Consider the following 457313-nt stretch of genomic DNA (forward strand, 5'->3'; position numbering starts at 1 on the left):
GGCTTGTCGCGAGCTGAATCGCTCAACCCGGTGTTTTGTAAAAGAAGTTTTCTTCATGGTATTTTCAGGCGTTATCAATTGCCGCATTATAGCCTAATAACGAAGACCTTTCATGGCGCAGGACATTCAGGTACTATCGAAGGGCTCATTACAATTTATTAACATAAGATCAGTAACAACCAGAAGCGCTCGAAGGAGAGGTTAATGGAAAGCAAAGTAGTTGTTCCGGCGGAAGGTAAAAAGATCACCCTGCAAAACGGCAAGATTAACGTTCCTCACAATCCGATTATCCCGTTCATTGAAGGTGACGGTATCGGTGTAGACGTTACCCCGGCAATGCTGAAAGTGGTTGATGCCGCTGTTGAGAAAGCCTACAAAGGCGAGCGTAAAATTTCCTGGATGGAAATTTACACCGGTGAGAAATCGACTCAAGTTTATGGCCAGGACGTCTGGCTGCCAGCAGAAACGCTGGACCTGATCCGCGACTACCGCGTTGCTATCAAAGGCCCATTGACCACCCCAGTCGGCGGCGGTATCCGCTCCCTGAACGTGGCACTGCGTCAGGAGCTGGACCTGTACGTCTGTCTGCGTCCGGTGCGTTACTATCAGGGCACCCCAAGCCCGGTTAAGCACCCTGAACTGACCGATATGGTTATCTTCCGCGAAAACTCAGAAGACATCTACGCGGGCATCGAGTGGAAAGCAGACTCTGCAGACGCAGAAAAAGTGATTAAATTCCTGCGCGAAGAGATGGGCGTGAAGAAAATTCGCTTCCCTGAACATTGCGGTATCGGCATCAAGCCATGCTCCGAAGAAGGGACTAAACGTCTGGTGCGCGCGGCTATCGAATACGCGATCACCAACGACCGTGACTCTGTGACTCTGGTTCACAAAGGCAACATCATGAAGTTCACCGAAGGTGCCTTCAAAGACTGGGGTTACCAGTTGGCGAAAGAAGAGTTCGGCGGTGAGCTGATCGACGGTGGTCCGTGGCAGAAGATCAAGAACCCGAACACCGGCAAAGAGATCATCGTTAAAGATGTGATCGCCGATGCGTTCCTGCAGCAGATCCTGCTGCGTCCTGCTGAATACGACGTGATTGCCTGTATGAACCTGAACGGTGACTACATCTCTGACGCCCTGGCAGCACAGGTTGGCGGTATCGGTATCGCCCCTGGTGCAAACATCGGTGACGAGTGCGCTCTGTTCGAGGCGACCCACGGTACTGCTCCTAAATATGCAGGTCAGGACAAAGTGAACCCAGGCTCTATCATCCTGTCCGCAGAGATGATGCTGCGTCATATGGAATGGTTCGAAGCCGCAGACCTGATCGTTAAAGGTATGGAAGGCGCGATCAACGCGAAAACCGTAACCTATGACTTTGAACGTCTGATGGAAGGCGCTAAGCTGCTGAAATGTTCAGAGTTTGGCGACGCGATTATCGCGAACATGTAATCCAGTTTCTGGGTTAAACAAGAGCGGGGGCCTGAGGGTTCCCGTTTTTTTTGCCTCTGCCTGCAGGAAATAACACGATGCTAGCCACTGTTCTTATCGCTGTCGTTGCATTTATCCATCTGTACATCCTTGTGCTGGAAATGTTCCTTTGGGACACCAGAACCGGGCATAAGGCGTTTAATCTCAGCCCGGAATTTGCGCGTGAAACCCGCGTGCTGGCCGCGAATCAGGGGCTATACAACGGTTTTCTTGCGGCGGGTTTGCTCTGGAGCCTCTGGCTCGGTGAAGAGGGTGTTCATGTGGCCATCTTCTTCCTGGCCTGCGTGCTGATTGCCGGTCTATTTGGCGCAGTGACCGCCAGCCGGAAGATTCTGTATGTTCAGGCTTTACCTGCGCTTGCCGCCCTGCTTGCGCTGCTTATCTGAAGCAACGCGTTGGTCAACCGTGCGTCGTCCGATATACTTGTGGCTTCATCCTGAGAGGTTTAGACAGTTATGAATAACGACATCCCATTGAAGTATTATGACATCGTCGAAGAATACGCGACGGAAGCCGCAAAGCCTGTCAGTGAGTCAGAGCAGGACCCACTGGCGCATTATTTCCAGCTGCTGCTCACGCGGTTATCAAATAATGAGGAGATTGATGAGGGAGCTCAGCAAGAGATGGCGCGTGAAGCCGGTGTTCATGCTGAACGTATTGATGATATTGCGAACTTCCTTAATCAGTGGGGAAATGAATAGCCTACCGCGCCAGACCCAGGAGCCGCTTCGCAAGCTCACGGCGGGAAACAGATTTTGAAAAATACCATCCCTGAACCAGAGCCTCAGGATATCGTTCAGCAATAAAGCGGAATTGTATTTCGTTCTCAACGCCTTCGAAAACCAGCGTTTTATTCAGTTTTGCGAGGGCGTCGCTAAAGATCACAAAAATGTTCTGCTTATAATGCTCACTGATGCCATCGACCAGCGACTTGTCGATTTTGATCTCATCATATTCAAGAAGCGAAAGCCTGGCCAGGTTGGAGTTTTGCACACCGAAGTCATCAATGGATATTCTGACACCAAGGGACTTTAACTTCTGACAGAAGCCCTCCAGAATATTCGCGGTGGAAACGGCTTTTTCAGAGAGTTCGACTTTTATCAGAGACAGCGGAATGTTGTTGGCTAAACATCCACGGCGCAAAATGCTGATAAATTGTCCATCTTCAATTTCCATTCGACCAACATTGAGCGAAACGACCAGTTGATGCTTAAGCACCAGCGGTGCGATGTCCTTAAGGGATTTCTCAAGAATATGGGTATAATATTTTTTATACAAACCAATTTTCTGGATTAATGGAATAAACAATTCCGGCGAGACGTCACCGTGTTTTGCGTCGCGCCATCTCGATAAAACCTCCACGCCCACTATTTTGCTATCATGAATGCGAATTATGGGCTGGTAGTGAACGCCAATAGTGTTGGTTAAGACGGCTTTAACCAACGTCCGTTCCAGTGAAAAGCGGTCTTCATTGAGTCGAAAGAAAAATAACGTTATCGCAATCCAGATAAAACATAAAATAGCCACGAGAAAGGCAAACACCGCGGGAGATAACGAGGCCAGTCCTGCATGGTGATGCTTCACAATGACGCACAAATCCCAGGAAGCGCTGCACTCTGTGAGGGTGAGGGTAAATAACGTGGAATGTACCCCATCCTGTTCTTTTACCTCATGGGTTGCTGAAAAAAATATTCTGGCAAAGTCTTTGGTGGTTGCGCTGAGGGAGTAATTGTTGGTAACCGGGGTGAATTTATCGTAAGCGTAGCGGGAGGAGAAGATAATAAGATTATTATAGATGGCCGCATTGCCCGTGAAAAAATCTTTTCTGGAAAATTGCGCGAGCAGGAATCCTCTGGGTGTTTTATGGAGCTCTGCTGGCAGGGGGACAGGGTTAGCGAGTTTTCCCCAAAAAGCGGTACAGATTATTTTTCCCTGCTCTATAAAACCGATGTCTGCAAAATAGAGGCTGTCGAGCTTAATCTGTCTGTAGCGATCAAGGCTGGCTTTGTCGCATCCCTGAGTGGTCAGGCCTTTGAGTGTCTGCGCCACGCTCTGAGACAGGCCTTCTGAATACTGTAAAAGGGTCTGGGAAATCTCACGCAGTTTGCTTTTCTGCTGGCCCATGATAACCGCATTGACCGTATAAAGAGACAGAAAGACCAGAAACGCTGAAACGATAGTAACGGCAACGATCTTTTTCATTTTCCAGATACCTTGTCCGCTCCCTGATTTTTCAAATCTTATCACAGGCTGGGCTTGCTACAACCCCGATAATATGGGTAGTCAGCCTAATCCAGGTGGATGAACTATGCTTAAGTGCAATTCATTTTCCTCTTAACCTGAGCTTTGTTACAGTGACAAGAGTTGTCAGCCAGGGATGTCAGGCGTGATAAGGTGGAAAAGCTCGTGCATGTCAAAAATACTTTTTACACAACAACCATTACCGTCATCATTGTCTCGTTGATCATTTCATTGTCGCTTGCCGTGCAGATTGCAACGTCCCGACAGCAGTCAATCCAGCAGATCAATACCAGCGTTGCCAACCTGAGCCATACCCTGAATGTCTATACAGAAGGGATCATACGCCAAAGTGAAATGTTGATTACCACCGTTTCCGACACCCTTGAAATTTATGGCATGACCCCGCAACAGGCGATCAATATTCAGCGAATGATAAGCAATCAGGATAACCTTCTTACCCAGATTAATAATGTGGTTGTCTATGATGCGCAGGGGGATATCTTCACCGCCTTGCACGAAACTTTTGCAGGTCCCCGTAAAGGCGCGGACCGGTCATTCTTTGTCTATCACAAGGAAAATAAAAGCCAGCAGATATTTATTGGCGAGCCAGTGATAAGCAGAACCAATGGTAAATGGGTTATTACCATAAGCCGACGCCTTGAGACTCACACGGGGGCATTTAACGGCGTCGTGGTGGTGACGCTGGGTATCGAAAACTTTCTGACCCTTTATGGACAGATCAATATCGGACACGCGGGCGTTATTGGCTTAACGACACAAACAGGCGTTTTACTGATTCGCTACCCCTTTAAGAATACCTATATCGGTACGATTTTTTCAGATTCCCCTCTCTTCAGGAAATACCTAAAAGTACAAAATACAGGGATAGCTAGCTCCGTTTCCCGGTTTGATAAAATCGAACGCATTTATGCCTATGAGAAAAACAGCCGCTACGGACTGGTCACGACGGTGGCGGTCAGCGCGGATGAAGCCCTTTCCCCCTGGCGCAAGCAGGCGATTCAGCTTGCCTTACTTATTTTCGTTTTTACCGCGATACTCATCGTGGCGTCTTATTTCCTGTATTCCGACTTATCCAGAAAAACACGGGATAACAAAGCGCTAAAGATTATTGCCTCGGAGGATGCCCTGACCGGGCTTTATAACCGACGTATTTTCGATGAAAAAATTCTCTCCGACATCGCGACGTGTGCGGCAGAGGACGCGCCGATTTCGCTCCTCCTCGTGGATGTGGACTACTTCAAAAAGTACAACGATAACTATGGTCACCCGGAAGGGGACAGGTGTCTGGCATTGCTGGGAAACTGCCTCAGGGAAAGCCTCACTCGCGACAACCAGCTTGTGGCGCGATATGGCGGGGAGGAGTTTGCATTGATATTGCCTGAATCGGATATCCAGGAGGCGCTCCGCCTTGCACAGGCGATTATTCGCAATGTCTTCTCACTCCACATTGAACACGCGTTCAGTCCTTTCGGGCGGGTCACGGTGAGTGTAGGCATCTCCACTGCGCGTGCTGTCGACATCGCGGGCAGTCAGCAGAATATTATTATTGCCGCGGACCAGGCGCTCTATCAGGCAAAACGCGGAGGCCGTAACCGGCACGCTTTTGTTGGGGTATAACCCAAAAAAAAGCCCACGAAAGCGTGGGCAAGAAATACTGGAAGCAATGTGAGCAATGTCGTACTGAATACCTGAGTATTTCTCTCAACTATTCAGTATTGAGAAAGATAATCTTTCTCAACAAAAGATGCAACCCCACATTTCCTGGGGAAGGGCATTTTGATGACAAAATGCGCATCCGGTCAGTGTGAGGCTTATCACAAATTTCCTTTCTCAAATCCTGTGCTATCCTTTTTTGTGTCGTTGATTTAATGACAAAAACCATACAGAGAGGAAAGTTATGGGAATTTTATCCTGGATTATCTTTGGGCTTATTGCGGGTATTCTGGCGAAGTGGATCATGCCGGGCAAAGATGGCGGTGGGTTTATCGTCACCGTAATACTGGGTATTGTCGGCGCGGTAGTCGGCGGCTGGATCAGTACGCTGTTCGGCTTCGGGAAAGTAGATGGCTTTAACTTCGGCAGCTTTGCGGTTGCGGTGATCGGCGCACTGGTTGTGCTGTTTATCTACAGAAAGATCAAAAGCTAAAACTGAAGCGTTAAAAAAGGCTGCCGGATGGCGGCCTTTTTACATCACGGGTTCACCACCAGCCAAGCTGCGTGCCTGCAAAGGCCACAATGGCGATGATTAACATAATGAGCGTGGTTTTTCTCATTTATGCCCCCGGTGCAGCGTAACCACCGACAAAAAACCACGCCAGAAACACGACCGCCGTTATAAAAATAACGACAGGGAAGAGGATCCCTATTCTCATATCATCACCTTTTTCTTTTTATAACGCCGTAGAGTGTACGGGGTTAATCCATCGCGAGAAAGCGTGTTTTGCTTTTTCCTTTCTTATCCTGATACATCGCCACATCAGCAGCACGTAATGCGCTGTCCGGATCGGTTACGTCTGGGTCCACTTCGATGACGCCGAGGCTGGCTCCCGGATAAATAAGGTTAATGTTACCCAGCCAGTATTCCCCTGCAATGCGGGCGCTGAAGCGCGCTTTAAGCTGATTCATGTGCTCCTCATTGTCGACATGACTCAGAGAGGCCACCAGAAACTCATCGCCGCCCAGCCGACCAATGATATCGTCCTGCTGTTTTTCTGCGGTCAAACGCTTGCCCACTTCAATCAGGAACTGGTCGCCTGCTTCATGCCCATACCGATCGTTAATCAGTTTAAAATCGTCCAGGTCGATAAACGCAATGATGGCGTTACGTTTCAGGTGCCGAGCCAGGGAAAACAGAGTAGTCAGATCCTCAAAGATGGCGCGACGGTTGGGCAGGCCGGTAAGGGCATCGGTATAAGAGTGTGCGATGAGCGCCGCGTTGGCTTCCCGAAGCTGGTTCACCAGAGATTCTTTCTGAATGTACTGACCAATCAACCCGGCGAATAATTTTAACATCTGTTCACCGCGCTCGCTGAGCGGCTTTTTAGCCGTGCTGGTGGCGCAAAGCGTACCGTAAAGCGAGCCATCGGCGAGATGAACCGGAATGCTCATGTAAGTGGTAATACCGAGAGCTTTCGCCGCTTCGCACTCCGGCCAGCGCTCGGGGACATCGTTACTGAAGATGGTGTCGCTATCCAGCGCGCGCTTACACAGCGTTTCATCCCAGGGCACGCTCAGCCCCTCCGGGATCGTCATCTGCTTACTGTTTCGGGCATAAAGGATATGCTGCAGCCGCGCCTGGATATCCACCTTCGTCAGGTAAGTCGACTCCATATCGGTGACGATTTCCAGCATCTCCAGCAGCTGACGAACGAGACTTTCAAGGGATTGCTCAGTAACGAGGGTTTCTGAAACACGGGCAAGGATAATATCCGACATGACGTAGAAAGACTCCCAGGCAGAAGACGTCTGCATCTGCATGTTATGCTGAATTCTTAGGCTTCAGGCATAGTAAAACATGAATGCAGAAAATTTTATATATGGAGAAAGCGGCGCTGAGCCGTTACCCTTAGGCAAAGATGATGTCACAAGGATCGATGCGATGAGATTTCTGCTTCTGGCGCTGACGCTTCCCCTGGTCGCCTGTACCGCAAAAACAACCCCACCCGATGCGCCCAAACCGCCACAGGCCGTAGGTATGGCGAACCCGGCTTCCGTTTACTGTCTGGAAAAGGGCGGGGAACAGATCCCGATTCAAAGCCCGCAGGGTGTTCGTACCGAGTGCAAGCTGCCGGGTGGTGAAGTGATCGACGAATGGACGCTCTATCGTCGCGATCATCCGCAACCCACCAGGTGACAGAAGGGCAGGTGCTGCGATACACTTCTCTTTAGGATTATTCTTAGCCAGTATCTGGCTACTGTTACCGCGAGAGAAGTATGTTTCAGCTTAAACCGGGCAGCATGGCGATGATCATCGGTGCCCGCACGGCGTCTGGCCGTCGCAATATTGGTAAATCTGTTGAGTTGTTTGGTCTTTGCCAGCCTGGCCTGCGTTTTGTAAACCCGGTTAACGGCGTGATGACGCAATTACCCGCAAGTGCGGACCGCGCGCTTTGGCTGGTCACCGGAGACGTCTACGCCTTTGACAATCAGCACGGCTTTGCGTTTGTTCGCGCCGAACATCTGATGCCGCTCACCCCTGATCAAGCTCCGCAAATGCTGGATGAGCTGACAATCAGCTGATCACAAATGGCGTAGCCAGTCGGCTAAAACCAGGGCGTGATTCTGTTCCGTGTTTTTCGCGCCATAGAGGAGGGTGAGAGTCTGCTTGTGTGCCAGCGCCGCAAGACGCCTTCCCTCGTCCTTATGCTGCGCCAGTTCTTCCTGATAGGCTTTACTGAAAGTCGCAAAATCAATAGCTTCGCTATGATACTCCTGACGTAATGCGTTCGATGGCGTGAGTGTTTTACACCATTCGTCATGGGCGAGGTCCGTTTTTTTAACCCCGCGCGGCCAGAGTCTGTCCACCAGCACCCGATAGCCATCGTCCGGGCTTGCCTGCTCATAGACGCGTTTGCACTGAATCATAATTCCACCCTCCCAATTTAAGGTATTGTGATAATTGCAGAAGATCGGTAGTCTGAGGTTCCTTATGTTATCTGATAATACTCTGGCATAAGGAACCTTTCATGGAACACCTCCCGGTTAAAACGACGCTCCGCATTGCGCTGGTTGGCGATTACAATCCTGATGTTATTGCACACAAGGCGATCCCGCTGGCCATTGACGATGCTGCGGCCGTTCTTGACCTCACCGCCGATTACGACTGGCTTGCTACCCCGGAATTAACCAGTTCTGAGGATCTGGTGGGCTACGATGCCATCTGGCTGGTCCCTGCGAGCCCCTATAAAAACACAGAGGCCGCCTTTATCGCCGCACGCTACGCCCGTGAAAACAGTATTCCGTTCCTGGGGACCTGCGGTGGGTTCCAGCATGCGCTGATTGAGTATGCCCGTAACGTGCTGGGCTGGCACGATGCGGCACATGCTGAGACGGATACCGAAGGCACTATGGTGATTGCGCCGCTGACCTGCTCGCTGGTGGAAATATCCGATGCCATTGAACTGCGCAGCAATACGCTGATCGCCAAAGCCTACGGCAAACCCGACATTGAAGAGGGATATCACTGTAACTATGGTGTGTCGCCGGAATTTGCTCAGGCGCTGGAGAGCGGTGATATGCGCGTGACGGGCTGGGACGAACAGGGGGAAATCCGTGCGGCGGAGCTGATAACCCACCCGTTCTTTGTGATCACTTTGTTCCAGCACGAGCGTGCTGCGCTGGAAGGACGTCCGGTGGTTCTCGTACAGGCAATGCTTCGCGCGGCGCGGGGCTAAAACACGGCAGACCCGATGGTCTGCCTTCGTGTTTAGCGGGGCGCGATTTCCCGGTCGCGCCCGGCAAGTATCCCGCAGACGGCCATGACGATCGCGGCCAGCGCACAGGCGAGAAGGGGGATGCGCCAGTCTCCTACCGAATCGTGGATTTTACCCATCAACGGCGGTCCGCAGGCAGCGAGCAGGTAGCCGATAGACTGTGCCATACCGGACAATGCCGCCGCCTGATGCGCAGAGCTCGCGCGCAGACCGATGAACGTCAGGCCGAGGATCATCGTTGCCCCGGAGCCAAAGCCAAACACCAGCGTCCACATCACCGCCATATCCGGCATAAACCACAATCCCGCTGCGCTTACCGCGCACATCAGCGCCACTGTACCGGCGATCGTCCGCTGATCTTTCAGCCGATGGAGGATCAGCGGAACGGCAAGTCCCGGCACGGCTGTCGCCAGCTGTAAAAGACCATGCACCGAACCTGCCTGCGCCTCGCTGTAGCCGTGGCTAAGCAGTATCGCCGGCAGCCAGCCGATGATGACGTAATAGATAAGGGAGTTAATCCCCAGAAAGAGCGTCACCTGCCAGGCGAGAGCAGAACGCCAGATTGCGCGGTTATGTAACGCGCCTGCGCCTGTTACCGTCGCAACATGTTTCTGACGCCACTGCGGCAGCCAGAGCAGCAAGGCGAGCAGCGGAAACACCATCAGCATCAGCAGCGCGCCCTGCCAGCCTGCATGACCCTGGGCCAGCGGCACGATTAGCGCCGATCCTAACGCGGCGGCTGCCCCCATCGTCAGGGAATAGGCACCGGTGAGTTTCGCCACCTGGCCCGGAAAGTCACGTTTAATTAAACCTGGTAACAGCACGTTCCCAAGCGCGATCCCGCAGCCAATCACTGCCGTGCCGATGAAAAGCAGGGCAGCGGAAGGCAGGGAGCGAATGGCTATCCCGGCGCAAATCAGCAACAGGGCGATAAACAGGCTACGCTCCATGCCAATACGTCGGGCCAGACCTGCGGCGAGCGGGGAGATCAGGGCAAAAGCCAACAGGGGCAGGGTGGTCAGCAGACCGGTTTGCGCCGTGCTTAAGCCATAATCAAGGCGAAGGGTATCCAGCAGCGGGGCTGCGCCGGTAAAGGTGACGCGAAGCGTGGTGGCGATCATCAGGATGCCTGCAATCAACAGCGCGCCGTGTTTTCCTGAGGTGCGAATAGCAGTAGTCATTATGTTCTCATACGTTCAAGCGAGCGCACACAATACCGATTTTCCCGGCGGTTGAAATCAGGATAAAATGACAGTTTATCGCTAAAATCGGACAACATGATGATTGGACTGGGACTGGACGGCTACGATCCTGATAGCCAGCATGATGCGGCCGTCGCCTTTCGCATCCGTGTGGTGGCGGAGGAACAATATATTCCCCTGCATCATCACCGCAAGGGACAGCTGATTCTGGCGCTTGGCGGCGCGATTACCTGTGAAGTGGAAAATGCCATGTTGATGGTACCGCCCCAGTACGCGGTCTGGATCCCCGGGCAGATGCCGCACAGTAACAGGGCCACGCCGGGGGCGCAGCTCTGCTTTTTGTTCATTGAGCCCGGTGCCGCCAGTCTGCCCGACCGCTGTTGTACGCTGAAAATGTCCCCTCTGGTGCGGGAGCTCATTTTATCTCTGGCAGAAAAATCGCAGGCACAGCTTCAGCTTGCGGCCACATCCCGACTGGTCGATGTCCTGTTTGATGAACTGCCGCTCCAGCGTCAGGAGCATTTACAGTTACCCGTCTCGCCCCATCCAAAAATCCGGCTGATGAGCGAGAAGATGGCTGAAGAGCCCGCGGCCTGGCAGACACTGGCACAATGGGCAAGCCACTTCGCCATGAGCGAACGCAACCTGGCGCGACTGGTGGTAAAAGAGACCGGTTTAAGCTTTCGTCGCTGGCGTCACCAGCTGCAGCTTATTGTGGCGTTACAGCATTTGATCGGCGGGAAATCGGTACAGCAGGTGGCGCAGTCACTGGGTTATGACTCGACCACCGCGTTTATTACCATGTTTAAGAAGGGGCTGGGTCAGACGCCGGCGCGTTACATGGCCAGCCTGACTACGACTTCCCGATAAACAGGGAGACCAGCCCGGCTGCAATCAGCGGGCCCACCGGCACGCCGCGAAAGAGCGCTACGCCCAGCACCGTGCCCACCAGCAGACCCGCAACCAGCGAAGGCTGGCTGCTCATCAGCGTAACGCCGCGCCCCCCGAGCCATGAGACAAAAACACCTACCGCGATAGCCACCAGCGATTTCCAGTTGACAAACGAGTGCAGCAGCGTTGAGGCGGGAAGCGTACCGCTGGCGATGGGCGCCATCACCCCGATGGTTAAAATGATTATCCCGATGGTGAGGCCTTGCTTTTCTATCCACGGGAAAAAGGTATTTAACGGCGTGACGCGTACGATAATCAGCACCAGAATCGAGATGGCGACGGTGGTGTTATGACTGATAAAACCCAGCGCGGCGAGTGCCAGGAGAATGAGCAGAGTAGGGTCAAACATAGGGAATCCTTGCCAAAATAATCGTCCTGCTTACTGTACGCGGAAAAAGGGCGGAGAACAGTTTTAAAAAGATTTTACCGCTGTCATAACCTTGTCATTTACTCGGTTTAAAACGAAGGCAGATATCGCAAAGGGGTCGCTATCATGAACGATCACATGTTTGTTGAAACGCTGATTATCTCCTCATCGTTTTTCGCCATTGCCGCGATTCTCGTCGCCTCCGTGCTGTTGCTGGAGAGAAAAGGCTGACAGTCAGCCTTCACGGTTAGACTTTATGGAAAGTCACCAGCTCAGGACGGGCGATGCGCAGGTAATCCTGGGTATCCATGATCACGGATTTTTCCAGCAGGCCGGCGTTAAACGCGATTTCGTCGAAACGCTCGAACAGCAGCGGGTCGGCGACCAGCGTCAGATCGGGGTGGAAACTAAAAGGCGGAATAGCGCCGAATACGCAGGCGGTAAGGGTACTTACCTCGGCCGGGCTGGCGAGGGAGGCTTTAAGCCCGCCGAAATGGCTGGCAAGCCGGCTCAGGTCTGCCTGCAGATCGGCGGCCAGGATCGCCAGAACATGTTTTTTAACACCGTTTCCCTTCACTTTGCAGACCAGGGCTTTTGCGCCCTGACGCAGATCGGTCCCGCGTATTTCACTTACCGCTTCACATTTCCCGACCGCCTCGTGCTCCATAACGCGAAAACGCGCGCCTTGCCCGGTGAGTAAGGTTATCAGTTGCTGGTGGGTTCCTGTCCCCATAACGTCGTCAGTCATCGTGATTTTCCCGGTGATAATCCAGTATGCAGATGGCTACATTAGCACGAGAAGAACGGCGTCGAAAGAAAACAGCCAGCGCGTTCGCTGGCTGTGAGATTATGCGTTGCTGTTAGCAGACTGCTTGTGGAAGAGCTCCCTGAACACCGGATAAATATCATCCTGGTCACGGATATGTTGCATGGCAAAATTATCAAACATCGATTGCAGATGTTCATACTCCCGCCACAGGGTCTGATGCGCGCGACGGGTAATTTCGATATAGCTGTAGTAACGCACCACCGGCAGAATTTTCTTCGCCAGGATGTCGTGACACAGCGGTGAGTCGTCGGCCCAGTTATCACCATCGGACGCCTGCGCGGCATAGATATTCCATTGCGCCGGGTCGTAACGCTCTTTCACGACTTCATCCATCAGCTTCAGCGCGCTGGAGACGATGGTGCCGCCGGTCTCCTGCGAGTAGAAGAACTCATGCTCGTCGACCTCTTTAGCCTGCGTATGGTGGCGAATATAGACCACTTCCACGTTCTTATAGGTTCTGCTCAGGAACAGGTAGAGCAGGATATAAAAACGCTTCGCCATATCCTTGGTGGCCTGGTCCATGGAGCCGGAGACGTCCATCAGACAGAACATCACTGCCTGGCTGGAGGGCTCTGGGCGTTTTTCATAATTCTTGTAACGCAGGTCGAACGTGTCGATAAACGGAACGCGATCGATCTTCGCTCTTAGCTCGGCAATCTCTTTGCGCAGGCGCTCCTCTTCCAGCAGTTGCGCCGGCTCCGTGTTTTCCACGACCTTCAGGCTACTCTCAAGTTCGCGCAGTTCACGACGTTTGCCTGCCGTCATGGCCGTGCGCCGCGCCAGCGAATTCTGCAACGAACGCACGACGCTGATGTTGGCGGGGACGCCGTTGGCGGTATAGCCCGCGCGATGGGTTTTGTACTCGTTAAGCTGACGATGCTGATTCTTTTTCAGATTCGGCAGCGCCAGGTCCTCAAACAGCAGGTCGAGGTATTCATCTTTTGAAATCTGGAAAACGAACTCATCCTGACCTTCACCGTCCTGGCTGGCCTGTCCCTGACCGCTTCCTGAACCACCGCCGCCGCCCTGAGGACGCTCAATTCTGTCGTTCTGAACGAAGTGGTCATTACCTGGGTGTACGCGATGGCGCAGACCGCCTCGCCCCTGATGAAACATCGGTTCGCTGATGTCATCGGTGGGGATGGAAACAGACTCGCCGCTGTCGACGTCGGTCACCGAGCGTTTGTTGATGGCCTCGGAGATCGACTGTTTAATTTGCGCTTTGTAACGGCGCAAGAAGCGCTGGCGGTTCACCGTGCTCTTGTTTTTGCCGTTAAGACGCCGGTCAATAAACCAGGTCATATACCCCCCGTACTGCATTTGCCAACTTGCGTTTTTGTTGGCCCGGCAGGCGCTAGCGCTGCCGGGCACTTGTTTTAGGACGATTTACGCACGCGCAGATACCATTCGCAGAGCAGGCGAACCTGTTTGCGGGTGTAGCCTTTTTCCATCATACGGTCGACAAAATCGTCGTGTTTCTTCTGCTCATCGGTTGAGGTTTTCGTGTTAAACGAGATAACCGGCAGCAGCTCTTCGGTATTGGAGAACATTTTCTTCTCAATAACGGTGCGCAGTTTCTCGTAGCTGGTCCAGTTCGGATTGCGTCCGTTGTTATGCGCTCTGGCGCGCAGGACGAAGTTCACAATCTCATTACGGAAGTCTTTCGGGTTGCTGATCCCGGCAGGCTTCTCGATTTTTTCCAGTTCCGCGTTCAGGGATTCACGGTCAAACAGCTGGCCGGTATCCGGGTCGCGGTACTCCTGATCCTGGATCCAGAAGTCAGCGTAGGTGACATAACGGTCGAAAATATTCTGTCCGTACTCTGAATAGGATTCCAGGTAGGCTGTCTGGATCTCTTTGCCAATGAACTCGGCGTATTTCGGGATCAGATAGCCTTTCAGGAACTCAAGATAGCGTTCAGCCTGCTCCTGCGGGAACTGCTCGCGTTCAATCTGCTGCTCCAGCACGTAGAACAAGTGAACCGGGTTGGCCGCCACTTCCGCATGGTCGAAGTTAAAGACGCGGGAGAGGATCTTAAACGCGAAACGGGTGGACAGGCCGTTCATCCCTTCATCGACCCCGGCGTAATCACGATACTCCTGATAGGATTTCGCTTTCGGATCGGTGTCTTTCAGGCTTTCGCCATCATAGACGCGCATTTTTGAGTATATGCTGGAGTTTTCCGGCTCTTTCAAACGCGAAAGGATAGAGAAGCGCGACAACGTTTCCAGCGTGCCTGGCGCGCAGGGAGCGTGCACCAGCTCACTGTGGTTGAGCAGTTTCTCGTAAATCTTGATCTCTTCGGAGATCCGCAGGCAATAAGGCACCTTGACGATGTACACGCGGTCAAGGAAAGCCTCATTGTTTTTATTATTACGGAAGGTCACCCATTCGGATTCGTTCGAGTGGGCGAGGATTATCCCGTTAAACGGCAGGGCGGAGATACCTTCCGTCCCGTTATAGTTCCCTTCCTGGGTCGCCGTCAGCAGAGGATGCAGCACTTTGATTGGTGCTTTAAACATCTCCACGAATTCCATGATCCCCTGGTTGGCGCGGCACAGCGCACCTGAATAGCCATAGGCATCCGGGTCATTTTGTGCGAAGTTTTCCAGCTTACGGATATCAACTTTACCCACCAGCGCCGAGATATCCTGGTTGTTCTCATCACCCGGTTCCGTTTTGGCGATGGCGATCTGCTCAAGGATAGACGGCCACACTTTCACCACGCGGAATTTAGTGATATCGCCCCCAAACTCATGCAGGCGTTTTGCCGCCCACGGCGACATGATGGTGCCGAGGTAGCGGCGCGGAATGCCAAACTCTTTATCCAGAATTTGCGCATCTTCCTGTGGATTAAACAGGCACAGCGGATGGTCGTTCACCGGGCTGCGTTCGCCATTAGCGCTCAACACATAAATCGGCACGCGCTGCATCAGCGACTTCAGGCGTTCAGCCAGCGAGGATTTACCGCCACCGACCGGGCCGAGTAAATAGAGGATCTGTTTCTTCTCTTCCAGACCCTGAGCGGCATGCTTCAGATAGGAGACAATCTGTTCAATGGCATCTTCCATGCCGTAGAACTCTTCGAACGCCGGATATCGGGCGACCACCCGATTCGAAAATAGACGGGAAAGCCGTGGCTCCAGGGCAGTATCAACCATGTTTGGCTCACCAATAGCCATCAATAGCCGTTCTGCCGCATTGGCATAGGCACTGCGATCTTGCCGACAAATGGTAAGAAACTCCTGCAGTGTGAACTCTTCGTCCTTGGCAGCTTCATAGCGCTGGCGATAGTGATCGAATATATTCATGGCATGCCGTCCTTTCGTTTTTTAGCACAGGATAAGAGCCGTTCGTATGAGTAGTGGAGGCTCCCGGAAGAGAATCTCTCGCACCTCACTGCCAGAGCAGCAACCTGTGTGCCAGGTCAGAGGCTAAGAACCGCAGGGCGTTCAGGAAAACTCTTCTTAAAATTAAGCGTAGATGGCATTTGCCAAACTTGCATGCTGAGAAAATCTAATTTCAATGACATATCAATAACTCATCCAAAAATTTCCACCTGGGTTATAAGGCTTAAGCACGTTTTTCATTCAGTGGTCATATAAATGAAAGCGTGCTGTCATCTGAAAAGTGAAAAATAACGGGTTAATCAGACTGATTAGCAGGCAAAAAATTTTGGGTTGTACGGGAATGGCGGTTACACTTCTCCCGCTGATTATTTGACTACAGGAAAGAATGGATTGTGACCAAACTCAAACTTCTGGCATTGGGCATCCTTGCCGCGACCGCAGTTAGCACCGCTCAGGCGGAAAGTCAGTGGACGGTTGGCGCGGGTGTTGGCGTCATTAACAGCCCATACAAACAGTATGATCGTGACGTATATCCTGTTCCCGTTATCACCTATGAAGGCGAGAACGTCTGGTTCCGCGGTCTCGGCGGCGGCTACTATCTCTGGAACGACACGGCCGACAAGCTCTCTATCATGGCCTACTACGATCCAACGCACTTCAAGCCGGGAGACAGCGACAGCCACGCGCTTCGCCAGCTCGATAAGCGCAAAAGTAGCATGATGGCCGGGCTTTCATACGTGCATAACACCGAGTATGGCTTCCTGCGTACTGCTCTGGCAGGTGATACGCTGGACAACAGCAACGGCTTTATCTGGGACCTGGCGTGGCTGTACCGTTATACCAACGGCGGGCTCACCCTGACGCCGGGCATCGGTGTGCAGTACAACAGTGAAAACTACAACGACTACTATTACGGCGTCTCTAAAAACGAGTCTCGCCGCAGTGGTCTGAAAAGCTACAGCGCAGATGATGGCTGGGATCCCTACCTGGAGCTGACCGCGAGCTATAACTTCCTTGGCGACTGGAGCGTCTACGGTACTGGCCGTTATGAGCGTCTGAGCGATGAAGTGAAAGATAGCCCGATGGTCGATAAGTCCTGGGCGGGTATCTTCTCTGTGGGTGTGACCTACAAGTTCTGATTGTGCATTAATTCAGTGCAATCATTGCATCAAAACGGGGCGCTTGCGCCCCGTTTGCTTTTTTGTGGTGCAGGGCGATTATCGCTTAACAATACGGATCGTCTGCCCTAAACGAGACGGTTTTTCTTCGCTCGCTTTCTGCGGTGTGGTGACGCAGGCTGTTTCTACACAAACGAATGTTTTGTAACCGTCATCAGGAATATCGGCCATGCTGACAGACAATGCCGGACCTGGGTTCCAGCCCACCACATTGCTGTGATGATGATGAACGACCTCAATGCCGCGGTTCAGGGCACCATCGTGGATCACGCTGCAAGCTTCCGGGTGGAGATAGACGCGGTCGGTACGATCGGGGAAAGCCTGAACGCCGTCGCTCAGCTTGCCCTCTTTCGCATTATCAACTTTGTCGATAAAGGTATCGCCGAGGCCGCTCACCTTCACTGCGTTGATGTCACCCACGTTGAAGTAGGTGTGCAGGGCAGACGTGGTTTCGAACTCGCCGTGGGCTTCCAGCTCAATTTCGCAGGTTTTACCCAGCTTGAAACGGGCGTACAGGGTAAAATCATGCGGCCACAGGGCGCGGGTTTCATCATTCGCCTGCAGCTCAAAGGTCAGCACGGCACCGTTGTCATCTTCATTGTGCGCTTTCAGCGTCCACTGCTGGTTACGGGCAAAACCGTGAGACGGCAAACCCTGCTGTGTGGACGGGCCGAACCATGGCCAGCAGATGGGGACGCCGCCACGGATAGCAGCCCCTTTTTTGAACGAGGTGGCGTCGCTCAGCCACAGTCCTTCCTCTTCGCCCTCAGGCTTCCAGGAGAGCAGGTGTGCGCCATTCAGCGCCACGGAGGCTTTCACGCGCGGGTGGTCAACGACGATAACATCAGCGCCGTCAATCTGGCGGCGGGAGAGCACAGGGGTAAGTTGTTCGACTACCGGAAGTGCAAATATTTTATTAATCATTAAGCAATCCTCTGTCTAAAAAACAATAAAAAAGGCGACCGAAGTCGCCTTTTTGGATCAAACACTCATCTCAACTTATTTGGAGATGTGAGCGATCAGGTCCAGTACTTTGTTAGAGTAGCCAGTTTCGTTGTCGTACCAGGAAACCAGTTTCACGAAGTTGTCGTTCAGTGCGATACCAGCTTTAGCATCGAACACGGAAGTGCACACTTCGCCGTTGAAATCAGTAGATACAACGTCGTCTTCGGTGTAACCCAGAACGCCTTTCATTGCGCCTTCGGAAGCAGCTTTGATTGCTTTCTTAATTTCTTCATAAGAAGCAGCTTTTTCCAGACGAACGGTCAGGTCAACAACGGATACGTTAGGCGTTGGAACGCGGAACGCCATACCAGTCAGTTTGCCATTCAGTTCTGGCAGTACTTTACCTACAGCTTTAGCAGCACCGGTAGAGGATGGGATGATGTTCTGAGCCGCGCCACGGCCGCCGCGCCAGTCTTTGTGAGACGGGCCGTCAACGGTTTTCTGAGTAGCGGTGGTAGCGTGAACGGTAGTCATCAGACCTTCGATGATGCCGAAGTTGTCGTTGATAACTTTAGCCAGCGGTGCCAGGCAGTTGGTGGTGCAGGATGCGTTGGAAACGATGTCCTGGCCAGCGTAAGTTTCGAAGTTTGCACCACGAACGAACATTGGGGTGTTGTCTTTAGAAGGACCAGTCAGAACAACTTTCTTCGCGCCTGCAGTGATGTGTTTACGTGCAGTTTCGTCGGTCAGGAAGATACCGGTAGCTTCAGCTACAACATCAACACCGATTTCGTTCCATTTCAGGTTAGCTGGGTCTTTCTCAGCAGTAACGCGGATGGTTTTGCCGTTAACAACCAGGTGGCCGTCTTTCACTTCAACGGTGCCGTCGAAACGACCGTGAGTTGAGTCGTACTTCAGCATGTACGCCATGTATTCAGCGTCCAGGAGATCGTTGATACCAACGATTTCGATGTCAGAACGTTTCTGAGCAGCACGGAAAACAATACGGCCGATACGGCCAAAACCGTTGATACCTACTTTGATAGTCATATATTCCACCAGCTATTTGTTAGTGAATAAAAGGTTGCCTGTAAAATTACAAAAACCTTACGCAGCGTCAAGCGGAATCGTGTCAATCATTGCGACAAATCAATCCTGTGACTAACGTTTGTGCGACTGACTCGCCTCACTTTCCCTTTGAGCTTGCAACCACATGGGGGCTGCGCCCGGAATTTTAAAGTCCTCGCAGGATAAAAATGTGAACATGATCACAATTGCCTGACCGCCTTTTCGCGACACATAAGTTTAGAACAAAAGTGCACGCAAGGGTGTTAATGTTTTGTTAGAATCCGGGTTAAAAGATGTCTGTTTCTACAGCGAGATGTAAGCATATGTCGAACCAACGTAACCCTGACGATTTGAAAAAAAACCTCACAGAAATGCAGTTTTACGTGACGCAGAACCACGGCACGGAACCGCCATTCACCGGGCGTTTACTGCACAACAAGCGAGACGGCGTCTATCACTGTCTGGTCTGTGATGCCCCGCTGTTTAACTCACAAACGAAATTCGATTCCGGCTGCGGCTGGCCGAGCTTTTACGAGCCGGTGAGCGATGAGGCAATCCGCTATCTGAGTGACACCTCGCACGGCATGGTGCGCACGGAAATCCGTTGCGGGACCTGCGATGCACATCTGGGGCACGTCTTCCCGGATGGTCCACAGCCAACGGGGGAGCGTTTCTGCGTCAATTCGGCCTCCATGAGCTTCACGGATGAAGAAAACGGCGACCAGATCAAGGGTTGAAAAAACGATTCAGCAAATTATTCCTTTGAAAGGGAGAGATCGTGAATATTGATGACATGATTAACGGGATGACCCAGGACATTTATCAGCGTCTGGTCACCGCCGTTGAGCTGGGAAAATGGCCGGATGGCGTGGCGCTTACCCCTGAGCAAAAAGAGAACAGTTTGCAGCTGGTGATGCTGTGGCAGGCGCGCAACAATACTGACGCGCAGCACATGACGATCGATACCAACGGCCAGATGGTGATGAAAAGCAAGCGAGAGCTGAAAGAAGATTTTGGCATCACGCCGAAGCCAATTGCGACGCTGAAAATGCAATAACCGTGCGGGCTGATGCCTTCATCCAACCCTCTCCCACGGGGAGAGGGTTTGAATGCGTCGCTACTTTTGCGGGATCCCTAATGACTCTGCCAGCTGCTTCGCTAACTGGTTGTTATCGTCCGCGCCATACTCCCAGAACATCGCCCCGGCGAGACCTTTCTGTTTAATGTAGTCCGCTTTGATCGCCACGGAACGCGGGTTCTCATACGAAATCGCAAAGAGCGCCTTGCCGTCGGCTGCTTCCACGGAGAGCCACGGCACTTTCGCCTGGTCGTCCCAGTGCTCGGTAAAACGCTTCTGCGGATCGTTCAGCAGCTTTTTCACGATATCGTTGTACTTCACGTAGGTATCTTTGGACAGGTCATAGCCGAGCGACCTGAACAAGCCGAGCTCCTGCGGTCCAAAGTAGGGCTGGGTGACCGGATTTTTTTGTGCGTCCGGCTTGCTCCAGTCGATACCCGGCTCAACGGCGCGTTTCGGTACGCGACCGTAAAACCCGATCCCGAGGTTCATCTGCTGTGGTTTCAGTCCCGCGGCCAGATAGTTATTTACCACAAAGTCCACGCTGTATTTATCGGCAGCAGCCACCGTCGGCCAGGCGCTGGAATCATAGAGGTTGGCGTTAAAATACTGGGTACCATACGCCATGTCGTAGGTCATCAGGTTGATGTAGTCGAGCAGGGGAGCGATGGCTTTGACATCCACCCAGCTTTTCGGACTTTCCGCATTGGCGCCTACCGCAATGGTCACCAGCTTTTTCTGCCCGAATGCGTCGCGCATCTCTTTCAGCAGCGCGGTGAAGTTGTCCCTGTCGGCTGGCGTGCTGGCAACCAGTCCCCACGCGCCGTTGACCGGGTACTCCCAGTCGAGATCAATCCCGTCCAGACCGTATTTGTCGACAACCTCCTGGGCGGATCGGATAAACACCGCACGACTCTCTTTGGTGGCCGCTGCGCCAGAGAAACCACGCGCACCCCAGCCGCCAACAGAGAGCAGCACTTTAAGGTGCGGGTTTTGTTTACGCAGAGTGGGGATTAAGGCCAGATCGGATGCCACTTTGGGCGAAAGCCAGATCTGATGCAGTTTCGTCGGATCTTTCAGCGCGGCGTTGGTTTCGTCTTCCTCGTCGTTGTAGACCAGACCAAACGAATAGTTCAGGTGGGTGATCTGGCGGACATCCAGTTTATTAATGTCGCCACCCGGTCCGGCGGTGACATCGCCACCCCCGTTGAAATAGCCGACGGACATCAGGGGTGCAGCGGAAGCCAGTGACGCGCAAAGCAAGGGTAATGCTGCCAGCAAGGGCAAACGTTTCATATAATTTCCTCTTTGACTTAATAAAAATAACCACGCCACAGAAAAGGCGTGGCGAAAAAACAACCTGACGAGAATAGCATTGCCGCTTCGCTGAGGATGCGAGGGAGTTCACTTTATGGGGATTGGAGAAGAAATGCCGGGTGGCGCTGCGCTCCAGAGAAAGTAGGCCGGGTAAGGCGAAGCCGCCACCCGGCTTAAAAGACTACGCCTGCGTTTCCAGCCAGTCTGCCAGGGTATACAGCGTCGCGCCTTCGGCAGCCATCTCCATAAACGCCTGAGCGCTGTCCTGAGGGTGAATGTTCACCCCGCGGCAGCCGTCGGTGATCACGCTGACGGTGTAGGCTGACTGGAGCGCGTCCAGTACGGTAAACTTCACGCAATAATCTGTCGCCAGCCCAAGCACAATCAGCTCCGTGATTTCATGGTGGCGTAACCACGCGTCCAGCGCGGTCTTCTGACGATGACCGTTATCAAAAAACGCGCTGTAGCTGTCTATTGTCGGGTTTTCACCCTTATGGAACACCGCGTCGATGGCTTTCTGATTCAGGAGCGGATGCAGCGCCGCGCCTTCCGTTTGCTGCACGCAATGATCCGGCCAGAAGGTTTGCGCCAGCCCGTCGAGTTCACCCTGAGTGAACGGTTCGACGTTGTGCTGGCTGGCAAAACTGCCGTGGTTAGCCGGGTGCCAGTCCTGGCTGGCGACCACCGCTTCACCGCGGGCTTTACACCAGTCAATCAGCGTATTCGCCACGTCAACGGTGCTGTCACCTTCGGCGACGGCCAGCGCGCCGCCTGCGCAGAAATCATTTTGCAAATCGACCAGTAGCAGGGCGCGTTGCGTCATGAGGCCTCCTTATTCGTCCGGGGTCAGTTCACCGCGCAGATTTTGCATCATGGCGTTGCGAATGGACTGAATGTCCAGATCCTGACTCAGTAAATAGTGAAGTTTAGTCAGCGTCGCCTCAACGGTCATATCGAAACCGCTGATGACACCCGCATGTGCCAGCGCGTTGCCGGTGGCATAGCCACCCATATTCACTTTGCCGGACATACACTGGGTCAGGTTCACCACCACAATTCCGCGTTCGCTGGCTTCCTGAAGCTCTTTCAGAAACTCACCGTTCTGCGGGGCGTTGCCCACGCCGTAGGAGCGCAGGATCAGCGCTTTCACTGGCTGGCGCAGGAAGTTGCGGACCACGTCGGCGGAAATACCCGGGTAAATGGTAACCACACCGATGGGCTGCGGGGTAATCGGATGCACAATCAGCTCGCCAGCGGTATTCGGTGCAGGCGGCGTGCCCAGACGACGGATATGAATCCCCGCTTCCAGCAGCGGCTGCAGGTTCGGTGAGGCGAAGGCGTCAAAACCATCGGCATGGGCTTTCGTCGTGCGGTTGCCGCGATACAGACGGTTGTTGAAGAACAGCGAGACTTCGTTAATCGGGTAATTTGCCGCCACGTACAGGGAGTTCAGCAGGTTGATCTGCCCGTCGGAGCGTAACTCCGCCAGCGGAATTTGCGACCCGGTGACGATAACCGGCTTGCTCAGGTTCTCCAGCATGAAGGAGAGCGCCGAGGCCGTGAACGCCATGGTGTCGGTACCATGCAGGATCACGAAGCCGTCGTACTGGTCGTAATGCGCTTTAATGTCATCCGCGATGTGCTGCCAGTCTTCTGGCGTCATGTCGGAGGAGTCCATCAGCGGCTCGTATTCATGGATGGTAAAGTCAGGCATTTCCGGACGGTGGAACTCAGGCATCAACGCAAGCTGACGCTGAAGGTGGCCGGAGACAGGAATATAGCCATTTTCAGAGCGCTGCATACCGATGGTACCGCCAGTGTAGGCTACATAAATCGATTTCTTCTGCATGGTAGTGAGTTCTTGTTCTTCAAAAGAAAAAAATCCCCTCTTCGCGAGAAGAGGGGACGGTTTTTAACGGACGTTCGCGCAGGTCAGGCAAAACGCGTAACGACTTTGTGGATCGTTAAAGGCCGCGAGCTTATCGCTTTCCGTCTTCATCGCTTTCGCTGCCGTGGCAACCGGCGCAGGCAGGTAAGCCTGCAGCGCCTCCGGCAGCATGGCGCGAACGGAGACAGACATGCTGTCCATCACCATATCGAAGAAAGACGGCTCATCCTGATAATACTCAATGTGCCATTGCTTGAGCTTCGCCAGGTCGGCCGCTTTCTTCACGGCGTCGTCAAAATCACCCAGACTGTCCACCAGTCCGTTGTTCTTCGCGTCCTGACCGGTCCAGACGTGGCCCTGAGCAATCTGGTCAATCTGTTCTGGCGTCTTTTTACGCGAGTCAGCCACCAGCGTAATAAAGCGCTTATACCCGTTCTCAATGCTCAGCTGCATCATCTCCGACACTTCCGGCGGCAGGGATTTTGTTATCGACACATCTGCCAGCGGCGACGTAGAAACACCGTCGGTGTGCACGCCCAGATAATCCAGACTGTTTTCCACAGTGTTAATCACCCCGAAGATGCCGATAGAGCCGGTCAACGTGCTTGGGTTAGCCACAATGTAGTTGGCTGGCGTGGAGATCCAGTACCCACCTGATGCCGCCATTCCGCCCATGGAGACGACGACCGGTTTGCCCGCAGCGCGGGCCGCGGCCAGCTCAGCGCGGATCACTTCGGAGGCGCTCACGCTGCCGCCCGGGCTGTTTACGCGCAGAACAATGGCTTTCACTTTCGGGTCAAGGCGCGCGTCACGGATTTGCGACGCGGTGGTGTCACCGCCGACGTTACCCGGGGTTTCCTGACCGTCCATGATGGCGCCGTTGGCAAACACCACGGCTACGCTGTCACCGCTCTCGTCCGGTTTTTTCGCAGCGTAGTCATACATACTGATCGCGCTGTAGTTTTTGTCCTCTTTGCTCCAGCCAAACTGTTTGGTCAGGGCTTTTTCGATATCTGCACTGGTACCCAGCGCATCAACGAGTTTATTGTCGAGGGCATATTTCGCGGTATCGCCGTCAACCTTACGCAGACCCTCCAGCACGCCACGTGCGCCCGGGAAGACCTGCTCAGCGGTAATTTGACGGTTAGCGGCCACGGTGCCCAGATAGTTCTGCCACAGCTCGCCAATCCAGCGGCTGTCCGCTTCACGGGCAGCAGGGGACATATCGTCGCGAATAAACGGCTCCACGGCTGATTTATAGGTGCCGACGCGGAAGACGTGGGTCGTCACTTTCAGCTTGTCGAGCAGCGATTTGTAGTACAGGCCGTTGGTGGCAAAGCCGTGCAGATCGACCGTCCCCTGCGGAGAGAGCCAGATCTTGTTGGCGAAGCTTGCCAGATAATATTGCCCCTGGCTGTAGCTGTCGCCCACGGCGATCACTGGCTTACCGCTGTCGCGGAATTCACGCAGCGCTTTACCGATGTACTGCATTGAAGGCTGGTCGCCTCCGGCAAAATCTTTCAGATCCAGTACGATCCCGGTGATATTTCGGTCGTCTTTGGCCTGACGGATAGTATCGACAATATCGAACAGGGAGTTTTCCTGCAGGCGGTCGGACGTCGCGCCAAACAGCTGACGGCCAATGACCCCCAGACGGTTGCTGGTGGACGGTTTATCCACGATGACGCCGGTGATATCGAGTAACAGCGCCCCGCGAGTTGAATGCTGCGCCTGATTCGCATTGCTGATATGCATCCAGATGCCTGCGCAAACCAGAACCAGCAGGATGAAGAAGATGTTCATCACCAGGTTGCGGACGAAGTTGAGCAGTCGCCACGTCCATTTAAAGAAACCGGCAAAGATTCGCCAAAGGGTTCGCATGTATTCTCCCTAACCAGAAAATGACTGTTTCCGTCGCCACTGGACGGTAATGTTGGGTTATCGTAATGACCCAACCGCCACTTGTCAGCAGGAATCGCCTGCCAGGCTGTAACAAAATCTGCGGCCGTGTTAATTTTGTGAGTAAATTTCAATAAAGGAGTTAACTAATGGACGCACTTGAACTGCTTGTTAACCGCCGCAGCGCGTCACGTCTGGCCGAACCTGCCCCGGCGGGCGAGCAGCTGGAAAACATTCTGCGTGCCGGGATGCGTGCCCCCGATCACGGCACGCTGCAGCCGTGGCACTTCTTTGTGATTGAAGGTGAAGGCCGCGATCGTTTCAGCCAGCTGCTGGAGCAGGGCGCGGTTGCCGTCGGGCAGGATGAGAAAGGTATCGATAAAGCGCGCAATGCGCCGTTCCGTGCGCCGATGATCATTGCCGTCGTGGCGAAATGTCAGGCTGGCCACAAAGTCCCGGTCTGGGAGCAGGAAATGTCTGCTGGCTGCGCGGTAATGGCGATGCAAATGGCCGCTGTCGCACAGGGGTTTAACGGTATCTGGCGTACCGGTCCGCTGACCGAGAGCCCGGTAGTCCGTGACGGTTTTGGCTGCGGTGAGCACGATAAAATTGTCGGTTTCCTCTACCTCGGTACGCCGCAGCTTAAAGCCTCCAGCACCATCAGCGTGCCGGACACTACGCCTTTCGTCAGCCGTTTCTGATAACCCACGCTAAACTGTCTGGATTCTGAGCATCTGCCGCAGAATTCAGACAGTCATACTTACCTCTTTATGGAATGAGCGCTACCATAGCGCGATTGAGATGACAGGAGACGTCCATGAGCGAGCAAACCATTCGTTTAACGCAGTACAGCCACGGAGCCGGTTGCGGTTGTAAAATTTCCCCGAAAGTGCTGGAGACCATTCTGCACAGTGAACAGGCGAAGTTTGTCGACCCGAACCTGCTTGTCGGCAATGAAACGCGTGACGATGCTGCAGTTTATGACTTAGGTAACGGCACCAGCATTATCAGCACCACTGACTTCTTTATGCCGATTGTCGATAACCCCTTCGATTTCGGGCGCATTGCGGCCACCAACGCCATCAGTGATATCTTCGCGATGGGCGGTAAGCCGATTATGGCCATCGCCATTCTGGGCTGGCCAATTAATACCCTCGCGCCGGAAATTGCCCGCGACGTCATTGATGGCGGCCGTTTCGCCTGTCAGCAGGCGGGAATTGCGCTGGCCGGTGGTCACTCGATTGACGCGCCTGAACCTATTTTTGGCCTGGCCGTCACGGGCGTGGTGCCGACCGAGCGCGTGAAGCGCAACAGCACCGCGCAGGCGGGCTGCAAGCTGTTCCTCACCAAGCCGCTCGGCATTGGCGTACTCACGACCGCCGAGAAAAAATCCCTGCTGAAGCCGGAACACAAAGGTCTGGCAACGGAAGTGATGTGCCAGATGAACCTTGCGGGCGCGGCATTCGCCAATATCGACGGCGTGAAGGCGATGACCGATGTGACCGGTTTTGGTCTGCTGGGACACCTCTCCGAAGTGTGTCAGGGCGCGGGCGTGCAGGCACAGGTCTGGTATCAGGACGTGCCGAAACTGCCGGGCGTGGAAGAGTACATTGCGCAGGGCGCGGTGCCGGGCGGTACTCAGCGCAACTTTGCCAGCTACGGTCACCTGATGGGCGAGATGCCTGAAGAATGGCGCAACCTGCTGTGCGATCCACAAACTTCCGGCGGCCTGCTGCTGGCGGTCACACCGGAAGCCGAAGCTGACGTTCAGGCAACGGCCGCCGAGTTTGGCATTACCCTGACGGCGATCGGCGAGCTGGTGACCGCACGCGGTGGCCGACCGATGATTGAGATCCGTTAATTCGATGCGGTTGTTTATTGCCGAAAAGCCGAGCCTGGCGCGCGCCATCGCCGACGTGTTGCCGAAGCCGCACCGCAAGGGCGACGGCTTTATCGAATGCGGTAACGGGCAGGTGGTGACCTGGTGTATTGGTCACCTGCTTGAGCAGGCGCAGCCGGACGTCTACGACAGCCGCTACGCCCGCTGGAACCTCAACGATCTGCCCATCGTGCCGGAAAAATGGCGCCTGCAGCCCCGGCCTTCGGTGACCAAACAGCTGAACGTGATCAAGCGTTTCCTGCACGAAGCCTCTGAAGTGGTTCACGCAGGTGACCCGGACAGGGAAGGGCAACTGCTGGTAGATGAAGTGCTGGACTACCTCGAGCTGGCGCCGGAAAAACGCCAGCAGGTACAGCGCTGCCTGATAAACGACCTCAACCCGCAGGCGGTAGAGCGTGCGATCTCGCGTCTGCGTGCCAACAGCGAGTTTATCCCGCTGTGCGTCTCGGCGCTTGCGCGCGCACGCGCTGACTGGCTGTACGGGATCAACATGACCCGCGCCTACACCATCCTCGGGCGAAATGCGGGCTATCAGGGGGTACTCTCCGTGGGCCGCGTGCAGACGCCGGTGCTGGGGCTGGTGGTGCGTCGTGATGAAGAGATTGAGAACTTCGTCGCCAAAGATTTCTTTGAAGTGAAAGCGCATATCGTTACGCCTAAGGACGAACGCTTTACCGCCGTCTGGCAGCCGAGCGATGCCTGTGAATCGTACCAGGATGAAGAGGGGCGCTTGCTGCACCGTCCGCTGGCGGAGCATGTGGTTAACCGTATTACCGGTCAGCCTGCCATCGTCACCAGCTATAACGATAAACGGGAATCAGAACCCGCACCGCTGCCGTTTTCGCTCTCGGCCTTGCAGATTGAGGCGGCGAAGCGCTTTGGCCTCAGCGCGCAAAACGTGCTGGATATCTGCCAGAAGCTCTATGAAACTCACAAGCTGATCACCTACCCGCGTTCGGATAGCCGTTATCTGCCGGAAGAACATTTTGCCGGTCGCCACGCGGTACTGAATGCGATAAGCGTACACGCCGCCGATCTCCTGCCGCAGCCGGTGGTGAATCCGGACACCCATAACCGCTGCTGGGATGATAAAAAGGTGGACGCCCACCATGCAATTATCCCGACGGCACGCGCCAGCCACGTTAACCTGACGGATAACGAAGCGAAGGTCTATAACCTCATCGCCCGTCAGTATCTGATGCAGTTCTGCCCGGACGCGGTGTTCCGCAAATGCGTCATTGAGCTTGAGATTGCCAAAGGTAAGTTTATCGCCAAAGCGCGTTTCCTCGCGGAAGCGGGCTGGCGCACGCTGCTCGGCAACAAAGAGCGTGACGAGGAGAACGACGGTACGCCGCTGCCGGTAGTCGCGAAAGATGACGAGTTATTGTGCGAGAAAGGTGAAGTGGTTGAACGTCAGACCCAGCCGCCACGCCATTTCACCGATGCGACGCTGCTGTCTGCCATGACCGGGATCGCCCGATTTGTGCAGGATAAAGATCTGAAGAAAATCCTGCGCGCCACCGACGGTCTGGGTACGGAAGCGACGCGAGCGGGGATCATCGAACTGTTGTTCAAGCGCGGCTTCCTGGAGAAAAAAGGACGCTATATCCACTCCACGGAGCCGGGCCGGGCGCTCATCCACTCCCTTCCGGAGCTGGCCGCGAGGCCGGACATGACCGCGCACTGGGAATCCGTGCTGACGCAAATCAGTGAAAAGCAGTGCCGCTACCAGGACTTTATGCAGCCGCTGGTGGGGACGCTGTATCAGTTGATCGATCAGGCACGCAGTACGCCGGTGAAGCGGTTCAGAGGGATGGTTGCGCCGGGTAGCGGTGCGAAGAAGCCCTTTAAAAAGAAAAAGAGCGCGGCAGCTTCTTAAACCGTAGGCCGGGTGGCGGCTTCGCCTTACCCGGCCTACAGGGCGAGAACACAGTGAAAGCTTAAATCACACCCTGCCCAATCATCGCATCCGCCACCTTCACGAATCCGGCGATATTCGCTCCGCGCACGTAGTTAGTTTGCGACGCTTCACCGCCGTACTCCACGCAGGCGTGGTGAATATCCAGCATGATATGGTGCAAACGGGCATCCACTTTCTCCGCCTTCCAGCCAAGACGCGCGGCGTTTTGCGCCATCTCAAGGCCGGAGGTTGCCACGCCGCCCGCATTGGCGGCCTTGCCTGGGGCAAACAGCACGCCCGCTTCGAGGAACAGATCCGTCGCATCGATCGTAGTCGGCATATTCGCCCCTTCGGCCACCGCCTTCACGCCGTTGCCGATCAGCGTGCGCGCGGCGTCCACGTCCAGTTCGTTTTGCGTGGCGCACGGCAGGGCAATATCCACCGGAACACCCCACGGCTGCTTGCCTTCCAGATACGTCAACCTAAATTCCTGGGCATAGTCTGCGAGCCGCCCGTCGCGGCTGGCTTTAATTTCGCACAGGCGCGCCAGTTTTTCTGCCGTAAAGCCCGCTTCATCCACCACCGTGCCACGGGAGTCCGAGGCCGTCACCACGCGGGCGCCAAACTGCATCGCTTTTTCGATAGCGTATTGCGCCACGTTACCGGAGCCGGACACCGCCACGCGCATCCCTTCAAACCCTAACCCGTGACGCTTGAGCATCGCCTCGGTGAAATAGACCAGACCATATCCGGTCGCCTCCGGACGAATCAAACTCCCGCCAAACGACAATCCTTTGCCGGTAAAGACGCAGGCGCTGTTGTTGGAAAGCTTTTTCATCATCCCGGCCATAAAGCCCACTTCGCGGGCCCCCACGCCGATATCCCCCGCCGGTACGTCGGTGTCCGGACCAAGGTGGCGCCAGAGTTCGGTCATCAGCGCCTGACAGAAACGCATCACTTCACCTTCGCTTTTCCCCTTAGGATCGAAGTCACTCCCGCCTTTCCCGCCGCCCATCGGCAGGGTGGTGAGCGCGTTTTTAAACGTCTGCTCAAAGCCGAGGAATTTCAGGATCGACAGGTTCACGGAAGGGTGGAAACGCATGCCGCCCTTAAACGGGCCGATGGCGGAGTTAAACTGCACGCGCCAGGCGCGGTTGACCTGGACCTGATTGCGGTCATCCACCCAGGTCACGCGGAACTGGATCACCCGTTCTGGCTCAACCAGACGTTCCAGCAGCGACAGTTGACGATAACGCGGGTTTTCTTCAAGGAAAGGCCACAGGGTGGTCATCACTTCACGAACGGCCTGAGCGAACTCGCTCTGATGCGGGTCGCGCTGCTGAACATGGGCAAGAAAGCTTTCCAGAGAGCGTGTCTGATCCATAGATATAAGAACCCCTTATAGTCATTTATGTATATTGCTTATGCGATTTGTGTTGTTTTTTTGACTATACCACCCGTACTGCTTTGTGAAGCAAGCAGAAATGTAGGGGGAAAGGGAAATTAATGACCCGCGCTGCGTCATAACAAAAAGCGATGATGTGTGAAATTAAAGATTCTGCCCGATTAACCGTTATAGTCATTATCAGGACATAACAGGAAGACAAGTTTATGAATCGTTACGTGATGGCTGCATTTTCGTTGATGTTGACCGCTGGCGCGCAGGCTGACCGCATTCGCCCGGACGTGGAGGTGAATGTCCCGCCGGAGGTCTTTAGCTCCGGCGGCCAGCGTGCGCAACCCTGTAACCAGTGCTGTATCTATCAGGATCAAAATTATTCTGAAGGAGCAGTGGTAAAAGCGGACGGGGTTTTGCTGCAATGCCAGCGTGATGAACGCGCGATCAGCACTAACCCGCTGGTCTGGCGGCGCGTAAAAGAATAAACGCCTCCAGCAGCGGAATATCCGCCGGGGCCAGGTCGTAGCTCAACGCCTCTTCCGGCGTGCACCACGCCAGCGCGCTGTGGTAGTGTGCGGTTAACGCTCCGCTAAAGGCAGGAACATGCCAGGCGTGCAGGTTGATTAACCGCTGCGACACTTCGCGCTGGTGGCTTGCCACATACTGCACGGGCTGCGCCTCAATACCCAACTCTTCACGCAGCTCGCGGATTAGCGCCTGAGGCTGGGTTTCACCGGCCTCGACTTTTCCGCCAGCGAATTCCCACATTCCCGGTTGATCGGCGTGGGCAGGGCGCTGCGCCAGTAAAATTTTGTCGTCTTTTTCGATGATGGCCGCAACGACATCGACTGTTTTTAGCATGGTCGTCAATACTTGATAGCGAAAAACGACATATTATCGTGCCCTTTCAAAGAGTCCAGTCATCAGGAGAAACAGGTGAAAGAGTCGTCCACCTGGGTAGAACCCATCCCAACCCTTCCGGCGAGCGTAAAACCGATTGCCGCCATGCAGCGAAAACACTTTGGTGCAGTCCTGAATCCCACGCGCTGGTGGGGGCGCATGCCGCGTCTGTTCTGGCTGGTCGCATTGTTTGTCGGTTTTCTGGAGCGAAGAAACGCGCGCCTGACGCCGCAACTCCGCTCGCTGCTGATGACGCGGGTATCGCAGCTGTGCCACTGTGCTTTTTGCATTGATGCTAACAGCCTGCGTCTGGCCGAGCGCAGCGGGGCGCTGGATAAAGTCCAGGCCGTGAGCGACTGGCCAGACTCTGACCTGTTCAGTGAACAAGAGCGCGCGGCGCTGGCCTATGCTGAGGCGGTCACCGCCACGCCGCCCAGGGTGGATGAAGCAATCAAAACGGCGCTGATACGCCACTTTACCGATGAGGTTATTACTGAAATGACGGCGCTCATCGCCTTTCAGAATCTCTCCGCCCGCTTTAACGCCGCGCTGGATATCCCGGCGCAGGGGCTGTGCGCCACGTTTAAAGGGAAGCCTGATGCTTGACCGTCACCTGCACCCACGGATAAAACCCGCGCTGAATCGTCTGGTCTCTGCGCTGGATAAGCCGGGCATTACGCCCGACGGACTTACCCTGGCGGGGTTTGCCATCGGCCTGCTGACGTTGCCATTTCTGGCCCTCGGCTGGTACCCGGCAGCACTGGTCGCCATCGTCCTGAACCGCCTGCTGGATGGTCTGGACGGTGCGCTGGCGCGCCGGAGAGGGCTCACGGATGCGGGAGGGTTTCTGGATATCGCGCTCGATTTCCTGTTCTATGCGCTGGTGCCGTTTGGCTTTGCGCTGGCGGCACCTGAGCAGAATACGCTGGCTTCCGCCTGGCTGCTGTTCGCATTTATTGGCACCGGGAGCAGCTTTCTGGCCTTTGCGGCACTGGCGGCGAAGCACAATATCGACAACCCCGGCTATGCGCACAAGTCGTTTTACTACATCGGCGGGTTAACGGAGGGGACGGAGACCATCGTGCTGTTCGTGCTCTGCTGCCTGTTTCCGGCCCATTTTGCCGTGTTCGCGTGGATATTTGGCGCGTTGTGCTGGCTGACCACCACAACGCGCATCTGGAGCGGTTATGTGACGCTAAAGTCACTCAAACCTTAATGCGTACTCTCGGGCCCGCGCTCACCGCGGGAGACCGGGTTCTGCGGGTTACTGCTCCACTCATACCAGCCGCCGTCATAGACGGCGACGTTCTTCCAGCCCATCGCCCGGGCGTACATAAAGGTTTCAGCCGCTCGCCAGCCGGTGCCGCAGTAAAAGGCGACGTGCTGCTCCGGCAGGATATCCCACGTTTTCCACATGGCGGTGATGTCGTCGGCGCTGCGCATGGTGCCGTCCGGGTTGTGGAAATCTTCCATGTGGGTGGCATCGCTTCCCGCGTGGCCCCAGCGGGCGCCGGCAATGTCACCTTTTGGCTTGATGTAGCTGTAGCCGCTGGTTTCGCCGATAAATTCCGGCCACGAACGAATACTGACGAGAGAGGCATCCTGGCGGTGCAGCATACCGCGCGCCTGTTCCATATCCACCATCAGTTGCGGCTGACCAGGGATCGGTGCGCCAAAATCAGGGGCGGGTTTCACTTTCCCTGGCGTACCGCGTTCAACCGGCAGACCCGCATCTGACCACGCCTTCCAGCCGCCATCGAGTATGCGCACATCCTTCACGCCTGCATACAGCATAATCTGCGCCACGCGCGCGGCGGCGTAAACGTCACGACCATACAAAATGACGGTGGTATCGTGACGGATCCCGTGCTTCGCCAGCATCGCTTTCAGCTTGTCGTCGGAGACTTTATTCCACAGCGGCTCGCTTTCCACTTCGTTGGTGTCGATGTATCCCGCGCCGGGAATATGGTTCAGCAGATAAAACTTCGGCGCGCCCCAGGCCGCTTCTATGACTTTCCATTCACCCGCGGGCGCGGCTGTCACCGGTTTACCCTGCTGGAGCTGGTGGATCCACTGCGGATAGACCAGCTGTTCAAAGTGCGGCAGACGCTGCAGGCGGTCCGGGGTTTGCAGGGCATCGCTGAGCAGCGAGATAGCGTTATATCCGGCTTTCTCCAGGCGCGCTTTCACCGCCTGGTTGGCGCTATCGTCGCCGTACAGCGCGACAGGCGTCGCAGGCGAAAACTGATGCTGTTTAGCCCAGCGCGCCAGCTGTTCGTCGCTCATTGCGTCAAGCCAGCTGGCCGCAAGGTTGAGCGCTGCGGGTTCATGCCCGGAAGGACCGCTGAGGGTCTGCGGCCAGCCGTTGTAGAACGCGCTGGCGCGGGTGTCGACAGGCGTACCGTGCTGCGCCTGAAGCTGGGACAGCGTGAGTGAATTGGCCATTTCAGCCGCCTGAGAGGAAAACGAAGCGAGGCCGCAGAGCAGGGCCAGCGCGGTCAGTTGAGAAACACGTTTCATCGAATAACCTGACGTCAGTAAAAGAGGGGGGCATTGTCGTCTCTCCCGAAACGGAAAACATTGCGTTAGCACATTATTGCCAGCGAGAAATCTCAATCACCTCGCCGGCGGGTGGAATATCGTCCTCATCATGGGTGACCAGCACCACCGGAATATTGCGCGCCCGGACGGTGTCAAACACCCAGGCCCGAAACGTTGTGCGTAACGCTTTATCGAGGCGACTGAAGGGCTCATCCAGCAGCAGTGCCTGCGGTTCAGCGAGCAGGGCGCGCAGCAGACTGACCCGGGCGCGCTCACCGCCGGAAAGGGTTGCCGGGTCGCTGGCGTAACGGTCGCCAAGCCCGGCGGAATTCAGCGCCAGCTCGACGGCTTCCCGACGTGCGCGTCCGGCGATCCGCTCAGGCAACGCCAGCAGCAAATTTTGCCCGACGCTGAACGCGTCAAACAGCAGCGCGTCCTGAAAGAGAATGCCCAGCCCGCGAGATTCGACGGGAAGGCCGTCGCAGCGACGCTCATCGAGCCACAGCTCGCCCCGTGCCTGAAAATCATCTGACAGCGCGCCGACCATCCAGGAAAAAAGGGTCGATTTTCCGCTGCCGGAGGGGCCCATCAGGGTGACGATCTCCCCGCGGGGAACGCAAAAATTGACCTCGCGGAAAAGCGGTTCGATGGTGAGATCCTTTACCTTCAACATTAACGTAATCCCTGACGATAGCGGCCCGCAAGGCGGGAGAAGAGTGAGGCCAGACCGAACACCGTGCCCGTGACCAGCAGTAAACCCAGCGCCCGGTTAGCGAGAACCGGGATGCTGCCCCCGCTGCTGAGCGCGACGGTCTCGGTGGTCAGCGTGGCGAAACGACCTGCGCCCAGCCACAGCGTCGGCATATATTGCGCCATGCTGACTGAAAAACCGGTGGCAAAGGCCAGCAGCGCAGGGCGCACCAGCAGAGGGCATTTCAGCAGGCAGAAGATTTTTGCCCGCCGCCAGCCGAGAGTCCTGGCGGTAAGAATAAGCCGGGGATCGAGCCTTTGCCAGGCCGGTTGCAGCACCAGCAGCATCCAGGGGAGTACCCAGAGCAGATGGCTCCAGAGCACGGCGGCATAGTGGCCGTCGAGGCCCAGATGTAACGCAATGGCATATTGCCCTGTGACCAGCGGTAGCGCCGGGAGCGCGAGCGGTAACCACACCCACGGAGCGCCTCGCTGCGGCCCCCATTCCAGCCAGAGAAAAATGACGATCAGGGCGACAAGGCTCGAAAGCAGACCGAAAGAAAGGCTGGTACTCACCGGGCCAACATCGTCCCGTTGGGCCAGCATCAACAGCACCGCGGCGCAAAGTATCCCGCACGCGGGCAGAAAGCCGCTGAATACACGCTCTGGCAGGGCGAGATGAGACCTTTGGCGTGCGCCCGTCGGATGTGCAAACGTGCGACGCCACACCTTCCACAGCCCGTAGCCCAGCGCAGCAAGCGCGGCCAGCAGCAGAAGGAGAAGCAGGCACAGCAGCGTCCCTTTAGCCTGCTGCTGTACGTCTCCCTGGCTCAGCCACTGCCAGGCCAGCACGGCCAGCGTCGGCGGGTTACCGGGCCCGAGAACGAGCGCCACGTCCACGACGGACAGCGACCACGCCAGCACCGCCAGCATCACCGCGCCGAGTACCGGCGCGATCGCCGGAAGGAGCAGCCAGTTAAGCGTCTGAAAACGCCCGTAGCCGAAGGTCTGCAGGACAATCTTCTGCGGTGCGAGCCGTTTTTCCGGCAGCACGGCGTAAATCGCCCACAGTACAAACGCGCTCTCTTTGACCGCGAGCGTCAGACCCAGCCCGATGCCGTAGCGGTCATACGGAGGTGAACAGACGGTGCAGACCTGATAAAACAGACCGCCTTCGGCAAACAGCAGCAACGCGCTGGAGGCGAAAGCCACATGGGGCACGGCCAGCAGCCACGGCAGGCGCGTACTGAGACGCCGCCAGCGTTTGCCGGGCCAGAAAAGGGCCACGAGAGAAAGGGCGATAAACAACGCCCCCAGCGTGGCGATAAGCGTTGAAACCAGGGTGGCGATGGCTGCCTGAGGCAATTGTGGGTCGTTCAGCAGCCGCTGCCAGTTAACGACAGAAAATGCCGGAGCAAGCAGCATGGCACCGGCGGGCAGGAGCGGCAGATAAATAATCGCCATCGCCAGCCAGACAAGCCAGCTTAACGGGTGCCGTAACGACGCAGCCATTCCTGCTCCAGCGCGTTAACCCAGGCGGACTGCGGCTCTGCCAGAACCTTCGGCAGCCCCTGCGGCGTATGCGCCAGCAGCTGTTTTGCTTCATCTTCGGGCAGCGTTTTCACATCCAGCACGCTCGGGTCACCCCAGATGGCCGGGTCGGCCTTGCGGATTTGCGCCCGCGGTGACAGCAGGAAGTTGGCGACGACTTTTGCGCCAGCGCTTGCGCTGGCATTGGCGGGAATCGCCACAAAATGGACGTTGCCGAGCATCCCGTTGCGAAAACCAAAGCTGTAGCTGTCGGCAGGCAGTTCGCCGCTCGCCACTTTCTGCTGCCCATGCGCCGGGTTAAAGGTCAGCGACAGATTCAGGCTCCCGCTGGCAAGCAGGGTATCCATCCGGGCGGGCGAGGGAGGAAAGTCTTTCCCTTCACGCCACAGCAGCGGGTGCAGTTTATCGAGATACGCCCAGAGCGGGGCGGTCACCTGGGCAAAGGTGTCATCGGGTGCTTTTTGCAACGCATCCGGATGAGCCGTGAGCGTCATCAGCAGCTGCTCAAGGAACGCGGTACCGGTAAAATCGGGCGGGCGGGGATAGCTGAGCTTGCCGGGGTTCTGCCTTGCGTAATCCAGCAACGCCTGCGGATCTTCTGGCGGCGTCGGCATGCTGGTTTTGCGGGCGATAAAGGTCAGCTGCGCGCCGCCCCATGGCGATTCCGCGCCGTCTGTGGGAATGGCGAAATCTTCGGTGACAGGTTTGCGGGTATCGACATAGCGCCAGTTGGGCAACCTCTGCGCCCACCCGGTTTGCAGGAGATTAGCCTCTTTTAGCGTGCGGAAGTTTTCGCCGTTGACCCACAGCAGGTCGACCGAGCCATTCGTTTTGCGCCCCGCGGCGGCTTCGGTCTGGATCCGTTTTACCGCATCGGCAGCGTCGGCCAGCGGGACGATTTTAAGGGTAATGGCGTAGTGCGTTTGCATCTCGCCGCTCACCCACTCAAGGTAGCGGTTGACCGCCGGATCGCCTCCCCAGGCGTTAAACCAGACAGTCTGCCCGTTGGCTTGTTGCTGGATACTTTGCCAGCTGTCGGCGGCATACAGGGGGGCGGCCAGCAGCAGGCCTGTCAGAAACGTGCAAAAACGCACACGGCGCATAATGCCTCACTTTTTGAACGAAGAGGTGTAACGGGAATACAGCCAGCGGGTAGCCAGCGGCAATAACCCCAATAGTGTAAAGGCGAAGACCATACCCGGCGATACAATATCGTGCAGCGATGTCACTTTTCCCAGCTCGCGCCCGGCGTTGAGGAAGACAACCGTGGCGGGCAGCATGGCGATCTGGCTAACCCACCAGTAGCGCCTCACCGTGATGCGGGTCACCCCCATCAGCAAATTCACCACAAAAAACGGGAACAGCGGCATCAGGCGCAGGGCAAAAAGGTAGGCCGTACCCTCGCGCGCCATACCGGTATTCACCGTATTCATCGGCCGGGCAAAGCGCTGCTGAACCCAGTCGCGAAGGAGATAACGGCTGGCAAGCATGGCCAGCGTAGCCCCGAGCGTAGAGGCAAACGAGACCAGCACGGTGCCTTCCCACAGGGAAAACAGTGCCCCGCCCAGCAGGGTCAGGATCGCCGCGCCGGGAAGCGACAGGGCGGAGACCGCTACGTAGAGTGCAAAAAAGATCATTGCGCTCTGCAGCGGCGCGCGGTCGACATGGGAAAGTAACGTCTGCTGGTGAGTTTTAACCCCTTCCAGAGAGAGCGTGCCCGGTGGCAGCATGACAAACGTCAGAATAAATGCGCCCATAAGGGCGCACAGGAAGAGTAATTTTCGACTGTTCACGCGCGATCAGAGCTTGAATTTAGCCCATACCGGCGCATGGTCCGATGGCTTTTCCATGCTGCGGATATCGTAGTCGATCCCGGTTTCGATGCAGCGCTCAGCCAGCGGCGAGCTGGCCAGCAGCAGGTCGATACGCAGGCCACGGTTGTCGTCAAAGCCTTTTGAGCGGTAGTCAAACCACGAGAAGCGATCCTGGGTTTCAGGGTTCGCATGGCGGAAGGTATCCACCAGGCCCCAGCCCAGCAGGCGTTCCATCCACTCGCGCTCTTCTGGGAGGAAGGAACATTTGCCGGTACGTAGCCAGCGCTTGCGGTTCTCTTCGCCTATGCCGATATCCCGATCCGTCGGGCTGATATTCATGTCGCCCATGATCAGCACCGGATTCTCTTTTTTCAGTTCGGTTGTCAGGTAGTTCTGCAGATCCTGATAAAACTTCGCTTTGGCGGGGAATTTTGTCTCGTGGTCACGGCTCTCACCCTGTGGGAAATAGCCGTTAATGACCGTGATATTGCCAAGTGCAGAGGGCACTTCCGCCATGATGATACGGCGCTGCGCTTCTTCATTGTCCCCGGGGAAGCCGCGACGCACGGAAACCGGGGTTTCTTTGGTGAGCAGCGCGACGCCATAGTGACCTTTCTGACCGTGGTAGAAGACGTTGTAACCCAGTTTCGCGACCTCTTCGAGGGGGAACATGTCGTCGTGAACCTTGGTCTCCTGCAGGCCGATAACATCGGGCTGATGTTGCTCAACAATGGCTTCCAGTTGATGAGGACGGGCGCGCAGGCCGTTGATATTAAAAGAGACAAATTTCATAGTCGCTGCCAGTGCAAGGTGAATAGTGCATGGATGGTAGCAGAATTTGCATCAACTGTTACCGGGTTCGACCAATAACTGCGACAGATAATGCCGGTGGTGCAATATTTGCACCATCCTGACGCGTTTTGCCCCCGGACAGGGCGTAAATGGCCGGGAAATTTCGCGAGCGATCACAATTCCAGAATTATATTTGGCCTTTGCATACTCTTTCTTATTTTCATGCGGTAAAGCGCCGCTTATCGTAAAAATATTCACTTTTTATGCAGTAACAGTGAATAACTCCATATCATAACTCATTGATATTCTGTTACCTCAACCCGTTTATGCATTTTTATCGCTGGCTGGCACGAAGGCTGCAATCTACATTCACAGTGCAAACACTCAATTATTTAACATTCAAATAACCTTTTATTTACCGGATGAGGTCGCTATGTCTCTGTCAATTACGCGTGAAAATTTCGATGAATGGATGATGCCGGTATACGCGCCGGCGGCGTTTATTCCGGTTCGCGGGGAAGGCTCACGCCTGTGGGATCAGCAGGGGAAAGAGTACATCGACTTTGCCGGGGGGATTGCGGTGAATGCGCTGGGCCATGCGCATCCGGCGCTGCGTCAGGCGCTGAACGATCAGGCCGCGAAGTTCTGGCATACCGGTAACGGTTTTACCAACGAGCCTGCGCTGCGTCTGGCGAAAAAGCTCATTGACGCGACGTTTGCCGAAAAAGTCTTTTTCTGTAACTCCGGGGCGGAAGCCAACGAAGCGGCGCTGAAGCTGGCACGTAAATATGCCCACGACAAGTTCGGTACCCACAAGAGCGGGATTGTGGCATTTAAAAATGCCTTCCACGGACGCACGCTGTTTACCGTGAGCGCGGGCGGTCAGCCCTCTTATTCGCAGGATTTCGCACCGCTGCCGCCGGATATTCGCCACGGCATCTATAACGATCTGCAGTCTGCCAGCGAGCTGATTAACGACACCACCTGCGCGGTGATCGTCGAACCGATGCAGGGCGAGGGCGGCGTGCTTCCGGCGCAAAAAGCATTCCTTCAGGGGCTGCGCGAATTGTGCGATCGCCATAATGCGCTGCTGATTTTCGACGAAGTACAGACCGGCGTCGGCCGCACCGGCGAGCTGTATGCGTATATGCACTACGGCGTGACGCCGGATATTCTCTCAACCGCCAAAGCGCTGGGCGGCGGCTTCCCGATTGGGGCCACGTTGACGACCGATAAATTCGCCAGCGTGATGACCGTGGGCACCCATGGCACCACCTACGGCGGCAACCCGCTGGCGACCGCTGTGGCCGGACAGGTTCTCGACATCATTAACACCCCTGAGGTGCTGAAGGGCGTTAAGCAGCGTCACGACTGGTTTGTTGAACGTCTGAACGCCATCAATGGCAAGACCGGACTGTTCAAGGAAATTCGCGGCCTGGGGCTGTTAATTGGCTGCGAGCTCACCCCTGAGTTTGCCGGAAAAGCTAAACTTATTTCACAGGAAGCGGCAAAAATGGGCGTGATGGTGCTGATTGCCGGTGCCAACGTGGTGCGTTTTGCTCCCGCGCTGATTGTCAGCGAGGAAGAGGTGCAAACCGGTCTGGATCGATTTGCACTGGCGTGTGAAAAAGTGAAGTCCGGGGTGTCATCATGATGGTCATCCGTCCCGTTGAGCGCGGCGATATCGCCGGGCTCATGCAGCTTGCCGGTAAGACGGGAGGCGGGCTGACCTCGCTTCCTGCCGATGAAAAAACGCTGTCGGCGCGCATTGAGCGCGCCCTGCAAACCTGGCAGGGGACGTTGCCAAAAAGCGAACAGGGCTACGTGTTCGTGCTGGAAGATACCGAGACGGGGACGGTGGCCGGGATCTGCGCCATTGAAGTGGCCGTCGGCCTTAACGACCCGTGGTATAACTACCGCGTCGGCACCATGGTTCACGCGTCGAAAGAGCTGAACGTCTATAACGCGCTGCCGACGCTGTTTCTCTGTAATGACCACACGGGTGCCAGCGAGCTCTGCACGCTGTTCCTCGACCCGGCGTGGCGCAAAGAGGGCAATGGTTATCTGCTCTCCAAATCGCGCTTCATGTTTATGGCTGCCTTCCGCGATCGCTTTAACGAAAAGGTGGTCGCCGAGATGCGCGGCGTGATCGATGACACCGGCTACTCGCCGTTCTGGGAGAGCCTGGGCGAGCGCTTCTTCTCTATGGAGTTCAGCCGTGCAGACTATCTCTGCGGCACCGGCCAGAAAGCCTTTATTGCCGAGCTGATGCCGAAGCATCCTATCTATACCCATTTCCTTAGCCCGGAAGCGCAGGCGGTGATCGGCGAAGTGCATCCGCAAACCGCGCCAGCTCGCGCAGTGCTGGAGAAAGAGGGCTTCCGCTACCGTAACTATGTCGATATCTTTGACGGCGGACCGACGCTTGAGTGCGATATCGACCGCGTTCGCGCGATCCGTAAAAGCCGCCTGGTAGAGGTCTCTGAAGGTCAGCCCGCGCCAGGCGACTGGCCGGCATGTCTGGTGGCGAACGAAAATTACACCCACTTCCGCGCCATGCTGGTGCGGACTAACCCGAAATGTGAACGTCTGGTGCTAACGGCTGCAGAACTGGATGCCCTGAAATGTAACGCCGGCGATACGGTTCGTCTGGTGCGTCTCTGCCCTGAGGAGAAAACAGCATGACATTATGGATTAACGGTGACTGGGTAACGGGCGAAGGCGAGCTGCGCGTAAAGACCAATCCGGTAGGTAATGAGGTGCTCTGGAAGGGAAATGACGCCAGCCCCAGCCAGGTGGAACAAGCCTGTCATGCCGCGCGTCGTGCGTTTCCGGCGTGGGCCAAACAGCCTTTCGCCACGCGCCAGACCATTGTTGAAACGTTTGCCGGGCTGCTGGAGGCGAATAAAGCTGAGCTCACGCGCATTATTGCTTCCGAAACCAGTAAGCCACGCTGGGAAGCAGCAACGGAAGTGACGGCGATGATCAACAAAATCGCCATTTCGGTGAAGGCATACCATACCCGCACCGGCGAGCAACACACCGAGATGCCGGACGGCGCGGCGACGCTGCGCCATCGTCCGCACGGCGTGCTGGCGGTATTTGGCCCGTACAACTTCCCGGGACATCTGCCGAACGGCCACATTGTTCCCGCACTGCTGGCGGGCAATACCGTTATTTTCAAGCCGAGCGAGTTAACCCCCTTAACCGGCGAGGCGGTGGTGAAGCTGTGGGAACAGGCCGGGTTGCCGCCGGGCGTGCTGAACCTGGTGCAGGGCGGTCGCGAAACCGGTCAGGCGCTCAGTGCGCTGAGCGATATTGACGGTCTGCTGTTCACCGGCAGCGCCGGAACGGGCTATCAGCTGCATCGCCAGCTGGCGGGACAGCCGGAAAAAATTCTGGCGCTGGAGATGGGGGGCAACAACCCGCTGATTGTTGAAGACCCCGATGATATTGACGCCGCGGTGCACCTGACGATCCAGTCCGCCTTTATCACCGCCGGACAGCGTTGCACCTGTGCCCGCCGCCTGCTGGTGAAACGAGGCGCACAAGGGGATGCCTTCCTGAAACGCCTGGTCGACGTCAGCGCACGTCTGGTCCCCGCCGCGTGGGATGCCGATCCGCAGCCGTTTATGGGGGGACTGATTTCCGAACAGGCCGCGCTGAATGTGCTTAACGCCTGGCAAAACCACGTTGCGCGCGGCGCGAAAACCCTGCTGGAACCCAGGCAGGTACAGCCGGGAACCTCGCTGCTGACGCCGGGTATTGTTGAGATGAGCGGCGCGAGCAACGTGCCGGATGAAGAGGTCTTTGGCCCGCTGCTGTGCGTCTGGCGTTACGACGATTTTGATGCGGCGATTGCGATGGCAAACAACACCCGCTATGGCCTGTCGAGCGGACTCATTTCGCCGCATCGCGAGAAGTTTGATCAACTGCTGCTGGAAGCGCGCGCCGGGATTGTGAACTGGAATAAACCGCTGACCGGTGCGGCGAGCACCGCGCCATTCGGCGGCGTGGGTGCGTCGGGTAACCATCGCGCCAGCGCGTGGTATGCCGCGGATTACTGTGCATGGCCGATGGCGAGCCTGGAAACCCCGGCGCTGACGCTGCCGGAGACGCTCAGTCCGGGGCTGGATTTTAGCGAAGGGGATCGTCATGAAAGCGCGTGAAGTCAACTTTGACGGGCTGGTGGGGCTGACCCACCACTATGCCGGTCTCTCCTTTGGTAATGAAGCCTCGACGAAGCATCAGTTTCAGGTCTCCAACCCGAAACTGGCGGCGAAGCAGGGCCTGCAGAAAATGAAAGCGCTGGCAGATGCCGGGTTTCCGCAGGCGGTGATCCCGCCGCAGGAACGGCCGAACGTGGCGGTGCTGCGCCAGCTCGGCTTTACCGGGAGTGATGAGCAGGTGGTCGAAAAAGCGGGCACGCAAACGCCGCATCTGCTCTCGGCGGCGAGCTCCGCCTCCTCTATGTGGGTGGCGAACGCGGCGACCGTCGCACCGTCAGCCGATACGCTGGATGGCAAAGTCCATCTGACGGTGGCTAACCTGAACAACAAATTCCACCGCGCCACCGAAGCGGAAACCACCGAGCGCGTGCTGCGCGCTATTTTCAACCATGACGCCCATTTTGCGGTGCATCAGGCTCTGCCGCAGGTGGCGATGTTCGGCGACGAAGGCGCGGCCAACCATAACCGTCTCGGAGGCGACTATGGCGAGCCTGGCGTACAGGTGTTTATCTACGGGCGCGAGGAGGGCGGTCATTCTGCCCCCGTTCGCTATCCTGCCCGCCAGACGCTGGCCGCCAGCCAGGCGGTCGCTCGCCTGAACCAGGTCAATCCTTCACAGGTGATTTTTGCCCAGCAGAACCCGCAGGTGATTGACCAGGGCGTGTTCCATAACGACGTGATTGCCGTTTCCAACCGTCAGGTGCTGTTCTGCCATGAGCAGGCGTTTGCGCATCAGGAGAAACTGCTCGCGACACTGCGCGAACGCGTACCCGGCTTTATGCCCATTCAGGTGCCCACGCAGGCCGTCAGCGTGCAGGACGCGGTTGAAACGTATCTGTTCAACAGCCAGCTGCTGAGCCGCGATGACGGCAGCATGATGCTGGTGCTACCGCAGGAGTCACAGGATCATAAAGGCGTCTGGCAATACCTGACGCAACTGGTTAAGGCCGATAACCCCATTGACGAACTGCGCGTGTTTGATCTGCGTGAAAGCATGGCTAACGGCGGCGGTCCTGCCTGCCTGCGTCTGCGCGTGGTATTAACGCCGAATGAAATGCAGGCCGTTAACCCGGCAGTCATGATGAACGAAGCGCTGTTTACCACCCTTAATGACTGGGTGGATCGCTACTATCGCGACCGGTTAACGCAGGCGGATCTGATTGACCCGCAGCTTCTGCGTGAAGGGCGCGAGGCGCTGGACGCGTTGACATCAATCCTGCAACTGGGATCGGTTTATCCGTTCCAGCGCTAAAGGAGTGGGTATGGAAAATTTACTGGCGCTGACCCTGGCCGATGAAACGCCGGAACAGAAAGAGGGGGACGGCCCCTCATTCCGCTGGCGGTGGCTGGGGCGCGGGGTGCTTGAGCTGACGCCGACTACCGACAGCGAGCTGTCGCTGCTGCTCTCAACGGGCATTCACGGCAATGAAACGGCGCCCGTTGAGATTGTCGATTTGCTACTGCGTGCGTTATATCGCGGAGATATCACCCTTACGTGTCGCGTACTGGTGGTGCTGGGCAATCCGCCTGCGCTGGCGCAAAACAAACGTTACCTGGTGAGTGACATTAACCGCATGTTTGGCGGTCGCTGGTCGCAGTTTCCGCAAAGTGAAGAAACGGCAAGGGCCGCGTGGCTTGAGAATGTCGTGACCGCGTTTTTCTCCACGGCGGGGCCAGTGCGCTGGCATCTTGATCTCCATACCGCGATCCGCGCGTCTTACCATGTGCGCTTTGGCGTGTTACCGCAGCGGAATCAGCCCTGGGATGAAGCTTTTCTGCGCTGGCTGGGGGACGCCGGGCTGGAGGCGCTGGTCTTTCATCAGTCGCCGGGCGGAACGTTTACCCATTTTACCTGCGAACATTTTGCTGCCCTGGCCTGTACGCTGGAACTGGGAAAAGCGCTTCCTTTCGGTGAGAACGATCTGACGCGTTTTGCTCCCACGCATCTCGCGCTGCGGGCTCTGCTCGGGGGAGAGGCTCCCGACCATGAGCATCAGCCCGTTGAGCGGTATCGCGTCGTACAGCAGATCACCCGCCGCAGCGATGCTTTCCAGCTTCATATGGCCGCGCACACCCTGAACTTCACGCCGTTTCGCAAAGGAGCGCTGCTGGCGGAAGATGGGGAAGAACGTTACGAAGTGCAGAAAACAACGGAATATGTGTTGTTCCCTAACCCTACCGTCGCGTTTGGCCTGCGAGCGGGTCTGATGCTGGAAAAAATATCCTGAACCATTCCCCTCTCATCATCCGGGAGGGGAAAGTAAAAACGTTTCTTAACGTTTAAAGCGCTGGTCCTTGTTTTGCGGAATATTCCTGGTGAATTGCTTTATTATTCATCTTCACTTCGCTATACTTTTTCGAAATTGCTTTAAATTCATCGTTTTGAATATTTTTTGTTGCAACTCTCCACGCTTTATCCTTATTTCCTCCATATTTGGCGAAAAATTGTTTTTTACACTTTCATTGTTTTACTGTTGCTCTGACTAATTGACGATAAACCCCGTAAAGTTAATCTCGTCAACACGGCATAGCGCCGAAGAATAACTGAAAGAAAGGAAATAAATTATGCGTAAGTTTACTGCACTGTTTGTTGCTTCTACCCTGGCTCTGGGCGCTACCAGCATGGCGTTCGCCGCAGATACCGCAACCACTACTTCCGCACCGGCCGAAGGCAAAATGATGATGCATCATAAAGGCCCGGGTATGCACAACGAGATGATGATGTTTAAGGGGCTCAACCTGACGGATGCGCAGAAGCAGCAGATCCGCGACATCATGAAAAGCCAGCGCGACCAGATGAAGCGTCCTCCGCTGGAAGAGCGCCGCGCAATGCATGACATCATTGCCAGCGACACCTTCGATAAGGCGAAAGCCGAAGCGCAGATCGACAAAATGGCCGAGCAGCATAAAGCCCGCATGCTGGCCCACATGGAAACCCAGAACAAGATCTACAACATTTTGACCCCGGAACAGAAAAAACAGTTTAATGCCAATTTTGAGAAGCGTCTGACAGAACGTCCGGCGATGGAAGGTAAAATGCCAGCACCGACCGAATAATCGGTTCAACATCTTAAGACCGCCGGGATCCTGTCCACAAAAGCGCAACCGCTGTGGACAGGACCGGCGGTTTTTCTTTCCTGCCCTCTTGTCTGCCGCTGCCAGCGCGGTATTCTCCTGTAGTCGCTTCAGAGAATGTTTGTAGAGTCATGGCGTTAGCAATTTTATTGACGTTCCGCTAAGGCCTGCCCGCTTTGCTGCCGATACTGTGTCTGTGAATACCTAACGATAACAAACAAGACTGCAAGGGTAGCGATATCCTTGCCCTGGCACGGGTTGTGCCATTCAGGAGTGGTGATGGAGTTCTTTGATATCCGTAAAATGCCGGTCAGCCTCTGGCGTAATGGTGCTGGCGAAACGCGAGAAATTTGTTGTATCCCTCCCGCAACGCGCGATTTTTGCTGGCGAGCCAGTATTGCGACGATCGCCAGCAACGGCGAATTCTCCGCTTTTCCCGGAGTTGACCGGGTCATTACCTTGCTGGAGGGCGGGGAGGTGACGCTGGATGCCGGACAGGCGTTCCGCCATACTCTTAAACCGCATCAACCTTACCATTTTGCCGGCGATTTGCCGGTAAAGGCATTGCTTTCCGATGGCAGGATGGCGATGGACTTCAACATCATGACCCGGCGTGACTGCTGCAAGGCGAAAGTGCGCGTTGCCGACCGTACCTTTACTACGTTTGGCTCGCGTGGCGGCGTGGTGTTTGTGCTAAGCGGGGCGTGGCAGCTGGGTGATAAACTGCTGACGGCCGATCAGGGCGCCAGCTGGGAGGAGGGGACCCATACTCTGCGTTTGCTGGAGTCTCAGGGTACCCTGCTGTTCAGTGAAATTAACTGGCTGCCGGGTCACTGAGCATAATGACCTCAAATTTGCCGGTTAAGACGGGCTTGCAGAGGATTTTATAGCCATCCTGATCGAACCCGGCGGGGGTGCGTAACAGGGTTGCCGCGTCGCTTAAATCATCGACAGCCCCCAGCCAGAGCCAGTTATTGACGATGTGATACTGCGTCATCGTTTCACCCACTTCTTTTAGCGCCACGGCGCCCTCCCACGGCCAGCAGTTGATGCTGATGGCCGCAAGACCGCTCAGGAGGCGCGCGTGATGCGCCTCAACGCTCTCTTTGCCGCAGCAGGCGCCTGCGCAGCGCTTCAGCGCGGAGCGAAAACAGGCGCGGCCACGCGTGGTGCCTTCTAAACCTAAAAGGCTGTAGCAAAGCTGTAGCTCGTCGGCCAGTGTTTGCAGAGCCTGAAGGGCCGCGCGTTTGTTGGCAAATAATCCAAAAAGGTTTGGCGCATGAGAAAAATCGACGTCGCGGGCGTAAACCACCTGCGGCTTACCGTCGCTGATCTGCAGGGAACAAAGCTGACGGTTACGGCGCAGGCGCTTATTAAAGAGCGGTTGTTGCTCTTTTATCAGCCGGGCCTCCAGCAACAGCGCACCCATTTCTCCCGCTGTCTGAAACCAGGTGATGCGCCGCGACTGGCGCAGCATGGCGGCCTCATCCGGGGTACGCAGGTGGGATAACACCCGGCTGCGAATATTGACGCTTTTGCCGATATAAAGCGGCAAGGTGTCGCTTTCACCGTGAAAAATGTACACGCCAGGCTGTTTTGGCAGCGCCTCAAGCCAGGGGCGAAGGTGCTCGGGATATTCGTAGATAGCCGCCGCTTCAAACTCAAGACGCGGGGCGGATTGACGCCTGCTCACATATTACTCCGTATACTGTTCAGGTATACAGTGTAGCAGGTGCGCTGTGGTTAAAAAAGAGCCGGGTGGTGGCTACGCCTTACCCGGCCACATCGTGCGGTCTGTTGCCCTCACCCCAACCCTCTCCCACGGGAGAGGGGGCAAACACTAAAAACGGCAACGGGGTTGCCGTTTTGCGTTTATTTCCAGAAGTCGTCAAACACCGTAATCGGCGTGTGGCGCTTGTGTTCGGTTTTCAGATACCAACTTTCAATGATCTTCGCGGTACCTTCATCCAGCTGTTTGCCTTCCAGATAATCATCAATATTATCATAGGTGACGCCAAGGGCCGCTTCATCCGGCAGGGAAGGGCGATCGTCTTCCAGATCCGCCGTCGGTGCCTTTTTATACAAGTGCTCAGGACAGCCCAGCGCGGCAAGCAGCTGTTTACCCTGACGCTTGTTCAGACGGAAAATCGGGTTAATGTCGGTGCCGCCATCGCCATATTTGGTGAAGAAACCGGTGATGGCTTCTGCCGCATGGTCGGTGCCGACAACCACGCCTTTGGTCATTCCGGCGATGCTGTACTGGGCTTTCATACGCTCACGAGCTTTCTCGTTGCCGCGAACAAAATCGCTCAGCTCAATGCCCGCTTCGCGCAGTGCCTGCTCGCTTGCCAGCACCGCCCCTTTAATATTGACGGTGAGTACGCGATCGGGCTGGATGAACGCGATGGCATCCTGGCAATCCTGTTCATCGGCCTGCACGCCATAGGGAAGACGCACGGCGATAAACTGCAATTTCTCATCGCCCGTTTCTTCGCGAAGCTCTGAAATCGCCATCTGACAGAGTTTACCGGTCAGGGTGGAGTCCTGCCCGCCGCTGATGCCCAGCACCAGGGATTTCAGGAAAGCGTTCTTTCTTAAGTACGATTTTAAAAAATCCACGCTACGGCGGATCTCTTCATGTGCATCTACCGCGGGCTTCGCGCCCAGTGCCTGAATAATCTCGTGTTGCAGAGCCATCACGCCCTCCATATGCAGAACATAAACAGAATGTGTTAACTGTTAAAACTAACCCTTTGGACGAGAAACGACAAGGATCACAGTTTCGAGTGCGCTAATTTACGCCGATTTAGCAGGTTATCGTTGTTTTATTAGAATTTTCCGAAATTCGTCTGGCGTAATTCACAAAGTTGAACAATAGTACTTTTTATTCCATGCTTAGATAACACGCTGATAAACAAGAGGACGGAATATGAACAAGAACGTAGCAGGAATTCTTAGCGCAGCGGCAGTACTGACGATGCTGGCAGGGTGTACGGCTTACGATCGCACCAAGGATCAGTTTACACAGCCCGTGGTTAAAGACGTTAAAAAAGGGATGACCCGTTCGCAGGTCGCTGCGATCGCCGGTAAACCTTCTTCTGAAGTGACAATGATTCATGCGAAAGGGACCTGCCAGACCTATATCCTGGGTCAACGTGATGGTAAGGCAGAGACCTACTTTGTCGCCCTGGATGACACTGGTCATGTTATTAACTCCGGTTATCAGACCTGTGCTGAATACGACACCGATCCCCAGGCTCCAAAGGCTCAGTAACCCAGCTTGTCTGAAGATGTTAACGAACCGGCCCATGGGCCGGTTTTTTTGTGTATACGTAAATCTTATTTCTTTGCGCGAATTATTTGCCCGAAATGTGAAGGTAGTCAACAAGCCAGGTCAATGAGAGACAATTTCAACCTGTTCAGAATTATCTCCTGTCTGTACCATTGCGTATACTCACTCCAACGACAAACAACAGTATGCAAACTACCTGTCTGCCGGGACAGCAAGTCGAGTGATAGCGCGATGGCAGGTAGACCTACAAGAGGGAAATTACGATGGAAAAGAAACATATCTACCTGTTCTGCTCAGCGGGCATGTCAACCTCACTGCTGGTGTCAAAGATGCGTGCGCAGGCTGAAAAGTATGAAGTCCCTGTGGTGATTGAAGCGTTTCCAGAAACGCTGGCGGGCGAGAAAGGCCAGAAAGCCGATGTTGTTTTACTGGGGCCGCAAATCGCCTATATGTTGCCCGAAATACAACGACTGCTACCCAACAAACCGGTCGAAGTGATCGACTCGGGGCTGTATGGCAAGATTGATGGTTTAGGTGTTCTGAAAGCTGCTGTGGCAGCCATTAAAAAAGCTGCTAATTAATTTTATTTTTCCCGTCAAAGAGTTATTTCACACACAATACGCCGTAACACGAGTTACGGCATTTAAGGGTATTTACCTATGAGTAAAGTCATCGCTTCACTTGAAAAGGTACTCCTTCCTTTTGCTGTTAAAATAGGAAAGCAGCCTCACGTTAATGCCATTAAAAACGGCTTTATTAAATTAATGCCGTTGACGCTGGCCGGGGCCATGTTCGTTTTAATTAACAACGTTTTTCTGAGCTTTGGTGAAGGTTCCTTCTTTTATTCATTAGGCATTCGGTTAGACGCTTCCACAATTGAAACCCTTAATGGTTTTAAAGCCATCGGCGGCAACGTATATAACGGTACGTTAGGTATTATGTCGCTGATGGCGCCTTTCTTTATTGGCATGGCACTGGCAGAAGAGCGAAAAGTGGATCCGCTGGCTGCCGGGTTATTATCCGTTGCTGCATTTATGACCGTCACACCTTACAGCGTAGGGGAGGCGTATGCCGTCGGCGCCAACTGGTTGGGTGGGGCGAACATCATCTCCGGTATTGTTATCGGTCTGGTGGTGGCGGAAATGTTCACCTTTATTATTCGTCGCAACTGGGTTATCCGCTTGCCGGATAGCGTACCGACGTCCGTTTCTCGTTCATTTTCCGCGTTGATTCCGGGCTTTATTATTCTCTCCATTATGGGGATTATTGCCTGGGCGCTCTCTCACTGGGGCACGAACTTCCACCAGATCATCATGGATTCTATCTCCACGCCGCTGGCGTCGATGGGTGGTGTGGTCGGTTGGGCGTATGTGATTTTCACCTCTCTGCTGTGGTTCTTCGGCGTACATGGTTCACTGGCACTGGCTGCGCTGGATAGCGGAATTATGACCCCGTGGGCACTGGAAAACGTGGCACTTTACCAGCAGTACGGCTCCGTTGACGCGGCGCTGGCAGCAGGTAAAACCTTCCATGTGTGGGCGAAGCCGATGCTTGACTCCTATATCTTCCTGGGTGGTACCGGGGCGACCTTGGGTCTGATCATCGCGGTCTTTATTGTCTCTCGTCGTGCTGACTATCGTCAGGTAGCTAAACTGGCGCTGCCATCAGGTATCTTCCAGATTAACGAACCGATTCTGTTTGGCCTGCCAATCATCATGAACCCGGTCATGTTCATTCCGTTCATCCTGGTTCAACCACTGCTGGCAGCCATCACCCTGACGGCTTACTACATGGGCATTATTCCGCCGGTGACCAACATTGCACCGTGGACCATGCCAGCGGGGCTGGGCGCGTTCTTCAATACCAACGGTAGCGTCGCGGCCTTCCTGCTGGCGATATTCAACCTCGGGATTGCGACCCTGCTCTACATGCCATTCGTGGCGATTGCGAACAAAGCTGCCACCATCATTGATGAAGAAGAGAGCGAAGAGGACATTGCCCTCTCACTGAAATTCTAAGATTGACCGACGCGGGGAAACCCGCGTCAGCCACAAGGAGCTTAAACATGTTAGATTTGGATAGTATCGTCGCAGACGACGCCGCAGAGAACGATCTTGAAGAAGTGGTGATGGGGCTTATCATCAACTCCGGGCAGGCCCGCAGCCTGGCGTATGCCGCACTGAAGCAGGCCAAGCAGGGTGATTTTGCCGCCGCGAAAACCATGATGGAACAGTCCCGTACCGCGCTGAACGAAGCGCACCTGGTGCAGACAAAGCTTATTGAAAGCGATCAGGGTGAAGGAAAGATGAAGGTCAGCCTGGTGCTGGTACACGCGCAGGATCACCTGATGACCTCCATGCTGGCGCGCGAGCTGGTGGCGGAGTTGATTGAGCTTCACGAGAAAATGCACTAAGTCGGATGTTGCAGCAGGAGGTCAGCACGATGGAAATTAAAACCGCACTTGAACAGCAGCTGTTTAATGGCAAAAATTTTCACGTGGTTATCTACAACAAGACGGAGAGCGCCAGTGGTCTGCACCAGCATGACTACTACGAGTTCACGATTGTTCTGACCGGCCGCTACTACCAGGAGATCAACGGTAAGCGCGTCCTGCTTGAGCGAGGGGATTTTGTCTTCCTGCCGATGGGGTCCTATCACCAGAGCTTTTACGAATTCGGTGCAACCCGCATTCTGAATGTCGGCGTCAGCAGGCGCTTCTTTGAAAAGCACTATCTGCCGCTGGTACCGTTCTGCTTTGTGGCGTCTCAGGTTTATCGCGTGAAAAACGAGTTCATGACCTGGATTGAAACGGTTATTGCCTCGCTTAACTTCCGTGAAAATGAATTTGACGAGTTTATTGAAACGGTGACTTTCTATGTGATGAACCGGCTGCGTCATCATCGTGAAGAGCAGCAGGTGACGGATGATATTCCACAGTGGCTGCGCAGCACTGTTGAACTGATGCACGATAAAGCCCAGTTCAGTGACAATGCGCTGGAGAATATGGTTTCCCTGTCGGGGAAATCCCAGGAATATTTGACCCGCGCGACGCAGCGGTATTATCGTAAAACACCCGTGCAAATTATTAATGACATTCGCATTAACTTTGCCAAAAAACAGCTGGAAATTACTAACTACTCGGTCACCGATATTGCTTACGAATCGGGATACAGTAGCCCCAGCCTGTTTATTAAAACGTTTAAGAAATTAACGTCATTCACCCCGAACAGTTACCGCAAAAGTTTGACGGTAATGAATTAACTTTCGGCGGTTTTATCCGCCACGAATATTGCTTTAATGGCTTGCCCAAATAGCGGGAAGAGTACGCTATACCTTGCAGGCGATTAACCTGATACGCAAAGGGAGATATTATGCAAAAGAAATTAAAAGTCGTAACCATTGGTGGCGGCAGCAGCTATACCCCGGAATTACTTGAAGGTTTTCTGAAACGTTATCATGAATTACCGGTCAGCGAATTATGGCTGGTGGACGTGGAGGAAGGTCAGGAGAAGCTGAATATTATTTTCGACCTGTGCCAACGCATGGTTGAGAAAGCGGGCGTACCTCTGACCGTGCATAAAACGCTGGATCGTCGACTGGCGCTGAAAGATGCAGATTTCGTAACCACCCAGCTGCGCGTTGGCCAGTTGAAAGCGCGTGAACTGGACGAGCGTATTCCGTTGAGCCACGGTTATCTCGGTCAGGAAACTAACGGTGCCGGTGGCCTGTTCAAAGGCCTGCGTACCATTCCGGTTATTTTCGACATCGTTAAAGACGTGCAGGAAATCTGTCCAGACGCGTGGGTGATTAACTTCACTAACCCGGCAGGGATGGTGACCGAAGCGGTTTATCGTCATACCGGTTTCAAGCGCTTTATTGGCGTCTGTAATATTCCAGTCGGCATGAAAATGTTTATCCGTGACGTGCTGGAACTGACCGATAATGACGATCTCTCTATCGATCTGTTCGGTTTGAACCATATGGTGTTCATTAAAGATGTCATCGTGAACGGAACATCGCGTTTTGCTGAACTGCTGGACGGGGTCGCCTCGGGTCGTCTGACCGCTGCGTCTGTGAAAAACATCTTTGACCTGCCGTTCAGCGAAGGGCTGATCCGCTCGTTGAATCTGCTGCCGTGCTCCTACCTGCTTTATTACTTCAAGCAGAAAGAGATGCTGGCCATCGAAATGGGCGAGTATTACAAGGGGGGCGCGCGGGCGCAAATCGTTCAGAAAGTTGAGAAGCAGCTGTTCGACTTGTATAAAGATCCGAACCTGAACGTCAAGCCGAAAGAGCTTGAGCAGCGCGGCGGGGCCTATTATTCCGATGCGGCGTGTGAAGTGATCAACGCCATCTACAACGACAAGCAGGCGGAGCACTACGTTAACGTGCCGCACCACGGCCACATCGACAATATCCCGGCTGACTGGGCCGTTGAGATGACCTGCATTCTGGGACGCGATGGCGCTAAACCGCATCCGCGCATTACTCATTTTGATGACAAAGTTATGGGTCTGATCCACACCATTAAAGGCTTTGAAGTGGCGGCAAGTCAGGCGGCGCTGAGCGGCGAGCTGAATGACGTGCTTCTGGCACTGAACCTCAGCCCGCTGGTGCATTCCGACCGCGATGCGGAGCAGCTTGCAGCAGAGATGATCCTGGCGCATGAAAAATGGTTGCCGAACTTTGCCGCCACGATTGAGAAGCTGAAGTTCAAACACCACTGAGAGGACGCACAATGGAAAACCTGCTGATCGTTAATGCTGATGACTTTGGCCTCTCGAAAGGTCAGAACTACGGCATTATTGAAGCCTGTCGCCGGGGGGTTGTGACATCCACTACGGCACTGGTTAATGGTGAAGCGGTTGAACACGCGGCGCAGCTAAGCCGCGACGTGCCTGAGCTGGGCGTCGGGATGCATTTTGTGCTGACGCTCGGTATGCCGCTTACGCCAATGCCGGGCCTGACCCGTGACGGACAGTTAGGTAAATGGATTTGGGAACAGGCGGAGCAGGACGCTCTGCCGCTGGAAGAGATTGCCCGCGAGCTGGACTGTCAGTTCAACCGCTTTGCTGATCTGTTTGGTGATCTGCCAACACACATCGACAGCCATCACCACGTGCATATGATCCCGGCTATTTTCCCGATCGTTGCGGCGTTTGCCCAACGCAAAGGCGTAGCGATGCGCGTGGATCGTGAGGTACAAGGGTTGCAGGACAGTGCGGTGACAACCACCGCAGGGTTCAGCAGCGCGTTTTACGGCGAGGCGATCGACGAAGCGCTGTTCCTGAAGGTGCTGGATGATTCAGCAGCCCGGGGAGAAAAGTCACTGGAAGTCATGGCGCACCCCGCATTTGTCGATAATATCGTGCGCAAGAGCGCGTACTGCTGGCCGCGCCTGGCGGAGCTGGATGTGCTGACGTCGCCGTCGCTGAAATACGCGATTGCCGAACGAGGGTATCGGTTGGGGACATTCCGGGATCTGTGAGAAGTGCCGGGGGGCGGCTTCGCCTTACCCGGCCTACGAACGACCTGCAAACTGTTGTAGGCCGGGTAAGCGCAAGCGCCACCCGGCTTTTTTTACGCCGGGATCTGGTCAATCTTGCTGCTGCGTGACCAGACGCGGTGCGCGGCGAGCAGGTCAAACAGCTTCGTCATAAAGGCGTCGTCCACGTTATCGCCCTCGACAATGCCGTCCTCACCTTGCTCGGCAACCTTCAGCTGGGATTTAAACTGACGCGCATCGCCGGACAACGCGATCGGTTTCAGGTGCTTATAAGCTTCCAGCAGGTAATAGACGGCGTCACCGTTGGTCAACAGGCTGGCAATATCCCCGCACGGCACAATCACCGCATCGACGGTCAGCGAGGGTGCCCCGGCAAAGGTCGCAGCCACCGGCAGCACGGAACCGTCATCAGCCGTCACTTCACCCATTCGGGAATAAAGCAGTTTGGCGTGTACGCCCTGGGTTTTCAGCGCCTGCATAATGCCCAGTACGTCACTGGCCCGGGTTTTATCGTTCAGCAGGATGGCGACCACGCGGCCTTTAATTGAGCCACCTGGCACCGCATACAGACTCAGCGACGGATCTTTCTTCACGCCGTTGACCTCTTTTGGCGGAGCAAGGTTGCGCTGCTCGTCAGTCAGGGTAATACCCAGGTTATCCGCCACGCTCTGGGCGAGCTGAATATCAATGTGCGCAAGCTGATCGACCACGCGCTCGCGTATGTAGGTGCGCACCACCTTACTTAACTCGAAGCTAAAGCCGCCGATGATGTGCTGCTGCTCAATCGGCGTCTGGCTGTTCCAGAACAGGCGAGGATGGGCGTAATACTCGCCGAAGGAAGGGCTGCGCTCGCGAATTTTGTTGCCATCGATACGCTCCTGGTACGACTCAAAACCTCCGCGTTTCGGGCCTGGCGGTGTTTCGCGCGGCCAGTTATCGTTGATCGAGTTAGGCTCGTAGTTAGCCGGATTGGTATCAATATCCTGACGATGCATCCCGTCGCGCTGGAAATTGTGGTACGGGCAGGTCGGACGGTTAATTGGAATTTCGTGGAAGTTCGGCCCGCCAAGGCGGCTGATCTGCGTATCGGTGTACGAGAACAAACGTCCCTGTAAGAGCGGATCGTTGGTGAAATCCAGTCCCGGCACGATATGCCCCGGGTGGAACGCGGCCTGCTCGTTCTCGGCAAAGAAATTATCGGGGTTGCGGTTGAGCACCATTTTCCCCACCAGTTGAACCGGCACCAGCTCCTCGGGGATCAGTTTGGTCGGGTCAAGAAGGTCGAAATCAAACTTAAATTCGTCCTCTTCCGGAATGAGCTGCAGGCCCAGTTCATATTCAGGGAAATCGCCGGCTTCAATGGACTCCCACAGCTCACGACGATGGAAGTCTGGATCGCGCCCGGTCAGCTTCTGCGCCTCATCCCACACCAGCGAGGCTTTGCCCGCCACCGGCTTCCAGTGGAACCGGACGAACGTGGCTTTTCCTTCCGCGTTAATCATACGGAAGGTGTGAATACCAAACCCCTCCATCGTGCGATAGCTGCGCGGAATACCCCGGTCAGACATCGCCCACATCACGTTGTGTAACGTTTCAGGTTGCAGAGAGATATAGTCCCAGAAGGTGTCGTGCGCACTTTGTCCCTGCGGTATGGCCCAGTGGGGCTCCGGTTTTACCGCATGGACAAAGTCAGGAAATTTATGCGCATCCTGAATGAAAAACACCGGGGTGTTATTGCCCACCAGATCAAAAATACCCTCTTCGGTATAAAACTTGGTGGCGAAACCGCGAATATCACGCACCGTGTCTGCCGAACCCGCGCCCCCCTGTACGGTGGAGAATCGGACAAACACCGGGGTAATTTTATCCGGGTCGGAGAGGAAATCTGCTTTGGTGATCGCTTTCAGGCTCTTGTACGGCTGGAAGTAGCCATGCGCAGCCGAGCCGCGCGCGTGAACGATACGTTCCGGAATTCGCTCGTGGTCGAAATGGGTAATTTTTTCCCGCAGGATAAAGTCTTCCAGCAGTGTGGGGCCGCGCGAGCCGGCGCGAAGAGAGTTTTGATCGTCAGCAATGCGCACGCCCTGATTGGTCGTGAGTGCAAAACCTTCACCACCTTTACGGTGTGGCTCAAGCGATTTCAGCTTCTCGTTCCCGGTGTCCGGCGATTTCATGCTTCCCGGTGCGGTAGGCTGTTCGCCGGGGGCGGAAGGGCCTGGCGAGGGGCGGTGAGAGCCGTCAGCAGGGGCGAGAGAGTCCATACCCGGTTGAGATTCTTCAGTGCCATGAATCGGTGATTGATGTGTATTATCTTTGTTCGACATTGCACGCTTCTCCTTTATCCATTGCTAAAAACCCTATTAAGGATAGAACAATGTCGTGAGATAGCTCGCGAACTAAGAGTTTTCACATGCCGCCATTAACGAAAGGAGCCCTCTCAGCCATTCGGAGCGCGACGGAAGGGAGCAGAATCGGCTATCATAGAATTTTCCTGCTTCAAGAATTTGCTTTAGTGAACCCGTCGCTTATGAAACCTCTTCGTCAACAAAACCGCCAGGTTATTAGCTATGTGCCCCGCGTGGAACCCGCGCCGCCTGACCATGCCCTGAAAGTGGAGGGTTTTCGTGATGTCTGGCAGCTTCGTGGTAAATATGTGGCGTTTGTCCTGATGGGGGAGCATTTCCGTCGATCGCCGACGTTTTCCGTGCCGGAGTCTGCCCAGCGATGGGCGGTGCAAATCCGCCAGGATGAAGAGGTTGAAGAATAACAGCCATAAAAAAACCGCCTGATGGCGGTTTTTTTATTTCCCGGCAATTACCGGTGCGCCAGTTCGGCGTCGTCTTCACTTTCCAGAATGGCCTTGTCGGTCTGCTTCAGCCACTGGCTGGTCAGCGTACCGGCGGTCATGGAGCCGCTCACGTTCAGCGCGGTACGACCCATGTCGATCAGCGGTTCAACGGAGATCAGCAGCGCGACCAGCGTCACTGGCAGACCCAGTGCAGGCAGCACAATCAGCGCAGCGAAGGTTGCGCCGCCACCAACACCGGCAACACCGGCGGAACTGATGGTCACAATGCCGACCAGCGTGGCGATCCAGACCGGATCCAGCGGGTTGATACCCACGGTCGGGGCAACCATCACCGCCAGCATCGCCGGGTAGAGACCCGCACAGCCGTTCTGACCGATGGTGGCACCAAAGGACGCAGAGAAGCTGGCGATAGATTCTGGCACGCCCAGGCGACGGGTCTGCGCTTCAACGTTCAGAGGAATAGACGCGGCGCTGGAGCGGCTGGTGAAGGCAAAGGTCAGTACCGGCCAGACTTTGCGGAAGTATTTCAGCGGGCTGACGCCGTTCACGCCCAGCAGGATACCGTGCACCACGAACATGATGCCCAGGCCCAGATAAGAGGCGACGACAAAACTGCCCAGCTTAATGATGTCCTGCAGGTTAGAGCCCGCTACCACTTTAGTCATCAGCGCCAGCACGCCGTATGGCGTCAGCTGCATGACCAGACGCACCAGCTTCATCACCCAGCTTTGCAGGGTATCAATCGCCGTCAGCACACGCTCGCCTTTCGGCGCATCGTCTTTCAGCAGCTTCAGTGCGGCCACACCGAGGAATGCCGCGAAGATCACCACGCTGATGATGGACGTTGGGCTGGCGCCGGTCAGGTCAGCAAACGGGTTCTTCGGAATGAAGGAGAGCACCATCTGCGGAACCGTCAGATCGGCTACTTTACCCACGTAGTTGGTTTGAATCGCGGTCAGGCGTGCTGTTTCAGCCGTGCCCTGCACCAGACCTTCGGCCGTCAGGCCAAACAGGTTGGTTACCAGCACCCCCACCAGCGCGGCAATCAGCGTGGTAAACAGCAGGGTACCAATGGTCAGAAAACTAATTTTACCCAGTTGAGTGGCGTTATGCAGGCGGGCAACGGCACTCAGAATAGAGGCGAACACCAGCGGCATCACGATCATCTGCAGCAGCTGGACATAGCCGTTGCCGACAATGTTGAACCACTGAATAGAGTCTTTCAGAACTGGATTATCGGAGCCATAAATCGCCTGCAACGCCAGACCAAATACGACACCCATGGCCAGACCAACCAGCACTTTTTTCGCCAGGCTCCACTGTTTGTGGCGCGTCTGCGCGAGAAGCAATAGCAATACAACGAACACAACAACGTTCGCGATGAGTGGAAAATTCATCCCCGTTCTCCTGATTTATTATGGGATCGGTTTTTCCCGATCCTGTTGGCGGAAGGTTAGCAGAAGTGTGATGTCGCGCTTATATCCAAATGGAATGGTTTATGACAAACGGAATGATTTTGTTGGTTTACTGTTCAATCTGGTGATGAATGAAGCGATTGAACTGAAATTGCAGCGAATTGATCATCTGCGAAGACCAGCGCACTGCACTGTTTTCGGGCAATGTCTGTGGCATCCAGACGGCGTAAGCGAAGAGCGCCATGCACAATACGCGCTCAAGCTGGTTCCCTTTCTGTGGCGCAAGGATGGGAAAACGAAAGCGCCAGCGACACGGCCAGAGAAGTGGAACGCCAGCGGGCGTCAGCATATCGGCAAGAATATGGCTTAAGTAGCCGAGCACCATCCCCTGAATGGCATCAGCAGGGACGATCCAGCTTTCGGGCACTTTTAAATAAAAAAGGGTAAGCAGCCCAAAAACGGCCAGCAGGCTGTGCGTAAACCCCCGGTGGCCGAACGCGCGGGCGATGGGTTTCGAGACCCACTTCAGGCGTTGCCCAAGAAATGATTTGGGATGATCAATATCGGGCAGCAGACAGGTCAATACGGCGGAAGGGACAATATGCCACCAGTCCCCCTGTGCGAGCACGGGAGTGAGTTCAGCGTTTTTGGCAAATACTGCGCACGCTATGGAAAAAAGGAGGTGGCCTTCCGCCGTCATGATAAAACCCACGAAACTGTCAATTCATACAGTATAGGGTTTTTATACAGTAGGCGGAAGAGGTGACGGTGTAACTGTTTGTCACAAATGGAGCATGTTGTTAGCCGCCCTTAAGGTGATGCGCCGTGAGTTCTGTCAGCGAATTAAGCTTCACATCGGCAAGGGCAAAACGGGGATCGTGGCGGCCTTCCTCTGCCGGAACCACAATGGAGCGCATACGTGCGGCTTTGGACGCGATCATGCCGTTAACGGAATCTTCCAGCGCGACACAGGTAAGCGGATCAAGACCCAGCTTAGCGGCACAGTCCATATAGACCTGCGGATGCGGTTTGCTGTAGGGCAATTTTTCAGCTGACGCCAGGGCGTCAAAACTGTCGCGCAGCTCAAACATAATGAGCACTTTTTCCAGCATATGCAGCGGTGAAGCGGAGGCCAGGCCCACCTTCAGCCCCTGAGCCTTACACAACGCGACCGCTTCACGCACGCCAGGCAATAGCGGCTTGTTCTCCTCCACCAGCGCGATGGCGCGGCTGATAATGCGCGCGGTGACTTCGTCGCGATCTGGGCCACTCCACGGCTGGTGGGCGTACCAGAGGTCTACGACCATATCAATGCGCAGGCCCAGCGTGTCGGGAAGTTCATTACGGCGGCTGATATCAACGCCCAGGCTGGCCATCACGTCCAGCTCGGCGCGATCCCACAACGGCTCGGAATCAATCAGTAATCCATCCATGTCAAAAATAGCGGCAAGTATCTGGCGCGGTGTCGACATCACAACGTCTCCTTATCCAGGGTGTTCGACAGACGATAAGTGCTAAGCACACTTAGCAATTTAGCATATTGCTTTCAAAGATCGGGCGAAAATGCTGTCCAGCAGGTAGACTTAGCCACAAATAACGCGTCTTTATGAAGAGGAACTGATGACGTATCAACAAGCTGGACGCATTGCTGTCTTAAAACGTATTGCTGGCTGGGTGATTTTTATTCCCGCCGTCATCTCTACGCTGATTTCTGTGCTCAAATTTATGTACGATCACAGCGAAAAACAGCCAGGCATTAATGCCGTCATGCTTGATTTTGCGCATGTCATGATTGAGATGATGCGGTTCAACACCCCGTTCCTGAATATCTTCTGGTTCAACTCGCCAACGCCGGATTTTCACCAGCAGCTTAATATTGGGTTCTGGGTCATCTATGCGTTGATTTTTATTGCCATGGCGTTACAGGCATCCGGTGCGCGAATGAGTCGCCAGACCCGTTTTCTGCGCGAAGGCGTTGAGGATCAGTTAATTCTGGAACAGGCGAAAGGCCCGGAAGGAATGAGCCGGGAGCAGATTGAATCCCGCATTGTGGTACCGCGTCACACCATTTTCCTGCAAATTTTCCCGCTCTATATTCTCCCCATTATCATCATTGTGGCGGGATACTTCTTCTTCTCTCTGCTGGGTTTTCTCTGACAGATGAGGGTGGCGGCACGGCCACCCGATTTGTCCCTATGCCGCAAGTACGCGTTCAAGCGCACGCTGGGCGTTGACCAGATGCTGCCCGCCAAAAAGGATAGCGCGGTTCATCAGCGTATAAAGCTGATACACCGGTTGGCGCTCGAGAAAATCGGACGGCAGAGGGGAGACTGACTGATAGCCATCATATATTTGCGGGGGCTGCTCTGGATGCAGGGGCAGCATGGCCAGATCGCACTCTCTGTCACCCCAGTAGCAGGCCGGGTCGAAGATATAGGGGCCGTTGGGACCCAGCGCGCAGTTGTCGGACCATAAATCGCCGTGCAGTAGAGATGCCTGCGGCTGATGGGTGGCCAGGCGCTGTTGTACATGCTCAACGATGGCATCAATATTGCCAAATTCCAGCCCTTTTTCGGCGGCCAGTTCAAGCTGCCATCCGATGCGCTGTTCGGCAAAAAACGTCGACCACCGACGCTGCCAGGCGTTGGGCTGTGGGGTAGTGGAAAGGTCGTTGTCAAAATCGAGCCCAAACTGGGGCTGGTCGCTCCACTGGTGCAGGCGCGCGAGCTGTTGTCCAAGAATGAAGGCGTTATGGGCATCCAGCGGGCGGGGAGGGAGATAGTCCATGACCAGGAAACTGTAGTCCCGGTCGCTGCCCAGAGCCAGCACCTGCGGTACTGTCACCGTTTTACTGCGAGACAACAGTTCCAGCTGGTCGGCTTCAGCGGTGAATATCGGGAGCAGTTCTCGCTCATCACACTTCACGAAAAGATCGCGTCCTGCGTAGCGTAAATGCCACGCGGCGTGGATCTCTCCGCCTGGCAGTTCGTTACGCAGTTCAATTTCACCTTCACCCAGTTGCTCACTTAAAAGATGACTGATAGCCTGCCACATGTTGACTCTCCCATGTTGTCTGCCAGATCATAAAGTTAGCGCATAATTGCGGTAAAAAAATACGAACTAACGCACACCTGAGCGGTTTAAATTCATGCAGCGCACTTATTGTTCTTTTTTGTGCCAGCTTTCCCACGTTTCCACGGTGATGTCGGCGGGCTTGTCGGTCACACTTTCCACCAGGCTGGCGGCCAGGGCGTGAACGTCTTCTTCACTCAGGGCCGCGATCAAACCAAATGTCAGCGTGCCTAAATCATGAATATGGCCGTCATCGTCCGTCAGCGTGAGCAGAAAATTCGCGCGAGTAAAGGCGTTATTGAGCTCGTTCAGCTCGGTCAGTGACGCTTCACGAAGATTGATGGTTGCGACATAGCGGGTGATCTCACCACTGCTCATAATTCACCTCGTTGTTATTCTGAAAGTTTTTTTAGCATAGTCGATATGCCATATTTGGCGACTTTAAGGTAAATTCCCCTTCGATTGGGAAGGGGAATAGAGGTCAGTCTTTTGAAAGGTAATCGACGATTTTCTGCGTATCGGCAAGCGAACACAGCCGCGTCCCCTGATTAATGGTGGCGGCACTCCCCGCCGCGACGCCATAACGCGTCATTTCCAGAAGAGAAGCACCCTGCGCCAGTTTTAGCGCCATCGCGCCGACCATGCTGTCGCCCGCACCCACGGTACTCTGGCTTTTCATGGGCGGCGGCACAACCTGCACAAAGCCCGTCTTGTCGACAGCCAGTGCCCCCTGAGGACCGAGAGAGACGACCACGCGGTGCGCTTTGCCGCTGCGAACCAGTTCTTCTGCGGCGGTACGCACGTCATCAGGCTGGTTAAGTTCGCGATTCACAAGCGCGCTAAGCTCTTTCTGGTTAGGTTTAACGAGTTCAAGATGCCCGGGGACTAACGCTGCCTGCAGGGCTTCACCTGAGCTGTCGACGATGCAGCGGATACCACGCTGAAGCACTGACTTAACCAGCGCCGTCAGCTTTTCCGTTTTGACGCCTGGCGGCAGACTACCGCTAATAACCAGCAGTGAGCCGCTTTCAATGGTCAGTACCTTCTCTTCAAGTTGACGAAACTCATCATCGCTCAGTCTGGCGCCCGGCATCACGAAACGATACTGTTCCCCGCTGGATTCGACGTGGACATGCAGATTCTGCCGGGTCCAGTCCTGGGCCGCTACGGTGTCTACGGTAACCTGTTCATCCGCCAGCAAAGAGACCAGATGTTCCCCCGTGGCACCCCCGGCAGGGAATATGGCGGTGGCTTTACCGCCAAGATGGGTAATGGCGCGCGCCACGTTAATGCCGCCGCCGCCCGGCTCAAACACAGGGGCGCTACAGCGTAGTTTACCTTCAGGGTAAATGTGCGGGGTGATAGTCGCGGAGTCGAGGGAAGGGGAGAGCGTCAGCGTATAAATAGAAGCCATCATAACCTCCTTTTAGTATGGGTTCTTTTAAGCCTGGCACCGATCGACAGGAAGGCAATGTAAATAACAGTATGATTTTAAAAATGAATGCTGAAACAATCGCGATAAAAGATATATAAAATAAAACGCGCTTTGGGATCGTTCTTATTCAAAAAATGAAATAAGAAAATATTGCTATGTTATTTGCGCCTTTTTATAATTTGTTACCTTTCTCTGGACGCCTTGTCATTGATCCTCAAGAAAGTTTCCGAGACCGTGGTGGTCTCTTTTTTTGTTGTACGGACTCCTTAAATAAAATGAAGCTTTTGAAGACAGTACCCGCAGCACTGATGCTGGCGGGTGGCGTATTTGCATCACTGAATGCAACCGCCGATGACACCGTTTTTACTGTCATGGACGATCCCTCCACTGCCAAAAAACCCTTCGAAGGTAATCTGAATGCCGGGTATCTCGCGCAATCAGGTAACACAAAAAGCTCTTCTCTGACGGCGGACAGCACCCTGACCTGGTACGGTAATACCACAGCATGGTCGCTGTGGGGGAATGCCAGCAACACGTCCGCTAACGATGAACGCTCTTCCGAGAAATATGCGGCAGGTGGACGTAGCCGTTACAACATGACCGACTATGACTACATATTCGGTCAGGCAAGCTGGTTAACCGACCGTTATAATGGCTATCGCCAGCGTGATGTATTCACGACGGGTTATGGTCGTCAGTTCCTGAATGGGCCTGTACACAGCTTCCGTTTTGAATTCGGTCCTGGTGTTCGCTACGACGAGTACACCAACGGCGAAGATGAAACCCAGCCGCTGGGTTATGCGTCAGGTACCTACGCATGGCAGATGACCGATAACACCAAATTCACTCAGGGTGTGTCTGTGTTTGGTGCCGAGGATACAACGCTGAACTCTGAAAGTGCCCTGAACGTGGCTATCAATGAACACTTCGGTTTGAAAGTGGCCTACAACGTGACCTGGAACTCTTCACCACCAGCAAGCGCGCCTGAACATACCGATCGCAGAACCACCGTTTCACTGGGTTATAGAATGTAATCATGGCGGGCCGAAAATATCGGCCCGTTTCTCATTTCTGCCAGACGTCCCTTCTGATTCTCTAACCCCAAATCATTGCCGCCCAACGAAGTAGCAGCATCGCGCCGCAGATGGCAATCAGCACCAGCACCATTTTCCAGTGTTTTACGGCAAATCGTTTTGTTGGCATAACCTAATCCTTGTCCGTTGATACGCATAGTCTATCAAACGGGGCCGAAATATGCCCCTTCCCAGAAGCAATCGGGTTATGCCGGTATGGGGTTCAGCTCAGAACCAGTGGAATCGATCGGCGAGAATCAACAATAAACCGGTTGCTGACAGGATATTTAATATCACTACCGTTCTACTGGATACGTTCATGGTAAGCACCTGTGGATTTTAAAGGCCTGTTCAAAGTTAGCTCAGCATCGGCGAAATGCGAGGGCCAGAGAGACGCAATCTGCAAATATCTGCAACATGCCAGTCCTTCATTGTGGCAGCAGAGGGTGCAATCCCCTTGCTGTTAGTGTTAACATTAAGTCCCTTGCCGTAAACCCGCATTTATCTGAATTCGGCAGGTGCAGGATAACGAACCAATTTGACGATTGTTGGTCAGATGTTTCGTAATCTACTGTTTAATCACGATTATTTTCTTTGTATATGCTCTTATGTGTGGGGCATCACTGCAAATAAGGATATAAAATGCCTGTAATTACTCTTCCTGATGGCAGCCAACGCCATTTCGACCGCGCTGTTAGCCCAATGGATGTTGCCCTGGATATCGGTCCTGGCCTCGCGAAAGCGACCATCGCCGGCCGTGTGAACGGTGAGCTGGTTGATGCGTCCGATCTGATTGAAAACGATGCGACGCTTGCAATCATCACCGCGAAAGACGAAGAAGGTCTGGAGATCATTCGTCACTCCTGTGCGCACCTGTTAGGTCATGCTATCAAGCAGCTGTGGCCAAACACCAAAATGGCGATTGGTCCGGTTATCGACAACGGTTTCTACTATGACGTTGACCTTGACCACACCCTGACCCAGGAAGATATCGACGCGCTCGAAAAACGTATGCACGAGCTCGCCGAAACGAACTATGACGTCATCAAGAAGAAAGTCAGCTGGCACGAAGCGCGTGAAACCTTCGTCAAGCGTGGCGAGAGCTATAAAGTCTCTATTCTTGACGAGAACATCTCTCATGATGACAAGCCCGGCTTGTACCATCACGAAGAATACATCGACATGTGCCGTGGACCGCACGTGCCGAATATGCGTTTCTGTCATCACTTTAAACTGATGAAGACCGCAGGCGCCTACTGGCGTGGCGACAGCAACAACAAAATGTTGCAGCGTATTTATGGTACCGCATGGGCCGATAAAAAAGCCCTGAACGCCTATCTGCAGCGCCTGGAAGAAGCGGCGAAGCGTGACCACCGTAAAATCGGTAAACAGCTTGACCTGTATCACATGCAGGAAGAAGCGCCGGGTATGGTATTCTGGCATAACGACGGCTGGACCATCTTCCGTGAACTGGAAACGTTCGTACGCTCCAAGCTGAAAGAGTACCAGTACCAGGAAGTAAAAGGCCCGTTCATGATGGACCGTGTGCTGTGGGAAAAAACCGGCCACTGGGACAACTACAAAGATGCGATGTTCACCACCTCGTCCGAGAACCGTGAATATTGCATTAAGCCAATGAACTGCCCGGGCCACGTTCAGATCTTCAACCAGGGTCTGAAATCCTACCGTGACCTGCCGCTGCGTATGGCGGAGTTCGGTAGCTGCCACCGTAACGAGCCATCAGGTGCGCTGCACGGTCTGATGCGTGTTCGTGGCTTTACTCAGGATGATGCGCATATCTTCTGTACTGAAGATCAGGTTCGTGATGAAGTTAACGCCTGTATTCGTATGGTCTACGATATGTACAGCACCTTTGGCTTCGAGAAGATCGTGGTCAAACTCTCAACGCGTCCGGAAAAACGTATCGGTAGCGATGAGACATGGGATCGCGCAGAAGCGGATCTCGCCGTGGCGCTGGAAGAGAACGGTATTCCGTTCGAATACCAGCTGGGCGAGGGCGCATTCTACGGTCCGAAAATTGAATTTACCCTGTATGACTGTCTCGACAGAGCTTGGCAGTGCGGTACTGTACAGCTGGACTTCTCCCTGCCGCAGCGTTTAAGCGCCTCTTATGTTGGCGAAGACAACGAACGTCAGGTACCGGTTATGATTCACCGTGCAATCCTCGGTTCACTGGAGCGCTTCATCGGCATCCTGACCGAAGAGTTCGCGGGCTTCTTCCCAACCTGGCTTGCGCCAGTGCAGGTAGTGGTGATGAACATTACCGATTCTCAGGCAGATTACGTTAAAGAATTGACGCAGAAACTACAAAATGCGGGCATTCGCGTAAAAGCAGACTTGAGAAATGAGAAGATTGGCTTTAAAATCCGCGAGCACACTTTACGTCGTGTCCCGTATATGTTGGTCTGTGGTGATAAAGAGGTGGAAGCAGGCAAAGTTGCCGTTCGCACCCGCCGTGGTAAAGACCTGGGCAGCCTGGACGTAAGTGAAGTGATTGAGAAGCTGCAACAAGAGATTCGCAGCCGCAGTCTTCAACAACTGGAGGAATAAGGTATTAAAGGCGGAAAACGAGTTCAAACGGCACGTCCGAATCGTATCAATGGCGAGATTCGCGCCCAGGAAGTTCGCTTAACAGGTCTGGAAGGCGAGCAGCTGGGGATTGTGAGTCTGAGAGAAGCAATCGAAAAGGCTGAAGAAGCTGGAGTAGATTTAGTTGAAATCAGCCCTAACGCCGAACCGCCAGTTTGTCGTATCATGGACTACGGCAAGTTCCTTTATGAAAAGAGTAAGTCTTCTAAGGAACAGAAGAAGAAGCAAAAAGTTATCCAGGTTAAGGAAATCAAATTCCGTCCTGGTACCGACGATGGCGATTATCAGGTAAAACTCCGCAGCCTGATTCGCTTTCTGGAAGATGGCGATAAGGCCAAGATCACACTGCGTTTCCGCGGTCGTGAAATGGCCCACCAACAGATCGGTATGGAAGTGCTTAACCGCGTCCGTGAAGATCTGAGTGAACTGGCAGTAGTCGAATCCTTCCCTACGAAGATCGAAGGCCGCCAGATGATCATGGTGCTCGCTCCTAAGAAGAAACAGTAAGGCCTTCAAGCAGCAAAATCTGTGGAGCCTTCGGGTTTCATAGGTTTTGCTCGCCTATGTTTCGTTTATTTAACAATGCGAAGTGGAAGTTATTAAAATGCCAAAAATTAAGACCGTACGCGGTGCTGCTAAGCGCTTCAAAAAAACCGGTAAAGGTGGTTTTAAGCACAAGCACGCTAACCTGCGTCACATTCTGACTAAGAAAGCTACCAAGCGTAAACGTCACCTGCGTCCAAAAGCCATGGTTTCTAAAGGCGATCTGGGCCTGGTAATCGCGTGCCTGCCGTACGCATAAGTCGTTAACGTTTAACTTTTTTAACTTAGAATAGATACAGGAGAGCACACATGGCTCGCGTAAAACGTGGTGTAATTGCACGTGCACGTCACAAGAAAATTTTGAAACAAGCTAAAGGCTACTACGGTGCGCGTTCACGCGTATACCGCGTTGCCTTCCAGGCTGTTATCAAAGCAGGTCAGTACGCTTACCGTGACCGTCGTCAGCGTAAGCGTCAGTTCCGTCAACTGTGGATTGCGCGTATCAACGCAGCAGCACGTCAGAACGGTATTTCTTACAGCAAATTCATCAACGGCCTGAAAAAAGCCTCTGTTGAAATCGACCGTAAGATCCTGGCTGACATCGCAGTATTCGACAAAGTAGCGTTCACCGCTCTGGTCGAAAAAGCGAAAGCAGCACTGGCATAAGCCAGTTGAGAGAGGGGGCTTTGCCTCCTCTTTTCATTTAACACCATCAGAAGATTGACATTTATCCGTGCAGGCTTTTCAATAAGTTCTCAACGGTTTTTACCCAACAAGGTAACGCAAGCATGAATGCTGCTATTTTCCGCTTCTTCTTTTACTTTAGCACCTGACTCCAGGAGGCTAGCGCGTGAAAGATGAAACGAAAAACAGCGCCAGATAAGCCTCCCGATGGAGGCTTTTTTTGTATCTGAATTTGAGAGAATAACTCCACCAAATCGGTGTCTGCACCGACATAATGAGGAAAATCATGTCACATCTCGCAGAGCTGGTTGCCAGTGCAACAGCCGCCATTAATCAGGCCTCAGATGTTGCCGCGTTAGACAATGTCCGCGTCGAATATCTTGGGAAGAAAGGGCACCTGACCCTTCAAATGACAACCCTGCGTGAACTGCCGCCAGAAGAACGCCCGGCAGCGGGTGCGGTGATTAACGAAGCTAAAGAGCAGGTGCAGCAGGCACTGAACGCACGTAAAGCCGAGCTGGAAAGCGCGGTGCTGAATGCGCGCCTGGCCGCAGAGACGATCGACGTTTCTCTGCCGGGTCGCCGTATCGAAAACGGGGGGCTGCATCCGGTTACCCGTACCATCGATCGCATTGAAAGTTTCTTCGGTGAGCTCGGCTTTACCGTGGCGACTGGCCCGGAAATTGAAGATGATTATCACAACTTCGATGCCCTGAATATTCCTGGCCATCATCCGGCACGCGCTGACCACGACACTTTCTGGTTTGACGCCACGCGTCTGCTGCGTACCCAGACCTCTGGCGTACAGATCCGTACCATGAAGGATCAGGAACCGCCAATCCGCATCATCGCGCCGGGTCGCGTTTATCGTAACGATTACGATCAGACCCATACCCCAATGTTCCACCAGATGGAAGGTCTGATTGTTGATAAAAACATCAGCTTCACCAACCTGAAGGGCACGCTGCACGATTTCCTGAACAACTTCTTTGAGGAAGACCTGCAGGTTCGTTTCCGTCCATCCTACTTCCCGTTCACTGAACCGTCTGCGGAAGTTGACGTGATGGGCAAAAACGGCAAATGGCTGGAAGTGCTGGGTTGCGGCATGGTGCATCCAAATGTACTGCGCAACGTCGGTATCGATCCGGAAGTGTACTCCGGCTTTGCCTTCGGTATGGGCATGGAGCGTCTGACCATGCTGCGTTACGGTGTGACCGATTTACGTGCATTCTTCGAAAACGATCTGCGTTTCCTCAAACAGTTTAAATAAGGGCAGGACAGAACAATGAAATTCAGTGAACTGTGGTTACGCGAATGGGTCAATACCACGCTGGACAGCGACGCGCTGTCTGACCAGATCACCATGGCGGGCCTGGAAGTTGACGGCGTTGAGCCGGTTTCCGGTGCCTTCACCGGCGTCGTGGTCGGTGAAGTGGTCGAGTGCGGCCAGCATCCGAACGCCGACAAACTGCGCGTGACAAAAGTGAATGTCGGCGGCGACCGCCTGCTGGACATCGTTTGCGGTGCGCCAAACTGCCGTCAGGGCCTGAAAGTCGCCGTGGCAACCGTGGGTGCGGTACTGCCGGGTGATTTCAAAATTAAAGCGGCTAAACTGCGCGGTGAGCCGTCTGAAGGCATGCTGTGCTCCTTTTCCGAGCTGGGTATTTCCGACGATCACAACGGCATCATTGAGCTGCCGCTGGATGCGCCAATTGGCACCGATATCCGCGAATACCTGAAGCTTGATGACAACACCATTGAGATCAGCGTTACGCCAAACCGCGCTGATTGCTTAGGTATCATCGGCGTGGCGCGCGACGTGGCCGTGCTGAACCAGACCGAACTGAACGCGCCGGAGATCGTACCGGTAGAAGCGACCATCAGTGACGTACTGCCTATTCAGGTTGACGCCGCGGATGCTTGCCCACGCTACCTCGGCCGCGTGGTAAAAGGCATCAACGTGAAAGCGCCAACACCACTGTGGATGAAAGAGAAACTGCGCCGCTGCGGCATTCGCTCTATCGACGCGGTGGTTGACGTCACCAACTACGTTCTGCTGGAACTGGGTCAGCCAATGCATGCGTTCGATAAAGATCGTATCGAAGGCGGTATTGTTGTCCGTATGGCAAAAGAGGGCGAAACCCTGGTTCTGCTTGACGGCACCGAAGCGAAGCTGAACGCGGATACGCTGGTGATTGCTGACCACAGCAAAGCGCTGGCGATGGGCGGTATCTTCGGTGGCGAACACTCTGGGGTAAATGACGAAACGCAAAACGTCCTGCTGGAATGCGCCTTCTTCAGCCCGCTCTCTATCACCGGTCGCGCACGCCGTCATGGCCTGCACACCGATGCGTCTCACCGCTACGAGCGTGGCGTTGACCCTGCGCTGCAGTACAAAGCGATGGAGCGAGCGACTCGCCTGCTGATTGACATCTGCGGCGGTGAAGCCGGTCCGGTTATCGATGTCACTCACGAAGCGACGCTGCCGAAACGCGCAACCATTACCCTGCGCCGCAGCAAGCTCGATCGCCTGATTGGTCATCATGTTGCCGATGCCCAGGTGACCGACATTCTGACGCGTCTGGGCTGTGAAGTGACCGAAGGTCAGGACGAGTGGAAAGCCGTTGCGCCATCCTGGCGTTTTGACATGGAAATCGAAGAAGATCTGGTGGAAGAAGTGGCCCGCGTATACGGCTACAACAACATCCCGGACGAGCCCGTTCAGGCCGGTCTGGTGATGGGTACCCATCGTGAAGCCGACCTGTCCCTGAAGCGTGTGAAAACCATGCTTAACGACAAAGGCTACCAGGAAGTGATCACCTACAGCTTTGTTGATCCTAAGCTGCAGCAACTGATCCACCCGGGCGAGGAGGCGTTGATCCTGCCAAGCCCAATCTCCAGCGAAATGTCCGCAATGCGTCTGTCCCTGTGGACCGGGCTGCTGGGCACTATCGTTTACAACCAGAATCGCCAGCAAAACCGCGTGCGAATTTTCGAAAGCGGTTTGCGCTTTGTACCGGATAATCAGGCAAATTTAGGCATCCGTCAGGATCTCATGCTGGCTGGTGCTATCAGTGGCAACCGTTATGAAGAGCACTGGGACCTGGCAAAAGGTACGGTTGATTTCTACGATATGAAAGGCGATCTGGAAGCCATTCTGGATCTGACCGGTAAATTATCTGAAATTGAATTCCGTGCAGAAGCGATTCCAGCCCTGCATCCGGGCCAGAGTGCGGCGATCTATTTAGACGGCAAACGCATTGGTTTCATTGGTGTTGTTCATCCTGAGCTGGAGCGTAAGCTGGACCTGAACGGCCGTACCATCGTGTTTGAGCTGGAGTGGAGCCCGGTTGCAGACCGCGTCATTCCTCAGGCGCAGGACGTCTCCCGCTTCCCGGCGAACCGCCGTGATATCGCGGTTGTGGTCGCGGAAAACGTTCCCGCAGCAGATATTTTGGCCGAATGTAAGAAAGTTGGCGTAAATCAGGTAGTTGGCGTAAACTTATTTGACGTGTACCGCGGCAAGGGCGTAGCAGAAGGTTTCAAGAGCCTCGCTATCAGCCTTATCCTTCAGGATACCAGCCGTACACTCGAAGAAGAGGAGATTGCCGCTACCGTCGCCAAATGTGTAGAGGCATTAAAAGAGCGATTCCAGGCATCATTGAGGGATTGAACCTATGGCGCTTACAAAAGCTGAAATGTCAGAATATCTGTTTGATAAGCTTGGGCTTAGCAAACGGGATGCCAAAGAGCTGGTAGAGCTGTTTTTCGAAGAGATCCGTCGTGCTCTGGAAAATGGTGAGCAGGTAAAACTCTCCGGTTTTGGCAATTTTGATTTGCGAGACAAAAACCAACGTCCGGGCCGTAACCCGAAGACGGGGGAAGATATTCCCATTACAGCCCGCCGCGTGGTGACCTTCAGACCCGGCCAGAAGTTAAAAAGCCGTGTCGAAAACGCAACGCCCAAAGCAGAGTAATATGAACTAACCAAAAAGGCCGCCCACGCGGCCTTTTTTCTTTGCGCTCTCTGGCAAACCGACCGTAAAATCAAAGACATCACACGCTAATAAAACCACGCTCATGCTTGATTATGCTCATCGCCAACACCGTTCCGACCAACGTCGCTTGCTATTGCTGGCGCTGTTGCTGATTGTCGCCGCGGGTATCAGCCTCTGCGCGGGCGACAGCTGGATTGGGCCCGAACGCTGGCTGGGGCCTGACGGGCAACTCTTCGTCTGGCAAATTCGTCTGCCGCGCACCGTAGCGGTGATGCTGGTCGGTGCTGCACTGGCGCTGTCAGGTACCGTTATGCAGGCGCTGTTTGAAAACCCGCTGGCGGAACCTGGGCTGCTCGGGGTGTCGAACGGTGCAGGCGTCGGGCTGATTGCGGCGGTAATGCTGGGCGGGGGAGAACTCTCCGCATGGAGCATTAGCCTCAGTGCCATTCTCGGCGCATTACTGATCACCATCATCCTGCTTCGCTTTGCCAGACGGCACTTGTCGACCAGCCGCCTGCTGCTTGCCGGGGTTGCGCTGGGGATCATCTGCAGCGCGCTAATGACCTGGGCGGTATACTTCTCGACCTCCTTTGACTTGCGTCAGCTGATGTACTGGATGATGGGCGGTTTTGGTGGCGTTGACTGGCATCAGGGGTGGCTGATGGCGCTTCTGGTGCCTGGAATTGTATGGGCTGCCCTGCAGGCGCAGCCGCTGAACATGCTCGCGCTGGGGGAAATCTCAGCCCGTCAGCTCGGCATGCCGATGGCGTTCTGGCGTAACGTGCTGGTCATTGCCATCGGTTGGCTGGTGGGCGTGAGCGTGGCGCTGGCGGGAGCGATTGGTTTTATCGGGCTGGTTATCCCGCATATGCTGCGTCTTTGTGGCTTCACGGACCATCGAACCTTGCTTCCGGCTTCGGCCGTGGCCGGAGCCGTCACGCTGCTGGTGGCTGATATCATCGCTCGTCTTGCCCTGACAGCCGCGGAGTTACCGATTGGTGTGGTAACCGCCACGCTGGGCGCGCCAGTCTTTATCTGGCTACTATTAAAATCCGGACGTTAAAAAACGACCCGTAAGACAACCTGAGGGAATGCTATGCAGACTGATATCCTGAATACCGAAGTGACGACCATTGATGGTGAGAAAACCACGCTGGAAAGCTACAAAGGCAACGTGTTGCTTATCGTCAACGTGGCGTCCAAATGCGGCCTGACGCCACAGTACGAACAGCTGGAGAACATTCAGAAAGCCTGGGAGAAAGACGGTTTCACCGTGCTGGGCTTCCCGTGCAACCAGTTCCTGGGCCAGGAGCCGGGCAGCGAAGAAGAGATCAAAACCTTCTGCAGCACCACCTATGGCGTAACGTTCCCGATGTTCAGCAAAATTGATGTTAACGGTGAAGATCGCCATCCGCTATACGCGAAGCTGATTGCTGCCGCGCCGAAGGCCGTTGCGCCTGAGGGCAGTGGTTTTTACGAGCGTATGGCCAGCAAAGGCCGCGCGCCGCTCTATCCGGACGATATTCTGTGGAACTTCGAAAAATTCCTGATCGGTCGCGACGGCCAGGTCGTTCAGCGCTTCTCGCCGGATATGACGCCTGAGGATCCGATTGTCATGGAATCGATCAAGCTGGCGCTGGCAAAATAATGTCACTGCTGATGCAGCTCACGGACGTCGCCGAGAAGGGGCGTCTGGAGCCGATGACCGGCGCTATCAATGCGGGGGAAATCCTGCATCTGGTTGGGCCAAACGGCGCGGGGAAAAGCACGCTGCTGGCGCGGATGGCAGGGCTGACCACCGGGCCCGGGCAGATCACACTGCTGGAACATCCTCTTGCCGACTGGTCTCCCGGCTCGCTGGCCCACCGGCGCAGCTATCTGGTGCAGTTGCAGGTACCGCCGTTTGCGATGCCGGTCTGGCATTATCTGATGCTGCATTTGCACGACAAACAGAATACGGCACTGCTTACGGAGGTGGCGGCGGCGTTAGGACTGGAAGATAAACTGCCCCGCCATGCCAGCCAGCTTTCCGGCGGTGAATGGCAGCGAGTGCGTCTGGCGGCGGTCATTCTGCAGATCCACCCCGCAGGCAACCCTCACGGGCGGATGTTGCTCCTGGACGAACCCATGAGTGGTCTGGATGTCGCCCAGCAGGCGGCGCTGGATTCGCTGTTAAGCGCGTTGAGCCGGAAAGGTATTGCCGTGGTGATGAGCAGCCACGACCTTAACCATACGTTGCGCCATGCCCATCGGGTGTGGCTACTGTCGCGCGGCAGGATGATTGCCAGCGGCGCGCGGGACCAGGTTCTTACGCCGCCACATCTGGCACGTGCCTATAACATGTCGTTCCGCAGGCTGGATATCGAGGGACATAAGATGCTGATTTCTACGGGGCAGGAGTAACCGTTTCTTGCCTGTTAACACAATTGCGCGCTAAATTACCGAAAGAACAATAAAAGCAGAGGATTCGTCTGAAAATGCGATTCTGGTTTATCCTGGTGGCGGCACTCTTTCTTGCGGGATGCAGCAGCCATCGTGCACCGCCGCCTAATCCGCGGCTTTCAGATTCTATCACCGTCATTGCCAGTCTGAACGACCAGCTGAGCAACTGGCGCGGGACGCCTTATCGCTACGGCGGTATGAGTCGCGGCGGGGTGGACTGCTCTGGTTTTGTGCTGATGACGTTTCGTGACAAGTTTGATTTACAGCTTCCGCGCGAAACGCGCAAGCAGGCTGAAATTGGGACTGAAATTGATAAAGACGACCTGCTGCCGGGAGACCTGGTCTTTTTCAAAACCGGTTCGGGAGAAAGTGGCCTGCATGTCGGCATTTATGACACGGACAACCAGTTTATTCATGCCTCAACAAGCCGTGGGGTGATGCGCTCTTCTCTGGATAATGTTTACTGGCGTAAAAATTTCTGGCAGGCACGACGTATTTAATCTGCCCGAACACGTCTCACTGCCGGCAGGGTAACTATTAAATCATGCCGGTTTTTCTTGAATAAGCTGATTAAAGTTAAATTTACCTAAAATTAGCGTCATCCTTATGTGTCTGTTTTATCTAAAACTGGCTATTACTCTGTAACCAGGATAAGATTATTTTAGATTCAGGGATAAATCTGAAAATTAATACGGAACTAATGAAATTAAACTTATTAAAATCAAGACAGTGGAATTGTGTCGGCAATTGCTCCAGGATGTCCTCTCTCATCTTTAATGCGGGGCGAGTGCAATGATGATTACGCTAGATAATGCATACCAGTCTGAACTGATGCTTTTGCCAGCACGTAATAGTGCTGGCGAGCTTAAAGGTTTAGAGGTTCTGGTTAACTTTACTGGCGTCGGCACCGATGTGAGGATCCCCACTGAGCTCGTTATCCCCCGGCTTTCCGCGGCAGAAGAGTTAGCGCTGTTTAACGAAAAACTGCAATTGCTTGATACATGTAAACTGTTTTTTATTCAGCATCAGTTAATTGCATGGATCAATATTACACCGGCTATTGTTGAATTTTTATTAAGTAATGGGAATGCTGTTTCAATTCTTGAGCGGTATCCTTTTCTTGAGTTTACTGTTAATGAGAATTATCCAGGTTTAAATAACGGAAAGGATGATCTGCAACTGGCGAGAATGGCGATCCATTTCCCGCTGGTCCTCGCAAACTTTGGTGCAGGCGCGGCATCGCTCAAAGCTGTCTATGATGGATTATTTAAACGGGTGATTCTCGATAAAGGTTTCATCCAGCAGCGGGCTTCGGAGCTCTCTTTCGAACCTTTTATGCGCGCTATCCTCTGGCAAATAACGCCGCACTGCCAGTCGGTGATCGTCTCAGGTATTGACGACCACGGTCTGCTGCAACGCGTCTTGTCCTTCAATTTTGGCGCCATGCAGGGCACGCTGTGGCCCGCTGTCCCGGCGGAGCATGTCACGACGCTGGTTCAGTAGCGATAACCCTGTCTTTCGCCCGTGTTTAAGTTCGGGCAAACCCTCTACACTAAAAGCAGGAGGACTTATGACCCTGTCTTTTACTGCTCACTGGCATGACGAGTTGCCTGGCTTTTACACCGCACTCAAACCCACACCGTTACACAATTCACGTCTTATCTGGCACAACGACCGGCTGGCCGATGAACTGGCCGTTCCGCCTGAGATGTTTAAGCCTTCCGGGGGCGCGGGCGTCTGGGGAGGCGAAACGCTTCTTCCCGGTATGCAACCCCTTGCCCAGGTCTATAGCGGCCACCAGTTTGGCGTCTGGGCGGGACAGCTGGGCGACGGCAGGGGGATCCTGCTGGGCGAACAACAGCTTTCCAACGGAGAGACGGTTGACTGGCATCTGAAAGGTGCAGGTCTTACCCCTTATTCTCGGATGGGCGATGGCCGCGCAGTATTACGTTCAACAATACGTGAATGCCTGGCATCTGAAGCCATGCATGCTCTGGGGATCCCCACCACGCGCGCGCTGTCGATTGTCACCAGCGACACGCCGGTTATGCGCGAAACGGTAGAAAAAGGGGCGATGCTGATGCGTATCGCACAAAGCCATCTGCGCTTTGGCCATTTTGAGCACTTTTACTATCGTCGTGAGACGGACAAGGTTCGTCAGCTCGCGGACTACGCTATTCGCCGCCATTGGGCGCATTTGCAGGATGAGGCTGATAAATACGTTCTCTGGTTCCGGGACGTGGTCGCCCGTACCGCCAGGATGATTGCTCGCTGGCAAACGGTGGGCTTTGCCCATGGGGTAATGAACACTGACAATATGTCGCTCCTCGGGCTGACCTTTGATTATGGGCCGTTTGGTTTTCTGGATGATTATCAGCCGGGGTATATCTGCAACCACTCTGACTATCAGGGACGTTACAGTTTTGACAACCAGCCAGCGGTTGGGCTATGGAACCTGCAGCGGTTTGCGCAAACATTGTCGCCGTTTATGGATGTCGATGCCCTGAATGATGCACTCGACAGCTATCAGGACGTTTTGCTGCGGGAATATGGCACGCTGATGCGCAATAAGCTGGGGCTGATGACCCAGGAGAAAGGGGATAATGAGATCCTGAACGATCTGTTTGCACTGATGGCGCGTGAGGGGAGTGATTATACCCGCACTTTCCGGATGCTGGGCCAGACGGAGCAGCACAGTGCTGCCTCGCCGCTGCGCGACGAGTTTATTGACAGGCAGGCCTTTGACGACTGGTTTGCACGTTACCGCTCCCGCTTGCAGCAGGAACAGGTCGATGACGCCGCCCGTCAGACCCAGATGAACGCGACGAATCCCGCGATGGTGTTGCGCAACTGGCTGGCGCAGCGGGCGATTGAACAGGCAGAGCAGGGAGAGTATGACGAGTTGCACCGTCTGCACCTGGCGTTGCGCACGCCGTTTGCCGACCGGGATGATGACTATATCAGCCGCCCGCCAGACTGGGGCAAACGGCTGGAAGTGAGTTGCTCAAGCTAAACATTTCTGGCCGGGTAAGGCGAAGCCGCTACCCGGCCAGAAACTCACTGTGCCACCCAGCCGCCATCCATATTCCACGCGGCACCGCGAACGTTAACGGCGCTGTCGCTGCATAAAAACAGCGCCAGTTCGCCCAACTGCTCCGGGGTGACAAATTCACCTGAAGGCTGCTTTTCCCCGAGAAGCTGGTCTTGCGCCAGTTCCGGCGGGACGCCATCCGCGATGCGCTTATCGATTTGCTGTTGTACCAGCGGGGTCAGCACCCACCCCGGGCAGAGGGCGTTGGCGGTCACGCCGGTGCGTGCGGTTTCCAGCGCCAGGGATTTGGTAAAGCCCACCACGCCATGCTTGGCGGCAACGTAGGCGGACTTCTCTTTCGACGCAACCAGCCCGTGAACGGAGGCGATATTAATGATGCGTCCCCAGTTTTGTTCACGCATGGCGGGCAACGCCAGCCGGCTGGTGTGAAACACCGCAGAAAGGTTAATGGCGATAATGTCGTTCCATTTCTCCACCGGGAAGGTCTCCACCGGAGCCACATGCTGTATCCCGGCATTGTTAACAAGAATATCCACGCCGCCAAACTGCGATTCGGCGTAGCGCATCATGGCTTCAATCTGCAACACGTCACGCAGGTCGGCATCGTGGTAGCCCGGCTTTTTGCCCAGTTGTGCAATTTCTTCTCGCGCTGAGCCGCTGTCACCGAAACCGTTGAGAATCAACTGCGCCCCTGATTTCGCCAGCACGCGAGCGATCCCCAGGCCAATGCCGCTTGTCGAGCCGGTCACCAGGGCGATTTTACCGTTCAGATTCATTTTTCTCTCCTTACACAATGCCGGTCAGATAGAACACGGCAATGACAAAAAGCACTGCCAGGCTTTTAATGATAGTGATAGCGAAAATGCCGCCGTAGGCCTGACGATGGCTCAGGCCGGTGATGGCCAGCAAGGTAATCACCGCCCCGTTATGGGGAAGCGTATCCATCCCGCCGCTTGCCATTGACGCCACGCGGTGCAACACCTCAAGCGGGATATTGGCCGCGTGGGCGGCAGCAACAAAGGTGTCCGCCATGGCCGCAAGGGCAATACTCATTCCGCCGGACGCTGAGCCGGTGATCCCGGCGAGAACGGTCACGCTGATGGCTTCGTTCAGCAACGGGTTCGGGATGGCAGACAGCGCTTTAGATAACACCAGAAAACCGGGCAGGGCGGCGATAACCGCGCCGAAACCGTATTCGGACGCGGTATTCATCGCCGCGAGGATGGCGCCGCTCACCGCCGTTCGGCTGCCTTCTGCCAGACGTCCCCGGATATTGCGAAAACCAAAAATCAACACCAGCACAATACCGGAGAGCAGCGCCGCCTCCACGGCCCAGATGGCGGTGATCTTGCTCACCTCGGTCACAATCGGTTTCGCCAGTCCTGGCAGGGTAAGCTCATGACTCGTACCATACCAGCCGGGGATCCAGCGGGTAAACAGCAGGTTCAATATACCCACGACCAGCAGCGGGGAGAGAGCAATCAGCGGATGCGGGAGATGAATATTGTCCGGCGTTTCAGGTTCGTTTTTCAGGTCCGTGCCATAACCTTCATTGTTATTGATCGCCTTACGCCGCTGCCGCTCCAGCCAGAGCAGGCCAAAGAAGATAATAAACAGAGAGCCGATAAGACCCAGCCACGGGGCCGCCCAGGCGTTAGTGCCAAAGAAGCTGGTGGGAATAATGTTCTGGATTTGCGGCGTGCCGGGCAGGGCGTCCATGGTAAACGAGAACGCCCCCAGCGCCACGGTAGCGGGGATTAACCGTTTAGGAATGCCGCTCTGGCGGAACAGTTCGGCGGCAAACGGGTACACCGCAAATGCCACCACGAACAGCGACACGCCGCCGTAGGTTAACAGCGCACACACCAGGACTATCACGGGGATAGCGTGCCGACGACCGAGGATCTGGATCGCGGCGGCAACGATGGATCGTGAAAAACCGGAAAGCTCAATCAGCTTGCCAAACACCGCCCCCAGCAGGAACACCGGGAAATAGAGCTTAACGAAGCCGACCATCTTTTCCATAAACAGGCCAGTAAACGTCGGGCCGACGGCACCCGGATCGGTCAGCAGCACGGCACCAAGCGCCGCAATCGGCGCAAACAAAATCACGCTGTATCCGCGGTAGGCCGCCAGCATCAGTAATCCCAGCGCCGCCAGGGCTATTAACACACTCATTACGACTCCTCACTTTAATTATTATTCGGGTACCAACGAGAGGTTTAACGCTCAACGGTCAGGGCAATGCCTTGTCCGCCGCCTACGCACAGGGTGGCAAGTCCCTTTGTTACCCCCCGGCGCTGCATTTCATGGAGCAGGGTCACCAGGATGCGACAGCCGGATGCGCCAATCGGATGGCCCAGGGCGATGGCGCCACCGTTAACGTTGACGTTCTGTTCATCCCAGCCAAGCTCTTTGCCCACCGCCAGTGCCTGTGCGGCAAAGGCTTCGTTGGCTTCAATGAGATCGACGTCGTCGAGCGTCCAGCCCGCCCGCGCCAGCGCCGTCCGGCAGGCGCTGACCGGGCCGATGCCCATCACCGACGGATCAACGCCCGTCACGGCGTAACTCACAATGTGGCCAAGAACAGGTAACCCGCTTTTCCGCGCCTTTTCCTCGCTCATCAGCAGTACCGCGGCGGCACCATCGTTAAGGGTGGAGGCGTTCCCGGCCGTGACCGTGCCCTCGTCATGCAAAAATGCGGGGCGAAGCTGTGCAAGCTGCCCGGCGGTGGTTTCCGGGCGTGGCTGTTCATCATGGCGGACAATCTGTGGCGCACGTTTGCCCTGTTTCACCGTCACTGGCGCTATCTCGGCGTCAAACCGACCAGTCTCTATGGCGGACGCCGCCTTTTGCTGTGACCGGAGGGCGAAGGCATCCTGTTGCTCGCGGGAAATGCCGTACTCACGGGCGACGTTTTCCGCAGTGATGCCCATGTGGTAATCGTTGAATGCGTCCCACAGGCCGTCGGTGATCATGCTGTCCTGCAGGCCCGTATGCCCAAAACGCAGCCCTGAACGTGCGCCATCCAGCAGATACGGGGCGTTACTCATGCTCTCCTGACCGCCAGCGATAACCACGTCTGCGTCACCGCAGCGGATTGCCTGGGCGGCGAGCTGTACCGCTTTCAACCCCGCGCCGCACACCAGATTGACCGTTGTCGCCGGGGTGCTGACGGGTAATCCGGCAGTGATGGCCGTCTGGCGGGCGGGGTTTTGCCCACACCCGGCCGTCAGCACCTGACCGAAAACCAGTTCGTCTATTTGCTCTGGGTGAAGACCGCTGCTCTCCAGCAGACGCTGTACCGTGACGGCACCCAGCTCAATGGCTGAAAGGGGCGAGAGCGATCCGCGAAAACTGCCAATGGGGGTTCGCGTTGCCCCGACAATCATGACCTTTTTCATGTTGAGTCCTCAGTTGAAGCGCATCTCGCGAACGTCGTCCGCCACAATGATTTTTCCGGCCGTTTTACGGACAATCTCGTCGATACCGACACCCGGGGCGTACTCCCGCAGGATGAACGCGCCGTCCGCTATCTCCAGCAACGCGAGATCGGTCAGGACCCGACGGATGCAGCCCACACCGGTGAGCGGCAGCGTGCAGCGCGGCAGCAGTTTGGAGTCACCGTTTTTTGCAGCGTGGGTCATCACCACAATGATGTTCTGCGCCCCGGCAACGAGATCCATCGCGCCACCCATCCCTTTCACCATCTTTCCGGGGATCATCCACGAGGCAATGTTGCCCTCGACATCGACTTCAAATGCGCCCAGCACGGTCAGATCCACATGGCCGCCGCGGATCATGGCAAACGACTGGGCCGAGTCGAAAATGGCCGCGCCGGTCCGCGCAGTGACCGTCTGTTTACCGGCGTTGATCATGTCGGCATCAAGGCTATGCTCATCGGGAAAAGCCCCCATTCCGAGCAGACCGTTTTCCGACTGCAGCATCACGTCCATTTCCGGGGGAATATAATTCGCCACCAGCGTAGGGATGCCGATCCCCAGGTTGACGTAATACCCGTCGCGCAGTTCGCGGGCGACGCGCATCGCCATCTGTTCACGGGTTAACATCGTCAGACTCCTTGCGCGCGCAGCGTGCGCTGTTCAATGCGTTTTTCAAACTGGCCGACAATCAGCCTGTCGACGTAAATTCCCGGCGTATGAATAGCCGACGGAGGCAGTTCACCCGGCGGAACAATCTCTTCCACCTCCACAACCGTGATTCGGCCCGCCGTTGCCATCAGTGGATTAAAATTTTGCGCGGTATGGCGATAGATAACGTTGCCGTACCAGTCCGCTTTCCAGCCCTTAACCAGCGCGAAATCACCGGTAATGGCCTCTTCAAGAATGTAATTTTTACCGCCAAACTGGCGCACATCTTTGCCCGCTGCCACGGGGGTGCCATAACCGGTGGCCGTATAAAACGCCGGAATACCGGCCCCGCCCGCGCGGACCTTTTCTGCCAGCGTCCCCTGCGGAGTAAGTTCGATTGCCAGTTCCCCGCTCAGTACCTGCTGCTCAAACAGCGCGTTCTCGCCGACGTAAGACGCCACCACTTTGCGAACCTGGCGCGTTTCGAGCAGTATCCCCAGACCGAAACCATCCACGCCGCAGTTGTTTGACACGACCGTCAGATCTTTCACCTGACGGCGTCGAACCTCTGCAATCAGGTTCTCAGGAATACCGCACAGCCCGAAGCCGCCCGCCAGCAAGGTCATGCCGTCCGTCAGCCCATCCAGCGCCTGCGCATAGCTGCTGACGCGCTTATCCAGTCCTGCCATAGTCATCCCTCCCGTTAACCGTGCCGGTATCATTAGGGGTGGCGACTCATTTGTTAATTTTGAATTTGTGACCCACTCATTTGGATTTCTTATTAATTTCCTGTTAACTAAATTTTTTCAATTAGTTAACAGGATGAAAAATGAGAATGAGTGTCAAACAGTTACGCGCGTTTTTAGCGGTAGCTCACACTCTCAATTTCGCGCACGCCAGCGAACGCTTAAATCTTTCCCAGCCAGCGCTGAGCCTGACGATTAAAAGCCTGGAAGATGCGCTCGGTGGGCCGCTGTTGCAGCGGAGCACGCGCAAGGTTGCCCTCACGCAGGAGGGAGAAACATTTCTGCCGATGGCGCGGCAGCTGCTGGCCGACTGGGATAACGTGGAAGAGGCAATGCACCAGTGCTTTACGCTCCAGCGCGGCAAAATCTCGGTCGCGGCGATGCCGTCGTTTGCCGCCAACGTTTTACCGGAAGTGCTGAAAGCGTTTCGCGATCGCCATGCCGGGGTCAACGTCACCGTGCATGATGTCATCAACGAGCAGGTGATTGAGATGGTGCGGGAAGGGCGGGTTGAGATGGGGATTGCCTTTGAGCCGGCACCCACGCATAACCTGCTGTTTACGCCGCTGGGGCTGGACAGGTTTGTCGCCATTGTGCCGAAAGATTCCGCGCTTGCGGGAAAAAAGCGCCTGGCATGGGAGGAGTTGCTGACGCTGGATTTCATCACCCTGCAGCGCCCTTCGGCGGTACGTCTGATGATGGAGGAGGAGCTGGCGCGGAGCGGCAGAAAGCTGGACGTGGCGCTGGAGAGTCATCAACTGGTGACGGTAGGGCGCATGGTCGCCAGCGGGCTGGGTGGCAGCGCCGTGCCGGCGCTCTGCGAGGCGCAGATGGCTTCCCTGGGCGCGGTCTGTATTCCGCTGGATAACCCGCCCATTGAAAAGTGCATCGGGGTGATCCATCCCGGGCACACGCAGCTCTCTAAAGCGGCGCATGCCCTGCTGGAAACGCTGAAGGATTTTTATCACCCCGCTCAGGGAGCGAGGAACACCTGCGGCACGGCATGAGCCGGATGGCTGCCGACCAGCACCTGCGCGCCATACCAGCGCGCCAGCGTCCCGGCCTGCAAAACGTCCTCCGGTGTCCCCCGGGAGACCAGCCTCCCGTTATGCAGCAGCAGGATACGGTCCGCCCACAGTGCCGCCAGATTAAGATCGTGCAGAACCACGCAGACGTGGAGATGCCCCCGACGGGTCAGGGTTTTCATCAGGCGCAGCAGATGTTGCTGGTGAAAGAGATCCAGTGCGGAGGTCGGTTCATCAAGAAACAGCCAGCCGCGTGGGGCACCGTCGCACCAGAGTTGGGCCAGCGCCCGAGCGAGCTGGATCCGTTGCTGCTCGCCTCCGGAGAGTGCCGAATAGCGTCTGCCCGCCAGGGCTAAACAGCCTGTGATCGCCATGACCTCCTCAACCATTGACGCCTCAGGGGAGCGCGTCCAGGGGGCGCGCCCCATACCGACCACGGCTTCCACCGGCCAGTCGAATCCGGGCTGCGTATTTTGACGCATCACTGCCCGGTAGCGGGCGAGGGTCTCCGTTGGCCAGTCCGCAAGCGGCGTGCCTGCCAGACTGCACCGCCCGCTTGCGGGTGTGAGATAGCCGGTCAGCAGCCGTAATAATGTCGATTTCCCGGCACCGTTAGGGCCAATCAACGCGACCAGCTCACCCTGAGATAAGGTCAGTGATACATCGTCGATCAGCGTCCGTTGCCCGGCGTGAAAGACCAGGTTTTCCGCACAATAGCGTTCAGCCATGCGCACCTCCACGACGAAAGATAAGCCACAGGAACCACGGCGCACCGAGAAGGCTGGTCAACAACCCGACGGGCATTTCCGCCGGGGTGACCAGAGTGCGCGCCAGCGTATCGGCAGCCAGCAGCAGTAACGCTCCGGCCAGCACCGAGCCGGGGATCGCGGCCCGGTGGTCGGCCCCCAGCCACATACGCATCAGGTGTGGGACCACAAGGCCAACAAAGCCAATCACGCCGCTGATGGCCACCGCCGCAGCGACCAGCAGGGCGCTGCACAGCAGCAGGATCCGCTGTACCCGGGCAACATCCACCCCGAGATAGTGCGCCTCTTCATCACCCAGCTGCAGCAAATTGAGTGGACCAGCCAGCCGCCAGATAATCAGAACCGCAGGCACCATCAGCGAGGTCACCGCAAGCAGGGTGGACCACTGCGCCTGCCCGAGGCTGCCCATTCCCCAGAGCGAAAGCTGGCGAAGCTGCGCATCGTTGCTAAGCCAGGAAAGGAGACCGACGGCCGCGCCGCACAGGGCGTTGATGGCGATCCCCACCAGCAGTAAACGGGACAGGGAACCGTGACGCTGCTGGCTGAGCAGGAAGATCACAACGGTTGCAGCCAGCGCGCCGAGGAATGCCGCAACCATCGGGGCGTAAAGCATCATCAGGGCCGGCAACGTGACAGGAATAACCACCCACAGCGCGACCGCCAGCGCCGCGCCGCTGCTGATCCCAAGCAAACCCGGGTCTGCCAGCGGGTTGCGGAACAGTCCCTGCATCACGCACCCGGCCAGCGCCAGCGCGCCGCCAATCACCAGCGCCAGCAGCACGCGGGGCAGGCGAATGGTCAGCCAGATCTGACGCATCGCCTCATCGCTGCCGTTCCACAGCAGGCTGACCGGCAGAGGCAATGCCCCAAAGCCTGTTGCCGTAAGGGTCATGATGCTCAGAATTGCGGCCAGCATCCACAGCGACAGTGCGATCCGCCGGGACATCAGGGCAGTTGCTCCGCTTTAGCACGCAACTGCCGGATGGCTTCCGGCGTGCGCACGCTGAAACCCAGCAGCGCCATGTCATCAATCGCCAGCAGCTGCTTGTGCCGTCCCGCCGGGGTTTGCGCCAGTCCGGGCAGCTTCCACAGATTCGCCTCGCCACCCAGCGCGTTCACGCCGTCCTGCGAAATCACCACCAGGTCGGGCTGGCTGGCAATAATCCCTTCCTGCGACAGCGGCTGATACCGTGTGAAACCCTGCATCGCGTTCTGCAACCCGGCGGCACGAATGGCGGCATCGGCGCCGGTTTGCTGTCCGGCGGCCATGGCGGTCATTCCCCCGTGGTTGAGGATAAACAGCACCCGTTTGTTGAGCGGTTCTGCGGGCAGAGCCGCCACCGCCTGACGTAGCGAGCGGCGCAGGCTCTCTCCCTGCGCTTCACGGTGCGTGGCCTCGGCAATAATGCGGATCTTTTCGTCAATGACGCTCAGATCGTTGCGGCCAGGAACGGTAATCACCCTGACGTGACTGTGTTCAACCTGCTTTAACGCCAGAGACGGCTGCGCCTGGTCGCTGGCCAGCAGCAGCGTGGGACGCATGGACAAAATCCCTTCGGCGTTAAGCTGGCGCAAATAGCCCACATCGGGGAGCGCGTTCGCTGCCTGCGGCCACTGGCTGGTACTGTCGCGTGCGACCAGCGAAGAGTCCGCGCCAAGCGCATAGACAATCTCCGTGACGTCGCCGCCAAGGGTGACAATTTTCTCCTGCGCGGCGGCAAACGCCACCAGCGGCAGGGCGCTCAGGAGGGCAAACCACGTCTTCATGCGGCCAGCCCTTTTGGCGTCAGGGCATCAATCTGGCTACGCCACTGGCTCTGCTCCGGCTCGCCTTCCGTACGCTGACCATAGAGTTGGGCAATTTGCGTGCCGTCTGCGGCAAACAGTTCCAGGCTGGTGACGTGACCGTCTGCAGTCGGTTTGCGCGTGACCCAGCTCTCCGCAATCGTTTCCTCCAGCAGATGCAGGGTAAAGGTGGGGTTAAAGATGTTCAGCCAGCCTTTCATCGGCACGACTTTTTCCACCGCGCCGGTGAAGATCTGCACGCAGCCGCGGTTACCCACGAAGATCATGATTTCGTTGCCGTGCTGGCGCGCGGTTTCCAGCAGCAGTGCCAGCGCGTTGTTTTCAACCTGGCAGGCGAGGTCGTCGCCCACCAGGCGAAATGCCTGCTGGCGGCTGAGGTTGTGGCGTTTCAGCAGGCCGAAGAACTGGTGCACGTCAGTCATCGCACGCCACGCTTTGTCCACGAGGGCGGCATCTGCATTTTCGGCATGCAGCGGGGTCTCGGCAACCTTCAGCTCAAGCGGCGGGTTATCGGCAAAGATAAAGCGGGTCAACACGTCAGCCCAGGCGGCGAGGTCGGTGTTGTCCGTGGTATAAACTTTCAGTACGGCATCACCCTGATGATCGAAAAACTGAATGCTCTGCCGCTCGCCGCGTGCGGTGGTTTCGCTGAGGTGAAACGCGCTTGCCCACTGGTTGAGGAACAGGCGCAGATCCAGTCCGCGCGGGTTCAACACCAGCCCGGCGTGGCCGTTCAGGTGCTGATGGGTGAAGCTGCCTGCCTGCTCGTGAACGGCATAGTCGTTGCGGCAGATGCATTTTGTTTCCCCTACGGCTTCAAGCGCGCCTAAGATCTCGCGAATTTCACCGCGCAGTCGCCAGGCATCATGGCCCACGCGCGCAAAGGTCAGTTCTGCTTCACTGAGGTTCATTAATCCTGCAATATCGCGCGCGTACTTACCCGGGTTTTCTTCTTTTAGCGCCAGCCAGCGCGTGTAGTGATCCATTGTCTTTTCCTTCTGAATAGTTGCCCCGCGGGGAATTACCACTGATAACTCACAAAAATCTTGCCGTTACGACCGTCCTGCGGAATACCCTGAGGAGACCAGTACTCCTTGTCGAAGGCGTTACCCAGCACCAGCGTGGTGGTGATGCCCTTGAGCTGCTCCTGGCCCTTATAGCTGATGTAGATGTCGTTGACCGCATAGCCCGGCTGTTTGCTGTAACTGCTGCTGACATGGGTTGAACGATCGACAAAGGTGCCGATCCAGCCCACGGAGAAGCCGCTTTGTGCCACCGGAATATCCAGCCTGCTGGTGACGGTGTCCGGGTTGATGCTGGAGATGTACTCGCCGGTATCGGTATCTTTTCCGCGCGTGCGGTTATAGGCCAGATCGAGGTTAAACAGGTCAGCCGAGTATTTTGCCATCACGTCCCAGCCCCAGATTTTGGCGTTCGGAACGTTGTACGACATGGTGGTCGCCGCGGCAAAATTGACGGTGGTGGAGATGTAATCTTTGGCTTTGGTATCGAAATAGCTGGCCTTGAACTCCAGCCCGTCGTTGGCGAGCAGCAGGTCGTCAAAGCGCAGGCCAAAACCAAACTCCTGCGTTTCGTTGGTTTCCGGGCGCAGGTTCGGGTTAGGCACCCAGTAGTTAGTGTAGAAACTGCCGATGGAGAAGTGTTTGGCGTCGTTATACATCTCGCCCATGGTCGGGGCGCGGAAGGCCTGAGCGTAAGAGCCAAACAGCATCAGCCAGTCGGTAGGGCTGACGGTTAACCCGGCGCGGGAGGACCACTTGTCTGCATCCACGTCGTCGTAGCCCTCGCTGCTACCCCGATAGTTGTCATAGCGCGTGCCGCCCAGCAGGGTAACGGGCAGATCGCGCAGGGTGATTTCATCCTGCAGCCAGCCGGAGCTAAAGTCGATTTTCGCCTCCGGGAAGCCGGTGGTGGTGCCACCCGGACGTTGTTCCTGACGATAATATTCCCCGCCGTAGGTCAAAAGGTGAGAGGCAAAGGTGTCGCCAAACAGGCGGGTACGGTTTTCTACTTTGCCGCCTTTGGTGGTCTGCTTGCGGAACTCACCGGTGCTGTCGATGTTCTGGGCATTTATGCGCGCCTCTGACCAGTAAACTTTTGCATCGGCGTTCAGCCAGTCGTTCCCTTCCGGCGCCAGACGGTAACCCAGCTGTGCATCACGCTGGATGGTGGAGCGGTCGGTGATGGGGTTGCTGCTGGTGGCATCGGGGGTTTGCGGGTTTTTCGGCTCCTGCGCGGCGTTGTTGTAGTAGCGCAGGGAGCCGCTTAACGTCTGAGCCGGGTCGATTTTCCAGCTGCCTTTCGCCAGCATGTTATTAATGGATTCGTCGTTTGGGGCACGCTTGCCGTCGCTCTGGCGGATATCGCCGCGGTCACGGCTGGACCATGACACCAGACCGTCAAGCGTATCGGTGCGGCCATAGGCGCTGGCCCCCATCCCGAGGCTATGATCGCCCGTCGCACCGGTACCAAACACGCGGTAACCGCTGTTTTTGCCCGGTTCCAGGAGATCTCTGGCGTCAACGGTGTCATAGGAAATCACGCCACCCAGCGCACCGCTGCCGTAGAGCAGCGCCGACGGACCGCGCACAACTTCGATACGTTTGATCAGCGCCGGGTCGAGGAACGTGCTGTTGAGGTGTCCGGTGTCGGTACCCTGACGCACGCCGTCAACCAGCACCAGCACGCCGCGTCGGTCATAACCGCGCAGATTAACGTCCTGACCGTTGGTGCGGCCGGTGCCGTCCAGCATCAGGCCTGGCACGTTACGCAGCAGGTCGGCGGCAGAGCTGGCGGTCTGTTTTTCCGGGGCAGCGGCGTCAATCACGCTCACCATCATCGGGGCTTCGAAGGCGCTACGGGCGTTGCCGGTCGCGGTGACGGTTATTTCATCTGCGGCAGCAAACGCGACGCCCGGCAGGGTACTGACAATCGCCAGCGCCAGAAGTGACGGGCGTAAACATGCGGTATGCAGGTGTGGCATAGCAACTCTCCATAAAGAATCGAAAGCGCTGGCTGCCTGGGGGTCACCTGGGTGGCTGGCGAATGTTTTGGTTTATTTTGTGAGGATCAATTTTCCGGCATTCGTCTGGCGCAGCAGGTAGTGCTGGCCGTCATGCTCGATAATCACCCGGCCCTCATCACCCAGCAGGCTTTTGCTGTCGATGCGACGATCGGTGGAGGCAGGGGCGGGCGCTGTGTGTTTGTTTGCTGGCGTTGCCGCGCGGTTATCCGTAGGTGACATAATGTTTATAAATAACAATCAATGTAACAATGATAATCATTATCAATAAACTGCAATTTCACGGCAAGCGTTTTTGTGAAAATAATGTGACGGGATCAAATTTTGGGGGAAGGTGCGGTCTGATGCCCTCACCCCGACCCTCTCCCACAGGGAGAGGGAGAAGGGCACGAACCGTAGGCCGGGTAAGCGCAGCGCCACCCGGCGGGGGTCAGAAGCGCGTATCTATCGCAGACGCCAGCTTTTCCAGCAGCAGTTCGCTGTCTTCCCAGCTCAGGCACGGATCGGTGATTGACTGGCCGTACACCATCTGCTGTCCGGCAACGATTTTCTGCGTGCCTTCCTTGATAAAGCTTTCGGCCATAATACCCGCGATGGCGGTTGAACCGCTGCGGATCTGCTGGCAAATTTCATCGCAAACGTCCAGCTGGCGGCGGTGCTGCTTCTGGCAGTTACCGTGGCTAAAGTCCACCACCAGATGTTCTGGCAGATCGAATTCGGCCAGTGTTTCGCAGGCGGCGGCGATATCGTCGGCATGGTAATTGGGTTTCTTCCCGCCACGCATAATGATGTGCCCGTAAGGGTTACCGCTGGTCTGGTAGATAGTCATATGACCACTTTTATCCGGCGACAGGAACATGTGGCTGGCACGCGAGGCGCGGATCGCGTCAACAGCGATACGGGTGTTGCCATCGGTCCCGTTTTTAAAGCCGACCGGACAGGAGAGGGCGGAGGCCATCTCGCGGTGGATCTGGCTTTCAGTGGTGCGCGCGCCAATCGCGCCCCAGCTGATCAAATCGGCAATAAATTGCCCGGTCACCATATCGAGAAATTCAGTCGCCGTTGGGACGCCCAGCTCGTTGACCTGGAGCAGCAGCTTGCGTGCCAGTTCGATACCGTGATTCACACGATAGCTGCCGTTGAGATCGGGATCGGAAATCAGCCCTTTCCAGCCCACCACGGTACGCGGTTTTTCAAAGTAAGTGCGCATCACAATTTCAAGGCGATGCTGATACTTATCCCGCAGTCCCTGAAGGCGTTTGGCATAATCCAGTGCTGCATCCAGATCGTGGATAGAGCAAGGGCCAATCACGACCAGAAGACGCTTGTCTTCACCATTCAGGATTTTTTCAATACGTCGGCGGGAGGCCGTAACATGTTCCGCAACCGCGGCGGAAACGGGATGCCGCTGAGCCAGTTCAGCCGGTGTGACCAGGCTGTCAATGCGCGCCGTGCGGAGTTCGTCGGTTTTATTCATGATTTGTCTCAGAAAATTTTTGCTTCATCGGCAGACTACCGGGAAGTGATGGGCATCACATTAAACCAATCCCTGCTGATTTCAAGTTCGGGGCGATACCGCCCCGTTGTTGCAGAGGATGATACCCGAATCTGAGTTAATGTACTAGCATATTAGTACATGCGACGATTAAGTCCCATGATGTCGAGAATTTTGGTGGCGATCTCTTCTACCGAATAGTTAGTGCTGTTCAGCCACGGGATCTGGTTTTTGCGGTACAGCGCTTCCACTTCGGAGACTTCCATGCGGCACTGGCGCATGGAGGCGTAGCGGCTGTTCTCGCGGCGCTCTTCGCGGATCGCGGCCAGACGCTCCGGGTTAATCGTTAGTCCGAACAGCTTGTGCTGCAGCGGCTTGAGCGCAGCGGGCAGCACGAGGTTATCCATGTCGTCGGCAATAAAGGGGTAGTTGGCGGCGCGAATGCCGAACTGCATCGCCAGATAGAGGCTGGTCGGCGTTTTACCGCAACGCGACACGCCAAGTAAAATCACCTGTGCCTGGTCGAGATTGCGCAGAGAAATACCATCGTCATGCGCCAGGGTGTAGTCGATGGCGGCAATACGCGCATCGTATTTGGTCAGGTTGCCAGGGTTCAGCCCATGGGTACGGTGGGCGATAGGCGTCGGGTCAAGCTTCAGCTCGCTCTGGAGCGGGGCCACCAGCGCCTGGACGATATCCTGGCAGAAGCCCTCGCTTTGCAAAATGATGTGGCGAATTTCGGGGATAACGATGGAGTAGAACACCAGCGGACGGACGCCGGTCTGCTGGTAGATGGCGTCGATCTGGTCCTTCACCGCTTTGGCGCGGCTCTCATTTTCCACGAACGGCAGCGTGATGCTGTTAATCGATACGGGGAACTGCGACATGACCGCGTGGCCCAGCACCTCGGCGGTGATCGCCGTACCATCAGAAATATAAAAAACGTGACGATCGACAGCATTATCCATTTTACCCACCCTGAATATCATACGTAATTGTCTGAAAGCATAAATTAAAAAAGTAATTTACACAGCAAAGAACTTATCCTAATTATGAATGAAACACTGTTTTTGATTTTCCTGAAAAGTGGATTTCATTTTTCAAATAGCGACTTTATTTTTGTGGTTAACGGCTGAATATAGAGGAATCATCGGGTTAATCGCTGGTGGGAAACTATCCGAAAAGTTGAAAATTTAAATTGCTTACACGATTCACCGTTTTTTTAGCGCAAATAAATATGCCAGTATAAATACGTAGTCAGGTGTTACTTACTCCGATCAAATATCACAAAAGGATTGTTTCGATGTCCAACAATGGCTCGTCACCGCTGGTGCTTTGGTATAACCAACTCGGCATGAATGATGTAGACAGAGTTGGGGGCAAAAATGCCTCCCTGGGTGAAATGATTACAAATCTGTCCGGTATGGGTGTTTCCGTACCAAACGGGTTTGCCACAACCGCCGATGCGTTTAACCTGTTTTTAGACCAGAGCGGTGTAAACCAGCGCATTTACGACCTGCTGGATAAAACGGATATTGATGATGTGACCGAGCTTGCTAAAGCCGGGGCGCAGATCCGCCAGTGGATCATCGACACACCTTTCCAGCCGGAACTGGAAAAAGCCATTCACGATGCTTACAACCAGCTCTCCGCTGACGATGCGCAGGCATCTTTTGCCGTGCGTTCTTCCGCAACCGCAGAAGACATGCCGGACGCGTCGTTCGCCGGGCAGCAGGAAACCTTCCTGAACGTTCAGGGCTATGATGCGGTGCTGGTGGCCGTGAAGCACGTATTTGCTTCCCTGTTCAACGACCGCGCCATCTCCTATCGCGTGCACCAGGGCTACGACCATCGCGGCGTCGCGCTCTCCGCTGGCGTCCAGCGCATGGTGCGTTCAGACGTAGGCTCATCCGGCGTGATGTTCTCCATCGATACCGAATCGGGTTTCGACCAGGTGGTGTTCATCACCTCTGCATGGGGTCTGGGTGAGATGGTGGTGCAGGGCGCGGTGAACCCTGACGAATTTTATGTACACAAGCCTACGCTGGCCGCGGGTCGCCCGGCGGTGGTGCGCCGCACCATGGGCTCGAAAAAAATCCGCATGATCTATGCTCCAACCCAGGAGCATGGCAAGCAGGTTAAGATTGAAGATGTGCCGCAGGAGCAGCGCGACCGCTTCTCCCTGACCGACGCCGAAGTGCAGGAACTGGCGAAGCAGGCGGTGCAGATTGAAAAACACTACGGCCGTCCGATGGATATCGAATGGGCGAAAGACGGGAACACCGGCAAGCTGTTTATCGTCCAGGCGCGTCCGGAGACCGTCCGTTCTCGCGGTCAGGTGATGGAGCGTTATACGCTGCACGCCCAGGGCAAAATTGTGGCTGAAGGTCGCGCGATTGGTCACCGCATCGGTGCCGGTCCGGTGAAAGTGATCCACGACATCAGCGAGATGAACCGTATTGAGCCAGGCGACGTACTGGTGACCGACATGACCGACCCGGACTGGGAACCGATCATGAAAAAAGCGGCGGCCATCGTCACCAACCGCGGCGGTCGTACCTGCCATGCGGCGATCATTGCCCGCGAACTGGGTATTCCTGCGGTTGTCGGCTGCGGTGACGCAACCGAACGCATGAAGGACGGACAGAACGTAACCGTCTCCTGTGCCGAAGGCGATACGGGCTACGTGTATGCCGATATCCTCGACTTCAGTGTGAAGAGCTCCAGCGTGGATACCATGCCGGATCTGCCGCTGAAAATTATGATGAACGTCGGTAACCCGGACCGTGCGTTTGACTTCGCCTGCCTGCCGAACGAAGGCGTTGGCCTGGCGCGTCTGGAATTTATCATCAACCGTATGATTGGCGTGCACCCGCGTGCGCTGCTGGAGTTTGACGACCAGGACGCGAAACTGCAGAATGAAATCCGCGAGATGATGAAAGGCTACGACTCGCCGAAAGAGTTCTACGTTGGCCGTCTGACCGAAGGGATCGCCACGCTGGGCGCGGCGTTCTACCCGAAACGCGTGATCGTCCGTCTGTCTGACTTTAAGTCAAACGAATACGCTAACCTGGTCGGCGGTGAGCGCTACGAGCCGGAAGAAGAGAACCCAATGCTGGGCTTCCGCGGCGCCGGACGCTACGTGTCCGACAGCTTCCGCGACTGCTTCGCGCTGGAGTGTGAAGCGGTGAAACGCGTGCGCAACGACATGGGGCTGACCAACGTCGAAATCATGATCCCGTTCGTGCGTACGGTGGATCAGGCGAAAGCGGTAGTGGACGAGCTGGCGCGTCAGGGGCTCAAGCGCGGTGAAAACGGACTGAAGATCATCATGATGTGTGAGATCCCGTCCAACGCCCTGCTGGCCGAGCAGTTCCTCGAGCACTTTGACGGCTTCTCTATCGGCTCGAACGACATGACGCAGCTGACGCTGGGTCTGGACCGTGACTCCGGCGTGGTCTCTGAGCTGTTCGATGAGCGTAACGAGGCGGTGAAAGCGCTGCTCTCCATGTCCATCCGTGCGGCGAAGAAACAGGGTAAATACGTCGGGATTTGTGGTCAGGGTCCTTCTGACCATGAAGACTTTGCCGCCTGGCTGATGGAGGAGGGGATTGATAGCCTGTCCCTGAACCCGGACACCGTGGTGCAAACCTGGCTGAGCCTGGCGGAACTGAACAAGTAACGCCAGCATGACCCGAAAAGGCGAGGATATTATTCCTCGCCTTTTTTATTTCATTTCATATTTGCTCCCCATCACAAATAAAGTAAAAAACCAAATATCATAATTTGTCTGTTAATTTAGACAATTGTTAGCGCGCAAAGCGTTGCTAATACTTGAGCCTTACTGCGCATTTCTCTTCAGAAGATGCGCAACTGGTTGAAATACGTTTTAACCTGATAAAAAGGCAAATAACAATGACACTTTCCTCTGTATTGCGTACCAAAGATAAAATAGGTTATGGCTTAGGTGATATGGCCAGCGCGCTGGTCTGGCAAACGGCAACGTTATTTCTTGCTTACTTCTATACGGATGTTTTTGGTTTACCCGCGGCCATTATGGGAACCATGTTTTTAGTGGTGCGCGTGGTTGATGCGTTTGTCGACCCGTGCATTGGCGCACTGGTTGACCGCACCCAGACGCGTCATGGTCGTTTCCGTCCCTGGCTGCTGTGGTTTGCCATTCCTTTTGGCGTGAGCTGCCTTATCACCTTCTATGTACCGGACGTCGGGCCGACGGCTAAAATCGTTTATGCCTGCCTGACCTACGCTATCCTGAGCCTGATTTACTCCGCGATTAACGTGCCTTACTGCGCCATGCCGGGCGCACTCACGCTGGACCCGCGCGAGCGTCACTCCCTGCAGTCATGGCGCTTTGGTCTGTCATTTATTGGCGGGTTGATTGTGACGGTTATCGCCTTGCCGCTGGTCTCACTGCTGGGCCAGGGCAACGTGCAGAAAGGCTATTTCTATGCCATGAGCCTGATGGGGCTGCTGGGCATTGTGCTGTTCTTCTGCTGCTTCCTGATGACCCGCGAGCGGTATTCTCCGCGCAATGATACCTCCGGCTCCATGCTCACCGATTTAAAACTGCTGGGCCGCAACAGCCAGTGGCGTATTGTGTTCCTGTTTAATATTTTGCTGCTGACCGCGGTGGTAACGCGCGGCTCCGCCACGATGTATTACGTGAACTATGTGCTGTTGCGCCCGGATCTGGTTTTTGCCTTTATTGTTTCCGGAATGGTGGCCTCCTTAAGCGGCGCATTATTATCTGAACGGCTGCTGGGTAAATTTGACCGCGTTCGTGCTTACCAGTGGACGATTATTTCCTTCGTCATTTTCGGCGCGCTGATTTTCTTCCTGCCGCCTTCGCAGGTCTGGCTGATCTTCGGCCTTAACATTGTCTTTAGCTTTATTCAAAACCTCACCACGCCGCTCCAGTGGACCATGTTCTCCGATGTGGTCGACTACGAAGAGCATCGCAGCGGCCGTCGCCTGGACGGGCTGGTCTTCTCCACCGCGCTGTTTGCCATTAAATTTGGCCTGGCGCTGGGCGGGGCGGTGGTGGGCTGGGTACTGGGCATGGTGGATTACGCGCCGGGCCAGGCAGCCCAGACGCCGCACGTATTGTCGACCATTAACGCGCTTTTCACCCTTATCCCCTGCGCGCTGTTCCTCTGCATGGTGGCGCTACTTTCCATCTACAAGCTTAACAGCCGGCTGGTGGATTCCATCGCCCGTGAGCTGGCCAGCAAGCGTGAGGTAAGACCCGAAGCGGGGCAGCTCAGCCCGGCAACCCCTTCCGCACTACAGGAGTAAAACATGACAGCTATCTATAAGGACGCGGGACGTCCCGTGCACGAGCGCGTCGCCGATTTACTGGCGCGTATGACCCCGGAAGAGAAGTTCGCCCAGATGCATGCCTACTGGCTGATCCTCGACGAAAACGGTAACCACCGCGAGCGAAGCGATCTGAGCGACGAATTCGCCGGTGTGAGCGAGCAGGCGTCGCTCGGGGAACGGCTAAAACTGGGCGTCGGGCAGATCACCCGCCCGCTGGGCACCCATATTGTTGACGCAAAAACCGGCGTGCGCGCGGCGAACCGCCTGCAACGTATGATGATGGAAGAGACCCGTCTCGGCATTCCGGCGCTGTTCCACGAGGAGTGCCTGGTAGGACTGCTGTGCAAAGACGCAACGCTGTTCCCGTCCTCGCTGAATTACGGTTCCACCTGGAACCCTGAACTTGTGCAGCGTGCAGCAGAGCAGATTGGCAAAGAGGCGCGCTCTGTGGGCTGCCAGCAGGGGCTGGCCCCGGTACTGGACGTTTCCCGCGACGTGCGCTGGGGGCGCACCGAAGAGACCTTCGGGGAAGATCCGTGGCTGGTGGGGGTGATGGCGACGGCATACGTCAAAGGGTTGCAGGGCGACAAGCGCGATCTGCTGGCGACGCTTAAGCATTACGTGGGTCACTCGTTCAGCGAAGGGGCGCGCAACCATGCTCCGGTCCACCTGGGCTTTAGCGAGCTGAACGACACCTTCCTGCTGCCGTTTGAAATGGCGGTCAAGCTGGCCAATGCCGGTTCGGTGATGCCCGCCTATCATGACATTGATAATCAGCCGGGACACAGTGACAGCTTCCTGTTGACCACCGTGTTGCGTGAGCACTGGGGTTTCGACGGCATCATTGTCGCGGATTATGGCGGCGTCAGCCTGCTGCACCAGCACCATGGCATTTCCCACGATGCGGCGGAATCGGCCGCACTGGCATTTAACGCCGGGCTTGATGTTGAACTGCCGAAAGATGACTGCGCACGACACCTCGCAGAGGCCGTTGAGCGTGGGCTGATTTCCATGGCCAAAGTCGATGAAATCGTGGGGCGCGTGCTGACCGAAAAATTCCGGCTGGGGCTGTTTGAACACCCGTATGCCGACGAAAACGGGATCGATCTGCAAAACGAAGCAACCCGCCAGGTCGCGCGGGACGTGGCGACGCAATCTGTCACGCTTCTGGAAAACAACGGCATTTTGCCCCTCGGTGGAAAACCGCGCGTGGCGCTGGTGGGCCCGACCGCAGACGATCCGCTGGCCCTGCTCAGCGGCTACAGTTTCCCGGTTCACCTGATTATCAGCGATATGGTGGAGGAGACTTCGCAGGTGACGACTCCGCGCGCGGCGCTGGAACATTACCTGGGCGCAGCGAACGTGCGCTACGCCAAAGGGTGTCACATTATCGAAAAACGCATGGCGGGTGCACCTGTCTTCCCTGGCGACAGCGGCGGTAAACCGATGCAGCAGTCACCGGTGTCGCAGAGCACCGCCTTGATCCCCGAGGCGGTAAACGCTGCGCAGCAGAGTGATGTGGTGGTGGCCTGCGTCGGCGACCTCGCTGGGCTGTTCCAGAGCGGCACGGTAGGGGAAGGCTCCGATACCGACTCGCTAAACCTGCCCGGCGTGCAGCAACAGCTACTGGACGCGCTGGTGGCAACCGGAAAACCGGTCATCGTTGTCATGACCGGCGGGCGTCCCTACAACCTGCAGGGGCTGGAGGATAAGGTCGCGGCGTTGATGATGGCATGGGCGCCAGGGCAGGAAGGTGGCTGGGCGATTGCGGACGTGCTAACCGGTCGCGCCGAGCCGCAGGGGCGCCTGGTGGTGAGCGTGCCGAAAAGCGCCGGCGCGATGCCGTATTACTACAATCACAAGCTGAAAAGCGGCGGGACGCCGTTCGCGTTCCACTTCGGTGCACGTTATCCGTTTGGTTTCGGTCTCGGCTGGACGCAATTTAGCTGGGGAGCCGCGAAGGTAGCGGCAGCGAGCGTGCCAGTCGACGGCGAGGTGGTCATCAGTCTGGATGTCACCAATAACGGCGAACGCAGCGGCAGCGAAGTGGTGCAGGTTTACGTCAGGGATAAGGTCGCCACGCAGGTACGACCGCTCCAGGAGCTGAAGGCCTTCCAGCGCGTCACGCTCTCGCCGGGGGAGACCGCCACGCTGAACTTTACGCTGCCGGTGGAGATGTTTAATTTCACCCGTCGTGATGGCAAGCGCATTGTTGAGCCGGGTGAGTTTGAACTGCAGATTGGCGCATCGTCGGCGGACATCCGTGAGATCGTGTCGGTCAACGTCACCGGGGAGACGCGGGTTGTACCTGCTGAATGGCGGATGATCAGTACCTGTGAAGTGACACGCGCGTAGTCAGGATAAAAAAAAGCCCATCGTGGGAGATGGGCAAAGACTACACACAGCAATTCGTTGTTTCACTCAGGGGATTTCCATGCTTATAAATCAAGGTGTTGATCTATAACCGTGAGCTAATAGTAGGCATGTGCGCTTTTAGCGTCGATCAGATTCGTCTCAATAGTTAAAGAGAAGTAAAGATTTCTTGAGGTTTATAGCAGACTTACTGTTGAAAGGGCGGGTCTGACCAGTGTACAACGAATAAATACTTTAGCAGCGTTTAAGTATTATGGGGAAGAATGTAGGCCGGGTAAGCGTTAGCGCCACCCGGCAACAAAACTTAATGCGTGTTCTTCTCTTCCAGTTCGCCCAGAATCACGTCCGGGTCAGTTTCCGGCGGTGGAATTTCATGCACCCAGGCGGAGAACAGACGCCAGGTCACGGCGAGCAGTACCGGGCCAATAAACAGGCCAATCATTCCGAAGGCAATCAACCCACCGATCACCCCGGAGAGGATCAGAATCAGCGGCAGGTCTGCGCCCATGCGGATGAGGATGGGGCGAATCACGTTATCCATGGTGCCGACCACGCAGCTCCACACCAGCAGAACCGTTCCCCACGTGGTGTCACCTGTCCAGTAAAGCCAGATAATGCTGGGAACCAGCACCAGTAAGGGGCCCAGTTGCGCAAGACAGGTCATCAGCATGACAACGGTAAAGACGGTCGCGTACGGGACACCGGAAATCGCCAGGCCGATACCGCCCAGCACCGCCTGTACCAGGGCCGTTACCACCACGCCAAGCGCCACGGCGCGCACGGCCTGTGCCGCCAGCAGCACGGCGGCATCGCCGCGTTTGCCCGCCAGTCGGGTGGCAAAGTGACGAACGCCTAACGCCACCTGCTCGCCGCGCCAGTAGAGCAGGGCGCTGAACAGCAGCATCAGGGTACAGTGCATCATAAAGCGACCAATATGGGCCGCCTGACCCACAAACCAGGTGGTGGTGGTGCCAATATACGGACGCACTTTCGCCATCAGCGCGCTGCCGCCCATCTCCAGCAGGCTGTGCCAGCCGCTATAGAGTTTGGCACCCACAACAGGGATGCTGTTCAGCCAGGCGAGATCCGGCAGCGTCAAATCGCCACTGGTAACGGCACGAATCACCGGACCACTAGAGTCCACCAGGCTATTAACCAGCAAGGCAATCGGAATAATAAACAGCAGGAACAACAGTAGCGTCATCACCAGTACGGCGAGACCGCGACGGCCGAACAGCAGTTTCTGCAAACGCAGCAGCAAAGGCCAGGTAGCCACCACAACGGTTCCGGCCCAGGCGAAGCCGAGAATAAAGGGTTGAACGATCCACAAGCAGGCAATAATCATGAGGGCCAGGAACAGCACCGACAGCAAAATTTGCGCAACATCCCTGGGCTGGCGAACATTGACCATAAATAAAACTTTCCTTAAAAGAACGCCAGTATGGCTGGCGGGAACGGAAAACCGCGTCTCTCTAATCATTAATGATCTCAGCGGTTTTTGACAGGCGGATTTTGCCCGTAATTCTACGAAGCACATAAGAAAAAAATGTGATAAAACTTTCCAGACACAACGCAAACGATTTCACATTACTCTAATTAGGGTCGACAGTAATGATCCCACAGATTTCTCAGGCACCTGGCGTCGTTCAACTGGTGCTTAATTTTTTGCAGGCACTGGAGCAACAGGGTTTTACAGGTGATACCGCCACGAACTATGCCGACAGGCTGACGATGGCCACCGATAACAGTATCTACCAGCTTCTTCCCGATGCCGTCGTTTTCCCTCGTTCAACCGCCGACGTGGCGCTGATTGCCCGGCTGGCCACGCAAGAGCGGTTCGCCTCTCTGGTCTTTACGCCGCGTGGCGGCGGCACCGGGACCAATGGTCAGGCGCTGAACCAGGGCATTATTATTGACATGTCGCGCTATATGAACCGCATCATTGAGATCAATCCTGAAGAGGGATGGGTGCGGGTTGAAGCGGGCGTCATCAAAGATCAGCTAAATCAGTATCTCAAGCCTTACGGTTACTTCTTCGCGCCGGAACTCTCCACCAGTAACCGTGCGACCCTTGGGGGCATGATCAATACCGATGCGTCCGGTCAGGGGTCACTGGTCTACGGAAAAACCTCCGATCACGTGCTGGGCGTGCGTGCGGTTCTGCTGGGTGGCGATATTCTTGATACCCAGCCGATGCCGGTCGAACTGGCGGAAACGCTGGGTAAAGACAACACCACCATCGGGCGTGTTTATCGCACGGTGCTGGAGCGCTGTCGTGACAACCGCCAGCTGATCCTCGATAAATTCCCCAAACTGAACCGCTTCTTAACGGGCTACGACTTGCGTCACGTCTTTAACGACGATCTGACGCAGTTCGATTTAACCCGGGTGTTGACCGGCTCTGAAGGCACGCTGGCGTTTATCACCGAGGCGCGGCTGGATATCACCCGTTTACCGAAGGTGCGTCGTCTGGTGAACGTCAAATATGACTCCTTCGACTCCGCGCTGCGTAATGCACCGTTTATGGTTGAGGCGCAGGCGCTGTCGGTAGAAACCGTCGACTCTAAAGTGCTGAATCTGGCGCGGGAGGACATTGTCTGGCACTCCGTGCGGGAGCTGATTACCGACGTGCCGGATAAAGAGATGCTGGGTCTCAATATCGTGGAGTTTGCTGGCGATGACGCGGAACTGATTGAAAGCCAGGTGACGACGCTCTGCCAGCGTCTGGATGATCTAATTGCGCAGGGTGAAGGCGGCGTGATTGGCTGGCAGCTCTGTAACGATCTGGCCGGTATTGAGCGTATCTATGCGATGCGTAAAAAAGCCGTGGGCCTGCTCGGTAATGCAAAAGGCGCAGCGAAGCCGATTCCGTTTGCCGAAGACACCTGCGTGCCGCCTGAGCATCTGGCGGATTATATCGTTGAGTTTCGCGCGTTGCTGGACAGCCACGGCCTGAGCTACGGCATGTTCGGCCACGTCGATGCCGGGGTGCTGCACGTGCGCCCGGCGCTGGACATGTGCGACCCGCAGCAGGAGATCCTAATGAAGCAGATCTCTGACGATGTGGTGGCCTTGACCGCCAAATATGGCGGTCTGCTGTGGGGGGAGCACGGGAAAGGGTTCCGCGCGGAATATAGCCCGGCCTTCTTCGGCGAACAGCTCTATGCGGAATTACGCAAGGTCAAAGCGGCCTTCGACCCGCATAACCGCCTCAATCCCGGAAAGATCTGCCCGCCTGAAGGCGTGGATGCGCCAATGCGCCAGGTGGATGCCGTAAAACGCGGGACTTACGACAGGCAGATCCCAATTGCGGTACGTGCCTCCTGGCGCGGCGCGTTGGAGTGTAACGGCAATGGTCTGTGCTTTAACTTCGATGTGAAAAGCCCGATGTGTCCGTCGATGAAAATCACCAGCAACCGTATCCATTCTCCGAAAGGGCGGGCGACCCTGGTGCGCGAATGGCTGCGCCTGCTGGCCGATCGCGGCGTTGATCCGCTCAGGCTGGAGCAGCAGATACCGGAAAAACGGGCCAGCCTGCGCTCGCTGATTGAGCGCACCCGCAATAGCTGGCATGCCAGTAAAGGCGAGTATGATTTCTCCCATGAGGTGAAAGAGGCGATGTCCGGCTGTCTGGCCTGTAAAGCCTGCTCGACGCAATGCCCGATTAAGATCGATGTGCCGGAGTTCCGCTCGCGCTTCCTGCAGCTCTACCACACGCGCTATCTGCGCCCGGTGCGAGACCATCTGGTGGCAACCGTGGAAAGTTACGCACCGCTGATGGCGCGCGCGCCTAAGACCTTTAACTTCTTTATCAACCAGCCGCTGGTGCGCAAGCTCTCCGAAAAGCATATCGGTATGGTCGATCTGCCGCTGCTGTCGGTGCCGTCTCTGCAGCGCCAGCTTGTCGGGCATCGCTCGGCAAACATGACCCTGGAACAGCTTGAGGCGCTCACCCCCGAGCAAAAAGCGAATGTCGTGCTGGTGGTGCAGGATCCGTTCACCAGCTACTACGACGCCCAGGTGGTCGCGGACTTCATCCGCCTGACCGAAAAACTGGGGTATCAGCCCGTGGTTCTGCCGTTCTCGCCCAACGGCAAGGCGCAGCACATTAAAGGCTTCCTGACGCGTTTTGCGAAGACCGCGCGGAAAACCGCTGACTTCTTAAACCGTGTGGCGCAACTGGGTATACCCATGGTCGGCGTCGATCCGGCGCTGGTGCTTTGCTATCGCGATGAATATAAACAGACGCTGGGTGATAAGCGCGGCGAATTCCACGTCATGCTGGTGCATGAGTGGCTGCCGTCAGCCCTGGAAGCGCGCGCGATTCAGGATGTCAGCGGTGAACCATGGTATCTGTTCGGCCACTGCACGGAAGTGACGGCGCTGCCCGGCGCTCCGGCGCAGTGGGCATCCATTTTTGCCCGGTTCGGGGCGAAGCTGGAGAGCGTTAACGTGGGCTGCTGTGGGATGGCCGGTACGTACGGTCATGAAGTGAAAAACCACGCCAACTCGCTCGGCATCTATGAGCTGTCCTGGCACCAGGCCATGCAGCGTTTGCCGCGAAACCGCTGTCTGGCGACGGGCTACTCCTGCCGCAGCCAGGTGAAACGGGTAGAAGGTAACGGCGTACGCCACCCATTACAGGCTTTACTGGAGATAATTGGATGATCTGGAAACGTGCCGTCACGCTGCAGGCGCTGAATGCCATGGGCGAGGGGAATATGGTTGGGCTGCTGGATATCCAGTTTACCCGCATTGGCGACGATGATATTGAGGCCACAATGCCTGTCGATCATCGGACTCATCAGCCGTTTGGTTTATTGCACGGCGGTGCGTCCGTCGTGCTGGCCGAAACGCTGGGCTCGGTTGCAGGGTATCTCTGCACCGAAGGTGAGCAGAAGGTCGTCGGGCTTGAGGTGAATGCCAACCACATTCGCTCAGTGCGCAGCGGACGCGTACGGGGTATTTGCCGCGCGCTCCATGCCGGCAGCCGTCACCAGGCGTGGCAGATTGATATCCTCGATGAGCAGGATCGCCTCTGCTGCTCGTCGCGTCTGACGACGGCGGTCGTGTAAAGTTTTCAGATGAATTGCCTTTGGTCAAAAACTAGCCAGCAGGTTGTGATATACTGCTCAGGATTTGTACATAAGCGAGGACATCATGGATACTGAAATAACCCCAACACAGCTGGCAATTGAATATTTACGTCGCGATAAGAGCAACCTGTCTCCGGCGCAGTACCTGAAAAAGCTGAAACAGCTTGAGCTGGAATTTACAGATTTGCTGGCGCTCTCTTCGAATGAATTGAAAGAAGAGATCTACTTTGCTTGGCGGTTGGGCGTTCACGTCCATTGAGTGAGTGTTGTTGAAAAGGCCGCAATTGCGGCCTTTTTTGTGCCTGACATTCAGTATCTGGCAGGAAGTTTGTTGATTTTAAGGAGACGACCTTCTTCCATTTCGATAAACCCGCCGGTTTTTAAATCGGCCAGAATGCGCATGACCCCGCTTCGGGAGAGCTGGGTTTTCTCCCTGATATACCTTTCCGCCGTCACGCTGCCGCGATAGCTCTCATCTTCCTCCATCAGCTTTATGAGCTGCTGGCGAATCATCTCATACGCCGTCGGTGCCCCCTGAGGCATCACGTTGTTATAAAGACGGCTATAAACAAACATGAGCTGTTTTGAAAGCAGCCCCCACAAGGCCTTTTCTTTGATGATGTCATTAACCCGCTCGGCGGTGAGCGTGCCTATCAGGCAAGGGCTTACGGTCTTGAGGTAGTCATTAAAATAAATGTCGGTCAGATTAGCGAGGCCGAAGAGGGCGGGGCTGCGGGCCGTGGAGAGCATCATATCGTCGCTTCTTCTGTAGATAGCGACCGTCCCCTCAAGAATTAAATAGCACATTCCCTGACCATCGATCTGAAGGTCAAGCCGTTCGCCGCGAGCGGTTTGTCGTGTCGTACAATCAGGCAGTAAGTGAGAAATAAGCTCTTGCGCGTAGGGGGAGCCACGTTGAGGCGTTTCTGGAAGGGACATGGTCGCTGCTAACCTTTAAATAAACCTGGCTAAGTATAGCGTCTATCGTCTCTGGCGGCACGGTGGCGGTCAATATTTTCGTGGCAGATGATGAATGTCGAGCAACACGCCACGCTCCATGGTGATGTACTTCCCGGTGCGCAGTTCCGAGAGGATACGCATAATTCCGCTGCGCGAAAGATAGGTCCGGCTTTTGATGTAGGCTGCCGCCGTCGTATTTAACCGGATTGCGTCGGGTTCCTGCATCAGTTCTACAAGCTGGAAGCGGATAATATCGTAGGCCGACATTTGCGATATTTGCGCGCAATGTTCGTAGACCCGCGAGGCGGTATAAATAAGCAGCTTAGAAAAGTGCTCCCATAAATTATGTTGCGACACAATTTGATTGAAGCTCTCCAGCGGCACGCGGGCGATCTCTGCGGTCTCCAGCGCCCGGACATACAGGTGCTCAGAGGAAAACTGACTGCTGACACCGAGAATAAAAGGAGTAGATTCAGAGTTTAAAACAATGCCGTCGCCGCGCCGATGAAGCGCCACGCTCCCCTGGAGAAGCAGAAAGCATTGCCGAATATCATCTTTATAATAATGTACCGTTTCGCCACGGCCGATGATCATTCTGTTGGCCACAGGCAAAACATGTTTAATCAGCGTGTCTATATGGGCGAACGGTTTTAAATCCAGAACTGAGGACTGGTGATTATTCAGTTGGGTGGTTAAACGCGTATTCATAAGATACCTCACTGCGACGCTTTGTATGATCAATTTTTGATCTGCGAAGGGAATTATCTTAAAAATGAAGAACTCAGGGAATATTCCCCGCAGGTCTAAAAGTAGACCGGGGGATCTCAGGAGTCTAACGTTCTGAATCACAGGAGAAAGTGTGTCGGGTCTACAATTAGACTCGCTCACTATTCGATAATTTTCTGCTGTGATAAATGTTGTTTTTTCGTTAAATCACAGTCTACAGCTAGACCATCAAAAAGTTGTTTTCAGGAAAATGATTATATAAATTTTATCCAGTCAGTCAGAAAGACCTTATGCCATCGATTGGGAAATAAAAGAATGTTAACGGGTTCTTTTATCGGCTTTCTGCTACGTGAATTTCAATAATAAATAAAGTTATCCAGTAAACAGGAACATGATGATTATGAAAAAGAATATTATTTTAGCAATGGTAGCGGCAGGTTCCGCCTTAATGATGGGCAATGCCTTTGCGGCTGCGGGCACCGTAAACTTTAATGGCAACATCCTGGATTCAGCCTGCGATGTTGCGGTGGCCTCTCAAAACCAGGTGGTGGTATTAGGTGATTATTATAAAACAGAATTTCCAACCACCGGTTCAAGAACGGCGGCAACGAAATTCAATATTATTCTGAAGAATTGTCCGGTAACCGTGACCAGTGCCAAAGTCCGTTTTGACGGCACGCCCGATATGACCAATACGGATCTGCTGGCGATTGATACGTCCGTCGCCGGTGCCGCAACCGGGGTTGCCATCAATTTGATGACTGCTGATAAAGCTGACCTGCCGCTGCATAGCAGCAATAGCTACAACTATTCGTTAAGCAGCAGTGCTGACAATACGTTGGATTTCTATGCGCAGTATATTTCAACGGCAGCAGCGGTAACATCCGGTCCTGCAAACTCCGTCGCTAACTTCTCTGTTGTTTATAACTAATTACTCAGCAGCAAAAAGTCCGCTCCGCAAGGTGTTGTGTGGGGGCAGTCATTGTCCCCTTGTATCAAGAGGTTCAAAATGAATGTTATTAGCAAAGCCCTGCTGAGCGCGGCTGTTATTATGGCGTCGCTGTCACAGGCTTCTGCCGGGGTTATTATTGGCGGTACCCGCGTTATTTTTGATGGTGGAAAAAAAGAAGCCTCCATCAGCATCAATAATGCGGATGAAGCCCCTTACTTAATCCAGTCCTGGATTGAGATGCCAGAAGGTAATGCTAATAAAGCGCCTTTTATCATCACCCCACCGCTCTACAGGCTTAACGGTGGTCAGCAGAATATTGAACGTATTTTGCTCACCGGCTCGTTGCCGCAAGATAAGGAAAGTCTGTTCTGGCTGAACATTAAAGCGATACCGTCAGCCACGAAACAGGTTAATTCATTGCAGATTGCCGTGAAGACACGCATCAAGCTTATTTATCGTCCGGAAAAGCTGAAGGCGTCAACGCCGGAGGAACAGGTAAATAAATTAACCTGGTCCCGCAGCGGAAATAAAATCCAGGTCTCTAATCCTACACCCTATGTCATTAACTTTAATGACATAAACGTCGGGGGTAAAAAACTGGAGGAGGCCTCATGGGTGGCGCCGGGCGCAGTGGCTGCATTTAGCTTACCGCCCGGCATTTCTGGCAATCAGATCCAGTTCAGCGTGATTAACGATTATGGCAGCCCGGGAATAAGACACCAGGCCAGTTTTTAATAGTTGAAAAACGGGCGCTCTCATTAGTGGGTCAGGTTTATGATGATGGCAACGAAAAATATAAAAATGCAACCCGCGCGTCTGGCTGTTTATATCACCTTCGCGCTGACGCATGCTGTATCTGTGGCGCATGCCCGGGAAACCTTTAACGCCGAGCTGGTGGAGCTGGATAATCCCGGGATGGCAAAAGCCGATTTATCTGCGTTTGAATCCGGTTCGCAGGCACCAGGGAAATACCATGTTGATATCATTCTTGACGACCAGCTTATTGAGACGGGCGATATTGATTTTATTGCAGTAAACGATGAGAAGGGAAATGACAGCCTGCTGCCTTGCCTGAGTATTGCACAGCTAAAAAGCTGGGGCGTCAAAACCGCACTGTTCCCCGGCCTGACGAGCGAAACGACATCCTGTGTCAACCTGCAGGCAATCCCGCATGCCAGTACCGATTTTCAGTTCGGCGCGCAGCGGCTGGTCATCAGTATTCCTCAGGCCGCGATCGATCTGCCTGCACGAGGGTATGTTTCCCCGGAACAATGGGATGAAGGGATCACCGCCGCGATGCTCAACTACAGCCTGAGCGGGGCGAACAGCCGGGCAAAACAGGCCGGCATTAAGAACAGTAACAGTCAATACGCCAACTTACGCCCGGGCATTAACGTTGGGCCGTGGCGGCTGCGCAACTACACCACCTGGTCGCGGGATGAGACGGGCCAGGACACGTGGGATACCGTCTACACCTACGCACAGCGGGCCATTATCCCGCTCAACGCACAGCTCACCCTGGGCGATAGCGCCGCGCCCGCAGACGTGTTCGACAGTATGCCGTTTCGCGGCGGACAACTGGCTTCCGACGACGACATGCTGCCGGATTCGCTGAAAGGCTATGCACCCGTGGTTCGCGGTATCGCGCGGACCAATGCCCAGGTGGTGGTGCGGCAAAATGGCTATCAGATTTATCAGACCTATGTTGCGCCTGGTGCATTTGAAATTACGGATATGTACCCCACGGGCGGCGCGGGCGATCTGGATGTCACCATTAAGGAAGCTGACGGCAGTGAGCAACATTTCACTCTACCGTATGCCTCGTTGCCGGTATTACAGCGCGAGGGGCGCCTGAAATATGCGCTGACTGGGGGCCAGTACCGCTCTTATAACCATAACGTTGATAAGACGCCGTTTGGGCAAATCACCGGGATCTATGGTCTTTCGCAGGGCTTCACGCTCTACGGTGGGTTGCAGGCGTCGAGCAAATACCAGTCTGTCGCAGCCGGGCTTGGGAAAAACATGGGCGATTTGGGTGCGATTTCTGCGGACGTGACCCAGGCCTGGTCCACCCCGCAGGACGGCAAAAAATCCAACGGGCAATCCTGGCGCGCGCGTTACAGCAAGAACTTTGTGGGGACCGGGACCCAGTTTTCGATTGCAGGCTACCGCTACTCGACCCGCGGTTACTACGGCATGCAGGAGATCCTCGATTCCTGGGGTGACAGCACTGCGCTTCAGGACCGGCGTCGCAACCGGGCCGAACTGACGATGAGCCAGACGTTGGGCAACAATCTGGGTTCGCTGACCCTGAGCGCGGCCCGTGAAGACTACTGGAATTCGGGTAAAACGATGGCGTCATACAGCCTGGGTTACAACAACTACTGGCACAACATCAGTTACGGACTGACCTGGACTTACAGTAAAAACGGCAGTGCGGGTTCTTATCATGGTAATAAACGATACGACAGCGATCGGCTCCTGGCTTTCAACGTCAGTATTCCCCTTGAGAAATTTTTGCCGCAAACCTGGGCTAACTATGGCGTGAGCGCCAGTCAGCTTAACGGCACCACACACAACATCGGTCTGAACGGGGTGGCGCTGGAAAACCATGCGCTGAACTGGAACGTGCAGCAGGGGTACGGGTCGGATGGCGTGGGCTACACGGGCAACCTGAATGGTGATTATAAAGGAACCTACGCTGAACTGACGGCGGGCTACAGCTATGACAAAAACAGCGAGCGCCTTAACTATGGCCTGCAGGGAGGCGTTCTCGCTCACCGGGAAGGGATCACCTTCTCACAGCCTCTCGGTGAGACCAATGTGCTGATTAGCGCCCCGGGTGCGCACGATGTTGATATCCGTAATCAGGCGGGGGTCGAAACGGATTACCGGGGCTATACGGTGGTCAGTAATCTCTCCGTTTACCGTAAAAATGAGATCGCCCTTGCTCCGGAAAGTATGCCGGATGATGTTGAGCTGGAGATTAATACCCGCACAGTGACCCCGACGCGTGGCGCGATCGTGGTGGCTGATTATCAGGCGAAGGTTGGGCGCCGGGTGTTGTTTAATTTAACGCATAACGGCCAATTTGTTCCCTTCGGGGCAATGGCGAGCCTGAACGGTGTCGATAACAGCAGCGTTATTGTTGGCGATAAAGGACAGGTCTATCTCACCGGTCTGGATGCACGGGGAACGGTCGTTGTTACCTGGGGGACGGAAAGCGACCGGCAATGCCGCGCACCGTTCGTCCTCCCTCCGCCATCATCGGCAGGCGGAATTACCGAACTCAACGTCAATTGTCTTTAGGGTTTTTTAAAATGCGCTTAATTACGATGATATTTCTGCTGTGTATCGCAGCAGGCTGGAGCAGTGCCCATGCAGGCACCTGCACGACGATTACGCCCCAGGAATCTACGTTGTCCATCGGCACCATTACGGTGCAGCGCGATGTGGCCGTTGGTACCGTTTTATTTTCGCGTAATGCGTCAATCACCAGCGCCTATTTAACGGGATGCACGAGTCCGGTAATGCTGGGATTTAGCATGCGATATCTGAATGCAACCCAGAGCGCTTTCGGAAATCACGTCTATGACACAAACGTAAGTGGAATTGGTATTCGTTTTTCATCTGGGGGATATTTTGAAAATCCGACCAATACCTTTTCCTATACCGCACAGGCCAGCTATGTCGAATGGTGGGGCGGTAAAATAGAACTTATCGTGACCGGACCGGTCGCGTCAGGTTCACTCACGCCGGGAGTACTGGGCGTGGTGATGCTGCAGGGGAGCGATGGCATTTACCGTGATGCTCTGACGACCACGCTGCTGGGGGGAACGGTTAACGTGCTGGCCTGCAGCATCACCACCCCGCAGCTGACGTTCCCTATCGGCGATATTTCTGCGGCGACGTTTGGCTCGACGGTGGGCACCACACCGGCGGGCGCCCGGAATACGCAAAATCTTGGACTTAACTGCGATCCTGGCGCCAACGTGAATGTTTCGATCAGCGGTATTCAGAACCCGGACGTTGCGACGACGAGCGTGCTGGCACTTACGAGGCAAGGGAATACCGGCACGGCGAAAGGGGTTGGCGTTCAGTTGCTCTATAACGGCACGCCGCTGGCGTTAAATACGCGCCTGCCGTTAACCGTTGCCGCGGGCGGTCAGCAGACATTTCCGTTAACGGCGCGTTATTACCAGACAAAAACGACGGTTGAGCCCGGCACGGCCAATGCCTCTGCGACCTTAAATTTGACGTATCAGTGATGGATAAAGCGATGAATATTTTGCGCACGGCCGCGCTCGCCGCCACAGTAATAAGCAGCAATATCTTTGCGGCGGACAGCGTTAATGTCAGCGTTACCGGCAATATTATTGCCGCTCCGTGTATATTCAATGGAGGGAATGCCAGTCTGAATATTAATCTTGGCAATATACAGGCATCAAATATGGCTACGCCGGGATCTTCATCCGATCCTGTGCCCTTTAACCTGTTATTTACCCAGTGTCCGACGGGGACGCGCAGCGTGACGGTCTCCTTTACCGGCACTCCCGATCCGGATGCGGGAGCGGATTATTACATGAACAGCGGTTCAGCCACGCACGTTGCGATTGCGATGAGTGAGGCCGCGACAGGCGTGCTGAAAGGAACGGGTGCAAGCCTCACTCAACCTGTTTCAGCAGACAGAACGGCAACGATAGCCATGCTGGCATCGGTCAGATCCTTCACCGGCGGTACGACGCCGGGGAGCATCAGTGCCGTCGTGGTCATGACGATGCAGTACAACTGATATGCTGAATATTGTGATTAAAGAGACCGACGCATTTTTCAGAGCGGGATTGCAGTGTTTTCTTGAGGATTTCTTCTTTCATAATTTCAAACATCTGCTTCACTTTGACGGCGAACTTTCTCATGAAAATGTCAGTGCCGCCGATATTATTTTTCTCTCTTTATGTCAGGGGGAAACCCTGACCTGTTATCCTGAATTACAGGCGCGGAAAAAAGGAATTGTGGTTGGGCTGGTGGATGATGAACACCGTTTCTCGACATATCCGTCCTGTTTTCAGGATATGATTTTTATCTCACGCCGCGCGTCGCTGGACAGGATCACCGAGACGCTGTTTATCGCATGGTACCGCACACAGCTCTCAAGCTTTCACTGGAGGAAGAGAAGCTGCAGCGAATGCCAGCATAAAATATTATCGCCACAGCAAATTCGCGTTATGGTGAATTTTTACAGAGGATTATCGGTAGGGCAGATCGCGAATAAGCTTAAAACAAGTGATAAAACTATTTTTACCCATAAATATTTGCTGATGCAAAAATTCAACCTGCGCAGTGATTTTGAACTGGTGGCTTTGATTCACAGGATGGTGGAGAAGAATACCCCTGCAAACCGGTTGCGAGACTATCTGACTCACCATCATGGTTAACCAGTATTCCCAATAACATACCAGGGGCGCAATAGTGTCATTCATTATCGCGCCCCTGATTCTGCGAATTACAAAACCGTTAAGCCTTTTTTCCTTACACGTTCACGGCATTGATCAACCGCGTTTTCATCGTCTGGTAAGACGACGCCGCAAAATCCTCCGCCCAGCGCTGGTCCTCAATGGCTTCCAGCATTACCGCGCAGTACTTGGTTTCCGGCGTTTTAGAGACAGGGTCAAGGTTGTCCTGCGTTAACTCGTTGCAGGCGCCAATCCACCACTGGTAGGTCATATAGACCGCACCGGCGTTGATACGCTCACTGATGCTGGCGCGGGTGATGACCTTGCCCCTGCGTGAACGAACCCATACCAGCTGGCCGTCATGGATGCCCAGCTTATCCGCATCGGCTGGATGCATCTGTACCCGGCCAGGTTCGTCGGCCAGGCTTTGCAGCGCGGCGCAGTTCCCGGTCATTGATCGGCAGGAATAATGTCCCACTTCACGCACCGTGCAGAGCACAAGAGGGTAGTCATCATCAGGGGTTTCTGCCGGTGCGCGCCACGGTGCAGCAAAGAGCTGCCCCTTGCCGGTTGGGGTGTCGAACTGATTGTCTTTGTACAGGTATGGCGTTCCCGGATGATCCAGCGTCGGGCACGGCCATTGCACGTGGCCCATTTCGCCCATTTTTTCATAGGTCACGCCATAGAAAAGAGGGCACAACGCGCGCATCTCGTCCCAGATCTGCTGGTTATCGGCGTAGTGCATCGGATAGCCCATTTCGGTGGCGAGCAGGCTGATGATCTCCCAGTCACGCTTAACGTTGCCGCTGGCCTGAATGGCCTGGCCAAAACGCTGGAACCCCCTGTCGGCACAGGTAAAGACGCCGCCGTGTTCCCCCCAGGAGGTGGCAGGGAGCAGCACGTCAGCCACTTCCGCCGTTTTGGTCATAAAGATGTCCTGAACCACGACAAAATCGAGAGCGTCAAAACCGCTGCGGACCAGGCCGAGATCGGCTTCCGTCTGGAGCGGATCTTCCCCCATGATGTAATAGGCTTTGACCTTGCCTTCCAGCGCCAGGTGAGGCACTTCGGTAATGCGCGTCCCGACGCGATCGTCCATCTTGTTGACGTCAATTCCCCAGGCATCGGCGAACTTCTGTCTGACGGCGGGATCGGTCACATCCTGATAGCCGGGGAACATATTCGGCAGCACGCCCATGTCACAGGCACCCTGAACATTGTTTTGTCCACGCACGGGACCGACGCCGACGGCAGGACGACCGAGGTTGCCGGTCAGCAACGCCAGGCTGGAAAGTCCTTTAACCACATCCACAGCCTGACCAAACTGGGTCACGCCCATTCCCCACATCACGGTGGCGGAAGGGGCCGCCGCGAACGTACGCATTGCCTGACGAACGTCACTGGCGGAAATGCCGGTGAGGTGTTCAACCCGCTCTGGGGCATACTCTTTGACCGTCTGCCGATAGGCTTCAAGCCCTTCAGTAAAGCGTGCGACGTAGTTTTTGTCGTACAGCTCCTCTTCCAGCAGCACATAGCCAAAAGCGTTGACCAGCGCCATGTTACTGCCGTTTTTCAACTGCAGATGCTGGTCGGCAATGCGCGCCGTTTCGATGCGGCGCGGATCGCAGACGATGATTTTTGCACCGTTTTCCCGGGCTTTCAGCACGCGACGGGCGACGATAGGGTGGGAGTCTGCGCAGTTGTAGCCAAATACCAGCAGACATTTTGAGTTTTCAATATCGTTGATTGAATTACTCATTGCGCCGTTGCCAAGTGTCTCCTGTAAACCGGCCACGGAAGGGCCGTGACAAACGCGCGCGCAGCAGTCTACGTTGTTCGTGTTCAACACCGCACGGGCAAATTTTTGCATCACGTAGTTGGTTTCATTACCGGTGCCGCGTGATGAACCGGTGGTCATGATCGCGCGCGGACCGAATTGCGCTTTGATACTGCTGAGCTTGTGGGCGGTGTAGCGGATAGCCTCTTCCCAGGTCACGGGGGTGAATGCCTCTCCCTTACGATAACGGATCATCGGTTGGGTCAGGCGGGGAGTGAGCAGACGGGTGTCGTTGAGGAAGTCCCAGCCGTAAAATCCTTTCAGGCACAAGGTCCCCTGGTTTGTGACCCCCTCTGCCGCTTCGGCGCGGAGGATACGGTTATTTTCAACAACAAGGTTTAATTTGCAGCCTGCACCACAGTAAGGGCAGACGCTGGCGATTTTATTCATCAATAACAGACCTGTTAAGAAATGAAGCAAAATGACTGGTAAGCCCAGTCCCGTAAATGGGATTAAGCAGAAACCATGCCATATTTAAAGTGCTTGATTTACAGGGTGTTATGAGGGCGGGGACGTGTCATCGTCAAATGTTCGTCAGTTTTGACGATGACACGAGAGCAGCGGCTGGGAATTAAAGGTCGTCCATGGTGTAACCCACGACGATTTCAAGCGTCTTACGAATAACATCCGCCTGAACAACATCATGGGTGGCTTCCAGCGTCTGGATGAGCCACAGAATGATGGCTTTATTTGACAGATGGCCTTCGGAAGCCAGAACACAGCGTACTGCAGTAGAAAAAACAGCGGACTCTTCAGCAAAACGATCGCCTGCGTGACGGAAATACTCCGACAGCGCGCTTTCTAAAAAAGCAGAATGGTATTCGGGTTGAAGCTGAATATTTTGTCTCATTTGTTCTCACCGTAGCTGTTAAATTGCAGTCAATGTATTTTTTTGGGATCGGACGGTTTTCCATTTCCAAATAACGGCACTACATTGTCTCGGTTATCATTGAGAGGTCCCTCTCTTGTTATTCGTCCTTGCGCGGTTCTGCGACGTTTTAATGGCAAGCTGTTTGAGCCGATTTCGGCAATCACCTTCGCCAGTGTCTCCCGCCGCCGGGGATCCTTTTCATGTACTTTCATATCCCGCAGACGCTGTACAAGAGCCTCAGTGGTGATCGGGCCGTGCTCTTTCAACAGTGAAAGAACGGCTTCCCCAATCAACTGGTCAGTCAGCTTATCTGCGTCACTGCTATTCATAACCTTACCGTTCGAAGAGCAGACCAAGCAGCATGTGATAGTGCTCTTCCTCTTCAGGGCCATCGGCTTTTTCGAGGCGGCTTAACAGCTTGGTACAGAGCGATTTGCGATTAAGGTTTCGCCCGTCGCTCAGGATTTCAACCACAACTTGTCCCAGCGTTTCCTGTTGAGTGGGAAGCGCGGCTTTTTCGAAGTACTGTGCGATCGCTGCTGCGGAATCTGCGACGTAACCTTTCTGCTGCATGTTTCGCTCCTGTAAAATTTTGTAATCAGTAACGTTACATTTAAGGTATACACAATTTCCAAATCTGTACATAAAAAATGTACAGATTTTTAATAAAATTAGGATATATTTTATAAATTCTTTATTTTTCAATTTGTTGCGTGTTGTTCATGAAACGGTAATGTTACAGAATATATTGTACAAATTGACGAGCCACTGTTAAGTTGTACAGCGCCCCATAAATGCACCATTAACGGCCGTAAATGATTGAGATGTAAATTATTTGTCAGGCAATTAATGTGCTATAAAAAGAAGTCTCCCCACATGTTTTTGTGGTCAAACCTTAACCCCCCAGGACTCGCATGCTTACAACCATCATTTACCGCAGTCACATCTGCGAGGACGTGCCAGTGAAAGCGCTGGAAAATATGGTCGCTGCTGCAAATAGTAAAAACCGGCAATCCAGCGTCACGGGGATCTTGCTGTTCAACGGCACACATTTTTTTCAATTGCTTGAAGGGCCTGCGGAAAACGTAACGTCCATCTACGAACAGATCTGCTCTGATACGCGCCACCATAATGTGGTCGAGCTGATGCGCGATCACGGGCCTTCACGGCGTTTCGGTAAAGCGGGTATGGAACTCTTTGATTTGCGCCAGTACGACAGGGAAGAGGTGCTCCAGCAGGTGCTTGATAAAGGCACAACCCGCTACCAGTTGACCTACAACGACCGTGCGCTGCAGTTTTTCCGCACCTTTGTCGAGGCCACAGAGAAAGCCAACTATTTTGAGCTGCCGCCTGCGGATTCCTGGGATTTCGTCCCGGAAGAAACGCGCTTATCTGCGCAGCCTGAAGTCGTGGCAAAAGGGGCGGACTGTAGCTTTGCGTTTCAGCCTATCGTCGATCCTTTCATGCAGCAGGTTGTCTCCTGGGAAGCGCTTCTGCGCACTCCATCCGGTGACTCACCGGGAGCGTATTTCGCCAATCGCACGCGTGAAGAAGTGCATGCTTCTGATTTGCAAAGCAAACAGGTGGCTCTCTCCATGGCCAGCGCGCTGGGGTTACAGGATCAGACTTTATCCATCAACCTGCTGCCTATGACGCTGGTCAACGTGCCCAATGCCGTGGACTTTCTGCTCACCGCTATTGATGCAAATGGCTTTGTGCCGGAGCAAATTGTGGTGGAGTTTACCGAAAGTGAAGCCATTTCCCGTTTCGATGAGTTTACGCATTCGGTCAGACAGCTAAAAAGTGCGGGTATCAGCGTAACCATCGATCACTTCGGTGCCGGTTTTGCCGGGTTGCAGCTCCTGGCGCAATTCCAGCCGGACAGAATTAAGATTAATCGCGATCTGGTCGCGAACGTGCATAAAAGTGGCCCACGGCAGGCCATTATTCAGGCGATAATCAAATGCTGTGCCTCACTGGAAATACAGTTTTGCGCGGTGGGCGTGGAGAAGGCGGAAGAGTGGATGTGGCTGGAGTCTGCGGGCATTTCTCAGTTCCAGGGGCATCTTTTTGCCAGCCCCCGACACGGCGGTATCCCGTCTATCGCATGGCCAGAGAAAAAATACGATTTCTGACGAAGCTGTACAAAAACCTGTAGACTTGACTGTACGGCAGGCAAGATTTGTACAACAATGTATTAACAGCTGGATGGCCTTGCAGGCCATTCACCCGTGCAAAATGAGGTCTGAATTCTACAAATGGGTTGTACAATCTGATAAGGTTGGTGTAGTTAGGTATGGAAGTTCTGAGCGTGAGGGAGTTAATGGCCTATTACAGTATCGGCGAAGTGGCCGAACGATGCGGTATCAACCCCGTTACGCTGCGTGCCTGGCAGCGCCGTTATGGATTGTTGAAGCCGCAGCGCAGCGAAGGGGGTCATCGTCAGTTTGACGACGAAGATATCCTGCGTATCGAAGAGATCAAGCGCCTGATGAAAAGCGGCGTTTCGGTCGGAAAAGTAAAATCCTTGCTGGAAAATAAGGAAGTGATGACTCAGGGTAACTGGGCTTCTTTCCAGGAAGAGATGATGACCGTTCTGCGTTACGCCAGCCCGGCAAAGCTGCGCGCCAAAATCGGTGAATTCCGCCGCGATCACGCGATGGATGCGCTGATCGATAACATCATTTCACCCGTCCGTCAGCGAATGAATCAGGATCAAAACACCGTACGCCATATGGCGAGTCTGTTTGACGGTGTCCTGATTGAATTTGCGATTGCAAGCCTCGCGGAATCGCGCAAGAAAGCGGGTAAAGACGCACTGCTGATTGGCTGGGAATGCGATGACCGTACACATCTTTGGCTCGAAGCCGCGCGTTTAGCCCAGAAAGGCTGGCATATTGACGTGCTGGCGGAACCCATTGATTCGCCGCGTCCTGAACTGTTCCCCGGGCAAAAAATCTTCGTCTGGACGGGAACATCGCCAACGCCCCGTCAACAGGAACAGCTCGATCACTGGCGTGAGCAGGGATTTAGCGTTTCATTTCACCACTGATTATCTGAGGCCTTGCGGCCTTTTTTTTGTTTTTACTCCTTTCCAGAGCAAAAGCTATCTTAAAAATAGGCATTTCCGATGCATATTTTACGTCCTCGTTTTGCGCTTTCTCGCTGATTAAATAAGCCATTATTTTTCAAAGTATTGAACAATTACATCCATCCCGCCCGCATCTTCAGACAGGGTCTATGCTTAATAAAAGTAGACAAAAAGGGCGGTTTAGCCGAATGCCCCTGCTGACAGAGGGTTGAAGTGATAATCGTTATCACTAACATGGTGTTATGCCCTGATGGCTAATCAGATGAGGTGGACCTATGGAACTGCATTCAGAAACCTTCAATCCTGCCGATTTTGCCTGGCGCGGTTTGACGCTCACGCCTGCGGCGGCAGCGCATATCCACGAGCTGGTGGCGAAAAAGCCCGAGATCCTCGGCGTACGTTTAGGCGTTAAGCAGACCGGCTGCGCGGGCTTTGGCTACGTGCTGGATACTGTGACCGAACCCGAAAAAGATGATCTGGTCTTTGAAACCGACGGTGCGAAGCTGTACGTCGCGCTGCAGGCCATGCCGTTTATTGACGGCACGGAAGTGGATTATGTACGGGAAGGTTTAAACCAGTTATTCAAATTTCATAACCCGAAAGCCCAGAACGAATGCGGCTGCGGCGAAAGCTTTGGGGTATAGGCGGTACTATGTCTCGTAATACTGAAGCAACGAGTGATGTAAATACCTGGAGCGGCGGGCACCTTAATTATAAAGAAGGGTTCTTCACGCAGCTGCAGACCGATGAGCTGGCGAAAGGTATCAACGAAGATGTCGTGCGCGCCATCTCGGCCAAACGCAACGAACCCGAGTGGATGCTGGAGTTCCGCCTGAGCGCTTACCGTGCCTGGCTGGAGATGGAAGAACCGCACTGGCTGAAAGCCCATTATGACAAGCTGAATTATCAGGATTACAGCTATTACTCTGCGCCATCCTGCGGCAGCTGCGATGATACGTGTGCTTCGCAGCCCGGTGCAGTACAGCAGACCGGTGCGGAGAACAGCTTCCTCAGTAAAGAGGTGGAAGAGGCGTTCAATCAGCTCGGCGTCCCCGTGCGCGAGGGGAAAGAGGTCGCCGTAGACGCTATTTTTGACTCCGTTTCGGTGGCGACCACCTATCGTGAAAAGCTGGCGGAGCAGGGGATTATTTTCTGCTCCTTTGGCGAAGCGATTCATGATCATCCCGAGCTGGTGAAAAAGTACATCGGCACCGTGGTACCGAGTAACGATAATTTCTTCGCCGCGCTCAACGCGGCGGTGGCGTCGGACGGGACCTTTATCTACGTGCCGAAAGGCGTGCGCTGTCCGATGGAGCTCTCCACCTATTTCCGCATTAACGCCGAAAAAACCGGACAGTTCGAACGCACTATTCTGGTGGCGGATGAAGGTAGCTACGTCAGCTATATCGAAGGGTGCTCGGCTCCGGTGCGCGACAGCTATCAGCTGCACGCGGCGGTCGTTGAAGTCATTATTCACAAAGACGCTGAGGTCAAATACTCAACGGTGCAGAACTGGTTCCCCGGCGACGGCAATACCGGTGGGATCCTGAACTTCGTCACCAAGCGTGCGCTGTGTGAAGGTGAAAACAGCAAAATGTCCTGGACGCAGTCGGAAACCGGCTCAGCCATTACCTGGAAGTACCCGAGCTGTATTCTGCGCGGGGATAACTCCATCGGTGAGTTTTATTCTGTGGCGCTGACCAGCGGTCATCAGCAGGCCGATACCGGCACCAAGATGATCCACATCGGTAAAAACACCAAATCCACCATCATCTCGAAAGGGATCTCCGCCGGGCACAGCCAGAACAGCTATCGCGGGCTGGTGAAAATCATGCCAACGGCGACCAACGCCCGTAACTTCACCCAATGTGACTCGATGCTTATCGGGGCCGACTGCGGAGCGCATACCTTCCCGTACGTCGAGTGCCGTAATAATTCAGCACAGCTGGAGCATGAGGCGACGACGTCGCGTATTGGGGAAGATCAGCTCTTCTACTGCCTGCAGCGCGGGATCAGTGAAGAAGATGCCATTTCGATGATTGTGAACGGCTTCTGTAAGGACGTGTTCTCTGAACTGCCGCTGGAATTCGCCGTTGAAGCACAAAAACTCCTCGCCATCAGTCTTGAACACAGCGTCGGTTAAGGGAAAGCACATGTTACGTATTAAAGATTTACAGGTTAGCGTGGAAGATAAAGCGATCCTGCGTGGCCTCAATTTTGACGTCAAACCGGGTGAAGTTCACGCCATCATGGGGCCTAACGGCTCCGGGAAAAGTACGCTTTCAGCGACGCTGGCGGGACGTGAAGATTACGAAGTGACGCACGGCTCGGTCGAATTTAACGGCAAAGATCTGCTGGAGATGTCGCCGGAAGATCGCGCGGGTGAAGGTATCTTCATGGCCTTCCAGTATCCGGTCGAAATTCCGGGCGTCAGCAACCAGTTCTTCCTTCAGACGGCGCTGAATGCGGTGCGCAAGTACCGCGGACTGGAAGCCCTGGATCGCTTCGACTTCCAGGATCTGATGGAAGAGAAGATCAAACTGCTGAAAATGCCGGAAGACCTGCTGACCCGTTCGGTCAACGTTGGTTTTTCCGGTGGCGAGAAAAAGCGTAACGATATTCTGCAGATGGCGGTGCTGGAGCCACAGCTGTGCATTCTGGATGAGACCGACTCCGGTCTGGATATCGACGCCCTGAAGATTGTCGCTGACGGGGTAAACGCCCTGCGTGACGGCAAGCGTTCGTTCATTATCGTCACTCACTACCAGCGTATTCTCGACTACATCAAGCCGGATTACGTCCACGTGCTTTACCAGGGACGTATTGTGAAATCCGGTGATTTCACGCTGGTTAAACAACTGGAGGAGCAGGGTTATGGCTGGCTTACCGAACAGCAGTAATGCACTCCAGCAGTGGCACCGGCTGTTTGAGGCGCAGGGGAATCGCTCTGAGCTGGCGCAGCAGCACCTGCAGCAGATGCTGCGCCTCGGCCTGCCGACGCGTAAACATGAAAACTGGAAATATACCCCGCTCGATGGCCTGCTGAGCGGCGAGTTTGTGGCGCGTCCGGCGGCGATCGGTCCGGAGCGACGAGATGCCCTGGCGTTGACCGTGGATGCGGTACGGCTGGTCTTTGTCGACGGCGTTTATCACCCTGAACTGAGCGATGACACCCGGGAGAGCGGTTACGGGATTGTGATTAACGACGAACGCCAGAGTCTGGGCGCCCCGGTTCAGCCGGAGGTTTTCCTGCATTTGACCGAGAGCCTCGCCCGCAGCGTGACGCATATCCAGGTTAAGCGTAACCAGCGTCCGGCCAGGCCGTTGCTTCTGATGCATATCACCCAGGGCGTAGAGGGCGATGAAATCAACACCGCCCACTATCGCCACCATCTTGAACTGGCCGAAGGGGCCGACGCGACGGTGATTGAGCATTACGTGAGTCTTAATGACACCCGCCACTTTACCGGGTCGCGTCTGACGATGAACGTTGCCGCCAATGCGCAGCTCCACCACATTAAGCTGGCGTTTGAGAACCCCCAGAGCCACCACTTCGCGCATAACGATATCCTGCTGGGACCGGATGCCGCGGCGTACAGCCATAGCTTCCTGCTCGGCGGTGCGGTGCTGCGCCATAACACCAGTACCCAGCTTAACGGTGAAAATACCACGCTGCGTATCAACAGCCTGGCGATGCCGGTCAAATCAGAAGTGTGCGATACGCGCACGTGGCTTGAGCACAACAAAGGTTACTGCAACAGCCGCCAGCTGCACAAAACCATCGTCAGCGATAAAGGACGCGCGGTATTTAATGGTCTGATTAACGTCGCGCAACACGCCATCAAGACTGACGGGCAGATGACCAACAACAATCTCCTGCTGGGACGCCTGGCGGAGGTCGACACGAAGCCGCAGTTGGAGATTTACGCCGACGACGTAAAATGCAGCCACGGCGCCACGGTCGGGCGGATCGACGACGAACAGATGTTCTACCTGCGTTCCCGCGGTATCGACCAGCAGGCGGCGCAGAAAATGATTATCTATGCCTTTGCGGCGGAGCTTACGGAAGCGCTGCATGATGGCGTACTGAAGCAGCAGGTGTTGGCCCGTATTGGTCAGCGTCTGCCCGGAGGCGAAGCATGAGTTTTCCCGTAGAGAAAGTACGGGCAGATTTCCCGGTTCTGACCCGTGAAGTGAACGGTCTGCCGCTGGCTTATCTCGACAGCGCGGCCAGCGCGCAGAAACCGAATCAGGTGGTGGATGCGGAAGCCGAGTTCTACCGCCACGGTTATGCAGCAGTACATCGGGGGATCCATACCCTGAGCGCGGAAGCCACCCAGCGCATGGAGAACGTGCGCACGCAGGTGGCTGCCTTCCTCAGTGCGCGCTCGCCGGAAGAGCTGGTGTTTGTGCGCGGCACCACCGAGGGGATTAACCTCGTCGCCAACAGTTGGGGTAACGCTCAGGTGCATGCCGGGGATAACATCATCATTACCCAGATGGAGCACCACGCTAATATCGTACCGTGGCAAATGCTGTGTGAGCGCGTTGGCGCGCAATTACGCGTCATCCCGTTGAACCTGGACGGAACGTTACAGCTTGAGCAACTTGACGCCTTGCTGGACGATAAAACGCGGCTGGTGGCGGTCACCCAGGTCTCTAACGTTCTGGGTACTGAAAACCCGGTTGCGGAGATTGTCGATAAGGCCCATCAGGCCGGGGCGAAAGTGCTGATTGACGGTGCACAGGCGGTAATGCACCACGCGGTGGATGTCCAGGCGCTGGACTGCGACTTCTACGTGTTCTCTGGACACAAGCTTTATGGCCCAACCGGTATCGGCGTGCTGTATGTGAAAGAGGACATCCTGCAGGCGATGCCGCCGTGGGAGGGGGGCGGGTCAATGATCGCTACCGTTAGCCTCTCGGAAGGGACCACCTACGCCCGTGCGCCGTGGCGTTTTGAGGCGGGCACGCCCAACACCGGTGGGATCATCGGGCTGGGGGCGGCGGTGTCTTACGTTTCCGGAACTGGCCTTGATGCCATTCAGGAGTACGAACAGCTGCTGATGCATTACGCGCTGCAGGAGCTGGCCAGCGTGCCGGACCTGACCTTGTACGGGCCGGCTTACCGACAGGGTGTGATTGCCTTTAATCTGGGACAACACCACGCCTATGACGTGGGCAGCTTCCTCGACAATTACGGCGTGGCCGTGCGCACCGGGCACCACTGCGCCATGCCGCTCATGGCCTTTTACCAGGTTCCGGCAATGTGCCGCGCATCGCTGGTGATGTATAACACAATGGAAGAGGTCGACAGGCTGGTGGCGGGGCTAAAACGCATTCACCAGTTGCTGGGCTGACAAAGAGGCGAACGATGGCAGAACTGCCGGATAAAGAGAAATTGCTGCGCAACTTTGGGCGTTGCGCAAACTGGGAAGAGAAATACCTCTACATCATTGAGCTGGGGCAGCGTCTGCCGCCGCTTAGTGAAGAGGCGCATACCCCGGAGAACAGTATTCAGGGCTGTCAAAGCCAGGTGTGGATTGTGATGGCGCAGTCTGACGATGGCACGATAACCCTGCAGGGTGACAGCGATGCGGCAATAGTAAAAGGGCTGATTGCGGTGGTCTTTATTCTTTATCACCAGATTTCAGCGCAGGATATTGTCGCCTTCGATGTCCGCCCGTGGTTTGAAAAAATGGCCCTCACCCAACACCTCACCCCGTCTCGTTCCCAGGGACTGGAAGCGATGATTCGCGCCATTCGCGCCAAAGCGGCAATCCTTAGCTAGACTTACAGAACAGCATTCATTCTGTTTCGCGAGGTGGTTCCCGCCTCGCTGGTTTTTCAGCTTTCTGGCATTCTGCCAGTGAATAAGGAATCTCAGCATGAAGCGCGCGTCTCTCATCACTCTATTACTCCTCAGTTCGCTCGGTGCACTTAATTCGGCCCGCGCGATGGACTATCCGTTGCCACCCGCAGGCAGTCGCCTGATTGGGCAAAATCAAACCTACACCATACAGGAAGGGGATAATAAGCTGCAGACTATCGCCCGCCGGTTTAATACCGCGGCGCAGGTGATCCTCGAAACGAACAATACGATTGCGCCGGTAAACCCTGCACCGGGAACCGTTATCACGATCCCGTCGCAGATGCTGCTACCCGACACGCCGCGCGAGGGTATTGTTGTGAACCTCGCTGAGCTGCGGCTTTACTATTTCCCGCCGGGAGAGAACATTGTCCAGGTTTTCCCCCTTGGCATCGGGCAACTGGGGCTGGAAACACCGGTGAGCACGACCCGCGTCAGTCAAAAAATCCCGAACCCAACCTGGACGCCGACGGCCGGTATCAGAGCCCGTTCGCTGGCACAGGGAATTAAACTGCCTCCTGTGGTTCCCGCAGGGCCAAATAACCCGCTGGGACGCTATGCCCTGCGTTTGGGTATTGGTAATGGGGAATATCTTATCCACGGAACCAGTGCGCCAGACAGCGTTGGCTTGCGCGTCAGTTCCGGCTGTATGCGAATGAACGCCCCGGATATTAAAGCCCTGTTCGAACAGGTACGGGTTGGTACTCGGGTACAAATCATCAATGAGCCAGTGAAATTCGCGGTCGAGCCGGATGGTAAACGCTATATTGAGGTCCATCGTCCGCTGGCGCAGGTGGAAGGTGAAAACCCACAGATTTCGCCCATTACGCACTCCGCCGACTTTGCGACCTTTGTTTCACAGTCCGGAAGCGATAAGGCGCTGATCGATAAAGCCCTGGCGCGCCGTGCGGGGATCCCGGTTGTGGTTTCTGCGGGAAGCGGCCCGTCGGCCAGTAACAGCGTATTGTCAGTGCAGAATAGTCGTGTGTCCGCGGCGGTAGCGGAAGAGGCAGGGGAGAAGATGACGCAGTAGAGTCGTTTGACGCAGGCAAAAAAAATGGCGCACAATGTGCGCCATTTTATTAACAGGTACTATTACTTACGGTATTTAGTAGCCTGGTTGTCCAGACGCTGGTTAGCGCGAGCTGCGTCGTCTTTAGCAGCCTGAACGTCGGAACGCATTGCGTTCACGTCGTTGCTCAGCTGGTCAACTTTAGCGTTCAGAGTCTGAACGTCAGAAGACAGCTGATCGATTTTAGCGTTGCTGGAGCAACCAGCCAGCAGAGTAGAACCCAGGATTACCGCGCCCAGTACCAGTTTAGTACGATTCATTATTAATACCCTCTAGATTGAGTTAATCTCCATGTAGCGTTACAAGTATTACACAAAGTTTTTTGGGTTGAGAATATTTTTTTGATGGGAATACGCCTATTTTTGATCGTTCGCTCAAAGAAGCATCGAATCGGCCCTTTTTGAGTAAAAAGCTATGTAAAAAAAGGCATTTTTCATCGGATTCATCTTAGATAATTCGCAATTAAATAGAAAAACCCGATTTGCTTTTTGAATGAGTTTGGCTAATGACAGGAATAAAAAAAGCGCCCATTGGGCGCTTTTTATCAAAATTAATTCGTTCGTGAATTATTACAGCACGTGAACGGATGCAGTATTGGTCGTTCCGCTTGGTACCAGCGCACCAGAAACCATAACCACAACGTCGCCTTTCTGTGCCAGACCGCTTTCCAGAGCCATAGCTTTACCCTGAATGTAGAAATCGTCAGTAGAGGCAATCTCTTTAACCAGGTGTGCAACGACGCCTTTGCTCAGCACCAGCTGACGCGCGGTGGTTTCGTTGGTGGTCAGGGCCAGGATAGTGGCATCCGGGAAGTATTTACGCACTGCACGCGCAGATTTACCGCCCTGGGTCGCAACCACAATCAGTGGCGCTTCCAGTTTCTCAGCAGTTTCTACCGCACCGCGGCAAACGGCTTCGGTGATGCGCAGCTTGCGGCTGTCGTTATTGAAGTCCAGACGGCTGGTCATCACGCGGTCAGTACGTTCACAGATGGTCGCCATAATGCCAACCGCTTCCAGAGGATATTTCCCTTTTGCGGATTCGCCGGACAGCATAACAGCATCGGTACCGTCGAGGATGGCGTTAGCCACGTCGCCTGCTTCAGCGCGGGTTGGGCGTGGGTTTTTGATCATAGAGTCCAGCATCTGCGTAGCGGTAATAACCACTTTACGCGCGCGAACACATTTTTCGATCATCATCTTCTGCGCGAAGATCACTTCTTCAACCGGGATTTCAACGCCCAGGTCGCCACGTGCAACCATGATGCCGTCAGACGCTTCGAGGATTTCGTCGAAGTTGTTCAGGCCTTCCTGGTTTTCGATTTTGGAGATGATCTGGATCTTCTCGCCGCCGTGCGCTTTAAGGTGCTCGCGAATTTCGACCACGTCAGAACGCTTACGGATGAAGGACGCTGCAACGAAGTCAACGCCTTGTTCGCAGCCGAAGATCAGGTCTTGCTTGTCTTTTTCAGCCAGTGCTGGCAGCGCGATAGAAACGCCCGGCAGGTTAACGCCTTTGTTTTCGCCCAGGTCGCCGTTGTTCAGCACTTTACAGATAACCTTGTTACCTTCAATCGCGGTCACTTCCATACCTATCAGACCATCGTCGACCAGGACGGTGTTACCGACGGACAGATCGCTGGTGAAGCCTTCATAGGTGACCGCAACGATTTCGCTGTTACCCACAACGGATTTGTCCGTGGTGAAGGTGAACGTCTGGCCTGCTTTCAGAGAGACGTCGTTGCCGCCTTCCAGTTTGATGGTACGGATTTCCGGACCTTTGGTGTCGAGCAGGATAGCCGCTTTTTTACCGGTTTTGCTCATCACGTTGCGCAAGTTCTGGATACGCTGACCGTGTTCTGCATAGTCACCGTGAGAGAAGTTCAGACGCATCACGTTCATGCCGGCGTCCAGCATTTTGCTCAGCATCTCTTCGGATTCGGTTTTCGGGCCGATAGTACAAACAATTTTCGTCTTTTTCATGACAGTCTTAGTCTTTAAGTTGGGAAGGATATGGAAATCTCGCTCCGGGGGCGCACCGCCGCAGAGTCAAACCTGTGTTGCAAAAGAGTATATGACACGCACTAAGGATAGGAGACATCAAATGAGCGTGCAGAAGAAAGTGTGCCTGAGTGACAGCCCAACGAAGGAGAGGAGAAGTTGTACGTTGTTTTTTGTATTCCAAGCGCTGAAACCATTCACCAGGGATTTGGCGCGCATTATACGCTGATTTTAAGATAAAAGGAAAATGGAAACGGTGTTTCAGAAATAATCAATGCCGTTTTACATAATATTGTTATCAACGCGTTAAGCCATGATGACAACTTATCGCGGCAGGTGATTGACCTGCCGCATTTTGCTTATTTTTGCAGCGCCTCACTGAGGTCGGCGATGAGGTCTTTAGGATCTTCAATCCCCACCGACAGGCGAATCAGCTGTGGCATAATACCGTTTGCCAGCCGTTGCGCCAGCGGAATCGAGGCGTGCGTCATGCTGTAAGGCTGGCTCACCAGACTCTCCACGCCGCCCAGGCTTTCCGCAAGGGTGAACAACGTCAGGTTGCGAATCACCTCTGTGGCGCGTTGCGCATCACCTTTCACCACGACAGAAATCATCCCGCCGGGCAGCGCCATCTGCGTGCGGGCAAGCTGATATTGCGGGTGCGACTCCAGTCCGGGATAAAAGACCCGTTCAACCAGCGGATGCTGTTCCAGCCATTGCGCAATCGCCAGCGCGTTGCTGCTGTGTCTCTCTATGCGCAGCGAAAGGGTACGAATACCGCGCAGGGTCAGGAAGCTGCTAAACGGGTCCAGTACGCCGCCAACCGCGTTCTGCAGGTAGCCAAGCCTGTCCGCCAGCGCCGGATTATCACCCACCACCGCCAGCCCGGCCACCACGTCAGAGTGGCCGTTAAGGTATTTGGTTGCTGAGTGCACCACGATGTCGAAACCCGACGCCAGCGGACGGTGAATGACCGGCGATGCGAAGGTGTTATCCGCCACGCTGATAACGTTATGACGACGGGCGATGTCAGCGATAGCCGCTAAATCCGCCAGCTTCAGCAGCGGGTTGGTGGGGGTTTCAACCCAGATCATGCGGGTGTCCGGGCGAATGGCCGCCTCAAGCCCGGCTAGATCGTCCGGCTTAACCCAGCTGACCTGCAGACCGGTGCTGCGTTTGCGGACATTTTCAATCAGGCGATATGTGCCGCCGTAGACGTCATCAATGGCGACGATATGGCTGTCTTTATCCAGTAGTTCAAGCACGGTGGAGATGGCGGCGAGGCCGGATGCAAAGGCGTAGCCGCGCGTTCCGCCTTCCAGTTCGGCGATGGCGGTTTCAAGCGCATGGCGCGTCGGATTGCCGCTGCGGGAATACTCATAGCCGGTATGCTCCCCGGGAGAGGGTTGCGCAAACGTCGAGGTGGCGTAAATAGGCGGCATAACGGCGCCATGCTGATCATTGAACGCGCCGCTGTGGACGCTCAGGGTTGCCAGGTTTTTCATCATCTGTTCCTTATGGCTGAAGACGGTTGCGCCACGCGGTCAGCACGTCGCTGCGCGTAATCAAACCGAGAAAACGGTCGTTGTCATTAATGACGGCCACCAGACCGCGGTCGAAGATGGCGTGCAGGGCGCTTTCCGGGGCGCGTTTATCGAGAAATTCCACCTGACGCGTCATGGCCTCTGTCACGGTAAGGGCGAAGCGGTCAGCTTCACCGCCGATATGCCGCAACAGATCCCACTCGTCGATAATGCCGACGACCTGACCGTTTTCCAGTACCGGCAGCTGGGAGATGTCGTACAGGCGCATGCGTGCCAGAACGGTGGAGAGCGTGTCATCCGGGGCGGCGGTGACGGTAGCGCCTTCATCGTGGCGCAGGGCAATGTAGTCAGAGAGATCGCCTGCCTGAGGGCGCGCGATGAGCCCCTGCTGGCGCATCCAGTCGTCGTTGAACATCTTCGAGAGATATTTATTGCCGCTGTCGCAGGCGAAGGTCACCACGCGTTTCGGCGTGGCTTGCGCCTGGCAATATTTCAGCGCCGCCGCCAGCAGGGTGCCGCTGGAGGAGCCCGCCAGAATGCCTTCCGTTTTCAGCAACTCACGCGCGGTGGCAAACGCTTCGCGGTCGGTAATGCGCCACGCGCGGTTCACGCCTTCAATGTGGGCCAGCGGTGGAATAAAGTCTTCGCCAATGCCCTCAACCAGCCAGGCGCCCGCATCGTGGTAGCGACCGGTCTCGACCTGATCGGCGAGCACAGACCCGGCCGGGTCGGCCAGCACAAACTCCGTATGTGGAGAATTCTCGGCAAACCACGCCTGCAGGCCGCCCAGCGTGCCGCCTGAGCCGACGCCGACCACGATGGCGTCAATTCTGCCGTCAAGCTGCTCATACAGTTCCGGTGCCGTGGTGGTGCGATGTGCCAGCGGGTTAGCGTCGTTATTGAACTGGTCGATATAAAACGCGCCCGGCAGTTCATCGGCCAGGCGCTGGGCGTAATCCTGGTAATAGGCCGGATGCCCCTTATTGACGTCGGAACGGGTCAGTATCACCTGGGCACCCAGCGCGCGCAGGTGGAAAATCTTCTCGCGGCTCATTTTGTCCGGCACCACCAGGATAAGCGTATAGCCTTTCTGGGCGGCGATCAGCGCCAGCCCGAGGCCGGTATTCCCCGCCGTTGCTTCAATAATCGTGCCACCCGGCCGTAGCTGGCCGGTACGCTCCGCGTCGTTAATCATCGACAACGCCACGCGATCTTTAATGGAGCCGCCGGGGTTTTGGTTCTCCAGCTTCAGAAACAGCGAGCAGGGACCGGTATCAAGCTTGTGCAGCTGGATCAGCGGTGTCCGGCCAATCAGTTCGGTGACGGAGTGGTAGATCGTCATGATGTTTTCCTTTCTGGGTGTCATGACGGGATGATAGGGCGGAGAAATTTTCGCAATAAAGAACACTTCACTGCTTTTTATAACAGACGGGAATATCAGTGCTGTTTTTGGATGTCAGGACAGCAAGACGTAAAGTTGTCTGGAAGTGAGGATGGCTATCTCGGCATAAAATGCTGCAATAATGACCGTTTTTTTAGCATATCAGTCAAGCGCTATGCGTCTGGCAGATAATCATTGCTGAAATCAATCTAAATACTTCCCGCCGTGTAGCGTCGTTGTTTATTACTGAAAGTTATAACACATGCTTTTTTGTTCATTTAAAAACTGATAACGCCTGTTTACTATCGTTTGGACATCCATACTTCTAAACCGCCATTGGCGGATCGGATAATGAATTAGAATGATTGTACTCAGAAATATTTCGAAGGTTTTTGACAACGGTAAGGCGGCGCTCACAGCCGTTGATAACGTCAATTTGACGATTGAGCAGGGACAGGTTTACGGCATTATCGGCTACAGCGGCGCCGGGAAAAGCACGCTGATTCGTCTGCTGAACGGTCTGGAGAAACCCAGCGCTGGCAGCGTCACGATTAACGGGCAGGACATCTCCGCCGCAAAAGGTGAAGCCCTGCGTCAGGCTCGCCTGAAAATCAGTATGGTGTTCCAGCACTTCAACCTGCTGTGGTCGCGCACGGTAAGTGAGAATATCGCGTTCTCCATGCAGATCGCCGGTGTGCCAAAAGCCAGAATCAAGGCTCGCGTGGAGGAACTGGTGGCGCTGGTGGGGCTGAAAGGGCGTGAGAATGCCTACCCGTCACAGCTAAGCGGCGGACAAAAACAGCGCGTGGGGATTGCGCGCGCGCTGGCCAATAACCCGGACGTTTTGCTGTGTGATGAAGCCACGTCCGCACTCGATCCGCAGACCACCGATCAGATCCTCGATCTGCTGCTGGATATCAACCGTCGTTTCAAGCTGACCATCGTGCTGATCACCCACGAAATGCATGTGGTGCGCAAGATCTGCGACCGCGTGGCGGTGATGGAAAACGGTAAGGTGGTGGAAGAGGGGGATGTGCTGAGTGTATTCACCCATCCGCAGCAGCCGATTACGCAGCAGTTTGTCCGCCAGGTAAGTCAGTACGCCGAGGAAGAAACCTTCAATACCGAACTGGCAAACGATCTGGAAGGCACGGTCATCCGTCTGACCTTTACCGGCCACAGCACGCACAAGCCGGTCGTGGGTGAGCTGACCCTGCGCTACGGTCTGCCGTTTAACATCCTGCACGGGAAAATGACGCAAACCGCCCACGGCGTTTTCGGCCAGCTCTGGGTCCACGTCGTGGCATCTGATGAACAACTGAACAATATCCTCGCCGACCTGAAGCACAGCGATATTGAAGGCGAGGTCATTAAACATGGCTGAGAATCTCTTCCCGCACCTCAAATGGGATCAGCTCTGGTCGGCGACGCAGGAGACGCTGTACATGACCGCGCTTTCCGGGGTGGCGACCTTTGTGCTGGGGATCGTGCTGGGCCTGGCGCTGTTCTTAACCGCGCGCGGCGGGCTGTTTCAAAACCGCACGGTCTACAGCGTGATTTCGATTGTGGTGAACGTGTTTCGCTCAATACCGTTCATCATTCTGATCGTCCTGTTGATCCCGTTCACCAAGACCATCGTCGGTACCATTCTTGGTGCCAACGCGGCGCTGCCGGCCCTGATTGTGGGGGCCGCGCCGTTCTACGCACGCCTGGTGGAGATTGCCCTGCGCGAAGTGGACAAAGGGGTAATCGAAGCAACGCGCTCAATGGGCGCACGACTGAGCACGCTCGTGTTTCGGGTTTTACTGCCGGAATCATCACCTGCACTGGTATCAGGGATAACGGTAACGCTGATTGCGCTGGTGAGTTACAGCGCCATGGCGGGGGTGATTGGCGCCGGCGGTTTGGGAAATCTGGCTTATCTGGAAGGATTCCAGCGCAACCATGGTGACGTCACGCTGGTGGCAACGGTGACCATTCTGATCATCGTTTTCATTATCCAGTTCTGCGGCGACGCTATGACTTCTCTGTTAGATAAACGCTAATAAATACACACAGGAACCACATCATGAAAAAGACACTGACACTGATCGCCGCAGCCACCCTGAGCGCCCTGAGCTTCGCCTCCTGGGCGGATACGCTGACTGTGGGCGCATCCAACACCCCGCACGCCGAAATTCTGGAGCAGGCAAAGCCGATTCTGGCGAAGCAGGGGATTGACCTGGAGATTAAACCGTTCCAGGACTACATTCTGCCCAACACCGCGCTGGCGGGTCATGACATTGACGCCAACTATTTCCAGCATATTCCTTACCTGAACAGCGTGCTGAAAGATCACGCGGGCGATAAGGATTACGATTTTGTCAGTGCGGGTGCTATCCACATTGAGCCAATCGGTATCTACTCCAAAAAGTACAAGTCGCTGAAGGACCTGCCGGAAGGCGGTAAGATCATTATGCGTGATGCCGTTTCCGAAGAAGGCCGTATTCTCTCCATCTTTGAAAAAGAGGGCGTGATCAAGCTGAAGCCCGGCATCGACAAAGTGACGGCGCGTATCAGCGACATCGTTGAGAACCCGAAGAAGCTGAAGTTCACGCCTAACGTCGAAGCCTCTCTGCTGCCGCAGATGTACAACAACGATGAAGGCGCTGCGGTCGTGATTAACGCCAACTATGCGATTGACGCCGGTCTGGACCCGGTGCACGACCCGATTGCGGTAGAGAGCGGTGAAAATAACCCGTACGCCAACATCATTACCGTGCATCGCGGTGACGAGAAGAAGAAGGACATCGTCGCACTGGTGAACGTGCTGCACTCCAAAGAGATTCAGGACTGGATCCGCACCAAATACAAAGGTGCTGTGATTCCGGTTAATAACTAATTAGCTGATTTTACAGATGAAGCCCGGCGAGATCCTCGCCGGGCTTCTTTTTTGTATCCGGCAGGAGAATCATTTAAGCTCAACGTTTAAAAGGCAACGGAGTGATGACGATGGGTAACGTGACCAAAGATGAAGCGCTGTACCAGGAGATGTGCCGGGTGGTCGGTAAGGTGGTGCTTGAGATGCGTGATTTAGGGCAGGAGCCGAAGCATATTGTCATTGCGGGTGTGCTGCGCACGGCGCTGGCGAACCAGCGCATCAAGCGTAGCGAATTGACAACCGAAGCGATGGAGACGGTGGTTAAAGCGCTGGCCGGGTGATGCGCCCGCGTTTCGCGCGTTTCTCAGATCCCGCATATCAACAGTCGTTATTGTTATTTCCCCTCCATTGTTAATGGGTGTTTTACTGAACGCAGGTGAAGCAAGAGGGGCAAGACGATGAAAAAATGGATCAGCACGTTACGGCGGTTTTTTGCCACCCGACCTGTGAATGCGGAGAACAGCGCGCAACGTGTTCTTGAGTCAATACTGCCTGCCGCCAGCCTGTACGGTGTGGACGTTGCTAACATAGACCCGGAGTGGTTCCATGATAAAACGTCACGCTGAACTGCGCCGCACGCGCGAAATGTACTGGAATGAGCTGTGCGTTACGTGTGTAAAGCCACAATGAGGAGAAAAGTACGCGGTGAATCATTCGGTTAATTAACCCGTTGTTTGTTACCTATAGGTCCTTTCATTAATGGAGATAATGATGAAACGGACCACCTTAACCACGGCTCTTTCAGCCCCTGCGTTACTTCTCGCCATGCATGCGGCAGATGCTGCGCCACAGGCTCATGTCGTCTGCGGCTACTCCCATACCCTTGGCGATGATGCCATTATGATGTTTGGCAGACCCAACGAGGCCATGCTGCATGACTTCTTCGGCAACACGCACACCGATGCCAGCTCGACCAGGGAAACCCTGCGCACGCTGGAAGAAACCACCTGCGATAATAAAGCGGATAGCTCGGCATACTGGGCACCTTCGCTGCGGCTGCCTGATGGCACTATCGTAAAACCCGCGTATCAAAAAACCTATTATCAGGCCTCGAATGTGGAAACCTGGCCGCTGCAGCCTTTCCCGGCGGGGCTATCACTGCTGGCGGGGGATCACCATGGATCTGCGCCTAACCCGCATATCACGTTCTTATGTGCTAACGGCAAAGGTTACACGACAAAAACAGGCGAAGTGTGCGGGCTACGCAAGGCGGGAGACGCCGTGCAGTTTAATATCGGTATTCAGTTTCCCAACTGCTGGGATGGCGTGAATCTCAAGCCCGCTCACGGCGTTGCCAATGCGACGTACAATACGAAAGGGCAATGCCCGACCGCGTTTCCGGTGAAAATTCCGACCGTGAACATGAACATCGCGTATGTGCTTCCGACAATTTCATCCCTTGATACCAGCAAAGTACAGCTTTCCCTCGATCCCATTATGCATGGTGACGAACGCGAAGAACGCTGGGGAAGTCTCTACACTGCGCATGCTGATTTCATGAATGGCTGGACGGAAGAGGGGGCGCGCTTTATGACCGAGCTGTGTATGAATCGCGGGCTGGACTGTGGCACGACCGTGCCATATGCCTATTCAAAAGCGCAGGCAAACGTCTGGCTAAGCAGCCTTGAGTCGGAGCTCTCCCAGCCTCAGCCGCAGGCTTTGCTGGTGCAGGATAACTGGCAGAACGGAGGCCGAACCCAAAACAGTGAAACCCTCTCACTGGTGAAGTTTACGATCCCGCCGCTGCCAGCGGGGCAGGATCCTTCTCTGTTTAAATATCGCGTTCGCATTTATGGCGGTAAGGTGGAAACTGACGGCGCCGATCAGATCTTCTTCTATCCGGCCAGCAACGACTGGGATCCTGCAACGGTGAGCTGGACTGACCGCCCGGCCTGCAGTTATCGATCCGATGCTGTGCTGTATCTCAACCACTCGCGCGAGTACAGAATGGTGGATGTCGACAAAGCCGTGCGCAAGGCGCTGGCGGAAGGGAAAACCGAAATATCGTGGTATATCGGCGGCGACCGCCAGGGAAACCATTACCAGTTTGAACCGGCTTCTTCGGCGCAAAGCCTTGTACTGATGCTGACGGGGTTTAAAAAGACGCCTGAACTCTAAGCCTCCGTTGAGCGCCAAAAAAAAAGCACCGGCTGACCGGTGCTTTTTATCAGATCTTGCAGGCATCACCGCAGTCGTCGTCGGCGACAATCGCCTGGGCTTTTTTGTCCGCGTCATCCAGACGTTCCGCGTTGCGTTCTTCCGCTTCATCCAGTCCGTTAAAAACCAGGTTATCGAGATCAATTTCCATGTTGCACCTGCTATGTTCAGTTATTGATACGGGCACAGTATAGGGCAAAAAAAGCCAGCAATGTACCACGCAGCACATAAGGATAATCCCTGCCATACTCAGTGCTTTATCACTGAGGAGCGCTCATGATTACACTCTGTAAAACCTGCGGTACTTCCTACGATGCACAGCCGGAAAGATGCCCGATTTGCGAGGATGAACGTCAGTATGTCCCGGCCAGCGGCCAGGCGTGGATCGAGTATGAGACGGTAACGGCCACGCACGCGAATAAATGGCAGCAGCTGGAGCCGCAGTTGTACAGCATCAAAACGGTACCGTCTTTTGCGATTAACCAGCGCGCGTTGCTGCTGCGTACCCCACACGGCAATATTTTGTGGGACTGCATCGCCAACCTTGACCCGGCCACCCACGCTATCATCACCGCGCTCGGCGGCCTCCGCGCCATTGCGATTTCCCATCCGCACTATTACACCACCATGCAGGAGTGGGCCGCGGCGTTTGATGCGCCGGTCTATCTGCACGCCAGCGATCGCGAGTGGGTGATGCGCGACAGTCCGGCGATTGTTTACTGGGAGGGCGATGCGCTGGAGATCGTGCCATCGGTTACTTTGCTGCGTCTCGGCGGCCATTTCGCAGGCGGCACGGTGCTGCACTGGCAGGAAGGCGAGGGCGTTTTGCTGGCGGGGGATATTCTGCAGGTCACCCCCGGGAAGGATGCGGTGTCGTTTATGTGGAGCTACCCGAATATGCTTCCGTTGCCTGCCCGCAAGGTTGAGGAGGTCACCCGGCGCCTGGTGGGCAAATCTTTCGCCCGTCTTTACGGCGCGTTCGAAGGGCAGAACATTCCGGCGAATGCCGACGCTATCGTTCAGCGGTCGGGCCAGAAATATATTGCTTGTCTGAAGTGAAGCGCGATGGGTAAACTTTACGAGTGTGATCGCGATCATACCTAAACTAAAACAGATAAAAGAGAAATTGCTATGCAACATATCATTGAAGGTTTTCTCAGCTTTCAAAAAGAGATTTTCCCGCAACGTAAAGAGCTCTTTCGCAGTTTAGCGTCCAGCCAGAATCCCAAAGCGCTGTTCATCTCATGCTCCGACAGCCGTCTGGTCCCGGAACTGGTTACTCAGCAAGAGCCGGGACAACTCTTTGTCATTCGTAATGCTGGTAATATTGTGCCGCCGTTCGGGCCTGAGCCTGGCGGTGTCTCTGCCACTATCGAATACGCGGTTGTGGCGCTGGGCGTGACGGATATCGTCATCTGCGGCCACTCCAACTGTGGCGCGATGAAGGCGATTGCCGATAACGCGAACCTGGAGCCGATGCCTGCTGTTTCACACTGGCTGCGCTATTCCGATGCGGCCAAAGCCGTGGTTGAGAAGAAAACCTGGGATAAGCCGCTCGATAAAGTGAATGCGATGGTGCAGGAGAACGTGTTTGCGCAACTGAGCAACATTAAGACTCACCCGTCCGTCGCGGTGGGGCTGCGTAACAACTCCCTTCGCCTGCACGGCTGGGTCTATGACATTGAAAGCGGCGAAATTCGTGCCCTGGATAAAGCGACGAAAACCTTTGTCTCGCTGTCTGAAAACCCGGACGTCTTCTTCGAGTAATATCGCGTTGCAGGGCATGGAAGCCCTGTCAGTTCTCTACGTACGGTAATCGACGCCGTAAACCTGTGGCCGGTTTTTCAGCCGCCCTGGCCATCGCCTCTGCAATCTCTGCACACTCCGCCAGCCCCTGAACAAAGGGATGATCGTGCATCAGCCACGGTATCGCGCCAAACGCGATGCGCCCGCGAACCGTATCAGGCGCATTTAGCGTGTAATCTTCACCGACATCGGGTATCTCATCGCCGGTCGTTTCCAGCGCTCTGCGCAGTGAGGGGAAAGGCAGATCTTTGGTTTTGAGCGGCTTTTGCCCGCGTGCATCGATGAAAACGTCAAAGCGGTAAACGGTCTCTTTTGTGGACACCACCGTGCGGTCGCTGCCAACATCCAGCGTATAGTCGTCGCCCAGGGCCGCCACGCTGATGATGCCAGCCTCGCGAAGCGCAAGCAGTCTGCGGATAGACTGCGGAGGGATCGCCGCATAGTTGTCGATAAACACGCGGGCCAGCCCGTTTTTGAAGCGCTCTCTGTCCTGATCGCTAAGATGGGGAACAATCTCCTGAACGACCTCATGCAGCCGAAGGACGGTATAGCGCCAGGCGACGGTGCGCCGTTCGCGTTTGTTCCGTTCAACTTCATTGAGGTTCTCTTCCGCCCAGCTAAACGGACCGTGCTGTTGACGATCCTCAAACCAGGCGTCACGCAGGCTGTCGGCGTTGTGGCGTTGCAGAGAAATTTTCTCGCACCATGCCGGGTCGGCACGTTGAAGCTCTTTCACCATCAGGGCAAAAATGCGGTCAAGCAGGCCATCCGATCCTTTGGCTATCTCGCCTTCAACCACGGATGCGGTTAAAACGGACAGCGGTTCGTAAGGGATAGGGCAGTAAAAATCGGCTTCCGGCAGAATGCCTGTCCGCGACATCAGCGTAATGTTTAACGCTTCACTGCCTTTGTCTAGGATGAATTTACCGTCACGAAACTCACCGTGCTGCATCACCACCGCCATCGCCGCATCCAGACCGCTTAACGATGTTCCCATAATGCCAACGCGGCAAGGGGGAATACGGGCGTCCATCAGACCGGACCACGGGCTTGGGAAGAATGTTCGCGTGGCTTCGTCCTCGTCTGGCCAGACGTGACCGGTGGCGATAACCGCAAGGTCAAAGCGTTCAGGAAAGACGTTACCATTGACGGAAAGCGTGACGCCGGCTGAGGAGGGAATGACGTCGGTAACGGCGGCGGATTCATGGATGTTAACCTCGAACCCCTGCTTTTTAGCTTCTTTGACGATGGTTCGCAAGCTGTCGCGAAAATATTCACCCAGCAGGATCCGGGGCAGGAACTGCCGATCGTGGAGCGTGGTTTTATCTACCTTAAAACGCGCCAGATGCGCTTCGCTCTGTCCCTTCAGCCAGTCGAGGTAGGTCATAAAAATGGGCGGGATTTCAATGCTCGCAATGTTCGCCAGCATCAGGCGAGAATTATCGTCGTCGTTATAAGGCATGCCCACGCCAGCGTCATCGGCCTGTTCAAAGACGGAAACTGAGAGCGGGGTGCTGTTTTTAAGCAGATGATAAAAGGTGTAAATCCCTGTGGGGCCGGAGCCGATAATGGCGATACTCTTCATCAACGCGCTTCCTGTATTTTTTCCATAAGAAAAGCGTAGCAGGAGAATAATGATGAAAATAAGGGATTAAGAAAAATCAGGGTATCTGAAGAGGATTTGCACCATTTCAGGACTGAAATGGTGCGTCCGAGTGGACTCGAACCACCGACCCCCACCATGTCAAGGTGGTGCTCTAACCAACTGAGCTACGGACGCAGAATGGTGCGTTCAATTGGACTCGAACCAACGACCCCCACCATGTCAAGGTGGTGCTCTAACCAACTGAGCTATGAACGCAACGTGTTGTCGGTGACAACGGGGACGAATATTAGCGGCACAGCATCAAGGTGGCAAGAGGGAAAATGCATTTTTCTCTCTGATTTCACGCGATTGCTTCATTACCGCGCAAAGTGAAGAGAAAGTAGCCGCCAGCAGACGGCTACTGCGTATTTAACGCGCAGCGCGTTGCAAAATCACGGTTGATGGCTGGCGCTGCAGGAAGCGCATGCGCATCATCATCATGATCGCGGCTGACGTCAGACCAATGATAAAGCCCATCCAGAACCCGGCGGGTCCCATGCGGTCAACCACCAGATCGGTCAGGGCCAGGATGTAGCCGCACGGCAGTCCCAGTACCCAGTAGGCGATGAAGGTGATAAAGAAGATGGAGCGCGTATCTTTGTATCCGCGAAGCACGCCACTGCCAATCACCTGGATAGAGTCTGAAATCTGGTACACCGCGGCGAGCAGCATCAGGTGCGAGGCCAGTGCCACCACTTCCGGGTTGTCGTTATAGAGCAGGGCAATTTGCTCGCGTAATGCAACGGTAAAGAGCGCCGTACAGACCGCCATGCAGACACCGACGCCCAGCCCGGTCCGTGCGGCCGTTTGCGCATCCAGCGTCGAGCCCTGGCCCAGGCGGAAGCCGACGCGAATCGTCACCGCCGCCGCCAGCGACATCGGCAGAACGAACATCAGGGAGCTGAAGTTGAGCGCAATCTGGTGCCCGGCCACGTTAACGATCCCCAGTGGGGAGACCAGCAGGGCGACGACGGCAAAGAGCGTCACTTCAAAAAACAGGGCCAGCGCAATCGGCAAGCCTAACTGCATCAGGCGCGTCATGATGCTCCAGTCCGGCGTACTGAATCTTTTCTCATTACGAATATCGCGCATAGAGCGGGCGTGTTTCACAAAGGTAAGCATACAGAAGAACATTACCCAGTAGACCGCCGCGGTTGCCACGCCGCAGCCGACGCCGCCCAGCTCTGGCATCCCGAAATGACCGTAAATAAAGATATAGTTCACCGGAATATTCACCAGCAGGCCGATAAAGCCCATCACCATCCCGGGCTTGGTTTTCGCCAGGCCTTCGCACTGGTTACGCGCCACCTGGAAGAAGAGGTAGCCCGGTGCCCCCCAGAGCAGGGCACGCAGATAGCCCACGGCTTTGTCAGCCAGTGCCGGGTCAATGTTATCCATCGCGCGAATGATATGACCGGCGTTCCAGAGCACGACCATAATCAGCACGGAGACAAATCCGGCCAGCCAGAACCCCTGGCGGACCTGATGGGCAATGCGTTCGCGACGTCCCGAACCATTAAGTTGAGCAATAACCGGCGTCAGCGCGAGCAGCAGACCATGGCCGAACAGGATGGCCGGAAGCCAGATTGATGTACCGATGGCGACGGCCGCCATATCAGTGGCGCTATAGCCACCTGCCATGACGGTATCCACAAATCCCATTGCGGTCTGGGCCACTTGCGCGATGATCACTGGTATCGCCAGTGCCAATAACTGCCGCGCTTCATTCATGTACTTCTGCACGTGAACACCTTTATTTTGTAGTTATAAGAGAGACTAAAAAAGCCGCCGAAACGGGCAGCAAGAAGAAAATGCGGGGGGTGCCAGCTATTGTAGCGGGCTTTAGCTATTTATCTAGTGAAAAAATCGCCAGAAAATGCGCTCCGCTGGCAACCTCTTTTTCCAACTGTTATTGTGGTGGGATTAAACGGTGTAACCACCGTCCGGAGAAAACAGGAGTTGTAAGCATGTTTACTGGTATTGTGCAGGGCACTGCCAAAGTGGTGTCCATTGATGAAAAACCTAATTTTCGTACGCATGTTGTAGAGCTGCCGGAATATATGCTTGATGGCATCGAAACCGGCGCCTCGATTGCCCATAACGGCTGCTGTCTGACCGTCACCGAAATTAATGGCAACAAGATCAGCTTTGATTTAATGAAAGAGACCCTGCGTATTACTAATCTGGGCGAGCTGGCTGTAGGTGATACCGTCAACGTTGAGCGTGCGGCGAAGTTCAGTGATGAGATTGGCGGCCATCTGATGTCGGGGCACATCATGACCACGGCTGAAGTGGCGAAAATCGTGACATCGGAAAATAACCGTCAAATCTGGTTCAAAATGCAGGATCCGTCATTAATGAAATACATCCTCTATAAAGGATTTATTGGCATTGATGGGATTAGCCTGACGGTTGGAGAAGTGACGGCAACGCGTTTTTGCGTGCATTTAATTCCTGAAACGCTGCAACGCACCACGCTGGGTTCGAAAAAACTCGGGCATCGCGTGAATATCGAAATCGATCCGCAAACCCAGGCGGTAGTGGATACGGTTGAGCGCGTGCTGGCGGCAAAAGAAGCGGCAATAATAACGAGCACAGAAGACGAATAAAAAATAACCCCGGGTAACCGGGGTTATTTTTTTTAGCGGGCGACCCGCAAGCCGTGCTCAATCCCTCGGCTGAAAACAACCTGCCAGAGCTGAATATCCCGCGCGCGAAACGCCCCCGCGCAGGCATTCAGATAATAGCTAAACATCCGCTTGAATCGTTCAGAGTAGTTGTCCGCAATCTCCGGCCAGGCTTCCTGAAAACGTGCATGCCATGCCATCAATGTGGTGTCGTAATCCGCGCCAAAGTTATGCCAGTCTTCCATCACGAAATGGGACTCGCTGGCGTTGGCAATCTGGCGCACGGACGGTAAACAGCCATTCGGGAAGATGTATTTGTTGATCCACGGGTCGACGTTGTTGTCGGTGCGCTTAGACCCGATGGTGTGCAGCAGGAAAATGCCGTCTGGTTTCAAATTGCGATCCACGACCTCAAAATAGGTGTCGTAGTTTTTCGGGCCAACATGTTCGAACATACCCACGGAGACAATACGATCAAACTGTTCGTTCAGGTCACGGTAATCCTGCAGCCGGATATCAACATCGAGACCCTGGCAGCGTTCTCGCGCCAGCTTTTGCTGTTCTGCTGAAATCGTGACGCCGACGACGCTGACGCCGTAGTGCTTCGCCATAAAATACGCCAGCCCACCCCAGCCGCAGCCGATATCCAGCACACGCATTCCGGGCTCAAGCTGCAGTTTCTCGCTAATCAGACGCAGCTTGGCCTGTTGCGCCTCTTCAAGCGTCGATGCCTCTTTCCAGTAGGCGCAGGAATATTGCATGAAGGGGTCCAGCATACGGCTGAACAGGTCGTTGCCAAGGTCGTAGTGCTCTTTGCCGACGATCCAGGCGCGTTTTTTACTTTGCAGGTTAAACAGGCGGGCTGAGGCGACGCGCAGGGTGTCTTTCAGATGGCGAGGGAGTTGATTTTCCAGACCAGCACGCAAAACGCGGGTGAAAAATATATCCAGCCGTTCGCATTCCCACCAGCCATCCATATAACTTTCTCCCAGGCCTAACGATCCCTCTCGTAACACGCGTTTAAAAAAGTCGGGATGTTTAACCTGAGGATCGGATGGCGATGATCCATTAATCGTGATGCCTGCTCGACCTAACAGTTCACTGACGATCCGGGACCAGTTATCGTCCGGAACGCTGACTTCTTCTATACACGATGAACTCATAGCTTCTCCATCACCCTACTGTGATCAGAACCTTCAAACAGCGTAGACGCTTTTTTTGGTTTGTGAGAAATCTCACGGTATATACCGCGAGGCTAGTATCCGACGTAGAACAGAGGAAGGGAGATAACCCTTGCCGAAATGCCTTCCATGGTAAAACGGGAGCACTCCGGCTCCCGTTAACACTTAATATTTATCGTATTTAATCGAACCAAATTTAGTATAGGCCGCAAAATTTGGTGATTCAATAGAAAATTGTTAGCAACCTAATCACCGAAAAGTTACATAATTTTTGCAGTAATTACGCATGTGACGTTTCTGCCTGCGCGCGGTTATCCTGCGCACGCTGTGCGGCTGCCTGCATACGATAGCCCATGCCGGCCAGCGCAACGGTAACCAGCATCACGCTGGTGGTGGTCAGGAGCGGCGTGGCAATCAGCGCCGAGACCACCAGACTGGCCAGGAAGCACAGCCCCAGTTGCAGCGTATTCTGAAGTGCGGCCGCACGGCCCGTCGCCTGCGGGAAGGGACGAAGTGCCTGCGCCACAACGATAGGGTATATCGCGCCGTTCGCGATGGCCATTACGCAGAATGGAATCAAAATTTCAGCCAGACCGACGCCGGGAATAAAGCCGACGGCCCAGGTCCCGATAACGCTCAACGCATACAGCACCAGCAACCACGGCAGCATCTGCTGGCCTTCCCATTTTTGCAGCGCTGCGCGACAGCCGTACCCGCCAACCAGGAACGCGATGGTCTGCGGAACATAGCTCAGACCGATGGCCGCCGGGCTGTAGCCCATATCGTGCAGAATAAAGGGTGAACCGGTCAGCCATGCGAAGAAGCTCGCCGAGCAGGCAGCATAAATCAGCACATTACCGCGATACGCTTTGGCGCTCAGCAGGGAGGCAAAGGTAATTGGGCTGGCGTCGGCATGCGCCTCTTTCTTATGCGCGGGCTTGAGGGCGAACGCCGGCAGCATCAGGATCAGCGTGATGGCAAACAGCGTGGCAAAGATGGCCTGCCAGTCGAAATGTGCGAGGATCCAGCTACCCAGCAGCGGGGCGAGGGCAGGGGAAAGCCCCACCAGCGGCATAATGGTCGCGAAAATTCGGTTTGTACGGTTCGCCGGGTAGTAGTCGGTGACCAGCGCCTGCCAGGTGACGGCTGCGGCGCAGACGCCCACTGCCTGAATAAAACGCAGTACCAGCAGCCAGGTGGCGTCGCGAACCCATAGCATCCCCAGACAGCCCACGGCAAAAATGGCCAGACCCAGCAACAGTACCGGCTTGCGGCCAAAGCGATCCGAGAGCGGTCCCCAGAGCAGCTGCGCGAAGGCGAAACCGGCGAGGAACAAACTCAGGCTGGCGCTGATCGCGGCGGCAGGGGTTTGCAGATCTTCCTGCATGGCGGCGAAAGCCGGCAGGTACATATCGGTGGCTAAAAAGCCCAGCACGCTTAAGCCGCCGAGCCAGACTAAAAAACCTTTCCTGGGTTGCATTATTTTCTTCTCCTGAGGAGGCAGGTGTACATTGGCGCAGAGTGTAGGGAGTGCAAAGCGGCTTGTGAAACGCTAATATTTGGCGGGTGCATTCAAATTTTTTGCAGGCAGAAAATGTGGTCAGATTATTCTCTTGAAGTGGTCGATGCTGTCGCGCGTAACGGCAGCTTTAGCGGTGCAGCGCAGGAGCTGCACCGCGTCCCGTCGGCAATCAGCTATACGGTGCGTCAGCTAGAAGAGTGGCTGGCCGTTCCGCTGTTTGAACGGCGACATCGTGATGTGGAATTAACGCCTGCCGGGGCGTGGTTTTTGAAAGAAGGGCGTTCTGTTATCAAAAAAATGCAGATCACCCGCGAACAGTGTCAGCAGATCGCTAACGGCTGGCGGGGGCATCTTTCCATCGCGGTCGATAATATCGTGAAGCCGGAACGCACCCGGCAAATGATCGTCGATTTCTATCGTCATTTTTCTGACGTTGAGTTGCGTGTTTCGCAGGAAGTGTTCAACGGCGTGTGGGACGCGCTGTCGGACGGCAGGGTAGAAATGGCGATTGGGGCGACGCAGGCGATTCCGGTTGGGGGACGCTACGCCTTTCGCGATATGGGGATGCTGAGCTGGAAATGCGTAGTGGCACGCGATCATCCCCTGGCGGCCATGGAGGGGCCGTTAAGCGACGATACCCTGCGTAACTGGCCGTCGCTGGTGCTGGAGGACACCTCCCGCTCGCTGCCCAAGCGTATCACCTGGCTGCTGGATAACCAGCGTCGCGTGGTCGCCCCGGACTGGGAATCGTCGGCGACCTGCCTCAGTGCAGGGCTGTGCGTCGCGATGGTGCCCGTTCATTTTGCGCGCCCGAGAATCGACACCGGCGAGTGGGTTGAACTGACGCTGGAGAATCCGTTCCCGGATGCGGCTTGCTGCCTGACCTGGCAACAAAATGATGTTTCACCTGCTATGGCCTGGCTGCTGGATTATCTGGGGGACAGCGAAACGCTTAACCGGGAATGGTTACGGGAGCCAGTGTGACTGGCTCCGTAAAGCGATTAACGACGGTAGTCGCGGAACGGACCATCCGCAACGGAACGGCGTTCGATGAGGCGCGGGTGGACTTCAATGGACTGCGACTCTTCACGTTTGTTGACGATCCTGTCGAGCAGCATGTTGAAGGCCGTTTCACCCAGCGAATCTTTCGGCTGGTGAATGGTGGTCAGCGCAGGGGTAAAGAAGCGTGCGTTGCGCACGTTGTCATAGCCGATCACGGAAATGTCCTGCGGGACGCGCAGACCCAGCTCATCGGCCGCACAGAGCGCGCCCATCGCCATGATGTCGCCCCCGCAGAAAACGGCGGTAGGACGATGTTGCTGGGAGACAATCTGCTGCATCGCGCGGTAGCCTGATTCCGGCTCAAAGTCACCCTGTACGATCCAGTTTTCTGGCACGGTGATCAGCGCTTCTTCCATTGCTTTCATAAAGCCAGCCAGACGACCTGCACCGGTGTTACGCTCAAGCGGACCCGGGATCACGCCAATCTCACGATGACCGCGTTCGATCAAATAACGGCCCGCCATATAGCCGCCTTCAAAGGCGTTGTCGATAACGGAATCCGTGAAATCCGCACGGGCTTCACCCCAGTCCATCACCACCATCGGGATATGTCGATACTCTTCAAGCATCGACAGTACGGATTCCGGGTACTCGGAACACATCACCAGCAGGCCATCCACGCGCTTCTGCGCCATCATGGAGAGATAGGCTCGCTGTTTTTCAATGCTGTTCCACGCGTTGCCCAGAATCAGGGTATAGCCTTTCTGGAAGCAGTTTTTCTCTACCGCCTCAATGATCTCAGCAAAATAGGCCGCTTCGCTGCTGGTCGCCAGCAGACCAATCGATTTGGTGTGATTCACCTTGAGGCTGCGCGCAACCGCACTTGGCGAGTAGTGCAGCTCTTTGATTGCTGCCCAGACGGCGTTGCGCGTCTCTTCCGCCACAAAGCGGGTTTTGTTAATTACATGTGATACGGTTGTAGTGGAAACGTTTGCGCGTTTTGCTACGTCTTTAATTGTTGCCATTAAATGTCACTCCAGACCATATCCTAAACTCCTGAAATACTTGAAGGTAAACGTTTGCCTTCTCTCACCCTTATCACGCAATTTTAGATTGCGGTACGCCAGGAAAACGACACGGGACGTCAGGAGGGGGTCAATGGCCGGTACGCTAATAAATTTAGCGTGGAATTTTGTCCTATCTTGATGAAAAGGGGAAGAGGTAAAGTGGTTATCAGCTTAAATCCGGGAAGATTTTTGACGTAAACTGTGCAAAAATGAGCAAGCTCACTTTTCGTGGGGGGATTAAAAGGAGAAAAATTGATGAGTTCCGATCTGAAGTTTTCGCTGTTCACCACCATCGTTGTGCTGGCGCTGATTGTGGCGGCTGGCCTGACGGCTGCGCTGCACTGATTTACGCGGAGGGAGAATCTTCTCCCTCCCGGTTTACCGGATTGTTACTTCTCAGGCAAAAATCTTTTGCCATTTTGTTAACTTCTCATTTTTTGTGATTGATGTCATGCTTTCCGCTTCTTTGTTCTGTGTCACGACATGACACGGTATCCGGAGTTGACGAATGAAAATCAATTTTCCCCTGCTGGCCCTGGCGATTGGCGCTTTTGGGATTGGCACCACCGAATTCTCCCCGATGGGGTTACTGCCTGTTATCGCCCGGGGCGTGGATGTCTCGATCCCTGCGGCCGGGATGTTAATCAGCGCTTATGCCATCGGCGTGATGGTGGGGGCGCCGCTGATGACGCTACTGCTTTCACACCGCGCGCGCCGTAATGCGCTGATTTTCCTGATGGCGATTTTCACCCTGGGCAACGTGCTCTCTGCCATTTCACCTGACTACACCACCCTGATGCTGTCGCGCATTTTGACCAGCCTGAACCATGGCGCGTTCTTTGGGCTGGGCTCGGTCGTGGCCGCAAGCGTGGTGCCGAAACATAAGCAGGCAAGCGCCGTGGCGACCATGTTTATGGGGCTGACGATTGCCAACATTGGCGGCGTACCGGCTGCGACCTGGCTGGGTGAAGCGATCGGCTGGCGTATGTCATTCCTGGCAACCGCCGGGCTGGGCGTGGTGGCGATGGTGGCCTTGTTCTTCTCCCTGCCGAAAGGCAGCGCGGGTGAACGTCCGGACGTGCGCAAAGAGCTGTCGGTACTGGTGCGCCCGCAGGTGCTTTCTGCACTGCTGACCACCGTGCTGGGGGCCGGGGCGATGTTTACGCTCTATACCTACATTTCACCGGTGCTGCACGATATCACCCATGCAACCCCAATCTTTATTACCGCGATGCTGGTATTGATTGGCGTAGGGTTCTCAATGGGTAACTACCTTGGCGGGAAATTTGCTGACCGTTCAGTGACCGGAACGTTGAAAGGCTTTTTAACCTTGCTGATTGCCATCATGATCGCGATTCCGTGGCTGGCGCGTAACGAGTTTGGCGCGGCCATCGCGATGGTTGTCTGGGGCGCAGCCACCTTCGCCGTGGTGCCGCCGCTGCAGATGCGCGTGATGCGTGTCGCCCACGAGGCGCCGGGTCTCTCTTCTTCAGTGAATATCGGTGCGTTTAACCTGGGGAATGCCTTGGGTGCTGCGGCGGGCGGCGCCGTCATTTCTGGCGGTCTGGGATACAGCTTTGTGCCGGTGATGGGGGCGATTATTGCCGCGCTCGGCCTGCTGCTGGTGATGATGTCCGGCCGGAAACAGCCAGAAGCCGTTTGCACGGCGGAATAATAAAAATAACGCAGAAGGGGGACCCCTTCTGCGTCTCTCTTACACGGCGAAGTTCTTCGCGACGAAGTCCCAGTTGACCAGTGCCCAGAAGTGCTCCAGGTAGTTCGGGCGCGCGTTACGGTAATCAATGTAGTAAGCGTGCTCCCACACGTCCACGGTCATCAGCGGCGTAGCGCTGGTGGTCAGCGGGGTGCCTGCATTAGAGGTGGACACGATTGCCAGTTTGCCATCCGCTTCTTTTACCAGCCACGTCCAGCCAGAGCCGAAGTTCTTGATGGCGGCATCCGTAAACTTCGCTTTGAAATCGGCGAAGCTGCCAAAGGCGGCGTTAATCGCGGAAGCCAGTTCACCGGCAGGTTCACCACCGGCATTGGGTGCCAGGCAGTGCCAGTAGAAGGTGTGGTTCCACACCTGAGCCGCGTTGTTAAATACGCCACCCTCTGAGCTACGGACGATCTCTTCCAGCGTTTTGCCTTCGAAATCGGTGCCTTTGATCAGATTGTTCAGGTTGGTGACATACGTCTGGTGATGTTTGCCGTAATGGTATTCCAGGGTTTCCGCAGAAATGTGCGGTGCCAGGGCGTCTTTTGCATACGGTAGTGCAGGTAATTCGAACGACATTGCTTCTCTCCTTATTGTATTTAGCGTTGCCAATAACCACACAGACAACAAGGACAGGATAGCAAATTGAAAGGGTATGCAAAAGAGGAACTTACCCTGCCACGGATGCGGCAGGGCAGGGGTTAGCGAATAGTTTTCGGCGTCATCACGCGACGTGCGCCGACGTAGTGACGCACCCAGTAATCTTCACTCAGGGAGGTGATCTGAATATCCTGGCCGCTGCGCGGTGACTGGATAAATTTCCCGTTGCCGACATAGACACCCACATGGTCAGCCGTGCCGCGGCCTTGCGTGCGGAAGAAGACCAGATCGCCGTTTTCCAGCTCACCACGGCTCACCGGAGAGGCGTCGCGCAGGTGGTACATCTCATTAGCGGTACGCGGAATGCGGAACTTAACCAGATCTTTATAGGCGTAATAGACCAGGCCGCTACAGTCGAAGCCGGTTCGTGGCGAACTGCCACCCCAGCGATAAGGTTTGCCAATTTGCCCCATCAGTTTATTCATCGCGGTTTTTTGCGCTTTCTGTACACGGACTTTATGTACTTCCGCGATTTTCGTGACTTTGGTGCATTTCGCTTTGTGGCCTTTACGCGTAATGCATTTTTCAGTGACGAGGTTAGCCGCGGTCAGCGAAGTTTTACTTTTTGTGGTGTGGGCAGTGCGGGAAGATTTTATTTTGGTCTTGCTGGAAGCGGTTTGTGTCGTCTTGGTGGTCGTCTTTTTCTTTTCGTTCTTTGTGGTGGTTTTTTTCTTACGTTCTGTGGCTTTCACCAGATGGCTTTTTTGTACAGCAGAATGCCGCGCCTGCTGAGAGGCGTTTGCCACTGGCGTGAGAGTGAGTGATGTAAACAGTAAAGCACAGAGCGTGATCGAGATTTTTGTTATCCGCGCCACTGGGCAGTCCCCTGATAAATGCAGGTCATCAATAATACCCGCGAGTGATTTACAAAGCCCGTCGATTCTAATCCATAAAAACCCGAGAAGTTAATAGCATTTTTCAATCTAAAAACCTGTTTCGTTAGCAAGTGCAAAAAAATTCATCGTTCTGTCGCATAATTGTTCACTCCCTAAGCAAAACCCTGACTGCCGCAGGGTTAAACACCATTTGCAATGCAACTTTTGTAGAGTCGCGGTAAAATGTATAAACGTGACGAAAATGTTATTTTCCGATGCCAGCCTGACCCGCTACAATGTCAGACTATTGCCGTAACAGAAGTTAAAGGAAGCAAGACATGAGCACCACTATTGAAAAAATCCAGCGCCAGATCGCTGAAAACCCGATTCTGCTGTATATGAAAGGTTCTCCGAAGCTGCCAAGCTGCGGCTTCTCCGCGCAAGCGGTTCAGGCGCTCTCAGCCTGTGGTGAGCGTTTTGCTTACGTTGATATCCTGCAGAACCCGGACATCCGTGCTGAGCTGCCAAAATACGCTAACTGGCCAACCTTCCCGCAGCTGTGGGTAGACGGTGAGCTGGTAGGCGGCTGCGATATCCTGATTGAAATGTATCAGCGCGGTGAACTGCAGCAGCTGATCAAAGAGACCGCGGCGAAGTACAAAACCGAAGAGCCGGACGCAGAGTAAGTTTGCTGCGCAAATAAAAAAGCGACCTGTTAAGGTCGCTTTTTTTATTCTTCGCTGTCACCTGTCGGCAGCGGCCAGCCGCCCAGACGCTTCCAGCGGTTGACGATCTCACAGAACAGCTCTGCGGTGCGCTCCGTGTCATACAGAGCCGAGTGCGCCTGCGTGCCGTCAAATTCAATACCCGCCGTAATACAGGCTTTTGATAACACCGTTTGCCCCAGCGCCAGACCGCTCAGTGCTGCCGTGTCGAAGGTCACAAACGGGTGGAAAGGGTTGCGTTTGAGCGAGGCGCGCTCCGCTGCGGCCATGGTAAAGGTGTGATCGAAGGTGGCGTTATGCGCCACCATGATGGCGCGGCTGCAGTTACTCTCTTTCATGCCTTTACGCACCATTTTAAAAATGGCGTGCAGCGCATCATATTCGCTTACCGCACCGCGCAGTGGGTTATGCGGATCGATACCGTTGAAGGCCAGTGCTTCCGGCTGTAAGTTTGCCCCTTCGAAAGGTTCAACGTGGAAATGCAGCGTGGTGTCTGGTGTAAGCCAGCCCTGTTCATCCATCTTCAGCGTGATGGCGGCAATTTCGAGCAGCGCATCGGTTTTAGCGTTAAATCCGGCTGTTTCTACATCAATGACAACGGGATAAAAACCACGAAAACGGTCGCACAGACCGCTAAATTGAGCGTTATCGGACATCAGGGTCTCTTACAAGGGGAAAAAGCAGAGCGCATTATGGCAAATTTTGCGGGGTGATGCAGTAAAACTACGGGCGCATATTGCGCCCTGAGGGATCAGTTGCCCAGACCACGACCGGCATCTTTGGCTTCAATCAGCTCGATTTTGTAACCGTCCGGATCTTCCACAAATGCAATCACAGTGGTGCCGCCTTTAACCGGACCCGCTTCACGGGTGACGTTACCGCCGTTGCTGCGGATGCGTTCGCACGCTTCGGCTGCGTTGTCCACTTCCAGCGCGATATGGCCGTAGGCGTTGCCGAGGTCATAGCTGTCCACGCCCCAGTTATAGGTCAGCTCAATCACCGCTTCATCCGTTTCCGGGCCGTAACCCACGAACGCCAGCGAGTATTTGTATTCCGGGTTTTCGCTGGTGCGCAGCAGTTTCATGCCCAGTACGTTAGTGTAGAAATCAATAGAACGTTGCAGATCGCCAACGCGCAGCATGGTGTGAAGTAGGCGCATAATTTCCTCATTAACCAATGGATTTGAATATTTTTTTGAACAGAAACGATGTTTTAGTATAGCGGCGAAGTGTCGCCGCTATCAATGAACAATGGTGAGATTAGAGAGAAGGGTAGTCGGTGTAACCTTCAGCGCCGCCGCCGTAGAAGCTTTCAGGACGCTGCGGGTTCAGAGCGGCTTTCTGTTGCAGACGGGCAACCAGGTCCGGGTTGGCGATATAGTCGCGGCCAAACGCAACGGCATCGATCAGCCCTTTGCCGATCAGGTCTTCCGCTTTCTCAGGCGTATAGGCACCCGCACCGATGATCACCCCGTGGAAGCGCTCACGCACTTTCTGACGGAAGGCTTCCGTATAAGGTTTACCGCCGGCCCAGTCTGGCTCAGACATGTGCAGATAGGCGATACCGCGTTTTGCCAGCTCTTCAATCAGATAGAGCGCATCCGCTTCTTCGTTCGGGCCGTTGTCGACGTTCTGGAAAGAACCGATCGGGGAGACGCGAATGCCGATACGATCCGGGCTCCACTCCTGGCATACGGCATCAACCACTTCCAGCACCAGACGGGCGCGGTTCTCGACGCTGCCGCCATACTGGTCGGTACGCTGGTTAGATGACGGTGACAGGAACTGGTGCAGCAGGTAACCGTGCGCGGAGTGCAGCTCAATCAAATCAAAACCTGCTTCACGGGCGTTGGCCACGGCCTGACGGAAATCGTTCACGATACCCGGGATCTCATCCAGCTCCAGGGCGCGCGGCGTTGAGGTATCGACGCGGATCGCGTTACCGTTTTCATCACGCAGCGAGGTGCGGGTGTTAGCATTCAGGGCTGAGGCTGAAACCGGTGCCTGGCCGCCAGGCTGAATGCTGCTGTGGGAGATACGCCCGGTGTGCCACAGCTGGACGGCAATGCGTCCCTCTTCAGCATGCACGCCCGCGGTAATTTTCTGCCATGCGGCGATCTGTTCCGGGCTGTGCAGCCCCGGCGCACCCGCATAACCTTTAGCCTGAGCAGAAATCTGCGTAGCTTCGGTGATGATCAGGCCGGAACTGGCGCGCTGACGATAGTATTCACCCATCAGTGGGGTGGGGATGTCACCCGGCTCAATGCTGCGCAGACGGGTAAGCGGAGCCATGAACACGCGGTTTGGCGCGGTAACGGCACCCACTTTTAAGGGGGTAAATAATTTTTCAGCTGACATAAAGACTCCTGAGTAGACCAGTCGACTAGTAATAAGATAAATAAAAACGCCTGTTAAATGCCAGGCGCAGTAATTGTGTTTTTCACATGTGCCAGCGCGCTTTCCAGCGGCACGGCACTGCGCGAAATCTTGGCCTGCAGGTTAGCGCCTAACCATAGCGCGTATAACACCTGCGCCTGAGTCAGAGACTCACCCGAAAAGGCCAGCGTTTTTTCATTGCGGCCTTTTTCCAGCGCCTGGGCCAGCAGGGCGATAACACCGCTGGCACCTTTATCCATCGCCGTGCGCATATCTTCGGAGAGATCGCACACTTCGGCAGACAGTTTTACCGTCAGGCATCCGCTGATAATGCCCTGCTGACAGAACTGATTCAGCGTTTCCTGATAGTAGTTCAGAACACGATCCCGATAGTTACCTTCACCCGTGGCGAAGTGGGTTGCGAGACGCTGATGGTAGCCCGCATAGTGCCGCTCAAGCATCGCCACGCCAAACGCCTCTTTGGACCGGAAGTAGTGATAAAACGACCCCTTCGGTACCTCAGCGGTTTTTAATAGCTCGCTTAACCCCATGCCGGTGAAACCGCGATGCATGCAGAGCCGCTCGCCAGTCGCCAGTAGATGTTCGCGGGTATCGTGTTCAGTATTTCTGCTCATGGCCACACTCTAATAGACCGTTCGGTCTAATGCAAGCCTGTTTACTGCCGACACCCATTCAGAATATCCAGCTGCTGTTGATAAACCTTTGATTTAATGTCCATCATACCCAGCACCGTTGAGAATAAATTGTCCTGCGAAACCGCATTTTTTGCCGCATAGTCGCGTAAGCACTGCGCGTTGATGCCAAAGTTTTTTGCATAATCCGGCGATAGCCAGAACATAAACGGGATGTGCGTTTGTTGCTCGGGTGCCAGCATGTATGGCGTACCGTGCAGGTAAATACCGCTTTCACCCAGCGATTCACCGTGGTCTGACAAATAAATCAGGGCGGTGTTCATGTTCGCCTGACGGGCTTTCAGTGCGTCAATGGTTTTGCTGACCATGCTGTCGGTATACAGGATGGTGTTGTCATAGGTGTTCATCAGCGCCTGATGATCGCAATCCTGAATTTCGTTCGTGTCGCAGGTTGGGGTGAATTTACGGAAATTGTCCGGGTAACGGCGATAGTACGCCGGACCGTGGCTGCCCATCAGGTGGATAACCAGCACCGTATCTTGCTTCACGCCATCCAGCACGTTGTCCAGACGGTAGAAGTTCACATCGTCAATACAGGATTTGTCTTTACAGAACTGATCCAGATTCCACTGCGTCATGTCGGTATGAGGCACGCGATCGCAGGCGCCTTTACAGCCGCCGTCGTTATCGCGCCACAGCAGGTTGACGCCCGCGTGCCTGAGCACGTCAAGCAGCCCTTCCTGATGCCGAGCCAGGTCGGCATCGTATTTGCTGCGCGTCATGCCGGAGAACATGCAGGGAACGGAAACCGCGGTTTCGGTGCCACATGAAGAGGCCTGCGGGAAGTTAATCACGTCCTGCTTTTTCAGCTCGGGGTTGGTTTCGCGCCCGTAACCGTTCAGGGAGTAGTTTGCCGCGCGAGAGGCTTCGCCGACGACAAGCACCAGAACGGTTTTCTTTTGCTGACCCGCAATCAGCGAGCCTTTATGCGCATCTTCGCCAATGCGCACCAGCGTTTGATCGCCGGCAAACCAGCGCATTTTGCTGTACTTCACCACGGCGCTGACATAGTTCGCCGGGGTAACCATTTTGACGATGCTTTTGTTATTGCGGAACAGCGACGCGTAATCTTTATAAAACAGTGCGGCAATCAGGATGATCACCAGCAGAGCGCCCAGCATCGCGGCTACGCGCGTCAGCAGCGCGTACCACCATTTTCCGGTACGAATTCGGGTGAGAGCCAGCACCACGGAGGGCACGAGGCCAGCAACAACAATCCACAGAATCATCTGCGGGGTAACCAGGGCGGTGGCTTCCTGAGAGTTGGTTTCGAACACGTTGACGATCATGTTCTGATCGATGACCGCGCCGTAGGTATACATAAAATAGGTTGCCGCAGCGCAACCGACAGTTAAAACGATCAGCAGCGGCTTACGGATGTACGGGATATTGAGCAGGCTAAAAACAATTACCCAGCCACAAAACAGCACCACCGGCACGGACGCGGCAAAGAGAATGTCGTGCAGATGAGAAGGGGCAATAATGGCCCAGCTGCGCTGGATAAACAGCCCGTTCAGCAGGGTAAAAAAGAGTGCACAGCCCAGAGTAAATTTAATATCGTTACATTGTAACTTTTTGATTAACTGCATCGATCGAAAAACCTGTTCTTATGATGATGGGCTGAGTATAGAGAGGGAAGATTAGTGAAACCTTAATGCCACAAAACTGTGGTAAAGCCCTTGCACCTGACGCGTTTAGCGTCTTCACTGTAGATGAGAGTGGTCATGCGGAGGTCAGTGTGGCAGAGCAACTGGAGTTTTTCCCCATCCAGAGCCCGTGCCGGGGTATTTGTCAGGTAGATGAACGCGGATATTGCCGCGGGTGCATGCGCACCCGTGACGAGCGCTTTAACTGGCAAAACTTCAGCGACACGCAAAAACAGGAGGTGCTCCGGCTATGCCGGCAGCGACTTCTGCGCAAAATCCGCGCAAACAAAGCCGCTGAGACCGAAGAACCTCAGCAACCTTCACTGTTTTAACACGGTAATTGCGTATACTCATGACATCACGTCCTTGAGGAAAATGTTATGGTTCAGCGAATTACCCTTGCCCCCCAGGGGCCAGAATTCTCCCGTTTTGTGATGGGCTACTGGCGCCTGATGGACTGGAATATGTCCCCCCTCCAGCTGGCGAGCTTTATTGAAGAGCATATCGATTTAGGGGTCACGACCGTCGATCATGCGGATATTTACGGTGGCTACCTGTGTGAAGCTGCATTCGGCGAGGCGCTCAAGCTTGTTCCGGCACTCCGCGACCGCATGGAGATCGTCACGAAGTGTGGGATTGCCACCACCGCAAAACCTGAGCACGCCCTCGGCCATTACATCACCGACAGCGCGCATATCATCAAGAGCGCTGAGCAGTCGCTGGTCAATCTGGCGACGGATCGCATCGACCTGCTGCTGATTCACCGCCCAGACCCGCTGATGGACGCCGATGAGGTGGCGGAAGCGTTCCTACATCTGCATCAGAGTGGGAAAGTGCGTCACTTCGGCGTCTCAAACTTTACCCCGGCACAGTTTGCACTGCTTCAGTCTCGGCTGCCGTTTACCCTGGCCACTAACCAGGTGGAAATTTCCCCTGTCCATCAGCCGCTGCTGCTGGACGGTACGCTCGACCAGCTGCAACAGCTGCGTATTCGCCCGATGGCCTGGTCCTGCCTGGGAGGCGGACGCCTGTTTAATGATGAGGCGTTCCAGCCGTTGCGCAATGAACTGGAAACCATCGCCCGTGAGCTGAACGCGGAGAGCATTGAACAGGTGGTGTATGCGTGGATCCTGCGTCTGCCGTCAAAACCGCTGCCGATTATTGGCTCCGGAAAAATCGAACGCGTTCGTTCCGCACTGGCCGCGGAAGAGCTGGAGATGACACGCCAGCAGTGGTTCCGCATCCGCAAAGCCGCGCTGGGTTACGACGTGCCTTAAACCGCCATAATCTGACTTTCCGGTGAAATCTTTGCCTCTGGTATACACTTAAGGGGCAAAAAATAACCCGCGGAGGTCATATGAAGCGTTTTGCTCTGGCATTGGTCACGCTGGTTGTTTGCGCAGGAGCGCAGGCAGCCAGCGACGAAGTGGAAATGAATCTCGTCACCTCTCAGGGTGTGGGTCAGTCTATCGGGACGGTGAAAATCACTGAGACCGACAAGGGGCTGGAATTCGCGCCCAATCTCAAAGCACTCCCGCCCGGCGAACACGGCTTTCATGTTCATGCCAAAGGAAGCTGCCAGCCTGCCATGAAAGAGGGTAAACCGTCCGCGGCGGAAGCCGCCGGGGGGCATCTGGATCCGCAACATTCAGGCAAACATGAAGGGCCAGACGGTATGGGGCACCTTGGCGATCTGCCGGTGCTGGTGGTGAACAATGACGGTAAAGCCACCGATCCGGTCGTGGCCCCGCGCCTGAAAAAACTCGATGAAGTAAAAGGCAAAGCGCTGATGATCCATGTGGGCGGCGATAACATGTCCGATCAGCCTAAACCGCTTGGCGGCGGCGGGGCACGTTATGCCTGCGGCGTGATCTGATCTCCAATGGTGCCCGGTGGGGGAGCCTGTTCCAGCTGCGACAGCGAGCAGTGCAGGCGCCAGATGATTGAGGCTAAATCACGGGCTGCGGGAAGATGGTGATGCGCGAGGGTATCGCAGATCCGTTGCAGTTCAGCCAGCGTGACCTCCAGAGGCCGCTGCTGGACACCGCGTTCACTCATCACGTCGCGTAGCAGGGAAATGCAAACATCGCGCACCTGCGACAGCGGGTCGGACCGCGTTTCCCATGCGCGAAGCTGCCAGACCACATGCGAACAGTTCAACAGCACCACGCCCCAGCGCAGCAGCCAGCGGCGGGAAAGCGCGTCATGGCTGTTATTGAGCTGGCTGACATGGTGATACACCAGCGATTCATACTCGCTTTCACGCAGATGCGGTTTGCGGCTGAGCTGGTCGACAAACCCTCTGCGTAATTCCCTGATATGTCGTCGGCTCTTACGTGCATCAGAGCCGGGACGCAATACCGCAAATGCGAGCCATGCCAGCCCCACGCCCAGGATCTTTGCCAGGTTATCATTGAGAAAATCGGCGTAATCATACACCGGCGGATTCGTCACGGAGATAAACGAGCCCATAAAGACAATCAGCTGGCCCCACAGGCCCGCCAGTTTCGGCATTTGCAGCTTGAGGAGTTGCATCGTCGTTAACAGCGGAAACAGGAACAGCAGGAACTGCCAGAGATCGCTTATCTGCACCATCAGGCCAAACTTCACGGCGAAACTGAACAATGACAGGAGTACCAGCGTGCGCAGCAGTAGCGTAAGAGAGTTAAACGGCGAGGCCGCGACGGAGTAAAGCACGCAGCTGATGGCGGCAAGCGTCAGGGCCGCGGCACCGGATTCCCACTGCGTGGTGATGCTCCACGCCCCAACCAGCGTCAGCGCACAAAAGGTGCGAAAACCACTCCACAGTGCTTCCAGATAATCGGTATGTCGGGCGAGAGCCGGGCTGCCGGGGACATTAAATTCCGTTACCGGCGTGGCATTCTCGACGGCATTAATCCAGCGGCTACTGCGCAGATATAACCGGCAAAAGTAATTCAGGCGCAGCCAGAAGGCGCGATGGCGATAATCATACTCATCCGCCGGGGCGAGCGGGGCGATGATCTTCGCGACGGTGTAAATATCCGCGTCAGGACGCGCAAGCGTTGCGAGCAGCGTCTCAATGACGGCGCGGGTATTTTCAGGGGGCGTTGGCCAGTTGAGCAGCATCCGGCGCAGGCTGGAGATGGCGCTGGTCATACGCAGCTGCTGGTGCAGCAAATAGTTGAGCAGCGTATTCTGACGACGAAAACGGTAATGACTCCAGAAAGCCTGTATGCGCAACAGGTTCATGGTCAGGATCTGCCCGATAACCTTTTCATGCGCGAGACGGATGTCATCACTGGTATCCGGTTGCCACAGCAGGCTTGCATGTTCCAGCAACCGGGTATGCATGGTCTTCAGCGCGGTAATCAGCGTCGTACCGTCGGAGGTGCTGGGCAGGATCATCATCATAAACCCGCCGCTGAGGATCCCGACAATCACCTCACAGACGCGCGCCTGTGCAATATCCCACAGTTCGGTGGTATCGAGCACATTGACGACCGGGAAGGCAATGATGGCCGCGGTATAGCCCGCTAACTGGAAAGCGTAGGCCACGTTATTGGTGAAATGGGCGCAGGCCCAGGTACAACATCCCAGCCACGCCGCCATGCTCAGCAGGAATAGCCACGGATCGTTCAGCGTATGCCCCGCGATAATTAACGCCGCGGTGGCGCCTAACAGACTCCCCGCGATGCGGCCAAGGCTTTTGCTGATCACTCCGCCAACGGTAGGGAAACTCACCACCGCGGCTGAGGTCATCGCCCAGTAGGGTTGGTCAAGATTCAGGTAATAGGCGACCGTCAGCGCCAGACACATGGCGATGCCATTACGCAGCGCGTAGCGCCACTGAGGACGCGTCGCTTTCATCCACGGCGTGTTTTGCCAGGAGAGCGCCTGCAGCTTCATTAACGGCTTCCGATGGAGACGGTGCAGGTGGTGCCGGATACCAGCGTGATGCCCTCGGGTAAACGGTCAAACTCCACACGCACAGGCACACGTTGAGCCAGTCGCACCCAGGGGACGTTCGGCTTTATGTCCGGCACGAGGCCGGAATCCGTTTCGACGCTTTGATCGTAAATGGCGCGACCGATGCTGGAGACGTGACCCTGTAACGTTTGCGAACCGCTGTAAAGGGTAATGGCCGCAGGTGAACCCTCGCGAATGTGGCGAAGCTTGGTCTCTTCAAAATAGCCCACCACGTAGAAGGAATGGCTGTCGACAAGGGCAAAAACAGGCTGGCCGGTGGTGGCGTAGTTACCCACCCGGGCAGAGAGGTTAGTCACCCATCCATCTACAGGTGCGGTAATCACGGTTTGGGTCAGTTCCCACTGTGCCTGCTTAAGCGTCGCCTGGGCTACGTTGACGCTTGCCTGCATGGCCTTGACGTTAAGGTTGGCGGTATCCAAATCTTCCGCTGAGATGTAGTTTTGCGATAAGTGACGGCGGCGATTGGCTTCGTTATTGGCCTTCGCCAGGTCTGACTGGGCTTTCGCCAGCTGCGCCTGGGCATTCAGAACGGCAATACGGTAGGGGGTATCGTCGATACGGAACAGTTCCTCTCCCTTTTTAACATACTGGTTATCCTTCACCAGGAGCGTGGTAATACTTCCCGACACCTGCGGGGTGATGCTGACCTGCTCGGCGCGAACTTTGCCGTCACGCGTCCAGGGGGACTGCATATAAAAATTCCAGAGCCACCAGCCGGCGATCAGCGCGAGGACCAGGACAAACAGGGTGGAAAAGTACTTCAGCGTTTTCAGAGGCATATTCACCACACGGTCAAAACAGCAAGGCCCAGACTGACACAGAGGGCGAACAGGGAGAGATCCATCAACATGGGATGCCAGATTTCGCCGGAATACATCCAGTCGCGAAGCAGGCGGTGCGCAACGAGCCAGAGGATAAAGCCCACCAGCACGGCTTTAAACAGGGGAGGAAAGTAGACTGACGCACCGAAGATCAGGTCCTGGAGGGGTAAACCCTCTGAGCGATGAAAAAAGGTCACAAGCAGAGATCCTTTGCAGTGAACAGAATGCCGCGTTGGCTTGTCTGAGTATAAAGAAGCATCAGAATTCAGTGTAAGTCATGCTTTTGAGTTAGATGAATGCAGTATTGCATTTGTTTTGCCAATACAAATGCTGCACACTATTCTAAAATCAGTATAATAACTTAGCAAGCTAATTATAAGGAGATGAAATTGGAATCGCCATTAGGTTCTGATCTGGCAAGGTTGGTACGCGTCTGGCGTGCTCTGATTGACCATCGCCTGAAACCTCTGGAATTGACACAGACGCATTGGGTCACGCTGCACAACATTCATCAGTTGCCGCCTGACCAGTCGCAAATTCAACTGGCAAAAGCGATAGGTATTGAGCAACCGTCGCTGGTGCGTACGCTTGATCAACTGGAAGAGAAGGGGCTGATCTCCCGGCAAACCTGCGCCAGCGATCGTCGCGCCAAGCGGATTAAACTCACTGAGAAAGCAGCGCCCATTATTACCGAAATGGAAGCTGTGATTACCAAAACGCGCGGTGAAATCCTTTCAGGCGTTTCACCGGCGGAGCTGGAAATGCTCATCAGCCTTATTGCTCGCCTTGAGCAGAACATCCACGAGCTGCAGTCTCGCGACTGACCAGACAACAAGGCCTTGCATCTGCAAGGCCTTTTTCCTACCTAAAGACAACGACGCGGTTTCGGCCAGTCTCTTTCGCTTCATACATCGCTTTATCGGCGCTTTCCACGCACTCCTCTGCGGTCACGGACGATGATGTTGCCGTAAACACACCCATGCTGATGGTAATGGGCTCCGGTAGCTGACCTTCGCTGGTGGTTTTATCAAAGCTGCTCAGCTTCAGCCGTATGCGTTCCGCCACCTGGCATGCTGCGTCTGAAGGGGTATTTGCCAGCATCAGGACAAACTCTTCACCACCGATACGCGCCGCGATGTCCTGCGGGCGCACGGAATCCACCAGCAGATTGGCGACAAACTGTAAGACTTTGTCCCCCTGCAGGTGACCATAGTTGTCGTTGATGCGCTTGAAGCGATCGAGATCGCTGACGATAACCGAAACAGGGCGGCTGGATTTTGCGACATCCAGCGCCTGATTTAACGATTCATAAAAATAGCTGCGGTTATACAGGCGCGTAAGCGGATCGCGAATCGAATTCTGATACGACTGCTGATACTTTAAATGCGATTCACGGTACAAGCTGAAGACATCGCAGAGCAGAACAAAAATAATCAGCAGCGTGGCGACGGTTTCAAATAACCGGGCGCGATACCACGATATGTCTTCGGCATGCCCACCCAATAACAGCATTAAGAGCGTGACGATATAGCAGACACAAAGAAAATTACCGGTCACCCAGAACAGATTACGTACGCGCGTCATAAACATCAGCGTTGCTAATGTCACCACCCAGAGGACAATTAAAGAAATATTAATGCTGTGGCTCCAGAGAACCATAAACTGCCGCGTTTCATTATCAACCAGGTCGAGGGATAAAAAATCAAAATGGCTGGAATACATCCACGCCAACATCACGCCACCGGCAGTAAAAAGAAATGTCGTGCTGACGATAGCGATATGCGTCAGCCTCGAAAGGGGCTGATTACGCAGGGGAAACAGCAGGGCCGAAGCGATGAACAGGACCGCCATGATGAGATGGCGGAACATATAGTAGATCATCGCATCGTTATAGTTCACGACGTTGAACTGGTAGAGATCCAGCCAGGCGGGAAAACTGGACAACGTTCCAATCATTAGCAATGCCGAACCGGCAAAGGCAAAAGCGATGGCAACCAGATACAGACGCCTCTTATCACACCAGTATTTCATTGCCATAAAACAGGCAATAAACAGGTGAAATACCAGTAGAAAAATGGTGAGCGTAGGGAACAACAGCGGCGAAAAGGAAGGAACCCATTCAACCAGTGTTGAAAATAAACCCTGTAATATTCCGATGACAACAACACAACCGAAACAGAACGAGAGATAACGACCTTTTACAGTAAGACTATTCGCAAGCATATAAATTTTTTTAAATAATTAAAAATGAATGAACAGGAGGTAATAGCGAAGAGTCTAATCAATTGAAACAATAATTACTTTGCGCAGAAACAATATACGGTGGGGTAAATAATGGGCGGGTGAATATATTTTGTAAATATATTCATGAAAATGATATATATTGTAAAGGGATGTGGCCTGATAGCCACATCCCGTTTTAATTAACGCGGGGAAACGGTCACCTGGCTTCCGTTGCTTGCCAGCACGACACGCTGACCAGCAGAGAAACGGGTATTTCCCTGTTTCTGAACAACCATAATGGTGCTGCCGTCGTCTTTACGAATTTCCAGCTCAACACCCTGCGTTTTGTTCATTGCACCCTGAACGCCCTGGCCTGCAACACCACCCGCCACAGCGCCCGCAGCGGTCGCCAGAGAACGGCCTGTACCGCCGCCAACGGTATTCCCGAGGAAACCACCCAGAACAGCACCGCCGATTGCGCCCATAACGTTGTTGTCATCGCCACCCTGAATTTGTACAGGACGGGCGTTAACAACGGTACCGTAAGTCACGCTCTGAACCTGTTTTGCTTCAGAAGCGCTGTAAACGTCGCCAGACAGTGAGCTGTCATTCACACAGCCAGCCAGGGTTAAACCAATCAGCGAAACGCCCAGTACACGTACAATCATTTGAATCTCCTGTTCACCAAAAACGCCCAATTGGAGGCATCCGTTATGGCTAAATTATATGGCATAAGGGGCCATAGTTCATATCTTTGCACTAACAATAAGAAAATTGTACTTGAATTTGACTTAACGAGACATAAACAGGTTCTGCTCATGTCACCCGCATGACATTGTTAAAAAATATTATCGCTGGATGGCAAAGCCGTGCTGTTTATGGTTGAGTGGATAACCTTAGCCCACGCAACGTAAGGAAAGCGCATGAAATCGGGTCGCTACATTGGTGTGATGTCGGGCACCAGTCTGGATGGGGTAGATGTCGTTCTGGCCGCCATTGATGAACGTATGGTCGCTCAGCAGGCGAGCCTGACCTGGCCCATTCCCATTTCACTGAAAGAGGATATTCTGAGTATCTGTCAGGGGCAGCAATTGACGCTCTCTCAGCTAGGGCAACTTGACGTCCGCCTGGGAGCACTGTTTGCTGATGCGGTACAGGCGTTAATGCAAAAAGAAAATCTTCGACCGCAGGATGTGGTTGCCATCGGATGCCATGGACAGACCGTCTGGCATGAGCCGGTTGGTGATGCGCCGCATACGATGCAAATCGGTGATAACAACCAGATTGTGGCGAAGACGGGCGTCACGGTCGTCGGCGATTTCCGTCGTCGCGATATTGCGCTTGGCGGCCAGGGGGCACCGCTGGTGCCGGCGTTCCATCAGGCGCTACTGGCACACCCTTCAGAACGCCGGATGGTGCTGAATATCGGCGGAATTGCCAACCTGTCAATGCTCATTCCCGGGCAGCCTGTCCGCGGCTACGATACCGGTCCAGGTAATATGTTAATGGATGCCTGGATCTGGCGGCAGTGCGGGCAACCCTATGATAAAAACGCCGAGTGGGCGAGCGAGGGTAAAGTGATTCTCCCGCTGTTGCAGTCGATGCTCAGCGATCCCTACTTTGCTTTACCGGCGCCGAAAAGCACGGGGCGTGAATACTTCAACGTTGGCTGGCTTGAACGTCAGCTGGCGCCATTCCCGGCACTGGCTCCGCAGGATGTCCAGACGACGCTTGCCGAATTAACGGCGGTGTCGATCTCTGAGCAGGTACTTCTCAGCGGCGGATGCGAACGCCTGCTGGTGTGCGGCGGTGGAAGCCGAAATCCGCTGGTGATGGCGCGTCTGGCCGCGTTACTGCCGGGTACGGAAGTGACGACGACAGACGAGGCGGGTATCAGTGGGGATGATATGGAAGCGCTGGCTTTCGCCTGGCTTGCCTGGCGCACCATCGCCGGGCTTCCGGGTAATTTACCGTCGGTGACCGGCGCGCGCGAGGCCAGCGTCCTCGGGGCGATTTACCCGGCAAATCCTCGTCATAATCAGAGTTAACTGAAATTCAGCGCGGCGTCTCGTCGTTAGAATGGAATGAAACAGGAGGGCAGCCATGCCCTCCAGGACCAGGAAAGTCTTCGGAATACGCCCATGAAAAAAATTCTTCTTATTGTCGCGCCTTTATTGCTGTCAGGATGCAGCGTCTACTACCAGTTCCTTGAGCGTATGCAGACCGATACGCTGGAGTATCGCTGCGATGAAAAACCGCTGACCGTGAAGCTGAATAATCCACGTCAGGAAGCCAGTTTTGTTTATGACAATAAACTGCTGACCCTCAAGCAGGGCATGTCGGCCTCCGGGGCACGTTATTCCGACGGTATCTACGTCTTCTGGTCGAAAGGGGATAGCGCCACGGTCTACAAACGCGACCGCATCGTGCTGAACAATTGCCAGCTTGAAAATCCGAAGCGTTGAGATTTTTACAGGGGCGGCGCACAATAGCGCCACCCAATCTCAACGTCAGCTAACGCCATGTCAGATAACGACGAACTGCAGCAAATTGCGCATCTGCGCCGTGAATACACCAAAGGCGGCCTGCGTCGCCAGGATCTTCCCGCTGAACCCCTCGTGCTTTTTGAACGCTGGCTGAAACAGGCCTGTGAAGCGAAACTGGCCGACCCAACGGCCATGGTTGTCGCAACGGTAGATGAAAACGGTCAACCGTATCAGCGCATCGTCCTGCTCAAGCATTATGATGAGAAAGGGCTGGTGTTTTATACCAACCTCGGCAGCCGCAAAGCGCACCATTTAGAAAATAATCCGCGCATCAGCCTGCTGTTCCCCTGGCACATGCTGGAACGTCAGGTCATGGTCACCGGCAAAGCGGAACGTCTCTCGACCCTTGAAGTGGTGAAATATTTCCACAGCCGTCCGCGTGACAGCCAGATTGGTGCCTGGGTTTCAAAACAGTCCAGCCGAATCTCTGCCCGCGGTGTCCTGGAGAGCAAGTTCCTGGAACTGAAACAGAAGTTCCAGCAGGGGGAAATCCCACTGCCAAGCTTCTGGGGCGGCTTCCGTATCCCGATTGAGCAGATTGAGTTCTGGCAGGGCGGTGAACATCGCCTGCACGACCGCTTTTTATACCAGCGCGAGAATGGCGGCTGGAAAATCGACAGACTGGCACCGTAATCCCCGAAATTTGTTGATTTAAGCGCTAGCGCACACCGCGCTTGCGCTTTATTCTATGGTCCTTTCGCATCAGGCGAAAAGTCGTGTACCGGCAAAGGTGCAGTCGTTTATACATGGAGAATTTGATGGCAAGCAGTAACTTGATTAAACAATTGCAAGAGCGGGGCCTCGTGGCCCAGGTGACGGACGAGGAAGCGTTAGCAGAGCGACTGGCGCAAGGCCCGATCGCGCTCTATTGCGGCTTCGATCCCACCGCTGACAGCTTGCATTTGGGGCATCTTGTTCCATTGTTATGCCTGAAACGCTTCCAGATGGCGGGCCATAAGCCTGTTGCTCTGGTGGGTGGTGCAACCGGTCTGATTGGTGACCCAAGCTTTAAAGCCGCTGAGCGTAAACTGAATACCGAAGATACCGTGCAGGAGTGGGTGGATAAGATCCGTAAACAGGTTGCACCGTTCCTTGACTTCAACTGCGGCGATAACGCTGCCATTGCTGCCAACAACTATGACTGGTTTGGCAGCATGAACGTGCTGACCTTCCTGCGTGATATTGGCAAGCACTTCTCTGTTAACCAGATGATTAACAAAGAAGCGGTGAAGCAGCGCCTGAACCGTGACGATCAGGGTATCTCCTTTACCGAGTTCTCCTATAACCTGCTGCAGGGCTATGACTTTGCTTGCCTGAACAAACTGCATGGCGTTTCCCTGCAGATTGGTGGTTCTGACCAGTGGGGTAACATCACGTCCGGTATCGACCTGACCCGTCGCCTGCACCAGAACCAGGTCTTCGGCCTGACGGTTCCACTGATCACCAAAGCAGATGGCACCAAATTCGGTAAAACGGAAGGCGGCGCGGTGTGGCTGGATCCGAAGAAAACCAGTCCGTACAAATTCTACCAGTTCTGGATCAACACGGCGGACGCCGATGTTTACCGCTTCCTGAAGTTCTTCACCTTCATGGATATTGCAGACATCAATGCGCTGGAAGAAGAAGACAAAAACAGCGGTAAAGCACCGCGTGCACAGTATGTGCTGGCCGATGAAGTGACCAAACTGGTTCACGGTGAAGAAGGTCTGGCGGCGGCGAAACGCATTACGGCAAGCCTGTTCAACGGTACGCTGAGCGATCTGAGCGAAGCGGACTTCGAACAGCTGGCGCAGGACGGCGTGCCGATGGTTGAGATGGAAAAAGGGGCTGACCTGATGCAGGCGCTGGTGGACTCCGAGCTGCAGCCGTCTCGCGGACAGGCGCGTAAAACCATCGCGTCTAACGCGATCACCATCAACGGTGAGAAACAGGCTGACCCGGAATACACCTTCGTTGACGGCGACCGTCTGTATGGACGCTACACGCTGCTGCGCCGCGGTAAGAAAAATTACTGCCTTGTTTGCTGGAAATAATTAACAGTCTCCAGGGGCGTGGGAAACCACGCCCTTTTTGTTTTTTCAGGGTTTGGTAAGAAAAAGATGAAGAACATCCTCGCCATTCAGTCCCACGTTGTTTTTGGCCATGCGGGCAACAGTGCAGCGGAATTCCCGATGCGCCGCCTCGGTGCTAACGTCTGGCCCCTCAACACCGTGCAGTTTTCCAACCACACGCAGTATGGGAAATGGGCCGGCTGCGTGATGCCTCCCTCGCACCTCACCGAGGTGGTTCAGGGCATTGCGGATATTGACCAGCTCAAACGCTGTGACGCCGTTCTGAGCGGTTATCTGGGCTCAGCCGAGCAGGGGGAGCACATCCTTGGCATTGTGCGTCAGGTGAAAGCAGCGAACCCGGCGGCAAAATACTTCTGCGACCCCGTCATGGGACACCCGGAGAAAGGCTGTATCGTAGCGCCCGGTGTTGCAGAGTTTCACGTTCGCCATGCGCTGCCTGCCAGCGATATCATTGCGCCAAATCTTATTGAGCTGGAGATCCTCTGCGAGCACCCGGTTAACAGCGTAGAAGAGGCGGTAAGCGCGTCTCGCGAGCTGATAGCCCAGGGGCCAGAGATTGTACTGGTAAAACATCTCGCCCGCGCCGGGCTGAGCCAGTCGCGTTTTGAGATGCTGCTGGTGACGAAAGATGACGCCTGGCATATTAGCCGTCCGCTGGTGGATTTTGGCCTGCGTCAGCCAGTGGGAGTGGGGGATGTGACCAGCGGTCTGCTGCTGGTGAAACTGCTGCAGGGTGCAACGGTCAGAGACGCGCTTGAGCATGTGACTGCGGCGGTGTACGAAATCATGATTGCGACGAAAGAGATGCAGGAATATGAACTTCAGGTAGTTGCGGCACAGGATCGTATCGCGAAGCCGGAGCACTATTTCAGCGCCACCCGGCTTTAAACGATGCCGGGTGGCGCTGCGCTTACCCGGCCTACAAAACCCGTAGGCCCGTGCAAGCGAAGCGCCGCCGGGCGATATTAGCTAAGACCTTCCGCTTTCAGCGCCGCAGCCACAGCAGGGCGCTCCGCCATACGGGTCATATACGATGTAATATGGTCTAACCCTTCCATATTGAGCTTAACCGCCCGCGCCCAGCGCAGCACGGTAAACAGATAGGCATCGGCAATCGTGAAACGGGAACCACAAATCCACTGATCGTCTTTCAGCGACGCGTTTACATACTGCAGCTTTTTCTCAAGAAGCGCGCGCAGGGTCGGTTTGTACTCTTCCGGCGTATCCGGGCGGAACAGGGGAGTAAAGCCTTTATGTAACTCGGTAGCGATATAGTTTAACCACTCCAGGGTCTTATAACGTGCAATGCTGCCGGTGGGGGCAAGAAGCTGGCGATCCGGTACGTTGTCCGCCAGGAATTGCATGATGGCAACGCCTTCTGTCAGCAGAGTTCCGTCATCCAGCAACAGCGCTGGAACTTGTCCCTTCGGGTTAATAGCAAGGAAATCATCGCCATTCTCCAGACGCTTTTTCATCAGATCAACGCCATCGAGCGTGAAATCTTTGCCGCTCTCGCGCAGGGTGATATGGGAAGCAAGAGAGCACGCGCCCGGTTTGTAGAACAGTTTCATCGGTAACTCCTTTTTGCTGAGGTTTCAGCTATGTTAGTGCGCGAACAGGCAAAAAAAAAGCCGCTAATGCATTAGCGGCTTCTCAACAGTCGTTTCTCAATAATCTTACGCAGTCGCGGTTTCGCTTGCCTTGGCCGTCTTGTCGTCGTCCTGAGTCATACGATTCAGTTTCGGCGCGGTCAGCAGCATCAGAACTGCAATCACCGCTGTCGCAATACCAATCTGCATGAACACGGTGCCGTAGACATTCAGGGAGACCAGTGGGTCAGTGACGTTTTCCGGCACGGCCATCAGGTTCGCAATCTTACCTGCTATAATTGCTGCACCGGCAGTGGTCAGGAACCAGCTACCCATAATGAAGCCCATCAGACGCTGTGGAACCAGCTGTGCCACCATCGCCAGGCCCAGACCGGAGATCATCAGTTCGCCGATAGACTGCAGCGCATAGCTCAGAATCAGCCAGTTTACGGAGACGATACCGGCGTCGGTCGCAAATTTCGTACCCAGCGGCAGCACCAGGAACGCACCGGAGCACAGCACCATACCAATCGCAAACTTGTGCGGCATTGGCAGACGGTCGCCCATCTTGTTATAGATAGCTGCCAGAATCGGGCTGCCAATCATAATCCAGAACGGGTTCAGCGCCTGATACTGCTCCGGCTCGAACGCGATACCCAGGATAGAGTGCTCAACGTTACGAATGGCGAAGAAGTTCAGAGAGGTTGGCATCTGGCTGTACAGTACGAAGAAGATAATCGCTTCCAGCATCAGAATGAAGGCCACAATCATCTTACGGCGCGCAGCACCCTGCATCGCGAACGCTTCTTTTGCGAAGATGACCACGATACCCAGCGCAACCACGCCCAGCACCGCACGTGCGATACCCTGGTTATGCAGCAGCCAGGTGGCGATTGCCGCCAGAATCACAACGCCCACGATGGTCGCCAGCAGTTTGCCCATATGGACGGGTTCGAAATCGGGTTTTGAACCGTAGTCTTTGACCCAGTTGCGGCAGAACAAGAAGTTCACTACGGTGATCAGCATGCCCACGAAGCTCAGCGCAAACGCCACGCTCCAGCCGAATTTAGCGGCCAGCCATGGTGTTGCCAGCATGGAGAAGAATGAACCGATGTTGATGGACATGTAGTACATGGTGAATGCACCGTCCAGACGTGGGTCATCTTTGCTGTAACAGGTAGAGAGCAGGGAAGACGGGTTCGCTTTAAACAATCCGTTACCGACCGCAATGGTCGCCATACCCATATACACCACTGCGGCGTCATGGCCAGACCATGCGACCAGACCATAGCCAATCGCCAGAACAATGGCGCCCAGCATGATGACACGTTTGGTGCCGAGAACTTTATCACCCAGCCAGCCGCCGATAGCAACCAGGCCGTATACGAGGGCACTGAAGGAGGAGAACAGCGTGATGGAATCGGCTTCGGACATACCCAGCTGTTTTACCAGGTAAACCGCCATGATCCCTTGCAGGCCGTAGTAACCAAAACGCTCCCATAACTCGATAGAGAAGATGAGATAAAACGCTTTCGGTTGTTTAAAAGCGTTAAGACTCACGCTTTCATCTGTTGGTTTATTGTTTGCAGTCGACACATATACCTCTTTTTTTACATCCCATATTAACGGGGGTGTTCATAGCGTGATGGCCGTAGTCCATCCGCCTTATAGTTATATTGGGAGGAGAAACGGCGGGTAATGTTCACTATCCTGACCCGTCTGGCAATACGTTTGTAATAATCTGTTACATTTATCTGGGGTGGTATAATCGTCGGTTCATGCAAATGTTATTCAGCGTTAAATTTCATACGGTGAGTAAAGGTAGTTTTTTCAACTGGTATTCCCCCTCTCCGATCGGCTTTTGGCGATATGTTCTGCTATTTGCCGTTTGTGGCAGTGATATAGCCCATATTCTGAAAAATAGCTGGTCTTATCTTCCGGTTCTGATCGGTTATATCTTGTCTGGCAAAGGCTTTGGGATGATTTTGACAACAAAAAATCAACATGAAGTTATCAGAGTGATCGCGATCACATATGTATAGAAATTTTTGGCTATGAAAAAAGTATTAACCTGTTTGAGCGTTAACGCGCCGAACAAGTGATAAGTCAGCAGGGGCAAGAGGCGGATGATTTATGGTCAGGAGAGGGACGTTTGGAAGGCCTTCTCCTGATGTGGGATTGCGATTGTTCAGACCAGCAATTCAGGGATATACTTTTTCTTTGTATTCACAGAGGTCTTCAATAATGCAGGAGCCGCAACGAGGTTTACGGGCGATGCAGGTATAACGGCCGTGCAAAATCAGCCAGTGATGGCAGTCAACCTTGAATTCGGCGGGCACCACTTTTAACAGCTTCTCTTCAACCTGCTCAACGTTTTTACCGGGGGCGAAGTTGGTGCGGTTAGAAACTCGGAAGATATGCGTATCCACGGCGATCGTCGGCCAGCCGAACGCCGTATTAAGCACCACGTTCGCGGTTTTGCGTCCTACACCCGGCAACGCTTCCAGCGCTGCGCGGTCTTCCGGCACCTCACCGCCGTGCTGTTCCAGCAAGATCCGGCAGGTTTTAATCACATTCTCTGCTTTGCTGTTAAACAATCCGATGGTTTTGATATAAGACTTCACGCCTTCCACGCCGAGCTCCAGCATCGCTTTTGGCGTGTTAGCGACCGGATAGAGCAGGGCGGTCGCTTTATTGACGCTCACATCGGTAGCCTGTGCAGAGAGCAACACGGCGATCAGCAGCTCAAACGGGGAGGTAAAATTCAGCTCCGTCGTCGGATGCGGGTTCTCGTCCCGCAGACGGGTCAGGATCGCAATGCGCTTTTCTTTATTCATGAGGCCTTCTCGGGGATCCCTTCCTGGACGCTACGCTCTGCTGCGCGGCGCTTACGTTTTTCATCAATCAGGTATTTTACTGCCAGCATCATGCCAAGGCCAATAAACGCGCCAGGTGGCAGCATCGCCAGCAGGAATGGCGTATCGGTATGGAACACCTCGATACGTAGCGATTTGGCCCAGCCGCCCAGCAGCGCGTCGGCACCGTCAAACAGCGTCCCGTTGCCGAGGATCTCGCGCAGTGAGCCCAGCACGAACATCGCACCGGTCGCACCCATACCAATCGAAAAACCATCCAGCGCCGACATGGCCGGACTGTTTTTCACGGCGAAGGCTTCCGCACGGCCGACCACAATACAGTTGGTCACGATCAGAGGGATAAAAATTCCGAGCGACTGATACAGACCGAAGGCGTAGGCGTTAATCAGCATCTGGACGATACTGACCACCGACGCAATGATCATAACGTAAATCGGAATACGGATTTCCGACGGGGTCCAGCGGCGCAGGGAGGAGATGGAAAGGTTGGTCAGAGTCAGCACCAGCGTCGTTGCCAGACCGAGACCAAGCGCATTGGTGGCCGTTGACGTGACCGCCAGCAGGGGGCACATCCCCAGCAGCTGAACCAGCGCGGAGTTGTTCTTCCACAGTCCCTGGACAATAACCTCTTTAACCTGGCTCATGATCACTCTCCACAGGACGGAAGATTGTTGATTTGCGCGGGTAGCGTTTCAGCATACAGCCCGGCCCGTTTTACGGCGTTCACCACCGCGCGCGGCGTGATGGTCGCGCCCGTGAACTGGTCAAACTCGCCGCCGTCTTTTTTCACCGCAAACGCGGTGTCATCTTCACCATGGATCACTTTACCGGCAAAGTGCAAAATCCAGTCGCTCAGACGGGTTTCAATTTTATCGCCCAGACCCGGCGTTTCATGATGTTGCGTCACGCGGGTGCCCAGTATGGTGCCGGAGAAATCGCTGCCGACGAGCAGCTGAATGGCGCCGGAATAGCCGTCGGGCGCCGTCGCCTCCATTACCGCGCCGACCGGTTTATCCCCTTTGCGGGCGATAAACAGGCGGTGTGGGCCTTTTCCAAGCTGCGGCGCGTCTACCATGAAGCAGCTCTTTTGCAGGTCATTATCGTAAAAATCCGACGGGATCACCTGATCGAACAGCGCTTTTTGCTGCTTCACCGCCTGTTCATCAATGGTCGATTTGGTCAGCTCATTCACCAGCGCCGTCATTCCGGTGAGTACGGCGGCGAAAACGGCCAGCGTGACGCCATGTTTTTGCATTGTTTTCAGCATCGCGACACCCTTAACGATGGCCGTACACGCGCGGGCGCGTGTAATAGTCGATGAGTGGAACGGTGATGTTGGCGAGCAGGACGGCAAACGCCACCCCGTCCGGATAACCGCCAAAGCTACGGATGAGCCAGACCAGCAGTCCTGCCAGCGCACCGAAGATCAAGCGACCACGGTTAGTCGTAGACGCCGTCACCGGATCGGTCAGGATAAAGAACGCGCCAAGCATCGTTGCACCGGAGAGCAAATGTATCTGCGGGCTGGCCAGCGACTCAGGGGAGAAGACCCAGCCAAGGGTGGCACAAACCGCCAGCGTCACGAGGAAGCTGACCGGAATATGCCAGCGGATGGCCTTCTGCTGCAGCAGGAACAGGCCACCCAGCAGATACGCCAGGTTAACCCACTGCCAGCCTGCACCCGCAAGCATACCGCTGTAGATGGCGGATTTCATGATTTGCTCGACGCTGTGCCCGGCATGCAGGGACGTTTTGAACGTATCGAGCGGCGTCGCCTGGCTGATGCCGTCCACGCCCATACGCAGCGCGTTCATATCCGCGCCGAGCGCCGTATGGCCGGTAAAGATCACGTGCAGGGCATCCATAAAGCCTGGCACCGTGGCGGCAATGTCATGCGGTGGCAGCCAGCTGGTCATTTGTACCGGGAAGGAGATCAGCAGCACCACATAGCCGATCATCGCCGGGTTAAACGGGTTATGGCCGAGCCCGCCATACAGCTGTTTGGCAATAATCACGGCAAAAACGGTACCGAGGACGACCATCCACCACGGGGCAAACGGCGGAATACTGATGGCCAGCAGCAGGCCGGTCAGCAGCGCGGAGTTGTCGGCAAGAATGCGGGAGACCGTCATCTTGCGAAGCTTCAGCACCAGCGCCTCTGCCGCTACGGCGCTGATACAGCCCAGGGCTATCTGGAACAGGGTTCCCCAGCCGAAAAACCAGCACTGAACGGCAATACCCGGCAGCGCGGCCAGGCAAACCAGCATCATAATACGCGATGTCTGACGCTGATTATGGGTGTAAGGGGAACTTGCGATTCTGAAAACCATTTAATCCTCGTTAACGGCTTGCTGTGCGGCTTTCTTCGCCTGAACGCGCGCAATTGCGGCAGCGACGGCGGCCTTGCGCGGGTCATCGTTAGCGGCCTGCGGCTGCTCTTCCTGCTGCGCTGCTTTACGCGCTTTGGCGCGGGCTATCGCCGCTTCAACGGCAGCTTTACGCGGGTCAACCGGTGCTTCTGGTTCTGCTGCAGGTGCCTGCTGCGCTGCTTTACGCGCTTTGGCGCGGGCAATCGCGGCTTCAACAGCGGCTTTACGCGGATCAACCGGTGCTTCTGGTTCTGCCGCGGGGGCCTGCTGTTCCGCTTTACGGGCTTTGGCACGGGCAATCGCCGCCTCGACAGCGGCTTTGCGTGGATCGACCTCCCCATCCGGTTGCGCTGTTTGCGCTTTTTCTGCCTGACGTGCGCGAGCCGCAGCCTTGCGTGCTTCACGCGCGGCGATGGCTTCACTGTTGTCAGGCTTCTCACCTGCAGGGATCACCACCGTCTGGGCAGCATTGGCTTTTTTCTCGCGAACGCGTGCCAGGGCGGCGTTAATTGCATCCTGATCTTTTTCGCCAGGCTGGACGGCGGCCTGCTTATGACGCTCCTGACGGGCCGCTTTTTCACGTTCCAGCCGTGCCTGACGTGCTTCAAAGCGTGCTTTGGCTTCTGCTGCACGTTTTTCTTCCATGGAGATGGCATAAATTTCGGCCTTCTCCTGGCGGAAGTATTGCACCAGCGGAATATTGCTTGGGCAGACCCAGGCGCAGGCGCCGCATTCGATGCAGTCGGCCAGGTTATGCGCTTTGGCTTTATCGTGTAGCTGGCCTTTGCTGTACCAGTAAAGCTGCTGCGGGAGCAGATCCGCCGGACAGGCATCGGCACAGGCGCTACAGCGGATGCAGCCTTTCTCTTCCTGCACTTCGCCCATCTCGGTGGAAGAGGGAGCAAGCAGGCAGTTCGTGATTTTGACTACCGGGACATCCAGCCATGGCAGGGTAAAGCCCATCAGAGGGCCACCCATGATCACCATCTGATCGGTACCCGGGCAGAATTCAGCCTGCTCCAGCAAATGACGCACCGGCGTACCGAGGCGCGCCCAGACGTTACCCGGACGGGAGACCGATTCGCCAGTCAGCGTCACGACTCGTTCGGTTAACGGCTCGCCGTCAATTACCGCACGTTTCACGGCATAAGCTGTGCCGACGTTTTGCATCAGCACGCCGATATCCGAAGAACGTCCGCCGTGCGGCACTTGCTTCCCGGTGAGGATTTGCGTCAGCTGTTTTGCGCCGCCAGACGGGTACTTGGTTGGAATAACGCGCAGGGCGATATCATGGCTACCCGCCAGCACGGCGCGCAGCATGGAGATAGCCTGCGGTTTATTGTCTTCGATACCAATCAGCACTTCTCGCGGCTGCAAAATATGCGCGAGGATACGGATGCCTTCCACTACCTGAGCGGCGCAATCCTGCATCAGACGATCGTCGGCGGTGATATACGGCTCGCACTCTGCGGCATTGATAATCAGCGTCTGGATTTTATCGCTACCGCCGCGCAGCTTGACGCCGGTAGGGAAGCCCGCGCCGCCCAGCCCGGCAACGCCGAACTGGTGAATGCGCTCGATAAGCGCTTCGCGGCTCTGGCTGCGGTAGTCGCTCCAGCCGTCACGTTCGATCCAGCGATCTTCGCCGTCGGCTTCAATGATCACGCTCAGCTCTGACAGTGCCGACGGATGCGCCACCGTATGAGGGGCAATCGCGATCACTTTACCGGACGTTGGGGCGTGTACAGGCAGCATACGTCCGCGACCAAAGGTCAGCGGCTGACCGCGAAGGACGGTATCACCTTCTTTTACGCACAGCTCACCTTCCGCGCCGATATGCTGCTTGAGCGGCATGACGTAACGCGTCGCCAGCGGAATCTGGCGCAGCGGCGTGCCGTTAGACTGGGTTTTCATCTCCGGCGGATGAATACCGCCGTCAAAGTCCCAGATCTTCTCTTTTCTGAAAGCAGAAAATAACTTAAGCATGTTGTTCCACAGGAATGTTGCGAACCGGAATGGTTTGAAGATCCCACTTCCAGCTTTCGGTAGTCGCTTCAACCGGGCGCAGCGTAATACATTGCGTCGGGCAGGGGGCTACGCAGAGGTTACAGCCGGTGCACAGATCCGCCACGACGGTGTGCATGGCGCGGGTGGCACCCACAATGGCGTCAACCGGGCAGGCCTGAATACATTTAGTGCAGCCGATGCAATTCGCCTCGTCGATCACGGCGAGGGCGCGGACCGGCTCCTGCACATCCGCATCGCCATCAACGGGCTGTGGGTCAACGTTAAGCAGGGCCGCAATTTTCAGCATCACCGCTTCGCCGCCGGGCGCACAGCGGTTAATTTTCTCACCCTGAATGCCCACCGCTTCAGCGTAAGGGCGACAGCCAGGGTAGCCGCACTGCCCACACTGGCTTTGCGGCAGAAGCTCATCAATTTTTTCTACAACGGGATCGTCCTCTACCGCGAAACGGCGGGAGGCGTAACCGAGGATAAGGCCAAACGCTAACCCCAGGACGCTAATAGAGGCGATGGCAATCCAGATAGCATTCATTACAACTTCACCAGACCACTGAAGCCCATAAAGGCCAGAGACATTAAACCCGCGGTGACCAGCGCAATCGCGTTACCGCGGAAAGGCGCAGGGATATCCGCAGCGGCCAGACGTTCGCGAATCGAGGCGAACAGGACCATTACGAACGAGAAACCGACGGCGGCGGAAAAACCGTACAGCGCCGACTGCATAAAGTTATGGCCAAGGTTGATGTTCAACAGCGCTACGCCGAGTACCGCGCAGTTGGTGGTGATCAGCGGCAGGAAGATACCGAGCAGGCGATAGAGCGCCGGACTGGTTTTACGCACCACCATTTCGGTAAATTGCACAACAACGGCAATGACCAGAATAAAGGCCAGCGTACGGAGGTAGATTAACCCCAGCGGGATGAGGATCCAGGTATCTATCAACCAGGCGCAAATCGATGCCATCGTCATGACGAAGGTGGTTGCCAGCCCCATGCCCATCGCCGTTTCCAGCTTTTTGGAAACGCCCATAAACGGGCACAGGCCAAGGAACTTCACCAGAACGAAGTTGTTAACCAGCACAGTGCCGACAAAGAGCAGTAAGTAATCGGTCATTATTTAGCCTGAAATAAAAAAGCCGCCTATTATCGGACAAACCGGGTCAGGCGACAACAGGTTATCTGTAAGGTTATTACGGGTTCACGAAGGTGTTTTTTACCCGCGTCGACCGTTTGAAATAGGGCACCAGCAGCGCCGCGGCCAGTAACGGGAAAAGTAGCTGGCGGACCGCAAGCACGTCAGACACCGGCGAGAACGCAAACGCCTTGACTGCCAGCAGGACTGAGATTAACAGCCAGATAATATAGTGCTTAGGCACCCCTTTGCGGCGTTTGAAGAAGGCGATGGTCAGCCACAGGGTGTAGTACCACATGCCGATCGCGAAAACGAAGGACACAAACCACATCGCAATATTAAGCACACTTTGCGACATCAGGGTCTGAATAGCGTGAGGGGTGATCAGTGCGGTAGTATAAAGCAGCAGCGCAAGCGATGCGCTTAACAAGGCAACCAGCAGCCATGCCAGTGGGGCGATTAACCAGCCTCCAATGCGTTCTCCAGGCGTTGCGGTCATGAACTCTCCCATAATCTGCGCGAAATGTTGTACAGCCAGTTTGCAGGGCGGAGAGTATATAACATTTCGCGCGGATGGCTACTTTCTTATAAAACGTAACGCCAGACAGACTTAGGCACTTCACCGACGTTGAACAAACGACCGCCGGAGACCAGCTCCGCACGGCGATGATCGGCGGCGCGATACATATTGATGATGTCCTGATTATCCGACAGGGTGTAGTTCAGGTGGTCAAACAGTTTTTCCAGGCTCTCAAGCGAATTGATCTTGCGAAATTTTAATAAATAGTCCTGAACTGTCATATTAATAAGTTTCCATATAAAAGTGAGTAATACCCGTTAAGGTAATTCGTTCGAATAATAAACGGATTAATAAAGACGTAAACAGCCCACTCAGGTAACGCGACGAAATTAGGAGTTTTCTTTGCTGAAATTCAGGCATCAGACGATGCCTGGAAGAGAAGGTTAACCGTGTTCACCTGGGCTGGCAATACGTAACTGACATAATATGTCACTCGGTATTGCAGTAACCGGTTACTTAGGTTGGGCGACTGTGACAGGCTCCGGCGGCTGGTAGTTATCGATGTGGCTGGCAACGCCGAGCAAAATGACCGATACCCCAAGAACAATCCATCCCGCTAATTCAATGATTCGATTAATAATTGATGTCATGACTCGTAATTGTACTTTATCCATAAATACAGGGCGCAAATGTTACAGCGAGGCCTCACCAACGGCAAGCGCTTTGGGAACGGTTCCCTTAAACAAAATCAGAAGGTTAATACTATGTAACGAAAACAACCGCCACAACCTGCTATTTTAAGTCATACGGCACATTATTAATCTGCGCTTATGCCAGGCTTGCCAGTGTGAAATAAGAACGTCATAAAAGAGGACGGCACTATGAGTGATAATATCCGCGTCGGTCTGATAGGTTATGGGTACGCGAGCAAAACGTTTCATGCACCTCTGATAGCCGGAACGCCCGGAATGATGCTGGCAGCAGTATCCAGTAGCGATGCTACCAAAGTCCATGCCGACTGGCCTTCCGTGCCGGTTGTCTCTGAGCCAAAACATCTCTTCAACGATCCGAATATTGATATAATTGTCATCCCTACACCTAACGACACGCATTTCCCCCTGGCAAAAGCCGCGCTGGAAGCAGGAAAGCACGTCATTGTTGATAAACCTTTCACGGTGACGTTGTCACAGGCGCGTGAACTGGACGCGCTGGCAAAAGGCCTGGGCAGACTACTTTCCGTTTTTCATAACCGCCGTTGGGACAGCGACTTCCTGACGGTAAAAACGCTGCTCAGCGAAGGTACGTTAGGCGAGATCCTCTTTTTTGAGTCGCACTTTGATCGTTTTCGCCCGCAGGTAAGACACCGCTGGCGGGAGCAGGCCGGTCCGGGGAGCGGCATCTGGTACGATTTAGCCCCTCATCTTTTGGACCAGGCTGTCAACCTGTTTGGTCTGCCGGTGAGCATGACGGTCGATCTGGCCCAGCTCAGACCCGGGGCGCAGACGACCGATTACTTCCACGCGGTGTTAAGTTATCCGCAGCGCCGCATCGTGCTGCATGGAACGATGGTCGCGGCCGCGGAATCTGCCCGTTATATCATTCACGGCACGCGGGGAAGCTATGTGAAGTTTGGCCTCGATCCACAGGAAGACCGTCTTAAAAACGGTGAGCGTTTGCCGCAGGAAGACTGGGGCTATGATATGCGCGACGGCGTGGTCACGCGGGTTGAAGGTGAGGAACTGGTTGAGGAAACGTTGCTGACGATGCCGGGCAACTATCCGGCCTATTATGCGGCTATTCGCGATTCGTTGAACGGAACAGGAGAAAATCCGGTTCCGGCCAGCCAGGCGATTCAGATTATGGAGCTAATTGAGCTGGGTATCGAATCTGCCAAACATCGCGCCACGCTCTGTCTGGCATAGGGTTCAGATACTGTAGGCCGGGTAAGGCGCAGCCGCCACCCGGCAAAAAGGCTTACGCGGTTGCCACTTTATTCCGCAGAGCCTGCTTCTCTTCCGGCGTCAGGAACGCAATTTCCAGACCGTTGATCTGCGCCTGACGGATCTGCTCGCGGCTCAGACCCGCCTGCGGTGCGGCGTTATTGTATTCGTGGATGATATCCACGCCCTGTACCGCCGGATCGTCAGTGTTCAGCGAGGCCAGCACGCCGTGTTCCAGGAAGGTTTTCAGCGGGTGCTGCGCGAGCGTTGCCACGGTGCTGGTCTGAATATTGGACGTCAGGCACGATTCAATCCCGATACGCTGTTCTGCGAGGAAATCCATCAGGGCGCGGTCTTCTACCGCCTTCACGCCGTGACCGATACGCTCGGCGCCGAGCTCACGAATGGCCTGCCAGATACTTTCCGGGCCTGCCGCTTCACCCGCATGAACGGTAATGTGCCAGCCGGCATCGCGTGCGCGGTTGAAGTGAGAGAGGAACAGGCTGCCCGGGAAGCCCAGTTCATCACCGGCGAGATCGACGGCAGTGATGGCATCGCGATGGGCCAGCAGCGCCTCCAGCTCCTGCAGGCAGGCCGCTTCGCCAAACGTACGGCTCATAATACCAATCAGACGGGCCTGGACATCGTAGGTTTCGCAGCCCTGGCGGACGCCTTCAATCACGGCTTCCACCACGCCTGCAACGGGCAGGTTGTGGGTCATCGCCATATAGCCCGGCGAGAAGCGCAGCTCAACGTAGTGCAGGCCGTTACGGGCCGCATCTTCAATGTTCTCAAACGCCACGCGGCGGCAGGCATCCAGCGAGGCCAGCATCTTCACGCCCCAGTCGAGTTTGCTCAGGAAGCTGACGAGGTCAGGTTCATTAGAGGTGACCTGAACGTGCGGGATCAATGACTCCAGCGTTTGAGCGGGAAGCGTTAAATTGTACTGGCGGCCAAGATCGAGGATGGTTTGGGCACGAATGTTACCGTCAAGGTGACGATGAATATCAGTTAAAGGCAGGCGTGTATCAATCATGGTCGCACTCTTTTCTGGTTAAAGTGCGCCATATTATAAAAACAAAACGGGGTAAAAAGCTATTTGCGCAAGGGAATATTCCGTTGCGCAAACTGATTACAGGAGCGTGTTAATTCCGGCAATGAGGCGTTTCACCCCTAGTTCCAGCTTGCTACGCGGGCAGCCTGCGTTCAGGCGCACGAAACCGTTACCTTCGTTTCCGTAGGTATATCCCGGCATGATGGCCACTTTTTGGTGCTCAATCAGTACTTTTTGTAGCGCGCGGTCATCAATATTTAGCGGGCGCAGATCAACCCAGGCCAGATAGGTGGCCTCCGGCGGCTGCCAGTACAGTTTCGGAAAAGCACTGTTTAATTCCTGCGCGATATACAGCAGATTTTCTTCGAGATAGTGCCTTAGGGCATCCAGCCACGGTGCTCCCTGCTGGTAAGCGGCGATATGCGCCGTCAGTGCCAGTACGGAGGGGGAAGAGAGTCCGTCCCGGCCTTTTAAGGCGCCGAGATAGCCGTTACGACTCTCTTCTTCACCTATCAGGCCGTAAGCGCCCGTCAGCGCCGGGATATTAAAGCTTTTCGAGCCGGAGGTTAGCAGCGCCCATTTGCCGCGCGCCACCTCATTCCACGGCGTGTGACGATGCGCACCCCACACCATGTCCATATGAATTTCATCGCTGATGACAGCAACGTTATGGCGCTCGCACAACTCTGCCATGTGGGTCAATTCTTCGCGCGTCCAAACCTTACCGGTTGGGTTTTGCGGGCTGCACAGGAGCAGGATTCTATTTTCCGGTTTCGCCAGTGCCGCTTCCAGAGCGGCCATATTGCCCAGCCAGCCAGAAGCATGCTTTTCCATCTCAACCGGCACCACATGACGCCCATTGCCTTCAATGGCTTTGTAAAACGCATCGTATGCCGGGGTGTGCACCACCACGCCGTCGCCAGGAGCGGACCAGAGACGAATCAGCTCGGACACCATGTAGATGACGGAAGGGCCATACACGATGGTTTCGGTATCAATGTGGCTGTTAAAGCGCTGGCGGAACCAGTACGCGACGGCGGCGAGAAATTCATCGTTTTTCCAGCGGCTGTAGCCAAACACGCCGTGGTTGATGCGCTGATGCAGCGCGTCAGTAATGCAGGGGGCGGTGGCGAAATCCATATCCGAGATGGTGAAGGGCAGCAGGTCGGGCGCGCCAAAACGGTCGGCGACGTAGTCCCACTGTGTACACCAGGTGCCGTGACGATCCACGACGGTAGAGAAATCAAACATCACGTGAGTCCTTTAAGTAAAACCCCCTCAGAGCGAGGGGGCGGGGCATCAGGCTTCTACTGTTCGCATCAGGGTTGCCAGCTCATCTTTCACCGACTGTACCTGCGGGCCGATAACCACCTGCAAATTGTGCTGATTTAACTGTACCACGCCGATCGCCCGGTTGGCTTTCAGGGCGTTGGTATCCACTTTTGACATATCCGCCACCGACAAACGCAGGCGGGTAATGCAGTTATCCAGCGAGGTAATGTTATCCGCACCGCCCAGCGCCGCCAGAATGGCAGGGGTGTTATAGCCGGATTTGCCCACGGTTCCTGCAACTGCCTGTTCGACGCTGGTGGCTGTTTCAACATCACGGCCTGGCGTTTTCAGGTTGAAGCGGGTAATGGCGAAGCGGAAGATGCCGTAGTACACCGCAAACCAGATGGCCGCCACGACCGGTACCAGATACCACTTGGTGGAAAGACCATGCAGGATACCGAACACCACGAAGTCAATCACGTTGCCGTCGGTATTACCGATAGTGACGCCCAGCACCGCCATGACGGTAAAGCCCAGACCGGTCAGCACGGCGTGGATGAGATACAGCACCGGCGCAACAAACAGGAACAGGAATTCGATAGGTTCAGTGGTCCCGCCGACGACGCAGGCGATCACGCCGGAGATCAGCAGCCCTTTAATTTTATGGCGGTTTTCCGGACGCGCGCAGTGGTACATCGCCAGTGCCGCACCCGGCAGGCCGCCAAGGAAGGCTGGCATTTTACCCTGAGACAGGAAGCGGGTGGCGCTTTCAGAGAAGCCATGAGTGGTCGGGCAGCTCAGCTGCGCCTGGAAGATGGTCAGCGCGCCGCTCACATCGTGACCGCACACCTCCATGGTTCCGCCCGCTTCGGTGAAGCGAATCAGGGCGACCAGGATATGCTGCAGGCCAAACGGCAGCAGCAGACGCTCACCGGTACCGAAGATCATCGGACCAAAATCGCCCGCGCCGTTAATGATGCGGCCAATACCGTTGATGCCCATCGCAAAGACTGGCCAGATCAGCGGAATGATCAAACCAAACAGACCCATCACCACCAGGGTAATAATTGGTACAAAGCGGGTACCGCCGAAGAAGGCCAGGGCATCCGGCAGGCGAATATTGTGGAAGCGCTCGTGCAGCATCCAGATAATCACCCCGGCGATCACCGCGCCGAGGATCCCGGTATCAATCGACTGGATACCAATCACGCTCTGAATGTTATTGGCTTTCAGCACGGCAGCGTCGGTGGTCGGCAGAATACCTTTCGCGGTCAGCCAGAAGTTAACCGCCAGGTTCATCACTGCGTAACCCACAAAACCGGCAAACGCCGCCACACCTTTGTTCTCGCGCGCCAGACCCAGCGGGATAGCGATACAGAACATCACAGGCAGGAAGCTAAATGCGAAGGAGCCGACTTTACTCATCCAGATGAAGATCGCCTGCAGTACGGGGGTACCGAGGAACGGGATCAGGGTAATGACGTCTTTACTGCTCAGTGAGCTACCGATCCCGAGCATGATCCCACAGAACGAGAGGAGTGCCACGGGCAGCATAAAGGTTTTACCCAGTTGCTGGAAAAACTCCCACAGCGATATTTTTTGTGCTGCTTTCGCCGTCATAAAACGACTCCTTTATTGTTAAAATCAGTTTATCTGCTTCAATGCTGCGAGAAGATAAAACGTTTTATCAAAGTTTAGTGCGCGCTAAATCACATTCTCAGGCTTTGACTGGTAGTATAAAGATAACGTATTGATAAAACGTTTTACCGATCTCATTTCAGGGAGTCACGCCGACACATGGCTGTAGCGAAAAAAATCACCATCAACGATGTCGCGCTGGCGGCGGGGGTCTCCGTCAGTACCGTTTCTCTGGTGCTTAGCGGAAAAGGGCGCATCTCGCCTGCCACCGGGCAGCGAGTTAACGAGGCGGTTGAACAATTAGGCTTTGTGCGTAACCGCCAGGCGTCGGCGCTGCGCGGTGGACAAAGCGGGGTGATTGGCCTGATTGTCCGGGATCTGACGTCTCCGTTTTATGCAGAATTGACCGCCGGGTTAACCGAAGCGCTTGAAGCGCAGGGGCGGATGGTCTTTCTGCTGCACGGCGGACGCGAAGCCGATCAGCTCCTTTCCCGGCTGGATATGCTGCTCAACCAGGGCGTGGACGGGGTGATCGTCGCCGGGGCGTCGGGCGTGGGTAGCGAACTGTGCGAGCGTGCCGCCGAAAAAGGCGTGCCGCTGGTCTTTGCTTCGCGCGCCAGCTACCTGGACGAAGCGGATACGCTGCGCCCGGATAACATGCAGGCCGCGCAAATGTTGACCGAGCATCTTATTCGTCGCGGTCATCAGCGCATTGCCTGGCTGGGGGGTAAAAGTTCGTCCCTGACCCGCGCCGAACGGGTCGGCGGCTACTGCGCGACGTTGATCAAATACGGTCTGCCGTTCCACAGTGAATGGGTTGTTGAATGTGAGTCCAGCCAGAAGAAAGCGGCTGAAGCGATAAATGCGCTGTTGCGAAGCAACCCGACGATCAGCGCCGTGATTTGCTACAACGATGTGATTGCTATGGGGGCCTGGTTTGGCCTGATCCGCGCCGGGCGGCAGAGCGGTGAGGGCGGGGTGGAAACTTTCTTTGGCCATCAGGTCTCGCTGGGGGCGTTCGCCGACGTCGGTGAAAACGCGCTGGATGACCTGCCGATCGTCTGGGCCACCACTCCCGCGCGGGAGATGGGTTATACGCTGGCGGACAGAATCATGCAGCGCATCGAGAATACGGATGTCCAGGCCGGGCACCAGATTGTGGCGGCGCGCCTGGTCACCGTGAAATAAACGCCTCTGCACATCGCCCGGCGGCAACGGCCCCCGATCGTAGGCCGGGTAAGCGTCAGCGCCACCCGGCAATAAAAAACCCCTCGCATGAGGGGTTTTGACGTTTACTGCTGCGGTGCCGCCGGTTCGGCTGGCGCTGCGGGTTCAGCCGGTTCCGGCATCCCCAGCGTCGGCATACCAAACATGCCGACGAAGTCTTCCAGCGGCATTTTGTCGCCGTTGAGCGTAACCTGACCATTGGTGTACTGCAGGCTGGTGGAGATGGTATTGTTTTCCACCTTCGTGATGCGGAACATCTGGCCCATCGCCGCCAGGCCTTTCACCTGCTGGTTCGCCAGTTTACCGGCGTCTTCGTCGCCGTAGCCTTCCAGCTTCGCAATCTGGGTCATAAACTCGGTTGCCATATCCATCGGGATAGTCAGCTTGCTGTCGAGGGACTTCACGCTGCGATCCACTTCCTGCGCCAGCGTCTGCGGTTCACCCGTTGCGGTTGCCGGATCTTTCAGGAACAGAGACAGGTTGAAGTTGGTTTCGCCTTTGCTGTTTTTCCAGCTCAGAGGTGCAACGGTGATCACCGGCTCGCCTTTCAGCAGGATCGGCAGGTTGTTGAACAGCACCGCCATCGCCTGCTGCTGATACGCTTCCGGGTTCTGTTGCAGGGCGGTATTGGTCAGCAACGCCTGGCTCTCTTTGCTGTATTTCTGGCTAAATTCATGCCACGCCTGGCCGTCGATATTGCCGATCTTCAGCGAGAGTTTGCCGGTGCCCAGATCCTGGTTCTGTACCTTCAGGCTTTTCAGCGAGTAGTCCAGCTGGGTGTTGATGCTTTTCCCGTCTTTGGAAACGTCGGATTTGCCGTTGACGTCCATGCCTTCCAGCACGGCCATCTCTTTACCTTCAATCGCGATAGCAATCTTATCAACGGAGAGCGTCTGATCGCCGATACGCTCTTTAAAATCGGTCATACGGCTGTTGCCGTCGGCCTTCAGCTTATTGAAGGTGAGCTGAACTTTTTGGTTGTATTCGTTTACGGCGTTGACCAGGCCGCTTTCCGCTTCACCCGTCAGGGAGAAGACATTGCCATCCCGATCCGCGTCGACTTTGAAATTGCCGCCGCTGAAGGCGACTTTCTCATTCTCTTTCTCATAGTTCAGCGCTTTTAGGGCAATATCGGAACTGGTATCACCGGAGTAGCTGATGCGGGTGTTAATGTCGAAAGGGGATTCATTCTTTGCCAGGTCAAACAACGGTTTAGTGACGTCGTTATTCACCAGCACGGTGTGAACTGATGCCATGGACGGTATCAGATTAAACGATTTCAACTGTGCCAGCGGGAGCGGACCGTGGCTGACCACTTCATCCAGCACCACGCTCTGGCCTGGCTTCAGCCAGCCGTTTTCATTACCGGCCACTGGCTTCACCACCAGCTGCATATGGCTGGTGAACACGCCGCGCTGATAGTTCTGATAGCTCAGTTCCAGACCTGCTTCCGGCGCGCTGCGCTTAATCTCTCCATTAGCCTGTGCCACCATCTCAGCCAGACGGCCTTCCAGCTGTTTCCCGGTAAACCAGGAGGCACCCGTCCAGACCACGCCTAACGCTACAATCACTCCAACCGCTACGACCGATTTTTTCATTGCGACTATCCCTAAAATGAAACCAGGCGGTAAAAACCGCCCGGAGATATTAAGCCTGCAACTAGCTTAGCAAGAGTTGTTAAAAAATTCAGTAAGTGCTTAAAGCTTATTGAAAACGCGCGCCAGGCGACCGGTGCCGCTTACGCTAACCGGAGACTCATTCGCTGCAACGAACGCTGACTCACCGGGCTTAAGTACCAGACGCTGTTCACCTTTGTGCAGCGTGGCTTCGCCTTCGACACAGAACAGGATTGCTGCACTCTCCTGCGCAATGGTGGTTTCGGTCGGGCTCAGGTCGTGCAGGGAGAAGGCAAAATCGTCCACCGGGATCGGGAAGTCCAGCTCTGCACCTGTTTTGACAGGCTGGGTGAGCAGCTCACCTGCCGGTTTTGCCACAAACTTCACGTTGGCAACCAGCTCAGGAATATCGATATATTTCGGCGTCAGGCCCGCGCGCAGCACGTTATCGGAGTTGGCCATCACCTCCAGCGCCACGCCCTGCAGGTAGGCGTGCGGGGTTTCCGCGAACAGGAACATCGCTTCGCCCGGGTTCAGTTTCACCACGTTCAGCAGCAGGGGAGAGAACAGGCCGCTGTCGTCCGGGTAGAACGCGGAAATCAGACGGATGGTTTCCCACGGTTCACCGTGCTGGCTGTCCAGCGTCGCTTTCAGCACCGCCAGCGCGTGAGATTTCTCTTCACCCTGCATATTCAGCAGGCTGGCAAACAGCTGGCTCAGCGCGTCGGCATTCGGGTTTTCAAGGAAGTGGGCGATAGCCTTGTTAGCACCCGCGACCGGTTGCAACAGGGAAACGATCTCGGAAAATTCGCGGAATGCGTTCATCGCCAGGAACGGGGTCAGCGCAAAGACCAGTTCCGGCTTGTGATTCGGATCTTTGTAGTTACGCTCGGCAGCATCTAACGGGATACCCGCCGCGTTCTCTTTCGCAAAGCCGATTTCAGAGGCTTTTTTGTTCGGGTGAACCTGGATGGAGAGCGGCTGGTCGGCACACAGGACTTTAAACAGGAACGGCAGTTCACCGAAGCGCTGAGCAACGTTGTCGCCCAACAGCGCGGATTTATCGGCGTCGATCACGTCACGCAGGCTGCGTACCTGGCCGCTGGCGTCTGCAATTTTTGAGCTGCTCTTCGGGTGTGCCCCCATCCACAGTTCTGCCATCGGCAGGTTGTTCGGGTTCGCGATACCGTAGAGATCCGTTAACGCAGTTTTACTTCCCCAGGCGTAGTTTTGCACTGAGTTAATGAGTTTTTGCATTATCAAGCCCTGATTCAATTGTGGAATTAACTTCGGGTATTAAAGCAATAAACCACATGGAAGTAACCTGTGGATGTAAAAAGTCGTACTAGTCTCAGTTTTTGTTAAAAAATTGTGTAGGATAAGCTGACTCGCTTTTAAGCCGGGCAGCGGAACATCTGCCCTGAATAAACAGACCGAAGCAGTAAGTGAGAGAACAATGTCGAATAAACCCTTCCATTATCAGGATCCTTTCCCCCTCAGTAAGGATCAGACCGAGTATTACCTGTTAACCCGCGATCACGTCTCCGTTTCTGAGTTTGAAGGTCAAGAGATCCTTAAGGTGGATCCGCAGGCGCTGACGCTGCTGGCGCAGCACGCTTTCCACGACGCCTCGTTTATGCTCCGTCCTGCGCACCAGCAGCAGGTTGCCGATATTCTGAGCGACCCGGAAGCCAGCGAGAACGATAAATACGTTGCCCTGCAGTTCCTGCGTAACTCCGATATCGCGGCGAAAGGCATTCTGCCAACCTGTCAGGACACCGGCACGGCGATTATCGTTGGTAAAAAAGGCCAGCGCGTCTGGACCGGCGGCGGTGATGAAGCGGCGCTGGCCCACGGTGTTTACAACACGTATACCGAAGATAACCTGCGCTACTCGCAAAACGCGGCGCTGGATATGTACAAAGAGGTCAACACCGGCACCAACCTGCCCGCACAGATAGATCTCTACAGCGTCGACGGTGATGAGTACAAATTCCTCTGCATCGCCAAAGGCGGCGGTTCGGCCAACAAAACCTATCTCTACCAGGAAACCAAAGCGCTGCTCACCCCGGGCAAGCTGAAGAACTACCTGGTCGAGAAAATGCGTACTCTCGGTACGGCTGCATGCCCGCCGTACCACATCGCGTTTGTGATTGGCGGTACCTCGGCTGAGAGCACGCTGAAAACCGTCAAACTGGCCTCAACCAAATACTATGACGGTCTGCCAACGGAAGGTAATGAACACGGCCAGGCATTCCGCGACGTGCAGCTTGAGCAGGAGCTACTGGAAGAAGCGCGTAACCTGGGGCTCGGCGCACAGTTTGGCGGTAAATACTTTGCTCACGACGTGCGCGTGATCCGTCTGCCGCGTCACGGTGCATCCTGCCCGGTCGGCATGGGCGTTTCCTGCTCTGCGGATCGCAACATCAAGGCGAAGATCAACCGCGAAGGCATCTGGATCGAAAAACTGGAAAACAACCCAGGCAAATACATCCCGGAAGAACTGCGTAAAGCGGGTGAGGGGGAAGCGGTTCGCGTTGACCTTAACCGTCCGATGAAAGAGATCCTGGCCCAGCTTTCTCAGTACCCGGTGTCGACTCGCCTCTCTCTGAACGGCACGATTATCGTCGGCCGTGACATTGCGCACGCGAAGCTGAAAGAGCGTCTGGATAACGGTGAAGGGCTGCCGCAGTACATTAAAGATCACCCGATTTACTACGCAGGACCGGCCAAAACGCCTGAAGGCTATGCTTCCGGCTCGTTAGGTCCTACCACGGCGGGCCGTATGGACTCCTACGTTGACCAGCTGCAGGCCAACGGCGGCAGCATGATCATGCTGGCAAAAGGCAACCGTAGCCAGCAGGTAACGGACGCATGCCATAAGCATGGCGGTTTCTACCTTGGCAGCATCGGCGGCCCGGCGGCGGTCCTTGCGCAGGGCAGTATCAAGAGCCTGGAATGCGTGGAATACCCGGAACTGGGTATGGAAGCCATCTGGAAAATTGAAGTGGAAGATTTCCCGGCGTTTATCCTGGTGGATGACAAAGGTAACGACTTCTTCAAGCAAATCCAGTCGTCCCAGTGTTCAGCGTGTGTGAAGTAAGTTAAAACCTTGTCGGGTGGCGTTAGCGCCACCCGACTCCAAGAAGAGCGCACAAAGCGCCATAACGTTTCTCAGAAGTCATCAATACTTATCTCTTAAGCATGTGAGCAATCCCGACAGTGTTATCAAGGAGAAAGTAATGACAACGGTACGCCATGAGAAAGACTCTATGGGCGCAATCGAGGTTCCGGCTGACAAGCTATGGGGCGCGCAAACCCAGCGTTCGCTGGAGCACTTCCGTATTTCGACCGAAAAAATGCCCGTCTCGCTGATTCAGGCGCTGGCACTCACCAAACGTGCAGCGGCAAAAGTAAACCAGGATTTAGGCCTGCTGGGCGCAGATAAAGCCACCGCGATCATTAATGCCGCCGACGAAGTGCTGGCCGGTAAACATCCCGACGAATTTCCCCTCGCCATCTGGCAAACCGGTTCCGGTACCCAAAGCAACATGAACATGAACGAAGTGCTGGCGAACCGGGCAAGTGAACTGCTGGGCGGCGTGCGCGGCATGGAGCGTAAGATCCACCCGAACGATGACGTTAACAAAAGCCAGAGTTCCAACGACGTCTTCCCGACGGCGATGCACGTAGCGGCGGTGATCGCGATCAGCGAGCAGCTTATTCCGCAGCTCAACGTGCTCAAAACCACGCTCAACGAGAAAGCGCAGGCCTTCCGCGACATCGTTAAAATTGGCCGTACTCACCTTCAGGACGCTACGCCACTGACGCTCGGTCAGGAGATTTCCGGCTGGGTGGCGATGCTGGAACATAACCTGAAGCATATCGAGAACAGTTTGCCCCATCTGGCGGAGCTGGCGCTCGGTGGCACGGCGGTCGGTACCGGGTTAAATACGCATCCTGAGTACGCGGTGCGCGTGGCGAAGGAGCTTGCGGCCATTACCGGACAGCCATTCGTCACGGCGCCCAATAAATTCGAAGCGCTGGCGACCTGCGATGCGCTGGTTCACACCCACGGCGCGCTGAAAGGTCTGGCGGCTTCGCTGATGAAAATTGCCAACGACGTCCGCTGGCTGGCCTCAGGGCCGCGCTGCGGTATCGGTGAAATCAGCATTCCGGAAAACGAGCCGGGCAGCTCTATCATGCCGGGTAAAGTCAACCCGACCCAGTGCGAAGCCATGACCATGCTCTGCTGTCAGGTGATGGGCAACGACGTGGCCGTTAACCTGGGCGGCGCGTCCGGCAACTTCGAGCTGAACGTCTATCGTCCTATGGTGATTCACAACGTGCTGCAATCTGTTCGTCTGCTGGCCGACGGGATGGAGAGCTTTAACGAGCATTGTGCGGTGGGCATAGAGCCAAACCGCGAGCGCATCAGCCAGCTGCTGAATGAGTCTCTGATGCTGGTCACCGCACTCAATACCCATATCGGCTACGACAAGGCCGCCGAGATCGCCAAAAAGGCGCACAAAGAGGGGCTAACGCTGAAAGCTGCCGCTCTGGCGCTGGGTTATCTAACGGAGGCGGAATTTGACGCCTGGGTTCGCCCGGAAGCGATGGTCGGCAGTCTGAAATAATCATCCCGCCACATACAGGTGCAGCCGCGGAATAATCAGCTGTAGCGGCTGCGCCTGAGGCCGATAACGGTGCTGAACATTTTCAGCGTCGTAATTCAGCAGCTCACCAATATCCGGCACGATGGCACCCTGATCGGCATCATAAAGCGCAATCAGCGGCGTCGGGCAGGCATATTGTACCTGTTTTTGCTGACCGGAATACCAGACGCGAGCGATAGGCTGCACCTTTACCGGACGCTTAATTTTGAGGCGCGTATCCGCCGGTAACGAGGCGATGCTGTGATACTCCTGCTCCAGACGCTCAATCCACTGTTCACGCGACCACGGTGCAACGGTACGCGGTGCCTTAAGACTTTTTTCCAGCTGCGCCAGCACCTCATCCCGGGTGAAGTTTTTAATGATGTGCTTATTCGCCCAGCCGAAGCGCAGCGTGGCGGGGTGACGCAGTACGGTCAGCGTGCGGTAGGCATTAAGGGTAATTAATCCCGGAAGCTGGCGGTGCACCCACTCAAACCGGGCGGCCGGAGCGAGGCCGGACTCTTCGGTCACTATCTTCTCAAACGTTGCTTTCAGGGCGTTGATATGCGCAATCTGGTTTTCCAGCGCCTCGCGCGTGGTGGCATCGGTTTGCAGGCAGATCACGCCCGGCAGGCGCACGGCCGCCTTGCTGCTGCGCTGTTCCGACTGCTGCTGAATAAAAAGGTGGCGGTAGTGCTTCAGGGCCAGCTCAAGCGCGGCGCCGCCGATATGCTGCTTCACCTCAATGGCGTCGAGCGGATCGTGCTCCGCGCCTTTGGCGATATCGGGCAGGGTAAAGACGCGCGCGGCCAGCAGGCGGCAGGTCTGTAAACGCGCGGTCAGCGTCAGCAATTCGTGTTCTATTTCGCGGAACGTGCTGTTCAGCCGTTCGATGAGATCGTAGGTTGCCATAAGCACTCTCATTAGTTACAACATACTTATCATATAGCACAGCACGCCGGGCCAGGCCAGCGTGCGGTTAAGGTCAGACAGGGACGGGAAGGGCGATGTTATGGTACACCGGCCAGTTAAAGCAGAAGCGTGCGCCGCCGAGTTCGCTCTCCTCACAATGCACCGTGCCGCCCATGGCCTGCGCGATAGAGTAAACAATGGCCAGCCCCAGTCCGCACCCGCCGGTGGCGCGATCGCGGCTGGGATCGAGGCGGACAAACGGTTCAAATACGGTTTCTCGTGCTTCCGGGGCAATTCCCGGTCCATCGTCTTCAACTGTCAGGCTTGCCTGGTTACCCTGCAAATCCAGTCCAATCTGTAGCGTACTTTCGCTGTAGCGCATGGCGTTGTTCAGCAGGTTATCAAGCACGCGCTCCATCAGCCGCATATCGAGCGCGCCGTAATCGCCGGGCGTGACGCGCGTCAACAGCGTGCGTTGCGGGTTCACGCTCTGGACATCATCAATATGGGTTTGCAGCCAGGCGGGCAGATCTGGCGCACTGAGGTTCAGCTCGTTTTGTGGGCGGTCGAGGCGCGCGTAGGTGAGCAGCTCCTCAATCAGCGCTTCAAGCTGACCAATATCGCGGTTTAGCGCGAGTGACTCCGCTTCTGTCAGATTCTCGCTCATCTCCAGACGATAACGCAGGCGAACCAGTGGCGTGCGCAGCTCGTGGGCAATACCGTCGATTAGCTGTTTTTTACTGGCGATCAGGGCATTGATGTTATCGGCCATCTGGTTAAAGGCCACGCCCAGTCGTTCAAAGCTGGAACCGCTGTCGAAGTGAATGCGCTCGGTGAAATGCCCCTCGCCAAAACGCTGTGCGGCGGATTCCAGCTTCAGCATGTCCTGCCAGTGGGGACGCATCCAGATAAAGACCGGAAACGCGAGCGAAATGGCGATAAAGGCCATCAACGCCATGTCCAGCAGGCGCATCTGGTGAAGATAATAGAGATAAGGAACCGGCCCGACAGCCAGCACATAATGGCTGCGCGGAATACGCTGGATAAAGGTGTATTTCTCATCCAGCGCCACGATATCGCCATCGCGCAGGCGCTGCATTGCGGGCGGATCTAACTCGAAATCTTTTAATGGCTCGATGCGTAAATCAAATGACAGGTTCAGATCGAGTTCTTTGAGGGTGTTCGCCCAGTCGTGCGGCGGGATCTCTCTGAGTTCGCTCCGCATCAGATACAGCGAGCTTTTCATCAAATCGTCCAGCGACTGCCTGCCCGCACGTTCGGCGGTAAATTTATAGACCAGCCCGACCAGCATGGTCATGACCAGGAAGCAGACAAACAGTAAAAGATAAAACTGCACAAACAGCTTTTTCATTCCATCTCACCGGAAAAACGCAATAGGCAGAATATACATGAAAAACCTCACCTGTTTTCATGTCTGTGACGCCTCTTACATTGCATGCGCACTTCTTTTGACCTTGGCGATGAGTTTTTCCGTGACGGCCAGGCCTTCCGCAATGTGCGTATCAATCACATCCGTTCCGAAGTCCCTGATTAAGTCCAGGAGCATTTCGTAAGACTGAATCAGTTCCAGCAGGTCAAAGAGCGCTTTTAGGTCGGTACCTGAGGGGGAGGATTGCTTAAAGGTTAGCTGATTAACAATCCATTCAAGATTGGTTTTGATGGCTTCTACTTCATGGTAGCTATACATATTTCATAGGCTTAAATCCTCATTTCAAGATTTCATGGGAGGGAAGGTGCGGAACAGGTGTGAGCAGGTAGCGGGGCCGGTGCGGCCTGAAGAAGAGACAATTGAACTTTAATTATGGATTAGATAGCGTGCTTAGCAAGTATTTGTTGCGCAAACGGGTAATTAAACGCGAGAAAGAGAAGGCATCGCGGTGTAATGCCTTCATTTCGAGCATGTTTGGTTAGCCGGTGAGCGTAATCAGGTTTCCCAGGCTTGCGGGGCAAACAGATAACCTTTGTTACGCACGGTTTTAATGCGGTAGGGCTCGGTGGCATTATCCTGCAACTTTTTGCGCAGGCGCGAAATCGCAACGTCGACGCTGCGGTCCATGCCGTCATAGCTCACGCCACGCAGGTTTTTCAGCAGCGCGTCACGGTCCATGATTTGCCCGGCATGCGTTGCCAGTTCCCACAGCAGGTCAAAGTCGGCGGTGGAGAGGGCGATAAGCTCGCCGGAAAGCAGCACCTGGCGGTTGATCGGATCGATAGACAGCGTACCAAAACGCATCGCTTTGTGCGGCGTCAGAGAGGGGGCGGGCGATTCGCGTTCGACACTTGCGTGCTGGCGCAAATGCAGGCGCAGACGGGCAAGCAGAACGGCAGGCGGTGTGGTTTTCAGAATGTAATCGTTGGCACCCATCTCCAGCGACAGGATATGGTTCATATCGCTGTCCAGAGAGGTGAGCAACACGATAGGACCTTCCCAGCGGGCGCGCAGGTCGCGGCAGAGGGTCATGCCGTCTTTGCCAGGCAACATGATATCCAGCAGCACCAGGTCCGGGTTTTCACGGACGACCACCTCTTCGGCCCGATCGCCGCGAGGCTCAACAATGACGTCCATATCATGTTTGCCCAGATAGGCGGCGATCAACTGCCCGACTTCGGGTTCGTCTTCAACATAAACAATCTTATTCATACAACGTCTGTTTTCGTGAAAAAAGCCAACATACACCGCGGAACCTTAACCTTCCATTAATCTTTCAAAATTAACGCCGCTTCCGTTATTCTGGCTCATATTGTTATTTGATTGTTATAGGAAATAGTATGGGGCTGGTGATCAAAGCGGCGCTGGGAGCGCTGGTGGTGTTACTGATAGGCATTCTGGCAAAAACCAAAAACTACTATATTGCCGGGCTGATCCCGCTGTTCCCGACCTTTGCGCTTATTGCCCATTATATTGTGGCGTCTGAAAGGGGAACCGAGGCGCTACGCACCACCATTGTGTTTGGTATGTGGTCTATCATCCCCTATTTTCTCTACCTGCTTTCGTTATGGTATTTCACCGGTTTTCTACGGCTTCCCCTGGCGCTGGGCGGGGCAGTGGTTTGCTGGGGGCTCAGCGCCTGGGTGTTAATTTTCTTCTGGAGCCGCTTTCACTAGCGTAACGGGCGACCGCCGTCCACGGCAAAGGTTCTGCCGGTGACATAGCAACTGGTGAGCAGGTAATCCACAAGGTCGATCACCTCTTTCTCGCCTGGGGCTATTTTCATGAGCGACTTATTGAGCGCCTGCTGGCGATACTCCGCATCATCGTTTTCATTAAATAAAATCATCGCCGGAGCGATGGCATTCACCTTCACCTCAGGCGCGAGCTTGCGGGCGAACGAACGCGTCATGTTATCCAGCGCGGCTTTACTGGCCGCATAGGCGATGTGCTTGTCGCTGCCGCGTTCCACTACATAGTCGGTGAAGTGAATAATGTCCCCCGCAGCATGACCATGGCCACGCAGCAGATCCTGCAGGGCGTGGTTAAGCAGATAAGGGGCATTGACGTGGATCTGCAGCATCGCGGAGAGCGTTTCGCTGAGTGACGTGCCGGGTTTCTCGGCCCGCCAGGCGCTGGCGTTATGGATCACGGCGCGCAACCCCGTGGTGGTGGCTTTCACTTTCTCCGCAAAGGCCAGAATGCCCTCATCAGTGGAAAAATCGGCCTGAATACAGACGGCTCCGGCTTTGCGCAAACCCTCAATTGACGGGTATTCCGTACGGTAACTGACAATGACCGGATGGCGAAGGTTGAGAAAATGATGGGCGAGGGCGAGGCCGATACGGCGGCCTCCACCCGTGATCAGTATTGGGCGAAGCGGTGTATTTCCCATCGTATTCTCCTTTACAGTTCAACAATGGGAAAGACGAGGGCTATCCCATTAACATCCAGGTTGCCGGAACGGCAGCAACCAGTAACAGTCCGATTAAGGCCATCTCACGCCGTCTCAGCGCGTTCTCCAGCTGATGCGTGCGGCGGGCGTAGATAAACACCAGCAGACCCGGCGCATACAGCACTACCGACAGCAGCAGATGCATAGGCCCGGAAGCATACAACAACCACAGACCGTAAATACAGGCCCCGATACCCACGATATAATGCGCCGGACGCGTGGCGATTTTTAACAAATACGCGCCCACTAAGAAATAGGGTACCAGAATCATCTCTGAGGCGATGGTCAGCAGGGTGTTATAGTCTGAACCTGTGAGCCAGATCAGCACCAGACAGACCTGAACGCTAATATTGGTCAGCCAGAGAGACGCTGAAGGGGCATTATTTTGGTTTTGACGGGCAAACAGGCGTGGAAACGCTTTGTGCGTCGCGGCCAGGAACGGCACTTCAGCCGCCATGATGGTCCAGCTCAGGTACGCGCCACAGACGGAGACGATCAATCCCGCGGCAATCACAACGTCACCCCACGGGCCAAGCATTTTCACCATCAGCCCGGCCATTGATGGGTTACGCATTTCGGCCAGTTCAGGACGCGCCACCACGCCCAGCGACAGCAGCGTGACCAGCAGATACACGCCCAGCGCCGCCAGGACGGCCAGCAGCGTGGCACGGCCCACATCACGTTTGTTACGCGCGCGGGCAGAGACCACGACTGCCCCCTCAACGCCGATGAATACCCACAGGGTGATCAGCATCGTGTTTTTCACCTGCTCCCAGACCGGAACGCCCAGCGCAATGCCGCTGAAATCAAGCGTAAACACATCAAGACGAAATGCAATAAAGGCCAGTACGATAAACAGGCCGAGCGGCACCAGTTTCGCCAGCGTTGCCACCAGGTTGATGCTGGCGGCGGTCTGGACGCCGCGCAAAATCAGCCAGTGAACTACCCAGAGCAGCACCGAGGCACCGACAATTGACTGCCAGGTATTGCCGTCACCAAACAGACGCAGTTCAGGCGTATCGGTAAAGAAGCTGAGCGCTGAGAAAACGATCACCAGATAGGAGACGTTGGCGATCACCGCGCACAGCCAGTAGCCCCAGGCGGAGCAGAAGCCGATCAGCTCGCCAAATCCTTCACGCGCATAGGTGAAAATACCGCCGTCCAGATCGGGGCGAATGCGGGTGAGCAGCAGCATGGCGAACGCCAGCAGCAATATCCCGACGCCGGTAATCCCCCAGCCGATGAGTAACGCGGCGGGGCTTGCGACGGCAGCCATGTTCTGCGGTAAACTGAATACGCCCGCACCCAGCATTGAGCTTAAAACGAGTGCAGTCAGAGCACTCAGGCCAAGTTTCTTTTCCATTGGCTTCCTGTTATGAAAAGTCCCAATCCAGAATAATTATTTCGCTGCGGCGCATAAAAATGGTGGATTACACTAAGGCGCGGGATTTTACGGAGTGTCACGAAAGCATGCAATGATGTGTGGCAGAAATTCGAAAAAAGTAACAAAAAAAGGCGGCGTTGCGCCGCCTTTGGTCAATGATTTTGTTACTTGTACAGATCGGCGCTGATGGTCACGTTGTTACCACGTTCCTGCCACTGGCGGGTGATATGGTAATACTTCGCCCCTTTCTTCGCCGCACGCTTCGCGACCTGGTAAGAGACTTCCGTCATGTTGCCGTAGTTGCCGGTAAACTTGATGCTGTCGAACGGCACCATCTGTGCAGCAGTGGCTTTGTTCAGCTCTTCAATTTTGGTGCCGTCTGGCAGCGTCACGGAATAGCGGCCACCTTTCGTGGATTGCGTTTCAAAGAAACGGCCCACTTCAGCGCTTGGCGCAGCAGTCGTCGCTACGCCTGGAATTTCAACTTTCTTCGCTTCTTCGCCGCCTTTCGCTATCGCCGCGCGACCCGCTTCGGAGTCAGCAGGGATGGCATCCGGGCTCTGCAGAACGCGTTTCTTCGCATCTTCTTTATAGATGAATGCGGTAATACGCTGGTTGCCGCCCTGGTTAGCATCCACCTGGCGCACGATATAGAACGAGTAGGCCCCTTTCTCTTTCGCGGCTTTGGTGATGGCATCGTTCACTTCAGGCTGGCTGCGATAGAAGCCCTGAACGGTAACGGTGTCGTACGGTTCCAGCTCAATTGCCTGATCTTTTGGCAGCTCAACGATACCGTTAATCACACGGTTTTTCGGTGCGTCTGCTTTTGGCGCATTGTCTTTATACAGCGCAATGGTTACGCGCTGGTTGCCGCTGTTGCCATAATCAGACTGGTCAACAACGTAAAACGAGGCCGCCCCGTTTTTATCAGCGGCTTTTGATGCGGCGGCGACGGCATCGCCAATAGAATTATAACGACCCACAATGACCGTATGGTCAAAAGGTTTTAACGCTGCCGCTTGCTCTGGCGTTAACTCTGTTGCGGCATTCGCAGACAGGGCGGTCGCACAGAGAAGTGCGGACGCCAGGAGTGTGTTCTTAAGCTTCATAAAAATAATCCTTCGCCTTGCGCAAACCATGTACTGGTATTGTTGTTAATTTGAGACGGCCCCGATTATGGCATTTAAAACCCGTCGCTGTCTGCGCCATTTTTCACTGCCTGTGCTCACTGAATTAACGAATTCGATAACATTTAGTGATATGTTGAAAAAACAGGCGTTTGACAAGTAAAACTGATAAAGCATATGACTTTTACAAGTTAATTTAATGTTAATAACTTGTTCTCTTATGGCGCTATATCATGTTTTTACCGCTTCGCTTGCGCTATTTATCGGTTCTGGCGATGAATTTAAGGTAAATATCACTGTCAGTGACGCCGATCGCTTATTTTTCACAGATAAAGTAAGAAATAGTGTTTTCTGGCGGTAGATCACGGGCGCTATTTTCAGTAGGTTATAGACAGTTTGTTACTGTTTTATTTTCCGGGGTTAATCATCTCTCATCGCTATGAGAATGGCGAAAATTGATACAAACCGCGGGCATTTATCGACAAACCATCATCAAAAACCGATGGAAGGGAAAACTATGCGTATTGGGGTACCAAAAGAACGGTTAGCCAATGAAACCCGCGTAGCGGCAACACCGAAAACGGTGGAGCAACTGCTTAAGCTGGGTTTTACCGTCGCGGTTGAAAGCGGCGCAGGCAAACTGGCGAGTTTCGATGACGAGGCCTTTATCCAGGCGGGTGCGGAAGTGGTGGACGGTGCTGAAGTCTGGCAGTCGCCGGTTATTCTGAAGGTTAACGCACCGGAAGAGAGTGAGATTGCGCTCCTGAATCCGGGCACCACGCTGGTGAGCTTCATCTGGCCTGCGCAAAATCCAGCGCTTATGGAGAAGCTGGCTGCACGTGGCGTGACCGTGATGGCGATGGACTCCGTGCCGCGCATTTCGCGCGCGCAGTCGCTGGATGCCTTAAGCTCCATGGCTAACATTGCGGGTTATCGCGCGATTGTGGAAGCGGCTCACGAATTTGGACGCTTCTTTACCGGTCAGATCACCGCGGCGGGGAAAGTCCCTCCGGCAAAAGTCATGGTGATTGGTGCGGGTGTGGCAGGGCTTGCCGCAATCGGTGCGGCAAACAGCCTCGGCGCTATCGTGCGCGCATTTGATACCCGTCCGGAGGTGAAGGAACAGGTCCAGAGTATGGGTGCCGAATTCCTTGAGCTGGACTTCAAGGAAGAAGCGGGCAGCGGTGACGGTTACGCGAAAGTCATGTCCGAAGCCTTTATCAAAGCCGAAATGGAACTCTTCGCCGCTCAGGCGAAAGATGTCGACATTATTGTGACCACCGCGCTGATTCCGGGTAAACCTGCGCCGAAGCTTATCACCCGTGAGATGGTGGATTCCATGAAGCCGGGCAGCGTGATTGTCGACCTGGCGGCGCAAAACGGCGGTAACTGTGAGTACACCGTTGCTAATCAGGTGACGACCACCGCCAACGGCGTGAAGGTGATCGGCTATACCGATCTGCCAGGCCGCCTGCCAACGCAGTCGTCTCAGCTGTACGGCACCAACCTGGTTAACCTGCTGAAGCTGCTGTGCAAAGAGAAAGACGGAAACGTCACCGTTGATTTCGACGATGTCGTGGTGCGCGGTGTTACCGTTGTCCGTGATGGTGAAATCACCTGGCCGGCACCGCCGATTCAGGTTTCTGCTCAGCCTCAGGCCGCGCCGAAAGCGGCGCCAGAGCCAAAAGAACCCGCTAAACCGGCGTCTCCATGGCGTAAATACGCCATCATGGCGCTGGTCATTATCCTGTTCGGCTGGCTGGCTGACGTCGCGCCGAAAGAGTTCCTCGGCCACTTTACCGTCTTCGCGCTCTCCTGCGTGGTCGGTTACTACGTGGTGTGGAACGTCTCCCACGCGTTGCACACGCCGCTGATGTCGGTAACCAACGCCATCTCCGGGATTATCGTGGTCGGGGCGTTACTGCAGATTGGTCACGGCGGCTGGATCAGCTTCCTGAGCTTTATTGCGGTGCTGATCGCCAGTATCAATATTTTCGGTGGTTTCACCGTGACTCAGCGCATGCTGAAAATGTTTCGTAAAGGCTAAGGGGTAGCATATGTCTGGAGGATTAGTCACAGCCGCATACATTGTTGCTGCAATCCTGTTTATTTTCAGTCTGGCGGGGCTTTCCAAACACGAAACGTCTCAGCAGGGGAATAACTTTGGTATCGCCGGGATGGCGATTGCGCTGATCGCCACCATCTTCGGGCCGGACACCGGCAACGTGGCGTGGATCCTGGTGGCGATGATTATCGGCGGCGCGATCGGTATTCGCCTGGCGAAACGCGTTGAAATGACCGAGATGCCGGAGCTGGTTGCTATTCTGCACAGCTTTGTGGGTCTGGCGGCCGTGCTGGTGGGCTTCAACAGCTACCTGTATCACGAACCGGGTCTGGAACCGATTCTGGTCAACATTCACCTGACCGAAGTGTTCCTCGGCATCTTTATTGGTGCGGTGACCTTCACCGGCTCAATTGTGGCGTTCGGCAAACTGCGCGGTAAGATTTCGTCTAAACCGCTGATGCTGCCAAACCGTCACAAGCTGAACCTGGCGGCGCTGGTGGTATCGTTTGTACTGATGGTCATCTTCGTGCGTACCGAAAGCGTGGGCCTGCAGGTGCTGGCATTACTGGTGATGACCCTCATCGCGCTGGCATTTGGCTGGCACCTGGTGGCGTCTATCGGTGGTGCGGATATGCCGGTGGTGGTCTCCATGCTGAACTCCTACTCCGGTTGGGCGGCGGCGGCGGCAGGCTTTATGCTGAGCAACGACCTGCTGATCGTCACCGGTGCGCTGGTGGGTTCATCTGGTGCGATCCTGTCTTACATCATGTGTAAGGCGATGAACCGTTCGTTTATCAGCGTTATCGCCGGGGGATTTGGTTCTGACGGCTCCTCTACCGGTTCTGATGAAGAAGTGGGTGAGCACCGTGAGATCAGCGCGGAAGATACCGCAGAGATGCTGAAAAACTCGCACTCGGTCATTATCACCCCGGGCTATGGCATGGCGGTGGCGCAGGCGCAGTATCCGGTCGCAGAAATTACTGAGAAGCTGCGCGCGCGTGGGATCAAGGTTCGCTTTGGTATTCACCCGGTGGCGGGACGTCTGCCAGGCCACATGAACGTGCTGCTGGCGGAAGCGAAAGTGCCTTACGACATCGTGCTGGAGATGGACGAGATCAACGATGATTTCGCCGATACCGACACCGTGCTGGTCATTGGCGCTAACGACACCGTTAACCCGGCGGCGCAGGACGATCCGCGCAGCCCAATCGCGGGTATGCCGGTTCTGGAAGTATGGAAGGCGCAGAACGTGATTGTCTTCAAACGCTCTATGAACACCGGCTATGCTGGCGTGCAGAACCCGCTGTTCTTCAAAGAGAACACCCACATGCTGTTTGGCGACGCCAAAGCCAGCGTGGATGCGATTCTGAAAGCACTGTAATTTCGCTTCACCCTGACAAACCGCTCTTCGGGGCGGTTTTCTTATTTCTGCGGTCAGCTTTTCTCCTCTGTCTATACTTTACCCTTTGTGTAAGACGAGGAGGTGTAATGCAATTTCTGTCCCGCTTCGACATCATCGCGTTGATGATGACGCCGACATTTTGGGTAGGCGTCGCCACGGTTGTCTTTGTCACGCTGCTGGTGTACTGGCTGCTGACGCGCCTGATCGCGTTCGTTAAGAAAGGGATCACCACCTGGGGCGACAAACACCCGACCACCAACCGGATGCGTTTTATCCTGAGCGATATGCTTAACAGGACGAGTCGGATCCTGCTTTTTGTCGTAGCACTTCTGTTCAGCCTGCGTTTTGTTGACTTACCCGATCATCTTTTTGGCACGGTCAGCCATGCCTGGTTCCTGGTTTTCGCGATTCAGGTGGCACTGTGGATGGATCAGGGCGTTGTGTCGTGGCTACGTCACGTCATGCTGGCACCGGGAAGTCATAAAAACCCGGTTACGCTGGTGATCACGGGGCTTATTCTCCGTGCCATTGTCTGGTCAGTGATGCTGCTGTCTATTCTTGCTAACGCGGGCGTCAACATCACTGCTCTGGTTGCCAGCCTTGGGGTGGGGGGGATTGCCATCGCTCTCGCCGTACAAACGATCCTGAGCGACGTGTTTGCCTCCCTGTCCATTGGTTTTGATAAGCCGTTTGAAATTGGTGATTTTGTGGTGTTCAACGACGTGGCGGGGACGGTAGAGCACATTGGCCTTAAAACGACCCGCATACGCAGCCTGAGCGGGGAGCAGATCGTCTGCGGCAACGCCATTTTGCTCCAGCAAACGCTCCACAACTACAAACGTATGCAGACACGTCGTATCGTCTTTACCTTTGGCGTGGCCAGCGACACGCCGCCTGATAAGCTGCGCTACGTGGGGGATATGGTCAGGCAAATCATCACCGATGTGGGTGAGACAAAATTCGATCGTGCCCATTTTCTCGGATTTGACCGCGACCGTCTGACGTTTGAAGTCGTTCATATCGTCAATACCGCGGATTACAACAAATACATGGATATCCAGCAGGAGATCAATATCCGTATTCTTGAAGGGCTGAATGCTCAGGAGATTAAGCTGGCACTGCCGAGCATGGTATTGCACGCGCCGTGGATGCAGGATGAGCCGGGTGAACAGCCGAAGCCGGTGATGGAGAGCTGAAAAAAAAAGCCCGCCGGAGCGGCGGGCTGACAGGGTTATATTAATCGTCTTCCGGATCGTCCAGCTCAATCGGCGTCTGGAACTCATCTGGCTTAATGACCAGCAGGTCACAGCGCAGATGATCGATCACCTGTTCGGCGGTATTGCCGAGGAACGCGGCAGAAATACCGGTCCGGCCAATGGTCCCCAGGACCACAATCCCGGCCTGCAAATGTTCTGCTAAATCCGGGATCACCTCTTCAGGCAGCCCTTTCTCTACGTGCGTCATGTTCTCGTCAATGCTGAACTTCTGGCGCAGCGCTTTCATGGCCAGCAAATGCTGGCCGCGAATGGCGTCGTTATAGACGCTGGGGTCAAATTCAGGCAACTCAATGGCGATATTGATTGGGGTGACTGGATAGGCGCCCACCAGATGCACTTCAGTGTGATTGACCTGGTCAGCGAGCTGGATGGTTTCCTTCACCAGCTTCTCGTTGAGTGAATTATGATAATCCTCTTCGCTGGCGAGGTTTACTGCCACCACGGCTTTCCCGCCCTCCGGCCACGGTTGGTCTTTCACCATCCAGACCGGGCAAGGGCATTTACGCAGCAAGTGCCAGTCGGTTGGGGTGAAGATCACGGATTCCAGCTTGTCGTGCTGGTGCGCCATCTTCAGCAGCAGGTCGTGTCCACCGGCAACGACTTCCTGGATAATGGCTTCAAAAGGTCGGTTATGCCAGACCACTTTGATATCAATAGGAACCCCCGCTTCAAGGTAATACTTCGCCTGTTCACGGATCCACGCGGTACGCTGACTGATGACGCCCTGACGCATAGCGGTGCGCTCGTCAGGCGACAGAAGGGTGGTCATCTCATACGAGAAGTCATAGATCGGCAAAAACGCTTTGATTTTGCCGCCAATCCGTTGATGTAGATACACAGCACGTCGTAATGCCGGCTGATCGTCCTGATTAGGATCGATAGCTACCAGCATGTTTTGATACTTGGCCATACAGGTCTCCTTACTACTGTCACCACAGTCTGTAAGTAAAAGAGTAACCTATATATCCTGAATGAAACAGAGGAGAGCTTTTGTCAGATCAATAATTCATGAAAATTTATCAGAGGAAAAGCACCGTGGTTGTCACCGCGATAAACGCAATAAACAGCAGCACCATCACCGCTATTGCAAACGTCGTGGAGTCCTGCACGTAGGTTTTTTCCTCCCCCTTCATTGGGCCGACAAGCATGATCCAGATGAAGATAAAGGTCACTGAGGCAATCACGACTGAAACGAAAAACAAACTTTCTCTCAATTCATAACCTCAACGACAACCTTTCAGGCGCTGTGTGGGGATGTGCTACGGTGAAGACGGCTTAAAGCGGAAGTGATTATACCAGACTAATAAATCATGTGAATTTATCAGTCTGGTGATCAACATGCGGAGAGTTATGCCACGTTGCGGGCATGACCGGCAAGCACGGCCAGTGCTTCACCGTTTTCGATAGTGATGTATTTACCCTTAACGGCCAGCATCCCGCTTTTCTGGAAACGACCCAGCAGACGGCTGATGGTTTCCACGGTCAGGCCCAGGTAGTTACCGATATCACCACGGGTCATGGTCAGACGGAATTCGCGCGGCGAGAAACCCCGTTCGGCGAAGCGGCGGGAGAGGTTGTAGATAAACGCGGCCAGGCGCTCTTCTGCATTCTTTTTAGAAAGCAGCAGAATCATGTCCTGATCGCCTTTGATCTCACCGCTCATCAGACGCATCATCTGCTGACGCAGGTTAGGCATCTTACCGGACAGGTCGTCCAGCGTTTCAAACGGGATTTCGCAAACCATAGAGGTTTCAAGCGCCTGAGCAAAGCTCGGGTGATGGCCTGTGCCGATGGCATCAAAGCCCACCAGGTCACCCGCCAGATGGAAGCCGGTGATCTGCTCATCACCCTGTTCGGTGATGGTATAGCTCTTGATGGTGCCAGAGCGGATAGCATAGAGCGATTTCAGTTCGTCTCCGGCTTTAAACAGCGTCTGCCCTTTCTGAATAGGCTTTTTGCGCTCGATGATATTATCAAGCTGATCGAGTTCATGCTCATTCAGGGTAAACGGGATACAGAGCTGGCTGATGCTGCAATCCTGGCAATGGATAGCACAACCGCCAGACTGAATGCGTCGTATAATTCGCTTTTCCGGGATCATAGGTTTGCTCAAGCCTTAATTGATATTGGTCAATTTTAACATCTTTTTGGTAAGTACGTAAGCCTGACAAACCATCAATAAGGACAAGAGACGGCAATGTGTCGCCATCTTCTTGAAATTCCACAGCTTGATTATGGATTTTTAGCCTAACCGGTAGAAAATTAAGCACAAAAAGCCTGGGATCTACAGCAGAAGATATCCTTCGTGACGCAGCAACCACTCCTTGCGCTGCACGCCACCGGCATAGCCGGTCAGGGTACCGTTGCGTCCGATGACGCGATGGCAGGGAACGACAATACTAACGGGATTAGAGCCATTGGCGGCCCCCACCGCACGCGCGGCGCCTGCGCGGCCCAGCTGCTCCGCGAGCTGGCCGTAATGCATGACCTGCCCGCAGGGAATGGCCCGCAGCGCCTGCCACACTTCACGCTGGAAAGGGGTGCCAGCCGTGGCGGTGGGGAGTGTATCGATGATGCTGAGATCGCCCTCGAAGTACGCCGCAAGCTTATCGCTCAGCCCACCCGGATTGGTGGCGCGGATACGTTCAAAACCTTGCGCCCGATAATGAATGTTCAGCAGCTCTTCCATGCGGTCGCTGTGCTCTTCCCATTCAACGGCGCGCAGACAAGACTGCTCGTCCGCGATCACCCACAGCGGCCCAAGCGGCGTCGCAATTTTATCTTCGAGTAATCTCAGCATCCTCATTCCTTTAGTTCAGCCTCGGGTAGATCCCCGGCCCAATCGGCAGGCCGACAAGATACCATGCCACCAGCATCACCAGCCATACCCCTAAAAAGATAAGCGGGTAGGGCAAAACCAGCGAATAGTAGGTACCCAGTTTTGCCTCGGGTTTATAGCGCTGCAGAAAGCCTAAAAACAGCGGGACAAACGGCGAAACCGGTGCAAGCGGGATCACTGACGAATCGGCGATGCGGAACAGGATCTGCGCAAACGCCGGATGGAAGCCCAGCATCATAAACATCGGCACGAAGATCGGGGCCAGAATCGACCAGATGGCGGAGCCGCTGGCGATGAACATGCACAGCAGGGACGACAATAGCGCCAGGCCGACAAACGCCGGTACGCCGCTTAACCCGGCAGCTTCCAGCGCGTCGGTCAGGCCCACGGCCATAAACTTGCCCATGTTGCTCCAGTTAAACATCGCCACAAACTGCGCCAGCGGGAACACCATGACGATAAAACCCGCCATCTCTTTCATCGGTTCGATCATCAGCTGCGGCAGATCGCCCTGACGGCGAATTTTGCCGGTGGCGATACCATAAGCGAGCGAAACGACAAAGAAGAAGAGAATGATCAGCGGCACAATACCCTGTATAAACGGCGAGGGCAGGACGGTATGTTTAACTGGATCGCGCAGAATACCGTTTTCCGGCACCACCATCAGCGCGACCATGGCGATGAATATCAGCGAGACAATACCGGCCACGCGCAGGCCGAATTTCTGCTCTTTGCTCAGCGTCTCCAGCGTTTCATCGCTACGGCCTTCCCATTTGCCCAGACGCGGCTCGATGATCTTGTCGGTAATCAGCCCGCCGACAATCGTCAGAACAATCACTGAGCTGGCCATAAAGTACCAGTTGTCAATTACGCTGACGTGCATTGCTGCGTCAATGGTTTTCGCCGCCTCCGTGCTGATGCCCGAGAGCAATACGTCGGTGGTGACAATCAGCAGGTTGGCGGTAAATCCGCAGCCGACACCCGCAATTGCCGACAGCAGGCCCGCCACCGGGTGCCGCCCGACGGCGAGGAAGATCAACGCCCCCATTGGCGGCATGATCACCAGCGCGGCGTCGGAGGAGATATGGCTGAAGAAGGCGATAAACAGCACCATATAGCTGGCGTAACGTGCGCTGACGTGGGATGCCATTTTTACCATCAATGCAGGCAGCAAACCCACGCGCTCTGCCAGCCCGGCCCCTAATACCAGTGCCAGAATGGCGCCCAGCGGGGCGAAGCCGCTGAAGTTTTTGATGACGTTAGGTAAAAACCAGTGCAGCCCGTCAACGCTGAGCAGGTTTTTCACCTCCACCAGGCTGCCATCGGCCGGACTTCGCACGCTCACGTCAAAGGCGGAGAGCACGGCGGTGGCAACCATCAAAATGACAATCAGATAGATAAACAGCAGGAAAGGGTGTGGCACTTTATTGCCGATCCTTTCAACCCAGCCATAGAGCTTACCGGATGGGGAATGCGAAGGTATGGATGACATACTCATGGGCGTTCCTCGGGAGTGTTGTGTTGTTGTGTTGTGTTTTTTTATTTTAAAGGTGACGGTGTCACGCCCTGTGGGATCGGACACACGTACGGTTTTTCTTGTATTTGTTGTTCGAACTCTTCACGACATTTTTTTAGCAGGGCTGCATCCTGCAGCAGATTCAGTGCCGTGGCGCCCATGACTTTCCCGGCCAGCAGCATGCCTTTGTGAGCAATGGAGGTTCGCCCCTGTGCCACCAGTTGCCAGGTATGCAGCGGCGTTCCCACGGTAAAGCAGGGGCTGAAGCACTGGGCGACCGGCATTTTCCAGCTGACGTCACCCACATCCGTTGAACCCGCCAGCACGTTGTCGGTAATGGCATAGGGCGCAATCTCATCCACCAGGAGTGTCTCCTGATGACGGCGGGCAAAGGCTTTACCGGCGTCTCCGCCCGTGGCGGCTATATTTTTGAGGCTGTTCTGCAGGTCGTTGGGCGTGAGCGTAGCGCGGATCTTACGGGCAAAGTCGCGCTCTTCAGCATTCCACGCCGGCGTGCCGTAGTGTTGTAACGCCCGGTACATTGCCGCCTCAAGCGTGCGGTTCGGCAGGTAGCTGGAGCAGGCTTTATCAAAGCGACACTCCACGGTGGTTTCGGTCATCATTGCCGCGCCCTGGGCGATTTTCTCAATGCGTTCGTAGATCTGCTGCGCATCGGCCATCTCCGGGGCGCGGATCAGGTACAGCACTTCGGCCTGGGCCTGCACCACGTTGGGCGAAATCCCGCCGGTATCGGTGATGGCGTAATGGACACGCGCTTTCTCAATGATGTGTTCATTAAGGAAGTTGGTGCCGGTCGTCATCAGCGTCACGGCATCCAGCGCGCTGCGTCCCAGATGAGGGGAGTTGGCCGCATGCGCCGCCACGCCGTGAAAACGCCAGGCGGCCTGAATATTGGCCAGGGTGCTGACGTTAAACATGCCGGCAAAGGCTTCCGGGTGCCAGGTGACGGCGGCATCGACGTCATCAAACAGTCCTTCCCGCACCATAAAGGTTTTGCCGGAGCCGCCTTCTTCCCCGGGGCAGCCGTAAAAACGCACCGTTCCGCTACCGCCATGCTGTTCAAGCCAGCTTTTTACCGCCACCGCACCGGCCAGCGCCGCGGTGCCCAGGAGGTTATGCCCGCAGCCGTGACCATTTGCTCCCGGCGTGGCGGATTGCGCGGTTGCACAATGCGCCTGCTGGCTTAGCCCGGCCAGCGCATCGTATTCACCGAGCAGGGCGATAACCGGTTTCCCACTGCCGTAGCTCGCAATAAAAGCGTTTGGAATACCGCCCGCCTCGCGAGTCAACGTAAAGCCTTCGGCCTCCAGCGCGCCGGCGAGTCGTTCGGCGGACCAAAATTCTTCAAAGCGGGTTTCAGGGTGATCCCAGATGGCATCGGCTATATCGGTTAGCGTCTGACATCGCGTATCGATGGCATCGGCAATAAAAGCGTAGTTCTCCTGCATTACACACCTCGCGTCCACGGAAAATTGAGCGCAGTCCGCGCCAGCGTTTCGATGGCGATAGCCATAACCTGTTCATCGAAGTCGAATTTTTCGTTGTGATGGCCGGCGCTCAAATCCGTGCCGAATACCATATACGACGCCATGCCGCCGTTTTGCTGCACGCGGGCCATCATCAGCGTGGCGTCTTCGGAGCCGGCGGGGGCTTTGACCTTATCGATAGCGCGATCAATGCCGGAAACCTGGCTCGCCTGTTCGCGCAGATAATCAACCCAGGCCGGTGTGGGCGCGCTGGAGGTGGCGGCCCCCATCAGACGCATCTCCGCCTTCACGCCGTAGAGTGCGGCCGCCCCGGTAATGACGGCCTGCGCGCGTTCAAAGACATACTGATTTATGGCTTCGCTTTCCCCGCGGGTTTCCACTTTGATGAGCGCATTCGCGGGCACCACGTTGCGGCCGCTTCCGGCCTGCATGACCCCGACGTTGACGCGGGAAGCCCCTTCACTGTGCGGTGCGATGCTGTGTAAGGCGAGAGCGGCCTGCGCGGCGGCGAGCAGGGCGTTTCGCCCGTCCTCCGGTTTTCCGCCTGCGTGTGCGGCAACGCCAGTAAAATTCACGTCGAACTTGGTGGTCGCCATAAAGTTATCGCTGCCGCAGATCGCCGTTCCGGCAGGCACGCCGGTACCGATATGGATGGCAGTAAAATAGTCCACGCCATCCAGCGCCCCGGCGGCAACCATAGCGCGTGCGCCGCGCGTCCCTTCTTCGGCAGGCTGAAAGATGAGCCTGATGGTGCCGTTGAGCTGCGCTTCATTCTGCTTAAGCACCTGCGCCAGTCCCAGACCAATGGTGGTATGGCCGTCATGCGCGCAGGCGTGCATCATTCCCGGGTTGCAGGAGGCAAAACCGTCGCGGAACGGGCGATGGCTGTTGTCCTGCGCTTCGCTTAAATCAAGGGCATCCATGTCTACGCGAAACGCCAGGGTTGGCCCCGGACGGCCGGTCTTAAGGGTCGCCACAATGCCGGTAAATCCGCCTTCAAACGGTGCCAGCCATTTTTCGGGGGCGCCTTGCGCACGCGCTCGGGCAAATTCTCGCGCCAGCGTTGCGTCATCGGGCAATCCCATTCGGCTTTCGGCATCCACCACATCACGCCCCATCGCCAGTTCGTACCCCAGCGAATCAAGAATTTCAGCGACTTTCGCTGCAGTTCTAAACTCTACCCAGCCGGATTCCGCAAAATGGTGAAAATCGCGACGCCACGCGCTCAGCTGCGGCGTTAATGTCTGGATGTACTGCGCCAGTGTGTCCATATCTCTTCCCGTCATCATTAAAAAATGTGAACTGCTTCACGCTGTGATAGTTTTTACTTATCACTAACCGATTTTTCACAGTTTTAACCGTTCAGGAATTACCCTCGCACATCCCTTTCCATTAAAGTAGATGACAGTTTCTTTACTCTGATAAACAACGGTTATCGGTCGGGCTATGACATTTCAGATTAAATTTCATCAAATCCGGGCGTTTGTTGAAGTCGCGCGTCAGGGCAGTATTCGCGGTGCCAGCAGGACGCTGAATCTTTCGCAGCCAGCGCTGACCAAATCGATCAAAGAGCTGGAAGAGGGTATGGCGGCACAGCTTTTTGTGCGCCGGAGTAAAGGTGTTGCCTTGACCGAGTGTGGCGAGGGCTTCTACCAGCGCGCCAGACTGATTCTGGAAGAGTTGCGTGCGGCGCAGGATGATATTCGCCAGCGGCAGGGGGAACTGGCCGGGCAGATCAATATAGGGATGGGTGCCAGCGTTTCACGCAGCCTGATGCCCGCCGTTATTACGCGCTTTCATGCACAACACCCCCAGGTCAAGGTGCGGATTATGGAAGGGCAGCTGGTGTCGATGATCAATGAATTACGCCAGGGTGAGCTGGATTTCACCATTAACACCTATTATCAGGGGCCTTACGACCATGAATTTACGTTCGAAAAGTTGTTTGAAAAACCGTTTGCGGTATTTTGCCGGGAAGGGCATCCGGCGACAGGGGCAACATCCATTAATGAACTTTTGCATTATAACTGGACAATGCCGACGCCGCGGGGAAGCTATTATAAGCAATTAGAAGATCTATTTCGCCACCGCTCGCAAATACCGCGAATTGGGGTGGTGTGTGAAACATTTTCGTCCTGTATAAGCCTGGTTGCGCAAAGTGATTTTTTAAGTATCCTGCCGCAGGAGTTGGGCTCTGACCCGCTTCTGGCGCACCGTCTCGTCATTCTGCCGGTTGTCGAATCGCTTCCAAAAGCCGCGTATTATTTAATTCAGCGACGTGATTCACGTCAGACACCTCTTGCCGAATCCTTAATTACGCAATTCAGAAGGGAAGCGAGAAAAATAGACGCAGCGGAAAATTCAAAATAAAAAAACAGAGTCTGCCCGACATCAGACAGACCCTACAGTACACACAGCAGTACGTCCTTTTGCCAGTCCTGAGTATTATTTCCATGGGGCAGGTTTATTTAGTTATAACACCTTTTCCGAAAAAAGACAGGTTGACGAGTGATTGATTTCACGAATTTTTAACGTAAATCACTTATTTTACCTTCACTGAAGTTTTAGTTAAGTCTGGTTTAAGTGCGTATCACCCTTATTATATATTCGCCGGGTAAATATATATGCCGTGAGTGGGCCGATGACGGTTATTGAGACACATGTCTGGCACAGGTATAGTACCTCCCTCAGAAGTAGCCGGAGGATCCCCATGAACCCTGACGACAAATCACTTTTTCTTGACGCCATGGAGGATGTCCAGCCCATGAAGCGCTGCTCGGATATCCACTGGCAGCCGATGAGAAACGCACGGGCGCGGCAGGAGATGGATACTGAACAGCTGGACAACTTTCTGACGCTGGGGTTTCTGGAACTCCTGCCCCTTGAAGAACCGCTGGCGTTCCAGCGCGAAGGGGTACAGCAGGGCGTTATAGAGAAGCTGCGTTCGGGGAAATACGACCGACAGGCCAGCTTAAACCTGTTGCGTCAGCCCGCCGAACGCTGCCGACAGATGCTGTATTCCTTTATCAGTCAGGCCCGTCGTGACGGATTACGTAACCTGATCATCATTCACGGGAAAGGGCGCGAACAGAATTCGCATCCCAATGTGGTGCGCAGCTATCTGGCACGCTGGTTAACTGAGTTCGAGGAAGTGCAGGCTTTCTGCGTGGCGCTGCCGCATCACGGCGGCAGCGGGGCATGTTACGTTTCACTGCGGAAATCCGATGAAGCGAAACAGGAGAACTGGGAACGGCACGCCAAGCGCAGCCGTTAAGGCGGTTTTCGCGGGCGAGGCGATCGCCCGCCTGTGACTCAGAAGGTTTCCCAGTGACTGTCAGGCGTGGCGTTAGCCGTTGCCGGACGCAGTAGCTGCGGCGTTTTCACATTTGCCGGACGTGAGGCGACCGCGTGTTCTTTTCCGTTCAGACGAAACGCGGCCACAGCCTGACGCAGCTGTTCGGACTGATCTTCCAGTGCCGCCGCCGCCGTAGCGGACTGCTGCACCAGCGCGGCGTTTTGCTGCGTCACGCTGTCCATTTGCGAAACGGCCAGGCTCACCTGTTCAATACCGCGGCTCTGCTCATCGGAGGCCGACGAAATCTCACCCATGATATCGGTTACGCGGGTCACGGCGGCGACAATCTCCTTCATGGTCGCGCCCGCTTCGCTAACCTGCTCAGAACCGGTATTCACCCGGCTGACGGAGTTCTCGATAAGCCCTTTGATCTCTTTCGCCGCCTGTGCACTGCGGCTCGCCAGCGTACGGACTTCGCCTGCGACGACCGCAAAACCACGCCCCTGTTCCCCGGCGCGTGCGGCTTCTACCGCGGCGTTAAGCGCCAGAATATTGGTCTGGAACGCGATGCTGTCAATCACGCCAGTAATGTGGGCAATCTGCTGGGAACTGTCGGCAATTTCGGTCATGGTGCGAACCACGTTATCCACGACGTGGCCACCACGTGCTGCGGTTTCAGAGGCATTCTTCGCCAGTAACGTAGCCTGACGGGCGTTATCGGAGTTCTGTTTAACCGTCGCGGTCAGCTCTTCCATGCTGGCGGCCGTCTCTTCGAGCGAGGCGGCCTGCTCTTCGGTGCGAGCGGAAAGATCGTTGCTGCCTGCGGCAATTTCACCTGCGCCGGTGTAGATGGAGTCGGTACTGCCGCGCACGGCGCTGACGGTAGTCACCAGAGATTGTTGCATCTCATGCAGGCCTGCGGCCAGTTGACCCATTTCATTGCGGCCAGAGAGCGCGATATTCTGCGTCAGGTCGCCCCCCGCAATGGCGCGAATATGGTTCATAATGGTGTTGAGTGGTTTTAACAGCAGGTGTTGTAACCCCTGCCAGATGACCACCAGCACGGCGATAACGGCCAGGAAAATGACTGCCAGCGTCCACTGCATTTGCGTAAAGCTGCTTTGGTTCTCTTCGGTTGCCGCTTTCAGCAGCGTGTTGTTTTCGGCGCGCCAGCGGTTGTAGACCGCTTCCATATCATCCTGAGCCTGCTGAGCATCCAGATCGCCATAGGCCTGGTAGTTGTCGGCGCGAAGATACTGAATCGACAAACGCATGACCTCATGCATTTGATTCCAGGATTTTTGCATCTCGTCAGTTAACGCCGCATTCTGGCCGTTAACCTGCGGCAGTTTCTGCCACGCTTTGTTATAGGTTTCTGCTTTAGCCAGCGAGTCACTTGCGGTATCAAGCAGTTTGTTGATCGCGGCAAGGGAAGCCGGATCGCGCTGGTTTTTCAGGTAGCGGATCGCCACGCGGGTCACGGTGACGCGCGTTTTTACCAGCGTGTTTACGCTGTCGCTCAGATTTTCCTGCTGGGCATTGAGCACGCCGGAGTTCTGGAAGTTATGGCGATCGTTGCTGACGGCGGAGTAGAACAACCCTCCCGTGACAACTTGCAGCAGACAGAATATGGTGAGGGCAAAGATAATACCGGTAATCACGTGCAGATTTTTCAGCATAGCGGTCGTCCGTTAGAGAAGAGGCAGAGGTACACCAATACTATCGTCGTATAGAATTTAAACTTTAATTTAACTCGCGCTTAACGAAGGGCTCCGGTCAGGAACCTGTTGTAAATCCGGATCATTTTTATGAGGAAGGTCAACATGAGCAGCATTGATAAAAGCGGGACGTACGCGCTCGGTACGCGGACGGTTAAACGACTGGGGTACGGCGCGATGCAGCTTGCCGGACCGGGCGTATTTGGCCCTCCGAAAGATAAAAATGCCGCGCTGGAGGTGTTACGCGAAGCCGTGGCGGCGGGGGTGAATCATATTGATACCAGCGATTTTTATGGTCCCCATGTGACCAATCAGCTGATCCGCGAGGCGCTTCATCCGTACCGGGACGATCTCACTATCGTCACCAAGATCGGGGCCCGCCGCAACGATAAAGGCGCCTGGCTGCCGGCCTTTTCCGCGCAGGAGCTGACTCAGGCGGTGCATGATAACCTGCGTAATCTGCAGGTGGATGTACTGGATGTGGTGAATCTGCGGATCATGTTTAGCGCTCACGGCCCGGCAGAAGGATCGATTGCTGAACCGCTTTCCACCCTCGCAGAGTTACAGCAGCAAGGGCTGGTACGCCACATTGGTCTGAGCAATGTCACGGCCACTCAGGTTGCGGAAGCGCAGAAGATGGTGCCTGTTGTCTGCGTGCAGAACATGTACAACATAGTGAACCGCGGCGACGATGCGCTGGTGGATTTACTGGCGCAGCAGGGGATTGCCTATGTGCCGTTTTTCCCATTGGGCGGCTTTACGCCACTGCAATCCAGCGATCTGCAGGCCGTCGCGGATTCCCTTGGCGCAACCGCGATGCAGGTTGCGCTGGCATGGCTGCTGCAACGTTCCCCGAATATTCTGCTGATCCCCGGCACCTCTTCCGTGGCGCATCTGCGGCAAAATCTCGCAGCAGGAGAACTGCAACTGCCGCCTGACGCCCTGGAAACGCTGAATACGCTGATAGGCCGATCGTTGAACTAAATCCGTTCAAACTTCAATACGTTCGGCTTCACCGCCGGAAAGCATCTTGATCCTGGCCCATAATCCGTAATACTGTATTTATATACAGTATTACGGCAGGAAAGCATTTATGGGCACTCTCTTTTCTTATCACTCTAATCAAGTCATTGAATTACCTCTCTTTCTGGAGCGCGTCGCCTGCGGCTTCCCCAGCCCGGCGCAGGATTATGTGGAGGATCGTCTCGATCTTAACCGGCTGGCGGTCAGGCACCCCAGTGCGACCTACTTTATAAAAGTGAGTGGTGACTCGATGATTGGGGCTGGGATCGGCGACGGCGATCTGCTGGTGGTCGATCGTTCGTTAAATGCCGAACATGGGGATATCGTCGTGGCGTCGGTTGCCGGTGAGTTTACGGTGAAAGAGCTACAGACCCGTCCGGTTTTGAGGTTGCTGCCGCATAATGCCCGCTATCAGCCGATTACCTTCCAGTCAGAAGAGGAGCTACAAATCTTCGGCGTTGTCACTCACACCCTCAAAACGTATAAACATGTTCGCACTGGTTGATGTGAATAGCTTTTATGCCTCCTGCGAGAGGGTGTTTCGCCCCGATCTGGAGGGCAAACCCATCGTGGTGGTCTCGAACAACGACGGCTGCATTATTTCGCTGTCGCGGGAGGCAAAACAGTTCGGCATAAAAATGGGTGAGCCCTACTTTAAATTCAAGGAGAAGGGTTATCCGGCGCGGGTGTATGTTTTTAGCTCGAACTATGCGCTGTATGCCGATCTCAGCAGCCGGGTGATGCAAACGCTGACCGATCTTGCTCCGGCAATTGAGATCTACTCGATTGATGAAGCCTTCGTGAACGTGTCGGGCGTCAGCCGCTGCATGTCGCTGGAGGCTTTTGGCCATCAGATGCGCAACCAGGTCGCTAAAAATACGGGGTTGACCGTTGGGGTCGGTATTGCCCCGACCAAAACGCTGGCGAAGCTGGCCAACTATGCGGCGAAGCGGTGGTCTGCCACCGGCGGCGTGGTCGATCTATCGGATCGCGAACGGCAGCGTAAGCTGCTGGCGAAGGTGCCGGTAGAGGAAGTGTGGGGTGTCGGGCGACGCATCACGAAAAAACTCAACGCCATGGGGATTACCACGGCGCTGGAGCTGGCGGAAGCGTCCTCCTGGGTCATTCGCAAACATTTTAACGTGGTAATGGAACGCACGGCGCGCGAGCTTCGCGGTGAGCCTTGTCTTGATCTGGAAGAGTTTACCCCGACGAAGCAGCAAATTATCTGTAGTCGTTCGTTTGGACACCGTATTACGCAATACGAAGAGATGCACCAGGCCATTTGTGCCTACGCGGAGCGTGCCGCCGAAAAACTGCGCGGCGAGCATCAGTATTGCCGCTTTATCAGCGTGTTTGTGCGCACCAGCCCGCATGCCGACAACGAAATTTATTACGGCAACCAGGCCTCAGTCACCCTGATGACACCCACTAATGACACGCGCGATATCATCCGTGCTGCCACGGAGGCGCTGGGGCGTATATGGCTTGACGGGTATCGCTATATGAAAGCGGGGGTGATGCTGGCGGATTTTTTCAGCAGTGGCGTCGCCCAGCTGAATTTGTTTGATGATAACCGCCTGTGTGCCAATAGCGCAGCGCTGATGGAGATAATCGACAGCGTAAACCATTCCGGCAAAGGGAAGATATGGTTTGCCGGGCAGGGGATTGAGAAATCCTGGGCGATGAAGCGTGAGATGCTGTCACCGGCGTATACGACGCGGTACGCAGATTTGCCGGTGGCAAGGTAGGATATTGTCATAAACGATCGCCGCGTTATACTCACGGCGTTAATAAGAATGTATGACGGGGCAGGGATATGTACGAGAGCCTAAAAATGATATCAGTCGCGCTGCCCCTCATTGCGCTTTTCATCCTGTTAAGATTTGTTGTCAGACGTATTCGCCAGGCAAAGCGCCTTATTTCAAATCATAACGGGATGAAAAAGATATCTGCTAACCCCTCAATTTTTGGCGGGAATGCAGGTAAAACATGGTTTTATGATGACCAGTTTTTATATGAAGTTAAAAACAACGCCACCCGTAAGATTGCGCTGGCTACTATCATTAAAATCGGGCCGGGGAATATCGAGATAAATAGCCGACGGGTCTGGATTGTTATTTACCGTGACGGTGCTAATGAAAAGCAGGTGCAGTTTTATAACAATCTCACCCTCTGGAATCATAACTTCACGGCTTTTCTGACCGCGATAAAAAGTGCCAATCCGGACGCTGTCGTTAAAGAGCGCGCAATCCTCAATTTGTGAAAAAGGACCGCAGACCGTTACGGCCGCGCATCCGCCAGTTCATAACACAGCGCCCCAATCCGCTCCACGGCATTCAGCAGGCGGGGCGTCGGTTCGTTTGCGCAGTTTAGCCGCAAAAAGTGAGACAGCTCTGCGGCAGGGGAAAACAGCGGGCCGGGGCTGACGCCAATACCCAGCGCCAGCGCGCGACGATGTACCTCCAGCGCGTTGACCTGCAAAGGAAGTTCTACCCACAGCAAGTAACCCGCGGCGGGCGCGTTAACACGCGTGCCGGGAGGAAAACTTGCCTCGACCCGCGCCACGACGGCGTCTATTCCCTCCGCAACGCGACGCTTGAGCCGCCGCAGATGGCGATCGTAATCGCCGCTCGCCAGGACTTCGCTCGTTGCGGCTTCCAGCAGCGGAGCGCCTGCCCAGTCTCCGGCCATGCGGGCCTGTAAAACCTGCGGAAAGTAGCGTCCGGCGGCAATCCAGCCGATTCGCCAGCCGGGCGCAAGCGTTTTAGACAGGGAGCTGCAATAAATGACATTTCCACTCTGGTCGAACGCTTTACAGGCTGGGGGACGTTGTCCCTCGCCGACAAGATCGCCGTAAACATCATCTTCAATGAGAGGAATATCTGCCGCGTCAAGCAGGGCAACGAGTTCCTGCTTACGCGTGACGGGCATACTGGCGCCCAAAGGGTTTTGCACCGTAGGGGAGGCCAGAACGGCGGCCGGGCGGTGGCACCGAATGGCGTCCGCCAGCGGTTCCAGCAGCAGGCCCTCAACAGGATCGGTGGGGATCGATAAGGCCTTCAGACCCAAATCCTCCAGCAGCAGGAGCGTACCAAAGTAGGCTGGCTGCTCAATCGCCACCACATCACCGGGCTGGCACACGGCTCGTAGCGCAAGGCGCAACGCCTGCGTTGCACCTGCGGTGATAATAAGGTCATCCGCGCTGAAACGGGCTCCCCACTGTGCAGAACGCGCGGCAATCTTGCTTCGCAAATCACGCCTTCCCGGCGGCAGGCTATAGCTCTGACCGTGCGCGTCCAGACGTCGGCCCGCGGAGTGCAACGCCCGCTGTAGCGTCTCGCCCGGCAGCCAAGCAGGATCGGGCAGGGCTGCACCCAGAGGCACCAGACGGGCTTCTGAACTGCTGAACAGCGACCGGGCCATGGCCGACAGGGTGACGGGAACCGGGCCTGGCGGAGAACGAGAAGGCTCCACAGGCTGCGGAAGGCTTGTCTGGTGGATGTAATAACCTGAACGCGGACGTGCAACAATCAGCCCCTCGGCCTCAAGGCAGCGCAGCGCTTCAAGCGCCGTCGGAAGACTGACATGCTCGCGTTCGGCCAGTTTACGCGCGGAGATGATCTTGTCACCGGCTCGCAACGCGCCAGACGTAATTGTAAGACGCAGCATATCCGCAATACGGCGATAGTGAGGAGAGGACGGGGATGGGGCAGACATGGTATCTGTTCAGGCTAATTTTCGATAAAACTGACTATACAGCCAATAATGCACGCCATCTATAGTGTCCGACATGTTCAGGACAAGGAGGCATTATGCACAGCGATAATTTTGATATTTCCACGTATTTCAAACGCATAAACTACACTGGCCCCGCGGCTGCCGATACGGGTACCCTGCATGCGCTTATGCGTCATCAGCTTTTTGCAATCCCGTTTGAAAATCTGGATGTACAGGCGGGGAAAATTGTCTCGCTGGCACCTGACGATATTGCCGATAAGCTGTTAACACAGGGGCGCGGCGGCTACTGCTATGAGGTGAACGGGCTGTTTGCCATGGCGCTGGAGGCGTTAGGTATTCCTTACCGTTTTGTGGCGGCACGCCCGATGTTCTATCCCGTACGGCGGCCAAAAACCCATATGGCGTTAATTGCTGAGGTGGAGAGCCGACAGTGGCTTTGCGACCTCGGGTTTGGCAGCTATGGCATTCGTGCGCCAATGGCTCTGGACACGCTTGATGTTGATATCGCACAGGATTTTGACACGTTCCGGCTTAGCTGCAGCGCTGAGGGCGAATATCTGCTTCAGGCGAAGGTGGCGGGAGAATGGGCCAGTCAATACGGCTTTGATCTCACCCCACAGGAGTGGATTGATTTCGTTCCGGCCAACTACCTTAACTCCACGCACCCGGATGCCATTTTTGTGCAGAAGCGTGTGGTGGTGCAGCATCGACCGGAGGGACGCGAGATTTTACTGGGGGATATGCTGAAAACCATTACGGCGAAGGGCACGGAAACCCGGCAGCTGGCGGAGGACGACATCCCCCGTATTCTGAAAGAGCGTTTTGCGTTGATCGCGGCGTAAAGCAGAAGGGGGCCTGTGCCCCCTGAGCCTCCCGCACCGCGGTTGAAGCATTACTTCTTCTTGTTCATCATCGCTTTTAAATCGGCAAACGGGTTAAACGTGGCGACGCCCACGTCTTTTTGCGCGTCTTCCCCGGCGACCACGGTGGTGCCGTACTGATCCGCTTCGGTGTATTTCGAATGTTCGTGATCGTGGCAAAACAGGCACAACAGCTCCCAGTTACTGCCATCTTCCGGGTTGTTGGTATGGTCGTGATCGATATGGTGAACCGTCAGTTCGCGCAGATTGGAATAGACAAACTCGCGCGAGCAGCGTCCGCATACCCAGGGATAGATTTTTAACGCTTTTTCGCGATAGCCACTTTCAAGTCTCGCGTAGTTTTTGGGGATCAGAGCCATTGCTGGTTTTACCTGTGATAAAAAGAGTGTGCCAATATATCCCATCAGGCACGGTAAATGTACAGGACCTTCCTCCGCTAGAGCGAGAATGTGCCTTCAAGCGTCATCACGCAATTTCCGCCAACGCGAACCACCGCCTCTCCCGACGAGGCATCGTATCCCGCGAACAGCACGCTTGCTCGTCCCATATCAACGCCCTGACTGACGTTAAGATTAAGCGTCGTTTTATTGCGGTGCAACGCCAGCAGCGCTGTCGCAGCGGCAGTCGCGCTGCCTGTGGCAGGATCTTCTGTCATGCGGGGAGTAAACATGCGGGCCTGCACATCATGAGGTTCATCAGCATTCGTATCCAGGGTGTAGGCGTAGAGGGAAACGGCGCCATCTAGCGGTAAAGTCGCGCGAAAACCCTGTAAATTCGGCACGCATCGACGAAGCGCCTCACGAGAAGCCAGCTCGGCTATCAGAAAGGGCAGACCTACCGACGCGACCACAGGCCTATGTACCTCGGTACGGATATCTTCCGTGTTCAGGGATAAGCAGGCAGCCACGCTTTCCGGGCTGACTTCAGAGCGGCACGAGAGTGCCTCAGGCACCAGGAGTTCTGCGCCAGTGACCGTATCGTTGTCGCGCAACAGGCGAACGGGCACCACACCGGCTATTTCCTCGAAGTGTAGCGTATCAGGCAGGCGCTGATGATTCATCGCGGCGTAATGGGCAAGCACGTAAGCCGTTCCAACATTAGGGTGCCCGGCGAAGGGGATCTCGCGCGAGGGCGTAAAGATTCGCACGCGTGCTGTATGGGAAGGGGTGTCTGGCGGCAAAACGAACGTGGTTTCGCTGTAGCCAAATTCAACGGCGACCTGCTGCATTTGTGCTTTGTTCATGCCTTGAGCATCGAGTACGACGGCAACAGGGTTACCCAGAAACGGAGTGTCAGTAAAAACATCCGCAACAACATAGCGTCTTTTCATTTTCTGTCCGATGTAAAAGTCCTGATATAGAGATGTAACGTTAAATCAAACCGATAACCAGCCGTTTTTCACCCGACGGACCTGAAAAAAATTCAATCAATTTATTTGAATCATTCCGTTAAAGAAACGCCATTTATTCTCCACAGGTAATGCGTACAGTAGGGAGAACGCAACGCATTATCAGGACACAGAATTATGAAAAAGATCGGCTTTTTATCGTTTGGTCACTGGACGCCTTCTCCGCAGTCCGGCACGCGCTCGGCAGCAGACACCCTGCTGCAGTCCATCGACCTGGCCGTAGCAGCCGAAGAGCTGGGGGCGGACGGCGCCTATTTTCGCGTGCACCACTTTGCTCGTCAGCTGAGCTCTCCGTTCCCTCTGCTGGCCGCAATTGGGGCCAAAACGAAAACCATCGAGATCGGTACCGGCGTGATTGATATGCGCTATGAAAACCCGATGTACATGGCCGAGGATGCCGGTGCGGCGGATCTGATTTCCGGCGGTCGTTTGCAGCTTGGCATCAGCCGGGGCTCCCCGGAGCAGGTCATTGATGGCTGGCGTCATTTCGGCTATGTCCCGCAGGAAGGGGAAAACGAATCAGATATGGCACGCCGTCATACCGAGGTGCTGCTTGAGGTGCTGCGCGGCGAAGGATTTGCGAAGCCGAATCCACAGCCGATGTTTCCGAATCCACCGGGGCTGCTGCGACTGGAACCCTATTCCGAAGGGCTGCGCGAGCGTATCTGGTGGGGCGCCGGTTCGAATGCGACCGCAGTATGGGCCGCTAAGCTCGGCATGAATCTGCAAAGTTCTACGCTGAAAGACGATGAAACCGGTGAGCCGTTCCATATTCAGCAGGCAAAACAGATCCGCGCGTACCGCCAGGCGTGGAAAGAGGCAGGGCATACGCGTGAGCCGCGCGTGTCGGTCAGCCGCAGTATTTTTGCCCTGATGGACGACCGTGACCGGATGTACTTCGGTGCCAGCCGCAACGACAGCGATAGCGTGGGGTATCTTGACGAGAAAACGCGCGCGATCTTCGGACGCAGCTATGCCGCGGAGCCGGACAAGCTTATCGAACAGCTGAAAAAAGACGAGGCGATTGCTGAAGCGGATACGTTATTGTTGACCGTACCGAACCAGCTCGGTGTGGATTACAATGCGCATGTGATTGAGTCCATTCTCAAACATGTCGCACCGGCAATGGGCTGGCGCGAGTAGTCGACGCGCTGGGATAAGCCCCGTCGCCGCACGTGGCGTGAATCTTCATTTGTAACTATTCGGGCGCTTATCGCGAAGACAGGAGGATCTATACATTCCTCCTGTCAGCGCTATTTCTGGCTCATATCGCTCAGCAGCACGGCGATGCTTTGTCCGCCCTCGGTCTGTTCCAGACCAATCTTCACAATGATGGTCAGCGGGACGGAGAGCAGCATACCGACGGGACCGAGCAGCCAGCCCCAGAAAATCAAAGACAAAAAGACGACCAATGTGGATAGCCCCAGCCCGCGTCCCATCATCCGTGGCTCAAGAATATTGCCGAACAGCAGGTTAATGGCCAGATATCCGGCCAGCAGAACCAGCGCATCATACAGCCCGCTGAAAACCAGCACCTGAAGGATAGGGGGGATCGCTGCCAGCACGGAACCGATGTTGGGAATGTAGTTGAGCGCGAAGGCCAGTAATCCCCAGACGAACGCGAAGCGGACGTCCAGCGCCAGCAGCATCACCCAGACGACACCACCCGTAACCAGGCTAATGGCGGTTTTCAGCACCAGATAGCGTGAGACGCTGTCCAGCGCGCGTTGAATCGCCCCCATGCCCTCAACCGGACGGACCATTATCTGCTGCAGCTTTGCCGGCAGTTGAGGCACCTCCAGCAGCATAAACACCACCGTTAAAAACAGCAGAAAAATGGAGGTCATGGCATTCGAAAGCTGCGCCAGCAGGCTGGTGACGATCGTCATGGCCGCATTGGGGTCGATATATTTAAGGAGTTCCTCAACCGAGACTTCAATACCTGCGCGTTGCAGCCAGGGTTCAAGCTGCAGCAGCGGTATCGCCAGCGACGATCGGTACTTCGGTAACGTGCGCGCCAGTTCATTCAGCGAGGTGCCGAGATAGGCAACCAGTAATACCATGGCAACAATAATCACGCTGATGAGCAGGGTAATCGCCAGCACGCGCGGGATGCGTAGCCGCGTCATGCGCCGTACCAGCGGGTTAAGGATCACCGCAATAAACAGCGCCAGAATAAAGGGCACGATGATGTCGGCTGCAAATCGCACGCCCGTCAGTATGATCACCAGCATGCCCAGCATGATGACAATTTTTAACCCGTTCAGGGTAATAATGGGTTTAGCCATGGTGACTCCGAAATACGCTTTTTATTTATAATAAAGGTGAAACGCGTTGCAATAAACTAACCAAAATCAAACGGTGTGGGTAAAGAATTGCAAAGACTTTGAGTAAAATCCTGGCTTATGGTACAAATTTAGCGTGTTTAACTACCGAGGACAATTTTCATCCGCAAAGACGAGAAGCAACAACGCGGATAATTGTAATTTTATGGACAATGTGTTCAGGACGTATTCTTCAAACAACACCGCTGTATTTTCCACCTCCTTCTGCCTGGTTGCTGGTGAGCAACACTGGCGCACCGCCCTATAGTTATCTCTTCTGCCTGAGCTGGCGCTACGCGCTTAGCTGTCTGATTTAATTTCATATTTTTTTTGGTTTGCCGCATGCGGCGGGCCACGATGGATTATATTCTCAAGCAGGAGAAAAACATGTTTTACTGGATTTTACTCGCTCTGGCTATTATCGCTGAGATTACCGGCACGCTGTCGATGAAGTGGGCGAGCGTCAGCGATGGCAATACCGGTTTTATTTTAATGTTGGTGATGATTTCACTTTCCTATATTTTCCTCTCATTTGCGGTGAAAAAAATTGCGCTGGGTGTGGCGTATGCGCTGTGGGAAGGGATCGGTATTTTATTGATTACACTCTTCAGCGTCCTGATATTTGACGAAACATTAACAACAATGAAAGTCGCCGGGTTAACGACGCTGGTCGCGGGTATTGTGCTGATTAAATCAGGTACCCGTAAACCGACCAAACAGCAGAAGGAGCAGAACCATGCAACAGTTTGAATGGGTTCATGCGGCCTGGCTGGGTTTCGCCATCGTGCTGGAAATTTTCGCCAACGTTCTGCTGAAATTCTCCGACGGTTTCCGTCGTAAAGTCTATGGCCTGATGTCGATAGCCGCGGTTCTGGGGGCGTTCAGCGCCCTGTCGCAGGCGGTCAAAGGTATCGATCTTTCGGTGGCCTATGCGCTGTGGGGCGGTTTTGGTATCGCCGCCACCCTTGCCGCCGGTTGGGTACTGTTCGGCCAGCGGTTAAATAACAAAGGCTGGATAGGACTGATATTGCTGCTGGCGGGTATGGTCATGATAAAACTCGCCTGATAACCCGTTACCCTTTTTCACCCGCAGCCGCGCTGGCTTACTCTTGAGCCAGCGCTTCCAGCTTATCGCGAAAACCGGTGACGGATAAGGCCCGGTTATCGGCTCGCCATCGGTCTTTCGCCGCCGGAGCGGAGCTTTGAACACCAATCAATTGCCAGCCGTTATCGGTTTTCAGCATCAAGGGCGAACCACTGTCACCCGGTAACGTATCGCACTGGTGCGACAGCACGCTAGTTTGTGCCCAGCCCGTTACAACACAGTCGGTATGGGTGTAAAGCGCATCCAGATGATCGACCGGGTAGCCTGACTGCGTGACCTTACGGTCGGCGGCTTTCAGCGCGGCGGTGAGCGCCGCTTTATCTCCGTCGAATAACGGCAGTGGCGTAATGCCTGAAGGCGGGTAGCGCAGAATGATCAGACCAAAATCCCATGACGCTGCCGCGGGCGGCACTATCCAGCCATCACCATCCGGTTTCAGTCGTTTACCCAGAGAAGGATCAACCCGGCCTTCGATGCCGTGGATTTCATAGCGCCAGACACCTTTTTGCGACACAAACCGTAAGGCTACCGCTTTGTCTGGCTTTCCGTTAGGGGGCGTCAACAGGCAGTGGCCTGCCGTCAGGGCTAATTGCGGGGTGATCAACGTCGCGGTGCACAGATTGCCGCTGGCGGTTTCCAGTTGTCCAATAGCATCCCAGGGGGCCTGTGTTGGGTCGGTGACGCGAGTACGATCGTCATGACCGAAAAAAAGCGTCTTAAGCTCTTTCGCGCTAATGGCGTCATCGCCGCCATCATCCGCCTGTGAAAATCCAGAAAAAAGACCAAACGTTCCCAGCAACAACACAACAGATTTACGCATATCACACTCTGGTGGGGGTAATTATGATTATTAAAAGTGAACCCTATGAAAATACTATAGACGGGACAGCACGAAAGTGGGAGTAAAATCAGCGTGCTACAATCAGGAAAGATAAAAATGGCTTGCGATGAGCGCGCATAAAATAAGCAGGAACAGAATGAGCTCAAACCGATAGCGTCGCAGCATACGCCCTCCGGATAAAAAAACGGCGCAGAACCTTTTCCGGTTCAGCGCCGGTTTACCAACGTGCCCCGAAGGGCACGGTTAAGCTTGTACCTTACGCAGCTGGCTGAGCAGCTGGTTTAGCAGCTTCGTGTTTTACTGCTTTTTTGTGATGCTTTTTAGCGGCCTGGGCTTTCTGCTCTACAGCAGGTTTAGCGGCTTTTTTATGGTGCTTTTTAGCGGCCTGGGCTTTCTGCTCTACAGCAGGTTTAGCGGCTTTTTTGTGGTGCTTTTTAGCGGCCTGCGCTTTCTGCTCTGCAGCAGGTTTAGCGGCTTTGTGGTGTTTTTTATGATGTACAGTTTTTGCTGGCGCAGCAGTGGTCGTTGCAGTTGGCGCAGCGGCCGCTGGTGCAGCAGTGGTTTCAGCAGCAAACGCAGCAGAAGACAGACCCATAGCAGCGGCAACAACCAGAGCTAATACTTTTTTCATGTTCATACCCTCGAATTTGGTTTTTCATTTAACCCCACTGCGGGGCCGTTGAAATAACTATATCCCTGTAAATTCGAGGTTTCCGTGAGTGATTGGTATCGGCGTGTAACCATATGTACAACGCCGGGGGAGCCTCCCCGGCGTTGTTATTACAAATAGCGCGAGGTGAGATGTTCGCGGAAGTAGCGGATATTCAGATCTTCGCCCGTCGCCTGGGTGATTAATTGCGACGTGCTGAAGCGGCTGCCGTGCTGCCAGATGTTCTGACGCAGCCACTCAAACAGGGCCGAAAAATCGCCCTCGGCGATAGAGGCCTGTAGCCCCGGCAGGGCGGTTTTTGCGGCATGGAACAACTGTGCAGCATACATAGCACCCAGCGTGTATGACGGGAAATAACCAAACCCACCGTCGGTCCAGTGGATATCCTGCATACAGCCGTTGCGATAGTTATCTTTGGTTGATAACCCGAGCCAGGCCTGCATTTTTTCATCCCACAGGGCGGGAATATCGTCCACCTCGATCTCGCCGTTAATCAGCGCACGCTCAATTTCATAGCGCAGCACCACGTGGGCAGGGTAGCTCACTTCGTCTGCATCAACGCGGATGTAACCTGGCTTCACGCGCTGGTTCCAGGCGATAAAGTTATCTTCGCTGAAGGCGGCCTGGCTACCAAAGCGGGCGTGAACGGCAGGGAGCAGATGCTTCAGGAAGGCCTCGCTGCGTCCCAGCTGCATTTCAAAAAACAGGCTCTGAGATTCGTGGATCGCGGTTGAACGCGCCAGCGCCACGGGTTGTCCTGCCCAGGCTCGCGGCAGGTTTTGCTCGTAGCGCGCGTGTCCGGTTTCGTGGATCACGCCAAACAGCGCACTGAGCAGCTCGTCCTCGTCATAGCGCGTGGTGATACGCACATCTTCCGGCACGCCGCCGCAGAACGGGTGGGCACTGACGTCCAGACGACCGCCGTTAAAATCGAAGCCGAGCATCTTCATGGCTTCCAGTCCGAGTTCTCGCTGGGTAGCCGTCGGGAAAGGGCCTTGTGGCGGGACGAACGACCGCTGAGCCTGTTTTTCCACCACGTTCGCCAGCAGGTCCGGCAGCCAGGTTTTCATATCACCAAACAGCACGTCCAGGCGTGCGCTGGTCATGTCCGGTTCGAAAATATCCAGCAGGGCATCGTACGGGGTACAGCCTTTGTCCTCGGCGCGAAGACGGGCTTCTTCACGGCTGAGTTTGACGACGTCTTTTAGATTGGCGGAAAAACCCTGCCAGTCGTTAGCGGGGCGCTGTGTACGCCAGGCGTGCTCACACTTGCTGCCCGCCAGCGATTTGGCTTCAACCAGCGATTCCGGCAGCAGGGTCGCCTGCTGGTAGTGGCGCGTCATTTCACGCAGGTTAGCCTGTTCGACGTCATTCAGATCTTCCTCTGCCGCTGCGGTCAGCCATTCGCCCACTCTTTTATCGGTAAGGAACTGGTGCTGCAGGACGCTCATTTCCGCCAGCGCTTCCCCACGCGCGGCACTGCCGCCGGGCGGCATCATGGTAAACATGTCCCAGCTGGCGATGGAGGAGAGATGCGAGAAGCGGGAGAGGCGCTGGAAGGTTTTCACAAGTGACTGATAGGCGGATGGATTTTGCAATTCTTATTTCCTCTTGCCAGGGATGTGTTTCAGGGAGCATACAATGAAACAGGCCAAATTCCCCAACATTTCCCACACGGAGGAAATCAATGCAGATCTCCTCCGTTGAAACCGTCGCCCGAATGCCACAGGACGGTTCTCAGTGGGCACTTATGCCTTATCACGCATAACCTGTTGCAGGATCGCCAGCGCCTGGGTGAACTGGGCATCCGGAATGGTCAACGGATAAAGGAAGCGGATCACGTTTCCGTACTGGCCGCAGATCAGTAACAGCAGGCCCCGGGAAAGTGCCTTTTGCTGAATCTCCTGCGCGATGGCGGCCGACGGTTCACGGCTCTCAGGATCAAAAAACTCTGCCGCAATCATCGATCCTCTTCCTCTAATCGCCACGAGCGCAGGGAAGGTACCCTGAATCTCCTCCAGCGTGGCGCTAAGTCGATCGCCCAGGTGACAGGCGCGCGCGCACAGTGACTCGTTGTCGATAATATTCAGCACCGCGTGCGCGGCGGCCACCGCAAGCGGATTGCCTGCATAGGTTCCCCCGAGTCCACCGGGGGCTGGTGCATCCATGATCTCAGCGCGGCCCACCACGCCGGACAGCGGCATTCCGCCTGCCAGGCTTTTAGCCATCGTCATCAGGTCAGGCTTGTCAGCGTAGTGGTCCATGGCAAACAGCTTACCGGTACGGGCGAAACCGCTCTGCACTTCATCGGCAATCATCACGATCCCGTGCTCATCACAGATGCGGCGGATGGCGGCCACCAGCTCTGGCGGCGCGACGTTGAATCCGCCTTCACCCTGAATGGGTTCAAAAATAATCGCCGCTACCTGTTTCGCCTCAATATCTGCTTTGAACAGGCGCTCTATCGCCGTGATGGCATCCTGCGTCGTGATGCCGTGCAGCTCGGAGGGATACGGTACGTGATAAACCGACCCGGGGAAGGGGCCAAATCCCAGCTTATAAGGCGCGACCTTGCCGGTTAACGCCATGGTCATATAGGTTCGGCCGTGAAAACCTCCCCCAAAGGCAATCACGCCAGGCCTGCCGGTGTGGGCCCGGGCGATTTTAATGGCATTTTCCACCGCTTCCGCGCCCGTAGTGAAGAACGCGGTTTTAGCCGGGCCCTGTACCGGGGCCAGCTCGTTAAGTTTTTCGGCCAGGGAAACGTAGCTTTCATATGGCACAATCTGGTAGGCCGTGTGGGTGAACTGGTGCAGCTGTTTTTCCACTGCGGCCACCATTTCAGGATGACGATGGCCGGTATTCAGTACCGCGATCCCTGCGGCGAAATCAATATAGTCATTGCCTTCCACGTCGGTAAGCGTGGCATTCTCCGCCGTGCGGGCAAAGAAATTACACATTACGCCTACGCCGCGCGGGGTGGCCGAAAGTCTGCGCTGATGAAATTCCTGGTTACTCATGTCAGATACCCTTTTGTCGAAATGATCAAACGCCAAGACGATCGCGCAGGCTGTAATACGCCGCGCCCATCGCCGTAAATGGAATCCGCAGGCTGCGACCGCCCGGGAAGGGGTAGTGCGGGAGGTTGGCAAACGCATCAAAGCGCTCTGCGTCACCGCGCAGCAGTTCCGAAATCAGCCGTCCGGCCAGGTGGGTGCAGGTCACGCCGTGGCCGCTGTAGCCCTGCATGTAGTAGATGTTTTTATCCAGACGACCAAACTGCGGCATGCGCGACAGGGTCAGCAGGAAGTTGCCCGTCCAGCGGTAGTCGATTTTGACCCCTGCCAGCTGAGGGAAGGTTTTCAACAGCTTTGGCATCACCAGACGCTCGACATCGTCCGGATCGCGCGCGCCATAGACTACGCCACCGCCGTACAGTAGTCGGTTGTCGGCGGTGAGACGGTAGTAGTCCAGCAGGTAGTTGCAATCTTCAACACAGTAGTTATTGGGGATCAGCGTGCGGACGACCTCTTCCGGCAGCGGGGCGGTGGTCACCACCTGGGTGCCGCAGGGCATGCTGCGTTTTGCCAGTTCTGGTTCGACCTTATCGCCCAGATAGGCATTTCCGGCGACGATCACATAGCGGGCCGTCACCTGACCATGCTGCGTGCTTACCACGGCCGGGCTGGTGTGCTGAATGGCGGTCACCGGGGATTGTTCATACACCCGCCCGCCGTTAAGGCGAATGGCGTCCGCTTCGCCGATCGCCAGGTTGAGCGGATGAATATGTCCCCCGCTGCGGTCCAGCAGCGCGCCGGTATAGCGTTCGCTGTCGACTTCCCGGCGGATCGCGCTGGCATCCAGCAACTCCAGCTGCGTGTTGCCGTAGCGTTCCCAGTTGGCTTTTTGCTCTTCTAGCGTCTCCAGCTGCTTATGGTTCAGGGCAACAAACAGCCCGCCGGGACGATAGTCGCACTGGATCTGATAGCGCTGAATACGCTCCCGGATGATTTCCCCGCCTTCAAACATCATGCTCCCGAGGACTTTGGCAGCATCGGGGCCATAGTTTTTCTCAATCACGTCGATATCGCGGCTGTAGGAGTTAACCAGCTGGCCGCCGTTGCGTCCGCTGGCACCGAAGCCGATGCGCGCCCCTTCAAGGAGCACCACGTCGTAGCCCATTTCAGCGAGATGCAGTGCGGAGGAGAGGCCGGTATAGCCGCCGCCTACCACGCACACGTCACAGCTGATTGATTCGCTAAGCGTCGGGAATGGTTCGTACGCGTTCGCGCTGGCCGCATAATAGCTGGTGGTATGTTCGGTCATGATTGAGGCTCCAGGGCAATCCAGATGGTTTTCAGTTCGGTAAATTTTTCCAGCGCGTGCAGAGACTTATCGCGGCCGTTGCCGCTCTGCTTATAGCCACCAAACGGTACGGTCATATCCCCGTCGTTATAGTTATTGACGAAGACCGAGCCTGCTTTCAGGCGACGGCTCATGCGGTGTGCGCGGGAGAGGTCGCGTGTCCATACCGCCGCGCCAAGCCCATATTCACTGTCGTTGGCCAGCGTTAAGGCTTCCTCTTCGGTTTTAAAACGGGTGACGACCAGAACAGGCCCGAAAATCTCTTCCCGGCACAGCGGGGAGGCAGGGTCGATGTCGACAAAAATGGTTGGACCTACCGCAGAAGGCCAGGATTGTGCCCGCCCGTCCAGCAGCAGCGTACCTTTCCGGGCGCCCTCGCGAATAAACGTGTGAACGGAATCGGCGTGCGCGGCGTCGATGAGCATTCCCATCGTGCTGTCGGGATCGAGCGGATCGCCCGGCTGCCAGTGGCGGGCCTGCACTTTCAGCTTTGCCAGAAAGTCATCGGCGATGCTCTCCTCAAGCAGCAGGCGGGTCCCGGCGATGCACACTTGCCCCTGGTTATAAAAAATCCCGGCGGCGGTCGCGCTCACGGCCTTGTCCAGGTCCGGACAGTCGGCAAAGACAATGTTGGCGCTCTTGCCGCCAGCCTCCAGCCAGACGCGCTTCATGTTGCTTTCGCCTGCGTCCTTCAACAGCTGTTTGCCGGTACGGGTAGAGCCGGTAAACGTCAGCACCTCAACGTCCGGATGCAGGGCCAGTGCCTGGCCCGCCTCGTGGCCGTAACCGCTTATCACATTCAGCACGCCGTCCGGCAGGCCCGCCTCTTTCGCCAGCCCGGCCAGCCGCAGGGCGGTGAGGGGCGATTTTTCGGACGGTTTCAATACCACGCTATTGCCCGCGATCAGCGCCGGGCCCAGCTTCCAGCAGGCCAGCAGCAGCGGGAAGTTCCAGGGGACGATGGCGGCGACAACCCCGATCGGCTCGCGTACAATCATCGCCAGCTCGTCCGGCCCCGTAGGCGCCACTTCGCCGTAGACTTTATCCGCCGCTTCGGCGTACCAGCGAATGGCGCGCGCCGCGCCGGGAATATCGTCGCGCAGGCTGTGGCGGATGGGTTTACCGGTGTCCAGGGTTTCCAGTAAGGCCAGCTCTTCGCCGTGGCGTTCTATCAAATCGGCGAACTTATTGAGAACGTATTTGCGCTGCGCCGGTGACGCCTGCGACCAGTCGCCACGGTCAAATACCTCACGCGCAGCCTGAACCGCGAGGTCTACGTCCGCCTGCTTGCCCCGGGCCACATTCGCCAGCGTCTGACGGGTAGCGGGGTTGACGGTTTCAAACGTGGCCTTATCGGCGGCGTCACAATAGGCACCGTTAATAAATAACCGGGTCTCAATGGCACTGTTTTTTGCTTTATCCTGCCAGTAAGTCAGGTGCTGAAAATGCATATTCACTCCTTTCTTTCGCAATCAGATAAATAAAGGCATGGCCGTTTCAGGCAATACGAAGCCGTGAGGCATCCCGGGGATTAACCCGTAAAATGCCGACATTGATCGTTTTTATTTACCCCGGCGTAAGTCTTTACGCCGGGGCTGAGTGGTTATCAGAACGTGGTGGGGGTGTGGGCACTGATAATGCGGCAGATGCCTGCCGAGGTATTGCTGAAGCTGTGCGGTATGCCGGTATTAATGGCATAGCTTTGCCCCGCAACCAGGTGATAAGGCTGGCCATTAATGGTCAGCACAATTTCACCTTCCAGTATCGTACCGATCTCCTCACCCTGATGTTTGATCCTCTCTCCGGTCGTGGTTCCAGGCTGGTAAGTTTCAAAAATCATCGCCAGCGTACGGTTCGGATTTCCGTTGTGAACCAGCTTCATCGAAACCCCCTGACTGCCTATTTCGATAAGGTCTTCCTGATTAATAACCACCTGCGGTTCATCAGGTTTTTCCGGTTCCGAAAAGAATTCCGAGAGCGACAGCCCATAGACTTTCAGCAGCTTCTGAAGCGTACTGATGGCAGGACTGACTTTATCCTGCTCGATGGTGCTGATGGCACTGTGTGTTAACCCAGACAGTTCGGCGGCACGCCGCTGCGAGAGACCCAGTTGCTGGCGGATCTCAGACAGACGTTTCCCTGGCGCCAGTCCGTCATCGCTCATAGTTGCATTTCCTTTACGGTAGTGGTCAAAGTCGTTGCTTCTCGGCAATGTGGCTTTGACAGGCGGTGATAAAACCTTCAAACAACATACGTGACAGGGCGTACTCGCTGCTGTTCCATTCGGGGTGCCATTGCACGCCGAGGGCAAAAGGATGGTCATGCACGCTGACCGCTTCAACCAGCCCGTCCGTCGAGCGGGCCTCCACGCGAAGCCGTGATCCTAACGTTCGTGCACCTTGCCCGTGTAACGAGTTTACCCAAAATGTGTTACAGCCTGGTATTAATTGAGACAGCAGTCCTCCCTCCTGAACCTGAACTTCATGAGACGGGGCGTATTGTAGCTCAACCGGCAGTTCAGGATCTTCCCGGTGCTCAAGCAGGTCATTCTGCTCGAACAGGCGACGATACAGCGTCCCTCCCGTCGCAACAACCAGTTCCTGCAGCCCCCGGCAGATGGCGAAAATGGGGATGCGCCTTTCGAGCGCGGCGGCAATCAGCGCCATACTCAGAAGATCACGCCCGGGATCGGCGTCAGGCTCATCGCCGTTTTCACCATAAAGGTGCGGCTGCACGTTACTTGGGCTGCCCGGCAGGTAAATCCCGTCCAGGGTTGGCAGCAGAGTGGTAAGCAACTCTGGCTCTGCCAGCGCATGCGGTAAGGCAATGGGTAAGCCCCCCGCATTGATAATGGCATTCAGGTACTTTTCTTGCAGGGTCTGGGTCTCATGACCCTTAAGCCTGTTTCTGCACATCACCACGCCAATGACTGGCTTGTTCATTATATTTTCCATGATCGCCCTCACAAAGTGGACTAAATTTAGGCCAGTTTCACCTGTAAAACGGCCTTTTCGTTCAATATTTTCTCAATCTAGCAACGGGATCTGCCTTTTGCAAACTTAATTTAACATTTGACAAACAATTTATTTGCATACAGATTCGATAGAGTGGACATTATATTTGACAGTCCTGAGCAGCGAACGCAAATCCCAAAAACGGTGGTAAATCATGGAAACCAATATCGTAGAAGTTGAGAACTTTGTTCACTACACGGATGAGAGGCGGGGCAGCGCCTTTACGCAGGAGGTGAAGCGCTATTTAGAACAGTATCCGAACACCCAGTTTATTGATGTCCTCCTGACCGATTTGAACGGCTGTTTTCGCGGTAAACGTATTCCGGTTGCCGGACTGAACAAACTCGAAAAAGGCTGCTATTTCCCGGCGTCGGTTTTCGCCATGGATATTCTGGGTAACGTGGTGGAAGAGGCGGGCCTGGGGCAGGAGCTCGGCGAGCCTGACTGTGTCTGCGTGCCGGTGCCGGGCACCCTGACACCGTCCGCTGCGGACCCGGAATACATTGGTCAGGTGCAGCTCACCATGGTCGATGAAGATGGCGCTCCCTTTGACGTTGAGCCGCGGAACGTACTCAACCGGCTCTGGCAGCAGTTGCGCCAGCGCGGTCTGTTCCCCGTGGTAGCGGTAGAGCTGGAGTTCTATTTACTTGATCGGAATCGCGATGCCGACGGCTATCTGCAGCCACCCTGCGCGCCGGGCACCGACGTGCGTAACACGCAAAGCCAGGTCTACTCGGTTGATAATCTCAACCACTTTGCTGACGTGCTGAACGACATTGACGAACTGGCGCAGCTGCAGCTGATCCCCGCCGATGGCGCAGTGGCTGAGGCCTCGCCGGGTCAGTTTGAAATTAACCTGCACCATACGGAAAACGTGCTTGATGCCTGTGATGATGCGCTGGCGCTAAAACGTCTCGTCAGGCAGATGGCAGAAAAACATAAGATGCATGCCACGTTTATGGCGAAGCCGTATGAAGAGCATGCGGGCAGCGGGATGCATATCCACATCAGTATGCAAAACAACAGAGGCGAAAACGTGCTAGCGGACGCCAGCGGCGAGGATTCCGCGCTGCTGAAACGCGCGCTGGCCGGGATGATCGATCTGATGCCAGCGTCCATGGCGCTGCTGGCCCCGAACGTCAACTCGTACCGCCGTTTCCAGCCGGGTATGTACGTGCCGACGCAGGCGTCATGGGGACACAACAACCGCACGGTTGCCCTGCGTATTCCCTGCGGCGATCGCCATAACCATCGTGTCGAATACCGGGTGGCAGGGGCAGACGCGAATCCGTATCTGGTGATGGCGGCGATTTTTGCCGGCATTCTGCACGGGCTGGATAACGATTTACCGCTGCAGGAAGAGGTTGAAGGCAATGGCCTGGAGCAGGACGGACTGCCGTTCCCGATTCGTCAGAGTGATGCGCTGTGGGAGTTTATGCAAAACGATCGCCTCCGCGAGCGGCTGGGCGAGCGTTTCTGCCACGTGTATCACGCCTGCAAAAATGATGAATTACTGCAGTTTGAACGCCTGATTACTGAAACAGAAATCGAGTGGATGCTGAAAAACGCCTGATAACGTGCCCCGGTAAGGGGCCGCTTTGTTTCATCTCATACGTATCACCATACGGCCTGCGCGGAGCCTGGCCGAACTGTTCGCTGGCACGCCAGCTATCTCCCGGGAGTCGCGTTATGGAGCGCAGGCGGCACAGGGACTTTCTTAACGACACTGTGTGACGAGGTAGGAAATGATGCAGATGTTCAACTATCCGCAGGGCGAAGGGGGCCAGTCAGGCTTCCATGGTGAATGCGAGCCAGAGACGGTGCGCTGGTACGGTCGCGTTTGTTCTTCACAACTTCCCCCTTTGCTAAGCAGGTTTGCGTTAAGGTCAACGCGATTGCAAACCACGGTAAGCATGGGGGGGACGGTGTATGGCGACTAACACATCTCTTGACGCGCCGGGCATGGCCGGCAGAACCCGACTGCGCAGTTCCCTCAAGCTCTGGCAGGTGGTGATGATGGGGCTGGCTTACCTCACCCCCATGACCGTGTTTGATACCTTCGGTATTGTGTCCGGTATCAGCAACGGCCACGTGCCCGCCTCGTATCTCCTGGCGCTGGCTGGCGTCATGTTTACCGCCATCAGCTACGGTAAACTGGTACGGCAGTTCCCGGAAGCGGGCTCCGCGTATACCTACACGCAGAAATCGATTGGACCCCACGTGGGCTTTATGGTCGGCTGGTCATCGTTGCTGGACTATCTCTTCCTGCCGATGATCAACGTGCTGCTGGCGAAGATCTACCTTTCCGCGATGTTCCCTGAGGTCCCGCCGTGGGTCTGGGTAGTGGGGTTTGTGACGATCCTGACGCTGGCGAATCTGAAGAGTGTTAACCTGGTCGCCAACTTTAATACCCTGTTTGTGCTGGTGCAGGTCGCGATTATGGTGGTGTTTGTCATCCTCGTGGTGCATGGCTTGCACAAGGGAGAAGGGGTCGGCACCGTCTGGTCGCTGCAGCCGTTTATCAGCGAGAACGCACATCTGATCCCTATTATTACCGGCGCGACTATCGTCTGCTTCTCTTTCCTCGGTTTTGATGCGGTTACCACGCTATCGGAAGAGACGCCAAACGCGGCACGGGTCATTCCCAAAGCCATTTTCCTGACCGCGCTGTACGGCGGGCTGATATTCATTATTGCCTCGTTCTTCATGCAGCTCTTTTTCCCGACCATCGCGCGCTTTAAGAACCCGGATGCCGCGCTGCCGGAAATAGCACTGTACGTGGGCGGTAAGCTCTTCCAGTCGGTGTTTTTATGTACCACCTTTGTCAATACACTGGCTTCGGGTCTGGCCTCGCACGCCAGCGTCTCGCGGTTATTGTATGTGATGGGGCGTGACAACGTCTTTCCGGAGCGGGTGTTTGGTTATGTGCATCCGAAATGGCGTACCCCGGCCCTGAACGTCATTATGGTGGGGATAGTGGCCCTGTCGGCGCTGTACTTTGACCTCGTGACCGCAACGGCGCTGATCAACTTTGGCGCACTGGTGGCGTTTACGTTTGTTAACCTCTCGGTGTACAACCATTTCTGGCGGCGTAAGGGGCTGAACAAAACGTGGAAAGATCGTTTCCACTATCTCCTGCTGCCGCTTATTGGGGCGGTAACGGTCGGCGTGCTGTGGATAAACCTCGAAGCGACGTCCCTGACGCTTGGCCTCATCTGGGCGGCACTGGGGATCCTTTACCTGACATGGCTAACGCGCCGTTTCCGAAAACCGCCTCCGCAGTTTGAAGCCGGTAAGATAGAGCAGGCCTGGGATTCCTGAACGATAAACGGCACCAGTACGCTGGTGCCGTTTAGGTCGCTCGTGCGTCTTACCGGACATCAGCCCGCACGCTTATTATCTCAAACGTTGATGAAGACTTGCCCCCACCAGCAGCGCGGCACAAAGCATCAGGGCGATAAACCCGCCCACGCCGTTCCAGCCGTAGTGATGCCAGAACACGCCGCCCAGCGTCCCGGCGATGCTGGATCCCAGGTAATAGCTAAACAGGTACAGCGACGATGCCTGTCCTTTGGCTCGACGCGCGCGCGGGCCAATCCAGCTGCTGGCGACCGAGTGCGCGGCGAAGAACCCGGCGGAGAAGAGCAGCATCCCGGCAAAAATCAGCCACAGTGAGGAGAAGAGCGTCAGCAGCAGGCCGAGCAGCATTACCGCTGTGAAGACCAGCATGACCGGCCCGCGGCCGAAGCGTGCGGTCATCGCCCCGGCTTTCGGCGAACTCCACGTGCCGGTGAGATAAGCCACAGAAAGCAAACCGACCACGGCCTGATTCAGATGCCACGGCGAAAGCATCAGGCGATAGCCAATATAGTTAAACAACGTGACGAATGACCCCATCAGCAGGAAGCCCATCAGAAACAGGCGCGGCAACCCTTTATCACGCCAGTGCAAACGGAAGTTAATAAACAGCGTTTTCGGGCGCAGGGAAATCGGGCGGAAATGGCGTGATTCCGGCAGGATTTTCCAGAACATCAGTGCAGATGCCAGCGCGAAACACCCGATAACCGCCAGCGCAATACGCCAGCTAAAGAAGTCCGTAAAGACCCCGCTCAGCAGACGCCCACTCATGCCGCCAATTGAATTCCCGCTGATGTACAACCCCATCGAAAAGGCAACGAAGCTCGGATGGATCTCTTCGCTGAGATAGGTCATCCCGACCGCGGCCACGCCGCTGAGCGACAGCCCGATCAGCGCGCGCATCACCAGAATGCCGTGCCAGCTGGTCATCATGGTCGAGAGCAACGTACAGACCGAGGCCAGCATCAGGGCAGTGACCATCACCGGTTTACGGCCAATGGCGTCGGACAAAGGGCCGGTAAAGAGCAGGCCAATTGCCAGCATCGCGGTTGAAATCGAGAGCGAAACGCTGCTGCTGGCGGGCGATACGCCAAACTCATGGGAGAGAACGGGGAGGATCGGCTGAACGCAGTAGAGCAGGGCAAACGTGGCCAGACCGGCCGAAAAGAGCGCCAGGGTAACGCGCATAAATTGGGGAGTACCACGTTTAATGAACTGAACCGGCTGCGATGCTACGGGTAAATCATTGATATCGCTGGCCGGAGAGATATCAATGGAGGTTGTACGACTCACACAGTTTCCTTGCTTAAACATCCCCGTGATTTCGGGTGACGGGTATGACCACACGATCAGGGTAGGAAAATGTAAATATTCTGTCTAATATATTAATTATCTCAAATGATACTTTAAAAATATGAATATCGAACTGCGTCATCTTCGCTATTTTGTCGCCGTTGCTGAGGAGCTGCATTTTGGCCGCGCGGCGGCACGGCTGAATATCTCTCAGCCCCCTTTAAGCCAGCAGATTCAAATCCTCGAACAGCAGGTGGGCGCGCGCCTTCTGGCCCGCACCAACCGCAGCGTGAGCCTGACGGCGGCGGGTAAGCAGTTTCTGACCGACAGCCGACAAATCCTGAGCATGGTTGATGACGCCGCCGCCCGTGCAGAGCGGCTTTACCTCGGAGAAGCCGGTGAGCTGCGAATCGGGTTTACGTCGTCTGCGCCCTTTATCAGCGCCGTCTCCCAGACGCTTTCCTCATTCCGCCGCCATTTCCCGGATGTGCATATTCAGACGCGCGAAATTAATACCCGCGAGCAAATTGCACCGCTGAATGAAGGCGCACTGGATTTGGGGTTGATGCGGAATACGCAGCTGCCGGACACGCTGGCGTGGCAGGTGATTCTGCATGAACCCCTGATGGCTATGATCCCCCTTGACCACCCGCTGGCCTCGCGTCCGGCGGTATCGCTCGCAGAGCTGGCAAAAGAACCCTTTGTCTTTTTTGATCCTCAGGTCGGAACGGGCCTGTATGACGACATTCTGGGACTGATGCGTCGCTACGATCTTGCTCCGGTTATCACCCAGGAGGTGGGCGAGGCGATGACCATTATTGGGCTGGTCGCCGCCGGACTGGGGGTCTCTATTCTTCCGGCCTCCTTTAAACGGGTACAACTGCGCGAAATGCGCTGGGTTCCCATCGCCGAAGAGGATGCCGTTTCCGAGATGTGGCTGGTCTGGTCAAAACATCGTGAACAGAGCCACGCCGCGCAGCGCTTCAAACAGCAGTTAATCAGCGCTTCAGGTGGGCAAAACCGGTAGGGAAAAGGGATAAAAATGTGCGGTAAATCACAGAGCTAAGTAAATATTTGACGACAGCTATGGAAGTGCTTCACCATAGCCCAAAGTTTATTTCGAAGCTCGAAAATAAGGGAGTACGAGGTGGTTGCTGATAGTCAGCCAGGGCACATTGATCAGATTAAGCAGACCAACGCTGGCGCGGTATACCGCCTGATTGATCAGCTTGGTCCGGTTTCGCGTATCGATCTTTCGCGCCTGGCACAGCTGGCACCTGCCAGTATCACCAAGATTGTCCGTGAAATGCTGGAAGCGCACCTGGTCCAGGAGACGGAAATTCAGGAGCCGGGCAGCCGTGGCCGTCCGGCGGTCGGGCTGGTGGTTGAGACGGAAGCATGGCATTACCTGTCACTGCGCATCAGTCGCGGGGAGATCTTCCTCGCGCTGCGCGATCTGAGCAGCAAACTGGTGGTGGAGGATCGGCTTGAGCTGCCGCTCAACGCGGAACAATCGCTCCTCGATGCCATTGTCTCCCATATCGATAACTTCTTTATCCGCCATCAGCAGCGGCTGGAACGCTTAACGGCAATCGCCATCACCATGCCGGGCATTATTGATACCGAAAACGGCATCGTGCACCGCATGCCGTTTTACGACGATGTTAAAGAGATGCCGCTGGGAGAGGTGCTGAAAAACCATACCGGCGTGCCGGTCTATATTCAGCATGACATCAGTGCCTGGACCATGGCGGAGGCCCTGTTTGGCGCGTCGCGCGGTGCGCGTGATGTGATTCAGGTGGTGATCGACCATAACGTTGGGGCGGGTGTCATCACCGACGGGCGTCTTCTTCACGCCGGGAGCAGCAGCCTGGTGGAAATCGGGCACACTCAGGTCGACCCGTACGGGAAGCGCTGCTACTGCGGGAACCATGGCTGCCTGGAGACTATTGCCAGTGTAGAAAGCGTGCTGGAGCTGGCGCAGGTCAGGCTCAGCCAGTCCATGAGCTCCTCGCTGCACGGCCAACCCTTAACGGTCGATTCCCTCTGCGCCGCCGCGCGTCAGGGAGATTTGCTGGCGAAGGATATTATTACCGGGGTGGGGAATAACGTTGGCCGCATCCTGGCGATTATGGTGAACCTCTTTAACCCGCAAAAAATCCTGATTGGCTCCCCGCTCAGCCAGGCGGCGGAGATCCTCTTTCCGGCGATCTCGGCCTGTATCCATCAGCAGTCGCTTCCCGCCTACAGCAAGAATATTGCGGTGGAAAGCACCCAATTCTCTAACCAGGGCACAATGGCAGGCGCGGCGCTGGTCAAAGATGCCATGTATAACGGCTCGCTGCTTATCCGCCTGTTACAGGGTTAACTCTTTTCCGCAGATGTACGAAAAATTGCGCTATCTCAAGCCGGGTAGCGCACGCATCCCGTAGACTTCCTCCACTGAATTATTTACCTGGTTTATATTTTCGAAGCATACCCAAGAGGTGGAGTGAGTCATGCTTAAGCGTTTCTTTGTTACTGGTACAGATACCTCTGTCGGCAAGACCGTCGTATCCCGCGCATTGCTGCAGGCGCTTGCAGCAAGCGGTAAACGCGTGGCAGGGTACAAACCGGTCGCAAAAGGGAGTAAAGAGACGCCAGAGGGATTGCGTAATAAAGACGCCCTGGTGCTGCAAAGCGTCTCGTCGCTGGAACTGCCTTATCAGGCGGTCAATCCCATTGCCTTAAGCGAAGAGGAGAGCAGCGTGGCGCACAGCGGTCTGATTAATTATCCCCTGCTGTCCGACGGGCTGGCGAACCTGAGCGAGAAGGTTGATCACGTGGTGGTCGAAGGGACGGGCGGCTGGCGCAGCCTGATGAATGATTTGCGTCCGCTCTCTGAGTGGGTCGTCCAGGAACAGCTTCCGGTGGTGATGGTGGTGGGTATCCAGGAAGGGTGTATCAACCATGCGCTACTGACAGCGCAGGCGATTGCCAATGACGGCCTGCCGCTGGTGGGCTGGGTGGCAAACCGTATCAACCCGGGCCTGGCGCACTACGCGGAGATCATCGACGTGCTGAGCGCCAAACTGCCTGGGCCGCTGGTGGGGGAGCTGCCTTATCTGCCTCGTGCCGAGCAGCGCGAGTTAGCGCAGTACATCGATCTCTCTGCCCTCGGCGGCGTGTTGGCCGTAGATCGAGTCGTGGCGTAACGTTCGCGACAGCACGGACGCCACCACACAGGCGACCAGTAAACCGGGCAGTAAAACATACTGTCCGGTCATTTCACAGACCATTAGCGCCGACATAATGGGCGCATGCGTGGTCGCAGCAAGTAGCGTTGCCATTCCCGCCAGTCCCAGCAATATTGCCGTCTCAGAACCCGGTAACCACAGCGCGAAAAGCTGCGCAAACAGCATCCCCGTCGCCATGCCGACAAACAGCGTGGGCGTAAACACGCCGCCCGGTGCACCCGAACCGCTGCTGGCCAGTACCGCCAGCAATTTACAGATAAACACTCCGGCAATCACCGACAGCAGCGGCGGGGCGAGCAGAAAAGCCTGAACCACGCTGTAGCCATTCCCCCATACCTTCGGCGTGAGGAGGGACAGCAGCCCGACGATCAACCCCCCCAGCGCCAGCTGCCACGGCGGCGAAAGTTTGAGACGCAGAAACAGTCCGTGGCTAAACGTCATCAGCCACATCAACAGGGGTCCGCAAAGACCTGCCAGCAGACCCATGGCGACCAGCAGGGCATAATCTGTCGCGGTCAGTATGCCGCTCAGATGGACTTCATAGAGCGTGCTGGCGCCGGGTGCCAGCACGCGCGTGGTCAGAAGCGCCACCACCGCCGCAATAACCACGGGGCCGAGTGAGGCCAGCATGAGCGTGCCAAACAGAATCTCTGCAATAAACAGGCTTCCGGCTAAGGGGGCATGATAAGCGCTGGACATCCCGGCCGCGGCGCCACAGGCGATCCAGAGCTTCCATTCAGATTTGGGCGTAAAACGGCGAGCGAAAAAGGAGGCGGCGAGAGCGGCAAGCAGGATCATGGCCCCTTCGCGCCCGATGGCGCTTCCGCTGGCGACGACCAGCAGCGACGCCAGGGATTTTACAAGGCTGGCACCGTAATCAAACTGGCCGTCCCCGGTCTCCAGCGCCTCCATGTAATCGGTTGGCGCGTGAGGCCGCTGGGCGGTCAGTCGTTGCCATCCCCAGAGCAGTACCCCGGCGGCCAGCCCACCCAGCGCAGGCGTCAGCGCGCGCCGCCAGGACGAGAGCGATGCGGCGGCATTCACCAGGCTACCGCTGTCGTTGCTGAGAAGCAGCCACTCCAGCAGGTACATGCTGTGACGAAACACCGCAACGGCCAGCGCCGCCAGCACGCCGGTGACGGTGGCAATCAACAGTCGGCGAAACATCGCCCGGATGTCGGGGTAAGCATGAAGACGTTGCATGGGTCGCGATTACAGGGGAACGATACAATATTGTGGCGGGAAATCGCGGGGTTAGCAAAAGGTATGCGTGCGAAAGCGCCGGGCGAGGCCCGGCCAGAAGGGTTAACTGTCGCTATGAATATTCAGTGCCCGACGCGTACGCCCGGAACTCAGGTACTCGGCAATATAGTCCTGCGAAATCTCACCGTTGTAACGCCCGTCCTCATCCACGATCGGCATCCAGCTGGTATTGCTTTCATACAGACGTGACAACACGACGCGCAGGTTGTCTTCCGCCTTGCCGGTCATGCGGAACGGATGCAGGATGTCGGCACAGGTACCGCTGGCGTTGCGCGCTTCGCGACGTTTCACAAAGCCGAGCGGTTTTCCGTGCTCGTCGACCACGGTAATTGCGCGAATATCATTGTCGTCCATCGTGGCAAAGGCTTCAGGAAGCGGCGTAGAGCTCCGCGCCGTAATGGTCGGCTGCTGGTCGGTGACGTCTCCTGCGGAGACCAGCAGCAGCCGCTTCAGCGTCCTGTCCTGACCAACAAACGAGCCGACAAATTCATTGGCCGGTTTTGCCAGCAGTTCATCCGGGCTGGCACACTGCACGATTTTCCCCTGACGGAAGACTGCGATTCGGTCGCCGAGCTTCAGGGCTTCATCAATATCGTGGCTGACCAGCATCACCGTTTTCTTCAGCTTGCGCTGCATCTCCAGGAACTGGTTCTGGATCACCTCGCGGTTGATGGGGTCCACCGCGCCGAACGGTTCATCCATCAGCAGTACCGGAGGATCCGCCGCCAGGGCGCGGATGACGCCGATACGTTGCTGCTGGCCGCCGGACATCTCGCGCGGATAGCGGCTAAGAAACTTACGCGGATCCATTGCCACCATATCCATCAGCTCTTCGGCGCGGGTTTTGCAGCGCGCTTTATCCCAGCCCAGCATGCGCGGTACAACGGTGATGTTCTCTTCGATAGTCATGTTCGGGAACAGGCCAATCTGCTGGATCACGTAGCCAATATTGCGGCGCAGGGTCACCGTGTCCATCCCGCTGGTGTCTTCACCGTTAATGAGGATTGTTCCGCTGCTGGGTGTGATAAGGCGGTTAATCATCTTCAGTGTCGTGGTTTTCCCGCAGCCGGACGGGCCGAGCAGGACACACATTTCCCCTTCGGGGACGTTCAGGTTGACGTTATCGACGGCCTTAAAGGTCTGGCCGTGCTTCTGTGAAAAGTGTTTGGTGAGGTTTTCCAGTTTTATCATTATCGAATCCCCTTTGGAGTCAGAACCACCTGCAAACGGTGCAGCAGCCAGTCAAGCACAATAGCTAAAAGACAAATCATCAGCGCGCCCGCAATCAACATGCGAATATCACTTCCGCCAATACCATTGAGCAGCAGCAGGCCCAGGCCACCCGCGCCGATTACCGCGGCAATCGCCATCACGCCAATATTCATGACGACGGCGGTACGGATCCCACCGAAAATTACCGGCAGCGCCATCGGGATTTCCACCCAGCGCAGACGCTGCCAGAAGGTCATGCCGATGCCCCGTCCGGCTTCACGCAGCCCCGGCGGCAGGCTGTCGAGCGCCGTATGGGTGTTACGTACAATCGGCAGCAGCGAGTAGAGAAACACCGCCGTAATCGCGGGCAGGGCGCCGATACCCTGACCGATCAGCGAAAAGAGCGGGATCATCAGACCAAACAGGGCGATGGACGGAATGGTCAGCACGATGGTAGCGATGCCCAGTACTGGCGTTGCCAGCCATTTATGACGGACAATCAGAACGCCCAGCGGGACGCCGATGAGGATGGCTAAACCCACGGCCAGCGCCACCAGCCACAGGTGCTGCAGCGTCAGGGTTAACAGATAGTCCCAGTTATCCAGGATGTAGTGAACGGTATCCATAGCGCCTCCTACAGCAACTGTTTGCTACGCAGGAAATCACGGGCGACCTGCTGCGGTGACTGATGGTCGATATCCACCTTCTTGTTCAGCTCGGTGATAACGTCGTTGTTGAGCTGGGCGGAGAGGGTATTGAGCGCCTCTTCCAGACCCGGATTAGCCTCCAGCGTGTCTTTACGCACCACCGGAGTGACCGCATAGCTCGGGAAGAAGCCTTTATCATCTTCCAGCACCTTCAGGTCAAAGCCCTTCACGCGCCCGTCGGTGGTGTAAATCAGACCGGCGTCGACAAAGCCGTCGCGCACCGCGTTATAGACCAGTCCCGGGTCCATCTGACGGATCTGCGGGCGGTCCAGCGTCATGTTATAGGCGGCCTGCAGCGGCTTCATGCCGTCGCTGCGCCCGGCAAATTCCAGGTCCAGGCCCAGCAGCCAGTTTTTTTCCGGGTTGGTTTGACGGATCTGCTCAATCTTCGCCACCATCTCTGACATGGTGTTGATGTGTTCCGCCTCGGCGCGCTTGCGCTGCATGGCGAAAGCATAGGTATTGTTCATGTCAGCGGGTTTAAGCCATACCAGACCGTGCTTTGCGTCCAGGCGTTTCACCGTCTCGTAAGACTCCTGCGGCGACATGCGTTTGTTGATGTGGTTAAAGATGATTAATGACGTGCCGGTGTACTCCCAGGTCATATCGATCTGTTTGTTGATCATCGCGTTACGGGAAATCACCGTGGCGATATTTGTTTGCGGCTGTACCTGGAATCCTTTCTTCTGTAAATACTGCACGGTCATGGCCGAGAGAATATGCTGCTCGGTAAAGCTTTTGGTTGCCAGGATCAGCGGGGCTGCTATTGCCTGGCTGGTGAAGAGCGCCGCGGCGCACAGCGCCGTCAGGCCGGAAAACAGTCTCATAAAAGCTCCTTGTTATTGTTATTGAGCGAGATGGGGGCTCATCACGCGACCCAGCGCCGCCAGCAGGGTGTCGAGGATCAGGGCGAACAGGGCGGTGGCCGCCGCGCCGAGGATCAGGGTCGGAAAATCGTTCAGATAGATGCCGGGGAAAATCAGCTCACCGTAGCTGCTGGCACCAATCAGGAAGGCCAGCGGCGCGGTACCGACGTTGATGGCGGTGGCGATGCGGATCCCGGAGAGCATGACGGGCCAGGCGTTGGGCAATTCAACCTGACGCAGACGCTGCCATTTGGTCATCCCGATCCCGTTTGCGGCTTCAAGTAACGAGGCCGGAACGGAACACAGTCCCGCGTAGGTATTGCGCACAATGGGCAGCAGCGAGGCAAGAAACAGCGCGATGATGGCGGGCGTATCGCCGATGCCAATCACCACCATCGCCAGGGCCAGCACGGCCAGCGGTGGCAGCGTGTTACCCACGTTGAAAATTTGCATCACATATTCGGCGATACCCCGCGCGGCCGGGCGGCTCAGCAGGATACCGGCCGGAATACCGACCAGCAGGGCAAAAAACATCGACGAGAAAACCAGGATCATGTGCTGTTGCCCGAGATAAATCAGGTCAACCTGACGCGCCTTGATTGTCTCAAGTCCGATCCCCCAGATGAGAAGGGCAAGAACCATGATAATCGCGCCAACAAACAGCAGCGAACGTTTGAGTAATGAGTGCATTGCGGTGTGTCTCCCTGTGCGCATGCGTTATAGCAACCACCGGTTGCCTGTTGTTATGCCATGTTTCGGCAGGGGTAATTGACCTATAGCAAGCGTTTGGGAAGGGTTCCAGCGAAGGGGGAAAATCAGTAACCCTATGAAAAGCGTGACAACCTTAAGTCAGGCCTTATGGCGTAAGGGCTGAATATGGCGCAGGCAGAATAGTCCTAAAGCGCAGCCCATAAAGTGACAGGGTCACGTATCGCGATGTTCCTGTCACCCTGCCTGAGAGCTTTATCTGCTGAGTAGGGGGCGTACACGGCGAACACGCACTGAGATACTGATAATCGATACGGTCGCGACAACGGAGAGCATCAACCCGAGCGCCAGCATGGCGTTGAAGCCAACCCATCTGAAGAGCAGTAACCCGGCGATACCCCCGGTAATGAACGAGAAAAGGGTGGTTAAGTGGGTTTTCAACTGACTTTTTTGTGCCGCGGTATCTTTGGAGTAATCCCTGCGAAGCATGGCAACCGTGACGGAGGCCAGGGAAATTCCCGCGTCCGTCAGCGTGCCGGTAATGTGCGTCGATCTCACCCGTCCGCCGGAAAGCTGTGTGGAGGTTGAATTATGAATGCCCATCAGACAGCACAGGAAAATAATTATCTCGCGGTTGCTGGTGAGCGCATGGAAATACATCTCGTAGAGAGATACGCCGGTTAATAATATCCCTTCGACAAAAAGGATTTGGCAAAAAACCAGCCTGACATTATGGATAATGCCCCATATCACGATAAGACGCGCAAGGATTGCACCCGCCACAAAGGAGAGAATAATCGAGCCAAAGAAAATGATATCGCTCAGATCGGTGGAGGAGACTTCGCTGGATAATTGTGAGGTGTTGCCGGTCATATGAGAGGGGAAAAAGCCAAAGGCCCCAAGGGCAATGGCGTTGAGCAAACCTGCTGAGGTCGCCAGCCAGAGAGCAAGCCGGCGATCCTCCTGGTGCGTTCGTTCTTTCTTGAGTTTAATCAGCAAGAATACCTCCGGGGTGAGCTTTGCCTGAATAATCAGGCTAGCAAAGCGTGTCGACGGGCTGTCCAGGATATTGCTTAATTATTATTCCCTCTGGCGACGTTGAGGGTTTAGTAATTAAATAAAATATCCTTACGAAAAGTATTCCAAACTGAAACCTCACGCTACGCCGTTATTTCCATGAGGCGCTTTCGCGGAGGCGTGAAAGCATAAACGTCAACGCAGCTGCACAAAGCAGCACTATGCCGCTCAGGGCAAACGTGCTCTGCCAGCCGAGGCGATCAAACACCATACCGCCCGCCGTTGAACCCAGTGCAATGGCGAGCTGGATCACCGCGACCATTAACCCTCCGCCCGCTTCGGCATCCTCCGGTAGCGTTCGGGCGACCCACGCCCACCAGCCCGTCGGTGCTGCCGTCGCCAGCATTCCCCACAAGCCTGACAGCAGGGCAACAATCCACACGTTATGCCCGGTCAAAATCAACGCGCCAGCGATGGCGGCCATCAGCAGTGGAATCGCTATTAACGTCAGGTAAAACGCCGCGTTCAGAACCAGAGTAACGAGAAGGGTGCCAACAAATCCGGCAATGCCGATGGCGAGCAAAATCAGCGATAGCCCGGAGGCGCTGACGTGCGTGACGGTCTCGAGAAATGGGCGCACATAGGTAAACAGCGCAAACTGTCCCATAAAGAACAGGCTGCAGGCTATCAGACCGACGGATACGACAGGCTGGCGAAATAGCCGAAAGACGCCTTCACCTGACGCACCGTTTTTACGCCCGCTCATATTTGGCAGGCTAACGTACTGCCACAGGAATGCGGCGATTGCCACGGGCACCAGACAAAGGAAGGCACCGCGCCAGCCAATGGTTGCACCCAGGTAGCTGCCTAGCGGGGCGGCCACGACCGTTGCCAGCGCGTTACCACCGTTGAAAATAGCCAGCGCGCGCGTGACCTGATGATGGGGAACCAGGCGAATAGCCGTTGCCGCCGACATGGACCAGAACCCGCCGATGGCGATGCCGATCAGCGCGCGACCGGTCATATACGTCTGATAGTTCTGGGCGAAGGCAATAATGAGCCCCGAGAGCGCCATCAGTATCGTCATGCCCAGCAGAAGGTGTTTACGATTCATATTCCCGGCAAGCCGGGAGAGGAAGAGGCTGGTCAGTACCGCCAGCGCGCCGGAGATAGCAATGCCCTGGCCTGCAAGCCCCTCCGTCACGCCTAAATCTGCGGCAAGCGGGGTGAGCAGGCTCACGGGCATAAATTCCGAGGCAATCAGGACGAATACGCAAAGGGTCATGGCAAAAATGCCTCCCCAGTACGCATGTTCCTCATGCTGTGAAGTGGTGTGGTTTAATGTGGACATCGTCTGATTTCGCGAAGAGAGCCGCCCGTCGAAACGGGCAGCAGGGAGGTTTATTTCAGGCTGTTTTTAAAGAATTGTTCAAACTGAGCGAATGGGATCTTCCCGGCAGCATTGTCGTAGAGATCGACATGGTTGGCGCCCGGGACAATCACCAGTTCTTTCTGCTTGCTGCCGACCGCGTTAAACGCATCTTCGGCGAAATAACGGGAGTGCGCCTTTTCGCCGGTCACGATAAGCGTCGGGATAGCGATCTCTCCGGCATAGCTCAGCAGCGGCATGTTCATGAACGAGAGCGGCATAGTTGCCGTCCATGCGCCGGTTGAGTTGACGGAACGCGCGTGGAAGCCACGCGGCATGCGGTAGTAGTCATAAAACTCTTTCAGCACCGGATTCGGGTTGGCGGGCAAGGCTTCTGGCAGAATACGTTCTGACGCGGTCACTTTGCCGTTCTCGTCAACATAAATGTCATGGCCGCCCTGTGCAAAGGTGCCGTTCCCGGCATCCTTCCAGCGCTGTTCATTCAGGTACTGCAGCACAGCATGGCGATCTGCCGAAGAATAACGATCTTTGCCGTCGCCTACGCCGTGACCCATCGCCCGGCTCATGTCATACATTACGCTGGTGGCGACAGCTTTGATGCGCGTATCCATGGATGCCGCATTCAGCGCCATACCGCCCCAGCCGCAGATCCCAAGGATGCCAATGCGGTTACGGTCGACCTCTTTCTGCACGCCCAGGAAATCAACCGCGGCGCTAAAGTCTTCGGTGTTGACGTCCGGTGACGCGACGTTGCGCGGCTGGCCGCCACTTTCGCCCGTCCAGGAAGGGTCGAACGCCAGGGTTACAAACCCCTTTTCCGCCAGGGTCTGCGCGTAGAGACCGCTGGACTGTTCTTTGACCGCGCCAAATGGCCCGCTGACGGCAATCGCTGCCAGCTTACGGTCGCCACGGTTTTTAGGAAGATAGAGATCGCCTACCAGGGTAATACCGTAACGGTTCTGGAAGGAGACCTTACGGTGGTCAACCCGGTCACTTTTGGCAAAGGTTTTGTCCCAGGCTGTAACCATCGAGACGGGGGCGTTAGGATTGGTGGCTTCTGCATAACTCATGGTTGTCACTCCACTTAATGATGCGCATAGCAGCATCGCAACAGACAGTTTTTGGGTGAATGTTTTCATGTATCGATACCCTGCGGTGTTGTGTTGCGGCCATTATAGTTAGCAGAATGAGTGCTGATTAGAGGCCATAATCTGCTAGAATTAATATCAAATTGTTATGAATTGCGGGGCGTAATGGCGAAGCGAGAAAACTACAATGAGCTGTATCTGTTTATGCAGGTGGTGCGGGAGGGAAGTTTCACCGCGGCTGCGCAGCGGCTTGGGCTGGCGCAATCCGGGGTGAGCCGCTCGGTGCGCGAGCTGGAGGAGCGGTTGGGCGTCCAGCTTCTCGTTCGCACCACGCGTAAGCTGTCGTTAACCCACGCCGGAGAGCAGCTCTATCAGACAGCCGAATCCGCGTTCGATGCACTTGATTCGGGTCTGGCGACCCTCGCACATTATCGTCAGACACCGTCCGGCACGGTGCGCATTAACGCCAGTCAGCACGCCATCGACAAATGCCTGCTGCCAAAGCTCGCCATTTTTAAACAGCGTTACCCGGATATCAGGCTGGAACTCATAAATGAAAGCCGCTTCGTCGACATCATCACCGAGCGGTTTGATGCGGGTGTCAGGCTGGGAGCTGAGGTCAGTCAGGGAATGATTGCGGTGCGCATCACGCCCGATATGGAAATGGCCGTAGTGGCTGCACCGGGGCACTTCAGGCGTTATGGTTTTCCCCAGACGCCAGCTGATTTAGTGGCGCATCCCTGTATTGCCTATCAGTTTGCTGATGGAAGTGATTATCAGTGGGAACTGGTCGAGGACGGGAAAAAAATCACCCATCGGCCAGAAGGGCAGTGGGCATTGTCAGACAGCTATATGGAAGCCCAAGCCGCCCGTCTTGGGCTTGGGCTGGCTTATGTTCCACTTGAGCTGGTGGCTGATGATCTTGAAAAAGGAACGCTTATCCGCGTATTGCAGCGCTATAGCCTGCGCATGGACGGGCTGTATCTTTATTATCCCCACCGCAACGTGTCGCCGGCTTTGAGGGCCGTTATTGATACGCTGAAAATGTAATTTCTGTGAACGTGTTTTTCTTCGACATGTGAACTGCAGGCCCCTGCTTGCTTAAGTCAGGAAAAAAACTTAGGCTAACGTCAAGATCTGCTTGCTCAACAAAGGCTTAAAAATGGAAAAAATAATCCCGGAATATACGGCTGTTGATTTATCCCGTTGGGCAAGAAAGGAGCATTTTGAGGTATTTCAGGGGTTTGCTCAATCGACGTTTAACCAGACTGTGTTGGTCGATATTACCGTGCTGCTAAGCCATATTAAAAACGTTGGCTGGAAGTTTTATCCGACGATTATTTTTCTCGTTGCTAAAATCGTTAACCGTCACCCAGAATTCCGTATGGCCATGAAGGACAATGAGCTTGTCATATGGAATGAAATTCATCCAAATTATACGATTTTCCATAATGAAACAGAGACCTTTTCATCATTATGGAGTCATTACGATGGCGATATACAGCACTTTCAGAAAACCTATTCTGAAGACATGGCTCGCTATGGCGATAAACTTGCGTATTGGCCAAAAGAAGAATCCAGGGAAAATATCTTTTTTATATCCGGCATTCCGTGGGTAAGTTTTACGAGCTTCAGCGTTAGCGTGGCTAATATGAAAAACTTTTTTGCCCCTATGTTTACGCTTGGAAAATATTACGAGCAAGAGGGCAGGGTATTATTACCTCTCGCCGTTCAGGTACATCATTCTGTCTGCGATGGTTTCCATGTGGCAAGGTTTTTTAATGAGTTACAAGAGGTCTGCGATGCGTTACCACAGCAGACCGGGCAACAGGAATGATGATGTGGCCATCAGGCCGCTTTAACCGCCCTGATTTTTTTACTGTCAGCTGCACCTGACTCGGTTTTATCGTCAGCAGGGGTATCAAGAGCCGGGAGCTTACTGGTTCGCAAAATATGCTGCACGGCATCTTTCTGCTCGGCGAGATACAGGCCAAGATCTTCAGCCTGCGTTTCATCCATCTGCATTCCGCTTTGCAAAAGCCAGTCGGTAAACGCCTCTGCCATATCAAGCAGTTTGTCGTGAGCGTCAGCCTCTTTCTTACTGGCAAATGTCATTTTCTCTTCACCTTTTCTTACGACAACATATTTTGTTTCAACAGCCATCATGCACCTCTCATACTGTATTTATGTACAGTATAACAGGGGCCGGAAAAAGTTGCAGCAAAATGTGCGTTACGTGTGCGCCTGCTGGGTTTCACGGCAGGCCACACTGCGCCGCCATGCGCCTGGAGCCTGGCCATATTGCCGTTTAAAACTGCGGTTGAAGGATTGCTGAGAGTCAAAACCCAACGCGATCGCCACGTTCAGAATCGGTTCGTCGCTGTGGGTTAAGCGCTCCACGGATTTTTGCAGCTTTTGCGCGCGAATGTACCCGGCGAGAGGGTAGCCCGTATGTTCTTTAAACAGTCGCTGAAGGTGCCATTTCGAATAGCCGGAGCGCCTGGCGACGGACTCAATATCCAGACGGCTATCAAGGTTGTTGTCAATCCAGTCGAGTAAATCATGCATAAATGCGCCCGTGTTCATCGGGTTACCTCCACGCAGCCTGTTAAATGGTATCTTTATCTGTTGCATTTAAAGGTGGCGCGTTTTTGCAGTAATTGCAAGTTTTATTGTTGCATTTAAATCCTTACCTGAAACGGGCCTTTTTAACATCCGATCGAATAGCACATAAAGTGCAACAATTATTCTTGCACTTAGTTAAGCGCCTTCCTACAATCGCCGCGAATAGTGTATTCGCAACTGTTACAGTTTTGTGGCGATGAACGACACAAATGGCCTTAAGCCAGCCCGGACAAAGGAAGTGGCGCGGTGCCTCCTGCCGCGTCTTGCCCGGCGGCTACAATTACCGGAATAAAAATAATGAGCCTGCAAAAAACCTGGGGAAACGAACCTCTGCATGCGCTGGGAGCGATATTGCTCTCCCTGTTGCTTGTCGGATGTGATAACAGCGCCGCGCAAAATGCTGCACCCCCTGCGCCCGCCGTCAATGCTGCTGATGTGGTTGTGAAATCCATTAGTCAGTGGGATAGCTTTAACGGCCGGATCGAAGCCGTGGAGAGCGTTCAGCTTCGTCCCCGCGTCTCTGGCTATATCGACAAAGTGAATTTCACCGACGGCCAGGAGGTGAAAAAGGGTGAGGTGCTGTTCACGATTGATGACAGAACCTATCGTGCCGCGCTGGAGCAGGCGCAGGCGACGCTGGAGAGAGCCAAAACGCAGGCCAGCCTGGCACGAAGCGAGGCTAACCGTACCGATAAACTCATCAATACCAACCTGGTATCCCGTGAAGAGTGGGAGCAGCGCCGTGCGGCCGCCATTCAGGCGCAGGCCGATATTCGCGCCGCGCAGGCTGCGGTAGACGCCGCTCAGCTTAACCTCGATTTCACGAAAGTAACGGCACCGATTGATGGCCGCGCCAGCCGCGCGTTGATCACCAGCGGTAATCTGGTCACGGCGGGCGACAGCGCCAGCGTGCTGACAACGCTGGTCTCGCAGAAGACGGTGTACGTCTACTTTGACGTGGATGAGTCAACCTACCTCCACTATCAAAACCTCGCCCGCAGCGGGCAGGGGGCGTCCAGCAATCACACTGCACTACCGGTTGAAATTGGCCTGGCGGGTGAGGAAGGGTATCCCCATCAGGGCAAAGTGGATTTCCTGGATAATCAGCTGGCGCCGAGTACCGGTACGATCCGTATGCGCGCGCTGCTGGATAACGCGCAGCGTCAGTTCACGCCGGGTCTCTTCGCTCGCGTTCGCCTGCCGGGCAGCGCTGAATTCCAGGCCACGCTTATTGACGACAAAGCGGTGCTGACCGATCAGGATCGCAAATATGTTTATATCGTGGATAAAGAGGGCAAAGCACAGCGACGCGATATTACGCCAGGGCGCCTGGCGGACGGCTTACGCATCGTGCAGCAGGGGCTGAAACCCGGCGATAAAGTCATCGTCGATGGTTTACAAAAAGTGTTTATGCCGGGTATGCCGGTTAACGCGAAAACCGTCGCCATGACCGCCAGCACCGCCCTCAACTGATCATCTGACCTGAGAATCCTACCCATGGACTTTTCCCGCTTTTTTATCGACAGGCCGATTTTCGCTGCCGTCCTGTCGATTCTGATTTTTATCACAGGATTAATCGCCATCCCGCTGTTGCCGGTGAGCGAATACCCTGATGTCGTACCACCAAGCGTGCAGGTGCGCGCGGAGTACCCGGGCGCCAACCCGAAAGTGATTGCTGAGACCGTGGCGACGCCGCTGGAAGAGGCGATCAACGGCGTTGAGAACATGATGTACATGAAATCCGTCGCGGGTTCTGATGGCGTGCTGGTGACGACCGTCACTTTCCGTCCGGGAACCGACCCGGATCAGGCGCAGGTTCAGGTACAAAACCGCGTGGCGCAGGCCGAGGCGCGTCTGCCGGAGGATGTGCGCCGTCTGGGCATCACGACGCAGAAACAGTCTCCTACGCTGACCCTGGTGGTGCATCTGTTTTCGCCTGGCGGTAAATACGACTCTCTGTATATGCGCAACTACGCCACGCTGAAAGTGAAGGACGAACTGGCGCGTCTGCCCGGTGTCGGCCAGATCCAGATTTTTGGCTCAGGCGAATACGCGATGCGCGTCTGGCTGGATCCCAATAAAGTAGCGGCGCGCGGGCTGACCGCCTCGGATGTCGTCACGGCGATGCAGGAGCAAAACGTGCAGGTGTCGGCCGGGCAGCTGGGCGCCGAGCCGCTGCCGAAGGAGAGCGATTTCCTGATCTCCATTAACGCCCAGGGGCGTCTGCATACCGAAGAAGAGTTTGGCAATATCATTCTCAAAACGTCTCAGGACGGGTCGCTGGTACGCCTGCGCGACGTGGCGCGTATTGAAATGGGATCGGGCAGCTATGCGTTGCGTTCGCAGCTTAACAATAAAGACGCGGTCGGGATCGGTATCTTCCAGTCTCCTGGCGCAAACGCCATCGATCTGTCTAACGCGGTGCGCGCTAAAATGGCGGAACTGTCCACCCGTTTCCCGGAAGATATGAAGTGGGCGGCACCTTACGATCCGACGGTATTCGTGCGCGATTCTATCCGTGCGGTGGTGCAAACGCTGCTGGAAGCGGTAGTGCTGGTCGTGCTGGTAGTGATCCTCTTCCTGCAAACCTGGCGTGCGTCGATCATTCCGCTGATCGCGGTGCCGGTTTCGGTCGTGGGGACGTTCAGCGTTCTCTACCTGCTGGGCTTTTCGCTTAATACCCTGAGTTTGTTCGGGCTGGTATTGGCTATCGGTATCGTGGTGGATGATGCCATCGTGGTGGTGGAAAACGTCGAGCGAAATATCGAAGAGGGGCTTGCTCCGCTTGCGGCGGCACATCAGGCGATGCGTGAAGTGTCCGGGCCGATTATCGCGATTGCGCTGGTATTGTGCGCGGTGTTTGTGCCGATGGCGTTCCTTTCTGGCGTCACCGGCCAGTTCTACAAACAGTTTGCGGTAACGATTGCCATTTCGACGGTGATCTCCGCTATCAACTCGCTGACGCTCTCGCCAGCGCTGGCTGCTCTGCTGTTAAAACCGCACGGCGCACCGAAAGATTTCCCGACCCGGCTTATCGATCGTCTGTTCGGCTGGATTTTCCGACCGTTTAACCGCTTTTTCCATCGTAGCTCGACTGGCTATCAGGGGCTGGTGGGTAAAACGCTCGGCCGACGTGGCGCGGTGTTTGTGGTGTATCTGCTGCTGCTGTGTGCCGCAGGCGTCATGTTTAAAGCGGTTCCCGGTGGCTTTATTCCGACACAGGATAAGCTGTACCTGATTGGTGGCGTGAAAATGCCCGAAGGCTCGTCGCTGGCGCGTACTGATGCGGTGATCCGCAAAATGAGCGAAATCGGGATGAATACCGAAGGCGTGGACTATGCGGTTGCTTTCCCGGGGCTGAATGCGCTGCAGTTCACCAATACGCCGAACACCGGAACGGTCTTCTTTGGCCTGAAGCCGTTCGACCAGCGTAAACACAGTGCTGCGGAAATTAACGCTGAAATCAATGCGAAAATTGCGCAAATCCAGCAGGGCTTTGGCTTCTCCATTCTGCCGCCGCCGATTTTGGGGCTGGGGCAGGGGTCGGGTTATTCCCTGTACATTCAGGATCGTGCCGGTCTTGGCTATGGCGCATTGCAGAACGCGGTGAATACCATGTCCGGTGCGATTATGCAGACGCCGGGGATGCATTTCCCGATCTCGACCTACCAGGCCAACGTTCCACAGCTGGACGTGCAGGTTGACCGTGACAAGGCGAAAGCGCAGGGCGTGTCGCTGACCGATCTGTTCGGTACGCTGCAAACCTATCTGGGCTCGTCTTATGTGAATGACTTCAACCAGTTCGGGCGTACCTGGCGTGTAATGGCGCAGGCCGACGGACCGTACCGCGAGAGCGTGGAGGATATTGCGAACTTACGTACCCGTAATAACCAGGGTGAAATGGTGCCGATTGGCAGTATGGTTAAGATCAGCACCACCTACGGGCCGGATCCGGTGATCCGCTACAATGGCTACCCGGCGGCTGACCTGATTGGCGATGCCGACCCGCGCGTACTCTCGTCCGCCCAGGCGATGACGCAGCTGGAAGGTATGTCGAAGCAGATATTGCCGAACGGAATGAATATTGAATGGACGGATCTGAGCTTCCAGCAGGCGACACAAGGTAATACGGCGCTGATCGTCTTCCCGGTCGCGGTGCTGCTGGCCTTCCTGGTGCTGGCGGCACTGTATGAAAGCTGGACGCTGCCGCTGGCGGTGATCCTTATCGTGCCGATGACAATGTTGTCCGCGCTGTTTGGCGTCTGGCTGACCGGTGGCGATAACAATGTGTTCGTGCAGGTAGGGCTGGTGGTACTGATGGGGCTGGCGTGTAAAAACGCGATTCTTATTGTGGAGTTTGCCCGCGAGCTGGAAATTCAGGGCAAAGGTATCATGGAAGCCGCGCTGGAGGCCTGCCGCCTGCGTTTACGCCCGATTGTGATGACCTCCATTGCCTTCATCGCCGGAACCATTCCGCTGATCCTTGGCCACGGCGCAGGCGCAGAAGTGCGCGGTGTCACCGGGATTACGGTCTTCTCCGGGATGCTGGGCGTCACGTTGTTTGGTCTGTTCCTGACGCCGGTGTTTTACGTGACGCTGCGTAAATTCGTTACGCGCGGTAAAGAGGAAAGGGAGGTTCTGCCTGCATAGGGATGTTGCAGAAAACAAAAAAGCGCCTTCACAGTAAGGCGCTTTTTTTTCACATCAGATCAACCGTTAAAACGTTTCTTTATACTGGGCCATAAGCTCAGGTACCGGATCGCAGCCGCTGCTATCGGCTTTTTTGACCTCTTCCAGCGCGCTTGCCACGGTGTGTCGGGCTAATACCGCCAGCGAAGCCTGCTCAGCTTTTTCGGATACCGATTTAAAGTACCAGCAGGCGTTAGCGCTGACCACACAGCGAGCCGGTACGTCAGGACGCGACGCCCACAGCTTTTTATCTTCAGTGACCGAAAGGTAGATGTCACGCAGGGTGATCTCTTCCGGCGGGCGCCCAAGATGAATGGAGCCGTTGCGGCCAAGCGTGGAGACGATAATTCCGTCACGCGTAAGGGGAACCATCAATTTGCGGATAAAGCTCGGGTTGGCTTCCAGGCCGTAGGCCAGAACGCCACTCGTCGAACGTTTACCTAATTGCTCCGCCATCGCTACGCTGAGGACCATCTGCAAAGCTGTCGGGAAGCGGTAATCTAACATTTCTCTGTCCTGGGTCGCGGTGAATCTTGTTCTTTTTGGCACCGCAGAGGTGAATAAGCAATAAACAACAATATAACAAATAGGGTAATTTTTTTGAAGCAATCTGCGGCATTTGCGATCAAACCCCCTGTTCTGGTTTAGCTAAACGTGCGGTTCGGGAAGGCAACGCCATTTTTCCTCTCTGATTGTGTTTTATCAGGAACTGAGAGGCGTCCCTCAATGCGGAGCATTTGAAAACCAGAACCTCCCTGAAAAGTGTGCCAACATCTCCTGGGTAAGATCAATGTCCGGAGAATAACGTGTTCGGGAAACTGTTGTTAAACTACATGCCAGGGTTACAAAATTTGTTAGCCTACGATAAAAGCTGGCTAAAACAGGATGTTAAAGCCGGGTTATCCGTTGCGGCTGTCGCGCTACCCGTTGCGATTGCTTATGCAGAGCTGGCGGGCGTTGGGGCAATCGTAGGGCTCTATTCCTGCGTTTTACCGATGATCGCGTATGCCCTGTTTGGTTCTTCACGTCAGCTTATTGTTGGCCCTGATGCCACAACCTGCGCGGTGATTGCGGCCGTCGTGTTTCCGCTTTCTGCGGGGAATCCCGAACTGCACTGGCAGCTGACAATCGTCATGACATTGATGATGGGCGGGTGGTGCCTGCTTGCCAGTAAATTTCGCCTGGGCGCACTTGCCGATCTGCTTTCTCATCCTATTCTTACGGGTTTGCTTAATGGCGTCGCTGTGACGATCATTGTCGGGCAATTAGGCAAGGTTTTAGGGATCACGCTGGATGAGGCGCAGGTTATTGAGAAAATCATGGCCTTGCCAGGCCGACTTTCAGACAGCCATTTATTAACCGTCGGGGTATCACTTCTGACGTTAGGTATTTTAATGGCTATCAAGACGTATCGCAGCCAGTGGCCAGCGCCGTTGATTGCCATTGTGATGACCACGTTACTGGTGTGGGGGACATCCGCGCAGCAGTATGGCATTGCCACTATTGGGGGGGATGGCTTCCAGTCTGGGTTACCCGTCGTTAACTGGGGGGCGTTCCAGCCAGGTCCGATGCGTGATTTAGTGATCCCGGCGCTGAACCTGGCTTTGGTCAGTTTTGTCAGTCTGATGCTGACCGCCCGCAGTTTCGCCGCAAAAAATGGCTACGAAATTAATGCTGATGCCGAGTTTCGGGCTCTGGGTATTGCGAACATTATGTCTGGGTTATCTCAGGGATTTGCTATCAGTGGCGCCGATTCCCGGACCGCGGTGAATGATTCAGTGGGGGGGAAAAGCCAGCTGGTTTCTATCGTCGCCGCCTTACTCATCGGTATCGTCGTGGTCTTTTTCACTCAGCCATTACAATTTATTCCGGTTTCTGCATTAGGTATTGTTCTAATGTATGCGTCGTGGTCATTGATTGATTTACGTGGTTTATGGAACCTGAGGCGGAGAAATAAACAGGCATTCCGGCTGGCCTTTTTCACATTCGGCTGTGTGTTAATTATTGGCGTTATCCAGGGGATCGGCCTTGCGGTGTTGCTTGGCCTGCTACAGTTCCTGCGTACCGTGTTTCGCCCCTCGGAGCACCTGCTGGGGACTGACGAAAATGGAATGATTCACTCACTAGGAAATACAACCGATATCAAAATGGTTCCCGGCGTGCTGATGTATCGATTTAACTCACCGTTGACCTATTTTAATGTGGCCTATTTTAAACGTCGGGTGTTGAATTTAGTTGATGGTGCAGCTTTACAACCTAAATGGGTGGTCATTGATGCCGTTGCTTGTTTCACCTACTCAGACATAAGCGTTCTGGCAACCATTAATGAGCTAAAGCGTGACCTGAAAGGTCGACAGATTACGTTAATTCTTGCGGGCAGGAAAACGGAGTTAACGCGCTGGTTTAAAGAGAGTCGACCAACAATGAATGACGATGACATGATTCTGGCACCAGACCTGTATCTGGCACTTCGGTTCATACAAAGTAAGGAGAGCGTGAGTGAATCAGGAGGAGAGGTTTAAACCCAAACCTGGCTTGCCCGCCACCCGCGAGCAAGCCACATCCCTTAGCGATACAGCGTCTTTTCCGCAACAGGGATAACCAGCGCGGATCGCCAGTCCGCCAGCGTCAGCTGCGCAAGCCTGCCCAGCGCGGTGTAAAACGGATGACCTGCATTGTCGACAAATACCGACAGGAAGCGGGTACTCCACGGCAGCAGGTGCCACGCCAGGAGCTGATCGCACTCCGAATCGCGGCCATTCTCGGCCAGCCATGCCGCCAGCAGCAGCAGGGTGCCGAAATGATCTTCCGGTTCGTTCTGCTGTATCTCAAAAGCGATGCCGTTTTCACGCATCCACTGGCGCAGCGCGAGGGTTGAGTCACCAAACAGCACGGATTCGCGATCCAGCCAGACGGAACCCCACGGCGGCGCGGGCAGGGCATAAGGGCCAATAAACAACCGTTGCCAGGCGTCCGTCAGCGGCTCATCGGAAGACGTGGCAAAGGTATCGGCAACGGGCTGCAGCGTTTCCGGAGACAGGGGCCAGTCCTGAACCCATTCGCCAGCGATAAGAGCCTGTACCAGGGGCGCAGTCTGCTCGCTGTCAGGAGCGAAATAAAACAGCGCGCCCAGCACCCGGGCGCTGAACGCGAACGATTCACGCTGTAAGACGTCTTTCATTAAACCTTCCTTGCTTGCGCGGGGCACGCCCGCGCGACTGTGTTAATCAGTAATACACACCATAGAATAAACCACGGCCATCCGTTTCACCCCTTATACCTTCTCAATCTGTACCAGGTTGGTGTGCTGCGGGTTGCCCTTGGCCAGCGGAGACGGGCGATGGGTCGTCAGGGTGTTGATGCAGGAGCCGTGGTCGATACGATCGCCATTCATATTGGCGTCATGCCAGGCGCCCTGACCCATGGCACTCACGCCGGGCATGATGCGAGGCGTGACTTTCGCTTCAATTCTCACCTCACCGCGATCGTTAAACACGCGCACCGTATCGCCGTTCTTAATGCCGCGTTTTTCGGCATCGAGAGGATTAAGCCAGACCTCCTGGCGGCAGGCCGCTTTCAGCACGTCAACGTTACCGTAGCTAGAGTGGGTACGGGCTTTGAAATGGAAGCCAAACAGCTGCAGAGGATACTGCGCGCGCGCGGGGGCATCCCAACCGTCAAATGTTGAGGCATAGACGGGAAGAGGGCTGATGGTTTCGTCTTTTGCCAGTTCCCAGGTCGCTGCAATTTCAGCCAGCTTACTCGAGTAAATTTCAATCTTACCCGATGGCGTTTTCAGCGGATTGGCTTCCGGGTTTTCGCGGAACTTTTTATACGCCACAAAGTGTCCGTTCGGATCTTTGCGCTTATAAATGCCCATTTTCTTCAGCTCATCATAGGACGGCAGTTGAGGGTCTTTTTCGAGCATTTTGGCATACAGATACTGCAGCCATTGCGCTTGCGTCCGTCCTTCGGTGAATTTCTGATGGATATCCGGCCCAAGACGTTTCGCCACTTCACTCATGATCCAGTAGATGGGCTTGCGTTCAAACTTCGGTGCGGTGACGGGCTGGAGGAAAATCAGGTAGCCCATGTTCCCGGCGTAATCGTTAGGAATAATATCTTCCTGCTCGACGGTCATTAAATCCGGCAACACGATATCGGCATACTTCGCTGACGACGTCATGAAATTATCGATGACGACAATCATTTCGCACTTGCTTTCATCCTGCAGGATATCGTGGGTTTTATTGATATCGGAGTGCTGGTTGATGATGGTATTACCCGCGTAGTTCCAGATGAACTTAATCGGCACATCCAGCTTATCTTTACCGCGCACCCCGTCGCGCAGGGCAGTCATTTCCGGTCCGCGGGCGATGGCGTCCGTCCAGCTAAAGCAGGAGATCTGCGTTTTGACCGGGTTTTCCGGCAGCGGCATCCGTTCGATGGTGATGGTGTACGTCGACTCACGCGCGCCGCTGTTACCGCCGTTGATCCCTACGTTGCCGGTCAGGATCGGCAGCATCGCGATGGCGCGGGACGTCAATTCGCCGTTCGCCTGACGCTGTGGACCCCAGCCCTGGCAGATATAGGCTGGCTTCGCAGAACCGATTTCCCGGGCAAGCTTAACGATGCGATTGGCCGGTATGCCCGTAATGCGCGAGGCCCACTCCGGGGTTTTCGCCGTTCCGTCATCGCCCTGGCCGAGAATATACGCTTTGTAGTGCGCGTTAGCCGGCGCGCCTTCCGGCAGCGTTTTTTCGTCGTAGCCGACGCAGTACTTGTCGAGGAAAGACTGGTCGACCAGATTTTCGTTAATCATTACCCATGCCAGACCGGCCACCAGCGCGGCATCGGTCCCTGGACGAATCGGGATCCATTCATCTTCACGTCCGGCTGCCGTGTCGGTATAGCGCGGATCGATGACAATCATACGCGCGTTGGACCGCTCGCGAGCCTGCTCAAGATAATAGGTAATCCCGCCCCCGCTCATGCGCGTTTCCGCCGGGTTGTTGCCGAACATCACCACCAGTTTGGTGTTTTCGATATCCGAGGTGCTGTTACCGTCATTGCTGCCGTAGGTGTAAGGCATTGCACAGGCGATTTGCGCCGTGCTGTAGGTGCCGTAGTGGCTCAGGAAACCGCCGTAGCAGTTCATCAGGCGCGCCACCAGCGACGCGTAAGGGGAGGAGCGGGTAATATTGCCGCCGACAATCCCGGAGGAGTAGTTGATGTACACCGCTTCATTGCCATATCTGGCGACCACGTCTTTCAGGCTGGCGGTGATGGTGTTGAGCGCTTCATCCCAGCTGATACGCTCGAACTTGCCTTCACCGCGTTTGCCCACGCGCTTCATCGGGTAGTTCAGACGGTCAGGGTGGTTGATGCGACGGCGAATAGAACGTCCGCGCAGGCAGGCGCGAACCTGGTGATTGCCGTAGATATCCTCGCCGGTGTTATCCGTTTCGACCCAGTACACCTCATCGTCGCGGACGTGCAGACGCAATGCGCAGCGGCTGCCACAGTTAACCGAGCAGGCGCCCCAGACGACTTTATCGTCAGCAGGTTTCGTGGCGCTTTGCACTGCGGCGGCAACGCGTTTCACGCCAAAAGGCAATGAGACGCTACCGGCGGCGAACGCCAGCGATCCTATCGCCGTAGATTTCACGAGTGTTCGACGGCTAATCCCGCCGTGATGTTCGATATCGGACATGGCTCACCCCACCAATGTAATTGCGTATTATTTTTCCCGAAATGATAACCGGGCTAATGGTGGGGTGAGTGTTACTGATTTAGGGGTAGTAAATATTAATCCTTATCAAATCAAAGGGGATTGAGGGGGAATTACTGCGGTTCAGTTGGCGCATTATCCTGACTGGCGGACGCCGCTCCGCTCCCGGTGCGGGTGTACAGAATTTTAAAGGTGTCGTTGGCACAATGGCCTACCACCTGTGCGTCCGGCTGATCGGCCTGATCGTTCGGCACAATATTCAGCGTGAACCCTGACTCCGGCACGCCGTTGTTGATGATCTTTTGCTGAATATCGCTTTTCACGCGCTCGCAGGAATCGGGTGCCGCCAGGGCGGCCGTTGAAGCACTCATTAACAGCAGGGCGGTAATCCAGGGTAACCGTTTCATCTGTCGCTCCTTTTCTCTGTGTGTAGACATTAATTTTAGCAGGCTTCGTGTAAACAACTGTATTTGCTAATATGATTGGGAATAATCTCTCTGTACGGTAATCAATGTGAAGAAATATGCAGCGATAACGCTCCTGGCAGCCACTCTCGTGGGGTGTGACAACAACTCCGCACCACTGTCGTTTACGCCGGAGATGGCGAGTTTCTCGAACGAATTTGATTTTGACCCCCTGCGCGGCCCGGTTAAAGACTTTACCCAGACGCTGTTCAACGAGAAGGGCGAAGTGTCTAAACGGGTGACGGGCACCGTGTCGACAGAAGGGTGTTTCGATACGCTGGAACTGCACGACCTGGAGGCCAACACCGGCGTGGCGCTGGTGCTGGATGCGAATTACTACATTGATGCCGAAACCCAGCAGCGCAAAGTGAAGCTGCAGGGGAAATGCCAGCTGGCCGAACTGCCGTCAGCCGGGGTGACGTGGGATACCGACGATAACGGTTTCGTGGTGGCGGCGCACGGCAAAGAGATGGAAGTGAAATACCGCTATGATGCCGATGGTTACCCGTTGGGCAAAACCACCGTCTCCGGGGATCAGCATCTGTCTGTCCAGTCGACACCGTCTAAAGACGTACGCAAAAGGATGGATTACTCGGCAGTGAGTTTGTTAAACGACAAGCCGCTGGGTAACGTGAAGCAGAGCTGCGACTACGATCGACACAACAATCCGGTGAGCTGCGATCTGATCATCACCGATGACAGCGTCAAGCCCGCCGTTGAGCGCAAGTACACCATCAAAAACACGATTGAATACTACTGAGCAATGTATTGATATTATTGCACAATGTAGGCCGGGTAAGCGCAGCGCCACCCGGCAAGAAAGACGGCGCAATTGTTGATGACAGGGGTTGTCATCAAACTCACTGCGCGGTTGGTTTCAGCAGGCTGGCGCCTGAGGGTTTATGCCCGGCCAGGTGCTGATGCTGGAAGATGCACATGCGGATAGTATTGCGGTATTCACCGTTGATAAAGAACTCGTGAATCAGCTCGCCTTCCACCATAAAGCCCAGCTTGCGGTAGATATGGATCGCTTTCTCGTTCTCTTTGTCCACAATCAGGTACAGCTTGTAGAGATTCAGAACGTTGAATCCGTAATCCATCGCCAGCTTCGCCGCGCGTGAGGCCAGGCCTTTCCCCTGGTGCTCAGGCGAAATGATGATCTGGAACTCTGCCCGACGGTGAACGTGGTTGATTTCAACCAGCTCCACCAGCCCGGCTTTTTCGCTGCCACACTCCACCACAAAACGACGTTCACTTTGATCGTGAATGTGTTTGTCGTACAGATCCGACAGCTCGACAAAGGCCTCGTAAGGCTCTTCGAACCAGTAGCGCATCACGCTGGCGTTGTTGTCGAGTTGATGGACAAAGCGCAGGTCTTCACGCTCCAGCGGACGGAGCTTAACGTCACACGAAGCCGACATTATGGGGCTACCGTACGGCCAGTGCGGCGGTCCAGGCAGCGCAGAGTGTTAGGCTCCCAGTAGGCATTGACGTTTGCACTTTGCTGACACTTATCGCGTGCGTCAAAAGCGACATCTTCTTTATCCCACTCTTTTTCAGCACGTTTGTTGACCTTCTGACGAAGGCTACGGGTGTCATTCCATTGTTCTTTGTCCATGGCGGCGTTCTGGCGGCTTTGCGCGCTGTCACCAGACTCAATAATGAGTTTGCTGGTTTCCGCTGTCGCAGAGGCGGCAAAAGCGAACGATGACAGCGCCAGTAGGGCTGTCAGACAAAGGCGTTTGCTTAATGTTGTCATAGCGTTTCCTTTTAAATGGGTGCAGATAATCAAGTAACCCCCTACAGATTCTACACCAAAGAGAAAAGACGGCATACCCGCAGCGCAGGTATGGAAAAGTTAACGCCATCATCGGGTATGATGTTTAAATAAATCCTCACCTGAAGTGAAATATGCTCAAAACCACGCTGCTTTTTTTTGCCACTGCGCTCTGCGAAATCATCGGTTGCTTCCTGCCCTGGCTCTGGCTGAAGAAGGGAGGTAGCGCATTATTGCTGATCCCGGCGGGCGTCGCGCTTGCTCTTTTTGTCTGGCTGTTAACGCTGCATCCGGCGGCAAGTGGGCGCGTCTACTCGGCCTACGGCGGTGTATATGTCTGTACCGCGCTACTGTGGTTACGCGTGGTGGACGGCGTCAGGCTTAGCGCCTATGACTGGGCCGGCGCGCTAATTGCCCTGTGCGGGATGCTAATTATCGTGGCGGGATGGGGGCGGGCCTGAGCCCCCGGTTTTGTGATCGCTCGCTGATTTCATGATCATTATACTTGTATGGTAGTATTGCAATTGAGTAAATTTCCGGCATCACAACGAACGATGTAAGGAAAGGAACTATGAAGATTGTCGCGGCTGACGTATTTGTTACCTGCCCGGGGCGGAACTTTGTCACCCTTAAAATCACCACCGATGACGGGATTGTCGGCCTCGGTGACGCTACGCTGAACGGACGCGAGCTCTCCGTCGCTTCGTACCTGAAGGATCACCTCTGCCCGCAGTTAATTGGCCGCGACGCGCACCGTATCGAAGATATCTGGCAATTCTTCTATAAAGGCGCCTACTGGCGTCGCGGACCGGTCACCATGTCGGCCATCTCCGCCGTGGATATGGCGCTGTGGGACATCAAAGCCAAAGCGGCCAATATGCCGCTCTACCAGCTGCTGGGCGGCGCCTCCCGTGAAGGCGTCATGGTCTACTGCCACACGACCGGTCACACCATTGACGACGTGCTGGAAGATTACGCGCGTCATAAAGAGATGGGCTTTAAGGCGATTCGCGTGCAGTGCGGTGTGCCGGGTATGAAAACTACCTACGGCATGTCGAAAGGAAAAGGGCTGGCCTACGAGCCTGCCACCAAAGGCGACTGGCCGGAAGAGCAGCTCTGGTCGACCGAGAAATACCTCGATTTCACACCCAAACTGTTCGACGCGGTGCGCAGTAAATTTGGCTTCAATGAACACCTCCTGCACGATATGCACCACCGTCTGACGCCCATTGAGGCGGCGCGCTTCGGTAAGAGCATCGAAGACTTCCGCATGTTCTGGATGGAAGATCCCACGCCTGCCGAAAACCAGGCCTGCTTCCGTCTTATTCGCCAGCACACCGTCACGCCCATTGCGGTGGGCGAGGTGTTTAACAGCATCTGGGACTGCAAGCAGCTTATCGAAGAGCAGCTTATCGACTATATCCGCACCACAATCACGCATGCGGGCGGCATCACCGGCATGCGTCGCATCGCTGACTTTGCGTCGCTCTACCAGGTACGTACCGGTTCGCACGGCCCGTCGGATCTGTCGCCGGTGTGTCATGCCGCCGCGCTGCATTTTGACCTGTGGGTACCGAACTTTGGCGTGCAGGAATATATGGGCTATTCCGAACAAATGCTCGACGTCTTCCCGCACAGCTGGCGCTTTGATAACGGCTATATGCACCCGGGTGACAAGCCAGGGCTGGGCATTGAGTTTGACGAGAAGCTGGCGGCGAAATACCCGTACGATCCGGCGTACCTGCCGGTGGCACGTCTTGAAGACGGTACGCTGTGGAACTGGTAAACGAGGAGCGAACGATGAAAAGCATAGTCATTCAACAGCCGAACCAGCTGGTCATTGAAGCGCGTCCAAGCCCGCAGCCAGGTGCAGGCGAAGTGCGCGTCAAAATCACACTCGCCGGGATCTGCGGTTCGGACAGCCACATCTACCGCGGCCATAACCCGTTTGCGAAGTATCCGCGCGTGATTGGCCACGAGTTTTTTGGCGTGATCGATGCCGTTGGCGAGGGCGTGGATCCGTCCCGGTCAGGAGAACGCGTGTCGGTTGACCCGGTGATCAGCTGCGGACACTGCTACCCGTGCTCCGTCGGAAAACCAAACGTCTGCACCTCGCTGGTGGTGCTGGGCGTTCACCGCGACGGCGGTTTCAGCGAATATGCAACGGTACCCGCAAAAAATGCCTGGCGCATCCCGGATGCGATCCCGGATAAACACGCCGTCATGGTTGAGCCATTTACCATTGCCGCCAACGTGACGGGGCAGGCCAACCCTGGTGAACAGGACGTGGCGCTGATCTACGGCGCAGGCCCGATGGGGCTGGTCACCGTGCAGGCGCTGAAGGGCGTCTATAAGGTGAAACAGGTGATTGTGGTTGACCGCATAGACGAACGCCTGGCAATGGCCCAGCGCAGCGGCGCGGACTGGGTCTTTAATAACGGCGAGCAGTCGTTGCAGGCCGCGCTGGACGAAAAAGGCATCAAACCGACGTTAATCATTGATGCCGCCTGTCATCCGTCCATTTTACAGGAGGCGATAACCCTGGCCTCGCCGGCGGCGCGCATCGTGCTGATGGGCTTCTCCAGCGAACCGAGCCAGATTGTTCAGCAGGGCATCACCGGCAAAGAGCTGGCGATTTTCTCCTCGCGCCTGAACGCCAATAAATTCCCGGTCGTCATCGACTGGCTGACAAAAGGACTGATCGACCCGGAAAAACTGATCACCCATACCTTTGACTATCACCATGTAACAGACGCCATTGAACTGTTTGAGAAAGACCAGAGGCAGTGCTGCAAGGTCCTGCTCACGTTCAACCCAGAATAATTCACGCGGTGAAGAGCCCGCGAAGACGGGCTCTATGTGGTACGCATCTTACCTTTCAGAGATAGCCATTATGACGCAAGCACAACCTCAAAGAACCACCTCCGATCTGGTGAAAGCCGCCGTTTCAGGCTGGCTGGGCACCGCGCTGGAGTTCATGGATTTCCAGCTCTACTCGCTGGGGGCCGCCCTGGTATTTCATGAAATCTTCTTCCCGGAACAGTCCGCTGCGATGGCACTGATCCTGGCGATGGGAACCTACGGTGCAGGCTATATCGCACGTATCGTCGGCGCCTTTATTTTTGGTCGCATGGGCGACAGCATTGGCCGTAAAAAGGTACTGTTTATCACCATCACCATGATGGGGATCTGCACCACGCTGATTGGCGTGCTGCCCACCTATGCACAGATCGGGATTTTCGCGCCCGTACTGCTGGTGACGCTGCGCATCATTCAGGGACTCGGGGCAGGGGCAGAGATCTCCGGGGCCGGGACCATGCTGGCGGAGTATGCACCGAAAGGTAAACGCGGCATCATCTCCTCGCTGGTGGCGATGGGGACTAACTGCGGGACGCTGAGCGCGACCGCTATCTGGGCCGTTATGTTCTTTGCCCTCGATCGCGAACAGCTGCTCGCCTGGGGCTGGCGCGTGCCGTTCCTCGCCAGCGTCGTGGTGATGATCTTTGCAATCTGGCTGCGTATGAACCTCAAGGAGAGCCCGGTCTTTGAGAAAGTGAACGATGCGCAAACCGCGCAGCCGGACACATCGTTAGGTGCCATGGTGAAAAGTAAATCTTTCTGGCTGGCGACCGGTCTGCGTTTCGGTCAGGCGGGCAACTCGGGTCTGATTCAGACGTTTCTGGCCGGTTATCTGGTCCAGACTCTCCTGTTCGATAAAGCCATTCCCACCGACGCGCTGATGATAAGCTCCATTCTTGGGTTTATCTCTATCCCGCTGCTGGGCTGGCTGTCCGATAAAGTGGGACGCCGTCTGCCGTACATTATCCTTAATATTTCCGCCATTATTCTGGCGTACCCGATGCTGTCGATCATCGTCGATAAAAGCTATGCGCCGGGAACCATTATGCTCTCCATCATCGTTATCCATAATTTCGCGGTACTGGGGCTGTTTGCGCTGGAAAATATCACCATGGCGGAGATGTTTGGCTCGCGAAATCGCTTTACCCGGATGGCTATCTCCAAAGAGGCAGGCGGTCTGGTGGCAGTGGGGTTTGGTCCGGTGCTGGCGGGGATCTTCTGTAACATGACCGGTTCCTGGTGGCCGATTGTGGCCATGCTGGTGGCTTACTCAGTGATTGGTCTGGTCTCGGCCTGCCTGATGCCCGAAGTGCGGGATCGTGATTTGAGCGCAGCGGAAGATGCTGCGGAGGCCGCGCCAAAAGAGCCTGTGGCCTACGGCACGGTATCGTCACGGCGGTAATGGTATACAGCCTGAGTGACTTGTCACACAACTTTGCCTTTGTGTCACACCACCTGAACAAAAGTTAATATAAATCAAAATCTCAAATGGCAGTATCAGTATGGTGGATGGCAGAGATTTTTTACCCCAACTGCCATTCTAGTTGGTGTAGTCAGCAGACGCTGCCGCTTTATAACAAGCGGCAGCGATCCACAGCTTTCTAATTAACGAGTCTTAATCATGGAAAACACGTTATTACAGGCCAAAGCGACGCTGCCTCAGTACAATCGCGACAGCCTTAAAGCACGCATTGTTCATTTAGGATTTGGCGCCTTTCACCGCGCGCATCAGGCGGTGTATGCCGACATCCTCGCGTCTGATTATGGCAGCGACTGGGGCTACTGTGAGGTCAACCTGATTGGCGGCGAACAGCAAATTGCCGACCTGAAGGCGCAGGATAACCTCTATACCGTAGCGGAGATGTCCGCCGATGCGTGGACATCCCGCGTGGTGGGCGTGGTCAAAAAGGCCCTGCATGCGCAGGTTGACGGGCTGGAGACCGTACTGGCAGCGATGTGCGAACCGCAGGTGGCGATTGTTTCACTGACCATTACCGAGAAGGGCTACTGTCACTCTCCCGCAACCGGGCAACTGATGCTCGATCATCCATTCATCGCCGCCGACCTGCAAAACCCGCATCAGCCGACGTCCGCACCGGGTGTGGTGGTGGAAGCGCTGGCGCGTCGCAAAGCGGCGGGGTTACCGGCCTTTAGCGTGATGTCCTGCGACAACATGCCGGAAAACGGTCATGTGATGCGCAACGTAACCTGCTCCTATGCCCGGGCGGTAGACGGCGAGCTGGCGGACTGGATCGAGGCTAACGTCACGTTCCCGTCAACCATGGTGGATCGCATCGTACCTGCGGTCACGCCTGATACGCTGGATAAAATCGAACAGCTCACTGGCGTGCGTGATCCGGCGGGCGTGGCCTGTGAACCCTTCCGCCAGTGGGTGATCGAAGATAACTTTGTGGCGGGGCGTCCTGCGTGGGAAAAAGCCGGGGCCGAGCTGGTATCAGACGTCATTCCGTTTGAAGAGATGAAGCTGCGCATGCTTAACGGCAGCCACTCCTTCCTGGCTTACCTGGGGTATCTGGCCGGTTATCAGCATATCAACGACTGCATGGAAGATGAGAATTACCGCGTTGCGGCTCACGCGCTGATGCTCCACGAGCAGGCGCCGACCCTGAAGGTGAAAGGCGTCGATTTAGGACATTACGCCGATCTGCTGTTTGCCCGCTACAGCAACCCGGCTCTGCGTCATCGCACCTGGCAAATCGCGATGGACGGCAGCCAGAAGCTCCCGCAACGCATGTTAGATTCCGTGCGCTGGCATCTGGTGCATCAGAAACCTTTCCCCCTGCTGGCGCTGGGCGTGGCGGGCTGGATGCGCTATGTCGGCGGAGTGGATGAACAGGGTAAAGCCATCGAGGTGAGCGATCCGCAGCTGGCGGTAATTCAGGCGGCAGTGAAGGGAAGTGCTGAAGGGGAAAGCCGCGTGCGTGCGCTGCTCGGCATTGAGTCTATCTTTGGCAAAGAATTACCGCGTGAGACGGTCTTTGTTGATGCGGTGATGACCGCGTACCGGTCTTTGGTGCAAAAGGGCGCGAAAGCTACCGTGGCGCAGTACGCGTCTCAACGGTAATTCAGTACATGCCGCCGTGCGCGGCGGCATGTCAGCGCACAACTTAGTGCATACCCAGACGAATCAGCTCAATCGGCTCGAACTTACCTTCGCATCCTTCCACTTCCACCGTTTTGCTGCGGCGCACCTGCGCGGCATCCAGCCCGTCGCTGTGGATCGCTTTTATCACGCCAGTTTTGCCTGTGCCGCTAATCATCACGCGGCTGCCAGTGGTAATTGCATTGCGGTTACGGTCGTATGTCATCATGGTATTTTCTCCTCTCTAACTTATCCGTTACGGCGGTATTTCAGGTTTCACCGTTCACGGGGCATATAAATACGCCTGTCTGCAAGTGATGTTTTTGTTTTTGATCAAAATCACACTTTTTTCTTAATGACATGAGGTGCTGACGGTTCGCAACAGCAATTTACAAAGCAGACCGTTATTTTCATTTATTGATAGTTTCAACATGGAAGCGTTTAGGGTTGGTTTATATTCCTGCTGCCATTCTGGGTACAGGAAATAACCCTTTCATCGGAATAAGGAGTCAGGCTTATGTATAAGAACATTTTGATGCCTGTAGATGTGTTTGAAATGGATTTGAGCGACAAAGCGGTTCGCCACGCGGCAAGCCTTGCAAAGGCAGAGGGGGCATCAATTACCCTGGTCAACATTCTGCCTGCAAGCAGTCGGTCTCTCCTGCGCGGATTCAATGCCGATATCAAAAAGTTTGAAGAGTATATGACCGCGGAATCCGCGAAGAAAATGAACGAATTAAAAAGACTGTTTGATATTGCCCCAGAGAATATTCACAGCATGGTTCGTTTTGGCAACGTTCGCGATGAAATTATCAAGCTGAGCAAGGAGGGGAAATACGATGCGATTGTCATCGGGTCGAAAAACCCGAGCATCACCACCCATCTGCTGGGATCGAATGCGGAATCCATTCTGCGCTACGCCACGATTCCGGTGTTAGTCGTTCGCTAAACCCAACGCCGCGCCCAACAGGGTGCGGCGAATATTACTCCTCGCTAAACCACTCGCTGTTTTCCTGACGAATAAGCTGCACGGATTCGCTGATTTCCTGCAAATGCAGCGTCATCGCTTTTTCCACGCCGTCCGGGTCGCGTTTTTCCAGCGCGCTGAAAATATCGTGATGCTGTCTGAGCAACATTTCCGGCGGGGAGACGTGATCGAGGCTCATATAACGCACGCGGTCGATGGTGGCCTTAATGTTCTCAATGGTATCCCAGGCCAACTGACAATCCGCTATTTGTGCCAGTTTCTGGTGGAATTCATCATCGAGCTGGAAGAAATCGTTGAGCTGCTTACGGTCGATCGCTATACGCTGCTGATGCAGGTTCTGCTCCAGCAGGTAACACTGGTTATCATTGATAAGCGTTGCCGCCCGGCGGGCGACCGCGCATTCAATGGCCTGGCGAACGAAACAGCCGTTACGCACCTGAGAAAGTGAAATTTTGTTTACGTAGCTGCCGCGCTGCGGGCGGATCTGAATCAGGCCGTTTTCAGCAAGCTTAATGAACGCTTCACGCACCGGCTGACGGGAGACGTCAAAACGCACCGAGACCTCTTTTTCAGAAAGCGGCGTTCCCGGCGGAATCAGGCAATGGACAATATCACGTCGCAAAATGCGATAGATTTGCTGGTTTACGGGCTGGGTGGGATTGAGTTGCGATTCAGCGGCCATGAGTTGTCATTTCTCAGAGAGTTAGCCTGAACATACTACCATTCTTTTCGGACCCGAAACAGACCCGGCCCGCAGGCCGGGTGGGGCTTATTTAGCCACGATGGACGCTAAGTCCGGCAAAACTCTGGGTGACTGGCATCATTTCCACGGTATTGATGTTGACGTGCTTAGGCAGCGTCGCCACCCACCAGACCGCTTCAGTGACATCTTCCGGCGTCAGCGCGTTAGCATTTTCGTAGGTTTTATCCGCTTTCGCATCGTCACCCTTGAAGCGCACGTTGGAGAATTCGGTGCCGCCCACCAGACCCGGCTCGATATCGGTAACGCGAATGGCGGTGCCGTGCAGATCGGTGCGCAGGTTCAGGCTGAACTGACGGACAAACGCTTTGGTCGCACCATAGACGTTGCCGCCCGCGTAAGGCCAGCTCCCGGCGGTAGAACCAATATTGATAATGTGACCGCGATTACGCTCAACCATGCCCGGCAACACCGCGCGAGTCATATAGACCAGCCCTTTGTTGTTGGTGTCGATCATGTTTTCCCAGTCTTCAACGCTGGCTTTGTGCGCGGGCTCCATGCCCAGCGCCAGTCCGGCGTTGTTGACCAGCAGATCAATGGCGCGCCACTCGGCAGGCAGGTTAGCAATCATCTCTTCAATGGCTGCGCGATTGCGCACGTCCAGCTGTGCGGTCAGGATGCTGTCACCTAATTCATCTTTCAGCTCCTGCAGGCGCTCCTGACGACGGCCCGTTGCAATCACCTTGTGCCCGTTGGCGACGAAGCGACGCGTGATGCATTCACCAAAACCCGCCGTTGCCCCGGTAACTAAAATAATCATCTCACTGTTCCTCAACGCTTTTTGTGTTGTACTAACATAGCACGGCCGCAGAGGGTGCGTTAAGGCAACATTTGTATGACAGCATTGCAGGTGATGGCGGCCTGGCCTACTCTGGGAAGATATCCGTTCTGAGGAGTGAAAGATGACGGCCACGAATCCTTTTTTTGAAATCAGTCTGTTGCCTTACCAGGCACCCCATTTTGATCAGATTAACGACAGTCACTATCGTCCGGCGTTCGATGAAGCGCTGCGTCAGAAGCGGGCGGACATTGATGCGATTGTCTCGCAAACCGCCGCGCCAGACTTCAATAATACCGTGCTGGCGCTGGAGAAAAGCGGCGTTATGCTCTCGCGCGTCAGCAGCGTCTTTTTCGCCATGACCTCTGCGCATACCAATCCGTACCTGCAAGAGTTAGAGGAGCAGTTTTCTACTGAACTTGCCGCGCTGGCGAATGACATCTGGCTGAATGACACACTTTTCGCCCGCGTTGAGAGCGTCTGGCAAGATCGCGGTGCGCTGGATGCCGAGTCCCGTCGGCTGGTCGAGGAGACGTACCAGCGGTTTATTCTGGCCGGTGCGCGTCTGAATGAGACAGAAAAAGCCGAGCTGAAGGCGCTGAACACCGAGGCAGCCTCCCTGACCAGCCAGTTTAACCAGCGTCTGCTTTCCGCCGATAAAGCGGGTGGGCTGGTGGTGGATTATGCGCATCAGCTTGAGGGGCTCAGTGCAGAAGAGATCGCCGCCGCCGCGCAGGCGGCCGCGGAAAAAGGGCTTAACGACCGCTGGCTGATCTCGCTGCTGAATACGACTCAACAACCTGCGCTCTCTGCGCTGCGCAATCGGCAGACGCGTGAAAACCTGTTCAACGCAGGCTGGACGCGTACCCAGAAAGGGGATGAAAACGATACCCGCGCGCTGATCCTGCGTTTGACGGCGCTCCGTGCGCGTCAGGCTCGCCTGCTCGGCTTTGAGGATTACGCCAGCTGGAGTATTGCCGACCAGATGGCGAAAACCCCCGACGCCGCGCTGGCCTTTATGCGCGGCATTGTGCCCGCCGCCCGTGCCCGAGCGGAGCGCGAACAGGCCGATATTCAGAAAGTGATTGATGACGAGCAGGGCGGTTTCACCGTGCAGGCCTGGGACTGGGCCTTTTATGCCGAGCGCGTGCGCCAGGCGAAATATGCGCTTGATGAGTCGCAGATCCGGCCCTACTTTGCGCTCAATACCGTGTTGCATGACGGCGTCTTCTGGGCGGCCAGCCAGCTGTTCGGTATCCGCTTCGTGGAACGCTTCGATATTCCGGTTTATCATCCGGACGTTCGCGTATGGGAAATTTTCGACCATACCGGTGAAGGGATGGCGCTGTTTTACGGCGACTTCTTTGCCCGCGATTCCAAGCAGGGCGGAGCCTGGATGGGCAATTTCGTTGAACAATCTTTTGAGTTTTCTGCCCGCCCGGTTATCTACAATGTCTGTAACTACCCAAAACCGGGTAACGGGGGCACCGCGTTACTCTCCTGGGACGACGTAATTACCCTGTTCCACGAGTTTGGGCATACCCTGCACGGTCTGTTTGCCAGCCAGCGCTTCGCCACGCTGTCCGGTACCAATACGCCCCGTGATTTCGTTGAATTTCCGTCGCAGATCAATGAACACTGGGCCAGCCATCCTCAGGTATTTACCCGCTACGCCCGTCACTACGAAACCGGTGAACCGATGCCGGACGCGCTGCGGGAAAGCATGCTCAACGCGACCCATTTCAACAAGGGTTATGACATGACGGAGCTGCTGGGTGCGGCATTGCTGGACATGAACTGGCACGCCATCAGTGAAGCCGAATCTGACGTTGAAGCCTTTGAAACGGCTGCGTTGAAAAAAGAGGGGCTGGACCTGCCCGCGGTACCCCCGCGTTATCGCAGCAGCTATTTCGCCCATATCTTCGGCGGTGGCTATGCGGCGGGGTATTACGCCTACCTGTGGACGCAAATGCTGGCAGACGATGGCTATCAGTGGTTTGTCGAGCAGGGCGGGTTGACGCGTGAAAACGGACAGAAATTCCGCGAGGCGATTTTGTCGCGCGGGAACAGCACTGATTTAGGTGAACTTTACCGGAACTGGCGCGGGCACGATCCGAGGATTGAACCGATGCTGGAGAATCGTGGGTTAAGTGAATAGTGTCCATTTGGGCTGAAAAAAAGAACCGGGCGTGAAGCCCGGTTTTTTATACCCTTTAATCAGCGATATTTTAGCATGCTTTTGAAAGATAACCGGTGAAATTGAACGCGCCGATAAAAGGATTTTTTATTAATAGAGACAAAGCTCTACATTCGAGAACTGTTAATAATTTGATCTGGGTTGTAAGAAATAAAATCTTCTTTCAAATGTCTTTTTTAATTCTAAATTTTTGCCCTTTTATGCCGATAAATGAGGATAACAAAAAAATCGACGTTATAGCAGTTAAGAAGGCGAAAGATGACCCTACCTCTGACCACTCCTGGCTTTACGGATGCTGAGCATTCTAAGAGGCTGATAAATAAAACCTTTACCTATGTTGTAACGTTGCTGATCGCTATTTTTGCGGCGGCAATAATTTCTTTGTTGATAATAAAAAATAATGTTAATGAAATCAGCGATTCGCATGATGATTTCTTACTAAGAAAAGCGTTAGATACCCGACAGGAGAGCATCCGTAGCCATTTGAAAGACTATGCGGAGTGGGGGGATGCCTACAAACATCTTCATCAGAATGTTGACATGCACTGGGCATGGGATAAGCAGAATCTTGGCAAGTCTCTGTATGATAACTTTGGCTATGAGGGGGTGTTTGTTCTCTCTCCGGAAGGCGCCACGCGCTACAGCGTGATTTCCGGGAAACGGATACCTGAAGATCTGGAGCGTTGGTTGGGTCAATCCACAAAAGACCGTTTACTCAGTGAACTGAGCAAAAAAAAGGGATTGCCGGTGTCCATGCTAACGCTTATCGACGGCATACCGGCGATTGTTTCTGCTGAATGGATAACAACGGGTGATGATTCGAGTGTGCAACCGTTACCGGGCAGGCCTTCAGTCATGGTGTTTGTCGACAAATTAACGGCTAAAAAACTCCTTGCGATTGGGCATGATGCCGCCATCAAAAATGTTCGCATTTCACCCAATGAAGTGAATAATCAGACGTCATTGACCATAAGCACGCCAAATGGTGATGTGCATATTTTATGGGACAGTGAAAATCCTGGCCAGGCGCTGATCGTTTATTTCCTGCCATTACTCATTCTTTCCGTACTGCTGACAATATCGATGACGGTGATCCTTATGCGTCATATTATGCACAAGGCGAGAATTCATGACGAAAATGCCTTTCTCCTTGAGCAGGCACGGTTGAATCTTATCACCAGTGAAAAACGATTCAGGGATGTCAGTGAAACAACCAGCGACTGGTTCTGGGAAACTGACTTATCGTTAAAGATTACATGGCTATCAGGTCGTTTCTCCACGGTAACGGGATATGAACATAGTCAATGGATCGGCCGCAGGCTGGATGAGCTCTTTCCGTCGACAAGTCACTTACTTCATGATCGTGTCCGCCACCGGGAATTAACTGGACGCTTCGAATTTAAGAATTGCCCTTATATTAACTATCAGCAATCCACGTCCTACTGCACGCTTCTGGCTAAATTTTCTTCTCAGCCTGATGGTTCGGTGGTTTTACGGGGCGCGGCAACAGATGTCTCTCTGGAAGTGGAAGCAACTAAACGTGTGGAATTTCTGTCACGGCATGATGAATTAACGGGGCTTCCAAACCGGTATCATATTAAGGAGTTTCTGGCGGGCCGGTTAGCCAATGAAGGCGTCAATAATTATCCCTTTGCAATGATTTGCCTGGATCTGGACAAGTTCAAACCCGTCAATGACATTTTTGGGCATTCCACCGGCGACGCTCTGCTTGGCGAGGTCGCCCTTACGTCTTAAAAGCTGTATTCGGAGCGGTGATTTTGTTGCACGGCAGGGCGGGGATGAATTTATGCTGCTCCTCGGTAACACCAGCCAGACAGACCAGATTGAAGAGGTGTGCCAGCGCATCGTGTCAGAACTCAACCGTCCTTTCACCATTGATGGCAATGATGTGACAATAGGGGTAAGCATGGGGATTGCACTGGCCCCACAAGACGGCAACAGCGCAAACGATCTTCTGCGCTATGCTGACATTGCGCTTTACCAGGCAAAACAATCCGGGAGAAACCGATGGGTCTATTATCGCCAGGATATGTCGGAAAAGCTGACCGAACGCAGAAAACTCGAACTGGAGCTGAAGACCGCCATTCGCGAAGACCAACTCTATCTGGTTTATCAACCGCGTTATAACCTCCGATATTCGAAAACAGATGCCGTCGAAGCGCTGGTCCGGTGGCAACACCCGGATCGAGGAACCATGATGCCCGATCAGTTTATCCCGTTGGCTGAAGAAACAGGGCTGATTATTAGCCTCAGCAACTGGGTCATTCGTAAAGCGTGTACGGAGGCCAAAGATCAATTGCCAGGGTTATCGGTATCAGTCAACATTTCGGCTATTGAATTCCAGGCGAGCGATCTGGCTGAAAGAGTAAAAGAAATTCTTCACGAAACGGGACTTGAACCCACCAGGCTGGAAATAGAAGTGACTGAAAATGTCACGCTTTCCGATCCAGAAAAAACGTTGCACACCATGAAAGCCCTCAAAAAAATGGGCGTACGGATTCTGATCGATGATTTCGGTACCGGCTATGCCTCTCTGAGCTATCTTCGAAAGTTTCAGTTTGATGGGCTAAAGCTCGATAAAAGCTTTATTTTTACCTTAGCGGATTCGCCACAGAACCAATCGGTAGTCGAGAAGATAATCGATTTGGGTAAAGCCTATTCCATGGAAGTGACCGCTGAAGGAGTGGAGACCAGCGAACAGCTGGCTTTTCTTAAAAAAAATAAGTGTGATGAAGTTCAGGGGTATTTACTTGGAAAACCCGCCGCCATTGCCGATCTCAATTTAAACGGCAACCTGGTGAATACATAAACGCGTTTTTGCATCTTCCGCGCCCCCTGAAACAGGGAAGCGTCAGCGAAAAAAAAACCGGGCTTTTCGCCCGGTTTTTTATCTTACGACCAGCACAGGGCATTTTGCGTGGCGCACCACTGCCGCCGCATTTGAACCTAACAGATACGTTGATATGTCAGGTTTATGGGAGGCGATGATGATCAGGTCGGCGCCGATGGTGTCCGCGAGTTTAAGGATCTGATCTTTTGGCGATCCCGTAACGGCGTGCGTCTGCACCTTTTCTGGCGGAATTTTAAATTGCTTAACGATTTCATCCAGTTTTTCTAAGGCCGCATGCTGGAACTCTTTTAGCTTCGGCATCTCCACGGAGTAGGCCAGGCCTAAAGATGAATAATAAGGTAGCGAAGGAATGACCGTAAGAAAATGGACTTTAGCTGTGTTAAGTGCGGTATGAGCCTGAACGAAAGGAATCACCATATGCGTCAGGCTATCTTCGGAAATATCAATGGGAACCAAAATTGAATTGTACATGTGTCCCTCCTGAGTGTTTTTTACACAATTCAGGTTAGACCGTTAATTCCAGGAAAACAGAGAGCAGGTTGTCATAACGGAGACAAATTTCGGTTCTGTGATAGCTATACAGGCGAACGTTCCCGGCATGGGGTCAATGACGCGATCTGCACGACAATCCGTACCTGCAACGCGACGTATCAAACCGCGCAATGCCGGGTATACTACGTTTTAATTTTTTCAGGCGACCCTTTGTAAAGGCAGGCAGTATGTCTCTTCGTTCGCTACGGGCGTTATGCCTGACCAGTTTTTTCATTGCGGATGTCCGCGATGGCCTCGGCCCTTTTCTCGGTATTTTTCTCACCGAACGTCACTGGACGCCCGATGATATTGGTATTCTGATGACGGCGGGCGGGCTGGCGGGTTTACTGGCCACGCTCCCGGCGGGATTCATCACCGACACCTCCCGAAACAAACGCGCTGTACTCGCGCTGCTTTGCCTGTTGATCACCCTGAGCACGCTTCTGCTCTGGTTTAGCCAGCAGAGCGGCGTTGTCGCCGTTTCACAAATTATCACCGGCATCTGTGCGGCGTTTGTGGGGCCATTGATCACCGGAATTACCTTAGGGCTGACCGGCCAGAGTGGGTTCAGCGCGCAGATGGGCAAAAATGAGGCGTTTAATCATGCGGGCAATTTTATGACCGCACTGATGGCTGGCGGCATTGCCTGGTACTGGGGCGTCGGCGGAATTTTCCTGCTGATGACCTGTACGACGTTGCTAACGTTGTGTGCGCTGCTTGCCATTCGCAATAAGGATATCGACAACAATGCCGCGCGCGGGTTGTCCTCTCCAGCGAACCTGCCTGTTCCGGGCTTTGCGGTGCTGATTAAAAACCGGGCGCTGTTTGTTACCGGACTGACGCTGCTCCTGTTTCATCTGGCGAACGCTGCGCTGTTACCGATGCTCAGCATGAGGGTTGCGGCGGCACCCGCCTCAATCAACCCCGGCTTGTATGCAGCGGGCACTGTCATTATTTCTCAGGCCGTGATGATCCCCGTCGCCATTTGGGTCGCACGGAGAATAGAACACTACGGCTACTGGAGATTAATTATGCTGGCGCTGCTGGTGATGCCGGTGCGTGCGGCGCTGGCGGCGTCCACGGACGCGCCGTTGATGATGATCCCGGTGCAAATTCTCGACGGGCTGGCCGCAGGCATCCTAGGCGTCGTGGTACCGTCGTTTATTGTTGTGCTGTTGCGAGGGAGCGGGCACGTCAATGCCGGGCAGAGCGTGGTGATGTTGATGCAGGGCGTTGGGGCATCGATGAGCCCGGCGTTAACCGGCACGATAGCCGGGCATTACTCCTTTGCGACGGCATTCAGCGTGCTGAGCGCGATTGCGCTGGTGGCCGTCCTGCTCTGGTGGCGCGTTGCTCACCGAACCTGGGAAACAGACAGTACGCCGGGTGGGGCATAGCCGCCACCCGGCGTCATACTTATGCCAGCTCGTTAGGGCAGGCTTCGCCTTTTTCCAGCTGCTGCAGGTTGCCCAGCGTGGTTTCTGAAATGCTGATCAGCGCTTCAGCCGTCAGAAACGCCTGGTGACCGGTAAACAGGACGTTATGACAGGCAGACAGGCGGCGGAACACGTCGTCCTGAATCACATCGTTGGACTTGTCTTCAAAGAACAGATCGCGTTCGTTCTCATACACGTCCATCCCGAGCGCGCCAATTTTCTGGGTTTTCAGCGCTTCGATAGCGGCCTGAGAGTCAACCAGGCCACCACGGCTGGTGTTGATGATCATCACGCCGTCCTTCATCTGGTCAAACGCCGCCTGGTTCAGCAGGTGATAGTTTTCCGGCGTCAGCGGGCAGTGCAGGGAGATCACATCAGACTGCGAGAACAGGGTCGGCAGGTCAACATATTCCACGCCCATCTCCAGCGCCGCGGCGCTTGGATACGGATCAAACGCCAGCAGACGCATGCCAAAGCCTTTGAGGATCCGCAGGGCAGCGACGCCAATTTTCCCGGTCCCGATCACCCCTGCGGTTTTACCGTACATGGTAAAGCCGGTCAGCCCCTCCAGCGAGAAGTTGGCATCACGGGTGCGCTGATAAGCGCGGTGAATACGACGGTTGAGCGACATCATCATGCCAATCGCATGTTCCGCGACGGCTTCCGGGGAGTAGGCCGGAACGCGCACCACCTTCAGCCCCAGCTCTTTCGCCGCATCGAGATCCACGTTGTTAAAGCCTGCACAGCGCAGGGCGATATACTTCACTCCCTGTTTTTTCAACTCTTCCAGCACCGGACGACTGCCGTCATCGTTAACAAAAATGCAGACGCCTTCACAGCCGTGCGCCGTTTTGGCGGTTTTTTCGGACAGCAGAAAGTCGAAAAATTCAAGCTCAAACCCGTAAGCTTCGTTAACATGTTGCAGATACTTTTTGTCGTACTGCTTTGTGCTATATACCGCGAGTTTCATAAGACTTTCTCCAGTGATTTTGCATTCACGTTAGCATGATTAAAATTATCTTACAATTTCTAAAATATTATTGAATTCAATAAGTTCTATGAATTATTCTAGAGCATCTATCCTTAAAAATGGCATTTCCTTCAACTGACTGGCTAAACATGCGACAATGAAAGGCATCGTCGGCTTAATTCTTTCGCTAAATCAGGATATTAACTGCCCATGAAGGGTAAATACAAAGCCGCACTTGCGCTTTTACTGCTGTTCATCTTATTGCCGCTGACGCTGCTGATGACGCTCGCTCAGTGGGTACCGACGCTTGCAGGGATCTGGCTTCCCGTCGGGACGCGTATCGCTTTCGAAGAGAGTCCTAAAATGACTCGTCATGCGCTGGTGATCCCCGATCTCCGCTATCTGGTTGAAGAGTGCGAAATTGCTCGCATTGAGAACGTGACGCTGTCACATCCGAGCCGCTGGCAGCTGGATATCGGCGCGCTGGATCTTAACGCCGTCTGCCTCAGCAAAATTCCCCAATCCGCGCCGTCGACCGTTGCCCCCAAAACGCTGGCGCAGTGGCAGGCGGTATTACCGAATACCTGGCTGACCATTCACCGTCTCACCCTCTCGCCCTGGCAGCAGTGGCAGGGTGAGCTGAAGGCCTCGCTGACCCCGTCCAGCCAGGAGATAGCCTATAAAGGCGAGCGGGTGAGCATTCAAGGAACGCTTCGCGGCCAGACGCTTTCGGTCAGCCAGTTCGATGTTCAGCTACCCGATCAGCCGCAGCCCATCAAACTGGTGGGGGAGTTCACTCTGCCGCTGGTGCCGGATGGCGTGCCGGTAAAAGGCCACGCGGTGGCGACCTTAAACGTGCCACAATTGACGTCTCTCGTCGATGCCGATCTGGACTGGGAAGACAACCGTGGACAACTGGTGGTGATGGCGCGAGACAACCCTGATCCACTGCTCGATCTGCCGTGGCAAGTTACGACGGAACAGCTGAACATCAGTGACGGGCGCTGGAACTGGGATCTGTCCGGTATGCCGCTGAGCGGACGCGTTTCGCTTCGCGCCGATAACTGGCAGCAGGGGCTTGAGAAAGCCACCCTGACCGGGCGTTTGAACGTGCTTACCCATGGTGATGCGGGGAAAGGCAACGCGGTACTCAATATTGGGCCCGGCAGGCTCAGTATGGAAAACAGCGATATGCCGCTGCATCTGAGCGGTGAGGCGAAGCAAAACGACCTCATTCTTTATGCCAAACTGCCGGCAACACTGACTGGCAGCCTATATGAACCGCAACTCGCCTTTGAACCGGGCGCACTGCTTCGCTCGCGCGGGCGCATCATTGACTCGCTTGATATCGATGAAATCCGCTGGCCGCTGGCAGGTGTGAAGCTGACGCAGAAGGGCGTGGACGGGCGGTTACAGGCTATCCTGCGTGCCCATGAAAACGAGATGGGCGATTTTGAACTGCATCTGGACGGGCAGGCGAACGACTTTTTACCCGACAGCGGTCTCTGGCAGTGGCGCTACTGGGGAAAAGGGAGTTTTACGCCGATGCATGCCCGCTGGGATGTCGCCGGGAAAGGCGAGTGGCGTGACAAACTCATTGAGCTCACGGCGCTCTCCACCGGTTTTGACAAGCTCCAGTATGGAACCATGGAGGTCAGCACGCCGCGTCTGGTGCTGGATCAACCCGTGCGCTGGTTCCGTGACGCCGAAAAGCCGACGTTCAGCGGCGCGCTGGCGCTCAATGCCGGGCAAACCCGTTTCTCCGGTGGCAGCACGCTGCCACCGTCGGTGCTGACCTTTAGCGTCGACGGCACCGATCCGACGGTGTTCCAGTTTAAGGGCGACCTCCATGCAGAGAAAATCGGCCCGGTACAGGTGAATGGTCGCTGGGATGGTGAACGTCTGCGCGGGCAGGCCTGGTGGCCGAAACAGTCGCTCACCGTGTTCCAGCCTCTGATCCCTCCGGACTGGAAAATGACGCTGCGTGACGGGGAACTCTATGCGCAGGTGGCTTTCTCGGCGGCGGCCGATCAGGGCTTTGAGGCGGGGGGGCACGGCGTGCTGAAAGCCGGTAGCGCCTGGATGCCGGATAACCAGATCAACGGTGTCGATTTTGTGCTGCCGTTCCGCTTCAGCAAGGGGACCTGGTCCCTGGGCACGCGCGGCCCGGTTACGTTGCGTATTGGCGAAGTGGAAAACCTGGTGACCGCGCGCAATATTACCGCCGATCTACAGGGGGATTATCCCTGGACGGAGGACAATCCGCTGCTGCTTACCAACGTGAAAGTGGAAACCCTCGGCGGGAAGATTACGATGCAGCAGTTGCGGATGCCGCAGCACGATCCGGCGCTGCTTCGCGTGGACAATATCTCGTCAAGTGAACTGATCGGCGCCGTCAATCCTAAACAGTTTGCCATGTCAGGCCCGGTAAGCGGGGCGCTGCCATTCTGGCTGGACAATGAAAAATGGATCATTAAAGATGGCTGGCTGACCAACCCTGGCCCAATGACGCTGCGTATCGACAAAGATACGGCGGATGCCATCGTGAAAGATAATATGGTTGCGGGTGCCGCGATCAACTGGCTCCGCTATATGGAAATTTCTCGTTCGTGGACAAGAATCAATTTAGATAACCTGGGTGAATTAACCATGCAGGCGACCATCAAGGGAACCAGCCGTGTGGATGGCAAAAGCAGCTCCGTCAACCTGAACTATACCCATGACGAGAATGTCTTTACCCTCTGGCGCAGCCTGCGTTTTGGAGACAACCTGCAAACCTGGTTTGAGCAACACGCGGCGATACCCGGTCTCCGTAGTTCGACTGGCAAGGAAAGTGAGGAACAACAATGAAAAAGATGGCTGGTGTACTCACCGTTGCCGTTGCTGCGCTACTGACCGGCTGTACGCCGCGTATTGAAGTCGCTGCGCCGAAAGAGCCGATTACCATCAATATGAATGTCAAAATCGAACACGAGATCCACATTAAGGTCGATAAAGACGTTGAAACCCTGCTGAAATCGCGCAGCGATCTGTTCTGAGGATGCCATGAAACGTTTAGCTCTGATTCTACTGGCTCTGGGGATGAATGCGCAGGCGGCTGCGCTGACCTTAAATGATGCCCGGGCGCAGGGGCGCGTGGGGGAAACACTCAGCGGGTATATTGCCCCGATCCAACAAGATGCTGAAACGCTGGCGCTGGTAAACCGTATTAACGCGGCGCGCACCGAGAGCTATCAGAAGCTGGCCGACAGCAATAATTTACCGGTCGATGAAGTGGCGAAAATGGCGGGGCAAAAACTGGTTGCCCGCGCGCAGCCGGGCGAATACGTGAAGGGAATTAACGGCAAATGGCTGAAAAAATAGCTAGCGGTGGCGCTTGCGGTATTCGCCGGGCGAGACGCCAAAACGCTGCTTAAAGGCCGTTGAAAAATGGCTATGGTCGGTGAACCCCCAGCTGTAGCCAATTCCCGCCAGCTTTTCATCATCCCCGGCAGAGCGCAGCACCTGCGCACAGAGATCCAGCCGACGGTTTTTAATGTACTGCGCGACCACCAGCCCCTTCTCGGCAAACATGCGGTAGAGGCTGCGCACGGACATCCCGCTCTCGGCGGCAATCCACTCCGGGCGCAGAGAGTCAGACTGAATATGATCGTCAATCAGCGCCACGACATGCTGGAACTGGCGTTCCTTGCGCGGCTGAATCACGTCGCGTTGCTGAAACGCGGGGCGCAGCAGGCAGACCATGGCTTCGAGCGCGGCTTCGCTCTCCCGGTCACTCAGGTCGGCGTTGTTCATGCTTTCCATCAGCAGGCGATGGCTCAGCTGTACCGTTGGCAGCGAGCGTGAGAGGGCGAGCGCGCAGCTAATCTCATGGAAACGACACTGTTGCTCAATAATCTGGCGGGGTACCAGCAGCGAAATCTGGCGGGATTTTTCCTGCCAGTTGATTGAGCAGGGCCGGGAGGCGTCAAGCAGCGTGATATCGCCTGTTCGGAGCACAGCGCGACGGTCATCCTGTTCAATTTCCGCACTGCCCTCAAGCTGGAAGACGGTATAGAACCAGGCATCATTACTCTGTTTGATCTCCTGACGGGAGCGGAACAGATTTACGCCGCCGGCGGTGACGGTGCTGAGCTTCAGGCTGCGCGCATAGCTGGTCTCCAGTTCGCCGACGAATTTTCCCCCGGTGGGCTGTGCATTAAAACGCCCGCACACCTGGTTAATCTGCGCCAGCCACTGCTGATACTGTTCCTGCTCGCTTGCACACGCCATCGTTTCTCTCACTGCATCGTCAATGTTTTCGCATTGTTGCATTTATGTTGCGTTTTGTCAGAGCTCTGGGCTGACTATAGGAAAGAACACTCATCGGGAACAGCGATATAAGGTGGAATTATCACGATTTGCGGCACCTGTCACAGGTGGCAAAGCGAATGTCACAGAGACAAAAGCGAGAATGCGAAACCCCTCTTAGACTGGATGAACACCCTGCGAATAATAACGAAGGAGTATCCTATGTCTGAATCTCAGGTGGCTATTCAGCCTGCCGTGCAGCAGTTTTTAGACCGACATCATGGCCTGTGGATTGAAGGGCGTCAGGCCGCGTCGGACAGCGAAAAGCGGCTCAACGTCTATAACCCGGCCACGGGCGAGGTGATTGCCTCGACGGCCGATGCCAGCGTCGATGACGTTGACCGTGCCGTCATGTCCGGCTGGCGTGCTTTTGTTGCCCGCAGCTGGGCCGGAAAATTACCGGCGGAGCGCGAGCGGATCCTGCTCCGTTTCGCCGATCTGGTTGAACAGCACAGCGAGGAGTTGGCCCAGCTTGAAACGCTGGAGCAGGGGAAATCGATTAACATTTCCCGTCTCTTTGAAGTGGGTTGTACCCTGAACTGGATGCGCTATACCGCCGGGCTGACCACCAAAATTGCAGGCAAAACCCTCGACCTTTCTATTCCCCTGCCACAGGGGGCGCGTTATCAGGCATGGACACGTAAAGAGCCGGTTGGCGTGGTGGCCGGGATTGTGCCCTGGAACTTCCCGCTGATGATTGGGATGTGGAAAGTGATGCCTGCGCTGGCGGCGGGGTGCTCGATTGTCATCAAGCCATCAGAAACCACGCCGCTGACCATGCTGCGCGTGGCGGAACTGGCCAGTGAAGCGGGCATTCCGGACGGGGTATTCAACGTGGTGACCGGGAGCGGCGCGGTGTGCGGCGCAGCGCTGACCTCGCATCCGCATATTGCAAAGGTGAGCTTTACCGGCTCAACGGCGACGGGCAAGCAAATTGCCCGCGCGGCGGCAGATACCCTGACAGGCGTGACCCTGGAACTGGGTGGCAAAAACCCGGCTATCGTACTCAAAGATGCGGACCCGGCGTGGGTGATCGAAGGCCTGATGACCGGGAGCTTCCTGAACCAGGGGCAGGTGTGTGCGGCGAGTTCCCGTATCTACATTGAAGCGCCGCTGTTTGACACGCTGGTCAGCGGCTTCGAACAGGCGGTGAAATCCCTGAGCGTCGGGCCGGGCATGTCCCCGGAAGCATTTATCAACCCGCTGGTGTCGCGTGCGCATTGTGACAAGGTGCAGACTTTCCTCGATGAAGCGCAATCTCGCCACGCAGAGCTGATTGTCGGTAACCGTGGCCCGGAAGGGAAAGGCTATTACGTTTCGCCGACGCTGGTGGTCAACCCGGATGCCGCGCTGCGCTTAACCCGCGAAGAGGTGTTTGGCCCGGTGGTCAATCTGGTGCGCGTTGCCGATGGTGAAGAGGCGCTTCAGCTGGCAAACGACACCGAATATGGCCTGACCGCCAGCGTCTGGACGCAGAATATCAGCAAGGCGCTGGAGTACACCGACAGGCTGCAGGCGGGCACCGTCTGGGTAAACAGCCATACGCTGATCGACGCCAACCTGCCGTTCGGCGGCATGAAGCAGTCTGGCACCGGTCGCGACTTTGGCCCGGACTGGCTGGACGGATGGTGTGAGACGAAGTCGGTTTGCGTGCGGTATTAAGAAACAAGCCGGGTGGCGGCTACGCCTTACCCGGCCTACTTTCTCTGGTTTTGTAGGCCGGGTAAGCGCAGCGCCACCCGGCATTATTCAAAGCGACCACCGATCCCGTCCGGCCTCTTTCGCCCGATAAAGCGCCGCATCGGCGCGGGCGATTATTTCGGTGCCGGCTAACCCCTCCGTCATGCCGGCAATCCCCATGCTCACGGTCACATGGTCGCTGACCGTCGAGGCGCCATGCGGTATGGCCTCCGTGCGCAGCCCGTCCTGAATACGCATGGCAACCTTTTCTGCGATGTTTAGCGGGCAATTGAAAAGGATCACCACAAACTCCTCGCCGCCGTAACGTGATACGACGTCGTCCGGCGTTCGTACCGACTGCTTCAGCACCCGCGCCACGCGCGTCAGGCAGTCATCACCCGCCTGGTGGCCGTAGGTGTCGTTGTAGCGTTTGAAATAGTCGATATCCAGCATAATCAGCGAGAAAGGTTTCTTCTGCTCAACCGCGTTTTCCAGCACCACCTCCATTCTCCGGCGGTTGGCGGTTTTGGTTAGCGGATCCTGATGCGCCAGCGCATCCAGCCGTGAGATCAGCAGTTGATTTTGCTGATTACGACGCCAGGCTTCATCAAACCAGCTCAACAGGATAAAACGCCCGCAGATCAGGATCAGGGTAAACACGCTCCAGATGATGACAAAGTGAAGGTTGAGGCCATCGTTGAGTATCCAGCTTGCGACCGGCAGAGTGATCCAGAGCGGAAGCACAAAGGCGAGTAATCCCTCAGGGTAAAAGTAGAGCGCCGTTAACCCTGCGAGTAACAAAATTACGCACAGCGGCCAGACGTGGGGCAGCAGCAAATAGGTAATAAACAAAAAACAGGATACCGACCAGATGGCGCTACAGATAAAGAGCACCACGCTGATACCCGCAATACGCCGCCAGGCCATCAGGATCAACGCGGCAGAGAGGATAATAATGCCGAGCATCGAGGCATCGACCAGGGTCGTCAGTTGCGGTATATGAGGATAAAGCGGATCGCTGGCCTTAAGCAGGACGTGTCGCAGCAGGATCATCACGGCGAAGCTGACGTTGACGAACGCCAGCCAGGGCAGGTTCATCGCCAGCCCATGCATGACCATCGCGTGGCGCGTCGGCCAGGTAGCGCGTTCCAGTGTCGGTTTTTTTCTTTTTTCCATAAAGCCCTTTCCCGTCCGGGGGATAAATCATGCAGGTGAGATATCTGTAACTATAAGCAAGCATGGACGATCCTCAAACGGCAGGGCAAAAAAAACCGGGCGATTGCCCGGCGGTGGGTTATTTTTCGTCTTTTTTCTTTCCGAGCGTTGGCGTCTCGTCGAAGAAGTTCCACGGTTTAAGCAGGGCATGCACCCATTCCGTTGGCATGATCGGCCACTCTTCAGCACGGGCGACATGGGTCGTGCCGGTGGTCATCCAGACTACGTCATCCTGATCGTTAAGCGACTCGTTATCTTTGCTGTACTGTCCCAGTCCCGTGTCGTGGATGGAGCGGTTAGGGAATTTACCTTCCGGATAGAGTTCATCCGGGTGGTAACGGGTCACCCACAGCTGTTTATCCATAAAGCTCAGGCGATGGTAGATCCACTCATCCGGGGCAAATTTCGCGCCGGTTGCCACCGGATGGGTGCCGCCCGCGTAGGGAATAATCTGATACGAGACCGGGTTGCCCATGCGGTTCTCTTTACGGGTGTTGCTCAGCAGGCGAATAGTGCCCGGGTCAAATTTCTGTGCCGCCTGCTGTTCGGTATCAATGTCGTACTGATTGACCTGCATGGTACTGGTGCGCGGGCCACCGGCGGTATTGGGTTTCACTTCCGGATCCATCGCCACCAGCTTGTTGTTAATACCATCGACATCCATATCAAGACGGAAGTTATAGATGTGCTGGTGCGTGGTGCCGACAATGTTGTGGTCAATCAACGTGCCGTAACGGGTATCGTCTTTGGCGGTGGCGTCATGCATGGTTTTGGCCTGAACGCCTTTCACGGCTTCGATACCCGTCGCGCCAGCATCAATGCCGAGGGTGCCGTTCTCGTGGAATACCCAGTCGAAGATGTAATCGTAGTTACCGACGGTACTCACCCAGCGCACCACCAGTTCACGGCGCTCGGCGCTGACGTTTGGCTGACCCATCTCCTGATGCTTGTATTCCGGCCCCGCATAGCGTTCGAAAATGGCGATTGCGCGCGGGATCTCCATCGGCGCGCCGGTATAGTCCGGGATGGTTTCATTGAGCATCACGGCGTTGGATGGCACGTCTTTACCCCGCACCAGCGGCGAGGTCAGGGTGCCCATGCCGTAGTCGCCGGAGTCGAGATAGGCTTTAAAGTACCAGCCCACGTCCGGATCGCCGTAAGGGACAATCATGCCGCCGAGCGACCCCTGATACATCACCTGACGTTTCTTGCCGTTGTCGTTATACGTGACGGTTGAGATCATCGGGCCCACGCGCGAGTCCAGGCTCAGATGGAAATCCCAGTTCTGCCAGTGCACTCTGTCGCCGGTTATGGTGTAGTTCTTGCCTTCCGGTTCAATAATGTCGAGTGGTTTTTTCGGTGTCTCTATGCGGTCGCGGCCATCATAGGGACGCGGGGTCAGGGGAACCGGGATAACGGCACCTTCTTCAATCTTCTGGATCTTCTTCTGCTCAAGGTCGACCACCGCCACCAGGTTTTCAATCGGATGTGCCCAGTAGTTGCCGTCGCCGACATCCAGATAGCTCACCACTTTCAGCAAACGGTCTTCCTGCTTAAGGCCATCTTTACCGTCGAAATAGCCGACGGTCAGCGGCGTGGTAATCACTTTTTTCGGGTCGGTTATGCCGTGCTTTTTAAGCACCTCAGCAAATTCAGTACTGTCGTTAATGATCTGCTGAACCGCGGTGAAATCATCCAACAGCACCATGCCGTGCGCGTCTTTGACCGGTTCCCAGCGCAGAATTTTTTTATCCTTCAGATCCACCAGGCTCTCGATGACATGCTTTCCGTCGAGCATGACGATCTTCGCCTGGCGAGGGGCATCGACTGCCGTACCGTTGAGCACATAGTCCCACACTTTGGCTTTCTCTGGCTCCGCAAGGGCGATCTGGGTAAAGCGGGTATTCGGTTTAAAATCCGCAGAGGCTTTAACAATCTCTACGGCTTGCTTAATTTCGTCTGCCGTGAGCGCATTTAACGGGTGAGGACTTTTTTCAACCTGGAAGGTCTGATCGAGACCGGACTGGAAAACATCGTTGATGAACGTCTCTGAGATAAAGGCCTTGTTGCCTTTCATCACCACCGGCACCTCAAGCGTGAGGGTTTTACCGTTGACGATAGCGGTTTTTGCGCCCGGTTTGACCTTCACAAAGGCGCCGTCTTTCGCAATGGTGAACATCTGTGCGTAATCGTCCCACTGCACGTCTGCGCCGAAGTCCTGCAGCGTTTTGTCCATCGGGACCATATGCGCCTCGCTGCCGTGGGCGAAAACAGGGGATTGCCAGGCGCAACACAGCGCAACGGCCATGGCCAGTGCCGTTCTACGGGCAGAAAAAGAAGAATTGCTTCCCATCGTAGACCTCATCTTGTTGTGTTTATTGTGTTGTGTCAGCCTTATCCTGACAGACGCCTGAGAAAAGCGTTTGCCTGCATCTGCCAGGTTATTTGTTGCACTTGCCAGGTTAAAAAAAGAGCGGGACGGTGTCACACCCGGCAGGTCGTCGTAGGCCGGGTAAGCATCGCGCCACCCGGCAGGGAAGGCGGTGAAGGTAAGGTGTTAGAATTCACCCCGCTGGCGCGCCACCAGCGTCAGGATGGAGTAGAGCGCAACGGCCTGCTGGTGCTGGTTGAAAATCTCAACCGCCCACTCCACCACGCCCGTCGGTTTTTCTTCCGCGGTGCGCTGCTTCTTCAGCGTTTTGCGTTTGCAGGTGAGGCGCACCTGAATGGTGTCGCCCGGTTTGACCGGCTCGATAAAGCGCAGGTTTTCCATACCGTAGTTGGCAATCACCGGTCCGACCCCCGCATCGACGAACAGTCCCGCTGCGGCGGAGATCAGGAAGTAACCGTGAACCACCCGTTCGCCAAAGATCGACTCTGCCGCACCAATCTTGTCCATATGGGCGTAGAAGTGATCCCCGCTCAGACAGGCAAAGTTCACAATATCCGCTTCCGTCAGGGTGCGACGCGGCGTCAGCAGGCTATCGCCCGGCTGCAGCTCCTCAAAGTATTTGCGGAACGGATGCACGCGATCTTCTTGCACGGTTGCGCCGCGCACCCACTGCTTGCCAATGGCCGCCAGCATGGTCGGACTGCCCTGAATCGCCGTGCGCTGCAGGTAGTGCTTCACCGCGCGCAGGCCGCCCAGTTCCTCACCGCCGCCCGCGCGACCCGGACCGCCGTGCACCAGCTGCGGCAGCGGGGAGCCGTGGCCGGTGGACTCTTTGGATGATTCCTCGTTGAGGATCTGAATACGACCGTGGGCACGTGCCGCACCGGCAATGAACTGGCGGGCAAGGGCTAAATCAGCGGTAACCAGCGTTCCTGCGAGGCTGCCGCCGCCCGCGCGGGCAAGCGCCATCGCGTGCTCTGTGTGGCGATACGGCATCAGCGTCGCTACCGGGCCGAAAGCTTCAGTTGAGTGCACCGCAGGGGTTTCGTCCGGCTGCGGACAGAACAACAGGGTCGGTGGGAAGAACGCGCCCGCGGCTTGTAAATCCGCTTTGCCACCCAGACGGATCTGGCATCCCGCCGTAACCAACTGGTCCACTTTCTCCTGCACGTCGGCGCGCTGTTCGGCATTCACCAGCGCGCCCATCTTCACCCCGTCCTGCGCCGGATCACCCACCACCACTTTTTCCAGCCGGGCAATCAGCGCCTGGCTGACGGCATCAATCTGATTCTGGGGGACGATGATACGGCGGATAGCGGTACATTTTTGTCCGGCTTTGGCGGTCATCTCGCGAACGACTTCCCGGATAAACAGGGCAAACTCCGGCTGCTCCGCCGTGACGTCTTCACCCAGCACGCAGCAGTTCAGGGAGTCGGCCTCCATGGTGAACGGTATCGCGTTCGCCACAATATTCGGGTGAACGCGCAGGCTTTGCCCGGTACTGGCGGAGCCGGTAAAAGTCACCACGTCCTGGCTGTCGAGATGGTCAAGCAGGTCTCCCGCGCTGCCGCAAATCAGGCTAATGGCGCCGTCCGGCACCAGTCCGCTGTCCACGATAGATTTCACCATCGCCTGTGTCACCTGCGCGGTGGCGGTGGCCGGTTTAATGATGGCGGGCATCCCGGCAAGCCAGGTCGGCGCCAGCTTTTCCAGCATCCCCCAGCAGGGGAAGTTAAAGGCGTTGATATGTACCGCCACGCCGGATTTCGAGGTCAGAACGTGGCGAGCGGCAAAACCGCCTTCTTTTGACAGCGGGATCAACTCATCTTCCGGCCACAGCGTGTCATCCGGCAGCTCCCGGCTGCCCAGGCTTGCGTAAGTAAAGAGAGTGCCGATCCCGCCTTCAATATCCACCCAGCTGTCCGCTTTCGTCGCCCCGGTCTGGGCGGAGAGGGCATAGAACGTCTCTTTTTCGCTAAGCAGGTGTTTCGCTACCGCTTTCAGCATGGCTGCACGTTCAATAAAGGTCATCTTATGAAGCGCTTCGCCACCGCGCTCAATCGCATAGCGACGAGCGGCCGCCATATCCACCCCTTCGCTGGTGACTTCCCACAATGCTTCGCCGCTGATGGCGTGATGAATGGCGCGTTCACGGCCCCGGCCAGACTGCCAGGTACCGGACAAGAAGCTGGCTAACTGCTGCATCGCTTATCTCCAAATGTTACGTAATTTCACCATTAATAGTTTAATTATGAATCATAAAAAGCAAGCTGAGATTTTAATGAATTGTTAATGCTGTGATCTGGCCTGATGAATTGCAGTCCGTCAGACCGCTTTCTGCAAGGGCAGTAGCAAAAGCCTTGCGAGCACCATCACAAAACAAGGAAACAATTCTTGGGGTTATATTTAACCTTTGTGTAACTTTTAAAAAACAAAGTGATTCATCATTTCGCTTTAATTTGCAAACTAACGAATCATAAAGGTGATGACGTGACGCAAGAACAACGGTTTGAGCAGCGCATAGCGCAGGAGACGGCGATTGAGCCTCAGGACTGGATGCCTGACGCCTACCGTAAAACGTTGATCCGCCAGATTGGTCAGCATGCGCATTCCGAAATCGTCGGCATGCTGCCGGAAGGTAACTGGATCACCCGCGCACCCACGCTGCGCCGAAAAGCGATTCTGCTGGCGAAAGTACAGGATGAAGCCGGACACGGACTTTACCTCTACAGCGCGGCAGAAACGCTGGGCTGCGCACGGGAAGACATCTACCAGAAGATGCTCGACGGCAAGATGAAGTACTCCTCCATTTTTAACTATCCCACCCTGAGCTGGGCCGACATCGGTGTCATCGGCTGGCTGGTGGACGGGGCTGCCATCGTCAATCAGGTGGCGCTGTGCCGCACCTCTTACGGTCCGTATGCCCGGGCGATGGTGAAAATCTGCAAAGAAGAGAGCTTCCACCAGCGTCAGGGCTTTGAAGCCTGCATGGCGCTGGCCCAGGGAAGTGAGGCGCAGCGCCAGATGCTGCAGGACGCCATCAATCGCTTCTGGTGGCCTGCGCTGATGATGTTCGGGCCGAACGACGATAACTCGCCAAACAGCGCCCGCAGCCTGGCCTGGAAAATCAAACGCTTCGGAAACGACGAGCTGCGTCAGCGTTTTGTCGACAACACGGTGCCGCAGGTGGCGATGCTGGGCATGACGGTGCCGGATCCCGACCTGCGTTTTGATGAAGAGAGCGGTCACTACCGCTTCGGCGAAATCGACTGGCAGGAATTTGAAGAGGTGATTAACGGGCGCGGTATCTGCAACCACGAACGACTGGCCGCGAAACGTAAAGCCTGGGAAGACGGGGCGTGGGTGCGGGAAGCCGCCCTGGCCCACGCAGAAAAACAACGCGCCCGTCAGGCCGCATAAGAGGAAATAATCATGAGCAATGTCTACTGGCCGCTGTACGAAGTGTTCGTACGCAGCAAACAAGGGTTGTCCCACCGTCACGTGGGCAGCCTGCATGCCGCCGACGATCGCATGGCGCTGGAAAATGCGCGCGATGCTTACACTCGTCGCAGTGAAGGATGTTCTATCTGGGTGGTGAAGGCGAGCGAGATTATTGCCTCCCAGCCGGAAGAGAGCGGCGAATTTTTCGATCCGGCGGAAAGCAAGGTTTACCGCCATCCGACGTTCTACACCATCCCCGATGGCATCGAGCACATGTGAGGCGAAGGATGAAAACAGTCACAGCCTATGCCCTGCGTCTGGGCGACAACGGTCTGGTGCTCTCCCAGCGTCTGGGGGCCTGGTGCGGCCACGCGCCGGAGCTGGAGATCGATCTCGCGCTGGCCAATATCGGTCTTGATCTGCTGGGCCAGGCGCGCAATTTCCTGGCCTACGCCGCTGAATGTGAAGGTGAGGGCGACGAAGATACCCTGGCGTTTGGGCGCGACGAGCGCCAGTTCCGCAATGTCCTGCTGGTGGAGCAACCCAACGGCAATTTCGCCGACACGATTGCCCGTCAGTACCTGATGGATGCCTGGAACGTGGCGCTGTATGAGCGCCTGACCCGCAGCACTGACGGCCAGCTTGCCGCCATCGCCGCCAAAGCGATCAAAGAGGCGCGCTACCACCTGCGTTTTAGCCGCGGCTGGCTGGTACGCCTGGGCGACGGGACCGAAACGTCCGCACAAAAAATGCAGCAGGCCATCGATAACCTGTGGCGCTTTACGGCAGAGCTGTTTGACGCCGATGACGTTGAGCTGGCGCTGATACATTCCGGCGTGGCGGTGGACCCACGCACCCTGCGCCAGCCGTGGGAAAGCGAAGTGTATGCCGGTCTTAAAGAAGCCAGCCTGAGCGTACCCGACGAGGTGGCGTACCGCAGCGGGGGTAAGAAGGGGCTGCATACCGAACATCTGGGGCCGATGCTGGCAGAAATGCAGTATCTCCAGCGCGCGTATCCCGGTCAGCAGTGGTAAAGGAGAAGGCTATGCAACGTCTCGTCGACATCGCACCGGCGCAAATCCCGCAGATCTGGTCGCTGTTAAGCCAGATCCCGGACCCGGAAGTGCCGGTATTAACCATCACCGACTTAGGCATGGTGCGCAGCGTCAAGGCACAGGGGGAAGGCTGGGTGATTGGCTTCACGCCAACCTATTCGGGCTGCCCGGCAACGGAACACCTGCTGGGGGCGATCCGCGACGTGATGACCGCGCATGGCTTTACCCCGGTGCACATTGTGCTCCAGCTTGACCCTGCCTGGACCACCGACTGGATGACCGCCGACGCGCGCGAACGCCTGCGGGCTTACGGCATCAGCCCGCCCGTGGGGCATAGCTGCCACGCGCACGCACCTTTGGAGGTGAGCTGCCCGCGCTGCGCCAGTACCGACACCGCGCTAATCAGTGAATTTGGTTCGACGGCCTGCAAAGCGCTTTACCGCTGCAACACCTGCCGCGAACCCTTCGACTATTTCAAATGCATTTGAGGCTGCCATGACAACGTTTCATTCATTAACAGTGGCAAAAGTGGAACCCGAAACCCGCGACGCGGTGACCATCACGTTTGCGGTGCCGCAGGCGCTGCAGGAAGCCTACCGCTTTCGCCCCGGACAGCACCTGACGCTGAAAACGAAGCTGGGCGGGGACGAGCTGCGCCGCTGTTACTCCATCTGCCGGAGTACCGCGCCGGGTGAGATCAGCGTGGCGGTCAAAGCCATCGAAGGCGGGCGTTTTTCCCGCTATGCCCGGGATGAGATCAAAGCAGGCATGGCGCTGGAGGTGATGGTTCCGCAGGGGCAATTTGGCTATCAGCCGCAGGCCGAACGTGAAGGCCACTACCTGGCGATAGCCGCAGGCTCCGGCATCACCCCGATGCTGGCGATCCTCTCCGCCACGCTGGCCACCGAACCGAACAGCCATTTCACTCTGATTTACGGCAACCGCAGCAGTCAGAGCATGATGTTCCGCCAGGCGCTGGCGGACCTGAAAGATAAATATCCGCAGCGGCTGCAGCTGGTCTCCATCTTCAGCCAGGAGCGGCTGGACAGCGATCTGCTGTATGGCCGCATCGACGGGGAAAAGCTGCAGGCGCTGGCGAAAACCCTGATCAACTTCCGTCAGTACGACGACGCGTTTATCTGCGGCCCGTCGTCGATGATGGACGAGGCCGAAGCCGCGCTGAAGGCGCTGGGGATGCCGGAAAAATCCATTCATCTTGAACGCTTTAATACGCCGGGGACCGCCGTGAAACGCACGGTAAACGTGCAGGCGGAAGGGCAGAAAGTGACCGTGCGACAGGACGGGCGCGACCGCGAAATTACCCTGACGGCAGACGACGAAAGCATCCTCGATGCTGCCCTGCGTCAGGGGGCGGACCTGCCTTATGCCTGCAAAGGCGGCGTGTGCGCGACCTGTAAATGCAAAGTGCTGCGCGGGAAGGTGGACATGGCGACCAACTACAGTCTGGAGCCGGACGAGCTGGCCGCCGGGTATGTGCTGAGCTGTCAGTCACTGCCGCTCACCGCCGACGTGATCGTCGACTTTGACGCAAAGGGGATGGCATGAGCGAACTGACTGTTACCCGTCATGGCCGCGTGCTGCAGCTGACGCTGAACCGTCCGGCGGCGCGTAATGCCCTGAATAACGCCCTGTTGACGCAATTAGCCGACGCGCTGGAAAGCGCTGCGGTTGATGCCGACATCTCGGCCTGTGTGATCTACGGCAACGAACGCTGCTTTGCCGCCGGGGCCGATCTCAACGAAATGGCAGAGAAAGACCTGCCAGCCACCCTGAACGATATCCGCCCGCAACTGTGGGCGCGCATTAACGCGTTTAACAAACCGCTGATCGCCGCCGTCAACGGTTTCGCGCTGGGCGCCGGATGTGAACTTGCGCTGCTGTGCGACGTGGTGATTGCCGGGGATAACGCACGATTTGGCCTGCCGGAAATCACCCTCGGCATTATGCCGGGGGCGGGCGGTACCCAGCGACTGATCCGCAGCGTCGGTAAATCCCTTGCCAGCAAAATGGTGCTGACCGGAGAGAGCATTACTGCGCAGCAGGCGATGAGCACCGGGCTGGTCAGCGATGTCTTCCCGGCATCCCTGACGCTGGAGTATGCCCTGAAGCAGGCGGCAGTGATGGCGCGCCATTCCCCGCTGGCGCTGCAGGCGGCGAAACAGGCGCTTCGTCAGTCTCAGGAGGTGCCTCTGCAGGCTGGCCTGATGCAGGAGCGTCAGCTTTTTACGCTGCTCTCTGCCACCGAAGACCGCCGGGAAGGTATCGACGCTTTCTTGCAAAAACGCACCCCCGACTTTAAAGGACGCTAATTGTGGAATGTATTCTCAGTCAAGTAGAACAGGGCGTAATGACCATTACGCTGAACCGTCCGGAGCGTCTGAACAGCTTTAATGACGTGATGCATCAGCAGCTTGCAGAATGCCTGAAACAGGCCGAGCGCGATGACACCATCCGCTGCCTGCTGATCACCGGCGCAGGGCGCGGTTTTTGCGCCGGGCAGGATTTGAACGACCGCAACGTCGACCCCAACGGCCCGGCACCGGACCTGGGGATGTCGGTTGAAACCTTCTATAACCCCCTGGTACGCCGCCTGGCAAAACTGCCGAAGCCGGTCATTTGTGCAGTCAACGGCGTAGCGGCCGGCGCGGGCGCCACGCTGGCGCTCGGCTGCGACATGGTGATTGCCGCCCGTTCTGCCAACTTTGTGATGGCCTTCAGCAAGCTCGGCTTAGTGCCGGACTGCGGCGGCACCTGGCTGCTGCCACGCGTGGCCGGACGTGCCCGCGCCATGGGACTGGCGCTGCTCGGCGATAAACTCAGCGCCGAACAGGCGCAGGCGTGGGGAATGATCTGGCAGGTGGTGGATGACGACCAGCTCTCCACTACCGCGCAGCAGATGGCGCTGCACTTTGCGTCTCAGCCAACCTTTGGGCTGGGGCTGATCAAGCAGGCCATTAACGCCGCGGAAACCAACACCCTGGATGCCCAGCTTGACCTGGAGCGCGACTATCAACGTCTGGCCGGTCGCAGCGACGACTACCGCGAAGGCGTCAGCGCTTTCCTGGCGAAGCGCACGCCGAACTTTACGGGGAAATAAGATGCTGAACATACGCACGGTCGCCGTGATTGGCAGCGGCACGATGGGCGCGGGCATTGCCGAAGTTGCCGCCAGCCACGGCCATCAGGTTCTGCTTTATGACATCGCCGAAGATGCGATTTCACGCGCCATCGACGGGATTCGCCAGCGTCTGGCTTCCCGGGTAACGCGCGGAAAGCTCTCCGCCGATGCCAGCGCCCAGATCCTGGCCCGACTGCTTCCGGTGACGGATATCACCGCGCTTTCCGCGGCCGAACTGGTGATTGAAGCGGCCTCCGAACGGCTGGAGGTGAAAAAGGCGTTGTTTGCGCAGCTGGCGGAGATCTGTCCGCCCCAGACGCTGCTGACCAGCAACACATCGTCCATTTCCGTCACGGCGATTGCGGCAGACGTGAATCATCCGGAGCGCGTGGCGGGGCTGCACTTCTTTAACCCCGCGCCGGTGATGAAGCTGGTGGAGGTGGTCAGCGGGCTGGCGACCTCTGCGGAAGTGGCAGACGCGCTGTGTGAACTGGCGCTGAACTGGGGTAAACAACCCGTTCGCTGCCAGTCAACGCCTGGGTTCATCGTCAACCGCGTCGCGCGCCCGTTTTATTCCGAAGCCTGGCGTGCGCTTGAAGAGCAGGTCGCCCCACCGGAGGTGATTGACGCTGCGCTGCGCGAGGGCGGCGGTTTTCCGATGGGGCCGCTGGAGCTGACCGACCTGATTGGTCAGGACGTCAACTTTGCGGTGACCTGCTCGGTGTTTAACGCCTTCTGGCAGGAGCGTCGTTTCCTGCCTTCGCTGGTGCAGCAGGAGCTGGTGCTGGCCGGAAGGCTGGGTAAAAAGAGCGGAAAAGGGGTTTACGACTGGCAGGGGGAGAAACCCGTCGTGCAGTGGGTTGAGACCGTAAATGACAGCTACAGCCCGATGCGCGTGGAAAAAAGACGTGACGGTGTCACAGAAATTGATGATGTGTATCTGGTTGAAACGCAGGGGGAAACCGCTCAGGCACTGGCGCTGCGCCTCAACGGCCCGGTAGTGGTGATGGACCGTATTGAGCGTGACGTGGCGGTGATTGCGGCGGCCGCCAGCAACCCGCACACCGCGACGCAAAAAGCCATCCGCTACCTGCAACAGCAGGCGCACCGGGTGGTGCAAATTGCCGATTATCCCGGTCTGCTGGTCTGGCGCACGCTGGCAATGATTGCTAACGAAGCGCTGGATGCCCTGCAAAAGGGGGTCGCCAGCGAGAAGGATATCGACACCGCCATGCGTCTGGGCGTGAACTACCCGAGCGGCCCGATCGCGTGGGGCGAGCGTCTGGGCTGGCAGCGCCTGCTGACCCTGCTGGAGAACCTGCAACGACATTACGGCGAAGAACGTTATCGCCCCTGTTCACTGCTGCGCCAGCGGGCGCTTCTGGAGAGTAGCTATGAGTCATAACGCCTGGCATAACGCCCGCACGATGTACGAAAAGGACGCCTGCGCGCAGGCGATGGGGATGGACATTGTCGATATGGACGAGGGCTACGCGGTGGTGACCATGACCATCACCCCGCAGATGCTCAACGGCCACAAAACCTGTCACGGCGGCCAACTTTTTTCGCTGGCAGACACCGCCTTTGCCTACGCCTGCAACAGCCAGGGGCTGGCGGCGGTGGCCTCCGGCTGCTCGATCGATTTTCTGCGTCCGGGCTTTGCCGGAGATAAGCTCACCGCCACCGCGCGGGTGATGCATCAGGGCAAACTGACCGGCGTGTACGACATTGAAATTCAGAACCAGCAACAGAAAACCGTCGCCCTGTTCCGCGGAAAATCACACCGCATCGGCGGCACTGTCACAGGAGAGGCCTGATGCGTGACGCATTTATTTGTGATGGCGTTCGAACGCCAGTGGGGCGCTACGCCGGCGCGCTTTCTGCCGTGCGAACGGACGATCTCGGTGCCGTACCGCTGCGTGCGCTGCTGGACCGCTACCCGCAGCTCGACCTGGAACGGATTGATGATGTGATTTTCGGGTGCGCCAACCAGGCGGGGGAAGATAACCGCAACGTGGCGCGAATGTCGGCGCTGCTGGCCGGATTGCCGCAGACGGTATCCGGAACCACCATTAACCGCCTGTGCGGCTCGGGTCTGGACGCAATAGGCTTCGCTGCTCGCGCTATTAAAGCAGGTGATGGCGACCTGCTGATGGCGGGCGGCGTCGAGTCCATGTCCCGCGCACCGTTTGTGATGGGGAAAGCCACCGCCGCGTTTCAGCGCCAGGCGGAGATCTTTGATACCACCATCGGCTGGCGATTTGTGAATCCGCTCATGCATCAGCAATTCGGAACTGACAGTATGCCGGAAACGGCAGAGAATGTAGCTGAATTGTTAAATGTCAGCCGTGCCGATCAGGACGCGTTCGCGCTGCGCAGCCAGCAACGAACCGCTCTGGCGCAACAGAACGGCATTCTGGCGCAGGAAATCGTGCCGGTACGGGTACCGGGTAAAAAAGGGACGGTCACCGAATTCAGCGTGGATGAACATCCGCGCGCAGAGACCACGCTCGAACAGCTTTCCGGGCTGAAAACGCCGTTCCGTAAGAACGGGGTGGTGACGGCGGGGAATGCGTCCGGCGTCAACGACGGTGCGGCGGCGTTAATCATCGCCAGCGAGAAAATGGCGCTGGCGCAGGGATTAATCCCCCGCACGCGGATCGTGGCGATGGCAACGGCAGGCGTGGAGCCACGTTTAATGGGGCTCGGACCGGTGCCTGCCACCCGCCGGGTGCTGGAGCGTGCCGGTCTCAGCATCAACGATATGGACGTCATCGAACTCAACGAAGCCTTCGCCGCGCAGGCGCTGGGCGTCCTGCGTCAGCTGGGTTTGCCGGATGATGCCGCGCACGTTAACCCGAACGGCGGCGCGATTGCGCTGGGCCATCCGCTGGGAATGAGCGGGGCCAGACTGGCGCTGGCCGCGAGTAATGAATTGCATCGACGCAACGGGCGCTACGCGCTCTGTACGATGTGCATCGGTGTGGGTCAGGGCATTGCCATGATCCTTGAGCGTGTTTGATCAAATTTCACTGTGAGCACCCTACAATGACAAATACAACAAAGCTTGATCCGATTGAAACAGCCTCCCTTGACGAGTTACAGGCGCTGCAGACTGAGCGTCTGAAATGGACGCTGCATCACGCCTACAACAACGTGCCGATGTACAAACGCAAGTTTGACGCCGCGGGCGTTCACCCTGACGATTTCAACGAGCTGGCGGATATCCGCAAATTCCCGTGCACCACCAAGCAGGACCTGCGGGATAACTATCCGTTTGATACGTTTGCCGTGCCGATGGAGCAGGTGGTGCGCATTCACGCATCGTCCGGTACCACCGGCAAACCGACCGTTGTCGGCTACACGCAGGGCGACATTGACAACTGGGCCAACCTGGTGGCCCGTTCCCTGCGCGCCGCGGGCGGTAGTGCGAAGGACAAAATTCACGTGGCGTATGGCTATGGTCTGTTTACCGGCGGGCTGGGCGCACATTACGGTGCCGAGCGCTTAGGGGCGACGGTGATCCCGATGTCCGGCGGCCAGACGGAGAAACAGGCGCAGCTGATCCGTGATTTCCAGCCGGACATGATCATGGTGACGCCATCCTATTGCCTCAACCTGATTGAGGAGCTGGAACGTCAGATGGGCGGCGATGCCAGCACCTGTTCCCTGCGCGTGGGGGTATTCGGCGCCGAGCCGTGGACACAGGCCATGCGCCGTGAAATCGAAAAACGCCTGGGGATTACGGCGCTGGACATTTACGGCCTCTCCGAAGTGATGGGGCCGGGTGTGGCGATGGAGTGTATTGAAACCGCCGACGGTCCGACCATCTGGGAAGATCATTTCTATCCGGAGATCGTCAACCCGAACGACGGCACGCCGCTGAACGACGGCGAGCAGGGCGAACTGCTGTTCACCACGCTCACTAAAGAGGCGCTGCCGGTGATCCGCTACCGCACCCGCGACCTGACGCGTCTGCTGCCCGGCACCGCCCGTACCATGCGCCGCATGGACCGGATCAGCGGTCGCAGCGACGATATGCTGATCATCCGCGGCGTCAACGTCTTCCCGTCACAGCTGGAAGAGGAGATTGTGAAGTTTGAACATCTCTCACCCCACTACCAGCTGGAGGTGAACCGTCGCGGACATCTTGATTCACTTTCCGTGAAGGTGGAGCTGAAAGAGAGCAGCTTAACGCTGACCCACGAGCAGCGTTGCCAGGTGTGCCACCAGCTGCGTCATCGCATTAAATCGATGGTGGGGATTTCCACCGATGTGATGATAGTCAACTGCGGCAGCATCCCGCGTTCAGAGGGCAAGGCCTGTCGGGTGTTTGATTTGCGTAAAGTCGCGGCCAACGGTTGAGTTTCCCACAAGTCAGCCCTCTCCCCTTGGGAGAGGGTTAGGGTGAGGGGAATATGCTATGATTCATCCAGACCAAAAATAACAACAGAATGAATCACATGAATAAACTCGATGCCTTTATCCAGCACGCGGTTAGCTCGGTTCCCGTTAGCGGAACGTCGCTTATCTCCTCATTATACGGTGACGCGCTTTCACATCGCGGCGGCGAGATTTGGCTTGGCAGCCTCGCCGACTTACTGGAAGGCATGGGGTTTGGCGAGCGCTTCGTGCGCACCGCGCTGTTTCGCCTCAACAAAGAGGGCTGGCTGGACGTCTCGCGCATCGGGCGTCGCAGCTTTTACCGCCTGAGCGATAAAGGGCTGCGCCTGACCCGTCGCGCGGAGAATAAGATTTACCGCGCCGAACTGCCCGCCTGGGACGGAAAATGGCTGTTACTGCTCTCCGAAGGGCTGGACAAAACCACCCTTGCCGACGTCAAAAAGCAGCTGATTTGGCAGGGGTTTGGCACGCTGGCGCCGAGCCTGATGGCCTCGCCGTCGCAGCATCTGGCGGATGTACAATCTCTGCTTCACGATGCTGGCGTGGCGGAGAACGTCATTTTCTTTGAAGCCCACTCGCCGCTGGCGCTCTCCCGCGCGGCGCTGCGTTCACGGGTAGAAGAGTGCTGGCAGCTAACCGAGCAAAACGCGATGTATGAGTCGTTTATTACTTCGTTCCGGCCGCTTCTGCCGCTGTTAAAAGAGGCCGCGCCGGAGGAGCTTACGCCGGAACGGTGCTTCCAGATCCAGCTGCTGCTGATTCACTTTTATCGTCGTGTGGTGCTAAAAGACCCGCTGTTGCCGGAGGAGTTACTGCCTGCGCACTGGGCGGGACAAAGCGCCCGACAGCTCTGCATCAATATCTATCAGCGTGTTGCACCGGGGGCGCTGGCGTTTGTCAGCGAGAAGGGGGAAACCTCCGTCGGCGAACTGCCCGTGCCCGGCACGCTCTACTATCAACGCTTTGGTGGTCTTTCAAGCGCATAAGGAGTGAAGATGCCTGTTTATCAAATTGACGGTCTGACGCCGGTGGTGCCTGACGAGAGCTACGTCCACCCAACGGCGGTGCTGATTGGGGACGTGATTCTGGGTAAAGGCGTTTATGTCGGCCCTAACGCCAGCCTGCGCGGTGATTTTGGCCGCATTGTGGTGAAAGATGGCGCCAACATTCAGGATAACTGCGTCATGCACGGCTTCCCGGAGCAGGACACGGTGGTGGAGGAGGACGGGCATATCGGCCACAGTGCCATTCTCCACGGGTGCGTGATCCGCCGTAACGCGCTGGTGGGCATGAACGCGGTGGTAATGGATGGGGCGGTCATCGGTGAAAACAGCATCGTCGGAGCGGCGGCGTTCGTGAAGGCGAAAGCGGAGATGCCCGCTAACCATTTGATTATCGGCAGTCCGGCCAAAGCGATCCGCGAGCTGAGTGAGCAGGAACTGGCCTGGAAGCAGCAGGGCACGCGGGAGTATCAGGTGCTGGTAGAGCGCTGCAAGCTGACGATGCACCAGGTCGAGCCGCTGCGCGAGGTTGAGCCTGACCGGAAGCGACTGACGTTTGATGAGAATTTAAGGCCGAAGTCGGCGGTGTAGGGGGGAGGTCCGCTTTGTGCCAGAAGCGGGCATTGCTAACATCAATATAAATTGTTCTATGGGGCGCATGTCATTTGCAGTATATAAAGAAGAAATTAAAAGACTGTCAAATAAAAAGCCCCTCTACAGGGGCTGAGTTTTTACTGTTTACCACGTTTAGTCATCTCATCTGCTAACTGTGAAGACCAATAATGTTGATTCTTCGCATCTAATATGAAGTGTAGCGCTCTCGCGCACTGTATCTGAGCAGACTCATAAGCATGGATATTACCAACTGAAGTAGGAACTAAGTGGGTTTCAGGTGTGTAGTATTGGTAGATGCTCGTTTGTGAAGGATGAACATATTCGCTAAGTATGTCATACGTCAGTTCAAAATCGCTTTCTCTCCCCTTAGTCTGTTTCATCTCATCTTCATAGAGATCGCGTAAAGCATTCATCACATGCTGACTGACAGCAAGTAGGTTTTCAAAACGATGCTTAGTCTCTTCAGTAAACATGTAGTCGTTAGGGTCAAATACTCCTTTCTGAATCTTTTCTTGCTCTGACTTTTTAAATCGGGAACTGTTCGTAAAGCCCAGGATGACATCGAGAGCTTTATCTACACTTTCGCGGCCGCTTTGGTTCGTCAGGATCTTCTCCACTTTCTTGTTTAAGAGTCGTGAGAAAGCATGTGTTTCAATCATCCCCCGGCTAACGACACAAGCGGTTTGGTATCGTTCGTTTTCGAGGAGGAGAAGCGCATCATCAAAGATATCTATCTGCCTGTTCATTAGCAAATTTGCATAGTTAGCGAGATACAACCCCTGATCAGGATTATGCATCTTTCCGACAACTACACCGTTAACCTTGTTCAGCGCAGCTCTGGCGGCTTTTGCCTCGTTTAGGCTCTGCTCTATAAGTTCTTTAAACATGCTGTGTTTCCTTACAGGATAATGTGTCTCAACAAGTAATCATTCCAGCTTTTGCCAGCTTCTTGATCTGTTCTTTTTATAGCAAGGTATTATGCTGAAGAGAGGGGCACCAATCACTAGGATCTTCTCCCAACGATAAGTATAAACCCACCGATGCTGTAATTATCCCGCTTAATTAAACAAACCACTTTTGGTATTCACTGTAGCCCAATGTGACCTGCCCCTTGTTATTGATACGCAACCACGTTAGCAAAACCCCCACCTGCTTGCTAGACCACTCGAACGTCCGCTTCTCGCTCATAGCGGACATCGGCCTGCAAACGTCCGTTTCGTGCCAAAAGCGCGTATTGCAAAGTCTGCATTGCATTCACCGGAAAGGTACAATGCAGACGATTAGATTACCTCTGCCAGTCACGGAAAAGCTCCAAATGAGGCCTGGCTGAGGAGCTGTTGACCTTCTATTTCAGCTTCTGCCTCAGATCGATATAGACATCAGTCAGCTTTGCGACATTGGCTTCATCCATGGAGAGTTCTGAGAAGTCAACAAACCAGTTTCCAGTACTGTGCTTATTGATAACAAATAGCTTTTTACCGTTCAAAAATCGATACTCAACATCGTAGTCTTTATGGGTCCACGAGAGATTATCCGGAATAGTGAATTTTGCCGGCTGCGCAGGATTTTGCGGATCCCATTTTAAAAAGCCAGTGTACATGGTTATCCAGCTTTCGAGGCTGTCCTTCGTAACATATCCGAAGTGACTCGACATATCCCCACCGTAGTATATAGCCATTACTGCATATTCGCCTTTATCGTCAAGGCGAAGAATTCCATCAAAACCATCTTTGTACTGCGGTTCATTGACCAGCATCACTTCAACACCGGTTTTGTACTGTGTCCAGGTATAATAAAAAGCCGGCTTCCCGGGCGTTGAACAGCCCGCCGTAAGTAACACAAATATAAGCCCTAAAATTCTAATCATCATTATTCCCTATTTAATAAAAACCATGTCTTTATCACAGTAAAAAAATATATTTAATTTCCTTCGCTGAGGTAAAACGAGGGAGAAATGCCGCATGGGTACTTAATAGCGAACAGACCATTAAGCCTGAGTGCATAAAACCGCCGTTTCAGGTCTTCCTGACTTACGTCACAGCTTTGGAATACTGGAAGGACATTTTTCCAGCTCTGACGGCAGTTCCAGTGCAGCCAGTCCCACGCAATTTGTACAACTGCCACTTAATCACTCCTTATCAGGATTGTTTTGATCCCGCTGCATCGACAGCTTCGATTTATCTTGTGATAGTCCGCAAAGCTGTAAATGGGTAGCCAGGTGAAAGCAAAGGCCCTGTTTTCACCCTGCATACATACACATCTATGTTATATCGGCAAAAAAACGACTTGCATGAGCGGTTGTTTGAGCTAAATGTGACGCTTCACTAATCAGAAGAAAGCCGTCAGGTTCTCGCTCACAGCGGCTTATATCAAATGGATGTATGACAGGCTGGCTTAGCCAGATTTAGGGCAACAAGAAGGTGAACACGTCAATGTCGAGTCCCTGTACGAAAGATTTTGGCACAGTGGTAGAGGGGAGTTCAGGGGCGTTATCGTTTGGACTGGTACCGTGCCTGGTCATGGCTGGGGTCTTCACCAGTCTGTCACGAAAACAGGCATACCGTACTAGCTTATGTTAGCGGCAGCCCTGGTTGCTACGGTGGGATTCTTCTTGTGCATTTTTAGCATGGCGAGAGTCATTAACGACGTCGTGTCAACCAATATGGTGAGACGTTTGCCGCTTTCCATGGGGCGCTATTGTAGTGACGATGCGGGCCTGTGGGTATCTGTACCGCAGGGGGTAGAACTCTGGGTAAGTGTCTATGACTCAGGCTGGACGGTCTTACACAAAAATGCAGTCAAGTTCCTTGAGACTACACCTGACCCTTCCGTGGCCCTTGAATCCTTTGCTGACTTAACGAGCCCCACAAGCTGGAGTGGCAGCCTTGCAAACATATGGCAGGCACGAGCTGACGCTTTCGGTGAACTCATCCACCACCCGCGGGCTGACATTTCAGACGCTGCAAGAGACATCCATGAGCGCTTAATGCTTATGATTGAGCGTCAACGGGATCGGGAACAGCAGGAAGATCGTAAAGGCGAACAGCGATTTGAGTGAAGACATTTAATCGGTCTCGGCTGAGCGACACGGCGTATCACGCTTCAGAATCATATGTTTAAAAGAATGTGGTGTTTTCCATCAGCCCTGGTTCGGGTAAACGGCGAGGTAGCCGCAGTTCGCCAGCAGTGCCTCGCCAGATATCCTGATGCAAAGACCCTTTATGACGCTGTCGGTAGCCCGGGAGCTAGTTTTTTGTCGCTTCCCGACTCGGCTGAAACAGCTTCGCTCGTCTCTGCGGCAGCGTTGATTTGTGCCCGAAATGCTTCCAGCCTCTCCGTCGGACATTTCATATCAAATCGTAAACGGTGTGAAGGATCGCTGAACTTAGATGCTGAAACTTGGGCGTCCCGTTAGGCTCAATATATCAGGGTTGGGCGATGCGCATGTCTACCGACAAAATCTGCGGTACAAGCTGTTTGATTGTTGGCAAGGGAAGGGCAAAGCTTGTGCAGGGGATATGTCATTGATGTTTGCGCTTGAGAACTGTCGTCCGCTTGGTACCAGAAACCGACGTTTATTTAGCACTTTGCTGAATTTTTCCATCCTCTCTGTATCTCGTACCATACAGAATCGTTATGGCGTTATATAGTCAGTTTATCAACATCTGAAGCTCTGGTATTTCGAATGGGTTGAAGGTCCATTATCAGTTAGGCGTTGGGCTTTTAAGTAGAAAGGTTGGTGATGATGAGCGTAAGCGAGTTCTGCCAAATGTCGATTGAAGGGATCATCAGTACGATGGCGTTTATTGCCGAACAGATGCAACAGCGCATGTAGCAAAAGGGCATGATAATAGCGCAGAATGTAGTGATGCTGAAAAAATAGTACTTCTCACGTTTCCCCTGTGGAGTATGACACCCCCCAAAATCTCACTGCAAAACGCATAGCATAAAAAATCCGCCCTGCAATGAGAACGTAATAAGCACCTACTAATTTCAGTAGTCACAAAAGTTGAAATAATATGTGGATTAGAATAAGAATAAGTTTACTCTGTAGTCATTGTTTCGAGCAGCGTGGTGAAGTTTATCTGCTTGGGATTTTTAATTAACTCTGGTTTGAGATTTCTCTTCTCACAAGGATATGATTGTGGCAAAGCCTAAAACTCCTTCTAAACTGATTAAAGGTAATATATTTGAATATTACGTACCTAAAATACGCGGGGCAAAACCAAGGCCTAAGCAGATTATTAACAAAAAAGATCCAACTAAAAAGATTTATGATAAAAGCAAACCAGCTAGTTTTTTAAAAAATTCTTTTACGAAGACGACAAGAATCCCATTCGGAAGTGGCGCAAAAAAAAATCTTTCAGCGCATTACCCGGCACTACCCCTACCACAAATTGTACATGCCGCGCTTGAGTGTGGGTATGGTCGTACAGGAATGTGGTCATCTCATCTTCTTCTAAATCATAACGAGTCACTTGAACTGGCGTCTTACTTACTTAAAAGATTACTAATGGTGGCTTCATGTATCAAAGTAGGTAAAAACGATGCTTATTTCACGCAGGAGTTTTATTCAAAAATAGAACCTTCAGAAAAAGTTGCAATCTCATTTATAGCAGGTGGTATAGGTAGTTTCATTGCTGCATACCATTGGCTTGCTGCTGCGGGTGAAAAAATCAATGTTATGTTGCATACCAGTATTTATACTAAAGGATTGCATCCCTCTATATTAGCAAACCCTTTCACTACTAAAAAATCACCCGACTATCTTATTGAGTCTGATACCGGAGAATGGCATATATTTGAAAGTAAAGGTGGCACGGATGCTGGGCGTAATAAAAGGATTCAGGAAGGTTTACTGCAGCTTGGTGCTATAACACATCTGGCATGGGCTTCACCTACTTTGACTTTAAAACAGGTGCAAACCAATGTATGTACGCACACGTCCATTGATGCTGGCCGTCCTTTGAAGGTGCTTGCCTATGATCCCCCGGGTGAGTATACCGAAGAAGGGAAAAACATCATTCTTGATGAAGCCGTTTGCAAGCTGCTGAAAATCGTTGAAAGTTTAGATCAATTCCATGTGCTCGGGACAGAGATGAGAACAGAAGATGACTGGGAATGGAAGACTGTGCCGCAGATAAAAAACTTAATAGTGGCTCTGCCATCTCAATATTTCGATCTTGAAGAGGAGCTTAGAACACGGCTTGGATTATATTTTATCGCTACTGAAATTATTGATAAATATAAGAGGGGAGCACAGTGGTCGGTAGAGTTCATCATAAAAAATATCGGTAAGAAAATTTCATCCTACGAATTTAAATATAAAGGTAACGCTATAGTGGAGAAATTTTTGAACTTTATTTCAGAACTTAATGAAGTTGATGAATCCACCTCCTTTATTTTACGTTGTCGTCAGCATCTGAAACTTGATGAAATACTTAATGAATTCAATTCTTTATTTGAGAAAGTTATCATTAAATCGGCTTTACCGAAATCGCACCGAAATGGAATTAAAGGATCTGATGCTTTGACCTCAAGCGGAATGTTAATCAGAGAAGTTAATAAAGTAGATTAATATATTCAGATATAAACGAGGATGGGTATCAATTCCTATGACTAAGCTTCTTTCCTGCTAAAAGAGCATCAGTATGCTCCACGAAGCCGAAGCCGAAGCCGAAGCCGAAGCCGAAGCCGAAGCCGAAGCCGAAGCCGAAGCCGTGAACGCTTCCGCAAGCATACATTTTTATACTTCCCGCTCTATATCGGCTGCAAGAAATCTGGGGCACGGAGGCCATTGAGATGAAGTGACTTAAGTCGACAGAAGCGGAAACGCCCGACTCATAAAGATGCTTGCCAAAGCCATGCTGGATAAGTGAGCGCTTCAGTTAGTACTTGGGCGAAACTACGTTGACAGGCCAGAAGCAAGAAGCCGAGATGATGAAGTGTGATGCGGCCGATCTTTCGCGACGTCGCTGCAGTAGGGTTACGAGTTTGTCCCTACCGGACTGACTCTACGCATTCAAGAGCTGGTAATTGAACACAGACGCCTCGGTTATCGGCGCATTTGGGAGCGACCGCGTCGGCGACCTTCGTGCAATCACATGAGGTATATCTCATTCTTGATTCTGGCGGGCCAAATGAGCCTTGCCGCAAAAAACTGAGAACGGCTGACACAGTTTGACAGCGGGTTGTGATTAACTCATTAGCTGACCGTCATACGTATAAAATATTACTCAATTCTCAGCGAAAACTGCCGTTAATAATCATATGGATTGAAAGGAACAGAAACAATGAAGCAACTATGGGAAAAACTGGAAGTCATTCTGCAAGACCGCGACCCTGAGGTATTAATAGATCTTGCACCTCCGGCCACAGATGAAGAAATCGTCGCGTTAGAGCAGGCCCTGAGTGTAATCTTGCCAGCCGATTTTGTAGCCTTCATGAAAATTCACAATGGTCAGCGTGGTATGAGCCATGGATTATTTGATGATTGCGAATTCTTATCCACTTCACGCATTTTGCAGGAGTGGCGTGTCTGGAAAGATTTACTTGATGGTGGCGATTTTGATGGAGCTGAGTCGTGTCCGCAAAGTGGTATTCGTTCGGAATGGTGGAATCCCTCCTGGATCCCGTTTACTTACAATGGAGCGGGCGATCATCTTTGTCTTGACCTTGCCCCGACTGACGCTGGGATTCGCGGGCAGATTATCACGCTCTGGCATGATGATGGGGAGCGTAGAAAACAAGCGGACAGTTTCAGTGATTGGCTCAGACAGTATGTAGAGCAAATGTAGGCTTTTTTGCAATTGATTCGATTAGCCAGGAGGGTAAATGGATTTAACATATGAAGACTTAAAACAACAGCGCCTGCAAAAACTCTTCCACGATTGCCAGCAGCAAGTGTTGTCACAAATTATTGGGCCTTTTGGGCTTTCAACGGCCATGTTTGAGGATCGCAATGGCGGCAATGTAACGACGATGCATAATTTCGAGCGTGAAGAGTCGGATTTCATCGCTGATAAAGACATGTCCAGTCATGCGAAATCGCGTGAGGATTACCAGCGCAAAGAATATGAAAGTAAAGATTTTACAAAAAAAAGCGTGAAACTCCGGGCCGGTGGTATTGATGGTTATACGGGAAAAACGACCAACGCGGCGGATATGGATCTCGACCATGTCACTTCACTAAATACATTGTCCAAAAATAAGAAAGTGCATCTTGCTCTTGAAACCGGGAAAGGCGTTGAAAAAGTCGTCAAAATGGCCAATTCCGACGAAAACCTGGTAACCACACATAAGTCGATTAACCGTTCAAAAGGCGCTGCTGAACTCGATACTTTTGCAGAAAAAAATGGTGAAAGATTTGAGCTGGACCCAGAACGAGTAGCAGCAGCGAAGAAACAATCTAAGGACCATATTTCGACAACGCTTAACTCGGCGCTAATGAAAAAACAAAGCGCAGAGTTGTTGCAGACAGGCGGCCAACAAGCGTTGCAGATGGGGCTCAGACAAGCTCTTGGGCTATTGCTCACTGAACTGGTAAATGGCTTGTTTAACGAGTTCAAAGTGCTTATTCAACATGGTGTTGAAGTGGGAAAAACATTGTTTGAGGAGGTCCGACAGCGCTTAATGCGCGTAGTTGCTTCCGTGACCAAAAAAATTCCCGATGCGCTGGGACAAATGTTCCAGGGTGGAGTGAGTGGATTCATGAGTAATTTACTCACCTTCTTGCTTAATAATTTTCTCTCTACCGCAAAGCGTTTCGTGACCATGATTCGGGAAGGGCTGTTGGGACTTTTCCGGGCATTTAAAATGATTTTCTTCCCACCGGCACATATGACGGCACAGCAAGCGTTACAGGAAGGACTGAAAATGCTCACTGCTGTCATCGTGACTTCGGTCGGTATGTTGTTGAACGAAAGCATCGCGACGTTTATGGCGACTGTACCGTTTCTGAAACCTTTTGCAGATATGTTCACCCCAGTTCTCATAGGCATTGCCACCGGATTGCTTTCTGCCTTTCTCTCGTATCAGATTGATACGTTTTTTGATCGCTCCCGTTTTACGTTAAGCGAAAAATTCATGGATGAGATGCTCGCAGACGGTATACGTCGTGAAGCGTTTGCCAGTGAGCTGGTGACACTTTCAGAACGTTCGCTGGGTAATATTGAAAATTACGCGACTGCTATAACCCAGTATCAAGCTATTGGGGAAAACCTGGCTACTGCAACGATTTCGACTAAAGCAACACTGGCATGTCTTGAGAGAACTACTGCCGAGACAGCTGTGCAAGTGGCGCGGAGTACTGCTGCAATTGTGTTTATTAATGAAAGCCAGGCCGAAATTGATGACTTTCTAAAAAATATTTGAGAACAGTAAGATGAGTTTGTTAAACAAGCAGGAACTTCAGGTTATCCAGGCGTTTTCGTCCGCAGATTTACCGGAACGTGTCTTTCGCGACAGCAACATTAAAGAATTGATTAGCAGTATGACGGAGGAGCAGCAAACGGTTCAGAAGAGCGCGAAGGATCTTGACCGCCTGCGCAGGGAACAGAGGGACGGAAACTTTATAACTAACTGGTGGAATGATCGCGACGATTTGTTACAGGATGCGCAGATTGATCTCAATAAAGCCATTGGTCGCCTGACGCAAAAATCTTCTCAGTTATTGATTGTCAATACGGCGCTATCCAAGCTACTGAACGAGCAACAACAGATTTTATTGAATCAGCAAAACATTCTGGAAGGCCAAACACGCTCCCTTGCTGAACAAAATGAACAAATCCTGAAACAACAGGTGCTACTGGAAGAACAGCAAAAAGAGATTAATAAGGCCAACCAGGGATTAATGGATGCAAAAGGGGTAACGCAAGATCAGGCTAAGCAGCTAATTGGCTGCGTAAAAAGGGTGACAGAGGCGGAAAACAAAATTGGCGAGGCAAACGCCACCTTGCTGGCAGAACTTGAACAGCGTATTGCTAACTTTTCTTCTGATCTTGCGCAAAAATTGCAAAGTGGCCTTGATGACCAGGTAGGACGGCATAGCATGCTCGAACAGACAATGGTGGACAATCAGGCTGTTCAAAAGAGTTTCGTTGAGAAGATGCAGCAATCCTTGTTGCAGGAACAGCAGTTGTCTCATCAGCAACTGCTCGGCGAGCTTGAGCGAAACCGGATGGATTTAGTTAATTCGGTTAAATCAACCGTAAACCAGTGTGATGCGCTCCAGCATGAAATATCCGTTGTTGTGGCGCAACAAGCTGATAGGCAAACAGGCATTGATCATGCTATTGCTGAGTTACAGGTGAATTTTCTCAAATCCCGATTTCGTCATCGCTTTGTACTGACGGTGATGGGTTGCATTGTTGGGCTTTCTGTCGGTTGGCAAATTGCGCAGCACTTTATGATCTTCTGATTGTGTTAAACCGCATCTGCATAATGGATGCGGTTTGGACTGACCGCACACAGAAAACAATTCCTGTCCTCACGACGAAGCATTTTCGATGTCCTCCGGACTGATTTCCCAGAGACGCTCGGTGCATATAACTTGTACAAGGTTCTGTCAGCTGCGATGCAGCCGTGATTTCGCTGGCTTAAAGCCACGTTCCGAAACGCCTTTGACTATGCCATACGCCACAATCGGCCGCCGGGAGCAACACATTTATGGCGAACGGATGCTTATTGGATCATTATCTGCTTCGTTAGCTCCTTCTGAAGTTGGCGGAACCCAGCCTGAGCTTCTGATTGCCTATGTTAGTTAAGGAGTCTGGCCCGTATTTCTTTATTCGGCGTAAGGGGGATATGGGATCGTGTTGCAATGCTGGATACGGAATGACAGCGTTCAACAACCGGTATGACTACTTCGATTTTAAACGCATAGGGTTAATACTGAGCACTCATAGGCATCTTTCTTAAAGCCAACTTAACGACTCCGGAGTCGTCTCTCATACCTGTGACGATTCAAATATTCTGTTGCAGTTCACTTTCTGATAGGATTAATCTGAATATTTTCCACTGGGACAGGGATATGAAAAAAACATTGATTGCAACATTAGTAAGCATAACGATGTTAACCGGGTGTGGGCCTAAAGAGTTAACTCCAGAGCAAAAGCAGGAAGTGGCGGCACTTAAGGCTGAGCTGTCCCAAACGGAGGGAGAAATCTCTGCAGCGAAACATATTGATCAACAATTTTCAGGTGGACTGATCAAGAATTTAATCACCGCAAGATTGGAAGTTTTAGGAACGAATAAGGCTCTTTTAGAACAGCGTATAAATGCAATTGAGTCAGGAGCCAAAATTGACGTCGTTGTTTCAGGTGTCAAGCCAGACCCTGAACTTGCTGCTTCTATTAAAGCTGAAATGGAGGACCTGGCAGTAAAAATAAACGAAGAAAAAACAGATGCCAGCCAGTACAGTGGTGGTTTAATACAGGTCTTAAAACTGTCAACGGTTGCTACTGAAGAGCAAAGCATGGCGATGTTGCAGCAAAAATATCTCACGGCTAAATATGGGCTTGCTGAAGTTAAGCTTGCACCGGTTCAGGATAATGTTGCAACCGCCAGCAGTAAGAAGGACACAACCGCTGAAACAAGACATGAACAGCCCCCTCTGCTGCCACCAGCTGATGGTCCGTTCGGACTCGAGGCTGGCCTGACTCAAAAGAATATCGAAGATATGATCGGGGCAAAGCTAAAACCACTTCCTGACAGCGTAAATCTCTATACTTCCGATAAGTTACCGAAGTCCAACGCTGATTTTGAAATGTATGGTTTGTTGATCTCGCCTAAAGCAGGCTTATGCCAAATCAGAGCTGTCGGTAAAAACATTGATACTGATAGTTATGGGCTTGCCTTGAAATCTCGCTTTGAAGAGTTGAGTAGCTCGTTAAGCTCGCTTTATGGAAAGGCTGAAACCACAGACCTTTTACTGTCAGGTTCTATCTGGAAAGAACCTCAGGACTGGATGATGGGGCTTAACAAAAAGGAACGATTCCTTTCAGCTACCTGGAAGGGAACGCAGGAAACGCCGCTGAAAAATAACATTGGTGCTATTTCTATTGAAGCAAGAGCGAACAGTTCTGCGCAGGGGTATGTTTACCTTCAGTATACATTTACAAATGATGATGTTTGCCAGGCTGAGATCGATGGGGCTAAAAAAAGCTCTCTATAATTTTTCTTAATCAGGCCCCTTCGCAAGGGGCTTTTACTATTTCACTATAAGGGCTCAACATATGTTATATGATGCTGACCTGCTCACTGTTAATTAATACGTTGTGATCTTTAGTATTTCTTCTTCAGAAACGTGAGGGCATCCCTATAAAGACGCGTTGTTCTGAAATCACCCTCTATAAATGACGAAGGAAATCTCGGAGCAAGGCTAAGTCAGGCCGATAGCGGCGAATTAGTATAGAGCCAGATAATAACGCATCACTTTTTTCGAGATGTTATTTCGATCTTACTGGCGATAGGTGTCTCTGTACCGGCCTCAGCAATTCATCGTTGGTCTGCGGAACATCTCGTTATAGTGATGTCGCGTCAAACGACGAACAACGGTGATGTTTCTTCTTGATATAGCATACTGAAAATGACGTTACTGAACGCCCCACAGACATATTTGATGACAAAGACAGTTAGCTACGCATCCTGCTCTAAGACCACTATAAATTCCAGTCTACGCGGTCTGATAAAACCTTGCACTCCAAATGCTGTAAGCTGCCACAATGGTTTGCCATCCACCTCATCAACCGTTTCCAGCGTGCAACCCATTTCATCAAGCAAGAGGGTTAATTCTTTTGAGTCGGGCTCCAGTAAACGATCCACCTTACTGTGCCCCATATAAGACCACTCGCCATTCTTTTCTTTAAAATAGAGGAATGGGCTACATTCCTTTTGCACTTTCTCAAGACGGGTGAAGTAGTTTCGGTACTCATTATCGCCAGAAACGAACAATAGATTATCCAGAGGTCCATTGACCTCTCTGCGCGCAAAGATGGCGCGAATTAATGTGGAGGAATTGCCACGCGAGGGATTTAAAAAACCGCCCTGCGACAGTCCCTTTTCGCCCGGTTTCAGGAATTTATAACGCTTCTGTATGTCCCTGAACGCATAGTTTTCACCGACGGTAAATGCCATTGCTCTTCTCCTGAAAAAATCTATCTAAAAAATAATTAACGACCAAAAAGTTGAAAACTTTATCCAATAGTAGAAAAAATCGCGACTTCATGCTGTTTATAGTTTGTCGGGAATTGCAAGCATGCCTGTAATCCATACCATTCGCTTATTAGATAATTTCCGGAGAATAGTTCAGATATCCTCCAAGGCCAATGTACGCTCTTCGCTCATAGCGGCCATATGAAATGGAGGCATGACAGGATTGTTTAGCAGCAGGAAGAGGACGTTTGGGCATCTGTGACCTGCTCCCGGTTAATTATCTCATGCCGTTGTTAGTACAACTCTCCTGCAGTTGAGACACATGCTAACTTCCGCTATTCGCTCAAAGCAGACCTGAAGACCAGCTAGCCTGGCCTCTGCGAGCCAACAGCAGACGTTAAGCGTTAGTTGACGGATCATACTCCCACTGCGATTCGTCACTGTAAATCGTACCATCATCATCCATTACTTGGGCATTAAGGTGTCTTGCAATCCGCAACATCTTTCTATACAGGTAGATACGTTAGCGAATGCTGATAAGCATCATCTGATGCTCAGGCTTATGAACCATGTTTATGTCGTTGATATGATTTTCAGAGCCAAGATTACTGGACAAAAGCACCAATACACCGCGTTAAATACGGCAGATACCCCGACTGCAGACGAGCTTCTGACAAAGATGTTTGAATGCACTAAATGGTATATTCAACACGTCGGTATAATAATGAACACGTCTGATCTTTCTGAAATCGTTAAATTTCGTTTCGTCGATGGTGGGTATGGTGAAATGAAGGCAGGAGATATGCTCAATCATGTCCTTTTTCACGGTTCATATCATCGCGGCGCGGTGGGCTGGATGCTTTCAGAAACGGGAATAGCCCCTCCTAAGGATGTATTAACCGTTTTCCTGAGGGATCATCATCACGAGTGATTCAACCTGAAGGTTAACCAGATTTCACGCCGAACCGTTTCTCTTTTAAGGATGCCAGTATGACCAATTTTCATCAATTTACCGCCACCAGCCTGGATGGCCGTCTTATCTCAATGGACGACTATGCGGGTAAGGTGGTTTTGGTCGTGAATACTGCCAGCCAGTGTGGCTTCACGCCGCAATACGCGGGCCTTGAAGCGCTCTACACGAAATACGCCGGTCAAGGGTTAGTGGTGCTTGGCTTTCCCTGTAACCAGTTTGGTAAGCAGGAGCCCGGCGGCGCCGATGAAATCTCGAAGACTTGTTACATTAACTACGGCGTAAGTTTCCCCATGTTCGAGAAAGTTGAGGTAAACGGTGGCGCAGCGCACCCGGTGTTTCGTTATCTGAAAAAGGAATTGCCTGGCGTGCTGGGAGGACGGATCAAATGGAATTTCACGAAGTTCCTGATCGGACGCGATGGGATACCCCTCAAGCGTTTTGCACCGATGACGACGCCCGAGAAAATGGAGGATGCAATTCTTGAGGCACTGGGGAGGTGAGCGCTTTGGTAGTGATTTAGCGTGCATGATGAACGACGACATCGCAGTTATTATCCTTGCGCCATAAAAAGGTTCATTGGAAGCATCGGGTTGTGTGAAAAATTGGTAGTTGAAACATGACCAGTCAATACAGAAAAATAGATCACTATTTCTGATGCTTAAATGGACTGAGAGGTAAGAAGTGATCGTGTCTGAAACAATAAAGAAAATTGTTATAGTGGCATTTGTGGTGAACATGGCCGCAGGATGTGCGCCGTTGCATCCTTCTGGATGCCATAAGACCACGGCAACGGGCAGTTGCAGTTCAGGGCGCTGGGACGATCAGGATGAGTGGGGCGCGCAAGCGCGGGCAATCAGGGCGGCAATAAATGCCAAACTGGATGAGCCGCAAAACTGGAAAGGGAAAAAATGCAGGCTGCATATTGAATTTGCTCAGGATGGCACGCCTTTAAACATATCCACCAGCAACGGCAATAAAGCCTATTGTGAAGCGATAAAATCAGCAGCCCATAAAGCCAAATTCCCGGCATTCAACAATCCGGAAGTCTACAGAGATTTTCAAAAATCCGGTTTCGATATGCGCGGGTAACATGCTAACCGCCCTTTGTAAGGTAGCGTCACTCTGAGCTAACACTCACTATGTCGGCCCCGGTTCCACTTTTACACACAGATACCGGTTCTTCTGATACCTGTGTGCAACGTGTTCATACCTGATGTTCAGGGATCCGGGCGATAACTTTTATTTCAAAATCAAATCCCGCCAGCCAGGTAACGCCCACGGCTGTCCAGTTCGGATACGGTGGCTTAGGGAAAAGCGTTTGTTTCACCTGCATAATGGCTGGAAATTGATTCTCCGGATCGGTATGAAAGGTTGTCACATCAACAAGATCGGCAAACGTACATCCTGCAGCGTCAAGCGTGGCCTTGAGATTATCGAAGGCACGCTCTACCTGCATTGCAAAGTCGGGTTCGGGTGTACCGTCTTCCCGGCTACCCACCTGTCCGGAAACAAACAGTAAATCACCAGAGCGGATCGCTGCAGAATAACCGTGCTGCTCATACAGCGCGTGGCGATTTGCAGGGAAAACGGGTTTCGGTTGGTTCATAACGGATCCTTTCTTTGGACAGGGACAGTGGATGCGCGGCATAAATAAATGAATTAAGATACGCGGCGTATGTCAACTTAATCACACATACGCCGCGTATGTCAAACGACTTGCGTGGTGTAGATTGCAAGGAGTTCTTATGGCAGCCAAACGCCGCGCCGAAACGATGGAAGAAACCCGCACTAAATTGATTGCGGCTGCACGTAAAGCCTTTGCCGAAAAAGGGTTTGCCGCAGCCTCGATGGATGATTTAACCGCCAGCGTGGGCCTGACGCGCGGGGCCCTGTATCATAATTTTGGCGATAAAAAGGGGTTACTTGCCGCTGTCGTTACCCAGATTGATTCTGAAATGGCGCAAAGCGCCAAAAGTGCAGCGGCGCATGTGAAGGATGACCAGCAAAAGCTTCTGGCAGAAGGGATAGCCTATATCGAGATGGCGTTGGATGAAGAAGTCCGTCGCATCGTTCTGCTTGATGGTCCGGCTTTTCTTGGGGACCCGGGAAAATGGCCGAGCCAGAATAACTGCCTCGACGCTACGCGTAAGAGCCTTTCCGACCTGATTGAACGCGGCTTAATCGAACCGGTAGATGTTGATGCCACCGCCTGGCTGTTAAACGGTGCCGCACTGAATGCCGCCCAGTGGGTGGCCGCCAGCGAAGATCCGCAGCAGGCATTACCAAAAGCGATTCAGGTTTTTACCCTGCTGGTAAATGGCCTGGTGAAGGGCGTCATACCTCCCGAAGCCACGGCGTAATCGTTAATCCCGTAAGCAAGCCCTCCGGGCTGAGCAGGCGGGTGACGGTTTGCCCCCATGGTTCTGTGCGGTTTGCCACCAGCAACCGATAGCCTTTTTCAGTCAAAATACGGGTAGCCGAGTCCAGGTCCTGAACCTCGTACTCAACCCATCCTTGCGGTATCGGGTGCTCAGCGGGCCATTGTTCTTCTCCAAAGCAGGACATTGCCGCCTGTGTAAGCGGCCAGACGGCGAAATGCTTCACGCCTTTCAACTGGCCCACTTCTGCGAGCAGATAATCACTGTTCCCCTCCATCGGCTTAAGCGGAAGGCCGAGTGTATGGATATAAAACGCGGCGCTGGACGCTGTGTCCCGTGAAATAGGCCCGAACCCAGCGACAAATAAAACATCAATTCCCGGTAAAGCTTGCGGCATATCCCCTCCTGTATGACGTAACACTTACGCTGAATTTATCTTACGACCAGTTGAAATACGACTCTCAATTCTGGCATCGCTTTCACCGAGTCTACACGTTCCCGACGGGTTTAAATTTCAGTGCGATGACGTGCGTTTCAACGTGAGTTTTACTCAACCTCAGTTTTGGACTCATCACACTATACTTACGACCTGAAACCGAAGGGGGCGCACGAGGATGGTATGCCTGGCTAGAACTTATCCAGATCCCGCATGGATTTATCACACCCACGGATGGTCTGAGTCAGCGTTTGAAAAATCCCTGTCTCTCTTAAAATTACCTGTCCGCGCGGAGCGGCAGATGCGATGTTTTCAACACGCTAGCAGCGTTTTGTTTCATAAATACCGTGGCTTATCGGCTTTTCAGAATGGTATAACGTCCTGCGGCAATCGGGTTGCCGCCAGCTGACCACATTCACAAAGGTGTATATGAAACAAATTACGTTCAGTGACCTGCAGCAACAAAGCGAGCAGGCTGCCAATTCTCCTCGCTTACGCGCGCACCGCAATTTACATCCCGAACTGAGCGACCCGGTACAACGCCTGGCTATCGCGATGGAGCCAGGTACCTATGTTCGCCCTCATCGCCACCCGCACACGTTTGAACTGCTGACGGCTCTGAGCGGTCGCTTTCTGGTGTTGAATTTTGATGACAGCGGTAACGTGACCCAGCGCGTGGTGTTAGGTGAAGACTGCAAAGTGCTGGAGATGGATGCCGGTACCTGGCATGCCGTGCTGTCGCTGGATAAAGGCGGCGTCATTTTTGAGGTGAAACACGGCGGCTATCAGCCTGTTCCGGAGCACGATACCGCTCCATGGTCACCGGCTGAGAACGCGCCCGGTAGTGCGGAGCTGATGAAATGGTACGCTCAGGCACAGGTGGGTGATGGAGGTTTTACCCTGTAATTTTCTCTACTTTTCCCGACGCGCGGAAAGGCACGCCGGGATAGAGAGAGACGCTCCCGCCAACTCAACTGACCGTATTAAAATGCCAGTCGCCGGCAGTCGACAGCATCACGAACGGGCCGGCCAGCGTGCTGTTGTGATGCGCAATGATGTCAGTGGCGGATAAATGTGCGTTATCCATTGTGGTATGCGCATCTGAAATCAATATCGTCCTGAAGCCCAGCTCCGGCGCGGCCCGGCAGGTGGTGTCGACACAAAATTCGGTTTTCATCCCGGCAATGACCAGCTGTTTGATGCCTCTCTGATTAAGTTCACGCAGCAATTCGGTATCCCGAAAACAGCTGGGATGGCGCTTGGTGAAAACAACATCCTGCTCCTTCACGTCCAGCTCGGGTATCAGCTGCGTCAACGGCCCCTGCGCTGAAAAGGGCGAGTCGTCTGGTCCAACATGGCGGGCAAAAAAGACGGGTACCTGAGCGTGGCGCGCGTTGGCTATTAACAAACGGATATTTGCCAGAACGGCATCGGCGGAACAGGGTGAGACCGGGCCCCGGAAGAGGCCCTGCTGCATGTCGATAATTAAGAGAGCATTGTCAGAAATCATTTTCTTTCTCCATTCAGAGGGCGGTGAACGGAGAGGTATTTCCCCGTCCAGTTAGGCGGGGATTGAGGTTCTGTTTGTCAGTCGTTTGCTACAGATACGCTCATGCCGCCGAAGGTGCCGGTGGTGGTGAGGGTGGTTGTTGGCTGAACTGACTGATACATGGAATGACCTTTGTTTATTCATTCCGCTATATGCGGAATGAGCACGTTAGTTATAGCGTTGCTTAACGCATTGCTTCAAGACACCAACTTGAGTAGGGGTACGATGCAGCGGCAGGAAGCTGTCAGCAAAGGCTCGTAACCTGCTGTGCACGCCTTTGCTGACTGAATAGCCGGGATTATTTAAGGCCCTCTAGTCCCTTCAGGAACTCCTCCACCAGCTCAGGCGTCGCCGTGTCTGCCTGGTAAAGAATATCGAGTTTGACGTTCTTCAAACCGCAGAAGCCGAAAATGCCCTCGACTATTTGAGTCTGAATCGCCGTCGAATAACCATGTTTATCGAAACCGTTAAGATCGCTGCCAGCAGTCGCAATAAGGCGAACGGGAACGTCGCGCAAATTGCCCACAATCCGGCCGTCTTCTGCCACTTTATACGCCCAGTTCAGCGTCAGAACGCGATCAAACCAGCCTTTCAACAGGCCGGGAACGGACCACCAGTACACCGGGAAAACGAATACCAGCATATCCGCCCGCTCGACGCGCTGCTGCTCGCGCAGAATATCTTCAGGAAGGGCGCTCGGATCGCCGTGGTACAAATCAAGATCGGCGCGGGACATGGCCGGGTTAAACCCTTCGGCATGCAGATCGGCCATCTCCACCTGCGTACCCTGTTCACGCAGTTTCCCGGCAATGCGGGCGGCCAGCGAATGGGATAACGAATTGTCGACAGGGTGAGCCGTCACGATCAGTGCATTATTAATGGCATGTGTAGCAGACATAGCGACCTCGAATGGGTGAGAATTGACGTTTATATTACTATTGGTAACTTAGCTGTCAATCCGCACCCAACGATCATTTTGTGCTATTCACGTAGGTCTCCAGCACCCCGGTGATGGCGCCGCTGAGGGTATCTTCCGCAACATTTCGGGCGAGCACGCCGTTACCCGCGGCGGTGCTGAGCGCGTCCGCCGCACCAATGATGGCCGTCAGTACCGCTTCTCCCTGAACGCCTTTCAGGACGACAAAAGGGGAAAGCGCGGTACGCAGGCAGTCGGCGCATTCGGCCACGCACGCCTCACGAAACGACTGCAACGCGCGAGAGCCGGACAGCGCCGCGGCGATGGGCCCGGTTTCGGGCCCGGCGGTCATGGCGCAATCAATATAGGCGGCGCTGAAAAAGCGGATCGTCTTGTCCAGCGTTTTGCTGTCTACCGCCAGCGTCTCACGGAATTTCGCCAACTGCCGATCGCTATAATCCTGATACAAGGCCATCAGCAACCCTTCACGATCGCCAAAATGGTCGTAGGGGATAGGCTTGGTCACGTTGGCCCGCTCCGCCAGGTAACCCAACGTCAGTGCCTCCGTGCCTTGCTGGCGGACAATTCCGCGCGCCACTTCCAGCAGCTGTACGCGGCGATCCTCTTTTCTTAAGCGCTTAACAACCATGCTTTCCTCGGAACAGTTATCTACTTAGGGTAGTTTACACGTTTTCTGCCGGGGACTGCACGCGCTGTTCCGCAGGGCGGATCCGGAACCAGATCGCATACATCGCAGGCAGGAACACCAGCGTAATGGCCGTGCCGCCTAAGGTTCCGCCAATCAGCGTGTAAGCCAGGGTTCCCCAGAATACCGAATGCGTCAGAGGAATGAACGCCAGCACGGCGGCAAGTGCCGTCAGCAGAACGGGCCGGGCTCGCTGAACCGTCGCCTCGACCACCGCGTGGAATGGATCGAGACCGTCCTTCTGGTTATGATCGATTTGCCCAATCAGGATCAGCGTATTGCGCATAAGAATGCCTGAAAGGGCGATCAACCCCACCAGCGCGTTGATGCCAAACGGCTGATTGAAAATCAACAGGGTCGGCACCACGCCAATCAGCCCCAGCGGCGCGGTAAGGAACACCATCACCATCGCCGAGAGCGAACGCACCTGCAGAATGATGATCAGCAGCGTCAGCGCAATCATGATCGGGAACAGCGGAATCATTGCCTGCGTGGCTTTGCCCGATTCCTCAATCGAACCGGCCATCTCAATGCGGTATCCGGCCGGTAGCGTATCTATAATCGGCTGGAGCTGTTTCATGATGGCGACCGATACATCCGGTGGCTGAAGATTGTCGGCGATATCACCCCGCACGGTAATGGTCGGAGTGCGGTCGCGGCGGCGCAAAATCGGGTCTTCCATACCGATCTCAATCTTGCCAATTTGAGACAGCGGAACGCGCTGCCCCGCATTGCCGACGAGGGTAAAACCCTCAATTTTTGCCGGGTCGAGACGGATATCCCCCGCGGCGCGCCCCATGACCTCTACCGAGCGAATATCTTCTCGCACGGCGGTAATTGGCACGCCTGAGAGCAAGAACTGAAGCTGCTCAGCCACGGCACTGGACGTTAATCCGGTGGCCTGCAGACGGTTTTGATCGAGGGTGAAATGCAATACCGGAACGCGTGATCCCCAGTCGGTATTGACGGTACGCATCATTGGGCTTGCCTGTAGCACGCCTTTCACCTTGTCTGCAATATCGCGTAAAGTACCGACATCCGGCCCCGAAACGCGCCAGGCAACCGGGAAGGGCGAGTACGGGCCAAAGACCAACTGCGTCACCCGCACGCGGGCCTCAGGCGCCAGGCCGCTGGCGACAGCCTCCCTGAGCCTGAACTTGAGCGCTTCGCGTGACGTCTCGCTGTCCGTCAGGATCACGATTTTTGCAAAAGACGGGTCAGGTAATTCGGGGGCCATCGCCAGGTAAAAGCGGGGCGATCCCTGGCCAATATAGGCCGTCACGATGTTGGCCTCAGGCTGCTGGCTCAACCATGCTTCTATTTTTGCGGTTGCGGCACGGGTCTGTTCGATTGAGGTGCCATAGGGCATCTGCACTTCAACCAGCACTTCCGGGCGATCGGATGTCGGGAAAAATTGTTTTTTTACCAGTCCCATGCCGAATATGGCGAGGATGAAAATAGCGACCACGGCACCGGCCACCCGCCATTTTCCGGCGATAACGCGGCTCAGCATCCGGCGAAAACGGTTATAACGCGGCGTGTCATAGATGGCGGCATGGCCTCCTTCCACTTTGGGAATGGCCGGGAGGATCTTCACCCCAAGATAGGGGGTAAACACCACGGCGACAAACCACGATGCAATCAGGGCGAGGCCGACAATCCAGAACATATTGCTGGTGTATTCCCCGGCGGTTGACTGGGCAAAACCGTTTGGCATAAAGCCAATTGCCGTCACCAGCGTACCCGCCAGCATTGGCGCGGCGGTATGGCTCCAGGCGTAGGCGGAGGCTTTGACCCGGTCGTAACCTTCCTCCATTTTGACCACCATCATTTCGATGGCGATAATGGCATCGTCAACCAGTAAGCCGAGGGCAAGGATCAGGGAGCCCAGCGTGACGCGGTCAAAGTTTATCCCCGCGGCTTCCATCACCACGAAGACCACCGCCAGCGTCAACGGTACCGCCGCTGCAACCACCACCCCCACGCGCCAGCCCATGCTGACAAAACAGACCACCATCACCACCAGCAGGGCGACGAAGAATTTGATCATAAACTCATCCACCGCCGAGCTGATGTTCACTGACTGGTCGGTGACTTTGCTCAGGGTCATGCCCAGCGGCAGACTCGCGTTTATTTTTGCCGTTTCGGCATCCAGCGCTTTACCCAGTGCCAGACCATTCCAGCCCTCACGCATGACGATACCCAGCAGAAGGGCGGGTTCATGCTGGTTACGTATCAGCATCGTAGGGGGATCTTCATAGCCCCGTTCAACCGTCGCCACATCGGAGAGCCTGAGCGTTTTGCCCTGAGCCACAACGGGTGTATCGCGGATCTTCTGCAACTCATCAAACGCGCCGTCGAGGCGGATAAACATCTGGGCGCCCCGGGTCTCAATAGAGCCCGCTGCTTTTAACGCGTTCTGATTGTTAAGGGCGTTGAAAATATCCTGCGGCGAGAGACCCATCGTGGCCAGTCGGTCATGAGAGAAAGCGATGTATATCCGCTCCGCCTGTTCGCCGATAATGTTCACTTTCTTCACGCCGGGTACGTGCAAAAGTTGCTGGCGCATAGCTTCTGCATCACGTACCAGCTGCCGCTGGGGTTCACCTTTCGCTTTCAGGGCAAAAAGGGCAAAGGTGACATCGGCAAATTCGTCATTGATCATCGGGCCGATCGTCCCGGCAGGGAGATTCAGGGATTCGTCTCCCAGCTTTTTCCGCGCCTGATAGAACTCCACTTGCACTTCTGCGGGGGGCGTTTTGTCTTGCAACGATAAGGTGATAAACGCCATGCCGGGGCGGGTATAAGTTTCCGTCCGGTCATACCATTTGAGCTCCTGCAGGCGTTTTTCCAGCGGTTCGGCGACCTGATCCTGCATCTCCTGCGCGGTTGCGCCGGGCCAGACGGATATCACCGTCATTTGCTTCACCGTAAAAGGGGGATCTTCCGCGCGGCCAAGCCCAAAAAAGGCGTAGATACCGGCAATCGTCACAAGGACGATCAGAAACAGGGTGATGGAGCGCTCGCGCACGGCAAGCGCTGACAGGTTGAAGCGACTTCCGCTCATGGCGTGTTCTCCGCCAGCGCGGCATTACGTTGTTCTGCAAGCCTGACGATTTCACCCTCGTGCAAAAGGTGTGCGCCCAGCGCCACAATCTTCTCGCCTGGCTTCACGCTGCCCGTGACCTGCGCGGCATCTTCACCCACGCTCAGCACCTTCACCGGCGTCCAGGTAACCTTTGCCGGCCTGGCGGAAATGCGCCAGACACCGGGGCCTTTGCCAGCATCGTAGAGTGAGGCGAGCGGAACCTGCATGACCTGACGTTCCGCTTTTGGGTCCTGAACGTTCAGCGTGACGGTTGCCCCCAGCGGCGCGTTTGCCAGGTCACCATTCAGCACGTAGCGGGCTTCATAGGTGCGGGTTGTGGCATCGGCTGAATCAGACAGCAGGCGCAGCGTTGCGCTGACCGGGTGTTTTTCATTGCCATAAAGTGTGGCCAGTGCAGGGCTGCCAACGGCAGGGCGCAGGGTCTCCGGGAACTGCACGAGCGCTTCACGTTGTCCCGCCCTGGCGAGTCGGATCACCACTTGCCCGGCACTCACCACCTGACCCGGCTCGGCGAGGGTTTCCATCACTACCCCGTCTGAATCCGCCAGCAGTACGGCATAGCCCGTTGCGTTTTGCGCCACGTTAGCCTGCGCCCGGGCTGCGCTGAGTTCCGCTCTGGCGGAATCGGCGGCGGCTTTGATCTGATCATACTCCGAGGCGGACACGGCGCCGGACGCCACAAGACCGCGATAACGTGCCTCATCGCTGGACGCTTTTCTCGCACGCGCCTGGGCAGCATCCACCGTGCGCTGCTGTGCCTGGGCCTGTAATTTCAGGTCAGCCGGATCGAGGCGCAGTAACGGCTGACCCAGTCTGACGGTTTGCCCGGTATCGACGAGTCGCTCAAGGATTTTCCCCTGAACCCTGAAACCCAAATCACTTTGCGTTCTCGCCACCACCACGCCGGTAAAGGCGTGAGCAGTATTGTTCGCAAGCTCGATGGCGGCGGATCTGACAAGAGGTGGCTTTGTGCGCGGATCGTCACTCGCAGAATTATCGCCGCACGCCACGAGGACAAACGGCAGAAGGCTAACGGCAAGGCGGGCTGTATTGAGCCTGAGCATGGGAAACCCTTATAGAAGTAACAGGACAGTTTCCGCATTCTCAGACTAGTGACCAATAAAGTCAATGGTCACCAATCAGGGGGCCAGGCTTCTTAATACCAGCGAAGAGAGAAGCACCGCCGCAGTGGGGGCCGTTTCGAGGTTGTATTGCAGCTGTATGGGATTGATATAAGGGCACATCACCATGTGGATAGCCTGCGTGACCTCATCCAGCGGCGTTTTTCTTTCGAATTCACCCGCCTGCCTGCCTTCAATAATGATGCTCTCAATCAGCTTCATCAGGCCGTCTGTATACCTTTCAGTAGACGGCCATTTGTCCCGTGCGGCGACGGCGGCAATGTCGTAAAGCTTCCGATCGTGGAAAAACAGCTCGCTTCCGGCCTCGGTAAGCGCTTTAAACAGACGGCGTAATTTTTCGCTGGCTGACGGCGCATCCTCGATGGCAGAAAGCACCGCCGCCATGATCAGCTCCAGGCGGTTAGCGCAGATCACTTCGCCAATAGCCTGTTTGGAATCGAAAAACTTATAAATGTAGGACTTAGAGAAACCGATGGATTTCGCGAGTTCGGCGACGGTGGTTTTTTCATAGCCGTAATGCCCGAAGTGCTCAAAAGCCGCTTCGACGATTTGCTCTCTGACAGAATGGTCAAGTGGACCACGTATTGATGGGGCGTTCATATTTTTAGTCATTATTTAAGCTTAGCGTGACAGGCCAGGATTGACAATGAGTGACCATTTCGTCATTTGGTTACTGTTGTTTCCTCATGAGTTCAAACGGGAAGACCCACCCGGTGGGGTAAGTGTATCACTGTTTTTCGCGCATTAAGGCAGCATTGTGTCGATGAATTTTAAGCGGGTTTAATCAACATTCACGCTACCGTTTTTTTAGCCAGTCGAGAAAAAACTGGCTAAAGGCCGTGACCTGAAGCGGCTGTAGTTTACGCTGCGGGTAAACAAACTGTAGCCCGACATCTTTGCGGTCGTATCGGCTAAAACCGGTAAAACTGTCAGCAAACAGGACGGTGAGTCTTCCGGCCTCAACATCGACCTTCACATCCCACCAGGATTTCCCCGCAATGCCAGCGCCGCTGAGCGCCCACTGACGAAGCAATGCCCCGTCGTCGCACACCATGGCTGGCTCTACGCGAACGACACTTTCCTCGCCATCTTTTTCAAAGCGCCATTCGTTCATCACCACGCCCTGAGACTCAAGTGCAAGGCACCGGTGATGGGCTAACTCCGCAAATGTGGCGGGGACGCCGCGGTTGCTAAGATACGCCGCAGAGGCCACCAGCACCCGATGATTTGGGCGGATGTTTCTGACGACCAGGCTGCTGTCCGGCAGGTTACCGAAACGCACGCTCATATCCAGCCGGTTAGCGACCAGATCTTCAACATGTTCTCTTAACGCGATGAAAAATTTCACGTCAGGATGGTGTCGGGAAAATTCCACCACGGCGGGGCTAAGATACTGTCTGCCAAAATCCGAGGGGGCTGAAAGGCGAATATTGCCGCTGAGGACGCCCTCTTTTTGCGTCAGGAGCGACTCGGCATGGCGCATCTCTTCCAGCACGCGCAGCGCGGCATGATAAAACTCTTCTCCGGCACGGGTCAGCGTGATGGATCGCGTTGAACGGTGAAACAGGCGAGTCTGGTAACGTTCTTCCATCGCCTTCAGTCTGGCCGTCATGGTCGCAGGAGAGAGCGACAGCCGTCGTCCGGCGGCGGAAAGCCCCCCGGCCTCGGCCACTTCAACCAGCAATGCCATATCTTCAAGCTTGCCCATTATTCATATTTTCCGAAAAGTGCATCAGTTTTCAGTGTAATTATCAAAATGCAATACCGCCTGTAAAGTGATTTCATCCAAACCATAAGGGATGAAAACATGAACCGTTCCTCACTTTTTGACCGTTACCGGTTGGGTCAGCAGGACCTGAAAAATCGTATCGTTATGGCGCCAATGACCCGCGCGCGTTCCCTTCAGCCAGGCAATATTCCCTCGTCGCTGATGGCGGAATACTACCGGCAGCGGGCCAGCGCGGGATTAATCATCACCGAAGCCACCCAGATCTCCCCGCAGGGCCAGGGATACTCCTGGACTCCCGGCATCCATTCGCCGGAGCAGGTTTCAGGATGGCAACTCACGACGGGGGCCGTGCATCAGGCGGGCGGGGTGATTTTTTCTCAGCTCTGGCACGTCGGGCGAATGTCGCACGCCAGTTTTCATCAGGATGGTCTGCCCGTGGCCCCGTCAGCGCTGGCACCGGACGCGAAAGTGTGGGTGGTGAACGAAAAGGGCGAAGGCCAAATGGTTGACTGCCCGCAGCCAAGAACGCTGACGCGCAAAGACATTCACGGCATCATCGCGGACTATCGCCAGGCGGCACTGAATGCCGTCCAGGCCGGCTTTGATGGCGTGGAAGTTCACGGCGGAAATGGCTATTTGATCGACCAGTTCCTGCGTCAAACCTCCAATAAACGCACGGACGAGTATGGCGGCACGCTTGCTAACCGGATCCGCTTTGCCCAGGAGGTCTTGAACGCGATTGCGGAGGCCATTGGCCCCGAGCGAACGGGCATCCGCCTTTCGCCGTTTATTACCCAGCGGGGGATGAATGACCCGCAGGTGATCGACGCCATCCTCGCTCTGGCGGCCTGGTGCGAACAACACGGGATAGCATTCATCCACCTGGCGGAAGCCGACTGGGACGACGCGCCGCAGGTACCCGACACTTTCCGTCAATCCCTGCGCGAGACGTTTAGCGGAACCCTTATCGTCGCGGGCAACTATGACCTTAACAAAGCCGAACAAATACTTACGGCTGGCTATGCCGATTTGATTGCCTTCGGACGGCCATTTATTGCCAACCCGGATTTACCCAACCGGCTGGCGCACAAGTTGCCGCTGGCCCAGGTGCGCGATCCCGCCACGCTGTTTGGTGGCAGTGCGACGGGATATACCGATTATCCCACCTTGCCGTTATCCTGATAAATGATTGAGAGAAAATGATGAACTATTCAACCTGTTTTCGTTCTGTTTTATTGCCGCTTATTTTTATCGGTCTGTCGGGCGCCGCTTATTCGGCGCAGGAGGAGTGGGTGAAACCACAGCAGCTGATTGTCGATAAAAGCCTGCCGCAGGCGCAATTAGCCGCGAATGAGGCTGCAGCCAGAAAATATGCAACGTTCTGGAATACGGGGACGCCGTCTCTGGCGCGTGAAGCGCTTGCAGTTAACTTTATTGATAAAACGCCGCCGGAAGGGCGTAAACAGGGACCCGAGGGCGCTATTTTAGCCTCCCGGGCATTTCGTACTGCCGTACCTGATTTACGCTGTGACGTTGAGCAGATGATTATTTCCGGTAATCGTGTGGTCTCCCATTTACATTTTCACGGCACGTTTACCGGAACATTTGGCGAGCTGAAAGGAAAGGGGCAGAAAATAGATTTTATCGCCACGGATATCTATGAAATTAATGACGGTAAAATTGTGGCTAACTGGCATATTGAGGACAACCTGACGCTGATGAAACAGCTGGGCGCACTGTAAATTCATCACTCCGGGGGCGCCCCGGAGTGATGCGAAAATCCTATAACCCCAGATCGCTCAGCGAGGGGTGATCGTCCGGGCGTCTGCCCTGCGGCCAGTGGAACAGTCGCTCAGATTCTTTTATTGGCATATCGTTCACGCAGGCAAAACGACGCTTCATCAACCCGTCCGCTTCAAACTCCCAGTTTTCATTGCCGTAGGAACGGTACCAGTTGCCGGAATCATCATGCCATTCATAAGCATAGCGCACCGCGATCCGGTTATCCGTAAATGCCCAGAGCTCCTTAATCAGGCGGTAACCTAGCTCTTTTTTCCACTTCCGTTCCAGAAACGCCTGCGCTTCTTCACGGTTGGTGGCGAATTCTGCGCGGTTGCGCCATTGGGTATCCAGCGAATAGGCCAGCGCGACTTTTGCCGGGTCGCGACTGTTCCAGCCGTCTTCGGCGAGTCTGACTTTTTCGATGGCGCTTTCACGCGTGAAGGGCGGTAAAGGAGGGCGTGTATTCATGGCGATTACCTCAGTGTGATATTATGTAGACAGATCTGTCTACTTGCGTTAATCTATGCCTGAAAAATAACGTTGTCAACATCCCTTTTTGAGGCTGCCGAAAAATGAAAACAGAACCCGCAAGCAACGAGACAAAAATCAGCGTCAGGGATAAAATATTACATACCGCTCACGATCTCTTTTATTCCACGGGCTTCAAGGCAACGGGCGTGGATACGTTGATTAAAGAGGCGAAAGTGACCAAGGTAACTTTCTATCGCCACTTTCCGAGTAAAAGTTTATTGATTCTCGCCTATTTGCACTATCGACATGAAATATGGATGAACTGGTTTGAGGCCTCATTGCGGCGTAATCTCAACGCCGGTCAGGCATCGTCAGATGCATTATCTGCCACGCTTTACGAATGGTTCGTTTCACCCGAGTTTCACGGCTGCGCGTTTATTAACGCCAGTGCAGAGGCGAAGTCTGAAGATATTGAAAGTGAAATAAAGGCGATATGCCGTGACCATAAACTCGAAACAAAGAAAATGATTACGTCGCTGACGAAGGTCACTGATGAGCGCGTGATCAACGAAATCATGTTGCTTATTGACGGCGCCATTATTCATGCGCAAATGGGCGTGGAGACGGATGCTGTCCTCCACTCGTTATCACGCGGTCTGGAACAGTTAATGGAAAAATAAGCTTTTCCGGGGGGCTTAACGGCTGTAAACACCCGCACCCCAGTAACCGGTACGGGGGCGGGTCTGTTCTTTCCAGCCTGATGCGAGCAGTTCTTTCGCAATATACCGGTTGATAATTCCGTGTCCCATCAGCAGGACGGGTGCGTCGGCATCCTTCGCTGCCTTCATCAGGATCCCCGCCGCCTTAGCGGCACGGATTTTTGCGACGCTAACCGATCTATAAAATATTTTTATGCGCGCTTATTCTGTGGGAATGCGCTGGGCATAACCATTCAGGGTAAAGGAAACGGAAAATGAGAACACAGAAGCGATGTCTGGGGTGCGTGGCTATTGTGGTTGATGACTACGATCGTGCAATTGAATACTACACCGACAAGCTGGGGTTTACCCTTGTCGAGGACACGCCGCAGCAGGATAAACGCTGGGTCGTCGTCACGCCAAATCCGGAAAGCGACTGCAATATTCTGCTGGCACGAGCTTCTAATGAGAGGCAGGAAGCCTTTATCGGCAATCAATGCGGTGGCCGTGTTTTCCTGTTCCTTCAGACGGATGATTTTTGGCGCGATTACCATGCCATGAAAGAAAAAGGCGTTCATTTCTGTGAAGCACCTCGTGAGGAAGAGTACGGTACGGTGGTGGTGTTTGAAGATCTCTACGGCAACCGCTGGGACCTCTTTCAAAAGGCCCAGGGCTGAATCGCACCAGAATATTGGTCACTCCCGCTGCGCCAGAGAAAGCGCGCTGGCGCTGGCGGGATCGAACAGTGACAGGCTCTCTATCTGATTGAGTAAAATCACCTTTCGGAATGACATAGCGCTGCGGGGTTCGGAGTCGAGCGTAATGTCATGCTCCGCATACCACTTGCTGTAATTATTCTCGATGCGCAAATTCATTGTCTTCTCGTCTCTGTACCCGCTTAACATCGGTATTAGCACAATATTGGCCGTGTTTTCGTATTCCAGCGTCGCGGTGTGGATCATGCCGATATATATCCGCCGCGACCGAAGCGTCACCTGCGCCAGCTCGCCTTGCTCCATACACTGATAGAGCAGTTGTTCAATACCGCTCGACTGGGCAAGCCGTTTGTAGAGCTTTTTCCGGCTTTCACCGTCCAGCCTGGCGCTGCCTGCCCAGTTGGAGCGATAGAGGCAAAACAGGATGGCAAACGCCAGCATCACGACCACAGGCGCCTGAATGCCTAAAAAACTCCAGTTCATAAAGTCGATTTGCCAGTCGGTATATTTCGGTGAGGCAAAGTGAAAGGCGTTATTGGCGGCAGAAAGGGCGAGAAGCAGGAGCCAAAGCAGTCCCGTGGCAACCACGCCCTGGAGCACGAAAATACAGCCATAAAGCGCAACAAGGAAATAGACGTCCCAGCCGAAAGAGCGCTTGATTTTAAAGCGCGTCGACAGATCGCGACTGGTGTACCAGTACCCGCACACCATCAGCACCATAAATATCGCCGTTCCCATATCAGGCCCTCTTCAGCGCGTTGACGTGCCGCAGAAAATCCTGCCGTACCTCATTGCTTTTGTAGTTCACCGATGCATTCCCGTCCTGGTCGATGATGATGCGGTCACCATCCTCCACGGCTTCGATGATCTCCTGCTGACTCATCACCTGCAGCAAGGATTCAGGGCTTGAGAAAAATGAGAAAAAGAAACGTCTCACGTCAGGCATCCTTATGAATTTAAAAGAATAAGCCTGGAAGAAGATTGGGAGATTTGCCTTAAGTTTAAACTGAAAAAACAAAGCCGGGTGGCGGCTACGCCTTACCCGGCCTACAAAAGACAGTTTTTGGTCTGACATTAACTTATTGATATATTTGAAATATTAAAAATAGATATGCACAAACTTGGACAAATAACGTTAATTGTGTAAGTTTTAATTATGCGATTACGCCACGTTGTTTACAGCCAGGATGTGACCCATGAGCACTTTGCCCTCTGTCGTGAGTCGGTTTGTTGAGTACTACAGCGCACTGGATAGCCAGCCGCCCTCCGCACTGGTCGGGCTTTATCATTCGGATGCCACGCTAATCGATCCGTTCGGCGAGCACGACGGTATCTTTGCGCTTCAGCGCTATTTCACCCATCTGCTGGCGAATGTCGAAAACTGCCGTTTTACCATTGATCCACCGCTGTGCAGTGAAAACCGCTTTGTTGTGACCTGGGTGATGCACTGGTCGCACCCGCGCATCGCCGGAGGGGACCCGCTCGAACTGCCGGGCTGTTCGGTGGTGGACACGGAAAAGGGTCTTATCACGCGTCAGCGCGACTACTACGATGCGGGAGAGATGATCTACGAACATCTTCCGCTGCTGGGCTGGGCGGTACGCGGCGTGAAGCGGAGGGTGAAATCATGAAAACGGTACTGATCACCGGCGCAAGCTCGGGTATTGGCGCCGGGCTGGCGACCTCCTTCGCTGCGGAGGGGTACCACGTGATTGCCTGTGGGCGGGATCCTGCGCGCCTTGAAGCCTTGCATCAGACCTGCCCCAATCTCACGGTTCGCCTGTTCGATATGACAGACAGGGACGCCTGTCGCCAGGCGCTGAGCGGCGTTTACGCCGATCTGGTTATTCTCTGCGCCGGTACCTGCGAGTACCTCGATCGGGGCGTAGTGGACGCGGCGCTGGTGGAGCGGGTTATGAACACCAATTTCCTCGGCCCGGTGAACTGTCTTGCCGCGTTGCAGCCGCAGCTGGCTGCCGGCAACCGCGTGGTGCTGGTGAGTTCGATGGCCCACTGGCTTCCGTTCCCGCGGGCAGAAGCCTACGGCGCGTCTAAAGCCGCGCTGAGCTGGTTTGCGGACAGTCTGCGCCTGGACTGGGAGCCCAAAGGGATTGCCGTCACGGTGATCTCCCCAGGCTTTGTCGATACCCCCCTGACGCGCAAAAACGATTTCGCCATGCCGGGCAGGGTGAGCGTTGACGAGGCGGTCAAGGCGATCCGTTCCGGACTGGCGAAAGGGAAAATGCACATCGCGTTTCCCACCCGGTTCGGCTTCATTTTGCGGCTGCTCTCCAGGCTACCCGCGTTTTTGCAGCGCACACTGCTGCGCAGGATGGTACGTTCATGAAGATTGCGATTATCGGCAGCGGAATTGCCGGGCTGACCTGCGCCTGGCGGCTGGCCGGTCACCATCAGGTGACCCTGTTTGAAGCGGGAGCCACGCCTGGCGGCCATACCGCAACGGTAGATGTCTCGACGCCACAGGGCAACTGGGCGATTGATACCGGCTTTATCGTCTACAACGACCGGACCTATCCGCGCTTTATGGGCCTGCTCAGCGAGCTCGGCATCAGCGGGCAAAAAACGCAGATGAGCTTTTCGGTGCACAACCCCCAGACGGGGCTGGAGTACAACGGACACACCCTGACATCGCTGTTTGCCCAGCGCCGAAATCTGGTGAATCCGGCATTCTGGCGTCTGCTCGGAGAGATCGTCCGCTTTAATCGGCTGGCAAAACAGGCGCTGGAAGGGGACGTGGATCCGCACGCTACGCTGGAGACGTTTCTTCAACAGCATGGCTTCACGCCGTTTTTTGCGCGCCACTACATTCTGCCGATGGGCGCCGCCATCTGGTCGTCGTCGTTGCAGGAGATGAAGCGTTTCCCGCTGCCGCTCTTCCTGCGCTTTTTTAATCATCATGGTCTGCTGGATATTACCCATCGTCCGCAGTGGTACGTGGTACCGGGCGGCTCGCGGGAGTACATCCGCGCCATGCTGGAAAAGCTGGGCGACCGCCTGACGTTACGCCTGAACGCGCCGGTGCAGCGTGTCAGCCGCCACAAAGACGGGGTCACGCTTCAGCTCGAAAACGCCAGCCATACCTTCGATCAGGTGATTTTTGCCTGCCACTCCGCCGAGGCGCTGGCCATGCTTGAGGCGCCGACGCCAGCAGAGCGCGGGGTGCTGGGGGATATCGGCTGGCAGCGCAACGAGGTAATTTTGCACAGCGATCCGCGCTGGCTGCCGGTACGCAAGCGCGCGTGGGCCAGCTGGAACTACCGCCTGAGCGAGCATGAGCAGGCCAGCGCCTGCGTCACCTACAACATGAACATTCTGCAAGGGCTGCCAGAGGGGAGCCCTCTGTTCTGCGTCACCCTGAACCCGGAAACGCCGGTGGATGAACGCTTCGTGTTACAGCGCTTTGTTTATGAACATCCGCTATTTAACCCGCAAAGCTGGCGGGCGCAGGCGCGTCGCGGTGAGATCAACGGTCACCAGCGAAGCTGGTTCTGCGGGGCTTACTGGTACAACGGTTTTCACGAGGATGGCGTGCGCAGCGCGCTGGACGTGGTCAACGCGATCGCGGCCGGAGAGGGGAACTAAGATGAACAGCTGCCTCTATCACGGCGTATTACGCCACCGCCGCCTCCAGCCGAAAACCCACGAATTTCGCTACAGCGTCTTTATGGCCTGGCTGGATCTGGATGAACTGCCGCTGCTGGCTGACGTCGGCGTACGGCGCAATCGCTTCGCCGCCGCCGCGTTTTATGACACGGACTATCCGCTGGGTACGCCGCTCAAAGAGAACGTCCTGAACACGCTGGAGGGGCTCACCGGAGAACGTCCCGGCGGACGAGTCATGCTCCTGACGCAGCTGCGCTATTTCGGGTTTCATTTCAATCCGGTCAACTTTTACTACTGCTATGACGAGAAGGGGACGTTGGGCTGGGTGCTGGCGGAGGTCCGCAACACGCCGTGGAACGAGCGGCATTACTATGCCGTCAACGGACAGGACGCGCAGCCGACGGAAAAAGCGTTTCACGTTTCCCCCTTCAACCCAATGGACATGATCTACCACTGGCGCTTCAACAACCCGGATAACACGTTGCATATGCACATTGAAAATCATCAGGACGCGAAGGTGTTTGACGCCACGCTGGCGCTACGCCGGGAGCCTCTGACGCGTCCGGCACTGCGTGCGTTACTGCTGCGCATTCCACTGATGACCCTGAAAACCGTTTTCGCTATTTACTGGCAGGCGCTGAGGCTGTGGCTCAAGCGCGTGCCGCTGCATAACCATCCCGTCAGCAGGAGTGAACGCTCATGACCGATCCCGTCTTTGCGCTAGAACCCGATATCCCGCGCAACGTCCGCATTGCGCGTTGGCTGCTTTTCCGTCTGTTAAGCGGTATTCGTGGCGGCTCGCTCACGCTGCGTGAAGGGGCACAGACATTCCATTTTGGCGAGACATCCTCCGCGCTGCACGCCGACATTCAGATCCTCGCGCCCGGCGTCTACTGGCGCGTCTTAACGGGCGGGAGCCTTGCCGCCGCAGAAGCCTGGATGGATGGCGAATGGGAAACCACGCAACTCACGCCGCTTCTGGAAATCCTGGCCCTTAATGGCGAGGTGCTTGGCCGTCTGGAGAAAGGGTTCCGGCTGCTCGGTAGACCGCTGGAGCGGCTGCGCCACTGGACGCGGCGCAATTCCCGGGCCCAGGCGCGTGAAAATATTGCCGCGCATTACGACCTGGGCAATACCTTTTATTCACATTTTCTGGATAAGGAGCTGCTTTACTCCAGCGCGCTGTTTACTGCGGATGAGCAGGATCTCACGGCGGCGCAGCAGGCCAAAATGGCGCGTCTGTGCGAACAGCTGGCGCTGTGTGAGTCCGATCACCTGCTGGAGATCGGTACCGGCTGGGGGGCGATGGCGGAATACGCGGCACGTCACTACGGCTGTCGGGTAACCACCACCACGCTGTCGCAGGAGCAGTATATCTGGGCAACCGAGCGGATCGCCCGCGCCGGGTTGCAGGACCGCGTTGAGGTTCTGCTTTGTGATTATCGCGACCTCACCGGGCAGTACGACAAGCTGGTCTCGATAGAGATGATTGAAGCCGTCGGGCAACGCTATCTGCCCGTGTTCTTCCGAACCTGTCAGGCGCGGCTGCGCCCGGGTGGCCGGATGGCGATTCAGGCCATTACCATTCAGGACCAGCGCTACCGCGACTACAGCAAAAGCGTCGATTTTATCCAGCGCTACATTTTCCCCGGCGGCTTCCTGCCGAGCATCACAGCGATGAATGAGCTGATGACGCGCCACACCGATTTTGTGGTCCGTAACCTCTTTGACATGGGGCCAGACTATGCCCGCACGCTGGCCCACTGGCGGCAGCGCTTTGTTCATGCCTGGCAGGAGATTGAAAAGCTCGGCTTCGACGAACGGTTCCGCCGTATGTGGCTGTACTACTTTGGCTACTGCGAAGCCGGGTTTAACGCCCGCACCATCAGCGTGGTGCAACTGACCGCCGAACGCGTATGAGACGTTATCTTCAGGTCTTTCTGCTGGCCGTCGGGTTCGATCTTTACTGGGCGCTGGTGGTGATCTTTCGTGAGCAGGGCCTGATTATCTGGCTTGCGCTGGCGGTGCTCGCCTGCCTGTTTTTGCCGCCGGTATACCGCCTTTACGCCATCGGTCTGGCTGCAGCGGGCAGCGTACTGGATGCGCTCTGGGCGTTGACGGGGCTGATTGCCTTCACCGGCGAGTCCCTGATGCCGCTATGGATGGTGGCATTGTGGCTGATGTTCGCCACCGTCTGGACACAGCTAGCGCGCACGACCACGTTACCCGGCTGGCTGCTGACGCTGCTGGCCGCCGTGGGAGGGCCGGTGGCGTACCTGATTGGCGAGCGGCTGGGTGCTATCACTTTTCAGGAGCCGACCTTTATCGTCGTCAGCTGGATGGTGCCGGGCTGGCTGGTATTAATGTTGTTTTTCCACCTGCTGATGGGGAGACAAAAATGAGAGCAGCGGTTTTCCTCCTTTGGCTGACGATGGTGATCCCTGCGGCCCACGCCGCCGACTGGCTGGCCTGGCGTAAGGTGGGTGACGCCACGCTCACCTGGGGCCCGTTTACGGTTTATACCTCCCAGCTGCGCACGCCGGACGGTCGCTACCGCGCGGCGGATCAGGATCAGGCGTTGATTATCACCTACGCGCGCGACATTGAACGTGATGAACTGGTGGAGGCCACGCGCGATCAGTGGCAGGCGCAGGGGATTTTGCAGCGGGAGCCGCAAAGCGAAGGCTGGTTACAGATGCTTCGTTCGCTGTGGCCGGATGTCCGGCCGGGCTCACAGCTGGCGTTTGTCCTCGATGATAAGCAGGGACAGTTCTGGTACCGCGCGTCAGCAACGCAGAAAAGCTTTATTCCACTTGGCCCGCGCCAGTCAGAAGCATTCAGCACGCGCTTTCTGGCCATCTGGCTCGATCCCCGCACGCAATATCCTGAACTGCGTCAGCAGTTACTTGGAGGACAAAAATGAAACGTTTCCTGATGATGGTGCTGGCATTGACCATGCTGCTGGCAGGCTGTAGCACAGAGGTGGCCGAGTATCGCCAGCAGCAGCCACGGCTTGATATCTTCGACTACTTCCAGGGGAAAACCGAAGCGTGGGGCATGGTGCAGGATCGCAGCGGTAAACAGATCCGCCGCTTTCACGTGGAGATTGCCGGGGATGTTATCGGCGATACGCTGACGCTCAATGAGCACTTCGTGTATGACGATGGCGAGAAGCAACAGCGGGTATGGCACATCCGCAGGCTGGGGAACGATCGCTACGAGGGAACGGCGGGGGATATCGAAGGGGTCGCTACGGGGCAGGCGGCAGGTAACGCCTTTAACTGGCATTACAGCATGAAAGTCAAAGCCAACGGCAGTAGCTGGCTATTGAAGTTTGACGACTGGATGTACCTGCAGGATGAGACCCATCTGTTTAATAAAACCGAGATGAAGAAATTTGGCGTCACCGTCGCCACGGTGACGCTGTTCTTTACCCGGAAGACGTGAGTCTAGTCGCGGGCGCTGTAGATTTTGCTGCTCGAGTAGATGAAATACAGCGCAATCCCCAGGCAGATAACCGCGCCCAGACGGCTCGGCGAAAAGGGAATAGCGGGATTACCCAACCAGCCAAAGTTATCTATCAACATGCTCATGGTGAGCTGGCCGAATATCACCGCCACCGTGGCGACGGCGGTGCCGATGCGCTGTACGGCAAGCACCATAATCACGATATAGGGCACGCCAAACATCGCGCCGAGGAGCTGCCATTTGGGTACGTCCAGCAGCGTGACCGCATGCTTAGGCTCAAAGAAAAATATGAGCAGGGCGGTCACCAGTGCGCCGACGGAAAAGGTCAGAAACGCGCTTTTGAATACCCCCACGCTGCTGCCGAGCTGTCCGTTAATCGCGGCCTGAATGCTCAGCGTAGCGCCGCCGCAAACGGCGAGAAGAATCATAATCAGTGTCATACGTTACCCCTGTGCGACCAGAACCAGTGCTGCAATGATGAACCCCAGTGCAATAATGCGCTTTGCATTTATCTTTCTGTGCGGCGAGCCCAGCAGACCGTAGTGGTCAATGATCAGGCTTTTAAAGACCTGACCGGCCAAAATCCCAATCATGGTCATTGCGATGCCGATGGCGGGTGTCGCAACGGTCAGGATGACCACGTACACCGGGCCGAGCACGCCGCCGAGCAACTGCCAGCCGGGCTGGGCAAAAAACGAGGGGCTGTTACGCGGGCTAAAAAACAGCATCAGTAAAAACGTCAGCGCGGCACCGACCCCAAAAATGCTGAACGTGGCCCATAAGTCGCCCACTTCGCCCCCCAGTGGCCCCAGTAACCCCGCCTCGATGGAGAGACCCATCCCTCCGGCTATCACCAGTAAAATCAACACAAACTGCATAACGCTTCCTCCGTTTTAAGGCGAAGAAGATTACGTCGGTCGTCCAGTGAGAAAAATGCCATAATGCAGGAAACACCTTTGCAGGAAATGCATTAATGTTCGATGCCAGTAATATCAACGTCCGCGCGCTGCTGATCTTTATTGAGGTCTATGAAGCGCAGAATTTCTCCGTCGTCGCGCGGCGGCAGGGGATATCAGCCTCACAGATATCGCGCGTTATTCACCAGCTTGAGGATGCCCTCGGTCAGCAGCTGTTCTACCGCAATACGCGCGCGGTGATCCCCACCGAAAGTGGTCATCTGTTTATCCGCTATGCCCGGGCGATGGTCGAAAACGTCGAAGAGGCGCGGCGTGAGCTGGATGAACGTTCGTCGGAACCATCCGGCACAATTCGCATTAATGGGCCGGTATTTTTTGGGCAGAGGCATGTTGCGCCAGGCCTGGCGGAGCTGACCGAGCGTTATCCGCGGTTAAACATTGAGCTCACGCTGACCGATGACTTTATCGACCCGCACCGGGATGCGGCCGATCTTATCTTTCGCATTGGCATGTTGACGGACTCGACGTTCCACGCCCGCATTTTTGGTCAGCAGCGTTACCACCTTGCCGCGTCGCCCGCGTATCTGCGCAAACACGGTGTGCCGGACGATCCGGCCACGCTGAGCGATCATCAATGTCTGGTCTATCGCGGTTCGTCCGGGCCTAACCGCTGGCTGGTGCGTCGCGAGGGGGAGAACTGGATACACTATCCGGTGGTGGCGCGGATGACATCCAATAATGCGGAGTCGTTGCTCACTGCCGCGCTTGGCGGGATGGGGATCGTCCTGTTTCCGGACTGGCTGATTGGCGACAGGCTCCAGCGGGGAGAGCTTGTCGCACTTCTGCCGGAAATGGCGTGTGCGATCAACACGGAGCCGCTGAACATTGCGGCGATCTATCCACATGCACGTCATCCGCCCCTGAACGTCAGGGCGGTGATTGATTATTACGTCGAACGCTTTGGTACGCCGCCGTACTGGCAAACGTAAAGGATCACGCGCCGAGCTCTTTGCGGATAATCTCTGCGCCTGCGCTGAGGGCTCGCAGCTTACCGTTTGCGACGTGACGGGAAAGGGGGGCCATACCGCAGTTGGTCGAAGGGTAAAGCTTGTCGGCATCGACAAACTGCAGCGCTTTACGCAGGGTATCGGCGACTTCCTCCGGCGTTTCAACGGTGTTCGTTGCCACATCAATCGCGCCAACCATCACTTTTTTACCGCGGATCAGCGCCAGCAGATCCATCGGCACGCGGGAGTTGTGGCACTCCAGAGAGATAATGTCGATGTTCGAGGTCTGCAGCTTAGGGAAAGCCTCTTCGTACTGGCGCCACTCAGAGCCGAGCGTTTTTTTCCAGTCGGTATTGGCTTTGATGCCGTAGCCATAGCAGATATGGACCGCAGTTTCGCACTTCAGCCCTTCAATGGCGCGTTCCAGCGCGGCGATGCCCCAGTCGTTGACCTCGTCAAAAAAGACGTTAAATGCCGGTTCGTCGAACTGGATAATATCCACGCCTGCAGCCTCTAGCTCCCGCGCTTCCTGATTGAGGATTTTGGCGAATTCCCAGGCCAGCTTTTCGCGGCTTTTATAGTGCGCGTCGTAAAGGGTGTCGATCATGGTCATCGGTCCGGGGAGGGCCCATTTGATCGGCTTATCCGTGAGCTGGCGCAGGTACTTTGCATCGTCGACGAATACCGGTTTCTGACGTGCCACAGCAGAAACCACGGTCGGCACGCTGGCGTCATAACGGTTACGAATGCGTACCGTCTGGCGGTTTTCAAAATCCACGCCGCTCAGGTGTTCGATAAAGGTGGTGACGAAGTGCTGGCGGGTCTGTTCGCCGTCGCTGACAATGTCGATTCCCGCACGGATCTGCTCATCCAGTGACAAACGCAGCGCATCCTGTTTTCCTGCCAGTAATTCCTGATCCTCTAATTTCCACGGAGACCACAGCGTTTCAGGTTGTGCAAGCCAGGTCGGCTTAGGCAGGCTGCCAGCCGTAGACGTCGGGAGCAATGTTTTCATAATAAAAGACCTATTTTGATGAATTAAAGCGTGTAGTTATCAGACCACTGCTCAAGAATGTGTTTATAAGGCTTAATAAAGTATTCTTCGGTGAATCGACCCTGTTCAATCGCCAGACGGCTTCGTTCTTCACGGTCATAAACAATTTTGGTGAATGAGTGATCCTGCTGGTTCAGATCCGGTCGGAAGCACAGTCCCGCCGACGAGTTGGCGTTATAAATTTCCGGGCGATAGATTTTCTGAAACGTTTCCATCGTGCTGATGGTGGCGATCAGTTCAAGATTGCTGTAATCATTCAGCAAATCACCGGTATAAAAGAACGCAAAAGGCGCCACGCTGTTTTCTGGCATGAAATAGCGCACCTTCAGGCCCATTTTGGCAAAGTACAGTTCCGTTAATGACTCGCCATCCGGCTGATACTCAATGCCAAGTACAGGATGCTGGTTGCCGGTGCGGCGGTAGGTGTCTTTGCTGGAAACGCTGAGGCAGATCACCGGTCCTTTTCTGAAGTTCTCTTTGTATTCCGGCGAACTCACAAAATGGCGGAATATGTTGCCGTGCAATTCACCAAACTTTTCCGGAACGCTGAAGTGCTGTTGGTTCTTGTTATGTTCCAGCAGCAGAACGCTGAAATCATAATCCCGCACGTAAGACGAAAAGTTATTGCCGACAATCCCCGGGATACGCAGGTTGTTTTTCTTGTCGACGATGGTGGTTTGCAATATCTCAATGGCCGGGAACGGCTTATCCGCACCAATGTTCAGATCGACAGAGATAATTTCAAGCTCAACCGCGTAGCGATCGGCGTTGGGGTTATCCCAGCGCGCCAGTGCGTTGAAGCGGTTATTGATCATCACCAGGGTATTGCGCAGGTTTTCCTGACGCTTTTCTCCGCGCGCCAGGTTGGCAAAGTTGGTGGTGGTACGCGTATTTTCTGACGGGTTGTAATTCTCATCGAAGCAACTGCGCTTAAGGGTATAGGTGAAAGCTTTGCTCATTGTCGTTATGCATCCTAAGTTCATGTTGCTAAGAAGTTACCGATGCATAATTTATGCCTGACCCCGCGGCGCAGGGGAAGTGACTTAATTTCACTGCAACATGAGCGAAGTTCATGAAGCGTGATACTCGCCTGTCGCTGCCTTCTTGCCGGGTGGCGCTGCGCTTACCCGGCCTACGGTTCAGCGTCGTATATGTGCTTTGCCGTTGCCGTTAACCCGCTGTAGAGGATTGGCATTTTTTTATTTCTGTTCAATTCCCGCTATAATCCCCAAAATTTCCAACCGGTTTAGAAACGATCATGACAAAACTCACCTTACAAGAGCAGATGCTGAAAGCGGGCCTCGTTAGCAGCAAGAAAGCGGCGAAAGTGCAGCGTACGGCAAAGAAATCACGCGTTCAGGCTCGTGAGGCGCGCGAAGCAGTGGAAGAGAATAAAAAAGCGCAGATCGAGCGTGACAAGCAGCTCAGCGAACAGCAGAAGCAGGCCGTGCTGGCAAAAGAGTTTAAAGCACAGGTGAAGCAGCTGATTGAGATGAACCGCATCACCGTGGCGAAAGGCAATATCACCTTTAACTTCACTGACGGTAATCTGATCAAAAAACTCGACGTCGACAAGCAAACCCAGACTCAGCTGATCAACGGCCGTCTGGCGATTGCCCGTCTGGTGATTAACGCCAGCGGCGACTGTGAATACGCGATTATCCCGGCAGTCGTGGCCGATAAAATTGCCCAGCGTGATGCCGACTGCATTGTGTTAAACAGCGCGCTCAGTCAGGAAGAGCAGGATGAAGACGATCCCTACGCGGACTTCAAAATCCCTGACGATTTGATGTGGTAAACCGCCGTCAGAACGGGGCGGTGTGACGGGCAGTAACCGGCTCGCCGCTCACCGGATGAATAAAATTCAGCTCGCAGGCATGCAGCATCAGCCGGGGCGTGATTTCCGCCCCCGGCGCGTCAAGACCGCCATACAGATCGCAGCCCAGAATCGGGTGCCCCAGCTGCTGGCAGTGAATACGCAGCTGATGGGTTCGCCCGGTTTCCGGGGTAAGCGTCACCCGCGTTAACGGCACTCCCGTTCCCTGATAAAAACGTTCCACCACCCGATAGCGGGAGCGGGCGGGTTTACCGTTAATGGCGCAGATTGACATCAGCGGGAACAGCGCCGGATCTTTGGCAATCGGGGCATCTATCACGCCCTCATCGTTTTCCAGATGTCCGCAAAGCAGGGCGCTGTAAACTTTCTCCACGCTGCGCTGGCTGAACTGCTGGCAGAGCGCCGCATTGATCGCTTTATTACGCGCAATCACCATCAGCCCGGACGTGCCGAAATCGAGACGATGTACCAGCGTGCAGCCCGGGAACGTCTGAACCAGACGATAATGGACAGAATCAAGGTTTTGCGGATTTTTCCCCGAGAGGCTGAGCAGACCGGAAGGCTTATTGATCAGCAGCAGATGTTCATCCTGCCAGAGGATCTCGATGTCGTCATGACACGGTGGGGCAATAAAAGAATCAATAATCGCAGACATCAGGCCGCCCGGCTGGAGAGTGGGAGCGGATGATAACGAAATGTGGAGAAAAGAAAAACCCTCCCACCGGGCGGTGAGAGGGGGAAATCTTAGGCGGCAACCAGGCTGTCGATCGCGGCTTTCGCGTCGGTCTGCGCTTTCGTTGCCACTTCAGGACCGTAAGCGATGCCTTCCGCGAACACGAAGTTCACGTCAGTGATGCCGATGAAGCCCAGGAACAGGCTCAGGTACGGCGCAACCAGGTCGGTTGGGGTGTCTTTATGGATACCGCCGCGGCTGGTCAGTACGATCGCACGCTTGCCTTTCACCAGACCTTCAGGGCCGTTTTCAGTGTAACGGAAGGTTACGCCAGCACGCGCCACCAGGTCGAAGTAGTTCTTCAGCTGAGTAGGGATGTTGAAGTTGTACATTGGGGCGTTAATCACGATAACGTCGTGCGCCTGCAGCTCAGCAATCAGTTCGTCGGACAGGGCCAGGGCTTCCTGCTGACGCGGGCTCAGCGGAGCATCGCTCGGACGCAGCGCGCCAACCAGTTCACCGTCCAGCACAGGAATAGGGTTTGCCGCCAGGTCGCGCACGGTGATTTCGTCAGCGGAATGCTGTTCACGCCACTGTTCAACGAAATAATCAGACAGCTGACCAGACTGAGAGTACCCTGCCAGAATACTGGATTTCAACACTAATACTTTGCTCATGGGTGATTCCTGTTTTTGCATTTGATTGAAGGGGGTTGCCCCGTTGCTTGTTGACACTCTATTCACAATCCTGCCACAGAGATAGCGCAATATATCGAAGTCTATGTTCGAATTTTTTGAATAAGGCGCAGAAAGCGTCAATGTGGTACTCTATAGCAATCATTAAAAAGAGATTTTACCCGGCAGAGCACTGCCCATTAACGCTATGACAGAACACCAAAAAATCACCTTCCCGATGCTCCTGCAAAGGCTTGATGCCCTGATGCTGCGCGATAAACAGCGGTTTGCGCGTCGTCTGCACGGTGTGAAGAAGGTTAAAAATCCTGATGCACAACAGGCCATTTATCAGGAGATGGCGAAAGAGATTGAACAGGCGGCAGGGAAAGTTGTGCTGCGCGAAGCCGCACGTCCGGCGATTACCTACCCGGAAAACCTGCCCGTCAGCCAGAAAAAACAGGACATCCTGGAAGCCGTGCGCGACCACCAGGTGGTAATTGTCGCAGGGGAAACCGGTTCGGGGAAAACCACTCAGCTGCCGAAAATCTGCATGGAGCTGGGACGCGGGGTGAAAGGTCTGATTGGCCACACCCAGCCGCGTCGTCTGGCGGCGCGTACCGTGGCGAACCGTATTGCCGAAGAGCTGCAAACCGAGCCGGGCGGCTGCATCGGTTACAAGGTGCGATTCAGCGACCACGTCAGCGATAACACCATGGTCAAGCTGATGACTGACGGTATCCTGCTGGCGGAAATCCAGCAGGATCGCCTGCTGATGCAGTACGACACCATCATCATCGACGAAGCGCACGAGCGCAGCCTGAACATTGACTTCCTGCTCGGTTACCTGAAAGAACTGCTGCCGCGTCGTCCGGATCTGAAAATCATCATCACCTCCGCGACCATCGACCCGGAGCGCTTCTCGAAGCATTTCAACAATGCGCCGATAATTGAAGTGTCAGGACGCACGTACCCGGTGGAAGTGCGCTATCGCCCGATTGTCGAAGAGGCGGATGATACCGAGCGCGACCAGCTCCAGGCCATCTTTGACGCTGTCGACGAACTGGGCAACGAAAGTGCGGGCGACATTCTGATCTTTATGAGCGGCGAGCGCGAAATTCGCGATACCGCCGATGCGCTCAGCAAGCGCGATCTGCGTCATACGGAGATCCTGCCCCTGTACGCGCGCCTGTCGAACAGCGAGCAGAACCGCGTGTTCCAGCCGCACGGCGGACGCCGCATTGTGCTGGCGACCAACGTGGCGGAAACCTCGCTGACCGTACCGGGGATCAAATACGTGATCGACCCGGGCACGGCGCGTATCAGCCGCTACAGCTACCGCACCAAGGTGCAACGCCTGCCAATAGAGCCGGTTTCTCAGGCGTCGGCCAACCAGCGTAAAGGCCGCTGCGGTCGTGTGTCGGAAGGGATCTGTATTCGTCTCTATTCCGAAGACGATTTCCTGTCGCGCCCGGAGTTTACCGACCCGGAAATTCTGCGTACCAACCTGGCGTCCGTTATCCTGCAGATGACCGCCCTGGGGCTGGGCGACATCGCGGCGTTCCCGTTCGTGGAAGCGCCGGACAAACGCAACATTCAGGACGGTGTCCGCCTGCTGGAAGAGTTGGGGGCCATTACCACCGACGAGCAGGCTACGGTCTATAAACTGACGCCGTTGGGTCGTCAGCTCAGCCAGTTGCCGGTCGACCCGCGTCTGGCGCGCATGGTGCTGGAAGCCCAGAAGCACGGCTGCGTGCGCGAGGCGATGATTATCACCTCTGCGCTCTCCATTCAGGATCCGCGCGAGCGTCCGATGGATAAACAGCAGGCGTCAGATGAAAAACACCGTCGCTTCCACGACAAAGAGTCCGATTTCCTCGCCTTCGTGAACCTGTGGAACTATCTCGGCGAGCAGCAGAAAGCGCTCTCCTCGAACCAGTTCCGCCGCCAGTGCCGCGTGGATTTCCTCAACTACCTGCGCGTGCGCGAGTGGCAGGATATCTACACCCAGCTGCGCCAGGTGGTGAAAGAGCTGGGCATTCCGGTGAACAGTGAGCCGGCGGAGTACCGTGAAATTCATATCGCGCTGCTGACCGGCCTGCTGTCCCACATTGGGATGAAGGACGCAGAGAAGCAGGAGTATACCGGCGCGCGCAATGCCCGTTTCTCCATCTTCCCCGGTTCCGGCTTATTCAAGAAGCCGCCGAAGTGGACCATGGTGGCCGAGCTGGTGGAAACCAGCCGCCTGTGGGGACGCATTGCCGCGCGGATCGACCCGGAATGGGTTGAGCCAGTCGCGCAGCATCTGCTGAAACGCTCATACAGTGAACCACACTGGGAGCGTGCGCAGGGGGCAGTGATGGCGACCGAGAAGGTGACCGTTTATGGCCTGCCGGTGGTGGCCGCGCGTAAGGTCAACTACAGCCAGATTGACCCGGCGCTCAGCCGCGAGCTGTTTATCCGCCACGCGCTGGTGGAGGGCGACTGGCAGACGCGCCATGCGTTCTTCCGCGAAAACCTGAAGCTGCGCGCCGAAGTGGAAGAGCTTGAGCATAAATCCCGCCGTCGCGACATCCTGGTAGACGACGAGGCGCTGTTCGAATTCTACGATCAGCGCATCAGTCACGATGTGATTTCCGCCCGCCACTTTGACAGCTGGTGGAAGAAGGCCAGTAAAGAGACGCCGGACCTGCTCAATTTTGAAAAGAGCATGTTGATTAAAGAGGGGGCGGAGTCGGTCAGCAAGCTCGACTACCCGAACTTCTGGCATCAGGGCAATCTCAAGCTGCGTCTGACCTATCAGTTTGAACCGGGGGCCGATGCGGACGGCGTGACCGTCCACATTCCGCTGCCGCTGTTAAACCAGGTCGACGAGAGCGGGTTTGAATGGCAGATCCCCGGCCTGCGCCGCGAGCTGGTCATTGCGCTGATTAAATCGCTGCCGAAACCGGTGCGGCGTAATTTTGTGCCTGCGCCGAACTACGCGGAAGCGTTTTTGGGCCGCGTCACGCCGCTGGAGCTGCCGCTGCTGGACGCGCTGGAGCGAGAATTCCGCCGCATGACAGGCACCACCATTGACCGCGAAGACTGGAACTGGGAACAGGTACCCGATCACCTGAAAATCAGTTTCCGCGTGGTGGATGATAAAAACAAAAAGCTGCTGGAAGGGCGTTCCCTGAGCGAGCTAAAAGAGGCGCTGAAAGGGAAAGTCCAGGAGACGCTCTCTGCGGTGGCGGACGACGGTATCGAGCAGAGCGGGCTGCATATCTGGAGTTTTGGTCAGCTTCCGGAAAGCTACGAGCAAAAACGCGGTAACTATAAGGTGAAAGCCTGGCCAGCGCTGGTGGACGAGCGCGACAGCGTGGCGATCAAGCTGTTTGATAACCCGCAGGAACAGCAGCAGATGATGTGGCGCGGGCTGCGTCGCCTGCTGCTGCTGAACATTCCGTCGCCGATCAAGTACCTGCACGAGAAGTTGCCGAACAAGGCCAAGCTGGGTCTGTACTTTAACCCGTACGGCAAAGTGCTGGATCTGATTGACGACTGCATCTCCTGCGGCGTGGACAAATTGATCCACGAGGCGGGCGGTCCGGTCTGGACGGAAGAGGGCTTTGCTCAGCTTCATGAAAAGGTCCGCGCGGAGCTTAACGACACCGTGGTGGAGATTGCCAAACAGGTCGAGCAGATCCTCACCGCCGTGTTCAACATCAACAAGCGCCTGAAGGGGCGCGTGGATATGACCATGGCGCTGGGGCTGTCGGACGTGAAGGCGCAGATGGCGGGGCTGGTGTATCGTGGCTTTGTCACCGGCAACGGCTTCAACCGTCTCGGCGATACGCTGCGCTATCTGCAGGCAATTGAAAAACGTCTGGAGAAAATGGCCATCGACCCGCACCGCGATCGCGCGCAGATGTTGAAAGTGGAAAGCGTGCAGCAGGCGTGGCAGCAGTGGCTAAACAAGCTGCCGCCGGCGCGCCGCGACGATGAAGACGTGCAGGCGATCCGCTGGATGATCGAGGAGCTACGCGTCAGCTTCTTTGCCCAGCAGCTCGGTACGCCGTATCCGATTTCGGATAAGCGTATCCTGCAGGCGATGGAGCAGATCTCTGGCTAAAAGCCTTGCCCGATTTTCTCCCTCTCCCTGTGGGAGAGGGTCGGGGTGAGGGCATCAGCCCGCACAATTTTCACCCATTCACAATCGCCAGCGTAAACCCATCCCATCCCTTAACCCCCACCGTTTGCAGCGCGGTGGCGGTTAAGCGCGGGTTATCTCCAGTCATCTCGATAAAACGCCGCACGCCCTGCACGCGCGCGTCGTCGCTTTGCCCGTTAACGACTTCACCCTCGCGTACCACGTTATCGCCGATAATTACCGTACCGGGACGGGAATAGTGCAACGCCCACTCCAGATAGCCGGGATTGTTCGGCTTATCGGCATCAACAAAGATCAGGTCGAACGGCGGGACGTCACCAAAATTTTCGAGCGAGCTCAGCGCCGGGCCTTCAACCAGTTCAATGCGATCGTTCAGCCCCGCGAGGTGAATATTCTGACGCGCAACGTCGGCATGACTCGGGTCGGCCTCCAGCGTGATCAGCTTTCCGTCCGGCGGCAGGGCGCGCGCCATCCAGATTGAGCTATAGGCACCCAGCGTCCCGATCTCGAGAATGCGTCTTGCCTGCGTCATGCGCACGAACAGCGCCAGCAGCTGCCCCTGATTGGCCGCCACGTCGTGTTCGGGCAGCCCGGCGCGCTTGTTGTTTTCCAGTACCTGACTCAGTACGTCATCGTCAGGGATCAGCAAAGAAATCATGAAATTATCTACTGCAGACCACTGTTGTTGCATAGATTGACTCCTTGGGAAGGATTGCCGGGTGGCGGCTACGCCTTACCCGGCCTACGGGTGCGAAATCCAGGACCGGTAAGCGACGCGCCACCGGGCAGGATTTCAGGCACTGCCCCAGCCGCCGCCCAGCGCCCTGTATAAATCAATCTGCGCCAGCAGCAGATTATTTTTCACCTGCACGACGCTGGTCTGGACCGAGAACAGCGTGCGCTGCGCGTCCAGCACGTCCAGATAGGAAGAATAGCCGTTGCGATAGCGATTCTGCGCAATGCGCAGCGTCTCCTGCGCCACAGCCTGCTGGGCGAGTAGCTCCGTCAGCTGTTCCTGATAGCGCGTAATGGCATCAAGGCTGTTGTTCACTTCCGCAAACGCGTTACGCACGGTTTTTTCATAGGCGTACAGCGCCTGGTTACGCTGAGACTGGGAAATATCCACCTGCGCATTCAGCGCCTGGCGGTTCAGCAGCGGGGCAAGAATACTGCCCCCGGCGCTCCAGAGCTGAAGCGGATTGTCCAGCAGACCAGAAAGGGTGCGATCCTGAATCGATCCGGTGGCGGTCAGGTTGATCGATGGCAGCAGGCTGGCGCGCGACGCGGCAAGGGAGGAATCCGCCGCCACCAGCTGGCGTTCAGCCTGAACGATATCCGGGCGACGGTTCAGAAGCGTGGAAGGCAGCTGCGACGGCAGCGCCAGCGGCGTCAGCGCCGCAAAGCTTTCGCTGCGCGCTACCGCGCCGGGATTGCTTCCCAGCAGCAGGCTAAGCGCATTTTCCTGTTGCGCAATCTGATGCTGTAACACGGGCACCTGCGCCCGCGTTGAACGTAATTCGGAGTCAGACTGCATCAGCTCCAGGCGCGAACTGTAGCCGGTTTCAAACTGACGTTTCGCGAGGTTAAACGCCTCTTCGCGGGACTTCAGCGTGGATTCGGTCACGCGCAGCTGTTCGTCAAGTGAGAGCAGGGTGACGTACCCGGAAGCCACGGACGAGGCGACGGTCAAATCCGCGGCGGCAGCGGCGGCTTTTTGCGCCTCCAGCGACGCCTGAGCGGCATTCGCCGTGCTGCGGTTGACGCCCCAGATATCAACGTCGTAGCTCGCCGTCAGGCTGCCTCTGTACACCGTACCGTAGACGGGCAACCCGGTCGCAGCGGATTGCGAACGGGCGCGCGTCCCCGTGACGCCCGCGTCAAGCGAGGGAAACAGGCTGCCATCGGCCGCAAAGACCCGCGCCTGATACTCGTTTATCCGTTCGCGGGCGATCAACACGTCACTGTTATTCTTAAGCGCCTGGTCTACATAGCGGTTCAGGTGGTTGTCATGAAAGTTACGCCACCAGAGCTGTTCCGTCGGGCTGATTGGGCCCGAGGTGGCCCGCCATTGCGCAGGAATGTGCAGCGTGGGCTGCGCAGGTTTGACGTCGACGGACTGGCATCCGGCCAGCATCACCGCCACGACCAGTCCGGCTATCGGACGCAGGATCATGGTTTCGCCTCCCGCGTATCAATTGTTACCTGCACCGACATGCCCGGACGCAGCAGGGCGGATTCCTCTGGCTTACCGAGTACCTCAATGCGCACCGGAATTCGCTGGGCAATTTTGACAAAGTTACCGGTGGCGTTATCCGGCGTGATCGCACTGAATTCCACGCCGGTTGCGGGAGAGATGCTCTCCACGCGGCCCTGATACGCTTTGTCGTTCAGGGCATCGACGGTGAATTTCACCGGCTGACCGACGCGCAACTCCGCGAGCTGGGTCTCTTTGATATTGGCAATAACCCAGTGCTGGGGTGGCACAAGGGTGGTGAGATGGGTCCCGGCGGTCACATACGCCCCGAGACGCACGGCAATCTGCCCCAGCTGGCCATCACGCGGGGCCACAATGCGGGTGTTTTGCAGATCGATCTGAGCCAGCTCCAGCGCCGCTTTGGCGTTCTCAACGTCCGCCTCCAGCGCCCCGCGATTGACAATCACCGTCTGCAGATCCTGACGCGACATCTCAAGCGTTGCTTTCGCCTGGTCGATATCGGCGCTGCCCTGAGCCGCGCTTGCCAGGGCGGCATCGCGTTCGCGAACGGAAAGTGACCCATCCGCCGTCAGATCCTTCACGCGCTTCAAATCCGCCTGGGTTTTCAGGCTCTGGGCGCGGGCATTTTTCAGCGCGGCTTCATTTTTGGCAATCGTCGCTTCGGCGCTTTTACGCTGCTGCAGGTTATTATTCAGGGCGGCAATTTTCATCGCTAGCTGCGCCTCGGCCTGATGCACCCGCTGACGGTAGATGCGGTCATCAATCTGCAGCAGCAGATCGCCTTTTTTGACCTGCACAAAGTCCTGAACCTTCACCTCTGTGATATAGCCATTCACCTGCGGGCTGATAAACGTCGTTTGCCCCCGCACGTAGGCGTTGTCGGTAAACTGCACGTGCCGGGTAAAGGGCGGTAACTGCCAGGCGTAAAGGATCACCAGCACGCCGACAAGACCGATGGCAGCGGCGGTGAAAACGGAAACAATGCGCACATTTTTGCGGGTGTTGGCCTGCTCTTTGGCGGCATCCTGCTGACTCATAAATTCTCCAGAACTCTTTCAATTACTTGTTGCCGGTGGCGTTCTTCAGCGCCATACGGGCAGTGATGCGCAGACGCAGCAAGCGCCATAAAATCCAGACCAGCGTGGCGGCAGCGATGCTTGCCGTCAGAAGATAAGTATCGTTGTAAGCCAGAATATTTGCCTCAAGGGCGGTGACGCTTTGTAGTTGGGTAATTGCCTGAGTTCCCAACAGCGAACTGTCACCGATCAGGCTTTTATACATCTGGGTATAAAGCTGAATGCGCTCGTTGACCAGCGGGTTGAGCGTGGTGAGCTGGTCTGCCAGCAGGCTGGAGTGGTACTTCTCACGCCAGGTCTGGAAAGTACCGAGGATCGCCGACCCGAGCAGACCGCCGAGGTTCTGGCTCATGCCAAACATGACCGAGAAGCTGACCAGATTACGCGGGTCGGCGATCACTCCGCCAATGGCGGCCAGCATGGCCGGGGCGAGGAAGAAGGCGCTGCCGAAGCCCAGCAGGAACTGGCTGACCATCAGCTGGTCCGGGCGGGTCAGGTTATTGGACTGGCTGTCCAGCAGCGAGGCAATGATCATCAGCGCCAGGGAGGTAATAATCGGCCACGCCAGTTTTGTGGGCTTGATGGTGAGACAGCTGGTGACGATCCCGCAGACGATCCCGGCGAAAATGGACCACGCCAGATGGGTCATCTGCTCATTCTGTAATCCCACATACTGTAACCAGCCAATCACCCCGGTATTTTGCTCCGCCAGCACGATGCGGATCAGCAGCATAATCAGTCCCAGACGGACGATGCTGCCGCTCGACAGCCAGCGGGTATTCAGCAGCGGGTTAGTGCGGTTATGTTCAAAGACAATGGCGGACACAATCAGCACCAGCGATAACGCCAGCGACCAGCCGATCCACGGCGCTTCAAACCACCAGTCCAGACGTCCCAGCGACAGCACCGCGCACAGCAAGGCCATGCCCGGCGCCAGCAGAAAGAAGGTGACAAAGTCTTTCTTCTCAAAGACCTTGCGTCGGTCACCCGGCGGCAGCTTCAGCGCGATCACGCAGGCCAGGGAGATCAGCGCCAGCCCCAGTTCAAAGAAATACAATCCGCGCCACTCGTCCAGTTGGAGCAGTTCAGTCGAAAACAGCCGCGCCAGCGGAATGGCGAGTGACGAGCCGGTAATGCCGATGGTCAGCGCCTTCAGGCGATGTTTCGCCGGCCAGGCCTGGATCTGGTAGTAAATCCCCAGCGAGCTGAGCGCGGCGGCCACCATCCCGTGCGCGGCGCGCACCATCAGCGCTGAGCTGAGATCGTTAACAAACAGATGGAAAAAGGTGACCAGCACATACAGCACCAGAAACCCTTCGGTGAAGGCGCGCAGACCGTACTGCTGGCGGAATTTGACCAGCAGCAGGTTGATGGAGATGTTGGTCATCACATAGACCGCGGGCAGCCAGGCGATTTCCGTTGACCAGGCGCCGAAGGTGCCCTGCAGGTTTTGCAGATTGGCGGTCACCACCGCATTACCCAGCGCCCCCGTCAGGCACACCAGCAGGCCCACGACGCCGTAGGCAATCCGTTTGGGCGTGCTGTGTTCAGGTGTGGAAGGCGACCCCAGCAGAGCGGGTTTCTCATGTGGCTGCCACTCGCGAGGAGCATAAGGATCGCGTTCGGGCAGGCGCATAACGTTGTTTACCTTAGAAATAATGGAAAAATGTGTCGACTGGCGATTCTACGTCTGCCGCAAATGATAATTCAAGTGAATATGATTTACGCATGTTAATCAAATGTTGAGAGGGCTTTTAAGGAAAAAGAGCGGCACAGCACCCCCGTTGTGTTGATAAGTCGAAGTCGCTACCCTGAGGTAACACTGAGGAGGAGTTCACCATGGTTCAGCCCCATTTCCCCGTCCTGCCGGACGCTACGCTTACGGCCATCAATACTGTCGGTGAATGGCTGGCGCAGGACGATCTCCGCGGCACGTCTCAAACCCCGGATGTTGATGGGGTGATTCTGGCAGGAAACGCGGTGATCCCGACCATTGAAGCCGCCTGCCGAATTGCCGCAGAAAAGCAGGTTCCGCTGCTGATTAGCGGCGGTATCGGCCACTCGACAACGTTTTTGTATGATGCGATCCGTCACCACCCCCGTTATCACCCACTGCCGGCGTCCGGGCGGGCGGAAGCAAGCATTCTTGCCGACATTGCGCGGGAGTTCTGGCAGATCCCCGAGTCGCGCCTGTGGGTTGAAGATCGCTCCACTAACTGCGGAGAAAACGCCCGATTTAGCTGGAACATGCTGAAACAGCACCAGCGAACAAGCGGACGAATGCTGGTGGTTCAGGATCCGACGATGCAGCGCCGTACGATGGCGACATTCGCCCGCGTTTGCCGCGATGAGCCCGTTTCTCCGCAGTGGATTAGCCACCCGGGAATGACGCCAATACTGCAAAACGGCAAAAACGGCGTGGTATTTAGCGAGGGTAACGCAGGGCTGTGGGCCGTTGAGCGTTACCTTTCGCTGGTGATGGGGGAACTGCCGCGTCTGTATGACGATGAGAACGGCTACGGCCCGGCCGGGCGGGATTTTATCGCGCACGTCGAATTCCCTGAGGCTGTCACCGAAGCCTGGAAACAGCTTCAGCAGGATCCGGTCCTGAAGGTGGCGCGTAAAATCATCTGAGCACGGGGCAATCCCCTCGCCCCTTTGGGGAGAGGGTCAGGGTGAGGGGGAATTTCACAGCGCGGCGAACTTATCCAGCGTACGCACCAGCTGCGTCACGAAACCATACTCGTTGTCATACCACGCGACGGCCTTCACCAGTTGCAGGTCTCCCGCTTCCGACACCTCCGTCTGTGTGGCGTCGAATACCGAACCGTAGTGCGAACCAATCACGTCTGACGACACAATTTCATCATCGGTATACCCGAACGATTTATTCCCCTGGGTCGCCTTTTTCAGCGCAGCGTTGATCTCCTCAACGGTAACTTTCTTGCCCAGAATGGCGACCAGCTCGGTGACGGAGCCGGTTTTTACCGGCACGCGCTGCGCGTGGCCTTTCAGCTTGCCGTTGAGCGCAGGGATCACCAGGCCGATGGCTTTTGCAGCACCGGTCGTGTGCGGAATAATGTTCTCAGCTGCTGCCCGCGAGGCGCGTAGATCTTTCCCGCGCGGTCCATCCACCAGCGCCTGGGTGCCGGTGTAGGCATGGATGGTGGTCATGGTGCCCACTTTTATTTCAAACGCATCGTGCAGGGCTTTTGCCAGCGGGGCCAGGCAGTTGGTGGTGCAGGACGCGACGGAAATAATGGTGTCACTGGCGTTAATCGTGTCGTCATTCACGCTATAGACGATGGTTTTCATGTCACCTGCAGGTGCCGAAATCAGCACTTTTTTCGCACCTGCGTCCAGATGTGCCCGGGATTTCTCTTCAGAGGTGTAGAAGCCGGTGCACTCCACGACAATATCCACCCCCGCCGTTTTCCATGGAATATGCTTTGCCTCTTTCTCCGCGTATACCGCAATGGTCTTACCGTCGACGATCAGCGCATCTTCAGTGAAATCTACGCTCCATGGGAAGCCACCGTAGTTGGAATCATGTCTGAGCAGGTAAGCCAGCACTTTCGGGGAGGTGAGGTCGTTGATGGCGACGACAGTATTACTGTCCTGAGTTTCAAGAAGGCGGCGCAGAACAAGGCGTCCAATGCGTCCGAATCCGTTAATGCCAATTTTACTCATTGTGTTCTCCTGTGAACATGTCGATACGACAGTTTGAACTCATCCAGGCTTAGACCATCACGGACAGGGCGGCAATTGAAGATACTTCATCCGCAGGGAAGTGACTGAAAAGTCATACAGAAAAGTTAATGAATTTTTAAGGAAAGGAGATTATGTTGGCGCGGTGACTGTTTTTTTTTCAGGAAATCCCATGCGTACTAAATATTCAAGCCTGCAGATTGCGATTCACTGGCTGGTGTTTTTGTTAGTTGTCGTCGCCTACTGCGCGATGGAGTTTAGAGGCTTTTTCCCGCGTACCGATCGCCCGGTGATAAACATGATCCACGTCTCCTGCGGGATCTCGGTGCTGGTGCTGATGGTGGCGAGATTGCTCATCCGCCTTAAATATCCCGCACCGCCTATTCAGCCGAAACCCAAAGCGATGATCACCGGTATGTCGCACCTTGGGCATCTCATCGTTTATCTGCTGTTTATTGCGCTGCCGCTGATTGGCATTGTGATGATGTATAACCGCGGAAACGACTGGTTTGCCTTTGGCCTGCTGATGCCGCATGCGGCGGAAGGGAATTTTGATCTGGTGGATATGCTGAAGGAGTGGCACGAGACGCTCGCCAATCTCGGCTATTTCTTGATTGGTCTGCACGCGGCGGCGGCGCTAATGCATCACTATTTCTGGAAAGACAATACGCTGCTGCGCATGATGCCGAAAAAGCGTCAGTAGTCTTTTCGCCCGGCGGCGCTTCGCTTGCACGGGCCTACAAACGGCTCAAACTCGTAGGCCGGGTAAGCGCAGCGCCACCCGGCTTGTTTTTTAACCCAGCAGCGCACGCTCTTCAGCCGTTAACGCCAGCGTCTGCGTTGTCCCGGTCTCTGATGATTTCACCGCCGCTTCCAGCACAGCCATGACCGCTAACGCCTCGACAGGGTGAACAGGATGGGGGATTTCCCCGCGCAGCGCATCACGCACGTGGATGTAATACTGGCGCTGGTCGCCTTTCGGCGTGACAACCGTCTGCGTTGCACCGTCTGCCCCGAAGAACACCATGCTGTCGCTGTCTTCTCCCCAGGTTTCGCTGCCGGGGATCACTCCTGCAAGCAGTTGTGCTTCCTGCTGATCGATTCTGGCCTTTACCACGCTGCCTTTATCCCCGTGAACGGTAAAGCGCGTCGTCCCGCCAGCGACCAGCATGCTGGCGTGCAGAATAACCTTGTGCGCCGGGTAATTTAAAACCACATGCGCCCAGTCGTCGATCTCCGCACCCTCGCGCAGCGTCGCGATATTCCCCTGAACCGACTCAGGCAGGCCAAACAGCTGTAGCGTCTGGTCGATCAGGTGCGGCCCCAGGTCAAACCACAGACCGCTCCCGGGAACGTTCTGCTCGCGCCAGCGCACGCGGACTTCCGGACGGAAGCGATCAATATGCGACTCCAGGTGCTTGACCTTGCCGAGCGTGCCTTGCGCAATAATCTGTTTAATGCCGAGGAAATCGCTGTCCCAGCGGCGGTTATGAAAAACAGAGAGCAGGAGCTGTTTTTCATCCGCCAGCGCGATCAGGTCGCGGGCTTCCTTCATGTCGAGGGTAAAAGGCTTATCCACGACGACATGTTTCCCGGCGTTCAGGGCCAGCGTAGCCAGCGGGGCGTGAGTGGCGTTAGGCGAGGCAATCACCACCACGTCGATATCAGGATGCTGAATAGCCTCTTCCGGTGTCGCGACCACAAGCACATCCGGAAGATCGCGTTTTACCTTCTCTTCATCACGGGAAGAGACCACCGCCAGCCTAAGCCCGTCCACGGACTGGATCAGCGGAGCATGGAAGGTTTTACCCACAAATCCATACCCGATCAGCGCAATGTTGATTGTTTGAACTTTACTCATGACCTTCTCCACGTTATTGCGCGCATACGGTGACCTGTAATGCGCCAGGGTCCCCAAGCTCAGGCCAGGGACGATCTAAAAAGAGTTGATGAATGTCGGATAACCCTGAAACCAGATACGGTTCACAGCGGTTAACTTTCAGATGGTCGGCCACGATCCAGTGTTCATGGCTTGCGGCGAGCATCGCACGTTTCACCTCAGCATCGGCCTCTTTACCGGCACTCAGACCGAGTTCGGCATGAATGGCGCAAGCCCCAAGAATGGCGATATCTGCCCGATAGCGGGAGAGCAACGACAACGTGGCGCTTCCGGCAAACAGGCGCTGTTTCGGGTCCCATTTCCCGCCGAGCAGGATCAGATCAATGTCTTCCCGGTCGCTAAAATGCTGGGCGATGTCCAGCGAAGTGGTGATCACGGTGTGAGGCCCCTGAAGAAAGGTCGCGACGGCCATCACCGTGCTGCCGGCATCCAGAAAGAGGGTGGAACCGGCTGGAACCGCCTGCGCGACCTGTTTCCCCAGGCGTTGCTTGGTTTCAGGCAGCAGCGTGTTGCGGCCCTGACGATTCATGGCGGAAAGATTAAGGGCGATAGCGCCACCGTGGTTCTTCTGGGCCAGCCCCTGATTTTCCAGGTCGGTGAGATCCCGACGGATGGTATCTGCTGAAACCTGCAGCTTTTCTGCCAGCTCAGTAATGCTAGCCTGACCTTGATCGCTCAAAATATCAAGGACATAACGTTGACGTGCGGTCTTGTGCATGGATGCACTCCTGCAAAATGTCGCAATAATTCGCATAATACAGCATTTTTGCGCAGAGGGAAGCAGGGGAATGGGGTAAGTGGTCGGGAGGTGCAGTCATTCCGGTAGGTGATTATTACATTTGTATTAAGCAGATATCATTAAGCCGTTTTGAATGTTAACCACAGTGTTATTGTTATGTTTTATTTAATGATTTGGGTTATGTAACCATTATAATACCATTGTGCGGAATAAAGATCTGTAAATAAGATTTATAATGGCGATTAATCTCTTACTTTAGTTTTTTAATGGATTTTTATTTTGGTGCGAGATGGGTAATAACTTAAATTGACACTTCTTTGAAAATCTTTGTGTCTGACGCTCCTGGAAATTAACGCAAAAATGTACAGAGAGTAGATTAGGAATTTTCCTTAAATAACAGAGGGTTTATATGTTTCATTTGAAATGCCCTTTTTATGGTTTTGTCCAGAAACCCCATCTTTTTTCTTATTTGTAACACCACATTAACATTGTGGGTGTAGTGGCCTATACCACATTTTGTTATGCTGCAAATCAGTTTAAGAAATAAGTAAATTCTTAATTGAAATAAGACGACGGACTTTCTCACTTCCAATGGAAATGGGTATGGGGGAGTTTTACCTGAAATTCAGTGAGGACGCTAAAGAAGATATTTGTCTAATTATCTATACCTCTTTTTGGGTAATTGCCTGAGTTTGGCTCAGAGTCAGGGAGATAAAAATGACGATATTGCGAAAGCCTATGTTACGCCGATTTACAACAGCACTGGCATTAATTTCATTCGCCATAAATACGGCTTATGCCAATAGTCACCAGGCAGGGATTGCCGCAGTGGCAAAGACGACCTTAAAAGAAAGTATTCTTTTTGCTATCGATCGCGATCCCTCAATTAGTCAGCAGGCCGCGCAATTAGGTATTGGTCAGGCGCAAATAGATGAAGCGCGTAGCGGCTGGATGCCACAAATCGCGTTGAACGGGAGCACGGGTCATAGCCAGACCACCGATTCCAGCGGATCGCTGAAGAATTCTGCGGCCTGGGGGATTAGCCTGACCCAGCTGCTGTACGATTTCGGGAAAACCAATAACAGCATCAGCCAGTCTTCCGCCCAGCGCGATAGTTACCGCTACCAGCTGATGAGTACGCTCTCTGATGTGGCGGAGAAAACGGCACTCAGCTACGTGGAAGTTAAACGCTATTCCGATCTGCTCCAGGCGGCAAAGGACAACGTTCAGGCGCTTAAAAATGTTGAGCAACTGGCAAAACTGCGTGCGGATGCAGGGGTGAGCTCCACTTCCGATGAACTGCAGACCCGCACGCGTATTGCTGGCATGCAGGCAACGGTCGCGCAGTATAACGCCGCCTTAAACAGCGCCCGCGCAAGGCTTGCGGTCTTAACCGGGATGCAGGCTGATGCTTATTCGCCCGTGCCTGCGAACCTCGCCGTTGAGCCTGATTCGCTTAACCGCATTGATTATTCCTTGATACCCACGGTGTTAGCGGCGCAGAACCGGGAGCGTTCGGCCCAGTACGGCGTGGAAACGGCGAAGTCCCAGCACTGGCCGACCTTAAGCCTGAAGGGGGGGCGTACCCGTTATGAGTCGGACAACCGTTCTTACTGGGACGACCAGATCCAGCTCAATATTGATGCACCGCTTTATCAGGGCGGCGCGGTCTCCGCACGTGTGCGTCAGGCAGAAGGCGCACGGGCTATGGCCTCTTCTATGGTTGATCAGGCGCGCTTCGATGTTCTGCAAAAAGCCTCCGTTGCGCAGGCTGACTGGACCGGTGCACGGGGAAGAATGGAAGCCGGTAAGCTGCAGCTGGAAAATGCACTGCGTGCCCGTGATGTTTATAAAAATGAATACACCCTGAGCAAGCGGAGCATTAATGATTTGCTTAGCGTTGAGCAGGATGTCTGGCAGGCCACGTCGGCAAAAATAATCGCTGAGTATGATGGGTGGAGTTCGGCAATTAATTATGCTTCCGCGGTTGATAATTTAATGTCGCTTATTGGAATAGAGAAAAACGCTGCCGCAAAATTACCCGATTTGAGTTAAAAAAAGACGCGCATAGCTGCGCAAAATAAGACTGAAAATAATGGGTGTTTTTTCCCAGGGATAGCTACATCCATCTGGTGGACATATCCACAGGAATCCGCACACCTGCAAGGAGAAGAATATGAGTAACGTAAAGGTTGTTGATGTCATCATTCGCAAAACGGCAGAAAAAACGAAATTAACCGGAGACGGAAATCTCTCGGTATCCATTTCATCGCCGAGTGTGATTGAAATCCAGGGCTCAGCTCAGGATGTGGTGCGTTATGTCCGCCAGGGTAAAGACCTTCTCATTTATATGAAAGATGGCAGCGTTATTCGCTGTAATAACTATTTTGTCGAAGATCCTGAAACCCATCATCAGTCAGAGCTGGTATTCAACGATCATCAGGAACTGACGCATATTTCTTTTGCCGATGCCGGGGAAGCGTCTGGCGCTGCTGTCACTGAGTTAACCGCCCAGGCCACACCCATTAGCAGCATTGAACCTTTCCTTGAGCAGGAAAGTGTCCTGAGCGATGCGCCGTGGGGCTGGATTGCGGGTGCTGCCTTAGGCGGTGGCGCCATCGGGGCGCTGCTGGCCAACGGCGGTGACGGCGAAACGAAAACGAAAGTCATTGATAACACCAAAGAAGTGGAAAGTGCCACGCCGACCTTTTTGCTGTCGGACAAGGTGGGTGACAAGCAGGGTGTGCTGAGCGCGAACGCGATCACTGACGATAACACCCCGACCTTTAGCGGTAGCGGCCAACCGGGCGCGACCATTCAGATCAAAGACAGCAGCGGAAGCACCATTGCCAGCGCGATGGTGGGTAAAGACGGCACCTGGACGGTAAAACTCCCGACCCAGTCTGACGGAGAGCATACGTGGTCGGTCGTGCAGATCGACGGCAGCAAAACCACCCCTGCAGGCAGCATCACGGTAACCGTCTCCACGGCCGAGGCCTCGATTACGCTGGCGACAACGGCGGGTGACAACGTGATAAACGCCAGCGAGCAGTCTGCCGGTTTTACGCTGTCCGGCAGCAGCCAGCATCTGGCGAAGGGAACCGACGTTTCCGTGACGCTGAACGGTAAAACCTACACGGCGGAAGTGGGGGCCAACGGCGCGTGGAGCGTAAAAGTGCCAGCGGCAGACGCGCAGGCGCTGGGCGATGGCACCTGGACGGTCAACGTGAGCGGCAAAGACGCGGCGGGGAATACCGTGAGCGGAAGCCAGACGATTGGCGTGGATACCGCTGCGCCAACGCTCTCTGTCGATACGCTCGCGCAGGACAATATCATCAATGCCGCCGAGCACAACCAGCCGCTGACGCTGACCGGTAAAACCAACGCGGAAGCCGGACAAATTGTGACGGTAACGCTGAACGGCAAAAACTATAACGCCACGGTGGGCAGCGATGGCACCTGGTCCGTCACGCTTGCCGCCAGCGAGGTGCAGGCTCTCAGTGAGGGCAACCACACCCTGACGGTGAACGTCAGTGACAAAGCGGGTAACGGTACATCAGCGACGGCAGATTTCTCGGTTCATACTGCGGCGCCGGTCATTACCATTCACACCGTGGCGGGCGATGATATTCTCAATACCAGCGAGCAGGGCCAGGCACAGATTATCTCCGGCCAGGCGAGCGGTGCCGCCGCAGGCGATGTGGTGACCGTGACCGTGGGCGGTAAGACCTTCACCGGCGTGGTGCTGGCAGACGGCAGCTGGAGCGTAGGCGTCCCGGCGTCCGTTGTGGGTGCGCTGGGAGAAGGCCACCACACCCTTTCGGTGTCCGTGACCAATGCGGCAGGCAACACCAGCAGCGCCACGCACGGCATCACGCTGAGCGGCAACCCGCCGGAATTCACGATTGACGCCATCAGCCAGGATAACGTGCTGAATGCCCAGGAGACGATGCAGCCGCTGAGCCTGTCCGGCACCAGCAATCTGCCTGACGGCAGCACCATCACCGTCACGCTGAATAACGTGAATTATCCGGCCACCGTCGAAAACGGTATCTGGTCCATCCAGGTGCCGGTTTCCGACGTGTTGAATCTGGCGAACACGCTTTACACCGTTACCGTTAGCGGCACCGACAGCGTGGGCAACAGCGGTTCTGCCGAAGCGAATCTGCTGGTGGATACCGTGCTGCCGCAGGTCATTATCAACACCTTTGCAGGCGACAACCTGGTCAATAACGCCGAAGCGGGCGTGGATCAAACCCTCAGCGGTCGCGTTACCGGCGCGGCGGCGGGCGATACGGTGTCTGTTACCGTGGGCGGTAAGAGCTACAGCGCCACGGTAGGCAGCGATCTCACCTGGAGCGTCACCATTCCGTCGGCGGATCTTCAGGCGTTCGGCGATGGTGATTTAACCTTCACCGCATCGGTAACCAACGGGCACGGTAATACCGGCACCGGCGAGCGTGATATCAACATCAACGCTCAGCTGCCGGGTCTGCGCGTGAACACCATTTCCGGCGATGACGTGATCAACGCCATCGAACAGCAGCACGATCTGACCGTCACCGGTGCCAGCACCCATCTGGCTGCGGGCACACAGATTGTCGTTACCATCAATAGCGTCGAGTACGTCACCGCGGTTAACGCCAGCGGCAACTGGCAGATTGGCGTTCCGGCGGCGGATCTTCAGGCCTGGACGGCGGGCGAGGTGACGGTCAACGTCAGCGCGAAAGATGCCTGGAACAACACCGTTTCGGCAGAACACCCGATTGAACTCGACCTCAACGCCGTGGCGGTCACCATTGATACCGTCTCCAGCGATGACATGCTCAACGCGACAGAAAAAGGCAGCGATTTAACCCTGTCCGGCCAGACGCAGGGCGTGGAAGCGGGGCAGACCGTGGTGGTGAAATTCGCCGACCAGACCTTCACCGCCCAGGTGCAGCAGGATGGCTCCTGGAGCCTGACCGTACCGGCCAGCGCGATGGACACGCTGATCGACGGTCGCGCACAGGTGAGCGTCAGCGTCACCAACATCAACGGTAACACTGCCGACGCGTCGCGCGTGGTCACGGTGGATACCCTGCCGCCAGCGATTACCCTCGATAACCTGACCGCGGATAACATCATTAATGCGGCCGAAGCGCAGCAGGATTTAGTCTTAAGCGGCAGCAGCACGGCAGAATCGGGCCAGACGGTCACCGTAACGCTGAACGGCAAAACGTACCAGACCACGGTCCAGACGGACGGTACCTGGCAGTTGAGCGTTCCGGCGGCTGACGTTGGCGCTCTGGCCGACGGTATCGTGACCGTGACGGCCAGCGTGAGCGACGTGGCGGGTAACACCAGCAGCGCCGATCGCGTCGGTCTGGTAGACGCAACCGTGCCGCAGGTGACCATCAACGACTTTGTCACCGCCACCAACACCATTAACCAGCTTGCCCATTCTCAGGCGCAGATCCTGAGCGGCTCCGTGACCGGCGCGGCAGCGGGCGACCGGGTGACCATCACCATCAACAATGTGGATTACACCACCGTGGTGGATGCGGCGGGCAACTGGAGCCTCGGTCTGCCAGCGTCCGTGGTGCAGGGGCTGGCCGACGGTACCTGGACCATCGACGTCTCCGTGACCGACAGGTCCGGTAATACCGGAAGCAGTTCGCTGGATGTGGTGGTGAATACCGTGACGCCGGTCATCGGTATTAATACCCTGGCAGCAGATGACGTGATCAATGCGACCGAGAAAGGTCAGGATCTGCAACTCTCTGGTACCAGCAACCAGCCGGAAGGAACCCGTATCACCGTCACCCTGAACGGCATCGACTACACGGCTATTGCCGATGCCAGCGGTAACTGGAGCGTCATCGTACCGGCGACGGCAGTAGGTGCGCTGGGCGAAGCGCATTACACCGTGACGGCGAACGTGACCGACAGCGTGGGCAACAGCGCCTCTGCAAGTCACGATGTGCTGGTGGACAGTTCGCTGCCGGTTGTGACGATCAATACCCTGGCGGGCGATAATATCGTTAACGCAGCGGAGGTTGCGGCAGGGCAAACCCTGACCGGTAAAGTGACTCACGCGGCGCCAGGTGACACTGTCACGATTGTCCTTGGCGGCCAGGCATACACGGCCACCGTGCAGGACGATCTCACCTGGAGCCTGCCGTTAAGCGAGGGCCAGTTAACCGCGCTCGGCAATGGCGATTTGACGCTGTCAGCCAGCGTCACCAACGCCCACGGTAATTCCGGCTCATCCTCTCTGGACTTCACCATCGACGCCCAGCTTCCTGGGCTGCGTATTGACACCGTGGCGGGCGATGACGTGATTAATATCATCGAACACGGTCAAAACCTGATTGTGTCCGGCTCCAGCACCGATCTGGTCGCGGGCAGCACCGTCACGGTAACCATTAACGGCAGCAACTATTTCGCCACCGTGCTGGCGGACGGCACCTGGAAGGCGGCGATCCCGGCCGCGGATGTGTCGCAGTGGGCGGACGGTTCGCTCGATATCAAGGCAAGCGCACAGGATACCTCCGGCAACCCGGTGAATATTGGCACCGTTGTGGATGTCGATCTCGCGCCTGTCGCCATCACTATCAGCAGCGTGACCGACGATAATGTGCTCAACGCGGCGGAAAAAGGTCAGGATCTGCTGCTTTCCGGCACCACCTCCAATGTGGAAGCGGGTCAGACCGTGACCATTACCTTTGCGGGTAAAACCTGGACCACGACCGTGGATGCCAACGGCGACTGGACGTATACCGTACCGGCAGCCGATCTGAGCGGCCTGAAAGACGGCGACGCCAGCGTGCAGGTTAACGTCACCAACGCGAACGGCAACGCGGCATCGTCCGCGCAGGAATTCAGCGTCGATACCACTGCGCCAACGGTCAGCATCAACACCATCAGCAATGACAATATGCTCAACGCGGCTGAGGCGGGGCAGGATTTGACCCTGAGCGGCTCCACCACGGCCGAAGCCGGCCAGACGGTGACGGTCTCGTTCAACGGCAAGCAGTACACCGCGCAGGTGCAGGCGGACGGCAGCTGGACACTCAACGTGCCGGCGGCGGATCTGGCAGGCATCAGCGACGGTAACGCCACGGTCACGGCATCGGTTTCCGATAAAGCCGGTAACCCGACAAGCGCGGATGCCTCCGTTCTGGTGGATACCACCGTGCCACAGATTAGCTTCAACATCGTCGCGGGCGATGACATCGTGAACATTGCTGAGCACGGTCAGGCGCTGATCGTCTCCGGTAAGGTGACGGGCGCGCAGGCGGGGGATGTCATCACGGTGACCCTGAACGGGAAAGACTACACCGCAATGCTGGATGCGTCCGGGAGCTGGAGCGTGGGCGTTCCGGCAACGGACGTGGGCGCGCTGGTGAACGGCAACCTGACGATTGCGGCGACACTCACCGATAAAGCGGGTAACAGCACCACCGCAACGCATGACGTTGAGGTCTCCCTGACCGCGCCGGTGATTGCCATCAATACCCTGGCGGTTGACGACGTGATCAACGCGGCCGAAAAAGGCCAGGATCTGCTGGTTTCCGGCAGCAGTAACCAGCCGGACGGCACCACCATTACGGTGACCCTGAACGGCATCATTTACACCGCCATCACGGACGCCAGCGGCAACTGGAGCGTCACCGTACCGGCGGCAAACGTCTCGGCGCTGGGCGAAGCGAGCTACGCCGTGACGGCAAACGTGACCGACGCGGCAGGTAACAGCGCGAGTACCAGCCACAGCGTTGTGGTCGACAGCGCGCTCCCGGTGGTGACCATTAATCCTGTCGCCACGGATGATGTGATTAATGCGGCAGAGGTCGCCGCAGGCCAGACCCTGAGCGGGAAAGTGAGCGGGGCAGTGAGCGGTGACACTGTCACTATTTCCATCGGTGGCAACATCTACACCGCCACGGTACAGGACGACCTGAGCTGGTCGGTCAACGTACCGTCCACGGTCTTAACCGCCATCGGTAACGGCGATCTGACGGTGTCCGCCAGCGTCACCAACGGCCATGGCAATACCGGCACCGGCGAGCGCGACATCACCATCGATGCCAGCCTGCCCGGTCTGCGCGTCGATACCGTCGCGGGCGACGATGTGATTAACAGCATCGAACATGCGCAAAACCTGATTATCACCGGGTCAAGCGATGGCCTGGCAGCCGGTTCGGCACTCACGGTAACCGTCAACGGAAAAACCTACGCGGCAACCGTGCTGGCAGACGGCACCTGGGCGGCGGCGATCCCGGCGGCAGACGTTAGCGCGCTGGGCGCAGGCACGGTCACCGTAACGGTTGACGGCCAGAGCACGGCGGGCACGCCGGTCACCATCAGCCACGACGTGAAGGTAGATTTGGCCGCAGTTGCCATCAGCATTAACCCGATTGCCACCGACGACGTGATTAACGCGACGGAAAAAGGCGCGGACCTGGTCCTGTCCGGCTCCACCACCAATGTGGAAGCTAACCAGACCGTCACCATCACCTTCGGCGGCAAGTCGTACACCGCGACGGTCGATGCCAGCGGCAACTGGACGACCACCGTACCGTCTGCCGATTTGGGCAGCCTGAAAGACGGCGACGCCAGCGTACAGGTGAGCGTGACCAACGTGAACGGCAACAGCGCGTCGGCTGGCCGTGAGTACAGCGTGGACGCGACGGCGCCGGCGGTCTCGATTGACATCATCAGCGACAACAACATCATCAATGCGGCCGAAGCGCAGCAGGATCTGGTCATTAATGGCGTGACCAACGCCGAAGCGGGCCAGACGGTGACGGTCACGCTGAACGGTAAAGACTACACCACCACCGTAGCGGCAAACGGCAGCTGGAGCGTAACCGTGCCGTCTGCGGATCTGGGCGCGATTGCTGACGGTAACTACACCGTCAGCGCCGCCGTCGCGGATAAAGCGGGCAACCCGGCCTCTGCCGATCGCGACGTGCTGGTTGATACCACCGTTCCACAGCTGACCATCCACACCGTATCCGACGACGATGTGATCAACAGCGCCGAACATGCGCAGGCGCTGATTGTCACCGGTTCTGTGTCCGGCGCGGCGGCGGGTGATGTGGTCACCGTGACGATCAACAAAAAATCATACACAGCCACTCTGGATGCCTCCGGCAACTGGAGCGTGGGCGTACCGGCGGCGGATGTGACCGCGTTGACCGCGGGAGATTACACCATCACCGCGGCGCTGACCGATAAAGCGGGCAACAGTAACAGCACCACACACAGCGTGGAGGTAAACCTGAGCGCGCCGGTGCTGACCATTGACACCGTTTCCGGTGACGATGTGATCAACAGTTCAGAGAAAACCCAGGATCTGACGATCTCCGGTACGGCTTCCGGCCTGGCGGCAGGCGCGGCGGTGACCGTGATGCTCAACGGCAAAGCGTACGGCGCAACGGTGGACGCTAACGGTAAATGGACGACCACGGTTCCGGCGGATCAGGTTGGTCAACTGGGTGAAGCGCTTTACACCGTTACCGCGTCAGCAACGGACGGCGTTGGCAACAGCACCAGTACCTCTCATACCGTGAATGTCGAGTCCGTTCTGCCGGGTGTCATTATCAACACCGTGGCGGGCGATGACGTCATTAACGCAGCTGAACTGGCGGCAGGCCAGAGCATCAGCGGCTCGGTAGTCAATGCCGAAGCAGGCAACACGGTTACCGTGACTCTCGGAGGCAAAACGTATACCGCGACGGTCCAGAGCGATCTCACTTGGTCCGTTAACGTGACGCAAGCCGAACTGACAGCGCTGGGCAACGGCGAGTTGACCGTATCTGCCAGCGTAACCAACGGCGTGGGTAACAGCGGCTCCGCTGAGCGCGATATCACTATCGACGCTAACCTGCCTGGGCTGCGCGTCGATACCGTCGCGGGCGACGATGTGATCAACAGCATCGAACATAATCAAAACCTGATTATTACGGGTACAAGCGACGGGCTGACGGCGGGCACGGCGCTGACCGTCACCGTGAACAATAAAACCTACCCGGCGACCGTCCTGGCTGACGGCACCTGGAGTGCGGCGATCCCGGCGGCGGACGTGGGTGCCCTGGCGGCAGGCACGGTGACCGTTACCGTGGCAGGCCAGAACGGTGCGGGTAACCCGGTTTCCATTAATCACGATGTGACGGTGGATCTGGCGACCGTTGCCATCAGCATTGATGCCATCGCCTCAGACGATGTGATTAACGCGGCCGAGAAGGGCGCGGATCTGGTGCTCTCCGGCACCACCTCGAACGTGGAAGCAAACCAGACCGTCACCATTACCTTTGGCGGCAAGAATTATACCGCCATGGTGGATGCTGAGGGTAAATGGACCGCCACGGTGCCAGCGGGCGATCTGGCAGGTCTGAAAGACGGCGACGCCAGCGTACAGGTGAGCGTCACTAACGTGAACGGCAACAGCGCGTCGGCGGGCCGCGAGTACAGCGTGGACGCCACCGCGCCGTCCGTGACCATCAACACGATCGCGGGTGACGACATTCTGAATGCGGCCGAAGCGAAGAGCGATCTGACCGTGTCCGGCACCAGCACCGCCGAGGCGGGCCAGACGGTCACCGTTAGCCTGAACGGTAAAGACTACAACGCAACCGTCAGCGCGGACGGCAGCTGGACGCTGAACGTTCCGGCGGCGGATGTTGCGGCGCTTGGCGACGGCAGCGTGACCGTGACCGCGAGCGTGAGCGACAAAGCGGGTAACCCTGCTTCCGTTGACCATAACCTGACGGTAGATATCACCGTGCCAGCGGTCACCATCAACACCGTGGCGGGCGACGACGTGATTAACATCGCGGAGCACGCTCAGGCGCAGATTATCAGCGGTTCCGCCACCGGGGCGGCAGCGGGCGATAAGGTCACCGTCACCCTCGGCGGCCAGACGTACACCACGGTGCTGGACGCGGCGGGCAACTGGAGCGTGGGTGTACCGGCGAGCGTGATTTCCGGCCTCAGCGACGGCACCGTAACCGTCACGGCGTCAGTCACCGATGCCGCAGGCAATACCGGCACCGGCAGCCATAACGTGACCGTCGATACCGGCCTGCCGTCGGTCGGCTTCAACACCCTCAGCGGCGACAACGTGCTGAACGCGGTGGAGAAAGGCCAGGACCTGAGCGTCAGCGGCACCAGCGCCAACCTGGCAGAAGGCACCGTGGTCACCGTGACCCTGAACGGCAAGCAGTACACCGCCACCACGGCGGCGGACGGCAGCTGGAGCCTGACCGTTCCGGCGGCAGATCTGGCGGGTCTCGGTCAGGCCAACTACACCCTGAGCGCGACGGCGACCAACGGCGTGGGCAACAGCGTCAGCAACACCGCGAACCTGCTGGTGGATACTGCGCTGCCGACCGTCACCATCAACGCCGTGGCGGGCGATAACGTTATTAACGCGGCGGAAGTGGCAGCCGGGCAAACCCTGAGCGGTACCGTGGCGAATGCCGAAGCGGGTAACACCGTGACCATCACCCTTGGAGGCAATACCTACACCGCGACGGTACAGAACGATCTGAGCTGGTCCGTAAACGTACCGTCTGACGTGCTGACCGGGCTGGGCAACGGCAGCCTGAGCGTGACGGCGACCGTGACCAACGGCCACGGCAACACCGGTTCCGGCGAACGCGAAATCGTTATAGACGCTAACCTGCCGGGCCTGCGCGTCGATACCGTCGCGGGCGACGACGTGGTCAACAGCATCGAACATGCGCAAAACCTGATCGTCACCGGATCCAGCGACGGACTGGCGGCGGGCACGGCGCTGACCGTCACCGTTAACGGCAAAGATTATGCGGCTACGGTGCTGGCGGACGGCACCTGGAGCGCGGCGATCCCGTCTGCCGACGTGAGCGCGTGGCCGGAAGGCAGCGTGAAAATCAGCGTCACCGGCGACAGCGCGGCGGGTAACACGATTAGCATCAGCCACGACGTGACGGTGGATCTGGCGACCGTTGCCATCAGCATCAACGCCATCGCCACCGACGACGTGATCAATGCGGCGGAGAAAGGGGCAGATCTGGTGCTGTCCGGTGCGACCACCAACGTGGAAGCCGGGCAGACCGTGACCCTGAGCCTGAACGGCAAGATCTACACCACTACCGTTGATGACAGCGGCAACTGGACGTATACCGTACCGTCCGCGGATCTGGCACACCTTAAGGACGGCGACGCCAGCATGCAGGTGAGCGTCACAAACGTTAACGGCAACAGCGCCTCGGCGGGCCGCGAGTACAGCGTGGACGCCACCGCGCCGTCCGTGACCATCAACACGATCGCGGGTGACGACATTCTCAATGCGGCCGAAGCGAAGAGCGATCTGACCGTGTCCGGCACCAGCACCGCCGAGGCGGGCCAGACGGTGACCGTAAGCCTGAACGGTAAAGACTACACCGCAACCGTCAGCGCGGACGGCAGCTGGACGCTGAACGTTCCGGCGGCGGATGTTGCGGCGCTTGGCGACGGCAGCGTGACCGTGACCGCGAGCGTGAGCGACAAAGCGGGTAACCCTGCTTCCGTTGACCATAACCTGACGGTAGATATCACCGTGCCAGCGGTCACCATCAACACCGTGGCGGGCGACGACGTGATTAACATCGCGGAGCACGCTCAGGCGCAGATTATCAGCGGTTCCGCCACCGGGGCGGCAGCGGGCGATAAGGTCACCGTCACCCTCGGCGGCCAGACGTACACCACGGTGCTGGACGCGGCGGGCAACTGGAGCGTGGGTGTACCGGCGAGCGTGATTTCCGGCCTCAGCGACGGCACCGTAACCGTCACGGCGTCAGTCACCGATGCCGCAGGCAATACCGGCACCGGCAGCCATAACGTGACCGTCGATACCGGCCTGCCGTCGGTCGGCTTCAACACCCTCAGCGGCGACAACGTGCTGAACGCGGTGGAGAAAGGCCAGGACCTGAGCGTCAGCGGCACCAGCGCCAACCTGGCAGAAGGCACCGTGGTCACCGTGACCCTGAACGGCAAGCAGTACACCGCCACCACGGCGGCGGACGGCAGCTGGAGCCTGACCGTTCCGGCGGCAGATCTGGCGGGTCTCGGTCAGGCCAACTACACCCTGAGCGCGACGGCGACCAACGGCGTGGGCAACAGCGTCAGCAACACCGCGAACCTGCTGGTGGATACCGCGCTGCCAACGGTCACTATCAACACCGTGGCGGGCGATAACGTCATTAACGCGGCGGAAGTGGCTTCAGGCCAGACCATCAGCGGCAGCGTAACGAACGCGGAGGCGGGTAATATCGTCACCGTGACCCTTGGCGGTAACAGCTACACCGCGACGGTGCAGAACGATCTGACCTGGTCCGTGAGCGTGCCGGAGTCTGTTCTGACGGCGCTGGGCAACGGCGATTTGACGGTGTCAGCGACCGTGACCAACGGCCACGGCAATACCGGGGCGGGCGAGCGCGAAATCGCTATAGACGCCAGTCTGCCGGGCCTGCGCGTTGATACCGTCGCGGGTGACGACGTGATCAACAGCATCGAACACGGTCAGAACCTGATCGTTACCGGCTCCAGCGACGGGCTGGCGGTGGGAACCACGCTCACCGTGACCGTCAACGGCAAAACGTATGCCGCCTCCGTGCTGGCAGACGGTACCTGGAGCGCGGCAATCCCGGCGGCAGACGTGGGTGCGCTGGCAGCAGGCACGGTCACCGTTAACGTGGCAGGCCAAAGCACCGCGGGTAACCCGGTCTCCATCAGCCACGATGTGAACGTGGATCTGGCCGCGGTCGCCATCAGCATTGATGCGATTGCTACCGATGACGTGATTAACGCGGCGGAGAAAGGCGCGGATCTGGTGCTTTCAGGCAGCACGTCGAACGTTGAGGAAAACCAGACCGTTACCATCACCTTCGCCGGGAAGACGTACACCGCGAAAGTGGATGCCGACGGCAACTGGACGGCTACCGTGCCTTCCGCAGATCTGGCGGGCCTCAAAGACGGCGATGCCAGCGTGCAGGTGAGCGTGACTAACGTGAACGGCAACAGCGCCTCTGCGGGCCGCGAGTACAGCGTGGATGCCACCGCGCCAGCCGTCACCATTGATACGGTCGCGGGCGATAACGTGATCAACGCCAGCGAAGCGTCCGCAGGCGTGGCCATCTCCGGTACCACCACCGCGGAAGCCGGGCAGACGGTTACCGTGACGTTGGGCGGTAAGAGCTACACCGCGCAGGTGCAGCAGGGCGGTATCTGGAGCGTCAACGTGCCGGGCACCGATCTCTCCGCACTGGCGGATAACGGCTATACCGTGCAGGTCAGCGTGAGCGACGCGGCGGGTAACCCGGGCAGCGCGGGTAAAGCGATTACGCTTGATACCACGCCACCGACCGTCAGCGTTAACGTTGTGGCGGGCGATGACGTGATCAACAGCGTGGAACACGGACAGGCGCAGATCGTCAGCGGCACGGCAACCGGCGCGAACGTCGGGGATAAAGTGGTCATTACGCTGGGTTCGAACCAGTACACCACCACCGTTGACGCCAGCGGCAACTGGAGCGTGGGCGTGCCGGCCAGCGTGATTTCCGCCCTGACCGACGGCACAGTGACGCTGAGCGCAACCATTACTGACAGCGCGGGCAACAGCAGCACCCAGACGCACGACGTGGTGGTCAACACCGCCTCCGTGGCGTTGACGGTAAATACCCTCAGCGGCGATGACGTTATCAACGCGGCAGAAGCGGGTAATGCGCTGGTGATTAATGGCTCCAGCGCCCAGTTTGCCAGCGGTACGCAGGTGACCGTGACCCTGAACGGCAAGACCTACACCGCCACGATTCAGAGCGACGGCACCTGGACGACTACCGTCCCGGCCGCCGACGTAGGCGCACTGGCCGATGGCGCGCGCTATCAGGTGTCTGTTTCGGCGCAGGACAGCGCGGGTAACAGCGCCTCGGCAACGCACGACATCAGCGTAGATACCACCGCGCCAGTGGTAAGCATTGCGACGCTGTCGGGTGACGATGTGCTGAACGCGGCAGAAGCGCAGCAGCCGCTGACGGTTCACGGTGCCTCCAGCGCCGAGGCCGGCCAGACCGTTACCGTGACGCTGGGTGGCAAAACCTATACCGCTACCGTGGCCAACGACGGCACCTGGACGCTGGACGTACCCGTGGCGGATCTGGCCGCGCTGAGCCAGGGGGCGCTGACGGTGACCGCCTCGGTCAACGACAAAGCCGGGAACAGCGGTCAGACGACGCACACCTTAACGGTGGATACCGTCGCGCCGACCGTGACCATCAGCACCGTGGCCGATGACGACATCGTTAACAATGCCGAGCAGCTGGCGGGCCAGACCATCAGCGGTACCACCACGGCGGAACAGGGCCAGACGGTGATCGTCTCCTTCAACGGGCACAGCTATCAGGCCACCGTCGGGGCAGACGGATCGTGGTCGGTCTTCGTGCCGGGCCGTGACTTCCTCGGCCTGAGTGACGGGCAGTACGCGATTACCGCCACGGTGAGTGATAAAGCGGGTAACCCGGGCAGCGCAACGCACGACGTAACGCTGAACGGTGACGTCCCAACTATCACCATCAACACCTTTGCGGATGATGACATTGTCAGCGCTGCCGAACACGGCACGCCGCTGGTCATCAGCGGCACCACCGACGCGCCTGCGGGCCAGACGGTGACCATCACACTGAACGGTAAAACCTACACGGCGACCGTTCAGAATGACGGCACCTGGCGCTATACGGTCGGAAGCGCAGACGTGACCGCGCTGGCGGACGGCGGTTCGTACGTCATTAATGCGCAGGTCAGCAACACCATCGGCAACAGCGGCAGCGATAACCACAGCGTCACCGTGGATCTCACCGCGCCGTCGATGGGCATCAGCATTGATTCTCTGCAAAACGACACCGGCCTGAGCGCAAGTGATTTCATCACCAACGACGCTCAGGTCGTGGTCAACGGCTCGCTGACCGCGCAGCTCGGCAATAACGAGAAGGCGCAGATCAGCCTCGACGGTGGGGCAACCTGGATTGACCTGACCGTGACCGGCACCACATGGCGTTATACGGACGGCCGCACCCTGACCGACGGGACCTATCAGTATCAGGTGCGGGTGATTGATAACGCGGGCAACGTGGGGTCAACGGACAGCCAGGACGTGGTCATTGATCTGACGAAACCGGCGGCAACGACCATTACCGTGGATTCCGTTTCCCAGGATACCGGCCTGTCCGACAGTGACTTCATCACCAGCGACAACCAGATCAGCCTGAAAGGGACGCTCGGCGCGGCGCTGGGCAGCGGTGACCACGCGCAGATCAGCCTCGACGGCGGTCTGACCTGGACCGACGTCAGCGTCAGCGGGCTGAGCTGGACGTATGTCGATGGCCGCACGCTGACCGACGGAGATTACAACTACCAGCTGCGCGTGATTGACGACGCGGGGAATATCAGCGCCACCACCAGCCAGGTAGTGACGATTGATACCGTCGCGCCGGACGCCAGCAAAACCATCGCCATCGACCGCATCAGCGACGATACCGGCCTGAGCAGCAGCGACTTTATCACCAACGATACGTCCCTGACGCTGCACGGCTCGCTCGGCGCGACGCTGGCTGACGGCGAGTACGCCCAGATCAGCATCGACGGCGGCGTCACCTGGCAGAACGTGATTGTGACCGGCAACAGCTGGTACTACGTCGACAGCCGCACGCTCGGGAACCAGACCTATGACTACTACGTTCGCGTGGTGGATGCGGCGGGCAACGTGGGGGCCAGCGCTCATCAGCAGGTGACCGTTGATACGGTCGCCCCGGATGCGGCGATTACGGTGACCGTGGATAACATTACCGTCGACACCGGGTTTGACAACAATGACTTCCTGACCAGTTCGACCTCGTACACGTTGCACGGCACGCTTGGCGCAGAGCTGGGGGCGGGTGAGTTCGTTCAGGTGAGCATGGATGGCGGCACCACCTGGGTGTATGCCACCGTGAGCGGGACCCAGTGGAGCTACAGCGATACGCGTACCCTGACCGACGGTAGCCATAACTACCAGGTGCGGGTGATTGACCAGGCGGGTAACGTCGGGGCAACCACCTCGCAGGCGGTGACGGTGGATACTCAGGCGCCGCAGTATGGCATCACCATCGACAGCATCAGCGAAGATACCGGTCAGTCCGGGAGTGATTTCATCACGATGGACACTACGCTGACCATTAACGGCTCGCTGGGCAACGCGCTGGCAAACGACGAGCGCGTGCAGATAAGCCTCGACGGCGGGAATACCTGGTCTGACGCCACGGTCACCAACCAGCGCTGGAGCTACACCGATACCCGCGATCTGGCGGACGGCGATTACACCTACCAGGTGCGGATCATCGACCAGGCGGGCAACGTGGGCTCTACCGCATCGCAGGTGGTGACGGTGGATACCACGCCGCCAGCCACGGTGGGAACGGTCGTGAGCTATACCGACGGTGAAGGGGAACGTACGGGCACCTTTGGCAGCTCGGTCGCCACTGACGATAACTCACCGGTGATCAACGGGACGCTCAACCGCGCCCCGGACGACGGCGAGATCGTCCAGCTTTACCGCGATGGCGTCTTGCTCGGCCAGGTGACCATGAACGGCAGCGCAAGCTGGTCCTTCCAGGATAACGGCCTGAGCGATGGCAATCACACCTACATTGTGCGTGTCACCGACAAGGCCGGTAACTATACGGAATCGGACGGCTTTGTGCTGAGCGTGGATACCAGCATACCGACCACCACGGCGGCGATTACCGCGCAGACCACGTCGGATACCACGCCGATCGTCAGCGGGACCGTCTCCGCCGATCTGGTGAACGGTGAGTATCTGGTGGTGACGGTGAACGGGAAAACCTACACCTCCCAGACGGGCGGTGCGGTGGTGGTCGATCCGGATCACAACACCTGGTATCTGCAGATCCCGGACAGCGATGCGCTGAACGTCGCGAGCTACAGCGTGACGGCGCAGGTGAAGAGCAGCGCGGGTAACGGCAATACCACCGGGACGACCACCGGCAGCCTGGTGATTGACACCACCACGGTGAATACCGACTGGGCAACCACGGCGGGGAACAGCAACAACTCCACCATGACCCTTGGCATGAACAGCAGCGGTCTGTGGAATATCATTGCGAACGGCCAGTCTTACTCCAGCAGCGATAGCTCGACCTATGCCGGAAATACGCTGACCAACACCCGTAATTACTACGTGGTGAGCCAGACCGCCGCTGACTTTGACCGTAACGGCACGCAGGACATTTTCGCCACGGAGAACACCTACGCGGGATCCACGCAGGTGATGTGGACCTTCGATGGTAGCACCTATAACGCCAGCCAGCTGGGAATGGGCACTACCATCTGGTACGGCGGCGTGATTGCGTACGACAAAACCGGTGATGGTTATCTGGATCTGGCCTACGGCGATGCGGGTGCAGACTCCATTACGTACCTGATCAACAACAACGGGGTTCTGTCGCCGGACGGCACCAACGGCGGCGCAGGTTTCTGGGGACAATTCACCACCATGCGTGAAATCTCCGGCGTTGACCTGAACAACGACGGCACGGTGGATATTGTTCAGCACACCAACCGCAGCGGCGCGTACTCGTTAACCGTAATCAACAACAACGGCAACGGCACGCTCTCTATCGGCCAGAACCTGACCAACGTGTTTGTGGTCAACGCCGCGAACACCACCACGGCGGCGTCCATGACGTGGGCAGACTTCAACGGCGATGGCTACATGGATCTGTACCTGGGCAGCAGCTACAACAACAACGGCGGGGTGATCTACTACAACGACGGCACCGGGAAGCTCTCTACCACCAAGAGCGCGGTGGAAGCCTCTAACGCGTCGGCGGGGTATCTGTCGGTGGCGGTGGACTGGAACGGTGACGGGCAGATGGACATCATCAAGCTCAGCACCTACGGCGCGTCACAAACGGCGACCCTGTTCACCAACAACGGGTACGGTTCCACCTGGACCTCCAGCCAGCTGGCGTCCGGTATCGCCTACGCTACCGGCGTGGCCGCGGTGGACTACAACTGGGACGGCGCGAAGGATCTGCTGGTATCTCAGCAGAACGGCAAGGTGGTGCTGGTTCAGAACAGCAAAACCATTGCGGACGGCACCGCGATGCATCTGCACATTGTCGATAGCGAGGGTATCAACGCTTACTACGGCAACACGGTCAACCTGTATAACGCCGCTGGCGTGCTGGTGGCCTCGCAGATCATCAACGCCCAGTCCGGTATCGGGTCGAACGATACCTCTGCGCTGGTGAGCTTCTACGGTCTGGATCCGAATGAAACCTACTCGGCAGAGATTGTGAAGATCACCAACGGTGTGTCGGATAACGTCACCTGGAGCGGTCTGGACGCGGGCAACGGCAAAGAGGGCTACGTCCTGACGGCCGAAGCGGCGACCGGCGGCCACAGCGGGACAATCACCGGGACCGGGTATAACGACACCTTCATTGCAGAAGATGGCACCTATACCTACAACGGCTCCGGCGGCTGGAATACCCATTCCGACTACGACACCTGGAGCAACACCGGTGGGATGGACGTGGTGGATTACCGCAATGCGACCTCCGGCGTGACCGTTGACCTGCGCCTTTCAACCGCACAGGACACTGGCTTTGGTACCACACGGCTGTTGAATATTGAAGGCATTAACGGTTCGGACTTCGACGATGTTATCACCGGCAACAGCGCTGATAACCGGTTCGAAGGCCGCGGCGGGAATGACACCTTCAACATCGGCAGCGGCGGTCACGATACGTTGCTCTACAAGCTGATCAACGCGTCGGATGCCACGGGCGGTAACGGTCACGATGTGGTGAACGGCTTTACCGTCGGCACCTGGGAAGGGACGGCGGACACGGACCGTATTGACCTGCGCGATCTGCTCTCAGACAGCGGCTATACCGGCACGGGCTCAGCGAGCTATGTGAACGGCGTGGCGACGCTGGACAGTAGCGCGGGCAATATCACCGATTACATCCGCGTGGTGCAAAACGGCAGCAATACCGAGATCCAGGTTGACCTGGACGGTACCGGCGGCCAGTTCTCGCCAACCACTCTGGTGACGCTGAACGGCGTGCAGACGGATCTGGCGACACTGCTGGCTAATCATCAACTGTTAATTGCGTAAAACCCTGCCGCGGGGAGCGATCCCCGCGGCCTTTTGGCATTTCTATACACGAATAGCGTTAACCCGGAGATTATGAAGACACATCCACAGTACGAACCCTGGCTGCAGGGCATGCTGATCATCGCGAAGCACTATCGGCTGGACTTTTCCGCGGAACATGTTCGGGTCACGATTAACCATGAAAGTCAGTCTCCGCGCCAGCTGGTGCTGGAGGAGATGGCGCGCCAGCTAGGGCTGGGGATGCGTGTAGTGGCGGCGGAAGCGGTCTCTCTCGATCCGTGGCGTTTACCGCTGCTGGCGGAATTCACCGGCGGACAAATCGCAGTGATTACCCGCATGGACAACGAAGGCAACGTCAGCCTGCAGTTTAGCGGAGACGGTGGCCTGGAGACGACGCTGACGCTGGAAGCGCTCGGGACACGGTTAAAAACCCTGCTGGTGCTGCGCCCGCTGGAGTCCACACCGGATGCCCGCGTGGACGATTACATTAAACCGTATGAGAAAAACTGGTTCTGGCAGCTGGCGCTGAAAGACTGGCGACGCTACAGCGACATTATGCTGGTGGCGCTGGTGGCTAACGTACTGGCTCTCTCTGGCATGGTCTTTTCCATGCAGGTGTACGACAGGGTCGTACCGTCGCAATCAGAAGCCACGCTGTGGGTGCTGTTTGGCGGCGTCATGATTGCCATTGTCTTCGAATTCGTCATGCGCATGCTGCGCGTGCATATATCTGACGTGGTGGGGAAACGCGCCGACCTGCGCATTTCAGAGCGTGTGTTTGCCCACGCGCTGCGGATTAAAAATGGCGCACGCTCCAAATCAACCGGTTCGTTTATTGCGCAGATCCGCGAGCTGGAGTCGGTGCGTGAACTCATCACCTCCACTACCATTGCGGCGATCTCCGATCTGCCGTTCTTCCTGCTGTTCGTCTTTATTCTGTGGATGATTGGCGGCCCGCTGGTGCTGGTGGTGCTTCTCGCCGTGCCGCTGTTGCTGATTCCGGGCCTGCTGGTGCAGCGTCCGCTGGGCAAACTCTCCAGCGAGGGGATGCGCGAATCTGCTATCCGTAACGCCACGCTGGTGGAGGCGGTGCAGGGCATTGAGGACATCAAGCTGATGCGCGCCGAGCAGCGTTTTCAGAACCAGTGGAATAACACCAACGATGTCGCCGCCAGCGTCGGCATGAAGCAGCGCTGGCTGACGGGCCTGCTGCTGACCTGGACCCAGGAAGTGCAGTCTATCGTCTATGCGGTAGTCCTGCTGGTGGGCTGTTATCTGGTGATCAGCGGGGATATGACCACCGGTGCGCTGGTAGGAACCTCGATTCTGGCGTCGCGCACCATCGCGCCGCTGTCGCAGATCTCAGGCGTGCTCTCCCGCTGGCAGTCGGCAAAAGTGGCCCGTAAGGGGCTGGACGACCTGATGCAGCGACCGATTGACGATCCGCAGCACGGGAAGAAGGTGCATAAAGCCCATCTGCGCGGCGACTACGTGCTGGAGGACGTCGGGTTTTACTACGATGAAGAAGAGAAACTCAGCGTGCTTAACATCAGCAAGCTACAGATCCGTGCCGGGGAGCGCGTGGCGGTGCTTGGCCGAAATGGCTCCGGCAAAAGCACGCTGCTGCAACTTCTGGCGGGCATGCAGGAGCCGCAGCAGGGCAGCATCCTGCTGGACGATATCGCGCTTAACCATCTGGACCCGGCCGATCTGCGTCGCGACATGCAGTTGCTCAGCCAGCAGGCGCGGCTGTTCTTTGGCTCCGTGCGGGACAATATCCTGATGGGTAATCCACTGGCGACTGACGAAGAAATTCATCAGGCGCTGGTGAACAGCGGCGCGCTGGAGTTTGTGCGCAAGCAGAAAATGGGGCTGAACACCCTTATCAATGAAGGCGGCACGGGGCTGTCCGGCGGGCAGCGTCAGGCGCTGCTGCTGGCGCGCGCGCTGATCACTTCTCCGACGATTCTGCTGCTGGATGAGCCTACCGCCTGGCTGGATGAAGTGAGCGAGAAGCAGTTTATTCAGCATCTTCACCAGTGGCTGGGCAAGCGCCGGACGCTGGTGGTGGCCACCCACCGCCTGCCAATTCTGGACCTGGTTGACCGCATCATTGTGCTGGAAAACGGCAAGGTGGTGATGGACGGCCCGCGCGACGCGATCCTGCATCAGCACGGTATGGCGACGCCAAAAGCCGCGCAGCGCACCGTGACCATGAAAGCGGCGGCGGTTGCTGAGGAGGGTGTGGCATGAATGATTTAACCCGTTTTAATAGCCGTCTGAAAGAGCCACGCCTGCCAAGGTCGTCGCTGGTGGCATGGGCGCTGTTCGCCCTGCTGGCGGTATTTATCGCCTGGGCGAGCCTGTTCGAGCTTGATGAAGTCACCACCGGCAGCGGCAAGGTGATTCCGTCTTCGCATGAGCAGGTGATTCAGTCCCTGGAAGGGGGCATTATTCACAGCCTGATGGTGCGCGAAGGCGACATTGTCGAACGCGGTCAGCAGCTTGCGCAGTTAGACCGGACAAAAACCGAGTCCAGCGTGCTGGAGAGTGAGTCCCGTCTGAATGCCGCGCTGGCAACGGCGGCGCGCCTGAAGGCCGAGGTCAACGACACGGCGCTGATTTTTCCCGAAGAACTGGATGACGACGTTGAACTGGTCAAACAAGAGACGGCGCTCTATCAGTCCCGTCGCGAAAGCCTGGAAAAAGGGCTGGCCGGCCTGCGTCAGGGGGCTGAACTGGTGCAGCGTGAACTGTCGTTAACCCGTCCGCTGGTGACCCAGGGGGCGGCCAGCAAGGTGGAGGTGTTACGTCTTGAGCGTCAAAAAAATGAGCTTGAGAATAAAATCACCGAGATGAAAAACCAGTATTACGTTCGCGCCCGTGAAGAACTGGCAAAAGCCAACGCGGAAATTGAAGCTCAGCGTTCGGTGATGAAAGGACGTGAGGATTCCCTGACCCGGCTGACCTTCAATGCGCCGGTGCGTGGCATCGTGAAGGATATTGACGTGACGACCGTGGGAGGCGTTATTCCGCCGAATGGCAAACTGATGAGCCTGGTGCCGCTGGACGATCAGATGGTGGTTGAGGCAAAAATCTCCCCGCGCGACGTGGCATTTATCCATCCCGGCCAGAAAGCGTTGGTAAAAGTGACGGCCTATGACTATTCCATTTACGGTGGGCTGGAAGGGGAAGTGACCATGATTTCACCGGATACTTTGCAGGATGAGGTGAAAAGGGATGTCTACTACTACCGCGTTTATATCCGCACCGACAGTAACCATTTGACCAATAAGCAAGGTAAGGAATTTCCGGTCTTTCCGGGGATGATTGCGACGGTGGATATCAAAACCGGCAGTAAAACCATTCTTGATTATCTGTTGAAGCCGCTCAACAAAGCGAAAGAAGCGCTGCGGGAGAGATAAGGGCAGGGCGTTCGGGGAACCGAACGCCATTTTTATTATACCGTTAATGTGACGTTGTTGGGGTGGCGTCGTTCTTTCGGTACCACGTTAATGTAATGGGTGACATACGCGAAATAGAGTCCGGCATAGTTTTCGACCAGTTCGAGAAAAGCCGGATACACCGACAGGCGGCCGTCACCGCGATCTTTCAGATATCCTGCCTCTTGCGCTGTTTTGATAATCCGGTTGACGTGGATCCGCGAAACAAAGAATTCTTTCGCGAGCGTGCTGGCAGAATAATCAATAACTGCACCATGAGCAGATTTGTTTTTTATGGCCTGCAGATAAAGATAAAGCATAATCATGCGTCCGCCATCTTTATCAATAAATAATCCTACCTCGGGTAACACTTTCCTGAAGGTTAATCCCCGGAAGAGATATTCCGCTGCGCGGCGGAAAAAATTATTTCTCAATGTGTCATTATCCAGCAGGTTTACATCAATATTAAACGTCGGATAAAGAATGCTGACGGGCAAAAATGCACCGGACATATAGCGTTTAAGTTCACTCAATCCTTTTTCGGTCGGGGCTATTCGTGTTTTACGACGGTCATCCGTACAGCGCCAGGTCCTGATGCGCCCCGTGGTTCTGAGAAGAGTAATGATCGCAATCACACTATTAGGGCTGGCTATTTTATAGCGGGAGCATAGCTCTTTAATCTCAGATACTGACTCGGCCTGATTGCCAAATATAAAACAACACATGGCGAGAATAATGTTGAACCGCGCTTCCTGAAGCATTGTCTTGTAGAACAAAGGTTGTTTTTTATAGATGGTGTCATTAATTGTGTAGTGCTCTAATATTGCCTCACCAAATCGTGGGTTGCTCTTTATAACATCCCGTCGATGTAGCAAGGCCCTGGATGAGATGTGATTATCCATAGCATTTTTCTCGTGTTTGATGAACCGATAGATGAAGTATCCAGTCTTCTTTTTCGGAATTTTCATTATACCTGAGAAACAGTGTTTTGCCGTCGTTATTTGAAAAGAAAGATATATTTACATTTGTCGACAGAAGAGAGAGTGATTAACGCAAAGATGTTCCGGTGCGGAACGTTGATAACAGTATCTTAACCTGATGGCGTACTGTAAAATTATTCTATACACCAGCTGTATTACATATTCCGTATTCATAATAAGAATGGCGATTTTGTGCCCAGGAGCAGGTTATGACCCACAAAATTTCTCACAGAAATGTTGCTCGCGACGATCGGCGGTTTGTCATCTCAACCTGCGGTTTTACCTTCCAGGGGTATGCTTTGCTCCTGAAAAAGTACGGCATAGACGCTTCGCATATCCACTTTGAGGGAGATGATGTCTGCCAACGGGATAGGGAAAATATCCTTAATAATCAACATGCGCACATTGTTGTGTTTCCGGGTAAAGGGATTGTCACTCTGCTGGAAAGTCTGACGCGGCTGGCATCCGTACTGAATGCATTGCCTGTTATCCGATGCGTGACCCTTTATAGTGATATACCTGACAGCTGGTTATATCGCACTCTGGGTAGCCTTTTACATAACAGCCATCAATTATCACTGATTCGGATCGCCAGCGTTTCTGATGTCATCAACTGCTTCCACACCCATAATAAGGGGTTTAAAGACCACTCGCGATTATTACGCGATCACTGTCTGGGGTATTCTCCGCAGGAAAATCTGAAATGGCTAACAAGAAGAGAAATTGACGTTTTATTAAATTTCTACCGCGGTATGTCCGTAAAAGATCTGTGCGAAAAGCTAGGGCTTTCTAATAAAACGGTTTATACCCATCGTAAGGAAGGTGTGCAGAAGTTACATTATATTAAACGATGGTTAAACGATCCGCATAATTTCAAAGCGGAAAGAAGTCACAAAAACCATCGTCTTAAAGCAGAATTCACGGATAAAGAAGCAGATATTTTTAATGCTCTGGTGAAAAGGGAGATCTTCCCGGCCTACCAGATCATTACCGATCGCGACAAAAAAGGGGTGGGCTTTGAGATACTGATCCGCTGGAATAAAAACGGCAAAATAGTCAAGCCAGCCTGTTTTCTTAATGACATTTCAAATCACGAGATATGGTTAAAAATAACGGCCCTGGTGATCCACGCTGCCGTGTCCGGGATTAATAAATATAATGGGAAATTCTATTTTTCAGTCAATATTCCGCCTCGTCTCGCTTCCGGGAAAGCGTTGCCGGAGATGGCCCGGAAAGCCATCGGCATGTTGCTCAAACCCCAGTGGGCGGAAAAGCTTGTCTTTGAATTTGCAGAAGATATCGATGTGACCAAAGACAAGAAGATCCCTGAAACCATGCGGCATCTGCGTAATACCGGGTGCAGACTGTTTCTGGATGACTGCTTCTCTAACCATCACACCATGTTTCCTGTCAGGCAGGTGCATTTTGACGGGTTGAAACTGGACCGCGACATCGTCGAGCATTTTGTGGCGAACGACAACGATTATAATCTGATTAAAGCGATTCAGATATACAGCGACATGACCGGAACGGACTGCATTGCTGAAGGGGTGGACAGTGAAGAGAAATTTGAAAAATTAGTCGAACTGGGCGTGAAAAACTTTCAGGGATATTATCTCTCACGGGCTGTGAAGGAGGAGGAATTAGATCGCATGGTAAGACAGTTTAGCTAAAAAATAAAGCCCCGAAGGGCCTTGATTATTTACGACCCAGTAGCAGGCCGAGAACAATACCGACGGCACCGGCGGCGATAAGGCCGGTTAGCGGGTTATTTCTGACCGCTTCTGTTACATCAGAAACCGCATCGCTGGCCTGCGCGGCATATTTTTTAGCCGCGCCTTTTACCTGGTGCTTTGGTGAATCGACGAATTCACCAAACTGCTGCTGTGCAGAACCTGCAATTTCATCGAGCTTATTTTTTGCTTTATCTTCAGCAAACTGGGTGTTTTTATCAGTACCGAAATCAGACATCTTTGCCTCCTTGTGTTGATAATTAAAGGATAGCCGCTCTTTGCAGATATGAGAGACGAAAGGTTAATTTCGGCACCTGGCAGGGCTGTTTTCGGATATATCTCTGTGCGAAAGGACTCGCACAGAGAGACGCTGTTATTCGGCAAAACTCAGCAGCGCGTCGCCATCAAGGCGATAGCGCACCCATTCAGACTGCGGCAGCGCGCCAATGCTCAGGTAAAAATCAATGGCGGGCTGGTTCCAGTCCAGAACGCTCCATTCCAGGCGACCACACTGCCGCTTTACCGCGAGTTGCGCGATATGTTTCAGTAACGCTCTTCCCGCGCCTTTACCGCGATACTCCGGGGAAACGTACAGGTCTTCCATATAGATCCCGTTGCGTCCGAGCCAGGTTGAATAGCTGGTGAAGAACACGGCATAGCCGATGATGTCGCCTTCATACTCAGCGATCAACGCTTCGGTGTTACTTCCCGCGCCAAAGAGCGTTTCACGGATCTCCTCTGGCGTGGTAACCACTTCTTCCGGCGCTTTTTCATAGACTGCCAGCTCATAGATCATGGCGTAAATGGCCGCGGCATCTTCGGGACGGGCCTGACGAAGGATAATGCTCATTGTTATTCCTGCTTTTTGTCTGTTTCGCGATTGATGGCGTTAAGCATACGGAGTATTGTCCGAAGAATTAAGTGCAATGAAATCAACAAATGATGAATATTATGCATCCGGCTTTACGACGTCTTGATTTAAACCTGTTGCCCGTTTTCGACGCGATTTACCGCCATCGTTCTATTCGTCTGGCAGCCGATGAGCTGGCGATGAGCACATCGGCACTGAGCCATGCGCTTTCGCGTCTGCGCGCGACGCTGAACGATCCGCTCTTTTTCAGGGAAGGGCATCGTATGTCCCCCAGCGTGTATGCTGCTCAACTCGCACCTTCCATCGCTTCCGCACTGTCATTCCTGAATCATGAGCTGACCCCGCAGCCGGAGTTTGACGCCCCCAGCAGTACCGAGAGCTTACACATTGCGATTACGGATTTTACCGCGCTTTGCGTTTTTCCGACCCTGATGCACTCCTTGCAGCATGCTGCCCCTGGTTTGCGTTTTGAATTGCGTTATTTGCCCCACAGCCCGGCGCTGACGGAGCTATTAGCCGGGGAAGTGGATCTGGCGCTCGGGTTCAGTACCTCGGAGGATATTCGTCATCCGGAACTGGAGGAGATAGGCTGGTTCGAAGATGAGTATGTGGTCATCAGTAACGCCAGCCGGACACGGCTGACGCTGGAGGATTATCTCGCGGCCCGACATCTGGTGGTCACGCCCTGGAATGAGAAACAAGGGGTTCTGGATCTGCGGCTTGAGCAGTTGGGCTATACCCGGCACATAGCGATCAAAACGCCGTCGATGCTCAGCGCCCCGTTTATCGTTGCACAAAGCGATCTGCTGATGGCGATCCCGCGGTTTGCGGCTGAGAAGCTGGTCGCGGCTGCGGATCTCAGGATATTTGCTTTACCGTTTTCAATCCGCGCGTTTGAAGTGAAAATTTACTCGCATAAACGCAGCGGCCAGCGGGGGGCGACCCGCTGGCTTAAGGAGGAGCTGCATAAACTGGCGCAGGCGGTAAGACGTTCAGCTGATGGCGGGGGAAGTCATCCGTCTTAATTTAACGGCAGATAGATATCCGTTTGCAGCGCATGTTCCGGCACCTCGTGGACAAAATTGAGGTAGTGGAAAAATACCGGTGCATCGCGCAGCGTTTCGCCGCTGTCTGGTAGCCAGTCGCGGAACATCGCCCATACCGTGTTGGAGATCGTATCCAGCGAGCCGGTGTGACGCCCGACAGCGTATCGTCCGCCTTTGATTTCACCATTGGCAACCCCGAACGCATTTTCTGGTACTGCCTCCGTAACGCTGCCACAAATATCGAAGCGAAAGGCATCGGCAGGTGTGGTTGCCGGGTCGTCCCAGGCGATGCCAAACGTGCTGCTTTCGCGTACTGGCGATAGCCCCGTGGCCTTACGCCAGGCGATAAATGTCGCCGCGCTGTCATTAACCCGATCCGGGCTGCCACGGTGTTGCAGCATGGCCACGTGAGTTTGGGGGAAATCAACAATCTTAACGTCCATCGATTTTTGCTCCTGAAAGGTCATTTTCGGTACGCGCTGGTGCCAGCTTAGCCAGTCCGGCTGCTGCCGGAACTGACGCGGGCTCTTTCCAAACGCGGTTTTGAAGGCGCGGCTGAACGATTCGGGGTTCTGGAAACCGGCATCGAGCGCAATATCAATCACCTTATCCTGCGGATTAAAGGCCAGTCGCCAGGAGGCTCGGCGCAGGCGTAGCCACTGGATATAGCGATACAGCGGCTGACCACTGAACGCCAGAAACTGACGATGAAAATGATAAGGTGAAGAGCTGGCTATCGCGCTGAGCTTTTCCAGCGTGAGCGGTTCATCCAGGTGGTGGGCAATATAGTCGCACACCCTATATAAGCGCTCACGGTATGCCGATTTGGCTGCATCGTTCATGACATCCTCCTGATGACCTACTTTGCCTGCGCGGTCGGGCAGGATCCTGACCGATCTTGCTTATCAGATTCATTATTGACGAAGTTTTTTCATGACAGTGCGATTATGGGGGGATTCCAGCAGCATAACATTGCACGGGAGCAATGACCCTCTCATCAAAGATACTCTGTTCAAAATGATGACTCGCAACGGTGACGGGAAAAATTTCCATTAAGCAAAAGGTTCGTCATGGCTATCTTTAACGAAGGCCATGATAACAAACGGCACAAAAGCGCTTGATTAGAAGCGAGAATGTGCTATTTGAGGGAATATTGCTTGCGTTGAGGTGTTAGTCACATATAACAAATGACAGAACAACTATTAGACATTGAAAATATAATATTTCCTTTGGTTAACAATTCCACCATGGCCGTTAAAATGTTATCTTAAATCCTCCTCATCATACGGACTAAAGGACTATCTATGTCTTGGCAAGGTGTACCGTTCAAACTTCTAAATGTAGGCGATGTTGAACAATTTTTTTTAAAAGTTTCGTCTCTTCCTAAAATAACTATCGATACGCCTACTGATTACAATCAACTCTGGTTAACGGTTGGTGCTACGTTCCTTGGTGGTATAATTCCAGCTTTGATCGCGTGGAGAACATTTCATGTAAACGCAGAAAACGTTAGAAAAGAAAGAGACGAGCAGCAGCGTTTCTTAAAGTCTGAAAGGGCAAAGCAGCAGCTATTTATGATGGGTGAGCGTGCCTCGCAATTTGCCTCATTGAAAGAAGAACGTGAAATACAAAAAACGCTTGCTCAAAAAACAATTAATGCTCAAGTAATCTCAACCAATAGGCAAAAATGGATTAATGATTTTCGTGATAATATCGCCGAATTTTGTTTATTAATATTCAGTCATTACGATGCCCGCTCAAGTTATCTGATTACTGAGCGTAAGTTACGGACAATAGCTGATATATATAAAGAAACTAATTATTCTGAGGATTTTAGAGTTCGTTATCAGGAGGCAAGTGACGAATTTTCACGTTGTCTGGAGAAATCGCAGTCAACTCATAATGCTATGGATAAAATGAAGTTTCTCATATTGCTAAGTATGAATCCACAAGAAAAAGAAACTCAAGAAATTAAACGATTGATTAATTTTTTAAAAACGTCGATTAATAAATTAATTATTGATGACGTTTCGGGGGGATTAGCCAATGTTAGAGAGGTTTATGCTGAATTATTAAACGGTTCGGAAGAATTAATGGGGGTAGTAGGGGGCATTCTAAAGAGAGAGTGGGAAAGAGTGAAGTTATGTGAATAAGACGTACGCACGTATGAGGGTTCAACGTGGGTTTAAAAATTTCGAGTAAATGCGTAATAACCCTATATAACTTACTGTTTACAGACAGTTGATTGTATTGATACCATACCCCCCTATAGTATCAGGAGGGCGTATGCCGCATTCACCCGAAGATAAAAAACGTATTCTTACTCGCGTCCGTCGCATTCGGGGCCAGGTCGATGCCCTTGAACGCGCGCTGGAGTCGGGCGATCCCTGTCTGGCTATCCTGCAGCAAATTGCCGCCGTGCGCGGTGCTGCCAATGGCCTGATGGGCGAAATGGTAGAAATTCATCTCAAAGATGAGCTGGTGACGGGAGAGACAACGCCGGATCAGCGAGCCGTGCGCATGGCAGAAGTCGGCCATTTGCTGCGCTCTTATCTAAAATAAACCCACACACCTGACAAAAAGGGAAGACCTATGAAATCTCGCGCTGCTGTTGCATTTGGCCCCGGCCAGCCGCTGAAAATCGTTGAAATCGACGTCGCACCACCGAAAAAAGGCGAAGTGCTGATCAAAATTACCCATACCGGCGTTTGCCATACCGATGCGTTCACGCTGTCCGGCGACGATCCGGAAGGTGTTTTCCCGGCGGTACTGGGACACGAAGGCGGCGGGATCGTTGTGGAGGTGGGCGAGGGCGTGACCAGCCTGAAGCCTGGCGATCACGTTATCCCGCTGTACACGGCGGAATGCGGCGAGTGTAAGTTCTGTAAATCCGGCAAGACCAACCTCTGCCAGGCCGTCCGCGCCACGCAGGGAAAAGGGCTGATGCCGGACGGGACGACCCGTTTCTCTTATAACGGCGAGCCGATTTACCACTACATGGGCACCAGCACCTTCAGCGAGTATACCGTTTGCGCGGAGATCTCTCTGGCGAAGGTGAACCCGCAGGCGCCGCTGGATAAAGTCTGCCTGCTGGGCTGCGGCGTGACGACCGGCATTGGCGCGGTCCATAACACGGCAAAAGTCAAAGAGGGGGATACCGTGGCGGTGTTCGGTCTCGGCGGCATTGGTCTGGCGGTGATTCAGGGCGCGGTGCAGGCGAAGGCCGGGCGTATTATTGCGGTCGATACTAACCCGGAGAAATTCAAACTGGCGGGTGAAATGGGCGCGACCGATTTCGTTAACCCGAAAGATCACGAAAAACCGATTCAGGATGTCATTGTTGAGATGACCGACGGCGGCGTGGACTTCAGCTTTGAGTGTATCGGCAACGTTAACGTCATGCGTTCCGCGCTGGAATGCTGCCACAAAGGCTGGGGCGAGAGCATCATTATTGGTGTGGCCGGCGCGGGTCAGGAGATTAAAACCCGTCCATTCCAGCTGGTCACCGGACGCGTGTGGCGCGGCTCCGCGTTTGGCGGCGTGAAGGGCCGTACCCAGCTTCCGGGGATGGTTGAAGATGCTATGGTCGGTAAGATTCAGCTCGATCCGTTCATTACTCACCGTTTGCCGCTAGAGCAGATCAACGAAGCGTTTGATCTGATGCACGACGGAAAATCTATCCGTACCGTTATTCATTTCGGCGACAAGTAACTCTTCTGCCAGCGGTTTTTAGCCGCTGGCATTTCTTTAATAATCTTCTCTAAAGTGTGACCAGTGCGGCGTTTTTAGCCGTAATCTAAATCTCTGCCGTGCCGATGACTATCTAACAGGCGTGTTTTTACGCATCTTACCTATAAGAGAGTCGACGGTCATGGACAACACTACTTCGATGCAGGCGCAGCGTAAGCTGGGCTTCTTGCATCACATCAGGCTGGTTCCGCTGTTTTCCTCCATTCTCGGTGGCATTATTTTGCTGTTTGCCTTGAGCTCGGGTCTGGCGGGATATTTCCTGCTGCAGGCCGATAAGGATCTGCAGGATGTCACATCTGAGATTCAGGTGCGTATGGGGCTGTCGAACAGCTCAAACCATCTGCGCACCGCGCGTATCAATCTGATCCACGCCGGCGCGGCAAGCCGTATCGCAGAGATGGATGCGATGAAGCAGAACATCAGCGAGGCGGAAACGCGTATCAAGCAGTCTCAGGATAGCTTTAACGCGTATATGAATCGCTCCGTGCGTACCGCTGAAGACGAAGCGCTGGATGCTGACCTGAAAGCGCGCTACGACGCCTATATCGCGGGCATGCAGCCGATGGTCAAATTTGCCAAAAACGGCATGTTCGAAGCGATCATCAACCACGAAAATGAAACCGCGCGCCCGCTGGATGACGCTTACAATGCCGTGCTGCTGAAGGCGATTAAGATCCGCACCGACCGTGCCAATGCGCTAACGGCGCAGGCGCACAGCCGCACGCAGCTGGGGCTGATGTTTATGGTGGGCGCGTTTGTGCTGGCGCTGGTATTGACCGCGATGACCTTCGTTGTGCTGCGCCGCACGGTCATTCATCCGCTACAGCGTGCTGCGAAACGTATCGAGAATATTGCAAAAGGTGACCTGACGATGCCGGACGATGTGGCCGGACGCAGCGAAATTGGCCGTCTGACGCGCGATCTGCAAACCATGCAGCACTCCCTCGAAACAACGGTTGGCACCGTGCGTCAGGGCGCGGAGGAGATCTATCGCGGAACCAGCGAGATTTCTGCCGGTAATACTGACCTCTCTTCGCGCACCGAGCAGCAGGCCGCGGCCATTGAGCAGACCGCCGCGAGCATGGAACAGTTAACCGCCACGGTGAAACAGAACGCTGATAACGCGCATCATGCCAGCAAGCTGGCGGAAGATGCCTCCGGAAAAGCCAGCCGTGGCGGCCAGATGGTCTCCGGCGTGGTCAAAACGATGGGCAACATCTCCAGCAGTTCGAAGAAGATCTCTGAGATTACCGCCGTGATTAACAGCATTGCTTTCCAGACCAATATTCTTGCACTGAACGCGGCGGTAGAAGCGGCGCGCGCGGGTGAACAGGGGCGTGGATTTGCGGTGGTAGCCAGTGAAGTGCGTACGCTGGCAAGCCGTAGCGCCAACGCGGCAAAAGAGATCGAAAGCCTGATCAATGAGTCGGTTTCCCTTATCGATCAGGGGTCGGGTGAGGTGGTGGCTGCGGGTAACACCATGAATGAAATCGTCGACGCGGTTAAGCGCGTGACCGACATCATGCTGGAAATTGCCGCCGCATCGGATGAGCAGAGCCGCGGTATTGTGCAGGTCAGCCAGGCGATTTCGGAGATGGATAAAGTGACCCAGCAGAACGCCTCGCTGGTGGAAGAAGCATCCGCAGCCGCGGCATCCCTGGAAGAACAGGGCGCTCGTCTGACCGAGGCGGTGGGGGCGTTTCGTTTAAGCGGCGCGAAGCCTGGCCGCGCGGTGACGTCTGTGCCAGTGGCGAAGAACACGCCGTTGCGCCCGGCGGCGACGGTTTCCGGAGATAACTGGGAGACGTTCTGAGTCGCCAGCAGTGTCGGGTGGCGCTTCGCTTACCCGACCTACAAAATCGACCTACAAAAAAAGGGACCCTTCGGTCCCTTTTTTACAGCTTATTTCTTATCAGGTAACGCGTATGCGATAACGTAATCACCGCGATCCGGTGACTGGCGAGCGCCCCCGGCGTTAATGATGATGTACTGTTTACCGGTTTTCGGTGAGACGTAAGTCATCGGGCCGGACTGGCTGCCAACCGGCAGTCGGTCTTTCCAGATCTCTTTTCCGGTGGCGGTATCAAACGCACGCAGGTAGAAATCCTGAGTACCGGCGAAGAACAGCAGGCCGGACTGGGTTGAGAGCGACGCGCCCAGCGTTGGCATCCCGATTGGGATAGGCATGTGCATGCGAATGCCCAGAGGACCGGTGTCTTCCACCGTACCGACAGGCACCTGCCACACCAGTTTGCCGGATTTCAGATCGACCGCGGACATGGTGCCGAACGGCGGTTTCTGGCACGGAATGCCAAGCGGTGACAGGAAACGTTCACGCATTGCGCCGAACGGCGTGCCGTCCATCGGGACGATGCCCATCTCAATGCCGCTGGCGTCTTTCGCCACGTTAGCGCGCGGCACCATGTAGTTTGCCAGTCCGAGGCGCATATCGTTGACGAACATCAGGCTGTTGTTCGGGTCAACCGAGACGCTGCCCCAGTTCATTCCGCCCAGCGAGCCAGGGAACTGCAGGGAACGGTCAAGACCCGGCGGGGTGAAGACGCCCTGATGACGCATCTCTTTAAACTGAATACGGCACAGCAGCAGGTCGACAGGCGTCGCGCCCCACATGTCGGATTCAGTCAGCGTCTGGTTGCCAATCATCGGCATGCCGACGGAATACGGCTGGGTGGGTGAGTAGCGTTCACCTTCAACGTTACCAGCCGGTACCGGACGCTCTTCTACCTTCGCGACCGGCTTACCGGTTTCGCGGTTGAGCATAAAGATCATGCCCTGCTTGCTGGTCTGCACCAGTACAGGCGTGGTGCCGCCTTTGCCGTCAGGCAGGTCATACAGCAGCGGCTGGGAAGGCAGGTCGAAGTCCCACAGATCGTGGTGGGTGGTCTGGAAATGCCAGCGCACCTGGCCGGTGGTGGCATCAACGGCGACGATAGAAGAGCTGTATTTATCGTCCAGCGCGGTACGCTCACCCGCCCAGAAATCCGGGGTGGCGTTGCCGGTTGGCAGATAAATCAGGTTCAGTTTGGCGTCGTAAGACATGGCCGACCAGACATTTGGCGTACCGCGGGTGTAGGTCTGTCCTTCCGGCGGCAGGCCGGTCAGGTTCGGATTACCCGGATCCCACGCCCAGGCCAGCTTACCGGTGTGAACGTCATACGCACGTACCACGCCCGGGGGTTCGCCGGTGGAGAAGTTATCCGCGACGCGACCGCCGACGACGACCACGTTCCCGGCGACCAGCGGCGTGGAGGTCTGCTGATAATATCCCGGCTTGATCTCACCCATACCGATGCTCAGATCCACGGTGCCGTGTTCGCCAAAATCTTCGCAGACCTTGCCGTTATCCGCATTGATGGCAATCAGGCGGGCATCGGTGGTCGGCAGGAACAGACGGCGAGGGCATGCGGCAGGCTGCGCGGTTTCCTGTGACGTTGTCACGTTCTGGTGGTCTTCAAAATAGCCCAGACCGCGGCAGCGCTGCCAGTTAGGCGCGGTGGCTTTAGAATCGTAGCGCCATTTTTCTTTCCCGGAGTCCACGTCCAGCGCCAGCACTTTACTGTACGGGGTACAAACGTACAGCGTATCGCCAATCTGTAAAGGCGTGTTCTGGTCTTCCGCGCCAGAGCCGTTGCTCTGTGGAATATCGCCGGTATGGGCAACCCAGGCGACTTTCAGTTCGCTGACGTTTTGCTTGTTAATTTGATCCAGTGCGGCGAAGCGGTCACCGTGTGTGGTGTTGCCCCAGTGCGCCCAGTTCTTTTGCTGCTCACCGGGTGCGACGGGTTTAACCGGAACGGGTTCATTCGCCGCCACGAGAGTCTGGGGCTTAAACATCCAGCCAAGGCTAACCAGCATCGCCACGGCCAGGACCGCCGCAACGCCAAAAGCAGGCGCCTTGTTGGGGAAATTGTGGTTTGCTCCACGCAGGTAAGGCCAGACGATGGCACAAAGGAAAGCCAGTACGGCGAAGGTAAACAGGCGGGAGAAGAGCGGCCAGAAATCCCAGCCCGTATCGCTTACCGCCCAGACCAGCGAGGCAATAAACGCGATGCTGTAAAGGACAATCCCGCTGGTGCGATTGAGGAAAATCAGGATCGCGGCAATCACCATTACCACGCCCATTATCAGGAAGTAACAACTTCCGCCCACGGTGGCGAGCTTAAACCCCAGCCCGCCGACGGCCAGACCGATGAGCAACATCAGTCCGGCAAGAAGCCACTGCAGGATACGCGGTATCCCACGTGGCGCGCTGCCAAATGCCATTTCTGTCTCCTTAGATCCCGCCGCTATGCCGGGTGTACCAGTTGGGTAATAAAATCGGCGGGAATAATGATTAACACGGGTGAATTCATCTTTATCAAAAGATTTACGAACCATTTGGTGAATTCGTGGCTATGATAAAACTGTTAAATTGTTTTACGCAATTGTTAATGAATCATTCCGCATTATTTGATTAGCGCACAGGACAGATCCCTCGCCCCGTTGGGGAGAGGGTTAGGGTGAAGGGAAGAATTCAAACCGGCATGGATTTACGGATGGCGCTCAGCAGCGTCTGCGCACCCGTTGAGAGCGGCGTGTCTACGCGGGTTAAAATGCCGATAGGTTCACCGGCACCCGGGGCGGTCACCGGCAGAGCGGTCAGAGTTCCCTGACGCAAATCATCTTTTACCGCACCGGAGGGAACGAACCAGACGTAGTCATAATCGAGGGTGAGCTGGCGTGACAGCGAGGCCGACAGCGTTTCGATACACCCTGAGGGTAGTGTACATCCCTGCATTTGCAGCAAGTTTTCGGCGGCCTGGCGCGGGACGGTGCCTTTCGGGCAGACCACCACGGGCCATTCCATGACGCGGCTTAACGTCACGGTATCCTGCAGTAAAGGATGGTCGGGACGCACCACCAGCTTCAGGGATTCCAGAAACAGCAGTTCGTAATTGAGACCGCCCATCAGTTCAGGGTCGGACATACGACCGATACCCAGATCCAGTTCCCCCGATTTGAGCCCCGCGAGCAGCATGGTGTTATTCATGGTGGCAACCTGAATCGTGGTATGCCGTTGCTGCTTGTGGAATTGACCAATCACGGGCGGCAAAATGCCCAGCGCTGCGGTAGGCAAGGCACCCACACGTACCACGTCACTGGTGTGCTCTTCTTTTCTGTGCAGGGACTGGCCTGCGGTGTTGAGCGCATCCAGCACCTTAACGGCGTGCGTCAGGAACTGTTCGCCCACGAGGGTAAGCTGTGCGCCCAACCGACCGCGATCGAAAAGACGGGCGCCGGTGAGCTGTTCCAGCTCGTTAAGGGTTTTTGAGAGCGCAGGCTGGCTCAGATTAAGGGTTTCAGCCGCTCGCCCCAGCGTTCCCTGTTGAGCGACGGCCACAAATGTATGCAAATGGCGCAAGCGTATGCGCTGACTGAACAGACCATTTTTTTCCATAGGCGATGTTAAAAACAGAGCGATGCGGGTGACAAGTTAAGTTGTTTAATTTTGATAACCTGATAGCAAAATATTTTTAACATTTGATCTGTTTGAGTTACAACATGTTTTTCAGGAGGGGCTGCAGGCGAACGTCCTTGTTCATTTATTGCTCATTCCCGAGGGGTTACATCAGTAACCCCTTAGATGACGCCATCCCCGCCGTCAGAACACCACACCTGACCGGACGTATAGGAACACGCATCCGAGGCCAGCGTGACGTACAGCGGAGCAATTTCTACCGGCTGACCCGGACGCCCCAGTGGCGTATCGCCGCCAAACTCCTTCACTTTTTCCATTGGCTGACCGCCGCTTGACTGCAGCACCGTCCAGTACGGTCCAGGCGCCACCGCGTTGACGCGAATGCCTTTTGGGCCCAGCTGTTTGGCTAAGGATTTAGTAAATACGGCCAGACAGGCTTTCGTCTGGGCGTAGTCCAGCAGCACGGGGCTGGGCTTCACTGCCTGAACCGAGGAGGTGTTAATGATAACGGACGACGCCTTCAGATGGCGCAGCGCCGCCTTGGTGATCCAGAAGGGGGCATAAACGTTGGTTTTAAACGTCGCGTCAAAGTCTTCGGTGGTGAGCTCTTCCAGAGACTCCCGGTACTGCTGACGACCCGCGTTATTGATCAGAATATCCAGGCCACCCAGCTTCGAGACGGCTTCCTCGACCAGATTCTGACAGAAGGTTTCATCCCGGATATCCCCCGGCAGCGCGATGGCTTTGCGTCCTTCCGCTTTGATCAGCGCGATCACCTCTGCGGCGTCTTTTTCCTCTTCAGGCAAATAGTTGATGGCAACGTCAGCCCCTTCACGGGCATAGGCGATAGCCACCGCGCGACCTATCCCGGAGTCACCCCCGGTGATCAGCGCTTTTTTGCCGGTAAGGCGGCCATGCCCTTTGTAGCTTTTTTCCCCATGATCGGGTACAGGTTGCATCTCTGATGCCAGTCCCGGCGGCGTTTGCGGTTGTTCCGGGAACGGGGGTTGCGGGTAAGCGTTCGTACGTTGTGTAGTATCACTCATAGCTGACTCCTTAAGCCAAGGGGTGAGATTTGATGGATAGTTGCAGCGTTAACGCTTCGCTGAATTATTTCTGCAAACGATCAACACGGACGACGGCAGGAGATGATTTTTTATCAAGCGAACCGTTGATACTGATCATCTGGTCGGGTTTTACCGTTCTGCCGTCGAAGACTGCCTGGGGAATAATAACGTCGATTTTTCCGGTTTTATCCTGGAATACAAACTTATCGCCGCTACCGTCAATAAGATTACCGCGTAATGAAATTGTCGCACCGTCATGCATTTGTTTTGCCTGATCGATGGTCATAATACGCGCATCATCGGTTCCACGATATCCGCTATCCAGCGCGTGAGGCGGGGGCGGCGCGTCACCTTTTTGTAACCCGCCGTTATTATCTGCCCATGCTGATGGAACCAAAAATATCAAAAAAGCGGAAATAAGTGATAATTTCATCTGATATCCTTCATTTTTGGGTGTCTTGACTTATTAAGTATTGTTGCTATTCCTTTATGTGGCAAATGTGATAAGTCTTAAAAACAATCTCTTTTGAAATCAAAACACTCATAAAATAAGCGAAACGGTGACGACAACCATGAAGCGTGAAAATGAAAAGTTACCCGGGATAGATGAGAGTTATCGCTTGCTCAGGTTTGAATATGCATTTCGCCAGGTGGGTTTTGTGCTGCTTTTAGGTATTATAATCGCAGCGATGGCCGGTCTGTTTTCCAGCGGCATGGTGAGCGACACGTCCAGGACCAATTCTGCTAAATCTCTGACCATTCACTATGAACGCTTTGGCCGTCGGGAGACCGAGTCAAGGATGCAATTTACGTTTCCGGTGAAAACGGCGGGTCACTTCACGCTCAGCATCACCAGCGAGCGCAGCGACGTTTACGAACCCGGCAGCGTCTGGCCGCAGCCGGACAGAATGTATAGCCGTGGGAAAACCCTCTATTTCGTCTATGACACGCTCCAGAAGTCAGACAGGTTCTCCGTGTTGTACTTCACGACCCCGACCCGGGCCGGTAAGTGGAATACTGTCATCCGCGCAAACAACGAGCCGGAGATCACCGTCTGGCAATTTATTTACCCGTAGGAGGCTGATATGGATATGGTCTTTCGTGCGCTGGCGATTTATCTGTTTCTCGTGGTGGTATTTAAAGTGGCGGGGCGACGCGCGCTGCTACAGATGACCAGCTTTGATCTTATTCTGCTGTTAATTATTAGTGAAGCCACGCAGCAGGCGCTTCTGGGGCAGGACTTTTCTGTCACCGGGGCGATGATAACGATTACCACGCTGGTGGTAGTGGATATTCTCTTTGGGTTGATGAAGAAATATTTTTCCCCGGTGGAAAATATTCTGGATGGTAATCCCGTCATTCTGGTAGAGAATGGCGTGCCGTTAGCGGATAAACTTAAAAAAGTCGACGTATCCTGTGATGATATTCTGGTGTCAGCGCGTCAGAATAATGGCATTACAAAAATGAGTGAAATCAAATATGCCATATTCGAACGTAATGGGCATATTTCAATCATTCCTTTTGAGAAATAAGAGGCGGCAAAATGAGCAATCTGTTTCACGACGATCATTATACCGTAAGTGAATTAACGAAAAAGCTGGCGAGTAAATTAACCGATGCCGGGCTGCGCTTAACCACGGCGGAATCCTGTACGGGGGGAAAGCTCTCGGTCGCGTTGTGCGCAGAAGAGAACACCGCCGATTTTTATGATGTCGGGCTGGTGGTATTCAGCGATGAAGCAAAAGCGCGGATCCTCGGCGTGCGTTCTGAAACGCTGGCGCGCTATACCGCCGTCAGCGAACCGACGGTGGGCGAGATGGCCGCCAGTATCCGCGATATGGCCCAGGCGGATATCAGCATTGCCATCAGCGGATACGCAGGCCCTGAAGGGGGCGACGATGGGACGGCGGCAGGGACGGTCTGCTTTGGCTGGAATATTTGCGGCGAGTCGAAAACCCGCACCGTTCTTTTCTCCGGTGACTGTCAGGACGTGGTGGAAAAAGCGGTGCATTTTGCGCTGGCTGAACTGGTAACAACCTTGTCGGACGACAATATCGGGTAAATTCACGTGGAGGTTGTATGGCTGTCATAGTGATTACTGGCGGGACGGCGGGCGTGGGAAAAGCCACGGCACTGCACTTTGCAAAGGCGGGCTACGATGTGGGACTTATCGCCCGCGATGAAGCCAGCCTGCACTCCACTCAGGAGGAATTAAAGCGCTTTGGGGTCAATGCCCACGCGGTGCAGGCGGACGTCGCCGACAGTAAGGCGGTGGTGGATGCCGCTAACGAGATTGAGTATCGCCTTGGGGCGATTGACGTGTGGGTTAACAATGCCATGGGCGCCGTGCTGGCACCGTTTCGCACCCTTACGCCGGATGAGTTTCGTCGTGTGACTGACGTGACCTACCTCGGCTTTGTCAACGGCACTCGCGCCGCGCTGGAGCTGATGGTGCCCCGCGACAGAGGCGTGATTATCCAGGTGGGATCCGCGCTGGCCTACCGTTCCATTCCTTTACAGTCCGCTTACTGTGGCGCCAAAGCGGCGATCCGCGGCTTCACCGATGCGGTGCGTACCGAACTGATGCATGAAAACAGCCGGGTTCAGCTTTCGATGGTTCAGATGCCGGGGCTTAACACGCCGCAGTTCGAATGGGCGAGGAATAAGTTCGCCTGGGCGATGCGCCCGGTGCCACCGGTTTTTGAGCCCGAAGTCGCCGCCCGCGCCATCTTTAAGGTTGCACAAAAACCGGTACGGGAACTGTGGGTGGGAAGCAGCACGATTCAGTCGATCGTCGGGCAATTTCTTTTCCCGGGTTTACTTGACCGGCTGATGGTTAAAAAAGCCTGGGAAGGTCAGATGACCGACGATCTGAACGCACCGGATCGCCGGGACTATCTTGACCAGCCGGTTAATGATCTGCACAAAATCCATGGCCGTTTTACAGACGAGGCGAAGAACCGAGCCCCGTCCGTCACCTCCGGTATGCCTGGCAAGGTGGCGCTGGGCGCCCTCGCGGTGGCGGGGATTATGCTGACCCGCCTGATAATTCGAGGGAGAAGATAATCAGCGCAGCGCGCTACGGTGGGTCCAGAACCAGCGGTAACCGTAGCCGCCAAGAGTGAGCTCGACGGTTTTGCCGCACACCAGCGCGTCGTCGTAGCGTTTGTCCGCGAGACAGGCAGTCCAGGTGGCATTGCGGATCCCTTTTGCGGCGAACTTCACCGGCTGGTCGCTGAAGTTGACGAAGGTGAGGATGCTGCGTTCATCGGTCTCGTAATACAGCCCCAGCACCGCGTCGTGATCGAGGGTAATGAGACGAAAGGGCGCAACGGCAATTTCGGGGAACTCTGAGCGGGTATTGGCAATATCCATGATTCGGTGCAGAAGCGAGTTGCGGTGAAGCAGCGAATCAGCGACGTTGATTTTCTGATAGCGATACGGGCCGCGATCGATGATGGGGGCAATAAATTTTTCCGGGTTGGCCGCGGAAAAACCGCCCCCCGCCGATCCGGCCCACTGCATCGGCGTACGAACGGCGTAACGCTCTTCCAGTTCCAGGTCGTCGCCCATGCCGATCTCATCCCCGTAGCGCATCACCGGGACACCCGGCAGGGAAAAGAGCACGGCGTGACAGAACGCCAGTCGCTTGTGATCGCCATTCAGCATCGGCGCCAGGCGGCGGCGGATCCCGCGCTGATAGACGTTCATCTCTTCGTCAGGGGCGAAGGTATCAAGGACAAACTGCTTATCTTTCTGACTAATGCCCTCCAGATCCAGCTCGTCATGATTGCGCAGCCAGTTGGCAAAACAGCATGAGTCGGGCGGGACGATCATCTTTTTCACCGCATTACGCAGCGGACGGGCGCTTTTCCTCGCCAGGCTGACGTAGAAATACTTATTGAGCCAGAAATTGAGCACCAGATTCAGGCGATCGTTATTGCCGAAGTAGTCTTTATACGTCTTGACGTCGACGTCGACTTCACCAAGCAGGATCGCGTCTGGATTACGTTGCTCAATAAGACGGCGCATATGCTCCAGGATCCACAGCCCTTTTTTTTCGTCACCGTTTCCTGCCTGTCTGGTGAGGTGGGTGGCGGCATCCAGGCGAAAGCCCGACACCCCCAGCTTAAGCCAGAACAGAATGATGTTCTCAATCTCTTTAAGTACCGCAGGCGAGGTCAGGTTCAGATCCGGCTCATGGCGATAAAACATATGCCGGTAGTACTGTCCCGCCTCGTCGTCCCAGCTCCAGACGCTCTTTTCCACGCCGGGAAACATTGGGGGCGTGTCGTCATCGTCGTTGTCCGACCAGAGGTAGTAATCACGATAGGGGGATGCCGGGTTTCGGCGGGCCTGCTGGAACCACGGATGCGCGTCTGAGGTATGCTGGATCAGCAGCTCAATTATGACCTGCATGCCCAGCTCCCGGGCCTGTTCGATAAAGGCGATGATATCGGCCAGTTTACCGAAGCGCGGATCCACCTGCAGATGGTCGCTAACGTCGTAGCCTTCGTCCAGAAAGGGGGTGAGGTAAAATGGGGTGATCCAGATAACCGTCGCGCCCATGCGGCGGATATAACGCAGCTTGGCCGCAATTCCGGCGATGTCTCCACAACCATCGCCGTTCATATCATAAAACAGTGCGGTATCAATTTGATAAATAATGGCCCGTGTATGCCAGTCTGTCATAGCGTTCCTCAGTGATAGCCTTCAGTATCCGACACTTTGCCCCGGAAGACGTAGTAGCTCCAGGCGGTGTACACCAGAATCACCGGAATGATCAGCAGGGTGCCGACCAGCATAAATAGCTGGCTGGCGGGCGGTGCCGCGGCTTCCCACAGGGTGATATGGGGCGGAATAATGTTTGGCCACAGGCTGATACCCAGGCCGCTAAAACCGAGGAAGATCAGCCCCAGCGTGAGCAGGAACGGACGCGAGTGGCTGGCCGGGTTGCGGGTCAACCGCCAGATCAGCACCGTAAACAGCCCTACCAGCAGGGGAACCGGCAGGAACCAGAAGAAGTTGGGCAAGGTAAACCAGCGGTCGGCCACGTACTGCCAGCCAAGCGGCGTCCAGACGCTGACCACCGCAATAACCACCACCAGTGCCAGCAGCACGTGGCGCGTCAGCTCGCGCATGCGGTTTTGCAGTGCGCCTTCGCTTTTCATTATGAGCCAGGTGGTCCCCAGCAGCGTATAGGCAACGACCAGCCCGATGCCACAGAAAAGATTGAAGGGCGTCAGCCAGTCAAGCGCAGAGCCGACAAAGCGCCGGCCTTCCACGTCAAAGCCATTGATCACTGCCCCTACGACGATCCCCTGGCTGAAGGTGGCGAGCAAGGACCCGCCTGCGAAGGAGTAGTCCCAGAATTTGCGGTGTGAGGGCGTCGCTTTAAAACGGAACTCAAAGGCGACGCCGCGAAAGATGAGGCCGATGAGCATGGCGGTGAGGGGGATGGTCAACGCATCAATAATCACCGCGTAGGCCAGCGGAAACGCGCCGAACAATCCCGCGCCGCCGAGCACCAGCCAGGTTTCGTTACCGTCCCACACCGGGGCCACGCTGTTAACCATCACATCGCGTTCCCTGGCATCGCCCACGAAGTTGAACAGCAGACCGATGCCCAAATCAAAGCCATCCATAATGATGTACATCAGCGTGGCAAAGACGATGATGGCAAACCAGATAACAGCGATATCAACGCCCATCAGATTCTCTCCTGTTCTGAAACGGACTCCGTGGCAGACAGCGGACGGGCGGGAGTGCCCGACGTGTTTGACGTCAGCGTATCGACGGGCTGCGGACCTTTCTTAATCAACCTGATGAGGTAAACATACCCCACGCCGAACACCGACGAGTAGACAACGAAGAAGGCCAGCAAGCTGATGCTCATTTGCAGAGTACTGTGCAGGGAGACCGCATCTATCGTGCGCAGATAACCATAGACCACCCACGGTTGACGGCCCACTTCGGTGGTCACCCAGCCGGCGAGCAGCGCCAGCAGACCCGCTGGCCCCATGCAGAGCGCAAACCAGTGGAACGGGCGCGAGTGGAAAAGCCGGTGACGGTAGCGTAGCCAGAGGCTGAGCAGACCGAGGGTAATCATCAGCAGCCCCATCCCGACCATGATGCGGAACGACCAGAAAACGATGGTCGAGTTTGGGCGATCTTCTTTCGGGAAATCTTTCAGGGCCGGAACCTGTTTATCCAGGCTATGTGTCAGGATCAGGCTGCCGAGCGCGGGGATCTCGAGGCCGTATTTGGTGCGTTCCTCCTCCATATCCGGCAGGCCAAACAGCAGCAGTGGGGTGGCCTCGCCGGGCGGATTTTCCCAGTGTCCCTCAATGGCGGCGATTTTGGCGGGCTGATGCTCAAGCGTGTTCAGGCCGTGCATATCGCCCACCACCGCCTGGATGGGGGCGACCAGCAGCGCCATCCACATGGCCATCGAGAACATGGTTCGGATGGCGGGCGTATCGTTACCGCGCAGCAGGTGCCAGGCACCCGACGCGCCGACAAACAGCGCGCTGCTCAGAAACGCGGCAATAGCCATATGAATCAGGCGATAAGGGAAGGAGGGGTTAAAGACGATTGCCAGCCAGTCTTGCGGAATGACCTGTCCGTTCTCGATGGTGAACCCCTGCGGCGTATGCATCCAGCTGTTGGAGGCGAGGATCCAGAAGGTCGACATTAAGGTGCCGAGCGCGACCATGCAGGTGGAAAAGAAGTGCAGGCCCGGGCCAACCTTATTCCAGCCGAACATCATTACACCCAGGAAACCGGCTTCCAGGAAGAAAGCGGTTAAGACTTCATAGGTGAGGAGTGGACCGGTGATACTGCCCGCGAACTGTGAGAATCCGCTCCAGTTGGTGCCAAACTGGTACGCCATGACCAATCCGGAAACGACCCCCATACCGAAGTTAACGGCAAATATCTTTAGCCAGAAGTGATACAGCGATCGCCAGACGTCGTTTTTGGTGCGCAGCCACATGCCCTCCAGCACAACCAGATAGCTGGCGAGGCCGATGGTGATCGCAGGAAAAAGGATATGAAACGAGACGGTAAAAGCGAACTGAATTCTGGCCAGATGGAACGCGTCGAGTTCGAACATGGTCCGTACCTCTGAAACGATGGGGCACGAGAATTGCCGGGCAGTTTATGGCTGCCCGGCAAAACCGATTACGGTTTAGTCTTACCGGCACCCAGCTCGGCACCGGTCAGCGGGTCGGAATGTGGATCGGACTTCGTACGGGCAGACATCGCCTTGACCAGGGTTGCCTGTTCGGTTGTGAGCGTGACGCTTGCGCTGCCATCGCCGCCGTCAACCGCAGGCTGGGGGGACTCAACGTAATCGAAATGTTTATCGCTGTTCCAGCTTCCGCGAACCTCTCCACCTTCAGACATATTGTAGTACTTGTTGGTGAATTCCTCGATTGGCGGCAATTTTCCCGGCGGGAAATTATTACGGATAGACTGCAGCGCCTTCTCAAAGGAGAGCTGATGCGCCGCCTCGCGCGTCATCAGAAACGCCAGGGCATCCTTTACGCCGGGATCGTCGGTCACGTTGATCAGACGTTCATAGATGATTTTCGCTCTGGCCTCTGCTGCCACGTTTGAGCGCAGGTCCGCCGTTGGCTCGCCGATGGTGTCCACGTAGGCTGCCGTCCAGGGCACGCCCGCAGAGTTAGTGAGCGGGGTGCCACCACCGTAGAGCAGGGAGGTAATATGGCTGTCATTGCCGTTTTCGGTCATGGACCGATACAGCTCGGCCTCGTTTTCCACCCCTTCCGCCAGCGCGCCTTTCGCGCCTTTATTCAGCATGCCCACCAGGGTACCGATGATTTCGAGGTGGCTTAACTCCTCGGTCGCGATATCCATCAGCATATCTTTACGGCCCGGATCGTCATCGCTCAATCCTTGCGTAAAGTACCGGCAGGCGGCAGCCAGTTCGCCCTGCGGCCCACCGAACTGTTCCAGTAAAAGATTGGCGAGGCCTGGGTTAGGTTCAGCAACGCGAACCGTGTATTGCAGCTGTTTAACGTGTCGGAACATGGCGATTCTCCCTGATTATTTTTTTGCTTCGACGCCCGATGCGTCTGAACGCAGCAGGAACTGTTCCGTGGTCTGCGGAATATGACGAATCAACCAGTCGGCCATTTCGCGCTCTTCGGCGAGGATCGTTTCAATAGCGGGTATCGAGGCGGTATCGCCCGCTTTTTTCGCCGCCGCGAGCAGGGAGGTATAGCAGGCGATTTCAAACTGTTCGAAAACATAGCCGCTGATCGACCCCTTAACGATCTCATCAGACGGGAACATGCCGCCGATGGACTGCCCCAGCGCCGCCATTTTGCTCATCGAGTCTTTTAAAACTGAACGAGAAATATCATTCCGGTCGAGGATTTCTTCCAGCAAGGTAATTTGTCGTTTTGTCTCATTAATATGCTGCTCAATTCTGGCGCGAACATCAGGATAATTATCAATACGGCTGGCCATGGATTCCAGCATAGATTCGGCTTGCTTTTCCATCGCATGGGCATCGCGTAGCCAGTCATGGTAGTGTTCTACGTGATTCATCATTGTATCCTCATTAGGGTTCGCTTATTTGGTCTCACTTTCAGCAGCCTGATCGGCACGCGCGGCACTGTAGCCAGACAAATGGCCGACAATATTAGCGTAGATGCTGATGATAATGACCCATAGTACGCTGCTCTTCCACCATATTACGGAAGGGATAGCGAGAATGAACCATATTATAGCTGCCGTTAAATGGCACCGTTTAATTGTCCTGGGACTGATGCTCATTTTATTTAACCTGTGTTATAGCGTCATTTTTGCGCTTTTTGGTTAATATTTCCTACGGCCAGATCGGTGAGTTTAAGGTCGGTCTCTTTTTCTTCTTCCAGTGTTTCTGCAAGAAGCTTAACGGCTTTTTTATAGCCAAGCTGCTCTGCCAGGGTGGCAAGGGTACCGTAGCTGGCTATTTCGTAATGCTCCACTTTTTGCGCAGCGGCAATTAATGCGGCATCACGGACTTCATTTTTTTCCGTGCTTTCGATGACTTCATTAGCTTCTTCAATTAAGCCTTCCATTGCGACGCATTTCATGCGCTTGAGCTTGATGCCGTCTTCCTGTTCCACGATCTGGTCGATACGTTCGATCTGACCTTGCGTCTCTTCAAGGTGTGCGGTAAAGGCGGCGCTCAACTTCTCGCTGGAGGCGGCGCGGGCAAGTTTGCTTAACGCTCGGGTAAGCTGCTTTTCTGCGCTGTAGGTATCCGACAGAAGATGAATAAATACATCCTCTACACTTTTCATATTCATAATTATTACGCTCCGGTAAAATAAAAAAAGGGTACTGCGAGCTTTTCAGCCCGCAGCATGCTCTCTGGTTTTATTAAAAGAGTACTAAATAAGATCAGGAGTTATCAGATTTACGGCCTCCGCCGTGACTGTTCTGTCCCCCTTTCTTACCCGCTTCAGATGCGCGTTGCGGATCGTTTTTAAAATTACCACCGCTGTGCTGACCACCTTTACGACCAGCTTCTGATGCTTTTTCACGGTCTTCAGCGAAATTACCGGAACCACCACGATGCTCTGCCATATTAAACCTCATAGTCATATATTGGTTATGTCAGTACGGTACGAATATATTCCGTATCACTCGTCGTTCGAGTAATAACTCTAGTCGCTGTGCGCTATTCGTCAAATGCGCTTTGCTATTTGCGGTTGCGTTATTTTTAAATATTTGTAAATTTGCGCTTCGCTTGCGTTGGAAATATGGATAGACAGGAAGGACTTGTAAACAACTGTTCAGATTATTCCTAGCTTTGAGCTAAGAATTTGAAAGCTGAGGATAAAAATAATGACGCCCTCAAATTGGTTAATTTGCAGTCAGGGGAAAATAAAAAATACTCCTTTATAGCTAGAAAGCGAAACCATAAATAATTATAAGGAAAATCCTGGATAAAAAGCGACAGGCGCGAAAGGGCGGTTTCGTTAAGGCTTGTTCAGAGGCCAGTCGCACACGGTTTGACCACTGTCGTCTTAAGATCACAAATCAGAAATCTTTCCCCCCGGAAGGAACGGGTTTCTCTACACTCCAGGTAATATTCACTGGAGGCATGACATCATGGCGAACACCATCACGGCTGATGACATTCGGGAACACTTTTCGCAGGCTATGTCGGCGATGTACCAGCAGGAAGTTCCGCAGTACGGCACGTTGCTCGAACTGGTCGCGGACGTAAACCTGGCGGTTCTGGAAAATAACCCACTATTACATGAACAACTGGCGAACGCCGATGAGCTTGCCCGTCTGAACGTGGAGCGCCACGGCGCGATCCGCGTCGGCAGTGCGCAAGAACTTTCCACCCTGCGTCGTATGTTTGCCATCATGGGCATGTATCCGGTCAGCTATTACGATCTCTCTCAGGCGGGGGTGCCGGTCCACTCAACGGCATTTCGGCCGATTGATGATGCGGCGCTGTGCCGTAATCCGTTCCGCATCTTTACTTCGCTGCTGCGCCTTGAGCTGATTGAAAACGTCGCGCTGCGCGAACGTGCGGCGGAAATTCTGTCTCACCGAAACATCTTCACCCCGCGCTGTCTGGCGCTTCTCGATCTGTATGAATCGGAAGGGCAGTTTACCGTCGAGCAGGCGCAGGAGTTTGTTCAGGAAGCGCTGGAAACCTTCCGCTGGCACCGCCATGCGACGGTCGATCAGGAGACCTATCTCGCGCTGCATAACGAGCACCGGCTGATCGCCGATGTGGTCTGCTTCCCGGGGTGCCATATTAACCACCTCACGCCGCGCACGCTGGATATTGACCGGGTGCAGGAGTTGATGCCGAAGTATGGTATTGAGCCCAAAATTCTGATCGAAGGGCCGCCGCGTCGTGACGTGCCCGTGTTATTGCGTCAAACCAGCTTCAAGGCGCTTGAAGAGCCGGTGCTGTTTGCCGGTGAACATAAGGGCACCCACACCGCCCGCTTCGGTGAAATAGAACAGCGCGGCGTGGCGCTGACGCCGAAAGGCCGTGAACTGTACGATAGCCTGCTGGCTAAGGCCGGTACCGGCAAAGATAACCTGACGCACCAGCTTCATTTGCGTGAGATTTTCAGCGCCTTCCCGGACAGCGAGCTGTTAATGCGCCGCCAGGAACTGGCTTATTTCCGCTACCGTCTGACGCCCGCCGGGGAAGCCCATCGTCATGCGTTCCGTCCCGGCGACGATCCGCAGCCGCTGATTGAGCGCGGGTGGGTCGTTGCCCAGCCGATTACCTACGAAGATTTTCTTCCGGTCAGCGCCGCCGGGATTTTCCAGTCCAATCTCGGGAATGAAACTCAGGCGCGCAGTCACGGTAATGCCAGCCGCGACGCGTTTGAAGCCGCGCTCGGCTGCCCGGTGTATGACGAATTCACCCTCTATGAGGAGGCTGAAACGCGCAGCAAACAGCGTTGCGGTTTGCTCTGAAACCGTTACTCTGCAGGGGTGTGATGGAAAAAATAAGGTCGTTATGCAAAATCCTTCCGCCCCTGTGGTTGAAACGCGCCAGGGCGCACTGACTGGTTTAACCGATGAAAATGTCCACCGCTGGTGCGGTATTCCCTATGCTGCACCGCCAGTGGGTGACTGGCGCTGGCGCTCACCGCGCCCACCAGAACGCTGGGATGGCGTTCGCGATGCCACTGCCTTTTCGGCCTCAAGCTGGCAAAGCAGTGAATATTGTCAGGAGCTGGGCGGGGGCGATCCCGGCCAGTTCTCTGAAGACTGTCTCTATCTGAATGTCTGGTCCCCCGTCGACCGCCCGGGATCGCTTCCGGTGATGGTCTGGCTGCACGGGGGCGGGTTTACGATTGGTGCCGGTGGTCTGCCACCGTATCACGGCAAATCCCTGGCCGCGCGCGGCGTGGTTGTGGTCACGATTAACTACCGTCTCGGCCATCTCGGCTTTTTCGCCCATCCCGCGCTGGAGGGGGAAGAAGAGCGGGTAGTGCATAATTTTGCTCTGCTTGATCAGATTGCCGCGCTTGAATGGGTGCGGGAGAATATCACCGCGTTTGGGGGCGACCCGCATAACGTGACCCTGTTTGGTGAGTCCGCTGGCGCCCGCAGCGTGCTGTCGTTGCTGGCCTCGCCGCTGGCGGAAGGGCTGTTCCACAAGGCGATAGTCCAGAGTGGATATACCTTGCCCGACACGCCGCGCCAGCAGGCGCTGCAAAAAGGGGAAGCACTGGCCGCCCATTTTGGGCTGGAAAACGCGACGGCAGAGCAGCTGCGCGCGATCCCGCCTGAGTCATTCTGGCCGCTGACCGCGCCACTCAACATCGCCCCGGCGCCGATCGTCGGGGATTGCGTCCTGCCGGAGGCCATGCTGGATGTCTTTTTCGCTGCCCGCCAGCACCCTGTGCCGGTGATGATAGGTTCTAACAGCGATGAAGCCAGCGTCATGGCGGTGTTTGGCATCGATCTCGCCGGGCAAATCCAGAAGCTTCGCCGGGAGCGTCGTTTTGGGCTGGGGCTCATCAAGCTGCTTTATCCGGGTGTGAAAGGCGACGAAGAGCTGGGCAGACAGGTGTGTCGCGATATGGCGTTTACCACCATGGGCTATGTCGTGATGCAGGCGCAGCAGCGTGTCGGCGGGCTTTGCTGGCGTTACTGGTTTGACTATGTCGCTGAAGCGGAGCATGCCACCTATATCAACGGCGCGTGGCATGGCAATGAAGTGCCCTACGTGTTCGATACCCTCGGCCAGGTGGAGCCTTCACGTCAGTATGTCAACGAACGGGATTTACAGTTTGCTGCCAGGGTAGCCGATTACTGGGTAAGCTTTGCGCGCGATGCCGGAACGCATGATAGCCTGTCGGGGCCGACGCACTGGCCCGCGTGCCGTAAAGGGCGGGACGTGCTGCTACGTATCGGTGTGAATAAACATGCAGGTTTCCGGCTTGAAAACCGCTTTATGCGCGCGCGCATGAGCCTCTTTAAACGGGTGATGAAGCACCACGTCAGCCTCGATTAAGTAAACAGGCGCGAAACGCCGCCAGACCATTTTCTTCGTCAGGCGTTTCGCGCAGCACCAGCCGGTAGCTCGCCCCGGTTTTTACGCTTGTCTCATAGGGCCGCATCAGCCTTCCGGCACCCACATCTTCTGCCACCAGCGTTTCGTCGGCAATGGCGACGCCCAGCCCCTGAATGGCGGCGGTAATGGCGAGATCCATCGTATCGAAGTGTTGATTTTTGTGCATAACAAACCCGGGACCTTCCTGCTTCGCCAGCCACAGTGACCAGTCGGTCTTATCCCGCGTTGGGTGAAGGAACGTCAGTGAACCCAGCGTTGTACCTGCCCGCACCGGGCTGATGACCGGCGTGAGCGCCTCTTCGAACAGCAGATCGCCTGCGCTCATATGCGTGCCAAACACAATGGCCGCGTCGTAAGATTCGGTTTTAAAATTGACGTTATGATCGGTGGTGGTCGTCAGCGCGATCTGCAGATCCGGATGCGCGTGCTCCACCTCCAGCAAGCGCGGTACCAGCCAGCGCATGGCGCAGGTGGGGGCCTTAAGCCGGATCACGGTATGCTGGCTACGGGCCTGGTCGGCCACGGTCAGCAGCTGTTCGAAAGTGGATTGCAGCTCCGGAAGCAGGGCGCTGCCCTGCGGTGATAGGCGCAGCCCGCGGGCGTGGCGCTCAAACAGCGGAAAGCCAAACCACGCCTCAAGGGAGGCGATCTTACGGCTCACGGCCCCCTGGGTCAGACACAGCTCTGCGGCGGCATGGGTAAGATTCAGATGACGCGCGGTGACTAAAAATGCGTCGATGGCGTTAAGGGGGAGCGAACGGCGAGACATTGAAACACCTCAGCTATGCATTTTTCTCATGGCTATTATGACAACAATTCGATTGTCCCGGCAACGCACTTGTTGTTTGAATAGTTATGCAATGTCCATGAGAAGGGAAAGAGGATGACTTTACGAACGCCGGTACAAACGCGCTCCAAACTGCCAGATGTGGGGACCACCATTTTTACCGTTATCGGCCAGCTTTCGGCACAGCATAACGCCATTAACCTTTCTCAGGGCGCACCGAATTTTTCCTGTGACCCGAAACTGATTGCAGGCGTCACCCGAGCGATGGCGTCAGGGCATAACCAGTACGCGGCGATGACCGGCCTGCAGCCGCTGAAAGAACGCATTGCCGATAAAATTGCCACGCTCTACGGCACGCAGTATGACCCTGCCAGCGAGGTGCTGGTGACCGCCAGCGCCAGCGAAGGGCTCTATTCAGCGATAAGCGGTCTCGTGCACCCCGGTGATGAGGTGATCTACTTTGAACCGTCCTTTGACAGCTACGCGCCGATTGTCCGTCTGCAGGGGGCTACCCCGATTGCTATCAAACTCACGGTGCCGGATTTTGCCGTCAACTGGGATGAGGTGCGTGCCGCGATCACCCCGCGCACGCGCATGATCATCATTAACACGCCGCACAACCCGAGCGGTCAGGTCTTCTGTGCCAATGACCTGCAACAGCTGGCGGCGCTGACGCGCCAGACCGACATCATTATTTTGTCTGACGAAGTGTACGAACACGTGGTTTTTGACGGTGAACCGCATCATGGAATGGCCACGCACCCGCAGCTGGCGGAGCGCAGCGTGATTATTTCATCTTTCGGAAAAACCTATCACGTCACCGGCTGGCGCGTAGGGTATTGTGTCGCCCCGGCGGTACTGATGGATGAGATTTGTAAAGTCCATCAATTTTTAATGTTCTCTGCCGATACGCCAATGCAGCACGCCTTTGCGGAGCATATGGTCGATCCGCAAACCTGGCTCTCGCTGTCGGCGTTTTACCAGCGTAAGCGCGATCTGCTGCACGGTCTGCTGGCCGATTCGCCGTTTACCCTGCTACCGAGCGCCGGGTCGTTTTTCATGCTGGCGGATTACAGCGCGTTCAGCGATGAGCGCGACAGCGAGCTGGTGAAACGGCTGATCGTGGAGTACGGCGTTGCCACCATTCCGCTGTCGGCGTTTTATGCGGACGGTACGGATAATAAATTGATTCGTCTCTCTTTTGCGAAAGATGAGGCGACGTTACGGGCAGGTGCCCAGGCCCTGTGTCGGGTTAAATCACGCTGAGGAGTATAAGATGAAATTACGCGCGTTAGTCGTCGGCATGGGATTGCTGTGTACCTTTTCGTCCTTCGCGGCGACCGAGCTGCGTTATGGTCTGGAAGCGGAATATCCGCCGTTTGAAAGCCGTAATGCCTCAGGCGAACTGGAAGGGTTTGACGTTGAGCTGGGGAATGCCATTTGCAAAGCGGCAGCGCTGAAGTGCAGCTGGGTGGAAACCTCGTTTGACGCGCTGATCCCGGGCCTGGTGGCGAAGAAATTCGACGCCATTAATTCGGCGATGAATATCACCGAGCAGCGCCGCAAGAGCATTGATTTTACCCAGCCGATTTACCGCATTCCGTCGCAGCTGGTCGGCAAGGCCGGTACGGCGGTAGAAGCGACCCCAGAAGGGCTGAAGGGGAAAACCATTGGCGTGCTGCAGGGCTCAATTCAGGAAACCTATGCGAAAGAGCACTGGGAAAAGCAGGGTGTCACCGTGGTGTCTTATAAAGATCAGAATATGGCCTGGGGCGACCTGCTTAATGGCCGTATCGACGCCTCGCTGGTGATGTCCGCGGCCGGGCAGGCAGGTTTCCTCAGCAAGCCGCAGGGGAAAGGGTTTGGCTTCATCGGCAAACCGGTGTCTGACGACACTATCCTCGGGAGTGGGATCGGTTTTGGGTTGCGTAAAGGTGACGAGGCCACCAAAAAGCAGCTTGATGCCGCGATTGATAAAGTGCGTGCCGACGGCACGATCGCTAAACTCGCTGATAAGTACTTTCCGGGTATCGATGTCAGCGTAAAATAACCGCCTCATTAGCCCCGGCGATCGATGTCGCGTCGGGGCATTTTTCTACACATTTTCCAGGCTTTCTTTACACCACTTTCGGGCCGTTCTGGTCGACAGAAAATATTTCTCACTTTGTTCATATAATCACCGGGCAACAATTGGATTCTTAACCATTTTTGTTTAGGCTGTGCGTTCTTTCTTGCCGTCATTTCGCCGAGCGCGAAACACATTCACACGACCATAAGGACGTTTTTCCAGGCATGAATCGCAGACGTTTTCTAAAAGGCTCGCTGGCAGTGGCAGCCCTGAGCGGCACCTCTGGCCTTGCTTCCCTGTTTTCCAAAGCGGCATACGCTGCTGACTCTGACATCGCTGACGGTCAGAGCCGTCGTTTTGACTTCTCCGTACTGCAATCCATGGCGCATGACCTGGCGAAAACCCCGTGGGGTGGTGCGCCACGTCCGCTGCCGGACACGCTGGCGACCATGACGCCGCAGGCGTACAACGCCATCCGTTACGATGAGAAGCAGTCTCTGTGGAACAACATTGAAGGGCGTCAGCTGGACGTGCAGTTCTTCCATATGGGAATGGGGTTCCGCCGCCGCGTGCGGATGTTCTCGCTGGACCAGTCGACCTCTATGGCGCGTGAGATCCACTTCCGACCGGAGTTGTTCAGCTACGGTGAAACCGGTGTGGATACCAAACAGCTGGAAGGGCAAAGCGATCTTGGCTTTGCAGGCTTCCGCGCCTTTAAGGCGCCGGAACTGGCGCGTCGCGATATCGTCTCTTTCCTCGGCGCAAGCTATTTCCGTGCGGTTGACGATACCTACCAGTACGGCCTTTCCGCGCGCGGTCTGGCGGTAGACACCTTTACTGACACGCCGGAAGAGTTCCCGGACTTCACCTCCTTCTGGTTTGAAACCGTTAAGCCAGGTGACACCACGTTTACCGTCTATACGCTGCTGGACAGCCCGAGCATTACCGGTGCCTATAAGTTCGTGATCCACTGCGAGAAGAGCCAGGTGATCATGGAGGTGGAAAACCACCTCTATGCGCGTAAAGACATTAAACAGCTCGGCATCGCGCCGATGACCAGTATGTTCAGCTGCGGCAATAACGAACGACGCATGTGCGACACCATCCACCCGCAAATCCATGACTCAGACCGCCTGGCGATGTGGCGCGGCAACGGAGAGTGGATCTGCCGTCCGCTGAACAATCCGCAGAAGCTGCAGTTCAACGCCTATATGGACAAAAACCCAAAAGGGTTTGGTCTGCTGCAGCTGGATCGTGATTTCTCGCACTATCAGGACGTGATGGGCTGGTATAACAAGCGTCCAAGCCTGTGGGTAGAACCGCGCAACGACTGGGGTAAAGGCTCGGTTGGTCTGATGGAGATCCCGACCACCGGTGAAACGCTGGATAACGTGGTCTGCTTCTGGCAGCCGGAGAAAACGGTGAAAGCGGGCGACGAGCTGGACTTTAAATATCGCCTGTACTGGAGCGCAATGCCGCCGGTGCGTTCCCCGCTGGCTAATGTTTTCGCCACCCGCACCGGCATGGGCGGTTTCCCGGAAGGCTGGGCGCCGGGTGAAAATTACCCGAAAGTGTGGGCGCGCCGCTTTGCTATCGACTTTGTCGGTGGCGACCTGAAGGCCGCTGCGCCAAAAGGCATCGAGCCGGTGATTACTCTCTCCAGCGGTGAGGCGAAGCAGGTTGAGATCCTGTACGTAGAACCGTTTGACGGTTATCGCATTCTGTTTGACTGGTACCCAACCTCGGATTCGACCGAGCCGGTAGATATGCGCCTGTTCCTGCGCTGTCAGGGGGATGCCATCAGTGAAACCTGGCTGTATCAGTATTTCCCGCCAGCGCCGGATAAACGTCACTACGTTGATGACCGGATAATGCGTTAATCCTTGTGGGATTGTGCCGGGTAAGGCGCAGCCGCCACCCGGCAATTGAGGGGCACCATGTCTGCAGAAATTATCCCCGTTACCCAGAATATCGAGCTTCGCGCCGTCGAAGAGCGCTATACCGCCGATCTCCATCACCTCGTCGTCAAAAACAAAACCTGGCTGCAAACCGCCTTTGACTGGGCGCAGCACGTGGGCGCGGAAGAGGATACCCGCCGCAATGTGCTAAGTAACCAGATGCTGCACCAGCGCGGCTACGCCAAAATGTTTTTGATCTTCCGGGATGATGCGCTGGTCGGCGTGCTGTCGTTTAATTCGATAGAGCCTGCCAACAAAGCGGGTTATATCGGTTACTGGCTGGACGAGGCGCATCAGGGGAAGGGGATCCTCTCTCAGTCATTGCAGGCGTTTATGCGCTATTACGCTGAGCGCGGCGAGATCCGCCGTTTTGTGATTAAGTGCCGGGTGGCGAATCAGAGCAGCAACAACGTTGCCCGGCGCAACGGTTTTACGCTGGAAGGGTGCCTGCGGGAAGCGGAATACCTGAATGGCCGCTTTGACGATGTGAACATCTACGGGAAGATTTTTACCCTATAGCGCCCCCAGCAGCGGTGTGCGGGTGATGCGCTGGTCGCCGTTAATCACCTTTTCGCCACGCAGGTGAATGCTCTCACCCGAAAAGGCTTCAATGACTGCATCGTCGGTGATTTCAACCCGATGCTCGATCAACACATCGCCGCTGATCCGGGCGCGTCCCTGAATCACCACTTTATCGTCAAGCATGATCGGCCCCCCGCGCAGCCATGCCTGACCGCCGATCAGGACGTGGTGCTTAATGACGCAGTTGCCTTCCACGACGGCATTTTCCGCCACCTGCGAACTGTAGCGCACGGTGGGGATGGCGTCGTCGTCGAAACCGGCAATCAGACGGGCGTGACCATATACCTTTGCGCAGTCGCACACCCAGACGTTATTGAGATCGTTCCCTTCGAGGATCGCACTGTCGAATACCTCAGCGCGGTGTTCAATAAACGCATTGTTCACCATCGCTTCGCCGTAGATCTGTGCCTGATGCACAACGCGCGACCGGCTTACCGTCGCTTTGTCATAGATTTGCAGGATCTGGTCGTGGTCCGGCGTCAGTCCTTTGGCGGCGATGATGACGCTGTTATGCAGGATGCGCGCGTCGCCGAAGATGTGGCACTCGCCCCGCACGCAGGAGTGCTGAATGGTGACGTTGTCACTTATCCGCGCGCCGTGACTGACTTCGGCGCTGTCCAGCCAGCAGTGACCGCTGATGCGGGCGTCATGGCTGACGGTACAGGGCAGGGTCAGGCGCGCGTGATCCGACACGGTAGCACCGGCGAACACCACGCTGTTCTCGTCATAGATCCAGCAATCCCCATTCTGTGACAGGGCGCGCGCGTCATCAATCCAGCCACCTTTCGTACCGGCCGTGACATCGTTAAAATCTGCCGTGGCGATGATCTGCCGTAAGGTTGTTGTGTGGGTTGTTTCGCCGTTTTTCCATTGCCAGAGGCGGGTTTCATCGCTGAGCCGATACTTTTTCATCGTGTGATCCCTGATAAGCGTCTTCACTAAACGTAGCAAACTTTTGGTTTTTCGTTGTGCTGGCATCCGTTGCGGAAACCCCTTAAAATGGCATTTAAAATGCATTTTAAAAATTAAAATTAATGGATAAACTCAATCCCCCACAGAAAGTGCTTAACTTGCCCGCTGGGTATTTTGGCATGGTGCTTGGCATCATTGGCATGGGTTTCGCCTGGCGATACGCCAGCACGCTCTGGCCGGTGACACGGTGGCCGGGTGATGCGCTGGTGGCCCTTGCCGTTACGTGCTGGTTTTTGCTGACGGTGGCCTTTATCATCCGCGCGATCCGTTTCCCGCGCAGCGTGCTGGCAGAGATGAGGCATCCGGTGATGAGTAGCTTTGTCAGTCTTTTTCCGGCGACGACGATGCTGGTCGCCATCGGTTTTGTGCCCTGGTGCCGCCCGATTTCAGTCGTGCTTTTTGGCGTGGGGGTGGTGACACAGCTGTCTTATTCCGCCTGGCAAAGCGCGGGACTCTGGCGCGGCAACCATCCGCAAGAAGCCACGACGCCGGGTTTATATCTGCCAACCGTGGCGAATAATTTTATTAGCGCCATGGCGTGCGGCGCCCTGGGGTTTAACGACGCCGGTTTAGTGTTCCTGGGGGCGGGTGTCTTCTCCTGGCTCAGCCTGGAGCCGGTTATTCTTCAGCGCCTTCGCAGTGCCGGAGAACTGCCGACCGCGCAGCGCACCTCTTTGGGGATTCAGCTTGCGCCCGCGCTGGTGGCCTGTAGCGCCTGGTTTAGCGTTAACGGCGGTGAAGCCGACACCTTTGCCAAAATGTTGTTCGGTTATGGCCTGTTGCAACTGCTGTTTATGCTGCGTCTGTTGCCCTGGTACGTATCCCAGCCGTTTAATGCCTCTTTCTGGAGTTTCTCCTTTGGTATATCCGCACTGGCAACCACCGGGCTGCATCTGGGGCACAGCAGCCCGTCGGGCTTTTTCCACGTGATTGCCGTACCGCTTTTTATCTTCACCAACGTCATCATTGGGATCCTGTTGGTCCGTACTTTTATTCTGCTGCTTCAGGGCAAACTTCTGCTGCGCACTGAAAAAGCACTGCTTATGCAATCTGAGGAAAAATAATGTCCGTCGATGAAAATTACTTCACAGAGAAATATGGTTTAACCCGTACACACTCAGAGGTGGTGTACAGCGCGGGGATCGTGAAACCGGGTAAAACCCTGGATCTGGGCTGTGGCAATGGCCGTAACAGCCTTTATCTGGCGGCCAACGGGTACGAGGTCACTGCCTGGGATAAAAATCCGATGAGCATCGATAATATCGAGCGCATCAAAGCGGCAGAAGGCATTGAGAATCTTCACTCGGCCATCAAGGATCTCAACAACCTGAGCATTGACGGCGAGTATGACTTTATTCTGTCCACCGTGGTGCTGATGTTCCTGGAGGCAAAAACCATTCCGGGTCTTATCGCCAATATGCAGCGTTGCACCAAACCTGGCGGTTATAACCTGATCGTTGCCGCGATGGACACGGCGGATTATCCGTGCACCGTCGGCTTCCCGTTTGCGTTTAAAAGCGGTGAACTGAGCAACTACTATGAAGGCTGGGAGTTGCTCAAATACAACGAAGAGGTTGGCGAACTGCACCGCACCGATGAACACGGCAACCGCATCAAGCTGCGCTTTGCTACGATGCTGGCGCGCAAGCCTGCTTAACGCGCGGCCAGCAGGCAGAGTTGCAGGGCAGTGTGGTAAGACGCCTCGAACGACGACAGCGGCAAGAATTCAAACTTCGAATGGAAGTTATGCGCGCCGGTGAAGAAGTTCGGGGTGAGCAACCCTTTTGCCGAGAGCGCTGCGCCGTCTGTACCGCCGCGCATCGGCGTCGGTTTTGGGGTGATACCCAGTGATTCCATCGCCGCAAACATCAGATCGATGGCACGCCTGTCTTCGCCAATCGCATTGCTGATATTGCTGTAAGTATCTTCAATGCGATAGTCCACTTTTGCCGTCGGATACCGGGCGGCGATCCGGGCGGCGACATCAGCAATCTGCTGCTTGCGGGAAGCAAAGTTGTCCTTGTCAAAGTCCCGAATATTGGCCTTCAGAACGGCCTCGTTCTGCCCGGCCTGAATGCCGTTAAACCAGATGTAGCCTTCACGGCCCTCCGTGCACTCTGGCGTTTGCTGGCGGTCAAACTGGTTGATAAAGTCGGTCGCCATTAATAACGGGTTTACCAGCACCCCTTTAGCAGACATCGGGTGCGCCGTTACGCCAGTAAAGCGGATCTCAGCGGCTGCCGCATTAAAATTCTCATAGACAATCTCCCCCAACTCGCAGCAGTCGATGGTCCAGGCAAAGTCGACGTCGAAGCGTTTCAGATCTAACGCTTTTGCCCCCTTAAGGCCAGTCTCTTCGTCGGGTACAAACGCGACCACAATGTCGCCATGTTTATGCTCAGAGGTCAGGTTTTCCAGCACGGTCATGACCACGGTCACCGCTGCTTTATTATCTGCGCCTAATACGCTGGTACCGTCGCTGAAAATAATCTCTTCATTCGGGTAAGACAGAATTTCCGGATGCTCACTTACCCGTAGCCAGATCCCTTTCTCTTTATTCAGACAGAGATCTTCACCGGTAAAAGTTAATATTTGTGGATGAATATCCGGCGATAATCCCACGTCCACGGTATCAATGTGAGTAATAAATCCAATGCGCGGTGCGCCGGGTACATTACCTTTTTTAACCGCCGTTACCGTGGCGAATTCGTCGATCACAATGTCGTCTAAACCCAGCTGTGCCAGCTCCTGCGCAAGCTCTCTTGCCATCTCGTGCTGCCCCGGTGTTGAGGGTAAGGTTTTGACGCTGGGATCGCTCTGACTGGTAATGGCGAGATAGCGGAAAAAGCGATGTGTTAATTGTCTGGAAAGCGGCGTGCCCATAGTGTTTTCTTCCTTATTTATTTTTCGGGTGTTTGCCACATCACTTTAATGTTATTTATGAAATGGCAAAAGAATTAATTAGCCGTCGAATTAAAAAGACAGGAATAAATGATGACAAGCAAACGCACAACATTAATGCTGGCACTTGCTGCGCTTACGGTCAGTTCCTCCGTTGCCGCGAAAACGCTGGTGTATTGCTCCGAAGGGTCACCGGAAAACTTTAATCCTCAGTTATATACCTCAGGCACCAGCGTGGATGCCAGCGCCGTACCGGTCTATAACCGGCTGGTCGATTTCAAACCCGGCACCACAGAACTGGTGCCGAGCCTGGCAGAGCGCTGGGAGGTGAGCGATGACGGTAAGGTTTACACCTTCCATCTGCGCCAGGGCGTGAAATTTCAGAGCAATAAATCCTTCACGCCGACCCGGGACTTTAACGCCGATGACGTGATCTTCTCGTTTATGCGCCAGAAAGACGTCAATCATCCTTATCACAACGTCTCTAACGGCAGCTACTCCAACTTTGAAAGCCTGGAGTTTGGCAGCCTGATAACCGCCATTGATAAAGTCGATGACCACACCGTGCGCTTTACCCTGGCACACCCGGAAGCGCCGTTTGTCGCCGATCTGGCCTGGTATTTTGCCTCGATTCTCTCTGCCGAGTATGCCGATGCGATGCTGAAAGCAGGCACGCCGGAGAAGGTGGATATGGAGCCGATCGGCACCGGGCCGTTTAAGCTGGCGCAGTATCAAAAAGATTCCCGCATCCTGTTCACGGCGTTTGCCGACTACTGGCAGGGCAAATCAAAGCTGGACCGGCTGGTGTTTACCATCACGCCGGATGCCTCCGTACGTTTTGCCAAAATTGAAAAGAACGAGTGTCAGGTAATGCCGTTCCCGAACCCGGCGGACCTGCAGCGCATGAAAGCCAATAAAAATATTAACCTGATGAGCAAAGCCGGGTTGAATACCGGTTTCCTGGCATTTAATACGCGAAAACCGCCGCTGGATAATGTGAACGTCCGCCGGGCGCTGGCGATGGCCATCAATAAGCCCGCCATTATCGACGCGGTGTTCCACGGCACCGGAACCGTCGCGAAAAATCTGTTGCCGCCCGGCGTCTGGAGCGCCAACAGCGAGCTAAAGGATTACGCATACGATCCTGAAAAAGCAAAAGCGTTGCTGAAAGAGGCGGGTCTTGCTAACGGCGTGAGCATTGACCTGTGGGCGATGCCGGTGCAGCGGCCCTATAACCCGAATGCGAAACGTATGGCCGAGATGATTCAGGCTGACTGGGCGAAAATCGGCGTACAAACCCACATTGTCACTTACGAATGGGGAGAATACCTCAAGCGGGTGAAGGGCGGGGAGCATCAGGCTGCGCTGATGGGCTGGACGACCGCAACGGGCGATCCTGACAACTTCTTTGGTCCGCTGTTTACCTGTACGTCGGCAAATGGCGGCTCCAATTCGGCGAAATGGTGCTATAAACCGTTTGATAACCTCATCGCCGAAGCAAAATCGATAACCGATCACGATAAACGTGTGGCGCTGTATCAAGAGGCCCAGCAGATGATGCATGACCAGATGCCGGCGGTCATGATTGCCCACTCAACGATTTTCGAGCCGGTGCGCAAGGAGGTGAAAGGCTACGAAATCGATCCGTTTGGCAAACATATCTTCTGGCAGGTGGATATCAATCCGTAATTTTTCGCTGCCCGGTATGAAGCCGGGCCTTCTTTTTGCAATTTGTGCTACTTACATCATTTTTTGTCACAACAAACCCGCCTGACTTTTGCTATAACTTCAAATGCATACTTGCAGATAACATGGAAAACTATCATGCGTACTCAAACTTTTTTTAAAGTTGCAGTGCTTACTGGTTTATTGGCCCTGGCAGGCTGTTCTTCAAAAGTCGCCGCCCCCGAACAATATTCAGGCTTTTTAAAAGATTACTCCGGCTTGCAACAGACGACATCTGCGACGGGCAAACCGACGCTGCGCTGGGTCGATCCTAATTATAACGAAGCGAATTACGACAGTATTATCTGGACGCCGATTACCTATTACCCTACGCCTAAACCGACCACTCAGATTGGGCAGAAAACCCTTGATGAGCTGTTGAACTACACCAATACCAAAATGAAAACGGCTATTGGTACTCGTAAGCCTATAGTGGCGACACCAGGTAAACATAGCCTGATTTTCCGGGGTGCCATTACAGGGGTGAGTTCGCAGAAAGAAGGCCTGCAGTTCTACGAAGTGGTGCCTGTCGCGCTGGTGGTGGCGGGGACGCAGATGGCAACCGGCCATCGCACCATGGATACCCATCTCTACTTTGAAGGTGAACTGATTGATGCAGCCACCAACAAACCGGTGATGAAGGTTGTTCGTAAGGGCGAAGGTAAAGAGCTGAGCAATGAAAATACGCCAATGACCTTTGCGACGCTGAAGCAGGTTGTGGATGATATGGCGACGGATGCCACCATGTTTGATGTGAAAAAAACCACGAAATAATGTAAAACGGCCTGCTCTGCGCAGGCCGTTTTTTTATGCTGTTCGTAAGCGCCTGAACCAGGTTTCGGGTTTAGTGAACATCACCATATTCCCACCCAGAATCAGCAGTAAACCGACGATACCGTTGAGATGCCAGACGTAGCCCTCATACACCGTTGAGATGGAGAGCGCCACCAGCGGGAAGAGTAGCGTGCTGTACGCCGCTTTCCCGGGGCCAATACGCCCGACCAGCGTGAAGTAAGCGCCGAAAGCAATCACCGAACCAAACAGAGCCAGATAGAGCAGTGCGCCGATGTAGCTCACCGTCCATTCCGGGGTAAAGCTGTCCCCTCTGAAGAGGGCAATGCAGCCCATCACCAGCGTACCGTAAAGCATCGCCCAGGCGTTGGTGGTCATGGTTTCCAGGCCTCTGCGCTGATGGCGCATGCTGATCATGTTGCCCAGCGAGAAACCATAGGTTCCAAGCGCAGAAAGGCCAATGCCCGTCAGAAGCGATACGCTCCAGCCGCTGGCAAGCAGATCGTCCCAGAAAAGGGTAATAATCCCGACCAGACCCAATGCCGCCGCCGTCCAGAAACGCGCGGGCGGGCGCTGCCCAAAGAAAATAAAGCTATTAATGGCGTTATAGAGCACCGCCATGGAGAAGATGACTGATTCCAGCCCGGTATTGATGTGCGCGGCCGCGGTATAAAAGCACCAGAAGTTAAAGCAGAAAACGCAGCATCCCTGAAGCATGCAAAAAAGGTGATCCCGTAGCGCCAGCTTACGCAGTCGACGCAGGGCAAGTAACACCACCATCATCGTGGCGCTGGCCACGGCGAAACGCCAGAAAATCGACACCGGGGCCGCCACGGGACCTTGCTGCAGGAAAATGGCAATCCAGGTGGTTCCCCAGATGACCACGACCAGTCCGTATAATAATGCGTTCATATCATTTCTCTTCTCAAACCACGAAAGCCCGCAGTATGGCGCTGAAATGCGCCGTGGGCTTTCACCGGCTTGCGGCAGACTTGCAAAATCTTGCGCTTTTTTCTCTCCGGGGGACTGGCAACGGGGAACAACAATTCTTAGACTGACAGTTCGATCACTCACGCGCTAACGGTTATGTCTCACGCTTACGATACCTTTGAAACGCTTAGTCAGCAGAATGCCGTCCTGCGGGAGACGGTCTCGCTGAACTCGGGTATTCAACTGGCGGCGTGGTACAACAAGCACGATACGATAACGGTTAAAAGCAATCATCACACCCTGAGCCTGTACGTGGCCGACGGTTATGAGAGCTATCAAAAAACGCCGGGCGGCTGGAAGAACGGCGGGGGACCGGACCGTTTCTGCCTGATGCCGAAAGAGAGTGAATCGACGTGGGATATCCGTGATGACCTGTCGTTTGTCCATCTCTACTGCACCGATGAACACCTGCGCGACGTGGGCGAAAAAATCTGGGATAAGCGGCCGCTGTCGCTGACGCTGGACGAACGCATTTTTGGCAGTGACCCGAAGATCACCGCGCTGTATCGCCAGTTTTTACTTGGCTGCGACTGGCAGCAGCAGGCCAATCAGCTCACCCTGAGTACAGCATCCACGTTGCTGATGACCCATCTGCTGCAAAACTACTCCAACGTTCAGTGGAAGCTGCCGGTCGTCACCGGCGGGTTATCGCCTTTCGTTCTGCGCAACGTGCTGGCCTTCATAGAAGAGCATCTTGGCCAGCCGTTAACCCTGGCCGAGCTGGCGGCGCAGGCAGCCCTCAGCGAATACCATTTTGCCCGCATGTTCCGCCAGTCGACGGGGCTGGCACCGCATCAGTACGTGATGCAGCGACGCATGGAAAAAGCAAAAAACCTGGTGCAGCATAGCGCAATGCCACTAACGGACATCGCGCTGGCCTGCGGATTTAACTCCGCCAGCCACTTCAGTAACCGTTTCCGCAGCGTGATGGGTATTACGCCGTCCCAGCTGCGCGCGGCGAGCGCGTGAAAACAGGGCATAGCATATCCCGCCCAGCACCAGCCCCCAGAATGCCGAACCGATGCCCAGAAGGGTGACGCCGCTCGCGGTCATCAGAAACGTGACGATGGCTGCGTCACGTTCGGCTTCATGATTCAGGGCCTGAAATAAACTCCCGCTGAGGGTTCCAAGCAACGCCAGCCCCGCCAGGGTCTGGATCCAGCTCAGCGGCAGTGCAGCCATGATCCCGGTAATAGACCCGCCGAAAACTCCAGCCAGCAGATAAAACCCACCGGCTGCAATGGCCGCCAGCCAGCGTTTAGTCGTATCCGGATGGGCATCAGCGCTTTGACAGATGGCGGCGGTAATGGCCGCGATGCAGATGGAGAAGACGCCAAAGGGGGAAAGCAGCAGCGCCAGGCCACCGGTAATGATGATGAGCGGTGAGACCGCCAGCGAGTAGCCGGAGGCTTTCATCGTGGCGAAGCCCGGCGCATTCTGTGAGGCCATGGTCACCAGGAAGAAGGGCAAACCGATACTCACCAGGCTGGTAAAAGTAAAGTCGGGGGCAATAAACTCAGGCATCACAACGGAGAGGCTGACTTTATCGGTGGCAACGTCACCACTTATCCATGCCACGAGACCACCTGCCAGCAGCGTAACCACGATGGCATAGCGCGGCGCCAGAGCTTTTGCCAGCAGCCACGCGGCAATCATGCTACCGCACAGCAGAAAGTGGCCGTCAAGATGTGCAAACGCGTGCAGGCCAAACTGCAGAAGCACGCCTGCCAGCATGGCGGCCGCGAGCGAATGGGGGATCAGCGTCATCAGACGAGCGAAAAGCCCCGTTATACCGCAGAGTAAAATAAGCGCGTTAGCGAAGATAAACACACCGATGGTTTCAGACAGCGTCACCCCTTGCAGGCTGGTGGCGAGCAGGGCGGCTCCGGGGGTTGACCAGGCCGTCAGTACCGGCGCTTTAAACCACCAGGAGAGCGCCAGCGTGCTGACTCCCATCCCAATCCCCAGCGCGGTCATCCAGCCCGCGATTTGCTGCGCGCTGGCACCTGCCGCGGCGGCGGCTTGCCAGATAATGGCGGCCGAACTGGCATAACCCACCAGGACGGCGACAAATCCAGCCAGTGTGACTGGAATAAGATGAGAGGAAGGGCGCATGGCAACTCCGTTGTGCGTTATAACGTCCGTATTACGGTAGCACTGTGCGTTATAGCGTACAAGTGGTATAATCATCGGCACCAGGAGGGAACATGGACATCACACAACATCTTGCAGCAACACTGAAAACACTGCGTCAGGCCCGCGGCTGGAGCCTGTCAAAGCTGGCGGACGAGGCCGGCGTGTCGAAAGCGATGCTCGGCCAAATTGAGCGCAATGAATCCAGCCCGACGGTATCGACCCTGTGGAAAATCGCCACCGGGCTGAACGTTCCGTTTTCCGCGTTCATCACGCCAGAGGCAGACAGGCAGGCTGTGTTTGATCCCCAGCAGCAGGCGATGGTCGTCAAACCGCTCTTTCCGTGGGATGAGACCCTGAGGTTCGATCATTTCTCTATTACGCTGGCGGCGGGTGCCCTGAGCGAATCCACGCCCCATGAGGCGGGCGTGATTGAACATGTGGTGGTCATTAGCGGAGAACTGGAGATGAAAATCGACGGCGAATGGCAGACGGTTTATGCCGACTCGGGCGTCCGTTTTGCCGGTGATAAACCGCATGCCTACCGCAACAGCAGCGACCGGCCGGTGCATTTTCACTCTCTGATCCATTATCCCCGCTGAGGCTACGCAAAACTGTTTCGCTGTCGTAGACTTCTGACTACAATAGCCGCCATTTTGACCATAACGGATAACGACGAAGTATGCGCCTGCAATCCCATCATCTTGAACTTTTAAGCCCGGCCCGTGACGCCGCCATTGCCCGCGAAGCGATCCTTCACGGCGCGGACGCCGTCTACATTGGCGGCCCTGGCTTTGGTGCCCGCCATAACGCCAGCAACAGCCTGCGCGATATTGCCGACCTGGTGCCGTTCGCCCACCGTTTCGGGGCGAAAGTGTTCGTGACCCTGAACACCATTCTTCATGATGATGAGCTGGAGCCTGCGCAACGACTGATCGGCGATCTCTATCAGACCGGCGTCGATGCCCTGATTGTTCAGGACATGGGGGTTCTGGAACTGGATATTCCGCCGATTGAACTGCACGCCAGTACCCAGTGTGATATCCGCACGGTGGAGAAGGCGAAGTTCCTCTCCGACGTCGGCTTTTCGCAGATCGTTCTGGCCCGTGAGCTGAACCTGAATCAGATCCGTGATATCCACCAGGCGACAGACGCGACGATCGAGTTCTTTATCCACGGCGCGCTGTGCGTGGCCTATTCCGGTCAGTGCAACATTTCCCACGCCCAGACGGGCCGTAGCGCCAACCGTGGCGACTGTTCGCAGGCCTGCCGTCTGCCGTATACCCTGAAAGACGATCAGGGGCGCGTAGTGGCGTTCGAAAAACACCTCCTCTCCATGAAGGATAACGATCAGACCGCCAACCTGGGCGCGCTGATTGATGCGGGCGTCCGTTCCTTCAAGATTGAAGGGCGTTATAAAGACATGAGCTACGTGAAGAATATCACCGCGCACTACCGTCAGATGCTGGACGCCATCATCGAAGACCGCGGCGATCTGGCGCGCGCGTCGGCAGGTCGTACCGAGCATTTCTTTATTCCGTCGACGGACAAAACTTTCCACCGCGGCAGCACGGACTATTTCGTGAATGCCCGTAAAGGCGATATCGGCGCGTTCGACTCACCGAAGTTCATCGGTTTACCGGTCGGTGAAGTGCTGAAGGTGGCGAAAGATCATCTTGATGTTGAAGTGACGGAGCCGCTGGCGAATGGCGATGGCCTGAACGTGATGATTAAGCGTGAAGTGGTGGGTTTCAGGGCTAATACGGTCGAAAAAACCGGTGAAAATCGCTATCGCGTATGGCCGAATGAAATGCCTGCCGATCTCTACAAGGCGCGTCCGAACGCGCCACTTAACCGTAACCTCGATCATAACTGGCAGCAGGCGCTGCTGAAAACCTCCAGCGAGCGTCGTATCGCGGTGGATATCGAGCTTGGCGGCTGGGAAGAACAGCTGATTCTGACCATGACCTGTGAAGACGGTATCAGCGTGACGCATACGCTGGATGGCCTGTTCGAGGTGGCAAACAACGCGGAAAAAGCGCTTAACAGCCTGAAGGATGGCGTGGCGAAGCTGGGGCAGACGATTTACTACGCGCGCGCTATCGAGGTTAACCTGCCGGACGCGCTGTTTGTGCCGAACAGCCTGCTTAACCAGTTCCGCCGTGAAACGGCAGAGCTGCTGGATGAAGCGCGTCTGGCCCAGTATCCACGCGGTAGCCGTAAAGCGGAAGTTGTTCCGGCCCCGGTATACCCGGACACGCATTTATCTTTCCTGGCGAACGTCTACAACCATAAGGCGCGTGAATTCTATCATCGCCACGGTGTGCAGCTGATCGACGCGGCCTATGAAGCGCATGAAGAGAAGGGTGACGTGCCGGTGATGATCACCAAGCACTGTCTCCGCTTCGCCTTCAATCTGTGCCCGAAACAGGCAAAAGGCAATATTAAGAGCTGGAAAGCGACGCCCATGCAGCTGGTCAACGGTGATGAAGTCCTTACCCTGAAGTTTGACTGCCGTCCCTGCGAAATGCATGTTATTGGCAAGATGAAAAACCATATTTTCAAAATGCCGCAGCCGGGCAGCATTGTCGCTTCCGTCAGTCCTGACGATCTGATGAAAACCCTGCCAAAACGTAAGGGGAGCTAACTACCTTACGTGCGTCTCCGGTTTGCGCGATTTCTGCCACAGGTGGTGTTCGCGCAAACCCTCCGCTGACTCTTCCGCTGCGCTGCGTAATTCATCGCTGTCGGCCTCGTGCCGCAGCTGATGCCCCACATTCTTTACCCATACATATTCATGCCCTTTGTGCCCGGCCATAAGCTGCCCTGAAAACAGCGCACAAATAAGCATGACGAGAGATAACCCTTTTTTAATCATGGTTTCACCGCTGAGTGACGTTGCGGGGATAATCATGGCGATTATTTCTTAGTGTTATTATTCAATAATTCAAAGTACGGCAAAGAAAATGTCAAATAGTGTTGGCTCAGAATTGTTTTTAAGAAATATCCTAAATGCGCCTAAAGCACTGTCAACTACCACTTCTGGACCATAAACAGGCGTTTGAATTAGGGATAATCCTATATAATAGGGATTCTCTGGCTAAGGAATGAGTCTTAATAAATGAAAAAAATAATCGCGTTTGCGCTCCTCGTGGCTGCTGTGGGTGCTACGGCAGGGGTTCGCTATATCGGGAATGACGAACCAGAATATATTCAGTCCGCAGAAACCCGTGTTGGTTCATATTTAACCAGCGATTACGGGCGTGTAGCCTGCAATAGCAAACAAGTAGACGATCAGCGCTGGGAATTAGATTGCCTGCATCAGGCAAGAGGAAAAGTATTCCAGTTTGCGGTGTATCCTTCTGAAAAAGCCCCCTATGGTGTTTCGCGTTCGTTTTATCTCGAAGCGATTAATGATGAAGCAAAACAGAGCGCCGAACAGGGTCTGATGCGTTATTTGCAAATCAACACGAAGGCGAGTTAATAGAGCTGTTTAGCTTTCGTTAAGTTAATCAGTGTTAGTTTGTAAGGGATCCGCAGCCCGACCATGGAGCGTCGGGGACGTAGAGACCAAAATACAAATCTATCCATGCAAGCATTTACCGCCAGATAATGGCGGTTTTTTTTTGCCATTTCGCGTATGTGCCCCTCATCCCAGCCCTCTCCCTCAGGGAGAGGGGCGTCTGTGTCGGTATTATGTTGTGGGGATCCCTCAGCGGGCAGGACCTGGACGCGAAAATTGCTTGCGGTACTGGGCCGGCGAAAGGGCAAATTGCTGACGAAAGTGGTGGCGCAACGTCGCCGCCTGTCCAAAACCGGTCTGTTCAGCGATGCTGTCGATGCTCAACCGACTGCTTTCCAGGTAATCTTTTGCTCTCAACAGACGCTCATTGATCAGCCAGCGCGACGGTGTCGTTCCCGTTGCCGCCTCGAAGCGACGAAGGAAGGTACGCTGGCTCATGCCCACCCGACGCGCCAGCGAGTCGACGCTGTGCGGTTCAACGAGATGGTTGTGCAGGAAATCAAACAGCTGTCCCAGACGCTGGCTCTCCCGTAGCTGTGCCACCGGGCGGCTCAGCTGTTGCGGCTGCGAACCATCCCGGTGGGGAGGAATAACCAGCCGACGCGCCACGCTGTTGGCGGTTTCCATGCCATAATCCCGGCGGACGACGTGCAGACAGAGATCGATGCCCGCCGCGCTACCAGCAGAAGTCAGAATATCCCCCTCGTCCTGATAGAGTACGTCTTCAACCACGTCGATGTCAGGGTAGCGGGCTTTAAGCGCCTCAATGTAGCGCCAGTGGGTTGTGGCTTTGCGCCCGTTCAACAGTCCCGTTGCGGCCAGCACAAACACACCCGAGCAGATGGACAGCAGCTGGCATCCACGAGCGCTGGCCTCACTCAATGCGTCGCACAGGGCCCTGGGAACCGGCGCGTCCAGCCCCCGCCAGCCGGGAACCACGATCAGATCCGCAGACTCAAGCAGGCTCAAATCACCATCAGTCACCATGCGGATCCCGCCCGTCGCCCGCAATTCTCCGCTATCCACACCTGCCACAGCAAAGCGATACCAGGCGTCGCCCAGCTCAGGACGTGGCAGGCCAAAAATCTCAACCGCCACGCCAAACTCAAAGGTACAGAGGCCGTCATACGCCAGCACCACCACCTGAGGGCGGGAAACCTGTCTTAAGTTTGTCATCTTTTTGCTGTTTTCTGGCATAAGCAAGCGCATTCATGGGCTGAATTTGTGGATAGAGTAGTGTTAACACAAACGCCAAAGATGAGGAAGGATCATGAGCTATGTTACTGAATTTCCGGCTGCCGAGCCGCAGGAAGCCGTTACCCATTTTCTGCGTCGCCTGAGTGTCGAAACCGACTGTGCCGATGTGCATCATGCCATCGCCAGTCATGAGCAGGACTTCGTGCTGCTGCATGTGGTAGGGAGTGCGGAACAATTCGCCCGTCGTCATGTCCCCGGCGCACTGCACATGCCGTGGAGCCAGATTACTGCTGAACGCATGGCCCGGTGGCCGGACGGCACGCTGTTTGTCGTTTACTGCGCGGGGCCGCACTGTAACGGCGCGGACAGGGCTGCGCTGAAGCTGGCGCGACTCGGGTTGCCGGTCAAAATCATGCTGGGCGGGATCACTGGCTGGGAAGATGAACGCTACGCGTTTGCCAGTCAGGGATCCGTTTCCGCCCTGTGAAGATGAATTTTTTTCAACACCCGTGAAATTTTCTCGTTTGCCGGAGCCGGTGAGGTATGACATCTTTTTTGGACATTTAGACATCCAGAAGTCTAAAGATTCAAATAATGAATTATCACTGCCGGCAATTATTACCGTCAGACAGAGGAGATTTCCATGCAACGACAGCACGCCCCATACCGCGCCGATGTAGTAGGCAGTTTTTTACGTCCGGATGCCATTAAACAGGCCCGCCTGAAGTTCGCCAGCGGTGAGATAGATGCCGCACAGCTTCGCGCGGTGGAGGACGATGCCATTTGCCACGTCGTCGAGCAGCAGTGTGCGTGCGGTCTGCATGTGGTGACCGACGGTGAATTTCGCCGTGCCTGGTGGCACTTCGATTTCTTCGATGGCCTGCAGGGGGTTGAGCGTTACGATTCGCAGCAGGGTATTCAGTTCAACGGGGTACAGACCAAAGCCCACGGCGTGCGCGTCACCGGCAAGCTGGGCTTTGGCGATCATCCGATGCTGGACGATTTCCGCTATCTGAAAAGCATCAGCGGTAATGCGCAGCCGAAGATGACCATTCCCAGCCCAAGCGTGCTTCATTTCCGCGGCGGCCGCAAAGATATCGACGCGACGGTTTACCCGGACCTGAACGTCTATTTTGACGATCTGGCGACCACCTGGCGCGACGCTATCCGGGCCTTCTATGATGCAGGCTGCCGTTACCTGCAACTTGACGACACCGTCTGGGCCTACCTCTGTTCGGACGATCAGCGTCGTCAGATCCGCGAGCGCGGCGATGATGCCGATGAGCTGGCGCAGATCTACGCCCGCGTGCTGAACAAGGCGCTGGAAGGTAAACCGGACGATCTGACCATCGGGCTGCATGTCTGCCGCGGCAACTTCCGTTCAACCTGGATTTCGGAAGGGGGATACGAGCCGGTGGCGGAAGTGCTGTTCGGTACGGTGAACGTAGATGCCTTCTTCCTGGAATATGATAACGACCGCAGCGGTGATTTTGCGCCACTGCGCTTTATTCGCCCGGGCAAGCAGCAGGTGGTGCTGGGTCTGATAACCACCAAAAACGGAGAGCTGGAGAACCCGGAAGGGGTTAAAGCCCGTCTGGAAGAGGCGGCAAAATACGTGGCCAAAGAGCAGATCTGCCTCAGCCCGCAGTGCGGCTTTGCCTCGACCGAAGAGGGCAACAGCCTGAGTGAAACTCAGCAGTGGGACAAAGTCCGTCTGGTGACACAGATCGCCAGTGAAGTCTGGTAAAAACACCGCCCCAGCGCTGCATTATAAAAGTGCAGCGCTGTGCCATTCTGAGTCGTTCTCTTTACATCCCGCGTTCAATCTCCCGCCATAGCGCAATGTTCATTCTGGCATCCTTTTTGCTCCTGCTTCGCTGACACATTTTTTTCCGCGTCCATGCCGTAACGGACGTTTTTGCACAGCGTTCTTTTTCAGGAGTGAAAATATGCAGCGTCGTACCTTATTAAAAGCCTTTGCGTTATCCGCGTCCGTCGTGGCGATGGGAATGAGTTTTGGTGTGCAGGCGGCCGATACCATCAAAGTGGGGATCATGCATTCTTTGTCCGGCACGATGGCCATCTCCGAAACCCCGCTGAAAGATGTCGCGCTGATGACCATTGACGAGATCAACGCCAAAGGGGGCGTACTGGGGAAAAAACTGGAGCCGGTGGTGGTGGATCCCGCTTCAAACTGGCCGCTGTTTGCCGAGAAAGCGCGTCAGCTGCTGAGCCAGGATAAAGTCGCGGTGGTGTTTGGCTGCTGGACCTCCGTTTCGCGTAAATCGGTGCTGCCTGTCTTTGAGGAACTGAACGGCCTGCTGTTCTATCCGGTGCAGTATGAGGGTGAAGAAATGTCACCCAACGTCTTTTATACCGGTGCCGCACCGAACCAGCAGGCCATCCCGGCGGTGGAATACCTGATGAGCGAAGACGGCGGCGCGGCGAAGCGCTTCTTCCTCTTGGGCACCGACTACGTCTACCCGCGCACCACCAACAAGATCCTGCGCGCGTTCCTGCATTCGAAAGGCGTTGAGGATAAGGACATCGAAGAGGTTTACACCCCATTTGGTCATAGCGACTACCAGACGATTGTCGCCAACATCAAGAAATTCTCCGCAGGCGGCAAAACTGCCGTAGTCTCGACCATCAATGGCGATTCCAACGTGCCGTTCTATAAAGAGCTGGCAAACCAGGGGCTGAAAGCAACCGACGTGCCGGTAGTGGCGTTCTCCGTCGGTGAGGAAGAGCTGCGCGGTATCGACACCAAACCGCTGGTGGGTAACCTGGCGGCGTGGAACTATTTTGAGTCCGTGGACAACCCCACTAACCAGGCCTTCGTGGCGGATTACAAAGCCTATGCGAAAGCGCACAAACTGCCGAATGCCGACACTGTCGTCACCAACGACCCAATGGAAGCCACTTACGTAGGGATCCATATGTGGGCGCAGGCGGTGGAAAAAGCGGGCACGACCGACGTAGATAAAGTACGTGCCGCAATGGCCGGCCAATCGTTTAAAGCGCCTTCCGGCTTTACGCTCACCATGGATGCTACCAACCATCATCTGCATAAGCCGGTCATGATCGGTGAAATTGAAGGCAACGGCCAGTTCAACGTGGTGTGGCAGACGGAACAGCCGGTCCGCGCACAACCGTGGAGTCCGTTCATCGCCGGGAATGACAAAAAGCCCGACCAGCCGATGAAAACTGCCAGCAACTAAGCCATCACCTCAGGGAGACAAGCCATGAACGTCATGCGCACGATCGTCGCTCTTATATGGCTTACCGGACTGCTGCCAGGGATGGCGCAGGCATCGGATGCCGATCGTTTCGTTGCTGCCAGCCGCACCCAGCAGGCGGAATTACTGACGCAGTGGGCCGCCGCGCCGGATGCCGCCAGGCTGCCGCTGCTTCAGGCGTTGCAAAAGGAAAACCTGTATACCGACAGCCAAAAGCACGCTTTTGCGCAGCGTAATGGCGGAATGGTTCCCCTCGGTGAAGCAAAGGCGACTGAAGGGCAGACCAAAGCGGTACGGCTGACGAACCGACTGCGCGTACTTGCTGCCACGGCTATCGCTACGCATCAGCTGGTAAGTGACAGTGTCACGGAAAGGCGGGCGGCGGCCCGTCAACTGCAGCGAGATGCGCAACCTGCGATGCTCCCTTTTCTGGAAAATCGGGTAAACCGTGAAACGGATGCGGTAGCGCGTCAGACGCTGCTGCTGGCGGTGGCGAATCTCCAGCTGGCAAGCCCGCAGGCGGAGGTGCGTCGCCACGCTGCTGAACTGTTAGGCCAGTCCGACGATCCGGACGTAGTGTCCCGACTCACCCCGTATACCCAGGCGCAGACCGAGCCGGACGCCGGCGTTCGCGCCGCTGCCGAAGAGAGCCTTAACCAGATAACGCACCGCCTGATGTGGGGCGATCTGCTGGGTCAGGCGTTTATGGGGCTTTCCCTCGGTTCGGTGCTGCTGCTGGCTGCGCTGGGGCTGGCTATCACCTACGGCCTGCTGGGCGTCATCAATATGGCGCACGGTGAAATGCTGATGCTGGGCGCGTATGCCACCTGGATGGTGCAGCAGGCCATGACCAGCCTCGCGCCACAGTGGCTGGCGCTCTATCCGGTTATCGCCTTACCGGTCGCGTTCTGCCTGACGGCGGCAATCGGAATGGTGCTGGAGCGCACAGTGATCCGTCATCTGTACGGTCGTCCGCTGGAAACGCTGCTGGCAACGTGGGGCATCAGCCTGATGCTTATCCAGCTGGTGCGCATGACGTTTGGCGCCCAGAACCTGGAGGTGGCGAACCCGGCATGGCTTTCCGGCGGGGTACAGGTTTTCGCCAACCTGACGCTGCCGTGGAACCGTATTGTGGTGCTGGGTTTTGTGCTGCTGGTACTGTTCTTTACCTGGCTGATTCTGAATAAAACCCGTCTGGGGCTAAACGTGCGCGCGGTGACGCAAAACCGCAGCATGGCTGCCTGCTGTGGGGTGCCGACAGGGCGTGTCGATATGCTCGCATTCGGGCTGGGCTCCGGCATTGCCGGGTTAGGCGGCGTGGCATTATCCCAGCTGGGTAACGTCGGACCGGAGCTGGGCCAGGGATACATCATCGACTCGTTCCTGGTGGTGGTGCTCGGTGGCGTGGGCCAGCTGGCAGGGAGCGTGGCCGCGGCCTTTGGTCTGGGCATTTTCAATAAAATCCTTGAACCACAGATGGGCGCGGTGCTGGGCAAGATCGTGATTCTGGTGGCGATCGTGCTGTTTATTCAGAAGCGTCCTCAGGGGTTATTTGCGCTGAAAGGGAGGGTTATTGACTGATGAGCCAGCCGCTTACCTTAACGCTGGCGCGCAAAGCGCCACGCACAACGCAGATCGCAGGCAGCCTGCTGGTGGCGTGTCTGCTGATATTACCGTTTTTCGCCTTACTGCCTGCAACGCATCCGCTGGCGTTATCGACCTGGATGCTGACGCTGACGGGTAAGATCCTCTGCTATGCCATCGTTGCGGTGGCGCTCGATCTGGTGTGGGGCTATGCCGGTATGCTGTCTCTTGGGCACGGTATCTTTTTCGCACTCGGCGGTTATGCGATGGGCATGTATCTGATGCGCCAGGCGGCGGGTGACGGTCTGCCCGCGTTTATGTCATTTCTCTCCTGGAGTGAGCTGCCGTGGTTCTGGTGGGGCACCCAACACTTCGCCTGGGCGCTGGTGCTGATTGTCATGGTGCCGGGGCTGCTGGCGCTGGTGTTTGGCTGGTTTGCCTTCCGCTCGAAGATCAAAGGGGTCTATTTCTCGATTATGACCCAGGCGCTGACCTATGCAGGGATGTTGCTGTTCTTTCGCAACGAGACCGGTTTTGGCGGCAATAACGGCTTCACCGGCTTTACCACGCTGCTCGGATTTTCGGTGACGGAAACCTCCACGCGTATTGCACTGTTTCTGGCGACCGTACTGTTGCTGCTCCTGGCGTTGGGGACGGGATTTGCGCTGGCAAAAAGCAAATTTGGCCGAATCCTGACCGCCGTTCGTGACGCAGAAAACCGTCTGACGTTCTGTGGTTACGACCCGCGCGGGTTCAAACTGCTGGTCTGGACGCTGTCCGCGGTGCTGTGTGGCCTGGCGGGGGCGCTCTATGTCCCGCAGGTGGGCATTATCAACCCCGGTGAAATGTCACCGACGAACTCGATAGAAGCCGCCATTTGGGTGGCGCTGGGCGGGCGCGGCACGCTGGTGGGGCCGGTGATTGGCGCGGCGCTGGTGAACGGGGCGAAGAGCTTTTTCACCGTCGCCATGCCGGAGTACTGGCAGCTGTTCCTGGGGCTGATTTTTATCGCCGTCACGCTGTTCTTACCACGCGGTGTCTACGGTCTGTTTCGTAAGGGAGAGAAATAATGCAGCCAACGGAAGGATTATTTACCCGCCAGTTGCCCGGCGACCGCTACCGTGACCAGACGGATCCGGTGCTTCAGCTTGAGGCCATTAACGTCAATTTCGACGGTTTCCAGGCGCTGACCGATCTCTCGCTGAATATCGGCGTGGGCGAGTTGCGCTGCGTGATTGGCCCCAACGGAGCCGGTAAAACCACGTTGATGGATGTGATCACCGGCAAAACGAGACCAAAAAGCGGGAGGGCTATTTACGATCAATCGATCGACCTGACCGCGCTGGAGCCTGCGGCCATAGCCCGTCAGGGGATTGGGCGAAAGTTCCAGAAACCCACGGTCTTTGAGGCGCTGACGGTGTGGGAAAACCTTGAGATCGCCATGAAAACCGATAAATCCGTCTGGGCGAGCCTGCGGGCAAAACTCAATGGTGAACAACGCGATCGCATTGATGAGATGCTGGTTTTACTGCGTCTTGGCAACGAACGCGATCGCCGCGCCGGGCTGCTGTCGCACGGGCAAAAGCAGTTTCTGGAGATAGGTATGCTGCTGGTCCAGGATCCGCATCTGTTGCTGCTGGACGAACCCGCCGCCGGGATGACCGACGCAGAGACGGAATACACCGCCGAGTTGTTCAAAACCCTGGCGGGTAAGCACTCCCTGATGGTGGTGGAGCATGACATGGGCTTTGTCGAAACCATTGCCGACCACGTGACGGTATTACATCAGGGGCGCGTGCTGGCCGAAGGCTCGCTTCGCGAGGTGCAGGCCAACGAGCAGGTGATTGAGGTCTATCTGGGGCGCTAAGGAGACAAGATGTTACAGGTTAACGAACTGAATCAGTATTACGGTGGCAGCCATATCCTGCGCGGCGTCAGTTTTGAGGCCGCCACCGGAGAAGTCACCTGCCTGCTGGGGCGCAACGGCGTCGGGAAAACGACGTTGCTGAAGTGTCTGATGGGGCTGATCCCGGCGAAAACCGGGGAGGTCATCTGGCAGGGTAAGACGATCACCCACAGCAAACCGCACCAGCGGGTACAGTCTGGCGTGGCGTATGTCCCGCAGGGACGCGAGATTTTTCCGCGCCTGACCGTGGAAGAAAATCTTCTGCTGGGGCTGTCGCGCTTTTCCGCCCGCGAGGCGAAGCAGGTACCGGAGGAGATCTGGCAGCTTTTCCCGGTGCTCAAAGAGATGAAGCACCGCCGCGGAGGCGATCTCTCCGGCGGACAACAGCAGCAACTGGCGATTGGCCGTGCGCTGGCAAGCCGCCCGCAGCTGCTGATTCTGGATGAACCGACGGAAGGCATTCAGCCTTCGGTGATAAAAGAGATTGGCCAGGTGATCCGCACGCTGGCGAACAGAGGCGATATGGCGATCCTGCTGGTCGAGCAGTTTTACGACTTTGCCGCCGAGCTGGCCGACAGCTATCTCCTGATGTCACGCGGCACCATTATCCAGCGTGGACGGGGGGAAAACATGGCGCAGGAGGGCGTTCGCGGGTTGGTTGCGATTTGAAATGTTATAATATAACATTCTCATTCTTATAAAACGGAATGAGGGGGTTATTTTGGCTGCACATGCTGGTAAATGGATCATGACTCTGGGGGCGCTGCTGGTCAGCGGCCAGCTGTTAGCGCACTCGCACGGTCATCAGATGACCGAAGCGGAGCAGAAAGCGGCGAACGGCGTGTTTGAGGATAAAAACGTGAAGGACAGAGCGCTGTCTGACTGGGACGGTACCTGGCAGTCCGTTTATCCTTTCCTGCTGGAGGGATCGCTGGATCCGGTCTTCAAACAGAAAGCGCAGAAGGATAAAAGCAAAACCTTCGACGAGGTGAAAGCCTATTATCGTAAAGGCTATGCGACGGACGTGGATGCCATTGGCATTGAAAATAACGTGATGGAGTTCCACAAGGGCAAAGCGGTTAGCCGTTGCCATTATAATTACAGCGGCTACAAAATTCTGACCTATGCGTCAGGCAAAAAAGGCGTTCGCTATCTGTTTGAGTGTCAGGATGCCAGCAGCACGGCGCCGAAGTTTGTGCAGTTCAGCGACCATACCATCGGGCCGAAAGCGTCCTCGCACTTCCATATTTTTATGGGCAACACCTCCCACGAGGCGCTGCTGAAAGAGATGGATAACTGGCCGACCTATTATCCGAATGAGATGTACAAAGAGCAGGTGGTAGAAGAGATGTTGCACCACTAGGTTGTTGCGTTTGCCGGGTGGCGGCTACGCCTTACCCGGCCTACAAGTTGCTACGCTACCTTGGGTGACTCACACCACGCCTTCACGTTCATCCCACGCAAAATCATCAGCCACGCAATGACGATGGCGACCATCATAATCACAAACAGCGACCAGTGCGGCAGGTTGGTCAGGATAATCCCGGTGATCATCGGGTTTGCGGCCGCGCCCAGCCAGCCCAGCGCCTGTGCGGAGAAATAGCTTGCCTTCATCCCCGGCGGGGCGATGTTGTCGATCAGCATGTATTCACCGGGTGCATAAATAATCTCACCCAGCGTAAAGATCGCGGCAGCGATACCCCAGTAAATCAGATTCTCCCCGGAGAACATAAAGCCCCCCAGCCCCAGGATAAAAAACAGCGTCGCGGCGGTCATCAGGGGGCGAATATTGCTTGCGGAAATCTTGCGCCCAAGCGCGTATTGCAGCGTCACCACCACGGCGGCGTTAACGGGCAGCACCACGGCGACGACCTTCTGCGCGAAATCGCTGTCGGCGTGGGCGGCCAGAACATACTGCGAAATGCAGCTGGCGAACGATCCGCCCACGTACGACGCGAGCAGGCCGGAGAGGGTGAACCAGAACAGGGCGCGGTCTTTCAGCAACACCGACGGCTGCCAGGGCATTTTTTCCTCGGCGGTATCCAGCGCGACGCTTTTTTGCACAAAGAAATGGATAAACGCGAGCGGCAGCGCGGCGCAAAAAGCGGCCAGCCAGAAGGGCAGCTGTAAGCTGTACATCACCAGCAGGGTGCCGATGGGCGGGCCGACCGTCCAGCCAATGTTCAGGAAGCTATAGTTGAGCGAGAAAACACGCGCTTTTTGGCTTGAGGTGAGCACGTCGGAGAACCAGGCTTTCAGCACCGTCGAAAATACGGAGTAGGCGCAGTTGATCAGGGAAAAGAACAGCACCACCAGCGTGACGTTATCCACCAGCGGGATCGCGACAAATCCGGCAATAAACGCCACGATCGCAATCAGCATGTAGCGTTTTTTATCAAACTTATCCGCCAGAATGCCAAATCCCAGGCTGAACACCACGCCGATGGTCAGCGCAATCGTCAGGGCATAACCAATATTCTCGACGCTCATGTTGTAGACGCGCGTGAGATAAATGGTCATGAAGGGCAGCGTCGCTCCCCGACCGATGGTTAACAACAATGACGATGCCAGCAGCGCTGCGGTTGAGCGCCTGAGAGATGGTTTCATATTTCTGCCCGACAGTTGCTTATGCTTTTATTAGAGGTGTGTTAACAGGATTACCATGACATAAGGGGCTTGTATAGCACCTGGTTTATCCGTAAGTGCTTCAGCTGCCTGCCAGAATTAATGATCTTCTCGCAGCGTCCTTTTTTCTGTTACCTTGAAGTGTTAACAAATTATTAATAATTCAGGGGCAGGGTATGACGCGTAAAGACGGACTGCTGGCGTTGCTGGTGGTCGTAGTATGGGGGCTCAATTTTGTCGTCATTAAGCTGGGATTGCACAATATGCCCCCGCTTATGCTGGCCGGTTTGCGTTTCATGTTAGTGGCGTTCCCGGCGATCTTTTTTGTTGCGCGTCCAAAAATCCCGTTCAAATTACTGCTGGGCTATGGCCTGACCATCAGCTTTGGCCAGTTCGCGTTTCTCTTCTGCGCCATCAAGTTTGGTATGCCTGCCGGTCTTGCCTCGCTGGTTTTGCAGGCGCAGGCGTTCTTTACCATCATTCTCGGTGCGTTCGTATTTGGCGAACGTTTGCAGGGCAAACAGCTGGCGGGGATTACGCTGGCGGTGTTTGGCGTACTGGTGCTGATTGAAGCCAGCCTGAATGGTCAGGATGTGGCGCTGCTGGGCTTTATGCTTACGCTGGCGGCGGGGCTGAGCTGGGCGTGCGGGAATATCTTCAACAAACTGATTATGCAGCACGCGGCGCGGCCGCAGGTGATGTCGCTGGTGGTCTGGAGCGCGTTAATTCCGGTCATCCCGTTTCTGGCGGCGTCGTTTATTCTGGATGGTCCGGATGTGATGCTGAGAAGCCTGGTCGATATCGATTTGACCACGATCCTTTCTCTGATTTATCTGGCCTTTGTCGCCACGATTGTGGGCTATGGGATCTGGGGTTCGCTGCTGGGGCGTTATGAAACCTGGCGCGTGGCGCCCCTGTCTCTGCTGGTGCCGGTGGTTGGGCTCGCCAGTGCGGCGCTATTGCTGGATGAAACGCTGAGCGCGCTGCAGTTGCTGGGGGCAGTGCTGATTATGGCGGGGCTGTATATCAACGTGTTTGGCCTGCGGGTACGGCGGGCGGCGCGCGTCAGAGGCTAGAGCATAAAAAAGCCCCGCAGTGGCGGGGCAAAAACGAATCAGAAGCCGTGCTGATTATAATAAGGCACGCCTAATTCGTCGGATTTGTCGCTACCAGTCCCCATGTGGTTGAAATCATAGGGTGACTGGTCATGTGCTGACGGCAAAATCATCGTGCCACGATTATTTTGCTGCGTTGCACCTGGGGTTTGCTCCGCGAAGGTCTGGCTGGAAAACAGCACCAGCAAGGCGAGGGCGGCGGAGGCGATAACTTTCATGATTTCCTCGGTTACGTCTTTTACAGGCGATGATTAACTACAGTGTTTTAACGGATACAGGTATCGGGACTCTCCGGGTACGCTGGTGATTCGGTACTTATGAGGCGGCACGTCAAAATAGTTCTTAAACGTACGCGTCAGGGTTTGCTGTGATTCAAATCCGTAACGCTCTGCCAGATAAAGGATCGGCTCATTGCTTTCTTTCAGTTTCTGGGCAATTTCCGTCAGCTTGCGACTGCGAATATATTGACCTAGTGAATGGCCGGTCTCTTTTTTGAACATCCGTTGCAGGTGCCATTTGGAGTAACCTGAACGCTCTGACACTTTTTCAAGGGAGAGCGGCGATTCCAGGTTATCTTCGATCCAGTCCAAAATGCTATGAATGGTGATAGCGTCAGTATTGCGTCTGGACATCGTCATACCTCTTTTCTGTTTACGGCAGTATTTTCTTCAGCAAAAGCTCAAGGGTTGCCACTTCATCTGCCGTTAAGTTTTTTGTTAGTTCCTGATGCAGTGTTTGTCCTACTAATTGATGACATTGCTCGCACATGGCCGCGCCATCGCAGGTGAGCTTGACCAGTACGCCGCGTTTGTCATTCGGGTTAGGGCTTCGTTCTACCCATCCTTTGCAGACGAGACGATCCAGCATGCGGGTTAACGCACCCAGATCGACAGAGAGCACCTTTTTCAGCTCAACCGGCGTGATACACACTTCGCAGCGAATGGAACACAGCACTTTGAACTGTGTTGCGGTGATATCCAGCGGTGACAGATAGTCATTGAGCAGGCGATCTTTTTTCTGGTTAACCATATGAATAAGACGACCCAGCGGAACAACGTCGTTAAAGATATCACTGGTGCTTTTCACAATGGTTGCCCTGGCAAGTAGTTTAGTCACGGCAGATATTATTGCTCAGGCAAGTATAAGTCAACTGAATGAATCGGCCGATGCCACGAATTGCTAAAACGTTTCATGAACTTTTTTTGAACGCTTTCAAATCATATAGATAACTCAGGGTTATCCTTACTTACGGAAAATAATCGTTACGTTGCGCAGATGGCTTAACGTCACACTTTCCCCCTATACTTGCGGGGATGAATATGGATAAGGACGACGATGCATTATGTTGGATTTAATTAAAGCAGTGAGTCTTGGGCTGGTGGTGCTGCTGCCGTTGGCAAACCCGTTAACGACGGTGGCGCTTTTCCTCGGGCTGGCAGGGAATATGAACAGCGCCGAGCGTAACCATCAGTCAATGATGGCTTCCGTCTATGTGTTTGCCATCATGATGGTGGCTTACTATGCGGGGCAGGTGGTGATGAACACCTTCGGGATTTCCATCCCTGGCCTGCGCATCGCCGGGGGACTCATTGTCGCCTTTATCGGTTTCCGCATGCTGTTCCCGGCGCAGAAAGCGCATGAGTCGCCGGAGGCCAAAAGCAAATCCGAAGAGCTGGAAAGCGAACCGAGTGCAAATATTGCCTTTGTGCCGCTGGCTATGCCGAGCACGGCGGGGCCGGGTACCATCGCGATGATCATCAGTTCCGCCTCTACGGTACGTGATAGCGCCACCTTCCCGGACTGGGTCCTGACGGTTGCGCCACCGCTGATATTTGCGATTATCGGGATCATTGTGTGGGGGTCACTGCGCAGTTCCGGTGCGATTATGCGCTGGGTAGGCAAGGGCGGTATCGAAGCTATTTCCCGTCTGATGGGCTTCTTACTGGTCTGTATGGGCGTGCAGTTTATTATTAACGGCGTGCTGGAGATTATTAAAACTTACCACTGAGGTGATTGCCGGGTGGCGGCTTCGCCTTACCCGGCCTGGGTTATTACAGGCTTGTAGGCCGGGAAAGCGCAGCGCCACCCGGCACAAACAAACGTCACCCGTGCTGACTCTGTTCCTCCAGCGCCACCGGCCATTTGCGGAAGATGAGCACTGACCAGATAAGCGCGACCAGGGCCGGAATAGCGCCCAGATACCCAATCGCCGACATCGAGACATGAAGGCTAATCTGATTTCCCACCAGCGCGCCCGCGCCGATGCCCAGATTAAATATCCCCGAGAACAGTGACATGGCAACGTCCGTCGCGTCCGGTGCCAGCGCCAGCACTTTTACCTGCATGCCAAGGCCGATGATCATGATCGCCACGCCCCAGAACAGGCTCAGGATCGCCAGATGGTTTTCGCTGCCCGCGGCGGGCATCAGCAACAGCAGGCAGGCGAGCAGCAGGCCAATGGCGCCGCTCACAAGCAAGGAAGCATGCTGATTACCCAGCTTGCCAAACAGCACGCTGCCGATAATGCCCGCACCGCCGAGGATGAGCAGTAACAGGGTAGCAAAATTGGCGCTAAAGCCTGCCACAACCTGAACAAACGGTTCAATGTAGCTGTATGCCGTGTAATGGGCGGTCACCACGATTACAGTAAGCAGATAGATACTCAGCAGCGCAGGGCGACGCATCAACAGCGGCAGGCTTTTCAGCGAGCCAGAGTGTTCGCTCGGCAGCGCGGGCAGCAGCTTAATCAGACACACCAGCGTAACCAGTGCCCCCATGCCGATGGCGAAGAAGGTCGTACGCCAGCCGAAGTATTGCCCCACGATACGGCCAATCGGCAGACCCAGCACCATCGCCAGCGCGGTGCCGGTGGCAATCAGGCTCAGCGCCTGGGCGCGTTTACCCGCCGGGGCCAGGCGTATAGCCAGCGACGCGGTGATTGACCAGAACACCGCATGGGCGAATGCAATGCCAATCCTGCTCATGACCAGCACCGTAAAATTCCACGCCATAAACGACAGAACATGGCTGGCGATGAACAACACGAAGAGACCGATCAGCAGTTTGCGCCGCTCCATCTGGCTGGTCAGCAGCATAAACGGCAATGACATCAGCGCCACCACCCAGGCGTAGATGGTCAACATAATGCCCACCTGAGCCGTTTCCATCTGGAAACTGTCGGCAATGTCAGACAACAGCCCAACCGGAACAAACTCTGTGGTGTTGAAAATAAACGCGGCAATGGCCAGCGTGACCACGCGTAGCCACGCAACCCTGCGGGAAACTGTGTTCGTTGTCATAGGGATGTCGGAGATTCGTTGCTGGAAAGAAGAGGAGACGATCTTAAAACGTCAAACGGCGAAAACTCAACCATTATGTGACGCAGATCTCAATATTTACCTTGTGAAAGCGGTAGCCGGGGAGGGTGTTTTCATTGAATATAAAAGAACAACACAACAAAAACAGGCGGTAAGACAATGCAGGAGATTGATTTTTATCTGGTAGATGCGTTCAGCGATACTTCGTTTGGTGGCAATCCGGCGGCGGTTTGTCCGCTGAAAGAATGGTTACCCGATGAAACGCTACTGAAAATGGCGCAACAGCATAATCAATCGGAAACGGCCTTTTTCGTCTGCAGCAAAGGGGGCATTGAACTACGCTGGTTTACAACGCTCACCGAAGTCAATCTCTGCGGGCATGCCACTTTGGCCGCCGCGTACGTCCTGTTTCATGAACTGGATTACCCCGACTCGCGGATCCACTTCGACACCGCATCTGGCCGCCTGACGGTCAGCCGGGAGGGAGAGTGGATGACGCTGGATTTCCCGGCGTGTCCGACACATAAAGAGACGCCACCGCCAGAGATGATCGCGGCGCTGGGTATCCGCCACTACGTTGACGCCCGTAAAGGGCGCGCGTGGGTGATCGTCCTGGAAAACCGCCAGCAGGTTGAAGCCCTTATGCCGAACCTGTCTGCGATGACACCGGGTGAGCACAAAGTTAGCGTGACGGCACCGGGCGAGGGGGAATATGACTTTGTCAGCCGCTTCTTCTCACCGGGCGTTTCCGTCCCGGAAGATCCGGTCACCGGGTCCGCGCACACGATGCTGATCCCCTACTGGAGTGAAACACTGGGCAAAACGACCCTGTTTGCCCGACAGGTGTCGGCGCGGGGCGGTGACGTGCGTTGTGAGCTGAGAGGGGAACGGGTGCTGATGAGCGGTCAGGCGTCGTGCTACCTGAAAGGCACGGTGTATCTGCGCTAAAAACTGATAACAAGAGAGGGAGAGACAATGCAGGAAATTGATTTTTATCTGGTGGATGCCTTCAGCGACAGGGCGTTTGGCGGTAATGCGGCGGCGGTTTGTCCGCTGGAGGAGTGGCTGCCCGATGAGACGCTGCTTAAAATGGCGCAGCAGCATAATCAGTCTGAGACCGCCTTTTTTGTGCGAACCGACGACGGGTTTGAACTGCGCTGGTTTACCACGCTGCACGAAATTAACCTGTGCGGACACGCGACCCTCGCGGCGTCACACGTGATTTTTGAATATCTGGATTATCCGCATACCGAAATTCACTTTACCACGCGCTTCGTGGGCGAGCTGACGGTCAAGCGCAGCGGCGACTGGCTGACGCTGAATTTCCCTGCGTGGCCGACGGAGGCCGTCGATAATCCCCCGGCAGCGTTGTTCTCCGCGCTGGGCATTACAAAGGCGAAAGAGGTACGCGCCGGACGAGACTATATCGTGGTGCTGGAGAGCCAGCAGCAGGTGGAGGCGCTCACGCCGGATATCGCGGCAATGGTTCCGCTGGGGAAAATGGTCTGCGTAACGGCGCCTGGAGAAGACTATGACTTCGTCAGCCGCTTTTTCTGCCCAGGCGAAGGGGTGCCGGAAGATCCGGTTACCGGATCCACGCACAGCATGCTGATCCCCTACTGGAGCGAAAAGCTGGGAAAAACGTCACTGAACGCACGTCAGGTGTCGTATCGTGGCGGCGATCTGCGCTGTGAACTGAAGGGCGATCGCGTGTTGATCGCCGGTCAGGCCACGTTGTATCTGAAAGGCCGTATCTTTTTGCGCTAGCCGGGCAGCGCGATAAGTTAATACTATGAAGCACCATGGCAGAGCTGCGCTATTTTAAAATAAAAACAGCAAGGAGCCTGCCATGTATTCCATTACCTCTGAATCCGCTCGTCATCCGGACATCCTCACACTGATTGCAGCCCTTGACCGCTATCAGAGCGAACTCTATCCCGCAGAGAGCAATCATCTGCTCGATCTTTCAGCGCTGCCCGACGCATCGCTTATCCTGATGATCATTCGCGACCAGCAGCTTCAGGCCGTTGGCTGTGGAGCCATCGTGCTTAACGGGGATGGAACCGGTGAGATGAAACGGGTCTATATTGACCCGACCCACCGGGGACAGCATCTGGGAGAGAGGCTGCTGGCTGCCCTGGAAGATGAGGCCCTGAGCCGTCATTGCCACACGGTACGGCTGGAGACAGGGATAAAACAACACGCCGCGGTTCGTCTGTATGAACAGTGCGGGTACGAACTGCGCCCGGCATTTGCCCCCTATGTTGACGACCCGCTTAGCCTGTTTATGGAGAAGGCGCTGGTTGAAGACGTTCGTTTAGCAGCGCTATAAACGCTTCCAGCTGGCGGGTCATCGCCCCCCGTCGCCACACCAGCCAGGTGGTGAGCCAGCGCCAGTTTTCAGCCAGCGGCCAGGCCTCAATCTGATGATGTCCTGGCATACTTTCCAGCATGGAGCGCGGCATCAGCGCGATGCCCGCGCCCGCAATGACGCAGGCGAGCATGCCGTGATAGGACTCCATCTCGTGAATGCGGCCAGGCGTCGCGCCGTCTGCATGAAACCAGCTCTCCAGATGTCGGCGATATGAGCAGTTGGCGCGAAAGGCATAAACGTCACTGCCGCTCACCTGCGTGGCGCGTGTGACCTCCGTATGCCCGGCAGGCGTGACCAGCATCATCTCTTCCCTGTAGACCGGCATCCCCTCCAGTTCCGGGTGTGACAGCGGTCCGTCAACAAAGGCGGCGCTCAGCGTTCCCTCCAGTACACCCTCTATCATCGTTCCGGAAGGGCCGGTAGAGAGGGCAAACTGAATGCGCGGATAACGCTGATTAAACTGCGCCAGCGATTCAGGGATGCGCACGGCAGCGGTGCTTTCCAGCGCGCCAAGAGCAAATAACCCCTGTGGTTCATCCCCCGCGACGACCATACGCGCTTCATCCACCAGCGCCAGAATCTGTCTGCTGTAGCGCAGGAAGTTATGCCCGGCGGGAGATAAACGCAAACGCTGGTTCTCACGAATAAACAGCTCAACGCCGAGATCGGCTTCCAGCTGGCGGATTCGTGTTGTCAGGTTCGAGGGAACGCGATGCACCTTCTGCGCCGCCTGGGTGATGCTCCCCGTCAGCGCGACGGCGTTAAACATTTCAAGCTGGGTTAAATCCATAGCATTCTCGTTTCGTGAATAAGGTGGTTAGTATTATTCATTTCTAAGAAATAGCAGAGTAAGCCACAATTAATCAACCGAAATGCGTGGAGAACATCATGACTTATTCATCTGCTACACATGCCCTGTCTGTTAACCCGGCTACGGGTGAAACGATCGCCGCGTATCCGTGGGCGACAAAGGAAGAGGTTGAACAGGCTATCGCCCGGGCTGATGCCGGTTTTCGTCAGTGGCGGAGCGAAAGCGTCGCCCGGCGGGCGCAGAAGCTGCGCGATCTCGGTGCTGCGCTGCGTCATCGTGCGGAAGAGATGGCCCGGATGATGTCCCGGGAGATGGGCAAACCGGTTCTGCAGGCGCGGGCGGAAGTGGCAAAATCTGCGGGTCTGTGTGACTGGTATGCGGAACACGGCCCGGCCATGCTGAATGCAGAGCCAACCCAGGTGGAAAACCACAACGCGGTTATTGAATACCGCCCGCTGGGGCCGATTCTGGCGGTGATGCCGTGGAACTTCCCGCTCTGGCAGGTACTGCGCGGAGCGGTGCCGATCCTGCTGGCAGGTAACAGCTATCTGCTTAAGCACGCGCCAAACGTGCTTGGCTCGGCGGATCTTATCGCACAGATTTTTGCGGATGCCGGTTTCCCGGAAGGCGTTTTTGGCTGGGTTAATGCCACCAATGACGGCGTAAGCCAGGCGATTAACGACCGTCGCATTGCGGCGGTGACCGTTACCGGCAGCGTGCGTGCCGGGGCCGCAATTGGTGCCCAGGCAGGCGCAGCGCTGAAAAAATGCGTGCTTGAGCTGGGCGGCTCTGACCCGTTCATCGTGCTCAACGACGCTGACCTGGATCTCGCCGTGAAAGCGGCGGTTGCGGGTCGCTATCAGAATACCGGGCAGGTGTGCGCGGCCGCCAAACGCTTCATTGTTGAAGAGGGTATTGCGGATATCTTTACCCAACGCTTCGTCGCGGGCGTAGCCGCCCTGAAGATGGGCACACCCGATGAAGAAGAGAACTACATTGGCCCGATGGCGCGTTTTGACCTGCGCGATGAACTGCATCAGCAGGTTCAGGCCACCCTGGCTGAGGGGGCCACGCTGCTGCTGGGCGGAGAGAAAATCAGCGGCGAGGGGAATTATTACGCGCCTACCGTGCTGGCGAACGTTACGCCGTCGATGACGGCCTTCCGCCAGGAGCTGTTTGGTCCGGTAGCGGCTATTACCGTCGCGAAAGATGCTGAGCACGCCCTGACGCTGGCAAACGACAGCGACTTTGGCCTCTCTGCTACGGTATTCACCGCCGACGCCGCGCTTGCGGATAAATTCTCTCGCGAGCTGGAGTGCGGTGGGGTGTTTATCAATGGTTACAGCGCCAGCGATGCGCGCGTGGCCTTTGGCGGTGTGAAGAAGAGTGGTTTTGGCCGCGAGCTCTCCCATTTCGGCCTGCATGAATTCTGTAACGTGCAGACGGTGTGGAAGAACAGAGTGTAATTTGTTTGTAGTGGCCCTCAATTTGAGGGCCACTGTCATTTCTCTGCAATGGTTCTGTCATTTTCGTTTCGTAGACTCGCACGCGTCTAACGTCTTGTTACTGAAGAAAATCATGAACCTAACGCAAATTTTTCGTCGTATTGCGCAGCGCTGTATCCCACGTCAATTTGGCCTGCTGACGGGTATCTTTTGTATTATTGGCCTTTTCTCCGCACTGCAACTCTCCTCATCTTTTCTGCTTAAAGCCTCCCTGAAGGACGCTCAGCGCAACGAGCAGCAAAATCTGCTGGCGTATCAGCAACAGAGCAAGCTTGATCTGGCGCGTGTCTCCCTGCTGGCGGCAAGCGATCTGCTTAACCGCTCCGGCGTCTGGTTTATGCAGGATAAAGAGACCGGTTCAGAAGGAAGCTGGCACAGTCTGATGGATGAGGCGCAAGCGTCGCTGGCGGTTTCTCAGCAGGCGTGGCAAGCCTGGCGGGCACTCAGCCCGCCGGAAGATGAGGCCCTGGTGAACAGCTATCAGCTTTTCTACGGTGCCATTAAAGAGCAATCGGAAGCGCTTGTCAGAACCCACACCATTGATGCCTTTTTTGCTGTCCCGGCCCAGGCGTTTCAGAGCGACTTCAACGATAACTACGCCCGTTATCAGCAGGCCAGCGAGAAGCAGGCCATGCAGGGGCGTCAGGCTCTTATGACGCAGCTTTCAAGGCTGCAAACGTTGTTCCTGATTGCGCCGGTTTTACTGCTCGCCATCGCCGTTGCCGTCTGGTTCGGCATGTCCAGGTGGGTGATCACGCCGTTACGTCGACTGATTGCGCATATTAACCAGCTGGCAGCCGGAGATCTATCCGGTACGCCGCCTGCCGTCAGGCGTTTTAATCGTGAGACGGGACAGCTTAGCGACAGTATCGCCACCATGCAGCACGGTCTGCAGCAGCTGGTGACCCAGGTCAGCCATGCCACGACCGCAATGGTTGAAAATATCGGCTCCCTGGCGCAGGGGAATCAGAAGCTGTATCAGCAATCGGCGCGTCAGGCAAAAGAGCTGGAAGAGGTCACGACCCATATCGCGACGCTGGAAACGCATGTTGAAGGGAATACCGGCTACGCCAGACTCGCCAGCTCGCGCGCGGACGAAGCGCGTCAGGCCGCGGTAGGCGGTGACCAGATGATGTCGACCGTGAATGCGTCCATGCAGGCGATCGTCGAGCGATCTTCTGAAATGCGCGGGATCGTGGCGATGATCGACAGCGTGGCGTTTCAGACCAATATTCTGGCGTTAAACGCCGCCATTGAAGCCGCCCATGCCGGTAACCATGGACGCGGGTTTGCCGTTGTCGCCCGGGAAGTCGGCCTGCTTGCCAGAAAGAGTAGCCACTCAACGCAGACCATCCAGGAACTTATCAATCGCTCTTTGCAGGGCATTGAAGATGGATCCCGGGCGGTGAATTTAATGGAAGACAATTTGCAGCAGGTCACCGGTCTGGTCGGTAACTTAAGCAGTTTGCTGAATGAAATCTCAACCGCTACGCTCAGCCAGGGGGAGAGTATTCACCAGATGACGCGTCAGCTTCAGGCGCTGAATCAGGTTTCCCGCCAGACGGATCTGCTGGTTTCTGACGCCTCAGAGGCCTCTGAGCGACTGCAAAAGCAATCCGATCTTTTATTGCAGGCCGTTTCGCGTTTTCGTCTTAGCGCCTGACGCAATACATAAGCCTCTGTTATACTCGCAGCCCGTTTTAGCCTGAGGGCAAGGAGCAAAGAGTGGCTGCGGTCATCCATAATGAGATGCTGGACGAGATTCTGGCGCAGGTTCGTCCGTTATTGGGAAAGGGTAAGGTTGCCGACTATATTCCGGCTCTTGCCTCGGTCAGCGGGAATAAGCTGGGGATTGCGATCTGTACCATCGACGGACAGCGATACCAGGCAGGGGATGCCACTGAACGTTTTTCGATTCAGTCAATTTCGAAAGTACTGAGCCTGGTTGCGGCGATGCGCCAGTACGAGGAAGACGAGATCTGGCAGCGTGTCGGTAAAGATCCGTCCGGCCAGCCTTTCAACTCGCTGCTTCAGCTAGAAATCGAGCAGGGTAAACCGCGTAACCCTTTTATCAATGCCGGGGCGCTGGTGGTCTGCGATATGCTGCAAAGCCGTCTCAGCGCACCGCGTCAGCGGATGCTGGAGATTGTTCGTCAGCTCTCGGGCGTTGACGATCTTGCCTATGATTCGGTAGTGGCCCGCTCGGAGTTTGAGCACTCCGCCCGTAACGCGGCCATCGCCTGGCTGATGAAATCCTTCGGCAACTTTCATAACGACGTGGCGACCGTACTGCAAAACTACTTCCACTACTGTGCGTTGAAAATGAGCTGCGTTGAGCTGGCCCAGACGTTCCTGTTTCTGGCGCACCAGGGGCACGCGCCGCATCTCGATCAGGACATCGTTTCCCCACTGCAGGCGCGGCAGGTCAACGCCCTGATGGCGACCAGCGGCATGTATCAAAACGCGGGCGAGTTTGCCTGGCGGGTTGGGCTTCCGGCCAAATCCGGTGTTGGCGGCGGGGTCGTGGCGATTGTGCCGCATGAAATGGCGATTGCTGTCTGGAGCCCGGAGCTGGATGAAACGGGAAATTCACTTGCCGGTGTGGCGGTGCTGGAGAAACTGACCCAACGTCTGGGACGTTCCGTATACTGATGTCCGATCTGGATCCGCTTTTTTCCCGCCTGGCGCGATCGACGTTTCGCTCGCGCTTTCGTTTAGGCAATAAAGAACGGCAGTACTGCTGGGACAAAGGACCCGACACCATTGACCAGCATGCTGCGGATTTCGTTAAAAAACGCCTTGCACCGGCGCAACCTGCCAACGACGGTAAACAGACGCCCATGCGCGGTCACCCGGTATTTATCGCCCAGCATGCCACCGCGACCTGCTGCCGGGGCTGTCTGGCAAAATGGCATAATATTCCCCAGGGCGTGCAACTGACTGCGCAGCAACAACATTATATCGTCAGCGTGATCCACCACTGGCTGGTGATACAGATGAACAGCCAAATTTGACGAGTTATGATCCTGTTGTAATTGTGTTATAGATGCAGGTTAAGTTAGTCCCGATCATGCTGACGACCGCAATATTTGCCATAAGCATTCATATGGAATGATATTTAATGCGTTCTGCTCTCACCGCCTTCAGGTTGTTCCAACCCGACACGCCGCTGCGTAATGCCTCGGCGATATTTATTCTCACCACTCTCTTTTATTTTGTGGGCGCGGAATTGCGGCTGGTCGAGGCCTTATCCCTGTTCTGGCCACTGAATGGCGTTATGGCAGGGATCTTTGCCCGTTATGTGTTTCTGCATCGCCTGCATTACTACGCGGTATGTTATGTCGCGATGCTGATGTACGACGCGGTGACGACTAACTGGGGAATGGCCTCGGTGGTCATAAACCTGTCTAACATGATCTTTATCGTCGTTGTCGCCGTGCTGGTTCAGCGTGACAGACGGTTGATGAAGAAAACCCCCGATCCGCTCAACGCATTACGGCTGTTTAACTACTGCCTGATTGCTGCGCTGCTGTGTGCCTTGCTCGGTGCGTTCGGGTCCGTGGGGATAGACAGTCATACCTTCTGGCCGCTGTTTGCCGACTGGTTTAGCGAACAATTCTCCACTGGCGTACTCGTTGTGCCGTGCATACTTACCCTCGGTTTGCCGGTGCGGGAACTCAGGGTAAATCTGGAGAAACTGTTACCGATCGTCGCGCTGGTTGTTTCGGTGGCTGCCTCGGTGGTGATTGGCGGAGCGGGAAGCCTCGCATTTCCGCTGCCTGCGCTTATCTGGTGTGCGGTACGCTACTCGCTGCCTGCGACCTGCCTGCTGACGTTTATTACAGGGGCGATAGAAATCATTCTGGTCGCCAACTCCATCATAAATATCGCCGTGGCGACACCGCTCTCGACCCCTATGATGTTTTCTGCGCGGCTGGGTATTGCCACGATGGCCATCTGCCCGGTGATGGTCTCCGTCAGCATGGCGGCGATTAATTCCCTGATCCGTCAGGTATCCCTGCGGGCGGATTATGACTTTCTGACCCACGTCTACTCGCGTTCCGGGCTTTACGAGGCGCTAAAACGCGAAGAAACGCACCGTCATCCACGTTTTCTGACCGTCATGCTGCTCGATATTGATTACTTCAAAAGCATCAATGATAACTACGGTCATGAGTGCGGCGACCGCGTGCTGGCATCCTTTGCCCGCCAGGTTCAGCAGGTCGTTGGTGAAGACGGGATGGTGGCCCGCATGGGGGGAGAGGAGTTTGCTGTGGTCGTTAATTCGGGCGATGAACAACACGGCTATGCACTGGCGGAACGTATCAGGAGTACCGTGGCCAGCCATCCTTTCACCTGGCGTCAGCAGACGCTTTATCTGACGGTCAGTATTGGCCTCGGAAGCGGAAAGGCGGAGTCATGGCAGTTGACGGAGGTCTTCAACAAGCTGATGGCCGAGGCGGACGATCATCTTTATCGTTCAAAAAAGGCGGGTCGAAATCGTACCAGCGCCCGGCTGGCGGATGAGCAACTTGCCGCCAGTGCCGGGAGTGAAACTGAGCTGCGTTAATCGTTATAAGGCATTGACGTGAATTAGATAGCGGCTTAACAGGATATTCGCACACTGACAATGTCTCTGTTTAAGCTACGCTTTGAGTAACGCTTTACGTCAGGAGACATTATGAAAGCACCTGCAACACCTGAAAATGAAACAGACCGACTTCACTCGCTGCGCGAATCGGGTCTGCTTGAGATCGACAGTTCCCCGGCGTTTGACCGCTTAACGCGCCTGGCGAAACGCTTTTTCCAGGTGCCACTGGCGATGGTCAATCTTATTGATGAGCACTCGCTGATCGTGAAATCGGCGGATGGACAGGCACCCGGTTCCGTTCCGCGTAACATCTCTTTCTGTGGCCATACGATCCTCACTGAAGCTCCGCTGGTGGTAGGGGATATGCGTCAGGATGACCGGTTCGCGGATAACCCGCTGGTGGCCGGTGAGCCCGGCGTGCGTTTTTACGCGGGCTTCCCGCTGCGCTTACGAGACGGCGCAAGCGTTGGCTCGCTTTGCCTGATTGATTACGCTCCTCGCGAGTTTTCAGCGGCCGATCTCGCCGTACTGGGTGACCTGGGCGCGCTGGCTGAGGATGAGTTTGCCGCCATCAGCGCGGCGACCACGGATGAGTTGACCGGGTTATTCAACCGACGCGGCTTTAATCAGCTTGTGCGGTTCACGCTTTCCATTGCCCGACGCCGTGCTGAGCCGTTGACGCTAGGATGGCTGGATCTGGATCGGTTCAAGGAGATTAACGATCGTTACGGGCATGAGGAGGGGGATAAGGCGCTTAAAGTCATGGCGCAACTGATGCGTACCTCTTTCCGTGAAGCGGATCTGCTGGTTCGTTTCGGTGGCGATGAGTTTGCGGTGCTGTTTGCCGACACGGATGAGCAGGGGGCGTGGATTGCCATGCAGTATCTCGCCGAGCAGGTCGAAAACTACAATGCGCGCAAGTTACACCCATGGTCGCTGAAGTTCTCCTGGGGGCTGAGTGAATTTGATCACAACAGTAACGACCTGCAAAAGTGGCTCAACGATGCCGATGCAAAAATGTATGCCATGAAGCAGCAGCGGCAGCGCGGGCGGTGATATAACAAAAGCGTATGACTGACCCGATTGCGTTAAGAAAATGTTAAATGCAAAGTGTGGGTATTCAACGTAAGGACAAACAATGAATACCTCGCTGCATATCCAAAACTTCACCCGTGACGACATTCTCACTCATCTTGATGCGCTGGCCGGGATCCTCGAAAACTGCGTGAGCGGCGGCGCATCCGTCAGCTTCATGTTGCCGTTTAGCCTCGAGAAGGCCCGTTCATTCTGGCTCGGTATTGCTGAAAGCGTAGGGCGCCATGAGCGCGTTGTACTTGCCAGCGTTGATCCCCAGCTGGGCGTTATCGGAACGGTGCAACTGATTACCGACCAGCCAGAGAATCAACCTCATCGTGCCGATGTGGCAAAACTTCTGGTACATGAAAAAGCGCGTCGCAAAGGGGCCGCGATGGCGCTGATGGAAGCGCTTGAGGCTGAAGCCCGCGCCAGAAATATTTCGGTTCTGGTACTCGATACCTCCACCGGCAGCGGCGCTGAGACGTTTTATCAGCGTGCCGGCTGGCAAAAGGTCGGTGAGATCCCGCGCTACGCCCTGATGCCGGACGGTGCCATGACGGCGACGTCCGTGTTCTACAAATTCTTATAATTTTCGTCACAACCACGCCGTGAATTGATCGAAACAGGGTTCCTGGTCGGAAAGTTTTGATAAGTTATCGTACCAATCTTATCAGGCTGTATGACTAATCATAAAAGGAACCCATTGTGAACACGCTTAACCGTCGTGATTTTCCCGGTGCTCAATACCCTGAACGCATCATCCAGTTTGGTGAAGGCAACTTCCTGCGTGCGTTTGTCGACTGGCAAATTGACCTGCTAAATGAACATACCGATCTCAATGCCGGTGTGGTTATCGTTCGCCCCATTCAGAGTGCTTTCCCGCCCTCGCTGAGCACCCAGGATGGCCTCTATACCACCATCATTCGCGGCCTGAATGAGCAGGGCGAAACGGTAAGTGAGAGCCGTCTTATCCGCTCGGTTAACCGGGAGATCGACGTCTACAGCCAGTATGATGCGTTCCTGAAACTGGCCCACAACCCCGATATGCGTTTTGTCTTCTCGAACACCACCGAGGCCGGGATCGGCTATCACGCGGGTGACAAATTCGACGATGCGCCTGCCGTGAGCTATCCGGCGAAACTGACGCGCCTGCTGTTTGAGCGCTTCAGCCACTTCAATGGTGCGACCGATAAGGGCTGGATCATCATTCCGTGTGAGCTGATAGACTACAACGGAGACGCCTTGCGTGAACTGGTCTTGCGTTATGCGCAGGAGTGGGCGCTGCCTGCCGCTTTCATCCAGTGGCTAAATGAAGCAAACCATTTCTGCTCAACGCTGGTTGACCGTATTGTGACCGGTTACCCGCGCGATGAAGCGGCCGCGCTGGAAGCTGAGCTGGGATATCACGATGCGTTCCTGGATACGGCAGAACACTTCTATCTGTTTGTCATTCAGGGGCCTGCATTCCTTGCCCGAGAACTGCGTCTGGATAAGTATCCGCTTAATGTGCTGATTGTGGATGACATCAAACCCTACAAAGAACGTAAAGTCGCCATCCTGAATGGTGCGCATACGGCACTGGTGCCGGTAGCGTTCCTGGCGGGGCTGGATACGGTCGGTGAGGCGATGAATGATGCCGATATCTGTGCCTTCGTCGAAAAAGCGATTTATCAGGAAATTATTCCGGTCCTCGATCTGCCACGTGATGAACTGGAATCGTTCGCCAGCGCGGTAACAGGGCGTTTTCGGAACCCTTACATCAGACACCAGTTGCTCTCGATTGCGCTCAACGGCATGACTAAATACCGCACCCGCATTCTGCCGCAGCTGTTGGCCGGGCAGAAGGTCAGGGGGCAGTTACCACCCCGTCTGACGTTTGCGTTAGCGGCCCTGATTGCGTTTTATCGCGCGGAGCGTAACGGGGAGGGCTATCCGGTACAGGATGATGCGAACTGGCTGGAATGTTATCAGCAGTTATGGGCGCGGCACCGCGATAATCAGATAAGTACCCGTGAACTGGTGCAGGCTGTGTTGAGCGAGAGAGAGCACTGGGAGCTGGACCTGACGCAGGTGAACGGCCTGGTGGACCAGGTGACGCTGGATCTTGATGCCATTCTGCTGAAGGGAATGCGCGCAGCGGTGAAGCCACTTTGCTAATCACGTCACCCGGCTGCGGCCGGGTTTAAATAGAATCTGTTTTAGTTACAACATACTATTTACTCCGTTTTTAAAAAAGAGAATCAGCACCGTGCATATTTCGCTTTGCAGAGGGGAAAATGCAATGTCCCGTTAACATGCTTGCAACCGTGAGGGGGATCACGTTTAATAGCCACGCTCTTTTCTTGCCTGAAACTCACTATGATTGTTCGTCCTAAACAGCACTGGCTACAACTGATTTTTGTCTGGCACGGTTCGGTACTTCCCAAAATCTATACCCGACTGCTGCTCAACTTCCTGCTTTCTATCGCCGTGATCCTGATGCTGCCGTGGTACACCTCGCTGGGCATCAAATTTACCGTCGCGCCCTTCAGCATTCTCGGCGTGGCGATCGCTATCTTTCTGGGTTTCAGAAACAACGCCTGTTATTCACGTTACGTCGAGGCTCGACTGCTCTGGGGGCAGTTGATGATAGCGGCACGCTCGCTGTTTCGCGAGGTAAAAAACACCTTGCCTGACGATAAACATCTGGGTGAGTTTGTTCGCCTGCAGATTGCCTTTGCCAACTGCCTGCGTATGACCTTGCGCCGGGAACTGAACGCTGAAGAACTCGCTCGTTATCTTGCTGCGGATGATTTACGGCACGTGATGGCTGCCAACTCGCCGGCCAACCGTATTCTACTGATCATGGGGGAGTGGCTTGCCGTGCGGCGGCGTAACGGACAGCTTTCGGACATTCTTTTCCATAGCCTGAACAACCGCTTGAACGACATGTCCAT

At 55.3% G+C, this 457313-nt stretch carries 431 protein-coding genes, 2 tRNA genes, 1 other RNA gene, 1 pseudogene and 1 other annotated feature (2 of these 436 cut by a window edge); of the genes and pseudogenes, 227 read left to right on the forward strand and 208 right to left on the reverse strand.

All coding sequences use genetic code 11. The features are described 5' to 3' along the window. On the reverse strand, positions 1–87 hold the beginning of the coding sequence (gene rluE / locus ABFI50_RS17770; protein ID WP_014883425.1) for a 23S rRNA pseudouridine(2457) synthase RluE. Its footprint begins 567 nt before the window's first position; only the first 87 of its 654 coding nucleotides appear in the window; its start codon is at positions 85–87; its stop codon lies beyond the left edge, outside the window. A gap of 117 nt (positions 88–204) precedes the next feature. Between rluE and icd the strand changes: the two genes are divergently transcribed. The 3 genes from icd to ABFI50_RS17785 all read left to right on the forward strand — a co-directional run bounded on the left by icd (position 205) and on the right by ABFI50_RS17785 (position 2195). Further along, positions 205–1455: an NADP-dependent isocitrate dehydrogenase gene (gene icd, locus ABFI50_RS17775; RefSeq protein WP_014883426.1), complete on the forward strand. Its 1251-nt coding sequence runs from the start codon at positions 205–207 to the stop codon at positions 1453–1455. Positions 1456–1532: 77 nt separating this feature from the next. Continuing rightward, the gene (locus ABFI50_RS17780) at positions 1533–1880 is read left to right on the forward strand and encodes a DUF1304 domain-containing protein (RefSeq protein WP_014883427.1); all 348 of its coding nucleotides are present in this window, start codon (positions 1533–1535) and stop codon (positions 1878–1880) included. 69 nt (positions 1881–1949) lie between these two features. Then, positions 1950–2195, forward strand: coding sequence for a YmjA family protein (locus ABFI50_RS17785; protein WP_347484685.1), 246 nt, complete (start codon positions 1950–1952; stop codon positions 2193–2195). A gap of 1 nt (position 2196) precedes the next feature. Here the strand turns inward: ABFI50_RS17785 and ABFI50_RS17790 are convergent, their stop codons facing one another. Then, positions 2197–3696 (reverse strand): EAL domain-containing protein, encoded by a 1500-nt coding sequence (locus ABFI50_RS17790; protein WP_347484688.1) that lies wholly within the window; start codon positions 3694–3696, stop codon positions 2197–2199. A gap of 192 nt (positions 3697–3888) precedes the next feature. Between ABFI50_RS17790 and ABFI50_RS17795 the strand changes: the two genes are divergently transcribed. Then, complete coding sequence (locus tag ABFI50_RS17795) at positions 3889–5373, forward strand: sensor domain-containing diguanylate cyclase (RefSeq protein ID WP_256027127.1); 1485 nt, start codon at positions 3889–3891, stop codon at positions 5371–5373. A gap of 280 nt (positions 5374–5653) precedes the next feature. After that, positions 5654–5902, forward strand: a complete 249-nt coding sequence (locus ABFI50_RS17800; RefSeq protein WP_008500746.1) for a GlsB/YeaQ/YmgE family stress response membrane protein — start codon at positions 5654–5656, stop codon at positions 5900–5902. A 127-nt stretch (positions 5903–6029) separates the two neighbouring features. Here the strand turns inward: ABFI50_RS17800 and ABFI50_RS17805 are convergent, their stop codons facing one another. Both ABFI50_RS17805 and ABFI50_RS17810 read right to left on the reverse strand, forming a co-directional pair. Beyond that, positions 6030–6128, reverse strand: coding sequence for a YoaK family small membrane protein (locus ABFI50_RS17805; RefSeq protein WP_014883431.1), 99 nt, complete (start codon positions 6126–6128; stop codon positions 6030–6032). A 43-nt stretch (positions 6129–6171) separates the two neighbouring features. Beyond that, positions 6172–7191, reverse strand: coding sequence for a sensor domain-containing diguanylate cyclase (locus tag ABFI50_RS17810; protein WP_032637908.1), 1020 nt, complete (start codon positions 7189–7191; stop codon positions 6172–6174). 163 nt (positions 7192–7354) lie between these two features. On the opposite strand from ABFI50_RS17810, the gene ABFI50_RS17815 reads away from it, so the two are divergent. Together ABFI50_RS17815 and ABFI50_RS17820 are read left to right on the forward strand one after the other, a co-directional pair. Next, positions 7355–7609 carry a DUF333 domain-containing protein gene (locus tag ABFI50_RS17815; RefSeq protein ID WP_014883433.1) on the forward strand — a complete coding sequence of 85 codons (255 nt, stop codon included), beginning with the start codon at positions 7355–7357 and terminating at the stop codon, positions 7607–7609. Between the two features lie 80 nt (positions 7610–7689). Continuing rightward, on the forward strand, positions 7690–7995 hold the full coding sequence (locus ABFI50_RS17820; RefSeq protein WP_023332731.1) for a hypothetical protein: 306 nt from the start codon (positions 7690–7692) through the stop codon (positions 7993–7995). Here the strand turns inward: ABFI50_RS17820 and ABFI50_RS17825 are convergent, their stop codons facing one another. Then, on the reverse strand, positions 7996–8340 hold the full coding sequence (locus ABFI50_RS17825) for a DUF488 domain-containing protein (protein WP_045135040.1): 345 nt from the start codon (positions 8338–8340) through the stop codon (positions 7996–7998). It abuts the gene before it with no gap. Positions 8341–8441: 101 nt separating this feature from the next. On the opposite strand from ABFI50_RS17825, the gene ABFI50_RS17830 reads away from it, so the two are divergent. Further along, positions 8442–9149: a CTP synthase gene (locus ABFI50_RS17830; RefSeq protein ID WP_347484692.1), complete on the forward strand. Its 708-nt coding sequence runs from the start codon at positions 8442–8444 to the stop codon at positions 9147–9149. Positions 9150–9181: 32 nt separating this feature from the next. Here ABFI50_RS17830 and ABFI50_RS17835 read toward each other — a convergent pair whose 3' ends face one another. Continuing rightward, positions 9182–10369, reverse strand: coding sequence for a CynX/NimT family MFS transporter (locus ABFI50_RS17835; RefSeq protein ID WP_347484694.1), 1188 nt, complete (start codon positions 10367–10369; stop codon positions 9182–9184). A 99-nt stretch (positions 10370–10468) separates the two neighbouring features. On the opposite strand from ABFI50_RS17835, the gene ABFI50_RS17840 reads away from it, so the two are divergent. Then, positions 10469–11260: a helix-turn-helix transcriptional regulator gene (locus ABFI50_RS17840; protein ID WP_023332735.1), complete on the forward strand. Its 792-nt coding sequence runs from the start codon at positions 10469–10471 to the stop codon at positions 11258–11260. On the opposite strand, the gene ABFI50_RS17845 is transcribed toward ABFI50_RS17840, so the two are convergent. Next, positions 11244–11690 (reverse strand): DUF441 domain-containing protein, encoded by a 447-nt coding sequence (locus ABFI50_RS17845; protein ID WP_023332736.1) that lies wholly within the window; start codon positions 11688–11690, stop codon positions 11244–11246. The two genes, ABFI50_RS17840 and ABFI50_RS17845, sit on opposite strands and share 17 nt — an antisense overlap. A gap of 144 nt (positions 11691–11834) precedes the next feature. Between ABFI50_RS17845 and yoaI the strand changes: the two genes are divergently transcribed. Beyond that, a complete protein-coding gene (gene yoaI, locus ABFI50_RS17850) occupies positions 11835–11939 on the forward strand; it encodes a small membrane protein YoaI (RefSeq protein ID WP_023332737.1) in 105 nt (34 codons plus the stop codon). Between the two features lie 16 nt (positions 11940–11955). Here the strand turns inward: yoaI and ABFI50_RS17855 are convergent, their stop codons facing one another. The 3 genes from ABFI50_RS17855 to yeaG form a co-directional block, all read right to left on the reverse strand. Further along, positions 11956–12456, reverse strand: coding sequence for a YbaK/prolyl-tRNA synthetase associated domain-containing protein (locus ABFI50_RS17855; protein WP_023332738.1), 501 nt, complete (start codon positions 12454–12456; stop codon positions 11956–11958). Positions 12457–12555: 99 nt separating this feature from the next. Next, positions 12556–13839 (reverse strand): YeaH/YhbH family protein, encoded by a 1284-nt coding sequence (locus ABFI50_RS17860; RefSeq protein WP_014883442.1) that lies wholly within the window; start codon positions 13837–13839, stop codon positions 12556–12558. Between the two features lie 74 nt (positions 13840–13913). Next, positions 13914–15848: a protein kinase YeaG gene (gene yeaG, locus ABFI50_RS17865; protein ID WP_014883443.1), complete on the reverse strand. Its 1935-nt coding sequence runs from the start codon at positions 15846–15848 to the stop codon at positions 13914–13916. A 431-nt stretch (positions 15849–16279) separates the two neighbouring features. Here yeaG and ABFI50_RS17870 point away from each other — a divergent pair, with 431 nt between their 5' ends. After that, positions 16280–17026 carry a MipA/OmpV family protein gene (locus tag ABFI50_RS17870; protein WP_014883444.1) on the forward strand — a complete coding sequence of 249 codons (747 nt, stop codon included), beginning with the start codon at positions 16280–16282 and terminating at the stop codon, positions 17024–17026. Between the two features lie 78 nt (positions 17027–17104). Here the strand turns inward: ABFI50_RS17870 and ABFI50_RS17875 are convergent, their stop codons facing one another. After that, positions 17105–17989: a D-hexose-6-phosphate mutarotase gene (locus tag ABFI50_RS17875; protein ID WP_014883445.1), complete on the reverse strand. Its 885-nt coding sequence runs from the start codon at positions 17987–17989 to the stop codon at positions 17105–17107. Between the two features lie 75 nt (positions 17990–18064). After that, positions 18065–19060 carry a glyceraldehyde-3-phosphate dehydrogenase gene (gene gapA, locus ABFI50_RS17880; RefSeq protein WP_014831506.1) on the reverse strand — a complete coding sequence of 332 codons (996 nt, stop codon included), beginning with the start codon at positions 19058–19060 and terminating at the stop codon, positions 18065–18067. Positions 19061–19401: 341 nt separating this feature from the next. Between gapA and msrB the strand changes: the two genes are divergently transcribed. Then, entirely contained in the window at positions 19402–19815 is a 414-nt protein-coding gene (msrB, locus tag ABFI50_RS17885; protein ID WP_347484699.1) for a peptide-methionine (R)-S-oxide reductase MsrB, read from the forward strand. 41 nt (positions 19816–19856) lie between these two features. Further along, entirely contained in the window at positions 19857–20135 is a 279-nt protein-coding gene (locus ABFI50_RS17890; RefSeq protein WP_014883447.1) for a YeaC family protein, read from the forward strand. Between the two features lie 60 nt (positions 20136–20195). Here ABFI50_RS17890 and ABFI50_RS17895 read toward each other — a convergent pair whose 3' ends face one another. The 4 genes from ABFI50_RS17895 to sppA form a co-directional block, all read right to left on the reverse strand. Beyond that, entirely contained in the window at positions 20196–21452 is a 1257-nt protein-coding gene (locus ABFI50_RS17895) for a glycoside hydrolase family 18 protein (RefSeq protein ID WP_347484701.1), read from the reverse strand. 202 nt (positions 21453–21654) lie between these two features. Beyond that, positions 21655–22296: a bifunctional nicotinamidase/pyrazinamidase gene (gene pncA, locus ABFI50_RS17900; RefSeq protein ID WP_347484703.1), complete on the reverse strand. Its 642-nt coding sequence runs from the start codon at positions 22294–22296 to the stop codon at positions 21655–21657. A gap of 9 nt (positions 22297–22305) precedes the next feature. After that, positions 22306–23322 carry an asparaginase gene (ansA, locus tag ABFI50_RS17905; RefSeq protein WP_014883450.1) on the reverse strand — a complete coding sequence of 339 codons (1017 nt, stop codon included), beginning with the start codon at positions 23320–23322 and terminating at the stop codon, positions 22306–22308. Positions 23323–23385: 63 nt separating this feature from the next. Then, on the reverse strand, positions 23386–25242 hold the full coding sequence (gene sppA / locus ABFI50_RS17910; RefSeq protein WP_023332746.1) for a signal peptide peptidase SppA: 1857 nt from the start codon (positions 25240–25242) through the stop codon (positions 23386–23388). 167 nt (positions 25243–25409) lie between these two features. On the opposite strand from sppA, the gene ABFI50_RS17915 reads away from it, so the two are divergent. From ABFI50_RS17915 to ABFI50_RS17925, 3 genes are all read left to right on the forward strand, one after another. Beyond that, positions 25410–25961 (forward strand): NAD(P)H nitroreductase, encoded by a 552-nt coding sequence (locus ABFI50_RS17915; RefSeq protein WP_023332747.1) that lies wholly within the window; start codon positions 25410–25412, stop codon positions 25959–25961. Positions 25962–26077: 116 nt separating this feature from the next. Further along, complete coding sequence (selD, locus tag ABFI50_RS17920; protein WP_014883453.1) at positions 26078–27121, forward strand: selenide, water dikinase SelD; 1044 nt, start codon at positions 26078–26080, stop codon at positions 27119–27121. 4 nt (positions 27122–27125) lie between these two features. After that, on the forward strand, positions 27126–29039 hold the full coding sequence (locus tag ABFI50_RS17925; protein WP_014883454.1) for a DNA topoisomerase III: 1914 nt from the start codon (positions 27126–27128) through the stop codon (positions 29037–29039). Positions 29040–29100: 61 nt separating this feature from the next. Here ABFI50_RS17925 and gdhA read toward each other — a convergent pair whose 3' ends face one another. Continuing rightward, a complete protein-coding gene (gene gdhA, locus ABFI50_RS17930) occupies positions 29101–30444 on the reverse strand; it encodes an NADP-specific glutamate dehydrogenase (RefSeq protein WP_248189485.1) in 1344 nt (447 codons plus the stop codon). Positions 30445–30671: 227 nt separating this feature from the next. Here gdhA and ABFI50_RS17935 point away from each other — a divergent pair, with 227 nt between their 5' ends. Then, positions 30672–30944: a YnjH family protein gene (locus ABFI50_RS17935; protein ID WP_014883456.1), complete on the forward strand. Its 273-nt coding sequence runs from the start codon at positions 30672–30674 to the stop codon at positions 30942–30944. On the opposite strand, the gene ABFI50_RS17940 is transcribed toward ABFI50_RS17935, so the two are convergent. Beyond that, positions 30910–31320 carry a pyrimidine (deoxy)nucleoside triphosphate diphosphatase gene (locus tag ABFI50_RS17940; RefSeq protein WP_048996547.1) on the reverse strand — a complete coding sequence of 137 codons (411 nt, stop codon included), beginning with the start codon at positions 31318–31320 and terminating at the stop codon, positions 30910–30912. The genes ABFI50_RS17935 and ABFI50_RS17940 overlap by 35 nt on opposite strands. Before the next feature lie 75 nt (positions 31321–31395). Between ABFI50_RS17940 and ABFI50_RS17945 the strand changes: the two genes are divergently transcribed. Beyond that, a complete protein-coding gene (locus ABFI50_RS17945) occupies positions 31396–31965 on the forward strand; it encodes a carboxymuconolactone decarboxylase family protein (RefSeq protein WP_088126876.1) in 570 nt (189 codons plus the stop codon). Continuing rightward, a complete protein-coding gene (locus tag ABFI50_RS17950) occupies positions 31958–32575 on the forward strand; it encodes a CDP-alcohol phosphatidyltransferase family protein (RefSeq protein ID WP_088126875.1) in 618 nt (205 codons plus the stop codon). The genes ABFI50_RS17945 and ABFI50_RS17950 overlap by 8 nt, the downstream gene beginning before the upstream one ends. Here ABFI50_RS17950 and ABFI50_RS17955 read toward each other — a convergent pair. The 6 genes from ABFI50_RS17955 to xthA all read right to left on the reverse strand — a co-directional run bounded on the left by ABFI50_RS17955 (position 32572) and on the right by xthA (position 38747). Further along, positions 32572–33879, reverse strand: coding sequence for a sulfurtransferase (locus tag ABFI50_RS17955; protein WP_088126874.1), 1308 nt, complete (start codon positions 33877–33879; stop codon positions 32572–32574). The two genes, ABFI50_RS17950 and ABFI50_RS17955, sit on opposite strands and share 4 nt — an antisense overlap. Positions 33880–33952: 73 nt before the next feature. Then, positions 33953–34573: an ATP-binding cassette domain-containing protein gene (locus ABFI50_RS17960; RefSeq protein ID WP_023332753.1), complete on the reverse strand. Its 621-nt coding sequence runs from the start codon at positions 34571–34573 to the stop codon at positions 33953–33955. Further along, positions 34573–36102, reverse strand: a complete 1530-nt coding sequence (locus ABFI50_RS17965) for a thiamine ABC transporter permease (protein ID WP_342858788.1) — start codon at positions 36100–36102, stop codon at positions 34573–34575. Before ABFI50_RS17965 ends, ABFI50_RS17960 begins: the two co-directional genes overlap by 1 nt. Then, positions 36075–37244, reverse strand: a complete 1170-nt coding sequence (locus tag ABFI50_RS17970; protein ID WP_014883462.1) for an ABC transporter substrate-binding protein — start codon at positions 37242–37244, stop codon at positions 36075–36077. The genes ABFI50_RS17965 and ABFI50_RS17970 overlap by 28 nt, the downstream gene beginning before the upstream one ends. A 6-nt stretch (positions 37245–37250) precedes the next feature. Next, complete coding sequence (locus ABFI50_RS17975; RefSeq protein WP_232932306.1) at positions 37251–37934, reverse strand: TVP38/TMEM64 family protein; 684 nt, start codon at positions 37932–37934, stop codon at positions 37251–37253. A 6-nt stretch (positions 37935–37940) separates the two neighbouring features. Continuing rightward, positions 37941–38747 (reverse strand): exodeoxyribonuclease III, encoded by an 807-nt coding sequence (gene xthA / locus ABFI50_RS17980; RefSeq protein WP_014883464.1) that lies wholly within the window; start codon positions 38745–38747, stop codon positions 37941–37943. 433 nt (positions 38748–39180) lie between these two features. Here xthA and ABFI50_RS17985 point away from each other — a divergent pair, with 433 nt between their 5' ends. From ABFI50_RS17985 to ves, 7 genes are all read left to right on the forward strand, one after another. Next, a complete protein-coding gene (locus ABFI50_RS17985; protein ID WP_023332757.1) occupies positions 39181–40401 on the forward strand; it encodes an aspartate aminotransferase family protein in 1221 nt (406 codons plus the stop codon). Beyond that, entirely contained in the window at positions 40398–41432 is a 1035-nt protein-coding gene (gene astA, locus ABFI50_RS17990; protein ID WP_023332758.1) for an arginine N-succinyltransferase, read from the forward strand. The genes ABFI50_RS17985 and astA overlap by 4 nt, the downstream gene beginning before the upstream one ends. Beyond that, positions 41429–42916 (forward strand): succinylglutamate-semialdehyde dehydrogenase, encoded by a 1488-nt coding sequence (gene astD, locus ABFI50_RS17995; protein ID WP_045135053.1) that lies wholly within the window; start codon positions 41429–41431, stop codon positions 42914–42916. The genes astA and astD overlap by 4 nt, the downstream gene beginning before the upstream one ends. Then, a complete protein-coding gene (gene astB / locus ABFI50_RS18000; protein ID WP_048996556.1) occupies positions 42903–44228 on the forward strand; it encodes an N-succinylarginine dihydrolase in 1326 nt (441 codons plus the stop codon). The genes astD and astB overlap by 14 nt, the downstream gene beginning before the upstream one ends. Before the next feature lie 10 nt (positions 44229–44238). Further along, a complete protein-coding gene (astE, locus tag ABFI50_RS18005) occupies positions 44239–45204 on the forward strand; it encodes a succinylglutamate desuccinylase (RefSeq protein ID WP_032636902.1) in 966 nt (321 codons plus the stop codon). Between the two features lie 337 nt (positions 45205–45541). Beyond that, positions 45542–46033, forward strand: a complete 492-nt coding sequence (gene spy / locus ABFI50_RS18010) for an ATP-independent periplasmic protein-refolding chaperone Spy (RefSeq protein WP_176260575.1) — start codon at positions 45542–45544, stop codon at positions 46031–46033. 297 nt (positions 46034–46330) lie between these two features. Beyond that, complete coding sequence (ves, locus tag ABFI50_RS18015) at positions 46331–46888, forward strand: environmental stress-induced protein Ves (RefSeq protein ID WP_014883471.1); 558 nt, start codon at positions 46331–46333, stop codon at positions 46886–46888. Here the strand turns inward: ves and cho are convergent. Together cho and nadE are read right to left on the reverse strand one after the other, a co-directional pair. Beyond that, a complete protein-coding gene (cho, locus tag ABFI50_RS18020) occupies positions 46866–47744 on the reverse strand; it encodes an excinuclease Cho (RefSeq protein WP_014883472.1) in 879 nt (292 codons plus the stop codon). The genes ves and cho overlap by 23 nt on opposite strands. A 179-nt stretch (positions 47745–47923) precedes the next feature. Continuing rightward, on the reverse strand, positions 47924–48748 hold the full coding sequence (gene nadE, locus ABFI50_RS18025) for an ammonia-dependent NAD(+) synthetase (protein ID WP_023332763.1): 825 nt from the start codon (positions 48746–48748) through the stop codon (positions 47924–47926). A gap of 232 nt (positions 48749–48980) precedes the next feature. Between nadE and osmE the strand changes: the two genes are divergently transcribed. From osmE to chbG, 7 genes are all read left to right on the forward strand, one after another. Then, positions 48981–49325: an osmotically-inducible lipoprotein OsmE gene (gene osmE / locus ABFI50_RS18030; RefSeq protein WP_010430142.1), complete on the forward strand. Its 345-nt coding sequence runs from the start codon at positions 48981–48983 to the stop codon at positions 49323–49325. Positions 49326–49606: 281 nt separating this feature from the next. Next, positions 49607–49924, forward strand: coding sequence for a PTS N,N'-diacetylchitobiose transporter subunit IIB (chbB, locus tag ABFI50_RS18035; protein ID WP_014883474.1), 318 nt, complete (start codon positions 49607–49609; stop codon positions 49922–49924). Positions 49925–50002: 78 nt separating this feature from the next. Beyond that, entirely contained in the window at positions 50003–51361 is a 1359-nt protein-coding gene (gene chbC, locus ABFI50_RS18040) for a PTS N,N'-diacetylchitobiose transporter subunit IIC (RefSeq protein WP_014883475.1), read from the forward strand. Between the two features lie 47 nt (positions 51362–51408). After that, positions 51409–51756 (forward strand): PTS N,N'-diacetylchitobiose transporter subunit IIA, encoded by a 348-nt coding sequence (gene chbA, locus ABFI50_RS18045; protein WP_014883476.1) that lies wholly within the window; start codon positions 51409–51411, stop codon positions 51754–51756. Positions 51757–51761: 5 nt separating this feature from the next. After that, complete coding sequence (gene chbR, locus ABFI50_RS18050; RefSeq protein WP_071819744.1) at positions 51762–52604, forward strand: transcriptional regulator ChbR; 843 nt, start codon at positions 51762–51764, stop codon at positions 52602–52604. A gap of 110 nt (positions 52605–52714) precedes the next feature. Further along, complete coding sequence (locus ABFI50_RS18055; protein ID WP_342858786.1) at positions 52715–54070, forward strand: 6-phospho-beta-glucosidase; 1356 nt, start codon at positions 52715–52717, stop codon at positions 54068–54070. An 11-nt stretch (positions 54071–54081) separates the two neighbouring features. Next, a complete protein-coding gene (chbG, locus tag ABFI50_RS18060; RefSeq protein WP_333185932.1) occupies positions 54082–54831 on the forward strand; it encodes a chitin disaccharide deacetylase in 750 nt (249 codons plus the stop codon). 92 nt (positions 54832–54923) lie between these two features. Here the strand turns inward: chbG and katE are convergent, their stop codons facing one another. Continuing rightward, entirely contained in the window at positions 54924–57173 is a 2250-nt protein-coding gene (gene katE / locus ABFI50_RS18065) for a catalase HPII (protein WP_023332767.1), read from the reverse strand. Positions 57174–57376: 203 nt separating this feature from the next. On the opposite strand from katE, the gene cedA reads away from it, so the two are divergent. After that, positions 57377–57616 (forward strand): cell division activator CedA, encoded by a 240-nt coding sequence (gene cedA, locus ABFI50_RS18070; RefSeq protein WP_014883481.1) that lies wholly within the window; start codon positions 57377–57379, stop codon positions 57614–57616. A gap of 47 nt (positions 57617–57663) precedes the next feature. On the opposite strand, the gene tcyP is transcribed toward cedA, so the two are convergent. From tcyP to hxpB, 3 genes are all read right to left on the reverse strand, one after another. Then, the gene (gene tcyP, locus ABFI50_RS18075; RefSeq protein WP_014883482.1) at positions 57664–59055 is read right to left on the reverse strand and encodes a cystine/sulfocysteine:cation symporter; all 1392 of its coding nucleotides are present in this window, start codon (positions 59053–59055) and stop codon (positions 57664–57666) included. 127 nt (positions 59056–59182) lie between these two features. Then, positions 59183–59773, reverse strand: a complete 591-nt coding sequence (locus ABFI50_RS18080; RefSeq protein ID WP_014883483.1) for a metal-dependent hydrolase — start codon at positions 59771–59773, stop codon at positions 59183–59185. Between the two features lie 100 nt (positions 59774–59873). Next, positions 59874–60545, reverse strand: coding sequence for a hexitol phosphatase HxpB (gene hxpB, locus ABFI50_RS18085; RefSeq protein ID WP_023332770.1), 672 nt, complete (start codon positions 60543–60545; stop codon positions 59874–59876). 148 nt (positions 60546–60693) lie between these two features. On the opposite strand from hxpB, the gene ABFI50_RS18090 reads away from it, so the two are divergent. Then, positions 60694–61230 (forward strand): YniB family protein, encoded by a 537-nt coding sequence (locus tag ABFI50_RS18090; protein ID WP_045135058.1) that lies wholly within the window; start codon positions 60694–60696, stop codon positions 61228–61230. A 36-nt stretch (positions 61231–61266) separates the two neighbouring features. On the opposite strand, the gene ABFI50_RS18095 is transcribed toward ABFI50_RS18090, so the two are convergent. The 3 genes from ABFI50_RS18095 to pfkB form a co-directional block, all read right to left on the reverse strand. Next, a complete protein-coding gene (locus ABFI50_RS18095) occupies positions 61267–62127 on the reverse strand; it encodes a fructosamine kinase family protein (RefSeq protein ID WP_047626968.1) in 861 nt (286 codons plus the stop codon). Between the two features lie 105 nt (positions 62128–62232). Continuing rightward, positions 62233–62523 carry a type V toxin-antitoxin system endoribonuclease antitoxin GhoS gene (ghoS, locus tag ABFI50_RS18100; RefSeq protein WP_045135059.1) on the reverse strand — a complete coding sequence of 97 codons (291 nt, stop codon included), beginning with the start codon at positions 62521–62523 and terminating at the stop codon, positions 62233–62235. Positions 62524–62626: 103 nt separating this feature from the next. After that, positions 62627–63559, reverse strand: coding sequence for a 6-phosphofructokinase II (pfkB, locus tag ABFI50_RS18105; protein ID WP_347486132.1), 933 nt, complete (start codon positions 63557–63559; stop codon positions 62627–62629). A gap of 296 nt (positions 63560–63855) precedes the next feature. Between pfkB and ABFI50_RS18110 the strand changes: the two genes are divergently transcribed. After that, positions 63856–64614, forward strand: a complete 759-nt coding sequence (locus ABFI50_RS18110) for a YdiY family protein (protein ID WP_014883489.1) — start codon at positions 63856–63858, stop codon at positions 64612–64614. Positions 64615–64675: 61 nt separating this feature from the next. Here ABFI50_RS18110 and yniD read toward each other — a convergent pair whose 3' ends face one another. Further along, complete coding sequence (gene yniD, locus ABFI50_RS18115) at positions 64676–64783, reverse strand: small membrane protein YniD (protein WP_008500658.1); 108 nt, start codon at positions 64781–64783, stop codon at positions 64676–64678. Between the two features lie 98 nt (positions 64784–64881). Continuing rightward, positions 64882–64974, reverse strand: coding sequence for a stress response membrane protein YncL (yncL, locus tag ABFI50_RS18120; protein WP_071819746.1), 93 nt, complete (start codon positions 64972–64974; stop codon positions 64882–64884). 321 nt (positions 64975–65295) lie between these two features. On the opposite strand from yncL, the gene thrS reads away from it, so the two are divergent. From thrS to selO, 14 genes are all read left to right on the forward strand, one after another. Beyond that, positions 65296–67224, forward strand: a complete 1929-nt coding sequence (gene thrS / locus ABFI50_RS18125) for a threonine--tRNA ligase (RefSeq protein WP_347484721.1) — start codon at positions 65296–65298, stop codon at positions 67222–67224. Between the two features lie 3 nt (positions 67225–67227). Further along, positions 67228–67770 carry a translation initiation factor IF-3 gene (infC, locus tag ABFI50_RS18130; protein WP_059287945.1) on the forward strand — a complete coding sequence of 181 codons (543 nt, stop codon included), beginning with the start codon at positions 67228–67230 and terminating at the stop codon, positions 67768–67770. A gap of 97 nt (positions 67771–67867) precedes the next feature. Then, the gene (rpmI, locus tag ABFI50_RS18135; protein WP_001124225.1) at positions 67868–68065 is read left to right on the forward strand and encodes a 50S ribosomal protein L35; all 198 of its coding nucleotides are present in this window, start codon (positions 67868–67870) and stop codon (positions 68063–68065) included. A gap of 50 nt (positions 68066–68115) precedes the next feature. Continuing rightward, positions 68116–68472: a 50S ribosomal protein L20 gene (gene rplT, locus ABFI50_RS18140; RefSeq protein WP_000124850.1), complete on the forward strand. Its 357-nt coding sequence runs from the start codon at positions 68116–68118 to the stop codon at positions 68470–68472. 117 nt (positions 68473–68589) lie between these two features. Next, positions 68590–68714 (forward strand) — a sequence feature (Phe leader region). Continuing rightward, the gene (gene pheM / locus ABFI50_RS18145; protein ID WP_001386830.1) at positions 68595–68639 is read left to right on the forward strand and encodes a pheST operon leader peptide PheM; all 45 of its coding nucleotides are present in this window, start codon (positions 68595–68597) and stop codon (positions 68637–68639) included. Its footprint overlaps the feature before it by 45 nt. 62 nt (positions 68715–68776) lie before the next feature. After that, positions 68777–69760: a phenylalanine--tRNA ligase subunit alpha gene (pheS, locus tag ABFI50_RS18150; protein WP_010426091.1), complete on the forward strand. Its 984-nt coding sequence runs from the start codon at positions 68777–68779 to the stop codon at positions 69758–69760. Positions 69761–69775: 15 nt separating this feature from the next. Then, positions 69776–72163 (forward strand): phenylalanine--tRNA ligase subunit beta, encoded by a 2388-nt coding sequence (pheT, locus tag ABFI50_RS18155; protein ID WP_014883491.1) that lies wholly within the window; start codon positions 69776–69778, stop codon positions 72161–72163. A gap of 4 nt (positions 72164–72167) precedes the next feature. Continuing rightward, positions 72168–72467, forward strand: a complete 300-nt coding sequence (gene ihfA / locus ABFI50_RS18160; RefSeq protein WP_003857805.1) for an integration host factor subunit alpha — start codon at positions 72168–72170, stop codon at positions 72465–72467. Between the two features lie 103 nt (positions 72468–72570). Then, complete coding sequence (gene btuC / locus ABFI50_RS18165) at positions 72571–73551, forward strand: vitamin B12 ABC transporter permease BtuC (RefSeq protein ID WP_032636886.1); 981 nt, start codon at positions 72571–72573, stop codon at positions 73549–73551. Between the two features lie 33 nt (positions 73552–73584). Then, the gene (locus ABFI50_RS18170; RefSeq protein WP_014883493.1) at positions 73585–74136 is read left to right on the forward strand and encodes a glutathione peroxidase; all 552 of its coding nucleotides are present in this window, start codon (positions 73585–73587) and stop codon (positions 74134–74136) included. Continuing rightward, complete coding sequence (btuD, locus tag ABFI50_RS18175; RefSeq protein ID WP_213783658.1) at positions 74136–74891, forward strand: vitamin B12 ABC transporter ATP-binding protein BtuD; 756 nt, start codon at positions 74136–74138, stop codon at positions 74889–74891. The genes ABFI50_RS18170 and btuD overlap by 1 nt, the downstream gene beginning before the upstream one ends. A gap of 74 nt (positions 74892–74965) precedes the next feature. Further along, positions 74966–75430, forward strand: coding sequence for an NlpC/P60 family protein (locus ABFI50_RS18180; protein ID WP_014883495.1), 465 nt, complete (start codon positions 74966–74968; stop codon positions 75428–75430). Positions 75431–75722: 292 nt separating this feature from the next. Then, positions 75723–76433: an EAL domain-containing protein gene (locus ABFI50_RS18185; protein ID WP_014883496.1), complete on the forward strand. Its 711-nt coding sequence runs from the start codon at positions 75723–75725 to the stop codon at positions 76431–76433. A gap of 67 nt (positions 76434–76500) precedes the next feature. Then, on the forward strand, positions 76501–77943 hold the full coding sequence (gene selO / locus ABFI50_RS18190) for a protein adenylyltransferase SelO (RefSeq protein WP_023338257.1): 1443 nt from the start codon (positions 76501–76503) through the stop codon (positions 77941–77943). A gap of 44 nt (positions 77944–77987) precedes the next feature. On the opposite strand, the gene ABFI50_RS18195 is transcribed toward selO, so the two are convergent. The 5 genes from ABFI50_RS18195 to ABFI50_RS18215 are packed head-to-tail and all read right to left on the reverse strand — an operon-like array spanning position 77988 to position 82762. Beyond that, positions 77988–78758, reverse strand: a complete 771-nt coding sequence (locus ABFI50_RS18195; protein ID WP_023332776.1) for a 3-hydroxybutyrate dehydrogenase — start codon at positions 78756–78758, stop codon at positions 77988–77990. Between the two features lie 10 nt (positions 78759–78768). Beyond that, positions 78769–80160, reverse strand: coding sequence for a GntP family permease (locus ABFI50_RS18200; RefSeq protein ID WP_045135064.1), 1392 nt, complete (start codon positions 80158–80160; stop codon positions 78769–78771). A 44-nt stretch (positions 80161–80204) separates the two neighbouring features. Continuing rightward, the gene (locus ABFI50_RS18205; RefSeq protein ID WP_063613962.1) at positions 80205–81386 is read right to left on the reverse strand and encodes an acetyl-CoA C-acetyltransferase; all 1182 of its coding nucleotides are present in this window, start codon (positions 81384–81386) and stop codon (positions 80205–80207) included. Positions 81387–81395: 9 nt separating this feature from the next. Then, a complete protein-coding gene (locus ABFI50_RS18210) occupies positions 81396–82052 on the reverse strand; it encodes a 3-oxoacid CoA-transferase subunit B (protein ID WP_045269456.1) in 657 nt (218 codons plus the stop codon). A 2-nt stretch (positions 82053–82054) separates the two neighbouring features. Further along, the gene (locus ABFI50_RS18215) at positions 82055–82762 is read right to left on the reverse strand and encodes a CoA transferase subunit A (RefSeq protein WP_014883501.1); all 708 of its coding nucleotides are present in this window, start codon (positions 82760–82762) and stop codon (positions 82055–82057) included. Positions 82763–82902: 140 nt separating this feature from the next. Between ABFI50_RS18215 and ABFI50_RS18220 the strand changes: the two genes are divergently transcribed. Continuing rightward, complete coding sequence (locus ABFI50_RS18220; protein ID WP_045135067.1) at positions 82903–83826, forward strand: LysR family transcriptional regulator; 924 nt, start codon at positions 82903–82905, stop codon at positions 83824–83826. Here the strand turns inward: ABFI50_RS18220 and ABFI50_RS18225 are convergent. From ABFI50_RS18225 to ppsR, 8 genes are all read right to left on the reverse strand, one after another. Continuing rightward, the gene (locus tag ABFI50_RS18225) at positions 83793–84572 is read right to left on the reverse strand and encodes a heme ABC transporter ATP-binding protein (RefSeq protein WP_063613963.1); all 780 of its coding nucleotides are present in this window, start codon (positions 84570–84572) and stop codon (positions 83793–83795) included. The two genes, ABFI50_RS18220 and ABFI50_RS18225, sit on opposite strands and share 34 nt — an antisense overlap. Then, a complete protein-coding gene (locus tag ABFI50_RS18230; protein ID WP_023332781.1) occupies positions 84565–85557 on the reverse strand; it encodes an iron ABC transporter permease in 993 nt (330 codons plus the stop codon). Before ABFI50_RS18230 ends, ABFI50_RS18225 begins: the two co-directional genes overlap by 8 nt. After that, positions 85557–86378, reverse strand: a complete 822-nt coding sequence (locus tag ABFI50_RS18235) for a hemin ABC transporter substrate-binding protein (RefSeq protein ID WP_063613964.1) — start codon at positions 86376–86378, stop codon at positions 85557–85559. Before ABFI50_RS18235 ends, ABFI50_RS18230 begins: the two co-directional genes overlap by 1 nt. Next, on the reverse strand, positions 86375–87403 hold the full coding sequence (locus ABFI50_RS18240; protein ID WP_063613965.1) for a ChuX/HutX family heme-like substrate-binding protein: 1029 nt from the start codon (positions 87401–87403) through the stop codon (positions 86375–86377). Before ABFI50_RS18240 ends, ABFI50_RS18235 begins: the two co-directional genes overlap by 4 nt. A 35-nt stretch (positions 87404–87438) precedes the next feature. Next, positions 87439–89421 (reverse strand): TonB-dependent hemoglobin/transferrin/lactoferrin family receptor, encoded by a 1983-nt coding sequence (locus ABFI50_RS18245; RefSeq protein WP_063613966.1) that lies wholly within the window; start codon positions 89419–89421, stop codon positions 87439–87441. 72 nt (positions 89422–89493) lie between these two features. Next, complete coding sequence (hemP, locus tag ABFI50_RS18250) at positions 89494–89682, reverse strand: hemin uptake protein HemP (RefSeq protein ID WP_014883508.1); 189 nt, start codon at positions 89680–89682, stop codon at positions 89494–89496. A 208-nt stretch (positions 89683–89890) separates the two neighbouring features. After that, the gene (aroH, locus tag ABFI50_RS18255; RefSeq protein WP_014883509.1) at positions 89891–90937 is read right to left on the reverse strand and encodes a 3-deoxy-7-phosphoheptulonate synthase AroH; all 1047 of its coding nucleotides are present in this window, start codon (positions 90935–90937) and stop codon (positions 89891–89893) included. Positions 90938–91089: 152 nt separating this feature from the next. Next, positions 91090–91923, reverse strand: coding sequence for a posphoenolpyruvate synthetase regulatory kinase/phosphorylase PpsR (gene ppsR, locus ABFI50_RS18260; protein ID WP_014883510.1), 834 nt, complete (start codon positions 91921–91923; stop codon positions 91090–91092). Between the two features lie 335 nt (positions 91924–92258). Between ppsR and ppsA the strand changes: the two genes are divergently transcribed. The 3 genes from ppsA (at position 92259) to ABFI50_RS18275 (ending at position 98650) form a co-directional block, all read left to right on the forward strand. Then, complete coding sequence (ppsA, locus tag ABFI50_RS18265) at positions 92259–94637, forward strand: phosphoenolpyruvate synthase (RefSeq protein ID WP_014883511.1); 2379 nt, start codon at positions 92259–92261, stop codon at positions 94635–94637. Between the two features lie 233 nt (positions 94638–94870). Beyond that, positions 94871–96271: an MFS transporter gene (locus ABFI50_RS18270; protein WP_014883512.1), complete on the forward strand. Its 1401-nt coding sequence runs from the start codon at positions 94871–94873 to the stop codon at positions 96269–96271. A gap of 3 nt (positions 96272–96274) precedes the next feature. Then, a complete protein-coding gene (locus ABFI50_RS18275) occupies positions 96275–98650 on the forward strand; it encodes a glycoside hydrolase family 3 N-terminal domain-containing protein (RefSeq protein ID WP_347484731.1) in 2376 nt (791 codons plus the stop codon). 5 nt (positions 98651–98655) lie between these two features. Here the strand turns inward: ABFI50_RS18275 and rprA are convergent. Continuing rightward, positions 98656–98763, reverse strand: an RNA gene (rprA, locus tag ABFI50_RS18280) — antisense sRNA RprA. Positions 98764–98972: 209 nt separating this feature from the next. Beyond that, entirely contained in the window at positions 98973–100079 is a 1107-nt protein-coding gene (gene ydiK / locus ABFI50_RS18285; RefSeq protein WP_347484733.1) for an AI-2E family transporter YdiK, read from the reverse strand. A 200-nt stretch (positions 100080–100279) separates the two neighbouring features. On the opposite strand from ydiK, the gene ABFI50_RS18290 reads away from it, so the two are divergent. From ABFI50_RS18290 to ABFI50_RS18300, 3 genes are all read left to right on the forward strand, one after another. Further along, positions 100280–103336 (forward strand): FAD-binding and (Fe-S)-binding domain-containing protein, encoded by a 3057-nt coding sequence (locus ABFI50_RS18290; RefSeq protein ID WP_213782283.1) that lies wholly within the window; start codon positions 100280–100282, stop codon positions 103334–103336. Further along, positions 103333–103743: a 1,4-dihydroxy-2-naphthoyl-CoA hydrolase gene (gene menI, locus ABFI50_RS18295; RefSeq protein WP_347484736.1), complete on the forward strand. Its 411-nt coding sequence runs from the start codon at positions 103333–103335 to the stop codon at positions 103741–103743. The genes ABFI50_RS18290 and menI overlap by 4 nt, the downstream gene beginning before the upstream one ends. Before the next feature lie 85 nt (positions 103744–103828). Continuing rightward, the gene (locus tag ABFI50_RS18300) at positions 103829–104023 is read left to right on the forward strand and encodes a YdiH family protein (protein ID WP_003857766.1); all 195 of its coding nucleotides are present in this window, start codon (positions 103829–103831) and stop codon (positions 104021–104023) included. A 50-nt stretch (positions 104024–104073) separates the two neighbouring features. On the opposite strand, the gene ABFI50_RS18305 is transcribed toward ABFI50_RS18300, so the two are convergent. Next, positions 104074–104703 carry a helix-turn-helix domain-containing protein gene (locus ABFI50_RS18305; RefSeq protein WP_047344136.1) on the reverse strand — a complete coding sequence of 210 codons (630 nt, stop codon included), beginning with the start codon at positions 104701–104703 and terminating at the stop codon, positions 104074–104076. A gap of 69 nt (positions 104704–104772) precedes the next feature. Beyond that, positions 104773–105432 carry a helix-turn-helix domain-containing protein gene (locus tag ABFI50_RS18310; protein WP_014883518.1) on the reverse strand — a complete coding sequence of 220 codons (660 nt, stop codon included), beginning with the start codon at positions 105430–105432 and terminating at the stop codon, positions 104773–104775. A 418-nt stretch (positions 105433–105850) separates the two neighbouring features. Between ABFI50_RS18310 and ABFI50_RS18315 the strand changes: the two genes are divergently transcribed. The 6 genes from ABFI50_RS18315 to ABFI50_RS18340 all read left to right on the forward strand — a co-directional run bounded on the left by ABFI50_RS18315 (position 105851) and on the right by ABFI50_RS18340 (position 111837). Next, positions 105851–106381, forward strand: a complete 531-nt coding sequence (locus tag ABFI50_RS18315) for a fimbrial protein (protein WP_032645360.1) — start codon at positions 105851–105853, stop codon at positions 106379–106381. Between the two features lie 78 nt (positions 106382–106459). Beyond that, entirely contained in the window at positions 106460–107137 is a 678-nt protein-coding gene (locus ABFI50_RS18320) for a molecular chaperone (protein ID WP_023338262.1), read from the forward strand. A 45-nt stretch (positions 107138–107182) separates the two neighbouring features. Continuing rightward, on the forward strand, positions 107183–109711 hold the full coding sequence (locus tag ABFI50_RS18325; RefSeq protein WP_347486134.1) for a fimbria/pilus outer membrane usher protein: 2529 nt from the start codon (positions 107183–107185) through the stop codon (positions 109709–109711). An 11-nt stretch (positions 109712–109722) separates the two neighbouring features. Further along, positions 109723–110670 carry a fimbrial protein gene (locus ABFI50_RS18330; protein ID WP_347484739.1) on the forward strand — a complete coding sequence of 316 codons (948 nt, stop codon included), beginning with the start codon at positions 109723–109725 and terminating at the stop codon, positions 110668–110670. Between the two features lie 11 nt (positions 110671–110681). Beyond that, a complete protein-coding gene (locus ABFI50_RS18335) occupies positions 110682–111194 on the forward strand; it encodes a fimbrial protein (RefSeq protein WP_347484741.1) in 513 nt (170 codons plus the stop codon). Between the two features lies 1 nt (position 111195). Continuing rightward, positions 111196–111837: a LuxR C-terminal-related transcriptional regulator gene (locus ABFI50_RS18340; RefSeq protein ID WP_059371963.1), complete on the forward strand. Its 642-nt coding sequence runs from the start codon at positions 111196–111198 to the stop codon at positions 111835–111837. A gap of 94 nt (positions 111838–111931) precedes the next feature. Here ABFI50_RS18340 and fdhF read toward each other — a convergent pair whose 3' ends face one another. From fdhF to ycgZ, 4 genes are all read right to left on the reverse strand, one after another. Then, positions 111932–114082: a formate dehydrogenase subunit alpha gene (gene fdhF / locus ABFI50_RS18345; RefSeq protein WP_347484743.1), complete on the reverse strand. Its 2151-nt coding sequence runs from the start codon at positions 114080–114082 to the stop codon at positions 111932–111934. Positions 114083–114263: 181 nt separating this feature from the next. After that, positions 114264–114542: a biofilm/acid-resistance regulator YmgB/AriR gene (locus ABFI50_RS18350; RefSeq protein WP_014883526.1), complete on the reverse strand. Its 279-nt coding sequence runs from the start codon at positions 114540–114542 to the stop codon at positions 114264–114266. A gap of 29 nt (positions 114543–114571) precedes the next feature. Next, complete coding sequence (locus ABFI50_RS18355) at positions 114572–114892, reverse strand: hypothetical protein (protein ID WP_045282005.1); 321 nt, start codon at positions 114890–114892, stop codon at positions 114572–114574. Positions 114893–114896: 4 nt separating this feature from the next. Further along, complete coding sequence (gene ycgZ / locus ABFI50_RS18360; RefSeq protein WP_008500634.1) at positions 114897–115136, reverse strand: regulatory protein YcgZ; 240 nt, start codon at positions 115134–115136, stop codon at positions 114897–114899. A gap of 341 nt (positions 115137–115477) precedes the next feature. Here ycgZ and ABFI50_RS18365 point away from each other — a divergent pair, with 341 nt between their 5' ends. The 9 genes from ABFI50_RS18365 to ABFI50_RS18405 all read left to right on the forward strand — a co-directional run bounded on the left by ABFI50_RS18365 (position 115478) and on the right by ABFI50_RS18405 (position 124556). After that, entirely contained in the window at positions 115478–116698 is a 1221-nt protein-coding gene (locus ABFI50_RS18365; protein ID WP_201405350.1) for a diguanylate phosphodiesterase, read from the forward strand. A 188-nt stretch (positions 116699–116886) separates the two neighbouring features. Then, a complete protein-coding gene (locus tag ABFI50_RS18370; RefSeq protein ID WP_014883529.1) occupies positions 116887–117615 on the forward strand; it encodes a MerR family transcriptional regulator in 729 nt (242 codons plus the stop codon). A 314-nt stretch (positions 117616–117929) separates the two neighbouring features. After that, positions 117930–118298: a Fe-S cluster assembly scaffold SufA gene (gene sufA / locus ABFI50_RS18375; protein ID WP_008500631.1), complete on the forward strand. Its 369-nt coding sequence runs from the start codon at positions 117930–117932 to the stop codon at positions 118296–118298. Between the two features lie 8 nt (positions 118299–118306). Further along, complete coding sequence (gene sufB / locus ABFI50_RS18380) at positions 118307–119797, forward strand: Fe-S cluster assembly protein SufB (protein WP_014883530.1); 1491 nt, start codon at positions 118307–118309, stop codon at positions 119795–119797. A gap of 10 nt (positions 119798–119807) precedes the next feature. Further along, positions 119808–120554: a Fe-S cluster assembly ATPase SufC gene (sufC, locus tag ABFI50_RS18385; protein ID WP_032636843.1), complete on the forward strand. Its 747-nt coding sequence runs from the start codon at positions 119808–119810 to the stop codon at positions 120552–120554. Beyond that, positions 120529–121797: a Fe-S cluster assembly protein SufD gene (sufD, locus tag ABFI50_RS18390; RefSeq protein ID WP_014883532.1), complete on the forward strand. Its 1269-nt coding sequence runs from the start codon at positions 120529–120531 to the stop codon at positions 121795–121797. The genes sufC and sufD overlap by 26 nt, the downstream gene beginning before the upstream one ends. Beyond that, positions 121794–123014: a cysteine desulfurase SufS gene (gene sufS / locus ABFI50_RS18395; RefSeq protein ID WP_347484750.1), complete on the forward strand. Its 1221-nt coding sequence runs from the start codon at positions 121794–121796 to the stop codon at positions 123012–123014. Before sufD ends, sufS begins: the two co-directional genes overlap by 4 nt. 14 nt (positions 123015–123028) lie before the next feature. Then, positions 123029–123445 (forward strand): cysteine desulfuration protein SufE, encoded by a 417-nt coding sequence (gene sufE, locus ABFI50_RS18400; protein WP_347484753.1) that lies wholly within the window; start codon positions 123029–123031, stop codon positions 123443–123445. Positions 123446–123542: 97 nt separating this feature from the next. Then, on the forward strand, positions 123543–124556 hold the full coding sequence (locus tag ABFI50_RS18405; RefSeq protein ID WP_014883535.1) for a L,D-transpeptidase family protein: 1014 nt from the start codon (positions 123543–123545) through the stop codon (positions 124554–124556). Between the two features lie 62 nt (positions 124557–124618). Here the strand turns inward: ABFI50_RS18405 and lpp are convergent, their stop codons facing one another. The 4 genes from lpp to ABFI50_RS18425 all read right to left on the reverse strand — a co-directional run bounded on the left by lpp (position 124619) and on the right by ABFI50_RS18425 (position 129481). After that, positions 124619–124855 (reverse strand): murein lipoprotein Lpp, encoded by a 237-nt coding sequence (lpp, locus tag ABFI50_RS18410; protein WP_001082307.1) that lies wholly within the window; start codon positions 124853–124855, stop codon positions 124619–124621. A 309-nt stretch (positions 124856–125164) separates the two neighbouring features. Further along, positions 125165–126577 (reverse strand): pyruvate kinase PykF, encoded by a 1413-nt coding sequence (pykF, locus tag ABFI50_RS18415; protein WP_014883536.1) that lies wholly within the window; start codon positions 126575–126577, stop codon positions 125165–125167. Positions 126578–126954: 377 nt separating this feature from the next. Further along, positions 126955–128100 (reverse strand): PLP-dependent aspartate aminotransferase family protein, encoded by a 1146-nt coding sequence (locus tag ABFI50_RS18420; protein WP_248229199.1) that lies wholly within the window; start codon positions 128098–128100, stop codon positions 126955–126957. Positions 128101–128110: 10 nt separating this feature from the next. Next, positions 128111–129481, reverse strand: a complete 1371-nt coding sequence (locus ABFI50_RS18425) for a cystathionine beta-synthase (protein ID WP_347484760.1) — start codon at positions 129479–129481, stop codon at positions 128111–128113. A gap of 400 nt (positions 129482–129881) precedes the next feature. On the opposite strand from ABFI50_RS18425, the gene ABFI50_RS18430 reads away from it, so the two are divergent. The 6 genes from ABFI50_RS18430 (at position 129882) to ABFI50_RS18455 (ending at position 134558) form a co-directional block, all read left to right on the forward strand. Next, the gene (locus tag ABFI50_RS18430; protein ID WP_176260608.1) at positions 129882–130904 is read left to right on the forward strand and encodes an ATP-binding cassette domain-containing protein; all 1023 of its coding nucleotides are present in this window, start codon (positions 129882–129884) and stop codon (positions 130902–130904) included. After that, positions 130897–131565 (forward strand): methionine ABC transporter permease, encoded by a 669-nt coding sequence (locus tag ABFI50_RS18435; RefSeq protein ID WP_045282011.1) that lies wholly within the window; start codon positions 130897–130899, stop codon positions 131563–131565. The genes ABFI50_RS18430 and ABFI50_RS18435 overlap by 8 nt, the downstream gene beginning before the upstream one ends. Before the next feature lie 23 nt (positions 131566–131588). After that, the gene (locus ABFI50_RS18440) at positions 131589–132401 is read left to right on the forward strand and encodes a MetQ/NlpA family ABC transporter substrate-binding protein (protein WP_063142945.1); all 813 of its coding nucleotides are present in this window, start codon (positions 131589–131591) and stop codon (positions 132399–132401) included. A gap of 110 nt (positions 132402–132511) precedes the next feature. Then, positions 132512–132721: a fumarate hydratase FumD gene (gene fumD / locus ABFI50_RS18445; RefSeq protein WP_014883541.1), complete on the forward strand. Its 210-nt coding sequence runs from the start codon at positions 132512–132514 to the stop codon at positions 132719–132721. Positions 132722–132838: 117 nt separating this feature from the next. Continuing rightward, complete coding sequence (locus tag ABFI50_RS18450; protein WP_014883542.1) at positions 132839–133006, forward strand: hypothetical protein; 168 nt, start codon at positions 132839–132841, stop codon at positions 133004–133006. A gap of 145 nt (positions 133007–133151) precedes the next feature. Further along, positions 133152–134558: a DUF1996 domain-containing protein gene (locus ABFI50_RS18455; RefSeq protein ID WP_347486137.1), complete on the forward strand. Its 1407-nt coding sequence runs from the start codon at positions 133152–133154 to the stop codon at positions 134556–134558. Positions 134559–134607: 49 nt separating this feature from the next. Here ABFI50_RS18455 and ABFI50_RS18460 read toward each other — a convergent pair whose 3' ends face one another. After that, entirely contained in the window at positions 134608–134748 is a 141-nt protein-coding gene (locus ABFI50_RS18460; RefSeq protein ID WP_003857665.1) for a hypothetical protein, read from the reverse strand. A 125-nt stretch (positions 134749–134873) separates the two neighbouring features. On the opposite strand from ABFI50_RS18460, the gene ABFI50_RS18465 reads away from it, so the two are divergent. Both ABFI50_RS18465 and ABFI50_RS18470 read left to right on the forward strand, forming a co-directional pair. Then, the gene (locus ABFI50_RS18465; RefSeq protein ID WP_347484764.1) at positions 134874–135656 is read left to right on the forward strand and encodes an MBL fold metallo-hydrolase; all 783 of its coding nucleotides are present in this window, start codon (positions 134874–134876) and stop codon (positions 135654–135656) included. A gap of 72 nt (positions 135657–135728) precedes the next feature. Then, entirely contained in the window at positions 135729–136364 is a 636-nt protein-coding gene (locus ABFI50_RS18470; RefSeq protein WP_014883545.1) for a carbonic anhydrase, read from the forward strand. 28 nt (positions 136365–136392) lie between these two features. Here the strand turns inward: ABFI50_RS18470 and ABFI50_RS18475 are convergent, their stop codons facing one another. The 4 genes from ABFI50_RS18475 to mdtK all read right to left on the reverse strand — a co-directional run bounded on the left by ABFI50_RS18475 (position 136393) and on the right by mdtK (position 139791). Beyond that, positions 136393–137988: an FAD-NAD(P)-binding protein gene (locus tag ABFI50_RS18475; RefSeq protein WP_347484766.1), complete on the reverse strand. Its 1596-nt coding sequence runs from the start codon at positions 137986–137988 to the stop codon at positions 136393–136395. 118 nt (positions 137989–138106) lie between these two features. Continuing rightward, positions 138107–138183: transfer RNA gene (locus ABFI50_RS18480), tRNA-Val, on the reverse strand. A gap of 4 nt (positions 138184–138187) precedes the next feature. Further along, a tRNA-Val gene (locus ABFI50_RS18485) sits at positions 138188–138264 on the reverse strand. Between the two features lie 153 nt (positions 138265–138417). Beyond that, the gene (gene mdtK, locus ABFI50_RS18490; protein WP_014883547.1) at positions 138418–139791 is read right to left on the reverse strand and encodes an MdtK family multidrug efflux MATE transporter; all 1374 of its coding nucleotides are present in this window, start codon (positions 139789–139791) and stop codon (positions 138418–138420) included. 224 nt (positions 139792–140015) lie between these two features. Here mdtK and ABFI50_RS18495 point away from each other — a divergent pair, with 224 nt between their 5' ends. After that, complete coding sequence (locus tag ABFI50_RS18495; RefSeq protein ID WP_014883548.1) at positions 140016–140657, forward strand: riboflavin synthase; 642 nt, start codon at positions 140016–140018, stop codon at positions 140655–140657. Positions 140658–140689: 32 nt separating this feature from the next. Here the strand turns inward: ABFI50_RS18495 and cfa are convergent, their stop codons facing one another. Both cfa and punC read right to left on the reverse strand, forming a co-directional pair. Beyond that, a complete protein-coding gene (cfa, locus tag ABFI50_RS18500) occupies positions 140690–141838 on the reverse strand; it encodes a cyclopropane fatty acyl phospholipid synthase (RefSeq protein WP_032636821.1) in 1149 nt (382 codons plus the stop codon). Positions 141839–142136: 298 nt separating this feature from the next. Further along, complete coding sequence (gene punC, locus ABFI50_RS18505) at positions 142137–143336, reverse strand: purine nucleoside transporter PunC (RefSeq protein WP_032636819.1); 1200 nt, start codon at positions 143334–143336, stop codon at positions 142137–142139. Between the two features lie 114 nt (positions 143337–143450). Here punC and punR point away from each other — a divergent pair, with 114 nt between their 5' ends. Continuing rightward, positions 143451–144362: a DNA-binding transcriptional activator PunR gene (gene punR / locus ABFI50_RS18510; RefSeq protein WP_014883551.1), complete on the forward strand. Its 912-nt coding sequence runs from the start codon at positions 143451–143453 to the stop codon at positions 144360–144362. 17 nt (positions 144363–144379) lie between these two features. On the opposite strand, the gene purR is transcribed toward punR, so the two are convergent. Continuing rightward, complete coding sequence (gene purR, locus ABFI50_RS18515; protein WP_014883552.1) at positions 144380–145405, reverse strand: HTH-type transcriptional repressor PurR; 1026 nt, start codon at positions 145403–145405, stop codon at positions 144380–144382. Positions 145406–145702: 297 nt separating this feature from the next. Here purR and ABFI50_RS18520 point away from each other — a divergent pair, with 297 nt between their 5' ends. Next, positions 145703–145792 carry a YnhF family membrane protein gene (locus ABFI50_RS18520; protein ID WP_014883553.1) on the forward strand — a complete coding sequence of 30 codons (90 nt, stop codon included), beginning with the start codon at positions 145703–145705 and terminating at the stop codon, positions 145790–145792. 163 nt (positions 145793–145955) lie between these two features. Then, entirely contained in the window at positions 145956–147122 is a 1167-nt protein-coding gene (locus ABFI50_RS18525; protein WP_014883554.1) for an MFS transporter, read from the forward strand. A 39-nt stretch (positions 147123–147161) separates the two neighbouring features. Here the strand turns inward: ABFI50_RS18525 and sodB are convergent, their stop codons facing one another. After that, positions 147162–147743 (reverse strand): superoxide dismutase [Fe], encoded by a 582-nt coding sequence (sodB, locus tag ABFI50_RS18530; RefSeq protein WP_347484771.1) that lies wholly within the window; start codon positions 147741–147743, stop codon positions 147162–147164. Positions 147744–147865: 122 nt separating this feature from the next. Beyond that, positions 147866–148639 carry a C40 family peptidase gene (locus ABFI50_RS18535; protein ID WP_232932343.1) on the reverse strand — a complete coding sequence of 258 codons (774 nt, stop codon included), beginning with the start codon at positions 148637–148639 and terminating at the stop codon, positions 147866–147868. A gap of 338 nt (positions 148640–148977) precedes the next feature. Here ABFI50_RS18535 and grxD point away from each other — a divergent pair, with 338 nt between their 5' ends. Beyond that, a complete protein-coding gene (gene grxD / locus ABFI50_RS18540) occupies positions 148978–149325 on the forward strand; it encodes a monothiol glutaredoxin 4 (RefSeq protein WP_003832760.1) in 348 nt (115 codons plus the stop codon). A 44-nt stretch (positions 149326–149369) separates the two neighbouring features. On the opposite strand, the gene rnt is transcribed toward grxD, so the two are convergent. From rnt to eptA, 5 genes are all read right to left on the reverse strand, one after another. Then, positions 149370–150020: a ribonuclease T gene (gene rnt / locus ABFI50_RS18545; RefSeq protein ID WP_023332811.1), complete on the reverse strand. Its 651-nt coding sequence runs from the start codon at positions 150018–150020 to the stop codon at positions 149370–149372. A 95-nt stretch (positions 150021–150115) separates the two neighbouring features. Continuing rightward, complete coding sequence (gene gloA / locus ABFI50_RS18550) at positions 150116–150523, reverse strand: lactoylglutathione lyase (RefSeq protein WP_014883558.1); 408 nt, start codon at positions 150521–150523, stop codon at positions 150116–150118. A gap of 100 nt (positions 150524–150623) precedes the next feature. Continuing rightward, a complete protein-coding gene (locus tag ABFI50_RS18555) occupies positions 150624–151721 on the reverse strand; it encodes an alkene reductase (RefSeq protein ID WP_014883559.1) in 1098 nt (365 codons plus the stop codon). Positions 151722–151774: 53 nt separating this feature from the next. Then, the gene (locus tag ABFI50_RS18560; RefSeq protein ID WP_232932345.1) at positions 151775–152374 is read right to left on the reverse strand and encodes a TetR/AcrR family transcriptional regulator; all 600 of its coding nucleotides are present in this window, start codon (positions 152372–152374) and stop codon (positions 151775–151777) included. 41 nt (positions 152375–152415) lie between these two features. Beyond that, positions 152416–154041, reverse strand: a complete 1626-nt coding sequence (gene eptA, locus ABFI50_RS18565; RefSeq protein ID WP_023332812.1) for a phosphoethanolamine transferase EptA — start codon at positions 154039–154041, stop codon at positions 152416–152418. A gap of 149 nt (positions 154042–154190) precedes the next feature. Here eptA and ABFI50_RS18570 point away from each other — a divergent pair, with 149 nt between their 5' ends. From ABFI50_RS18570 to sodC, 3 genes are all read left to right on the forward strand, one after another. Further along, a complete protein-coding gene (locus tag ABFI50_RS18570) occupies positions 154191–154430 on the forward strand; it encodes a DUF1289 domain-containing protein (RefSeq protein WP_014883562.1) in 240 nt (79 codons plus the stop codon). A gap of 48 nt (positions 154431–154478) precedes the next feature. Then, positions 154479–155375 carry an aldo/keto reductase family oxidoreductase gene (locus tag ABFI50_RS18575; RefSeq protein WP_014883563.1) on the forward strand — a complete coding sequence of 299 codons (897 nt, stop codon included), beginning with the start codon at positions 154479–154481 and terminating at the stop codon, positions 155373–155375. Positions 155376–155455: 80 nt separating this feature from the next. Continuing rightward, on the forward strand, positions 155456–155974 hold the full coding sequence (sodC, locus tag ABFI50_RS18580) for a superoxide dismutase [Cu-Zn] SodC (RefSeq protein ID WP_014883564.1): 519 nt from the start codon (positions 155456–155458) through the stop codon (positions 155972–155974). On the opposite strand, the gene ABFI50_RS18585 is transcribed toward sodC, so the two are convergent. From ABFI50_RS18585 to ABFI50_RS18595, 3 genes are read right to left on the reverse strand one after another with little or no spacing between them, the layout of a single operon-like run. Continuing rightward, complete coding sequence (locus ABFI50_RS18585) at positions 155953–157986, reverse strand: FUSC family protein (protein ID WP_071922298.1); 2034 nt, start codon at positions 157984–157986, stop codon at positions 155953–155955. The two genes, sodC and ABFI50_RS18585, sit on opposite strands and share 22 nt — an antisense overlap. Beyond that, positions 157986–158846 carry an HlyD family secretion protein gene (locus ABFI50_RS18590; RefSeq protein WP_232932349.1) on the reverse strand — a complete coding sequence of 287 codons (861 nt, stop codon included), beginning with the start codon at positions 158844–158846 and terminating at the stop codon, positions 157986–157988. Before ABFI50_RS18590 ends, ABFI50_RS18585 begins: the two co-directional genes overlap by 1 nt. Before the next feature lie 2 nt (positions 158847–158848). Continuing rightward, on the reverse strand, positions 158849–159085 hold the full coding sequence (locus ABFI50_RS18595; RefSeq protein ID WP_014883567.1) for a DUF1656 domain-containing protein: 237 nt from the start codon (positions 159083–159085) through the stop codon (positions 158849–158851). A 186-nt stretch (positions 159086–159271) separates the two neighbouring features. On the opposite strand from ABFI50_RS18595, the gene slyA reads away from it, so the two are divergent. Then, positions 159272–159712 (forward strand): transcriptional regulator SlyA, encoded by a 441-nt coding sequence (slyA, locus tag ABFI50_RS18600; RefSeq protein WP_021241135.1) that lies wholly within the window; start codon positions 159272–159274, stop codon positions 159710–159712. 37 nt (positions 159713–159749) lie between these two features. On the opposite strand, the gene ABFI50_RS18605 is transcribed toward slyA, so the two are convergent. Further along, positions 159750–161111 (reverse strand): GGDEF domain-containing protein, encoded by a 1362-nt coding sequence (locus tag ABFI50_RS18605; RefSeq protein WP_248216911.1) that lies wholly within the window; start codon positions 161109–161111, stop codon positions 159750–159752. A 200-nt stretch (positions 161112–161311) separates the two neighbouring features. Continuing rightward, the gene (slyB, locus tag ABFI50_RS18610; RefSeq protein WP_014883569.1) at positions 161312–161779 is read right to left on the reverse strand and encodes an outer membrane lipoprotein SlyB; all 468 of its coding nucleotides are present in this window, start codon (positions 161777–161779) and stop codon (positions 161312–161314) included. Between the two features lie 255 nt (positions 161780–162034). Between slyB and anmK the strand changes: the two genes are divergently transcribed. The 5 genes from anmK to pdxY all read left to right on the forward strand — a co-directional run bounded on the left by anmK (position 162035) and on the right by pdxY (position 166617). Further along, positions 162035–163159 (forward strand): anhydro-N-acetylmuramic acid kinase, encoded by a 1125-nt coding sequence (gene anmK, locus ABFI50_RS18615; RefSeq protein ID WP_014883570.1) that lies wholly within the window; start codon positions 162035–162037, stop codon positions 163157–163159. 93 nt (positions 163160–163252) lie between these two features. Then, the gene (gene mliC, locus ABFI50_RS18620) at positions 163253–163576 is read left to right on the forward strand and encodes a C-type lysozyme inhibitor (protein WP_347484778.1); all 324 of its coding nucleotides are present in this window, start codon (positions 163253–163255) and stop codon (positions 163574–163576) included. 57 nt (positions 163577–163633) lie between these two features. Beyond that, positions 163634–164290 (forward strand): pyridoxamine 5'-phosphate oxidase, encoded by a 657-nt coding sequence (gene pdxH / locus ABFI50_RS18625; RefSeq protein WP_008500575.1) that lies wholly within the window; start codon positions 163634–163636, stop codon positions 164288–164290. Between the two features lie 125 nt (positions 164291–164415). Then, positions 164416–165690, forward strand: a complete 1275-nt coding sequence (gene tyrS / locus ABFI50_RS18630; RefSeq protein WP_014883572.1) for a tyrosine--tRNA ligase — start codon at positions 164416–164418, stop codon at positions 165688–165690. A 66-nt stretch (positions 165691–165756) separates the two neighbouring features. Then, complete coding sequence (pdxY, locus tag ABFI50_RS18635; protein ID WP_014883573.1) at positions 165757–166617, forward strand: pyridoxal kinase PdxY; 861 nt, start codon at positions 165757–165759, stop codon at positions 166615–166617. Positions 166618–166694: 77 nt separating this feature from the next. On the opposite strand, the gene gstA is transcribed toward pdxY, so the two are convergent. The 12 genes from gstA to blr all read right to left on the reverse strand — a co-directional run bounded on the left by gstA (position 166695) and on the right by blr (position 176877). Beyond that, positions 166695–167300: a glutathione transferase GstA gene (gene gstA / locus ABFI50_RS18640; protein WP_014883574.1), complete on the reverse strand. Its 606-nt coding sequence runs from the start codon at positions 167298–167300 to the stop codon at positions 166695–166697. A 105-nt stretch (positions 167301–167405) separates the two neighbouring features. Next, entirely contained in the window at positions 167406–168914 is a 1509-nt protein-coding gene (gene dtpA / locus ABFI50_RS18645; RefSeq protein ID WP_014883575.1) for a dipeptide/tripeptide permease DtpA, read from the reverse strand. Positions 168915–169519: 605 nt separating this feature from the next. Then, a complete protein-coding gene (gene nth, locus ABFI50_RS18650) occupies positions 169520–170155 on the reverse strand; it encodes an endonuclease III (RefSeq protein WP_008500570.1) in 636 nt (211 codons plus the stop codon). After that, complete coding sequence (locus ABFI50_RS18655) at positions 170152–170838, reverse strand: electron transport complex subunit E (RefSeq protein WP_014883576.1); 687 nt, start codon at positions 170836–170838, stop codon at positions 170152–170154. The genes nth and ABFI50_RS18655 overlap by 4 nt, the downstream gene beginning before the upstream one ends. A 2-nt stretch (positions 170839–170840) precedes the next feature. Then, positions 170841–171461: an electron transport complex subunit RsxG gene (gene rsxG, locus ABFI50_RS18660; protein ID WP_014883577.1), complete on the reverse strand. Its 621-nt coding sequence runs from the start codon at positions 171459–171461 to the stop codon at positions 170841–170843. A 10-nt stretch (positions 171462–171471) separates the two neighbouring features. After that, the gene (gene rsxD, locus ABFI50_RS18665; protein WP_014883578.1) at positions 171472–172524 is read right to left on the reverse strand and encodes an electron transport complex subunit RsxD; all 1053 of its coding nucleotides are present in this window, start codon (positions 172522–172524) and stop codon (positions 171472–171474) included. Continuing rightward, a complete protein-coding gene (rsxC, locus tag ABFI50_RS18670) occupies positions 172525–174549 on the reverse strand; it encodes an electron transport complex subunit RsxC (RefSeq protein WP_347484783.1) in 2025 nt (674 codons plus the stop codon). It lies immediately after the preceding gene. Next, positions 174542–175120, reverse strand: a complete 579-nt coding sequence (gene rsxB, locus ABFI50_RS18675) for an electron transport complex subunit RsxB (protein ID WP_023337191.1) — start codon at positions 175118–175120, stop codon at positions 174542–174544. The genes rsxC and rsxB overlap by 8 nt, the downstream gene beginning before the upstream one ends. Next, positions 175120–175701 carry an electron transport complex subunit RsxA gene (gene rsxA, locus ABFI50_RS18680; protein WP_014883581.1) on the reverse strand — a complete coding sequence of 194 codons (582 nt, stop codon included), beginning with the start codon at positions 175699–175701 and terminating at the stop codon, positions 175120–175122. Before rsxA ends, rsxB begins: the two co-directional genes overlap by 1 nt. 76 nt (positions 175702–175777) lie before the next feature. Continuing rightward, positions 175778–176218 carry a DUF2569 domain-containing protein gene (locus ABFI50_RS18685; RefSeq protein WP_023337192.1) on the reverse strand — a complete coding sequence of 147 codons (441 nt, stop codon included), beginning with the start codon at positions 176216–176218 and terminating at the stop codon, positions 175778–175780. Between the two features lie 86 nt (positions 176219–176304). Beyond that, positions 176305–176520 carry a transcription modulator YdgT gene (gene ydgT, locus ABFI50_RS18690; protein WP_013096896.1) on the reverse strand — a complete coding sequence of 72 codons (216 nt, stop codon included), beginning with the start codon at positions 176518–176520 and terminating at the stop codon, positions 176305–176307. A gap of 231 nt (positions 176521–176751) precedes the next feature. Beyond that, complete coding sequence (gene blr, locus ABFI50_RS18695) at positions 176752–176877, reverse strand: division septum protein Blr (protein ID WP_168112406.1); 126 nt, start codon at positions 176875–176877, stop codon at positions 176752–176754. Between the two features lie 243 nt (positions 176878–177120). Between blr and ABFI50_RS18700 the strand changes: the two genes are divergently transcribed. After that, a complete protein-coding gene (locus ABFI50_RS18700; protein WP_059371939.1) occupies positions 177121–178161 on the forward strand; it encodes an oxidoreductase in 1041 nt (346 codons plus the stop codon). A 52-nt stretch (positions 178162–178213) separates the two neighbouring features. Here the strand turns inward: ABFI50_RS18700 and add are convergent, their stop codons facing one another. The 3 genes from add to malX all read right to left on the reverse strand — a co-directional run bounded on the left by add (position 178214) and on the right by malX (position 182125). Beyond that, positions 178214–179215: an adenosine deaminase gene (gene add / locus ABFI50_RS18705; RefSeq protein WP_023332825.1), complete on the reverse strand. Its 1002-nt coding sequence runs from the start codon at positions 179213–179215 to the stop codon at positions 178214–178216. A gap of 96 nt (positions 179216–179311) precedes the next feature. After that, the gene (locus tag ABFI50_RS18710) at positions 179312–180484 is read right to left on the reverse strand and encodes a MalY/PatB family protein (RefSeq protein ID WP_176260624.1); all 1173 of its coding nucleotides are present in this window, start codon (positions 180482–180484) and stop codon (positions 179312–179314) included. Between the two features lie 48 nt (positions 180485–180532). Further along, positions 180533–182125, reverse strand: a complete 1593-nt coding sequence (gene malX / locus ABFI50_RS18715; RefSeq protein ID WP_045269488.1) for a maltose/glucose-specific PTS transporter subunit IIBC — start codon at positions 182123–182125, stop codon at positions 180533–180535. 177 nt (positions 182126–182302) lie between these two features. Here malX and ABFI50_RS18720 point away from each other — a divergent pair, with 177 nt between their 5' ends. Beyond that, positions 182303–183331, forward strand: coding sequence for a Mal regulon transcriptional regulator MalI (locus ABFI50_RS18720; RefSeq protein ID WP_014883587.1), 1029 nt, complete (start codon positions 182303–182305; stop codon positions 183329–183331). A 104-nt stretch (positions 183332–183435) separates the two neighbouring features. Here ABFI50_RS18720 and ABFI50_RS18725 read toward each other — a convergent pair whose 3' ends face one another. Both ABFI50_RS18725 and manA read right to left on the reverse strand, forming a co-directional pair. Continuing rightward, the gene (locus tag ABFI50_RS18725) at positions 183436–184968 is read right to left on the reverse strand and encodes a YdgA family protein (RefSeq protein ID WP_248082174.1); all 1533 of its coding nucleotides are present in this window, start codon (positions 184966–184968) and stop codon (positions 183436–183438) included. Between the two features lie 99 nt (positions 184969–185067). After that, positions 185068–186243, reverse strand: a complete 1176-nt coding sequence (manA, locus tag ABFI50_RS18730; protein ID WP_014883589.1) for a mannose-6-phosphate isomerase — start codon at positions 186241–186243, stop codon at positions 185068–185070. A gap of 199 nt (positions 186244–186442) precedes the next feature. On the opposite strand from manA, the gene fumA reads away from it, so the two are divergent. After that, positions 186443–188089 (forward strand): class I fumarate hydratase FumA, encoded by a 1647-nt coding sequence (fumA, locus tag ABFI50_RS18735; RefSeq protein ID WP_014883590.1) that lies wholly within the window; start codon positions 186443–186445, stop codon positions 188087–188089. Between the two features lie 139 nt (positions 188090–188228). Next, positions 188229–189623 (forward strand): class II fumarate hydratase, encoded by a 1395-nt coding sequence (gene fumC / locus ABFI50_RS18740; RefSeq protein WP_347484789.1) that lies wholly within the window; start codon positions 188229–188231, stop codon positions 189621–189623. Here fumC and tus read toward each other — a convergent pair whose 3' ends face one another. The 4 genes from tus to rstA all read right to left on the reverse strand — a co-directional run bounded on the left by tus (position 189624) and on the right by rstA (position 193215). Then, entirely contained in the window at positions 189624–190553 is a 930-nt protein-coding gene (gene tus, locus ABFI50_RS18745; RefSeq protein WP_045282032.1) for a DNA replication terminus site-binding protein, read from the reverse strand. Positions 190554–190626: 73 nt separating this feature from the next. Continuing rightward, positions 190627–191925: a two-component system sensor histidine kinase RstB gene (rstB, locus tag ABFI50_RS18750; protein ID WP_014883593.1), complete on the reverse strand. Its 1299-nt coding sequence runs from the start codon at positions 191923–191925 to the stop codon at positions 190627–190629. A gap of 75 nt (positions 191926–192000) precedes the next feature. After that, complete coding sequence (locus ABFI50_RS18755; RefSeq protein ID WP_014883594.1) at positions 192001–192261, reverse strand: hypothetical protein; 261 nt, start codon at positions 192259–192261, stop codon at positions 192001–192003. A 237-nt stretch (positions 192262–192498) separates the two neighbouring features. After that, a complete protein-coding gene (rstA, locus tag ABFI50_RS18760) occupies positions 192499–193215 on the reverse strand; it encodes a two-component system response regulator RstA (protein WP_347484792.1) in 717 nt (238 codons plus the stop codon). Positions 193216–193343: 128 nt separating this feature from the next. On the opposite strand from rstA, the gene ABFI50_RS18765 reads away from it, so the two are divergent. Next, on the forward strand, positions 193344–193679 hold the full coding sequence (locus ABFI50_RS18765) for a GlpM family protein (RefSeq protein ID WP_014883596.1): 336 nt from the start codon (positions 193344–193346) through the stop codon (positions 193677–193679). Here ABFI50_RS18765 and folM read toward each other — a convergent pair. The 3 genes from folM to ydgH all read right to left on the reverse strand — a co-directional run bounded on the left by folM (position 193676) and on the right by ydgH (position 196951). After that, positions 193676–194398 carry a dihydromonapterin reductase gene (folM, locus tag ABFI50_RS18770; RefSeq protein WP_014883597.1) on the reverse strand — a complete coding sequence of 241 codons (723 nt, stop codon included), beginning with the start codon at positions 194396–194398 and terminating at the stop codon, positions 193676–193678. The genes ABFI50_RS18765 and folM overlap by 4 nt on opposite strands. A gap of 40 nt (positions 194399–194438) precedes the next feature. Beyond that, the gene (locus ABFI50_RS18775; protein ID WP_023330267.1) at positions 194439–195821 is read right to left on the reverse strand and encodes an amino acid permease; all 1383 of its coding nucleotides are present in this window, start codon (positions 195819–195821) and stop codon (positions 194439–194441) included. A gap of 185 nt (positions 195822–196006) precedes the next feature. Continuing rightward, entirely contained in the window at positions 196007–196951 is a 945-nt protein-coding gene (gene ydgH, locus ABFI50_RS18780) for a DUF1471 family protein YdgH (RefSeq protein WP_014883599.1), read from the reverse strand. Between the two features lie 535 nt (positions 196952–197486). Between ydgH and pntA the strand changes: the two genes are divergently transcribed. From pntA to ABFI50_RS18795, 3 genes are all read left to right on the forward strand, one after another. After that, positions 197487–199016, forward strand: coding sequence for a Re/Si-specific NAD(P)(+) transhydrogenase subunit alpha (gene pntA / locus ABFI50_RS18785; protein WP_023330268.1), 1530 nt, complete (start codon positions 197487–197489; stop codon positions 199014–199016). Between the two features lie 10 nt (positions 199017–199026). Next, entirely contained in the window at positions 199027–200415 is a 1389-nt protein-coding gene (gene pntB, locus ABFI50_RS18790) for a Re/Si-specific NAD(P)(+) transhydrogenase subunit beta (protein ID WP_023330269.1), read from the forward strand. A 107-nt stretch (positions 200416–200522) separates the two neighbouring features. After that, positions 200523–201632 carry a mechanosensitive ion channel family protein gene (locus tag ABFI50_RS18795; protein WP_014883602.1) on the forward strand — a complete coding sequence of 370 codons (1110 nt, stop codon included), beginning with the start codon at positions 200523–200525 and terminating at the stop codon, positions 201630–201632. A 40-nt stretch (positions 201633–201672) separates the two neighbouring features. Here the strand turns inward: ABFI50_RS18795 and uspE are convergent, their stop codons facing one another. The 7 genes from uspE to ABFI50_RS18830 all read right to left on the reverse strand — a co-directional run bounded on the left by uspE (position 201673) and on the right by ABFI50_RS18830 (position 208847). After that, positions 201673–202623, reverse strand: coding sequence for a universal stress protein UspE (gene uspE, locus ABFI50_RS18800; protein WP_014883603.1), 951 nt, complete (start codon positions 202621–202623; stop codon positions 201673–201675). Between the two features lie 109 nt (positions 202624–202732). Continuing rightward, entirely contained in the window at positions 202733–202915 is a 183-nt protein-coding gene (locus ABFI50_RS18805; protein WP_014883604.1) for a hypothetical protein, read from the reverse strand. Positions 202916–203061: 146 nt separating this feature from the next. Next, positions 203062–203814 (reverse strand): fumarate/nitrate reduction transcriptional regulator Fnr, encoded by a 753-nt coding sequence (fnr, locus tag ABFI50_RS18810; RefSeq protein ID WP_006174991.1) that lies wholly within the window; start codon positions 203812–203814, stop codon positions 203062–203064. Positions 203815–203997: 183 nt separating this feature from the next. Further along, positions 203998–204513: a methylated-DNA--[protein]-cysteine S-methyltransferase gene (ogt, locus tag ABFI50_RS18815; protein WP_014883605.1), complete on the reverse strand. Its 516-nt coding sequence runs from the start codon at positions 204511–204513 to the stop codon at positions 203998–204000. A 10-nt stretch (positions 204514–204523) separates the two neighbouring features. After that, positions 204524–206050, reverse strand: a complete 1527-nt coding sequence (gene abgT / locus ABFI50_RS18820; RefSeq protein ID WP_248189418.1) for a p-aminobenzoyl-glutamate transporter — start codon at positions 206048–206050, stop codon at positions 204524–204526. Between the two features lie 41 nt (positions 206051–206091). After that, on the reverse strand, positions 206092–207537 hold the full coding sequence (locus ABFI50_RS18825) for a M20 family metallopeptidase (protein WP_176260636.1): 1446 nt from the start codon (positions 207535–207537) through the stop codon (positions 206092–206094). Then, a complete protein-coding gene (locus tag ABFI50_RS18830; RefSeq protein ID WP_023330272.1) occupies positions 207537–208847 on the reverse strand; it encodes a M20 family metallo-hydrolase in 1311 nt (436 codons plus the stop codon). Before ABFI50_RS18830 ends, ABFI50_RS18825 begins: the two co-directional genes overlap by 1 nt. A 175-nt stretch (positions 208848–209022) precedes the next feature. Here ABFI50_RS18830 and ABFI50_RS18835 point away from each other — a divergent pair, with 175 nt between their 5' ends. Both ABFI50_RS18835 and smrA read left to right on the forward strand, forming a co-directional pair. After that, a complete protein-coding gene (locus tag ABFI50_RS18835; protein WP_014883609.1) occupies positions 209023–209946 on the forward strand; it encodes a LysR family transcriptional regulator in 924 nt (307 codons plus the stop codon). Positions 209947–210286: 340 nt separating this feature from the next. Beyond that, entirely contained in the window at positions 210287–210850 is a 564-nt protein-coding gene (gene smrA, locus ABFI50_RS18840) for a DNA endonuclease SmrA (RefSeq protein ID WP_014883610.1), read from the forward strand. Between the two features lie 38 nt (positions 210851–210888). Here smrA and ABFI50_RS18845 read toward each other — a convergent pair whose 3' ends face one another. Further along, positions 210889–212550 carry a methyl-accepting chemotaxis protein gene (locus tag ABFI50_RS18845; RefSeq protein WP_014883611.1) on the reverse strand — a complete coding sequence of 554 codons (1662 nt, stop codon included), beginning with the start codon at positions 212548–212550 and terminating at the stop codon, positions 210889–210891. 144 nt (positions 212551–212694) lie between these two features. Between ABFI50_RS18845 and ABFI50_RS18850 the strand changes: the two genes are divergently transcribed. From ABFI50_RS18850 to ABFI50_RS18865, 4 genes are all read left to right on the forward strand, one after another. Further along, the gene (locus ABFI50_RS18850) at positions 212695–213573 is read left to right on the forward strand and encodes an aldo/keto reductase family oxidoreductase (protein WP_045134984.1); all 879 of its coding nucleotides are present in this window, start codon (positions 212695–212697) and stop codon (positions 213571–213573) included. 109 nt (positions 213574–213682) lie between these two features. After that, the gene (gene umuD / locus ABFI50_RS18855; protein ID WP_014883613.1) at positions 213683–214117 is read left to right on the forward strand and encodes a translesion error-prone DNA polymerase V autoproteolytic subunit; all 435 of its coding nucleotides are present in this window, start codon (positions 213683–213685) and stop codon (positions 214115–214117) included. After that, positions 214101–215363 (forward strand): translesion error-prone DNA polymerase V subunit UmuC, encoded by a 1263-nt coding sequence (gene umuC / locus ABFI50_RS18860; protein WP_014883614.1) that lies wholly within the window; start codon positions 214101–214103, stop codon positions 215361–215363. Before umuD ends, umuC begins: the two co-directional genes overlap by 17 nt. A 68-nt stretch (positions 215364–215431) precedes the next feature. After that, entirely contained in the window at positions 215432–215878 is a 447-nt protein-coding gene (locus ABFI50_RS18865; protein WP_045134985.1) for a hypothetical protein, read from the forward strand. Positions 215879–215895: 17 nt separating this feature from the next. On the opposite strand, the gene ABFI50_RS18870 is transcribed toward ABFI50_RS18865, so the two are convergent. Further along, a complete protein-coding gene (locus ABFI50_RS18870; protein ID WP_045134986.1) occupies positions 215896–217332 on the reverse strand; it encodes a PLP-dependent aminotransferase family protein in 1437 nt (478 codons plus the stop codon). A gap of 95 nt (positions 217333–217427) precedes the next feature. Here ABFI50_RS18870 and ABFI50_RS18875 point away from each other — a divergent pair, with 95 nt between their 5' ends. Then, on the forward strand, positions 217428–218195 hold the full coding sequence (locus ABFI50_RS18875) for an arylamine N-acetyltransferase (RefSeq protein ID WP_045134987.1): 768 nt from the start codon (positions 217428–217430) through the stop codon (positions 218193–218195). A gap of 50 nt (positions 218196–218245) precedes the next feature. On the opposite strand, the gene yajD is transcribed toward ABFI50_RS18875, so the two are convergent. After that, positions 218246–218593 (reverse strand): HNH nuclease YajD, encoded by a 348-nt coding sequence (yajD, locus tag ABFI50_RS18880; RefSeq protein WP_006808895.1) that lies wholly within the window; start codon positions 218591–218593, stop codon positions 218246–218248. A gap of 77 nt (positions 218594–218670) precedes the next feature. Further along, complete coding sequence (locus ABFI50_RS18885; protein WP_045134988.1) at positions 218671–219564, reverse strand: PhzF family phenazine biosynthesis protein; 894 nt, start codon at positions 219562–219564, stop codon at positions 218671–218673. Positions 219565–219759: 195 nt separating this feature from the next. Between ABFI50_RS18885 and ABFI50_RS18890 the strand changes: the two genes are divergently transcribed. Then, entirely contained in the window at positions 219760–220785 is a 1026-nt protein-coding gene (locus ABFI50_RS18890) for an LLM class flavin-dependent oxidoreductase (protein WP_014883619.1), read from the forward strand. A 110-nt stretch (positions 220786–220895) separates the two neighbouring features. On the opposite strand, the gene ABFI50_RS18895 is transcribed toward ABFI50_RS18890, so the two are convergent. After that, the gene (locus ABFI50_RS18895) at positions 220896–221930 is read right to left on the reverse strand and encodes an AI-2E family transporter (protein ID WP_014883620.1); all 1035 of its coding nucleotides are present in this window, start codon (positions 221928–221930) and stop codon (positions 220896–220898) included. A 423-nt stretch (positions 221931–222353) separates the two neighbouring features. On the opposite strand from ABFI50_RS18895, the gene mdtJ reads away from it, so the two are divergent. Beyond that, complete coding sequence (mdtJ, locus tag ABFI50_RS18900; protein WP_014883621.1) at positions 222354–222716, forward strand: multidrug/spermidine efflux SMR transporter subunit MdtJ; 363 nt, start codon at positions 222354–222356, stop codon at positions 222714–222716. After that, positions 222703–223032, forward strand: a complete 330-nt coding sequence (gene mdtI / locus ABFI50_RS18905; RefSeq protein ID WP_014883622.1) for a multidrug/spermidine efflux SMR transporter subunit MdtI — start codon at positions 222703–222705, stop codon at positions 223030–223032. The genes mdtJ and mdtI overlap by 14 nt, the downstream gene beginning before the upstream one ends. 37 nt (positions 223033–223069) lie before the next feature. Here mdtI and ABFI50_RS18910 read toward each other — a convergent pair whose 3' ends face one another. The 8 genes from ABFI50_RS18910 to puuD all read right to left on the reverse strand — a co-directional run bounded on the left by ABFI50_RS18910 (position 223070) and on the right by puuD (position 231889). Beyond that, positions 223070–223891: a serine protease gene (locus tag ABFI50_RS18910; RefSeq protein ID WP_014883623.1), complete on the reverse strand. Its 822-nt coding sequence runs from the start codon at positions 223889–223891 to the stop codon at positions 223070–223072. 277 nt (positions 223892–224168) lie between these two features. Then, positions 224169–224543: an acid resistance repetitive basic protein Asr gene (gene asr, locus ABFI50_RS18915; protein ID WP_014883624.1), complete on the reverse strand. Its 375-nt coding sequence runs from the start codon at positions 224541–224543 to the stop codon at positions 224169–224171. A 149-nt stretch (positions 224544–224692) separates the two neighbouring features. Further along, entirely contained in the window at positions 224693–226180 is a 1488-nt protein-coding gene (locus tag ABFI50_RS18920; protein ID WP_045134989.1) for a carboxypeptidase M32, read from the reverse strand. Positions 226181–226330: 150 nt separating this feature from the next. After that, the gene (gene puuE, locus ABFI50_RS18925; protein ID WP_023337213.1) at positions 226331–227602 is read right to left on the reverse strand and encodes a 4-aminobutyrate transaminase; all 1272 of its coding nucleotides are present in this window, start codon (positions 227600–227602) and stop codon (positions 226331–226333) included. A 25-nt stretch (positions 227603–227627) separates the two neighbouring features. Beyond that, entirely contained in the window at positions 227628–228908 is a 1281-nt protein-coding gene (locus tag ABFI50_RS18930) for an FAD-binding oxidoreductase (RefSeq protein WP_014883627.1), read from the reverse strand. After that, positions 228905–230398: an aldehyde dehydrogenase PuuC gene (gene puuC / locus ABFI50_RS18935; RefSeq protein WP_045134990.1), complete on the reverse strand. Its 1494-nt coding sequence runs from the start codon at positions 230396–230398 to the stop codon at positions 228905–228907. The genes ABFI50_RS18930 and puuC overlap by 4 nt, the downstream gene beginning before the upstream one ends. A 155-nt stretch (positions 230399–230553) precedes the next feature. Then, positions 230554–231111 (reverse strand): HTH-type transcriptional regulator PuuR, encoded by a 558-nt coding sequence (puuR, locus tag ABFI50_RS18940; RefSeq protein WP_013096835.1) that lies wholly within the window; start codon positions 231109–231111, stop codon positions 230554–230556. A gap of 25 nt (positions 231112–231136) precedes the next feature. Next, positions 231137–231889 (reverse strand): gamma-glutamyl-gamma-aminobutyrate hydrolase, encoded by a 753-nt coding sequence (puuD, locus tag ABFI50_RS18945; RefSeq protein WP_197061808.1) that lies wholly within the window; start codon positions 231887–231889, stop codon positions 231137–231139. A gap of 226 nt (positions 231890–232115) precedes the next feature. Here puuD and ABFI50_RS18950 point away from each other — a divergent pair, with 226 nt between their 5' ends. Both ABFI50_RS18950 and ABFI50_RS18955 read left to right on the forward strand, forming a co-directional pair. Beyond that, on the forward strand, positions 232116–233534 hold the full coding sequence (locus tag ABFI50_RS18950) for a glutamine synthetase family protein (RefSeq protein ID WP_032636739.1): 1419 nt from the start codon (positions 232116–232118) through the stop codon (positions 233532–233534). 356 nt (positions 233535–233890) lie between these two features. Continuing rightward, on the forward strand, positions 233891–235282 hold the full coding sequence (locus tag ABFI50_RS18955) for an APC family permease (RefSeq protein ID WP_014883631.1): 1392 nt from the start codon (positions 233891–233893) through the stop codon (positions 235280–235282). Between the two features lie 75 nt (positions 235283–235357). Here the strand turns inward: ABFI50_RS18955 and ABFI50_RS18960 are convergent, their stop codons facing one another. Further along, complete coding sequence (locus ABFI50_RS18960; RefSeq protein WP_014883632.1) at positions 235358–236611, reverse strand: MFS transporter; 1254 nt, start codon at positions 236609–236611, stop codon at positions 235358–235360. A 121-nt stretch (positions 236612–236732) separates the two neighbouring features. On the opposite strand from ABFI50_RS18960, the gene ABFI50_RS18965 reads away from it, so the two are divergent. From ABFI50_RS18965 to bioD, 3 genes are all read left to right on the forward strand, one after another. Beyond that, positions 236733–237638: a LysR family transcriptional regulator gene (locus tag ABFI50_RS18965; RefSeq protein WP_014883633.1), complete on the forward strand. Its 906-nt coding sequence runs from the start codon at positions 236733–236735 to the stop codon at positions 237636–237638. A gap of 120 nt (positions 237639–237758) precedes the next feature. Next, a complete protein-coding gene (gene mlc / locus ABFI50_RS18970) occupies positions 237759–238979 on the forward strand; it encodes a sugar metabolism global transcriptional regulator Mlc (protein WP_023330287.1) in 1221 nt (406 codons plus the stop codon). 130 nt (positions 238980–239109) lie between these two features. Beyond that, entirely contained in the window at positions 239110–239805 is a 696-nt protein-coding gene (gene bioD / locus ABFI50_RS18975; protein ID WP_014883635.1) for a dethiobiotin synthase, read from the forward strand. Here the strand turns inward: bioD and clcB are convergent. The 8 genes from clcB to ABFI50_RS19015 all read right to left on the reverse strand — a co-directional run bounded on the left by clcB (position 239740) and on the right by ABFI50_RS19015 (position 248149). Continuing rightward, on the reverse strand, positions 239740–241050 hold the full coding sequence (gene clcB, locus ABFI50_RS18980; protein WP_059287935.1) for a voltage-gated ClC-type chloride channel ClcB: 1311 nt from the start codon (positions 241048–241050) through the stop codon (positions 239740–239742). The two genes, bioD and clcB, sit on opposite strands and share 66 nt — an antisense overlap. A gap of 102 nt (positions 241051–241152) precedes the next feature. Continuing rightward, positions 241153–242301, reverse strand: a complete 1149-nt coding sequence (gene osmV / locus ABFI50_RS18985) for an osmoprotectant ABC transporter ATP-binding protein OsmV (RefSeq protein ID WP_014883637.1) — start codon at positions 242299–242301, stop codon at positions 241153–241155. Further along, the gene (gene osmW, locus ABFI50_RS18990) at positions 242301–242948 is read right to left on the reverse strand and encodes an osmoprotectant ABC transporter permease OsmW (protein ID WP_014883638.1); all 648 of its coding nucleotides are present in this window, start codon (positions 242946–242948) and stop codon (positions 242301–242303) included. Before osmW ends, osmV begins: the two co-directional genes overlap by 1 nt. Positions 242949–242956: 8 nt before the next feature. After that, positions 242957–243856 (reverse strand): osmoprotectant ABC transporter substrate-binding protein OsmX, encoded by a 900-nt coding sequence (osmX, locus tag ABFI50_RS18995; protein ID WP_045134994.1) that lies wholly within the window; start codon positions 243854–243856, stop codon positions 242957–242959. 18 nt (positions 243857–243874) lie between these two features. Further along, positions 243875–244585: an osmoprotectant ABC transporter permease OsmY gene (gene osmY, locus ABFI50_RS19000; RefSeq protein ID WP_045134995.1), complete on the reverse strand. Its 711-nt coding sequence runs from the start codon at positions 244583–244585 to the stop codon at positions 243875–243877. Between the two features lie 273 nt (positions 244586–244858). Further along, positions 244859–245602 carry a YoaK family protein gene (locus ABFI50_RS19005; RefSeq protein WP_014883641.1) on the reverse strand — a complete coding sequence of 248 codons (744 nt, stop codon included), beginning with the start codon at positions 245600–245602 and terminating at the stop codon, positions 244859–244861. A 169-nt stretch (positions 245603–245771) separates the two neighbouring features. Beyond that, a complete protein-coding gene (locus tag ABFI50_RS19010; RefSeq protein ID WP_047626300.1) occupies positions 245772–246971 on the reverse strand; it encodes an MFS transporter in 1200 nt (399 codons plus the stop codon). 50 nt (positions 246972–247021) lie between these two features. Then, positions 247022–248149 carry an alpha/beta hydrolase gene (locus tag ABFI50_RS19015; protein WP_045134997.1) on the reverse strand — a complete coding sequence of 376 codons (1128 nt, stop codon included), beginning with the start codon at positions 248147–248149 and terminating at the stop codon, positions 247022–247024. 114 nt (positions 248150–248263) lie between these two features. Here ABFI50_RS19015 and ABFI50_RS19020 point away from each other — a divergent pair, with 114 nt between their 5' ends. Both ABFI50_RS19020 and catA read left to right on the forward strand, forming a co-directional pair. Then, positions 248264–249148 carry a LysR family transcriptional regulator gene (locus tag ABFI50_RS19020; RefSeq protein WP_032636721.1) on the forward strand — a complete coding sequence of 295 codons (885 nt, stop codon included), beginning with the start codon at positions 248264–248266 and terminating at the stop codon, positions 249146–249148. Between the two features lie 112 nt (positions 249149–249260). Next, positions 249261–249935: a type A chloramphenicol O-acetyltransferase gene (gene catA / locus ABFI50_RS19025; RefSeq protein WP_045134998.1), complete on the forward strand. Its 675-nt coding sequence runs from the start codon at positions 249261–249263 to the stop codon at positions 249933–249935. An 11-nt stretch (positions 249936–249946) separates the two neighbouring features. Here catA and ABFI50_RS19030 read toward each other — a convergent pair whose 3' ends face one another. Continuing rightward, the gene (locus ABFI50_RS19030; RefSeq protein ID WP_014883646.1) at positions 249947–250261 is read right to left on the reverse strand and encodes a YebG family protein; all 315 of its coding nucleotides are present in this window, start codon (positions 250259–250261) and stop codon (positions 249947–249949) included. A gap of 69 nt (positions 250262–250330) precedes the next feature. Beyond that, positions 250331–250684 carry a helix-turn-helix domain-containing protein gene (locus tag ABFI50_RS19035; RefSeq protein ID WP_014883647.1) on the reverse strand — a complete coding sequence of 118 codons (354 nt, stop codon included), beginning with the start codon at positions 250682–250684 and terminating at the stop codon, positions 250331–250333. Positions 250685–251020: 336 nt separating this feature from the next. Between ABFI50_RS19035 and ABFI50_RS19040 the strand changes: the two genes are divergently transcribed. Both ABFI50_RS19040 and oqxB read left to right on the forward strand, forming a co-directional pair. Beyond that, positions 251021–252196, forward strand: a complete 1176-nt coding sequence (locus ABFI50_RS19040; RefSeq protein WP_045269516.1) for an efflux RND transporter periplasmic adaptor subunit — start codon at positions 251021–251023, stop codon at positions 252194–252196. A 24-nt stretch (positions 252197–252220) separates the two neighbouring features. Next, entirely contained in the window at positions 252221–255373 is a 3153-nt protein-coding gene (gene oqxB / locus ABFI50_RS19045) for a multidrug efflux RND transporter permease subunit OqxB (protein WP_014883649.1), read from the forward strand. A 66-nt stretch (positions 255374–255439) separates the two neighbouring features. Here the strand turns inward: oqxB and ABFI50_RS19050 are convergent, their stop codons facing one another. Then, positions 255440–255919: an Rrf2 family transcriptional regulator gene (locus tag ABFI50_RS19050; protein ID WP_347484809.1), complete on the reverse strand. Its 480-nt coding sequence runs from the start codon at positions 255917–255919 to the stop codon at positions 255440–255442. A 299-nt stretch (positions 255920–256218) separates the two neighbouring features. Between ABFI50_RS19050 and ABFI50_RS19055 the strand changes: the two genes are divergently transcribed. Next, positions 256219–257934, forward strand: a complete 1716-nt coding sequence (locus ABFI50_RS19055) for a SulP family inorganic anion transporter (protein WP_248082202.1) — start codon at positions 256219–256221, stop codon at positions 257932–257934. A 44-nt stretch (positions 257935–257978) separates the two neighbouring features. Here the strand turns inward: ABFI50_RS19055 and dmsD are convergent, their stop codons facing one another. The 3 genes from dmsD to ABFI50_RS19070 form a co-directional block, all read right to left on the reverse strand. After that, on the reverse strand, positions 257979–258593 hold the full coding sequence (gene dmsD / locus ABFI50_RS19060) for a Tat proofreading chaperone DmsD (protein ID WP_248082204.1): 615 nt from the start codon (positions 258591–258593) through the stop codon (positions 257979–257981). A 93-nt stretch (positions 258594–258686) separates the two neighbouring features. Then, positions 258687–261125, reverse strand: coding sequence for a selenate/tellurate reductase subunit YnfE (gene ynfE / locus ABFI50_RS19065; RefSeq protein WP_014883670.1), 2439 nt, complete (start codon positions 261123–261125; stop codon positions 258687–258689). Positions 261126–261256: 131 nt separating this feature from the next. After that, complete coding sequence (locus ABFI50_RS19070) at positions 261257–261550, reverse strand: DUF1161 domain-containing protein (RefSeq protein ID WP_023330302.1); 294 nt, start codon at positions 261548–261550, stop codon at positions 261257–261259. A gap of 106 nt (positions 261551–261656) precedes the next feature. Between ABFI50_RS19070 and ABFI50_RS19075 the strand changes: the two genes are divergently transcribed. After that, entirely contained in the window at positions 261657–262367 is a 711-nt protein-coding gene (locus tag ABFI50_RS19075) for a YnfC family lipoprotein (protein WP_014883672.1), read from the forward strand. Positions 262368–262467: 100 nt separating this feature from the next. Here the strand turns inward: ABFI50_RS19075 and speG are convergent, their stop codons facing one another. Together speG and ABFI50_RS19085 are read right to left on the reverse strand one after the other, a co-directional pair. After that, positions 262468–263028: a spermidine N1-acetyltransferase gene (gene speG / locus ABFI50_RS19080; RefSeq protein ID WP_121527819.1), complete on the reverse strand. Its 561-nt coding sequence runs from the start codon at positions 263026–263028 to the stop codon at positions 262468–262470. After that, entirely contained in the window at positions 263028–263366 is a 339-nt protein-coding gene (locus ABFI50_RS19085; RefSeq protein WP_008502414.1) for a DUF1283 family protein, read from the reverse strand. The genes speG and ABFI50_RS19085 overlap by 1 nt, the downstream gene beginning before the upstream one ends. Positions 263367–263518: 152 nt before the next feature. Between ABFI50_RS19085 and ABFI50_RS19090 the strand changes: the two genes are divergently transcribed. The 5 genes from ABFI50_RS19090 (at position 263519) to ABFI50_RS19110 (ending at position 269328) form a co-directional block, all read left to right on the forward strand. After that, positions 263519–263845, forward strand: coding sequence for a YnfA family protein (locus tag ABFI50_RS19090; RefSeq protein ID WP_121527820.1), 327 nt, complete (start codon positions 263519–263521; stop codon positions 263843–263845). A gap of 110 nt (positions 263846–263955) precedes the next feature. Then, positions 263956–265170: a starvation-sensing protein RspA gene (gene rspA / locus ABFI50_RS19095; RefSeq protein WP_014883675.1), complete on the forward strand. Its 1215-nt coding sequence runs from the start codon at positions 263956–263958 to the stop codon at positions 265168–265170. 14 nt (positions 265171–265184) lie between these two features. Beyond that, positions 265185–266207 (forward strand): Zn-dependent oxidoreductase, encoded by a 1023-nt coding sequence (locus ABFI50_RS19100; protein ID WP_014883676.1) that lies wholly within the window; start codon positions 265185–265187, stop codon positions 266205–266207. A 70-nt stretch (positions 266208–266277) separates the two neighbouring features. Then, complete coding sequence (locus tag ABFI50_RS19105) at positions 266278–267645, forward strand: MFS transporter (protein ID WP_045135003.1); 1368 nt, start codon at positions 266278–266280, stop codon at positions 267643–267645. A gap of 219 nt (positions 267646–267864) precedes the next feature. Then, a complete protein-coding gene (locus tag ABFI50_RS19110) occupies positions 267865–269328 on the forward strand; it encodes a mannitol dehydrogenase family protein (protein WP_045135004.1) in 1464 nt (487 codons plus the stop codon). Positions 269329–269371: 43 nt separating this feature from the next. Here ABFI50_RS19110 and ydfZ read toward each other — a convergent pair whose 3' ends face one another. Continuing rightward, positions 269372–269575 (reverse strand): putative selenium delivery protein YdfZ, encoded by a 204-nt coding sequence (ydfZ, locus tag ABFI50_RS19115; protein WP_014883679.1) that lies wholly within the window; start codon positions 269573–269575, stop codon positions 269372–269374. Positions 269576–269863: 288 nt separating this feature from the next. Between ydfZ and ABFI50_RS19120 the strand changes: the two genes are divergently transcribed. Next, a complete protein-coding gene (locus ABFI50_RS19120; RefSeq protein ID WP_014883680.1) occupies positions 269864–270295 on the forward strand; it encodes a universal stress protein in 432 nt (143 codons plus the stop codon). Between the two features lie 34 nt (positions 270296–270329). On the opposite strand, the gene ABFI50_RS19125 is transcribed toward ABFI50_RS19120, so the two are convergent. Together ABFI50_RS19125 and ydfG are read right to left on the reverse strand one after the other, a co-directional pair. Further along, positions 270330–271016, reverse strand: coding sequence for a GntR family transcriptional regulator (locus tag ABFI50_RS19125; RefSeq protein ID WP_014883681.1), 687 nt, complete (start codon positions 271014–271016; stop codon positions 270330–270332). A gap of 91 nt (positions 271017–271107) precedes the next feature. Continuing rightward, positions 271108–271854 carry a bifunctional NADP-dependent 3-hydroxy acid dehydrogenase/3-hydroxypropionate dehydrogenase YdfG gene (gene ydfG / locus ABFI50_RS19130; protein ID WP_023330307.1) on the reverse strand — a complete coding sequence of 249 codons (747 nt, stop codon included), beginning with the start codon at positions 271852–271854 and terminating at the stop codon, positions 271108–271110. A gap of 142 nt (positions 271855–271996) precedes the next feature. Between ydfG and dcp the strand changes: the two genes are divergently transcribed. From dcp to ABFI50_RS19145, 3 genes are all read left to right on the forward strand, one after another. Further along, positions 271997–274030, forward strand: a complete 2034-nt coding sequence (gene dcp / locus ABFI50_RS19135) for a peptidyl-dipeptidase Dcp (protein ID WP_063943080.1) — start codon at positions 271997–271999, stop codon at positions 274028–274030. A 297-nt stretch (positions 274031–274327) separates the two neighbouring features. After that, positions 274328–275824 carry a CHASE4 domain-containing protein gene (locus ABFI50_RS19140; RefSeq protein ID WP_347484818.1) on the forward strand — a complete coding sequence of 499 codons (1497 nt, stop codon included), beginning with the start codon at positions 274328–274330 and terminating at the stop codon, positions 275822–275824. After that, on the forward strand, positions 275763–276899 hold the full coding sequence (locus ABFI50_RS19145; protein WP_347484820.1) for a bifunctional diguanylate cyclase/phosphodiesterase: 1137 nt from the start codon (positions 275763–275765) through the stop codon (positions 276897–276899). The genes ABFI50_RS19140 and ABFI50_RS19145 overlap by 62 nt, the downstream gene beginning before the upstream one ends. Positions 276900–276977: 78 nt before the next feature. On the opposite strand, the gene uspF is transcribed toward ABFI50_RS19145, so the two are convergent. Further along, on the reverse strand, positions 276978–277412 hold the full coding sequence (gene uspF / locus ABFI50_RS19150) for a universal stress protein UspF (protein WP_023338284.1): 435 nt from the start codon (positions 277410–277412) through the stop codon (positions 276978–276980). A gap of 248 nt (positions 277413–277660) precedes the next feature. Here uspF and ABFI50_RS19155 point away from each other — a divergent pair, with 248 nt between their 5' ends. Then, entirely contained in the window at positions 277661–278869 is a 1209-nt protein-coding gene (locus ABFI50_RS19155) for an MFS transporter (protein ID WP_014883688.1), read from the forward strand. A gap of 19 nt (positions 278870–278888) precedes the next feature. On the opposite strand, the gene ABFI50_RS19160 is transcribed toward ABFI50_RS19155, so the two are convergent. Further along, on the reverse strand, positions 278889–279878 hold the full coding sequence (locus ABFI50_RS19160; protein WP_045135007.1) for a 2-hydroxyacid dehydrogenase: 990 nt from the start codon (positions 279876–279878) through the stop codon (positions 278889–278891). Between the two features lie 210 nt (positions 279879–280088). Between ABFI50_RS19160 and ABFI50_RS19165 the strand changes: the two genes are divergently transcribed. From ABFI50_RS19165 to ABFI50_RS19175, 3 genes are read left to right on the forward strand one after another with little or no spacing between them, the layout of a single operon-like run. Beyond that, on the forward strand, positions 280089–282728 hold the full coding sequence (locus ABFI50_RS19165) for a YdbH family protein (protein ID WP_063613991.1): 2640 nt from the start codon (positions 280089–280091) through the stop codon (positions 282726–282728). Next, positions 282725–282916, forward strand: coding sequence for a YnbE family lipoprotein (locus ABFI50_RS19170; RefSeq protein ID WP_014169918.1), 192 nt, complete (start codon positions 282725–282727; stop codon positions 282914–282916). The genes ABFI50_RS19165 and ABFI50_RS19170 overlap by 4 nt, the downstream gene beginning before the upstream one ends. Before the next feature lie 7 nt (positions 282917–282923). Beyond that, on the forward strand, positions 282924–283241 hold the full coding sequence (locus ABFI50_RS19175; protein WP_023330315.1) for a YdbL family protein: 318 nt from the start codon (positions 282924–282926) through the stop codon (positions 283239–283241). Here ABFI50_RS19175 and feaR read toward each other — a convergent pair whose 3' ends face one another. Further along, positions 283242–284150, reverse strand: coding sequence for a transcriptional regulator FeaR (gene feaR, locus ABFI50_RS19180; protein ID WP_014883693.1), 909 nt, complete (start codon positions 284148–284150; stop codon positions 283242–283244). It lies immediately after the preceding gene. A gap of 240 nt (positions 284151–284390) precedes the next feature. On the opposite strand from feaR, the gene ABFI50_RS19185 reads away from it, so the two are divergent. Further along, positions 284391–285890: an aldehyde dehydrogenase family protein gene (locus ABFI50_RS19185; RefSeq protein ID WP_014883694.1), complete on the forward strand. Its 1500-nt coding sequence runs from the start codon at positions 284391–284393 to the stop codon at positions 285888–285890. A gap of 87 nt (positions 285891–285977) precedes the next feature. Here the strand turns inward: ABFI50_RS19185 and ABFI50_RS19190 are convergent, their stop codons facing one another. The 3 genes from ABFI50_RS19190 to paaZ form a co-directional block, all read right to left on the reverse strand. Then, positions 285978–287084, reverse strand: a complete 1107-nt coding sequence (locus tag ABFI50_RS19190) for a GGDEF domain-containing protein (protein ID WP_023330317.1) — start codon at positions 287082–287084, stop codon at positions 285978–285980. 118 nt (positions 287085–287202) lie between these two features. Beyond that, positions 287203–289476, reverse strand: coding sequence for a primary-amine oxidase (gene tynA / locus ABFI50_RS19195; RefSeq protein WP_063943082.1), 2274 nt, complete (start codon positions 289474–289476; stop codon positions 287203–287205). A gap of 204 nt (positions 289477–289680) precedes the next feature. Further along, the gene (gene paaZ / locus ABFI50_RS19200; RefSeq protein ID WP_063943084.1) at positions 289681–291720 is read right to left on the reverse strand and encodes a phenylacetic acid degradation bifunctional protein PaaZ; all 2040 of its coding nucleotides are present in this window, start codon (positions 291718–291720) and stop codon (positions 289681–289683) included. Positions 291721–292005: 285 nt separating this feature from the next. Here paaZ and paaA point away from each other — a divergent pair, with 285 nt between their 5' ends. The 13 genes from paaA to paaY all read left to right on the forward strand — a co-directional run bounded on the left by paaA (position 292006) and on the right by paaY (position 303146). Then, complete coding sequence (gene paaA / locus ABFI50_RS19205; protein WP_014883698.1) at positions 292006–292935, forward strand: 1,2-phenylacetyl-CoA epoxidase subunit PaaA; 930 nt, start codon at positions 292006–292008, stop codon at positions 292933–292935. A gap of 12 nt (positions 292936–292947) precedes the next feature. Further along, the gene (paaB, locus tag ABFI50_RS19210) at positions 292948–293235 is read left to right on the forward strand and encodes a 1,2-phenylacetyl-CoA epoxidase subunit PaaB (RefSeq protein WP_006175064.1); all 288 of its coding nucleotides are present in this window, start codon (positions 292948–292950) and stop codon (positions 293233–293235) included. A gap of 8 nt (positions 293236–293243) precedes the next feature. After that, positions 293244–293990, forward strand: coding sequence for a 1,2-phenylacetyl-CoA epoxidase subunit PaaC (paaC, locus tag ABFI50_RS19215; protein ID WP_045282064.1), 747 nt, complete (start codon positions 293244–293246; stop codon positions 293988–293990). An 11-nt stretch (positions 293991–294001) separates the two neighbouring features. After that, on the forward strand, positions 294002–294499 hold the full coding sequence (gene paaD, locus ABFI50_RS19220; protein WP_014883700.1) for a 1,2-phenylacetyl-CoA epoxidase subunit PaaD: 498 nt from the start codon (positions 294002–294004) through the stop codon (positions 294497–294499). Between the two features lie 7 nt (positions 294500–294506). Further along, positions 294507–295577 carry a 1,2-phenylacetyl-CoA epoxidase subunit PaaE gene (gene paaE, locus ABFI50_RS19225; RefSeq protein ID WP_014883701.1) on the forward strand — a complete coding sequence of 357 codons (1071 nt, stop codon included), beginning with the start codon at positions 294507–294509 and terminating at the stop codon, positions 295575–295577. Beyond that, entirely contained in the window at positions 295574–296341 is a 768-nt protein-coding gene (paaF, locus tag ABFI50_RS19230; protein WP_063943086.1) for a 2,3-dehydroadipyl-CoA hydratase PaaF, read from the forward strand. Before paaE ends, paaF begins: the two co-directional genes overlap by 4 nt. Next, complete coding sequence (gene paaG / locus ABFI50_RS19235; RefSeq protein WP_100246810.1) at positions 296341–297129, forward strand: 2-(1,2-epoxy-1,2-dihydrophenyl)acetyl-CoA isomerase PaaG; 789 nt, start codon at positions 296341–296343, stop codon at positions 297127–297129. The genes paaF and paaG overlap by 1 nt, the downstream gene beginning before the upstream one ends. Position 297130: 1 nt before the next feature. Then, on the forward strand, positions 297131–298555 hold the full coding sequence (gene paaH, locus ABFI50_RS19240) for a 3-hydroxyacyl-CoA dehydrogenase PaaH (protein ID WP_347484826.1): 1425 nt from the start codon (positions 297131–297133) through the stop codon (positions 298553–298555). Further along, complete coding sequence (paaI, locus tag ABFI50_RS19245; RefSeq protein ID WP_014883705.1) at positions 298545–298967, forward strand: hydroxyphenylacetyl-CoA thioesterase PaaI; 423 nt, start codon at positions 298545–298547, stop codon at positions 298965–298967. The genes paaH and paaI overlap by 11 nt, the downstream gene beginning before the upstream one ends. Next, positions 298967–300172 carry a 3-oxoadipyl-CoA thiolase gene (pcaF, locus tag ABFI50_RS19250; protein ID WP_045135015.1) on the forward strand — a complete coding sequence of 402 codons (1206 nt, stop codon included), beginning with the start codon at positions 298967–298969 and terminating at the stop codon, positions 300170–300172. The genes paaI and pcaF overlap by 1 nt, the downstream gene beginning before the upstream one ends. A gap of 26 nt (positions 300173–300198) precedes the next feature. Next, entirely contained in the window at positions 300199–301515 is a 1317-nt protein-coding gene (gene paaK / locus ABFI50_RS19255; RefSeq protein WP_014883707.1) for a phenylacetate--CoA ligase PaaK, read from the forward strand. An 89-nt stretch (positions 301516–301604) separates the two neighbouring features. Next, positions 301605–302540, forward strand: a complete 936-nt coding sequence (gene paaX / locus ABFI50_RS19260) for a phenylacetic acid degradation operon negative regulatory protein PaaX (protein WP_347484829.1) — start codon at positions 301605–301607, stop codon at positions 302538–302540. Positions 302541–302549: 9 nt separating this feature from the next. After that, positions 302550–303146 carry a phenylacetic acid degradation protein PaaY gene (paaY, locus tag ABFI50_RS19265; protein ID WP_045135016.1) on the forward strand — a complete coding sequence of 199 codons (597 nt, stop codon included), beginning with the start codon at positions 302550–302552 and terminating at the stop codon, positions 303144–303146. 140 nt (positions 303147–303286) lie between these two features. On the opposite strand, the gene ABFI50_RS19270 is transcribed toward paaY, so the two are convergent. Next, on the reverse strand, positions 303287–304057 hold the full coding sequence (locus tag ABFI50_RS19270; protein ID WP_045135017.1) for a DUF5677 domain-containing protein: 771 nt from the start codon (positions 304055–304057) through the stop codon (positions 303287–303289). Between the two features lie 458 nt (positions 304058–304515). Next, positions 304516–305040, reverse strand: a complete 525-nt coding sequence (locus tag ABFI50_RS19275) for a hypothetical protein (protein ID WP_230278688.1) — start codon at positions 305038–305040, stop codon at positions 304516–304518. Between the two features lie 2274 nt (positions 305041–307314). Between ABFI50_RS19275 and ABFI50_RS19280 the strand changes: the two genes are divergently transcribed. From ABFI50_RS19280 to ABFI50_RS19300, 5 genes are all read left to right on the forward strand, one after another. Further along, complete coding sequence (locus ABFI50_RS19280) at positions 307315–308748, forward strand: hypothetical protein (protein ID WP_127312451.1); 1434 nt, start codon at positions 307315–307317, stop codon at positions 308746–308748. A 715-nt stretch (positions 308749–309463) separates the two neighbouring features. Further along, positions 309464–309967, forward strand: coding sequence for an SMI1/KNR4 family protein (locus ABFI50_RS19285; RefSeq protein WP_032636512.1), 504 nt, complete (start codon positions 309464–309466; stop codon positions 309965–309967). Positions 309968–310004: 37 nt separating this feature from the next. Next, positions 310005–311543, forward strand: coding sequence for a hypothetical protein (locus ABFI50_RS19290; protein WP_347484832.1), 1539 nt, complete (start codon positions 310005–310007; stop codon positions 311541–311543). A gap of 10 nt (positions 311544–311553) precedes the next feature. Further along, on the forward strand, positions 311554–312588 hold the full coding sequence (locus ABFI50_RS19295) for a hypothetical protein (RefSeq protein ID WP_049010936.1): 1035 nt from the start codon (positions 311554–311556) through the stop codon (positions 312586–312588). A gap of 612 nt (positions 312589–313200) precedes the next feature. Then, positions 313201–314343, forward strand: a complete 1143-nt coding sequence (locus ABFI50_RS19300) for a hypothetical protein (RefSeq protein ID WP_347484834.1) — start codon at positions 313201–313203, stop codon at positions 314341–314343. 464 nt (positions 314344–314807) lie between these two features. On the opposite strand, the gene ABFI50_RS19305 is transcribed toward ABFI50_RS19300, so the two are convergent. Continuing rightward, on the reverse strand, positions 314808–315305 hold the full coding sequence (locus tag ABFI50_RS19305) for a hypothetical protein (protein ID WP_049010933.1): 498 nt from the start codon (positions 315303–315305) through the stop codon (positions 314808–314810). A gap of 529 nt (positions 315306–315834) precedes the next feature. Here ABFI50_RS19305 and ABFI50_RS19310 point away from each other — a divergent pair. The 3 genes and pseudogenes from ABFI50_RS19310 to ABFI50_RS19320 form a co-directional block, all read left to right on the forward strand. Further along, positions 315835–316254: pseudogene (locus tag ABFI50_RS19310) on the forward strand (DinB family protein); the annotation flags it as partial. A 59-nt stretch (positions 316255–316313) separates the two neighbouring features. Beyond that, positions 316314–316796: a glutathione peroxidase gene (locus ABFI50_RS19315; RefSeq protein WP_063614000.1), complete on the forward strand. Its 483-nt coding sequence runs from the start codon at positions 316314–316316 to the stop codon at positions 316794–316796. 235 nt (positions 316797–317031) lie between these two features. Next, positions 317032–317385 carry a cell envelope integrity TolA C-terminal domain-containing protein gene (locus ABFI50_RS19320; RefSeq protein ID WP_063614092.1) on the forward strand — a complete coding sequence of 118 codons (354 nt, stop codon included), beginning with the start codon at positions 317032–317034 and terminating at the stop codon, positions 317383–317385. 115 nt (positions 317386–317500) lie between these two features. Here the strand turns inward: ABFI50_RS19320 and ABFI50_RS19325 are convergent, their stop codons facing one another. Beyond that, complete coding sequence (locus ABFI50_RS19325) at positions 317501–317902, reverse strand: RidA family protein (protein WP_063614001.1); 402 nt, start codon at positions 317900–317902, stop codon at positions 317501–317503. A gap of 139 nt (positions 317903–318041) precedes the next feature. Between ABFI50_RS19325 and ABFI50_RS19330 the strand changes: the two genes are divergently transcribed. Continuing rightward, positions 318042–318656 carry a TetR/AcrR family transcriptional regulator gene (locus ABFI50_RS19330; protein WP_014883722.1) on the forward strand — a complete coding sequence of 205 codons (615 nt, stop codon included), beginning with the start codon at positions 318042–318044 and terminating at the stop codon, positions 318654–318656. On the opposite strand, the gene ABFI50_RS19335 is transcribed toward ABFI50_RS19330, so the two are convergent. After that, a complete protein-coding gene (locus tag ABFI50_RS19335) occupies positions 318631–319071 on the reverse strand; it encodes a VOC family protein (protein WP_023330340.1) in 441 nt (146 codons plus the stop codon). The two genes, ABFI50_RS19330 and ABFI50_RS19335, sit on opposite strands and share 26 nt — an antisense overlap. Before the next feature lie 468 nt (positions 319072–319539). Here ABFI50_RS19335 and ABFI50_RS19340 point away from each other — a divergent pair, with 468 nt between their 5' ends. Then, positions 319540–320016: a WbuC family cupin fold metalloprotein gene (locus ABFI50_RS19340; protein ID WP_014883727.1), complete on the forward strand. Its 477-nt coding sequence runs from the start codon at positions 319540–319542 to the stop codon at positions 320014–320016. Positions 320017–320080: 64 nt separating this feature from the next. On the opposite strand, the gene ABFI50_RS19345 is transcribed toward ABFI50_RS19340, so the two are convergent. From ABFI50_RS19345 to ABFI50_RS19375, 7 genes are all read right to left on the reverse strand, one after another. Continuing rightward, positions 320081–320620, reverse strand: a complete 540-nt coding sequence (locus tag ABFI50_RS19345) for a cysteine hydrolase family protein (protein WP_014883728.1) — start codon at positions 320618–320620, stop codon at positions 320081–320083. A 337-nt stretch (positions 320621–320957) separates the two neighbouring features. Continuing rightward, positions 320958–321557 (reverse strand): NAD(P)H-dependent oxidoreductase, encoded by a 600-nt coding sequence (locus ABFI50_RS19350; protein WP_045135144.1) that lies wholly within the window; start codon positions 321555–321557, stop codon positions 320958–320960. A 73-nt stretch (positions 321558–321630) separates the two neighbouring features. Beyond that, positions 321631–322224: a TetR/AcrR family transcriptional regulator gene (locus tag ABFI50_RS19355; protein ID WP_023330343.1), complete on the reverse strand. Its 594-nt coding sequence runs from the start codon at positions 322222–322224 to the stop codon at positions 321631–321633. Between the two features lie 34 nt (positions 322225–322258). Continuing rightward, positions 322259–325348, reverse strand: a complete 3090-nt coding sequence (locus ABFI50_RS19360) for an efflux RND transporter permease subunit (protein WP_063614002.1) — start codon at positions 325346–325348, stop codon at positions 322259–322261. Continuing rightward, entirely contained in the window at positions 325345–326454 is a 1110-nt protein-coding gene (locus ABFI50_RS19365) for an efflux RND transporter periplasmic adaptor subunit (RefSeq protein WP_023337250.1), read from the reverse strand. The genes ABFI50_RS19360 and ABFI50_RS19365 overlap by 4 nt, the downstream gene beginning before the upstream one ends. Before the next feature lie 75 nt (positions 326455–326529). Beyond that, on the reverse strand, positions 326530–327144 hold the full coding sequence (locus tag ABFI50_RS19370) for a TetR/AcrR family transcriptional regulator (RefSeq protein WP_014883733.1): 615 nt from the start codon (positions 327142–327144) through the stop codon (positions 326530–326532). 184 nt (positions 327145–327328) lie between these two features. Continuing rightward, positions 327329–328240, reverse strand: a complete 912-nt coding sequence (locus tag ABFI50_RS19375; protein ID WP_059373257.1) for a LysR family transcriptional regulator — start codon at positions 328238–328240, stop codon at positions 327329–327331. A gap of 99 nt (positions 328241–328339) precedes the next feature. Here ABFI50_RS19375 and ABFI50_RS19380 point away from each other — a divergent pair, with 99 nt between their 5' ends. Together ABFI50_RS19380 and ABFI50_RS19385 are read left to right on the forward strand one after the other, a co-directional pair. After that, positions 328340–329443 (forward strand): alkene reductase, encoded by a 1104-nt coding sequence (locus ABFI50_RS19380; RefSeq protein ID WP_059373255.1) that lies wholly within the window; start codon positions 328340–328342, stop codon positions 329441–329443. A gap of 20 nt (positions 329444–329463) precedes the next feature. After that, positions 329464–330003 (forward strand): ester cyclase, encoded by a 540-nt coding sequence (locus ABFI50_RS19385; protein ID WP_032664944.1) that lies wholly within the window; start codon positions 329464–329466, stop codon positions 330001–330003. Between the two features lie 40 nt (positions 330004–330043). On the opposite strand, the gene ABFI50_RS19390 is transcribed toward ABFI50_RS19385, so the two are convergent. Then, a complete protein-coding gene (locus tag ABFI50_RS19390; RefSeq protein WP_014883739.1) occupies positions 330044–330511 on the reverse strand; it encodes a nuclear transport factor 2 family protein in 468 nt (155 codons plus the stop codon). Positions 330512–330615: 104 nt separating this feature from the next. Between ABFI50_RS19390 and ABFI50_RS19395 the strand changes: the two genes are divergently transcribed. Beyond that, complete coding sequence (locus ABFI50_RS19395; RefSeq protein WP_045135151.1) at positions 330616–331194, forward strand: TetR/AcrR family transcriptional regulator; 579 nt, start codon at positions 330616–330618, stop codon at positions 331192–331194. Between the two features lie 15 nt (positions 331195–331209). On the opposite strand, the gene ABFI50_RS19400 is transcribed toward ABFI50_RS19395, so the two are convergent. Continuing rightward, positions 331210–331362: a phosphoglycerate mutase gene (locus ABFI50_RS19400; protein WP_117582027.1), complete on the reverse strand. Its 153-nt coding sequence runs from the start codon at positions 331360–331362 to the stop codon at positions 331210–331212. A gap of 125 nt (positions 331363–331487) precedes the next feature. Between ABFI50_RS19400 and ABFI50_RS19405 the strand changes: the two genes are divergently transcribed. Next, positions 331488–331889 carry a VOC family protein gene (locus tag ABFI50_RS19405; RefSeq protein WP_023330350.1) on the forward strand — a complete coding sequence of 134 codons (402 nt, stop codon included), beginning with the start codon at positions 331488–331490 and terminating at the stop codon, positions 331887–331889. Positions 331890–331907: 18 nt separating this feature from the next. Here the strand turns inward: ABFI50_RS19405 and ABFI50_RS19410 are convergent, their stop codons facing one another. Continuing rightward, complete coding sequence (locus ABFI50_RS19410) at positions 331908–332666, reverse strand: hypothetical protein (protein ID WP_023330351.1); 759 nt, start codon at positions 332664–332666, stop codon at positions 331908–331910. A gap of 1 nt (position 332667) precedes the next feature. After that, positions 332668–332865 (reverse strand): hypothetical protein, encoded by a 198-nt coding sequence (locus tag ABFI50_RS19415; protein ID WP_045135163.1) that lies wholly within the window; start codon positions 332863–332865, stop codon positions 332668–332670. Between the two features lie 259 nt (positions 332866–333124). Between ABFI50_RS19415 and ABFI50_RS19420 the strand changes: the two genes are divergently transcribed. From ABFI50_RS19420 to ABFI50_RS19455, 8 genes are read left to right on the forward strand one after another with little or no spacing between them, the layout of a single operon-like run. Continuing rightward, complete coding sequence (locus ABFI50_RS19420) at positions 333125–333559, forward strand: nuclear transport factor 2 family protein (RefSeq protein ID WP_014883743.1); 435 nt, start codon at positions 333125–333127, stop codon at positions 333557–333559. Then, on the forward strand, positions 333556–334275 hold the full coding sequence (locus ABFI50_RS19425) for an SDR family NAD(P)-dependent oxidoreductase (RefSeq protein ID WP_045135153.1): 720 nt from the start codon (positions 333556–333558) through the stop codon (positions 334273–334275). The genes ABFI50_RS19420 and ABFI50_RS19425 overlap by 4 nt, the downstream gene beginning before the upstream one ends. Then, positions 334272–335531 (forward strand): FAD-dependent oxidoreductase, encoded by a 1260-nt coding sequence (locus ABFI50_RS19430; RefSeq protein WP_347484842.1) that lies wholly within the window; start codon positions 334272–334274, stop codon positions 335529–335531. Before ABFI50_RS19425 ends, ABFI50_RS19430 begins: the two co-directional genes overlap by 4 nt. Before the next feature lies 1 nt (position 335532). Further along, positions 335533–336255, forward strand: a complete 723-nt coding sequence (locus tag ABFI50_RS19435) for a DUF1365 domain-containing protein (protein ID WP_014883746.1) — start codon at positions 335533–335535, stop codon at positions 336253–336255. Then, on the forward strand, positions 336252–337472 hold the full coding sequence (locus ABFI50_RS19440; RefSeq protein WP_014883747.1) for a cyclopropane-fatty-acyl-phospholipid synthase family protein: 1221 nt from the start codon (positions 336252–336254) through the stop codon (positions 337470–337472). Before ABFI50_RS19435 ends, ABFI50_RS19440 begins: the two co-directional genes overlap by 4 nt. After that, the gene (locus ABFI50_RS19445; RefSeq protein WP_014883748.1) at positions 337469–337954 is read left to right on the forward strand and encodes a DUF2878 domain-containing protein; all 486 of its coding nucleotides are present in this window, start codon (positions 337469–337471) and stop codon (positions 337952–337954) included. The genes ABFI50_RS19440 and ABFI50_RS19445 overlap by 4 nt, the downstream gene beginning before the upstream one ends. Further along, complete coding sequence (locus ABFI50_RS19450) at positions 337951–338475, forward strand: hypothetical protein (RefSeq protein WP_014883749.1); 525 nt, start codon at positions 337951–337953, stop codon at positions 338473–338475. Before ABFI50_RS19445 ends, ABFI50_RS19450 begins: the two co-directional genes overlap by 4 nt. Beyond that, positions 338472–338999 carry a DUF3833 domain-containing protein gene (locus ABFI50_RS19455; protein ID WP_014883750.1) on the forward strand — a complete coding sequence of 176 codons (528 nt, stop codon included), beginning with the start codon at positions 338472–338474 and terminating at the stop codon, positions 338997–338999. Before ABFI50_RS19450 ends, ABFI50_RS19455 begins: the two co-directional genes overlap by 4 nt. Positions 339000–339001: 2 nt before the next feature. Here the strand turns inward: ABFI50_RS19455 and ABFI50_RS19460 are convergent, their stop codons facing one another. Further along, positions 339002–339460 carry a DMT family transporter gene (locus tag ABFI50_RS19460; RefSeq protein WP_023330358.1) on the reverse strand — a complete coding sequence of 153 codons (459 nt, stop codon included), beginning with the start codon at positions 339458–339460 and terminating at the stop codon, positions 339002–339004. A gap of 3 nt (positions 339461–339463) precedes the next feature. After that, positions 339464–339898: a DMT family transporter gene (locus ABFI50_RS19465; protein ID WP_014883752.1), complete on the reverse strand. Its 435-nt coding sequence runs from the start codon at positions 339896–339898 to the stop codon at positions 339464–339466. A 95-nt stretch (positions 339899–339993) separates the two neighbouring features. Here ABFI50_RS19465 and ABFI50_RS19470 point away from each other — a divergent pair, with 95 nt between their 5' ends. Next, on the forward strand, positions 339994–340926 hold the full coding sequence (locus ABFI50_RS19470; protein WP_023330359.1) for a LysR family transcriptional regulator: 933 nt from the start codon (positions 339994–339996) through the stop codon (positions 340924–340926). Between the two features lie 4 nt (positions 340927–340930). Here the strand turns inward: ABFI50_RS19470 and ABFI50_RS19475 are convergent, their stop codons facing one another. Both ABFI50_RS19475 and ABFI50_RS19480 read right to left on the reverse strand, forming a co-directional pair. Beyond that, positions 340931–341959, reverse strand: a complete 1029-nt coding sequence (locus tag ABFI50_RS19475) for a methionine synthase (protein WP_014883754.1) — start codon at positions 341957–341959, stop codon at positions 340931–340933. Between the two features lie 23 nt (positions 341960–341982). After that, positions 341983–342957, reverse strand: a complete 975-nt coding sequence (locus ABFI50_RS19480) for a DUF1852 domain-containing protein (protein ID WP_014883755.1) — start codon at positions 342955–342957, stop codon at positions 341983–341985. Between the two features lie 299 nt (positions 342958–343256). Between ABFI50_RS19480 and ABFI50_RS19485 the strand changes: the two genes are divergently transcribed. Beyond that, the gene (locus ABFI50_RS19485; protein ID WP_032636630.1) at positions 343257–343796 is read left to right on the forward strand and encodes a DUF2058 domain-containing protein; all 540 of its coding nucleotides are present in this window, start codon (positions 343257–343259) and stop codon (positions 343794–343796) included. 7 nt (positions 343797–343803) lie between these two features. Here ABFI50_RS19485 and ABFI50_RS19490 read toward each other — a convergent pair whose 3' ends face one another. After that, a complete protein-coding gene (locus ABFI50_RS19490) occupies positions 343804–344490 on the reverse strand; it encodes an RluA family pseudouridine synthase (protein WP_023330362.1) in 687 nt (228 codons plus the stop codon). An 89-nt stretch (positions 344491–344579) separates the two neighbouring features. Then, on the reverse strand, positions 344580–345185 hold the full coding sequence (gene azoR / locus ABFI50_RS19495) for an FMN-dependent NADH-azoreductase (protein WP_008502313.1): 606 nt from the start codon (positions 345183–345185) through the stop codon (positions 344580–344582). Between the two features lie 205 nt (positions 345186–345390). On the opposite strand from azoR, the gene hrpA reads away from it, so the two are divergent. Next, on the forward strand, positions 345391–349293 hold the full coding sequence (gene hrpA, locus ABFI50_RS19500) for an ATP-dependent RNA helicase HrpA (protein ID WP_023330363.1): 3903 nt from the start codon (positions 345391–345393) through the stop codon (positions 349291–349293). 70 nt (positions 349294–349363) lie between these two features. On the opposite strand, the gene ABFI50_RS19505 is transcribed toward hrpA, so the two are convergent. From ABFI50_RS19505 to ABFI50_RS19520, 4 genes are all read right to left on the reverse strand, one after another. Then, entirely contained in the window at positions 349364–350023 is a 660-nt protein-coding gene (locus tag ABFI50_RS19505) for an O-methyltransferase (RefSeq protein ID WP_180253407.1), read from the reverse strand. A 102-nt stretch (positions 350024–350125) separates the two neighbouring features. Beyond that, on the reverse strand, positions 350126–351505 hold the full coding sequence (locus tag ABFI50_RS19510; RefSeq protein ID WP_045135156.1) for an efflux transporter outer membrane subunit: 1380 nt from the start codon (positions 351503–351505) through the stop codon (positions 350126–350128). Further along, a complete protein-coding gene (locus ABFI50_RS19515; protein ID WP_023330366.1) occupies positions 351502–352584 on the reverse strand; it encodes an HlyD family secretion protein in 1083 nt (360 codons plus the stop codon). The genes ABFI50_RS19510 and ABFI50_RS19515 overlap by 4 nt, the downstream gene beginning before the upstream one ends. A gap of 22 nt (positions 352585–352606) precedes the next feature. Then, positions 352607–354259, reverse strand: coding sequence for an MFS transporter (locus tag ABFI50_RS19520; RefSeq protein WP_023337255.1), 1653 nt, complete (start codon positions 354257–354259; stop codon positions 352607–352609). A 203-nt stretch (positions 354260–354462) separates the two neighbouring features. On the opposite strand from ABFI50_RS19520, the gene ABFI50_RS19525 reads away from it, so the two are divergent. Next, complete coding sequence (locus tag ABFI50_RS19525) at positions 354463–355257, forward strand: YdcF family protein (RefSeq protein WP_088126785.1); 795 nt, start codon at positions 354463–354465, stop codon at positions 355255–355257. Positions 355258–355311: 54 nt separating this feature from the next. On the opposite strand, the gene gap is transcribed toward ABFI50_RS19525, so the two are convergent. After that, a complete protein-coding gene (gene gap / locus ABFI50_RS19530; RefSeq protein WP_347484851.1) occupies positions 355312–356313 on the reverse strand; it encodes a type I glyceraldehyde-3-phosphate dehydrogenase in 1002 nt (333 codons plus the stop codon). A gap of 190 nt (positions 356314–356503) precedes the next feature. Here gap and cybB point away from each other — a divergent pair, with 190 nt between their 5' ends. After that, on the forward strand, positions 356504–357034 hold the full coding sequence (gene cybB, locus ABFI50_RS19535) for a cytochrome b561 (RefSeq protein WP_014883764.1): 531 nt from the start codon (positions 356504–356506) through the stop codon (positions 357032–357034). A 90-nt stretch (positions 357035–357124) separates the two neighbouring features. Here cybB and ABFI50_RS19540 read toward each other — a convergent pair whose 3' ends face one another. After that, positions 357125–358192: an oxidoreductase gene (locus ABFI50_RS19540; RefSeq protein WP_250127959.1), complete on the reverse strand. Its 1068-nt coding sequence runs from the start codon at positions 358190–358192 to the stop codon at positions 357125–357127. 13 nt (positions 358193–358205) lie between these two features. Next, positions 358206–358949 carry a DeoR/GlpR family DNA-binding transcription regulator gene (locus ABFI50_RS19545; protein WP_023338309.1) on the reverse strand — a complete coding sequence of 248 codons (744 nt, stop codon included), beginning with the start codon at positions 358947–358949 and terminating at the stop codon, positions 358206–358208. A gap of 738 nt (positions 358950–359687) precedes the next feature. Here ABFI50_RS19545 and ABFI50_RS19550 point away from each other — a divergent pair. From ABFI50_RS19550 to ABFI50_RS19565, 4 genes are all read left to right on the forward strand, one after another. Then, on the forward strand, positions 359688–361025 hold the full coding sequence (locus ABFI50_RS19550; protein ID WP_023337257.1) for a TolC family outer membrane protein: 1338 nt from the start codon (positions 359688–359690) through the stop codon (positions 361023–361025). A gap of 121 nt (positions 361026–361146) precedes the next feature. After that, on the forward strand, positions 361147–379152 hold the full coding sequence (locus ABFI50_RS19555) for an Ig-like domain-containing protein (RefSeq protein WP_347484854.1): 18006 nt from the start codon (positions 361147–361149) through the stop codon (positions 379150–379152). A gap of 72 nt (positions 379153–379224) precedes the next feature. After that, positions 379225–381405 carry a type I secretion system permease/ATPase gene (locus ABFI50_RS19560; protein ID WP_014883769.1) on the forward strand — a complete coding sequence of 727 codons (2181 nt, stop codon included), beginning with the start codon at positions 379225–379227 and terminating at the stop codon, positions 381403–381405. Continuing rightward, entirely contained in the window at positions 381402–382577 is a 1176-nt protein-coding gene (locus tag ABFI50_RS19565) for an HlyD family type I secretion periplasmic adaptor subunit (protein ID WP_023330375.1), read from the forward strand. The genes ABFI50_RS19560 and ABFI50_RS19565 overlap by 4 nt, the downstream gene beginning before the upstream one ends. A 35-nt stretch (positions 382578–382612) precedes the next feature. Here the strand turns inward: ABFI50_RS19565 and ABFI50_RS19570 are convergent, their stop codons facing one another. Beyond that, a complete protein-coding gene (locus ABFI50_RS19570) occupies positions 382613–383497 on the reverse strand; it encodes a hypothetical protein (RefSeq protein ID WP_032629235.1) in 885 nt (294 codons plus the stop codon). Between the two features lie 287 nt (positions 383498–383784). Between ABFI50_RS19570 and ABFI50_RS19575 the strand changes: the two genes are divergently transcribed. Next, on the forward strand, positions 383785–385248 hold the full coding sequence (locus tag ABFI50_RS19575) for an EAL domain-containing protein (RefSeq protein WP_045268119.1): 1464 nt from the start codon (positions 383785–383787) through the stop codon (positions 385246–385248). A 25-nt stretch (positions 385249–385273) separates the two neighbouring features. Here the strand turns inward: ABFI50_RS19575 and ABFI50_RS19580 are convergent, their stop codons facing one another. Both ABFI50_RS19580 and ABFI50_RS19585 read right to left on the reverse strand, forming a co-directional pair. Then, positions 385274–385546, reverse strand: a complete 273-nt coding sequence (locus ABFI50_RS19580) for a CsbD family protein (RefSeq protein WP_014883773.1) — start codon at positions 385544–385546, stop codon at positions 385274–385276. Between the two features lie 135 nt (positions 385547–385681). Further along, positions 385682–386158 carry a GNAT family N-acetyltransferase gene (locus ABFI50_RS19585; RefSeq protein ID WP_045134059.1) on the reverse strand — a complete coding sequence of 159 codons (477 nt, stop codon included), beginning with the start codon at positions 386156–386158 and terminating at the stop codon, positions 385682–385684. Between the two features lie 89 nt (positions 386159–386247). Between ABFI50_RS19585 and ABFI50_RS19590 the strand changes: the two genes are divergently transcribed. Next, positions 386248–387204: a LysR family transcriptional regulator gene (locus ABFI50_RS19590; protein ID WP_180261769.1), complete on the forward strand. Its 957-nt coding sequence runs from the start codon at positions 386248–386250 to the stop codon at positions 387202–387204. Here ABFI50_RS19590 and ABFI50_RS19595 read toward each other — a convergent pair. Then, positions 387201–388067 carry an AraC family transcriptional regulator gene (locus ABFI50_RS19595; RefSeq protein WP_014883776.1) on the reverse strand — a complete coding sequence of 289 codons (867 nt, stop codon included), beginning with the start codon at positions 388065–388067 and terminating at the stop codon, positions 387201–387203. The genes ABFI50_RS19590 and ABFI50_RS19595 overlap by 4 nt on opposite strands. A 462-nt stretch (positions 388068–388529) precedes the next feature. Here ABFI50_RS19595 and ABFI50_RS19600 point away from each other — a divergent pair, with 462 nt between their 5' ends. From ABFI50_RS19600 to ABFI50_RS19615, 4 genes are all read left to right on the forward strand, one after another. Next, a complete protein-coding gene (locus ABFI50_RS19600; protein WP_023337263.1) occupies positions 388530–389378 on the forward strand; it encodes a hypothetical protein in 849 nt (282 codons plus the stop codon). A gap of 133 nt (positions 389379–389511) precedes the next feature. Continuing rightward, positions 389512–389787 carry a metal/formaldehyde-sensitive transcriptional repressor gene (locus ABFI50_RS19605; RefSeq protein ID WP_003857256.1) on the forward strand — a complete coding sequence of 92 codons (276 nt, stop codon included), beginning with the start codon at positions 389512–389514 and terminating at the stop codon, positions 389785–389787. Between the two features lie 30 nt (positions 389788–389817). Further along, positions 389818–390936, forward strand: a complete 1119-nt coding sequence (locus ABFI50_RS19610) for an S-(hydroxymethyl)glutathione dehydrogenase/class III alcohol dehydrogenase (protein ID WP_014883778.1) — start codon at positions 389818–389820, stop codon at positions 390934–390936. Positions 390937–391096: 160 nt separating this feature from the next. After that, the gene (locus tag ABFI50_RS19615; protein ID WP_096218143.1) at positions 391097–392788 is read left to right on the forward strand and encodes a methyl-accepting chemotaxis protein; all 1692 of its coding nucleotides are present in this window, start codon (positions 391097–391099) and stop codon (positions 392786–392788) included. Positions 392789–392877: 89 nt separating this feature from the next. On the opposite strand, the gene ABFI50_RS19620 is transcribed toward ABFI50_RS19615, so the two are convergent. The 4 genes from ABFI50_RS19620 to ABFI50_RS19635 form a co-directional block, all read right to left on the reverse strand. Beyond that, positions 392878–395259 carry a glucose/quinate/shikimate family membrane-bound PQQ-dependent dehydrogenase gene (locus ABFI50_RS19620; protein ID WP_347484862.1) on the reverse strand — a complete coding sequence of 794 codons (2382 nt, stop codon included), beginning with the start codon at positions 395257–395259 and terminating at the stop codon, positions 392878–392880. A gap of 250 nt (positions 395260–395509) precedes the next feature. Then, positions 395510–396433 (reverse strand): LysR substrate-binding domain-containing protein, encoded by a 924-nt coding sequence (locus ABFI50_RS19625; RefSeq protein WP_014883781.1) that lies wholly within the window; start codon positions 396431–396433, stop codon positions 395510–395512. Between the two features lie 182 nt (positions 396434–396615). Continuing rightward, positions 396616–397500: an SDR family oxidoreductase gene (locus tag ABFI50_RS19630; RefSeq protein ID WP_014883782.1), complete on the reverse strand. Its 885-nt coding sequence runs from the start codon at positions 397498–397500 to the stop codon at positions 396616–396618. Positions 397501–397564: 64 nt separating this feature from the next. Further along, positions 397565–397954, reverse strand: a complete 390-nt coding sequence (locus ABFI50_RS19635) for a YdeI family stress tolerance OB fold protein (RefSeq protein ID WP_014883783.1) — start codon at positions 397952–397954, stop codon at positions 397565–397567. A 139-nt stretch (positions 397955–398093) separates the two neighbouring features. On the opposite strand from ABFI50_RS19635, the gene ABFI50_RS19640 reads away from it, so the two are divergent. Genes ABFI50_RS19640 through ABFI50_RS19655 form a run of 4 tightly spaced genes read left to right on the forward strand, consistent with a single transcriptional unit; the run spans position 398094 to position 400587 of the window. Then, positions 398094–398597 (forward strand): hypothetical protein, encoded by a 504-nt coding sequence (locus ABFI50_RS19640; RefSeq protein WP_014883784.1) that lies wholly within the window; start codon positions 398094–398096, stop codon positions 398595–398597. A 9-nt stretch (positions 398598–398606) separates the two neighbouring features. Beyond that, positions 398607–399053, forward strand: a complete 447-nt coding sequence (locus tag ABFI50_RS19645) for a YetF domain-containing protein (RefSeq protein WP_014883785.1) — start codon at positions 398607–398609, stop codon at positions 399051–399053. A gap of 11 nt (positions 399054–399064) precedes the next feature. Next, positions 399065–399583 (forward strand): 2-oxo-tetronate isomerase, encoded by a 519-nt coding sequence (locus ABFI50_RS19650; RefSeq protein ID WP_347484865.1) that lies wholly within the window; start codon positions 399065–399067, stop codon positions 399581–399583. A 17-nt stretch (positions 399584–399600) separates the two neighbouring features. Further along, the gene (locus tag ABFI50_RS19655; RefSeq protein WP_059372957.1) at positions 399601–400587 is read left to right on the forward strand and encodes an SDR family oxidoreductase; all 987 of its coding nucleotides are present in this window, start codon (positions 399601–399603) and stop codon (positions 400585–400587) included. Here the strand turns inward: ABFI50_RS19655 and ABFI50_RS19660 are convergent, their stop codons facing one another. From ABFI50_RS19660 to ABFI50_RS19695, 8 genes are all read right to left on the reverse strand, one after another. Then, positions 400588–402213 carry an alpha-amylase family protein gene (locus tag ABFI50_RS19660; RefSeq protein WP_045134053.1) on the reverse strand — a complete coding sequence of 542 codons (1626 nt, stop codon included), beginning with the start codon at positions 402211–402213 and terminating at the stop codon, positions 400588–400590. Positions 402214–402221: 8 nt separating this feature from the next. Further along, the gene (gene cydB / locus ABFI50_RS19665) at positions 402222–403232 is read right to left on the reverse strand and encodes a cytochrome d ubiquinol oxidase subunit II (RefSeq protein WP_014883788.1); all 1011 of its coding nucleotides are present in this window, start codon (positions 403230–403232) and stop codon (positions 402222–402224) included. Further along, the gene (locus ABFI50_RS19670) at positions 403232–404635 is read right to left on the reverse strand and encodes a cytochrome ubiquinol oxidase subunit I (protein WP_347484868.1); all 1404 of its coding nucleotides are present in this window, start codon (positions 404633–404635) and stop codon (positions 403232–403234) included. The genes cydB and ABFI50_RS19670 overlap by 1 nt, the downstream gene beginning before the upstream one ends. A gap of 68 nt (positions 404636–404703) precedes the next feature. Next, positions 404704–405576 carry a manganese catalase family protein gene (locus ABFI50_RS19675; RefSeq protein ID WP_008502274.1) on the reverse strand — a complete coding sequence of 291 codons (873 nt, stop codon included), beginning with the start codon at positions 405574–405576 and terminating at the stop codon, positions 404704–404706. Positions 405577–405591: 15 nt separating this feature from the next. Continuing rightward, positions 405592–406098 (reverse strand): ferritin-like domain-containing protein, encoded by a 507-nt coding sequence (locus tag ABFI50_RS19680; RefSeq protein ID WP_014883791.1) that lies wholly within the window; start codon positions 406096–406098, stop codon positions 405592–405594. Between the two features lie 24 nt (positions 406099–406122). Beyond that, positions 406123–406326: a hypothetical protein gene (locus tag ABFI50_RS19685; protein WP_023335667.1), complete on the reverse strand. Its 204-nt coding sequence runs from the start codon at positions 406324–406326 to the stop codon at positions 406123–406125. Positions 406327–406349: 23 nt separating this feature from the next. Continuing rightward, positions 406350–406844 (reverse strand): ferritin-like domain-containing protein, encoded by a 495-nt coding sequence (locus tag ABFI50_RS19690; RefSeq protein WP_008502272.1) that lies wholly within the window; start codon positions 406842–406844, stop codon positions 406350–406352. Between the two features lie 94 nt (positions 406845–406938). After that, a complete protein-coding gene (locus tag ABFI50_RS19695; protein WP_004150795.1) occupies positions 406939–407124 on the reverse strand; it encodes a general stress protein in 186 nt (61 codons plus the stop codon). 528 nt (positions 407125–407652) lie between these two features. Between ABFI50_RS19695 and ABFI50_RS19700 the strand changes: the two genes are divergently transcribed. Further along, positions 407653–408996, forward strand: a complete 1344-nt coding sequence (locus ABFI50_RS19700) for a VOC family protein (protein ID WP_063434411.1) — start codon at positions 407653–407655, stop codon at positions 408994–408996. 43 nt (positions 408997–409039) lie between these two features. Continuing rightward, the gene (locus ABFI50_RS19705) at positions 409040–410545 is read left to right on the forward strand and encodes a carboxylesterase/lipase family protein (RefSeq protein ID WP_047344220.1); all 1506 of its coding nucleotides are present in this window, start codon (positions 409040–409042) and stop codon (positions 410543–410545) included. Here the strand turns inward: ABFI50_RS19705 and ABFI50_RS19710 are convergent. Next, a complete protein-coding gene (locus tag ABFI50_RS19710; RefSeq protein ID WP_014883795.1) occupies positions 410532–411374 on the reverse strand; it encodes a LysR family transcriptional regulator in 843 nt (280 codons plus the stop codon). The genes ABFI50_RS19705 and ABFI50_RS19710 overlap by 14 nt on opposite strands. 114 nt (positions 411375–411488) lie before the next feature. On the opposite strand from ABFI50_RS19710, the gene ABFI50_RS19715 reads away from it, so the two are divergent. From ABFI50_RS19715 to rimL, 4 genes are all read left to right on the forward strand, one after another. Further along, a complete protein-coding gene (locus tag ABFI50_RS19715) occupies positions 411489–412658 on the forward strand; it encodes a pyridoxal phosphate-dependent aminotransferase (RefSeq protein ID WP_014883796.1) in 1170 nt (389 codons plus the stop codon). Between the two features lie 10 nt (positions 412659–412668). Then, the gene (locus tag ABFI50_RS19720; RefSeq protein WP_023330389.1) at positions 412669–413442 is read left to right on the forward strand and encodes a transporter substrate-binding domain-containing protein; all 774 of its coding nucleotides are present in this window, start codon (positions 412669–412671) and stop codon (positions 413440–413442) included. Positions 413443–413684: 242 nt separating this feature from the next. Next, a complete protein-coding gene (locus ABFI50_RS19725) occupies positions 413685–415340 on the forward strand; it encodes a glucan biosynthesis protein (RefSeq protein ID WP_023330390.1) in 1656 nt (551 codons plus the stop codon). Positions 415341–415397: 57 nt separating this feature from the next. Continuing rightward, positions 415398–415937: a 50S ribosomal protein L7/L12-serine acetyltransferase gene (gene rimL, locus ABFI50_RS19730; RefSeq protein ID WP_045134045.1), complete on the forward strand. Its 540-nt coding sequence runs from the start codon at positions 415398–415400 to the stop codon at positions 415935–415937. Here the strand turns inward: rimL and ydcK are convergent. Then, on the reverse strand, positions 415932–416912 hold the full coding sequence (ydcK, locus tag ABFI50_RS19735; RefSeq protein WP_045134044.1) for a YdcK family protein: 981 nt from the start codon (positions 416910–416912) through the stop codon (positions 415932–415934). The two genes, rimL and ydcK, sit on opposite strands and share 6 nt — an antisense overlap. Before the next feature lie 122 nt (positions 416913–417034). Here ydcK and tehA point away from each other — a divergent pair, with 122 nt between their 5' ends. Both tehA and tehB read left to right on the forward strand, forming a co-directional pair. After that, positions 417035–418036, forward strand: coding sequence for a dicarboxylate transporter/tellurite-resistance protein TehA (tehA, locus tag ABFI50_RS19740; RefSeq protein ID WP_045282091.1), 1002 nt, complete (start codon positions 417035–417037; stop codon positions 418034–418036). Further along, entirely contained in the window at positions 418036–418629 is a 594-nt protein-coding gene (gene tehB / locus ABFI50_RS19745) for a tellurite resistance methyltransferase TehB (protein ID WP_014883802.1), read from the forward strand. The genes tehA and tehB overlap by 1 nt, the downstream gene beginning before the upstream one ends. Here the strand turns inward: tehB and pepT are convergent. Further along, a complete protein-coding gene (gene pepT / locus ABFI50_RS19750) occupies positions 418626–419855 on the reverse strand; it encodes a peptidase T (protein ID WP_096218133.1) in 1230 nt (409 codons plus the stop codon). The two genes, tehB and pepT, sit on opposite strands and share 4 nt — an antisense overlap. 111 nt (positions 419856–419966) lie before the next feature. Between pepT and ABFI50_RS19755 the strand changes: the two genes are divergently transcribed. Together ABFI50_RS19755 and ABFI50_RS19760 are read left to right on the forward strand one after the other, a co-directional pair. Beyond that, complete coding sequence (locus ABFI50_RS19755; protein ID WP_201405630.1) at positions 419967–421562, forward strand: ABC transporter substrate-binding protein; 1596 nt, start codon at positions 419967–419969, stop codon at positions 421560–421562. 135 nt (positions 421563–421697) lie between these two features. Further along, positions 421698–422372, forward strand: coding sequence for a DUF3313 domain-containing protein (locus tag ABFI50_RS19760; RefSeq protein ID WP_318586867.1), 675 nt, complete (start codon positions 421698–421700; stop codon positions 422370–422372). Between the two features lie 33 nt (positions 422373–422405). On the opposite strand, the gene ABFI50_RS19765 is transcribed toward ABFI50_RS19760, so the two are convergent. After that, complete coding sequence (locus ABFI50_RS19765) at positions 422406–423302, reverse strand: EamA family transporter (protein ID WP_023330396.1); 897 nt, start codon at positions 423300–423302, stop codon at positions 422406–422408. A 174-nt stretch (positions 423303–423476) separates the two neighbouring features. On the opposite strand from ABFI50_RS19765, the gene ABFI50_RS19770 reads away from it, so the two are divergent. Then, positions 423477–424349 carry a helix-turn-helix domain-containing protein gene (locus tag ABFI50_RS19770; RefSeq protein ID WP_059372945.1) on the forward strand — a complete coding sequence of 291 codons (873 nt, stop codon included), beginning with the start codon at positions 423477–423479 and terminating at the stop codon, positions 424347–424349. Here ABFI50_RS19770 and ABFI50_RS19775 read toward each other — a convergent pair. Next, positions 424239–425495, reverse strand: a complete 1257-nt coding sequence (locus ABFI50_RS19775) for a benzoate/H(+) symporter BenE family transporter (RefSeq protein WP_059372943.1) — start codon at positions 425493–425495, stop codon at positions 424239–424241. The genes ABFI50_RS19770 and ABFI50_RS19775 overlap by 111 nt on opposite strands. Positions 425496–425587: 92 nt before the next feature. Here ABFI50_RS19775 and ABFI50_RS19780 point away from each other — a divergent pair, with 92 nt between their 5' ends. After that, positions 425588–426115 carry an XRE family transcriptional regulator gene (locus ABFI50_RS19780; protein ID WP_014883809.1) on the forward strand — a complete coding sequence of 176 codons (528 nt, stop codon included), beginning with the start codon at positions 425588–425590 and terminating at the stop codon, positions 426113–426115. Between the two features lie 80 nt (positions 426116–426195). Then, complete coding sequence (locus ABFI50_RS19785) at positions 426196–428160, forward strand: U32 family peptidase (RefSeq protein WP_180261756.1); 1965 nt, start codon at positions 426196–426198, stop codon at positions 428158–428160. On the opposite strand, the gene ABFI50_RS19790 is transcribed toward ABFI50_RS19785, so the two are convergent. After that, positions 428161–428391, reverse strand: coding sequence for a DUF2554 family protein (locus ABFI50_RS19790; protein WP_014883811.1), 231 nt, complete (start codon positions 428389–428391; stop codon positions 428161–428163). A gap of 243 nt (positions 428392–428634) precedes the next feature. Between ABFI50_RS19790 and ABFI50_RS19795 the strand changes: the two genes are divergently transcribed. Next, positions 428635–428997, forward strand: coding sequence for a hypothetical protein (locus ABFI50_RS19795; protein ID WP_023330401.1), 363 nt, complete (start codon positions 428635–428637; stop codon positions 428995–428997). 228 nt (positions 428998–429225) lie between these two features. On the opposite strand, the gene ftrA is transcribed toward ABFI50_RS19795, so the two are convergent. Then, positions 429226–430233: a transcriptional regulator FtrA gene (gene ftrA / locus ABFI50_RS19800; RefSeq protein WP_063666559.1), complete on the reverse strand. Its 1008-nt coding sequence runs from the start codon at positions 430231–430233 to the stop codon at positions 429226–429228. 73 nt (positions 430234–430306) lie between these two features. On the opposite strand from ftrA, the gene ABFI50_RS19805 reads away from it, so the two are divergent. The 8 genes from ABFI50_RS19805 to zinT all read left to right on the forward strand — a co-directional run bounded on the left by ABFI50_RS19805 (position 430307) and on the right by zinT (position 438325). After that, complete coding sequence (locus ABFI50_RS19805) at positions 430307–430720, forward strand: rhodanese-like domain-containing protein (RefSeq protein WP_014883814.1); 414 nt, start codon at positions 430307–430309, stop codon at positions 430718–430720. A gap of 156 nt (positions 430721–430876) precedes the next feature. Further along, on the forward strand, positions 430877–431980 hold the full coding sequence (locus ABFI50_RS19810) for a cobalamin-independent methionine synthase II family protein (protein WP_196347818.1): 1104 nt from the start codon (positions 430877–430879) through the stop codon (positions 431978–431980). 202 nt (positions 431981–432182) lie between these two features. Continuing rightward, positions 432183–433454 carry an urea ABC transporter substrate-binding protein gene (gene urtA, locus ABFI50_RS19815; protein WP_014883816.1) on the forward strand — a complete coding sequence of 424 codons (1272 nt, stop codon included), beginning with the start codon at positions 432183–432185 and terminating at the stop codon, positions 433452–433454. Positions 433455–433478: 24 nt separating this feature from the next. Then, positions 433479–435053 (forward strand): urea ABC transporter permease subunit UrtB, encoded by a 1575-nt coding sequence (gene urtB / locus ABFI50_RS19820; protein WP_045134037.1) that lies wholly within the window; start codon positions 433479–433481, stop codon positions 435051–435053. Continuing rightward, positions 435053–436126, forward strand: a complete 1074-nt coding sequence (gene urtC, locus ABFI50_RS19825; RefSeq protein WP_023330406.1) for an urea ABC transporter permease subunit UrtC — start codon at positions 435053–435055, stop codon at positions 436124–436126. The genes urtB and urtC overlap by 1 nt, the downstream gene beginning before the upstream one ends. Further along, entirely contained in the window at positions 436126–436923 is a 798-nt protein-coding gene (gene urtD / locus ABFI50_RS19830) for an urea ABC transporter ATP-binding protein UrtD (RefSeq protein WP_023330407.1), read from the forward strand. Before urtC ends, urtD begins: the two co-directional genes overlap by 1 nt. Positions 436924–436932: 9 nt before the next feature. Beyond that, positions 436933–437631 carry an urea ABC transporter ATP-binding subunit UrtE gene (gene urtE, locus ABFI50_RS19835; RefSeq protein WP_014883820.1) on the forward strand — a complete coding sequence of 233 codons (699 nt, stop codon included), beginning with the start codon at positions 436933–436935 and terminating at the stop codon, positions 437629–437631. Positions 437632–437683: 52 nt separating this feature from the next. Further along, complete coding sequence (gene zinT, locus ABFI50_RS19840) at positions 437684–438325, forward strand: metal-binding protein ZinT (protein WP_117581673.1); 642 nt, start codon at positions 437684–437686, stop codon at positions 438323–438325. A gap of 50 nt (positions 438326–438375) precedes the next feature. Here the strand turns inward: zinT and ydeE are convergent, their stop codons facing one another. Continuing rightward, complete coding sequence (gene ydeE, locus ABFI50_RS19845) at positions 438376–439569, reverse strand: efflux MFS transporter YdeE (protein ID WP_032636542.1); 1194 nt, start codon at positions 439567–439569, stop codon at positions 438376–438378. Positions 439570–439763: 194 nt separating this feature from the next. On the opposite strand from ydeE, the gene eamA reads away from it, so the two are divergent. Continuing rightward, a complete protein-coding gene (gene eamA, locus ABFI50_RS19850) occupies positions 439764–440663 on the forward strand; it encodes an O-acetylserine/cysteine exporter (RefSeq protein ID WP_014883823.1) in 900 nt (299 codons plus the stop codon). A gap of 38 nt (positions 440664–440701) precedes the next feature. On the opposite strand, the gene marB is transcribed toward eamA, so the two are convergent. Genes marB through marR form a run of 3 tightly spaced genes read right to left on the reverse strand, consistent with a single transcriptional unit; the run spans position 440702 to position 441788 of the window. Next, complete coding sequence (gene marB / locus ABFI50_RS19855) at positions 440702–440920, reverse strand: multiple antibiotic resistance protein MarB (RefSeq protein WP_014883824.1); 219 nt, start codon at positions 440918–440920, stop codon at positions 440702–440704. A gap of 33 nt (positions 440921–440953) precedes the next feature. Beyond that, entirely contained in the window at positions 440954–441334 is a 381-nt protein-coding gene (marA, locus tag ABFI50_RS19860) for an MDR efflux pump AcrAB transcriptional activator MarA (RefSeq protein WP_008502237.1), read from the reverse strand. Positions 441335–441353: 19 nt separating this feature from the next. Then, positions 441354–441788 (reverse strand): multiple antibiotic resistance transcriptional regulator MarR, encoded by a 435-nt coding sequence (gene marR / locus ABFI50_RS19865; protein ID WP_014883825.1) that lies wholly within the window; start codon positions 441786–441788, stop codon positions 441354–441356. A 256-nt stretch (positions 441789–442044) separates the two neighbouring features. Here marR and ABFI50_RS19870 point away from each other — a divergent pair, with 256 nt between their 5' ends. After that, positions 442045–442710 carry a MarC family NAAT transporter gene (locus ABFI50_RS19870; RefSeq protein ID WP_014883826.1) on the forward strand — a complete coding sequence of 222 codons (666 nt, stop codon included), beginning with the start codon at positions 442045–442047 and terminating at the stop codon, positions 442708–442710. Between the two features lie 94 nt (positions 442711–442804). On the opposite strand, the gene ABFI50_RS19875 is transcribed toward ABFI50_RS19870, so the two are convergent. Next, positions 442805–444001: a sugar transporter gene (locus ABFI50_RS19875; protein WP_014883827.1), complete on the reverse strand. Its 1197-nt coding sequence runs from the start codon at positions 443999–444001 to the stop codon at positions 442805–442807. A gap of 177 nt (positions 444002–444178) precedes the next feature. On the opposite strand from ABFI50_RS19875, the gene ABFI50_RS19880 reads away from it, so the two are divergent. The 3 genes from ABFI50_RS19880 (at position 444179) to ABFI50_RS19890 (ending at position 446351) form a co-directional block, all read left to right on the forward strand. Beyond that, positions 444179–444967 (forward strand): PhzF family phenazine biosynthesis protein, encoded by a 789-nt coding sequence (locus ABFI50_RS19880; RefSeq protein ID WP_023337288.1) that lies wholly within the window; start codon positions 444179–444181, stop codon positions 444965–444967. A 27-nt stretch (positions 444968–444994) separates the two neighbouring features. Next, positions 444995–445786 (forward strand): PhzF family phenazine biosynthesis protein, encoded by a 792-nt coding sequence (locus ABFI50_RS19885; RefSeq protein ID WP_023330414.1) that lies wholly within the window; start codon positions 444995–444997, stop codon positions 445784–445786. A gap of 82 nt (positions 445787–445868) precedes the next feature. Next, positions 445869–446351, forward strand: coding sequence for a GNAT family N-acetyltransferase (locus ABFI50_RS19890; RefSeq protein WP_023330415.1), 483 nt, complete (start codon positions 445869–445871; stop codon positions 446349–446351). Here the strand turns inward: ABFI50_RS19890 and ABFI50_RS19895 are convergent. Beyond that, the gene (locus tag ABFI50_RS19895; RefSeq protein ID WP_014883831.1) at positions 446305–447183 is read right to left on the reverse strand and encodes a LysR family transcriptional regulator; all 879 of its coding nucleotides are present in this window, start codon (positions 447181–447183) and stop codon (positions 446305–446307) included. The genes ABFI50_RS19890 and ABFI50_RS19895 overlap by 47 nt on opposite strands. Before the next feature lie 98 nt (positions 447184–447281). On the opposite strand from ABFI50_RS19895, the gene sad reads away from it, so the two are divergent. The 9 genes from sad to ABFI50_RS19940 form a co-directional block, all read left to right on the forward strand. After that, entirely contained in the window at positions 447282–448670 is a 1389-nt protein-coding gene (gene sad / locus ABFI50_RS19900) for a succinate-semialdehyde dehydrogenase (RefSeq protein ID WP_023337290.1), read from the forward strand. A 112-nt stretch (positions 448671–448782) separates the two neighbouring features. Further along, a complete protein-coding gene (locus tag ABFI50_RS19905) occupies positions 448783–450372 on the forward strand; it encodes a methyl-accepting chemotaxis protein (RefSeq protein ID WP_193970663.1) in 1590 nt (529 codons plus the stop codon). Between the two features lie 62 nt (positions 450373–450434). After that, positions 450435–451361: a glutaminase B gene (glsB, locus tag ABFI50_RS19910; RefSeq protein ID WP_347484887.1), complete on the forward strand. Its 927-nt coding sequence runs from the start codon at positions 450435–450437 to the stop codon at positions 451359–451361. Then, positions 451361–451723, forward strand: a complete 363-nt coding sequence (locus tag ABFI50_RS19915) for a DUF4186 domain-containing protein (RefSeq protein ID WP_023337293.1) — start codon at positions 451361–451363, stop codon at positions 451721–451723. Before glsB ends, ABFI50_RS19915 begins: the two co-directional genes overlap by 1 nt. 107 nt (positions 451724–451830) lie before the next feature. After that, positions 451831–453279, forward strand: coding sequence for a GGDEF domain-containing protein (locus ABFI50_RS19920; RefSeq protein WP_047345025.1), 1449 nt, complete (start codon positions 451831–451833; stop codon positions 453277–453279). 111 nt (positions 453280–453390) lie between these two features. Continuing rightward, the gene (locus ABFI50_RS19925; protein WP_023330420.1) at positions 453391–454356 is read left to right on the forward strand and encodes a sensor domain-containing diguanylate cyclase; all 966 of its coding nucleotides are present in this window, start codon (positions 453391–453393) and stop codon (positions 454354–454356) included. 82 nt (positions 454357–454438) lie between these two features. After that, positions 454439–454966: a GNAT family N-acetyltransferase gene (locus ABFI50_RS19930; RefSeq protein WP_023330421.1), complete on the forward strand. Its 528-nt coding sequence runs from the start codon at positions 454439–454441 to the stop codon at positions 454964–454966. Positions 454967–455082: 116 nt separating this feature from the next. Continuing rightward, positions 455083–456534: a tagaturonate reductase gene (locus ABFI50_RS19935; protein ID WP_347484891.1), complete on the forward strand. Its 1452-nt coding sequence runs from the start codon at positions 455083–455085 to the stop codon at positions 456532–456534. Between the two features lie 201 nt (positions 456535–456735). After that, on the forward strand, positions 456736–457313 hold the 5' portion of the coding sequence (locus ABFI50_RS19940) for a bestrophin family protein (RefSeq protein WP_014883840.1). It continues 337 nt past the right edge of the window; the window shows 578 of its 915 coding nt (coding positions 1–578); the start codon lies at positions 456736–456738; its stop codon lies off the right edge, out of view.

Origin of the sequence: Enterobacter sp. HNDS-6 (genome assembly GCF_039850505.1) — a bacterium.
Taxonomy (GTDB): Bacteria; Pseudomonadota; Gammaproteobacteria; order Enterobacterales; family Enterobacteriaceae; genus Enterobacter; species Enterobacter kobei.

Coding starts and splice junctions, on each gene's coding strand:
- ABFI50_RS18460 (WP_003857665.1), bottom strand. CDS start 134,748: ATGGAAATTGATCTCGATAACCTGGTTTTTAACGGACTGGATGAAGCG.
- ABFI50_RS18955 (WP_014883631.1), top strand. CDS start 233,891: ATGGCGACTAACACATCTCTTGACGCGCCGGGCATGGCCGGCAGAACC.
- cybB (WP_014883764.1), top strand. CDS start 356,504: ATGCGTACTAAATATTCAAGCCTGCAGATTGCGATTCACTGGCTGGTG.
- ABFI50_RS19285 (WP_032636512.1), top strand. CDS start 309,464: ATGAAGCAACTATGGGAAAAACTGGAAGTCATTCTGCAAGACCGCGAC.
- btuC (WP_032636886.1), top strand. CDS start 72,571: ATGCTTGATTATGCTCATCGCCAACACCGTTCCGACCAACGTCGCTTG.
- ABFI50_RS19790 (WP_014883811.1), bottom strand. CDS start 428,391: ATGATTAAAAAAGGGTTATCTCTCGTCATGCTTATTTGTGCGCTGTTT.
- ABFI50_RS19300 (WP_347484834.1), top strand. CDS start 313,201: ATGAAAAAAACATTGATTGCAACATTAGTAAGCATAACGATGTTAACC.
- ABFI50_RS17875 (WP_014883445.1), bottom strand. CDS start 17,989: ATGATTAATAAAATATTTGCACTTCCGGTAGTCGAACAACTTACCCCT.
- ABFI50_RS19650 (WP_347484865.1), top strand. CDS start 399,065: ATGAGCAATCTGTTTCACGACGATCATTATACCGTAAGTGAATTAACG.
- grxD (WP_003832760.1), top strand. CDS start 148,978: ATGAGCACCACTATTGAAAAAATCCAGCGCCAGATCGCTGAAAACCCG.
- ABFI50_RS18275 (WP_347484731.1), top strand. CDS start 96,275: ATGACAGCTATCTATAAGGACGCGGGACGTCCCGTGCACGAGCGCGTC.
- ABFI50_RS19020 (WP_032636721.1), top strand. CDS start 248,264: ATGGCGAAGCGAGAAAACTACAATGAGCTGTATCTGTTTATGCAGGTG.
- sodB (WP_347484771.1), bottom strand. CDS start 147,743: ATGTCGTTCGAATTACCTGCACTACCGTATGCAAAAGACGCCCTGGCA.
- ABFI50_RS18875 (WP_045134987.1), top strand. CDS start 217,428: ATGCACAGCGATAATTTTGATATTTCCACGTATTTCAAACGCATAAAC.
- osmY (WP_045134995.1), bottom strand. CDS start 244,585: ATGCACTCATTACTCAAACGTTCGCTGCTGTTTGTTGGCGCGATTATC.
- ABFI50_RS18865 (WP_045134985.1), top strand. CDS start 215,432: ATGTACGAGAGCCTAAAAATGATATCAGTCGCGCTGCCCCTCATTGCG.
- ABFI50_RS19320 (WP_063614092.1), top strand. CDS start 317,032: ATGGCCGCAGGATGTGCGCCGTTGCATCCTTCTGGATGCCATAAGACC.
- ABFI50_RS19610 (WP_014883778.1), top strand. CDS start 389,818: ATGAAATCTCGCGCTGCTGTTGCATTTGGCCCCGGCCAGCCGCTGAAA.
- ABFI50_RS18310 (WP_014883518.1), bottom strand. CDS start 105,432: ATGAATACGCGTTTAACCACCCAACTGAATAATCACCAGTCCTCAGTT.
- ABFI50_RS17935 (WP_014883456.1), top strand. CDS start 30,672: ATGAATCGTTACGTGATGGCTGCATTTTCGTTGATGTTGACCGCTGGC.
- slyB (WP_014883569.1), bottom strand. CDS start 161,779: ATGATTGTACGTGTACTGGGCGTTTCGCTGATTGGTTTAACCCTGGCT.
- ABFI50_RS19390 (WP_014883739.1), bottom strand. CDS start 330,511: ATGAATACACGCCCTCCTTTACCGCCCTTCACGCGTGAAAGCGCCATC.
- ABFI50_RS18210 (WP_045269456.1), bottom strand. CDS start 82,052: ATGTTAACCCGTGAACAGATGGCGATGCGCGTCGCCCGCGAACTGCGC.
- anmK (WP_014883570.1), top strand. CDS start 162,035: ATGAAATCGGGTCGCTACATTGGTGTGATGTCGGGCACCAGTCTGGAT.
- ABFI50_RS17970 (WP_014883462.1), bottom strand. CDS start 37,244: ATGCGCCGTGTGCGTTTTTGCACGTTTCTGACAGGCCTGCTGCTGGCC.
- ABFI50_RS18575 (WP_014883563.1), top strand. CDS start 154,479: ATGGTTCAGCGAATTACCCTTGCCCCCCAGGGGCCAGAATTCTCCCGT.
- pdxY (WP_014883573.1), top strand. CDS start 165,757: ATGAAGAACATCCTCGCCATTCAGTCCCACGTTGTTTTTGGCCATGCG.
- ABFI50_RS18435 (WP_045282011.1), top strand. CDS start 130,897: ATGGCTGAGAATCTCTTCCCGCACCTCAAATGGGATCAGCTCTGGTCG.
- ABFI50_RS19525 (WP_088126785.1), top strand. CDS start 354,463: ATGGTTCAGCCCCATTTCCCCGTCCTGCCGGACGCTACGCTTACGGCC.
- fnr (WP_006174991.1), bottom strand. CDS start 203,814: ATGATCCCGGAAAAGCGAATTATACGACGCATTCAGTCTGGCGGTTGT.
- ABFI50_RS19305 (WP_049010933.1), bottom strand. CDS start 315,305: ATGGCATTTACCGTCGGTGAAAACTATGCGTTCAGGGACATACAGAAG.
- ABFI50_RS19470 (WP_023330359.1), top strand. CDS start 339,994: ATGTTCGATGCCAGTAATATCAACGTCCGCGCGCTGCTGATCTTTATT.
- mdtI (WP_014883622.1), top strand. CDS start 222,703: ATGCAACAGTTTGAATGGGTTCATGCGGCCTGGCTGGGTTTCGCCATC.
- ABFI50_RS18420 (WP_248229199.1), bottom strand. CDS start 128,100: ATGAAAAACCTGGCAACCCTGAGCGTCCACAGCGGCGCGTTCAATGAT.
- ABFI50_RS19685 (WP_023335667.1), bottom strand. CDS start 406,326: ATGAGCATCAGTCCCAGGACAATTAAACGGTGCCATTTAACGGCAGCT.
- ABFI50_RS19030 (WP_014883646.1), bottom strand. CDS start 250,261: ATGGCTGTTGAAACAAAATATGTTGTCGTAAGAAAAGGTGAAGAGAAA.
- ABFI50_RS19905 (WP_193970663.1), top strand. CDS start 448,783: ATGAACCTAACGCAAATTTTTCGTCGTATTGCGCAGCGCTGTATCCCA.
- ydeE (WP_032636542.1), bottom strand. CDS start 439,569: ATGAAACCATCTCTCAGGCGCTCAACCGCAGCGCTGCTGGCATCGTCA.
- marB (WP_014883824.1), bottom strand. CDS start 440,920: ATGAAAGTTATCGCCTCCGCCGCCCTCGCCTTGCTGGTGCTGTTTTCC.
- ABFI50_RS18950 (WP_032636739.1), top strand. CDS start 232,116: ATGGAAACCAATATCGTAGAAGTTGAGAACTTTGTTCACTACACGGAT.
- chbC (WP_014883475.1), top strand. CDS start 50,003: ATGAGTAAAGTCATCGCTTCACTTGAAAAGGTACTCCTTCCTTTTGCT.
- astB (WP_048996556.1), top strand. CDS start 42,903: ATGAAAGCGCGTGAAGTCAACTTTGACGGGCTGGTGGGGCTGACCCAC.
- ABFI50_RS18215 (WP_014883501.1), bottom strand. CDS start 82,762: ATGGCAGGACTGGATAAGCGCGTCAGCAGCTATGCGCAGGCGCTGGAT.
- ABFI50_RS19795 (WP_023330401.1), top strand. CDS start 428,635: ATGAAAAAAATAATCGCGTTTGCGCTCCTCGTGGCTGCTGTGGGTGCT.
- sppA (WP_023332746.1), bottom strand. CDS start 25,242: ATGCGAACCCTTTGGCGAATCTTTGCCGGTTTCTTTAAATGGACGTGG.
- ABFI50_RS18710 (WP_176260624.1), bottom strand. CDS start 180,484: ATGTTTGATTTCTCTACCGTCGTGGATCGTCACGGCACCTGGTGTACA.
- ABFI50_RS18195 (WP_023332776.1), bottom strand. CDS start 78,758: ATGAATCTGAACGGTAAAATCGCCCTGGTGACCGGCTCGACAAGCGGC.
- rsxB (WP_023337191.1), bottom strand. CDS start 175,120: ATGAATGCTATCTGGATTGCCATCGCCTCTATTAGCGTCCTGGGGTTA.
- ABFI50_RS19325 (WP_063614001.1), bottom strand. CDS start 317,902: ATGAACCAACCGAAACCCGTTTTCCCTGCAAATCGCCACGCGCTGTAT.
- hrpA (WP_023330363.1), top strand. CDS start 345,391: ATGACAGAACACCAAAAAATCACCTTCCCGATGCTCCTGCAAAGGCTT.
- osmE (WP_010430142.1), top strand. CDS start 48,981: ATGAACAAGAACGTAGCAGGAATTCTTAGCGCAGCGGCAGTACTGACG.
- pfkB (WP_347486132.1), bottom strand. CDS start 63,559: ATGGCTTCTATTTATACGCTGACGCTCTCCCCTTCCCTCGACTCCGCG.
- ABFI50_RS19600 (WP_023337263.1), top strand. CDS start 388,530: ATGTCTTGGCAAGGTGTACCGTTCAAACTTCTAAATGTAGGCGATGTT.
- ABFI50_RS18835 (WP_014883609.1), top strand. CDS start 209,023: ATGACATTTCAGATTAAATTTCATCAAATCCGGGCGTTTGTTGAAGTC.
- rsxD (WP_014883578.1), bottom strand. CDS start 172,524: ATGGTTTTCAGAATCGCAAGTTCCCCTTACACCCATAATCAGCGTCAG.
- tyrS (WP_014883572.1), top strand. CDS start 164,416: ATGGCAAGCAGTAACTTGATTAAACAATTGCAAGAGCGGGGCCTCGTG.
- ABFI50_RS19550 (WP_023337257.1), top strand. CDS start 359,688: ATGACGATATTGCGAAAGCCTATGTTACGCCGATTTACAACAGCACTG.
- punC (WP_032636819.1), bottom strand. CDS start 143,336: ATGCAACCCAGGAAAGGTTTTTTAGTCTGGCTCGGCGGCTTAAGCGTG.
- purR (WP_014883552.1), bottom strand. CDS start 145,405: ATGGCAACAATTAAAGACGTAGCAAAACGCGCAAACGTTTCCACTACA.
- ABFI50_RS19700 (WP_063434411.1), top strand. CDS start 407,653: ATGGCGAACACCATCACGGCTGATGACATTCGGGAACACTTTTCGCAG.
- ABFI50_RS19645 (WP_014883785.1), top strand. CDS start 398,607: ATGGATATGGTCTTTCGTGCGCTGGCGATTTATCTGTTTCTCGTGGTG.
- ABFI50_RS19770 (WP_059372945.1), top strand. CDS start 423,477: ATGTCTCACGCTTACGATACCTTTGAAACGCTTAGTCAGCAGAATGCC.
- sufA (WP_008500631.1), top strand. CDS start 117,930: ATGGAACTGCATTCAGAAACCTTCAATCCTGCCGATTTTGCCTGGCGC.
- pheS (WP_010426091.1), top strand. CDS start 68,777: ATGTCACATCTCGCAGAGCTGGTTGCCAGTGCAACAGCCGCCATTAAT.
- ABFI50_RS18200 (WP_045135064.1), bottom strand. CDS start 80,160: ATGAGTGTGTTAATAGCCCTGGCGGCGCTGGGATTACTGATGCTGGCG.
- ABFI50_RS19585 (WP_045134059.1), bottom strand. CDS start 386,158: ATGAGCATTATCCTTCGTCAGGCCCGTCCCGAAGATGCCGCGGCCATT.
- yniD (WP_008500658.1), bottom strand. CDS start 64,783: ATGCCAACAAAACGATTTGCCGTAAAACACTGGAAAATGGTGCTGGTG.
- manA (WP_014883589.1), bottom strand. CDS start 186,243: ATGCAAAAACTCATTAACTCAGTGCAAAACTACGCCTGGGGAAGTAAA.
- ABFI50_RS17825 (WP_045135040.1), bottom strand. CDS start 8,340: ATGATTCAGTGCAAACGCGTCTATGAGCAGGCAAGCCCGGACGATGGC.
- ABFI50_RS19175 (WP_023330315.1), top strand. CDS start 282,924: ATGAAACGTTTAGCTCTGATTCTACTGGCTCTGGGGATGAATGCGCAG.
- feaR (WP_014883693.1), bottom strand. CDS start 284,150: ATGGCGTGTGCAAGCGAGCAGGAACAGTATCAGCAGTGGCTGGCGCAG.
- ABFI50_RS19805 (WP_014883814.1), top strand. CDS start 430,307: ATGAGCTATGTTACTGAATTTCCGGCTGCCGAGCCGCAGGAAGCCGTT.
- paaC (WP_045282064.1), top strand. CDS start 293,244: ATGAAAACAGTCACAGCCTATGCCCTGCGTCTGGGCGACAACGGTCTG.
- ABFI50_RS19605 (WP_003857256.1), top strand. CDS start 389,512: ATGCCGCATTCACCCGAAGATAAAAAACGTATTCTTACTCGCGTCCGT.
- speG (WP_121527819.1), bottom strand. CDS start 263,028: ATGTCGGCTTCGTGTGACGTTAAGCTCCGTCCGCTGGAGCGTGAAGAC.
- ABFI50_RS18225 (WP_063613963.1), bottom strand. CDS start 84,572: ATGGCTGAACGCTATTGTGCGGAAAACCTGGTCTTTCACGCCGGGCAA.
- gap (WP_347484851.1), bottom strand. CDS start 356,313: ATGAGTAAAATTGGCATTAACGGATTCGGACGCATTGGACGCCTTGTT.
- pcaF (WP_045135015.1), top strand. CDS start 298,967: ATGCGTGACGCATTTATTTGTGATGGCGTTCGAACGCCAGTGGGGCGC.
- ydfZ (WP_014883679.1), bottom strand. CDS start 269,575: ATGATGACATACGACCGTAACCGCAATGCAATTACCACTGGCAGCCGC.
- ABFI50_RS18495 (WP_014883548.1), top strand. CDS start 140,016: ATGTTTACTGGTATTGTGCAGGGCACTGCCAAAGTGGTGTCCATTGAT.
- ABFI50_RS19385 (WP_032664944.1), top strand. CDS start 329,464: ATGAACTATTCAACCTGTTTTCGTTCTGTTTTATTGCCGCTTATTTTT.
- tehA (WP_045282091.1), top strand. CDS start 417,035: ATGGATAAACTCAATCCCCCACAGAAAGTGCTTAACTTGCCCGCTGGG.
- umuC (WP_014883614.1), top strand. CDS start 214,101: ATGTTCGCACTGGTTGATGTGAATAGCTTTTATGCCTCCTGCGAGAGG.
- ABFI50_RS18110 (WP_014883489.1), top strand. CDS start 63,856: ATGAAGCTTTTGAAGACAGTACCCGCAGCACTGATGCTGGCGGGTGGC.
- ABFI50_RS19930 (WP_023330421.1), top strand. CDS start 454,439: ATGAATACCTCGCTGCATATCCAAAACTTCACCCGTGACGACATTCTC.
- rsxG (WP_014883577.1), bottom strand. CDS start 171,461: ATGCTGAAAACAATGCAAAAACATGGCGTCACGCTGGCCGTTTTCGCC.
- ABFI50_RS19540 (WP_250127959.1), bottom strand. CDS start 358,192: ATGAGTAAAGTTCAAACAATCAACATTGCGCTGATCGGGTATGGATTT.
- ABFI50_RS19695 (WP_004150795.1), bottom strand. CDS start 407,124: ATGGCAGAGCATCGTGGTGGTTCCGGTAATTTCGCTGAAGACCGTGAA.
- tus (WP_045282032.1), bottom strand. CDS start 190,553: ATGGCAACCTACGATCTCATCGAACGGCTGAACAGCACGTTCCGCGAA.
- rimL (WP_045134045.1), top strand. CDS start 415,398: ATGTCTGCAGAAATTATCCCCGTTACCCAGAATATCGAGCTTCGCGCC.
- ABFI50_RS18885 (WP_045134988.1), bottom strand. CDS start 219,564: ATGAAAAGACGCTATGTTGTTGCGGATGTTTTTACTGACACTCCGTTT.
- ABFI50_RS18870 (WP_045134986.1), bottom strand. CDS start 217,332: ATGTCTGCCCCATCCCCGTCCTCTCCTCACTATCGCCGTATTGCGGAT.
- ABFI50_RS17940 (WP_048996547.1), bottom strand. CDS start 31,320: ATGCTAAAAACAGTCGATGTCGTTGCGGCCATCATCGAAAAAGACGAC.
- ABFI50_RS19440 (WP_014883747.1), top strand. CDS start 336,252: ATGACCGATCCCGTCTTTGCGCTAGAACCCGATATCCCGCGCAACGTC.
- ABFI50_RS18725 (WP_248082174.1), bottom strand. CDS start 184,968: ATGAAAAAATCGGTCGTAGCGGTTGGAGTGATTGTAGCGTTAGGCGTG.
- ftrA (WP_063666559.1), bottom strand. CDS start 430,233: ATGCCAGAAAACAGCAAAAAGATGACAAACTTAAGACAGGTTTCCCGC.
- ABFI50_RS19110 (WP_045135004.1), top strand. CDS start 267,865: ATGGAAAACACGTTATTACAGGCCAAAGCGACGCTGCCTCAGTACAAT.
- ABFI50_RS18895 (WP_014883620.1), bottom strand. CDS start 221,930: ATGGCTAAACCCATTATTACCCTGAACGGGTTAAAAATTGTCATCATG.
- ABFI50_RS19010 (WP_047626300.1), bottom strand. CDS start 246,971: ATGTCCACATTAAACCACACCACTTCACAGCATGAGGAACATGCGTAC.
- tehB (WP_014883802.1), top strand. CDS start 418,036: ATGTCCGTCGATGAAAATTACTTCACAGAGAAATATGGTTTAACCCGT.
- ABFI50_RS18455 (WP_347486137.1), top strand. CDS start 133,152: ATGAAACGGACCACCTTAACCACGGCTCTTTCAGCCCCTGCGTTACTT.
- paaI (WP_014883705.1), top strand. CDS start 298,545: ATGAGTCATAACGCCTGGCATAACGCCCGCACGATGTACGAAAAGGAC.
- ABFI50_RS19675 (WP_008502274.1), bottom strand. CDS start 405,576: ATGTTCCGACACGTTAAACAGCTGCAATACACGGTTCGCGTTGCTGAA.
- ABFI50_RS19680 (WP_014883791.1), bottom strand. CDS start 406,098: ATGAATCACGTAGAACACTACCATGACTGGCTACGCGATGCCCATGCG.
- paaX (WP_347484829.1), top strand. CDS start 301,605: ATGAATCACATGAATAAACTCGATGCCTTTATCCAGCACGCGGTTAGC.
- ABFI50_RS19420 (WP_014883743.1), top strand. CDS start 333,125: ATGAGCACTTTGCCCTCTGTCGTGAGTCGGTTTGTTGAGTACTACAGC.
- ABFI50_RS19480 (WP_014883755.1), bottom strand. CDS start 342,957: ATGAGCAAAGCTTTCACCTATACCCTTAAGCGCAGTTGCTTCGATGAG.
- ABFI50_RS19425 (WP_045135153.1), top strand. CDS start 333,556: ATGAAAACGGTACTGATCACCGGCGCAAGCTCGGGTATTGGCGCCGGG.
- ABFI50_RS19370 (WP_014883733.1), bottom strand. CDS start 327,144: ATGACTAAAAATATGAACGCCCCATCAATACGTGGTCCACTTGACCAT.
- ABFI50_RS18425 (WP_347484760.1), bottom strand. CDS start 129,481: ATGACGATCTACCACTCCGTCACCGAACTGATTGGCCGGACACCGCTG.
- pepT (WP_096218133.1), bottom strand. CDS start 419,855: ATGGGCACGCCGCTTTCCAGACAATTAACACATCGCTTTTTCCGCTAT.
- ABFI50_RS18685 (WP_023337192.1), bottom strand. CDS start 176,218: ATGACCGCAACGCCTGGAGAACGCATTGGAGGCTGGTTAATCGCCCCA.
- cydB (WP_014883788.1), bottom strand. CDS start 403,232: ATGGGCGTTGATATCGCTGTTATCTGGTTTGCCATCATCGTCTTTGCC.
- ABFI50_RS18830 (WP_023330272.1), bottom strand. CDS start 208,847: ATGGACACACTGGCGCAGTACATCCAGACATTAACGCCGCAGCTGAGC.
- sufS (WP_347484750.1), top strand. CDS start 121,794: ATGAGTTTTCCCGTAGAGAAAGTACGGGCAGATTTCCCGGTTCTGACC.
- ABFI50_RS19895 (WP_014883831.1), bottom strand. CDS start 447,183: ATGGATTTAACCCAGCTTGAAATGTTTAACGCCGTCGCGCTGACGGGG.
- ABFI50_RS19925 (WP_023330420.1), top strand. CDS start 453,391: ATGAAAGCACCTGCAACACCTGAAAATGAAACAGACCGACTTCACTCG.
- ABFI50_RS18465 (WP_347484764.1), top strand. CDS start 134,874: ATGATTACACTCTGTAAAACCTGCGGTACTTCCTACGATGCACAGCCG.
- hxpB (WP_023332770.1), bottom strand. CDS start 60,545: ATGTCGACACCGCGCCAGATACTTGCCGCTATTTTTGACATGGATGGA.
- ABFI50_RS19690 (WP_008502272.1), bottom strand. CDS start 406,844: ATGAATATGAAAAGTGTAGAGGATGTATTTATTCATCTTCTGTCGGAT.
- ABFI50_RS19545 (WP_023338309.1), bottom strand. CDS start 358,949: ATGCACAAGACCGCACGTCAACGTTATGTCCTTGATATTTTGAGCGAT.
- ABFI50_RS18605 (WP_248216911.1), bottom strand. CDS start 161,111: ATGCTTGCGAATAGTCTTACTGTAAAAGGTCGTTATCTCTCGTTCTGT.
- hemP (WP_014883508.1), bottom strand. CDS start 89,682: ATGTCACCTACGGATAACCGCGCGGCAACGCCAGCAAACAAACACACA.
- ABFI50_RS19870 (WP_014883826.1), top strand. CDS start 442,045: ATGTTGGATTTAATTAAAGCAGTGAGTCTTGGGCTGGTGGTGCTGCTG.
- ABFI50_RS19475 (WP_014883754.1), bottom strand. CDS start 341,959: ATGAAAACATTGCTCCCGACGTCTACGGCTGGCAGCCTGCCTAAGCCG.
- ABFI50_RS18470 (WP_014883545.1), top strand. CDS start 135,729: ATGCAACATATCATTGAAGGTTTTCTCAGCTTTCAAAAAGAGATTTTC.
- nadE (WP_023332763.1), bottom strand. CDS start 48,748: ATGGCTCTGCAACACGAGATTATTCAGGCACTGGGCGCGAAGCCCGCG.
- ABFI50_RS19920 (WP_047345025.1), top strand. CDS start 451,831: ATGCGTTCTGCTCTCACCGCCTTCAGGTTGTTCCAACCCGACACGCCG.
- cfa (WP_032636821.1), bottom strand. CDS start 141,838: ATGAGTTCATCGTGTATAGAAGAAGTCAGCGTTCCGGACGATAACTGG.
- ABFI50_RS18555 (WP_014883559.1), bottom strand. CDS start 151,721: ATGTCAGCTGAAAAATTATTTACCCCCTTAAAAGTGGGTGCCGTTACC.
- punR (WP_014883551.1), top strand. CDS start 143,451: ATGTGGTCAGATTATTCTCTTGAAGTGGTCGATGCTGTCGCGCGTAAC.
- ABFI50_RS19120 (WP_014883680.1), top strand. CDS start 269,864: ATGTATAAGAACATTTTGATGCCTGTAGATGTGTTTGAAATGGATTTG.
- pntB (WP_023330269.1), top strand. CDS start 199,027: ATGTCTGGAGGATTAGTCACAGCCGCATACATTGTTGCTGCAATCCTG.
- ABFI50_RS18220 (WP_045135067.1), top strand. CDS start 82,903: ATGAGAATGAGTGTCAAACAGTTACGCGCGTTTTTAGCGGTAGCTCAC.
- bioD (WP_014883635.1), top strand. CDS start 239,110: ATGCTTAAGCGTTTCTTTGTTACTGGTACAGATACCTCTGTCGGCAAG.
- ABFI50_RS18775 (WP_023330267.1), bottom strand. CDS start 195,821: ATGGAAAAGAAACTTGGCCTGAGTGCTCTGACTGCACTCGTTTTAAGC.
- ABFI50_RS17985 (WP_023332757.1), top strand. CDS start 39,181: ATGTCTCTGTCAATTACGCGTGAAAATTTCGATGAATGGATGATGCCG.
- dcp (WP_063943080.1), top strand. CDS start 271,997: ATGACGGCCACGAATCCTTTTTTTGAAATCAGTCTGTTGCCTTACCAG.
- ABFI50_RS18655 (WP_014883576.1), bottom strand. CDS start 170,838: ATGAGCCAGGTTAAAGAGGTTATTGTCCAGGGACTGTGGAAGAACAAC.
- ABFI50_RS18590 (WP_232932349.1), bottom strand. CDS start 158,846: ATGCCTCTGAAAACGCTGAAGTACTTTTCCACCCTGTTTGTCCTGGTC.
- ABFI50_RS19485 (WP_032636630.1), top strand. CDS start 343,257: ATGACAAAACTCACCTTACAAGAGCAGATGCTGAAAGCGGGCCTCGTT.
- ABFI50_RS18305 (WP_047344136.1), bottom strand. CDS start 104,703: ATGTCCCTTCCAGAAACGCCTCAACGTGGCTCCCCCTACGCGCAAGAG.
- ABFI50_RS19580 (WP_014883773.1), bottom strand. CDS start 385,546: ATGTCTGATTTCGGTACTGATAAAAACACCCAGTTTGCTGAAGATAAA.
- sufE (WP_347484753.1), top strand. CDS start 123,029: ATGGCAGAACTGCCGGATAAAGAGAAATTGCTGCGCAACTTTGGGCGT.
- sufD (WP_014883532.1), top strand. CDS start 120,529: ATGGCTGGCTTACCGAACAGCAGTAATGCACTCCAGCAGTGGCACCGG.
- paaK (WP_014883707.1), top strand. CDS start 300,199: ATGACAAATACAACAAAGCTTGATCCGATTGAAACAGCCTCCCTTGAC.
- urtC (WP_023330406.1), top strand. CDS start 435,053: ATGAGCCAGCCGCTTACCTTAACGCTGGCGCGCAAAGCGCCACGCACA.
- ABFI50_RS18910 (WP_014883623.1), bottom strand. CDS start 223,891: ATGCGTAAATCTGTTGTGTTGTTGCTGGGAACGTTTGGTCTTTTTTCT.
- asr (WP_014883624.1), bottom strand. CDS start 224,543: ATGAAAAAAGTATTAGCTCTGGTTGTTGCCGCTGCTATGGGTCTGTCT.
- ABFI50_RS19275 (WP_230278688.1), bottom strand. CDS start 305,040: ATGATGATTAGAATTTTAGGGCTTATATTTGTGTTACTTACGGCGGGC.
- ABFI50_RS19465 (WP_014883752.1), bottom strand. CDS start 339,898: ATGCAGTTTGTGTTGATTTTACTGGTGATAGCCGGAGGGATGGGTCTC.
- smrA (WP_014883610.1), top strand. CDS start 210,287: ATGAACCCTGACGACAAATCACTTTTTCTTGACGCCATGGAGGATGTC.
- ABFI50_RS19520 (WP_023337255.1), bottom strand. CDS start 354,259: ATGCGCCTGCCCGAACGCGATCCTTATGCTCCTCGCGAGTGGCAGCCA.
- ABFI50_RS19100 (WP_014883676.1), top strand. CDS start 265,185: ATGAAAAGCATAGTCATTCAACAGCCGAACCAGCTGGTCATTGAAGCG.
- pncA (WP_347484703.1), bottom strand. CDS start 22,296: ATGACGCAACGCGCCCTGCTACTGGTCGATTTGCAAAATGATTTCTGC.
- ABFI50_RS18450 (WP_014883542.1), top strand. CDS start 132,839: ATGAAAAAATGGATCAGCACGTTACGGCGGTTTTTTGCCACCCGACCT.
- ABFI50_RS18365 (WP_201405350.1), top strand. CDS start 115,478: ATGCTTACAACCATCATTTACCGCAGTCACATCTGCGAGGACGTGCCA.
- ABFI50_RS18335 (WP_347484741.1), top strand. CDS start 110,682: ATGAATATTTTGCGCACGGCCGCGCTCGCCGCCACAGTAATAAGCAGC.
- ABFI50_RS19340 (WP_014883727.1), top strand. CDS start 319,540: ATGAAACAAATTACGTTCAGTGACCTGCAGCAACAAAGCGAGCAGGCT.
- gapA (WP_014831506.1), bottom strand. CDS start 19,060: ATGACTATCAAAGTAGGTATCAACGGTTTTGGCCGTATCGGCCGTATT.
- ABFI50_RS19570 (WP_032629235.1), bottom strand. CDS start 383,497: ATGGATAATCACATCTCATCCAGGGCCTTGCTACATCGACGGGATGTT.
- ABFI50_RS17960 (WP_023332753.1), bottom strand. CDS start 34,573: ATGTTGAAGGTAAAGGATCTCACCATCGAACCGCTTTTCCGCGAGGTC.
- ABFI50_RS18170 (WP_014883493.1), top strand. CDS start 73,585: ATGCAGACTGATATCCTGAATACCGAAGTGACGACCATTGATGGTGAG.
- rstA (WP_347484792.1), bottom strand. CDS start 193,215: ATGAATAAGATTGTTTATGTTGAAGACGAACCCGAAGTCGGGCAGTTG.
- ABFI50_RS19365 (WP_023337250.1), bottom strand. CDS start 326,454: ATGCTCAGGCTCAATACAGCCCGCCTTGCCGTTAGCCTTCTGCCGTTT.
- ansA (WP_014883450.1), bottom strand. CDS start 23,322: ATGCAGAAGAAATCGATTTATGTAGCCTACACTGGCGGTACCATCGGT.
- ABFI50_RS19290 (WP_347484832.1), top strand. CDS start 310,005: ATGGATTTAACATATGAAGACTTAAAACAACAGCGCCTGCAAAAACTC.
- malX (WP_045269488.1), bottom strand. CDS start 182,125: ATGACGGCGAAAGCAGCACAAAAAATATCGCTGTGGGAGTTTTTCCAG.
- rpmI (WP_001124225.1), top strand. CDS start 67,868: ATGCCAAAAATTAAGACCGTACGCGGTGCTGCTAAGCGCTTCAAAAAA.
- osmX (WP_045134994.1), bottom strand. CDS start 243,856: ATGAGACTGTTTTCCGGCCTGACGGCGCTGTGCGCCGCGGCGCTCTTC.
- yajD (WP_006808895.1), bottom strand. CDS start 218,593: ATGGCTCTGATCCCCAAAAACTACGCGAGACTTGAAAGTGGCTATCGC.
- selD (WP_014883453.1), top strand. CDS start 26,078: ATGAGCGAGCAAACCATTCGTTTAACGCAGTACAGCCACGGAGCCGGT.
- ves (WP_014883471.1), top strand. CDS start 46,331: ATGGAGTTCTTTGATATCCGTAAAATGCCGGTCAGCCTCTGGCGTAAT.
- ABFI50_RS18560 (WP_232932345.1), bottom strand. CDS start 152,374: ATGAGCAGAAATACTGAACACGATACCCGCGAACATCTACTGGCGACT.
- ycgZ (WP_008500634.1), bottom strand. CDS start 115,136: ATGCAGCAGAAAGGTTACGTCGCAGATTCCGCAGCAGCGATCGCACAG.
- ABFI50_RS18370 (WP_014883529.1), top strand. CDS start 116,887: ATGGCCTATTACAGTATCGGCGAAGTGGCCGAACGATGCGGTATCAAC.
- ppsR (WP_014883510.1), bottom strand. CDS start 91,923: ATGGATAATGCTGTCGATCGTCACGTTTTTTATATTTCTGATGGTACG.
- ABFI50_RS18330 (WP_347484739.1), top strand. CDS start 109,723: ATGCGCTTAATTACGATGATATTTCTGCTGTGTATCGCAGCAGGCTGG.
- ABFI50_RS19510 (WP_045135156.1), bottom strand. CDS start 351,505: ATGATCCTGCGTCCGATAGCCGGACTGGTCGTGGCGGTGATGCTGGCC.
- ABFI50_RS19635 (WP_014883783.1), bottom strand. CDS start 397,954: ATGAAATTATCACTTATTTCCGCTTTTTTGATATTTTTGGTTCCATCA.
- pykF (WP_014883536.1), bottom strand. CDS start 126,577: ATGAAAAAGACGAAAATTGTTTGTACTATCGGCCCGAAAACCGAATCC.
- yoaI (WP_023332737.1), top strand. CDS start 11,835: ATGAACGATCACATGTTTGTTGAAACGCTGATTATCTCCTCATCGTTT.
- sufB (WP_014883530.1), top strand. CDS start 118,307: ATGTCTCGTAATACTGAAGCAACGAGTGATGTAAATACCTGGAGCGGC.
- slyA (WP_021241135.1), top strand. CDS start 159,272: ATGAAATTGGAATCGCCATTAGGTTCTGATCTGGCAAGGTTGGTACGC.
- lpp (WP_001082307.1), bottom strand. CDS start 124,855: ATGAATCGTACTAAACTGGTACTGGGCGCGGTAATCCTGGGTTCTACT.
- ABFI50_RS19515 (WP_023330366.1), bottom strand. CDS start 352,584: ATGAGTCAGCAGGATGCCGCCAAAGAGCAGGCCAACACCCGCAAAAAT.
- ABFI50_RS19315 (WP_063614000.1), top strand. CDS start 316,314: ATGACCAATTTTCATCAATTTACCGCCACCAGCCTGGATGGCCGTCTT.
- ABFI50_RS19405 (WP_023330350.1), top strand. CDS start 331,488: ATGAGAACACAGAAGCGATGTCTGGGGTGCGTGGCTATTGTGGTTGAT.
- ABFI50_RS19615 (WP_096218143.1), top strand. CDS start 391,097: ATGGACAACACTACTTCGATGCAGGCGCAGCGTAAGCTGGGCTTCTTG.
- sufC (WP_032636843.1), top strand. CDS start 119,808: ATGTTACGTATTAAAGATTTACAGGTTAGCGTGGAAGATAAAGCGATC.
- ABFI50_RS19145 (WP_347484820.1), top strand. CDS start 275,763: ATGACATTTTTGGGCATTCCACCGGCGACGCTCTGCTTGGCGAGGTCG.
- astA (WP_023332758.1), top strand. CDS start 40,398: ATGATGGTCATCCGTCCCGTTGAGCGCGGCGATATCGCCGGGCTCATG.
- rspA (WP_014883675.1), top strand. CDS start 263,956: ATGAAGATTGTCGCGGCTGACGTATTTGTTACCTGCCCGGGGCGGAAC.
- abgT (WP_248189418.1), bottom strand. CDS start 206,050: ATGAGTATGTCATCCATACCTTCGCATTCCCCATCCGGTAAGCTCTAT.
- ABFI50_RS19775 (WP_059372943.1), bottom strand. CDS start 425,495: ATGCGCCCTTCCTCTCATCTTATTCCAGTCACACTGGCTGGATTTGTC.
- ABFI50_RS19330 (WP_014883722.1), top strand. CDS start 318,042: ATGGCAGCCAAACGCCGCGCCGAAACGATGGAAGAAACCCGCACTAAA.
- ABFI50_RS19185 (WP_014883694.1), top strand. CDS start 284,391: ATGTCTGAATCTCAGGTGGCTATTCAGCCTGCCGTGCAGCAGTTTTTA.
- paaH (WP_347484826.1), top strand. CDS start 297,131: ATGCTGAACATACGCACGGTCGCCGTGATTGGCAGCGGCACGATGGGC.
- yeaG (WP_014883443.1), bottom strand. CDS start 15,848: ATGAATATATTCGATCACTATCGCCAGCGCTATGAAGCTGCCAAGGAC.
- uspE (WP_014883603.1), bottom strand. CDS start 202,623: ATGGCCAAGTATCAAAACATGCTGGTAGCTATCGATCCTAATCAGGAC.
- marA (WP_008502237.1), bottom strand. CDS start 441,334: ATGTCCAGACGCAATACTGACGCTATCACCATTCATAGCATTTTGGAC.
- spy (WP_176260575.1), top strand. CDS start 45,542: ATGCGTAAGTTTACTGCACTGTTTGTTGCTTCTACCCTGGCTCTGGGC.
- ABFI50_RS19085 (WP_008502414.1), bottom strand. CDS start 263,366: ATGACAACATTAAGCAAACGCCTTTGTCTGACAGCCCTACTGGCGCTG.
- dmsD (WP_248082204.1), bottom strand. CDS start 258,593: ATGAAAGACGTCTTACAGCGTGAATCGTTCGCGTTCAGCGCCCGGGTG.
- ABFI50_RS18245 (WP_063613966.1), bottom strand. CDS start 89,421: ATGCCACACCTGCATACCGCATGTTTACGCCCGTCACTTCTGGCGCTG.
- ABFI50_RS17835 (WP_347484694.1), bottom strand. CDS start 10,369: ATGACTACTGCTATTCGCACCTCAGGAAAACACGGCGCGCTGTTGATT.
- ABFI50_RS19490 (WP_023330362.1), bottom strand. CDS start 344,490: ATGTCTGCGATTATTGATTCTTTTATTGCCCCACCGTGTCATGACGAC.
- ABFI50_RS18315 (WP_032645360.1), top strand. CDS start 105,851: ATGAAAAAGAATATTATTTTAGCAATGGTAGCGGCAGGTTCCGCCTTA.
- chbA (WP_014883476.1), top strand. CDS start 51,409: ATGTTAGATTTGGATAGTATCGTCGCAGACGACGCCGCAGAGAACGAT.
- ABFI50_RS19170 (WP_014169918.1), top strand. CDS start 282,725: ATGAAAAAGATGGCTGGTGTACTCACCGTTGCCGTTGCTGCGCTACTG.
- ABFI50_RS19350 (WP_045135144.1), bottom strand. CDS start 321,557: ATGTCTGCTACACATGCCATTAATAATGCACTGATCGTGACGGCTCAC.
- ABFI50_RS19785 (WP_180261756.1), top strand. CDS start 426,196: ATGCGCCTGCAATCCCATCATCTTGAACTTTTAAGCCCGGCCCGTGAC.
- ABFI50_RS19875 (WP_014883827.1), bottom strand. CDS start 444,001: ATGACAACGAACACAGTTTCCCGCAGGGTTGCGTGGCTACGCGTGGTC.
- ABFI50_RS19630 (WP_014883782.1), bottom strand. CDS start 397,500: ATGAGTGATACTACACAACGTACGAACGCTTACCCGCAACCCCCGTTC.
- mdtJ (WP_014883621.1), top strand. CDS start 222,354: ATGTTTTACTGGATTTTACTCGCTCTGGCTATTATCGCTGAGATTACC.
- ABFI50_RS18845 (WP_014883611.1), bottom strand. CDS start 212,550: ATGCTGAAAAATCTGCACGTGATTACCGGTATTATCTTTGCCCTCACC.
- ABFI50_RS19155 (WP_014883688.1), top strand. CDS start 277,661: ATGTCTCTTCGTTCGCTACGGGCGTTATGCCTGACCAGTTTTTTCATT.
- tynA (WP_063943082.1), bottom strand. CDS start 289,476: ATGGGAAGCAATTCTTCTTTTTCTGCCCGTAGAACGGCACTGGCCATG.
- pheT (WP_014883491.1), top strand. CDS start 69,776: ATGAAATTCAGTGAACTGTGGTTACGCGAATGGGTCAATACCACGCTG.
- ABFI50_RS19450 (WP_014883749.1), top strand. CDS start 337,951: ATGAGAGCAGCGGTTTTCCTCCTTTGGCTGACGATGGTGATCCCTGCG.
- ABFI50_RS18585 (WP_071922298.1), bottom strand. CDS start 157,986: ATGAAGCTGCAGGCGCTCTCCTGGCAAAACACGCCGTGGATGAAAGCG.
- ABFI50_RS19445 (WP_014883748.1), top strand. CDS start 337,469: ATGAGACGTTATCTTCAGGTCTTTCTGCTGGCCGTCGGGTTCGATCTT.
- catA (WP_045134998.1), top strand. CDS start 249,261: ATGGAAAAAATAATCCCGGAATATACGGCTGTTGATTTATCCCGTTGG.
- ABFI50_RS18240 (WP_063613965.1), bottom strand. CDS start 87,403: ATGGATCACTACACGCGCTGGCTGGCGCTAAAAGAAGAAAACCCGGGT.
- mliC (WP_347484778.1), top strand. CDS start 163,253: ATGAAAAAAATTCTTCTTATTGTCGCGCCTTTATTGCTGTCAGGATGC.
- ABFI50_RS17800 (WP_008500746.1), top strand. CDS start 5,654: ATGGGAATTTTATCCTGGATTATCTTTGGGCTTATTGCGGGTATTCTG.
- ABFI50_RS18180 (WP_014883495.1), top strand. CDS start 74,966: ATGCGATTCTGGTTTATCCTGGTGGCGGCACTCTTTCTTGCGGGATGC.
- ydgT (WP_013096896.1), bottom strand. CDS start 176,520: ATGACAGTTCAGGACTATTTATTAAAATTTCGCAAGATCAATTCGCTT.
- osmW (WP_014883638.1), bottom strand. CDS start 242,948: ATGGATACCGTTCACTACATCCTGGATAACTGGGACTATCTGTTAACC.
- ABFI50_RS18350 (WP_014883526.1), bottom strand. CDS start 114,542: ATGAGACAAAATATTCAGCTTCAACCCGAATACCATTCTGCTTTTTTA.
- ABFI50_RS18520 (WP_014883553.1), top strand. CDS start 145,703: ATGAGTTCCGATCTGAAGTTTTCGCTGTTCACCACCATCGTTGTGCTG.
- ABFI50_RS19375 (WP_059373257.1), bottom strand. CDS start 328,240: ATGGGCAAGCTTGAAGATATGGCATTGCTGGTTGAAGTGGCCGAGGCC.
- pntA (WP_023330268.1), top strand. CDS start 197,487: ATGCGTATTGGGGTACCAAAAGAACGGTTAGCCAATGAAACCCGCGTA.
- rstB (WP_014883593.1), bottom strand. CDS start 191,925: ATGAAAAAGCTGTTTGTGCAGTTTTATCTTTTACTGTTTGTCTGCTTC.
- ABFI50_RS18405 (WP_014883535.1), top strand. CDS start 123,543: ATGAAGCGCGCGTCTCTCATCACTCTATTACTCCTCAGTTCGCTCGGT.
- tcyP (WP_014883482.1), bottom strand. CDS start 59,055: ATGAATTTTCCACTCATCGCGAACGTTGTTGTGTTCGTTGTATTGCTA.
- ABFI50_RS19090 (WP_121527820.1), top strand. CDS start 263,519: ATGCTCAAAACCACGCTGCTTTTTTTTGCCACTGCGCTCTGCGAAATC.
- ABFI50_RS18430 (WP_176260608.1), top strand. CDS start 129,882: ATGATTGTACTCAGAAATATTTCGAAGGTTTTTGACAACGGTAAGGCG.
- urtA (WP_014883816.1), top strand. CDS start 432,183: ATGCAGCGTCGTACCTTATTAAAAGCCTTTGCGTTATCCGCGTCCGTC.
- ABFI50_RS18965 (WP_014883633.1), top strand. CDS start 236,733: ATGAATATCGAACTGCGTCATCTTCGCTATTTTGTCGCCGTTGCTGAG.
- azoR (WP_008502313.1), bottom strand. CDS start 345,185: ATGAGCAAAGTATTAGTGTTGAAATCCAGTATTCTGGCAGGGTACTCT.
- ABFI50_RS17840 (WP_023332735.1), top strand. CDS start 10,469: ATGATTGGACTGGGACTGGACGGCTACGATCCTGATAGCCAGCATGAT.
- icd (WP_014883426.1), top strand. CDS start 205: ATGGAAAGCAAAGTAGTTGTTCCGGCGGAAGGTAAAAAGATCACCCTG.
- btuD (WP_213783658.1), top strand. CDS start 74,136: ATGTCACTGCTGATGCAGCTCACGGACGTCGCCGAGAAGGGGCGTCTG.
- nth (WP_008500570.1), bottom strand. CDS start 170,155: ATGAATAAAGAAAAGCGCATTGCGATCCTGACCCGTCTGCGGGACGAG.
- msrB (WP_347484699.1), top strand. CDS start 19,402: ATGTCGAACCAACGTAACCCTGACGATTTGAAAAAAAACCTCACAGAA.
- ABFI50_RS19880 (WP_023337288.1), top strand. CDS start 444,179: ATGCAGGAGATTGATTTTTATCTGGTAGATGCGTTCAGCGATACTTCG.
- ydfG (WP_023330307.1), bottom strand. CDS start 271,854: ATGATTATTTTAGTTACCGGGGCAACGGCGGGTTTTGGTGAATGCATC.
- ABFI50_RS19660 (WP_045134053.1), bottom strand. CDS start 402,213: ATGACAGACTGGCATACACGGGCCATTATTTATCAAATTGATACCGCA.
- ABFI50_RS19725 (WP_023330390.1), top strand. CDS start 413,685: ATGAATCGCAGACGTTTTCTAAAAGGCTCGCTGGCAGTGGCAGCCCTG.
- ABFI50_RS19395 (WP_045135151.1), top strand. CDS start 330,616: ATGAAAACAGAACCCGCAAGCAACGAGACAAAAATCAGCGTCAGGGAT.
- ABFI50_RS18850 (WP_045134984.1), top strand. CDS start 212,695: ATGAGCAGCATTGATAAAAGCGGGACGTACGCGCTCGGTACGCGGACG.
- ABFI50_RS18340 (WP_059371963.1), top strand. CDS start 111,196: ATGCTGAATATTGTGATTAAAGAGACCGACGCATTTTTCAGAGCGGGA.
- ABFI50_RS19575 (WP_045268119.1), top strand. CDS start 383,785: ATGACCCACAAAATTTCTCACAGAAATGTTGCTCGCGACGATCGGCGG.
- pdxH (WP_008500575.1), top strand. CDS start 163,634: ATGTCAGATAACGACGAACTGCAGCAAATTGCGCATCTGCGCCGTGAA.
- ABFI50_RS17830 (WP_347484692.1), top strand. CDS start 8,442: ATGGAACACCTCCCGGTTAAAACGACGCTCCGCATTGCGCTGGTTGGC.
- gdhA (WP_248189485.1), bottom strand. CDS start 30,444: ATGGATCAGACACGCTCTCTGGAAAGCTTTCTTGCCCATGTTCAGCAG.
- ABFI50_RS17815 (WP_014883433.1), top strand. CDS start 7,355: ATGAGATTTCTGCTTCTGGCGCTGACGCTTCCCCTGGTCGCCTGTACC.
- ABFI50_RS17820 (WP_023332731.1), top strand. CDS start 7,690: ATGTTTCAGCTTAAACCGGGCAGCATGGCGATGATCATCGGTGCCCGC.
- paaD (WP_014883700.1), top strand. CDS start 294,002: ATGCAACGTCTCGTCGACATCGCACCGGCGCAAATCCCGCAGATCTGG.
- rsxC (WP_347484783.1), bottom strand. CDS start 174,549: ATGCTTAAGTTATTTTCTGCTTTCAGAAAAGAGAAGATCTGGGACTTT.
- ABFI50_RS19625 (WP_014883781.1), bottom strand. CDS start 396,433: ATGGAAAAAAATGGTCTGTTCAGTCAGCGCATACGCTTGCGCCATTTG.
- rplT (WP_000124850.1), top strand. CDS start 68,116: ATGGCTCGCGTAAAACGTGGTGTAATTGCACGTGCACGTCACAAGAAA.
- ABFI50_RS18090 (WP_045135058.1), top strand. CDS start 60,694: ATGACGTATCAACAAGCTGGACGCATTGCTGTCTTAAAACGTATTGCT.
- ihfA (WP_003857805.1), top strand. CDS start 72,168: ATGGCGCTTACAAAAGCTGAAATGTCAGAATATCTGTTTGATAAGCTT.
- ABFI50_RS19295 (WP_049010936.1), top strand. CDS start 311,554: ATGAGTTTGTTAAACAAGCAGGAACTTCAGGTTATCCAGGCGTTTTCG.
- oqxB (WP_014883649.1), top strand. CDS start 252,221: ATGGACTTTTCCCGCTTTTTTATCGACAGGCCGATTTTCGCTGCCGTC.
- fdhF (WP_347484743.1), bottom strand. CDS start 114,082: ATGAATAAAATCGCCAGCGTCTGCCCTTACTGTGGTGCAGGCTGCAAA.
- menI (WP_347484736.1), top strand. CDS start 103,333: ATGATCTGGAAACGTGCCGTCACGCTGCAGGCGCTGAATGCCATGGGC.
- ABFI50_RS17860 (WP_014883442.1), bottom strand. CDS start 13,839: ATGACCTGGTTTATTGACCGGCGTCTTAACGGCAAAAACAAGAGCACG.
- chbG (WP_333185932.1), top strand. CDS start 54,082: ATGGAAAACCTGCTGATCGTTAATGCTGATGACTTTGGCCTCTCGAAA.
- paaF (WP_063943086.1), top strand. CDS start 295,574: ATGAGCGAACTGACTGTTACCCGTCATGGCCGCGTGCTGCAGCTGACG.
- ppsA (WP_014883511.1), top strand. CDS start 92,259: ATGTCCAACAATGGCTCGTCACCGCTGGTGCTTTGGTATAACCAACTC.
- ABFI50_RS19780 (WP_014883809.1), top strand. CDS start 425,588: ATGGACATCACACAACATCTTGCAGCAACACTGAAAACACTGCGTCAG.
- paaB (WP_006175064.1), top strand. CDS start 292,948: ATGAGCAATGTCTACTGGCCGCTGTACGAAGTGTTCGTACGCAGCAAA.
- gloA (WP_014883558.1), bottom strand. CDS start 150,523: ATGCGCCTACTTCACACCATGCTGCGCGTTGGCGATCTGCAACGTTCT.
- folM (WP_014883597.1), bottom strand. CDS start 194,398: ATGGGAAATACACCGCTTCGCCCAATACTGATCACGGGTGGAGGCCGC.
- ABFI50_RS19720 (WP_023330389.1), top strand. CDS start 412,669: ATGAAATTACGCGCGTTAGTCGTCGGCATGGGATTGCTGTGTACCTTT.
- ABFI50_RS18300 (WP_003857766.1), top strand. CDS start 103,829: ATGGATACTGAAATAACCCCAACACAGCTGGCAATTGAATATTTACGT.
- ABFI50_RS19890 (WP_023330415.1), top strand. CDS start 445,869: ATGTATTCCATTACCTCTGAATCCGCTCGTCATCCGGACATCCTCACA.
- ABFI50_RS19070 (WP_023330302.1), bottom strand. CDS start 261,550: ATGAAACGGTTACCCTGGATTACCGCCCTGCTGTTAATGAGTGCTTCA.
- ABFI50_RS18270 (WP_014883512.1), top strand. CDS start 94,871: ATGACACTTTCCTCTGTATTGCGTACCAAAGATAAAATAGGTTATGGC.
- ogt (WP_014883605.1), bottom strand. CDS start 204,513: ATGCTGAGATTACTCGAAGATAAAATTGCGACGCCGCTTGGGCCGCTG.
- paaZ (WP_063943084.1), bottom strand. CDS start 291,720: ATGCAGCAGTTAGCCAGCTTCTTGTCCGGTACCTGGCAGTCTGGCCGG.
- ABFI50_RS18825 (WP_176260636.1), bottom strand. CDS start 207,537: ATGCAGGAGAACTACGCTTTTATTGCCGATGCCATCGATACGCGATGT.
- ABFI50_RS18235 (WP_063613964.1), bottom strand. CDS start 86,378: ATGAAGACGTGGTTTGCCCTCCTGAGCGCCCTGCCGCTGGTGGCGTTT.
- ABFI50_RS17855 (WP_023332738.1), bottom strand. CDS start 12,456: ATGACTGACGACGTTATGGGGACAGGAACCCACCAGCAACTGATAACC.
- puuR (WP_013096835.1), bottom strand. CDS start 231,111: ATGAGCGATGACGGACTGGCGCCAGGGAAACGTCTGTCTGAGATCCGC.
- rsxA (WP_014883581.1), bottom strand. CDS start 175,701: ATGACCGATTACTTACTGCTCTTTGTCGGCACTGTGCTGGTTAACAAC.
- ABFI50_RS19140 (WP_347484818.1), top strand. CDS start 274,328: ATGACCCTACCTCTGACCACTCCTGGCTTTACGGATGCTGAGCATTCT.
- ABFI50_RS19035 (WP_014883647.1), bottom strand. CDS start 250,684: ATGAACACGGGCGCATTTATGCATGATTTACTCGACTGGATTGACAAC.
- paaY (WP_045135016.1), top strand. CDS start 302,550: ATGCCTGTTTATCAAATTGACGGTCTGACGCCGGTGGTGCCTGACGAG.
- ABFI50_RS19125 (WP_014883681.1), bottom strand. CDS start 271,016: ATGGCCGCTGAATCGCAACTCAATCCCACCCAGCCCGTAAACCAGCAA.
- puuE (WP_023337213.1), bottom strand. CDS start 227,602: ATGAGTAACCAGGAATTTCATCAGCGCAGACTTTCGGCCACCCCGCGC.
- ABFI50_RS19355 (WP_023330343.1), bottom strand. CDS start 322,224: ATGGTTGTTAAGCGCTTAAGAAAAGAGGATCGCCGCGTACAGCTGCTG.
- paaE (WP_014883701.1), top strand. CDS start 294,507: ATGACAACGTTTCATTCATTAACAGTGGCAAAAGTGGAACCCGAAACC.
- astD (WP_045135053.1), top strand. CDS start 41,429: ATGACATTATGGATTAACGGTGACTGGGTAACGGGCGAAGGCGAGCTG.
- sodC (WP_014883564.1), top strand. CDS start 155,456: ATGAAGCGTTTTGCTCTGGCATTGGTCACGCTGGTTGTTTGCGCAGGA.
- puuD (WP_197061808.1), bottom strand. CDS start 231,889: ATGAACAAGCCAGTCATTGGCGTGGTGATGTGCAGAAACAGGCTTAAG.
- ABFI50_RS19345 (WP_014883728.1), bottom strand. CDS start 320,620: ATGATTTCTGACAATGCTCTCTTAATTATCGACATGCAGCAGGGCCTC.
- ABFI50_RS19670 (WP_347484868.1), bottom strand. CDS start 404,635: ATGTTCGAACTCGACGCGTTCCATCTGGCCAGAATTCAGTTCGCTTTT.
- ABFI50_RS17950 (WP_088126875.1), top strand. CDS start 31,958: ATGCTTGACCGTCACCTGCACCCACGGATAAAACCCGCGCTGAATCGT.
- ABFI50_RS19595 (WP_014883776.1), bottom strand. CDS start 388,067: ATGAACGATGCAGCCAAATCGGCATACCGTGAGCGCTTATATAGGGTG.
- ABFI50_RS18230 (WP_023332781.1), bottom strand. CDS start 85,557: ATGTCCCGGCGGATCGCACTGTCGCTGTGGATGCTGGCCGCAATTCTG.
- ABFI50_RS19915 (WP_023337293.1), top strand. CDS start 451,361: ATGTCCGATCTGGATCCGCTTTTTTCCCGCCTGGCGCGATCGACGTTT.
- ABFI50_RS17790 (WP_347484688.1), bottom strand. CDS start 3,696: ATGAAAAAGATCGTTGCCGTTACTATCGTTTCAGCGTTTCTGGTCTTT.
- ABFI50_RS18765 (WP_014883596.1), top strand. CDS start 193,344: ATGGGGCTGGTGATCAAAGCGGCGCTGGGAGCGCTGGTGGTGTTACTG.
- ghoS (WP_045135059.1), bottom strand. CDS start 62,523: ATGAGCAGTGGTGAGATCACCCGCTATGTCGCAACCATCAATCTTCGT.
- puuC (WP_045134990.1), bottom strand. CDS start 230,398: ATGCATTTTCAGCACCTGACTTACTGGCAGGATAAAGCAAAAAACAGT.
- ABFI50_RS18325 (WP_347486134.1), top strand. CDS start 107,183: ATGGCAACGAAAAATATAAAAATGCAACCCGCGCGTCTGGCTGTTTAT.
- ABFI50_RS19435 (WP_014883746.1), top strand. CDS start 335,533: ATGAACAGCTGCCTCTATCACGGCGTATTACGCCACCGCCGCCTCCAG.
- katE (WP_023332767.1), bottom strand. CDS start 57,173: ATGTCGAACAAAGATAATACACATCAATCACCGATTCATGGCACTGAA.
- thrS (WP_347484721.1), top strand. CDS start 65,296: ATGCCTGTAATTACTCTTCCTGATGGCAGCCAACGCCATTTCGACCGC.
- ABFI50_RS18720 (WP_014883587.1), top strand. CDS start 182,303: ATGGCTGTAGCGAAAAAAATCACCATCAACGATGTCGCGCTGGCGGCG.
- ABFI50_RS19040 (WP_045269516.1), top strand. CDS start 251,021: ATGAGCCTGCAAAAAACCTGGGGAAACGAACCTCTGCATGCGCTGGGA.
- fumA (WP_014883590.1), top strand. CDS start 186,443: ATGTCGAATAAACCCTTCCATTATCAGGATCCTTTCCCCCTCAGTAAG.
- clcB (WP_059287935.1), bottom strand. CDS start 241,050: ATGCAACGTCTTCATGCTTACCCCGACATCCGGGCGATGTTTCGCCGA.
- ABFI50_RS18755 (WP_014883594.1), bottom strand. CDS start 192,261: ATGTATAGCTACCATGAAGTAGAAGCCATCAAAACCAATCTTGAATGG.
- ABFI50_RS17805 (WP_014883431.1), bottom strand. CDS start 6,128: ATGAGAATAGGGATCCTCTTCCCTGTCGTTATTTTTATAACGGCGGTC.
- ABFI50_RS19560 (WP_014883769.1), top strand. CDS start 379,225: ATGAAGACACATCCACAGTACGAACCCTGGCTGCAGGGCATGCTGATC.
- ABFI50_RS19105 (WP_045135003.1), top strand. CDS start 266,278: ATGACGCAAGCACAACCTCAAAGAACCACCTCCGATCTGGTGAAAGCC.
- yncL (WP_071819746.1), bottom strand. CDS start 64,974: ATGAACGTATCCAGTAGAACGGTAGTGATATTAAATATCCTGTCAGCA.
- chbR (WP_071819744.1), top strand. CDS start 51,762: ATGTTGCAGCAGGAGGTCAGCACGATGGAAATTAAAACCGCACTTGAA.
- ynfE (WP_014883670.1), bottom strand. CDS start 261,125: ATGTCCGATATCGAACATCACGGCGGGATTAGCCGTCGAACACTCGTG.
- ABFI50_RS19640 (WP_014883784.1), top strand. CDS start 398,094: ATGAAGCGTGAAAATGAAAAGTTACCCGGGATAGATGAGAGTTATCGC.
- ABFI50_RS19460 (WP_023330358.1), bottom strand. CDS start 339,460: ATGACACTGATTATGATTCTTCTCGCCGTTTGCGGCGGCGCTACGCTG.
- ABFI50_RS19715 (WP_014883796.1), top strand. CDS start 411,489: ATGACTTTACGAACGCCGGTACAAACGCGCTCCAAACTGCCAGATGTG.
- ABFI50_RS19380 (WP_059373255.1), top strand. CDS start 328,340: ATGAACCGTTCCTCACTTTTTGACCGTTACCGGTTGGGTCAGCAGGAC.
- uspF (WP_023338284.1), bottom strand. CDS start 277,412: ATGTACAATTCAATTTTGGTTCCCATTGATATTTCCGAAGATAGCCTG.
- gstA (WP_014883574.1), bottom strand. CDS start 167,300: ATGAAACTGTTCTACAAACCGGGCGCGTGCTCTCTTGCTTCCCATATC.
- ydgH (WP_014883599.1), bottom strand. CDS start 196,951: ATGAAGCTTAAGAACACACTCCTGGCGTCCGCACTTCTCTGTGCGACC.
- ydiK (WP_347484733.1), bottom strand. CDS start 100,079: ATGGTCAATGTTCGCCAGCCCAGGGATGTTGCGCAAATTTTGCTGTCG.
- umuD (WP_014883613.1), top strand. CDS start 213,683: ATGGGCACTCTCTTTTCTTATCACTCTAATCAAGTCATTGAATTACCT.
- ABFI50_RS19565 (WP_023330375.1), top strand. CDS start 381,402: ATGAATGATTTAACCCGTTTTAATAGCCGTCTGAAAGAGCCACGCCTG.
- ABFI50_RS18290 (WP_213782283.1), top strand. CDS start 100,280: ATGATCCCACAGATTTCTCAGGCACCTGGCGTCGTTCAACTGGTGCTT.
- ABFI50_RS19160 (WP_045135007.1), bottom strand. CDS start 279,878: ATGAAACTCGCGGTATATAGCACAAAGCAGTACGACAAAAAGTATCTG.
- ABFI50_RS18080 (WP_014883483.1), bottom strand. CDS start 59,773: ATGACGGCGGAAGGCCACCTCCTTTTTTCCATAGCGTGCGCAGTATTT.
- ABFI50_RS17780 (WP_014883427.1), top strand. CDS start 1,533: ATGCTAGCCACTGTTCTTATCGCTGTCGTTGCATTTATCCATCTGTAC.
- ABFI50_RS18475 (WP_347484766.1), bottom strand. CDS start 137,988: ATGAAGAGTATCGCCATTATCGGCTCCGGCCCCACAGGGATTTACACC.
- ABFI50_RS19360 (WP_063614002.1), bottom strand. CDS start 325,348: ATGAGCGGAAGTCGCTTCAACCTGTCAGCGCTTGCCGTGCGCGAGCGC.
- ABFI50_RS17955 (WP_088126874.1), bottom strand. CDS start 33,879: ATGAAACGTGTTTCTCAACTGACCGCGCTGGCCCTGCTCTGCGGCCTC.
- ABFI50_RS18795 (WP_014883602.1), top strand. CDS start 200,523: ATGCAATTTCTGTCCCGCTTCGACATCATCGCGTTGATGATGACGCCG.
- ABFI50_RS19705 (WP_047344220.1), top strand. CDS start 409,040: ATGCAAAATCCTTCCGCCCCTGTGGTTGAAACGCGCCAGGGCGCACTG.
- ABFI50_RS18930 (WP_014883627.1), bottom strand. CDS start 228,908: ATGACCGAACATACCACCAGCTATTATGCGGCCAGCGCGAACGCGTAC.
- ABFI50_RS18355 (WP_045282005.1), bottom strand. CDS start 114,892: ATGAATAGCAGTGACGCAGATAAGCTGACTGACCAGTTGATTGGGGAA.
- ABFI50_RS18205 (WP_063613962.1), bottom strand. CDS start 81,386: ATGAAAAAGGTCATGATTGTCGGGGCAACGCGAACCCCCATTGGCAGT.
- ABFI50_RS19455 (WP_014883750.1), top strand. CDS start 338,472: ATGAAACGTTTCCTGATGATGGTGCTGGCATTGACCATGCTGCTGGCA.
- ABFI50_RS17895 (WP_347484701.1), bottom strand. CDS start 21,452: ATGAAACGTTTGCCCTTGCTGGCAGCATTACCCTTGCTTTGCGCGTCA.
- astE (WP_032636902.1), top strand. CDS start 44,239: ATGGAAAATTTACTGGCGCTGACCCTGGCCGATGAAACGCCGGAACAG.
- ABFI50_RS19765 (WP_023330396.1), bottom strand. CDS start 423,302: ATGAACGCATTATTATACGGACTGGTCGTGGTCATCTGGGGAACCACC.
- ABFI50_RS19755 (WP_201405630.1), top strand. CDS start 419,967: ATGACAAGCAAACGCACAACATTAATGCTGGCACTTGCTGCGCTTACG.
- ABFI50_RS19430 (WP_347484842.1), top strand. CDS start 334,272: ATGAAGATTGCGATTATCGGCAGCGGAATTGCCGGGCTGACCTGCGCC.
- ABFI50_RS18095 (WP_047626968.1), bottom strand. CDS start 62,127: ATGTGGCAGGCTATCAGTCATCTTTTAAGTGAGCAACTGGGTGAAGGT.
- ABFI50_RS18440 (WP_063142945.1), top strand. CDS start 131,589: ATGAAAAAGACACTGACACTGATCGCCGCAGCCACCCTGAGCGCCCTG.
- ABFI50_RS19760 (WP_318586867.1), top strand. CDS start 421,698: ATGCGTACTCAAACTTTTTTTAAAGTTGCAGTGCTTACTGGTTTATTG.
- ABFI50_RS19885 (WP_023330414.1), top strand. CDS start 444,995: ATGCAGGAAATTGATTTTTATCTGGTGGATGCCTTCAGCGACAGGGCG.
- chbB (WP_014883474.1), top strand. CDS start 49,607: ATGGAAAAGAAACATATCTACCTGTTCTGCTCAGCGGGCATGTCAACC.
- ABFI50_RS17925 (WP_014883454.1), top strand. CDS start 27,126: ATGCGGTTGTTTATTGCCGAAAAGCCGAGCCTGGCGCGCGCCATCGCC.
- ABFI50_RS19410 (WP_023330351.1), bottom strand. CDS start 332,666: ATGGGAACGGCGATATTTATGGTGCTGATGGTGTGCGGGTACTGGTAC.
- ABFI50_RS19015 (WP_045134997.1), bottom strand. CDS start 248,149: ATGAAAACATTCACCCAAAAACTGTCTGTTGCGATGCTGCTATGCGCA.
- eamA (WP_014883823.1), top strand. CDS start 439,764: ATGACGCGTAAAGACGGACTGCTGGCGTTGCTGGTGGTCGTAGTATGG.
- ABFI50_RS17810 (WP_032637908.1), bottom strand. CDS start 7,191: ATGTCGGATATTATCCTTGCCCGTGTTTCAGAAACCCTCGTTACTGAG.
- ABFI50_RS17915 (WP_023332747.1), top strand. CDS start 25,410: ATGGACGCACTTGAACTGCTTGTTAACCGCCGCAGCGCGTCACGTCTG.
- ABFI50_RS17965 (WP_342858788.1), bottom strand. CDS start 36,102: ATGGCTGCGTCGTTACGGCACCCGTTAAGCTGGCTTGTCTGGCTGGCG.
- eptA (WP_023332812.1), bottom strand. CDS start 154,041: ATGCAGTTAATCAAAAAGTTACAATGTAACGATATTAAATTTACTCTG.
- ABFI50_RS19620 (WP_347484862.1), bottom strand. CDS start 395,259: ATGGCATTTGGCAGCGCGCCACGTGGGATACCGCGTATCCTGCAGTGG.
- fumC (WP_347484789.1), top strand. CDS start 188,229: ATGACAACGGTACGCCATGAGAAAGACTCTATGGGCGCAATCGAGGTT.
- ABFI50_RS19505 (WP_180253407.1), bottom strand. CDS start 350,023: ATGCAACAACAGTGGTCTGCAGTAGATAATTTCATGATTTCTTTGCTG.
- ydcK (WP_045134044.1), bottom strand. CDS start 416,912: ATGAAAAAGTATCGGCTCAGCGATGAAACCCGCCTCTGGCAATGGAAA.
- ABFI50_RS17785 (WP_347484685.1), top strand. CDS start 1,950: ATGAATAACGACATCCCATTGAAGTATTATGACATCGTCGAAGAATAC.
- fumD (WP_014883541.1), top strand. CDS start 132,512: ATGGGTAACGTGACCAAAGATGAAGCGCTGTACCAGGAGATGTGCCGG.
- sad (WP_023337290.1), top strand. CDS start 447,282: ATGACTTATTCATCTGCTACACATGCCCTGTCTGTTAACCCGGCTACG.
- ABFI50_RS19190 (WP_023330317.1), bottom strand. CDS start 287,084: ATGGAAAAAAGAAAAAAACCGACACTGGAACGCGCTACCTGGCCGACG.
- xthA (WP_014883464.1), bottom strand. CDS start 38,747: ATGAAATTTGTCTCTTTTAATATCAACGGCCTGCGCGCCCGTCCTCAT.
- add (WP_023332825.1), bottom strand. CDS start 179,215: ATGATTGATACACGCCTGCCTTTAACTGATATTCATCGTCACCTTGAC.
- ABFI50_RS18055 (WP_342858786.1), top strand. CDS start 52,715: ATGCAAAAGAAATTAAAAGTCGTAACCATTGGTGGCGGCAGCAGCTAT.
- selO (WP_023338257.1), top strand. CDS start 76,501: ATGACCCTGTCTTTTACTGCTCACTGGCATGACGAGTTGCCTGGCTTT.
- ABFI50_RS19810 (WP_196347818.1), top strand. CDS start 430,877: ATGCAACGACAGCACGCCCCATACCGCGCCGATGTAGTAGGCAGTTTT.
- ABFI50_RS19165 (WP_063613991.1), top strand. CDS start 280,089: ATGAAGGGTAAATACAAAGCCGCACTTGCGCTTTTACTGCTGTTCATC.
- ABFI50_RS19555 (WP_347484854.1), top strand. CDS start 361,147: ATGAGTAACGTAAAGGTTGTTGATGTCATCATTCGCAAAACGGCAGAA.
- ABFI50_RS18525 (WP_014883554.1), top strand. CDS start 145,956: ATGAAAATCAATTTTCCCCTGCTGGCCCTGGCGATTGGCGCTTTTGGG.
- ABFI50_RS19590 (WP_180261769.1), top strand. CDS start 386,248: ATGATGAATATTATGCATCCGGCTTTACGACGTCTTGATTTAAACCTG.
- ABFI50_RS18890 (WP_014883619.1), top strand. CDS start 219,760: ATGAAAAAGATCGGCTTTTTATCGTTTGGTCACTGGACGCCTTCTCCG.
- rnt (WP_023332811.1), bottom strand. CDS start 150,020: ATGTCCGATAACGCTCAATTTAGCGGTCTGTGCGACCGTTTTCGTGGT.
- ABFI50_RS19400 (WP_117582027.1), bottom strand. CDS start 331,362: ATGAAGGCAGCGAAGGATGCCGACGCACCCGTCCTGCTGATGGGACAC.
- aroH (WP_014883509.1), bottom strand. CDS start 90,937: ATGAATAAAACCGACGAACTCCGCACGGCGCGCATTGACAGCCTGGTC.
- ABFI50_RS18700 (WP_059371939.1), top strand. CDS start 177,121: ATGAGTGATAATATCCGCGTCGGTCTGATAGGTTATGGGTACGCGAGC.
- osmV (WP_014883637.1), bottom strand. CDS start 242,301: ATGATAAAACTGGAAAACCTCACCAAACACTTTTCACAGAAGCACGGC.
- ABFI50_RS18185 (WP_014883496.1), top strand. CDS start 75,723: ATGATGATTACGCTAGATAATGCATACCAGTCTGAACTGATGCTTTTG.
- ABFI50_RS19050 (WP_347484809.1), bottom strand. CDS start 255,919: ATGTTAGATTACCGCTTCCCGACAGCTTTGCAGATGGTCCTCAGCGTA.
- ABFI50_RS17845 (WP_023332736.1), bottom strand. CDS start 11,690: ATGTTTGACCCTACTCTGCTCATTCTCCTGGCACTCGCCGCGCTGGGT.
- ABFI50_RS18320 (WP_023338262.1), top strand. CDS start 106,460: ATGAATGTTATTAGCAAAGCCCTGCTGAGCGCGGCTGTTATTATGGCG.
- urtD (WP_023330407.1), top strand. CDS start 436,126: ATGCAGCCAACGGAAGGATTATTTACCCGCCAGTTGCCCGGCGACCGC.
- cedA (WP_014883481.1), top strand. CDS start 57,377: ATGAAACCTCTTCGTCAACAAAACCGCCAGGTTATTAGCTATGTGCCC.
- ABFI50_RS19655 (WP_059372957.1), top strand. CDS start 399,601: ATGGCTGTCATAGTGATTACTGGCGGGACGGCGGGCGTGGGAAAAGCC.
- ABFI50_RS19335 (WP_023330340.1), bottom strand. CDS start 319,071: ATGCCGCAAGCTTTACCGGGAATTGATGTTTTATTTGTCGCTGGGTTC.
- urtE (WP_014883820.1), top strand. CDS start 436,933: ATGTTACAGGTTAACGAACTGAATCAGTATTACGGTGGCAGCCATATC.
- urtB (WP_045134037.1), top strand. CDS start 433,479: ATGAACGTCATGCGCACGATCGTCGCTCTTATATGGCTTACCGGACTG.
- ABFI50_RS19270 (WP_045135017.1), bottom strand. CDS start 304,057: ATGTTTAAAGAACTTATAGAGCAGAGCCTAAACGAGGCAAAAGCCGCC.
- ABFI50_RS19710 (WP_014883795.1), bottom strand. CDS start 411,374: ATGTCTCGCCGTTCGCTCCCCCTTAACGCCATCGACGCATTTTTAGTC.